379 protein-coding genes, 5 tRNA genes, 1 pseudogene and 1 riboswitch (1 of these 386 cut by a window edge) are annotated in these 461,373 nt (G+C 36.8%); of the genes and pseudogenes, 233 read left to right on the forward strand and 152 right to left on the reverse strand.

What is annotated here, in order from left to right:
- Window positions 1–813: 813 nt before the first annotated feature.
- The 5 genes from ACFOW1_RS03720 to ACFOW1_RS03740 all read right to left on the reverse strand — a co-directional run bounded on the left by ACFOW1_RS03720 (window position 814) and on the right by ACFOW1_RS03740 (window position 5,667).
- Window positions 814–1,566 carry a hypothetical protein gene (locus ACFOW1_RS03720; protein WP_379012370.1) on the reverse strand — a complete coding sequence of 251 codons (753 nt, stop codon included), beginning with the start codon at window positions 1,564–1,566 and terminating at the stop codon, window positions 814–816.
- A gap of 107 nt (window positions 1,567–1,673) precedes the next feature.
- A complete protein-coding gene (locus ACFOW1_RS03725) occupies window positions 1,674–3,506 on the reverse strand; it encodes a M43 family zinc metalloprotease (protein WP_379012371.1) in 1,833 nt (610 codons plus the stop codon).
- A gap of 16 nt (window positions 3,507–3,522) precedes the next feature.
- A complete protein-coding gene (locus ACFOW1_RS03730) occupies window positions 3,523–3,942 on the reverse strand; it encodes a hypothetical protein (protein WP_379012372.1) in 420 nt (139 codons plus the stop codon).
- Between the two features lie 132 nt (window positions 3,943–4,074).
- Window positions 4,075–4,260: a hypothetical protein gene (locus ACFOW1_RS03735; protein ID WP_379012373.1), complete on the reverse strand. Its 186-nt coding sequence runs from the start codon at window positions 4,258–4,260 to the stop codon at window positions 4,075–4,077.
- Window positions 4,261–4,443: 183 nt separating this feature from the next.
- Window positions 4,444–5,667: a tyrosine-type recombinase/integrase gene (locus ACFOW1_RS03740; protein ID WP_379012374.1), complete on the reverse strand. Its 1,224-nt coding sequence runs from the start codon at window positions 5,665–5,667 to the stop codon at window positions 4,444–4,446.
- A gap of 319 nt (window positions 5,668–5,986) precedes the next feature.
- Here ACFOW1_RS03740 and ACFOW1_RS03745 point away from each other — a divergent pair, with 319 nt between their 5' ends.
- Both ACFOW1_RS03745 and typA read left to right on the forward strand, forming a co-directional pair.
- Entirely contained in the window at window positions 5,987–8,944 is a 2,958-nt protein-coding gene (locus ACFOW1_RS03745; protein ID WP_379012375.1) for a glycoside hydrolase family 3 N-terminal domain-containing protein, read from the forward strand.
- Window positions 8,945–9,184: 240 nt separating this feature from the next.
- Entirely contained in the window at window positions 9,185–10,999 is a 1,815-nt protein-coding gene (gene typA, locus ACFOW1_RS03750) for a translational GTPase TypA (protein WP_379012376.1), read from the forward strand.
- Between the two features lie 268 nt (window positions 11,000–11,267).
- Here the strand turns inward: typA and ACFOW1_RS03755 are convergent, their stop codons facing one another.
- Window positions 11,268–11,996, reverse strand: a complete 729-nt coding sequence (locus tag ACFOW1_RS03755; protein WP_379012377.1) for a head GIN domain-containing protein — start codon at window positions 11,994–11,996, stop codon at window positions 11,268–11,270.
- 181 nt (window positions 11,997–12,177) lie between these two features.
- A riboswitch (TPP riboswitch) is annotated at window positions 12,178–12,295 on the forward strand.
- Between the two features lie 74 nt (window positions 12,296–12,369).
- Here ACFOW1_RS03755 and ACFOW1_RS03760 point away from each other — a divergent pair.
- Window positions 12,370–14,742, forward strand: coding sequence for a TonB-dependent receptor (locus ACFOW1_RS03760; protein ID WP_379012378.1), 2,373 nt, complete (start codon window positions 12,370–12,372; stop codon window positions 14,740–14,742).
- Between the two features lie 120 nt (window positions 14,743–14,862).
- Here the strand turns inward: ACFOW1_RS03760 and ACFOW1_RS03765 are convergent, their stop codons facing one another.
- The 3 genes from ACFOW1_RS03765 to ACFOW1_RS03775 form a co-directional block, all read right to left on the reverse strand.
- Window positions 14,863–15,168 (reverse strand): rhodanese-like domain-containing protein, encoded by a 306-nt coding sequence (locus ACFOW1_RS03765; RefSeq protein WP_379012379.1) that lies wholly within the window; start codon window positions 15,166–15,168, stop codon window positions 14,863–14,865.
- A 3-nt stretch (window positions 15,169–15,171) separates the two neighbouring features.
- On the reverse strand, window positions 15,172–15,981 hold the full coding sequence (locus ACFOW1_RS03770) for a PASTA domain-containing protein (RefSeq protein WP_379012380.1): 810 nt from the start codon (window positions 15,979–15,981) through the stop codon (window positions 15,172–15,174).
- 95 nt (window positions 15,982–16,076) lie between these two features.
- A complete protein-coding gene (locus ACFOW1_RS03775; RefSeq protein WP_379012381.1) occupies window positions 16,077–17,060 on the reverse strand; it encodes a D-alanine--D-alanine ligase in 984 nt (327 codons plus the stop codon).
- A gap of 403 nt (window positions 17,061–17,463) precedes the next feature.
- On the opposite strand from ACFOW1_RS03775, the gene ACFOW1_RS03780 reads away from it, so the two are divergent.
- Entirely contained in the window at window positions 17,464–18,159 is a 696-nt protein-coding gene (locus ACFOW1_RS03780) for a response regulator transcription factor (RefSeq protein ID WP_379012382.1), read from the forward strand.
- An 875-nt stretch (window positions 18,160–19,034) separates the two neighbouring features.
- On the opposite strand, the gene ACFOW1_RS03785 is transcribed toward ACFOW1_RS03780, so the two are convergent.
- Window positions 19,035–21,953 carry a leucine--tRNA ligase gene (locus tag ACFOW1_RS03785; RefSeq protein ID WP_379012383.1) on the reverse strand — a complete coding sequence of 973 codons (2,919 nt, stop codon included), beginning with the start codon at window positions 21,951–21,953 and terminating at the stop codon, window positions 19,035–19,037.
- 299 nt (window positions 21,954–22,252) lie between these two features.
- Between ACFOW1_RS03785 and ACFOW1_RS03790 the strand changes: the two genes are divergently transcribed.
- The 6 genes from ACFOW1_RS03790 to ACFOW1_RS03815 all read left to right on the forward strand — a co-directional run bounded on the left by ACFOW1_RS03790 (window position 22,253) and on the right by ACFOW1_RS03815 (window position 26,954).
- Window positions 22,253–23,128: a cell division protein FtsX gene (locus ACFOW1_RS03790; protein WP_379012384.1), complete on the forward strand. Its 876-nt coding sequence runs from the start codon at window positions 22,253–22,255 to the stop codon at window positions 23,126–23,128.
- Window positions 23,129–23,244: 116 nt separating this feature from the next.
- Window positions 23,245–23,502, forward strand: coding sequence for a DUF3098 domain-containing protein (locus ACFOW1_RS03795; RefSeq protein WP_379012385.1), 258 nt, complete (start codon window positions 23,245–23,247; stop codon window positions 23,500–23,502).
- Between the two features lie 83 nt (window positions 23,503–23,585).
- On the forward strand, window positions 23,586–24,380 hold the full coding sequence (locus ACFOW1_RS03800) for an undecaprenyl-diphosphate phosphatase (protein ID WP_379012386.1): 795 nt from the start codon (window positions 23,586–23,588) through the stop codon (window positions 24,378–24,380).
- A 103-nt stretch (window positions 24,381–24,483) separates the two neighbouring features.
- A complete protein-coding gene (locus tag ACFOW1_RS03805; protein ID WP_379012387.1) occupies window positions 24,484–25,800 on the forward strand; it encodes an MFS transporter in 1,317 nt (438 codons plus the stop codon).
- 33 nt (window positions 25,801–25,833) lie between these two features.
- Window positions 25,834–26,718: an MBL fold metallo-hydrolase gene (locus ACFOW1_RS03810; protein ID WP_379012388.1), complete on the forward strand. Its 885-nt coding sequence runs from the start codon at window positions 25,834–25,836 to the stop codon at window positions 26,716–26,718.
- Window positions 26,719–26,747: 29 nt separating this feature from the next.
- Entirely contained in the window at window positions 26,748–26,954 is a 207-nt protein-coding gene (locus tag ACFOW1_RS03815; protein WP_379012389.1) for a hypothetical protein, read from the forward strand.
- A 96-nt stretch (window positions 26,955–27,050) separates the two neighbouring features.
- On the opposite strand, the gene ACFOW1_RS03820 is transcribed toward ACFOW1_RS03815, so the two are convergent.
- Window positions 27,051–28,772, reverse strand: a complete 1,722-nt coding sequence (locus ACFOW1_RS03820) for a M3 family oligoendopeptidase (RefSeq protein ID WP_379012390.1) — start codon at window positions 28,770–28,772, stop codon at window positions 27,051–27,053.
- A gap of 72 nt (window positions 28,773–28,844) precedes the next feature.
- Window positions 28,845–29,414 carry a hypothetical protein gene (locus ACFOW1_RS03825; protein ID WP_379012391.1) on the reverse strand — a complete coding sequence of 190 codons (570 nt, stop codon included), beginning with the start codon at window positions 29,412–29,414 and terminating at the stop codon, window positions 28,845–28,847.
- Window positions 29,415–30,073: 659 nt separating this feature from the next.
- On the opposite strand from ACFOW1_RS03825, the gene mutL reads away from it, so the two are divergent.
- Window positions 30,074–31,972, forward strand: a complete 1,899-nt coding sequence (gene mutL / locus ACFOW1_RS03830; protein ID WP_379012392.1) for a DNA mismatch repair endonuclease MutL — start codon at window positions 30,074–30,076, stop codon at window positions 31,970–31,972.
- Between the two features lie 111 nt (window positions 31,973–32,083).
- Entirely contained in the window at window positions 32,084–33,223 is a 1,140-nt protein-coding gene (locus tag ACFOW1_RS03835; protein ID WP_379012393.1) for a hypothetical protein, read from the forward strand.
- Between the two features lie 5 nt (window positions 33,224–33,228).
- On the opposite strand, the gene ACFOW1_RS03840 is transcribed toward ACFOW1_RS03835, so the two are convergent.
- From ACFOW1_RS03840 to arfB, 5 genes and pseudogenes are all read right to left on the reverse strand, one after another.
- Window positions 33,229–34,458 carry a serine hydrolase domain-containing protein gene (locus ACFOW1_RS03840; RefSeq protein ID WP_379012394.1) on the reverse strand — a complete coding sequence of 410 codons (1,230 nt, stop codon included), beginning with the start codon at window positions 34,456–34,458 and terminating at the stop codon, window positions 33,229–33,231.
- 28 nt (window positions 34,459–34,486) lie between these two features.
- A complete protein-coding gene (locus ACFOW1_RS03845; RefSeq protein ID WP_379012395.1) occupies window positions 34,487–35,983 on the reverse strand; it encodes a lipopolysaccharide biosynthesis protein in 1,497 nt (498 codons plus the stop codon).
- A gap of 41 nt (window positions 35,984–36,024) precedes the next feature.
- Window positions 36,025–37,098, reverse strand: coding sequence for a cytochrome-c peroxidase (locus ACFOW1_RS03850; protein WP_379012396.1), 1,074 nt, complete (start codon window positions 37,096–37,098; stop codon window positions 36,025–36,027).
- Window positions 37,098–37,817, reverse strand: a complete 720-nt coding sequence (locus ACFOW1_RS03855; RefSeq protein WP_379012397.1) for an MbnP family protein — start codon at window positions 37,815–37,817, stop codon at window positions 37,098–37,100. Before ACFOW1_RS03855 ends, ACFOW1_RS03850 begins: the two co-directional genes overlap by 1 nt.
- An 18-nt stretch (window positions 37,818–37,835) precedes the next feature.
- A pseudogene (gene arfB / locus ACFOW1_RS03860) lies at window positions 37,836–38,228 on the reverse strand (alternative ribosome rescue aminoacyl-tRNA hydrolase ArfB); the annotation flags it as partial.
- 40 nt (window positions 38,229–38,268) lie between these two features.
- Here arfB and dtd point away from each other — a divergent pair.
- From dtd to ACFOW1_RS03880, 4 genes are all read left to right on the forward strand, one after another.
- The gene (gene dtd, locus ACFOW1_RS03865) at window positions 38,269–38,721 is read left to right on the forward strand and encodes a D-aminoacyl-tRNA deacylase (RefSeq protein ID WP_379012398.1); all 453 of its coding nucleotides are present in this window, start codon (window positions 38,269–38,271) and stop codon (window positions 38,719–38,721) included.
- Between the two features lie 32 nt (window positions 38,722–38,753).
- A complete protein-coding gene (locus ACFOW1_RS03870) occupies window positions 38,754–39,080 on the forward strand; it encodes a nucleotide pyrophosphohydrolase (RefSeq protein WP_379012399.1) in 327 nt (108 codons plus the stop codon).
- 6 nt (window positions 39,081–39,086) lie between these two features.
- Window positions 39,087–40,088 (forward strand): YihY/virulence factor BrkB family protein, encoded by a 1,002-nt coding sequence (locus ACFOW1_RS03875; protein WP_379012400.1) that lies wholly within the window; start codon window positions 39,087–39,089, stop codon window positions 40,086–40,088.
- A 95-nt stretch (window positions 40,089–40,183) separates the two neighbouring features.
- Window positions 40,184–41,836, forward strand: a complete 1,653-nt coding sequence (locus ACFOW1_RS03880) for an amidase (RefSeq protein ID WP_379012401.1) — start codon at window positions 40,184–40,186, stop codon at window positions 41,834–41,836.
- A gap of 75 nt (window positions 41,837–41,911) precedes the next feature.
- Here the strand turns inward: ACFOW1_RS03880 and ACFOW1_RS03885 are convergent, their stop codons facing one another.
- Window positions 41,912–43,042 (reverse strand): S1C family serine protease, encoded by a 1,131-nt coding sequence (locus ACFOW1_RS03885; protein WP_379012402.1) that lies wholly within the window; start codon window positions 43,040–43,042, stop codon window positions 41,912–41,914.
- Between the two features lie 5 nt (window positions 43,043–43,047).
- Window positions 43,048–43,614 (reverse strand): RNA polymerase sigma factor, encoded by a 567-nt coding sequence (locus tag ACFOW1_RS03890; protein ID WP_379012403.1) that lies wholly within the window; start codon window positions 43,612–43,614, stop codon window positions 43,048–43,050.
- Between the two features lie 144 nt (window positions 43,615–43,758).
- Here ACFOW1_RS03890 and ACFOW1_RS03895 point away from each other — a divergent pair, with 144 nt between their 5' ends.
- Window positions 43,759–43,953, forward strand: a complete 195-nt coding sequence (locus tag ACFOW1_RS03895; protein WP_379012404.1) for a hypothetical protein — start codon at window positions 43,759–43,761, stop codon at window positions 43,951–43,953.
- Between the two features lie 197 nt (window positions 43,954–44,150).
- Here ACFOW1_RS03895 and ACFOW1_RS03900 read toward each other — a convergent pair whose 3' ends face one another.
- Window positions 44,151–45,149, reverse strand: a complete 999-nt coding sequence (locus ACFOW1_RS03900; RefSeq protein ID WP_379012405.1) for an acyl-CoA reductase — start codon at window positions 45,147–45,149, stop codon at window positions 44,151–44,153.
- Between the two features lie 58 nt (window positions 45,150–45,207).
- Between ACFOW1_RS03900 and ACFOW1_RS03905 the strand changes: the two genes are divergently transcribed.
- On the forward strand, window positions 45,208–45,555 hold the full coding sequence (locus ACFOW1_RS03905; protein WP_379012406.1) for a 4Fe-4S dicluster domain-containing protein: 348 nt from the start codon (window positions 45,208–45,210) through the stop codon (window positions 45,553–45,555).
- Window positions 45,556–45,833: 278 nt separating this feature from the next.
- On the opposite strand, the gene ACFOW1_RS03910 is transcribed toward ACFOW1_RS03905, so the two are convergent.
- The 3 genes from ACFOW1_RS03910 to ACFOW1_RS03920 are packed head-to-tail and all read right to left on the reverse strand — an operon-like array spanning window position 45,834 to window position 48,869.
- Window positions 45,834–46,283 (reverse strand): GNAT family N-acetyltransferase, encoded by a 450-nt coding sequence (locus ACFOW1_RS03910; protein WP_379012407.1) that lies wholly within the window; start codon window positions 46,281–46,283, stop codon window positions 45,834–45,836.
- On the reverse strand, window positions 46,283–46,639 hold the full coding sequence (locus ACFOW1_RS03915) for an MmcQ/YjbR family DNA-binding protein (protein ID WP_379012408.1): 357 nt from the start codon (window positions 46,637–46,639) through the stop codon (window positions 46,283–46,285). Before ACFOW1_RS03915 ends, ACFOW1_RS03910 begins: the two co-directional genes overlap by 1 nt.
- A gap of 52 nt (window positions 46,640–46,691) precedes the next feature.
- Window positions 46,692–48,869 carry a hypothetical protein gene (locus ACFOW1_RS03920; RefSeq protein WP_379012409.1) on the reverse strand — a complete coding sequence of 726 codons (2,178 nt, stop codon included), beginning with the start codon at window positions 48,867–48,869 and terminating at the stop codon, window positions 46,692–46,694.
- Window positions 48,870–49,010: 141 nt separating this feature from the next.
- On the opposite strand from ACFOW1_RS03920, the gene ACFOW1_RS03925 reads away from it, so the two are divergent.
- Together ACFOW1_RS03925 and ACFOW1_RS03930 are read left to right on the forward strand one after the other, a co-directional pair.
- Complete coding sequence (locus ACFOW1_RS03925; RefSeq protein WP_379012410.1) at window positions 49,011–49,688, forward strand: response regulator; 678 nt, start codon at window positions 49,011–49,013, stop codon at window positions 49,686–49,688.
- 133 nt (window positions 49,689–49,821) lie between these two features.
- Window positions 49,822–50,871, forward strand: coding sequence for a sensor histidine kinase (locus ACFOW1_RS03930; protein ID WP_379012411.1), 1,050 nt, complete (start codon window positions 49,822–49,824; stop codon window positions 50,869–50,871).
- A 75-nt stretch (window positions 50,872–50,946) separates the two neighbouring features.
- On the opposite strand, the gene ffh is transcribed toward ACFOW1_RS03930, so the two are convergent.
- On the reverse strand, window positions 50,947–52,287 hold the full coding sequence (gene ffh, locus ACFOW1_RS03935; RefSeq protein ID WP_379012412.1) for a signal recognition particle protein: 1,341 nt from the start codon (window positions 52,285–52,287) through the stop codon (window positions 50,947–50,949).
- 295 nt (window positions 52,288–52,582) lie between these two features.
- Between ffh and ACFOW1_RS03940 the strand changes: the two genes are divergently transcribed.
- Window positions 52,583–52,966: an START-like domain-containing protein gene (locus ACFOW1_RS03940; RefSeq protein WP_379012413.1), complete on the forward strand. Its 384-nt coding sequence runs from the start codon at window positions 52,583–52,585 to the stop codon at window positions 52,964–52,966.
- Here ACFOW1_RS03940 and ACFOW1_RS03945 read toward each other — a convergent pair.
- Window positions 52,955–53,548 (reverse strand): hypothetical protein, encoded by a 594-nt coding sequence (locus tag ACFOW1_RS03945; protein WP_379012414.1) that lies wholly within the window; start codon window positions 53,546–53,548, stop codon window positions 52,955–52,957. The two genes, ACFOW1_RS03940 and ACFOW1_RS03945, sit on opposite strands and share 12 nt — an antisense overlap.
- 54 nt (window positions 53,549–53,602) lie before the next feature.
- On the opposite strand from ACFOW1_RS03945, the gene ACFOW1_RS03950 reads away from it, so the two are divergent.
- The 6 genes from ACFOW1_RS03950 to ACFOW1_RS03975 all read left to right on the forward strand — a co-directional run bounded on the left by ACFOW1_RS03950 (window position 53,603) and on the right by ACFOW1_RS03975 (window position 59,482).
- On the forward strand, window positions 53,603–55,048 hold the full coding sequence (locus ACFOW1_RS03950; protein WP_379012415.1) for an LptF/LptG family permease: 1,446 nt from the start codon (window positions 53,603–53,605) through the stop codon (window positions 55,046–55,048).
- 12 nt (window positions 55,049–55,060) lie between these two features.
- Window positions 55,061–55,795 (forward strand): Fe-Mn family superoxide dismutase, encoded by a 735-nt coding sequence (locus ACFOW1_RS03955; RefSeq protein ID WP_379012416.1) that lies wholly within the window; start codon window positions 55,061–55,063, stop codon window positions 55,793–55,795.
- A 266-nt stretch (window positions 55,796–56,061) separates the two neighbouring features.
- The gene (locus ACFOW1_RS03960) at window positions 56,062–57,060 is read left to right on the forward strand and encodes a cation diffusion facilitator family transporter (protein ID WP_379012417.1); all 999 of its coding nucleotides are present in this window, start codon (window positions 56,062–56,064) and stop codon (window positions 57,058–57,060) included.
- Between the two features lie 108 nt (window positions 57,061–57,168).
- On the forward strand, window positions 57,169–58,542 hold the full coding sequence (locus tag ACFOW1_RS03965) for a dipeptidase (RefSeq protein ID WP_379012418.1): 1,374 nt from the start codon (window positions 57,169–57,171) through the stop codon (window positions 58,540–58,542).
- Between the two features lie 231 nt (window positions 58,543–58,773).
- Window positions 58,774–59,148 carry a phage holin family protein gene (locus ACFOW1_RS03970; RefSeq protein WP_379012419.1) on the forward strand — a complete coding sequence of 125 codons (375 nt, stop codon included), beginning with the start codon at window positions 58,774–58,776 and terminating at the stop codon, window positions 59,146–59,148.
- Entirely contained in the window at window positions 59,135–59,482 is a 348-nt protein-coding gene (locus ACFOW1_RS03975) for a hypothetical protein (RefSeq protein ID WP_379012420.1), read from the forward strand. Before ACFOW1_RS03970 ends, ACFOW1_RS03975 begins: the two co-directional genes overlap by 14 nt.
- Before the next feature lies 1 nt (window position 59,483).
- On the opposite strand, the gene ACFOW1_RS03980 is transcribed toward ACFOW1_RS03975, so the two are convergent.
- Together ACFOW1_RS03980 and ACFOW1_RS03985 are read right to left on the reverse strand one after the other, a co-directional pair.
- A complete protein-coding gene (locus ACFOW1_RS03980) occupies window positions 59,484–60,485 on the reverse strand; it encodes an alpha/beta hydrolase (protein WP_379012421.1) in 1,002 nt (333 codons plus the stop codon).
- A 42-nt stretch (window positions 60,486–60,527) separates the two neighbouring features.
- Complete coding sequence (locus ACFOW1_RS03985; protein WP_379012422.1) at window positions 60,528–60,989, reverse strand: methylglyoxal synthase; 462 nt, start codon at window positions 60,987–60,989, stop codon at window positions 60,528–60,530.
- A 106-nt stretch (window positions 60,990–61,095) separates the two neighbouring features.
- On the opposite strand from ACFOW1_RS03985, the gene pxpB reads away from it, so the two are divergent.
- From pxpB to ACFOW1_RS04000, 3 genes are read left to right on the forward strand one after another with little or no spacing between them, the layout of a single operon-like run.
- Complete coding sequence (pxpB, locus tag ACFOW1_RS03990; protein WP_379012423.1) at window positions 61,096–62,820, forward strand: 5-oxoprolinase subunit PxpB; 1,725 nt, start codon at window positions 61,096–61,098, stop codon at window positions 62,818–62,820.
- A complete protein-coding gene (locus ACFOW1_RS03995) occupies window positions 62,817–63,557 on the forward strand; it encodes a 5-oxoprolinase subunit PxpA (RefSeq protein WP_379012424.1) in 741 nt (246 codons plus the stop codon). Before pxpB ends, ACFOW1_RS03995 begins: the two co-directional genes overlap by 4 nt.
- Window positions 63,538–64,722: an NRAMP family divalent metal transporter gene (locus ACFOW1_RS04000; protein ID WP_379012425.1), complete on the forward strand. Its 1,185-nt coding sequence runs from the start codon at window positions 63,538–63,540 to the stop codon at window positions 64,720–64,722. Before ACFOW1_RS03995 ends, ACFOW1_RS04000 begins: the two co-directional genes overlap by 20 nt.
- Here the strand turns inward: ACFOW1_RS04000 and ACFOW1_RS04005 are convergent, their stop codons facing one another.
- From ACFOW1_RS04005 to asnB, 5 genes are all read right to left on the reverse strand, one after another.
- Window positions 64,723–65,037, reverse strand: coding sequence for a hypothetical protein (locus tag ACFOW1_RS04005; RefSeq protein ID WP_379012426.1), 315 nt, complete (start codon window positions 65,035–65,037; stop codon window positions 64,723–64,725).
- 30 nt (window positions 65,038–65,067) lie between these two features.
- Window positions 65,068–65,835, reverse strand: a complete 768-nt coding sequence (locus ACFOW1_RS04010; RefSeq protein WP_379012427.1) for a TIGR02757 family protein — start codon at window positions 65,833–65,835, stop codon at window positions 65,068–65,070.
- A gap of 55 nt (window positions 65,836–65,890) precedes the next feature.
- Complete coding sequence (locus ACFOW1_RS04015; RefSeq protein ID WP_379012428.1) at window positions 65,891–66,127, reverse strand: hypothetical protein; 237 nt, start codon at window positions 66,125–66,127, stop codon at window positions 65,891–65,893.
- Between the two features lie 56 nt (window positions 66,128–66,183).
- Window positions 66,184–67,341, reverse strand: coding sequence for a cystathionine gamma-synthase (locus tag ACFOW1_RS04020; RefSeq protein ID WP_379012429.1), 1,158 nt, complete (start codon window positions 67,339–67,341; stop codon window positions 66,184–66,186).
- Between the two features lie 245 nt (window positions 67,342–67,586).
- Complete coding sequence (asnB, locus tag ACFOW1_RS04025; protein ID WP_379012430.1) at window positions 67,587–69,470, reverse strand: asparagine synthase (glutamine-hydrolyzing); 1,884 nt, start codon at window positions 69,468–69,470, stop codon at window positions 67,587–67,589.
- Between the two features lie 248 nt (window positions 69,471–69,718).
- Here asnB and ACFOW1_RS04030 point away from each other — a divergent pair, with 248 nt between their 5' ends.
- Complete coding sequence (locus ACFOW1_RS04030; RefSeq protein ID WP_379012431.1) at window positions 69,719–70,594, forward strand: UDP-2,3-diacylglucosamine diphosphatase; 876 nt, start codon at window positions 69,719–69,721, stop codon at window positions 70,592–70,594.
- Window positions 70,591–71,655, forward strand: a complete 1,065-nt coding sequence (locus ACFOW1_RS04035; RefSeq protein ID WP_379012432.1) for a glycosyltransferase family protein — start codon at window positions 70,591–70,593, stop codon at window positions 71,653–71,655. Before ACFOW1_RS04030 ends, ACFOW1_RS04035 begins: the two co-directional genes overlap by 4 nt.
- 17 nt (window positions 71,656–71,672) lie before the next feature.
- Here the strand turns inward: ACFOW1_RS04035 and ACFOW1_RS04040 are convergent, their stop codons facing one another.
- On the reverse strand, window positions 71,673–72,569 hold the full coding sequence (locus ACFOW1_RS04040; protein WP_379012433.1) for a flavin reductase family protein: 897 nt from the start codon (window positions 72,567–72,569) through the stop codon (window positions 71,673–71,675).
- 126 nt (window positions 72,570–72,695) lie between these two features.
- Here ACFOW1_RS04040 and ACFOW1_RS04045 point away from each other — a divergent pair, with 126 nt between their 5' ends.
- A complete protein-coding gene (locus ACFOW1_RS04045; RefSeq protein ID WP_379012434.1) occupies window positions 72,696–73,439 on the forward strand; it encodes a DUF1223 domain-containing protein in 744 nt (247 codons plus the stop codon).
- Window positions 73,440–73,469: 30 nt separating this feature from the next.
- Here the strand turns inward: ACFOW1_RS04045 and ACFOW1_RS04050 are convergent, their stop codons facing one another.
- Window positions 73,470–74,252, reverse strand: a complete 783-nt coding sequence (locus tag ACFOW1_RS04050; RefSeq protein ID WP_379012435.1) for a polysaccharide deacetylase family protein — start codon at window positions 74,250–74,252, stop codon at window positions 73,470–73,472.
- Entirely contained in the window at window positions 74,253–75,176 is a 924-nt protein-coding gene (locus tag ACFOW1_RS04055; RefSeq protein ID WP_379012436.1) for a glycosyltransferase family 2 protein, read from the reverse strand.
- A gap of 206 nt (window positions 75,177–75,382) precedes the next feature.
- Between ACFOW1_RS04055 and ACFOW1_RS04060 the strand changes: the two genes are divergently transcribed.
- The gene (locus ACFOW1_RS04060; protein WP_379012437.1) at window positions 75,383–76,357 is read left to right on the forward strand and encodes a deoxyhypusine synthase family protein; all 975 of its coding nucleotides are present in this window, start codon (window positions 75,383–75,385) and stop codon (window positions 76,355–76,357) included.
- Between the two features lie 135 nt (window positions 76,358–76,492).
- Here the strand turns inward: ACFOW1_RS04060 and ACFOW1_RS04065 are convergent, their stop codons facing one another.
- The gene (locus tag ACFOW1_RS04065) at window positions 76,493–76,948 is read right to left on the reverse strand and encodes a hypothetical protein (protein WP_379012438.1); all 456 of its coding nucleotides are present in this window, start codon (window positions 76,946–76,948) and stop codon (window positions 76,493–76,495) included.
- A gap of 476 nt (window positions 76,949–77,424) precedes the next feature.
- Between ACFOW1_RS04065 and ACFOW1_RS04070 the strand changes: the two genes are divergently transcribed.
- Entirely contained in the window at window positions 77,425–78,162 is a 738-nt protein-coding gene (locus ACFOW1_RS04070; RefSeq protein WP_379012439.1) for a DUF6261 family protein, read from the forward strand.
- Window positions 78,163–78,250: 88 nt separating this feature from the next.
- On the opposite strand, the gene ACFOW1_RS04075 is transcribed toward ACFOW1_RS04070, so the two are convergent.
- The 3 genes from ACFOW1_RS04075 to ACFOW1_RS04085 all read right to left on the reverse strand — a co-directional run bounded on the left by ACFOW1_RS04075 (window position 78,251) and on the right by ACFOW1_RS04085 (window position 79,899).
- Window positions 78,251–78,460, reverse strand: a complete 210-nt coding sequence (locus ACFOW1_RS04075; protein ID WP_379012440.1) for a type II toxin-antitoxin system HicB family antitoxin — start codon at window positions 78,458–78,460, stop codon at window positions 78,251–78,253.
- Complete coding sequence (locus ACFOW1_RS04080) at window positions 78,460–78,651, reverse strand: type II toxin-antitoxin system HicA family toxin (RefSeq protein WP_379012441.1); 192 nt, start codon at window positions 78,649–78,651, stop codon at window positions 78,460–78,462. The genes ACFOW1_RS04075 and ACFOW1_RS04080 overlap by 1 nt, the downstream gene beginning before the upstream one ends.
- 72 nt (window positions 78,652–78,723) lie before the next feature.
- Entirely contained in the window at window positions 78,724–79,899 is a 1,176-nt protein-coding gene (locus ACFOW1_RS04085) for a thiolase family protein (protein ID WP_379012442.1), read from the reverse strand.
- A gap of 243 nt (window positions 79,900–80,142) precedes the next feature.
- Between ACFOW1_RS04085 and ACFOW1_RS04090 the strand changes: the two genes are divergently transcribed.
- On the forward strand, window positions 80,143–80,403 hold the full coding sequence (locus ACFOW1_RS04090; protein WP_379012443.1) for a hypothetical protein: 261 nt from the start codon (window positions 80,143–80,145) through the stop codon (window positions 80,401–80,403).
- Window positions 80,404–80,478: 75 nt separating this feature from the next.
- Here ACFOW1_RS04090 and ACFOW1_RS04095 read toward each other — a convergent pair whose 3' ends face one another.
- Window positions 80,479–82,896: a zinc-dependent metalloprotease gene (locus ACFOW1_RS04095; RefSeq protein WP_379012444.1), complete on the reverse strand. Its 2,418-nt coding sequence runs from the start codon at window positions 82,894–82,896 to the stop codon at window positions 80,479–80,481.
- A gap of 145 nt (window positions 82,897–83,041) precedes the next feature.
- Here ACFOW1_RS04095 and ACFOW1_RS04100 point away from each other — a divergent pair, with 145 nt between their 5' ends.
- The 5 genes from ACFOW1_RS04100 (at window position 83,042) to ACFOW1_RS04120 (ending at window position 85,443) form a co-directional block, all read left to right on the forward strand.
- On the forward strand, window positions 83,042–83,551 hold the full coding sequence (locus ACFOW1_RS04100) for a GbsR/MarR family transcriptional regulator (RefSeq protein WP_379012445.1): 510 nt from the start codon (window positions 83,042–83,044) through the stop codon (window positions 83,549–83,551).
- A gap of 123 nt (window positions 83,552–83,674) precedes the next feature.
- On the forward strand, window positions 83,675–83,857 hold the full coding sequence (locus ACFOW1_RS04105) for a hypothetical protein (protein WP_379012446.1): 183 nt from the start codon (window positions 83,675–83,677) through the stop codon (window positions 83,855–83,857).
- Between the two features lie 288 nt (window positions 83,858–84,145).
- On the forward strand, window positions 84,146–84,469 hold the full coding sequence (locus ACFOW1_RS04110) for a hypothetical protein (RefSeq protein WP_379012447.1): 324 nt from the start codon (window positions 84,146–84,148) through the stop codon (window positions 84,467–84,469).
- A 60-nt stretch (window positions 84,470–84,529) separates the two neighbouring features.
- On the forward strand, window positions 84,530–85,051 hold the full coding sequence (locus ACFOW1_RS04115) for a hypothetical protein (RefSeq protein ID WP_379012448.1): 522 nt from the start codon (window positions 84,530–84,532) through the stop codon (window positions 85,049–85,051).
- Window positions 85,052–85,089: 38 nt separating this feature from the next.
- Window positions 85,090–85,443, forward strand: coding sequence for a DUF1731 domain-containing protein (locus tag ACFOW1_RS04120; RefSeq protein ID WP_379012449.1), 354 nt, complete (start codon window positions 85,090–85,092; stop codon window positions 85,441–85,443).
- Window positions 85,444–85,448: 5 nt separating this feature from the next.
- Here ACFOW1_RS04120 and ACFOW1_RS04125 read toward each other — a convergent pair whose 3' ends face one another.
- From ACFOW1_RS04125 to ACFOW1_RS04135, 3 genes are all read right to left on the reverse strand, one after another.
- Window positions 85,449–85,691 (reverse strand): 4a-hydroxytetrahydrobiopterin dehydratase, encoded by a 243-nt coding sequence (locus tag ACFOW1_RS04125; protein ID WP_379012450.1) that lies wholly within the window; start codon window positions 85,689–85,691, stop codon window positions 85,449–85,451.
- 3 nt (window positions 85,692–85,694) lie between these two features.
- Window positions 85,695–86,426: an esterase family protein gene (locus ACFOW1_RS04130; protein WP_379012451.1), complete on the reverse strand. Its 732-nt coding sequence runs from the start codon at window positions 86,424–86,426 to the stop codon at window positions 85,695–85,697.
- Window positions 86,427–86,538: 112 nt separating this feature from the next.
- Window positions 86,539–87,282 (reverse strand): ParA family protein, encoded by a 744-nt coding sequence (locus ACFOW1_RS04135; RefSeq protein WP_379012452.1) that lies wholly within the window; start codon window positions 87,280–87,282, stop codon window positions 86,539–86,541.
- Between the two features lie 366 nt (window positions 87,283–87,648).
- Between ACFOW1_RS04135 and ACFOW1_RS04140 the strand changes: the two genes are divergently transcribed.
- The 7 genes from ACFOW1_RS04140 to rpiB all read left to right on the forward strand — a co-directional run bounded on the left by ACFOW1_RS04140 (window position 87,649) and on the right by rpiB (window position 103,354).
- Window positions 87,649–96,171, forward strand: coding sequence for a PKD domain-containing protein (locus ACFOW1_RS04140; RefSeq protein ID WP_379012453.1), 8,523 nt, complete (start codon window positions 87,649–87,651; stop codon window positions 96,169–96,171).
- A gap of 43 nt (window positions 96,172–96,214) precedes the next feature.
- Window positions 96,215–97,249, forward strand: coding sequence for a PorP/SprF family type IX secretion system membrane protein (locus ACFOW1_RS04145; protein ID WP_379012454.1), 1,035 nt, complete (start codon window positions 96,215–96,217; stop codon window positions 97,247–97,249).
- A 125-nt stretch (window positions 97,250–97,374) separates the two neighbouring features.
- The gene (locus tag ACFOW1_RS04150; RefSeq protein WP_379012455.1) at window positions 97,375–98,094 is read left to right on the forward strand and encodes a 2-phosphosulfolactate phosphatase; all 720 of its coding nucleotides are present in this window, start codon (window positions 97,375–97,377) and stop codon (window positions 98,092–98,094) included.
- Between the two features lie 192 nt (window positions 98,095–98,286).
- Window positions 98,287–99,804: a redoxin domain-containing protein gene (locus ACFOW1_RS04155; protein WP_379012456.1), complete on the forward strand. Its 1,518-nt coding sequence runs from the start codon at window positions 98,287–98,289 to the stop codon at window positions 99,802–99,804.
- A gap of 38 nt (window positions 99,805–99,842) precedes the next feature.
- Window positions 99,843–101,756: a peptidylprolyl isomerase gene (locus ACFOW1_RS04160; protein WP_379012457.1), complete on the forward strand. Its 1,914-nt coding sequence runs from the start codon at window positions 99,843–99,845 to the stop codon at window positions 101,754–101,756.
- A 260-nt stretch (window positions 101,757–102,016) separates the two neighbouring features.
- A complete protein-coding gene (locus ACFOW1_RS04165; protein WP_379012458.1) occupies window positions 102,017–102,793 on the forward strand; it encodes an SDR family oxidoreductase in 777 nt (258 codons plus the stop codon).
- A 108-nt stretch (window positions 102,794–102,901) separates the two neighbouring features.
- On the forward strand, window positions 102,902–103,354 hold the full coding sequence (rpiB, locus tag ACFOW1_RS04170; protein WP_379012459.1) for a ribose 5-phosphate isomerase B: 453 nt from the start codon (window positions 102,902–102,904) through the stop codon (window positions 103,352–103,354).
- Here rpiB and ACFOW1_RS04175 read toward each other — a convergent pair.
- The gene (locus tag ACFOW1_RS04175; RefSeq protein WP_379012460.1) at window positions 103,351–104,226 is read right to left on the reverse strand and encodes a transglutaminase family protein; all 876 of its coding nucleotides are present in this window, start codon (window positions 104,224–104,226) and stop codon (window positions 103,351–103,353) included. The two genes, rpiB and ACFOW1_RS04175, sit on opposite strands and share 4 nt — an antisense overlap.
- Window positions 104,227–104,236: 10 nt before the next feature.
- A complete protein-coding gene (locus ACFOW1_RS04180) occupies window positions 104,237–106,789 on the reverse strand; it encodes a circularly permuted type 2 ATP-grasp protein (protein ID WP_379012461.1) in 2,553 nt (850 codons plus the stop codon).
- A 640-nt stretch (window positions 106,790–107,429) separates the two neighbouring features.
- Between ACFOW1_RS04180 and ACFOW1_RS04185 the strand changes: the two genes are divergently transcribed.
- A complete protein-coding gene (locus tag ACFOW1_RS04185) occupies window positions 107,430–108,398 on the forward strand; it encodes a WD40/YVTN/BNR-like repeat-containing protein (RefSeq protein ID WP_379012462.1) in 969 nt (322 codons plus the stop codon).
- A 326-nt stretch (window positions 108,399–108,724) separates the two neighbouring features.
- Here the strand turns inward: ACFOW1_RS04185 and ACFOW1_RS04190 are convergent, their stop codons facing one another.
- The 10 genes from ACFOW1_RS04190 to ACFOW1_RS04235 all read right to left on the reverse strand — a co-directional run bounded on the left by ACFOW1_RS04190 (window position 108,725) and on the right by ACFOW1_RS04235 (window position 117,857).
- The gene (locus ACFOW1_RS04190) at window positions 108,725–109,099 is read right to left on the reverse strand and encodes a hypothetical protein (RefSeq protein WP_379012463.1); all 375 of its coding nucleotides are present in this window, start codon (window positions 109,097–109,099) and stop codon (window positions 108,725–108,727) included.
- Between the two features lie 276 nt (window positions 109,100–109,375).
- Window positions 109,376–110,926: an Rne/Rng family ribonuclease gene (locus ACFOW1_RS04195; RefSeq protein WP_379012464.1), complete on the reverse strand. Its 1,551-nt coding sequence runs from the start codon at window positions 110,924–110,926 to the stop codon at window positions 109,376–109,378.
- 376 nt (window positions 110,927–111,302) lie between these two features.
- Window positions 111,303–112,157 (reverse strand): tetratricopeptide repeat protein, encoded by an 855-nt coding sequence (locus ACFOW1_RS04200; protein WP_379012465.1) that lies wholly within the window; start codon window positions 112,155–112,157, stop codon window positions 111,303–111,305.
- Window positions 112,158–112,178: 21 nt separating this feature from the next.
- Window positions 112,179–112,475, reverse strand: a complete 297-nt coding sequence (locus ACFOW1_RS04205) for an HU family DNA-binding protein (RefSeq protein WP_379012466.1) — start codon at window positions 112,473–112,475, stop codon at window positions 112,179–112,181.
- Between the two features lie 455 nt (window positions 112,476–112,930).
- A complete protein-coding gene (locus ACFOW1_RS04210) occupies window positions 112,931–113,803 on the reverse strand; it encodes a helix-turn-helix domain-containing protein (RefSeq protein ID WP_379012467.1) in 873 nt (290 codons plus the stop codon).
- A 457-nt stretch (window positions 113,804–114,260) separates the two neighbouring features.
- Window positions 114,261–114,337 (reverse strand) — tRNA-Pro (locus tag ACFOW1_RS04215).
- A 23-nt stretch (window positions 114,338–114,360) separates the two neighbouring features.
- Window positions 114,361–114,449, reverse strand: a tRNA-Ser gene (locus tag ACFOW1_RS04220).
- A 271-nt stretch (window positions 114,450–114,720) separates the two neighbouring features.
- Entirely contained in the window at window positions 114,721–116,160 is a 1,440-nt protein-coding gene (dnaA, locus tag ACFOW1_RS04225; protein WP_379012468.1) for a chromosomal replication initiator protein DnaA, read from the reverse strand.
- Between the two features lie 136 nt (window positions 116,161–116,296).
- Window positions 116,297–117,265: a bifunctional metallophosphatase/5'-nucleotidase gene (locus ACFOW1_RS04230; protein ID WP_379012469.1), complete on the reverse strand. Its 969-nt coding sequence runs from the start codon at window positions 117,263–117,265 to the stop codon at window positions 116,297–116,299.
- A complete protein-coding gene (locus ACFOW1_RS04235) occupies window positions 117,228–117,857 on the reverse strand; it encodes a 5'-nucleotidase C-terminal domain-containing protein (protein WP_379012470.1) in 630 nt (209 codons plus the stop codon). The genes ACFOW1_RS04230 and ACFOW1_RS04235 overlap by 38 nt, the downstream gene beginning before the upstream one ends.
- 219 nt (window positions 117,858–118,076) lie before the next feature.
- Between ACFOW1_RS04235 and ACFOW1_RS04240 the strand changes: the two genes are divergently transcribed.
- Window positions 118,077–118,454: a DUF3127 domain-containing protein gene (locus tag ACFOW1_RS04240; RefSeq protein ID WP_379012471.1), complete on the forward strand. Its 378-nt coding sequence runs from the start codon at window positions 118,077–118,079 to the stop codon at window positions 118,452–118,454.
- A gap of 101 nt (window positions 118,455–118,555) precedes the next feature.
- Window positions 118,556–120,166, forward strand: coding sequence for an NAD(P)/FAD-dependent oxidoreductase (locus ACFOW1_RS04245; RefSeq protein ID WP_379012472.1), 1,611 nt, complete (start codon window positions 118,556–118,558; stop codon window positions 120,164–120,166).
- 7 nt (window positions 120,167–120,173) lie between these two features.
- Here ACFOW1_RS04245 and ACFOW1_RS04250 read toward each other — a convergent pair whose 3' ends face one another.
- From ACFOW1_RS04250 to ACFOW1_RS04325, 16 genes are all read right to left on the reverse strand, one after another.
- Window positions 120,174–120,800, reverse strand: coding sequence for a hypothetical protein (locus ACFOW1_RS04250; protein WP_379012473.1), 627 nt, complete (start codon window positions 120,798–120,800; stop codon window positions 120,174–120,176).
- A 108-nt stretch (window positions 120,801–120,908) separates the two neighbouring features.
- On the reverse strand, window positions 120,909–122,330 hold the full coding sequence (locus tag ACFOW1_RS04255) for a tetratricopeptide repeat protein (protein WP_379012474.1): 1,422 nt from the start codon (window positions 122,328–122,330) through the stop codon (window positions 120,909–120,911).
- Window positions 122,331–122,460: 130 nt separating this feature from the next.
- Entirely contained in the window at window positions 122,461–122,691 is a 231-nt protein-coding gene (locus ACFOW1_RS04260) for a hypothetical protein (RefSeq protein WP_379012475.1), read from the reverse strand.
- A 91-nt stretch (window positions 122,692–122,782) separates the two neighbouring features.
- Window positions 122,783–123,088 (reverse strand): FtsB family cell division protein, encoded by a 306-nt coding sequence (locus ACFOW1_RS04265; protein ID WP_379012476.1) that lies wholly within the window; start codon window positions 123,086–123,088, stop codon window positions 122,783–122,785.
- A 92-nt stretch (window positions 123,089–123,180) separates the two neighbouring features.
- Window positions 123,181–124,470 carry a phosphopyruvate hydratase gene (gene eno, locus ACFOW1_RS04270; protein ID WP_379012477.1) on the reverse strand — a complete coding sequence of 430 codons (1,290 nt, stop codon included), beginning with the start codon at window positions 124,468–124,470 and terminating at the stop codon, window positions 123,181–123,183.
- A 149-nt stretch (window positions 124,471–124,619) separates the two neighbouring features.
- The gene (gene gldA / locus ACFOW1_RS04275; protein WP_379012478.1) at window positions 124,620–125,519 is read right to left on the reverse strand and encodes a gliding motility-associated ABC transporter ATP-binding subunit GldA; all 900 of its coding nucleotides are present in this window, start codon (window positions 125,517–125,519) and stop codon (window positions 124,620–124,622) included.
- Between the two features lie 327 nt (window positions 125,520–125,846).
- Complete coding sequence (locus ACFOW1_RS04280) at window positions 125,847–125,987, reverse strand: hypothetical protein (RefSeq protein WP_379012479.1); 141 nt, start codon at window positions 125,985–125,987, stop codon at window positions 125,847–125,849.
- 32 nt (window positions 125,988–126,019) lie between these two features.
- Window positions 126,020–126,859: an acyl-ACP--UDP-N-acetylglucosamine O-acyltransferase gene (gene lpxA, locus ACFOW1_RS04285; RefSeq protein ID WP_379012480.1), complete on the reverse strand. Its 840-nt coding sequence runs from the start codon at window positions 126,857–126,859 to the stop codon at window positions 126,020–126,022.
- A 156-nt stretch (window positions 126,860–127,015) separates the two neighbouring features.
- Complete coding sequence (locus ACFOW1_RS04290) at window positions 127,016–128,422, reverse strand: bifunctional UDP-3-O-[3-hydroxymyristoyl] N-acetylglucosamine deacetylase/3-hydroxyacyl-ACP dehydratase (RefSeq protein ID WP_379012481.1); 1,407 nt, start codon at window positions 128,420–128,422, stop codon at window positions 127,016–127,018.
- A 310-nt stretch (window positions 128,423–128,732) separates the two neighbouring features.
- Window positions 128,733–130,382 carry a type I restriction-modification system subunit M gene (locus ACFOW1_RS04295; RefSeq protein WP_379012482.1) on the reverse strand — a complete coding sequence of 550 codons (1,650 nt, stop codon included), beginning with the start codon at window positions 130,380–130,382 and terminating at the stop codon, window positions 128,733–128,735.
- Window positions 130,379–131,548, reverse strand: a complete 1,170-nt coding sequence (locus tag ACFOW1_RS04300; RefSeq protein ID WP_379012483.1) for an AAA family ATPase — start codon at window positions 131,546–131,548, stop codon at window positions 130,379–130,381. Before ACFOW1_RS04300 ends, ACFOW1_RS04295 begins: the two co-directional genes overlap by 4 nt.
- Before the next feature lie 2 nt (window positions 131,549–131,550).
- Window positions 131,551–132,816, reverse strand: coding sequence for a restriction endonuclease subunit S (locus tag ACFOW1_RS04305; protein ID WP_379012484.1), 1,266 nt, complete (start codon window positions 132,814–132,816; stop codon window positions 131,551–131,553).
- Window positions 132,813–133,304 (reverse strand): GxxExxY protein, encoded by a 492-nt coding sequence (locus tag ACFOW1_RS04310; RefSeq protein WP_379012485.1) that lies wholly within the window; start codon window positions 133,302–133,304, stop codon window positions 132,813–132,815. The genes ACFOW1_RS04305 and ACFOW1_RS04310 overlap by 4 nt, the downstream gene beginning before the upstream one ends.
- Before the next feature lie 118 nt (window positions 133,305–133,422).
- A complete protein-coding gene (locus tag ACFOW1_RS04315; protein ID WP_379012486.1) occupies window positions 133,423–136,389 on the reverse strand; it encodes a type I restriction endonuclease subunit R in 2,967 nt (988 codons plus the stop codon).
- 504 nt (window positions 136,390–136,893) lie between these two features.
- Complete coding sequence (gene lpxD, locus ACFOW1_RS04320) at window positions 136,894–137,946, reverse strand: UDP-3-O-(3-hydroxymyristoyl)glucosamine N-acyltransferase (RefSeq protein ID WP_379012487.1); 1,053 nt, start codon at window positions 137,944–137,946, stop codon at window positions 136,894–136,896.
- Window positions 137,947–138,128: 182 nt separating this feature from the next.
- Entirely contained in the window at window positions 138,129–139,337 is a 1,209-nt protein-coding gene (locus tag ACFOW1_RS04325; RefSeq protein WP_379012488.1) for an HD domain-containing protein, read from the reverse strand.
- A gap of 225 nt (window positions 139,338–139,562) precedes the next feature.
- On the opposite strand from ACFOW1_RS04325, the gene ACFOW1_RS04330 reads away from it, so the two are divergent.
- The 11 genes from ACFOW1_RS04330 to ACFOW1_RS04380 all read left to right on the forward strand — a co-directional run bounded on the left by ACFOW1_RS04330 (window position 139,563) and on the right by ACFOW1_RS04380 (window position 150,489).
- Window positions 139,563–140,564: a c-type cytochrome gene (locus tag ACFOW1_RS04330; RefSeq protein ID WP_379012489.1), complete on the forward strand. Its 1,002-nt coding sequence runs from the start codon at window positions 139,563–139,565 to the stop codon at window positions 140,562–140,564.
- Between the two features lie 4 nt (window positions 140,565–140,568).
- On the forward strand, window positions 140,569–141,036 hold the full coding sequence (locus ACFOW1_RS04335) for a DsrE family protein (protein WP_379012490.1): 468 nt from the start codon (window positions 140,569–140,571) through the stop codon (window positions 141,034–141,036).
- A 346-nt stretch (window positions 141,037–141,382) separates the two neighbouring features.
- Window positions 141,383–142,939: a T9SS response regulator signal transducer PorX gene (gene porX, locus ACFOW1_RS04340; RefSeq protein WP_379012491.1), complete on the forward strand. Its 1,557-nt coding sequence runs from the start codon at window positions 141,383–141,385 to the stop codon at window positions 142,937–142,939.
- Window positions 142,940–143,284: 345 nt separating this feature from the next.
- Window positions 143,285–143,581, forward strand: a complete 297-nt coding sequence (locus tag ACFOW1_RS04345; protein WP_379012492.1) for a hypothetical protein — start codon at window positions 143,285–143,287, stop codon at window positions 143,579–143,581.
- A gap of 18 nt (window positions 143,582–143,599) precedes the next feature.
- The gene (locus ACFOW1_RS04350) at window positions 143,600–144,388 is read left to right on the forward strand and encodes an MBL fold metallo-hydrolase (RefSeq protein WP_379012493.1); all 789 of its coding nucleotides are present in this window, start codon (window positions 143,600–143,602) and stop codon (window positions 144,386–144,388) included.
- Window positions 144,389–144,426: 38 nt separating this feature from the next.
- Window positions 144,427–145,338 (forward strand): helix-hairpin-helix domain-containing protein, encoded by a 912-nt coding sequence (locus tag ACFOW1_RS04355; RefSeq protein WP_379012494.1) that lies wholly within the window; start codon window positions 144,427–144,429, stop codon window positions 145,336–145,338.
- 225 nt (window positions 145,339–145,563) lie between these two features.
- Complete coding sequence (gene pheT / locus ACFOW1_RS04360; protein WP_379012495.1) at window positions 145,564–147,981, forward strand: phenylalanine--tRNA ligase subunit beta; 2,418 nt, start codon at window positions 145,564–145,566, stop codon at window positions 147,979–147,981.
- Between the two features lie 90 nt (window positions 147,982–148,071).
- Window positions 148,072–148,365: a hypothetical protein gene (locus tag ACFOW1_RS04365; protein WP_379012496.1), complete on the forward strand. Its 294-nt coding sequence runs from the start codon at window positions 148,072–148,074 to the stop codon at window positions 148,363–148,365.
- Window positions 148,366–148,388: 23 nt separating this feature from the next.
- A complete protein-coding gene (locus ACFOW1_RS04370) occupies window positions 148,389–148,694 on the forward strand; it encodes a cell division protein ZapA (RefSeq protein WP_379012497.1) in 306 nt (101 codons plus the stop codon).
- A 102-nt stretch (window positions 148,695–148,796) separates the two neighbouring features.
- The gene (locus ACFOW1_RS04375) at window positions 148,797–150,014 is read left to right on the forward strand and encodes a DegT/DnrJ/EryC1/StrS family aminotransferase (protein WP_379012498.1); all 1,218 of its coding nucleotides are present in this window, start codon (window positions 148,797–148,799) and stop codon (window positions 150,012–150,014) included.
- 34 nt (window positions 150,015–150,048) lie between these two features.
- Entirely contained in the window at window positions 150,049–150,489 is a 441-nt protein-coding gene (locus ACFOW1_RS04380) for a hypothetical protein (protein ID WP_379012499.1), read from the forward strand.
- Between the two features lie 34 nt (window positions 150,490–150,523).
- Here the strand turns inward: ACFOW1_RS04380 and ACFOW1_RS04385 are convergent, their stop codons facing one another.
- Window positions 150,524–150,802: a hypothetical protein gene (locus ACFOW1_RS04385; RefSeq protein ID WP_379012500.1), complete on the reverse strand. Its 279-nt coding sequence runs from the start codon at window positions 150,800–150,802 to the stop codon at window positions 150,524–150,526.
- Between the two features lie 251 nt (window positions 150,803–151,053).
- Here ACFOW1_RS04385 and sucD point away from each other — a divergent pair, with 251 nt between their 5' ends.
- The 5 genes from sucD to ACFOW1_RS04410 all read left to right on the forward strand — a co-directional run bounded on the left by sucD (window position 151,054) and on the right by ACFOW1_RS04410 (window position 155,224).
- Window positions 151,054–151,926: a succinate--CoA ligase subunit alpha gene (gene sucD, locus ACFOW1_RS04390; RefSeq protein ID WP_379012501.1), complete on the forward strand. Its 873-nt coding sequence runs from the start codon at window positions 151,054–151,056 to the stop codon at window positions 151,924–151,926.
- A 257-nt stretch (window positions 151,927–152,183) separates the two neighbouring features.
- Complete coding sequence (locus tag ACFOW1_RS04395) at window positions 152,184–152,324, forward strand: hypothetical protein (RefSeq protein ID WP_379012502.1); 141 nt, start codon at window positions 152,184–152,186, stop codon at window positions 152,322–152,324.
- Between the two features lie 81 nt (window positions 152,325–152,405).
- Window positions 152,406–152,885, forward strand: coding sequence for a phosphatase PAP2 family protein (locus tag ACFOW1_RS04400; RefSeq protein ID WP_379012503.1), 480 nt, complete (start codon window positions 152,406–152,408; stop codon window positions 152,883–152,885).
- Window positions 152,886–152,956: 71 nt separating this feature from the next.
- Entirely contained in the window at window positions 152,957–154,123 is a 1,167-nt protein-coding gene (locus tag ACFOW1_RS04405; RefSeq protein ID WP_379012504.1) for an MFS transporter, read from the forward strand.
- 84 nt (window positions 154,124–154,207) lie between these two features.
- On the forward strand, window positions 154,208–155,224 hold the full coding sequence (locus ACFOW1_RS04410; protein ID WP_379012505.1) for a fatty acid desaturase: 1,017 nt from the start codon (window positions 154,208–154,210) through the stop codon (window positions 155,222–155,224).
- A gap of 93 nt (window positions 155,225–155,317) precedes the next feature.
- On the opposite strand, the gene ACFOW1_RS04415 is transcribed toward ACFOW1_RS04410, so the two are convergent.
- Window positions 155,318–156,190, reverse strand: coding sequence for a dienelactone hydrolase family protein (locus tag ACFOW1_RS04415; RefSeq protein WP_379012506.1), 873 nt, complete (start codon window positions 156,188–156,190; stop codon window positions 155,318–155,320).
- A gap of 353 nt (window positions 156,191–156,543) precedes the next feature.
- Between ACFOW1_RS04415 and ACFOW1_RS04420 the strand changes: the two genes are divergently transcribed.
- Complete coding sequence (locus ACFOW1_RS04420) at window positions 156,544–158,196, forward strand: CTP synthase (RefSeq protein WP_379012507.1); 1,653 nt, start codon at window positions 156,544–156,546, stop codon at window positions 158,194–158,196.
- A 146-nt stretch (window positions 158,197–158,342) separates the two neighbouring features.
- On the opposite strand, the gene ACFOW1_RS04425 is transcribed toward ACFOW1_RS04420, so the two are convergent.
- Together ACFOW1_RS04425 and ACFOW1_RS04430 are read right to left on the reverse strand one after the other, a co-directional pair.
- Window positions 158,343–159,086 carry a shikimate dehydrogenase family protein gene (locus ACFOW1_RS04425; RefSeq protein WP_379012508.1) on the reverse strand — a complete coding sequence of 248 codons (744 nt, stop codon included), beginning with the start codon at window positions 159,084–159,086 and terminating at the stop codon, window positions 158,343–158,345.
- A gap of 77 nt (window positions 159,087–159,163) precedes the next feature.
- Window positions 159,164–159,925 carry a phosphosulfolactate synthase gene (locus ACFOW1_RS04430; RefSeq protein WP_379012509.1) on the reverse strand — a complete coding sequence of 254 codons (762 nt, stop codon included), beginning with the start codon at window positions 159,923–159,925 and terminating at the stop codon, window positions 159,164–159,166.
- 275 nt (window positions 159,926–160,200) lie between these two features.
- On the opposite strand from ACFOW1_RS04430, the gene ACFOW1_RS04435 reads away from it, so the two are divergent.
- From ACFOW1_RS04435 to ACFOW1_RS04455, 5 genes are all read left to right on the forward strand, one after another.
- Complete coding sequence (locus ACFOW1_RS04435) at window positions 160,201–160,836, forward strand: RNA polymerase sigma factor (protein ID WP_379012510.1); 636 nt, start codon at window positions 160,201–160,203, stop codon at window positions 160,834–160,836.
- A 10-nt stretch (window positions 160,837–160,846) separates the two neighbouring features.
- Window positions 160,847–161,188, forward strand: coding sequence for a hypothetical protein (locus tag ACFOW1_RS04440; RefSeq protein WP_379012511.1), 342 nt, complete (start codon window positions 160,847–160,849; stop codon window positions 161,186–161,188).
- Window positions 161,189–161,221: 33 nt separating this feature from the next.
- Window positions 161,222–161,437 carry a hypothetical protein gene (locus ACFOW1_RS04445; protein ID WP_379012512.1) on the forward strand — a complete coding sequence of 72 codons (216 nt, stop codon included), beginning with the start codon at window positions 161,222–161,224 and terminating at the stop codon, window positions 161,435–161,437.
- Window positions 161,438–161,519: 82 nt separating this feature from the next.
- Window positions 161,520–162,812: a metal-dependent hydrolase family protein gene (locus ACFOW1_RS04450; protein WP_379012513.1), complete on the forward strand. Its 1,293-nt coding sequence runs from the start codon at window positions 161,520–161,522 to the stop codon at window positions 162,810–162,812.
- 85 nt (window positions 162,813–162,897) lie between these two features.
- Window positions 162,898–164,679: an ABC transporter ATP-binding protein gene (locus ACFOW1_RS04455; protein WP_379012514.1), complete on the forward strand. Its 1,782-nt coding sequence runs from the start codon at window positions 162,898–162,900 to the stop codon at window positions 164,677–164,679.
- Window positions 164,680–164,774: 95 nt separating this feature from the next.
- Here the strand turns inward: ACFOW1_RS04455 and ACFOW1_RS04460 are convergent, their stop codons facing one another.
- Window positions 164,775–167,126, reverse strand: a complete 2,352-nt coding sequence (locus ACFOW1_RS04460; protein WP_379012515.1) for a beta-glucosidase — start codon at window positions 167,124–167,126, stop codon at window positions 164,775–164,777.
- 98 nt (window positions 167,127–167,224) lie between these two features.
- On the opposite strand from ACFOW1_RS04460, the gene ACFOW1_RS04465 reads away from it, so the two are divergent.
- Complete coding sequence (locus ACFOW1_RS04465) at window positions 167,225–167,998, forward strand: NUDIX hydrolase (protein WP_379012516.1); 774 nt, start codon at window positions 167,225–167,227, stop codon at window positions 167,996–167,998.
- Between the two features lie 5 nt (window positions 167,999–168,003).
- Here ACFOW1_RS04465 and ACFOW1_RS04470 read toward each other — a convergent pair whose 3' ends face one another.
- The 5 genes from ACFOW1_RS04470 to ACFOW1_RS04490 all read right to left on the reverse strand — a co-directional run bounded on the left by ACFOW1_RS04470 (window position 168,004) and on the right by ACFOW1_RS04490 (window position 174,588).
- Window positions 168,004–169,950: an alpha-amylase family glycosyl hydrolase gene (locus ACFOW1_RS04470; RefSeq protein ID WP_379012517.1), complete on the reverse strand. Its 1,947-nt coding sequence runs from the start codon at window positions 169,948–169,950 to the stop codon at window positions 168,004–168,006.
- Window positions 169,951–169,963: 13 nt separating this feature from the next.
- Window positions 169,964–170,914, reverse strand: a complete 951-nt coding sequence (locus tag ACFOW1_RS04475) for a carbohydrate kinase family protein (protein ID WP_379012518.1) — start codon at window positions 170,912–170,914, stop codon at window positions 169,964–169,966.
- Window positions 170,915–170,939: 25 nt separating this feature from the next.
- Window positions 170,940–172,274, reverse strand: coding sequence for an MFS transporter (locus tag ACFOW1_RS04480; protein ID WP_379012519.1), 1,335 nt, complete (start codon window positions 172,272–172,274; stop codon window positions 170,940–170,942).
- A 195-nt stretch (window positions 172,275–172,469) separates the two neighbouring features.
- The gene (locus ACFOW1_RS04485; RefSeq protein ID WP_379012520.1) at window positions 172,470–173,471 is read right to left on the reverse strand and encodes a LacI family DNA-binding transcriptional regulator; all 1,002 of its coding nucleotides are present in this window, start codon (window positions 173,469–173,471) and stop codon (window positions 172,470–172,472) included.
- 94 nt (window positions 173,472–173,565) lie between these two features.
- Complete coding sequence (locus tag ACFOW1_RS04490; RefSeq protein WP_379012521.1) at window positions 173,566–174,588, reverse strand: LacI family DNA-binding transcriptional regulator; 1,023 nt, start codon at window positions 174,586–174,588, stop codon at window positions 173,566–173,568.
- Between the two features lie 211 nt (window positions 174,589–174,799).
- Here ACFOW1_RS04490 and ACFOW1_RS04495 point away from each other — a divergent pair, with 211 nt between their 5' ends.
- From ACFOW1_RS04495 to uxaC, 16 genes are all read left to right on the forward strand, one after another.
- Window positions 174,800–178,030: a SusC/RagA family TonB-linked outer membrane protein gene (locus ACFOW1_RS04495; RefSeq protein WP_379012522.1), complete on the forward strand. Its 3,231-nt coding sequence runs from the start codon at window positions 174,800–174,802 to the stop codon at window positions 178,028–178,030.
- A 21-nt stretch (window positions 178,031–178,051) separates the two neighbouring features.
- Window positions 178,052–179,878: a RagB/SusD family nutrient uptake outer membrane protein gene (locus ACFOW1_RS04500; RefSeq protein ID WP_379012523.1), complete on the forward strand. Its 1,827-nt coding sequence runs from the start codon at window positions 178,052–178,054 to the stop codon at window positions 179,876–179,878.
- 222 nt (window positions 179,879–180,100) lie between these two features.
- Window positions 180,101–184,690, forward strand: a complete 4,590-nt coding sequence (locus tag ACFOW1_RS04505; protein WP_379012524.1) for a pectinesterase family protein — start codon at window positions 180,101–180,103, stop codon at window positions 184,688–184,690.
- Window positions 184,691–184,848: 158 nt separating this feature from the next.
- Complete coding sequence (locus ACFOW1_RS04510; RefSeq protein ID WP_379012525.1) at window positions 184,849–186,795, forward strand: T9SS type A sorting domain-containing protein; 1,947 nt, start codon at window positions 184,849–184,851, stop codon at window positions 186,793–186,795.
- Between the two features lie 92 nt (window positions 186,796–186,887).
- Window positions 186,888–187,838 carry a pectinesterase family protein gene (locus ACFOW1_RS04515; RefSeq protein ID WP_379012526.1) on the forward strand — a complete coding sequence of 317 codons (951 nt, stop codon included), beginning with the start codon at window positions 186,888–186,890 and terminating at the stop codon, window positions 187,836–187,838.
- Window positions 187,777–189,480: a glycoside hydrolase family 43 protein gene (locus tag ACFOW1_RS04520; protein WP_379012527.1), complete on the forward strand. Its 1,704-nt coding sequence runs from the start codon at window positions 187,777–187,779 to the stop codon at window positions 189,478–189,480. Before ACFOW1_RS04515 ends, ACFOW1_RS04520 begins: the two co-directional genes overlap by 62 nt.
- A 99-nt stretch (window positions 189,481–189,579) precedes the next feature.
- Window positions 189,580–190,503, forward strand: coding sequence for an alpha/beta hydrolase (locus tag ACFOW1_RS04525; protein WP_379012528.1), 924 nt, complete (start codon window positions 189,580–189,582; stop codon window positions 190,501–190,503).
- A gap of 8 nt (window positions 190,504–190,511) precedes the next feature.
- The gene (locus ACFOW1_RS04530; protein WP_379012529.1) at window positions 190,512–191,588 is read left to right on the forward strand and encodes a pectinesterase family protein; all 1,077 of its coding nucleotides are present in this window, start codon (window positions 190,512–190,514) and stop codon (window positions 191,586–191,588) included.
- A gap of 99 nt (window positions 191,589–191,687) precedes the next feature.
- Window positions 191,688–193,325 (forward strand): glycoside hydrolase family 28 protein, encoded by a 1,638-nt coding sequence (locus ACFOW1_RS04535; RefSeq protein WP_379012530.1) that lies wholly within the window; start codon window positions 191,688–191,690, stop codon window positions 193,323–193,325.
- Window positions 193,326–193,388: 63 nt separating this feature from the next.
- Window positions 193,389–195,296 (forward strand): glycoside hydrolase family 88 protein, encoded by a 1,908-nt coding sequence (locus ACFOW1_RS04540; protein ID WP_379012531.1) that lies wholly within the window; start codon window positions 193,389–193,391, stop codon window positions 195,294–195,296.
- A gap of 11 nt (window positions 195,297–195,307) precedes the next feature.
- Window positions 195,308–196,342: a pectate lyase gene (gene pelA, locus ACFOW1_RS04545; RefSeq protein ID WP_379012532.1), complete on the forward strand. Its 1,035-nt coding sequence runs from the start codon at window positions 195,308–195,310 to the stop codon at window positions 196,340–196,342.
- Window positions 196,343–197,395 (forward strand): pectinesterase family protein, encoded by a 1,053-nt coding sequence (locus tag ACFOW1_RS04550; RefSeq protein WP_379012533.1) that lies wholly within the window; start codon window positions 196,343–196,345, stop codon window positions 197,393–197,395.
- Window positions 197,385–198,125 (forward strand): rhamnogalacturonan acetylesterase, encoded by a 741-nt coding sequence (locus tag ACFOW1_RS04555; RefSeq protein WP_379012534.1) that lies wholly within the window; start codon window positions 197,385–197,387, stop codon window positions 198,123–198,125. Before ACFOW1_RS04550 ends, ACFOW1_RS04555 begins: the two co-directional genes overlap by 11 nt.
- A gap of 10 nt (window positions 198,126–198,135) precedes the next feature.
- A complete protein-coding gene (locus ACFOW1_RS04560) occupies window positions 198,136–199,575 on the forward strand; it encodes a tagaturonate reductase (protein WP_379012535.1) in 1,440 nt (479 codons plus the stop codon).
- A 38-nt stretch (window positions 199,576–199,613) separates the two neighbouring features.
- On the forward strand, window positions 199,614–201,101 hold the full coding sequence (locus ACFOW1_RS04565) for a UxaA family hydrolase (protein ID WP_379012536.1): 1,488 nt from the start codon (window positions 199,614–199,616) through the stop codon (window positions 201,099–201,101).
- 40 nt (window positions 201,102–201,141) lie between these two features.
- Window positions 201,142–202,542, forward strand: coding sequence for a glucuronate isomerase (gene uxaC / locus ACFOW1_RS04570; RefSeq protein WP_379012537.1), 1,401 nt, complete (start codon window positions 201,142–201,144; stop codon window positions 202,540–202,542).
- Between the two features lie 111 nt (window positions 202,543–202,653).
- Here the strand turns inward: uxaC and dinB are convergent, their stop codons facing one another.
- Complete coding sequence (gene dinB, locus ACFOW1_RS04575; RefSeq protein ID WP_379012538.1) at window positions 202,654–203,862, reverse strand: DNA polymerase IV; 1,209 nt, start codon at window positions 203,860–203,862, stop codon at window positions 202,654–202,656.
- A gap of 20 nt (window positions 203,863–203,882) precedes the next feature.
- Here dinB and ACFOW1_RS04580 point away from each other — a divergent pair, with 20 nt between their 5' ends.
- The 19 genes from ACFOW1_RS04580 to proC all read left to right on the forward strand — a co-directional run bounded on the left by ACFOW1_RS04580 (window position 203,883) and on the right by proC (window position 226,623).
- Entirely contained in the window at window positions 203,883–204,278 is a 396-nt protein-coding gene (locus tag ACFOW1_RS04580; protein WP_379012539.1) for a hypothetical protein, read from the forward strand.
- Window positions 204,279–204,462: 184 nt separating this feature from the next.
- A complete protein-coding gene (locus ACFOW1_RS04585) occupies window positions 204,463–205,593 on the forward strand; it encodes a formimidoylglutamase (RefSeq protein WP_379012540.1) in 1,131 nt (376 codons plus the stop codon).
- Window positions 205,594–205,613: 20 nt separating this feature from the next.
- Entirely contained in the window at window positions 205,614–206,975 is a 1,362-nt protein-coding gene (gene dacB, locus ACFOW1_RS04590; protein WP_379012541.1) for a D-alanyl-D-alanine carboxypeptidase/D-alanyl-D-alanine endopeptidase, read from the forward strand.
- A gap of 121 nt (window positions 206,976–207,096) precedes the next feature.
- Window positions 207,097–207,178 (forward strand) — tRNA-Leu (locus ACFOW1_RS04595).
- A 76-nt stretch (window positions 207,179–207,254) separates the two neighbouring features.
- Window positions 207,255–208,625: a trigger factor gene (gene tig, locus ACFOW1_RS04600; RefSeq protein WP_379012542.1), complete on the forward strand. Its 1,371-nt coding sequence runs from the start codon at window positions 207,255–207,257 to the stop codon at window positions 208,623–208,625.
- Window positions 208,626–208,881: 256 nt separating this feature from the next.
- Window positions 208,882–209,583: a ClpP family protease gene (locus tag ACFOW1_RS04605; RefSeq protein WP_379012543.1), complete on the forward strand. Its 702-nt coding sequence runs from the start codon at window positions 208,882–208,884 to the stop codon at window positions 209,581–209,583.
- Between the two features lie 208 nt (window positions 209,584–209,791).
- On the forward strand, window positions 209,792–210,430 hold the full coding sequence (locus tag ACFOW1_RS04610) for a ClpP family protease (protein WP_379012544.1): 639 nt from the start codon (window positions 209,792–209,794) through the stop codon (window positions 210,428–210,430).
- A gap of 128 nt (window positions 210,431–210,558) precedes the next feature.
- Entirely contained in the window at window positions 210,559–211,818 is a 1,260-nt protein-coding gene (gene clpX, locus ACFOW1_RS04615) for an ATP-dependent Clp protease ATP-binding subunit ClpX (RefSeq protein ID WP_379012545.1), read from the forward strand.
- A 48-nt stretch (window positions 211,819–211,866) separates the two neighbouring features.
- Window positions 211,867–212,013: a hypothetical protein gene (locus ACFOW1_RS04620; RefSeq protein WP_379012546.1), complete on the forward strand. Its 147-nt coding sequence runs from the start codon at window positions 211,867–211,869 to the stop codon at window positions 212,011–212,013.
- A gap of 339 nt (window positions 212,014–212,352) precedes the next feature.
- Window positions 212,353–213,258, forward strand: coding sequence for a prohibitin family protein (locus ACFOW1_RS04625; protein ID WP_379012547.1), 906 nt, complete (start codon window positions 212,353–212,355; stop codon window positions 213,256–213,258).
- Between the two features lie 168 nt (window positions 213,259–213,426).
- Complete coding sequence (locus ACFOW1_RS04630) at window positions 213,427–215,802, forward strand: TonB-dependent siderophore receptor (protein ID WP_379012548.1); 2,376 nt, start codon at window positions 213,427–213,429, stop codon at window positions 215,800–215,802.
- 549 nt (window positions 215,803–216,351) lie between these two features.
- Complete coding sequence (ileS, locus tag ACFOW1_RS04635; RefSeq protein ID WP_379012549.1) at window positions 216,352–219,759, forward strand: isoleucine--tRNA ligase; 3,408 nt, start codon at window positions 216,352–216,354, stop codon at window positions 219,757–219,759.
- 5 nt (window positions 219,760–219,764) lie between these two features.
- Window positions 219,765–220,793 carry a TraR/DksA family transcriptional regulator gene (locus ACFOW1_RS04640; protein WP_379012550.1) on the forward strand — a complete coding sequence of 343 codons (1,029 nt, stop codon included), beginning with the start codon at window positions 219,765–219,767 and terminating at the stop codon, window positions 220,791–220,793.
- Window positions 220,794–221,045: 252 nt separating this feature from the next.
- Window positions 221,046–221,765, forward strand: coding sequence for a head GIN domain-containing protein (locus ACFOW1_RS04645; protein ID WP_379012551.1), 720 nt, complete (start codon window positions 221,046–221,048; stop codon window positions 221,763–221,765).
- 185 nt (window positions 221,766–221,950) lie between these two features.
- The gene (gene purL / locus ACFOW1_RS04650) at window positions 221,951–224,164 is read left to right on the forward strand and encodes a phosphoribosylformylglycinamidine synthase subunit PurL (protein WP_379012552.1); all 2,214 of its coding nucleotides are present in this window, start codon (window positions 221,951–221,953) and stop codon (window positions 224,162–224,164) included.
- A gap of 39 nt (window positions 224,165–224,203) precedes the next feature.
- The gene (gene rfaD, locus ACFOW1_RS04655; RefSeq protein ID WP_379012553.1) at window positions 224,204–225,247 is read left to right on the forward strand and encodes an ADP-glyceromanno-heptose 6-epimerase; all 1,044 of its coding nucleotides are present in this window, start codon (window positions 224,204–224,206) and stop codon (window positions 225,245–225,247) included.
- A gap of 21 nt (window positions 225,248–225,268) precedes the next feature.
- Entirely contained in the window at window positions 225,269–225,454 is a 186-nt protein-coding gene (locus tag ACFOW1_RS04660; protein WP_379012554.1) for a hypothetical protein, read from the forward strand.
- Window positions 225,451–225,828, forward strand: coding sequence for a type II toxin-antitoxin system death-on-curing family toxin (locus ACFOW1_RS04665; RefSeq protein WP_379012555.1), 378 nt, complete (start codon window positions 225,451–225,453; stop codon window positions 225,826–225,828). The genes ACFOW1_RS04660 and ACFOW1_RS04665 overlap by 4 nt, the downstream gene beginning before the upstream one ends.
- A gap of 3 nt (window positions 225,829–225,831) precedes the next feature.
- A complete protein-coding gene (gene proC / locus ACFOW1_RS04670; RefSeq protein ID WP_379012556.1) occupies window positions 225,832–226,623 on the forward strand; it encodes a pyrroline-5-carboxylate reductase in 792 nt (263 codons plus the stop codon).
- 64 nt (window positions 226,624–226,687) lie between these two features.
- Here the strand turns inward: proC and ricT are convergent, their stop codons facing one another.
- Entirely contained in the window at window positions 226,688–228,178 is a 1,491-nt protein-coding gene (gene ricT, locus ACFOW1_RS04675) for a regulatory iron-sulfur-containing complex subunit RicT (RefSeq protein WP_379012557.1), read from the reverse strand.
- Window positions 228,179–228,866: 688 nt separating this feature from the next.
- Here ricT and ACFOW1_RS04680 point away from each other — a divergent pair.
- The 3 genes from ACFOW1_RS04680 (at window position 228,867) to ACFOW1_RS04690 (ending at window position 233,530) form a co-directional block, all read left to right on the forward strand.
- Window positions 228,867–229,607 (forward strand): hypothetical protein, encoded by a 741-nt coding sequence (locus ACFOW1_RS04680; protein WP_379012558.1) that lies wholly within the window; start codon window positions 228,867–228,869, stop codon window positions 229,605–229,607.
- A 128-nt stretch (window positions 229,608–229,735) separates the two neighbouring features.
- Window positions 229,736–232,495, forward strand: coding sequence for a M14 family metallopeptidase (locus tag ACFOW1_RS04685; protein WP_379012559.1), 2,760 nt, complete (start codon window positions 229,736–229,738; stop codon window positions 232,493–232,495).
- A 99-nt stretch (window positions 232,496–232,594) separates the two neighbouring features.
- Window positions 232,595–233,530, forward strand: coding sequence for a PLP-dependent cysteine synthase family protein (locus tag ACFOW1_RS04690; RefSeq protein ID WP_379012560.1), 936 nt, complete (start codon window positions 232,595–232,597; stop codon window positions 233,528–233,530).
- Window positions 233,531–233,541: 11 nt separating this feature from the next.
- Here ACFOW1_RS04690 and ACFOW1_RS04695 read toward each other — a convergent pair whose 3' ends face one another.
- The 6 genes from ACFOW1_RS04695 to ACFOW1_RS04720 all read right to left on the reverse strand — a co-directional run bounded on the left by ACFOW1_RS04695 (window position 233,542) and on the right by ACFOW1_RS04720 (window position 241,299).
- A complete protein-coding gene (locus tag ACFOW1_RS04695; RefSeq protein WP_379012561.1) occupies window positions 233,542–234,738 on the reverse strand; it encodes a DNA polymerase III subunit in 1,197 nt (398 codons plus the stop codon).
- Between the two features lie 175 nt (window positions 234,739–234,913).
- Window positions 234,914–235,447 (reverse strand): glutathione peroxidase, encoded by a 534-nt coding sequence (locus ACFOW1_RS04700; RefSeq protein WP_379012562.1) that lies wholly within the window; start codon window positions 235,445–235,447, stop codon window positions 234,914–234,916.
- 161 nt (window positions 235,448–235,608) lie between these two features.
- Window positions 235,609–237,000 carry a choice-of-anchor Q domain-containing protein gene (locus ACFOW1_RS04705; protein WP_379012563.1) on the reverse strand — a complete coding sequence of 464 codons (1,392 nt, stop codon included), beginning with the start codon at window positions 236,998–237,000 and terminating at the stop codon, window positions 235,609–235,611.
- Between the two features lie 20 nt (window positions 237,001–237,020).
- Window positions 237,021–237,722 (reverse strand): ComF family protein, encoded by a 702-nt coding sequence (locus tag ACFOW1_RS04710; RefSeq protein WP_379012564.1) that lies wholly within the window; start codon window positions 237,720–237,722, stop codon window positions 237,021–237,023.
- A gap of 78 nt (window positions 237,723–237,800) precedes the next feature.
- Window positions 237,801–238,556: an SDR family NAD(P)-dependent oxidoreductase gene (locus ACFOW1_RS04715; RefSeq protein ID WP_379012565.1), complete on the reverse strand. Its 756-nt coding sequence runs from the start codon at window positions 238,554–238,556 to the stop codon at window positions 237,801–237,803.
- 100 nt (window positions 238,557–238,656) lie between these two features.
- Window positions 238,657–241,299 carry a PKD domain-containing protein gene (locus ACFOW1_RS04720; protein ID WP_379012566.1) on the reverse strand — a complete coding sequence of 881 codons (2,643 nt, stop codon included), beginning with the start codon at window positions 241,297–241,299 and terminating at the stop codon, window positions 238,657–238,659.
- Window positions 241,300–241,614: 315 nt separating this feature from the next.
- On the opposite strand from ACFOW1_RS04720, the gene ACFOW1_RS04725 reads away from it, so the two are divergent.
- A complete protein-coding gene (locus tag ACFOW1_RS04725) occupies window positions 241,615–242,091 on the forward strand; it encodes a hypothetical protein (protein WP_379012567.1) in 477 nt (158 codons plus the stop codon).
- Window positions 242,092–242,191: 100 nt separating this feature from the next.
- Here ACFOW1_RS04725 and ACFOW1_RS04730 read toward each other — a convergent pair whose 3' ends face one another.
- From ACFOW1_RS04730 to gmk, 3 genes are all read right to left on the reverse strand, one after another.
- Window positions 242,192–243,646: a glycoside hydrolase family 28 protein gene (locus ACFOW1_RS04730; protein WP_379012568.1), complete on the reverse strand. Its 1,455-nt coding sequence runs from the start codon at window positions 243,644–243,646 to the stop codon at window positions 242,192–242,194.
- 207 nt (window positions 243,647–243,853) lie between these two features.
- On the reverse strand, window positions 243,854–244,672 hold the full coding sequence (locus tag ACFOW1_RS04735) for an SDR family oxidoreductase (protein ID WP_379012569.1): 819 nt from the start codon (window positions 244,670–244,672) through the stop codon (window positions 243,854–243,856).
- Window positions 244,673–244,774: 102 nt separating this feature from the next.
- Complete coding sequence (gmk, locus tag ACFOW1_RS04740; RefSeq protein ID WP_379012570.1) at window positions 244,775–245,347, reverse strand: guanylate kinase; 573 nt, start codon at window positions 245,345–245,347, stop codon at window positions 244,775–244,777.
- Between the two features lie 496 nt (window positions 245,348–245,843).
- Between gmk and ACFOW1_RS04745 the strand changes: the two genes are divergently transcribed.
- From ACFOW1_RS04745 to ACFOW1_RS04780, 8 genes are all read left to right on the forward strand, one after another.
- Window positions 245,844–248,822: a SusC/RagA family TonB-linked outer membrane protein gene (locus tag ACFOW1_RS04745; protein WP_379012571.1), complete on the forward strand. Its 2,979-nt coding sequence runs from the start codon at window positions 245,844–245,846 to the stop codon at window positions 248,820–248,822.
- A 71-nt stretch (window positions 248,823–248,893) separates the two neighbouring features.
- A complete protein-coding gene (locus ACFOW1_RS04750) occupies window positions 248,894–250,486 on the forward strand; it encodes a RagB/SusD family nutrient uptake outer membrane protein (protein ID WP_379012572.1) in 1,593 nt (530 codons plus the stop codon).
- A gap of 76 nt (window positions 250,487–250,562) precedes the next feature.
- Window positions 250,563–251,393 carry a SusE domain-containing protein gene (locus tag ACFOW1_RS04755; RefSeq protein WP_379012573.1) on the forward strand — a complete coding sequence of 277 codons (831 nt, stop codon included), beginning with the start codon at window positions 250,563–250,565 and terminating at the stop codon, window positions 251,391–251,393.
- Window positions 251,394–251,423: 30 nt separating this feature from the next.
- Window positions 251,424–252,596, forward strand: a complete 1,173-nt coding sequence (locus ACFOW1_RS04760; RefSeq protein ID WP_379012574.1) for a SusE domain-containing protein — start codon at window positions 251,424–251,426, stop codon at window positions 252,594–252,596.
- Window positions 252,597–252,771: 175 nt separating this feature from the next.
- Window positions 252,772–253,647, forward strand: a complete 876-nt coding sequence (locus ACFOW1_RS04765) for a YicC/YloC family endoribonuclease (RefSeq protein ID WP_379012575.1) — start codon at window positions 252,772–252,774, stop codon at window positions 253,645–253,647.
- A gap of 48 nt (window positions 253,648–253,695) precedes the next feature.
- The gene (locus ACFOW1_RS04770; protein ID WP_379012576.1) at window positions 253,696–254,175 is read left to right on the forward strand and encodes a gliding motility lipoprotein GldH; all 480 of its coding nucleotides are present in this window, start codon (window positions 253,696–253,698) and stop codon (window positions 254,173–254,175) included.
- Complete coding sequence (locus ACFOW1_RS04775; RefSeq protein WP_379012577.1) at window positions 254,172–255,149, forward strand: sensor histidine kinase; 978 nt, start codon at window positions 254,172–254,174, stop codon at window positions 255,147–255,149. Before ACFOW1_RS04770 ends, ACFOW1_RS04775 begins: the two co-directional genes overlap by 4 nt.
- Before the next feature lie 2 nt (window positions 255,150–255,151).
- Entirely contained in the window at window positions 255,152–255,856 is a 705-nt protein-coding gene (locus ACFOW1_RS04780; RefSeq protein WP_379012578.1) for a response regulator transcription factor, read from the forward strand.
- Here ACFOW1_RS04780 and ACFOW1_RS04785 read toward each other — a convergent pair.
- The 4 genes from ACFOW1_RS04785 to hisG form a co-directional block, all read right to left on the reverse strand.
- Complete coding sequence (locus ACFOW1_RS04785; protein WP_379012579.1) at window positions 255,853–257,196, reverse strand: BatD family protein; 1,344 nt, start codon at window positions 257,194–257,196, stop codon at window positions 255,853–255,855. The two genes, ACFOW1_RS04780 and ACFOW1_RS04785, sit on opposite strands and share 4 nt — an antisense overlap.
- Window positions 257,197–257,361: 165 nt before the next feature.
- Window positions 257,362–258,429 carry a histidinol-phosphate transaminase gene (gene hisC / locus ACFOW1_RS04790; protein ID WP_379012580.1) on the reverse strand — a complete coding sequence of 356 codons (1,068 nt, stop codon included), beginning with the start codon at window positions 258,427–258,429 and terminating at the stop codon, window positions 257,362–257,364.
- Between the two features lie 194 nt (window positions 258,430–258,623).
- Complete coding sequence (gene hisD, locus ACFOW1_RS04795; RefSeq protein WP_379012581.1) at window positions 258,624–259,910, reverse strand: histidinol dehydrogenase; 1,287 nt, start codon at window positions 259,908–259,910, stop codon at window positions 258,624–258,626.
- Window positions 259,911–259,945: 35 nt separating this feature from the next.
- A complete protein-coding gene (hisG, locus tag ACFOW1_RS04800; protein WP_379012582.1) occupies window positions 259,946–260,836 on the reverse strand; it encodes an ATP phosphoribosyltransferase in 891 nt (296 codons plus the stop codon).
- A 281-nt stretch (window positions 260,837–261,117) separates the two neighbouring features.
- Between hisG and ACFOW1_RS04805 the strand changes: the two genes are divergently transcribed.
- Window positions 261,118–263,535, forward strand: coding sequence for an alpha/beta hydrolase family protein (locus ACFOW1_RS04805; RefSeq protein ID WP_379012583.1), 2,418 nt, complete (start codon window positions 261,118–261,120; stop codon window positions 263,533–263,535).
- 66 nt (window positions 263,536–263,601) lie between these two features.
- Here ACFOW1_RS04805 and recJ read toward each other — a convergent pair whose 3' ends face one another.
- Window positions 263,602–265,302, reverse strand: coding sequence for a single-stranded-DNA-specific exonuclease RecJ (gene recJ, locus ACFOW1_RS04810; protein WP_379012584.1), 1,701 nt, complete (start codon window positions 265,300–265,302; stop codon window positions 263,602–263,604).
- A gap of 95 nt (window positions 265,303–265,397) precedes the next feature.
- Window positions 265,398–266,360 carry a polyprenyl synthetase family protein gene (locus tag ACFOW1_RS04815; protein WP_379012585.1) on the reverse strand — a complete coding sequence of 321 codons (963 nt, stop codon included), beginning with the start codon at window positions 266,358–266,360 and terminating at the stop codon, window positions 265,398–265,400.
- Window positions 266,361–266,560: 200 nt separating this feature from the next.
- Between ACFOW1_RS04815 and ACFOW1_RS04820 the strand changes: the two genes are divergently transcribed.
- From ACFOW1_RS04820 to ACFOW1_RS04850, 7 genes are all read left to right on the forward strand, one after another.
- Complete coding sequence (locus ACFOW1_RS04820) at window positions 266,561–267,376, forward strand: hypothetical protein (RefSeq protein WP_379012586.1); 816 nt, start codon at window positions 266,561–266,563, stop codon at window positions 267,374–267,376.
- A 41-nt stretch (window positions 267,377–267,417) separates the two neighbouring features.
- Entirely contained in the window at window positions 267,418–268,212 is a 795-nt protein-coding gene (locus tag ACFOW1_RS04825; RefSeq protein ID WP_379012587.1) for an OmpA family protein, read from the forward strand.
- Window positions 268,213–268,345: 133 nt separating this feature from the next.
- Window positions 268,346–269,164, forward strand: a complete 819-nt coding sequence (locus tag ACFOW1_RS04830; RefSeq protein WP_379012588.1) for an outer membrane protein assembly factor BamD — start codon at window positions 268,346–268,348, stop codon at window positions 269,162–269,164.
- Window positions 269,139–269,483 carry a DNA-directed RNA polymerase subunit omega gene (locus ACFOW1_RS04835; protein ID WP_379012589.1) on the forward strand — a complete coding sequence of 115 codons (345 nt, stop codon included), beginning with the start codon at window positions 269,139–269,141 and terminating at the stop codon, window positions 269,481–269,483. The genes ACFOW1_RS04830 and ACFOW1_RS04835 overlap by 26 nt, the downstream gene beginning before the upstream one ends.
- 69 nt (window positions 269,484–269,552) lie before the next feature.
- On the forward strand, window positions 269,553–270,749 hold the full coding sequence (coaBC, locus tag ACFOW1_RS04840) for a bifunctional phosphopantothenoylcysteine decarboxylase/phosphopantothenate--cysteine ligase CoaBC (protein ID WP_379012590.1): 1,197 nt from the start codon (window positions 269,553–269,555) through the stop codon (window positions 270,747–270,749).
- A complete protein-coding gene (porD, locus tag ACFOW1_RS04845; RefSeq protein ID WP_379012591.1) occupies window positions 270,742–271,662 on the forward strand; it encodes a type IX secretion system protein PorD in 921 nt (306 codons plus the stop codon). Before coaBC ends, porD begins: the two co-directional genes overlap by 8 nt.
- A gap of 11 nt (window positions 271,663–271,673) precedes the next feature.
- A complete protein-coding gene (locus ACFOW1_RS04850) occupies window positions 271,674–272,021 on the forward strand; it encodes a DUF4296 domain-containing protein (protein WP_379012592.1) in 348 nt (115 codons plus the stop codon).
- Here ACFOW1_RS04850 and ACFOW1_RS04855 read toward each other — a convergent pair whose 3' ends face one another.
- The 5 genes from ACFOW1_RS04855 to ACFOW1_RS04875 form a co-directional block, all read right to left on the reverse strand.
- On the reverse strand, window positions 272,022–273,005 hold the full coding sequence (locus tag ACFOW1_RS04855) for a glycosyltransferase family 9 protein (RefSeq protein WP_379012593.1): 984 nt from the start codon (window positions 273,003–273,005) through the stop codon (window positions 272,022–272,024).
- Window positions 273,006–273,392: 387 nt separating this feature from the next.
- Window positions 273,393–274,640 (reverse strand): MFS transporter, encoded by a 1,248-nt coding sequence (locus ACFOW1_RS04860; protein WP_379012594.1) that lies wholly within the window; start codon window positions 274,638–274,640, stop codon window positions 273,393–273,395.
- Window positions 274,641–274,751: 111 nt separating this feature from the next.
- Window positions 274,752–275,987: an MFS transporter gene (locus tag ACFOW1_RS04865; RefSeq protein ID WP_379012595.1), complete on the reverse strand. Its 1,236-nt coding sequence runs from the start codon at window positions 275,985–275,987 to the stop codon at window positions 274,752–274,754.
- A 7-nt stretch (window positions 275,988–275,994) separates the two neighbouring features.
- Window positions 275,995–276,945, reverse strand: a complete 951-nt coding sequence (locus tag ACFOW1_RS04870; RefSeq protein ID WP_379012596.1) for a DedA family protein — start codon at window positions 276,943–276,945, stop codon at window positions 275,995–275,997.
- Window positions 276,946–276,987: 42 nt separating this feature from the next.
- The gene (locus tag ACFOW1_RS04875; protein WP_379012597.1) at window positions 276,988–278,238 is read right to left on the reverse strand and encodes a dicarboxylate/amino acid:cation symporter; all 1,251 of its coding nucleotides are present in this window, start codon (window positions 278,236–278,238) and stop codon (window positions 276,988–276,990) included.
- A gap of 432 nt (window positions 278,239–278,670) precedes the next feature.
- Between ACFOW1_RS04875 and ACFOW1_RS04880 the strand changes: the two genes are divergently transcribed.
- Window positions 278,671–279,423: an XRE family transcriptional regulator gene (locus tag ACFOW1_RS04880; protein WP_379012598.1), complete on the forward strand. Its 753-nt coding sequence runs from the start codon at window positions 278,671–278,673 to the stop codon at window positions 279,421–279,423.
- Window positions 279,424–279,606: 183 nt separating this feature from the next.
- Here the strand turns inward: ACFOW1_RS04880 and ACFOW1_RS04885 are convergent, their stop codons facing one another.
- Complete coding sequence (locus ACFOW1_RS04885; protein ID WP_379012599.1) at window positions 279,607–280,872, reverse strand: replication-associated recombination protein A; 1,266 nt, start codon at window positions 280,870–280,872, stop codon at window positions 279,607–279,609.
- 450 nt (window positions 280,873–281,322) lie between these two features.
- On the opposite strand from ACFOW1_RS04885, the gene ACFOW1_RS04890 reads away from it, so the two are divergent.
- Window positions 281,323–281,754 (forward strand): SMI1/KNR4 family protein, encoded by a 432-nt coding sequence (locus tag ACFOW1_RS04890; RefSeq protein ID WP_379012600.1) that lies wholly within the window; start codon window positions 281,323–281,325, stop codon window positions 281,752–281,754.
- A gap of 162 nt (window positions 281,755–281,916) precedes the next feature.
- Here ACFOW1_RS04890 and ACFOW1_RS04895 read toward each other — a convergent pair whose 3' ends face one another.
- On the reverse strand, window positions 281,917–282,297 hold the full coding sequence (locus ACFOW1_RS04895; protein WP_379012601.1) for a hypothetical protein: 381 nt from the start codon (window positions 282,295–282,297) through the stop codon (window positions 281,917–281,919).
- A 447-nt stretch (window positions 282,298–282,744) separates the two neighbouring features.
- Between ACFOW1_RS04895 and ACFOW1_RS04900 the strand changes: the two genes are divergently transcribed.
- From ACFOW1_RS04900 to ACFOW1_RS04910, 3 genes are all read left to right on the forward strand, one after another.
- Window positions 282,745–283,800 carry a DUF262 domain-containing protein gene (locus ACFOW1_RS04900; RefSeq protein WP_379012602.1) on the forward strand — a complete coding sequence of 352 codons (1,056 nt, stop codon included), beginning with the start codon at window positions 282,745–282,747 and terminating at the stop codon, window positions 283,798–283,800.
- Between the two features lie 2 nt (window positions 283,801–283,802).
- Window positions 283,803–284,423, forward strand: coding sequence for an MAE_28990/MAE_18760 family HEPN-like nuclease (locus ACFOW1_RS04905; protein WP_379012603.1), 621 nt, complete (start codon window positions 283,803–283,805; stop codon window positions 284,421–284,423).
- A 166-nt stretch (window positions 284,424–284,589) separates the two neighbouring features.
- Window positions 284,590–284,745: a hypothetical protein gene (locus ACFOW1_RS04910; protein ID WP_379012604.1), complete on the forward strand. Its 156-nt coding sequence runs from the start codon at window positions 284,590–284,592 to the stop codon at window positions 284,743–284,745.
- 61 nt (window positions 284,746–284,806) lie between these two features.
- On the opposite strand, the gene ACFOW1_RS04915 is transcribed toward ACFOW1_RS04910, so the two are convergent.
- The 7 genes from ACFOW1_RS04915 to ACFOW1_RS04945 all read right to left on the reverse strand — a co-directional run bounded on the left by ACFOW1_RS04915 (window position 284,807) and on the right by ACFOW1_RS04945 (window position 293,208).
- Window positions 284,807–285,313, reverse strand: coding sequence for a hypothetical protein (locus tag ACFOW1_RS04915; protein ID WP_379012605.1), 507 nt, complete (start codon window positions 285,311–285,313; stop codon window positions 284,807–284,809).
- An 82-nt stretch (window positions 285,314–285,395) separates the two neighbouring features.
- A complete protein-coding gene (locus ACFOW1_RS04920) occupies window positions 285,396–286,337 on the reverse strand; it encodes an alpha-E domain-containing protein (protein ID WP_379012606.1) in 942 nt (313 codons plus the stop codon).
- A 98-nt stretch (window positions 286,338–286,435) separates the two neighbouring features.
- The gene (locus tag ACFOW1_RS04925; protein ID WP_379012607.1) at window positions 286,436–287,884 is read right to left on the reverse strand and encodes a circularly permuted type 2 ATP-grasp protein; all 1,449 of its coding nucleotides are present in this window, start codon (window positions 287,882–287,884) and stop codon (window positions 286,436–286,438) included.
- A 352-nt stretch (window positions 287,885–288,236) separates the two neighbouring features.
- Window positions 288,237–288,968 carry a hypothetical protein gene (locus ACFOW1_RS04930; protein WP_379012608.1) on the reverse strand — a complete coding sequence of 244 codons (732 nt, stop codon included), beginning with the start codon at window positions 288,966–288,968 and terminating at the stop codon, window positions 288,237–288,239.
- A 43-nt stretch (window positions 288,969–289,011) separates the two neighbouring features.
- The gene (locus ACFOW1_RS04935) at window positions 289,012–290,289 is read right to left on the reverse strand and encodes a hypothetical protein (RefSeq protein WP_379012609.1); all 1,278 of its coding nucleotides are present in this window, start codon (window positions 290,287–290,289) and stop codon (window positions 289,012–289,014) included.
- A gap of 250 nt (window positions 290,290–290,539) precedes the next feature.
- Window positions 290,540–292,375 carry an aspartate--tRNA ligase gene (gene aspS / locus ACFOW1_RS04940; RefSeq protein WP_379012610.1) on the reverse strand — a complete coding sequence of 612 codons (1,836 nt, stop codon included), beginning with the start codon at window positions 292,373–292,375 and terminating at the stop codon, window positions 290,540–290,542.
- A gap of 101 nt (window positions 292,376–292,476) precedes the next feature.
- Window positions 292,477–293,208, reverse strand: a complete 732-nt coding sequence (locus tag ACFOW1_RS04945; protein WP_379012611.1) for a hypothetical protein — start codon at window positions 293,206–293,208, stop codon at window positions 292,477–292,479.
- 106 nt (window positions 293,209–293,314) lie between these two features.
- Between ACFOW1_RS04945 and ACFOW1_RS04950 the strand changes: the two genes are divergently transcribed.
- The 4 genes from ACFOW1_RS04950 (at window position 293,315) to ACFOW1_RS04965 (ending at window position 296,246) form a co-directional block, all read left to right on the forward strand.
- A complete protein-coding gene (locus ACFOW1_RS04950; RefSeq protein ID WP_379012612.1) occupies window positions 293,315–294,397 on the forward strand; it encodes an acetamidase/formamidase family protein in 1,083 nt (360 codons plus the stop codon).
- 69 nt (window positions 294,398–294,466) lie between these two features.
- Window positions 294,467–295,012: an RNA polymerase sigma factor gene (locus tag ACFOW1_RS04955; RefSeq protein WP_379012613.1), complete on the forward strand. Its 546-nt coding sequence runs from the start codon at window positions 294,467–294,469 to the stop codon at window positions 295,010–295,012.
- 35 nt (window positions 295,013–295,047) lie between these two features.
- Window positions 295,048–295,779, forward strand: a complete 732-nt coding sequence (locus ACFOW1_RS04960) for a hypothetical protein (RefSeq protein ID WP_379012614.1) — start codon at window positions 295,048–295,050, stop codon at window positions 295,777–295,779.
- Between the two features lie 71 nt (window positions 295,780–295,850).
- Window positions 295,851–296,246 carry a hypothetical protein gene (locus tag ACFOW1_RS04965; protein ID WP_379012615.1) on the forward strand — a complete coding sequence of 132 codons (396 nt, stop codon included), beginning with the start codon at window positions 295,851–295,853 and terminating at the stop codon, window positions 296,244–296,246.
- Window position 296,247: 1 nt separating this feature from the next.
- Here the strand turns inward: ACFOW1_RS04965 and ACFOW1_RS04970 are convergent, their stop codons facing one another.
- Window positions 296,248–296,973, reverse strand: coding sequence for a hypothetical protein (locus ACFOW1_RS04970; RefSeq protein ID WP_379012616.1), 726 nt, complete (start codon window positions 296,971–296,973; stop codon window positions 296,248–296,250).
- A gap of 139 nt (window positions 296,974–297,112) precedes the next feature.
- Window positions 297,113–299,683, reverse strand: coding sequence for a zinc-dependent metalloprotease (locus tag ACFOW1_RS04975; protein ID WP_379012617.1), 2,571 nt, complete (start codon window positions 299,681–299,683; stop codon window positions 297,113–297,115).
- Between the two features lie 343 nt (window positions 299,684–300,026).
- Here ACFOW1_RS04975 and ACFOW1_RS04980 point away from each other — a divergent pair, with 343 nt between their 5' ends.
- The 9 genes from ACFOW1_RS04980 to ACFOW1_RS05020 all read left to right on the forward strand — a co-directional run bounded on the left by ACFOW1_RS04980 (window position 300,027) and on the right by ACFOW1_RS05020 (window position 310,655).
- The gene (locus ACFOW1_RS04980; protein WP_379012618.1) at window positions 300,027–300,896 is read left to right on the forward strand and encodes a MotA/TolQ/ExbB proton channel family protein; all 870 of its coding nucleotides are present in this window, start codon (window positions 300,027–300,029) and stop codon (window positions 300,894–300,896) included.
- 73 nt (window positions 300,897–300,969) lie between these two features.
- The gene (locus ACFOW1_RS04985) at window positions 300,970–301,626 is read left to right on the forward strand and encodes an ExbD/TolR family protein (RefSeq protein WP_379012619.1); all 657 of its coding nucleotides are present in this window, start codon (window positions 300,970–300,972) and stop codon (window positions 301,624–301,626) included.
- 47 nt (window positions 301,627–301,673) lie between these two features.
- The gene (locus ACFOW1_RS04990) at window positions 301,674–302,222 is read left to right on the forward strand and encodes an ExbD/TolR family protein (protein WP_379012620.1); all 549 of its coding nucleotides are present in this window, start codon (window positions 301,674–301,676) and stop codon (window positions 302,220–302,222) included.
- 49 nt (window positions 302,223–302,271) lie between these two features.
- Complete coding sequence (locus ACFOW1_RS04995; protein ID WP_379012621.1) at window positions 302,272–303,102, forward strand: energy transducer TonB; 831 nt, start codon at window positions 302,272–302,274, stop codon at window positions 303,100–303,102.
- Between the two features lie 183 nt (window positions 303,103–303,285).
- On the forward strand, window positions 303,286–304,131 hold the full coding sequence (locus ACFOW1_RS05000; RefSeq protein WP_379012622.1) for an energy transducer TonB: 846 nt from the start codon (window positions 303,286–303,288) through the stop codon (window positions 304,129–304,131).
- Window positions 304,132–304,225: 94 nt separating this feature from the next.
- Window positions 304,226–305,608, forward strand: coding sequence for a tRNA uridine-5-carboxymethylaminomethyl(34) synthesis GTPase MnmE (mnmE, locus tag ACFOW1_RS05005; RefSeq protein ID WP_379012623.1), 1,383 nt, complete (start codon window positions 304,226–304,228; stop codon window positions 305,606–305,608).
- Between the two features lie 121 nt (window positions 305,609–305,729).
- The gene (locus ACFOW1_RS05010; RefSeq protein ID WP_379012624.1) at window positions 305,730–308,891 is read left to right on the forward strand and encodes an alpha-amylase family glycosyl hydrolase; all 3,162 of its coding nucleotides are present in this window, start codon (window positions 305,730–305,732) and stop codon (window positions 308,889–308,891) included.
- A gap of 140 nt (window positions 308,892–309,031) precedes the next feature.
- A complete protein-coding gene (locus ACFOW1_RS05015) occupies window positions 309,032–310,189 on the forward strand; it encodes a glycoside hydrolase family 130 protein (protein ID WP_379012625.1) in 1,158 nt (385 codons plus the stop codon).
- 19 nt (window positions 310,190–310,208) lie between these two features.
- The gene (locus tag ACFOW1_RS05020) at window positions 310,209–310,655 is read left to right on the forward strand and encodes a cupin domain-containing protein (RefSeq protein ID WP_379012626.1); all 447 of its coding nucleotides are present in this window, start codon (window positions 310,209–310,211) and stop codon (window positions 310,653–310,655) included.
- Window positions 310,656–310,739: 84 nt separating this feature from the next.
- Here ACFOW1_RS05020 and ACFOW1_RS05025 read toward each other — a convergent pair whose 3' ends face one another.
- The 6 genes from ACFOW1_RS05025 to ACFOW1_RS05050 form a co-directional block, all read right to left on the reverse strand.
- Window positions 310,740–311,777 (reverse strand): DUF6807 domain-containing protein, encoded by a 1,038-nt coding sequence (locus tag ACFOW1_RS05025; protein ID WP_379012627.1) that lies wholly within the window; start codon window positions 311,775–311,777, stop codon window positions 310,740–310,742.
- A gap of 50 nt (window positions 311,778–311,827) precedes the next feature.
- Complete coding sequence (locus tag ACFOW1_RS05030; RefSeq protein WP_379012628.1) at window positions 311,828–313,183, reverse strand: Gfo/Idh/MocA family protein; 1,356 nt, start codon at window positions 313,181–313,183, stop codon at window positions 311,828–311,830.
- A 498-nt stretch (window positions 313,184–313,681) separates the two neighbouring features.
- The gene (locus ACFOW1_RS05035; protein ID WP_379012629.1) at window positions 313,682–314,230 is read right to left on the reverse strand and encodes a hypothetical protein; all 549 of its coding nucleotides are present in this window, start codon (window positions 314,228–314,230) and stop codon (window positions 313,682–313,684) included.
- Window positions 314,231–314,380: 150 nt separating this feature from the next.
- Window positions 314,381–316,381: an OmpA family protein gene (locus ACFOW1_RS05040; protein WP_379012630.1), complete on the reverse strand. Its 2,001-nt coding sequence runs from the start codon at window positions 316,379–316,381 to the stop codon at window positions 314,381–314,383.
- A gap of 75 nt (window positions 316,382–316,456) precedes the next feature.
- Window positions 316,457–319,282 carry an Ig-like domain-containing protein gene (locus tag ACFOW1_RS05045; RefSeq protein ID WP_379012631.1) on the reverse strand — a complete coding sequence of 942 codons (2,826 nt, stop codon included), beginning with the start codon at window positions 319,280–319,282 and terminating at the stop codon, window positions 316,457–316,459.
- A 1,099-nt stretch (window positions 319,283–320,381) separates the two neighbouring features.
- On the reverse strand, window positions 320,382–321,206 hold the full coding sequence (locus tag ACFOW1_RS05050; protein WP_379012632.1) for a polysaccharide deacetylase family protein: 825 nt from the start codon (window positions 321,204–321,206) through the stop codon (window positions 320,382–320,384).
- A 114-nt stretch (window positions 321,207–321,320) separates the two neighbouring features.
- On the opposite strand from ACFOW1_RS05050, the gene ACFOW1_RS05055 reads away from it, so the two are divergent.
- From ACFOW1_RS05055 to ACFOW1_RS05085, 7 genes are all read left to right on the forward strand, one after another.
- A complete protein-coding gene (locus tag ACFOW1_RS05055; RefSeq protein ID WP_379012633.1) occupies window positions 321,321–322,214 on the forward strand; it encodes a CvfB family protein in 894 nt (297 codons plus the stop codon).
- A gap of 160 nt (window positions 322,215–322,374) precedes the next feature.
- Entirely contained in the window at window positions 322,375–324,708 is a 2,334-nt protein-coding gene (locus ACFOW1_RS05060; protein ID WP_379012634.1) for a TonB-dependent receptor, read from the forward strand.
- Between the two features lie 3 nt (window positions 324,709–324,711).
- Complete coding sequence (locus tag ACFOW1_RS05065) at window positions 324,712–325,506, forward strand: DUF4249 domain-containing protein (RefSeq protein ID WP_379012635.1); 795 nt, start codon at window positions 324,712–324,714, stop codon at window positions 325,504–325,506.
- A 720-nt stretch (window positions 325,507–326,226) separates the two neighbouring features.
- Window positions 326,227–326,913, forward strand: a complete 687-nt coding sequence (locus ACFOW1_RS05070; RefSeq protein ID WP_379012636.1) for a hypothetical protein — start codon at window positions 326,227–326,229, stop codon at window positions 326,911–326,913.
- 8 nt (window positions 326,914–326,921) lie between these two features.
- A complete protein-coding gene (locus tag ACFOW1_RS05075) occupies window positions 326,922–327,431 on the forward strand; it encodes a hypothetical protein (RefSeq protein ID WP_379012637.1) in 510 nt (169 codons plus the stop codon).
- 6 nt (window positions 327,432–327,437) lie between these two features.
- Window positions 327,438–327,905, forward strand: coding sequence for a DUF7689 domain-containing protein (locus tag ACFOW1_RS05080; protein WP_379012638.1), 468 nt, complete (start codon window positions 327,438–327,440; stop codon window positions 327,903–327,905).
- Window positions 327,906–328,118: 213 nt separating this feature from the next.
- The gene (locus ACFOW1_RS05085; protein WP_379012639.1) at window positions 328,119–328,559 is read left to right on the forward strand and encodes a VOC family protein; all 441 of its coding nucleotides are present in this window, start codon (window positions 328,119–328,121) and stop codon (window positions 328,557–328,559) included.
- Window positions 328,560–328,779: 220 nt separating this feature from the next.
- Here ACFOW1_RS05085 and ACFOW1_RS05090 read toward each other — a convergent pair whose 3' ends face one another.
- The gene (locus ACFOW1_RS05090; RefSeq protein ID WP_379012640.1) at window positions 328,780–330,147 is read right to left on the reverse strand and encodes an outer membrane beta-barrel protein; all 1,368 of its coding nucleotides are present in this window, start codon (window positions 330,145–330,147) and stop codon (window positions 328,780–328,782) included.
- 1,046 nt (window positions 330,148–331,193) lie between these two features.
- Window positions 331,194–332,030 (reverse strand): aminotransferase class IV, encoded by an 837-nt coding sequence (locus ACFOW1_RS05095; protein WP_379012641.1) that lies wholly within the window; start codon window positions 332,028–332,030, stop codon window positions 331,194–331,196.
- Between the two features lie 176 nt (window positions 332,031–332,206).
- Between ACFOW1_RS05095 and ACFOW1_RS05100 the strand changes: the two genes are divergently transcribed.
- The 6 genes from ACFOW1_RS05100 (at window position 332,207) to ACFOW1_RS05125 (ending at window position 338,803) form a co-directional block, all read left to right on the forward strand.
- A complete protein-coding gene (locus ACFOW1_RS05100; RefSeq protein ID WP_379012642.1) occupies window positions 332,207–333,304 on the forward strand; it encodes a Nif3-like dinuclear metal center hexameric protein in 1,098 nt (365 codons plus the stop codon).
- 178 nt (window positions 333,305–333,482) lie between these two features.
- The gene (locus tag ACFOW1_RS05105) at window positions 333,483–334,238 is read left to right on the forward strand and encodes a zinc ribbon domain-containing protein (protein ID WP_379012643.1); all 756 of its coding nucleotides are present in this window, start codon (window positions 333,483–333,485) and stop codon (window positions 334,236–334,238) included.
- A gap of 65 nt (window positions 334,239–334,303) precedes the next feature.
- Entirely contained in the window at window positions 334,304–335,794 is a 1,491-nt protein-coding gene (locus ACFOW1_RS05110) for a tetratricopeptide repeat protein (RefSeq protein ID WP_379012644.1), read from the forward strand.
- 90 nt (window positions 335,795–335,884) lie between these two features.
- Complete coding sequence (recN, locus tag ACFOW1_RS05115) at window positions 335,885–337,540, forward strand: DNA repair protein RecN (RefSeq protein WP_379012645.1); 1,656 nt, start codon at window positions 335,885–335,887, stop codon at window positions 337,538–337,540.
- A gap of 107 nt (window positions 337,541–337,647) precedes the next feature.
- Window positions 337,648–338,463, forward strand: a complete 816-nt coding sequence (locus ACFOW1_RS05120) for an enoyl-ACP reductase FabI (RefSeq protein ID WP_379012646.1) — start codon at window positions 337,648–337,650, stop codon at window positions 338,461–338,463.
- A 79-nt stretch (window positions 338,464–338,542) separates the two neighbouring features.
- Window positions 338,543–338,803, forward strand: a complete 261-nt coding sequence (locus ACFOW1_RS05125) for a SemiSWEET family sugar transporter (protein ID WP_379012647.1) — start codon at window positions 338,543–338,545, stop codon at window positions 338,801–338,803.
- Window positions 338,804–338,809: 6 nt separating this feature from the next.
- Here the strand turns inward: ACFOW1_RS05125 and ACFOW1_RS05130 are convergent, their stop codons facing one another.
- Both ACFOW1_RS05130 and ACFOW1_RS05135 read right to left on the reverse strand, forming a co-directional pair.
- The gene (locus tag ACFOW1_RS05130; protein WP_379012648.1) at window positions 338,810–339,541 is read right to left on the reverse strand and encodes a ferredoxin--NADP reductase; all 732 of its coding nucleotides are present in this window, start codon (window positions 339,539–339,541) and stop codon (window positions 338,810–338,812) included.
- A gap of 170 nt (window positions 339,542–339,711) precedes the next feature.
- A complete protein-coding gene (locus tag ACFOW1_RS05135; RefSeq protein WP_379012649.1) occupies window positions 339,712–343,563 on the reverse strand; it encodes a S8 family serine peptidase in 3,852 nt (1,283 codons plus the stop codon).
- An 82-nt stretch (window positions 343,564–343,645) separates the two neighbouring features.
- Here ACFOW1_RS05135 and ACFOW1_RS05140 point away from each other — a divergent pair, with 82 nt between their 5' ends.
- Both ACFOW1_RS05140 and mfd read left to right on the forward strand, forming a co-directional pair.
- Window positions 343,646–344,110 carry a hypothetical protein gene (locus tag ACFOW1_RS05140; protein WP_379012650.1) on the forward strand — a complete coding sequence of 155 codons (465 nt, stop codon included), beginning with the start codon at window positions 343,646–343,648 and terminating at the stop codon, window positions 344,108–344,110.
- Window positions 344,111–344,197: 87 nt separating this feature from the next.
- Window positions 344,198–347,698 (forward strand): transcription-repair coupling factor, encoded by a 3,501-nt coding sequence (mfd, locus tag ACFOW1_RS05145; RefSeq protein ID WP_379012651.1) that lies wholly within the window; start codon window positions 344,198–344,200, stop codon window positions 347,696–347,698.
- An 11-nt stretch (window positions 347,699–347,709) separates the two neighbouring features.
- Here the strand turns inward: mfd and ACFOW1_RS05150 are convergent, their stop codons facing one another.
- The 3 genes from ACFOW1_RS05150 to ACFOW1_RS05160 all read right to left on the reverse strand — a co-directional run bounded on the left by ACFOW1_RS05150 (window position 347,710) and on the right by ACFOW1_RS05160 (window position 350,027).
- A complete protein-coding gene (locus ACFOW1_RS05150; RefSeq protein ID WP_379012652.1) occupies window positions 347,710–349,245 on the reverse strand; it encodes a M20/M25/M40 family metallo-hydrolase in 1,536 nt (511 codons plus the stop codon).
- 91 nt (window positions 349,246–349,336) lie between these two features.
- Complete coding sequence (locus ACFOW1_RS05155) at window positions 349,337–349,492, reverse strand: hypothetical protein (RefSeq protein ID WP_379012654.1); 156 nt, start codon at window positions 349,490–349,492, stop codon at window positions 349,337–349,339.
- Window positions 349,493–349,544: 52 nt separating this feature from the next.
- Window positions 349,545–350,027, reverse strand: a complete 483-nt coding sequence (locus tag ACFOW1_RS05160; RefSeq protein ID WP_379012655.1) for a hypothetical protein — start codon at window positions 350,025–350,027, stop codon at window positions 349,545–349,547.
- A 71-nt stretch (window positions 350,028–350,098) separates the two neighbouring features.
- On the opposite strand from ACFOW1_RS05160, the gene ACFOW1_RS05165 reads away from it, so the two are divergent.
- The gene (locus ACFOW1_RS05165; protein WP_379012656.1) at window positions 350,099–351,034 is read left to right on the forward strand and encodes a hydrogen peroxide-inducible genes activator; all 936 of its coding nucleotides are present in this window, start codon (window positions 350,099–350,101) and stop codon (window positions 351,032–351,034) included.
- A gap of 132 nt (window positions 351,035–351,166) precedes the next feature.
- On the opposite strand, the gene ACFOW1_RS05170 is transcribed toward ACFOW1_RS05165, so the two are convergent.
- The 5 genes from ACFOW1_RS05170 to ACFOW1_RS05190 form a co-directional block, all read right to left on the reverse strand.
- Entirely contained in the window at window positions 351,167–351,442 is a 276-nt protein-coding gene (locus ACFOW1_RS05170; RefSeq protein ID WP_379012657.1) for a DUF3634 family protein, read from the reverse strand.
- Between the two features lie 20 nt (window positions 351,443–351,462).
- Window positions 351,463–352,278 carry an ABC transporter permease gene (locus tag ACFOW1_RS05175; RefSeq protein ID WP_379012658.1) on the reverse strand — a complete coding sequence of 272 codons (816 nt, stop codon included), beginning with the start codon at window positions 352,276–352,278 and terminating at the stop codon, window positions 351,463–351,465.
- Between the two features lie 62 nt (window positions 352,279–352,340).
- Window positions 352,341–353,237 carry an ABC transporter ATP-binding protein gene (locus ACFOW1_RS05180; RefSeq protein WP_379012659.1) on the reverse strand — a complete coding sequence of 299 codons (897 nt, stop codon included), beginning with the start codon at window positions 353,235–353,237 and terminating at the stop codon, window positions 352,341–352,343.
- Between the two features lie 140 nt (window positions 353,238–353,377).
- Window positions 353,378–354,340 carry a YitT family protein gene (locus ACFOW1_RS05185; RefSeq protein WP_379012660.1) on the reverse strand — a complete coding sequence of 321 codons (963 nt, stop codon included), beginning with the start codon at window positions 354,338–354,340 and terminating at the stop codon, window positions 353,378–353,380.
- Between the two features lie 34 nt (window positions 354,341–354,374).
- Window positions 354,375–355,490, reverse strand: a complete 1,116-nt coding sequence (locus tag ACFOW1_RS05190; protein WP_379012661.1) for a glycoside hydrolase family 5 protein — start codon at window positions 355,488–355,490, stop codon at window positions 354,375–354,377.
- 97 nt (window positions 355,491–355,587) lie between these two features.
- On the opposite strand from ACFOW1_RS05190, the gene ACFOW1_RS05195 reads away from it, so the two are divergent.
- Genes ACFOW1_RS05195 through ACFOW1_RS05210 form a run of 4 tightly spaced genes read left to right on the forward strand, consistent with a single transcriptional unit; the run spans window position 355,588 to window position 362,475 of the window.
- Entirely contained in the window at window positions 355,588–356,895 is a 1,308-nt protein-coding gene (locus tag ACFOW1_RS05195; protein WP_379012662.1) for a sensor histidine kinase, read from the forward strand.
- 12 nt (window positions 356,896–356,907) lie between these two features.
- On the forward strand, window positions 356,908–358,950 hold the full coding sequence (locus ACFOW1_RS05200) for a cellulose biosynthesis cyclic di-GMP-binding regulatory protein BcsB (RefSeq protein ID WP_379012663.1): 2,043 nt from the start codon (window positions 356,908–356,910) through the stop codon (window positions 358,948–358,950).
- A gap of 28 nt (window positions 358,951–358,978) precedes the next feature.
- The gene (locus ACFOW1_RS05205) at window positions 358,979–360,832 is read left to right on the forward strand and encodes a glycosyltransferase family 2 protein (protein ID WP_379012664.1); all 1,854 of its coding nucleotides are present in this window, start codon (window positions 358,979–358,981) and stop codon (window positions 360,830–360,832) included.
- 5 nt (window positions 360,833–360,837) lie between these two features.
- The gene (locus ACFOW1_RS05210; protein WP_379012665.1) at window positions 360,838–362,475 is read left to right on the forward strand and encodes a hypothetical protein; all 1,638 of its coding nucleotides are present in this window, start codon (window positions 360,838–360,840) and stop codon (window positions 362,473–362,475) included.
- Window positions 362,476–362,529: 54 nt separating this feature from the next.
- On the opposite strand, the gene ACFOW1_RS05215 is transcribed toward ACFOW1_RS05210, so the two are convergent.
- Window positions 362,530–363,642, reverse strand: coding sequence for a redoxin domain-containing protein (locus tag ACFOW1_RS05215; protein ID WP_379012666.1), 1,113 nt, complete (start codon window positions 363,640–363,642; stop codon window positions 362,530–362,532).
- A gap of 348 nt (window positions 363,643–363,990) precedes the next feature.
- Between ACFOW1_RS05215 and pdxA the strand changes: the two genes are divergently transcribed.
- Window positions 363,991–365,085, forward strand: a complete 1,095-nt coding sequence (gene pdxA, locus ACFOW1_RS05220) for a 4-hydroxythreonine-4-phosphate dehydrogenase PdxA (protein ID WP_379012667.1) — start codon at window positions 363,991–363,993, stop codon at window positions 365,083–365,085.
- 28 nt (window positions 365,086–365,113) lie between these two features.
- On the forward strand, window positions 365,114–365,983 hold the full coding sequence (locus ACFOW1_RS05225) for an aldose 1-epimerase family protein (RefSeq protein WP_379012668.1): 870 nt from the start codon (window positions 365,114–365,116) through the stop codon (window positions 365,981–365,983).
- An 87-nt stretch (window positions 365,984–366,070) separates the two neighbouring features.
- On the opposite strand, the gene ACFOW1_RS05230 is transcribed toward ACFOW1_RS05225, so the two are convergent.
- On the reverse strand, window positions 366,071–367,783 hold the full coding sequence (locus ACFOW1_RS05230) for a peptide MFS transporter (RefSeq protein WP_379012669.1): 1,713 nt from the start codon (window positions 367,781–367,783) through the stop codon (window positions 366,071–366,073).
- Window positions 367,784–367,907: 124 nt separating this feature from the next.
- Between ACFOW1_RS05230 and purD the strand changes: the two genes are divergently transcribed.
- The 3 genes from purD to ACFOW1_RS05245 are packed head-to-tail and all read left to right on the forward strand — an operon-like array spanning window position 367,908 to window position 369,940.
- Window positions 367,908–369,188 carry a phosphoribosylamine--glycine ligase gene (purD, locus tag ACFOW1_RS05235; protein WP_379012671.1) on the forward strand — a complete coding sequence of 427 codons (1,281 nt, stop codon included), beginning with the start codon at window positions 367,908–367,910 and terminating at the stop codon, window positions 369,186–369,188.
- A gap of 48 nt (window positions 369,189–369,236) precedes the next feature.
- Window positions 369,237–369,626 carry an HIT family protein gene (locus ACFOW1_RS05240; protein WP_379012673.1) on the forward strand — a complete coding sequence of 130 codons (390 nt, stop codon included), beginning with the start codon at window positions 369,237–369,239 and terminating at the stop codon, window positions 369,624–369,626.
- A 32-nt stretch (window positions 369,627–369,658) separates the two neighbouring features.
- Complete coding sequence (locus ACFOW1_RS05245) at window positions 369,659–369,940, forward strand: GNAT family N-acetyltransferase (RefSeq protein WP_379012674.1); 282 nt, start codon at window positions 369,659–369,661, stop codon at window positions 369,938–369,940.
- On the opposite strand, the gene mutY is transcribed toward ACFOW1_RS05245, so the two are convergent.
- From mutY to bcp, 3 genes are all read right to left on the reverse strand, one after another.
- The gene (gene mutY / locus ACFOW1_RS05250; RefSeq protein WP_379012675.1) at window positions 369,937–371,013 is read right to left on the reverse strand and encodes an A/G-specific adenine glycosylase; all 1,077 of its coding nucleotides are present in this window, start codon (window positions 371,011–371,013) and stop codon (window positions 369,937–369,939) included. The two genes, ACFOW1_RS05245 and mutY, sit on opposite strands and share 4 nt — an antisense overlap.
- A gap of 25 nt (window positions 371,014–371,038) precedes the next feature.
- Complete coding sequence (locus ACFOW1_RS05255) at window positions 371,039–371,902, reverse strand: serine hydrolase (protein WP_379012676.1); 864 nt, start codon at window positions 371,900–371,902, stop codon at window positions 371,039–371,041.
- A 105-nt stretch (window positions 371,903–372,007) separates the two neighbouring features.
- Entirely contained in the window at window positions 372,008–372,475 is a 468-nt protein-coding gene (gene bcp, locus ACFOW1_RS05260; RefSeq protein WP_379012678.1) for a thioredoxin-dependent thiol peroxidase, read from the reverse strand.
- 236 nt (window positions 372,476–372,711) lie between these two features.
- Between bcp and carB the strand changes: the two genes are divergently transcribed.
- The 3 genes from carB to hemN all read left to right on the forward strand — a co-directional run bounded on the left by carB (window position 372,712) and on the right by hemN (window position 376,298).
- Window positions 372,712–374,358, forward strand: a complete 1,647-nt coding sequence (carB, locus tag ACFOW1_RS05265) for a carbamoyl-phosphate synthase large subunit (protein ID WP_379012679.1) — start codon at window positions 372,712–372,714, stop codon at window positions 374,356–374,358.
- 80 nt (window positions 374,359–374,438) lie between these two features.
- Window positions 374,439–374,801: a CoA-binding protein gene (locus tag ACFOW1_RS05270; protein WP_379012680.1), complete on the forward strand. Its 363-nt coding sequence runs from the start codon at window positions 374,439–374,441 to the stop codon at window positions 374,799–374,801.
- 126 nt (window positions 374,802–374,927) lie between these two features.
- The gene (gene hemN / locus ACFOW1_RS05275; protein WP_379012681.1) at window positions 374,928–376,298 is read left to right on the forward strand and encodes an oxygen-independent coproporphyrinogen III oxidase; all 1,371 of its coding nucleotides are present in this window, start codon (window positions 374,928–374,930) and stop codon (window positions 376,296–376,298) included.
- 182 nt (window positions 376,299–376,480) lie between these two features.
- Here hemN and ACFOW1_RS05280 read toward each other — a convergent pair whose 3' ends face one another.
- Window positions 376,481–377,251, reverse strand: coding sequence for an alkaline phosphatase (locus tag ACFOW1_RS05280; RefSeq protein WP_379012683.1), 771 nt, complete (start codon window positions 377,249–377,251; stop codon window positions 376,481–376,483).
- Window positions 377,252–378,118: 867 nt separating this feature from the next.
- Here ACFOW1_RS05280 and ACFOW1_RS05285 point away from each other — a divergent pair.
- The 4 genes from ACFOW1_RS05285 (at window position 378,119) to ACFOW1_RS05300 (ending at window position 380,767) form a co-directional block, all read left to right on the forward strand.
- A complete protein-coding gene (locus ACFOW1_RS05285; RefSeq protein ID WP_379012685.1) occupies window positions 378,119–378,298 on the forward strand; it encodes a hypothetical protein in 180 nt (59 codons plus the stop codon).
- 25 nt (window positions 378,299–378,323) lie between these two features.
- Entirely contained in the window at window positions 378,324–378,683 is a 360-nt protein-coding gene (locus ACFOW1_RS05290; protein WP_379012686.1) for a helix-turn-helix domain-containing protein, read from the forward strand.
- 362 nt (window positions 378,684–379,045) lie between these two features.
- Entirely contained in the window at window positions 379,046–380,236 is a 1,191-nt protein-coding gene (locus ACFOW1_RS05295) for a hypothetical protein (protein ID WP_379012687.1), read from the forward strand.
- 96 nt (window positions 380,237–380,332) lie between these two features.
- The gene (locus tag ACFOW1_RS05300) at window positions 380,333–380,767 is read left to right on the forward strand and encodes a GNAT family N-acetyltransferase (protein ID WP_379012688.1); all 435 of its coding nucleotides are present in this window, start codon (window positions 380,333–380,335) and stop codon (window positions 380,765–380,767) included.
- Window positions 380,768–380,838: 71 nt separating this feature from the next.
- On the opposite strand, the gene ACFOW1_RS05305 is transcribed toward ACFOW1_RS05300, so the two are convergent.
- The gene (locus ACFOW1_RS05305; RefSeq protein WP_379012690.1) at window positions 380,839–383,058 is read right to left on the reverse strand and encodes a transferrin receptor-like dimerization domain-containing protein; all 2,220 of its coding nucleotides are present in this window, start codon (window positions 383,056–383,058) and stop codon (window positions 380,839–380,841) included.
- Window positions 383,059–383,172: 114 nt separating this feature from the next.
- On the opposite strand from ACFOW1_RS05305, the gene ACFOW1_RS05310 reads away from it, so the two are divergent.
- On the forward strand, window positions 383,173–383,490 hold the full coding sequence (locus ACFOW1_RS05310) for a Dabb family protein (protein ID WP_379012691.1): 318 nt from the start codon (window positions 383,173–383,175) through the stop codon (window positions 383,488–383,490).
- A gap of 111 nt (window positions 383,491–383,601) precedes the next feature.
- Here ACFOW1_RS05310 and ACFOW1_RS05315 read toward each other — a convergent pair.
- Window positions 383,602–383,675: transfer RNA gene (locus tag ACFOW1_RS05315), tRNA-Asp, on the reverse strand.
- 106 nt (window positions 383,676–383,781) lie between these two features.
- On the opposite strand from ACFOW1_RS05315, the gene ACFOW1_RS05320 reads away from it, so the two are divergent.
- The 6 genes from ACFOW1_RS05320 to ACFOW1_RS05345 all read left to right on the forward strand — a co-directional run bounded on the left by ACFOW1_RS05320 (window position 383,782) and on the right by ACFOW1_RS05345 (window position 389,307).
- Window positions 383,782–384,780, forward strand: coding sequence for an acetyl-CoA carboxylase carboxyltransferase subunit alpha (locus tag ACFOW1_RS05320; RefSeq protein ID WP_379012692.1), 999 nt, complete (start codon window positions 383,782–383,784; stop codon window positions 384,778–384,780).
- A gap of 191 nt (window positions 384,781–384,971) precedes the next feature.
- Window positions 384,972–385,856, forward strand: coding sequence for a 4-hydroxy-tetrahydrodipicolinate synthase (dapA, locus tag ACFOW1_RS05325; protein WP_379012694.1), 885 nt, complete (start codon window positions 384,972–384,974; stop codon window positions 385,854–385,856).
- Window positions 385,857–385,923: 67 nt separating this feature from the next.
- Complete coding sequence (cmk, locus tag ACFOW1_RS05330) at window positions 385,924–386,601, forward strand: (d)CMP kinase (RefSeq protein WP_379012696.1); 678 nt, start codon at window positions 385,924–385,926, stop codon at window positions 386,599–386,601.
- 138 nt (window positions 386,602–386,739) lie between these two features.
- Window positions 386,740–387,939, forward strand: coding sequence for a phosphoglycerate kinase (locus ACFOW1_RS05335; protein WP_379012698.1), 1,200 nt, complete (start codon window positions 386,740–386,742; stop codon window positions 387,937–387,939).
- Between the two features lie 84 nt (window positions 387,940–388,023).
- Complete coding sequence (locus ACFOW1_RS05340; RefSeq protein ID WP_379012699.1) at window positions 388,024–388,848, forward strand: hypothetical protein; 825 nt, start codon at window positions 388,024–388,026, stop codon at window positions 388,846–388,848.
- A gap of 12 nt (window positions 388,849–388,860) precedes the next feature.
- The gene (locus tag ACFOW1_RS05345) at window positions 388,861–389,307 is read left to right on the forward strand and encodes a DinB family protein (RefSeq protein WP_379012701.1); all 447 of its coding nucleotides are present in this window, start codon (window positions 388,861–388,863) and stop codon (window positions 389,305–389,307) included.
- Between the two features lie 921 nt (window positions 389,308–390,228).
- On the opposite strand, the gene ACFOW1_RS05350 is transcribed toward ACFOW1_RS05345, so the two are convergent.
- Window positions 390,229–390,591 carry an energy transducer TonB gene (locus ACFOW1_RS05350; protein WP_379012702.1) on the reverse strand — a complete coding sequence of 121 codons (363 nt, stop codon included), beginning with the start codon at window positions 390,589–390,591 and terminating at the stop codon, window positions 390,229–390,231.
- An 81-nt stretch (window positions 390,592–390,672) separates the two neighbouring features.
- Window positions 390,673–390,951: a hypothetical protein gene (locus tag ACFOW1_RS05355; protein WP_379012703.1), complete on the reverse strand. Its 279-nt coding sequence runs from the start codon at window positions 390,949–390,951 to the stop codon at window positions 390,673–390,675.
- 376 nt (window positions 390,952–391,327) lie between these two features.
- Here ACFOW1_RS05355 and ACFOW1_RS05360 point away from each other — a divergent pair, with 376 nt between their 5' ends.
- The 4 genes from ACFOW1_RS05360 (at window position 391,328) to ACFOW1_RS05375 (ending at window position 394,669) form a co-directional block, all read left to right on the forward strand.
- Window positions 391,328–391,621: a hypothetical protein gene (locus ACFOW1_RS05360; protein ID WP_379012704.1), complete on the forward strand. Its 294-nt coding sequence runs from the start codon at window positions 391,328–391,330 to the stop codon at window positions 391,619–391,621.
- Window positions 391,622–391,792: 171 nt separating this feature from the next.
- Window positions 391,793–392,497, forward strand: a complete 705-nt coding sequence (locus ACFOW1_RS05365; protein ID WP_379012705.1) for a TIGR02117 family protein — start codon at window positions 391,793–391,795, stop codon at window positions 392,495–392,497.
- 133 nt (window positions 392,498–392,630) lie between these two features.
- Window positions 392,631–394,187, forward strand: a complete 1,557-nt coding sequence (locus ACFOW1_RS05370; RefSeq protein ID WP_379012706.1) for an N-acyl-D-amino-acid deacylase family protein — start codon at window positions 392,631–392,633, stop codon at window positions 394,185–394,187.
- Between the two features lie 62 nt (window positions 394,188–394,249).
- On the forward strand, window positions 394,250–394,669 hold the full coding sequence (locus ACFOW1_RS05375) for a DUF1003 domain-containing protein (RefSeq protein ID WP_379012707.1): 420 nt from the start codon (window positions 394,250–394,252) through the stop codon (window positions 394,667–394,669).
- A gap of 51 nt (window positions 394,670–394,720) precedes the next feature.
- Here the strand turns inward: ACFOW1_RS05375 and ACFOW1_RS05380 are convergent, their stop codons facing one another.
- On the reverse strand, window positions 394,721–395,170 hold the full coding sequence (locus tag ACFOW1_RS05380; RefSeq protein WP_379012708.1) for a KTSC domain-containing protein: 450 nt from the start codon (window positions 395,168–395,170) through the stop codon (window positions 394,721–394,723).
- A gap of 170 nt (window positions 395,171–395,340) precedes the next feature.
- The gene (locus ACFOW1_RS05385) at window positions 395,341–397,878 is read right to left on the reverse strand and encodes a S9 family peptidase (RefSeq protein ID WP_379012709.1); all 2,538 of its coding nucleotides are present in this window, start codon (window positions 397,876–397,878) and stop codon (window positions 395,341–395,343) included.
- A gap of 237 nt (window positions 397,879–398,115) precedes the next feature.
- Here ACFOW1_RS05385 and ACFOW1_RS05390 point away from each other — a divergent pair, with 237 nt between their 5' ends.
- From ACFOW1_RS05390 to ACFOW1_RS05440, 11 genes are all read left to right on the forward strand, one after another.
- A complete protein-coding gene (locus ACFOW1_RS05390; protein ID WP_379012711.1) occupies window positions 398,116–399,429 on the forward strand; it encodes a leucine-rich repeat-containing protein kinase family protein in 1,314 nt (437 codons plus the stop codon).
- A 668-nt stretch (window positions 399,430–400,097) separates the two neighbouring features.
- Window positions 400,098–400,463, forward strand: a complete 366-nt coding sequence (locus tag ACFOW1_RS05395; RefSeq protein WP_379012713.1) for a hypothetical protein — start codon at window positions 400,098–400,100, stop codon at window positions 400,461–400,463.
- A 140-nt stretch (window positions 400,464–400,603) separates the two neighbouring features.
- Window positions 400,604–401,689: a metallophosphoesterase gene (locus ACFOW1_RS05400; RefSeq protein WP_379012714.1), complete on the forward strand. Its 1,086-nt coding sequence runs from the start codon at window positions 400,604–400,606 to the stop codon at window positions 401,687–401,689.
- Window positions 401,690–402,375: 686 nt separating this feature from the next.
- Window positions 402,376–402,723 (forward strand): hypothetical protein, encoded by a 348-nt coding sequence (locus tag ACFOW1_RS05405; protein WP_379012715.1) that lies wholly within the window; start codon window positions 402,376–402,378, stop codon window positions 402,721–402,723.
- Between the two features lie 9 nt (window positions 402,724–402,732).
- Window positions 402,733–403,857, forward strand: a complete 1,125-nt coding sequence (locus ACFOW1_RS05410; RefSeq protein WP_379012716.1) for an AAA family ATPase — start codon at window positions 402,733–402,735, stop codon at window positions 403,855–403,857.
- 31 nt (window positions 403,858–403,888) lie between these two features.
- Window positions 403,889–405,547 carry a DUF262 domain-containing protein gene (locus ACFOW1_RS05415; RefSeq protein WP_379012718.1) on the forward strand — a complete coding sequence of 553 codons (1,659 nt, stop codon included), beginning with the start codon at window positions 403,889–403,891 and terminating at the stop codon, window positions 405,545–405,547.
- A gap of 138 nt (window positions 405,548–405,685) precedes the next feature.
- Window positions 405,686–406,888 (forward strand): PDDEXK-like family protein, encoded by a 1,203-nt coding sequence (locus ACFOW1_RS05420; RefSeq protein ID WP_379012719.1) that lies wholly within the window; start codon window positions 405,686–405,688, stop codon window positions 406,886–406,888.
- 190 nt (window positions 406,889–407,078) lie between these two features.
- Complete coding sequence (locus ACFOW1_RS05425) at window positions 407,079–407,300, forward strand: DUF6140 family protein (RefSeq protein ID WP_379012721.1); 222 nt, start codon at window positions 407,079–407,081, stop codon at window positions 407,298–407,300.
- Window positions 407,301–407,325: 25 nt separating this feature from the next.
- Window positions 407,326–407,826 (forward strand): 3'-5' exonuclease, encoded by a 501-nt coding sequence (locus ACFOW1_RS05430; protein WP_379012722.1) that lies wholly within the window; start codon window positions 407,326–407,328, stop codon window positions 407,824–407,826.
- Window positions 407,827–407,984: 158 nt separating this feature from the next.
- Window positions 407,985–408,902, forward strand: a complete 918-nt coding sequence (locus tag ACFOW1_RS05435; protein WP_379012724.1) for a helix-turn-helix transcriptional regulator — start codon at window positions 407,985–407,987, stop codon at window positions 408,900–408,902.
- 95 nt (window positions 408,903–408,997) lie between these two features.
- A complete protein-coding gene (locus ACFOW1_RS05440; RefSeq protein WP_379012725.1) occupies window positions 408,998–411,427 on the forward strand; it encodes a bifunctional YncE family protein/alkaline phosphatase family protein in 2,430 nt (809 codons plus the stop codon).
- Between the two features lie 83 nt (window positions 411,428–411,510).
- Here the strand turns inward: ACFOW1_RS05440 and ACFOW1_RS05445 are convergent, their stop codons facing one another.
- Complete coding sequence (locus ACFOW1_RS05445; RefSeq protein ID WP_379012726.1) at window positions 411,511–412,830, reverse strand: M24 family metallopeptidase; 1,320 nt, start codon at window positions 412,828–412,830, stop codon at window positions 411,511–411,513.
- Window positions 412,831–413,026: 196 nt separating this feature from the next.
- Here ACFOW1_RS05445 and ACFOW1_RS05450 point away from each other — a divergent pair, with 196 nt between their 5' ends.
- The 6 genes from ACFOW1_RS05450 (at window position 413,027) to greA (ending at window position 418,321) form a co-directional block, all read left to right on the forward strand.
- Entirely contained in the window at window positions 413,027–415,078 is a 2,052-nt protein-coding gene (locus ACFOW1_RS05450; RefSeq protein ID WP_379012727.1) for a putative porin, read from the forward strand.
- An 80-nt stretch (window positions 415,079–415,158) separates the two neighbouring features.
- Entirely contained in the window at window positions 415,159–415,539 is a 381-nt protein-coding gene (locus ACFOW1_RS05455; RefSeq protein ID WP_379012729.1) for an HYC_CC_PP family protein, read from the forward strand.
- 187 nt (window positions 415,540–415,726) lie between these two features.
- Entirely contained in the window at window positions 415,727–416,299 is a 573-nt protein-coding gene (locus tag ACFOW1_RS05460; RefSeq protein WP_379012730.1) for a heavy-metal-associated domain-containing protein, read from the forward strand.
- 72 nt (window positions 416,300–416,371) lie between these two features.
- Window positions 416,372–416,914, forward strand: coding sequence for a heavy-metal-associated domain-containing protein (locus ACFOW1_RS05465; RefSeq protein WP_379012731.1), 543 nt, complete (start codon window positions 416,372–416,374; stop codon window positions 416,912–416,914).
- A 9-nt stretch (window positions 416,915–416,923) separates the two neighbouring features.
- Entirely contained in the window at window positions 416,924–417,730 is an 807-nt protein-coding gene (locus ACFOW1_RS05470) for a hypothetical protein (RefSeq protein ID WP_379012732.1), read from the forward strand.
- Between the two features lie 123 nt (window positions 417,731–417,853).
- Entirely contained in the window at window positions 417,854–418,321 is a 468-nt protein-coding gene (gene greA, locus ACFOW1_RS05475; RefSeq protein WP_379012734.1) for a transcription elongation factor GreA, read from the forward strand.
- 115 nt (window positions 418,322–418,436) lie between these two features.
- Here greA and ACFOW1_RS05480 read toward each other — a convergent pair whose 3' ends face one another.
- Window positions 418,437–419,891 (reverse strand): isocitrate/isopropylmalate family dehydrogenase, encoded by a 1,455-nt coding sequence (locus ACFOW1_RS05480; protein WP_379012735.1) that lies wholly within the window; start codon window positions 419,889–419,891, stop codon window positions 418,437–418,439.
- Between the two features lie 347 nt (window positions 419,892–420,238).
- Here ACFOW1_RS05480 and ACFOW1_RS05485 point away from each other — a divergent pair, with 347 nt between their 5' ends.
- The 4 genes from ACFOW1_RS05485 to ACFOW1_RS05500 all read left to right on the forward strand — a co-directional run bounded on the left by ACFOW1_RS05485 (window position 420,239) and on the right by ACFOW1_RS05500 (window position 424,295).
- Complete coding sequence (locus tag ACFOW1_RS05485; protein ID WP_379012737.1) at window positions 420,239–420,436, forward strand: hypothetical protein; 198 nt, start codon at window positions 420,239–420,241, stop codon at window positions 420,434–420,436.
- A gap of 887 nt (window positions 420,437–421,323) precedes the next feature.
- Window positions 421,324–422,577, forward strand: coding sequence for a multidrug effflux MFS transporter (locus tag ACFOW1_RS05490; RefSeq protein WP_379012739.1), 1,254 nt, complete (start codon window positions 421,324–421,326; stop codon window positions 422,575–422,577).
- A gap of 82 nt (window positions 422,578–422,659) precedes the next feature.
- A complete protein-coding gene (locus ACFOW1_RS05495) occupies window positions 422,660–423,655 on the forward strand; it encodes a cellulase family glycosylhydrolase (protein ID WP_379012740.1) in 996 nt (331 codons plus the stop codon).
- A 127-nt stretch (window positions 423,656–423,782) separates the two neighbouring features.
- Entirely contained in the window at window positions 423,783–424,295 is a 513-nt protein-coding gene (locus ACFOW1_RS05500; RefSeq protein WP_379012742.1) for a hypothetical protein, read from the forward strand.
- Between the two features lie 74 nt (window positions 424,296–424,369).
- Here the strand turns inward: ACFOW1_RS05500 and ACFOW1_RS05505 are convergent, their stop codons facing one another.
- The 3 genes from ACFOW1_RS05505 to ACFOW1_RS05515 all read right to left on the reverse strand — a co-directional run bounded on the left by ACFOW1_RS05505 (window position 424,370) and on the right by ACFOW1_RS05515 (window position 429,345).
- A complete protein-coding gene (locus ACFOW1_RS05505) occupies window positions 424,370–425,785 on the reverse strand; it encodes a DNA recombination protein RmuC (RefSeq protein WP_379012744.1) in 1,416 nt (471 codons plus the stop codon).
- Window positions 425,786–425,975: 190 nt separating this feature from the next.
- Entirely contained in the window at window positions 425,976–427,244 is a 1,269-nt protein-coding gene (locus ACFOW1_RS05510; protein ID WP_379012745.1) for a DUF1501 domain-containing protein, read from the reverse strand.
- An 85-nt stretch (window positions 427,245–427,329) separates the two neighbouring features.
- On the reverse strand, window positions 427,330–429,345 hold the full coding sequence (locus ACFOW1_RS05515; protein WP_379012747.1) for a DUF1800 domain-containing protein: 2,016 nt from the start codon (window positions 429,343–429,345) through the stop codon (window positions 427,330–427,332).
- A 133-nt stretch (window positions 429,346–429,478) separates the two neighbouring features.
- Between ACFOW1_RS05515 and cysC the strand changes: the two genes are divergently transcribed.
- The 5 genes from cysC (at window position 429,479) to ACFOW1_RS05540 (ending at window position 433,681) form a co-directional block, all read left to right on the forward strand.
- A complete protein-coding gene (gene cysC / locus ACFOW1_RS05520) occupies window positions 429,479–430,054 on the forward strand; it encodes an adenylyl-sulfate kinase (RefSeq protein ID WP_379012748.1) in 576 nt (191 codons plus the stop codon).
- A complete protein-coding gene (gene pth, locus ACFOW1_RS05525) occupies window positions 430,054–430,632 on the forward strand; it encodes an aminoacyl-tRNA hydrolase (RefSeq protein ID WP_379012750.1) in 579 nt (192 codons plus the stop codon). The genes cysC and pth overlap by 1 nt, the downstream gene beginning before the upstream one ends.
- Window positions 430,633–430,754: 122 nt before the next feature.
- Window positions 430,755–431,366 (forward strand): fumarylacetoacetate hydrolase family protein, encoded by a 612-nt coding sequence (locus tag ACFOW1_RS05530; RefSeq protein WP_379012751.1) that lies wholly within the window; start codon window positions 430,755–430,757, stop codon window positions 431,364–431,366.
- Between the two features lie 40 nt (window positions 431,367–431,406).
- Entirely contained in the window at window positions 431,407–433,473 is a 2,067-nt protein-coding gene (locus tag ACFOW1_RS05535; protein ID WP_379012752.1) for an alpha-ketoacid dehydrogenase subunit alpha/beta, read from the forward strand.
- 134 nt (window positions 433,474–433,607) lie between these two features.
- Window positions 433,608–433,681, forward strand: a tRNA-Met gene (locus ACFOW1_RS05540).
- Window positions 433,682–433,949: 268 nt separating this feature from the next.
- Here the strand turns inward: ACFOW1_RS05540 and ACFOW1_RS05545 are convergent.
- Complete coding sequence (locus ACFOW1_RS05545) at window positions 433,950–434,828, reverse strand: helix-turn-helix domain-containing protein (protein ID WP_379012753.1); 879 nt, start codon at window positions 434,826–434,828, stop codon at window positions 433,950–433,952.
- Between the two features lie 124 nt (window positions 434,829–434,952).
- Here ACFOW1_RS05545 and ACFOW1_RS05550 point away from each other — a divergent pair, with 124 nt between their 5' ends.
- Genes ACFOW1_RS05550 through ACFOW1_RS05580 form a run of 7 tightly spaced genes read left to right on the forward strand, consistent with a single transcriptional unit; the run spans window position 434,953 to window position 441,847 of the window.
- Complete coding sequence (locus ACFOW1_RS05550; RefSeq protein ID WP_379012755.1) at window positions 434,953–436,125, forward strand: MFS transporter; 1,173 nt, start codon at window positions 434,953–434,955, stop codon at window positions 436,123–436,125.
- Between the two features lie 30 nt (window positions 436,126–436,155).
- Window positions 436,156–437,631 carry a subtype B tannase gene (locus ACFOW1_RS05555; protein WP_379012757.1) on the forward strand — a complete coding sequence of 492 codons (1,476 nt, stop codon included), beginning with the start codon at window positions 436,156–436,158 and terminating at the stop codon, window positions 437,629–437,631.
- A 31-nt stretch (window positions 437,632–437,662) separates the two neighbouring features.
- Window positions 437,663–438,619: a VOC family protein gene (locus ACFOW1_RS05560; RefSeq protein WP_379012759.1), complete on the forward strand. Its 957-nt coding sequence runs from the start codon at window positions 437,663–437,665 to the stop codon at window positions 438,617–438,619.
- 23 nt (window positions 438,620–438,642) lie between these two features.
- A complete protein-coding gene (locus ACFOW1_RS05565; protein ID WP_379012761.1) occupies window positions 438,643–439,359 on the forward strand; it encodes a PIG-L deacetylase family protein in 717 nt (238 codons plus the stop codon).
- A 2-nt stretch (window positions 439,360–439,361) separates the two neighbouring features.
- Complete coding sequence (locus ACFOW1_RS05570) at window positions 439,362–439,979, forward strand: 4-carboxy-4-hydroxy-2-oxoadipate aldolase/oxaloacetate decarboxylase (protein WP_379012762.1); 618 nt, start codon at window positions 439,362–439,364, stop codon at window positions 439,977–439,979.
- Window positions 439,955–440,755, forward strand: coding sequence for an NAD(P)-dependent oxidoreductase (locus ACFOW1_RS05575; RefSeq protein WP_379012764.1), 801 nt, complete (start codon window positions 439,955–439,957; stop codon window positions 440,753–440,755). The genes ACFOW1_RS05570 and ACFOW1_RS05575 overlap by 25 nt, the downstream gene beginning before the upstream one ends.
- Entirely contained in the window at window positions 440,756–441,847 is a 1,092-nt protein-coding gene (locus tag ACFOW1_RS05580; RefSeq protein WP_379012765.1) for a 4-oxalomesaconate tautomerase, read from the forward strand.
- Between the two features lie 276 nt (window positions 441,848–442,123).
- Here ACFOW1_RS05580 and ACFOW1_RS05585 read toward each other — a convergent pair whose 3' ends face one another.
- Window positions 442,124–442,363: a KTSC domain-containing protein gene (locus ACFOW1_RS05585; protein WP_379012766.1), complete on the reverse strand. Its 240-nt coding sequence runs from the start codon at window positions 442,361–442,363 to the stop codon at window positions 442,124–442,126.
- Between the two features lie 52 nt (window positions 442,364–442,415).
- Window positions 442,416–442,859 (reverse strand): GNAT family N-acetyltransferase, encoded by a 444-nt coding sequence (locus ACFOW1_RS05590; protein WP_379012768.1) that lies wholly within the window; start codon window positions 442,857–442,859, stop codon window positions 442,416–442,418.
- Between the two features lie 163 nt (window positions 442,860–443,022).
- Between ACFOW1_RS05590 and ACFOW1_RS05595 the strand changes: the two genes are divergently transcribed.
- From ACFOW1_RS05595 to ACFOW1_RS05640, 10 genes are all read left to right on the forward strand, one after another.
- Window positions 443,023–446,343, forward strand: a complete 3,321-nt coding sequence (locus ACFOW1_RS05595) for a SusC/RagA family TonB-linked outer membrane protein (RefSeq protein WP_379012770.1) — start codon at window positions 443,023–443,025, stop codon at window positions 446,341–446,343.
- Window positions 446,344–446,367: 24 nt separating this feature from the next.
- A complete protein-coding gene (locus ACFOW1_RS05600) occupies window positions 446,368–447,999 on the forward strand; it encodes a SusD/RagB family nutrient-binding outer membrane lipoprotein (RefSeq protein ID WP_379012771.1) in 1,632 nt (543 codons plus the stop codon).
- A gap of 63 nt (window positions 448,000–448,062) precedes the next feature.
- Window positions 448,063–449,139, forward strand: coding sequence for an alkaline phosphatase (locus ACFOW1_RS05605; protein ID WP_379012772.1), 1,077 nt, complete (start codon window positions 448,063–448,065; stop codon window positions 449,137–449,139).
- Window positions 449,140–449,143: 4 nt separating this feature from the next.
- Window positions 449,144–449,965: a tyrosine-protein phosphatase gene (locus ACFOW1_RS05610; RefSeq protein ID WP_379012773.1), complete on the forward strand. Its 822-nt coding sequence runs from the start codon at window positions 449,144–449,146 to the stop codon at window positions 449,963–449,965.
- Between the two features lie 90 nt (window positions 449,966–450,055).
- On the forward strand, window positions 450,056–451,777 hold the full coding sequence (locus ACFOW1_RS05615; RefSeq protein ID WP_379012775.1) for an amidohydrolase: 1,722 nt from the start codon (window positions 450,056–450,058) through the stop codon (window positions 451,775–451,777).
- A gap of 492 nt (window positions 451,778–452,269) precedes the next feature.
- On the forward strand, window positions 452,270–453,082 hold the full coding sequence (locus ACFOW1_RS05620; RefSeq protein WP_379012776.1) for a glycerophosphodiester phosphodiesterase: 813 nt from the start codon (window positions 452,270–452,272) through the stop codon (window positions 453,080–453,082).
- A 78-nt stretch (window positions 453,083–453,160) separates the two neighbouring features.
- Window positions 453,161–453,739: a helix-turn-helix domain-containing protein gene (locus ACFOW1_RS05625; protein ID WP_379012777.1), complete on the forward strand. Its 579-nt coding sequence runs from the start codon at window positions 453,161–453,163 to the stop codon at window positions 453,737–453,739.
- 158 nt (window positions 453,740–453,897) lie between these two features.
- Entirely contained in the window at window positions 453,898–457,209 is a 3,312-nt protein-coding gene (locus ACFOW1_RS05630) for a SusC/RagA family TonB-linked outer membrane protein (RefSeq protein ID WP_379012779.1), read from the forward strand.
- Between the two features lie 21 nt (window positions 457,210–457,230).
- Complete coding sequence (locus ACFOW1_RS05635) at window positions 457,231–458,835, forward strand: SusD/RagB family nutrient-binding outer membrane lipoprotein (protein ID WP_379012780.1); 1,605 nt, start codon at window positions 457,231–457,233, stop codon at window positions 458,833–458,835.
- Window positions 458,836–458,917: 82 nt separating this feature from the next.
- Window positions 458,918–461,373, forward strand: partial view of a phosphoesterase gene (locus ACFOW1_RS05640; protein ID WP_379012781.1) — the 5' portion only. It continues 319 nt past the right edge of the window; only the first 2,456 of its 2,775 coding nucleotides appear in the window; the start codon lies at window positions 458,918–458,920; the stop codon falls past the right edge of the window.

The raw sequence follows: 461,373 nt of genomic DNA on the forward strand, positions 1-461,373 counted from the left end.
AATACTTATCCATTAGCATTTTTAAAAGCAGCCTAAACGAGGCTATCAAAGCTAACCGCAACGAGGAAAAAAGATTAAAAAATCAATAAACAGAGTTTTTTCACAGTCTGACGAACAGGGCTTTGTGCAGGTGTGTCAATAGCGTACTGTCTGCTGGGAACTGCTGCTGGGTTTTGTTTTGTTGTTGATGTTAAGAACTGATGTTTGGCTTTATTCGTCGAGCTGGAACAAAAGTAAAAAAGCATTACTAAAGCTGATGTTTACAACGGTCAGCCACACTTGCACAAAACCCCATGTTAGTGGCAGTATTTGTCTACACGGTGGGTGTTGGGCTTATACTGTCTGCTGATAGTTGCTATTGGGCGGCCTGTTTGTAAAGGTTTGCTTTGCGTGTTTGCCTTGTGTGCCTTTACAAAGGGGCCGACCTTGCTTGGGTTTGTATTGTGCCATCCTCTTTTGAAAAACTAGGCTCGTCTGTCTTGTTACCAACCGATGGTTTCTTAAAACCAAATGGTGATATTCTGTTTTAAACCGCTAGTTTCTTCTGCCTAACCGCTAATTTTTTAAAACTAAATAGTCGTTTTCTGTGACTAACCGAGCGTTTTCTTGGACTAAATCATCATTTCTTAAAATCAAGTGCCAATTTTCTCAGTCAAACCGAGCGTTTTCTCTGTTGGGTCGGTCGTTTTCTCAAAAATACAGGCAGTTTCTCAACAAAGTGGTAGTTGCGTCAGTTATTTATACCTTAATAACAGAAAAGTGTGTCAAAATGTCCCCTTTTATGTGATTGTAAAATTATACTGCGTTTGTCTGTTAGTCTTTTGGTGGTCTTGTAAAGGCTATGCCTGACACCAATTTGTATTCTGGGCTATTGGCTTTGAACACTGATTTGATATAGGTTTTAACGTCTAAAGCAGTGTCTACCAAGCCTGTTTTTTCTGCATAGAGTAGTTCATCTCTCTCTGCTAACGCATTTTTGTAAGGCACAATACCTGCTATTACTGCTTTGTTAGCTTTGTCTATTTTATCTAAATATAGTTTCATGGCTGCTACTTTTAGTTCTGCCTCGTTAGGGTTGTAAGTGGGTTGTAGTTCTACCCAATCTATCAAATTGCTAAAGTGGGTTACATAGTTGTCGTAGCTCTGTTGGCTGGCTGAACTTGAACCACCCGTATTGGCATCCGTTGATGTTTCGGTGGTTGTTTTTGTATTGTCTTTTTTAGGTGTTGCTCGTTTGCCTTGTATTTTACGGTTTATTTCTATGGCACCGTTTACGGTGTCCTGCGGCAAATCAATAATGGAAAAGGCACTGATGATTTGTGTGGCATAAGATTGTAGGGGGTCAAAAGCCATCATGCGTTCATCTACCAAATCATCATATATTTTGGTGGCTTTACTGGCAGCTTTTACACTGGCTTCGCAAGCTAACTGCTGTGTAGTAAGGTTGGCAATTTTTAGGGCTTCTTTGGTAGGGTTGTATTTTGTGCCAAAGCCTGAGCCATAATTGATTAACTGCAAAAAATTGTTGACGTTTTTGGTGTGTCCTGTTTCTTGTGTGGATGGCATGAGATGGAAGTTTTAAGTGACGGATTATATTGGAAGGATAAAAGTAAGGAAAGAATAAACACAAAAATGGGCGGCTGAAAGCCGCCCATTTTGTTAAAATATTCTGTTTAGTTTTTTATTACTTTTTTGCTTGTCCATGTTTTACCATCATAAATGCGGATGATATACACATCGGCTGGTAAATCGGCAATACTTATTTTATGCTTTTTAGTATCTGCACCAAGCTTTATTTTCTTTTTTACATTACCTAGCTTGTCTGTTACTTGTATTTCTTTAATAGTAGTGGTTTTATCTGTACCAGTTGTTTCTACTTGTACATCACCTGTTGTTGGGTTAGGGGAAACAGCGAAAAAGCCAAAACCACCGCCGCCACAATTGTCATTTACAAAAATATCTAATGTTGCAATGGGGCCGATGCCACAAGCATTTTGTGGATTGGCAAAGATTTGGTAATTGCCGCCTAGATAAAAATTAAAGTTTTGCTCCGAGGAACCATTTTGATTGATGATAGTTGGCTGTATACTATTTTGTGAACTACTATACCCCCATTGGTAGCTTTCGGCTGCATTAGCTGGTGAGATGATTAACGTGTTGCCAAAACTATTGGTGCAATATTGTTGCCCGGTAGTGAATGGTAAAACACTAATGTTTGCATTAGGAATACCAACTGTGATATTAATAGAAGAAGTATATCCACCAGCTGTGGCTACAATTGTGGCATTAGCATTACCAGTTGCTTGTATAGTAAGTTGGTTAGTATTTTGTCCACCTGTAATTGAAACTGGACCACTCACAGACCAAGTTATAGGCAAACATGCTAAATTAGTAGCAGTTACATTTATTTGAGTTCCGATACAAAAGCCATTACCAATATTCGGGGTATTTATGTGGAAGTAGTTTTCTATAAAACTTGCTCTTGGGCCACCCGTTGCGAAAATTGCCCGCATTCTATTGGTTTGGTCTTGTGTATAAATATTTTTACAATTATCTACTGTATAATCCATGTAATTCATAAACATATCGCCATTTGCACCATTATTGGCACAGTTACTAAAATGGGGAAAACCTGGACAATTTGATTGGTTGGCAGTTAACTGCTGTGGCGTGTCATTACATTGGTCATTACCACAAGCAGCATCGCCCCAAATATGGAACAAGTCCAACCAATGCCCAACTTCATGTGTAATTGTGCGACCCTGATCATACTGAAATCTGAGATTGCCAACCCTTCCGAAAGCAGTATTCAGTGCCACTACACCGTCAGTATTGGGCTTAGTAGCATAATCAAAGGGGAATTGTGCGTAACCGAGTAGTTGACCAGAGGGTGTTGGTGCAATACTACAAACCCACATATTCAAATACCTATCTGTTGGCCAAGCGTCTGTACCACCAGTGACGGTATATTTGATACCTGTGGCTGTCTCATTTGGGGTACCATCACTATTTGTTACATAGTCAAATTGAGCAACATTTGTTTGTACCCGATGAATACCATTAGTTGCATTTCCGTTAGGGTCTGTACATGTTAACCTAAATTCTATATTAGGGTCTGCCGCAACGCCTATAAAAGCGTTGGGTGTATTTATGCGGTTTGCATTTAATCGCCTGAAGTCTTCATTCAAGACATCAATTTGTGATTGCACCTGTGCATCACTGATGTTACGACCGACACCAATAGCTTCGCCATTGTGTAACACGTGCACTACTACAGGTATAATAATGGTACTGTTTGGGTTAATTAAACGCTCGTTAGGATTTGTGTTGTTTATTGATGAAATGTAAGAGGCAATATGTTGTTCTAATTGTTGGTATCTATTGTACCTGTTAGGGTCATTTGATTGAACAGTTTGTGGGTTGAAAACAGAGCCACATTGTTCTTGTGCTTGTAATGTGGATGTGAATATTAGTAAACCTAATAAGAATTTGATAGCGGTTTGCATAAAAATATTTTTTTGATTATTGAATTTTTGTGAGGTCAAATTTTCGTCCAAAGAAAAAACTACAGTTATAACAACTTAACAATCTGTCGCAGCTTTTGATGTACCCAGAAATTTTTACTTTTTTGCCTATTACTTGATAGCTTTTAGGCATTGCTGGACAAGGCACTAATAGACTATCTGAAAAAATGTAGTTGTTATTAGCAATATCACGTTTACTTATAGTAAATCCTAAAGTAGTCGATGGCTTGTTATCAATTACAGGGTCATGTGCAAAGGACACCACCATTGCATCAAAATCTGTAATTGTACTAATAATAGTATCATTATTGCATGAATAACAAGTTGAATAATCAGCCTGTTCTTTTTTACAGCCCCCAAAAAACAGGAAAGCAATAGCTGTAAAAATCAGAGAATGTAGAAGTAATATCTTTTTCATAAAAATTGGTTTATATTAATACTATGACACCAGAAAGCTGCAAATCATTGCATACACAAAAATGGTGGGCTGTGTTCTTTGGGTATCTGATTGGTTTGGTTTTTCATGACTATTTTCAAACGAAGTTTGGTTTTAAAAAATGGTCGTACTTTTTTCTTGTGTTAAGATATTATTATGAAATATCCTTGACAAATACGGCTCGTCATTTTGCGAGGGCTGCATATTGGCTCTTTTGCAAGGTTGGCTTCTGTGCGTTGGATTTTGTGTGCCTTGCAAATGTGCCTGTATGCGAAGGGTTGGCTGCTTAGGTTTTGGCATAATTTGGATTTTAGATAATTGCGTTGTGTCAAATTTAGGGAATATTGCCACTAACGCGTGTATTTATGTTATTACACGCAGTTTAAAAATATTTTTTACAATTGATAATCAATTAATTATTATTCGCTTTTTTGTATTGTCGTTGGAACAATACACTCAATTCGCCATTTATATTGTCGCTCTTTACCAATCTATTTTTCCCTTTTTATACAAATCATCCAAAGGACTCACAATATTAATTAATTTATGCTTACTTACATGCAAGTACCGTTCGGTTGTTTTAATATCAAAATGCCCAAGCAGGTCTTTTATAAAGCGTATATCAGTGCCTTTCTCTAATAAATGCGTAGCAAAACTATGGCGCAAGCTATGTATGCCTACATCTTTGCCTATACCAGCCTTTTGTTTAGCTAATTGAAATATTCTTTGAATAGTTCTTGTTGGATAAGCGGTAAACGTATGTTCACTTTCAAATAAATATACTTTTGGTGTGGGTGTATATGTTTTTACATAATCTCGCAATATATCTAGTAACACAGGGCTTAAACCCACATAGCGGTCTTTCTTCCCCTTTGCTTTGGCTATAAATATTTGCATTCTATCACTATCTATATGTTTAATTTTTAAAGCAGCCACTTCACTCACACGCAATCCGCCACTGTAAGCTGTAAACAACATCGCTTTATGCTTTTTATTGTCTAGCGCACTAAATAGTTTCCCCAACTCTTCTTCACCCAATACCTTAGGTAGCAACATTGGTTTCTTTGGCCGCGGTATTTCCCAAAAAAATTTTTCTCTGCCAAGCACTTGTTCGTAGTAAAATTTTAGGGCATTCATACGGCTATGCAATGTATTTTCACTGTGTTTTAGTGTAGTATGGCAATAATGCAAATACGATTTTACACGAGCTACATCTAAGCTATCGGCAGGCACATGCTTTAATAATTGAAAAAATACACCCAACTCATTTTTATATGTTTTTATAGTAGATGGGCTATAGCCTTTTAAAATTAATGTTTGTAAAAAATTAGCTAATTGTTCAGTATTATGCTTGCTCATTATGCCTTGTTCTACAGGCGCTAGGCTACGCTTAATGTTTGCAGTCAAACTAGCAATTTCAGGTTTCAGTTGTACTGTATTTACTATGGCTATATGCTTTGTTGCCAGTATAAGTGCTTTTAACAGTTGCTTCTCTTTAGGCATATACCATCCCTTTAAAGTACTACTATATGCTACAAATGGCAAAGCTTTAAATACAGCATTCAATTGCTTGTGCTTTTCGCACTCCAAAAACAATACCTCTTTATTTTTATAAGCAGCGTATTTACAGCTAATGTGTAACATATCAGTTGTTTTTACAGCTTCGCTACGCTCACTCACAATCAATGAACTAATAATATTTAGCAATATAGTAAATTTTTAATTGCAGCAATTTTTTTTAATACAAAACAACCGTTCCCACTTGCATCTCTATGATACCCGAGCTATAGCCGAGGTATACCCGAAGTATGGATAGTGTATGGGGAGTGTATGAAATTGGGTAAGCAGTTTTTGGCGTCATGGCTAACGAATTACAATGGTATGTGATATTTTAATACTGTGTTAAATAGTAGCTGTTTACGCTAGGATTGGGGGCAACCTTGTAATAGGACTCTCTTAAAATCCTGCAAAAAAATGCAACCACACATTATTTTGTATAAATTGTGCGTTCAAGTATCCCTTTTTCATGAAGCATTTTTTTTTAGTTGCAAGTATTTGCTTGTTAGTAGCTGTAGGCCATGCGCAGCATTTTTACAAAGAAACCAAACAAGCCAACGCTTGGGTAAACAAGCAGTTTAAAAAACTAACGAAAGACCAGCGCATTGCGCAACTAATGATTGTAAGGGCGCACAGTAATCTTGGCCCAGACCATGTAAAGGAAGTAACAGCGTTAATTACCAAATACAATGTAGGTGGCTTGTGCTTTTTTCAAGGCGGGCCTATTCGTCAGGCGCAATTAACCAACTATTACCAAAGTATTGCCCAAACACCCTTGATGATTTGTATTGATGGTGAGTGGGGGCTAGGTATGCGTTTAGATAGTGTCATCAATTATCCACGCCAGTTAATGATGGGCGCCACACAAGATGCCAATTTAATGTATGAATTTGGCAAAGCCGTAGGCGAGCAATGCAAGCGCTTGGGTATTCATGTAAACTATGCACCAGATGTAGACGTGAATAATAATCCAAATAATCCTGTTATTAACGATAGAAGCTTTGGCGAAGACAAATACAAAGTGGCTTTATATGGCGTAAAATATATGCAAGGTATGCAGGCTGTAAATGTGATGGCCTGTGCCAAGCATTTCCCTGGTCATGGCGATGTGGCGGTAGATAGCCATTTAGATTTACCTACCATTAATAAAACCCGTGGCCAATTAGATAGCCTAGAATTATATCCGTTTAGAGAAATGATTAAAGCCGATGTGGGTAGTATGATGATTGCGCATTTGTTTGTGCCAGCAATTGATACCATTGCCAATCAAGCTACCTCGCTGTCTAATAAAAACGTAACAGGCTTATTAAAGAATGAACTTGGGTTTAAAGGCATCACTTTTACCGATGGGCTAGGTATGAAAGGGATTACCAAATATTACCCAAGTGGCGAAGCAAGTGTGCAAGCCCTCATTGCTGGTAACGATATGCTATGCCTACCAGAAGATATTGGCGCAGCCATAGAAAAAACAAAACAAGCCATTAAAGATGGTCGATTAACATGGGATGACTTAAATGCTCGTGTAAAAAAGATATTGTTGGCTAAATATAATCTAGGTTTAAACAAGCCGCAAGTGATAGACACCGTAGGTATTTTAGCAGATTTAAATGCGCAGACCACCCGCATTAAAACCTTATTAGCCAAAAATTCGGTAACACTTTTGCAACAAACCAACACCGCTTTACTACCATTAAAAGCTAATAAAAAAATAGCGTATATATCTATAGGCGCAGCCAAAGAACCTGTGGCAGCTACTAGGTTGAAAACGGAAAATCATGCCGATGTGTATTTGTTCGGCAGCAAAGCAGAACAAGGCAAGCAGTTGATGGATGATAAAAATGCAACGATTGTGATGGACAAAAGTGATAGTGCTGCTGCACAGCAACTGATTCGCAAAATATATGCTAGTGGCTACGATGCTATTGTAGTGGGGGTTCACAATTATAGCAGACGGCCAGCTAATAATTATGGTTTAAGCAATGCTACCATTTATCTCATATCTGAGTTGCAAAAGCAAAACAATGCGGTGGTTATCTATTTCGGTAATCCTTACGCTGTAAGATATTCCTGCAATGCACTCAATATTGCAACGGCTTATGAAGATGATGATATTACGCAAAGTGCTGTGGCTGATTGGCTACAAGGTAAGCTAGCTGCAAATGGTAAATTGCCTGTAACCGTGTGCGACAATTTTAAGTTTGGTGATGGTATTACATACAATAATTATTTACCAAAAGCCAGCAACTACAATGTAGATACTAAGTTTAATAAAATAGACAGTATCGCTAAAGATGCCATAGCCAAAGGCGCTATGCCGGGTTGTGTAATATTAGCGGCAAAAGATGGTAAAGTGATTTACCAAAAAGCATTTGGCACCACCACAATGGGCGGCACAACGCCTGTTACTGAAAATATGGTGTACGATTTAGCATCTGTCACCAAAATATCTGCTACCACTGTATCGGTCATGAAGTTGTATGAAGAGGGTAAACTAGACCTAGATAAAACCCTTGGTGATTATTTGCCTTGGGTAAAGCGCAGCAATAAAGTACCGCTAAAACTGCGTGATATATTGTTGCACCAAGCAGGCTTAAATCCCTTCATTCCTTTTTATAGAGAGGTAATAGATACCATAACTGGCGAGCCTAAATGGGCTTATTTTAGTAAAGTAAAAGATGCCAACCACCAGTTTAGAGCTGCTGAAAACCTCTATGTGCGCAACGATTGGGAAGATACGCTATACAACCGCATCGTTACGAGCAAGTTAACTGCCCCCAACAAATATGTGTACAGCGATAACGATTTTATTTTCTTGGGTAAAATTGTAGAAGCCATTACAGGCAAAACTTTAAATGATTATGCCAAAGCAACCTTCTATCAGCCACTTGGTATGGCTACCACTACGTTTCACCCACGAGAAGTGATGTCGCTAAACACGATTGTACCCACAGAGTACGAAAAACATTTTCGCCAACAGCTTATTTGGGGTGATGTGCATGATGAAGGTTCGGCCATGTTTGGTGGTATTGCAGGCCATGCAGGCTTGTTTAGCAATGCGTACGATTTATTACAATTGTATCAAATGCTGTTAAATGGTGGTGAGTTAAACGGTGTGCGTTATTTACAAAAAGCCACCATCGATAAGTTTACGGCCTACAATAGCGATGTTAGCCGCAGAGGTTTGGGCTTTGACAAACCAGAAAAAGACAATGCTACGCGTAAAGATCCTTATCCTTCAAAGTTTGCCTCACTAGAAACTTATGGCCACACAGGCTTTACAGGTATTGGCGTTTGGGTAGACCCTAAAAGTAACCTGATATACATTTTTCTATCTAACCGTGTAAACCCCACAAGAGACAATAATAAGTTGAGTTCGCTTGGTGTAAGAGGCAAAATACAAGATGCCATTTATGAAGCTATAAAGTAAGAATAAACAATATTTCTTTTCGCAGCTAAGCCATTTAAATTTATTAAGGCGTCAATAGTTGCCATTCATTTTGCAGTGAAATAATTATGAATTATTTGTAAACCGTAGGCTTACATTTTTTCCCTCGGTCTTAAAGCTGTACATTCGCACCTTCAAAAGTAGCTAGCAAGCACACCTTTTTGCCTGTAACTCTTTATAGGCTTGTGTTTTAGGTAAATTGTTTAGCCCAAAAAAATAATAATGGATATAAGAAACATTGCAATTATTGCACACGTTGACCATGGTAAAACGACCTTGGTAGACAAAATTTTACACCAAACAAATGTTTTTCGTGCAAATCAGGATACTGGTGAGCTAATTATGGATAGCAACGATCTTGAAAGAGAACGTGGTATCACTATCTTTTCTAAAAATGCATCTGTCGTATATAAAGATGTAAAAATTAATGTGATTGATACACCGGGTCACAGTGACTTTGGTGGTGAGGTTGAGCGTGTATTAAAAATGGCTGATGGCGTTATTTTATTAGTAGATGCTTTTGAAGGGCCGATGCCTCAAACACGTTTTGTGTTGCAAAAAGCATTGCAATTAAATTTAAAACCAATTGTTGTAATTAATAAAGTAGATAAACCAAACTGCCGCCCTGATGAAGTGCACGATGCAGTATTTGAGTTATTCTTTAACCTAGATGCAACAGAAGAACAATTAGACTTCCCTACTTTCTACGGTAGTGGTAAAAATGGTTGGTTTAATAGTAAAAATGAACAAAGTGAAGATATCACACCTTTAATGGATGGTATTTTACAATATGTACCTGCACCAAAAGTGCCAGAAGGTAACTTACAAATGCAGATTACATCGCTAGATTATTCTACATTCTTGGGTCGTATTGCGGTAGGTCGCGTAGCTCGTGGTAGCATTAGCGAGGGTCAACCATTTAGCTTAATGCGTACCGATGGCAGAATTCAAAAATCTAGAGTAAAAGAATTATACATTTTTGAAGCTTTGGGTAAACGTAAAGTAACCGAAGTATTAGCAGGTGATATTTGCGCAGTGGTAGGTATTGAAGATTTCACCATTGGCGATACTATTGCTGATATTGAAAACCCAGAGGCATTGGCCATTATTAGTGTGGATGAGCCTACCATGAGTATGACATTCAGCATTAATAACTCACCTTTCTTTGGTAAAGATGGTAAGTTCGTTACTTCTCGCCACTTGCGTGACCGTTTAATGAAAGAAACTGAGAAAAACTTAGCCCTTCGTATTGAAGATACTGACAGTGCTGATAGTTTCTTAGTGTATGGTCGTGGTATTTTGCACCTTGGTGTATTGGTAGAAACCATGCGTAGAGAAGGTTACGAATTAACCGTTGGTAACCCACAAGTATTGGTAAAATATATTGACGATAAAAAACACGAACCATACGAGAACTTGGTAGTAGATGTACCAAGCGAATACAGTGGTAAAGTGATAGACCTTGTAACACAACGTAAAGGCGAAATGCTAATTATGGAAAGCAAGGGCGAAATGCAACACTTAGAGTTCGAGATTCCTTCTCGTGGTTTAATTGGTTTGCGTTCGCAAATGTTGACCAATACGGCCGGTGAAGCTGTAATGGCACACCGTTTTCTTGAATACAAACCTTGGAAAGGCCCTATACCTGGCAGGAGCAATGGTGTATTAATTTCTAAGAACCAAGAGAAAACCACAGGTTATTCTATTGATAAACTACAAGATAGAGGTAAGTTCTTCGTAGATCCAGGTGAAGATGTGTACACAGGTCAAATTATTGCGGAACACATCAAACCAGGTGATTTGATAGTAAACGCTACCGAGCCTAAAAAACTAACCAACCACCGTGCAAGCGGTAGTGATGATGCCACACGTATTGCACCAAAAACCTTGTTGACGTTAGAAGAATGTATGGAATACATACAGCAAGATGAGTGTATAGAGGTAACACCAAAAAACATTCGTATGCGTAAGGTAATTTTAAACGAAGATGAACGTAAGAAATCATCTAAGAGTATGCAAAGTGAAGCAGTAGGATAGTACCACTGTTTTCTACAATATCAAAAGCCATTCTGCGAAAGTTGAGTGGCTTTTTTGTGGGTAAATGAAATTATTTTAAACACTTCGCTTCAATAAAAGCCCAAAAGCGAACAGAACGTACAAGTGTAGATGCTTCGTACCTCAGCACAGGCTACAACAGAAGCTACATAACACTACTAAAGCTGGTTACCAAAATATGCTTATAACACAGTGAGCCACTCTTAAAGAATGGCTCACTGTGCATATAGAGTAGCAATACGAGTAATTATTAATCTGCTTGCTTTTTGATAGAAGCACCACCGCTAGTACTTACATTGCTAATGTTGGCTTCGCCTTTGTAGTAAATGGTGGCGGCACCGCTTGCTTCGGCTTTAAAATCTTTGATGGCGGTAACGCGAATATTGGCTGCACCACTTGCTTCGGCACGGCAGTTGTCTACTTTTAGGTCGTAACCTTTTACGTTAGAGGCACCGCTTGCTTCTATATAACTTTTATCTGCTTTGCCACTGATGCGCATATTAGAGGCGCCGCTTACACCAATGGTTAAAGCACCTACAGCAACGGCACCTTTAAAATCGCTAGCGCCAGAAAAATCTAGTTTTAGCGTGGCTACTTTTATGATATCTACCACAATGACATTGCAAGCGCCTGTGGCTTCTACATGTTGTAAATCTTTAAAACTTACATAGGCTTTACTTTTAGTGTTGCCCCAGTTTTTCCAGCTACCGCCTTTATTGTCTGAGTAAATATGCAACACGCCATTGCTAACTTCTGTTTTGATGCGGTTTTTAGCCTCGTCACTAGATGCGCTGATAGCTACGCCTTCGTCGTTGCCTTGCGATAGGTATACATCGATAGCGCCACTTACTTCTACGGCTGTAAAACTACCTACAGTTCTTGGCTCTGCATTGGCATCAAATACCAAATTTTTGGTTTGCTGTGCTTGTGTGGCAAAACTAGCGAGCGTGATAGCGAAGGTTACAAAAAGATATTTCATACAAGGGTATTTATAGTGTAACGGGTAATGTAAAGATATGTTACACTGTATGTAGAAAAGTTTAGAGAATATAAATATGATGCAGTTGAAATAATGATTATTTGTTTAAATATTTCCATTTCAGCAAGCGGTAGTTTGTATCATTACTAATCTCATCCAATATTTTCCATTAGTTTCGCCGCATAATTCCTCGGGGTGCTGATGTTGATAGTGAGAGCTCCACTAACAAATAGGCTGAGATAACACCCGTAGAACCTGAACAGGGTAATGCCTGCGAAGGGAAGGCGTATTTCTTTCTATTATTGCGTTCTGTCCTCAAGCACAATTATTTTTCCTGTTCCTCATTTTTTTCAAACTTTTAAATTAAAAAGCAATGAAACATTTGTTGGGAACAATGGCTGCATCAATTATCAGCCTTTCCGCATTGTCACAAACACAAAAGGTTAGTTTTTCGGGTAAAGTAGTAGATGCTGCTACCAAGCAGCCCATTGCATCGGCCACGGTAAAGCTAGGTAATACGGCAACTGTTGCAGATGGTAATGGCAATTTTAGCTTTGGCAAAATAGCTGTAGGCAATTACGACTTGCAAGTAAGCAGTGTAGGCTATGTAGAAGCTACACAAAAACTAAGTGTGAGTAAATCTGTAACTGCCATTACCATCGAGCTAAAAGCAAGTGCTTTGTTTTTACAGCCGCTAGAAGTAAAATCGCTACGTGCTAGTGATAAAGCACCATTTACCAAAACCAATATTGGTAAAGAAGATATTGCCAAAACCAATCTGGGTCAAGATATTCCATTTTTATTGAATCAAACGCCTTCTACAGTAATTAATTCTGATGCTGGTAATGGGGTAGGTTACACCAATATTTACATACGTGGTGTAGATTTAACCAGAATAAACGTTACGCTTAATGGTATTCCATACAACGATGCCGAAAGCCAAGGTACCTATTGGGTAGATATTCCCGATATGGCATCGTCGCTTAATTCTATACAAATACAGCGTGGTGTGGGTACTTCTTCAAACGGCACAGGTGCTTTTGGCGCCACTATTAACTTACAAACCAACGAGTTTATAGATAAGGCTTACGCTGAAAGTAATAATAGCTTTGGAAGTTTTAATACTTGGAAAAATACACTAAAAGCTGGTACTGGTTTAATTGATGGGCATTTTACGGTAGATGCAAGATTAAGTAGGATAAGCAGCGATGGCTATATTGATCGGGCAACAAGCAATTTGCAATCTTTCAGTTTATCGGCGGCTTATTATACCAAACAATCGTCGCTGCGCTTGAATATTTTCTCAGGTAAAGAAAAAACCTACCAAGCTTGGAATGGTGTGCCAGAAAATATTTTACCAACCAATAGAACGTATAATAGTTTTACATACCCCAATCAAACAGATAATTATCAGCAAAACCATTATCAGTTATTTTTTAATCACCAATTTAATAGTAGCTTAAGCTTTAATACGGCAGTATTTTTTACCCCAGGTATAGGTTACTACGAAGAATATAAAACCGACCAAGCTTACAGCGATTATGGTTTGCCAAATTATCAAGTAGGTACCACCGTTTTAACAACTACCGATTTGATTCGCCAGTTGTACCTAGACAATAAATTTTATGGACAAATTGCATCGCTACAATATAAGAAAAATAAACACCAAGTGATTGTTGGTGGCGGGTGGAGTACTTATGAAGGTGGGCATTATGGCAATATTATATGGACAAAAAATGGTGGTGTAGATAAAGATTACCAATGGTATAATAACCCTGCTGTAAAAACAGATGTCAATGCCTACGCCAAATGGCAATACCAATTTGCTAACCATTTTGAGTTGTTTACAGATTTACAATACAAGCATGTAAGGCATATTATGAATGGTTTTATGCAAAATCCGACTTTAGTGATTGATAGGGCATTTGACTTTGTAAATCCAAAACTTGGTATTAGCTACACTAATAAGGGCTGGCAGGTATATGCGAGCTATGCTATTGCCAATAAAGAACCGAATAGAGACGACTTTGAAGCGGGTGTAACCACACAACCAAAAGCAGAAAAACTAAATGATTTTGAACTTGGTGTAGAAAGAAAAGATGCTGCGCTTAGCTACGGCGCAACCTTCTATTACATGGATTATAAAGACCAACTAGTACTAACAGGTAAGGTAAATGATGTAGGTGCTTACACTAGAACCAATGTACCTAACAGTTATCGCCTTGGAGTAGAGTTACAGGCAGGTTATGTATTTACCAATTGGTTAAATGCAAGTGGTAATATTACTTTAAGCAAAAACAAAATAAAAAGCTTTACCGAATACCTAGATGCCTATGATGCAAACTTTAATTATGTGGGTCAAAATGCGGTAGCGCATACCAATACGACTATTGGATTCTCGCCATCCATCATTTCGGCCTTTACGATAAACGTATTACCTGTAAAAAATGTGACCATTACATTGTTGGGTAAATATGTGGGCAAGCAATATTTAGACAATGCTGAATCTGAGAATAGAATACTTGGCTCATTCTTTACACAAGATGCTAGAGTAAGTTATACTTTGAAAAATAAGCTGTTTAAAGAGTGGAATTTTATAGCACAAGTGAGTAATATTTTCAACAGATTATACGAACCAAATGGTTACACGTATACTTACTATGTAGGTAATACCATTAACTCAGATAATGCTTATTACCCAATGGCTGGTACTAATTTTATGTTAGGTGTCAATATTAAATTCTAAGTCACGCCCTGATAGCTATCGGGATAACCGAATATTTTAAGCAAAAAAAACGCCAACTATTTTATTGGTTGGCGTTTTGTTTTATTTCATTATTGACAACAATTCACAATTCACTTTTTACTACTTTATCTTCTCTTGCCAGTCAAGTACACCGCCAACTACATTAACCGTATTGGTAAAGCCCATTTGTTCAAGCAACATGCAAGCCATCATGCTGCGCTTACCGCTACGGCAGTTGATGATTACTTCTTCGTTACGCAAATGTTCAATGTCTTCTATTTGCATACTTTGTATTTTACCCAAAGGAAACAATGGCGCACCAAAGTTAAATTCAACGTATTCGCTTGGTTCACGTACATCTAGTAAGTTTAATTTCTCGCCAGCATCCATTCTGGCTTTTAACTGTTCTACAGAAATCTCAGTCATAATTTAGTTGGTTTTAGTGGTGTCTTTAATAGGTGCTGTAGTACTTATATAAATGTCCATCGTAGCGCCAGCCCTTATTTTATTAGGCGTTTTTTCGCCCGGTACTAATTCGGTTGATGGTTCTGGGCTTTGTTTTACTACAAATGCATTCAACGAATCGGTAATACTACCTGTAGCTACAAGCGAACCCGTGCTTAAGCCCATAGAACTTAGCAAACTTTGCGCTTGCGATAAGGTTAAACCCACTAAGTCTGGTACTTCAAACTCGGTACTGCCCACACCGCTACCCAATACAAAACTAATAGTACTGCCAAGCGGTATTTTAGTACCTGGTTTTATAACCGCATTCTGAAACAATTGTTCTAGTACCGCATTACGGGCAAAATCAGCACGGTATGTGGTATCGCCCATTTTTAAACCCATGCTTTGCAAATACAATTCGGCACTTTTGTACGAATAGCCCACTAAGCTTGGCATATCTATTAATGGTGGTACAGCGCGGTTAATAGATAAAAAAATCGTTCTACCATGTTTTACCATCGCATCGCCTTCTGGTATTTGCTTGGTAATAGTAAGGCCGGGTACTTCTGTCGTAAATACGCTATCAGTAATTTCTACTCTAAAGCCTTTGGCTTCAAGGGCAGTTTTTGCTGCATAAATATTTTGCCCTACAATATCTGGTACTTTCTCGTATTTATTATGTCCTGTTATTAAACCAAGCGAGGCAAAAAAGCCAAGCACCAATACTATTAGTAATAACACGCCCACTACAATGTTTATCCAAAGTGGTTTATTGGTGATGAATTTAAACACGATGATAGTTTGTTTATTAAAAAATTGTTACACAAATTAAAACCAATTACTGCAATTGCACGAATTTGTTACAATCACTTCAGATTACCGTATTACTAATAAACCAATGCCTCTTCAATTACAGCGGTGTAGAAATCTTTCAGTGTCCAGCCCATAGCTTTTACTTGCTGTGGTATTATGCTAGCCTCACTTTGTCCTGGTACTGTATTAACTTCTAGCATAAATGGTTCGCCAGTTGCTTCATTTAAAATAAAATCGATACGTACCACACCTCTACAATTTAGTACTTCGTAAGCTCTTTTTGCGGCTTCGCGAATTTTATCAGCATACACTTCCTCTAAAACCGCTGGTGTTACTTCTTCGCTCAAGCCCTGATATTTTGCTTCAAAGTCAAAGAATTCTTTTTTAGTAAATACTTCTGTCATAGGTAGCGTCATTATTTGCCCTTTGATTTTAAATACGCCAATGGTAAATTCTCTGCCTTTTATAAATTCTTCTACCAAAATCTGGTTATCTTCTTTGAAAGCCTTGTCTAGCGCTAGTTGTAGCTCGCCTGCTTCGTTTACCTTACTCATGCCAATACTACTGCCGCCATTGTTTGGCTTTACAAATACTGGCAAACTAAGTTGTTGTAACACCGCTTCAGTTGTAATAGGGGTGTGCTTAAAAATATGCAAACTCTTTGCAACATGTATGCCGCCAAATGCAGCAACGGCAACGGTATAGCGTTTATTAAAGGTAAGTGCCGATGTTGCTGCATCGCAACTTGTATATGGCAAACCAAGCATATCAAAATAGCCTTGTAATTTACCATCTTCGCCAGGTGTGCCATGTATGCAAAGCAATACCGCATCAAACCTTATGGTCTCGCCTTCAACGGTAATTGAAAAGTCTTTTCTGTCGACGGTTGACCGTTGACCATCAACTGACTCAAACCACCAACCGCTCTCGTTAATATCAATTTTATACCAATCAAACTTATCTGTATCAATATTATTTCCTACCGTAATGGCGCTTTTATAACTAATAACTGCCTCGCCACTTAAGCCGCCCGTAACCAATGCAATCTTTTTTTTCATAGCTTTTTCGATTGATGTCAAATATATAACTATGATTAGTATGCTGTGTTTAAAAGCCGTTAATGCGCGGTAAGAATTTTTGGTTACCAACTATAGAATAAATATGAAACATTTGTTGCGTCGCACACTGCATCGGTTAGATACGCTTTTCAGCTGTAAACGAATGAGATGAAAGCCTTATACAGAGTTGACCTTAATTATTTTGCCACATCCTTACATAGATTATGAAGCCGAAGGCAAAAAGCTATTTGATAGATAAAATTTGCTGACTCATCAGCCGTGTTGGTTATTTTCACCCCAAACAATTGCATGATGACCGCTTTTAACAAAATCTTGCTATGAATAAGTAGGCATGTTTCTTGCAAGCGCTATCTTTAACTTATTAATAAAAAAACCGAACATTATGGAAGGAAGAAAATATCGCATTTTATTATGCGAAGACGATAGCAACCTTGGTACCGTATTAAAAAACTTTTTAGAGCTTAGCGATTACGAAGTGGTACTTGAACGTGATGGCAGATTGGGCCTTGCAGCCTTTCAGCGCGAAAAATTTGATATTTGTTTGCTGGATGTTATGATGCCGCATGTAGACGGCTTTACGCTTGCAGCCGATATTAGAGACATAGACCCAGATGTGCCTTTATTTTTCTTAAGTGCTAAAACCATGAAAGAAGATTTAATTAAGGGTTACAACCTTGGTGCAGATGACTACATTACCAAGCCTTTTGATAGTGAGGTTTTGTTATTAAAAATTAAGGCGATACTAAAGCGCAATGAAGAAGAAAACCGCATTAGTGAAAATATTGAGTTTGATTTAGGTCAGTACCATTTCAACCCAAAATTGCGTCAGTTAATTCACGCTACAGGCACGCAAACTTTATCGCCTAAAGAAAATGATTTGTTGAAAATGCTTGCCGAACACAAAAACGATTTACTACCGCGGGAACGTGCATTGAAGAAAATTTGGGGCAGCGATACTTACTTTAACGGTAGAAGCATGGATGTGTACATCGCCAAATTGCGTAAGTACTTAAAAGAAGACGAGAAGATTGAAATTGTGAATATTCATGGCAATGGTTTTAGATTGGTAGCGCCATAAATTAAGAATAACAATACAACTTTTAAAGTGGGTTACTCTTTTAGAGTGACCCACTTTTTTATGCCCCCACTTATTTTCAATATCTCATTGCCATATGGCAACTTCATTTCACTTAGGCTTTCAACAGGAAATCTGTATAGTTTAACACCCATCCTATCTTCCAAAGAATGGCTGCATGCAGCGTCTATTGCTTTACATAATGTGTGGTACCAACCAGATGAGTACCTAACTGCCTTGCAAGTTCGGTTTTTGAAATACCTTTCTGTTCTATTACTTTTTGTAACCAATTAACCTGCGAATAGCTTGGCTTATTTGCTATTTATATGGCTCATTTTGGTTAATATACTCGTAATTTACAAATTCAAATCCTAGTTTATAGATAATCATGCTATAATTATAGCTATTTTATCTATTTGTATAGTGCTTTGCACTATCTTTATAGATGACCAATCTATTTTAATAGTGATTTACTCTATTCAATTAGCAAATCAATCTAATAATATAGCTTATCATTATAATTTTATAGGTATTCATTCTATTCTTGTAGTTATTTGTTGTATTTTTTACAAAGAGAGACACTCTTTAAGCGTGGGGCGCTTTTAAATGCGCACTATTCAAATAATGACACTTGCGCATTCATATATAATTTTGATATTGCTGCAAGAAGAATCGCTTGTTTTCGTCGTTTTTAAATAACAGCGTTTCTTGAATGCTTTTGCAAATAATATGATAGTACAATTATGCTTCAAAAGCTGCCATTCATCTCGGTGGAATTGGCATATAGATGGTTTCCTAAAAAGTATAAAAATTATTACATAAAAAAGTGGGTCACACTCGAAGTATGACCCACTTTTTTATGTTGCACTTACCGTAACTTACGGCACAATATTGATCATTCTGTTTTTTACAAAGATGATTTTCTTAGGCGCTTTACCTTCTAGCCATTTTTGTACCGTTTCATTCGCCAATACAATTTGCTCTACATCTGCTTGTTCTGCATCTAGTGCTATGTTAATGTTGGTACGTACTTTACCGTTGATGCTTACCGGGTAATCTTTACTGCTTTCGGCTACATACTTGGCTTCAAATATTGGATAAGCCGCATCAATTACCAAGCCTTCGTTGCCCAAAGCTGCCCACAACTCTTCGGCAATATGTGGTGCATATGGTGCTAGCAATACCAATAATGGTTGTAAAATAGCACGCTTGTTACATTTTACATCTGCCAAATCATTTACACACACCATAAAGGCAGATACGGCGGTATTAAAACTAAAGCGTTCCGTATCGCTTTCAATTTTTTGAATGGTTCTGTGCAATATTTTTAGTTCCTCAGCAGTTGGTTCATTTTCGTTCCAAACCTTACCTTTTACATCATCAAAAAACAAGCGCCATAGTTTCTTTAAAAAGCGATGCACCCCTTCAATACCCTTCGTGTCCCAAGGTTTGCTTTGGTCTACCGGACCTAAAAACATCTCATACATTCTAAAAGTATCGGCGCCGAATTTATATACTAAGTCATTTGGGTTAACTGTGTTGAGTTTAGACTTAGACATTTTCTCAGTCTCAACACCACAGATATATTTGCCATCTTCTAAAATAAATTCAGCATTGGCATATTCACCATTCTTATATTTCTTAAACGCTTCAATATCTAGTTCTACACCATCAACGATGTTAACATCAACATGCAAAGAATTAAAATAATAACCATTTGTTTTTATATCTTTCTTAACGTCAATTTCATACTTATCCAAAATAATTTGTAAAGAGTCTAAAAATTCTTTTGGAAGGTCTTCAATATTGTAACCAACTTTTTCAACTAATCCTTTTGATAAAAAAATTGTATTTGTAGTATTTATTTTTCCGTGTTTCTCTAAATCATTAAATCCTAATAACAATCTATACACAAATCTACTACTACCAGTAATCATCCCTTGGTTCAACAATTTCTTAAATGGTTCATCAAAACCGATAAAACCTAGGTCGTACAAGGCTTTCGTCCACATACGGCTGTATAACAAATGGCCTACAGCATGTTCTGTGCCACCAATATATAAATCCACTTGGTTCCAATAATCGGTAGCTTGTCTGCTAGCAAAAGCCTCGGTATTATGTGGATCCATATAACGCAAGAAATACCAAGAAGAACCTGCATAGCCAGGCATGGTATTCGTCTCTAATTCTTTCGCTACCCATTCAGGTATATTAGCCAAGGGGCCTTCTCCTTCTGGGCCTGGCGAGTACGAATCTACTTTTGGTAATTCTAAAGGCAATTCAGTTTCTGCCAAAGGAAACGCTGTACTATCTTTCCACTGAATAGGAAAAGGTTCCCCCCAATAACGCTGACGACTAAAAGCGGCATCACGCATTTTAAAATTGGTTTTGCGAGTACCAATACCCATTTCTTCAAGCTTGGAAATGACTACATCAATCGCATCACGCAATACCATACCATTTAAAAAACCACTATTGGTTAAAATAGCGTCTTTAGTGGGGTTTGGCTCTTCGCCATTAAAGGCATCGCCCAAAATATTGGTAATCGGAATATTAAAATGCTTCGCAAATTTAAAGTCACGTTCATCGCCACAAGGCACGGCCATAATAGCACCTGTACCGTAGCCAGCCAATACATATTCGCTTATCCAAATAGGAATTTCACGACCATCAAAGGGGTTGATAGCGTAAGCACCTGTAAACACACCGCTAATTTTTTTCTCAGCTTGGCGCTCTCTATCGCTACGGCTTTTTACATAAGCCAAATAGTCTTCAACAGCTTGTTGTTGCTCAGCGCTTACCACCTCAGGTATCCATTCTAGTTCGGGTGCAATCACCATAAAATCTACACCAAAAATGGTATCGGGGCGAGTGGTATAAACCGTTAAGCCGTCAACGGTCGACGGTTGACGGTCAACCGTTTTTATTTCGAAGGTAATTTCTGCCCCATAGCTTTTACCAATCCAGTTGGTTTGCATTTCCTTCATGGCATCGCTAAAATCTACTGTTTGCAAGCCTTCTAACAAGCGGTCAGCATATTCAGTAATGCGCAAATACCATTGGCGTAATTTCTTTTTTACCACAGGATGCCCACCACGTTCGCTTACACCATTTACCACTTCATCATTCGCCAATACAGTACCCAAGGCCTCGCACCAGTTTACCTCGCCATAACCACAATAAGCTAGGCGAAATTCCATCAAAATACTTTGCTTGGTTTTCTCGTCAAATGCTTGCCATTCGGTAGCAGAGAAAGCGTTGACCGTCAATCGTTGACCGTCTACTGCTTTAGAACCCTCTTTTTCAAAAGCACTCACTAGCGTAGCAATTGGCTCGGCTTTTTTAGCGGCACGGTTAAACCAACTATTAAATAATTGTAGAAAAATCCACTGCGTCCATTTGTAGTATTCTGGTTTAGAAGTGTTGACTTCTCTATCCCAATCGTAGCTAAAGCCAATTTTATCGAGTTGCGCTCTAAAATTATTGATGTTATTAGCCGTCGAAATTTCTGGGTGAATACCATGTTCTATGGCATATTGCTCTGCGGGCAGGCCAAAGGCATCATAACCCATTGGGTGCAATACATTAAAACCTTTTAGCCTTTTGAAACGGCTATAAATATCGCTAGAAATGTAGCCTAAAGGATGGCCCACATGCAAGCCTGCACCACTTGGATAAGGAAACATATCTAACACATAGCACTTAGGCTTATCGCTAATATTACTTACTTTATAGGCTTGCTTTGCTGCCCATGCTTCTTGCCACTTTTTCTCTATTTCTCTAAATTTATATTCCATAAAACTTAACCCTGAAAGGGATTTTAAACTTTTTTGCAGATAATATTAAATATTACGCTTAGATAAAAGCTGAATGAAGTATTTAACCGATGCAGTGTGCGACGCAACAACAGTTTAATAGTACTACAACTGCTGGTTACATAAAAAAACTAACAAAACTTTAAAGCAGTTTAATTAGCAATACACATACTTTAGCAACTACCAAATGCGTTATAATGGTTGCAAATGTATGTGTTTGGTTACATTTGCAGTCCCCATGCAAACCTTCACCCAAAGGCGAAGACTAAAAAATTGAAAATATGGCAGCAGCAGGCAAAGGCGGTTTAAAGCGTAGCAAACCCAATTATATTTACAGTATTGTAGGTGTAAGCTTAGTATTACTAATCATGGGTATTATGGGTTGGTTTTTCTTAAACTTTAAGCAAGTGGCCAACAATTTTAAGGAAGACATTCGCTTAAGCGCCTATTTGCGCACGCAGAATAAAGATACCATTGCGCAAATTCAACAATATATTGCTGCACAGCCTTTTGCCAAAAACGTAACTTACGTGAATAAAGAAACGGCAAAAGAAATTTGGAACAAGGAAAATAATGAAGATTGGGCGAAGATTTTAGACGTGAATCCATTGCCTGAAAGCATTGATTTTTATGCAAAATCGGATTATGTAAATGCCGATAGTTTGAAAAAAGTATCTAGCTTATTGATGGCCGCTTATGGCAATCAAATTACAGAATTACAATATCCACCTACATTGGTTACTAGCCTTAACGAAAAAGCAAGTAAAATAGGTTTGATATTCTTGGTGGTAGCTGTAGTACTTTGTGTCATCGTCATTTTTAGTATAGATAATACCATTCGTTTGGCTATGTTTAGTAACCGTTTTTTAATTAAAACGATGCAAATGGTGGGGGCGACAAGAGGTTTTATTGCAAAACCGATGGATTTAAAAGCAGTGGTTAACGGCTTAATTAGTTCTGCTATTGCTATTATACTGCTGTTTACCATGATTCAATGGGCCGAAAGTCAGTTCCCGCAATTGCGAGGTATTAGAAACACAGAATTAACCTTAACATTATTCGGCGGCATGACGCTGATAGGCGTGGGTATTTCGCTTTTAAGTACGCATCGGAGCGTATTGAAATACTTAAAAATGAAATTGGATGATTTGTATTAGTGGGTCGATGGTCCACAGTTGATAGACGACAGAGGATGACAAAAGTTGAAAAAAATATTGACTATTGACTATTCACAATTGAGTTCCTTATATTGCACACTCTTTAAAACACTATTATGGCTGACAAAAAAAAATCACCGGCTGCTTTAGCGCCGCTTTTCACAAAGGATAATTATTTATGGATGATAATTGGTGCAGCGATTATCGTATTGGGTATGTTCTTAATGAGTGGTGGTAAAAACGTAGATCCCAAAGTTTTTGATTACAATGTGGTGTACAGCAAAACACGCGTTACAGTAGCGCCTATTTTAATTATTTTAGGTTTATTGGTAGAGATATATGCCATTTTTAAAAAGTCTAAAACAACGTCTTAATTTGGTAATCTATTAATAGAAAAGCGATGTTTATCATCGCTTTTTTTGTTTCTTTACTCTCATTTAAACAACTAACCACACTTATGGACAAATTACAATCCATCATCATCGCTATTGTTGAAGGGCTTACCGAGTTTTTGCCTATTTCTTCCACCGCTCACATGAAAATAGCCAATCCTTTAATTGGCGTAACACCAGGTCCTTTTGTTGAAATGTTTGAAGTAGTAATTCAACTTGCAGCTATTTTAAGCGTGGTTACCATTTACTGGAAAAAGTTTTTTGATTTTAAAAGCTTTGCGTTTTATATCAAATTGCTGATTGCAGTTGTTCCTGCGTTGGTGTTTGGTGCATTACTTAAAAAGCACATTGATGCGGCCTTAAGTAATCTTTGGTTTATTGCTTGTGTGATGATTGGCGGTGGTATTATACTAGTATTTATAGATAAACTTTTCACCAAAAATGTAATTGAAGATGAAACTAAAATTACTTATCCAAAAGCATTTGTAATTGGATGTTTTCAAGTGCTATCTATTGTATTGCCAGGTTTAAGCCGCAGTGCTGCTACTATTATTGGCGGTATGAGTCAGAAATTAACTAGAAGCCTTGCTGCTGAATTTTCTTTCTTTTTAGCGGTTCCTACCATGTTTGCTGCATCGGCAAAAAGTTTACTTGATGTATATAAAGACAGCCCTGAAGTATTGGTAAGTAGCAATTTTGCAACACTTGGTATTGGGGCTATTGTGGCTTATATTATAGCGCTATTATCTATTAAATTTTTAATTAGTTACTTGCAAAAAAATGGTTTTAAAGTATTTGGCTATTATAGAATTGTGTTAGGCTGTGTTGTATTACTATTGTTGTATAAAGGCATTATATAAAAAGTGTAACATAGGAAAGTAAAACGTCAAATTGAGACTAGCTGATTATTTCACATCTAGCGTTTTACCTTTCACAATCAAATCATCATTCACCATTAACTATATGAAAACTGCTTCTAAGAAAGTTATTAATGGCTGGGCCATGTACGATTGGGCCAATAGTGTGTACAATCTTGTGATTACATCTACCATGTTTCCTGCTTATTTTGAGGAAGTAACAAAGAATCCCGCTTCTAATAACGAAGTTGTATTTTTAGGTAGAAGTTTTGTGAATACTGCCTTATACAATTATGCATTAGGTTTTGCTTTTTTAGTCGTGGCAATTATGAGCCCCATTTTATCATCTATTGCTGATTTTAAAGGCAATAAAAAAACATTCCTACGCTTTTTTTGTACCCTTGGTAGTTTAGCCTGCAGTGGCTTATATTTTTTTAATGAACACACTGTAACGCTTGGAATTATCCTCGTTATTTTAGCTTGTATTGGTTTTTGGAGCAGTTTGGTATTTTATAATGCTTATTTACCAGAAATTGCGGAAGAGGCAGACCAAGATCGTGTAAGTGCTAAAGGTTTTACCATGGGCTATATTGGTAGTGTATTGTTGCAAATATTTTGTTTTGTGTTACTTTTTAAAAAAGAATGGTTTGGCATTGCTACAGCCTCTCAATCATTACAAATTTCTTTTTTGCTAGTAGGTATTTGGTGGTTTGGCTTTGCGCAAATTCCTTTAAAAGTATTGCCAAATGGTATTCCTGCTGCTATAAGGCCTGAGCATAATATTTTTGTCAATGGCTTTATTGAGCTTAAAAAAGTATTGGCACAAATTAAACAAATGCCTATCCTAAAAAGATATCTCGGTGCTTTTTTCTGTTACAATATGGGCGTGCAAACGATAATGTTGGCTGCTACGCTCTATGGTAAAAGCGAATTGAATATTCCAGTCACTAATTTAATCATCGCTATTCTTTTGATTCAACTAGTAGCCATTCCTGGATCTCTATTAATGTCTAAATTATCTGGCAAGTTTGGTAATTTGCAAGTACTAGCAGGCGTAGTAGTGATTTGGATTATCTGCTGTATACTTGGCTATTTAGTGCCTCGTGACGGTATTTATCAGTTTTATGGGTTAGCTACAATTGTTGGCTTTGTAATGGGTGGTATCCAATCACTAAGCCGTTCTACATATGCCAAATTAATGCCTGAAACCAAAGACACTACGTCATTTTTTAGTTTTTATGATGTGACTGAAAAAATAGCTATCGTAATTGGTATGTTTAGCTATGGTTACATCACTGAACTAGCAGGTGGTTCTCAGCGCAATTCTATTTTAGCCTTAATGACCTTTTTTATTGTTGGTTTATTGTTATTGATATATACGATTAAGGCTGAGAAAACACACAGAGCTGTTGTCTCGAAATAAGCCATCTTAAATTAGAAATTCCAAATTGCGACTATGAAGCTTTATTCTATCAATGCGGGTTATTTTAAATTAGATGGCGGTGCTATGTTTGGCGTAGTGCCTAAAAGTATTTGGAACAAACTAAACCCAGCCGATGAGAATAATATGTGTAGCTGGGCTTTGCGCTGTTTATTGATAGAAGATGAAGGCAAATTAATTTTGGTAGATACAGGCATGGGCGACAAACAAGACGTTAAGTTTTTTTCGCACTACTATATGTTTGGTGATGATTCTTTGGATAGTTCTTTAGCCAAGCATGGCTTTACGAAAGATGATATTACTGATGTGGTATTTACCCACTTACACTTTGACCACTGTGGTGGTGCCATTGTGCGTAATGGTGACCAATTAGTGTCTGCGTTTAAGAACGCTAATTTCTGGTGCAACCAACGCCATTGGTTGTGGGCCACACAGCCAAATGCAAGAGAAAAAGCCTCTTTTTTAAAAGAAAATATTTTACCAATGGAGGCAAGTGGCAAACTACAATTTGTGCCGGTGCCTGCTGAAAATTGGCAAAATCTTGATGGTAAACAATTGTTGTTAAATATTCCTTCTGGTATTACTAGCAACATCAGCTATCGTATAGTCAATGGTCATACTGATGCCATGATGCTACCACAATTGATCTATAAAGGCCACACCATTGTGTATATGGCAGATTTGTTACCTTCTACTGCGCACATACCATTGCCATATGTAATGGGTTACGATATGTTTCCACTAACTACGTTACAAGAAAAAACAAGTTTTTTACAAGAAGCGGTTGGCAATAACTACATCCTCTTTTTCGAGCATGACCCTGTAAATGAATGCTGCACTTTACAGCAAACAGAAAAAGGCATTAGAGTAAAAGAAACTTTTAGGTTAGGTGAGTTGTAGTTTATTGTAAATTTGAGAAAAGAAGAGACATGTCAGAAACTACTTATCATATCAAAATAAAGAAAGAGTACGCTTCTGCAATTCTTGAAGATTTGCAACAAGTAGAAGCGATAGAAATAGTAGAAGATATTCCTGAATGGCAACAACAGGAAGCTTTAAAGCGACTTTCATCAATGAAACTTGATATTTCTAGTACAATAACTGAAGAAGCATTTTTTGAATCACTTTCTAACTAATTAAGCGCTTACGGCTCGCAGAATGCGAGCCGTAAGCGCTTAACAACACTATGCTTGGTGTCATTTGTCTTCTTTGTCCCGTTGCGTGAAATATCTCTACAATTTCTCCATCTCTACAGCCACAAATTCCATCAAGGTTTTTATATGGCTTGGCGATAAATCAAACTTTAAACCAGCCGCTTCATACAAGGCAGGCAAGGTTTTGGTGCCGCCCAAACTCAATGCGTTGATATAATTGCCTATTGCCTTTTCACTATTCACCTGATACTGCATCCACAAACCGATAGCGCCTAGCTGTGCAATACCATATTCAATGTAATAGAATGGTACTTCAAATAAATGCAACTGACGCTGCCAAGCAATGGCTCTATACATATCTAAGCCAGTAAAATCAATGCTTTTGGTAGAAAACTCATTTAAAATTGCCGTCCATGTAGCGGTTCTTTCAGCTACAGTATGCGTTGGGTTTTCATACACCCAATGTTGAAACTTATCTATAATCGCTATCCAAGGGAAAATAGTAATGGTTCTCTCTAGTTGATGTTCTTTCGCTCTTTTTAAATCATCTGCATTGTCAAAAAAGCTTTCCCAATGGTTCATACTGAATAGTTCCATGGCCATACTTGCTACTTCTGCTATTTCCATCGGATATTCTTTAAACGCACTTAACTCTAGCTCATGCGCCAAGAACGAATGTATCGCATGACCACCTTCATGTACCATCGTTGTTACATCGCTCATTTGCCCAGCCGCATTCATAAATATAAATGGTGCGCCGCTTTCAGTCAACGGACAATTGTAACCACCCGGTGCTTTGCCTTTTCTGCTCTCTAAGTCAAAATGTTTTAGCTCGTCCATTTTGCGTAAGCAATCTGCAAAAAATGGATTTAACTGCTCAAAGCAAGTGATAGATTTGGTTAATAAATCTGCACCAGTGGTAAATGGTTTTAATGGTGTTACGCCTTCTTGTTCGGCTTCAGTATCCCAAGGTCTTAAGGTATCTAAACCTAGTTTGGTTTTCTTTTTAGCGTAAATGGTTTCTATCAATGGTAACACATGCAGTTTCACCGCTTCATGAAAATTGTAGCAATCTTCTTTGGTATAATCAAATCTGCCAAGTTCTACAAACTTATAATCTCGATAATTTGCAAAGCCAGCATTTACAGCTACTTGGTGGCGTTTTGCTATTAGCTGCGAGTACAAATCATGCATCGCATCTTGGTCTTGCAGGCGACGCTCTTGTATTTTGCGGTACACTTCTTCACGAAGGTTTCTATCGTGACTTTCTAAAAACTTGCTTGCTTGTTGTAGCGTGTATTCTTGACCATTTACCTCTACCGTCATTTTACCAGCAATAGCACCATATTGTTGCTGCATCACGCTTAGTTCTGCCTGTAGCGGTATATTTTCTTCTCTAAATAAATCAATATTCTTTTTTACGCTGCGCAAATAAGTGAAGTATTGGTCTTTGTCTAGCTCAGCGGTAAATGGCGAAGCAATCAGCTTTTTATTCAGCGCATCTGCATAAGGTTGCAACTTCGGCTGAATTTCCATACAGAAATACGTAAACGCTTCTTCCAATGCTTTGTCGGTCGTATCGCAAGTCATTTTTATTTGGCGCCAGCAAGCGTCTTCACTTACCACCGCTTCTACCTCGCTCATGTCTTTCAGCCATTGGTGCAAGTCTGCCACCGAAGCGATGTCTCTATCTAATAATTGTTTAAAATAAGGTTCTAAACTTTCCCAAGTTGTTACCGTAAAATCAGTAGGTAAAAAATGGCGTTCTAGTTTTTTAATATCCGCACTTAAGGTTTGCATCACTATACATTTTTAGATGGCAAATGTAGCGGTTTATCACGCAATGAATCCAAGACCGAATAGCGTTAAGCTTTAAACCTTTGGCCTTTTAAATTTAATAATCGGCGATGGAACAACTGGTGACAAAAAGTCCTTAGCACTTACAAAATTTATAGTTGAGTCTAACTGATACAATTTGAGATTCGCTTTCTTTTTAATTATCCATTCTTTTAAAGCAACTAATTCAGAAGGCGCATTATAACTATGTACTCGTATTCTTTTGTCTACGCTGTGATTATTGAAGTAAAACTGATAATCAATACCATCTTGGTAAGATTCAAAATAGGAACTATCTAGGCCTTGAAAATTTAAATAAGTAATTAGGCTATCAAGTTTAAACCTATCGCCGCTTTGTAACAGAGCAAAATAAGTAGTGTTACTTCTGGGTGTATCAGATGAAATTGTCGCAAAATGCTGCCTGATATACACTGTATCACTTGATGTAAACTTTATTGAAAAGCAGGTTGTAAAAACATCATTGTATGAGAAGTCAAAATCATAATTCAACACTTTATGTTGGGATGATTTAATAGCTTCATTGCACGACACAACAAAATAACTAATTACTACCATCAATATAAAAACTCTAATATTTGCTGACATAAATTTCAAAACTCGGTTTTTGATATTGTCTATTAGTTTAAAAATAAGTTTTATCGCTTGATATTAAAACAATCTACCGTTAGTTTTAAGTATTTCCTCAAAGAATTCGTTGTTTTCAATTTTCACCTACCCATTGTACCTATACAACAAGCCGCCGCAAGTTGCAGGAAGCCATTGTGCCTGTACGACAGCCCGCCATAAATTGCAGGAACGAATTGCACCTGTACAATAGCTCGCCGCGAGTTGCAAGAAGCTATTGTACCTATACAACAGCTTGCCGCAAATTGTAGGAAGGTTTTGTACCTATACAACGGTCTGCTGCAACATTTTTTACGCTGTTGTATTAATACAAAGGTGCATATTTTAATAAATGAAGATGATTTTCTTGAAAAAAGCATTTTTCAAGTTTTAGGGAACATTATTCAAGAAGTTTATCGACCTATTACACCTTGAGACGGGTAAATAAAGTAATTTATAACGCTGTCATAAAGCTTAAAATCCTGCAATAAGTGCTTGGGTATGATGCAATGATGCCAAATGCTATTGCCAGAACGAGTGATATAAAAATTAAAACCCAAGCTAATTGCGCTGCTTGTTTTTGATAGTGCAAAAATCCGCTGGCAATCGTACCTTCGCCCGTTCTAAATAAAGAGATTGTAGTGGCTGATATCATTCAATTATTACCTGATAATATTGCAAATCAAATAGCGGCTGGCGAGGTAATTCAGCGGCCGGCTAGTGCTGTAAAAGAGCTGCTAGAAAACGCTGTAGACGCTGGCGCTACCGAAATAAAACTGATTATTGTAGATGCTGGCAAAACCCTGCTGCAAGTAATAGACAATGGCAAGGGCATGAGCGAGACCGATGCAAGAATTGCATTTGAGCGCCATGCGACAAGTAAAATTCGCGCTATAGACGACCTATTTCGCATTAAAACCATGGGCTTTCGTGGCGAGGCTTTGGCTAGTATTGCAGCGGTAGCACAAGTAGAACTTAAAACCCGCCGTGCCGAAGATGAACTAGGCACATATATAGAAATTGAAAATAGTGTGGTGCTGAAACAAGAACCTTGCGCTTACCATATTGGTACAAGCATCAGCATGAAAAACTTGTTTTTCAGCGTACCAGCTAGGCGTAATTTTTTAAAAAGCAACGCGGCTGAAATGCGTCATATTATTGACGAGTTTATTCGTGTAGCCATGGCTTTTCCGCATATTTTTTTCTCGCTTACCAGCAATGGGCAGCAGGTATTTCACCTAGAAACAGGCAATTTAAAACAGCGCATTGTACAAATATTGGGCAATAGCTATTCGGCCAAGCTAGTGAGCGTAAAAGAAGAAATGGATTACATGAACGTGTACGGTTTTGTGGGCAAGCCCGAAACCGCTAAAAAAACACGTGGTGACCAATACTTTTTTGTGAACAATCGCTTTATAAAAAGCGCCTATCTCAACCATGCTATCAACACGGCTTTCAACGAAATGATTGCAAAAGATAGCTTTCCGAGTTATGTGCTGTTTATAGATTTAGACCCAAGCGTGGTAGATATTAACGTACACCCCACCAAGCAAGAGATAAAATTTGAGGACGAGAAAATAGTGTATGCGTTTGTACAAGCGGCTGTAAAACATGCGTTGGCACAGTTTAGCATAGCGCCTTCGCTTGACTTTACGCTGAATGCAGACATTCAAGGTTTAGATGCCATTAGCAAGCCATTTACCCATAATGAGCAAGACAATGCGGCATCATCTAACTTGTTTAAAACTTTTACCCAACGCAATCAGGCACACGCGATAGAGCCTACCAACAAAAACGAGCTAAAGAATTGGAAAGAGTTTTTTGAACCCTCAGCCCCTAAAGGGGATTTATTAAGTGGTAGCTCTGAGGAAAATTATTTTGAGTACGAGAAACCTTTTCAATCACTTGTAACCAGCAACCAGCAGTCAGTAACTAGCAACTTGCAACTTGTAACTCACACTTCGAGTTACACCATTCAGCATTGCTTGCAACTACACAATACCTACATTATTGCCGCTACGCAAAACGGCTTTGTATTGGTACATCAGCAGCTAGCACATGAGCGTATTTTGTACGAAAAATACAGTGTAGCTGCGCATGGTACACAAATGGCTACGCAAAAAAGTATGTTTCCAGTAAGCCTAGAATTAGTACCTAGCGATGCGGCTTTACTGCAAGAAATTTTACCAGAACTGCAAATGATTGGTTACTTAATAGAACCTTTTGGCAACAACACATTTGTAATTCAAGGCACGCCTGCTGATGTGATGCATGGCAATGAGAAACATAGCCTAGAATTATTGATAGAACAGTTTAAACATTTTAGCAGTGATATCAAGTTTAGTAAACGCGAAAAATTGGTACGCTGTATGGCAAGGCAGCAAGCCATTAAAAGCGGGCAACCATTACAGCCTAAAGAAATGGTGGCACTAGTAGAGGAATTATTTACCTGCAATACGCCTAATGTTACGCCCACAGGCAGCCCTACCTATGTAGAGTTTAAAGAAGATTATTTAGATAGAATGTTTCAGCGATTGTAGGGGTTTGGTTTTATCACAAAGAACACCAATAATAATTAGTACAACTTGTGTCAATCCTTGCGCTTTTTGTGGTTAGATAACTTTGCTGCAAATGGCTATCTTGCATACACCATGAAATGTCTTTTTTGCCTATTATTTATTGCTCAAATAAGCACTGCGGCGCTAGCGCAGAATAAATGGCTAAAAGTACCCACAAGCCCACAAGCTTACGAGACATTGCAATTAGAAAAGGGTGTCGTACAACCATGGGAAGATGGCAGCAGAACAACGCAAGATGGCAATAGCTACCAATGTTGGTACTACGATGCCCACTTAAACGATGGCAGTTTATTTGTCATTTCATTTAACCTGCGTGAAGGTACAAAACTAAAAAAGGCGCTTACACCATTTATTAGTGTAGATATAGTATTTGCAAATGGCAAAAAGATTGGCAGAACCATACGAGCGAAGCAAGCCGCCTTTACGTCGTCAACTACCAACTGTGATGTGCATATTGGTGACAGTTATTTTACAGGTAATCTAAATCAATACCATATTCATATCAGCGATAGCCTATTGCAGATGGATATTGATATGGTAAGAACAGCTGATAGCTGGCGGCCAGAAACAGGCATCTTTAACTTTGGTAATGATGGTAAATATGCGGGCTGGTTTGTACCTGTGCCCGAAGGCACAACCCATGTAACTTACACATACAAAGGCATTACGACAACGACTACTGGCAAATGCTACCACGATAATACTTGGTGGAATCAGTCGCCTAGAAAATTGTTTAACAATTGGTTTTGGGCAGCTACTGATGTAGGGCCTTACAAAATAATTACCTACAATATTACCGCTACAAAAAAATACCATTACGAACAGCAATTATCGTATGCGGTATTTAAAAATGGAAAGTTATTGGTAGATGATTATCGCAAAGTGGGTACTCAAAAAAGCGACGATATTATGCAAACTATTGGCAAAAAGCCACTAAGTAAAACCACTAAGTTTACCTATAGCGATAGTATAACTACCTACACATTAGTACTGAACCAAAAAGACATCTTGCAAAGCGTAGCCACTATTAAAAGTAATGTTACCAAACAATTGGTAAAACTATTTACAGGTTTTGATGGGGCTTATTATCGTGTTAAAGGCGTTGCTAGTTTTAGCGTTTACCAAAATGGGCAACTACAAAATACTTATCAATCTGATAACGCCATTTGGGATAGTTATTTCTTTGCTAATCCACCGAAAATATCAAAGTAATCAGGCTACTTAACAAACGCAGTAAGCACTTGCTTTACCACGCCATCCATTGCTTTATTATCTATCCAACGTACCACCATTACAAGGTCGTGTTCTGGGTCTACATAAATAATATTATTACCATTGCCTATGTGCACAAAAGCATTGGCAGGGGCAGATGGTAGTAATTTTTTGTCAGTATTTAAAAACCAATTCATATAGCCATAATCTGGCTTTGGCTTAGTAGGCGTTAAAGCTTGTTTAACCCATTTTTCGGAAAGTAATTGCTTACCGTTCCAATTACCTCTATGTAAGGTTAATAAACCAAAACGTGCCATATCGTAGGCATTAATAAACATACCGCCACCCCAATGGCCACCACCACTTACACTTTGTACGGGCTGTCCGTCAAGCACAATCCATGCATTGCGATAGCCTGCCCAACGCCAAGTAGTACTTGCACCGATGGGGTCCATGATATATTGCTTTAATACCTGTGGTAAGGGCTTGCGCCATACACTTGTGGTAGCTAGCGCAAGTGCATTTACACGCACATCGTTGTACTCATATACAGTGCCGCTTGGATACCTTTCACGTAACCATTTACTCGGGTCGGCATCGGGTCTGTCGGCCCATTCTGGCTTGCCCCAAAGCGTTCCTTCCCAGTCGCTCGTTTGGCGCAACATATCATCCCAAGTAATGGTTTTATTATGTGGTGTTGCAAATAGGTTAAGCAGTTGTGGTTGTCCTATTAAGTCGGCAGAGCGATTTACTTGATTTGGCGTAAATAATTCAATTGGTGGAACATATTTAGCAACAGTATCGGTTACGTTAGTTATCAAGCCACTATCTACCGCCAACCCTACCACTGAAGACAAAAAGCTTTTGGTAACACTGTGCGTCATATCGCAGCGAGAAGGTTCGCCCCAAGTAGCTACAATATAACCTTTATAGACAATAATACCAGTTGGTTCGCCGCGCTCAGCAAACGGGCCAATGCCTTCACCAAAAGGTTCTTTACCAAAGGTTTGGTAATGATTGACCTCCATATTACGAGGGTTTTTGGTTTCGTTGGCTTTGGCGAAAGCTATGGTGGCATCAATAGCAGCGCTATTTAAACCCAAATCAGCAGCAGTTTTTTGTTGCCAACTACCAAATGGGGGAAAATAGGGAGCTGGCGTTATAGTTATCTTTTTTTGAGACCAACTGAAGCTATAAACACACAGTAATGCTAGAGTGAGTAAAATTTTGCGCATAATGATTTATATAAAATATGAGGAATGACTACTTGATAAACTTACCGATGACAGGCAATTTCTGAAACTCTTTGCGTTCTACCAATAAAATAAACCAAATGTAAACATACATTAAAATAGTAGCGATAGTAAGGTTAAACACGATGTTGTGCCACAAAATAGTAAGTCCTTTGTGTATAAAAAACAGGGTAACTACAATTGCCATATAAGCCACTAATTTCTTCCAAGCATAGGGTATACGGTATTCTTTTTGCCCCCAAATAAAACTTACCACCATCATACTGCCATAGCAGAAAAAGGTAGCCCAAGCACAGGCCATATAACTATAACGAGGTATAAACAAGTAATTAATTAAAATAGTAATCGCGGTGCCAATAAGTGTAATATAAGCACCTGCTGTGGTGCGATTACTTACTTTATACCATATGCTAAGATTATAATAAATACCCAGAAACATATTTGCAAGTAACAGTATTGGTACCACAGCTAAACCAACCCAATGTTTTTCTGCAATAAAATGCTTCCAAATAGGGATATACAAGCTTACCACTAAAAACATAAGTGAGATGATAATGACAAAAAACTTCATCACTCTTGCATATACTTTTTGTGGATTTTGTCCTTCTGCTTGTTTAAAAAAGAAGGGTTCGGCGCCCATTCTAAAAGCTTGAATAAAAAGCGTAATTAGAATAGATAATTTGTAACAGGCACTGTATATACCTCTTTGCTCATCAAAGTCGTAAGTATTGGGTAGCCACCAACCTAGCATCAAACGGTCAAAAGTTTCGTTAATCATGCCGCCTAAGCCAGCTAAAAGCATTGGCAAAGCATACAGCATCATTTCTTTCCAAAGTGCTACATCAAATTTCCATTGTTTAGGTAGTAACCATTTGCTAAGTAATAATAACGTAAATGCGGATTGTAATACATTAGCTAATAAAATATACTTTACAGGATTGTCTGTGGGATTGTAAATTAATTTTAAAAAAGATTGAGGATGTGCAATAACATATTTACCACAATAGCTTACAAAGAAAATAGTAACTGCCACATTAATGCAAATACCTGCAATTTTGATAAAGGCAAATAGTACTGGTCTTCCCTCATTTCGTAATCTGGCAAAAGGGATGGTCGACAAAGCATCTAATGCCATAATAATGATGCTAAGTTGAATAAGCTGGGGAAACTCTTTCAACGAAGCAATGTTAGCTAAAGAACTTTGGTTAAACCAAATTAATACAAACAATAGCAAAGTACTACACAACAAAGAAATGGTAATGGTACTATTAATACTTTCTACCCGCTCCTTTTTTTGTACAAATCGAAAGTAGGCCGTTTCCATACCATAGGTGAATATGATATTAAAAAGTGGTATCATTGAATAGACCGCACCTATTCTACCAAAATCTTGTTTGGTAAGTGCTGCAGTTAAATAAGGGGTTAGCAAATAATTAATAAACCTTGCAGCAATGCTACTTAGGCCATAATATAATGTTTGCCCCGCTAATTTTTTAATATTACTCAATGATAAAAGTTGGTTAGGCTGCTAATGTAACAAATGTGTGGTTAGTGCAAGTGGATGAATGTTGGAATTGTGTTTTCTGTTCCTGGTTCGGCAAAGCGTTTGTCTTTTAAAAAGCTAGTGTCGCTTAGCGTGTACAAAAATGCAGTGAGTTGGCCTATTTCAAAATTTGATAATGCTAATTTGTTCTTAAATATACTATCTGTGGTAGGGCCATTAAATGCTTGGCTACGGTAATGGTCAAATACATTCATTAAACCAAAAAAACGGCCATCGTGTCCATAAGGCGCTGTGTAAGCCACATTGCGCAAACTTGGTACCCTAAATTTTAGAGAATCAAGGACATTTCTGGTAATGCGCATTCTGCCATAGTCATTTAAAAACGTATCTATTGGCATGCCGATATTACGATAGCTAAAATCTGTAAACAACGGCTCGGTGTGGCAGTTTGCACATTTTTTCTTAAAAATATCGTAACCTAGTTGTTCTGGTAAAATAAAATTTGCCTCGCCACGCATCACTTTATCGTACTTGCTATTGCTACTCACCATCAGCAGCATAAACTGGCTCAAAGCTTTCATAGTACGTTGTGTAGTAATAGCAGCGTCGCCAAAAGCTTTGGTAAACAAACGTTTGTACACAGTATCGGCTTTTATTTTTTTGACTACGTTGTCGATGGTTTCGCCCATTTCATTTGGTGCAGTAATTGGTGCTAATGGTTGAAGGTCTAAATGATTGATACCGCCATCGGCCATAAAATTGTTCACCCACGCCAGATTGGCTAGGCTAGGGGCGTTGCGGGTTGTAAATGCGTTATTAATACCATGACTTAAATTATGGTCGTAAGTAGCAAAAGCCGCAAACTGTTGATGACAACTACCGCAGGATAAGCTGCCATCCTTACTTAATCTTGTGTCGTAAAATAGTTTTCTGCCAAGCGCAAAGCCCTCTTGCGTCAATGGATTATTTTTAAAATCATACACAGGTTGTGGCCAGCCCTTTGGTACTGTAAAAGGTATTGGCGTACCGATAATTTTAGGATCAGTATTTTTTGAAACCCAAGCGATACCTGCGATGATGAAGAATGATAGCAATAATATGACAGAAAGTAGACGCATTAATTTACTGAAACTATTTTAAACATGGTGGCATAATTATCGGCTAATTGCATAGCTAAATTTCCTGGCGAATGACAAATGGGATGCTCAGCAATTTTAATGTTGTGTACAGATTGAAACCATTTGTTGATGTCGGCTTCTATAACTACTGAATTTGAAATTTGAAATTTGAAATTTAATATCTCTAATCGTATTCGTCTTGCAGTATTTTCTCCATTTCTAAAACCGCCAACATGTAGTGAAAACAAATTGCCTGGCACTTTTGCTACCGTGGCAATACCTTCTAATTTCGCCATAATATAACCACTATTCCAAGTCCAAAACATGCCATTCAGCGGATCCAAAGCACCTGTTTGTACACCATTAACGTTTTTAATACTATCTACGCCTAATAAAAATTCTATCCCTGTAATTTGCTTTGCCAAAGTAGTAAAAGTAATATTTTTAGAGGTGCTATCTGCCTCATCAATTAAATAATAATCATTATGTGTATCTATAAATTTGCCACTAGCATTAATAAGGCGAATATTTGATACATAATACTTGAAGCGATTGATTACTAAATCTTCACCAAAACTATTTTTATAGGTATTGCCCAACTGCAATAGTTCATTACCAATGGTATTTCGAAATTGAAGCGTAATGGTTTGCTGCGCAAATGAAGCAGTATTGATACAGCAACGGATAACAATAAATCCTATAATTAAAAGTTTGATCATTTGTTTACTATATTAATGCTAGTAGTCAATTTTACCTCTCATCGCCTTTATAAAGGCGTTCCGCTTTTTATTGTCTAATCGTTTCTCTTTTGCGGCTTTACTTGGCTTACTTGCTATTCTACTTTTCTTTTTCTCCAATGCCTTGCTAATCAATGCTTGCATTTTTTCAATCACATTGGCTTTGTTTTGTAACTGCGTTCTCGCCGTTTGCGATTTTACCAATAAGTTACCATCAGTTGTAATTTTATTGGCTAGTTTATCAAGTAAAATCAGCTTTTGTTCATCTGTAATTAAACTTGAAGCAGCTACTAACCATCTGCCTTCAACCATCGTTTCTACTTTATTTACGTTTTGCCCACCACTGCCACCACTTCTTGCCGTTTTAAATACGATCTCGGCTGTAATATCTATCTTCATTACCTAAAATTACAACATAAATTGATTCTTGATTATGAGAGTTGTTATTCAAAGAGTAACCGAAGCTTCTGTAACTGTTGATAATAGTATAACAGGCAGTATTCAACAAGGTTTGCTAGTGCTTGTAGGTATAGAAGATGCAGACACAATGGAAGATTTGGTATGGCTAAGTAATAAAATTTGTAACCTGCGGATTTTTAATGACGCTGAAGGTGTTATGAATAAAAGCCTGATGGATTGTGACGGTAATATTTTACTTGTAAGCCAATTTACTTTGCATGCAAGCACGAAAAAAGGTAACCGACCGTCGTATATCAAAGCCAGTAAACCACCTATAGCTGTGCCGCTTTATGAAGCCATGATACAACAGTTACAAACCGACTTAGGAAAACCTATACAAACAGGCATTTTTGGTGCAGATATGAAAGTGCAATTATTAAATGATGGCCCTGTAACAATAGTGATTGATAGTAAAAACAAAGAATGAGCGCACGAATTATATCCATAAAAACAAATAAAATGACCATACAACAAGCACAACAAGATATAGACAACTGGATTAAAACTATAGGGGTTCGTTATTTTAACGAACTTACCAATCTTGGCATATTAATGGAAGAGGTAGGCGAGCTTAGTAGGCTAATGGTTCGCAAATATGGTGAGCAATCGTTTAAAGAAAGTGATAAAAATAAAGATTTGGCCGATGAAATGGCCGATGTGTTGTGGGTATTAATTTGCCTTGCCAACCAAACAGGCGTAGATTTAACCCAAGCCCTAGAAAAAAATTTTGAAAAGAAAAATATTAGAGACGCTACAAGGCATTTGGATAATGAGAAATTGAAGTAAACACACATGGCAACCGTTCGCAAGCACATCGTTACAACTTGGATGATTGTAAAAGAAGCCTACCAGCTTTTTGCAGATAATAAAGCCATGCGCATGAGTGCTGCATTAGCTTATTACACTATTTTTTCTATTGCACCTATGCTTATTGTAATTATAAGTTTATGTTATGTATTTTATGGAAAAGCTGCTATCGAAGGCAGTATTTATGGGCAAATACAAGGTTTTGTAGGCAAAGATGCAGCCCTACAAATAGAGCAAGTGATTCGCAACGCCACTACTTCTACAGATATTACTTGGGCGTCTTTTATTGGTGCGGCATCGTTAATTTTTGCAGCTACAGGTGTGTTTGCAGAAATTCAAGATTCTATCAATCAAATATGGCGCTTAAAAGCAAAACCTAAAAAGGGTTGGCTAAAACTCATTATAAACCGAGTACTTAGTTTTTCAATGGTAATAAGTCTTGGTTTTATTTTATTAGTATCACTCATTGTTAATTCTGTACTTGATATGATAGGTGCGCAGCTTTTAAAACTATTGCCACAAGTAGCTATCTATGTGGCTTACAGCATTAATCTATTGATTACTTTTATCACTATCAGCTTATTATTTGCCATCATTTTTAAAGTATTGCCCGATGCTCGTATTAAATGGAAAGACGTTGTTGTAGGGGCTGTTACTACAGCCTTGTTGTTTATGCTTGGTAAGTTTGCCATTGGTTTTTATCTTGGGCGAAGCCATGTAAGCAATAGCTATGGTGCAGCAGGCTCTATGATAATTGTATTGCTTTGGGTATATTATTCTTCCGCTATATTATATTTCGGAGCAGCTTTTACAAGAGCTTATGCTATGTACAAAGGCAGTAATATTTATCCTAACAATTACGCCGTTTGGATTAAAGAGATAGAGCTAGAAAATAAAGACTCTATACATGCTATAATCAATAAAACTATTACTTCTGCCAAGCTTATTTCAACTTTAGAAGAAACCGTGGAAACTGAAGTTAAATAACGGTTTGGAGCTATATTGTTTGCCACTTAAATAATATTTGAAAGCTTTTACTCTACAAATGTCAATACATCAATTTTCTGCGTATTTTAGGCATTATGAGAAAATTAATACTACCTATTGCTTTGTGCATAAGCATACAAATATTTGCACAAGACACCATTACTAAGCAAGACTTAAAAAGTGCTGCAAAAGTTATCGACATCAATTTTACCCAAAAAGAAATTGATACGATGTATGAAGGTGTAAAAGAAAATTTGGATAATTATAAGTTGCAACACAAGCTGTCTTTAAACAACAGTGTGCCGATGAGCTTATGGCAAAGTCCTCTTTTACCAGGTATGACGTTCGCATCTAAGCAAGAACCAATAAATTGGAATATTCCTGCCAACGTACAGATGCCTGCTAACAAAAACGATTTGGCGTTTTATAACATTTTGCAACTCGCATCACTTATAAAAAATAAAAAAATTAGCTCGGTAGAGTTAACTAAGTTTTTTATTGAGCGCTTAAAAAAATATGGCGATACATTACAATGTGTAATTACCATTACTGAAGACACTGCTTTATTGCAAGCGAAGCAAGCAGATATGGCTTTGGCAAAAGGCATTTATAAAAGTCCCTTACAAGGTATTCCTTATGGGTTAAAAGATTTGTTTGCGGTGAAAGGTTATAAAACAACTTGGGGTGCTGCACCTTACAAAAATCAAGTGATAGATGAAGACGCTTTTGTTTATACGCAACTAAAAAATGCTGGTGCGGTATTAGTAGCCAAGCTAACATTGGGGGCATTAGCACAAGGCGATAGATGGTATGGCGGACAAACAAAAAATCCTTGGAATTTACGTTTTGGTTCTTCGGGTTCTTCAGCAGGTTCTGCATCTGCAACGGTAGCTGGCTTAGTACCATTTGCCATCGGTACAGAAACATGGGGCAGTATTGTATCGCCTTCATCTACTTGTGGTGCTACTGGTCTGCGACCAACATTTGGTAGTGTCAGTCGAAGTGGCGCTATGACACTTAGTTGGAGCCTTGACAAAGCTGGTCCAATATGTAGAAGTGCAGAAGATGCGGCTGTGGTATTTGCTTATTTGCATGGCACTGATAATAAGGATGCTTGCGCTGTAAACAGACCTTTTAATTACAAACCAACAGCCGACATTAAGAAAATGAAAGTGGCTTATGCCAAAAATTATTACGATAAAATAACTGACACTAGCCGTAGTGAATGGAAAGTTTTGAATGAGTTTAAGAAAATGGGCGTACAATTAATTCCAGTTAACTTTCCGGATAGTGGTGTGTATAATTTTAATATTATGGATGTGGTTATTAGCGCTGAATGTGCAGCTGCTTTTGACGATTTTACAAGAAATAATATTGACGATGAAATGACTTGGCAAGGTAAATACGACTGGCCAAACAGCTTTAGAGTTGCGCGCTTAATGCCTGCTGTGGAGTATATTAATGCCAATCGCCACCGTTACTTGTTAATGCAAAAAGTAAACGAAGTGGTTAATCAGTTTGATGTGATTATTTGCCCTACTAGAGGTAGTGGTAATCAAACAGCTATTACCAATCTTACTGGACATCCTGTAGTAGTGGTACCTACAGGTTTTGACAAACGTTTTAATACCCCTACAAGCATTACTTTTATTGGTAAGCTCTATGATGAAGCAACTATTTTAAGTGCTGCCAAAGCGTATCAAAATGCCACTACTTGGGATGATATGCATCCACAGATGTTTAAATAAATATGATGATAGTACATAAAAAAGGTCTCGCAGCAAGCGAGACCTTTTTTTATGTATATAAACAACTGTAATTATTTATCTAGCTTTGTTGTAAGCCTTAATAGAGAATACACATTCTTGAATTTTTTTCACCTGCGTTTCTCTATCTTTACCGCGAATGTTAGAATTAGAAGGTATTTTAATTTTAGCGGCTGAAGTATCAGTTTTCTTAAACTCGTCAATTAATTGGTAGATATTTTTACTTTTTATTGCAAATGTTACGCCGTCAGCTTGAGCTTGACGACTACTTAGAATACCAATTACTTCGCCATTTTTGTTCAATACCGGTCCACCACTATTACCAGGATTAGAATTCATTTGTATTTGATAGCTCGTTGTATCACCCTTAAAGCCTCTTAAAGCACTCAAGTAGCCTTGTGTATAAGTGATAGAATTATCATCACGAGGATAGCCAAGTGTAAAAATTTCTTCACCCAAATCTGCACTGGCTTTACCAATAGCGTAAGGTAAAGATTTTAGAGGTTTAAAATCATCATCTTCAATTTTCAATAAAGCAAAGTCGCTTTGCTTATCTACATGAATGATGCTTGCTTTAAATTCATCACCATTGCTATTCACAACAATTGCGTCAGAACCTTTTAAAACGTGCGCATTGGTAGCTATATATCCTTTCGGATCAATTAAAAAGCCTGTACCACCACTTATAACACTTACATTTTCAGGTAGTTTATCTTTTACATTGTCTAAAATGATGCCTTGCACCATTACATTACGTTCCATTTTTGCCATTTTAGAACCTAACAATTCTAATTGGCTACCATTTACTGTAGGTGACAAATACAATGCAATGCAGCTGACCAAAATAGCAATGGCACCTCCAACAGATGCAGCTACTAACAAATCTTTTTTGTAACGATGGTATAACTGGACAACTTTACCTTTCGTCGTTACAATACCACCTTCACTGATTTCGCCTGTAGCCAATAGTTTCGTGTGAACGCTATGTAAAGAATGTTTAAAGTTGCGTTGGAATACATACTCGTCCATTTGACCTAAAAACATGGAGTGTTCAACCACCATTTGATCAATTTCCGGTGTGTTTTTTCTAAGTTGCTCAAAGTAAGCTTGTTCGTCGGGCAGCATACTGCCGTCAAGATAGCGTTCTATCGTTTGCAACATTAAAATGTCTTCGTTGTGAATGTTCATGGCATTTATTCTCCAATATTATATTGCGCAAAAAAGAGCTTTTTTAAGCGCATTAAACATTTATATTTTTGGTTTTTGGCATTATCGGCATTGGTATATCCAAATTCTTTTGCCAAAGCTTGCATATCAATTTTTTTCACGTAAAAACCCTCAAGCAGGCTTTTACATGGTTCGCCAAGGCTGTTTAAAGCCCTATCCATGATTATGAATTCGGCGTTTTTCTTTTCGTGAAACTCGAGCTCATTTTCAACTGCAACAGTTTCTTCAAGGCTATCAATTTGGTTTGAATATCTACCCAGTTGCTGCAATCTTTTAAACCAAAGCCTCCTGCATATGGAATATACATACGTACTAATTTTTGAGGTTAAAACAAATGAATCACTTTTTGCTTTTTCATACAGTGCAATCATTGCTTCCTGAAAAATATCTCTAGCATCGTCGTAACTACCATTGTTGTTGATGATAAAAGTTTGAACCATTGTAAAGTTTTCTTTATAAATGGTTTCAATGGCCTTTGCATCATCTTTTGCCAACCCTTTTAATAATGCTTGTTCGTTTAATTCAACTTTCACGGTGTACTATTTAATACTAGTATGGCAATAAAAGTAACCCAAAATGGCGCTAAAAAATTTTTTTGATTTTTTTTAGAAAAGGGGGTTACCTTTTAGCACGTGGTAGTATTAACTATAAATTCACTCACAACAAAACATTAAAAAATGAAAAAAATTGCTTTCGTAATTGCTTTAGGCGCTTTCGCTGCTTGTAATTCTGGTAAAACTGAAACTCCAGCTGTTGATTCTGTAAAATTAGCTGATTCTATTAAAGTTGCTGATTCTTTGAAAAAAGCTGCTGCTGATACAACTAAGAAAGATACTACAGCTAAAGTTGTTGCTGATTCTACAAAGAAATAATTTACAGAGTAACTATCACGTGAAGAGTGATTTTGAGATGCAGCTTGCAAGCTAGATAGTTAACAAACTCTTTTTCATATGGCAAGCAATCGTTAGAGGCCGTCCTGTTTCCACAGGAGGGCTTTCTTTTTTTATAGATTCCTAAAATGTTAAGTCCATGTAATTTTTTACAATGAACTTAATATTTTACTAATAGTTTAAAGCGCTACTAGAAATGCCATCGTATCTACACCGTCTGCATAATCTACAAGCGAAGGTTGCTGTGCTTTTCCAAATTCAATAAAACCTTTGCCTACGATACATTGAATATCTAAATTTTGCTGCAAAGCTTCTGATAATACTGCTTTATCATTATAATATTCATAATTTATCTGGCTTACTGGCGAAAAGATTGACTCATTTTCTGCTAATACAACCGAATCGTTGGTCATATAAAATTTATTACCCATCATTTGAATCGCTAATTGGTAATCGTAATTGTGCTTGTATTTATGATATAAAAAATAATGATCGTATTTGCGCAAAGCATGTAACAATGGCACAAAATCATACGCTTTGGGTACATACAATTTGGTCACATTTCTACACCCTAATCCGAAGTATAATTGAATATCATCACTCAACTTGTCTAATGCTTCTGTTGTTTCTGTACCATCTAAAACAGCGACAGAAGTTCTATTTCTTCGAATAATATGGGGAAATTTACCAAAGTAATAATCAAAATATCTGCTGCTATTATTGCTACCTGTGGCTATATATGCATCGCAATTTTTTAAATTCTCGGCAAATGACACGTAATTCTGAATCGTTATTTCCCATTCATACAGCTTTTGTACTAAAAATTTTATCAAAACATCATCTTTACTGGAGGCTTTTATGGTTTGTTGATGACCACTAATAAATACACACAAAAAGTCGTGAAAACCTACTAACGGTATATTACCAGCCATTACCACACCTACATTTTTGGGTGAAGCTAGCACATCTTTAACGGGATAGCTATTTGCCCAAGTAACAAGTTTATCTGCTTGTAAAAATTGATTAGCAATATTTTTTACAGACAAATTCACAAAATCTTTAGTAAACCAAGCGTTTAATCTCACTGCTTTATCCTTCGCTTCAAGCCACTCAGCGTCATCGCTCAACATAAATTCACCAAGTTGAACCATTAAATTAATTCTTTGTTGTAAATCCATTTTTATTAAATCAGTTTAGAAGTTTATTTTCGCAGCACTAAAAAACAAAATTACTATTATGGCTATTAAAATAACAGATGAATGTATCAATTGTGGCGCATGTGAACCAGAATGTCCAAATAATGCCATTTATGAAGGCGGTGTTGAATGGGCAATGGCAGATGGTACGTCATTAACTGGCAGTTTTACTTTGCTAGACGGTACAGTGGTAGAGGCAAAACAACGTTTTGCACCTATTAGTGTAGATACTTATTATATTACACCTAATAAATGTACAGAATGTCAAGGTTTTCATGAAGAGCCACAATGTGCTGCAGTATGCCCAGTAGATTGCTGCGTACCAGACGAACTATACGAAGAAACTGTAGAGGCCTTATTAGCAAAAAAAGCGTCATTACACATTTAATTACTGCAAAAGTTTCGGTGCTAAACTTTTTTCGGCCAAAACTGTTTAATATATGCGGTAGTTGATGTGATTTTAATTTAATAAATATTGTTGCTTCAAAACGGCAACATCAGTAACGGGGGGTGATATTTCCCTCCATAAAAGGTGAAAAACGATTATAGTTTTTCACCTTTTGCATTTATTGTTCTTTTCTTTTTTATGATATCGGTAGTAAGATATATCCTGAACACTTGCTGCGTTGCACGCTGTGGCGAATTTTACTTCGTGCCGCTTTTATTTTAGCGCTTGCTTTTTTGCTGTTGCCATTGCTGATGCGTCATTTCGAATTTTAGTTCTTTAGTGCCATGCATACCTACTGCTTTCCAGCCCATTAGTTTGTAAAAAGTAGCAGCCCTTGTGTTGGGTGAGGTGCCAAGCCATACAGTTGCTTTTGTTTGGTCAAAATACCAATTAAGCATAAGATTATGCAATTGTTTGCCTATACCTTTATTTTCGAAATCTGGATGTACAAATAGAGCCCATATATTCTGCGCTTGCAAGTCTACAATAGCAAAACCTACAATGTTATCATCAATAGTACATACCCAACCTTTCCCTCTAGTATTGATAAATTTTTCGCAGTCAGCATCGCTTACCAACGCAGGATTCGATAGTGTATTTTCCTTTACCGCATTACGTATTAATTGCATTTGAGTGATATCTGCTGTAGCTGCTTCGCGTAATACCATTATTGTTGTGTTAAATTCTCTTTCATTTTTTTAGATAAGCCATCAAATACCAACTCGTAGGATTCGTCTATCCATTGTTGTAATTGTTTATTACTTACCGAGCCATCAGGAACAATTGTGTTCCAATGTTTTTTGTTTTGATGATAACCTGGTTGTACACAATCAAAATCAGCACGTAACTGTTCTATTCTATCTGGGTGACATTTGACGTTAAACCTAAAATCTTCGCTATCAAGACTAATTAATAAGAATAGTTTACCGCCTACTTTAAACACCAAAGTCTCTGGTCCAAAAGGAAAGCCTTCTTCAACAAACGGTTTGTCTAAGCAATAATCTCGTAAAGATTCTACATCCATAATTAGTCACTGATTTATCGGAAACAAGTTAAGCATGTTTGCTTAAAATTAACTATTGCATCTCATTGGCTTTATCATAAGCCATTATAAATATGGCGCCAAGGTTTTTATGAGGTGGTATGTAGTCATCAAAACGTTCTTTCATTTCACCTTTAAATTGGGCTTGAAAAGTCTTCCATAGTTGTATCCAATTTAAGTCTCTGCCATTGCGTAATTCGTCGGTAATTTTATTAATTAAGCCTTGGTTTATTACGCCAGTGCCTACCTGTTTCGACGAAATTATCTGCGCTTGTGAGGTGCGTTTTAATACATCGTTTAGACTTTGATAACCACCGCAACTACCTAGTAATACTACTTTAGCAGATGACGGCAATTGATCAATAGTGCTTTTTACAAAATAGCTATGCCCTCTGTGAATAACGACGGTTGGAGCTAGTTGAAGAGAATCTAAATATTTACCCAAATGTTCTTGTGCTTGTGCATCTAAATCTTGTAATTCGTCTAATGGTTTATTCGCGTAAATAGTAATAGGTGTGCCTACGGCAGATTTTACTTCTACCCATTCTGGTTTATTAATGATTTTCCAATAGGCATTTCTAAAATTAGCTAAGAAGGCGTTAAACACATTGTTGCCGTCTTTATCGCCGTAAAAAAACTGCTGAATAATAATACGATTACTGCTGTCTTTCAACAATGCGATAGGCATTTTAAATACTGGATTAATACCTAGTTTTTGGCTTACGTCTATATTATTCGCAGGATCCATTGATAAGAAAATGGTATTTAGTAAATTGTAAATATTTTCACCTCTTGCATTGTTTTTTGCAGTCGCATTTATTAAGTTTATTTGAACTTGTTCAAGAATTAATTTTTGTAATCTTAAATCTAGAATGCTAGCATAACTATCTGCAACATCTACAGCGTCTTCAAGTGTTTTAGTGGTTTCTAAACCTGTAACAAAATTCCGCATCATAGTATCCGCTTCTTTGTCATCCATGCGTTTTAAAAAGTCGGCAAGTGTGTTGTAGGCAGAAGCCATCTTTAAAAACTTCTTATAATAATCATAATGTACAGATTGCAATAAACTATCGCCACGAGGCACATTCATCCTTTCAAATATGCGCTTATACACTCCCAAATAACTACTTGTATAAATTTCTCGCTCGCTCAATACACATAAGTAATATAACTCTGTAGGTGTTAGTTTTTCAATGCGCTTAAATCTTATAGCGTCATTATGTTCATCGTGCAAGCCATTAATAGTATCAATATAGTTTTCTATGCCCTTTGCCTTTAGCTTTTCGGTCAATACTTTTTTTACCAAAGGCGTATCGCCATGTTGCATTCTATCAGTATAATCTATTTCTGTTTTTACTAATAATTTATAATAACCATCAGGGTCATTTTTAAGTTTTGTAAGCGAATCAAGCGAGATTTTATTGCGGTACAATTCATCTAAAAAAGGGAAGTAAACGCGGCCTGAATTCATCAAGGCCAATAAGCCAATTGTTTTGACCAAAGGTTCATTTACCGATTGAATTTTGTTGCCCAATGGCGTTTTACCCGAGGCATAGTTGTAGAGCATTTCCTGGTCGCGATAAGCTTCTGCAATAATTAAGCTATCAGCAAATGCAACTTGTAAATTGTCTTGTAAAATTTTTAAAACCTTTGTAGGGTTGCGTTTACATTGCTTTAAAACGAGTTCGTCTTTACAAGCTTGTAAGCCTATATTATTTTTAAAAGCCACATTACCAGTTAAAATGCTAGACACTTCTAGTTCGTTTGCAGCTATTACTGGGGCAATAGATTTGTTTTTTAATTGTAGCTTCATGCATTGTTCATATGCAAGTATTACATCGCCCAACATAATGGTTTTTATAACTCGCTGCTTGTAGTAATATGTAAAGTCTGTGAGCAGGTTTTCAATGCTTCTTAGCCAAATAAATTTATCGTTTTCAGAAATAGTGCTGTCAAGTTCAATTTTTGCTTGTAAATTATTGACGTGTCTATTTAAAATTTGATATACTTGTTGGTTAATACTTTCATCGGTAGAAGCTTTTAATATGCTGTCATTATTGCTAGTTAGGCGGATGATATTTTGCTGAGCCTCATCAATTTTTACGTGAAATAATTGCCTGTTCAAGGGTACGTTAGGCATGTAAATTTCCGGTTGGGCTTTTGCGATAGCAGTAATAATGATTATTAAAAAAGTAAAGTATAGTTTAGTCATATGCATAATAATGGCAAAAATACTGCCAGATAAGGATTTAACTTGCCGAGTAGTGGGATTTACTGTTAACAATTACATAATGCCTACAAAATGCTTTTATGCCGTTGCTAAAAGTTATTTTTGTGTAAACTTAATGTTAAGATGGAACCAAAAGCAAAACGAATTCTTATTGCTGACGATGAACCCGATATTTTGGAAATTGTGAGTTATAACCTTAGCAAAGAGGGCTACGAAATTTATACTGCCAAAGATGGTAGCGAAGCAGTAGCACAAGCTAAATTGCTTAATCCAGATTTGATTATTTTGGACGTCATGATGCCCCGTAAAACGGGTGTAGAAGTTTGTCAGTTATTAAGAAGTTTACCTGCTTTTCAAGATACATTGATTATTTTTTTAACTGCTATGAGTGATGAAGCCTCGCAAATTAAAGGCTTAGAAACTGGGGCAGATGATTATGTAAATAAGCCAATCAGCCCAAAAGTATTGGTAAGCCGCGTCAACGCTTTGTTCAGAAGATTGAATAAAGAAGAAGGTAAAACTGTAAATGTTGGCAATATCCAAATCGACCCTGTTAAATTTATCGTTACAATAGATGGTAATGAGATAATTCTCGCTAAAAAGGAGTTCGAACTATTGTATTTATTAGCTTCTAGACAAGGCCGCGTATTTCTACGCAATGAAATCTTATCGCAAGTATGGGGTAGTGAAGTGATTGTTGGTGATAGAACCATCGATGTACATATAAGAAAAATTCGCCAAAAATTAAACATAGATTGTATTACTACCGTAAAAGGTGTTGGTTACAAGTTTGAATTATAGGTAGTAAAGATTTAAGCATCAAGAGGGAAGTAACAAGTTTCAATTCAACACTGCGTTTTTGCTGAAACTTGGCATTTTTGCTCCTTGGTTTTTTTGACCTTTATTTTCCTTGAAACCTGTATCTTCAAGCAATATGTTTAGCACCAAAAATTTATCTCCCAAGCAGTTATCTGCGCTCACGGCTTTACTATTGTCAGTGCCCATTGGTATTGGTTTTTTTATTGTGGAAAGTAATTGGTTATTTGGCATTATCAGTGCTGCCATTATCTTCATAGGTAGCTATTTTCTAATAGGTTTTGTACTTGAGTCTTTTATTTACCGAAAAATAAAGCTCATCTACAAATTCATTTACCAAACAAAAGCCAACAAACGCGAAGAAACCTACTATAAATATATTTTACCCAAGAAGAGCATTGATGAAGTAAGTGAGGATGTAGAGCGTTGGGCTGAGCAACGAAGCGCTGAAATTGCTTTGTTAAAAAGCAATGAAGCTTATCGTAAAGAATTTTTGCAAAATCTAGCACACGAGTTTAAAACACCAATTTTTGCGATTCAAGGTTATGTAGATTCTTTACTGGATGGGGCTTTGGAAAACCCAAGTATTAGTAAACGCTTTTTAGAAAATGCAGCTAAGAATGTAGAACGCATGGTAAACTTGGTGGAAGATTTGGACGAAATATCTAAGCTTGAAAGTGGTGAACAACCTTTGTACAAACAAAATTTCATCATTCAAGATTTAGTAAAAGAAGTATACGAAACGTTGTCAATAAAAACAAGTCATTTTAATATTAAGTCTGTTATAAAAAAAGGTTGTGATGCGCCTATAACGGTGTTTGCCGATAAAGAGAAAATAAGACAAGTTGTAAATAATTTGGTAGAAAATGCTACGAAATATGGCAAGCAAAATGGTACTATCACAGCAAGTTTTTATCAAGCAGACGAAGAACGCGTTTTAGTAGAAATTAGTGATGATGGAATTGGCATTTCAGAAGAACATCTCTCTCGCATTTTCGAAAGATTTTATCGTACAGATAGGGGTAGAAGTAGGAATGTGGGTGGCACTGGTTTAGGCTTGGCCATTTGCAAGCATATTATTGAAGCCCATAATCAATCTATTCACGTAAGAAGTACTTTAGATGTAGGCACTACTATTGGTTTTACATTAGAAAGTAAAAGAGATTAGCTGGAAATAATTTACACAAAAACGCCTCATGAAATTCAATTCATGAGGCGTTTTTATTGATTAATTATTCATTCATTATCTTCTCATACCTGGCATACCACCGATACCTGGTAAGCGACCACCCATTGGCATTTTGTTCATCATAGTCATCATTTTTTTCATTTGTTCAAACTGTTTCATGAATGCATTTACCTCGTTTAAATCTTTACCGCTACCTTTTGCTATTCGCGCTTTGCGTTTAGCATCTATCAAGTCCGGATTACTGCGTTCTTCAGGTGTCATACTAAAAATAATAGCTTCAATCCCTTTAAAGCTATCGTCATTTACTTCTACATCTTTAATGGCTTTCCCTACACCAGGAATCATGCCCATTAAATCTTTCAAGTTGCCCATTTTTTTAATTTGTTGCAACTGATCTAGAAAATCTTGAAAGTCAAATTGGTTTTTGCGTATTTTCTTTTCTAGTCGCTTGGCTTGTTCCTCATTGTATTGTTCCTGTGCTTTTTCTACTAAGCTGGTAATATCGCCCATGCCTAAAATACGCTGCGCCATACGCTCAGGATAGAAGATATCTAGCGTATCCATCTTCTCGCCACTGCTCATAAACTTAATTGGTTTATTAACCGTGTATTTAATAGACAAAGCCGCACCACCACGTGTATCACCGTCGAGTTTGGTAAGTACAACACCACTAAAATCTAAACGTTCATTAAAGGTTTTTGCTGTGTTCACAGCATCTTGCCCCGTCATGGCATCTACCACAAATAGTATCTCAGTAGGGTTTACGGCAGCCTTGATATTAGCTACCTCGGTCATCATTACCTCATCTACTGCTAGGCGGCCCGCAGTGTCTATAATGACTACATTTTTGTTGTTAGCTTTAGCATGTTTAATAGCGTTTTGCGCAATTGAAACAGCGTCTTTATTCTCGCGTTCGGCATAAATATCTACACCAATTTGTTCTGCCAAAACGGTTAGCTGGTCTATGGCCGCTGGTCTGTAAATATCTGCCGCAACTACCAATGGGCTTTTGCCTTTTTTGGTTTTAAGATAGGTGGCAAGCTTACCAGTAAAAGTGGTTTTACCACTACCTTGTAAGCCAGCAATTAATATCACCGCAGGGTTACCAGTAATGTTAAAATCTGCTTCTTTACCGCCCACTAGTTCGGTAAGTTCATCTTGCACTATTTTAACCATCAATTGGCCTGGACTAATGGCATTGATTACTTTTTCGCCAGTTGCTTTTTCTTTTACCTTGTCGGTAAATTCTTTGGCTATTTTAAAATTCACGTCGGCATCAACCAATGCGCGCCTAATGTCTTTTACCGTATTGGCAATATTGAGGTCATTAATTCTGGCTTCACCTTTCAGGTTCTTAAACGCACTTTCCAGTTTTTCGCTTAACGAGTTGAACATAGTTGTCTAATTTCTATTAATCACTATAAAAAAAGTGAACCTAAGTGTTCACTTTAAAAGCGTTGCAAATATAGTGGCTTACAGTGTTTAAACTAAAGCTTACTACTAACTAAGTTGCAAATTATTAGCGTTGCAAATTGTCATAATTACGTCATAATCAGTGGTAGAATTATTCTTTTACGTAATGAAATGTCTTATTTTTTACCAACTTATGAACATTTGAAAAAAACATTTGGCTGTGATGTTTTATTTAATATTATTGCAGCCCTACAGTTGTAGTACAAAGCGTTTCGTAATGAGCAAAAGACAATTATTTACTTTAGAATTTCCAGTGAGATGTTCACCAACTATTTTATACGGCTTTTTAAGTTCACCTGCTGGTTTACAAGAATGGTTTGCAGATAAGGTAGACGAGTGGGAAGGCGTATATAGTTTCACTTGGGGCAATGCTGCGCCAGATAAAGCAGAATTTTTAGATAGCGAAGAAGATAAATTTGTGCGTTATAGATGGTTGCATTATGATAAAAACGAGTACTTCGAGTTTAGAATTGAAAAAACTGAAATCTCTAATCAAACTATTTTGGTAATATCCGATTTTGCTGAAAAAAGTGAAATAAAAGACCAAAGCCAACTTTGGGAATACCAAATTAAAGAGCTTTTTCACCGCTTAGGTAGCTAGCAGTTGTAGCAATGCATCAAATGTTGATTTTATAAATGTTTCAATATTATCCCACTCTTGTAGTGGGATTTTTTTTGCTAGTTTTATAAATGGCAATTTTGCAAATTCTTGTTTACTAAATTGGCTAAAGGGCTTATAATTATTGGCTTCAAAGTGATGTTGCCAAGCATCTTCTATGTTGCAACAGAGCAGCCAGTCGTTATCATTAGTAGAAAGCAGCGCAAATATTTGAGCTTGAAATTGTTGCTGATATATGCCAGATAATTGTAGTGTAACACTCAGGCAATTGCCCCACCAAAAAAATGTTCTTATGGCGAATACATCTTGCTTTGCAAATACACGTGGATAGTCTAGCATTACCCACGGCAAACCCAAATAATTTTCACCACGAGCTATTTTAGGTGTAGAAGCCAATACGTTTTCTGGTAAATGGCTTGCCATTATGGCTATTTGCATATCATTTGCTAAAGCACCAAATGCAGTAATCACTTTGTTCGTTATTGTATTCTTTGTTAAAAGCACCGCTGCATTTGTAACTAAGTCTAATTCGGTTGCTGAAAGCTTTATTTTTGTTGCATTCATTATGCAAACCTACGTATTGCACTAGGTTTTTAACCAAATCAGCCAAATACCAACGTGATTAAAAAACTCGACATATTAATTATTAGGGCTTTTATTGGTCCTTTCTTAGCTACTTTCCTAATCTCATTGTTTGTATTAATCATGCAGTTCTTTTGGCTGTATATCGATGACTTGGTAGGTAAAGGTTTAGAAACTTTTGTAATTATTAAATTAATTGGCTATGTAGCAGCCACTTTAATACCAATGGCCTTGCCGCTTGCATTACTATTATCTTCTATTATGACATTTGGTAATCTCGGCGAAACCTTTGAAATCGTCGCAATTAAATCGGCCGGTATACCTTTGCTACGTTTTATGAGACCGCTAATTATTGTTACCATTTTTATTAGTGGCATCGCCTTTTTATTTGCCAATAATATTATCCCTGTAGCGCAGTTAAAACTTGCAGCAACAAAGTATAATATTATTGTATCCAAACCATCGTTCGATATCAAAGAAGGTACTTTTTACAATAAAATTGAAGGCTTTGTAATTCGCCTTGGTAAAAAAGAAAAAGACGATAGCACGATACGCAATGTGGTTATTTACAAAAGAAAGTATGGCTTGCAAGATGATATTATTACAGCAGAAAACGGTACCATGCGTACCACACCCGATAAAAAATACCTTGAATTTACTTTGCGAAATGGTTCTTTGTATCAAGAAAAAGGTGCGCAACAAACTACCAATACACAATTTGTTCGGATGGGCTTCAAACAATATAAAATGTTGTTTGATTTACGGGGTTTCCAAATGACAAAAACGGAAGACAGTACATTTCGTTACGATCCTAAAATGCTGAGTATTCGACAATTAAATACCGCTATCGATTCGCTACAGATTACCGATACTCTGTTTGCTAAAAGAGCCAAGTTTGAGATAGACCCATATTTACCATTCACCAAGTTTAAAGACACCGGTTGGGTGAAAGTGGCGCCAAAGCTGATTCAAAAGAACAAATCTTTTGCAACTATTATACCAGATTCTATTAAATATTTGGTGTATGAAAGAAGTGTTAACGATTTAAACCAAGTAAAAACCAATGTGGGCTTGCTTACAGATTCGTATGTGCGCAAGCAGCAAACCATTCGCTTTCACCAAATTGAGTGGCAACGTAAGTTTACTTTGTCGGTAGCTTGTATGGTATTGTTTTTAATAGGTGCGCCGCTTGGTTCTATTATCCGCAAAGGCGGTTTGGGTACGCCATTGGTATTTGCTATTATCTTTTTTGTCGTATTTCATTTGCTCAACACATTTGGCGAGAAATTTGCAAAGGAAGAAGTTACCAGCGTTTTTACAGGTATGTGGTTATCAACATTGGTGTTAATTCCTGTGGGCTTTTTTCTTACCTACAAGGCCATGGGCGATTCACAATTATTTAATCAAGAAGCTTATTACCGATTGTTTAAAAAGCTACGTACATTTATTAATAACTTTCGTTTTAAAAAATCAGCCATTTAAAATTTTCTATTTATGCAAAACAAACATACTAGCCGAAGAGGCTTTTTAGCCAATACTGCCAAAGCAGGAGCGGCATTAGTAGTTGCCAACACTTTTTTGCCATCATTGGCAAGTGCGGCAAGCCATTTTACACCTACACCTTTTACACAACAACCTTTACCTTATGGCTACAAAGATTTAGAAGTAGCTATAGATGCCACTACTATGGAAATTCATTACACCAAACATGCGGCTACTTATGCTAAAAACTTAAGCGACGCCTTGGTAGCTGAAAAAGTAGATGTAGCCAAAGTAAACTTAGAAGGTTTGATGGCCAATATTTCTAAATACTCGCCTAAAATGCGCAACAATGGTGGTGGGCATTACAACCACGAGTTGTTTTGGCAAAGTATGACGGGCAAAAGCGCCATGAAGCCAAGTGGCAAACTAGCCGATGCCATTACCAAAGATTTTGGTTCTTTCGAGGCCTTTAAAACACAGTTTACCGATGCTGGTAAAAACCGTTTTGGTAGTGGATGGGCTTGGCTAGTCATTACCAACGATAAAAAATTAGTAGTAGGTTCTACACCCAATCAAGACAATCCTTTAATGGACATCAGCGACTTAAAAGGTACGCCACTATTGGGTTTAGATGTATGGGAACACGCCTATTATTTGCGCTATCAAAACAAGCGCCCCGATTATATTAACGCTTGGTGGAACGTTGTAAACTGGGATATTGTTGCCCAACGTTTTCAAGCGGTGTAAATGAAACACTCATTAAAAAGGATGAAGCAACGCTTCATCCTTTTTTTATGTTATTAAGTCGGCAGTAGTAATGCTCTTGTACTGCATTGGCGTCGCAGTGCCGATAGCTATCGGTAGCGGCAGTAGAATATTTGTTGAGGCTTTTTTATTGTACTAAAAAACTTAATAAGTAACTTCTGATTTGTATTTACTCACTATCATTCGTATAATTCATGACATGCATATTCTCTTATTTCCCTACTTTGCATCGCTAAAAGTTTTCTGTTTTGCAAACACCATCACAACAAAATTTTCGGGTACAGCTTGGTATTACAGTGCTTAGCGTGGTGCTGTTTGCAACAAAAATTATCGCTTATTTCTTAACCCATTCGCTTGCCATACTTACCGATGCCTTAGAAAGCATTGTAAATGTATTGGCTGGCTTTATAGGTTTGTATAGCTTATACGTAGCTGCGAAACCAAAAGATAGCGACCATCCCTATGGGCATGGCAAAGCTGAGTTTGTATCATCGGCGGTAGAAGGTACTTTAATTATAGGTGCGGGTATTTTAATTATTGGGCAAACGATTCAAAACTTAATTGATAGTAAACCGATAGCATCGCTTGATAAAGGTTTAATATTAGTAGGTATTACGGGGTTAATCAACTACGTGGCAGGTAACATTTGCCTGCAAATAGGCAGGCGCAACAACTCACTAGCACTAGAAAGTAGCGGCAAGCATTTACAATTAGATACTTACTCTACCATAGCCATTATTGTGGGTTTGGTGGTAATTTTGTACACCCATTGGAATTGGCTAGATACTGCCATTGCTTTAAGTATAAGTGGCTTAATTTTATACAATGGGTATCGAATTATTCGCAAGTCGCTTGCAGGTATTATGGATGAAGCAGATGATGATTTATTAAAACAATTTGTAACCATTTTAAATGCCAATAGAAAACAAAATTGGATAGACTTACACAACCTACGCGTCATAAAATATGGTAGTACGCTGCACGTAGATTGTCACTTAACTGTGCCTTGGTACTTAAACATTCACCAAGCACACGAAGAAATAGACGAACTAAGTGCTATGATTGAAGAGAAATTTGGTAAAGCATTTGAACTATTTGTACATACAGATGGTTGTATGCCTTTTAGCTGTAGCATTTGCGATAAAATGGACTGCACCGTAAGGCAATATTCATTTACCCAAAAAATACCTTTTACGTTAGAGAATATTAGCAGTAATTTGAAACACGGAAGTAATAATTTGGGGTGACCGCCAACCGTTGACCGTGAACCGAAATGGCCTGAGTAATAAACTTACTAGTAATTTCGAACAAACTTATTAGTACATAAACTATAAATTTCAAACCATAAATTAGATATGATGAACGCGTGGAAAGACTACCAACAGCAACATAAAGACCGCTTTTTAGAAGAATTATTGGCTTTGTTACGCATACCTAGCATTAGTGCTAAAAGCGAACACAATGCAGATATGCTTACTTGTGCAGAAGCAGTAAAACAAAGTTTGCTAGCCGCAGGTGCAGATATGGTAACCATTTACCCAACAGCAGGCCACCCCATTGTATATGGCGAAAAAATGGTAGACCCAAGTAAGCCTACTGTATTGGTATATGGGCATTACGATGTACAGCCTGCTGACCCGCTTGAACTATGGAACAGCGGCCCCTTTGAACCCGTAATTATTGATGGTAAAATATTTGCCCGTGGTAGCTGCGACGATAAAGGACAGTTTTACATGCATGTAAAAGCCCTAGAAACACTGGTAAAAACAGGCACACTAAACAACAACATTAAGTTTATAATAGAAGGCGAAGAAGAAATAGGTAGCCCTAACCTAGCCACTTTTGTAAAAGAGAAAAAAGACTTGCTAAAAGCAGATGTGGTGCTAATAAGCGATACCTCTATGCTAAGTATGGATACACCAAGTATAGATGTGGGTGTGCGTGGCCTGAGCTATATAGAAGTAGAAGTTACGGGACCAAACCGAGACTTACACAGTGGTGTGTACGGCGGTGCAGTGGCTAACCCTATTACCATGCTAGCAAAAATGATTGCTGCTTGTCACGATGAAAACAACCACATAACCATACCGGGTTTTTACGATGATGTGGTAGAAGCTACACCCGCAGAAAGAGCGAAAATGGCACAAGCACCATTTGATGAAGCTGCGTACAAAGCAGACCTAGGCGTTACAGAACTTTGGGGCGAGGCAGGCTACAAAACCAATGAAAGAACAGGCATTCGCCCTACACTAGAAGTAAACGGTATATGGGGTGGCTACACAGGCGAAGGTGCTAAAACGGTACTGCCATCAAAAGCATTTGCCAAAATTTCTACACGTTTAGTGCCTAACCAATCATCAGCAAAAATTACTGAGAAATTGCTAGCATATTTTACCCAAATAGCACCCGCAGGTGTTACCGTAAAAGCCAGCGAACACCATGGCGGCGAGCCTTACATGACACCGATAGACAGCTTAGAATACAAAGCTGCTGAAAAAGCAATCACCGCAACTTTTGGCAAAGAACCAATACCTGTACGTGGTGGCGGTAGTATTCCTATTTGTGCGTTGTTTGAAGAAGTATTAGGCATTAAAATAGTGTTTATGGGCTTTGGTTTAGATAGCGATAACCTGCATAGCCCTAACGAGAAATTTGATGTATTTAACTTTTACAAAGGCATAGAAACCATCCCTTATTTCCATCAGTTTTATACAGATATGAAAGGATAGTGTTAAACCTTATGGGTTTGAAATACAATAGCCTCAAAAGTTACACGTTTGAGGCTATTGTGTTTTAATTAGTAAGTGTTTGTATTACTATGATGCTTCAGTTGGTTCACTCTACCGATTGTTTCTGAATGTTTGTTCTGGTTGCTTTTCAGTTAACCAAAAAGTACAAAATCTTGGCGAGATTATTGCCTATTTAGTGAAGTTGTATAGCAAATACAATAACTTTAACCAATGCAAGAAGAACAAGAAACCACCTTTTTCAAAGAAAGCCGACAACGGCTAGAACAATATGTACAAGACAGACTACTACTGCTAAAGCTACAAATGGTGGAAAAAGTATCGCAGTTAATAGCGTTGTTGTTTACAGGCTTAACATTAGCGTTATTAGCATTTTTTATTTTACTCTTTGTAAGCATTATGGCAGGCTATTATTTTGCCAATATTACTGGCAGTTTATACATTGGCTTTGGTATTGTAGCCATGTTCTATATTATACTATTTGTAATGATAGTTTCGCTACGCAAAAAAGTAATAGAGAAGTATATTGTTGATGCGGTAATTAAAATATTCATGGATAAAAGTGCTAGTGATGATGATGACGAATAAACCAAATACAGTACAATCACTCAACGATTTAAAAGCAGAAATTAGATTGGTAAAAAGCCGGATAAAAGCTAGGGAAACCGATCTTGAAAAGCGCTGGGAAAAATTTCCTGAAGAATCCTTGAAGGCAACGATGGGTGCAGTTTTGCCAGCATTTATTAACGATAGGATTGCCGGCGGTACTTGGCAAATACTAAGAGCAATCGGAAGCTTTTTGTTTGACAAACACAAGCAGGGAGAAGCACAACCTTATTGGAAAGAATTATTGGCTTCTTCAGTAAATAAATTTAGCCTATCTGCAATACTAAAATTGATTCTTGGTTTTGTAAAAAGATAATTTATTGAACGGGTTGTAGTTTTAAAATCTCTTTCATAAATTTTTCAGTTTCTAGAATCACACCTAGTACATCTTTTGATTTGATAGGTGAACCAAGTACATGATTTTCTGTGTTTGGCATGGCCACTGCTCTTTTCAAATTTGCAGGTGTACCTAAAGTTGCAATCATGTCTTTTATGGCAGATACTTTTACAACAGGGTCTTGATGTTCTTCGTCTTTGTAATAATAAAGTGCTAATGTGGGTTGTTTTACGGCTTTAAATGTAGCGTCTGTCATAGTTGTTTCTAGTAATTCTTCCAATGCTACAGCGGCTTCTAAGCGGTAGGGTGAGTTCCAATATTTTAAATATTCAGCGCTAGTGTCAGCAGGTACTATATAGTTGCTTTTCTTTACTTTCCTAGCAATTTGCAAACCCCAAGGATTATTCAACAGCCATGCTTTCGAATCGTTGATGGCTATATTGGGTGAGTATAAAATTAAACCAGCTACATCATTAGGAAACATTGCTGCAAGTTTTAAAGCCAATGTGCCACCAGTAGAAGTACTCATTAAAATTACTTTTTTGCCCAATTGCTTACCTATTGCTAACGCCTCTTTCCCACTTTGCCAATAATTATCGGCTGTTAAGTTGATGAGTTGTTCTACTGTATCTATACCATGTTCTGCTAAGCGGCTCAAGTATAAATTACAGCCAAATTCTTTAGCGATGGTTCTATGTGCCGGATTACCTTCTTCTTGGCAAGCACTAAAGCCATGTAGATATACAATAGCATAGTCTGTTGGTTGTCTTAAACTGTCTTTCCAAACAATTCTTGCTTCGTTATTGGGTTTTAGTTTATGCTGCGCTTCAATATTATCTACATAGTTGTCAATACCTGAAGCACTTGATGGCACGGAAGGCAAATGCGTATCGTAAGTAGGTGTTGCAGGATGTGGCCCTAGCATATACACAATGATCAATGTACCCAAAAGTGTCAGCAATATTTTCATCCACCATTTCATAATATGTAATTTAATATTATATAATTTTATAACTGTTAGTTTCTATTTGCTGCTTATATTTCTTTTTAAGTAGCTGTTGTAATCAGGTATTAAGGCTTCGTATTCTTCATGCATAAAAGGCGATGTGATTATAAAATCTGCTGTTGAGCGGTCGCAAGCCATAGGAATATTCCAAACGGCACATAAGCGTAATAAGGCTTTTACATCAGTATCGTGGGGTTGCGCTTCCATTGGATCCCAAAAAAATATCACGATATCAATATCACCTGTGGCTATTAAACTACCTATTTGTTGGTCACCACCAAGCGGTCCACTTAAAAATTTCTTGACGGGTCTATCCAAAGCCTCTTCTACCATCTTACCCGTTGTGCCAGTAGCAAATAATTCGTGCCGAGCAAGTACATGTTTATTAAAAATAGCCCATTGGCTCATTTCTTCTTTTTTATGGTCATGAGCTATTAAGGCGATGCGTTTGCGCGTACTTAGTTTTTTGGTAACAGACATGGTACAATTTTACGGTGTTAAATATAGGGTTTAATTATCGCCCTAAAAATGCCAATAAAATTGCTTCGCAAACGCAAGTATTCATTAAATTACATGCTACTATATTTTGACACCTACTTATTATATTTATCCTTTGGGCGAGACTGCTGCTACCATTGCTTTTGAAGCTGTTATCAGCGAGCAGATTAACGATTTAGTAATTGCATTGTACAAACATTTACAAGCAGAACCCATTAAAGATGTGAAAGATGTGATACCTGCTTATCATACTATTACGTTAGTATTTGATAATAGTATAGTAAAGCAAGCAAGTGATGTGTTTACAACCATGAAACAACGCGCAGATATTGCAATTGCTGGTTGTAACTGGCAACAAACAATAGCACATGAAATTGTAGAAATACCTGTTTGTTACGATACTGCTTTTGGATTGGATATTGTGACTTTGGCTGCTGATAAAGGTATTTCAATAGATGAATTAATTCAAAGACACATTGCACGGCAATATCGTATTTATTGCATTGGCTTTTTACCAGGCTTTGCTTACATGGGTAATGTAGATGAGATACTTGCAACACCGCGTAGACAAGCCCCTAGAACTGCTGTAAAAGCAGGATCGGTGGGCATTGCAGGTGTACAAACAGGTGTCTATCCACTACAATCGCCTGCAGGCTGGAACATTATTGGTGAAACACCGTTGCAATTATTTAATGCAAATAGGGCAGAACCTGTATTACTTAAAATGGGTAATATGGTGCAGTTTAAGCCAATAACTTTAGCAGATTTTTTGTTAGAAAAAAATAAGCCTAGCGAAGCAAAAATATCGTCATCTACCTCATCCTATGGCATTACTATTTTAAAGCAAGGCATTGCAGATACGGTGCAAGATTTAGGTCGTTTTGGGTACCAACAATTTGGTATTAATCCTACTGGCGCTATGGATACAGTGGCTGCAAAAGTGGCTAATTTTTTAGTAGGTAATGCCGCTACAGAAGCCTTGTTTGAGCTACACTTTCCAGCTTCTGTTTTTCAATTTGATGTAGATGCTTTAATAGCATTAAGTGGTGCAGATTTTTGTGCCACCATAAACGACGAACCTATACCTAATAATACACCCATCATTGTAGCCGCAAACAGTATTTTAAAATTTACCAAGCTTGTTTCTGGCGCAAGATGTTATCTAGCTATAAGAGGTGGAATGACCATTGAAAAATGGCTAGGTAGTTATAGTACACATCTAAAAGCCAATGCTGGCGGCTTTTGTGGCCGTTTATTACAAAAAGGTGATGTAATTGCTATCAATAGAAATTTACTGCTGAAAGCATATTTGCAAGAAAAATCATTCGTAATACTGCAATGGCAAGCAGATGTTGCAGAGTTATATAAAGATGCCAATCATATTCAAATAGTAGCTGGCAACGAATACCAACTTTTAACGGAAGCATCTACAGATTTATTAACCGCTAGTAGCTTTGTCATTACTGTTAAAAGTGATAGGATGGCCTATCTGTTACATGGTATACCATTGCAGTTACAACAACCACTCTCGCTTATTTCTACCGCTGTAACAAGAGGTACTGTACAACTATTACCTAATGGCGAATTGATTGTGTTAATGGCCGACCATCAAACCATCGGTGGCTACCCTCGGGTGGGGCAAGTAGCACAAGTAGCATTGTCTAAACTCGCACAATTACAAGCGCATCAACGTATTAATTTTGCTATTATTTCTCAACAAGAAGCGGCTGAATTATTGTATTTACAACAGCAGTATTTGTTACATATACAAAATGCTTGTATCTTTAAATTGAAAGAATTTTTAGCAACATGATGTCTGTAGACCTTAACTGCGATTTGGGTGAGGGGTTTTTAAATGATGAATTGCTGTATCCTTATATCAGTAGCGCCAATATTGCTTGTGGTTATCATGCTGGCGATTTAGATACCATTACAAAATCTATTGAATATTGCCTGACGCATAATGTAGCGATTGGTGCGCATCCTGGCTTTAATGATAAACCAAATTTTGGCAGAACTGAGATACAATTATCTGCTGAACGCCTGCAGGACTTAGTGATGCATGAAATATTAGTCGTTCGTTTTTCGGCTATGAAAATGGGGGCTAAATTGCACCACGTGAAACTGCATGGTGCCATGTACAATATGGCTGCAAGAGATAAAGCGATGGCACTTACAATAGCTGATGCCATACATAGAGTAGATCCAAATTTAATTGTATATGGCCTTAGTGGTAGCTATTTAATTAGTGAAGCAAAAGCTTTGGGCTTACAAACTTGTAGTGAAGTATTTGCAGATAGAACCTATCAAGCTGATGGTAGCTTAACGGCAAGAAGTGAACCGAACGCTTTGATTAATTCAACAGAAGCATCCATTGCACAGGTATTACAAATGGTTCGGGAGCAAAGTGTTACTAGTGTAGATGGCTCCGTTGTACCCATAATAGCAGAAACCATTTGCCTGCACGGCGACGGTGAACATGCCGTAGCATTTGCCAAGCAAATTCATCAAACCCTAAAACAACATAACATTGACATTAAAGCCAAATAAATCATCTGCCATTTTAGGTGCTGCTTTTTTAATGGCTACCTCAGCCATTGGTCCAGGGTTTTTGACCCAAACAACTGTATTCACCCAACAACTTGCCGCAAGTTTTGGCTTTGTAATACTGTTATCGATTTTATTAGACATTGGTGCACAACTCAATATATGGCGTGTTATTACTATTAGTGAACTGCGGGCACAGGATTTAGCCAATACCATGCTACCTGGCTTGGGTTATTTTTTAGCCGCATTAATTGTTTTGGGTGGCTTAGCATTTAATATTGGCAATATTGCGGGTAGTGGGTTAGGGGTAAATGTATTAACTGGTCTCGATACAAAATACGGGGCAGTTATAAGTTGTGTTCTTGCTTTATTTATTTTTTGGATGAAAGAGGCAGGCAAGTTATTAGATGCGTTTACTAAGATACTTGGCGTATTAATGATACTGCTTACTATGTATGTTGCTATCAGTTCACATCCCCCAGTTGGTGATGCCATTGTACATAGCTTTTTGCCCAAAACTATTGATGTACAAACTATCGTTACCCTTGTAGGCGGTACAGTAGGCGGCTATATCAGTTTTTCGGGCGCACATAGATTATTAGATGCCGATGTGAAGGGCTTGCAAAGTATTCAAGCAGTCAATAAAAGTGCTGTTAGCGGTATTATTATTACAGGCATAATGCGTACGGTTTTGTTTTTGGCAGCCTTAGGTGTGGTAGCTAGCGGTGTTGCTATCGACGCGTCAAATCCTCCTGCATCGGTATTTAAAATTGCTGCAGGGAATATTGGCTATCGCTTTTTTGGTGTGGTAATGTGGAGCGCTGCAATCACATCTGTAGTTGGAGCGGCTTATACCTCTGTTTCCTTCTTAAAAACATTCCATCCATTTTTTCAGCGATACGAAAAAGCTTTGATAAATGGTTTTATTATTTTTTCAACCCTTGTATTTGTTATAGTAGGCCAACCCATTAAATTGTTAGTAATGGCAGGTGCATTAAACGGCTTAATATTACCAGTGGCGCTTGCAGTGATTTTAGTAGCTGCTAGAAATAAAACCTTGCTCAAAAACTATATACATCCATTGTGGATGCAATTGATAGGTTGGCTTGTAGTAATTGCTATGACTGTGCTTTGCATAATTACCATTTACAATTGGTTGCATAAATAATTACCACTTATCTTCTTCAGTAATATTATTGTCAGGTTGTTTGTACAATTGTCTAGTTATTATTTTTTCTTCTTGCCGTTTTATAATGGCATCGGCTATTATTTCACCAGCATTATTGTTAGATGGCAAAGCTAATAGTTGTTTAATGGTATTTTCTTTTACATCGATTCTATAGAGTAAAAATACCAACTTTTCAAAATCGGCATTAATAAGTTGATTGATATAGGCAGCTAATTCTTCCCTAAAATGATTGGTAAGTACTAAGCCTATTTCTTTCTCTAAATCTTTTTGTATTGTTTCATTGTTATCCATCATAGCAAATCATTTTATCAGTTCAATCAGCAGTTAAAATTTCTCCATCACACCAAGACCAAACAGGGCAAAGTCATATTTCACCGGGTCTTCAGCGTCAAGGGTGCGTAAATAGCTTGTTAATTCTAAAGCGGCTTGCCAATCTACCAATTGTCTATCTAATAGTTGAAAGCGCTTCGCTACTCTCGCCACATGTAAATCTATTGGGCAAATGAGTTGCGATGGTTTGATATTGTTCCATACACCAAAATCTACACCTGCATTATCACTGCGAACCATCCAACGCAAATACATATTTAGTCGCTTGCAAGAAGATTGCTTGTAAGGTGTGGCAATATGTTTTTTAGTGCGAGGTGGAAAATCTTCTAGCGAAAAAAAGTATTGGTGAAAGCCAATTAAGCCTTGTTCAATGGTTGTTTCGTTAGGGGATAACCATTTCGTAAATGCGGTTTCAAGCGATATGTGTTGTTGATAATGGAATTGCAAAAAGTGAACGAAATAGAGTAAGTCAGTTGTGTTGAATGTACGGTGCTTAAAAGCCAATAATTTTTTCAAATCTTGTGCTTGATGGTGCACAATAAAGTCATGCGGTGCATCATCCATAAGTTTTAGTAACTCATTGGTTTTGTTAATGATAGTAGTACGAATACCCCAAGCAAATATGGCTGCAAAAAAGCCAGCTATTTCAATGTCTTGCAACTTTGTAAAACGATGCGGTACACAGATAGGATCATCTTTTATAAAAGCAGGCTGATTGTATTGGGCAACTTTTGCATTAAAGAAATCAGTGAGATTGTTCATTTAAAAAAGTAAATAAAGGCTGTCACGTAAATTATTAAAAAGCCATTTGCAAGAACTACTCTTTGCCAAATTGGTAACCCTTTTTTTCCACTTGGCTAATTATTTTATTACCTCTATCGTCAAAATATGTCATAATAATTAAGCAAATTGCCATCAATAAAATTATAACAGGATATTTTAAACTGAAATTGAAATGAGATTGAAATTTGAAAATAATAGTGAAAGGCAAAATTGACGTAATGGCTAAAAAAGTACTTGCACCACAAATACCACCACCTTTCAAAGGTATCATTCTATTGATTTGCGAAGCAGTTTTATAAAAGCTATAAAAAATTAAATAAACTAGTTTCATCCTATTGCCTCATTCAAATCTGCTATCAAATCATCTGCATCTTCTATGCCTACACTTAATCGTATCAATGCATCGCTCAATCCATTTTTTAAGCGCTCTTCTCTTGGTATAGAGGCATGTGTCATAGTGGCTGGATGATTGATTAATGACTCTACGCCACCAAGGCTTTCAGCCAATGAAAATAATTTGGTACTCATCAATACGCGTTTGGTTGCAGCGTCGCTAGTATCTTTTAGTTCAAAGCTCATCATACCACCAAAATCACGCATTTGTTGCTTGGCTATAGTGTAGTTAGGATGATCAGTAAAACCGCACCACCACACTTTACCTACTTTGGGATGGTTACGTAAAAACTCGGCAACTTTTCTACCATTTTCGCAATGGCGCTGCATACGCACATGCAGGGTTTTTATACCTCGCAGTACTAAAAAGCAATCCATTGGCCCAGGTACTGCACCCGTACTTTTTTGTATAAAAAATAGTTGGTCTCTTAATGCTTCGTCATTCATCATCAAGCAGCCTTGTATTACATCGCTATGGCCGCCTAAATATTTGGTGGCAGAGTGCATCACTACGTCTGCACCAAGGTCTAGTGGATTTTGCAAATAGGGCGAAGCAAACGTATTATCTACACACAGCAGGGCTTTAGCACTTTTTGCGATAGTAGCTACCGCAGCAATGTCTGTAATATTCATTAGTGGATTAGTTGGTGTTTCAATCCAAATGAGCTTTGTTTTTGTAGTTATTGCAGCTTCAATATTTTTAGTATCAGTCGTGTCTACAAAAATAAATTTGATACCAAATTTTTCAAATACTTTGGTAAACAAACGATACGTACCTCCATACATATCATTGGCAGCAATTACTTCATCGCCTGGCGCAAGAAGTTTAATCATCGCATCTGTGGCCGCTACGCCACTACTAAAAGCCAAACCAAATTTACCATTTTCAATAGCAGCATAAGCTGTTTCAAGCGCTGCACGGGTTGGGTTGCCAGCTCTCGAGTAGTCGTAACCCTTATGCTCGTTGGGTGCGTCTTGTACAAATGTAGATGTTTGATAAATCGGCGTCATAATCGCACCTGTTGTTGGGTCAGGTTCTGCACCTGCATGTATAAATTTAGTGCCTATGCCTATAGAAGTATGTTCGTTCATGGTAGTAGTATTTTTTCCGTACACAATATTACGTTTTTGTAGCAAGCTAATGTTTGGGCTTTATATTAATGGTAGTTTTTAAGAAAACTGTTGAAGCGGGTTGTAATATTTTGTTTGCAATAAAAATAAATATTACAAATGAAATATTACAGTGTTGTAATAAAACTTTTGTAATAAAATAAAATATTACAACTTTAATATTACAATTGGCGTATTGAAGCGCTATACAAACGATCGCCTTTTAATTATTTGGTAAATAATTCTGCTGCACATAGGTAGCGCCAATCAAAATTATTAGCGCTGTGGGCAGCCTGTGGTTGGATAGCTTGTTTTAATACAGATGGTTGTAACACATTTTTTTCTACCAATATTTTCTTGCTATCTCTTACCATCCCTTGAATGGTTTTGTCTTGAAGCCATTGTTGTTGCGGTGGTTCGTAGCCTATTTTATTGGTGCGCCATACAATGCTGTCTGGCAATGTATTTACCATACTTTGCCTTAATACCCATTTGGTAAAGCCGTTTTGTATTTTGTAGGATGATGGTAGCGAGAAAATAAACTCTACCAATTGGTGCGATAAAAATGGCAGGCGTACTTCTCTGCCATGTGCCATGGAGTTTCTATCTGCGTAGCGTAGCAATTCTTCTAAACCAATTGTAAATGTATTGTAGCGCAACATATCTTCTAACGTATGAATAACGGGCTTTTGCAGCGTATCATCGTTGTAATATTTGGTATAAAAATCTTGGTTTAAATGGGCATGATGCAATTGTTGGTTAATAGCTTTTTGCTGTAATTTTTTTGCTGTTTTTTCTGGTAAATAAGCTGCGGCATAATTTTTTATGCCCCAACTTTCTAAAAATTGATGCTGTTGCAACAATTGTTTTTCACGCTTAAAACTGCTGTAATCTTTTTTAAGTAGCGCCTGTAAAAACCAATGGGTGTATTTTTTATAGCCGCCCAAAATTTCATCTGCGCCTTGCCCATCAAGAAGTACTGTAACCCCTTTTTCTTTGGCCAATTTATATACCATGAACTGCGTAAATACACTACTACTCTGCAAAGGTTCTTCTTGGTGGTACATTAGCTTTTGCCAATGTTCTATCCAATCATTTTCTGTGGGTGTAACCGTATGCTGTTGTAAATGAAATTGATCTACCACTATTTTGCTATAGGCGCTTTCATCTTTCTCAAAACCCGGAAAAATGGCGGAAAAAGTTTGTAGGTTGGATCGGATAGCTATCGGATTTGAAGTTTGTAGTTGCATGATGGCTGCTACAATGCTAGAACTATCTAGGCCGCCACTAAGGCTAGTGCCTACAGCTACATCGCTACGTAAACGCCTATTTACTGAGGTTGCAAATAAATCAGCAAACTTTTCAATCGTTTCTTTTTCACCCTTCACTATTTGCTGCTCACTATTTTCTGTTTTGTACCAACGCTTCATTTGTACCTTGCCTAAAGTGGGCTGAATACTTAAACAATGGCCTGGTGGCAGAGATAAAATATGGCTGTAAAAAGTTTGTGTTTTTTTGATGGGGTTTTGCAAATAGCCAAGCGTAATATAGTTCAATGCCATGGTGCCATTTAAATCTTTAGGTACACCCAAAGCCCAAAGCGCTTTCATTTCGCTAGCAAAAACAAAGCGTTCAAACTTACCACGTTGTTGGTATTGTGCATGGTAATACAAGGGCTTTTCGCCAAATCTATCTCGTGCAATAAAGACTTCTTTTGTGTTATTGTTGTATATGGCAAAGGCAAACATGCCATCGAAATGATGGTAACAATCTTTACCCCAACAATCATAGGCAGCAGGAATAACTTCTGTATCTGAATTGGTAGAGAATGTATAGCCTTGTTGTTGTAGCTCGTTTTTTAACTCGATATAATTATAAATCTCACCATTAAAGATGATGGTATAATGTAAATAGTGTAAAGGTTGAGCAGCATTGTTGGATAAATCTATTATAGATAATCGTCTATGACCAAACGCAACGGTATTATCATCGCTTTGCCATTGGCCTTCACCATTAGGGCCACGGTGTTGTAATGTATTTATCATTAGTTGCACCTGTTGAAGCGTTACTAATGGCGCGTATGGAGAAATAATGCCTGCAATACCACACATAATTTGTTTGTAATAAGGATGTTAAGTTACAGATAAATGTACATGCTATGCTACGATAAAAACGCAACAACGAACAAAGCGTTCATACTGAAAGCTAACGGTAGTGCATGCAAAGCCACTTAAATAGCATAATTGCCTTTGGCTAACAAAAAAATAACACGTTTACGTAGGCAAGTAACAATTTGTTCATCAATACTTCACATTTTAGTAATAGTGTGGTGTGAGTTTTGATTAACCCAATAAATACAATGAACAGACGTAACGTAGAAGTAGTGGTAATGAGCGATTTGCACTTAGGTACATATGGCTGTCATGCTACCGAAATAGTAAACTACTTAAAAAGCATTTCCCCTGAAGTTTTAATATTAAATGGCGACATCGTAGATGTTTGGCAATTTAATAAGCGCTATTTCCCTGTAGCGCACATGCAAGTAATAAAAGAAATTATGAACCTGCTTAGCAAAGGCACGAGAGTAATTTATATTACAGGTAATCATGATGAAATCATGCGCAGGTATAGCGGTATTCAGATGGGTAACTTTGAATTGACCGATAAGCTAGTGATGGAAATAAATGGCAAGATGACGTGGGTGTTCCATGGCGATGTGTTTGATGCAACCACAAAAGGCTGGGCAAAAATATTAGCGAAATTAGGCGGTCATGGCTACGACTTGTTAATTGTACTTAACAGATTTATCAATGCCATTCTGAAAGCTTTAGGCAAGGAAAAAATGAGTTTTAGTAAAAAGGTTAAAAATGGTGTGAAAAAAGCGGTGAGTTGGATTGGCGATTTTGAACAAACAGCAGCAGAATTAGCGATAGAAAAAAAATACGATTATGTGATTTGCGGACATATTCATCAACCACAAAAAAGAGAAATTGTTACCGAGAAAGGAAAAGTTACGTATCTTAACAGTGGTGATTGGATTGAAAACCTCACTGCTTTAGAATATCACGACAACGACTGGACGATTTACCACTACGACGAGAAAGCATTTAGCAATACTGCTGCACCTGTAGTAACAATGGAAAAAAGATTACCAAAGCTTGACGTGATGCCTGAAGAAATACTATTATTTGCCTCGAAGATTAGCATTGGCAGCGCTGTAAATGTATTGTTATGAGTAAGGGTTTACGCATATTTTATGCTGTTCAAGCAACAGGCAATGGGCATATTGCTAGGGCAATGGAGTTATTGCCTTATCTGCAGCAATATGGTACAGTAGATGTGTTTTTAAGTGGTAGTAATAGCAATTTAAATCCTGCCTTGCCAATTAAATATCGCAGCAAAGGTATTAGCTTGTTTTATGGTAATAGAGGTGGCTTAGACTATTGGAAAATGTGGAAAGAGCTTTCAGTAGCTAGTATTTACAAAGAGGCGAAAGCATTGCCATTAGAACAATATGATGTAGTGATTAATGATTTTGATAGCATCACCTCTTTGGCTTGTAAGTTGAAAGGGATTGCGTCTGTAAACTTTGGTCACCAAGCAAGTTTTAAAAGTAAACATACACCAAGACCAGCTAAAAAAGATTGGATGGGTGAGTTGGTATTGCAACATTATGCTACTGCTGAGCGCTATATTGGTTTACACTTTAAGCAATACGACGATTTTATTTTTAGCCCAATTATAAAAGACGATATTTTAAACGCCAACGTGGTTGATAATGGTCATGTAACGGTTTACTTGTCACATTATAGTGATGATGTGGTATTGCAAAGTTTACAAGCTTGTAAAGATGTGCGTTTTGAGGTATTCTCTAAAACAAAGCAACAAGCTGAAACAGTTGCCAACATTACGTTTAAGCCGATAAATAATAAAGCTTTTAACCAAAGCATGATGACGGCATATGGTATAATTACTGGTGCTGGTTTTGAAACCCCAGCCGAAGCATTGTACATGGGTAAACGTGTTATGTGTTTACCTATTCGTGGGCAATACGAGCAGCTTTGTAATGCCGAAGCTTTAAAAGATTTCAATGTACCCATTGTAGATAAGTTAACTGCCAATTTTCACTTGCAAGTAGCAGACTGGTTGCAACAAGCACCTCAAACGCAGTTACAATTGACCAACTCAACCTATGAGATTGTGCAGCAAGTAATTGAAACCGCAAGAAGCTTACAACCTGCAAAACCAGTGCAAGAATCGTTGTTGAGCGAGGAAGATTTTTTGGTGATGGGGTAATTGATTGTGCAAAGAGTTTACACATTTTCACCAGCTAATAATAATAATACCTGCCATGCAGCTTGTACGTTATTTTGTGCCAATAATTCCTTTGCATAACTGTGTAGTTCTTGTTCCATATCGGCTGCGTTTAACGCATAGTATTGAAAAATATGTTTCAATTTATCGTCTGTGAATGTCGCATCCACAAAAGGTATTTCTACAACATTGGCAAGTTGCGCTAAATTATTGCCAGTTAAAATATGGCTATTACGAATACTACTTGGTAGGGCATCTACGCCAATGGCAATTTGTGTGGTGGGTTTATCAATTTCAAATAAGTTGGTAGCGTCTACCTTGCAATACCAATCACCGCCAAGTCTCGCTACAAGTGCTAATTTCTTGGGGTCTATCATATTACCAGCACTATTTAAAATAGTATCATGAACATGCATATTTAATATTTCTGCAATTACCAATTGCCCAGCACCACCATTGTCTCCTAAGCTTTTTACCTCAAGTACCTTGCATTCAAGCTGCACTTTGGCTTCTTGAACCATGGGTGGTTTTACTAATATGGCAGGCGTTTTTGTAAAACCCGATTTTATAAATTCATCAGTACTTTTTGCGAATTCACAACTACTTAAACTCATCTGCTGCACCATATCATAATCGCAAATATTAATAACTACTTCTGGTACTTCTAAAATATTTTGTAAAGTATGCTTGGTACTGCCATCTCGCATTTTTCTTACCACCGAGAAAACAACAATAGCGGGTTTATACGATACTAAATTAAAGAAGCTAAATGGGCTTAAATTGACATTGCCACTTGCATCTATTGTACTGGCAAAACAAATAGGTCTTGGGGCAATAGCAAACTGCAACCATTGTTGGTATTGTGCTACGGGCGTTTCTGATATATTAATGTGCATACTCTTCTTGTTTAATGGATTGTAATCTCTTTTTAAAATTGACTTTTCAAGTTTTTAACAATAATACACGAATAAACTTGTAAGTTTTAGCTAACGGCTGCGTTTTTAAAGACAAAATAATTTGTTATGAAAATTTTATTAATTACGATACTATCTTTTGTTATTTGTTCCTGCAATGGGCAACACAACGACGCACCAGTAAATTTAAATGTGTCCCAAAAACCTATTGTGGTTGAATTGTTTACTTCAGAAGGCTGTTCTTCATGCCCTTCGGCAGATAAGTTGCTAGCAAATATTAGTGATAAAAATCAGCAGGTATTACTCTTATCTTTTCATGTAGATTATTGGAATAGATTGGGTTGGGTAGATAGTTTTAGTAACGCAATGTATACCAATCGACAGTATGATTATGCTGCGAAAATGCAATTATCAAGCGTGTACACGCCGCAAATTGTTGTGAACGGCCAAGCTGAAACAGTTGGCAGTAATAGTACCAAAGTAAATAAATTATTAGCAGCGAATTATTTGTCTGCACAAATCATTAACAAGGTTGATGCAAGTATTAATAACAAACAAATAGTTGTTACAATAGACCATGGTAATCTAGGAAAAGATAATGAGCTATTGGTATTGTTAGTACAACCATCTGCTTCAACAAAAGTTAAAGCGGGCGAAAATGAAGGGAGTCTGTTACAGCATAAAAACGTAGTAAGAAGCATGGTTGTTATGCCCGTTGGTACTCAAACCACCACATTAAGCGCACCATTTATAAGTAATGATTGGCAAGTAGTGGCGTTGGTACAAAACAAATACAACTTACAAATAGTCGATGCGAAACAAACCATTGTTCATTCATCTAATGGACACTAATATTTAATAAATACAATGCTAGTTATTATGCTAAATCGGTTTTCTATTTGCAGTTAAAAAGTCTCTAATGCTTATTAAGTCGCCCTCTTTTTTAAGGTCATTCACTAGGCGATATAATTTATCTATTAGTACCTTACCGCACTGGCGTTTGGTATAAGTAGGTAAGGCAGTGTTGGCAATGGCATCTGTAAATTCCCAAGGGTGATGATACAAACATACATAACCATCTTTTTTAAGTGTTTGAATCACTAATTTTTTAAATAGAACGTAAGGCATATTTTTAAAAGCTAACCAAAATAGCGGTATTCTCAAATTTGGCGTTACCGATGCAGGTATTCTTGTCATGGCTTCCTCTTGGTACACAGTTCTCGGCAGGTGTAAATTATTATAACGACCTGGTAAAAAGGTAGGATTGATAGAGGAATCGTATGTGTAACCAGCTTTCAATACTTCATGTATTGCTACTTTGCGCATACGAGGCATACGCAAACCAGTAACAGGTGTTTGTGTAATGGCTTCTAGTGCTAAACGAGATGACAATAAATGTGCATCTTCAAAACTTGAGTGGTAATAAGTATGCGATGCAATTTCGTGTTGCTGCGCTAATGATTTGATTATTTCAGGAAAATTGATTGCATAAGTAGCGGTGGTAAATAAAGTCGTGCTAATACTTTTATCGTTCAGTATAGGTACAATCGCATCAAGTCCTAGCTTGCCAATATGCAATTGCTCTTTTAACGAGATATCTTGTTGATATTCCAACGGCATGTCAAATTCTTCTACATCAAAGCTCAATAAAATCGATCGGCGCATTTATAGGTTACTTTCTTTAATAATATAATGTGGGCGCTCTTTGCTTTGCATAAATAATTTACCTAAATACATACCAATAATACCAAGAATCATTAATTGTAAACCACCAAAAAATGCAATGGTTACAATCATGGAAGCCCAACCAGAAATAGGATGACCAAAGGCTAAGCTGTATATAACATAGGGTATATACAATAATGATAATAGCGAAAATGTAAATCCAAGATAAGTAGCGATGGCTAGCGGTTTTAAACTAAAAGATGTTATACCTCTTAGCGCTAGTTGCATCATCTTTTTATAGGTATATTTACTTTTGCCTTCTTTACGTTCGGCGGGTTCGTATTCAATACCAACTTGTTTAAAGCCAAGCCATTTTACAAGGCCGCGCCAAAATAAATCTGCCTCCTTGAACCCCCTAAAAATTTCCACCACACGTTTATCCATTAACCTAAAATCGGCGGTGCCACTTTCAAGTTCTATATCAGATAATCGATTTAAAATATTGTAAAAAAGGGTTGATGTTTTACGTTTCATCAAAGGCATTTCTTGGTGATCGTTGCGTATAGTGTACACAATATCGTTGCCTTGCTCCCATTGTTCTATTAAAATAGGAATTAATTCTGGCGGATGTTGTAAATCACCATCCATGGTAATTACGGCATCTCCGTCACTAAAATCGAAGCCAGCTTTTAATGCATTTTGATGACCAAAATTTCTTGAAAATGAAATAAAGAAAATATTCTCGTATTGTTTAGCAAAAATTTTAATTCTGTCTAAAGTGTCATCGTCACTACCATCATCTATATAAGTAATAGTGTAAGTATAAGGTAAAGGATACATTACTTCTTGTAATGCTTTTACCATGGTAGGTATATTGCCTTTTTCGTTGCATACAGGTATTACTATCGATATTTTCTTAGGCATAAAATTGCAAGCAAAAGTTTAAAAAATCAATATGTTCAAAATATCTGCCGTATCCATTTAATAGTCGTAAACGGCAAATTAACAAAATAGTGACCACTTTCAGCGAATTAACTAGAATGCGTTTTGCCATCTACAAAAACATAACATAAAATACCTGTAATAAGCTGTTAAAAAACTACTTTTGCCGCCTTAATAAAACAAACAATATGAGTAAAGGACCAGTTTCTCAATTTATAGAACATCACTATCGCCACTTTAATGCGGCTGCTTTAATAGATGCTGCCAAAGGCTACGAAACGCATTTGCTAGAAGGTGGCAAAATGATGGTTACGCTTGCAGGCGCTATGAGTACGGCAGAGTTGGGTATTTCTTTTGCCGAAATGATTCGCCAAGGTAAGGTAGATATTATTAGCTGCACAGGCGCTAATTTAGAAGAAGATGTGATGAACTTGGTTGCGCACAGTCACTACAAGCGTGTACCTAATTACCGCGATTTAACGCCACAAGATGAGTGGGATTTATTAGAAAACCACTACAACCGTGTAACCGATACTTGCATACCAGAAGAAGAAGCTTTTCGTCGTTTACAAAAACATTTGGTTAAGCAGTGGAAAGATGCAGAAGCTGCTGGCGAACGCTATTTTCCGCATGAGTTTTTATACAAAACCGTGTTAAGTGGCGAGCTAGAACAGTATTACGAAATTGATCCAAAAAATAGCTGGATTGTAGCGGCTGCTGAAAGAAATATTCCTATAGTTGTGCCAGGTTGGGAAGATAGTACCACAGGTAACATTTTTGCGAGCTACGTGATTAAAGGCGAGCTAAAAGCAAGTACTGTAAAAAGTGGGATTGAATACATGGTATTTTTAACTGAGTGGTACAGAGCCAATAGTGCTGGTAAAGGTGTTGGTTTCTTCCAAATTGGTGGTGGTATTGCAGGTGATTTTCCTATTTGCGTAGTACCGATGATGTACCAAGACTTAGAGTGGCATGATGTTCCTTTCTGGAGTTATTTCTGCCAAATTTCTGATTCTACCACCTCTTATGGTAGCTATTCTGGTGCCGTACCAAACGAAAAAATTACTTGGGGCAAATTAGATATAAATACACCTAAGTTTATTGTAGAAAGCGATGCAACGATTGTTGCACCGTTAATTTTTGCATGGATTTTGGGGCTGTAATAGAAACCGCTTATTGTAATGATTTAAGTGATTGAATGATAATAAATAAATAGCCGATGCATTTTGTATCGGCTATTCTTTTTGATTAGACCTTGAATTTTTTTAAAAACCTCAAGATTTATAAATCTACAAAAATTACGTTCTCCTAACAGTGTAACTACCTACAACAGTAATACCCTCATCCGAAACAGGTTCTTTTTGTTTCAATTTGTACAATAGTTTTTTTATTTTGTTTTTAAGCGCTTCTGATACTGGAGGTTCGTCTATCACTTGAAAATATACAGGTACTATTAAGCTAAAGGGCTGCTTTAGCAATGGGCTGTATTTCGTGTTAATATATTTAGCTGTAGCATAATTACCAACTGGCAATTTAAAATGGTCATCACTTACGTACAATGAAGTTAGACTGATGAAACTATCTTTTTTAGATACTCGCAACAAATTGACACCCGATAAATAAGTATCTTCTGGGTAGCCTATATATCGCTGTAATGCACGTTTTACAATCGAATCATATTGGTGATATTGTTGTGCTTTAGATAAAAAAGGTATCGCTACAATTATAAACAAGCTTGTTAGTTTCTTAATCATGATAATTTGTTTAATTACTATAATGCGATAATTACAAAAAATACATAAAGAAATAAGTTGTTTTTCTTTCTATTAAAAGTAAGCTTTTTCGATTCAGTTTATTTAACTAGCATTATTGCATTTGTATTTGTTTCCTAATCTTCTCTTTTACATTTAAATACTGCTGCTGGCCCCAATATTTCGCCCTTTTTTCGCTTCGCAAAAGCCCCATTAACTAATAAATAGCCTTCTGTATAGTAAAATAAGTACAATTAACCGGTTAGAGGTGCTTTTTTCACTTCGCGAAAGTGGTTTTAACCAGTATATTGGCTTTTGTATAGTAAAAAAAGCATAATTAATCAGTTGCTGGTGCTTTTTCACTTCGCAAAAATCGGATTTAACCAGTAAATACGATTTTGTATAACAAAAAAATATAGCACAAATGTTTTGTTATATGACTTTGGGTTGTATTTTAGTATTTCAAAAAAATACCAATTATGATTACAAAAGCAACCACGTCTCGCTACCTACTTGGCGACTTTATCAACTTTATTAAAAACATCCTAGTTATTATTACAGGCAATGCCATTGTAGCATCAGAAATAAAAACCTTTACTGAAGCATTACAAGCAAAACATTTACAAATAGATGCAGCCTATGCCTACCAAAAAGATAGCCCAGAAAGCAAAGAAATTGAAACCCAAGATGTAAGGCGTGATGTGGCTTTTATGGGTATTAAAACAGTAGCCAATGGTTTTGCCATGCATTTTGATGAAGCAAAAAGGCAAGCCGCCAAAGCGATATTAGCATGTATAGCCAAATATGGTAAAGATATTCAAGTACAAAGCGATACGACAGAAACTACCATATTAGACAAAATGGTAACCGACTTTGAAACCGACCCTATTTTGGTAGCTGCATGTGAAACCTTAGGCATTACTAGTTGGGTAGGCGAATTAAAAGCTGCTAACCAAAAATTTAACGCTAAGTTTTTAGAGCGCAACAAAAAGTACGCTTTAAAACCTAAAGAGAGTGCTAGTGAACTAAAACCACAGGTAACAAAAGTGTACGAAGCATTGATGGTGCAAATAGATAGCAGAAATAATATAGATACTACGGGTAAATACACACCATTAGTAAATGAAATAAATGCGTTAATAGCGCAGCACAATAATAAAGTAACTGCAAGAGAAAGTAGCGGTGGTAATGCTTCTACTGCAGCACCTAAAGGATAAGTGTTTTAAGCTGAGTAATAAACAATATAGCCGATGCATCTTGCATCGGCTATATTGTTTATTAATGTGAATGGTTCTAATTTCTTAATTAGGCTACTTCCAGTAATGCGCTTTCAGTTGCAGGTTCTGGTATTATCAAACCTTCTTCTTGCATACCTTCTATATGAAACGTAATTGCTTCTTTTATAAGTTGCGTCACTTCTTCTTTAGTACTACCACTTGCAATACAACCTTCCAAATCAGGTACATAAGCACTATAGCCAGTTTCTGTTTTTTCGTATAATACTAAGTATGTCATTACTTTCTTAGTTGAGCTTGTTTTAAAATACTGTTTAATGTGCCAGGTGCAATATCGTCACTCTCTTTATGACAAGCAATTGTAACTAGTCCTTGTTTTATCGGATGTTTATATTGCTTGTGACTACCTTTTTGCCTTACTACAAACCATCCATCTGCCTCAATCAGCTTTATCACGTCCTTGCATTTCATGCATTGTTTTCGACTAAAGTAATACAATTTATTTAATTACAGCTCATCAAACCCATCATCATTAATTAGTGATTATAGGTTCTCAATAATCCCAGCAATACCTTGCCCACCACCTACGCACGCCGTAACCAAACCATATTTTTTGTTGAGGCGTTTCATGTCGTTTAGTATTTGCACCGTTAGTTTAGCACCAGTACAACCTAACGGATGACCTAAGGCAATAGCGCCGCCATTAATATTCACAATGTCTTGGTTTAGGCCAAGTTCTCTTATCACAGCAATACTTTGCGAAGCAAAAGCCTCGTTTAATTCTATCAAATCAATATCAGCCAAGTTCATATTGGCTTGCTTTAGCACTTTAGGTATAGCAGCTACAGGGCCTATACCCATGATGCGTGGGTGAACACCCGCACTGGCACAGTTTACTAGTCTACCTATTGGTTTTAGGCCCAATTCGGTCATCATTTTTTCACCCATAACTATTACAAAAGCCGCGCCATCACTTGTTTGGCTACTATTGCCAGCCGTAACGCTACCGCCTACGGCAAATGCAGGTTTTAGTTTCGCCAAACCTTCCACTGTGGTGTCTGCACGCAAGCCTTCGTCGGTATCTACTACATAACTTTTTACGGCACGTTTGCCTTTCTCGTTTACATAGGTTTGCTCTACAGTTATGGGCAAAATACCCTCTTTAAAATACCCATTTTCTATCGCTACTTTGGCTTTTGCATGTGAATTTTCAGCAAATACATCTTGGTCTTCACGACTTACGTTAAACTCTTTTGCCACTGCCTCTGCCGTTAAGCCCATGCTTAAGTAATAGTCAGGTTCGTCTTTTGCAATGGCGTACGATGGTACTGTTTTCCAGCCCGCTGTAGGCACTAGGCTCATACTTTCTGTGCCACCAGCAATAATACAATCTGCCATGCCAGTTCTTATTTTGGCGGTAGCCATCGCAATGCTTTCAAGACCACTAGCGCAGTATCTATTAATGGTAATACCAGGTACTTCTATACCCATTGCTTTGGCAGCAATAATGCGCCCAAACTGCAGGCCTTGTTCGGCTTCTGGTACCGCATTACCAACTATCACATCGTCTACACGTTTATAATCTAGTTCAGGTACGCTAGCCATCAAGCCTTTAATCACTTCTACAGCTAGGTCGTCAGGGCGAAAAAATCGCAATCCACCTTTTTTGCTTTTTCCAACAGCAGTTCTAAATCCTGCAATAATGTATGCTTCTTGCATGGCAACCAATTTTAGAATGTGAAAATACAATAAAGTTGTTTATGCAACTAATTTTTGCTTATGAAGATTTTGTTAGACTTTTTGTATTACCAATGTTAAATTGCTATTATCAGTTTATTACATGGCACACAGCGGACTTCTGTTTGCTTTTAGCTTTTTGTAGCTAGTATTAGTAACAGAAATGTAATGATATAAATGCCTCATGGTAATTTAATTTAACGCATCTTCATGTAAAATTAAATTATGGCACACTATTCAGATTTACAATTGAATACCTTCTATTTGATACAAGAAGAAGAAGGCGACTTAATTTCTTTAGTACAGCCTTTAATGGAAACAGATAATTGTGTGTTAATTCTTCAACACGATGATGAAAACATGACTTATTGGAAAAGAAAAGATGATGTATTCTTTGAAATTGTAGACGAACTTACTGAAGAACAAGCCGCAGAATATGAAGACTTGTTTGAAGAAGAGGAAGACGACACATTTGAAGTAGAATAATAATCGTTATTCCAACCTAATAAAAATACCCTGTGATGCTTTAGTATCACAGGGTATATATGCCATTCTTGTGTTTTAATAAGCTTCCCAATCGCAACCAATGGGTGCACCTGGTGCTATCTCTTTTGCAGGTGGAATAATAATATCTTTAGGGTTAGTAATGCGTTCTGCTATATAACCGTAATAAGCTTTTAAGTCTAGATTTGTTTTAGCTTTTGCAAGGCAGTCTGCCTTTATTTCTTGTAGCTTTTTATGACAAATAGATTTTACCAAATAATTGGCATTGTCATTAATACTTAAAGCCAATAACCAAGTAACCACTTGCTGCTGCGTTTGTAATTGTACTTGTTTTTTTAAACCTTGTAAGCCGTCGGTTTTAAACGCCGCTTCTGTAATAGTATTGACGACATCATCAAAGCCAATGGTATTAAATCTGCCTTTCATCTGTACCAAACGGTTAGCCCTTTCGATATTGAATAAAAAGGCCAATTCGTAATCTGCCAATGCCTCTGCGGCAGCCAATGCGTCAAAACTTAGGCCCGTTCTTTTAGCAAATAATTCGCCCACATTATAATACAACGGCGGCCTAGGCGGCAATAATTTTAAAATACTTTCAGGTAAGGTGAGTATGTCAGGCGACAAACAAGCTACTGCATCTGTCAATGCTTTTTTCTGAATGGTATTTGCCAAAGGTTCAGGTTGTTGTTGCAATTGATCACCACGTACGCTGTAGCTATAATTCATGCCACCAATTAATTTGGTTACTGCTTCAATTTGGTAGCGATGATAATTGTACACGGGCACTAATGCGTCTTCTAAACGCGTCATTGGTGTATTGTCTTTAATGGCTTTTTCACTGAAGTTTTCCAATGCTTTTTTACGTACAGCCAATACATTTTTTAGTTCTTCTGTCGCATCTTTTCCATTATCCCACAAATGGGCATAAGGATGCAAACCACCTGCGGCTCTAGCATCAGCATCGGCAATAAATAGCAAACCATTTTTTGTATTTTCTTCCAGTATTTTTCTTAAGGCATCATCTACATTGGTGCCAGGTGCAAAATCTGCATAACCATAAGTAATCGCTCGTTTATCCCATTCGCCAATTTCATTGGTATACACTTGTGAGAAATCAATATCACCTTTTGCATTGAGTGTAATATTTGGGTGGGGATAATCCATTACAGAAGCACGGTTATTAAAGCTAGACGCATAATTGTGTTGTAAACCTAATGTGTGGCCTATTTCGTGTGCAGCCAACTGACGTAAACGCTTTAAGGCAGCTAATTTCATGGTTTCAGGCACAGGCTTGCCAGTTTCGTAGGGTGATAATAAGCCAGTGAATATCAGATAATCTTGACGAACACGCAACGAACCAAGTGTCACTTGACCTTTAATAATTTCACCAGTTCTTGGGTCGGTAATAGAAGCGCCATAGCTCCAACCTCTGGTACTACGATGTACCCAATTGACCATATTGTAACGAATATCCATCGGGTCTGCACTATCAGGTAAAACGCGCACTTGAAACGCATTGATATAACCCGCTGCTTCATAAGCTTGGTTCCACCATTTGGCACCATCCATTAATGCAGAACGAATAGGTTCTGGCGTACCATTATCTAAATAATAGATAATGGGTTTTACTGGTTCACTTTTTGCAGCAGTGGGGTCTTTCTTTTGGAGGCGATGCCTCGCTATGAATAGTTGCTCAATTGGGTCGGTAAAAGGCGAACTATAATCGAAATAAGAAATGCCAAAATAGCCGCTGCGTATATCGTATCTGCGAGGCGTGAAATTACTATCGGGCAGTTGCACAAACGAGTGGTGCATACGCACCGTAATCGCTTCAGCCGAAGGTGTAACGGTTGTTACAAATCTGCCAGCATCGCTGCCACCAGTAAAAGTAATCGTCGCTTCAAACTCACTATTTAAAGGAAAATTTTTGGTATTTTGTAGATAAATAGCAGAGCGACTTTCGTTAAAAACATAGGTACCTTGTCGCATGCTTTTTATTCTATCAGCTACGCCATGGGCATCTCGTAAAAAGAAGCTAGTTGCATCTACCAATACTTTGTCGCCTTCATCTTCATCCACTGCAAAACTTGCTAAAATGGATTGTGCAAAGCTTTCGCGAACTGCTTTTTTCTCATTCGCATCGCTACTTGTAGCACGGTAAGCATAGTTTGGTTGTACGAGTAATACTTTTTTACCCACTTTATTAAAATACACAATTCTTTCCCCGCCAATTTGTCCACGGTCAAGACCTATATCGTTGCTGCCAAGACCAGCAGGCAATGAATTAACATATAAAAATTCTTTATCAAATTTGTCTACTTGTAGCCAAATTTTACCATTTGTGGCATCCCACCAAAAGGTGAAAAAGCCTTCCATCTTTTTGTAGTTTTTGGTTTTATCGGCTATTTTAGAAGTGGCTTGGGCGTTGCAAAACAGCATAGTGCAACACAACAATAGAGCATAACATACACGCATAGAAAATTAGTTTTGGTGAAATTGTAAGTGATGCGGTAAGATATTTTTAAAAACTGAAAATTCGTAGTAAAAAATGGTAAATGGCTTAAAAAATAATTTTCATTAATTATTGAAAATTCAGAAATAATGTTTTTATATTTGCCCTATGAATTTAGAAGAAGCCAAATTACAGTTTATTCAAAGTTGGGGCATTTTGGCGGGTCAATGGGGTATTAATAGAACAATGGCGCAAGTACATGCATTATTGTTAGTAGCTGCAAAGCCTTTAAGTACCGACGATATTATGGCTAGCCTCAGTATTAGCAGAGGTAATGCCAATATGAATATTCGTGAATTGATGGATTGGAAATTGATAGATAAAAGCATAGTAGCTGGTGATAGAAAAGAATATTTTGCCGCAGAAAAAGACATTTGGAAAGTGGTGACACATATCATGTATCAGCGTAAAAAGCGAGAACTCGATCCCATGCTTAAAGTATTGAACCAAATAAGCGACGTTGAAGGCGACCCGAAAGATGCCGATATTATGGCTTTTACAAGTATGGTGAAAGACATTCAAAAATTTGCTGGTCAGGCAGATAAAACGCTTGATACCATTATCAAAGCTGAAGAAAATTGGTTTTGGGGCAGTTTTATGAAATTGTTTAAAGGCTAAAAGGCGTTTCCTGAAAGAAGAAATCAAGCTGACTAACATCAGCTTTTATTTCACAATAAACTTTCAATATTTTCTGAAAATTCTGTAACTAAAATAATTTAATTAACAACAAAAACTGAAAACATGAAAAATCATGCTAAAGTAATGGTGTACGATGATAATTGTCCACTATGTAATGCTTACACAAGTGCGTTTGTAAAAATGGGTTTACTAGAAGCCAATGGTAGAAAGGCTTTTAGCCAAGTATCTGATAGTATTATGTGCAAACTAGATACGCATAAAGTAAAAATGAAATACCATTATTAGACACCGAAACTAACCAAACGTGGTATGGTTTAGATGCGATGTTAGAAGTGATGAGTGTAAAATTTCCTTTCGTTAAAAGGATAGCTAATCTGAAACCTATAAAATGGTTTTTGCTGCGCTTATACAAGTTAATTTCCTACAATAGGAAGGTAATTGTAGCAGTACCTAAAACCAATAGTAAATACGATTGCACACCCGATTTCAATGTAAAGTATTGCTTTATTTTTTTTGCTGTTAGTTATGTTATTTAGTATCGTTTGCATTAAACCCTTGTACTCCTTTTTTCATGTGGAAAGCATTACGAGTATTGCATTGCAGCAAATGTATTATGGTTTGGGTGTTTTATGGTTAGCAGCTTTTGTATTACCAATGTTGTTGCATAATGCTATGGCTTATCATTATTGGGGGCAAATGGCTATGGTAAGTTTATTAAGTTTACTATTAACGCTACCGCTATTTCTTGCAGGGCAAATACTAGCGCTACCAACTTTTGTAAAAGTGTTGTATTTACTAGGTTTACTAGCTTTTTTGATAAAAGAAATCAATAGAAGAATTATCTATTTACGTTCTGTAATTGATTGGAGTAAAAGACCATTAGCACAGTTAAAATAATGCATCATGAAAAATTAGAAAATTATAATTGCAGGCGGTACAGGTTTTATTGGTCAAGCATTGATTGCTTATTTTGGTAAAGACAATGACATTATTGTTTTATCAAGAAATATTGTTGAAGCAAATAATGCTTACAATAATACATCAGTTATGAAAAGCTTTACTACTGTGGTTTGGGATGGTAAGAATTTAGGTGAGTGGGGTAAGGTAATAAATGGTAGTGATTTGGTGATTAATTTATGTGGCAAATCTGTTAACTGTAGATATACGAAAGCTAATAAGCAAGCCATATTTGATAGTAGAACCTTGCCTACTAAAGCTATTGGGCAAGCAATTCAACAAAGTAAGCGACCGCCTAGTTTATGGATAAATGCAGCTTCTGCAACTATTTACCGCCATGCAATGGATAAACCTCAAGATGAGTTTGATGGAGAAATTGAAAATGATTTTAGCGTACAGGTTTGTAAAAAATGGGAAGCAACTTTCTTCGAGCTAGAAACACCATTCACAAGAAAAGTTGCTTTGAGAACTGCGATTACATTGGGTAACGCTGGCGTAATGTACCCTATTTTAACTTACTAAAATTTGGTTTAGGTGGTAAGCAGGGTAGTGGTAAACAAATGTATAGCTGGGTTCATGTAGATGATGTTTGTAGAATCATTGATTTTATAGAAGCGAATGAAGATATTACTGGTGTCGTAAATGTGAGTAGTCCTCATCCTGTGACTAATAACACTTTCATGAAAGTACTTAGGCAACAAACAAATACCAATATTGGCTTGCCAGCATTTACATGGCTATTGAAAATTGGGGCAGCCATTATTGGCACAGAAACAGAATTAATACTAAAAAGTAGATGGGTGTTGCCCTCTAAATTATTAAGTCATGGTTATCAATTTAAATACCCATATTTAGAGCAAGCGGTTGAAACAATAGTAAAAGATACACCAAAAAAATGCTATACGCTTCTGTAAGGTAATTATACCAATCCATCAATAGCTAAGGCTAATTGATAATCCAATTCTGTCACGGTATCGCCAGCATCGTGCGTGCTTAGCCAAATTTCAACTTTGTTGTATACGTTTGTCCACAATGGGTGATGGTTTAATTTTTCAGCTTCAATGGCTACCCTTGTCATAAAGGCAAAAGCCTGTGAAAAATTCGTAAATTCAAATTTTTTGTACAGCGTATTATTAGTTTTCTGCCAGTCAATGGTAGTCATGTTTTAGAATTTTTGGTCAATAATCATCGGCAACATTTTACGCCAAGTAGGCCAGTCGTGATGTATATCATTGCCCCATACCGATAAATCGTGCCAAATACCTTTATCCCATAAAACTTGTGAAAATTTCCGGTTAGAAGCGGGGTCTTCGTGATTACCAGATCCAGTGTAAATATGTATATGATTACTCGCTTTTATTTTGTTTAAATACCACTCATCAGTAAGTTTTGGTATATAATGGTATGGACTATTGTAGTACACTTGCTCATCCCAGAAGCCTTTGGTGTATTCGGTTAAATCATACACACCACTCATGCTGATGACACCATTGATGATGTCTGGACGTTTTAAAAATAAGTTCATGGCATGCAATGCGCCAAAAGATGCACCAACGGTATAAACCATCGTATGTTGGCTGGTATGCGTTCTAATATAAGGGATGACCTCGTTAAATACATAGTGATTAAACTGGTTATGCCTAATGGCTTTGTGTTCAGGCCGCATTTGGGTGTTCATCCAGCTTTCTCTATTAATGCTATCTATGCTAAATACTTTTAGCTTGCCGGCATTAATCATTGGTGCCAATGCATCTATCAGTTGAAAGCGCTCGTATTCTAAATAATCAGCAGCAGCAGTTGGTATTAATAACAATGCAAAACCATAGTGACCATAAGTGGCAATTGGCATGTTTTTATTTAAAGAAGGGCTATGCCAAGAAGTAATGATTTTTTGCATATTCGTCTGAACGGGGATTTTGTATGATTTTTTGATTTTGTAGATTACTTAGATTGGGTACGCTAAAAAAATAATTCGTGTAATTAGCCTTAATTCCTGTCATCATACTTTATTACTCAAAACTTTGGTGTTTAATTTCATTCCATAAATCTTTAAAACATTGTGCCGCAAAGCTATTCGCTGCGAAGGTTTCAAGTGGTGCTTCATTTACGCCCATTTTTTCTATATCGCTGAGGTATGGAATATAATTTTTAAAGAAAATCTTGTCTTTGTAAAACGCATTCATTACTTCGTGATGCAAGTTTTTACGATGGTCTACCATACTAAAAAAGCACCTTAATTTCTCACTATCAAAATCATGTTCTTCAAAATAATTGGCCACTGTAGTAAACGAGCGAATAGATAATGTGGTAGGAATATTTGGCATAATTACCCAATCTGCTGCATTAAAAATATTGTCGTGTAATAGCGAAATACCTGGCGGACAATCTAGTATGATGATATCGAATTGTTTTTTTAACGGTGCAATCATCGCAGCAAGTTTCTTCTTCGACTGTTTCAACTCGTTTAATAAAATGTCGGCTTGTCTTGCTGATAAATCTGCTGGGATAATACTTAAATTGTCAAAAGCTGTTGTTTGTAAGGCATCTAACAAGGATAGCTCGTTAGTCAGCAATTTCTTTGATTCATTTTTTACAGAAGCTTCTACGCCTAGAAAAAACGATGAACTACCTTGGGGATCTAAATCCCAAATAAGGGTTCTATAACCTTCTTGGGCAGATAAATAAGCCAAGTTAATAGAGGCAGTGGTTTTGCCAACACCGCCCTTGAGATTGTATAGTGCTAATGTTACCATGCAATAAATGTATAAAAAAATGATGGAAGCAGAAAAAATGTAAGTTTTCTAGGCTGTTTGTAGTGTAGACTCTCAGCGGTGCTTTCTAATTACCATGTATTTTGTAGTAGTATGCTTAATTAAATATTTATTGTTGCTAAGCTAGCTACTTAACGGGCAAATTGCTTTAATTTACACCTAAAGGCTTTTTGAGTCTTTTGACAACAACACATGCATCATTATAATGAGATTGGTTTAAAAACGAATGCTGGTATTTTTTCATTTGAAGTCCTTATTACCTTATCGTTAGATTAAGTTTAACACAGCGACAGCGTAATTAAATAAAATGCCGTCTATTTACAACAATAATCAACAGCAATAAAAGGGATGAAAAGAATTTGTTTTATACTATGCTTTCTGAGTGTCTATTTTATAGGCAAAGGGCAGACAATTACGATTAATACGACCGAGTTTGACGTTTCTAAACCATATGGCACTGGCTCAACTATTAGTTTGCCAATTACGCTGTCTTCAACTTCTTGTTTTGATGACACAAATGTGTTCAATCTATATCTTTCTGATCAAACAGGCAGTTTTGCTGGTAATACTTTAATCGGCAGTTTTACTGGTTTTTTTACTACCTACGTCAATGGTTTAATTCCAGCAGGAACACCTGCGGGCAACGGCTATAAACTAAAAATCACCTCTACATCTCCCATAATTTCTGCTATTTCTCCCGCTTTTTCTATTGCTACAACCTCGGGTGCTTTGGTATCAAAAGTTAATCCTCAAGTACCCTTAAGAATACTGAGCGACCAATTATATTTCGGTTGGTGTAGTACACAGCCACCTGGTACTGTATTAGATTTAGCCAATTTGTCTTCCGCGGGTGCAAGTGTTAGTTTTCAACTAAAAAATGGGAGTAATGGTGTGTCTTCTAATCCAACTCTGTCTGCCAATGTTTTAAGCATTCCATTACAACAAACTTATTATACACTTACTGTAAAGGCAGATTCTGCTGGTATACTTAGTACCAAAAGTTATTTTCTTATTAATACACCTAATATTTTAGGTATTGCTAATAATGGACAGCAAAAGCCTTGTTTTCCAGACTCTGTTAGTTTTCAAATACCAATTACGAGCGCAGCTAGCGGTGGTATTGGTGATAATTTCCCTGGTATGCGGTATCAAGTATTTTGGAATGATGGTACCACAAGTTATTATAAGCAATGCGATTTGGTGAATGCTAATGGCGTTATTTCTCATTTATATACCAAAAGTTCTTGTTCTACAGGAAATCCATACAGTGTAACGCCACAAAAAATATACCCTTATTTTCCAGCAGGCAGTACCCAAGTAAACCAGTGTAGTGATGTTGGGGGTGTAAATACGCAGGTGTTTGTATATTCAAGTGCTAAAGCTAAGTTCAGCAGCCCATCTTATGGATGTATAAACACAGCTATTAATTTTAGTAACAATAGTGATCCTGGCCAATCAAAGTCTTTTGGCTCTAATACTTGTAATTCATCGGCTTATTATACTTGGTTTGTAGATGGGTCAGTTGTATATTCATCCGCAACACCCGAATCAACACCGCCAAATTTATCGCAAAGTTTCTCAAGTGTAGGTACGCATACTGTTAGATTATTAGTCGATAATTTAAGTTGTGCTGTTTCAGATACTACTAGAACTATTTGTATTGAACCTGTGCCCGTACCCAACTTTAGTATGAATCCTGCAGCTTGTGTTCCTACAAGTTTTACGCCTGTAAATACCACTAATAGTAATCCATGTAGACCGATGACTTTTAGTTGGTCTATCTTAGATTCTTTGGGCAACAATACTGTGAATACAAGCTATTATACCATATCTGATCCATCTGCCTTTCAGCCAGTAATTACCATCCTAAAATCAGGGAAATATATTTTACAATTGTCTGTAAGTAACTCCTGTAGTACCGTTGTAAACAGACAAACCATTGTAACGGGTGGCGGTACACCTTTAGCTACTTTACCACCTGCTCAATCTTATTGTGGTGTAAAAACGATTGATTTTGGTGCCGATGCCAATCATAAACCCAATTATGACAGCCAATTTGGAAATGCTACTGTTTATAATTGGTCTGTAACGGGCGGAACGTATTCGTACGCTAATGGTACAAATGCAACATCGGCTTATCCGCAAATTACGTTCAACGATTTTGCTACGTATACTGTTGGTTTGACATATATTACTAATTGTGGAACATCTACAACCGTTACCCAACAAATTACTTTTAAGCCGATACCAACATTTACTGCACCAGCAAACCAAGTTGTTTGTGGTGGCATGGCTACTGTACCGATAAACTTTACGAGTTCGCCTGGTGGTGCTAGTTTCGCTTGGACGAATAGCAATGCATCTGTTGGTTTAGCAGCAAGCGGTAGTGGTAATATCGGTAGTTTTACAACTGTTAACCAAGCTAGTCAGCAAATTGCTACAATTACTGCTACCCCAACCTTAAATGGGTGTACTGGTAGTGCAAGTTCATTTACCATTACAGTTAACACAACGCCACCATTACCAACCGCTACAACTGCTATAGCGCTTTGCCAAAATTCAACACCAAATGCTTTAACAGCAACCCCATCCACAGGTAATACATTAAAGTGGTATGATGCAACCAATACCTTATTGCCTAGTGCACCTACACCTAATACAACTACAGTGGGTACTACTACTTATTATGTTAGTCAAGTTAATACATTGTCTAATTGCGAAGGTGCTAAGCTGGCTATATCAGTAACTGTAAACCCTGCCACAGTTATTGATACTTTGTCTACAAAAAATCCTTCTACCTGTCAAGGTTCAGATGGTGCGATCACTTTAAAAGGATTAGTGGCAAATACGGCTTATACACTTAACTATAGTAAAAATGGTGTGGCTATTGCACCACTTCCAATTATTGCAAGTGTTTCTGGTAGCTATGTAATCACAGGTTTATCAGCCGGGGCTTATACCAATATTACCGTTACAAGAAATAATTGCCCATCTAATACCTTAAATCCTATCAGCTTGTCAGATCCATCCGCACCTGCAACGCCTGTTATTAATTCAAATTCACCAATTTGCAGTGGTGCAACAATAACACTATCTGCCAACAGTACAACAGCAGGTGTATCGTATAGTTGGTCAGGTCCTAACGCATTTTCACAAACAGGTCCAACACAAAATATTCCAAACACCACTTTGGCAAATGCAGGTACTTATTCTGTTGTAGCCGTATTAAATGGTTGTACGTCTGCAAGTACCACAGTAAATGTTGTTATCAACGAAACACCAATAGTATCAGCAACTAATAATAATCCTTGTAGCGGGACTGCTTTAAATTTCACAGCAACAAGCAGCGTAAATGGGGTATCGTATAGTTGGACTGGTATTGGTTTCCCAACTGCAAATACGACTCAAAACCCATCTATTGCCAATGCCACAAGTGCTTTAAATGGTACTTATACAGTTACTGCTGCTACTGCCACTTGTAATGCAAGTGCTAGTACAATAGTATCCATTAAGCCAACACCAAATATTAGTTCGGCCACTTCTACTAATCCAACAAATTGTGGTAGTAGCACAGGTACTATTGTTTTAAATCTTTCTACAGCTAATACTTATTATGATGTTGCATACACGAAAAATGGGATTGCTAGCAGCTTTTTAATTTCATCAAACGCTTCTGGTGTGCTTACAATACCCAGCTTGGCTGCTGGTACCTATAGCGCTATTAGTGTTACTTTAAATGGTTGTACGTCTAATGTTGTGGGGCCATTTACATTAACCGATCCCAATGTACCTACAAAACCAACTGCTACATCTAACAGCCCTATTTGTACAGGTGCTACCTTAACACTAGGCGCATCAAGCGATGCTGGCGCTACATTTAGTTGGATTGGTCCTAATGGCTTTACAAGTACCCAAGCATCGCCTAGTATTCCAAATACTACTGCCGCAAATATTGGTACTTATAAGGTAGTCGCTATTTTAAATAGTTGTGTATCCGATACTGGTAGCGTTCCTGTTGCCATTAGTCAGTCACCAGTTTTAACAGTTACAAGCGATAATCCTTGTTCTGGTAATACCCTACATCTCACAGCGAGTAGTAGTGTAGCTGGTGTTAGCTATGCATGGTCGGGTCCTAATGGTTTTTCTAGTGCCTTGCAAAATCCAAGTTTTGGCAATGCAAGTACACTTCTAAATGGTACTTATAACGTGGTGGCTACTATTGGTGCTTGTAGTGGCTTTGGTAGTACTTCGGTAGTTGTAACACCAACGCCCGTTATTTCTGGCAGTACAAAGTCTAACCCTACAAGTTGTGGTACGGCTACTGGTAGTATCACCTTAAATGGATTATTGCCTAATACTAATTATACTATCAATTATAATTTTAATGGAGTTGCCATCACACCAATTGTTATTACATCAAATGCTAGTGGTGATGTGGTTATAGCAGCATTAGTAGCTGGTACCTACACTAATGTGACTGCCACTTTAAATGGTTGTCCTACTACTAACGTGATTGCCTATACTTTATCCGACCCAAGTGCACCAGCAACGCCAACGATTGCACCTGTTAATCCAATTTGTAGTGGTACAACACTAAATCTAACAGCAAATAGCACCACAGCAGGCGTAACCTATGCATGGACAGGCCCTAACGCTTTTACAAGTACTGTTAGTAATCCATCTATTACCAATGCGACTTTAGCTGCTGCTGGCACTTACACTGTTACCGCTACCATTAATAGTTGTATATCCTCACCGGCTACTGTTTCTGTAATGATTAATGAAACCCCTGCAAAACCTACTGTTGGTGGCAATAGTCCAGTATGTGAAAATGGCTCAATTAATCTTACTGCTACTAGTACTTCAACGGGTAGTCTTATGTACACATGGTCTGGCCCAAATGCGTTTACAAGTGCTATGCAAAACCCAACTATTAACAACGCTTTGCCTGTTAATGGTGGTTATTATAAAGTATTTGCAACCAATACGAATGGTAATTGTGTAGGAACAGCAGATTCTGTAAATATTGTAGTAAATGGTGCATTAACTAATACAATTACCAACACACCTCCATCTATTTGTGCCAAACAATCAGTAACTATTATAGGTCAAACACCGCTTGGTGGCAATGGTACTTATAACTATCAATGGCAGCAAAGCCCTGATAACAGTAACTGGACAGATATTACTGGCGCTACGCTTAATAATATCACTTTCAACCCAAGTGTTACGGTATATGTACGACGGGTAGTGGCTTCAAGTACTTGTACAGCACCAAGTAATGCTGTACTAATTACAGTGCAGCCATCTATCTTTAATAACACAGTATCTAAAGATTCAGCAATTTGTTTGGGTACTGCTGCACCTACATTGGTAGGTTCTTTGCCCACAGGTGGCAATAATACATATGCTTACCAATGGGAAAATAGTACGGACGGTGGTGCCACTTGGTTGTCTATTGCGTCCGCTACTGCTAAAGATTACTTACCACCCACACCTACTGCAAATGTTACATATAGAAGAATAGTAACCAGTAGCTTATGTACGGGTCCTCAAGCAGATACTAGTAATGTGGTAACGATTACAGTGAACCCACTTGCAAAAGCACAGTATACATATACCAAAGATGTATCATGTGCCGTGTTTGATATTGCTGCTACTGTTCAGAATATTACAAACCCCGCTAACGGTAGCTACCAATGGTATGCGAATAATACCTTAATTGGCACTGGCACAAGTATGCCAGCTTATTCAATTACCAACGGTTTTGACTCGGTAGTGATTAAATTAAAAGCCATCAGCTTATACGGTTGTAACAATGATAGCATAGAACATAAATTCTTTACATCGCCTTCTCCAGTACCAAGTTTTACTGTAAGTGACAGTGTAGGGTGTGGGCCATTAAGCGTATCATTTACCAATACGACCACTTATGGAAATTTATTCACCTATAATTGGAATTTTGGCACTGGCACAACCGCTACAGTGGCTAGCCCATCGGGTATAGTTTTCCCAACTAATCCTACGTATTACGATACGATTTACAATGTTACTTTATCTGCATTAAGTGCTTGTAAAACGGTAACATCCACCAAAGCGATCCGTGTGAAATCCAAACCACAGGCGTTGTTTACACCAAATAAGAGCGTGGGCTGCTCGCCATTGCCAATTACTTTCAATAATACCTCTCGTGGTAATAATATGACATTTGTATGGAACTTTGGTGATGGTTCGGCACCTGTTACTACAACTAGTAGCAATGCTATACAACACACATATAGTACTGGTATACAAGATACGTTTAACGTAAAACTAATCGCCACAAACGAGTGTGGTAGCGATACACTTACCTATAATATTATTGTATCGCCAAATACGATTAAATTAGATTTTGCAGTTAATGCTACCGATGTTTCGGCTTGTTTGCCAAGCACAGTGCATTTTATTAATAATACAAGTGGCGCTACATCGTTCAACTGGGATTTTGGTGATGGTAATGTTTTAACCACTACTAAAAATATTGATACGGTTACCCATGTGTATACATCGGCTGGTACATTTATTACCAAATTAACTGCTACTAATGGTTGCAGCGATACTACTGATTACGAACAAATTAAAGCTTTTGCCAAACCTATTGTGAAATTTACAGCTAGCCCACTAACGGCTTGTCTAGGTGATAGTATTCGTTTTGTGAACCAAACCGATACCGCAACTGGTTATACTTGGCGCTTCGGTAATGGTAATTCATCATCGCTTACCAACCCTACTTATGTTTATAATTCTGTAGGTACTTATCATACCCAATTAATTGCTGTTAGGCAATACCCTGCTATTGCTTGTAGTGACAGTGCGGCAACAACGATTAATGTAGTGGCTAAATTGAACGGTTCGTTTAAAGTGAGCGATAGTGTAAGTACTTGTGTACCATTTAAAGTGGTATTTACCAATCTTAGTGTGCCATCCATGTTAACCACATGGGATTATGGCGATGGCATTAAAGATACGGGTGATTTGGTTCAACATATTTACACCACTAGTAATACATTCGTGGCGAAAATGACGGCTGTAAATGCTGGGGGATGTACCTACGAAACCACAAAAAATATTGTAGTAAATGGCCCTACAGGTACATGGATTTATGATAAAGGATTAATCTGTGCGAAGAAGTCGGTACAGTTTCAGGTGAATGCCTTAAATGCAGATTCGTTACGTTTCAATTTTGGTGATGGCACCAGTTTAACTACCACAAACCCTATTGTAAATCATACTTATACACAATCTGGTAATTATTTGCCTTCTGTGCAATTATTATCTGGCACGTCATGTTATGTTAATTTGCAAGGTGTAGATACTATTAAAATTGATAAAATAACTGCAGGCTTTACAACTATACAACAAAAAACTTGCGGTAACACTACGGTTGGTTTTACCGATTCTACGCGTTCGTTCTATGGCGTACAAACTTGGCAATGGAATTATGGCGATGGAACACCTGTAGGTACTACTCAAAATACACAGCATATTTATACTGCTGGTAATACGTATAATATACAGTTAATTGTTGTAGGTAAAAGTGGTTGCAGCGATACGTCGGCATTACAATTGCCCATTAATATTAATAACAAGCCAAAGGCCTCAATTATTGCCGATGTTATTAGTTGTACCAATCAGCAAGTAAATTATACTGCTAACATTACATCTCAAGACAGTGTGGTACTAAAGCTGTGGAAATTTGCAACAGGGGCTTCTGCCACTGGTAGTACAACGTCTTATGTGTATACGTTACCAAACACCTATACCACTGCATTTATAACTGGCACAATCAATGGCTGTTTCGACACTGCTTATAATACTATTACTGTTAACCCAAGTCCTAGTTTATCAGTTTCTCCTGGTGTAACTATTTGTAAAGGTGCCTCCACACAATTATTAGCTACTGGTAGCAATAATGTTACATGGTTGCCAGCTACCAATTTAAGTTGTACTACCTGTACCAATCCATCTGCTTTCCCATTAGTTACTACTGCTTATGTTGCAAGTTCTACCAATAGTTTTGGTTGTACTTCTACTGATACTGTATTGGTTACGGTTATTCAACCATTCACTATTACAGTAACGCCAAGTGATAGTATTTGTGTGGGTCAGTCTACTAAGTTGGGCGCTTCTGGTGCGTTCTCATATGCATGGACACCTGCAACTGGTTTAAGTGATGCAACTATTCAAAATCCTGTGGCTAGTCCCTTGGTTACCACTACCTATCAAGTTACTGGTAAAGACCAATATAATTGCTTTACTTCCACAGCGTCGGTAGTAATTGGTGTGGGTGACTATCCTGTTGTAAATCTTGGTCAAAACCAAGTCTTAGCTGCGGGTTCTACTTATACGTTTACACCTTCTGTTATCAACGGTCCTATTGCTAGTTGGTTATGGACACCTGCTACCAATTTAGATTGCAGTACTTGCCCAACCCCTACGGCTACGGCTAAAAACGATATATGCTATGTTGTTAATGCAACTAATATTTATCACTGCTCTACCACAGATACAGTTTGTATAAAAGTATTCTGCGAAAGCTCGCAAGTGTTTATACCAAACGCTTTTATGCCTGGTACTGGTAGTGGTAAAAATGATATTTTAATGGTACGTGGTTCAGGTATTAAATTGGTGAAAAGCTTTAGAATTTTTAACCGTTGGGGGCAAGTGGTATTTGAGCGTGCCAATTTTGTACCGAATGATAGAAACTATGGCTGGGATGGTTTAATACAAGGCAAACCCGCCGATACCGATGTATATATTTATACCTGCGAGGTAGTGTGTGAAAACGATACACCTTTTGTATACAAAGGCAATGTGGCAGTAATTAGATAGTAAAAACAATTTTGTGTTTTTGTAGATTGAAAACTTAATAATAATGTTGAAACGTTTAATATATAGCTTAGCACTAACGCTAATAGTAAGTTTTGCGATTGGCCAAGATTTGACCTTCTCTCAATTTTATGAGAATGCACTCTTACGCAATCCTGCACTCGCGGGCGTTTTTGAGGGGGATGTACGCTTGGTAGGTTCATTTAGAAACCAATGGCAAAGTATTACCGTACCTTTTCAAACAATTGCTTTTAGTACCGAAGTAAAATTTCCTTTTGGTAAGCACAACGACTGGATTACGGCTGGTGTGCAAATAACACAAGACGCTGCTGGTGATATTAAACTGAAGCGTACTCAACTATTGCCTGTGGTCAATTTTCATAAATCGCTAAGTGGCGATAACGATAATTATTTATCGGTAGCTTTTATGGCTGGCCCCGTACGCTCGCAGTTCGATCCAACACAATTAAAAGTAGATGACCAGTTTCAAGGGGGTGTATACAATCCTAATTTACCTACCAACGCGATATTCGGCACCACTGGGTTTACCTATTGGGATTTTAGCGCAGGTATCTCCTACAGCAGCAGCTTTGGAAATGGTAATAAATATTATTTAGGTGCTGGCATGTTTCATATTAATAAACCATTGGTAGGCTTCTATACCAACAACGCTACCAGTGCGCTTAACAGAAAAATTGCTTTAAATGCAGGTTTATCTGTACCAACTAATGATTATAGTAAAGTGGTATTTTATGGTGATTATTTTTCGCAAGCAGGAAACCAACAATTTTTGGGTGGCTTAATGTATGGTACTGATTTAGTGCAAGGTATTGGCTACGATTCGTATGAGAACGTTACTTTATACGGCGGCTTATTTTACAGATGGAGCGATGCATTGATACCCGTTATTAAATTAGACATACATCAATTTACGGTTGGTGTTAGTTACGATGCCAACGTATCGCAATTAAAAACAGCTTCTCAATCGCAAGGTGGTTTTGAGTTTACGGCTACCTACCGCGCCAAGTTTAGAAATCGTAGTAATGCTGGCGATAAAGTACGCTGTGTAAGCGGATTTTAAAAAGTTGTGTTGATAACAAGTATTTATGATGGCAATGGTCTTTTATTAACCCGCCAAGTCTCAAAGACTTGGCGGGTTAATTTTTCCTGTATTTTCGTCCCTGATTTATATAATTAGAAACAACTATGAGCAAGCCCGTTTTACATACAGTATTATCTCCTCGTTTATTGGATATCTACGATTGCAGCAATAGTATTGTAGTTATTATTGATGTGTTTAGGGCTACAAGTACCATTGCTACGGCTTTGTACAATGGAGCGGCACGTGTCATACCCGTGGATGCGGTAGATAAATGTATTCAAATAGGTAAGGTAACTGGCGGTATCACGGCTGGCGAGCGTGATGGTAAAGTAATTGAAGGCTTGGCTTATGGCAATTCGCCTGCTGAATATCCACGAAATTTTATTGAAGGTAAAACCTTGGTATTAACCACTACTAATGGTACCAAACTGCTGCACATGGCATTACAAGCGGGTGCAGCAGAAGTGATAACCGGTTCTTTTCCTAATCTTAGTGCTGTATGTGATTATTTGGTGGCGCAAGGCAAGCCAGTAGTATTGGGTTGCAGTGGCTGGAAGGATAAATTTAACCTAGAAGATACCATGTTTGCAGGGGCGGTCATAAGCCGTGTGAAAAACCATTTTACCATTCACTGCGATAGTAGCTTGATGGCAGAAGAAATGTACAACAAGCACAAAGATGATCGATTGGCCTTCATTAGACAATTAACCCACTGGCACCGATTAGAAAAATTTGGCCTAGAAAAAGATTTAGAGTACTGCGTGACTGAAGATGTTGCCAATGTATTGCCATTGTTTAAAAATGGCGATTTAATAGCAGGATAGTGTGGTGCTCGTAGCTGCAGATACAGATTTCGAAAAGCTAGTTATAACATAATTATTTGTAAAAGCAGGTTCTCTGCATAACCAATGCAATTAGCAAAATATAAAGCTTGTTAATATTCTTTTATTCATCGCAATGATTGCTATTGTAATCAATCGGTTGGTTATATTTACGCCTACAATATTTTAAAGCGTATGAACAAGTTTTTAGCCATTAGTATATTCGTTCTTTCAACCTTATGTACCGTTGCGCAGGTAAAAAAAGTAATACCAACAAAACCTGTATCAGGTAGCAGTAGCAATGCTTCCAAAACACAAGATACCAAAGCTAATTCTGCTGTTGGTGGTAGAAATATCAGCATTACATTAACACCATATAAAAATACTTGGGTGTACTTAGGCTGTTATTTTGGTAAAAATAAAACCTTGTCAGACTCTGCTTATTTAAACGAAAAAAGCTACGGTGTTTTTAAAGGCAAAAACAAATTAACGCCAGGTATTTATTTTATTGTATCGCCACAGTACGCCATCTTATTCGATATTTTAATGGATAGCAAACAACAGTTTAGCATTGTAGCTGATACATTAAAAAAAGAAGATGCTGTTATTACAGGTTCTTTTGAAAACGATTTGTTCAAAAAATATTCTGAATTTTCATTGGTAAAAGGTAAAGCTACCAACGATTTAAAAATGGCCTATAGCAACGCCAAAACCAAAGCGGATTCATTAAAAATAGTGAATGAAATGACTGCCATTAGTAAAGATGTGCAGGCTTATCAAAACAATGTTATCAAGCAAAATCCTAACTCATTGTTGGCTACCTTATTTAACGCTTTGAAGCAACCCGAAGCGCCACCAATTCCAGTGGTCAATGGTAAGCCAGATTCTACTTATCCATTTAGATATGTGAAGGAACATTTTTGGGACGACGTGAATTTTAACGATGATAGGTTGCTGCGTACACCTTTTTTTGAACCTAAAATAGATAACTATTTTAAAAACTATGTGTCGCCTGAACCTGATAGTGTATATCCCGAAGTCAAATACATGTTGTTGCTGGCAAGAACTGGTAAAGAAATGTATCCTTACCTACTTACCAAGTTTACCAATAAATATATTAACCCCGAATTTATGGGGCAGGATAAAGTGTTCTTGAAAATATTTGAAGATTTTTATGCTAAAGGCGATACCACATATTTAAATCCTGCAAGCCGCAAAACCATCATCGAAAGGGCTTACAGCTTGATGGCTAATCAAATTGGTGGCCAAGCACCTATATTAGATTTAACAGATACATTGGGTAAAACGGTGCCTTTGTATGGGATTGATGCTAAGTTTACGTTCGTTGCATTTTGGGATCCAACTTGTGGCCACTGCAAAGAAGAAATTCCGCGAGTGGACAGTATATACAAAGCCAAATGGAAAGCCTTGGGTGTAAAAGTGTACAGTGTTAATGTGAATGAGCCTAAAATAGTAGAGTTTAAACAGTTTTTAGCTGAGAAAAAAATCAGCCAAGATTGGACGGAAGTATACCAAACCAAGGCAGCTAGAGATGCTGAACAAGCGGCTAACCAACCGAATTATAGACAATTATATGATATGTATAAAACGCCTACTTTTTATCTGCTAGACGAAAAGAAACGGATTATTGCCAAGCAATTAAGTTTAGAACAGTTTGATGATGTCATCGCTGCTAAACTAAAGAACAAATAAGCTGCGACTACCACCCAAACCTCGATTAACTGAAACATATGAAATCACAATGGTTGTTGCTAGCGGCGCTGATAGGTGGGCTAGTTGTCAATGGTCAAACCTTATTTACCTATGGTAAAAAAGCTGTAAGCAAACAAGAGTTTGAGAAGGCGTTTAATAAAAATCCTACTCCCGATGTAGAACGCAGCAAAGCCTTATCGGAATACCTAAACTTGTATATTAATTACAAGTTAAAGGTACAATCTGGTTATGACGAAAAATTGTATGAATCAGCATCTTTTCAGCTTGAAAGTAAAAACTTTGAGCAGCAACTAGCAGAGAATATTATTAAAGAAGAAGTAGGTATTAAAAAGCTTGTCAACGAAGCATTTTCCAGAAGCCAAAAAGATATTCACGCTGCGCATGTATTTATACCTATAGCACCAAATAGTGATACCATAAAAGCTTTACAGCAAATAACAGAAGCCTATAAAGCGTTGCAATCAGGTGCAGATTTTAGCGAGGTGGCAGCCAAATATTCTACCGACGAGAATGTAAGGAAAGTAAAAGGTGACCTTGGTTTTATCACCGTATTTACCTTGCAATATGCCATTGAATCGCAGATATATGCCTTGCAAGTAGGTCAGTTTTCTAAGCCTTATCGCAGCAAATATGGCTACCACATTTTTAAAAACATTGGTGAAAGGTCGGCTTTAGGCAAACGAAAAGTAGCGCAGCTATTATTATCTCTACCACCACAAGCAACAAGTGCAGATAAGCAAAAAGTAAGCAAGCTGGCAGACAGCGTGTACCAAATGCTACTGCATGGTGAAACCTTTGAAGCTGCTACTGCAAAATTTAGCAATGATACTAGAACAGCAAATAGTGGTGGCGTATTGCCAGAAATAAGTGTGGGTCAATTTGATGCCAATTATGAAGCCCAAATTTACAGCCTAAAAAAAGTGGGTGATATAAGCAAACCTTTTGAAACGAGTATTGGGTACCACATCGTAAAATTACTTGATATTTTACCCGTAGGTAGAGATTTAAACGACCCTAGTACCAATGCACAATTAAAACAACAAGTAGAAAACGACACAAGACTATTGCTTTACAAAAAAGCTAAGATTGCTACTTGGCTACAACTCACCAATTACAAGTCTGCCAGCTATCTGCAAGACGCATTGTGGGGCTACACTGATAGCGCTTTAGCCAATAAACCATTGAAAACTTATCAAGGCATTACAGATACAACAACACTATTTTCATTTGCAAAACAACGTATACCAGTCAGTGCATGGATCCAATACCTACGCAAAGAAGCAATCACGAATAGAATATTTTACAGCAAAGCTTTGAGCGATTTTGTAGATGAAAGTTGTATTAATTATTACACTGCTCATTTGGTCGATTACAATGCTACCATGCAACAGCAAGTAAAAGAATTTGATGAAGCCAACTTACTATTTGCAGCCATGGATGCGCATGTATGGGGAAAGGGGGGTACTAATATCGAAGGGCTTAAAAATTATTATAGTCAGCATTCAGAAAAGTACCAATGGGCAAGCGGTGTAAGTGCTTTGGTGTTTACTTGTAAAAGCAAAGTATTGGCTACAGAAATTGCTACTAAAATAAAAGCCGCACCAAACAACTGGCGAACTATAGTGGCAGATTACGGTGTCAATTGTATTGCTGATAGTGGTCGATTTGAACAAACAGCAATACCTATAAAAGCGAAGATAGAGCGTACAATCGGCTTTATGTCAGCACCAGAAGAAAACGCCAATGAAGATACTTATACCTTCATGTATGTAACAGCGGTGCATACTACCAAAGAGCAGCGCAACTTTGAAGATGCCAAAGGCATGGTCATAAATGACTACCAAAATTATTTAGAACAACAATGGTTGGAAGGTTTGAAGAAACAATATCCAGTAACCGTAAATACTGCAGTGTTTAAAACCATTCACTAAATTGATCAAACGCAGGATAATCAAAGTTGTAACTATTTGCTTATCTTGAACTTAATGGTTATACAGCGAATGAGCGATATTAAAGCTTTATTCTAATAACTTGTAGTTAATGCTAAGGTATCATGGTTGTAAATCCTTACACTACTGAAACGTTTAAAGGGAAAGCTATAATGCTATTAGAATATGTAGGAAACGTGGGGAGATATTTATATTGATACATTATTCTTTTTCTACTCATCTAATATATTAAATTATTTATCATGTATTTATACTTACATAATCAGTTGTTTATAGTAGGCGGTGCTACATCAGGATTGGGTAGAGCCATTGCCACCGCTTTGGTTAATGAAGGCGCTAAAGTAATAGCCATTGCAAGAAGTGCCGATCAGTTACACTTATTGCAAGAACAGTATCCAAATAATATAGAAACATTGGCGCTAGATATTACACAACCAACTGCTATAGAAAATATTTTGAATGCCATTGGTGATAGACAGTTACACGGCGTGGTATTAAATGCAGGTGGACCGCCAGCTAAGACAGTACTAGAAACAACCATGGAAGATTGGGATTCGGCCTACAACAATATCTTACGCTGGAAAGTGGCACTAACAAAAGCTTTAATACCTTTCATGCAAGCCAACAACTACGGTAGATGTGTATTTGTAGAAAGTTATTCTGTTAAGCAACCTGTAGAAAATTTGGTACTCAGTAATTCGCTGCGTTTAGCGGTAGTAGGCATGGTAAAAACCCTCAGCTTAGAAGTAGCCATTCAAGGTATTACTTTAAATATTCTAGCACCAGGCTCGCACAACACGCCTGCTATTAATCGTATTTACAAAAAGAAAAGTGAGCAAACGGGTATAGATGAGCCAACGGTAAAAGCTGCGGCTGTTGCACAAATACCAGTTCAGTTTTTAGGCGAGGCAGATGATTTTGCAAGTATAGCTGTATGGCTGCTAAGCAAGCACAGTCGCTATATCACAGGGCAAACCATTAGTGTAGATGGTGGTGCTGTAAAAGGTACCATGGGGTAAGGTTTGATGTATGATGTTGGATGTAAGATATATGATATTAGATGGTAGTAATTATTCATCTCTTATGATTGATGACACATAACTACTTTTGCTATCTAAATATTCACCATGAACTCAGTTTTTGATACAACAAAGCCCATTGCCTTAGGTGCAGACCACGCTGGTTTTGAATACAAAGAAGCGATTAAACTTTGGCTTACTAACAAAGGCTTTACCGTAAAAGATTTTGGTACCCATTCAATTGAAAGTGTTGACTATCCTGACTTTGCACACCCAACAGCTGCAAGTGTTGAAAGTGGCGAATGTGCATTTGGTATTTTGTTTTGTGGTAGTGCAAATGGTGTAGCTATTACGGCCAATAAACACCAACATATTCGTGCTGGTTTGGCTTGGCAAAATGATGTTGCGAAGTTAATTCGCCAGCATAACAATGCGAATATTGTCTGCATCCCTGCACGTTTTATTGCTTTAGCCCTAGTTGAAGAAATTATAGAAAACTTTATGACCACTGCATTTGAAGGTGGTAGGCATAGCAGACGAGTAGATAAAATTGCTTGTTAGGCATTCAATCGTCTTACATCTACTGATACCCTTAATTTGTGTGAGCCACTACTCAAGATTATACCTTTTAGTGGGGTGATGTCTGCATAATCTCTGCCCCAACCAATAGTTACATGCTGGTCGCTCGGTATCTGATTATTGGTTGGGTCAAAATCCATCCAGCCTAAGTTTGGTATAAATACCGAAAACCAAGCGTGTGAGGCATCTACACCTACTAGCTTTTCTTTGCCCGGCGGTGGTAAAGTTTCTATATAGCCACTGACATATCTTGCTGGTAAACCTATTGAGCGCAAGCAAGCAATGGCTAAATGGGCGAAATCTTGACAAACACCTCTCTTCAATCGCATGACTTCCGTTACTGGTGTAGACACTGTTGTAAAATCAGGATCAAATTTGAAGTCTTTGAAAATTCGTTGCATAAGATCTTTGGCGGCGTCAAAGATGGGTCTATTGGGCTTAAAAGATTGTAAAGCATATAATGTAATTTGCTCATCAATAGTTGTCATGCTCGTTTCAGTAATAAACTGTCTTGCATCAATATAATCTGGATTGGGTTCAAATAAATGTTGCCGCGCTTGCTCCCAAGCGATATTGCCATACAAATTACTAGCAGGTGATTTCTGCTTTTCAATTTCATTGGTAACCGTCACCGATAATTTTTTATGCTGATGTTGTATTGCAAAATACAGTACTTTATTGCCAAAAAAATCCTCATATTCATTCATTACGTCTGGCTCTGGGCTAATGTGGATGGTGGTTTTTTTGCGTAACTGCTGTTCCGTATCTCGTGGTATTAGCATGGCAATATTGTGACACAAACTAATAGAACCTGCGTAAGTGTATTCAGTAGTATGGGTAATTCTGTAGATCATGGGTATCTATTTACAAATCAGCCGAAAACAATTGCTTTTGCGCTTGCGCATGTTTAAAGTAGGTTTTAGAAATCGCATCTGGTATGGCCGATAACAAATTGTACACTTTATTTAAAAAATCACTCAGGTGGGTATACTCCAATACATCTTCGTTCAAATGTGCTAAATGCGTTTTGGTAGCCAATTTTACCAATGTATGCGCTTCGAGAATTAAGCGCTCGTGTTCGGCTAATTGTTCTAGGTTTCCAAACCTTGGTAGCTGCGTAAAATGTCCTTTAATTCTATCTAATTGGTGAATTAATGACCGGGGATTATTAATATCTAATAAAAGTAATTCAAGTACTAATGGCATCTGTATCGATACACGATACTTATAACGATAGTTTACCAAAGCCTCATTACTTTTTAATACCGCTTCCTGTAAATTGTAATCTACATCTTCATTAATAAAACTTACCAGTGTGGCTCTCAACATGCGAATAAGCAACAAGCTTTGTTCAATTTTTCTGCCAGTATCCAGCATTAGCCAGCCTTGCTCTCTAGAAATACTTTCTCTGTTCAAACCGATAAATGCTACTAGCGACGTGATGAGATTATCTAAGGCTGTCATCATTTTAAAATGTGTCAAATTTGCCTTAGAAGCCGTCATCCAATCTTCTTCCAGTGTGCGCAACACTCGCCATGTGTCGGTGCTCCATTGGCCTCGCACGGCATATACTGCACGGCTAAACAATTGCAAATTATAAGCAAGGCTACAATTACGTTTGTCATCAAACAAGACGCTACGTAGTTCCCCCCATACATCTTGTATTGGTTGATCTTCATCTACAAAACCCGGGTAGGTAAACGTAAAATTCGTAAGTGCTTGTAACAATACTTTTTCTGTTTCTACATCGTCATCGTCTATCAGCGATTTATGTCCGTCGGTAACCGATTGCATCACGGTGCGCTGGAATCTGGCGTTGCCTAATATGCGCTCGGCATAGCGACCTACCCAAAATAGATTTTCAGCTGTATGGCTTGGTAATACGCCGCTAGAGGCTGGTGTTATGGTTTTAAACAACTCTTTCCGATGGTGATGCGCATGGTCTTTATTGGCTGAAATAATCCAAGTATCTTTACTAATACCCCCAAGCTGATTCGAAATCAGCATATTGTCTTTACGAGACGATGTTCTAGTAAGCCCGCCAGACATAGCCGTATAGGTATCGTGGCTACTTACTAAAAAGCTTCTAAACAGGGCATTTCGGGGTTCTATTTTCCCATTAACCAAAGCAGGTGTAGATGCAAACACCACTTTTTCTTGCCCTACAAATAAGTGTGGGTGTGTTTTGATGTCTTGCTTTAATTGATAGATTTTCTCTTTCGATAACAATGCTGCATCTATAGAATTACTACCAGCTAAATTGTTTCTAAATATTTTTTTAATTACCAGCTTTTCTAGGTTGTTCAACACATAGTTTAGTTCTTTGGGCTGCCCACACCACCAAGAAGCAATAGTAGGTAAAATTAAATCTTCTTTAAAAAAGCGACGAGCAATCCCTTGCAAAAATGGCATCAAGCCTGGGTTTTCTAGTATGCTACTACCAAGCGGATTGGCAATGCTCACATTACCGCAACGTACCGCTTGTAGTAAACCTGGTACACCTAATTGCGAGTCGCTTTTCAGTTCCAATGGGTCGCAATAAATGTCATCTACTCTGCGAAGTATCACATCTACTTTTTCAAGTCCCCCAATGGTTTTTAACCAAACATAATTATCTCTTACCATCAAATCATCGCCTTGCACCAAAGTAAAGCCCATATAAGATGAGAGGTAAGAGTGCTCAAAATAGGTTTCATTACTGGGCCCAGGCGTTAAAATAACCACCCTTGGGTTTTCATGATCATGTGGGGCAATACTTTGTAGCGATTGTTGTAAATCATTAAAATAAGCCGATAGCTGCCTTACTTTTAAACCCGTAAATAACTCGGGATTGATGCGACTCATCGCCGTTCTGTTTTCTAAGGCATAGCCATAGCCAGACGGGGCTTGTGTTCTATCGTTTAGTACCCAAATATTGCCATTGGCACTACGTGCTAGGTCGGCAGAATATAAAATTAAACTGTGCTTACTTTGGGGCGCAATACCTACACATTGGCGCAGAAAACCATTGTGGTTATAAATGAGTTCGGCTGGTAGCAAACCCTGCTTTATGAGTAATCTGTCCCCATAAATATCTTTTAAAATCAGGTCCAGTAAGTTGGCCCGTTGAACCAAGCCTGGTTCTACTTTTTTCCATTCTTCCTTGCTGATGAGAAAAGGAATAAGGTCTAAATTCCAAGGGCGGTTAAGGCCAGAGGGATCATCGTAAATATTATAGGTAACGCCATTTTCTTTCAGCAGGCGCAATATATCACGGCTTCTATCTTCAATTTCTGCTTGCCCGAGTTTGTTGAGCGATTCAAAAAATATGCTCCAAAAAGCTTGCAGATGCCCATCTTCACCCAACAATTCATTATAAGAATACTGATTGGCTAATACCTGTTGCGAGAGATAGTCTTTTGTTAATTGTGTAATCATTGAATGCTTAAAAAACAGCTAGAGTAAATTTGTGTTGGTTGCTACTTGCTAAAATTAGGTATTTACCGTTAAATGAAAGTTATAAAAAGCCCCACAGGTGAGGGGGCAATGGATATTATGGAGCATCAATAATATTTTGTTAATCAATTCGCTCAAAATCCTTTCTGTTTAAAGTGGCAAATGATAAGTCATCCCGCCGATGATGGTATTCTTCACCAACATCTCAACTTCGCTAATAGGCTTCCCACTTCTCTACAAAATGTCAATGGCAACTACCACTAATAGATAGTTTGGCTAAGCTATAATAATACGCTTCTACTTGCTCGCATCGTCTATGACTGATGTTGGTGTTCTTCACCAACATCTCAACTTTCCTAATATGCTTCCCACTTCTCTACAAAATTCCAATGGCAACTACGACTAATAGATAGTTTGACTGAGCTATAATAACATGTTTCTACTTGCTCGCATCGCCTATGACTGATATTGGTGTTCTTCACCAACATCGGCGGGAAACTTCAATCCAAAATATGAACTGATATTATTGATATGTACTTTTATTTATTTAATGGTAATTATTTAATACAGTTTTTACCGATTTTAGTCTTTTTTGGTTAATTTAAGTTTTAATATTTCTACTATGTTAAGAGTTGTGAATCTATTATTGATATGTTTAAGTATTTTCTTTTTAACAAACTGTAAAAAAGATTCATTGAATTCGACTAGTAATTGGAAATTAATTCAATCTCCATTCAAAGGAAATCTTGTTGATGTTAACTTTTTAAATGCTGATACTGGATACATTCTTGGGATAAATCAAGAAGTTGGAAATTACTTTAATGTATTACTTCGAACTGAGGATGGTGGAAGTACTTGGAGCATTAAAACATTTCCGGTACCAGAAGCTGGTGGCGTAGGTGAGTTATTTGCTTTAAACGCAAATGATATTTATACGGGATTTTATAGTGTTTTTAGAAGCACTGATGGTGGAGCGAGTTGGAAAAATTTAGATACATCATTAACTTCAGCTAGTGCCTATATTAGTAAAATTGATTTCACAGATAGTACAAATAGAATCTTGCTGAAAGGAAATGTTGTATATAAATATGATGGGACTCATTTTCAGCCTCTTTTTGTTAACCCTATTGTTACTAGTTATAACGATTTTCAGAGAGTTTCAAATAGTGTTTTATATGCATCTTCTGGTATATTTCCTAGTTATGGGAGCTTAACCAAATCTAGTGATGGTGGCATTACATGGAAAAATTTATCATTTAATTTAGGGTTTATTAACAGTTTTTATTTTATAAGTGAAAATATTGGGTACGTTATGGTCGGATATAACATCTATCAAACTATTGATGGTGGAATTTCATGGCAAAAACAAAATAACGCAACGCTTAAGTTTAATACTGGCAAAATCAACTTCATTAATAAACAGGAAGCTTTTTGGATTACACCTTTTGACGGAATTTATCATTCTCTTGATGAGGGTAAGAATTGGCAATTAGAAAAAATCTATGATTCAATTCAGTTGAATAAGATATTTATAAATCAAGATAGAATATTTATAATTGGTTCTAAAGGTAGTATCATTACAAATAAATAATTCCGCCGATGTTGGTATTCTTCACCAACATCTCAACTCCGCTAATAGGCTTCCCACTTCTCTACAAAATTCCAATGGCAACTACGACTAATAGATAGTTTGACTGAGCTATAATAATATGTTTCTACTTGCTCGCACATCTATGACTGATATTGATGAAGAACACCAACATCGGCAGGAATTGGACATAATATAGTAACTGATTGGTGATGTAATCCATTGAGGAAAGGATATTAGATTATAATCGGGTACGCAATTACATATGTCATAAAAAAGCCCCACAATATTTGTGAGGCTTTTTTCATTATTCATCATCCTTACAGCAACTATTTATTACCGCCACCTTGAGGGCGACCACCGCCTTGACGTTGTTGTGCCAATACATCTTTTACTTTTTGTGCTACATCTTTTGGTAAGGCAGCGTCTAATCTTTTATCTCTGGCTTCGGCAGATTTTTTCATGGCAGCTTGTCTATCTTCATCACTCATCTCTCTCATGCCTCTCATGCCACTACGTGCATCTATTACAATGTTTACTACCGAATCTAACTGCACAGGTGTTAGAAAACTCATAGATTCTTTGAATCTATTTTTCATCATTTCTTTCATTTGGGCAGGATCATAACCGCCTTGTGGTGGTTGAGCGTTGACGTTGGTGATAACTGCTAATACGATAGCAAGTAATGCGATTAACTTTTTCATAATTGTGGTGTGTTTTTAAATTGTATGGTGAATGTAACTGCTATTGGTGCATATCAATTTTTTAGCCCTTCTTTTTTGGTTGCAATTCGGCGAGTTTGGCTTTTTGTTCGGTGGTTACTATCGCTTTTAGTTTTTTGCGTTCTTCATGTTTTATTTTCTCTGTTCAGCTTGCTTTTGAGTACCGTTAGTGTGTTGGTTTATCTAATTACCACTACATCAAATACAAAAGCCACCCAATTATATGGATGGCTTTTGTAAAATGCGTTTGTAAGTAGGTTAAAACTTAATTTCTTCTTCGTTCTCGTCGTAAAATTTAAACTCTATCAAATGGAAATTATTATTGGCTTCAATAGATAATTTGGTTTTATGTTTCCGTTTCCATCGTTTAAAAATAGAGTTGAATATGCCTTTTGTGAGATGCGAGTACAAGATAGGGTGTACCATTAGCATTAAGTTTTTGTGCGAATGGCTAATTAAATATTGTAAACGCTTTTCTATTTCATCTTCTAGTAATAGGGTAGAAGATATTTTACCCGTACCACTACATACTGGGCATACTTCCGAGGTATTGATACTTAGTTCTGGGCGCATGCGCTGCCTAGTCAATTGCATCAAGCCAAATTTAGAAATCGGCAATACGGCATGTTTCGCACGGTCAGTTTGCATAAACTTTTCCATGGCTTCTTGCAATTGCTTTCTATTATCTGGCAGTTTCATGTCTATAAAATCTACCACTATAATACCGCCAATATCGCGTAAGCGCAACTGCCTTGCAATTTCTTCCGCCGCTTCTAAGTTGGTTTGTAAGGCGTTTTCTTCCTGACTATTGCTCACACTTTTATACCCACTGTTCACGTCTATAACGTGCAAAGCTTCGGTGTGTTCTATAATTAAATAAGCCCCACTTGGTAGATTCACCGTTTTGCCAAAAGCGCTTTTTACTTGCTTGGTTACGCCATAGGTATCAAATATTGGTAGCGGGCCGTTGTGGTAGCTTACAATATCTGTTTTGTCTGGAGCAATTTTATCAATATAGCTTTTGGTATCGTTATAAATATTTTTATCATTAATAACGATACGGTTAAAATCTGCGCTCAGTAAGTCGCGTAAAATACTAGTCGCTCGGTTCTGCTCGCTGAGTATTTTGGCGGGTGCCACGGCATTTTTTAAGTTGGCTTGAATACTGTTCCAAGTATCAATTAAGCTTAATAAATCTTGGTGAATTTCTGCCGTGCTTTTGCCTTCGGCAGCCGTACGTACAATTACACCAAAGTTTTTCGGGCGAATAGATTCTACAATTTTTTGTAAGCGTTTTCTTTCTTCGCCAGAATGAATTTTTTTAGATACAGCAACAATTTCGTTAAAAGGCGTAACAACAATAAATCTGCCTGGTAAGCTTAATTCGCAACTAAGGCGTGGCCCTTTTGCCGCAATTGGCTCTTTTAATATTTGTACCAAAATGCTTGGCTTTCCATTTAATACCTCATTTATTTTACCTGTTTTAACTATTTCAGGTTCTATATTAAATTTCGAGAAATCAAAGCCATTGTCATCCTTGTCTACAATAGCCATCTGTGTAAATTTCAATAATGATTTTACATAGGGCGATAAATCTGTATAGTGCAAGAAAGCATCTTTCTCAAAACCAACATCTATAAATGCGGCGTTTAAGCCAGGAATTAATTTTTTAACTTTACCAAGGTATAAGTCGCCAACGCCGAAATTGGCATCAGACTTTTCGTTGTGGAGTTCTACCAGCTTTTTTTCTTCTAAAAATGCAATTTCTACGCCCGAGGGACTAGCATTTATAATTAATTCTTTGTTCACAAAATTTGCAACTTTAATATAAATAAAAATCAACAACACCCCAACGAATTGCGGTGCATATGTCACAACTATTAGTGCTTGCTACTTACTATTGAAGATGAGGTAGAGGAATAGATAAAGTTGCGTAAGGTAGAAACAATAGTAACAAGCCTAATAATGTGTAAATGGTGCAGCACATGCGTACTGCACCATTTTATAAAGTCTGAATAAGAAAAAATTATTTCTTCTTATGACGATTCTTTCTTAAACGTTTTTTGCGTTTGTGCGTAGCAATTTTATGACGTTTTCTCTTTTTACCACAAGGCATACCAAGACATTTTTAATTTGTTAAAAAATTCAATTTATGATGATAAATAACGCACTAAACGATTGTTACTTATTGAGTCAACTGTTTTATTCTATTCGTTAATTCCTTCTGAGCTTCCTCATTAGGAATTCTTTTCTTCACTTCTGTGTACCATTTTACGGCATTGGCTTTGTCGCCCTTTCCATCATAACATTCTGCCAAGTTTAGTAACCCTTCAAGGTCATTTGGCTTTTCTGTTACGATGACAGTAAAACGTTCTATCGCTTTATCGTATTGACCACTTTTTTTACCACCTAAGCCCAAAATTAATTGTGCATAGAGATTTTTAGGATTTTTATCAGCAATCTGCTTGATAGGTAAAATGCCCTGCATTGGATTGTTAGAAATATTACCTAAAATATAACAAGCGCCTAGGCCAATAATACTGCTATCGTTGGCTGGATTTAGCTTTAAAGCCTGCTCAAAAAGAACTTTTGCGTTGGTGGCTAACCATGTTTGCATAGCAGGGTCACCTTCTACCATCAAGTTATCTAAAAATTGATGGGCGGCAAATGTGAGGTTTTTTTCTGAATTTTCCAACTTTGCGGCTTCGGCATTATAAAATATATAGGGTTCAAGCACTTTGGCCGAATCTCTCCAAAACCGAGCGAGCTGGTGATAGATATGTAATTGTTGTTCTTTTACATCGCCACGTGTTACGCTATTCTCCAATCTCGTAATACGTTCGTTTTGTTCAGGGGTAAGTTTTTGTTTGGCTTTGGCCAATAAATCTGTAAAGTTTACAGTTGCAGGGGCTTGCTGGTTATTTGCAGCGGCAGCCATTGCTACATTGGGTTTCTTTGGAGGAACTGTTTGCCCGAAGATAAATAAAGCCAATATAGCAGCGATGCCACTGCCTACCAGAATAGATTGTTGTTTCGTCACTATAAAAAATTTGCTACAAAATTAGCTGACTTGCTCTTTGCAATTCGCTTTAACTTCTGTAATAAATTCTTTGGCTGGTTTAAATGCTGGAATATAATGTTCTGGAATATTAACAGCTATGTTTTTTTTAATATTTCTACCAATTTTAGCAGCTCTTCTTTTCGGATAAAAGCTACCAAAACCACGTATATAAATGCTTTCTCCTTTAGTTATATTTTCTTTCACTTCTTTGAACATCGTTTCCAATGTTACCAAAACATCTACTTTAGGAATGCCCGTTCTGTCGGCAATCTGATTGATTAAATCTTGTTTTCTCATTGTTGTTAATTTGAGTGAATCGTTAGAGGTTATAAAATAAAACAAAATTGACCATAACTACATCTAAAATTACAAACTATTTTTTAGTATTTTTTATTATTTATTTAAGCAATAGGTCAATTACTTTTTTTCGGTTAAGCATATAATATAAAAAATGCGGAAGTTTAATTCGTTGTAGAAACGAAATTTTTCTATTTCTAGTATTTATGGCAATAAACAAAAATGGACTGCAAGTAAAATAATTTACATAGCAATCCATGATAGGGGTTAACTTGGGTTTAGGGTTCAAACAACTAATGTTTAAACAATAGTTATTGCAATACTAATCTACCTAATTTCTTTATAGATGATTTTAGTAAAGGAAAATGTGTCAAATCAACTATTTGACACATTTTGCATCCTGCTTATTAAGGATAAATTATCTAATCTGTTGATTTTCAAGTACCACTAGTCATCTAATTGTGGCGATTTTTTAGATAATCTTTTGGGGAACAATTCTCAAATTTGAGAAATGCGCGAGAAAATGTTGCTCTAGAGCTAAAACCAGCTTTCTTTGAGATAGCTTCTAGCGTATATAAGTTAGATTCTGGACTTTCTAAAATGGCTTTCACATAGTTAATTCTGTATTTATTAACTAACTCATTAAAATTTAATTGGTATTCTTGATTGATAATGGTTGATAAATATGTGTAGGGAATATTTGTGATATCACTCATGTCTTTTAAACTAAAGCCTGGCTGCAAAAAAGGTTCTAGTTCATTCATTTTCCGTTCAATGCATTTCAAATACTGCTCTTTTTTTTCTTTTGGAATCGCCAGTTGCTTGCTATCCACTTTCTCAAATCTCGCTTCGGATTGTTCAGGTGGCATCGTTTCCCCATATTGTTTTGTAGGGGATATGGGCAGACCATACAGAATATTTGGGTGAAAAAACAGTGTAATGCCTGTTGATATCAGTAAACAACTTGTTTCAATCAAGTTAGTTAAAAAAACATTATAATTTTTTAAGAATTGCAGTGTGAAAATGTGAAAACCGAGTGTACTAACCAATAAAAGATTAAACGCTAAAAATAAGTTAAGCCATTTATACACCGAAATATCAATGGCGGTATTGTTGGAATGATTTTTTTTAGCACCATGAAGTAGGCGATAACTATAAAAGATACACACTGCTGATAAAATGAATATAAGGATGGGATGAATATAGGCGGGAAGAAAGCCTTCATCGTTTTTTAAGCTAGCGTTCATATCCTTAAAAAAAGAAGCAACTTGCTGCTGTTTGGTAGCTCTATCGGTGAAGTAAAAGGGAATCAAATCTACAAAATGCAATAGGGTAGGAATAAATAGGAGGTAGTCTTTTTTTTGTAAAGATTGTTCTTGCTTTACAGTGGCTCTTACGTACAAGTACACAAGCGCGCCGGGTAAATAATGTAAAAATTTAGTGACCCTAAATGCATAGGGAAATTGATTGAGTAAACCTGTTACCACTAGTAAGTTATGAACTGCAAACAAAGAAAACGTAAGAATATAGATGGCTAGGAGTCTGCTGCTGTGTTTCTGACTGGTATTCTTAAAAAACAGTGCAATGAAAATCAGAAACCCTAAAAAGGTAGCAATGAGAAATACAAAGCTTAAAAAGCTAAATTGCATAGTTAGTGTTTGGATTTGCAATATCTCATTTTTTTGCTAAAACCAATCATACTGTTTATGCCTTGCTTTAATGAATTTGAACCATTGTATAAAGTTGACATAAAAAAAGAGACAATCAAACTTGATTGTCTCTTTTTGGTCGGGAAGACAGGATTCGAACCTGCGACCCCCTGGTCCCAAACCAGGTGCGCTACCGGCCTGCGCTACTTCCCGATGGTGGTTTTGCTAAACCTCAGCGGTGAGGAAGGGATTCGAACCCTTGGTACAGTTTAACCCGTACGGCAGTTTAGCAAACTACTGATTTCAGCCACTCATCCACCTCACCTCCTTTCTCTCATTCGTGTGAAAGGGCTGCAAATATAGAGTGCTGATATTTAAAAGCCAAAACAAAATCTGAGTTTTTTGAAAATATATTTTTAGGTATAATCATCAGTTACATGTTTTGGCTTTTACACTATATAATGGTATCAAGTAAAAGCCTTGCTCAGTAGGCATTGTAGCTAATACAGAAGTGTTAATAATAAATAGTGTGCTGCATCAAAAAAGCCCAAAATCAAGCATTGATTTTGGGCTTTGCGCAAATTTTTTTCAATCAATTACATGGCTGCTAACTGCACTTTTTGGGTTAATTCCATCACGTTTTCGCGGAAAATAGAATCCGTATCCATTAAGTCTTTAACGGTTTGACAAGAGTGGATAACCGTGGTATGATCTCTACCGCCAAAATGCTCACCAATGGTTTTAAGCGAGTTTTTGGTAAACGCTTTTGCCAGATACATGGTTATTTGACGTGCTTGAACTATTTCGCGTTTACGGGTTTTTTGTAGCAGTTTATCGTAACTAACTGCAAAGTATTCACACACCATTTTTTGAATAGCATCTATGGTAATCTCCTTACTGCTTGTTTTTACAAAATTTCGCAAGACTTTCTTAGCTAATTCAAGGTCAATTTCTTTTCTATTGAGCGATGATTGAGCCAATAATGAAATTAAAGCACCTTCAAGCTCACGTACATTGGTATTAATATTATAAGCCACATATTTTACGACTTCCTTGCTCATTTCAAGACCATCGTTTTTCATTTTGCGCTCTAATATTTCTATTCTTGTTTCGTAGTCAGGCAATTGGATATCTGCGCTTAAACCCCAACGAAAACGACTCAATAAACGCTCCTGTAAGCCATCTAAATCTTTTGGTGCTTTATCGCTGGTGAGTACCAATTGTTTGCCACTTTGGTGCAAATGGTTGAAGATGGCGAAGAATGCATCTTGACTTTTCTCGGCACGCGCAAAAAACTGTACATCATCTATAATTAAAACATCTATCAGTTGGTAAAAATGGATGAAATCGTTAATCGCATTATTGCGGCTATGGTCTTGAAATTGGTTGATGAATTTTTCGCTGCTCACATATAATACCACCTTATTAGGGTGCAATCTTTTTACCTCATTGCCTATTGCTTGGCCAAGGTGTGTTTTACCCAAACCAACGCCACCATAAATCACCAATGGATTAAATGAGTTGGCACCGGGTTTCTCGGCAACGGTTTTGCCGGCACGTCTTGCTACACGATTGCTATCGCCTTCTACATAACTATCAAATGTGTAATTATGATTTAATTGTGGATCTATTTGCATTTTCTTTAACCCCGGTATTACAAACGGATTTTTTACTGGATTATCAATTACCAGTGGAAAATTCATTTCGTTGTGGCTAAACGTTTTTTGATTACTAGCAGGAATGTCCATGCTACCATTTCGGCCATTACCACTGTCTACCATAATACGGTATTCCAAACGTGCATCTTTGCCCAATTCACGCTTTAATGTTTTGGCTAATAGGTTTACGTAATGCTCTTCCAAATACTCGTAGAAAAACTGACTCGGTACTTGAATCATTAATACATTACCTTTTATTTCCACAGGTGTGATTGGTTCAAACCAGGTCTTAAAGTGTTGCCATTCCACAATATCCTTGATAATTTTCAAGCAATTGATCCATACACTTTCTGCGGTTTTAGCCACGATGTTCGCCATGTTAGTTAATCATTTTATATAGTTAGTTAAGATGGTTTCTTTCAGGTTATGGTCTATAAGTGTTTGCAACTTTACAGCTACAAAAAAGTTATACAGGGCTGCGAATATGTACACTTTATGTTGAAAAAAAAATTTTTTATTCTCTTGTTTTTCTCTCGACTAATACAGAGTGGGCTTTCATGAGTTTTTTATTTTTTCTCCCCTCAAATTTATAGTCTAGTCTACCCAAACTGAGGCCGCCCCACCCCACTTGATTCACCAAAGTATCGCCCCCACTTTTATTGGTATACTTACGAGGCTCACTAAAAAAACGATGGGTATGCCCCCCAATGATTAAGTCTATATCATAACAGTTTTTGGCCAACACCTCATCGCTTACCTTATTATCGTCATATTTATCGCCAAGGTGGGATAAACAAATAATCATATCGCAACCTGCCTGTTTTAATATTTTGGTAATAGCGTTGACGCTTTCTATGGGATCTTTATAAATCGTATTGCCGTATAAATTGTCAGCTACTAAATCTTGTAATTCAATCCCCACGCCAGTTACGCCCACTTTAATGCCTTTTTTATCAAATATTTTGTAAGGTAAATACTTATTGGCCATTGCGGTATTACTGAAGTCGTAGTTGCAAAGCAGTATGGGGAAACTAGCATGTTGTAATTGGAAAGCAAAATTGTCGATGCCAGCCGCAAAATCGTGATTGCCCATAGTGGCCGCATCGTATTGCATCCTACTCATGGCTTTCATTTCTGGTTCGCCTTTATAGAGATTAAAGTAGGGCGTACCTTCAAAAATATCGCCTGCATCTAGCAATAATACATTGTCTGTCTCTAAGCGAATTTGGTTAATAATAGCCGCCCTTGTAGCTACGCCGCCCAAGCCCGCATTTTTGCTACCATCCATCGGAAAAGGTTCTAATCTGCTATGCACATCATTGGTGTGTAAAATACTAATGGTATCACTATCTTTTGTAGTAGTAAATGTATTAGCATTTACACCACTTGCCGATGCGATAATCGCCCCGCTTGCTAAGGCAGATTGCTGTAAAAATTGTCTTCTATTAACGGGCATACACAATTCTTTTTTCTGTTTTTGCATCTACTGATTGTCCTTTTTCGGTAAGCCATTGCGTGTAAGCAATTAGGGCGTCACGGAGTAGGTAGCCAATATTATATTGTGGAAAAGGTTTTAGCATTTTGATAGCATCACCACCATTTGCGATATAGTCAGAATTCGCAATAGTATAGATAGCCGCTGTTTCTAAAGGTTTACCTTCTACCATAATGTTGATGGCTTTATTATCTTTTATGCCAAAACTAATGCCACTTATTGGCCAGCCATTCCTTTCTGCAATGGCATTTAAAAAACTTTGCAAACTATCACCCTTGATATCTTGTAAAACCACCACATTTTCAAATGGCATAAGCTCAAACATATTGCCTATTGTAATATCACCCTTGGGTAAATAAGCCCGAACGCCACCATAATTTACAAAAGCTGCATGTATATGTTTTTTAAATTTTTTTTCCGACATGTATCGCATGGCATCGGTCATAAAATTCCCTAAGCCACTTTCTGGTTGTTTCTTAGTAAGTCCTTGGGTTGAAAAACCAATCACCGTATTCATGGTTTTGTTAATACTGTCTTTGTAAGCGGCTAATAGTTGAACCATTGAGGAATCGACTACCATATTGCTTTTTATTGGGTAGTTACCATAGGCCACGGTTAGCTTTTGCGACCACACAACAGCCGAACAAAAACAAGATAGTATAAGCATACAAATAAAACGGCGCATCATACATTAACAAGTGAAAATGGAAGATACAATTTTTATACACCTGATAAATATTTTTTTGATGCCAAGCCTCGGCTCTAAAACATTACATTTGCTGCACAAAATTTATCTATCATGAGTTATGAAATTACGGGAAAACTAATTGCGAAATACGATACGGTACAACGTACGGAGACCTTTAAAACCCGCGAATTTGTAATTGAAAAAAGTGAAGATATTGGCGGTAGAGTAATTACCAACTATGTGAAGTTTCAGAGCGTACAAGACAAGACCGCTTTATTGGATAGATATAATATTGGCGATGACATTAAAGTCCAATTTAATATTAAAGGTACTAAATGGAATAAGAGTGGGGTAGATAACTACATTACCAATTTAGATGCTTGGCGTATCGAAGCTGTAAAACTGGGCGGTCCAGAAGCGGCGGCTGAGGTAAACTACAATGATGTACCGCCTACAGTTGAGGATGGTGTAGATGATTTGCCCTTCTAAACTACTGATTTAAATCATTTGAATGATGCAATGATGATTTGCGAATAATTTTAAATCAGTCTCTTTCTCAATCATTTTGTTCATTTCAATCATTTCAATCAGTGATCAAACAACTCTCTCTAAAACTAAAGCCTGCAGAAGCTTTAGATGATACTATTATAAAAGACTATATCGCGCAGTCGCTTGCTAAGCCAAGCGATGCTATTACTGGTTTTCATACACTCAAGCAATCTATCGATGCAAGAAGTAGGCAACAAGTTTGGATCAATATTACTGTAAATGCTTTTATTGATGAACCATTTGCGCAGCGCAATATCAATAGGGTTCAACTAAAAGAGGTTACTAATGCCAGTAAAAAAGTCATCATTATAGGTGCTGGCCCTGCGGGTTTATTTGCTGCGCTAAAATTGATGGAACTTGGTATTCAGCCCATTATTTTAGAGCGTGGCAAAGATGTACGTGCTAGACGTAGAGACCTTGCTGCGCTGAATAAAGAAGGCATTGTAAACCCCGAAAGTAATTATTGCTTTGGAGAGGGCGGTGCAGGCACGTATAGTGATGGTAAATTATATACCCGTAGCAATAAGCGTGGCGATATTAACCGCATCTTAAACCTATTTGTACAGTTTGGTGCCGAAGAAAAAATATTATACCAAGCCCATCCCCATATTGGAACAAATAAATTGCCGCAAATTATTACAGCTATGCGTGAAGCCATTATCGGTCATGGCGGGCAGTTTTTATTTGAGCAAAAAGTAACCGATTTTATTGTTGACAATAAGGTGCTTAAAGGGGTTGTCACGCAAGCTCGTCATCGCTTTATGGCCGATGCCGTGATATTGGCTACAGGCCATTCTGCGAGAGATATTTTTGAATTACTTTATGCAAAAAATATACTAATAGAAGCCAAACCCTTTGCACTTGGCGTGCGCATTGAACATCCACAACAAATTATCGATAGTATACAATACCACTGCGTTACTCGAGGTGATGCCTTACCACCTTCTTCCTATAGCTTGGTAGAACAAGTAAATGGTAGAGGCGTATTTAGCTTCTGTATGTGTCCGGGCGGTATTATTGCCCCAGCAGCTACCAATCCGAATGAATTAGTGGTTAATGGTTGGAGCCCTAGTAAGCGGAATAATCCTTATGCCAATAGCGGTATGGTGGTAAGTGTTGAACTGGAAGATGCGATTAAAACACTGTCGACCGTCGACCGTCGACCAACAACCAATAACGAGCAACCAGTAACTAGTAACCCTCTCACCTTAATGCATTTTCAGCAAGGCATAGAGGCACAAGCTTATGCTGTTGGTGGCGGTAAGTTTGTGGCGCCTGCCCAACGCATGGTAGACTTTTGTAACAATATTGTCTCCTCTTCATTACCAGATAATAGTTATTTACCTGGGCTTAATGCAGTAAGTATCGCAGATGTGTTACCGCCTTTTATCAATAAAACATTGCAAGAAGGCTTTAAAGCTTTTGGTAAAAAAATGAAAGGATATTATACCAACGAAGCAGTAGTGGTAGCAACAGAGAGTAGAACATCCTCACCTGTGCGCATACCACGAGATGCTACTACCTTACAACACCCACAAATAGCCAATTTATATCCTTGTGGCGAAGGTGCCGGCTATGCAGGTGGTATTGTAAGTGCTGCCATGGATGGCGAAAGAGTAGCCGCGATGATTGGTGAGATAGTGGGGAAATAAACGTTACCTAATCACTAGAAAAATACACAATTGTTTTTTGCTTCTTTTTTGAGTAGGCAATACCATAAGTACCTTCATAACCATAATTATAGGTAAAACCGATAGCCGTTTTATCGCTATTAATATCATCCCAATTTTCTTTATTCGATTGGTCTTCGTTGTATTGGGGGATAAGTTCTATTGCAGGTTGTATAAATCTATCTTTTGTAAAAAAGACTTTCATCCTTGCAATAATTGTATCTGCATGTTTGTTGTGCGGTATTATATCGCCCTCGTCAAACAGTAAATCAAAGGCATAAAATACTTCTTTGTGTATTTCATTGCCATTAACGTCTAAAATCTTAAAAGTTAGCATGCCTTCTCTTATCGATTTCCCAGATAATGTTAGGGTAAAACTGTCAAGCGTATTTACGTTAGAGAAAGGATGCTTAAAGCTTACGGCAAAAAGATGTGTAGTATCATTATGATTGATAGAATCAACTAAACGACTTGTTGTTTCTGGTGTTTTATTAATCAGCGATAACAAACTATCACTATTCACTTTTGGTGTATTAATGGTTGGCTTTTTTTCATCTTTACAAGCCATATAAATAAACGCCAGTATTGTAAATACTAGCCACGATTTTGGTAACATTGAAAAGTTGTTTTGATTGATATAGTTCATTGCCCAATATAGTACTGAAAGCTCCAATGTGCGACGCAACGATGCTACATAGTAGTACAAATGTTGGCCACAAATGTCCTATCCTTTCCTACCTTTTTTATACCGCGCTACTAAATCTACTACTTGGTTATTTTGTAAAATAGATGGATTCAGTTCTATAAACTTTTTTAAATGCTTGGGTGCTATTTCCATACCTTTTTCTAGTTGTAATAAGCCCTCTTTGCTTTTACCCAACTGGAACAAGGTGGCACTATAGTAGAAAATAAATATAGGTTTGTTGACGGTTGCGGTAATAGCTAGTAAGCAGTGTTCTAGCGCTTCTTCAAGGTAATCGGCTTTTATAAGGCAGCGTATTAAAGCCTCCCAGCCTGCCTGATTTTTAGGCTTGTTGCGTACCACATTACCAAAGTATTGTATGGCCTCTTTGATGCGGTTTAAATGCATCATACATTCGCCCATGGCTAGGTTAAAATCGGCCACAGCACGGTGAATACGCATAGCATTTTCTAAGTGCTTAGTTGCTTGTTGCCATTGTTCTTCGAGCATATAAGTAACGGCCACCTTGTATTGCAGGCGACTATCATCGGGGTTTAAATGCGTGGCTTTTTTATAGTTAAAGCGGGCTTGTGCAAAATTACCCATGCGGTGGTAGCAATGACCAATGGCTTCGTAAATCACATCTTCTGGGCGAGAGAGTTCTAGCACTTTTTCTAACGCTTCTATGGCTTCTTTGTATTTGCGCAAGCGTAAATAAGCATCGCCCATATTGCGATACGCATAGTCAAATTTCTCTTCAATCACAATGGCGTATTGATACGCATCGATGGCTTTCTCGTACAGCTTCAGCCCTTGGTAGGCAGCCGCAAGATTAAACCATGCTATTTCGTTGTAAGGAAACTCGTCTATTATTTTTTGATGTAGTTGTATGCCTTCTTCATTTCGGCCTGTAAAGTCGGTCCAGAAGCAAATTTTGTACAAGGCTTCTTCATTGTTAGGGTCTTCTTCTAGTATAAGCTTTAGACAGTCAAATACTTTGTCAAATTCTTCGTAATCATCGTACACATCAGCGAGTTCAAACAATAGTTCTAAGCGTTCTTCGCCTTCAAATTGTTCTAAGGCTGCCACCAATATTTCTACCGCTTTATCTTGTTGGTCTAAAGCAAGGTATACATCGGTTTTTAGTATAAACAAGTTAATGTCTGTACTGTCATACAATTCAGCATTTTCAAGTGTTTCAAGGGCTTCGTGGTATTTGCGTAGCGCTAGCAACACATCTGCTTTGCGTATCATCAAGTGCGATGAATAAGGAAACTGTTCAAGACCAGATTCAGCAGCCATCAATGCTTCTGCAAAATCATCTGTTTCATCGTAATGATCGATGATTCGGTCAAAATCATCTTCTTCTATAAAAGCATGACTACGACCCGTTTTAAGGTTTTGGTATTGCCTTAAAAGCGCTTGTAGTTCTTCTCTGTCTTCATGGTAAGGATTCTCCCTCATGGGCAATAAAGTTTACTCAATCTAAGATGAATAATAATACCATACAAACAATACGATGTATCATTTATTAACGCTTTGTTGATAAATGCATTACAGGGAGTAAACTAAAACATGGGTAAGATTGCCGAGACTACTTTTTTTTTTGTGTTTGCTTGGCGTAATTCAGTATAACATCTATAGATTTTTGGCTAGGAGACTGTTTTTCAAGCTTGTCTAACTGCTTAATCGTGCGTTGCAAGGTTTTAACTTCTTTTTGCAGGTCTATATCATCTTTTATAGCAGTATCAATGGCAAGGTGTAATATTGGCGAGGCTTCCCCATACAGGTACTGCATTAGTTGTTCCTGTGAAAATTTTTGCATAGTCAAATAAACATGATTGTGTGAAACAATAACTGCTTCGGTAGGGGCGGGATATGATAAAAACGAGCAGTGCAATCTTTTATTGTGGTAGTTAGGATTTTTTAGTGGCGGCGCTATCTTCTATTATGAAAATATCTTCACCGTCTTTCTTCATCAGATATTTCTCTCGAGCAAATTTTTCTAGGGCTGCAGGGCTATTTTGAAGGTTGTCAAGGTCTTTCTTAGCCTTTTCTATTTCTAATTGATAGTAGCGTTTTTTTGCTTCTAAGTTTTTTAATTTTTGTTTTTGCTCTAGGGTATTGAAGATATCTCTTTGATCAAAAAAACACATCCACACCGCAAAAAATACGATGGCTAATAAATATTTATTGGTAAGAATGGGGATGATTTTTTTCATAAGTGTTAGACGATTTAGATGACAGGTGATAAATGACAGTTGACGGAATACATAGTTACCGTCAACTGTCATCTAAACAACCGTCAACTTAATTATTTACCAAACTTAATTTTTCCGCTTGGGTATATACCAGTGCTACCTAGTTCTTCCTCAATGCGAATCAATTGGTTGTATTTTGCAATACGATCTGTACGGCTAGCCGAACCAGTTTTAATTTGACCACAGTTCAATGCTACTGCAAGGTCTGCAATTGTTACGTCTTCTGTTTCACCACTTCTATGGCTCATAATGGTATTGTAACCATTGTGTTGTGCCAAGGTAACAGCGTTGATGGTTTCAGTAACAGTACCAATTTGGTTTACTTTTACTAGTAAGCCATTGGCTATACCTTTGTCAATACCTTCTTGCAAGCGCAATACATTGGTTACAAATAAATCGTCACCTACTAGTTGACATTTGCTACCTACTGCTTGCGTTAATGCTTTCCAACCGTTCCAATCGTCTTCAGCCATACCATCTTCAATAGAAATAATAGGGTATTGGTTTACCCAGCTTTCCCAGAATTTCACTAGCTCGTCGCTGCTCATTTCTTTACCACTGCTTTTGTGGAACACATATTTATTTTTATCAGCTTTCCACAATTCGCTGTTAGCAGCATCCATCGCAATGGCAACTTCGGTACCAAGTTTGTAACCAGCAGCAGTAATAGCTTCAAGTACAGTTTCTATCGCTTCTTCGTTGCTTTGAATATTTGGTGCAAAACCACCTTCGTCACCTACGTTAGTGCTATAGCCTTTTTTCTTCAATACACCTTTTAATGTGTGGAAAATTTCAACACCCCAACGCAAACCTTCGCTAAAAGAAGCGGCGCCTACTGGCATTACCATAAACTCTTGGAAGTCAATTTTATTATCCGCATGTGCACCACCGTTTAAGATGTTCATCATAGGGATAGGTAAGGTACGTGCATTAGTACCACCTATATAGCGGTATAGCGGTGTGCCAGCTTCTTCAGCAGCAGCTTTCGCTACAGCCATACTTACAGCTAGCATCGCATTAGCGCCTAGTTTGCCTTTATTAGCAGTACCATCTAACTCTATCATAGCAGCATCAATAGCCGCTTGTTGTGTTACATCAAAGCCAGTTAAAGCTTCTGCAATCACTTCATTTACATTTTTTACTGCTTGTAATACGCCTTTACCTACGTATACGCTTTTATCGTTATCACGTAATTCTACTGCTTCGTGAATACCTGTACTAGCACCACTTGGTACTGCTGCACGGCCTAATGCACCGTCGTCTGTAGTAACATCTACTTCTACGGTAGGGTTACCACGGCTATCTAATATCTGACGCGCATGAACTTCGATAATGTAACTCATAGTTTTGTTGCTTTGTTTGTAATTTAAAATATGTGTGTGTTGCTGTAATCAGCTTTTGTTTAGTAATCGTGCTTCGTTGCGTCGCACACTTGTACGTTCTGTTCGCTTTGCAACCAGCATTTGTGCAAACGTTGCCGTAAAAGTAAGCATTATTTTTTTGACGTTAAATCTCTAAACACATCCTCTAAATTGGAATTGTTATCGTTGCTTAACGATACTATGTTTAGCTGCTGTTCTAAAATAATACCCATCAGTTGTTTTCTAGTTGCCTCAGCATCATTGGTACTAAACTGCCATTTAGTGCTACTCACTTGTTTGGCATTTAGCCCCGCAAAAATACCAATGTTTACTGCTTCTTGTAGTTCTAGCACTATGATAGTGGTCATTTTTTGGGTAGTAAGTTTGCTCAATACATCATCAGCCACAATTTCTCCTTTATTGATAATAATGATTCTATCACAAATCGCTTCTACTTCTTGCAAGATGTGCGACGAAAACAATACCGTCTTGTCAGCACCTTGTGCCTTTATCACGTTGCGTATTTCTATTATTTGATTGGGGTCAAGACCACTTGTTGGCTCGTCTAGTATCAGCACTTCTGGGCTGTGTATTAGCGCTGCTGCAAGCCCCACACGTTGTTTGTAGCCCTTAGATAGTTGTCCAATTTTCTTTTTACTTTCTAGGGTTAGCCCTGTTAGTTCTATGGCGCTGTTAACTTCAAACGCTATATTCGAAATATGATGCACCCCACCTATAAAAGCCAAATATTCCTTCACATACATATCAAAGTACAATGGATTGGCCTCAGGCAGGTAGCCTATTTTTTTCTTAATCGCTATTACATTCGTTGATACATCCAGTCCACATATTTGTAAGCTGCCTGCATCAGGCTGTAAATAGCCTGTCAGCATTTTCATGGTAGTGCTTTTACCTGCACCATTTGGGCCTAAAAAACCAACTATTTCACCTTTATTTACTGAGAAGGAAATATTATTTACAGCTCTTTGTGTACCGTAAATCTTAGTAAGTTGATTTACCTGAATAGACATGCGGTAAAACTAAATAGTTTCTATTACTTATGAGACTAGTTTTTTAAACACAAACGTTAGCAATTGTTTAAATTTTTAGTAGCAGTGACCATGCAAAACAAAAGCCGCATTACAACCAAGTGATGCGGCTTTTGTTATTTTACCTATTTATACACTAAACCTACAACTTCAATGACTAATTAAGCCTTCTCTCTGTCATCTATCATCCAACATCTGCTTACTTCTCCCTCCTTGCCTTCCTGCCTCTATGCCTTCTCTCTGTCATCTATCATCCAACATCTGCTTACTTCTCCCTCCTTGCCTTCCTGCCTCTATGCCTTCTCTCCGTCATCTATCATCCAACATCTGCTTACTTCTCCCTCCTTGCCTTCCTGCCTCTATGCCTTCTCTCTGCCATCTATCATCCAACATCTGCTTACGTCTCCCTACTTTCTCCCTCCTTGCCTTCATGCCTCTTTGCCTTCTCACTGTTGTCTATGGACTATCGACTGCTCTCCTCTTTACTCCTCTTCGCTACCAGTTTTTCCAAATCGGCGAATAATACCTCTGCCACTTTCGCGGATAAAGGTTACAATTTCATCACGTTCATCGCTAGCTTCTAATTCTTCTTCTATAAAATCTATCGCTTGCGATGTATTCAAACCTTTATTGTAAATAATACGATAAATATCTAGTATATGATTAATTTGTGCTAGCTGAAAACCTCTGCGCTTAAGGCCTACACTATTCACACCGCCATAGCTTAATGGATTACGCACGGCTTTAATATATGGCGGTACATCTTTACTTACCAAGCTACCGCCGGCTACAAATACATGCTGACCAATATGTACAAATTGGTGTACAGCACTTACCCCGCCAATAATGGTCCAGTCCCCTATCACTACGTGACCAGCACATTGTACACTATTGCTTAGTATGCAGTTGTCGCCAATAATACAGTCGTGGGCTACGTGGCAATAAGCCATAATTAAGCAGTTGTTGCCTACTTTGGTTTTACCCCTATCTTCTGTGCCACGGTTGATGGTAACACATTCGCGAATAGTGGTATTATCACCTATTTCTACGGTTGTTTTTTCGCCACTAAACTTTAAGTCTTGCGGTATCGCACCTATTACTGCGCCTGGAAAGATGCGGCAATTTTTGCCGATTCTGCTGCCTTCCATAATGGTAACGTTGCTGCCTATCCAAGTGCCTTCGCCGATGATAACATCACCGTGTATAACGGTAAATGGATCTATCTTCACGTTAGAAGCTACTCTAGCGTTTGGGTCTATATACGTGTAGGGATGTGTCATCCGCTTTGTTTTTGGTTTTGGTGTATCTACTACTATTTCCATGATGGGGGGCTTAGTAGTAAAAAAGATGCCAAAATTAGTTTTTTAGCTGCATCAATCTTGTACCCACTTTTACGAAAGGCTTAATATCTGCTCATTTTCAATTGAAATGCGTCAAATAAAACCCATCCTTTTAGGTAAATATTAACGTTCGCAAAATTAGTTTCTTTTTACCACTTGTGCTACTAGCAACGCCTCGGTAGCTACTTTGCCATTCACGTAAACCGTACCGTGCATTTCGCAGATACCTCTACGGATAGGGCTAGCGAGTTCCATTTTTAATATCATGGTATCGCCGGGCACTACTTTTTGCTTAAACTTACAATTATCTATTTTTAAGAAATAGGTATCGTAAGTACCTTCAGGCATAGAGTTAATGCATAATATACCACCTGTTTGTGCAAGGGCTTCTATTTGCAACACACCCGGCATCACAGGGTTGTTAGGAAAATGACCTTGGAAAAACCACTCGTTAAATGTTACATTTTTAATACCGATAATATGCTTATCTGTAAGCTCTGTAATCTTATCTACTAATAAAAATGGATATCTGTGTGGTAATGTTTTCTCTATCTTCTCTAGGTTAAACACAGGCGGCAGTGTAGGGTCGTACACAGGTACATCTTTCAGTTGTTTATTCTTGCGGATGTACTGCTTTATTTTACGAGCAAACTCTACATTGGTGCTATGCCCTGGGCGGTTAGCAATAATGCGTGCTTTAATAGGATAGCCTATCAAAGCAAGATCGCCCACTACATCTAATAGTTTGTGTCTTGCAGGCTCGTTAGGAAAGCGTAGCTCCAAGTTGTTTAAATAACCCTCTGTTTTTACTTCTATCTTATCACGCTTAAACACTTTGGCTAGGCGGGTCATTTCTTCGTCAGAAATTTGTTTATCTACCACCACAATGGCGTTGTTAATGTCGCCACCTTTTATTAAATCGTTGTCTAGCAACGCTTCTAACTCGTGTAAAAAGCAGAAGGTACGGCAAGGCGCTATTTCGGTAATAAAATCCTTCATGGTTTTTAAACCTGCGTGCTGCGTACCCAGTACAGGGCTATTAAAATCTATTAAAGTAGTAATTTGATAGTCTACCGATGGCAAAGCCACCATTTCTACACGCTTTGCTTCGTCGTAGTGATAAATGTTTTCGTCTAAGCTATACCAAGCTTTTGCCGCCTCTTGTTCTAGTACACCTGCCTTATCTATGAGTTCTATAAATGGCTGCGAACTACCATCCATAATGGGTATTTCTGGGCCATTAAGTTCTATCAATACATTATCTACACCCATACCTACAAGGGCTGCTAGTACATGTTCTACTGTACTTACTTTGGCATCGCCTACTTGTAGGGTAGTACCACGGCTAGTATCGGTTACTAGGTCGCAGTCGGCTTTAATGATAGGCTGCTGTGGCAAATCAATGCGCTGAAATTGGATACCAAAACCAGGATTCGCTGGTTTTAAGATCATATCTACCAAAATACCTGTATGTAAGCCAGTACCGCTAATGCTAATAGAATTGCCGAGCGTATGCTGCTTATCTGGGTTAAAATTTATGTCCATTCTACGTATTGTTTGTTAAACAAATAAGGCGCAAGAAGCCCTCACCTGTTTAAGATAATGCCGCAAAAATAAGCGATACGATAAAAGCGTGTAGAAAAGTTTTGTGAAGGGGGCGGAGGAAGCAGACGACCGTCCATAGTCTACAGTCCATAGACGATAGCGGGAGGATATAGGGCAAAAAGGCAGGATGTGGATATGTAGAATTAATAGTCTATTACCTATAAAGAATCGTTTTTTTTAATCTGCTGGTATTATTAGCGCAGTTGCACAATTGTAATGTTGGTGGAGATTTGGCACATTGGGCAGTATTTTAAATTTCATCTAATCCCAATTCTTTCAAAAACGCGTTGTGCTTATCAGTATTGATTTTGATGCTTTCGTTAATAGCCACCAATTTCTTATTGATTTCAACTAAATCTATTTTTTCTTCTTCAATAGAAGTGCTTACATATCTGGAAATATTGAGATTGTAGCCATTCTTTTCTATTTCATCCATAGAAACCCTACGGGCATAACGTGGAATTTCATCTGGACGATATTTATAAGTGTCCACTATTTTTTGGATGTCGTTTGGTTCTCCGTTTTCACCCTCTCTAAGGGTGTTTTGTCTAGATAGTTTTTGGTAATGCTCACTGGCATTAATAAACAATACATCATCCTGCTTTTTACACTTCTTTAACACTAAAATACAAACAGGAATACCTGTTGAATAAAACAGATTAGAAGGTAAACCAATCACTGTGTCAATATGATTGTCCTTCAGTAATTTAGTTCGTATGCGTTCCTCAGCACCACCTCTAAACAACACACCATGTGGCAATATAATAGCCATTACGCCCTCTTTTCCTAGAAAGTGAAAGCCATGTAATAAAAACGCAAAGTCTGCTGCTGATTTAGGCGCTAAGCCATAGCTTTTGAAACGAAAATCTTCGGCTAGGGTATCATTTGGCTCCCATCGTAAACTAAAGGGTGGATTGGCCACAATAGCATCAAATTCTATTTTCTTTGCAGGGTTTGGTTCGTTAAGCAAAGGCCATTGGTTCTCTAAAGTATCGCCGTGAAAAATTTCAAACTCGGTATCCTTCATGCCGTGCAGTAGCATGTTCATACGTGCAAGGTTATAGGTGGTAATATTCTTTTCTTGCCCGTAAATTTTACCAATACTGCCTTTGTTGTCTTTAATTTGCTTACGCACATTTAGTAGTAACGAACCCGACCCACAGGTTAAATCTAGCACTTTATCTAGTTTAGGTTTAGGGCCAGTGGTAGGCTCTTGGCTATCTAGAATAACGATTTTTGATAGTATGGTAGAAATTTGCTGTGGTGTGTAAAACTCACCTGCTTTTTTGCCACTGCCTGCTGCAAACTCACCTATTAAGTATTCATAGGCATCACCCAAAGTATCTGCATCAGTACTAAACTCTGCAATACCCTCTGCAATTTTTTGAATCACCACACAAAGCTTCTTATTTCTTTCGGATGAAGTTCTTCCTAACTTCTCTGAGTTTAAATTAATTTCTGAAAACAAACCTTGAAAAGAGTTATCGAAAGATTGGTCTTCTATGTATTTAAAACCTGCTTCAAGCGTAATTAATAGGTCTTCACTTTGGGTACGTGCTAGTTCGCTAATGTTACTCCACAAATGTTTTGGTTCTATTACATAATGCACTTTTCTGCGCATTTGCTTTTCAAAGTCTTCTATATCATCTGGGTTCTCATTATACCAAATTTCTAAAGGTGTTTTTACCCGTAGTGTTTGGATTACTTCTTTTGGTGTATCATCAGGATAATCACTGCCTAACTCTTTTTTGGCTGCTTCTTCATAGTTGGCAGATAAATAGCGTAAGAATAAAAACGACAGCATATAATCTCTAAAATCATCTGCGTTCATGGCGCCACGCAAGTTGTCTGCTATTGCCCAAAGGGTTTTGCCTAGTTGTTGTTGTATTTTTTGTGTCATACCGTTGCTGTTTCTTCATTAAAAATCTGTGGAAAGTCAAACTCATACTTTCCAAGGAATCCATTTAAAATGCGTAAGAATAAGTCCTTGTTATCCTCACCCATTTCTACTGGGTCAAAAATTGAATACTTGCCGTGACTGAATAATTGCAATGCCCTTTCAAACAATACTTCATCTTCCAAACCATTAATGCACTTATCAATTTTATCATAGCCAAAAAAGGTGGCTGTTTTTTCTAAAATGGTTCTTAGTGCATTAAAATGATAAGTGTATATCTTAGGCGGATTATCAATATCTTGTTTATCACGTATATTTTTCAGTTCACTAATGGTTGCAATATGATGAAAAAAAGGTGTGTCGTCTGTGTCTTTTAAAGCATAGCCATTTGTTCCTTTCTTATGCAAGAAGTAGCGTTTGTGTTTTACTTTCCTTCCAAACTCATTACAAAGTACATTGTAAAATAAACTGTGGTGTGTGGAAATTATTGTTTTAATCAACATCTTAACTTTCCCGTCGCCATCTTCTTGTGTTACAAGGTTTACTAAGTCACAGGCTATAGCAATAGCATTGTTTTCATCAAGAGATGAAATTGGGTCATCAATATAAACATATTTAGCCCAATTATAAGCAGGGTCTTTATCAATTACTAATTGACAAATGGCTAAGAAAAAGCACCAAATAAAAAGTGTTTCTTCGCCTCTTGATATCTTGATATTTTCAATTCTCTGTGCTACACCGTCAACAATAATACTTCTTGAAAATCTCACATTTCCATCGTCATAATTAATATCAGCTTTTAAGTCAACATAATTGTGTAAAAAGGCTTCAATCTTCGCATCTAAATCTAATTCTCTCAATCCGTCAAAAAATGCTGATTCTGTATTAAGTTCTAAATATCTTTCAGCATCATTCTCTAAATCGTTATTCCAGGAAAATAAGTCTTCTGTAAAGGCATTAAAGTACAGGGTATCTCTTTTAGTTACTTTACCTTCAGCATCAAATTCTTTTCCTGCTTGTTTGAAGTCCATAGAAAGTCTGGTTTTTCCAGTGCCATTATGGGCAAAAAACAAAACCAAATCCTTCAAGGGGCGGTGGTCTCCTGTTAAATCTTTTCTGAAATGCTGGGCGACATCTGCTAGTGTTGAAAAATTCGTTATTGTACTCATGTCTAATTTTTTATTGTAGGAAATAACCCCTGCATTAACCCCTTTTTATGCAACTTCAATTGCTCTATTTTTTCTGCTTGTGCAGTAATTAAGGCATCTAAAGAAGACAAACAGGAAGCGATTTTTTGTTGTTCTTTGGGAGATTTAGGGACAATTAACTCTATTTCTCTAAGTGTATCTAAACCAATTCTCTTTCTTGTTGAACCTGTTGCTCTCTTTTCAATTACTTCTCTTATTCCTTCTGAATTTAGTAATAAATAAATGAAATACTTAGAGTATTTCGTTTCATCTACAACTAATCTTATACCATCGGAAGCCATAATACATCTATGTAAATTTTCAGGAATGATACAAGCTCTTCCAACAGGGTCGCCCATTTTTGATATAATAATATCACCTGCGTAAATATTACAACTAAGAAGCTCGTCAGCCTTTTCAATAGAAGTGTAGATTTTATTATCATCATTAAATACACCATCGCCAATATTTTGAAGTTGTATAATTCTAAGTCCACTTTTCGTGTAATCACTTGCCATAAGGTTAGAACCGAATGGACCACCAGTAAAACTCCACTTTACTTTCTTATCTGCTGTATCAATTAATGTTCTCTCCACCCACGCACCATCTTTTTCAAACTCCTTAAACCGCCATTTAGGAATCATTTCTCCAGCTTGTGGAAACAAGTTTTGCAGCAAGCCTTTTTTATGGCTTTTAAGTAGGTCTAATTTTTGGCTATGGGCTGTAATCACTTCATCTAAAGAAGACAAGCAAGCAGCGATTTTTTGTTGTTCTTCTGGTTTTGGTTTGGGTACTGATAGGCTTCTAATATCATCACTATTAACCGCATCAAAAGTTCCGCCTTGTGAAATATTGTGCCAATGAATTTCGTAAGAAAATAACCATTGATACAAATACTCTTGGGAATTTGGATTTTTAACTCTTAATGATGAAATACCTCGTCCGATACAAGCATTGTGTAAAGATTTTGCAACTGTACCAACAGGTGCTCTAACACTTAGTAAAATATCTCCGATTTCACATTCTTTGGTAATTTCAGTTGTATAAATCCTTGGTGATGATAATCTGTTTTTTATATCTGCATTTCCTTGTAATAATGGAAGCCCAATTTTATTTTCATTATAAGAAGTGGAACTAGGTGATGAACCCATTGTAATATTAGCAATGACTGATAACTGATTTTCTTCCCATTCACCCTCATTCACAAACTCAGGAAAACGCAATGCTGGTAGTAATGTGTGGTTGCTCATTTGTCTGAATTGGGATTTTTAGGATTTGAAGATTGTAGGATTTCTGTTTGAGCAGGTAGGGTAATCTTATCATTCTTTAATCTGTTTAATCCTAATTCAGACGACTTCTTATTTTCGGGGTGATTCAGGTTGTACACCCTTTTAAATTCTAAACTTTTTGCCCCAAAGTTTAACAACAAACCAATAGGCAAATTGTAGGCTTGGCAATAATTCATTGCTTGTGCTAAATGCACTTCTTCTAATTTTATCAGCGCTTTTAATTCTACCATTATATTGTCTTCTACAAAAAAATCTACTCTGCGTGTGCCAATATCAACGCCTTCATAATAAATACTCATTTCCATCTCACGCATAAAATTTAATCCTTGTTTTTGCATTTCAATGGCCATTGCACGCTGGTAAATCACTTCTTGAAAACCATTACCTAAAGTGCTATGAACTTTCATGGCACAGCCAATAATTTTATGAGTTAAATCTTCGTGTTTCATTTAAAATCTTTTATTGTCTGAATTGGGATTTTTAGGATTTGAAGATTGTAGGATTTCTGCTTTTGTTGATGATATAATCCTATCATCCTTTAATCCCTTGAATCCTAATTCAGACGCTTTACTCATAAGCTGCTAGTCCTGCAATGTCTTGCCCTTGGGCTAGTTTTTTTAATTGTGGTACAAGGTCGGCCATTAAAGCCAATTCTTTTACCCTGCGTTCTTTCCAGCTTAATGCTAGTGGTGCTAATAAGTCAGTCAGTTTTTCTCCATCAAATATCATTCGGCTTAGCACTGTTTCTATAAAAGCTTTTAGGTCAGCCGTTGGTAAGCCATGTGTATGGGCAATAGCTGCCAGTTCTTTGTTGTATTTATCCTCCTTAAAGCTGTCGTACATCGTTTTTAGCTCATCTGCGCCATAGCCTTTTGTCCAGTCTAGCCCATTTATAAACTCGGTTAGGTCTTCCTGCTCGTCAATAAGGTTGGCATTAGCACTTAGTAGGCTAATTACCTGAGCCTTGGTCATTCTCTGCTTGCTAGGTTTGCGCTGTGTACTTTCAGCAATTAGGTTCATTATATAATCGTAATCAATAACCGCAGAGGCAAACAATACAAATTCAAAATCTAATTGCTGCACATCTTGTGGTGCATTGTCACCTTGCTTTTGTTGTATGTCTCGTAGCTGCTTGGCAGTTTCTATATAAGAGCTTCTAAATGCTTGTAAAGTTTCTTTTGGCAATATTGCTTCAATGGTAGCTTGTTGCTCGTCATTAATATCGGTGTATTGGTCTAGCTGTGTTTTTAGCCTTTGTACCTCTTTAAAGTTTTTTACAAAAGCAATTTTTGCTGCATCGCCTCTTAAGCCATATACTTCTTCTGGTTCGCAAGCTAGGTTGTGCTGTTCCATAAAGCCTTCCAGTTTTTCTACTGCGGCTTTGTATTTATCTATTACCACAGGTGCAGGGTCTACCAACCATATTTCTTTAGGGTTGCCGGTTTGTTCACCAGAAAATAGGGCAATGGCTTTGTTCACGGCATCTTGCTGTGAGCGAAAATCTAAAATATTGCCATAAGGTTTGGTATCGTTTAGTACACGGTTGGTACGGCTAAATGCCTGTATTAAACCGTGGTATTTCAGGTTCTTATCTACGTACAACGTATTTAAGTATTTGCTGTCAAACCCAGTAAGTAGCATGTCTACTACTATGGTTATATCTATCTTGTTTTTATGTGGATAGTCTTTATTACTGTATTTCTGGTATTTAATACGGCTTTGCACATCTTGATAATACAAGTCAAACTCGTTAATCGTATGGTTGGTGCCAAACTGTTGGTTATAATCCGCAATAATGGTAGTTAAAGCCTGTTTCTTTTCTTCTGGGTTTTGTTGGTTATCCGCTTTTTCTTGTGTTAAATCATCTTGTATCTGCTGAATGTCTTTGTTGCCTTCGGCAGGTGGCGAAAACACACAAGCAATATTTAGTTTGGTATAATCAGGATTTTCTTCCTGCTTTTTATACTGAATGGTTTTAAATAATTGGTAGTAGCTAATAGCTTCATTGATAGAGCCTGTAGCCAGTATCGCATTAAAACGCATTTGGTTGGTAGCAGCAAAATGCTTGTCTAGTATGGCTTCTGCCACTGCTTGTTGTGCAATTGGCTCGCCAGGTTTTGGTGTTTGCGTGCCTTTGCCCTTAAAATAATCTATATGAAACTTTAAAACATTTCTATCATCAATGGCATGGGTAATGGTATAGGCATGCAATTGCTTTTGAAAGATGTCTTGGGTTGTTCTATTTGTTTTTTCGTCGCCATCAATCTGTGAATAAGAAGCATTTTCATCAAAAATGGGTGTACCAGTAAATCCAAACAGCTGTGCATTAGGGAAGAATTTAACAATGGCTCTATGGTTTTCACCAAATTGAGATCGGTGGCACTCATCAAAAATAAACACCATTCTTTTGTTCCGTAATGGTTCTAATCTTTCATAATAATTTCTAGCATTGGTACTATCAATAGCCAACGATAATTTTTGTATGGTGGTAACAATTACTTTATCTGCATAATCGGTAGATAATAGACGCCTTACTAGAGTTTCGGTATTGGTATTTTCTTCTACGCTGCCTTCTTGAAATTTGTTGAACTCTTCACGGGTTTGCCTGTCTAAATCCTTTCTATCTACTACAAAAAGACATTTTTCAATGTCTGGATTGTCCTTTAATAGTGTAGAAGCTTTGAAAGAAGTGAGCGTTTTACCACTACCTGTTGTGTGCCATATGTAACCATTGCCACGGTTATCGTTAATACAATCTACAATGGCTTTTACAGCATAAATCTGGTAAGGGCGCATCACCAACAATTTCTGTTCGCTTTGTACCAATACCATGTATTTACTAATCATTTCACCCAAGGTACATTTGGTTAAAAAACTATCTGCAAAGTCATATAGGCCATTGATTTTTTTATTGTCTCTATCTGCTAATTCATATACTGGCAAAAATTGCTCGTCTGCATCAAAAGCAAAATGTTGGTTTTTGTTATTGGCAAAATAGAGTGTTCTGCTTACGTTGCTTACAATAAATAATTGCATAAAACAAAGCAGCGAATTGCCATAGCCATTGCCGGGCTCATTTTTATAATCAACAATTTGCTGAATGGCATTGCGATGCGAAACATCCCCTTTTTTTAATTCAATTTGCACCAAAGGCAAACCATTAATCAACAAAATAATATCGTAGCGTTGGTGACTGTTTTCAGTATTGATGCGTAATTGGTTAATGACTTCAAAGTCATTTTTGCACCAGTCTTTATTGTTTACTAGTGTATAATGTAGGGGCGTGCCATCTTCACGTTGGAAGTAATGCCTTTCTCGCAGCATTTTGGATGCAGTGAAAACATCTGCGGTTATAATTTCCTCTCTTATTCTAAGAAATTCATTGTTCGATAGCCGCACACGATTTAAGGCTTCAAATTTTTCTTTGAAGTTTTGTTCCAAGCTATGCCTGTCCCTAATATCAGGGCGGTAGGTATATTTTAAGTCGGTTAGTTTTTGTATAAAAGCCTGTTCTATTTGTTGTTCTGTCGTCATAAATGTATCATCAGTTTACAAAAATGTTGTAAGCAAGATGTATTAAAATGGTTACGAACAAATGTACCTAGTTAGTAAATGCAATTTATAATTTTATTGTAAGTGAAAGTATTTGATTTGGCTTAATTATTAACAAAATATAACACTAAGCACTATTCAAACTTCTCATAAAAGCACCGTAATAGGAATTACCAAGAACACTAGAAAAATATGTTTATGTAGGTAATCTGATTGAAGGCAAGAGAGACAAAAAAGGAAATAATGCAAGCCCATCCCACCTCAAGTATCCCCAAGGTATAGCTGAAGTATACCCGAAGTATGGATAGTGTATGAGGAGTGTATGAAATCGCTAACCCTATTTCTGTAGAAATAAGGGTGATACATAAATAATATATAAAATATAATCAGCTAGCTGATGCATGAGGACAGTTTCACCAATTGAAGTTGGTGTCTGTTTCTTCTAAATCATTGTCATCCTACAAAATCTTGGTTCAGACATGGGGCTTAAGAGGCTACTTTTTCAGCCAATAACTGCTGTATTAGTTTTTCTAATTCGGTAATGCGTTTCTCAAAGCTTGGTAGGTTGCGGCTAAGGGCTTGGCTGCGTAGGGTGGCGGTAAAGTCGTACGCAGGGCTACCTGTAACGGTGGTATTGGGCTGCTTAATAGACTTACTAACACCGCTTTGGGCGTTAATACGGCTGCCATCGGCTATGGTAATATGGCCTACAATACCTGCTTGGCCACCAATCATTACATTGCTACCTATTTTGGTACTACCACTTACGCCTGCTTGGGCAGCTACTACCGTATTGCTGCCTATTTCGGCATTGTGCCCTACTTGTATCAAGTTATCTAGCTTTGCACCTTGCTTTACAATAGTGCTACCCATAGTTGCCCGGTCAATGGTGGCATTAGCTCCTATTTCTACATAATCTTCTAGTATAACATTGCCTATTTGTGGTATCTTTTTAAACGTTCCATCGGGCATGGGCGCAAAGCCAAAACCATCGCCACCAATCACACTGCCTGCATGTATGGTTACATGGCTGCCAATGATACAATCGTGGTAAATTTTTACCCCTGGATAAATGGTACAATGGTCTGCAATGCTGACGTTATTGCCAATAAACGCACCTGGATAAATTTTTACATGGTTGCCAATGGTTACTTGCTCGCCGATATACGCAAAAGCGCCTATGTAAATATGCTCGCCTAGCTTGGCAGAGCTTGCGATATAAGACGGTTGCTGAACGCCATTTAGTTGCTGCGCTACAATGTCTTGGTATTTAGACAATAAGGCGGCAAAAGCGGCATAAGCATCTGGTACACGCAAAAGCGTAGCACTTACAGGCTGCTTTAACTCTAACGTATTATTTACAATAACAATAGAAGCCTTGGTGGTATATAAATAGTCTTCGTACTTTGGATTCGCCAAAAATGCAAGATCGCCTGTGGTCGCTTCTTCTATTTTTCCAAAATTGCCAACTGAAACGGTGGCGTCACCTTCTAGTTGGCCATTAATCATCATGGCTATTTGCGCAGCAGTAAATTGCATAGGCTGTATGTTAGCTGTTCTAAGTGCTTGGTTTTGTGATAATTGCTGGTGTAGGTACTACAATGGCATAGAACATCGTACACTAAAACAATTTACATTAGTGTGCAAATGTAGAATTTTTTGGCGGCGGCTGGAAATTGTTTGCAATTAGGGTTGTTAATAGTGTGCCTTGATTACACCGCTTACAGATAGCACACGAAAAACTTTTTAATGGGTGCAGAAATGGTTTGGTTAATTAATGGGTCGTCTATGGCCGTAATATCTTTCACGCTACCATCTTTAAATAAAATATTAATACCCTCTTTATTGGTGGTGTACATGGTATTGTCTGCCTCGCCTGCAAATACAAAATAACCCGCTTCTTCTAGGCTAATACCCAATTGTGTAGCCGCGGCTTGTAGTTTGTGGGCTACAAAATCGGCCTCAAAGGGGTCTGACTGAATGTTGATTTTTAAAAGCTGGCGGTTGAGCAATCGGTTGGCGAGAGTTTGCAATACCATATCTGTATGGGTACCCCATTTTTTAACCGCTACTAGTAAGTCGCCATCGTCTAGCTTGCAAAATTTATCTAAAGTGTCTAGGTTCATTACACCATCAAAGTTGAATAAGAAAAAATCGATACCACAGTGGGTGTGTAAATCGGTAGCGCCTTGTGCTATCAAGTCTCTAACCCGTTGCAACAGGTTTACCAGCATTTTCTCGGCACTAAGCACCGTTTTATGTAAATACACTTGCCAATACATTTGGCGCCTTGCCACTAGAAATTTCTCTATACTGTAAATGCCTTTTTCTTCTACCATTAGCTCGCCATTGTGTACGGTCAGCATTTTTAAAATGCGGTCGTAGCCAATAACGCCCTCGCTTACGCCTGTAAAAAAACTGTCACGGGTGAGGTAATCCATTCTATCTACATCTAGCTGCCCGCTAATAAGCTGGTGTAAAAACTTTTTAGGATAATTATTGGTAAATATATCTATCGCCATTTGCAGCTGCCCACCCAATTGTGTGTTCATGATTTTCATAATCATCAGGCTGATGTCTTCGTGATGTACCCCTTGTAGCAATTGGCTTTCAAGGGCGTGCGAAAAAGGGCCGTGGCCTACATCGTGTAGTAAAATGCCTGCTTTGGCAGCCATTTCTTCTTCGGGTGTAATGTATACGCCTTTGGCACGTAGCTCGTTTACCGCATTGCACATTAAGTGGTAAGCCCCTAGCGAATGCAATAATCTGGTATGCACCGCACCAGGATATACCAAATAAGCCAACGCCATTTGGTGAATGCGGCGCAAGCGCTGGTAATAGGGGTGCGAAATAATGCTAAAAAGTAAGGGATGATTGATGGTAATAAAACCGTAAACAGGGTCGTTAATGATTTTTTGCTTTTGCGCCATAATTTGTTGCGAGATGGTTAAACCAAGATTGCAAAAGTACAGGTATAGCAGAATGGAATATAGTTACCTGTTTTGTATTTATCGAATAGTATATTGAAGTCACCAATCATTTTGAGGGGTGCAAAAGGAATGTTTTGCTGAACAATAGCCCCGATTATTAAAATAAATAGGCTATCATTTTAAAATAGCTGTATTTTGTTTTCAGCTTGAAACCACGACATATTTATGAGAAAACATTGGGTACCTATAATGCTTGTCATCATCCTTGTGATGGTAATAGTAATGGAAGGTATTGAAAACTATCAAAAAAGGCGGGCTACTTTACAACAGATAGCGACATATATTGCTGCAGAGCCTGTAGATACTGTTTGGCGTGGCTGGAACAAATGCCAAATTAAAATAAGTACCGATAGCGGTCAACTCATTTGGTATGGCCATGAATTGATTGCTAATACCGCTTATTATTTAGGCCCCAAAGGCATTGTGGCCCATACCACCAACGGCATGAATTGCCAAAACTGTCACCTTGATGGCGGCACGATTCCTTATGGTAATAATTTTGGTAAAGTATATGCTACTTACCCGCAATTTAGGGCAAGGAATAATGGTATTCAAAGTATTTATGATAGGGTAAACGATTGTTTTGAACGTAGCTTAAATGGTAAGCCCTTGGATAGTAGTACGCACGAAATGCAGGCCATTTATGCGTATATCCAATGGTTGGGAAGCGATATACCAAAGGGTATGGTGCGGGGCGGAACGAGTATTGCTAAATTGAAATACAGTGCCGTTGCTGCCAACCCAGTTGCTGGTAAAAAAGTATATATCGCCAACTGCCAATCTTGTCATGGTGCAAATGGGCAAGGTCAGTTAAATGGTGACGGCAATGTTTATGTTTATCCACCCTTATGGGGTGCTAATAGCTACAATGATGGTGCTGGTTTGTATCGCATTGGTAGTTTTGCTGGGTTTGTTAAAAACAATATGCCTTTTGGTACAGATTATCACAATCCAAAACTTACCGACCAAGCGGCATGGGATGTAGCAGCTTTTGTAAATAGCCAGCCTAGACCACATAAAGACCAAACAAAAGACTGGAAAAATATTGCCAAAAAACCGATTGATTTTCCTTTTGGTCCCTATAATGATACATTTACTGAACAACAACATAAATATGGGCCTTTTGCAGCCATCAAAAATGCACAATTAGCAACCAATAAAAATTAAATACATGAAACAAATATCATTGTTCCTGCTTCTAATCTGCCTTGTAACAATTACTAGCAATGCACAAACCAATAGTGTGGCATTTGAAACCAATAAAGCATTTACAGGTGCCAAAGCCCCTAAAAAAACAGTTCATGCCATTTACCCAATGGATACAAATGACCCCAAAGTGATTGAAAAAACCTTTCGTCATATTAATAATGCCTTAAACGATGAAAGATTGGTAGGCAAAGTGCAAATTGAATTAATAGCGTTTGGTGGCGGTACAGAGGTTTATTTAAAAAATAGCAAATACGAAGAAGATTTAAAAGCATTGCTAGAAAAAGGTGTTATTATAGCTCAATGCAATAATAGCTTACGTGAAAGAAAAATAAGTCGCGACCAGCTTTATGATTTTATTGCTGTGGTGCCTAGTGCGAATGGTGAATTAATTATTCGTCAGGCAGAGGGCTGGGCTGTGGTTAAGCAATAAACAGCTATAAAAATGCCTATAAAACGGCCTTACATGCATTTAGTTGTTGTGGCTTTGTTAAACCAATCTTGTAATCTACGCCATTTTGGATGGATGGGATATATTTAGACACTGAACAACTAACGCATTCAACCGCTGATGATTTGTTAGGTATTGATAGCCATGATTTGGATGCGTTTAGGCAGAACATAGTGGCAAATGTAGAATAGCCACTACCAACAAAGAAGGCATTCATATGGCGTTGCCGAAAGCTTTCGGTAATGAAAGGCAAAAGAAGCGGCATATTGGGTTGAAGTTGGTAAACAATAGCATTAAAAATTAAGCATTAGAAATTAAAAATTGCCATATGTCCTTAGCTAAAATTGTATGGGTAGATGATGAGATGGAAAGCTTACAGAGTCAGAAACTGTTTTTAGAAAACAAGGGTTATGATGTAACCGTGTTTTCCAATGGTTTTGATGCGCTAGACTATCTGAAAGAGAATGTGGTGGATGTGGTACTAATGGACGAAACCATGCCGGGTATTACTGGGCTAGAAACCTTGGCGAAGATTAAGGAAATTAACCAGCAAATACCGGTGGTATTGATTACCAAAAATGAGACTGAGAACTTAATGGATGATGCGATAGGTAGCCAAATAGCAGACTATTTGATCAAACCCGTAAACCCGAATCAGGTGTTGCTAAGCTTGAAAAAGATAATAGACAATAAGCGTTTGGTAGCTGAGAAAACAACTACTTCCTATCAGCAACAATTTAGAAACTTGTTTACTGCCCTCAATAGCAATCCCGACTATAACGAGTGGATGGACATCTATAAAAAACTGGTATACTGGGAGCTGGAAATGGAAAAAAGCGATAGCCCTGAAATGCAGGAGATACTAGCATCGCAGAAAGCAGAAGCAAATACAGAGTTTTTTAAATTTATTAGTAGAAACTATGCCAAATGGGTACATCCTAAAAGCGACGAAGCGCCTATTATGAGCCATAACTTGTTTAAGTACAAAGTAATGCCGCATGTAGAAAAAGGTGTACCTACGTTTTTTATATTGATCGATAATTTGCGCTACGACCAATGGAAAACCATTCAGCCCATATTTGCTGAAAGCTTTAGAATACTAGAAGAAGAAACCTTTTACTCTATTTTGCCAACGGCTACACAATATGCGCGAAATGCCATTTTTAGCGGCATGCTGCCCATAGATATAGAAAAACAATTTCCGCTAGAATGGAAGAATGATGAGGAAGAAGGCGGTAAAAATTTGTTTGAAGAAACCTTTTTACGTTCCCAACTTAAGCGTTTAAAAAGAGAGGATATTAAGGCGAGTTATACCAAAGTGGTACACCACCACGATGGTGTGAACCTGGTAAATAATGTACATAACTTGTTGAATAACGACTTGAATGTAATAGTATATAATTTTGTAGATATGCTAAGCCATGCGCGAACAGAAATGGAAGTGCTAAAAGAATTGGCTGGTGATGAAGTGAGTTATAGAAGTATTACTAAAAGTTGGTTTGAACACAGTGCATTACACCAAGCTTTGAAGAAAATAGCTGACAAGAAAATCAACTTAATAGTGGCTACCGACCATGGTACTGTGAGGGTAAAAACACCGCATAAAGTAGTGGGCGATAAGCAGACGACGGCCAACCTACGTTATAAACATGGCAGAAACCTAAACTATGAAGGCAGAGATGTTTTGGCCTTTAGAGACCCGAGAGAAGCGGGCTTGCCGGTGCCTAATGTAAATTCATCATTCATATTTGCAAAAGAAGATGGCTTTTTGTGCTATCCTAATAACTATAATCATTATGTAAACTATTACCGCAATACGTTTCAGCATGGCGGGGTAAGCTTAGAGGAAATGATAGTGCCTGTGATTAAAATGGTGAGTAAATAGAAAAAGTCCGCAGTCGACAGTAGCGAGTACCGATTAGTGAAAGGTTAGAATACATTAAAGTTCAACCACTTCTTAAAAAGTTTGAAGTTGAAAAAGCGAACTATTGGCTTTGTGTTATTAGCTGTAAGGCTTTGATGGGTAGCCACTTTTATAACGCCGCCTATTGCTTAAGATATAGCTTATCACCAGTTTAGCGACCAAGTAGCATTTATTACTACTAATAACTTACCAAAAAAGAAAGGCAATTGATAACAAGCTATAGCTATTGTGGTTTGTGGAAAAAACAACGCTCTTTGTGATAGTGTATCAAGTTAGTTTTGCACTAACCTCAAAAAATGGGGCAACATGAAACCAACACAAGGCAATTTAGATAAATTAGAGAATATTTTAAGTCAAAGTGACTATGTGGTGCGCTATGAGCGCGGCACTTTTCAAAGTGGATGGTGCTTGCTAGAAGCCAAAAAGATTGTGGTATTGAATAAATTTTTAGATACAGAAGGTAGGATGAATACCCTCACAGAATTAATACCGCAAGTGGCTATTGACTATGATAAATTAACCATCGAAAGTCAAAAATTGTACGAAGATTTGGTAAAGAAATTTGAGCTACCGGTTACCACCACTACCGAAGCATCAGCATAATTTAGTAGTATTATTGGAATGACAGACAATGCAGACTATCCGACCATTACCGTTACCTTTCTTGGCACAGGCACAAGTAGTGGCGTACCAATGGTGTGTTGCGATTGCGCGGTATGTACCTCCATTGATAGTAAAGACAAACGCCTGCGCAGTAGCATTTTAGTACAATCTGCCCATACCACTTTTGTAATAGATACCACGCCAGATTTTAGGTATCAAATGCTACGTATTAATAATAAAAAGTTAGACGCGGTCCTATTTACCCACCCCCATAAAGACCATGTGGCTGGTTTAGATGATATACGTGCCTACAATTATTTTCAGGCAAAGCCGATGGAAGTATTTGCCAATACACTCACACAAGAAGCCTTGTTTCGTGAGTTCCAATACGCTTTTGCAGAGAAAAAATACCCTGGTATACCACAAATAGAATTACGCACCATAGACGAGATACCTTTTGTCATTGGCGATATTGCGGTAATACCCATCAAAGTGTGGCACTTAAAAATGCCCGTACTTGGTTTTAGAATGGGTAATTTTACCTATATAACCGACGCTAATAAAATTGATGAGGCAGAAAAAGAAAAAATTCGCGGTTCTAAAATATTAGTGTTAAACGCATTGCGACATGATAAGCATATATCGCACTTTACACTGCCAGAAGCAGTAACGCTTGCCCAAGAACTACAAATACCTACGGTTTATTTTACCCATATTAGCCACCAATTAGGCTTACACCAAAACGTTAATGAACAATTACAGCCCAATATGCAATTGGCATACGATGGATTAAAATTGCATATCTAATTAGATTTATTTGTATCTTACATCCAAATTTTTAAGATGTGAATAAGATACTCAAAGACTATTTTTCTTTTTCTAAGAAAGAATCTACTGCGGCTATTATATTGCTATTAATCGTTGGCGGTTTTATTGTACTACCTTATGTATATAAAAAAGAAGCTAAGCTACCCACAATAGACCCACAGGTAAAAGCCGCTGTTGAAGCCATTCAACCGAAAAATAATGTGAAACAAAATATAGAGGAGGATTTTGCAGACCGTTACCAACCAGCACCAACAGAGGTGGAAACCAAGTATGCTTTATTTGAATTTGACCCTAATACGTTAGATGCCGCTGGCTGGAAACGCCTTGGCTTGAGAGATAAAACCATTACTACCTTATTAAATTATCGCAATAAAGGCGGTAAATTTCGTAAGGCCGAAGACTTAAAGAAAATATGGGGCTTGCGCCCACAAGAAGCTGATAGAATTATACCGTATGCTAGAATTGATGCGCCGCAAAACAACTTTTCCAAGCAAGCTTTTGGAAGTGCTGCGCCTTCGGCAAAAACAATTGCCGTGGTAGATATAAACACAGCACAGCCCGAAGACCTACGCCATATTCCTGGTATGGAAAATGGCTTGCAATATCGCATTGTAAAGTTTCGGGAAAAGCTTGGTGGCTTTATAAGCTTAGAACAGGTAAAAGAAACCTATGGTATGACCGATTCCGCATTTGCGGCTATGGAGCCTTATATTAAGTTTGTGCCTGCTACGATAGCTAAATTAAACATTAACACAGCGTCTGATTTTGAGCTAAATGCACATCCATACATCAATAAGCCTGTAGCCAAAGCCATTGCGCTGTATAGAGTTCAGCATGGTAGCTATCAATCGGTAGCTGATATTAAAAAGATTGCGTTTATTAAAGAAGAGGTGTTTCAGAAAATAGCTCCTTATTTAACGGTAGAGTAGTTACTAAACCCGTCAGGTTTTGAAACCTGATTGGTCTATTGCAGTTTTATTTCAATTTTATTTGTGCAAAATAGGTAGGGAAAATATTTTTTTTGCTACAATATAGCCTAGCCATGTATAATATGACCAAATTGGGTATAAAGCTATTGATTTCTCACCCCTCAAACTAAGCTAACCAACCTTTTAGCCTGTGGTATATATTTGCAGCCATAATAGCAATGTACAATGACGATTAGTTACAATTGGTTAAGCGAGTATTTACCAGAAGTGATAGAGCCTGAAAAGCTATCGCATATATTAACAAGTATTGGTCTAGAGGTAGAAAGTTTAGAGAAATATGAGAGCGTAAAAGGTGGTTTGCAAGGCCTTGTAATAGGCGAGGTATTGGCTTGTGAGCAACATCCCAACGCTGATAAACTAAGAGTAACCAAGGTAAATATTGGCGTATCCGAACCTTTGCAAATAGTGTGCGGTGCACCTAATGTAGCGGCAGGACAAAAAGTAGTTGTAGCCATTGTAGGCACTACTATTTATCCTACAAGCGGCGAACCATTGACCATGAAAGTGGCTAAAATACGTGGTACAGAAAGCCATGGTATGCTTTGCGCTGAAGATGAAATTGGTATTGGTGGCAGCCATGCAGGTATCATGATTTTGCCAGAAGATGTAGTGGTAGGTACACCTGCATCTGAGTACTTTCTGCCGTACAACGATTTTATTTATGAGATTGGGCTAACACCCAATAGAATGGATGCGATGAGTCACCTTGGTGTGGCGAAAGATGTGTGTGCTTATCTCTCACATCACAGACAGGAAGCAAGAGTTAAAAGTCCTTTTAGTAATAGTTTTAAAGTAGATAATACAAATGCGCCGATTGCTGTAACCGTTAAAAATTCTGCCGCTTGCCCAAGATATAGCGGTGTAACTATCAGCGGTGTTACCGTGGCAGATTCGCCAAAATGGTTGCAACATAAATTGATAGCTATTGGTCAGAGACCGATTAATAATATTGTAGACATTACCAATTTTATTTTACACGAAACTGGTCAACCATTACATGCTTTTGATGTGGCTGCCATTGCTAATAATACCGTAATTGTAAAAAACTTAGCAGAAGGTACTGCCTTTACCACGCTAGATGAAAAGGAAAGAAAACTAAGCGCAGAAGACTTACTAATCTGTGATGGTAATGGTGCGCCAATGTGCCTTGCAGGTGTATTTGGCGGTGCTACAAGTGGTGTAAAAGCAAGTACTACCACCATATTTTTAGAAAGTGCTTGTTTTGCTTCTACGGCTATTCGTAAAACATCGGTAAAGCATGGTTTAAGAACCGATGCTGCTACGAGATTTGAAAAAGGTGTAGATATTTCTAACACTATTAATGTATTAAAACGTGCCGCTTTATTAATTAAAGAAATAGCTGGCGGCGAAATAAGCAGCGAGATAGTAGACATTTACCCAACACCAAAAGAAAAAACAGAGGTTTCGCTTAAATACCATTATCTAAAAAAACTAAGTGGTAAAAATTATCACGTAGATGCAGTGAAAAAAATTCTCACTGCACTTGGTTTTGAGGTATTGAAAGAAGGTATGGACGAAATACGTGTGTCGGTGCCGTTTAGCAAGCCCGACATTAGCTTACAAGCAGATATTGTAGAAGAAATATTACGCATAGATGGGCTTGATAATATTACGATACCTACAAGTATCACCATGTCGCCAGCTGTAGAAACGCTTGGTATAAAAGAAGTGCTGAAAGACAAGATAGCGATGTATTTGGTAGGGCAAGGTTTCAACGAAATATTTACCAATTCTATTACCAATAGCAATTATTTTGACAACACAACGCTTAACAGCACCGTTAAAATGATGAATAATCTCAGTGCCGATTTAGATGTGTTACGTCCATCTATTTTAGAAACGGGTTTAGAATGTATTGCTTACAATAACAATCGTAGAAATACCAATTTACAATTGTTTGAATATGGTAAAACCTACCATACTTCTGGAATAGGTAATTACCGCGAGGAAGAACATTTAGCCTTGTATATTACAGGTAATAACCATGAAGATACTTGGCAGGCAAAAGGTGCGGTGTACGATTTTTATCGAGCAAAAGGTATTGCTACTGCGGTATTACAACTTTGTGGTTTGCTAGATGTAAATTTTACAAAAACAGATACTGCAAACAGTCTTACAATTAACAATGGCAAGCAAGCCATAGGTAGTTTATTGCAGGTAGATGCTACCAAACTAAAGTCCTTTGACATCAAACAAGTAGTGTATTTTATAGATTTTAACTACGAAACACTTGTAAAAGCGGTAGAGCACAAAAAGATTGTGTATAAAGAGGTAAGTAAGTTTCCTGCGGTACAAAGAGACCTTGCATTGATAGTAAATACTAGTACCACTTTTGATATGATTGAAGCTGCGGTACAAAAAACAAAATTGACCAAGCTCACCAATGTGCGTTTGTTTGATGTATTTGAAAGTGATAAGCTTGGTGCAGGCAAAAAATCGATGGCGGTAAACTTTACTTTTTTAGATGAAGAAAAAACATTGGTAGATAAAGAGGTAGATAGTATGGTGAATAAATTAATTACCACTTTTGAAGCAGAGTTACAAGCAGAAATAAGAAAATAAATGGTGAAAAATTTGTGAGTGTAAAGCATTAAATGGTTTATGATGAATTATTAAGCTTATGCCAACTTATGAACTGTTTAAATTAAATGAATGAGCGATATTAATAGTCAACTTCAAGTATTGCAGGTGCGCTTGCAATTGCTGATAAAAAATTATCAGCAATTGCAGAAAGAGCATGTGCAATTGAAAAAGAATTTGGCTAAAAAAGAAACAGAAGTAGCCACAAAAGATGAGGAAATACAGCATCTTCAGCATCAATTAGATGCTTTAAAGCTTACCAAAAGTGCCTTTGACGAAACAGAGAGAGCAATGCTTGAAAAACGAATAGATATTTATTTGAAAGAGATAGACAAATGCTTGGCATTACTAAATAGTGAGGCTTAAAAGTTCAAACTACAAACTAAATCATGTCAGAATTAATACCTATAAATATTGCTATTGCAGATAGAACCTATCGCTTAAAATTACGACCTGAAGATGAGGAAGTGGTGCGCAAAACGGTGAAAATGATCAATGAGAAGATTGTAGAGTTTAAAACCAATTTTGCAGGTAAAGACATACAAGACTACATCAGTATGGTATTAATATGGCTGGCTACGGAGCAAACGCAATCTGCTATTCAATTGATACAATTAAAAGATGCGACTGAAAAAATAACCATGTTGCAAAATAATATTGATAAAGCATTGGCTGCCTCGTCTGAGAATGTGTGATAGAAATGGTAATTTACTAGCACAAAGCCATGCTAGTTTTAATAATTAGTTACTTTTGCTTTTTAGAAAGTCAATTTTACTACAAACTTTAAACTACTACACATGCCAGGTTTTGAACTATTTGGTGCCGAAGAAAGACAACATATTAATGATGTTATGGAAACAGGCATTTTAATGCGTTATGGTTTTGATGGGCCACGTAAAGGCATTTTTAAAGCCAATGAGCTTGAGCAAAAAATTACAGAAGTATTCGGTTGCGGTTATGCCCAGCTTACAAGTAGCGGTACAGCAGCATTAACCACTGCTATGGCTGCTTTAAATATAGGTGTGGGCGACGAAGTGATTATGCCCAGTTTTACGTTTGTTGCCAGCTTTGAAGCAGTGTTAAGCGTAGGTGCAATACCAGTTTTGGTAGATATCGATGAGACATTAACCTTACATCCTGAAGCTGTAAAAGCTGCCATTACACCCAAAACAAGATGTGTAATGCCAGTGCATATGTGTGGTAGTATGGCTGATTTAGATGCGCTAAAAGCTATATGTGACGAACATGATTTAATATTACTAGAAGATGCTTGCCAAAGCATAGGTGGCACTTATAAAGGTAAAGCTTTAGGTACAATTGGTCATGCGGGCACTTTTAGTTTCGATTTTGTAAAAACCATTACCTGCGGTGAAGGTGGTGTGGTAATGACTAATAGCAAAGATATATTTGAAAAATGTGATGGTTACACCGATCATGGTCATGACCATAAAGGCGTTGATAGGGGGGCAGATTTACATCCGTTTATTGGCTACAATTTTAGAATAAGCGAGCTGCACGCAGCTATTGGGTTGGCGCAAATAGGTAAGCTAGATCAAATTTTGGCTATCCAAAAAAAGAACAACCAATTACTGCGTAGTTATCTAGAACAAATACCAGACATCACCTTTAGAGTAGTACCAGAAGGTGGTGTAGATAATTTTGCATTTTTAAGTTGGTTTTTACCAACAGAAGATTTGATGCGTGCAGCTATTGCAGAGATGAAAGCACAAGGTATTTTGGCTGGTAATTTCTACTGGTACGATAATAACTGGCATTATATTCGTAAATGGCAGCATTTACATAATGCAACTACGCTTAACAATATTAGCGATGCACAAAAAGCAGCTTTACACGATTTGAAAACACAAGATTTTAGTGTAAGTGATGCTATTATGAGCCGTTGTATTTCTACTGCTATCAGCCTTACTTGGACAGAAGAACAAATACACGACAAAGGTGCTAAAATGGCTGCTGCTATTAAAAAAGCAATTGCTGAAGCAAGTGTTGTGGCGTAAAATGACTCTTTATTTAACACTATCACACTAAAAAATGAATCAAGCGTTTAAGTTAGAAATAGCGCCAAGCCTTGCAAGTAGAGTTAAAAAATGGGATTGGATATTGTATGGGATTTGGTGTCTTTTGAGTGCGTATAGCTATCATTTGTATAAGAGAAATACGGATTTATTTATCTTAATTACTACTTGTATTATTGTTATATTAAGATTTCTGCCTAAAAAGGCAGAAACCAATTTCGTTGAGATTTCGGGCGAAAGAGTTAGATGGCAGCTTTCAAAAGATATTCCAAAAGTATATAGAAGTTGGGCAGAAATTGAATGGATTAAGTTTGAAAAAGATGTAGTTAGCTTCTATGAAAAGAACAGTTTCAATAATTTCTTATCTACTGAATCTTTTACCCAAGCACAAAAAGAGAAGCTTAATAAAGCAATTACTGAAATAGCTTCTGAGAAAAATATCAGACTAGAACATTGACATTCACTTTTTTTTAGTGCTTCTGTGGCAAATCCTATGGTTTACCACTGTGCTTTCCTTCCAATTTATCTACTTCTTCTACGCTGCCTATTCTAAACTTAACGGGTACTTTCGTAATTTTTTGAATTTGTAATTCTTGCTTACAAAAAAAAGATAAATTATTGCTATAATAATTCGAGGCTACAACACGCAAAGGCAAGTTTCTTAAACTATCAAGCGGTAATTTTTTTGTTGCATTTGGCAATGTCATTTGCGCAGCTAGCTTTTGGCTAATTACTGTTACAATCAACACAATCAACATTTTTTTAAGCATAAGTACTTTTAATTAAGAGGTATAAAGCTATTAAGTTTTTATATAGACAATCCAGAAAAGTAATTATTTAACAAAATGCCATTTTTTTGTATTTAAACAAAGTAATTTTAATAAAGTTTAAGATAAAATACCATATATATAAATGGGTTTCCACGCAAACGTTCTCATCATTTCATAGCATTTTAATTACTGTTTGCTTTGTGGTTTGCCCTATTTTTGCCACGCATTAAAAAAGATGCAACCAGTTAGCTATGTCAGTGTTAGTTAATAAAGATTCTAAAATTATTGTACAAGGGTTTACCGGTACAGAAGGTACATTTCACGCTACTCAAATGATTGAGTACGGTACACAAGTAGTAGGTGGTGTTACACCAAATAAAGGTGGTACGCTACACTTAGATCGTCCTGTTTTTAACACAGTAGCCGATGCTGTTGCGAGCACAGGTGCTAATGTGAGTATCATTTTTGTACCACCAGCATTTGCTGCCGATGCCATCATGGAAGCTGCCGAAGCAGGGATTGCTTTAGTAGTTTGTATTACAGAAGGTATTCCTGTACAAGATATGGTAAAGGTTAAAAACTACCTTGTAGGTAAAAATACTCGCCTAATTGGGCCAAATTGCCCTGGGGTTATTACTGCCGAAGAAGCAAAAGTGGGCATTATGCCAGGCTTTATATTCAAAAAAGGTCGTGTAGGTATTGTATCAAAATCTGGTACGTTAACGTACGAAGCGGCTGACCAAACTGTAAAAGCAGGTTTAGGTATCAGCACTGCTATTGGTATTGGTGGCGACCCAATTATTGGTACACCTACAGTAGAAGCAGTAAAATTATTAATGGCCGATCCTGAAACTGACGGTATTATTATGATTGGTGAAATTGGTGGTAGCATGGAAGCAGATGCTGCCCGTTGGATAAAAGACAATGCAACCAAACCCGTGGTAGGCTTTATTGCTGGCCAAACAGCGCCTCCAGGTCGTAGAATGGGCCATGCAGGTGCTATTATTGGTGGTGCCGATGATACTGCTGCTGCAAAAATGAAAATTATGGCTGAATGTGGCATCCACGTAGTTGCAAGCCCTGCTGACATTGGTAAAACAATGGCAGAAGCTTTAAAAAAGTAGTTTTTAGTGAGATGAGTTATAACAAAAAGCCCTTGTAATTACAAGGGCTTTTTGTTTGGTGTATTATTTTTATAAGACCAGCTTTGGCGCTACTATCTAGCTTCGTTGCGTCGCACACTTGTACGTTCATCCCATTATTGAGCTTTTATCGTAGCGGTTATTGATCTCATCGTTAATAATGATGAGCATCATTATGGGTTTAAATACAAGAATATTATTTCAAATTATCTTATATTCATTTTACAAAATCCCTTAAAATGCCTATTAACCCTTTTGACAGCACTATTACATATGCACTTAATCAAGTGGTGCATACTTCTCAACACTTTGACGAATTAGTCGTTTTTTTATCTAATTGCCAACTTCTAAAAGGCGGTGTATTAATAACCGCATTGTAGTGGGTATGGTTTTCTGAGTGGGATAATCAGAAAGAAAAACGCATTGCTATTATCTCTGGTATTTTGGGTTGTTTCGTAGCCATGTTTATTGCACGCGTTTGTGCCAATTTACTACCGTTTCGAATTCGCCCAATTCTTGATGTGCAAAATCATTTACGGGAAGCCTATAATTTAAATACCGATTTGTTTGATAACCTCAGTTCTTTTCCTAGCGACCATGCGACATTGTTTTTTGGGCTCTCTTTAGGTTTATGGTTTGCTTCTAAGAAAATAGGGCTATTTGCAGTGTTATATACCACTATTTTTATTGCTCTGCCTCGCATTTATCTCGGCTTGCATTATACTACAGATATCTTAGGCGGCGCCGCTATTGGTTGTATAATGGTCGCATTAGCTAATACCACTTTTATAAGGCACAAAATATCAGCAACCATACTAGCAATGGGCGAACGTAGGCGACATATTTTTTATCCGCTGTTCTTTTTACTGTCGTATCAAATAGCTGATATGTTCGTTAGCACAAGAAATATAGCCACTTTTGTTATTCATTTACTCCACTAATACCTTTGCTATTTAGTTGGTTGGTATATGGTCTTTGGTAACGTTTAAGCTTACTTTTGTAGCTTATTGTTATGAGTATAAATACCCACATATCTACACCAAAGCAACTACGGTATGGTGTAGCCGCTTTCTTTTTTGTATCAGGCTTTGGTTTTGCAAGCTGGGCTAGTCGTATTCCTACGCTACAACAAAAACTACATTTAAACGATGCCCAACTTGGTACGGCATTGTTTGCAGCGCCATTGGGCTTAATAGTAACACTACCCATTACAGGTATTTTGTTACAGAAATATAGTAGTCGTTATATTATGTTGATTGGTTCTATATTGTATAATATATTGTTATTTTCTTTAGGCTTTGTTACCAATAATTGGCAGTTTATGGGTGTGCTTTTCTTATTTGGCATTTCTCGTAATATGATGAATATCCCAGTCAATACACAAGCTGTAGGGGTGCAAAAATTATTTCCTAAGTCTATTATCTCTACATTTCACGGTATATGGAGCGTTTCGGGTTTTGCGGCTGCTGCTGTTGGTGGGTGGATGATTTCGAAAGATATTACACCTGTGTGGCATTTTTTTATGGTGGGTGCGTTATGTTTTATTATCATGTCTATCGCTTATAAGCACACCGTACGATACGATGCTAAAAAAACTGAAGATATTAGTGCCAAAGCATCGTGGTTTAATTTGCCGGATAGGGCGCTTCTAAAAATTGGTTTAATTGCTTTCGCTTGTATGGCTTGTGAAGGTATTATGTACGACTGGAGCGGTATTTATTTCCAAAAAATAGTAAACGCCCCTAAAGCATTAATCGCAGCTGGCTATATTGCTTTTATGAGTGCCTCTTCTACAGGTAGGTTTTTGGGCGATTGGATGATTAATAAAATAGGTACTAAAAAAGTGTTGCAAGGTTGTAGTTGCTTTATCGCCCTTGGTCTTTTGCTATCTATAAGTTTGCCTTATGTAATACCAGCAATTTTAGGGTTTATATTGGTAGGTCTAGGCGTTTCGTGCATTATACCATTAACAATGGCGCTTGCTGGTAGAAGCAGTACAAGAGCGCCAGGTGTGGCGATTGCCTCTGTATCTACAGTTAGTTATTTAGGCTTTTTATTAGGGCCGCCAGCTATAGGTTATGTGGCAGAAGTAGCCAATTTGAGATGGTCTTTTGCCATGGGCGTATTAATGTCTTTAGGGATGCTAGCACTGGTAACCAAAATGAAGATTAAGAGTTAGAAACCAATAGCGATTTTATTTTCAACAAATTGTAAGTGTTCAGTTATTTTTCGATAAGTTGCAAAGCAACAAAAAACGCGTCATATGATAACCCGAAACACCTTTCAGTGGAGCGAGAAACCCGAACCACATAAGCAAAGAACATCTGCAATTATTAAAGAACACCCAGAAATTAGACAACTAATTGGTCGAAATCCTTACACCTTTCTAATCATTTTATTTTGCGTAGCCGTGCAGTTGGTATTGGCTTATGTTTTACAAGATAAAAATTGGTGGCTAGTATTTGGAGCGGCCTATTTAATAGGCGCATTTGCCTGCCACACTTTATTTGTATGCATTCACGAATGTGCGCATAACTTGGTATTTAAAGCTAAAAGCTCAAATAAAATCGCCGCCATTATTGCTAATTTGCCAATGGTGCTGCCAAGTGCTATTTCTTTTCAAAAATATCATATCAAGCACCACTCTTTTCAAGGCGTAGAAGAACTAGATGGCGATATGCCTTACCATTGGGAAGCGCGATTAATTAACAACTCTGTTATTGGTAAAGCTATTTGGTTATTGCTTTATCCATTGTTTCAAATGTTACGCCCAGCAAGGTTAAAAGAGATTTCTTTATTAGACACATGGACTATTGTAAATATTGTTGTGGAAGTTACTTTTATGGGTGCATTGGTTTTTTTTCTTGGGCCGAAAGCTTTGGTATTTCTACTAGTGAGTTTTTTCTTTTCTGTTGGTTTGCACCCTTTGGGCGCAAGATGGGTGCAAGAGCATTATTTAACCCACGGTGACCAAGAAACGAAAAGCTATTATGGACCATTAAATACAGTGAACTTAAATGTAGGTTATCATAACGAGCACCATGATTTTCCATCAATACCTTGGAATAATTTACCAAAGCTGAAAGCTATTGGTGGCATATATTATGATTCTTTGCATAGCCATAAATCGTATACAATATTATTGTTTCAGTTTTTGTTTAATAAAGAATTATCAGTGTTTTCAAGAATGGCAAGAGCAAACCGCGGGAAAGCCAAATTGAATGATATGGCTATGTATGATGTAGAAACATCAAAAGATTTATTGGCGCAGGAAATGTAATAATAGATTTGAATATAAAGAAAGCCGTTGAATTTCAACGGCTTTCTTTCGTAAATATAGTGTCTATCGACTAATGGACTATGGACTTTTATCTTACATATGTGCTTTTAAGAAAGCAATAGTTTTAATGTGTGCATCTTCTGTAGCAGCTTTGTCGTATACAGGATTACTTGGGTTAGCAAAACCATGACCAGCATCATAACGATTAACAGTAATATTTTTGCCAATCTCTTTCATTGTCTTTTCAAAAGCATCTACTGCTGCAGGTGGAATACCTTGGTCTTTATTTGCAAAAAAGCCAATTACATCGCAGTTGATTGTTTTTAATCGATCAACATTGGTTTCTGGACGACCGTAATACATTACACAACCTGCCGCTTGCTTACCAGCTAGTAATGTGGTTTGAAGGCTCCAACCACCACCGAAGCACCATCCTACAGTATAAATTTTAGCAGAAGTACCTGCATAAGCCAAACCACCTTTTACAATTGCTTCCAAACGTTCAGATTTTGCATTGCGCATATATTGCATGGCGCTGTCTGGTACGCTTGCCACTTTTCCATCATACATGTCTAGTGCTAAAATATTAACATCACCCAATTCTTTTGAAAATGTTTCAGCTTCTTTTTTGATGTTATCGTTTAAGCCCCACCATTCTTGGATTACAAACAGCCATTTATTCGTTTTCTTCTTACTTTTAATAAAATAGCCTTTTGCATCACCGCCTTCTGCTTTAAAACTAATCATAGTGCCTGTTGGGTTTTCAAGCTTATAATAAGCTGGCGCCATGTGTAGTGCTGCAAAATTTGGATTAGCGGCATCTAATTCAATTTGATCTTTGGTTTGATGATAGCAGGCGATGTACCCTTCACGAGATAAAAAAGCTGGCTCTGATGGTTTAAATGTGTAGCTAAGTAAGGCAGCTGTTGCAAAAGCTGCTACTGTTAATGTTAATAATTTTTTCATGTGTTTATTGTGGTTAATGTTTCAACATTAAAATAACAGTATCTTGTTTAGCTTGTTCGCTTTTGGTAGTACAATTTTTTTTAAACGCTTTTTTTCTTTTAGTTTTGCATGACTTCAATAGTGGGTTTATACTCAATAATCATTCTATTTTAAGGTCAAAAACTAGTATTGCCACCAAGGCATTTGGTCGAAAGGTGGTGATGGGTAGTTTTATTGCTGTTTGTTTTGGTGTTTTTGTGATAAAAGTTGCATAAAGAACAAGGCGTTCAAGTGTGCGACGCAACGATGCAACATTGAAAAGCTGAAGCTGGTAGCCAAAAAGAATTAATAAAAAGTATACAAAGAAGATATATATGGCAAAGTACATTTTTGTTACAGGTGGTGTAACGAGCAGTTTGGGTAAAGGTATTATCGCGGCAAGTTTGGCAAAATTGCTGCAAGCAAGAGGTTTGAGTGTAACCATTCAAAAATTAGACCCCTATATTAACGTAGATCCAGGAACTTTAAACCCTTACGAACATGGTGAGTGTTATGTAACAGAAGATGGTGCAGAAACGGATTTGGATTTAGGCCACTATGAGCGTTTTTTAAATAGCTATACATCGCAAGCGAATAACGTAACCACGGGTAAAATTTACCAAACGGTAATTAATAAAGAGCGTGCAGGCGATTTTTTGGGTAAAACAGTACAGGTAATTCCGCACATTACCGATGAAATTAAACGTAGAATGTTGTTGCTTGGTAAAGGCGGCAAATTTGATATTGTGATTACTGAAATTGGTGGTACCGTTGGTGATATTGAAAGTTTGCCGTTTGTAGAAGCCGTTCGTCAGTTGCAATGGGAATTACCCGAAGATAGAGTGATGGTGATTCACCTAACCTTGGTGCCTTACTTAAAAGCAGCTAAAGAATTGAAAACCAAACCTACTCAACATAGTGTAAAACTATTAAGTGAAAATGGTGTACATCCAGATGTGTTAGTATGTAGAACGGAAGAACCGCTTGGTAATGATATTAGAAGAAAAATAGCTTTATTCTGTAATGTAAAACAAGAAGCAGTAATAGAAGCGATGGATGCGAGTACCATTTACGAAGTACCAATGCTCATGTTGCGTGAAAAGCTAGATTTAATTTGCTTGAAAAAGTTGAATATTACTGAATATAGCGAGCCTAAACTAGATAGATGGAAAGAGTATTTGGATAAATTGAAATATCCAAAAAGTAAAGTAACCATTGGTTTAATAGGGAAATATATAGAACTTCAAGATGCGTATAAATCTATTTTAGAAAGCTTTATTCATGCAGGAGCTATGAACGAAGTAAAAGTAGAGGTGATAAATGTGCATAGCGAATTTATTACAAATGATAATGTGCAAGAAAAGTTAGAAGGTTTAGACGGTTTGTTGGTAGCGCCTGGTTTTGGTCATAGAGGTATTGATGGTAAAATTATTGCAGTGCAATATGCTCGTGAGAATGGGTTGCCATTTTTTGGTATTTGCTTGGGTATGCAAATGGCCGTGATAGAATATGGCAGACATATTTTAGGTTTAAAAGATGCACACTCAACAGAAATGGATGCCAATACTACCAATCCGGTAATAAATATGATGGAAGAGCAGAAGAAAATTAAGATGATGGGCGGTACCATGCGTTTGGGCGCTTACCCATGTGAGATTACTGCAGGTACATTGGCGCATAAAATTTATAATACGACAACTATAAGTGAGCGCCATCGCCACCGCTATGAGTTTAACAATGATTACCTAGAGCAATACAAAGCAAATGGTATGGTCATGAGTGGTGTAAACCCAGATACGGGCTTGGTAGAAATTATTGAATTACCAAATCATCCATTCTTTATCGGTGTGCAATACCACCCAGAATTGAAAAGTACGGTAGAAGCACCCGCACCATTATTTGTAAGTTTTATTGGGGCAGCCAAAGAATATAACGATAAAAAAGACAGTTTAAAATCATCTGCGGCATTGCAAGATTCGTTGATATAAGAAGTGTTGTTGTGAAAGGTGAAGTTTTTGTCAAGGCGAAACGCAAGTTTCGCCTTGACTGTTTTATATCTTATTGTCTTAAGGAAAAGGGGAAAGCAAAATCCGTCTTAGTCCTTTAAATTAGCGTCATCTGCGTTCCAATCATTCTACACCAAATCATTCCAAATACGCCAGTTTTCTTCTGCTTGTAGTACTAACATATCGTAACCATTTTTTACAGTAGCACCTTGCGCTTTGCCAAGTTGTAAAAACTTAGTTTCTGCAGGGTTATATACTAAGTCAAACAGATAATGTTGTGGCGTTAATAAGTGATAAGGTAGGTTAGGGGCTTCCTCTACATTTGGATAAGTGCCTACTGGGGAGGCATTAATGATGATGGTATATTCTTGCAATAAAGCAGCATCTACTTCTTCATACACTAAATAATTACGTTCATCTTTTTTGCTACGTGATACAATTTTGTAGTCAATACCACGCTTGTTTAAAATAAATTCTACCGCAGCAGAAGCGCCACCAGAACCTAATACCAAAGCCTTGGTATGATGTGGTTGCAATAGCGGGGCAAACGATAGTTCAAAGCCCAGCACATCTGTATTGTGGCCAAATAACTTACCATTTTTTATTCGCACACAGTTACAAGCACCCATCACTTTTACAGCGGTAGTGCTTTCGTTTAAAAAATCTAAAACAGCTTTTTTGTGTGGTATGGTAATGGCAAAACCTTCAAGGTTTGGATGGCTTGCTAATATGCCTTTTAAATCATCAATTTGCTCAAAAGAAAATGCCTTGAAATTAGCATCGGTAATCCCTTCACGAGCAAATTTTTCAGTAAAATATTTCTCTGAAAATGAGTGTGTCAACGGAAAACCAATAAGGGCAAATAAGCGCATAAAAGGAAGTTGACAGTTGGCAGATGTTAGTTGACAGTCTTTGACTATTTGTCATCTGTCAACTAACATCTATCAACTTATTTATTTAAGTACAAATGAAATGTATCGCCTCTTAAACCAATACGCATTGCTTCTAAAGGAATTACCTCGTTTGGTGCAATATTGCCAAGGTTTACGTTATGGTCTATTAATTCTAGGAAATATAATTGTTGTGCTTTTTGTGGTGCCTCCCAAATAATTTTTTCAGCTGGTATTTGGGTTAAAATTTCTTGTACCAAGCCCTCCCTTACCTCACCACTACCACGGTAAATACCAACGTTACCAGCTTCTCTTGCCTCAGCAATTACATAACTTGCCCCAGCTTCTAGTTCAGCGCGCATTAATTCTATCCATTTGTAAGGCGCCATAATATGTGTTGCATCTTTACTACCAACTTCGCTTAACACCGTAAAATGTTTGGTCAATTTTTCGATATATCCGCATTTTTCGGCATGTGGTATTGAGATAGAACCATCACTTACCTCAACATGTGTAATATTATAATCTTTGCAAACCGCTATAAAATCATCAATTTGATTTCTAATTAAAAAGGCTTCAAACAAAGTGCCACCAAAGTACAAAGGCACATTATAGGTTTGGTAAGCTTCTATTTTTTCACGCAGTTTTGGTGTTACAAACGAGGTACCAAAACCCAATTTCACAATATCCGTATGCGGTCCGCAACCTTCCATAAAATTATGAACTTCGCTTAAACTAAGACCTTTATCCATCACCATGGTAAGGCCATTAACACGTGGTTGACTTGTGCGTACTGGAATTTGTGATAAATTGAAATTCATGTGTTTTATTTTATGATTACCTGCCGATAAGTATTTTTAATATGTGCAAGTGCTTATCGGCACTTTTCTAATTTGGGTTTTATCAGTGGTCGCAAAAATAAGGATAAGTAGCTTTTTAAAAGTCTTTTATAGCCCTAGTGTCGTTTTAACATTGTTAAATATTAGGTATTTTATTTGGTTACCAACAGTTGTAGTACTATTAAGCATCGTTGCGTCGCACACTTGTACGTTCATATCATTATGAAGCTTTATCTACCCGAGTCAATAGGTAGCTTTTGGCTATCTTTTTTCGAGTATACAATATTTTATTTCCTAGTTCGTCAGCCTTTATTAAGATGGATGCAGCAGTTACCTTAGCAACATCAATGCAAGATGTTAAACGAAATAATATAGCCGACGTTGTAAGTACTTACAGCAAACGTTTAATGGGCTTTATTCGCAGACGTGTGAATACAGACGCAGATGCAGAAGACATTTTGCAAGATGTTTTTTATCAATTTATCGGTAATACACAACCTATAGAACAAGTTACCGCATGGTTGTTTAGAGTGGCTCGTAATAGAATTACCGATGTACAGCGCAAGCATAAGCCAGAATTGCTAGACGATATTTACGAAACCAATGATGATGACATGCTTGGCTGGGCAGAACTTTTTTCTGATATAAACGATAATCCTGAAACTGCCTACTTGCGCAATATGTTTTGGGAAACGTTGCAAACCGCATTAGACGAATTACCAGAAGAACAAAAGCAAGTTTTTGTAATGCACGAGCTAGAAGATATTTCTTACAAAGACATTGCACAGATAACTGGTGCATCCATAAACACATTATTGTCTAGAAAACGCTATGCAGTGCTGCATTTAAGAGAACGCTTGCAAGTGTTAAAAGACGAATTATTAAACTATTAAACAACGAATGATGAATAAGCAATTTTGGTTTAAAAAAATAATTGGCTTCTCTGTTATGGCCGTAGCTTTTGTAGCATTGATTGGCTATGTGGTTATGCGCTTATGGAATGGCGTATTGGTAGATGTAACCTCAGTAAAACTAATTACTTACCCACAAGCCATCGGTATTTTAGTATTGGCTAAAATATTATTTGGTGGTTTTAAAGGTAATTGTTGGTGTGGCAAAGGCAATAGCTGGAAGCAAAATATGAAAGAAAAATGGGAGAAAATGAACCCAGAAGAACGTGAGAGATTTAAGCAAGAATGGCGTAATAAATGCAAAACTTGGGGAAAACTAAGTTCGAATGACTAAAAACCATATACTATAACCATAACACTAACTATTATGAACATACTTGTGTTTAAAACTAATATAGAGGACAAGAAACAATTAAAATACTTGTCACCTCACTTAAAATTAATAGATGGTATTTTAGCTTGGAACGTAGACTTGCACGATTGTGACAGAGTACTACGCATAGAAGCTGAACAATTGCACCCAAATACTGTCGTAACCGTGCTTAACAATGCAGGTTACTATTGCGCTGAACTAGTAGATTAATATTTACTACCTTTTATCAAATTCGAACTTTTGCTAGCGTCATTAGTTGTATTTTTAAAACATTATCAAAACTAATTAACTTATGACAAAGCATTTTCAACTCACAATTTTCAACTTTTTGCTGATTACAGCAATATTTGCGCAAAAAACGACCGCTATAAAGTGCGGTCAAGTTTTAAACACCAAAGCTGGTCAAGTACTTACTAATCAAACGATTATTGTCAGCAACAACATTATTCAAAGCATTGTGGCAACCAAAGACGTGACTGTCAAGGCAGATACAGTTATCGATTTATCGGGCTATTTTGTTATGCCAGGTTTAATAGATTGCCACACACATATTTTATTGCAAGGCGATATTACAAGTGAAGATTACGACGTTCAATTATTAAAAGAAAGCATTCCTTATAGAACATTAAGGGCTTCACGCAGTTGTGCTATTGCTTTAAATAATGGGTTTACAACTTTACGTGATCTTGGTACAGAAGGCGCTGGGTATGCAGATGTGGATGTAAAAAAAGCAATTAATAAAGGCATTATTCCTGGGCCAAGACTATTTGTATCTACTTTGGCTTTAAACACTACGGGTCATTATCCAATAAAAGAAAGTGATTATGCTTGGGAGTTAAAAATGCCTAAGGGCTTACAAGAAATTACTGGTGCTGATGAAGCGAGACGCGCCACAAGGGAGCAAATAACGCGTGGTGCAGATTGGATAAAAATTTATGCTGATAGAAGCTATTATCGCATTAACGATACTACTTATAGAAGCATTCCCAATTTTACGACAGAAGAAATTACAGCCATTGGAGACGAAACGACAAGAAATCGTAGAAAAATGGCAGCACATGCAATGACACGTGATGGTATTTTAGCTGCCATAAATGCAGGTGCTTCTACCATAGAGCATGGTAGTGGGATGGATGAAGAATGTATGAACCTGATGGTTAAAAAAGGTATTTTTTGGTGCCCTACCATTTTTGTTAACGATTTTGTTGCAGATGGTAGACTAAAAGCGGGTAGCCCAATAAATGCTTATTTCAGAGAAACTGTACCTGGCATGTTTAAAAAGGCATTAGCCAAGGGTGTAAAAATTGCATATGGTACTGATATAGGTGGTTACGATTGGAATTTACCGCAAGCTAACGACTTTGGCTTTATGGTACAATGGGGTATGACGCCAACGCAAGCCATACAAACAGCTACTACAACCGCAGCAGAATTGCTAGACCAACAAGGTAAAATTGGTGAATTAAAAACAGGCGCGTTTGCAGATATTATAGCCGTTAAAGGTGATGCCACTAAAAACATTGCTTTGTTAAACGATGTGAAATTTGTAATGAAAGATGGTGTTGTATATAAATCCATTAAATAATATTTCCAATGCGGCAATGTTATATTGTCATAAGATAGTGTTAGCGCATGATTGTTGACTTCGCAAGACACCAAAATACAATTGAATGAAGCTTTTAATTACGTACCTTAAACCTTACAAATGGCAATTAGTACTAGCCATGCTTTTGGCCGCTATTAATCAGGTGTTTTCTTTGCTAGATCCAACCATTTTTGGTAAAATCATAGATTATATGAATACTGCTGGTGATTTAAGTAAAAGCAGTGGTTATATCATAAAACCATCTGTTGGTAAAACTGAGTTTTTAAAGCATACAAGTTTTTTGTTGTTTCTTTCTATTTGCGTAGCAATGGTATCTCGTATTGCTAAATCTTTTCAAGATTATGTAGTAAATAGAGTAGTACAAAAATTTGGTGCGAAAGTGTTTACCGACGGGTTGCAACATTCTATGCGCTTACCTTACCAAGATTTTGCAGATCAAAGGAGTGGTGAAACATTATCCATTTTACAAAAAGTACGACAAGATTGTTCACAATTTATTGGCTATTTTATTAATGTGTTATTCCCGATTTTAGTAGGAATTGTTTTCTTGTTAATAGTTACTATTGCTATTCATTGGAGCTTGATAGTTGTATATTTTGTGGGTATTATAATATTAGCATTTTTAGTAGGCGCATTAAGTAAAAAAATAAAAACGATTCAAAAAACTATCGTAAAAGAGACAGCTGTTTTAGCAGGTAGTACCACTGAAAGTTTGCGCAATATTGAGTTGATTAAAAGTTTAGGTTTAACACAGCAAGAAGTAAAGCGTTTAAATGAAAATACATACAAGATTTTGGGATTAGAATTATCCAAAATCAAACGTGTTCGAAGCATTGCTTTTTTGCAGGGTACCACTGTACACTTTTTGCGAGCTTGCATTTTGTTTATCTTAACTTGGTTGGTATTTGGTGGTAAGCTTACAACAGGTCAGTTAATCTCAATGCAATTTTATAGTTTCTTCATTTTTGGGCCATTGCAAGAACTCGGAAGCATTATTACTTCTTACCGTGAAGCAGAAACATCTATTAATAATTTCGATACGCTCATGAACAAATCGGTAGATCCTAAACCAACAAATCCTTTGCAAGTTGGCGATATTGATGCTTTGAAATTTGATGATATTTCTTTCCAACACAATACGGCTTCGTACAAGGCTTTAGAGCATATTTCATTTGATGTAAAATTGGGCGAAACCATCGCATTTGTTGGTCCAAGTGGTGCTGGAAAAAGTACGTTGGTAAAACTTTTGGTAGGTTTATATAGCCCACAAGAAGGCACTATTTTTTATAATGGTAATCCTGGTAATGCTATTGACTTTGATGAATTACGTGGACAAATTGGTTTTGTAACCCAAGATACCCAATTATTTAGTGGCACAATTAAAGAAAATTTATTATTTGCAGCGCCAAATGCTACCGAAGCCGACTTGATGGATGCTTTGAACAAAGCAAGTTGTCAAGGTTTATTATCACGAGCTGAGAAAGGGTTAGACACCATGATTGGTGAGGGTGGTTTAAAATTGAGTGGTGGGGAAAAGCAACGTTTGTCAATTGCTAGAGCGCTTATTAGAAAGCCTCATTTACTCATTTTTGATGAAGCAACTTCTGCTTTAGATTCTATTACCGAAGAGGCGATTACCAATACCATCCGAGCTATTTCTGAAGAGAAAAATCAGATTACTGTAATGATTGCACACCGCTTGAGTACCATCATGCATGCAGATCGTATTTATGTACTTGAAAAGGGGCAAATTGTAGAAACGGGCAGTCATCATGAATTGCTTACCGAAAAAGGTTTATATTACGCAATGTGGCGTCAACAAATTGGTGAGCGTAAAAACGCATGATAAATTCCATTTACAAGAAGTTATAAAAAGAAACGTTCACCCCAAATGGGTGAACGTTCTTTTTTATATTTATCTATCAGGGGGTATTGATATGCTTAGTGTTTTAACTCATTAATACTTACTTGTGGAACTAGTAAATTGGTAAGTTGTTGCACAGTGATATCTTTTGGTACGTTAAAGCTGCCAGTTTGCTGAATTAACATACTTGATTTACCAACTTTAGCAGTGTATTTACCTGCTTCAGCCACCCATGCTGCTGCTTTGGTGTCGTATGATGCAAGGCTTCTAGCATCAATGGTAAAGGTTATCGTTTGCGATTCATTTGGCTGTAATAATCTAGTTTTTGCAAAACCTTTTAACTCTTCTGTTGGCTTATCTAATTTATTACTTGGCGCACTTATGTATAGTTCTACCACTTCTTTACCAGCTGTTTTGCCACTATTGGTAATAGTTACAGATGCGGTGATTTTATCGGTAAAAGTGTTGCTGCTTAACTTTAAATTGCTGTAAGTAAAGTTGGTGTACGACAAGCCATATCCAAATTCATAAGCAGGTTTTACATTGAAGGTACTGTAGTAACGGTAACCTACATAAATGCCTTCTTCGTATACCACTTCTGATTTGCTACCTTTTTGCAAGCCACCAATTAGCATTTCAACATCATTAGAAGTTTGCTTGCCAGGGAAATTTTTTGCTGAAGGCACATCGCTGTAAGCCACAGGAAAACTTGTAGCTAGCTTACCAGAAGGATTTACTTTGCCACTTAATACATCAGCCAGAGCATTGCCACTTTCTTGACCGCCTTGCCATGCAATTACAATAGCATCAGCATAGTCTCTCCAGCTTGCAGTTTCAATAACGCCACCCGTATTTACCAGTACAATTAATTTTTTGCCCTTTGCGTGAAATGCGGCTGAAACATTTTTTATCAGTTCCATTTCAGTAGCACTTATGTTAAAATCGTTCTCAAGTTTTCTATCTTGAAACTCACCAGAAATTCTACCAATCGTAATAATAGCGACATCAGATTCTATTGCTTTCTTTTCTATCAAACCCTTGTCAGCAGGCATTTCTGGTACAGGTGGTACTAGCTCAAAGAAGAATTTTGGTTTAGGTTGTTTGGCTTTTTCATCCGCAATATAATGCTCGTAAATAGGTTTTAATTCTGCATCTAAAATGTAGCCTGTATTGTTTAAACCTTCTACTAACGAAACAGTGTATGCTTTATTTACGTCGCCACTACCAGTACCGCCAGCAATAAAATTGTATGACGTATTACCAAAAGCAGCCACTTTTTTTGCTGACACTAACGGTAAAGTGTGCCCTTCATTTTTTAGTAATACAATACCTTCTACAGCAGCAGCTCTTGCAACAGCTGCATGTAGTTTTAAGTCTGGTTGATTTGAGAATTTGTACTGCTTAAATGTAGATGAGTGCAGTACTAAATTTAAAATACGCGCAACATTTGTATTTAATACTGATTCTGCTAAGCTGCCATTTTTCACTGCTTCTTCTATTGCTGCTATTTGTGGTGGTATACCTGGCATCAATAAATCGTTGCCTGCTTTCATTTGTGCTACCGCATCTTTACCGCCAAACCAATCGGTCATTACCATGCCTTTATAGCCCCATTCTTTTCTTAAAATTTTAGTCAATAAATCATTACTTTCTGATGTATACACGCCATTAATATAGTTATAGGAACTCATAACTGTCCATGGTTGCGATTGCTTAATGGCAATTTCAAAGCCTGTTAAATAGAGTTCTCTCAAGGCTCTTTCGCTAGCAACGGTGTTTACTAGCATTCTATTGGTTTCTTGGTTGTTGGCGGCAAAATGTTTGATAGAAGTCCCAACGCCGTTTGATTGAATACCATTTACTATTGATTTAGTGATGTAGCCAGCAATCAAAGGGTCTTCTGAATAGTATTCAAAGTTTCTGCCGCCAAGTGGGTTTCGATGAATGTTTAAAGCTGGTGCAAGTAATACATCTACACCATACTCTTTTACCTCATTACCTATGGCCATACCTACTTTTCTTACAAGTGCAGTATCCCATGTAGAGGCAAGCATGGTGCCTACAGGAAACGCCGTGCAGTAATAGGTTTTAGTATCGTTATCTCTTTTAGGTTGGATGCGTAAGCCTGCAGGACCATCGGCAACAACGATGGATGGTATACCCAAGCGAGGAATGCTGAATGTAGTACCAGCAGCACCAGGTACTTTGTCTTGGGTTTGGCCTACCGCACCACCTGTAGATGCGCCCGGGATTTTCATACCCATACCTACTACAAGTTTTACTTTTTCTTCCAAAGTCATGGCAGCTACTACTTCTTTAATACTGTTCTTGCCTAGCTGTGGCAATGTATTACTGCTTTTGCTTTGCGCAAGCAGACTTGAGCTCGCTAGCAATATAATGCTAGCGGTGGTCAAAAATTTTTTGTTCATGATGGCAAATTTTAATTATCATTGTGTCAGTGTGACGCAATGATAAAATTATTTTCTCAATAAAATAGACTTTGCACATTTTAATTTTACTTAGCGGCATGGCTTTAAAACGTAACATAGAATCGATAGTGGTAAACGGTGCTTCTATGTTTTTACCATCGGTATCTGTAGACTGTGTGATTTTTGGTTTTCACGATAATGAAATGAAGGTGCTGTTATTACAAATGAAACATACTGATGAGTATGGATTACCAGGTGGTTTTGTACTAAAAGATGAGGCTTTAGATGCAGCAGCAACAAGGGTTTTACAGGAACGCACAGGCTTAACGGATATTTTTTTACAGCAGTTTGCAACCTTTGGCGAACCAAAGCGCTCTGATAAAAAATTTCATCTAAAAGCGATGAAAAAAGAAGGGATTACAATTGATAAAAACAATTGGCTATTACAGCGGTTTATTACTGTTGGTTATTATGCATTAGTTGATTTTTCGAAAGTAATACCAAAGATTGATGAATTATCTATCGGTTGTTCGTGGTTTCATTTGCAAAATGTACCTACATTAATGATGGATCATAATCTTATCTTGAATAAAGCGCTAGAAACCATGCAACAGCAAATTAACCATCAACCAATTGGCTATAATTTGCTGCCTCAAAAATTTACTATGCCAGAGCTTCAAAAGCTGTATGAAGCTATTTTAAATAAAAAGCTTGATAGAAGAAATTTTCAACGAAAAATATTGGTGTACGGTATTTTAAAAAAGCTAAAAGAAGTAAAACAGGGCGTTGCGCACAAAGCCCCGTTTTTATATAGTTTTGATATTAAAAAATACAATCAAGCCTTGAAAAATGGCTACACAGGTGGTTGGTAATAGTTTTACAACGCTTCCATAATAAAAAAGCCATAAGCCGGCACAATTAGGTACTCGTTATCGTTACCAATTTTGAATTCCTTTTTAGAAAAGTGATCGTATAATTTTGAAGGCGGATTGCCTTTTTCTTTAAACGCAAACCAAGTAAGATAAGCATCTCTGTTACTAAAATTAAACACACAGAAAATACGTTTATCGCCCTGATTTCTAATATAGGCTGCGATATGAATGTTGTGTGGCGTTATCCATTGCAAGTTGCTATAATCGGCAATAGCATTGAGACTTTTTCGAATACTAATTAGATGTTTGGTTGCAGAGAAAATTTGTCCTTCAATACTAGTGCTATCTTTTACTTTTTCATTTTTTTTCCAATCAATAACTGGTCTGTGCATCCATCTATTGTCGTAGGCTTTAGCTTCATCTTGCAAGTAAGAATAATCGTTGGTATAACCAACTTCATCACCATAAAACAACATTGGTACACCACCTAAAAAAATGCTATGTGCTTGCATCATAATTACTTTATTGATGCTCTCTTTAATGTCTTTTTTGTTGTTACTTTTAATAGCTCTTTCTAATCCACAAAGCGATGCTAACGAACCACTCAATCTAGCATCTTGTGTTTTTGGGTTAAAGGCAAATAATGCACCTGTTGCTTTAGAATAAGGATGATTACCTGAGTAATAATTTTTCAAAAACATACGATGGCTATAAGCGTTGAAGCCAGCTTGTTGAATCATATAATCATCGTAACCTAAACCAATATCATCGTGGCAGCGGGTATAAGTAATCCAAGATGTGCCAAATGGTTTTTGTAAAATTTCATGTTGAGCTGCAAGCATTACCCTCGTATCCCCTGTGGCCAAAGCATCCCATTGTAATGCCATATGTGTAGCATTGTATGCAAAATCACATTCTCTAGCTGTAAATTCATCTTTGCCAAAATATTCCATAATGGCTTTAGGTGCTACAATGGCTTCGCCTAAAAGCGCCATACCTGGCGTGGCTATTTGTACACATTGTTTTATTAATCGTAGCAAAGTATGTGCTTGTGGCAAGTTTTGACAGGTAGTACCAAGTTGTTTCCAAATAAAGGCGGGCGCATCTATACGTAAAATGTCTACACCTAAATTGGCATAAAAAAATATGGTATCAAGCATGGCTAGAAAAACCGCAGGATTGGTATAATTTAAATCCCACTGATAGCTATGAAAAACTGTCATAACCCATTTATTGATCTCAGGCACATAGCTAAAACTACCCGGTGAACTTTCTGGGAAAACTTCTGGCATGGTCTTGTCAAATTCATCTGGCCAATACCTATCATCAAACATGTAAAAGAAATCTTGATAATATTTGTCGCCAGCCTTAGCTTTTTCTGCCCATTCGTGCCTGTGAGAAGTATGGTTTAATACAATATCTAGCATTAAATAAAAGTCTTGTTTCTGCATGTTTTTTTGCAGTGTTTGCAAGTCTTTTAAAGTGCCAAATCGTTCATCTACTTCTCTAAAATTGGACACAGCATAACCACCGTCGCTTTCACCTTCAGGGCTTTTAAATAAAGGCATTAAATGAAGTAAGTTGACACCTAAATCTTTTAAATAATCAAGCTTGTCATTCATGTTCTGTAAGCTCCCCGCAAAGCGATCCACATACAAACTCATGCCAGTAATCTCATTGCTTAAAAACCAATTACCTCTCGCACCTTTACTTGCATCTTTTTGTTTTAAAGCCACACTACGGTTTGTATAAGCTTTGGTAATAGTTTTTAGTAAATCATTGAAATGTGCATCGGCATGTTGGTGTTGGCCATACAACTGGTTATATAGGTTTTGGATAGCAGAAACATTAGCAATAAAGCTTGTATAGAAATAGTTATCAAGGTCAGTAATATCCAACTGAAACTCTTTCACGTAAGCTTTTATGTTTTGATGAATTTGATAATTATACATACCAATAGCTTTTCTATTGCAGAATTTGATTATTTAAAAATTTAAAAGCTTCCATAGCACCCATATATTCGCAAGTTCTTGCGCCAGCCTTATTGGCATTATCAATAATATGCTGCCACTGTGTAACAGTTAAAGCTTTAATGGCGCTTAAATCCATGTCTTTTAGTTGGTACAAAACCGCACCCGTAAAAGCATCGCCTGCACCTGTTGTATCTATTGGTTTGATAGGAATACTTGGTATTATTTCTGTATGCTTATTAAACCCTAACATCGTTCCATCTTTACCAAGTGTAATAGTAAATGTGGCCGTTGTTTGTTGCAACAATGCCGTTGCAGCTTCATTAACCGTATTGGTATTTGTTAAAAGCATGGCCTCTTCATCGCTTACTTTAAAAAAGTGACAGTTTTTAAGGAAATGCCAGCTTTGCCTTACGAAACTGTCTGTATTATCTTTAAATAACAAGTGTCTATAGTTGGGATCAAAACTGATGCAACAATTGTGTGCAATAGCTCTTTGCAAAAGGCTTGTGTAAGCTTGCTGCAAAGGTCCTTCGAGAAAACCAGTCGCTGAGCCAAAGTGCACAATATTGTAGTCGACAAGATTGATAGAAGCAATATCTGCTTCACTTAATTGACCATCAGCACCGCGGCTAAAAACAAAATCGCGTTCACCATTATCCATTAATGAGACAAAAGCAATGGTAGTAAAATGCGTTGCATCTTGAAGCATGAAAGTTGTATCTACATTAAAATCTTTCATTACGTCAATTAACTGTGTACCAAATGGATCTTTACCCACTTTTGCAGCCAAAGCTACTTTACCCCCGAGTGCTGCAATTGCAGCAGCTACATTAGTAGGTGCGCCTCCTGTTTTCTTTAAAAAGTGTTCGCCCTTAGATAACGAGGTGTTGGTATCGGTACATATCATATCTATCAAAGCCTCGCCAATACAAAGTATTTTCATTGTAATCTTTCTTTAAATTAAGTTGTTAATGACCACCGCCCTGCATGATTACTTCATCAGCGTTTGGTTTACTGCTTTTAATCAATAATGTAAGTGACGCAGCTATCAATAAAAAAACGCCTGCAAATGCAATAGCATTAGTAGGATTGTTGTTTAAAAAGTGTTTAAGTATATAGCCAAATGTGGTTGTTTGAATAAACATTGGTATTACAATCATCATATTAATGATTCCCATATACACACCATATCTTTCTTTAGGTACTTGGCTTACCACCATTAAATACGGTATGCCCATCATGCTTGCCCAGCCAATACCAAAGCCAGTAATAGCGGGAAATAACAAATATTTGTTTTCAATAAAAGGAAACACTAATAGACCAATACCCGCAATGACCAAGCAGCCAAAGTGTACTAGTTTTGGCGAGTATTTTCTTGCAAACCATACCAATATAAAAGCACTTAAAAAAGTAACCACATTGTACCAGCCATTGACCAAACCAGTCCACGCTACTGCTTTTTCGTACAATGCGCTATTGCTTTGTGGTGTAGCATGCCATACAGACAATGCCACACTTTTAGAAGAATTTTGCCAATAGCAAAACAAAGCATACCACTGAAACAAGTACACAAGTGCAAGCTGCCACATTACTTTGGGCATGAATTTTATGGCTTTGATAATATCTATAAAAGGAGATAAAACATTTAATGGCTCTTCTTTCATTTTTTGTAATTCTTCTGTAGTAGGGGGTATTTCTGCAGTGGTTTTAGAACTCCACCATACCGAGCCAATAGAACAAACAGAACCAAGTATAAACGACGCAAATACCCACGTAGGTAACTTACCAGTTTTGCCAATAAATATCATTGGAAAAATGAAAAGTGAAACGTTGGCAAGTGTTTGGCCAAAGCCAGTAAAAAAACTTTGTGCCAAAAAACCAGTTGGCTGTTGTTTAGCGTCGAGCTTATCTGCAATAAAAGCTCTATAAGGTTCCATAGCCGTATTATTACCAGCATCTAGTAACCAAAGTAATCCAGTTGCCATCCATAAAGAACTGCTGAAAGGGAATAAAAATAAAGCAAGGCTGCAGACTAAAGCGCCAATGAAAAAGAAAGGTTTTCGTCTCCCTAATTTTGGTATCCATGTTTTATCGCTTAGCGCACCTATTACTGGTTGTATTAATAAGCCTGTTAATGGTCCTGCCAAATTTAACCACGGTATTTCATCAGGCTTGGCACCTAAAAAATCGTAGATAGGATTTACCGCACTTTGTTGCAAACCAAAACTATATTGAATGCCAAAGAACCCAACATTCATATTAATGATTTGCGCAAACGTAAGATGGGGTTTGGAATTAGACATGATACAGCAAATTATTTTATCGTTAGAAACTAAAGATAAGTGCTGTACAATATTACCTAGTTAGACGCAATCTGTTGCAAACGATTGTTGTTCACATTTTGCTGATTGTCAGCTTATTTATCGTCTTTTTTGCATAAATAAAAGCCGTTACCTAGCTAAATTAAGTAACGGCTTTGGTAATTATATAATTGGTTATTAAACTAGAGAACTACCTTCTACTAGCACGGGGTCTACATCATATTCTTGAATTGTTTTATCGCCATTGATGGCTTTAATCATTATTTCAAATGCTAATTTGCCAAGTTTATAACCACTAGTTTCTATATAAGTAATTTCGGGATGATATAGTTTTGGATAAAAACCATCATTACTAATAGTAATAATGCTTACTTGCTTAGGAACGCTCAACTGTAGTATTTGCAAAGCTTTCATAACGCCTACCATGATTTCATCGCTCATACAAAATATGGTATCTGGCTTATCGTCACCGTTAAAATGTTCGGTAACCACTGCTATAGATTCCTCAAAAGTTCTTGTATGGGCAGTAATTAATTTATTGGTGCTTTTGTGTTTTTTAAACACATCTTTAAAAGCTTCTAAGCGTTGTTGCGTGATAGAAATGTGTGTATCGCCAAAAAGCGCTAATATTTTCTTTTTTTTCTTTTCTAAAATCGTTTCTGCGGCTAAAATTGCAGCGGCTTTATCATCGAAACAAGCACGTACAAATTTTTCTGTAGTAGGAACCCTGTCATAGAAAATGACTGGAATCTCTACTTCTTTTAGACGCTCAAACGCTTCAAGATTTTCGGTATCTGGCGTCACGCTGGCAAATACACCAGCAACTCGCTGTTTTTTACAAAACCTAACATGATTAATCTCTACGTTTACATCGTTGTCAGATTTTAAGATAATTAATGAATAGCCATTTTTTCGGCTTTCTTCTTCAACAGCATCAATAAATGAGGTATAAAATAGGTCACTCACTTTTGGTACAATAAGTCCTAGAACCTTGCTCGTTTTAGAGCTTAGTTGAATAGCATATGGGTTGGGCTCGTAATCTAGCATGGTGGCTAAATCATTTACCTTTTGTTTTGTTCTTTCCGAAATATCTGGGTGATTTTTCAAAGCTCTTGATACAGTAGAAATACTAATATTGAGCATTTCGGATATTTTTTTGAGTGTTGTTGTTGCAACCATAGCATATAGAAATTAGCAATCGTTTTTATTAATGAATACAAATAACACATTAATATTTCAATTTTTCAAAGAAATATACAATAACTTCTATGCATTATCTTGTTGACTGTCTGATGATGAGTTCTGTATCCATCACTTTTGTTTCAAAATTGGTGATGGGTCTTTTACTTTCTATCAGTTCTAATAAAAAATTAGTCGCTGCTTCGCCCATTTTAAACGCTGGCTGGCGTACAATAGACAAAGGTGGGCTTAGCAATTCGGTTAATTCCGAATTTGAAAACCCTATTAATGCAATATCATCTGGTATTTTAATGTTTCTGGCCTTAAAATAACGCAAACAACTGGTTGTTATTTTATCGGTTGTAGATAAGACCGCATCGGGCTTTTTATCAAGCATGAATAATTTATCTAATGCTTTTTCAACCTCTTCGTATACCAAACCACCGTGGGGGCAATATTCTATTAAAGCTTCATCTAATTTAAGTCCATTGTCTTTCAAAGCTTTTTTATACCCTTCAATACGTGATTTAGTAATTAATAAATTTGTTGCATTAGATATATTTGCTATTCTTTTGTAGTTTTTTCTTATTAAATGTGTTGTAGCATCGCAGGCGCCTTGGCTATTTGTGATAACTTTATGTGTTTGAATTTCGTCTACTACTCTATCAAAAAATACAATCGGAAAGCCCCTGTCGTGCAATTTTGTGAGATGTTCTAAGTCTTTTGTTTCTGCAGAAATTGAAATGATTAAACCGTCTATAGACCGTGACGCTAAATATTGTAGGTCAAGTACTTCTCTTTCGTACGATTCGTGACTTTGCGATATAATAACATTATAACCTCTATCGTAGGCCACACTTTCTATACCATTAATGACTTGCGAAAAATAGCTATTGGCAATCTCACAAACAATAACACCAATTGAGCGGCTGCGTTTTTCTTTTAAACTTAAGGCAATGGGATTAGGACGGTAGTTTATTTTTTTAGCGTAATCGAGTACTATTTTTTTGGTATCGTTACTTATTTCATAACTATCTCTTAGTGCTCTAGACACAGTAGAGGTAGATAGGCCTAATGCTTTAGCTATATCCTTAATAGTAACCGCTTCAAATTTCATTTCAGGCAAGAAAATTATTAAGCCATAAAATTAATCCTTTTACACGGTAATAGACCGTATTGATTTTAGTAAACGATATCGGGAACGATTGCGTAAAAAATAGACCACTATGTACTCCTTACAACTGAATATCTGTCTAATATTGTTGTTCTAAATTATAGTGATATTAGACGTATTCGCGCTAGTATTACAAATTAAACGTTCTCGCTGTATGAAAAAATGTCTCTATCTCATTGCCCTCCTATGCTTTATTTCGTCCTGCATTTGGGCACAAACTACAAAAACAATTAGCGGTAAAGTAGTAGATAGTAGCGGTAGGGTTCTGCCTGATGCTAGTGTATTAATTACAGGTACCAAAATAGGTACTAGAACCGATGCTAATGGTAAATTTACAATTAAGTATTCCAATGATGGGAAAACGCGTTCGCTAACAGTTAGTTATGTTGGTTATGCAACTACAACTGTTGCTATAAAAAGCGATGATATTACTATCAAATTAGGTAAAGCAAACGATGTGGCTGCCGATGAAGTTGTTGTTATTGGTTACCAAACAGTAAGAAGAAAAGATGTGTTAGCATCTGTATCTTCTGTAGGTGCTAAAGATTTGAAAGATGTACCTATTAACTCTGCTGCAGAGGCCTTAAATGGTAGATTGGCAGGTGTAACGGCAACAACTGCCGAAGGCAGTCCCGATGCTGATGTACGAATTCGTGTTCGTGGCGGTATCTCTATTTCTCAAGATAACTCACCGCTATATATTATAGATGGTATTCAGGTTGAAAATGGGTTGTCTAATATTTCGCCACAAGATATTCAATCTATTGACGTATTGAAAGATGCGGCTGCAACAGCTATTTATGGTGCTCGTGGTGGTAACGGTGTTATTATTATTACCACTAAAAGTGGAAAACCTGGCAAATTGCAAGTTGCTTACAATGGTAATATCGGTATAAAAAATCTTGCTAAAAAATTAGATGTCATGAGTCCATACGACTATGTTATCTATCAGTCAGAGAGAGCGAGAGGAAGTGCTACCGATAGTACTAATTTTCTTACAAATTTTGGTAGTACTTGGGATACTTTAAGTAATTATAAAAATGTTTCACCAGTTGACTGGCAAGGACTAGCATTTGGTTTAACAGGTAGTTCGCAAACACACAATGTTACTGCGTCTGGTGGTGACAAAAAATGGATTTATAATTTCGGTTACACCTTCAACGATGATAAAGCAATTGTACTTAACTCAACGTATAAAAGACATATTGTAAATTTTAAAACTGAGTATAAGGTTACTGAAAAACTAAAAGTGGGTGGTAGTTTCAGGTATACTAATCAAAACGTATTTGGCGCAGGTGTATCATCCGATCAAGGAACTGCCTACAACAGATTGCGTAACGCCATCAAATACAGACCTTTTCTTTCGCCTTCACAGGATGTGACCCAAGCCGATCCACTTGCCGATCCTAATGCAGGTAATGGTTTATTGTTAATTAATCCGCTACAATTAAGTAACTCCGAATTCAGACAAAAAACTACTGACGCATTAAATTTTACTGCGAATGTGTCTTATATAATTAATAAGCATATTACGTTCCGTTCTACGTTTGGCTATGATTCTAAATCATTAGTTGATAGGCAATATAGCGATTCCTTAACACCTTATTCAGTGATTCAAGGTGGTAAAAAGCCAATCTTAGAATTGGATACCACAAAAACAACAACTGTTACCAATTCAAACGTATTCTCATATTCATACAAAGGTTACAAGGGCAAACACGATATTGATATCTTGTTTGGTGAAGAAACCTACGACTTGAAAACAGATTTACAACAGAGTATTTTTAGAAACTTTCCAACATTTACTAGCCACAATGATGCCATAAATAACACCACTTTAGGCTCATATTTTACAGGCTATCCACGTCTTACAAAATCACATTATACCAATTTGTCATTCTTTACAAGATTGAGTTATGGTTATAAAGACAAATATTTGTTCTCATTCAATTTAAGAGCTGATGGTGCTTCTAAATTTGGTGATGGAAACAAATGGGGTTATTTCCCAGCTGCCTCATTTGCTTGGCGAGCTAAAAATGAACGGTTCTTGAAAAATGTGAACTTCATTAACGATTTGAAACTAAGAGCAGGGTATGGGGCTGTGGGTAACAATCGAATTCAAGACTATTTATATATTACAACATTTAGCAATAATGGTGGATACTATTATGGGCTTAATGGTCAAGCTGTTAATGCTTATTATTCTAACAGTTTGGTAAATGGGAATTTAAAATGGGAGTCAACTATTAATCGCAACGTTGGCTTGGATTTAGCCATCTTAAAAAATAGAATCAGCTTGTCAGTAGATTATTATCAAAATACTTCAAGTGATTTATTATTAAATGTACCTATCGCTTCAACCTATGGTTATGCGCTACAATTACAAAATATTGGTAAAACATCTAATAAGGGTTTTGAAGTTCAGTTAAGCACCGTGATTCTTCGCAAAAAGAATAATCTGAGCTGGACTGCAACTTTTAACCTATCTAATAATAAAAATAAAATTGAAGCACTTGGTGTAGGTCAAAAGTATTTTTATCCAGCAGCTAGTTGGGGTGTTTCTGGTCAGCCAGCAGATTATATTGAAAGAATTGGTGATGCTGTAGGTTCTATGTGGGGCTTGGTTACAGATGGTTTTTACAAAGTAGATGATTTTAACTATGCCAATGGGGTATATACTTTAAAATCTGGTGTGGTTTCAGACGCAGGTATCATTGGCGTTGTTCAGCCAGGTTCTATTAAGTTTAAAGACTTGAATGGCGATGGTAAAATAGACCTTGATAATGACAGGAAAATAATCGGTAATCCTACACCTAAGTTTACTGGTGGTTTGAGCCAACAATTTACTTACAAACAATGGGATATGAGTGTTTTTGTAAATTTCTCAATAGGTAACGATATATATAATGCTAATAAAATAGAACTAACCAATGCTTATACCGTTGATGCCAACATGTTAAATATTATGAAAGACCGTTGGAAAGTGGTAACGCCAACTGGCCAAACGGCACAATGGTTAAATGGTACAACTGTAATGGGTATTGCACCAGATCAATTAGCAGCATTAAATGCCAATGCACAGATTTGGCAGCCATTAAGAAGTGCTGGTGCTTTCTATCCACATTCATGGGCTATAGAAGATGGATCTTTCTTACGCTTAAACAACGTAACTATTGGCTACTCATTACCAGCAAAACTATTGGCAAAAATTAAAATGACTAAAATAAGATTATACGCTACTGGTAACAACTTGGCAATACTTACTAAATACACAGGTTACGATCCTGAAGTAAGTGTAAGAAGTAGTGGTTTAACACCTGGCTTAGATTACTCAGCTTATCCAAAAAGTAGAAGCTTTGTATTTGGTGTAAACGTAACATTTTAATAATAGATTCAAAATAGCGATATGAAAAATAAATATTTCCATTTTCTAATGATGATTTGCGTCATGTCATCATTAGGCAGTTGTAAAAAATATCTTGACCAACAACCTATTACAGAAGTAGGAACATCAACAGTATTTAGTAGTGTAGATGGCGCCTACAAGGCATTGATTGGAGCTTATAGCCGTTTAGTTGGTGATGCTGGCTACGGTATACGTTTAAGTTTATATTATACAGTTGATACAGACGAATCTCAAGGACCAACAGGTGCTAGCGATAATGATAGACGAGATATTGCAAGGTATGCTGCAACATCTAGTAATGCACAAATCGTTAATCCATTTAATCAATTATTTCAAGGTATTGAATATTCTAATATTTGTATAGCAAATATTCCCCAAATGAGTTTGTATACAAATGGTACAGACCAGCAAAAGAAACAGCTGCAGCGGATGTATGGCGAAGCGTTAACACTTCGTGCTACTTATTACCTTGAAGCTATTAGAAATTGGGGCGATTTACCGGCACATTTTCAGCCAGCTTATGCGTTGGCAGCGAGCGATCCGTTTCCAAGACGTGTTGATAGAGATACGCTATATGAAAAATTATTGGATGATTTAAAGACCGCTGAAACGCTTGTTCCTTGGCGCAATGATGTCACATCAATTGGTGATCAAGTAGACGAACGTATTACAAAAGGTGCTGTAAAAGCATTACGTGCAAGAATTGCGTTATATAGAGGTGGTTGGGCATTAAGAAGTGACGGAACCATGAAGCGAGGTTCTAATTATTTAGCTTACTACCAAATAGCTAAAGATGAGTGTAACGATATTATTACTTCAGGTCAGCATACGTTAAACGCAAGTTACTTAAACCTATGGAAGAACCAAGTAGGAGCAAAAGTATCTACCGATCCCAACGGTGAGTTGATGTTTCAGGTTAGTGGCTTTGGTTTAACTGGCGTAGAAGATACCAAACTTGGTTATTATGATGGCCCAACCATAACGCTAGGTACAACTACTTATGGTAATAAAAGTATTAACGTATTGCCTACTTACTTTTACACTTTCGATTCTACAGATACAAGACGTGATGTAGCATGCTGTTTATATAATATCACACAAGCTTCTGCTAGTGCTCCATTAATTAAAATTGGTCAACCTATTACCGCCTTAAATGATGGTAAATATAGAAGGGATTGGGTGAGTCCAGCTATAGATCCTGGCAGTTATGGTACACAATATTTAGGCTTAAAATGGCAAATTATGCGTTATTCAGATGTGTTGTTAATGTACGCAGAAGCTGATAACGAAATTAGTGGTGGTCCTACCGCTGCGGCTTATAGCGCTATTAATCAAGTTCGCCGCAGAGGTTATGGTAAACCAATTACAACACCAGATGCAACCGTAGACTTACCAAGTAATTTAGACAAATCTGGATTTTTCAATGCTATTGTAAAAGAGCGTTCATTAGAACTTGGCGTTGAAGGTTTGCGTAAATATGATTTAATTCGTTGGAATTTATTAGCACAAACCATCGCTAATACCCAAGCTGCATTACTCGCTATGTCTACAAGTTCGGGTGTTTATGCTACATTACCTACATCTATGTTTTTCAAAACGGCGTCTACCGCTGATGATAAAACTTTATGGGCGAACTCATTTTATGTAAAAGCGCCAACTTCTACACCTGCTGGTACTACAAAAGTAGTTTGGGTAGGGGCAACTATAAACACTACCTCACTTGCGAGATTTGCCACTGGCTTTATAACTGGTAAATCTGAATTGTTACCAATTCCTCAGGCGGCAAGGGATGCAAATCCGAATTTTACGCAGAATCCTGGCTATTAGTCATTTATAAAATAAGCTGATATATGTATCGGCTTATTTTATTTTTATAAAAACAATTTTCTTTCTAACAATTAAATTTTATCGGCTAGTATTTACCTAATCGCTTTGATGTAATTTTCTGTAAATCAATGCAATGATACATTGGGACTCAATCTTTTGTCTATTGCGTAGATGCTTGCTCAAATATCGATTGCCTAAAATCACTCACAATAAAAAAATCATATGAAAACATTTATTACTTCCGCATCAAAGGCATTGTTTTGCCTATTTTTTGCTACGATGTTTGCACAAATTGCAAATGCACAGTACAATAAAACAGTGGCAAAGGATGGTTCGGGTGATTTTACAACTCTCCAAGCTGCAATTGACGCTGCACCTACTACTGCAACTGCAGCCTCGCCTTGGGTTATTTATATTAGAAATGGAAAATACAGAGAGAAAATAAACATTCCATCTACTAAGCCATATATTCAAATTGTTGGTGAAAGTGTTGCCAATGTTTTTGTTTATTATGATGATCCTGCAACAATTTTAGGTACGCAAAACTCTGCAAGTTTTACCATTAATGCATCGGACTTTACTGCTGTTAACATCACATTTGCCAATACTTTTGGTGATGGCTCGCAGGCAGTTGCTGTTTTGGTAAACGCTGATAGAGTAGCTTTTAAGAATTGTAGGTTAATGGCTAACCAAGATACATTATATGTAAAAGGTAGTGGTGTGCCGCGTTCGTATTTTAAAAACTGCTATATTGATGGTAATATAGATTTTATATTTGGAAGCTCTGTTGCCGTTTTTGATTCATGTGTTGTTTATGCAAAATCCAAAACTGGAACGGGGGCATCATTCATGACTGCTGCTAATACACCTGCAGGTCAAGCTTATGGGTTTACATTTAGAGGCTGCGTAATACCTGCCAATACTGGTGGTACTAGTTATTATTTAGGCCGTCCATGGCCTAGTCCGAGTGAAGCACTTACTAATCAAAAGACAATTTACTTGAATTGTACATTGCCGTACACTGTAAATCCTGCAGGTTGGAGTACTTGGGATGCTAATACTATCACAAGCAATATTACCTACGCAGAATTTCAAAGCAAAAAAACCGATGGCTCGGCGGCCGATGTGAGCCAAAGAGTGAGCTGGTCTAAGCAATTTAGTGCTACCGACACAATTGGTTACAATTTACCTAATATGCTAAGTGGCTGGGATCCAAATACAACTAGGGCAGATTTTGCAACTTATGTACCTTCACCAATTGCTGTAGCGAATTTTACTGGTATAAAAGGCACGTCTACCTCTGTGTTTAACTGGAACATTAGCTGGCCAATGACCGCAATAAAATATGAGCTGTTCAGAAGTAGTGATAAAGTAGCTTTTACAAAAGTTAATGAACAAACTTCAGTAAATGATACCGCAGTTAATTTTACATATTCAGAAAGTATTCCACCACCAGGTCAAACATATTATTATTATATAATAGCATCCAAAACTGGTTATGCCTCTCATACTACCGACACCGTTGCTATTTCTAGTACCCCTACTATTGTTACTACAGGTACGCTTGGTAGTTTTTCACAAGGTGTGGGCATCCCTTCCAATACACAAGCATTTGTAGCATCCGGTACTTCATTAACCAATGATATTGTTATTACGGCACCTGCTAATTTTGAGATTTCATCCAATGGCGGTGCCACTTGGAACAACAGTAGCACACCTTTAACATTAACACAAACTTCTGGTAATGTGTCTAATACTACTATCAGTGTGAGACTTAATGGTACAACGGCTGGTAGTTATTCTGGTAATATTACACTTACAAGTACTGGTGCTGCGAGTGTAACAGTACCAGTTACTGGTATCGTTCAGGCGACACCGCTCACGGTTTCTACGATTCTTGAGTATTGGCCATTAACTACTAATAATCAAGATAGTGCTGCGGTTCGTGCTACGGGTATCGTAGCTACAACGCCTACCTTAAATAAATTAGTTACTGCGGATGGTTCTGTATCGGGTGTAACTGCTTATTCTGCAACTTATGGTCAGGCTTATGCTGCTTCAGCAGCAGGTTCATGGACTACTGGTTCAGGCGGGCCTGGCGGTAATTTGAATAGAACAAACTATGAAGAGTTTACTGTAACAGCTGCAGCAGGTTATACAGTACGCTTAGATTCTATTATTTTAAACAACTCTTTTTACAATACTTCTAGCAATACCAAGCTAGCAATTGTATATTCAAAAACTGCTTTCACAACAGCCGATTCTACCGATGTTCCTGGTGCAGCATTTGGTACACCATTATCGCTTATAAATGAAACATCAGGTACGAATGCTAATTTCAGATTGGCAGTAAATGGTGCGACTGGTATTACCATTCTTTCGGGGCAAACACTGAACTTCAGAATATATAATAGCTGTGGTAGCTCTAATACAGGGCGATACGGAAAGTTAAAGAATGTATATGTTGTAGGTTTATCTACACTCAACCCTGTAGCGGGCGATTTTCAGAGTCATCAAAGTGGTGATTGGACGAATTTGGCAACATGGGAGAGATACGATGGCACTAATTGGGTTACCCCTGCGCCGGCATATCCTGTATATAATAATTCTGGTATAACTTCTATTTTAAGTGGTCATACTGTTACCATTTCTGCAACATTGGCAAATGGTTCGGGTTATATACATCTTACAAAAGTTAAGCAAGGTGGTCAGTTAATTGTAAGTGCTGGTGCTAATTTGAATATTGCCAATGATGGTGCGCCATCTACTGCAACTACCGACTTACAGATAGATGGAACTATGACAGTAGCAGGCTCAATGGGTACAAACGGTAATGTTTCCACTGTTATTAATGGGACATTTGTTTACGCTGGTACAGGGTTTAATTTTAGTAATGCGGGTGATAGTGTATTTGTAAATAATGGAGCCACTTATCAGCATAACGCTAATAGTAATCTTACGCCAAACGTTATGAAATGTCAGGCTGGCGCAACACTTTCTATAACAGGGATTACAAGCAATCAAACTGGAATTTTTAAAACTACTTCTATTTATGGTAATATCATTTGGAACTGCCCATCACAAGCTAACTATTACGCATTTAGAAATACACTAAATGCAACCAATGTGCTTGGTAGTTTTACTGTTGCTAACACAGGTACTACTTATATTTCATTTGTAAATGCTACTGGTAAAGTAAATTTTCCAGGCGGTTTTTACCAAACTGGTGGCACTGTTAACTTCAGAGAATCTGGAACCATTATTGATACATTGGCAACTGCTTCAGATTTTAATATATCTGGCGGTACTTTTTTATCTAATATGGGTACTGGTACTAATTTGGATGTAGAGTTAAATGGTGTAAGTAAAGTGATTAACTACGCTGGTACTAATGCCAATAATACCAAGTTTAATGTAAATGGTAATTATAGTTTAACCTCTAATTTAACCTTACCAAACGCAGGTTTTGGTGTGGTTGTAAATGGTAGTTTAAATTTAAACACATCTGTTATTAGTGGCTCTGGTGATGTTACAGTATCCAATGGTGCTAGTATTACTACTGCAGCACTTTCTGGCCTCAATGGCAATATAACTAACTCGGGTTTAAAGTCTTTAAGCACGACAGCTAACTATATTTTTAATGGCTCTGCAGCGCAAGTTACTGGCACACTGCTACCTGCTATTGTCAACGCTTTAACCATCAACAACGCTTCTGGTGTTGCACTTAGTAGTAGCACGGCAGTTGTAGGAGGAGTATTAACGCTTACTTCAGGTAATCTACAATTAGGGTCAAGTACACTTAGTACTTCTTCTATAGTTGGTGCATCTGCAACCAATTATATTATTACAGATGGTACAGGCGGTATTAAATTAAATAATGTAGCCACAGGAAGTAATATTTTCCCTGTTGGTACATCTGCAACTTCCTACAATCCTGTAACTATCAATAATTCTGGTACCGCCAATAATATTACTGTATCTGTTAAAAATACATTTGATAATGCTGTGCCATCAGCAACACAAGTAGTTAATAAACAGTGGACTATTACGCCAGATGCAACGGGCTCAAATATTGCTGCAACATTTAGTTGGCTTACAGCTGACCAAGCATCTGGATTTAATCCTGCATCTGCGATTTCTGTTATTCGTTATAATGGTACAACTTGGGTTGGTAATAATGCAACTATTACAGGTTCTGGCGTTAGCGCAACACCATATGTAGCTAGTGCAAGTGGTATTACAGATTTTGGCACTTTCACAGTAATTAATACTAGTGTTTTGCCATTAGTGTTACAATCGTTTAATGCCGCACTTGATATCGACAGAGTTAATTTAACTTGGGTAACATCAAACGAAATCAATACCCAATCTTTTGAGATTGATAAAAGTACGGACGCTAATAATTTCTACCCGATTGGTGTGGTAAATAGTAATAATTCGAGCGCAATTAATACTTATGGATTTACTGATATGTCACCTTTAGATGGTGTGTCTTACTATCGTTTAAAAATGATTGATAAAAATGGAACATTTACATATAGCAAAACAGTAAGTGTTACAAAGCAGCTAAGTGTAAAATTGAGTACTTATCCAAATCCAGTAATTAATATACTAAATATTGCGCATTCAAAAGCATCAAAAAATGCCTCGCTTAAAGTAATATCTTTAAATGGAAGTATTCTTATATCCAAACAATTATTAGCTGGTACAACACAAACTTTCATTGACTTTAGCAGATTTATTTCTGGAAGCTATTTAATTGTATTTGATGATAATGAAATACATGAAGTGTCGCGTTTTATAAAACTATAATACCCCTTTATAGATGTGATTGCTACACCCTAAAAAGTGTAGCAATTTTTTTGGTTTGATAGCCTTTGGGAACGATTGCGTAGTATCCTGCTTTATAGTGAAGTAAAATTGTTGTAATAAATTTCCTTTGTACCATCTAACAATAAAACACAGCTATCATGAAAAGAACTTCTACACGGTTATCACTTTTACTACTATTTGTAGCTTTCGTATCAAATGTTTTTTCGCAAAAAGTATTTAGATCTGTAACTTCTGGCAATTACAATGCTTATTCAACTTGGGAAATATCCACAACAGGTCCTAATGGCGGATTTACTGGAGCAACCTCGGGTACAACCGCTGGTATTAATTACCCCGATACTTCTGCCGATGTTATTATTCAAAGTGGTCATACTGTAAAACTCACAAGTACCCAAAATTTAAAAAATCTTACTATTAATGCTGGTGGTTCGCTAATATCAGATGGCACATCAAGAACTTTAAGGCCTTATCATGGTTATGGATTGGTAATTACGAATAATGGCATGCTTGGCGGTTTAACAACAGGGCCCGATGCGATTGTTTTAGAAGCCTATGGTTCTGATACAAGTTCTCATGGCTTTACATTAACGGGTACTGGCGTTACACAAATTAATAGAATCCGCATAGCTGGGGGTCAGCCAAATATTAATGTTGTCATAGATCAAAATGTAACACTTACCCAGTCGGCTAACTATGCTTTGACAACACTTTATAACCCAACAGTTGTAGATAATAATGTAATTACCATAAATGCAGGAAAGACCGTTACCTTATCTGCTGGTACTGGTTATTTTCATAATGGCGCAAATAGCACCACTGCTGCTGGAAATTATACGTATAACATCAATGGAACACTTGACTTGAGTAATTCTACTGGTAATGTCAATATTACACCATTGGGCAGTCCAAGTTCTGTAGTAACGCTTAATATTAATGGCACGTTAAAGTTAGGTTCAGGCGGTTTTAACTGTGATACAAGTGCTGGTGGCCCTACTTCATATGGTAAAGTAGTAATAAATGTAAATAATGGTGGTACTATCGATGCCACTCTTGCAAATGGTACCTTTAAAACAGGTGTAGGCGTTGGTCAGTATTTTATACTTTCGGGCACTGGCAGAATAAAACGTAGCGTTGGTGCTACTGCAACTTTATTTCCGGTAGGTACTTCAAGTACTAGTTACACACCTGTAACACTTACTAATACAGGTACTACAGATAGCTTTAGTGTATCTCTGAAAAATACGTTTGATAATGCACCTGTTCTTCCCAATTCAGTTGTAAATAAGCAATGGACAATTAATAAATTGGGTACGCAAACTGTAAATATTACTGCTGGTTTGGGTTGGCTTGCAGCAGATGAAGGTTCGTCATTTGTAAGAACAAATACAGTTAATTTAATGCAATATACTGCTGGTGCATGGTCTAATTTTGGATTAGTAAATCCTACTGTAACGGGAAGTGGAACGGTTGTTGATCCTTATTTTGCCTCTTCAAATGGCTTTACAACGTTTGGTAATTTTGGTGTTACAAATGGCACTATTTTGCCAGTAAAATTTGCCAATATTTCTGCCAATAAAGTAAGTGGCATAGTTAAAGTAAGCTGGAATATTGAGACCGAAATCAATGCCGCTAGCTATACTGTTGAACGTTCTGTAGATGGTGTTAGTTTTATTGCTATCGGTACAGTTGTAGCTTCCAATGCTGGTACCTACAACTTTATAGATGCTTCGTCAGCAAGTGCTACAAATTACTACCGCATTAAAGCTGTTGATAGAGACGGTTCTTTCGCTTACAGTGCTGTTGTTACTACTGCTGCTGATATTACCACTGCTGCTGTAAACGTGTATCCAAACCCGATTATAAACAAGCAAGTAAGTGTGCAATTATCAAATCTAATTAAGGGTAGCTACAACATTGAACTCTTTAACAATTTAGGTCAGGCAATATTGTCTAAAGCCATTCAATTTGACGGTGGTACAACAACATTTAGCTTGCAATTACCTATTAGCTTGAATGCAGGTTTATACAGATTATCTGTAAGTAATGATGCGACTCGAATTAATAAAACAATTAGTGTTCAATAAAATAAATGTGAGTCACACAAATTAAGAAGCGAGTGCCACTGGTACTCGCTTCTTAATTTGTTTTAGTTTGCATTATGTAAAATATAATAAGAATGAAATTACCACTTTTATGTTTGGGTATTTTTGTTACAATAATGATACATGCACAACCTAAAGTTGTTATAGTATCACAAAGCGGCAATGCCGATGTAACCACTGTACAGGCTGCATTTGATGCGGTGCCTGTAAATAATCAAACACCAATTACTATTATGGTGAAGAATGGTATCTACAAAGAAAAATTACATCTTGACGCAGGTAAAAACTTTGTAACACTTGTCGGTGAAAGTGCAGAGAAAACCATTCTTACTTACGATGACCATACTGGTAAAATTGGGGCAGATGGTGCTGTGATTAATACTAGAACATCTTATAGTTTTTTATTAAAGGCTAATGATTTTACAGCTAAAAATATCACCTTTCAAAATGATGCAGGCTTTACAGCAGGGCAAGCTGTAGCTGCTGAAATGGATGGCGATAAAGCTGCATTTTACAATTGCCGTTTTATAGGCTTCCAAGATGTATTGTTTACCAACAACGATAGTAGTAGGCAATACTATAAAAACTGTTATATAGAAGGTACTACCGATTTTATTTTTGGCTCTGCTACGGTTTGGTTTCAACAATGTCATATTCACAGCAAAAAGAACTCTCACGTTACCGCAGCATCCACACCTGCCAATCATCCTTTTGGCTATATATTTAACAAGTGTACATTAACTGGTGATACAGGTTTGCATGGCGTTTCTCTAGGTCGTCCTTGGCAGCCTTATGCGGCAGTTGTTTATCTTAATTGTAATATTGATTCGCATATTTTACCCGAAGGCTGGCGCAACTGGAACAACACAGAGAACTACAAAACTGCTCGCTTTGCAGAATATAAAAATACTGGCTTAGGTGCTGAAACTATCAACAGAGTGACATGGGCAAAACAGTTATCGGATGAAGAAGCAAAAAGCTACACCATCCAAACCATATTTAGCAATTGGATGCCTAAAGAATAAATTTCAAAATAATATGTACAAAAAGCTTTGTCTTTTGCTTTTTTGGGCAGTTGGTAGTTTACAAGCTATTTCACAAAGCCTATCTGTATCTAAAGTTTGGATGGTAGACAATGGTAACGGTACTTACAAAAACCCTATTATTCATGCCGATTATTCTGATCCAGATGCGATACGTGTTGGTGACGATTTCTACCTTGTGGCTTCATCTTTTGAAGATATACCTGGCTTACCAATTTTGCATTCTAAAGATTTAGTGAATTGGACAATTATTGGTCATGCCTTGTTAAAACAACCACCTTATAATGTATTTTCTAAGCCGCAACATGGTGGTGGTGTGTGGGCGCCAAGTATTCGCTTTCACAACGGCGAATTTTACATTTATTATCCAGACCCTGACTTTGGTATTTATCTGGTAAAAGCAAAAAATCCTGCTGGTCCTTGGTCTTTACCGGTTATGGTTGAGGCTGGTAAAGGTTTAATAGATCCATGTCCTTTGTGGGATGATGATGGTAAAACCTATTTGGTACATGCATATGCAGGTAGTCGTGCTGGTATTAAAAGTATTTTAGTCGTAAAGCGTTTAAGTGACGATGGTACAAAGGTTTTAGACGATGGTAAGCTAGTATTTGATGGCCATGAGACAGACCCAACTGTAGAAGGTCCTAAGTTTTATAAACGCAATGGCTATTACTACATTTTTGCACCCTCGGGTGGTGTTTCTACAGGTTGGCAAATAGCGTTGCGTTCTAAAAATATTTACGGTCCTTACGAACGTAAAGTAGTGTTAGCGCAAGGTGCGTCTATTACCAACGGACCACACCAAGGTGCTTGGGTTACAACGCAAACTGGCGAAGATTGGTTTTTACATTTTCAAGATAAAGGCTTGTATGGACGTATATTACATTTACAACCTATGAAATGGGTAAACAACTGGCCAGTAATGGGTGTTGACAAGGATGGCGATGGTATTGGCGAACCTGTTTTAGTGTATAAAAAACCAAACGTTGGCAAAACCTATCCAATAGCTACTCCTGCCGAAAGCGATGAATTTAATAGCAATACTTTGGGCTTGCAATGGCAATGGATGGCTAACCCAAAAGCTACTTGGGCTTTTACCAATATTAGCAATGGCTCGCTGCGATTATTCTCAGATAAAACGGATAGCATTGCTAATCTTTGGGGCGCACCAAATGTGTTGCTACAAAAGTTTCCTGCCGAAGAATTTATGGTCACTACCAAGCTTACATTTAACCCAAACCCAAAACTAGAAAATGAAAAAACTGGGCTAACAATCATGGGTTTTAGTTATGCCAGTATTGGTTTAAAAAGTAAGAATGACGGTATTTATTTATTACACACTTTGTGCAAAGATGCGGACAAAGGCAAGCCCGAAAAAGAGATAGAAATTATGAAAGCACCCTCAGCTACGGTGTACTGTAGAGTGTCGGTAATTAAAGGTGGCTTGTGTCAGTTTGCTTATAGTTTTGATGGAACAAACTTTACAAAAGTGGGTGACGTATTTACCGCAGAAGTGGGGCGATGGATTGGTGCGAAAGTGGGTATTTTCTGCACTAGACAAACACAAATTAATGATTCAGGTTTTGCCGATTTTGATTGGTTTCGAGTAGCGCCCATTCAGTAGATATTTTATGGTGTAAGCTTTGGTAGCGCTTATCAGCATTGGTTGCGTCGCACACTTGATCAGTTGTCTCTTTGTTCATCTATAGCCACAATTAATACTATGAAATCTATTTTTTGCATTGCCTTTATTTGTCTTGTTGCTGGTACTGTAAACGCACAAGAAATAATACCGCTTTGGCCGCAAGGCAAAATGCTTAATACAAAAGGCTTGGCTCTTAAAGACAGTATTGTAAACGAGAGAGCCATACAAATAGCTAGTCCTTACATGTATGCTTTTTTACCTTCTAAAGATGATAATACTGGTGCGGCTGTCATTATATTTCCTGGCGGTGGTTACCACCATATTACTTACAACTTGGCGGGCTTTCAAGTGGCTAAGTGGTTTAATACAATGGGCATCAGTGCATTTGTAGTTAATTATCGTTTACCCACTTCACCTGATTTAGTACAAAGAGAATTAGCGCCACTGCAAGATGCTCAAAGAGCCATTAAACTTGTGAGAGCGAATGCAACTAAATGGGGCATTAATCCTGCAAAAATTGGTGTGCAAGGCTCAAGTGCAGGTGGTCACTTAGCTGCAATGGCTGGCTGCTTTACAAAAGATATGTCTATTATTAATGATACACTCGATACCGTATCTGCGCATCCTAATTTTATGATTTTGGTGTCGCCAGTAATAACCATGGGTAAAGACGCACACAAAGGCAGTAAAACCAATCTACTAGGCGACACACCATCGCAGCAATTAATCTATGACTATTCTGCTGAGTTACATGTAACAACTGCCACACCAATTTGCTTTATTGCCGATGCGTTTAATGATAAAACAGTTCCACCCATTAATAGCTTGTTATTTTACAAGGCTTTGCTTGAGAAAAATATTTCTACCAGTTTTCATGTATTTCCACAAGGTGGGCATGCCATAGCTATGAACAATAATTTAGGTTCTACTGAGCAATGGAAAGCCTTGTGTGAAGCTTGGTTGAAAGAGATGGGGTTTGTAAATACAACAGTTTCTAAATAAGGCCAGCGATGATCAATAAAGAACTAAACGCTCCAGTGTGCGACGCAACAAAAGATGATAAAAGTGCTACTGCTGGTTACATAAAAAAAGCAACAGCATTATTAACGCTGTTATTGTTGCTAGGACAAATAGTGATAGCACAATATAATCCACCAGGGCCGCCTTATCCTACACAATTCAATGTAGCACTTGATGGTAGCGGCGATTTTAAAACCATCCAAGAAGCAGTAAATAGCGTGAGAGATTTATCGCAAGTGCAAGTGAGAATTTACATTAAAAAAGGGGTTTACAAAGAAAAGTTGGTGATACCAAGTTGGAAAACCAATATTTCGCTTGTTGGTGAGGATATAGATAGTACCATTATTACGGGCAACGATTACTCGCAAAAGCCATTACTGACAAAAGATAATACTGGTGCTACCAAGTTTAGCACTTATACATCGTACACAGTGCTAATACAAGGCAATGATATTGCTATTGAAAACTTAACCATACAAAATACTGCTGGCAGAATAGGGCAGGCTGTGGCATTGCATGTAGAGGGTGATAGGTTTATGATAAAGGATTGTAAGCTGCTTGGTAATCAAGATACCTTGTATGCAGCTACTGAAAATAGCCGTCAGTACTACAAAAACTGCTATATAGAAGGTACTACTGATTTTATTTTTGGTGAAGCCACTTGTGTGTTTCAAAGCTGCACAATAAAAAGCCTGACCAACTCATTTATTACAGCCGCTTCTACAAGGCCTAATCATCAGTTTGGCTTTGTATTTTTTGATTGTAAACTAATTGCTGATACAGCGGCTAAGAAAGTGTATCTCGGTAGGCCTTGGCGGCCAAATGCCAAAGTGGTCTTTATTAATACTGAAATGGGTAGCCATATTGTAAAAGAAGGCTGGGATAACTGGCGTAATCCTGACAATGAAAAGACAGTTTTATTCGCAGAATATAATTCAACTGGTGAGGGCGCAAATGCAAGAAATAGGGTAAAATGGGGTAAACAATTGACTAAAACGGAAGTAAAAAATTACAATTTGCGAAACATTTTTAAGGCCACTACCATGTGGTTACCTGCTTATAACTAAATGGCAACGTTTGCGTAAATAAATGGCACTATTGGGCTTCTAAAGCGGTTTAGTGTTTAGCATTGTCGTCTAATTTTACGTCTAAACGATTTTAGCTTTATGAAACGTTGTTTATTGATATTTGCCTCGTTAGTTACGATTTCTAGTGTGATGGCGCAAGTTACATTGCTTCCAGTGCCAGTTCCAAAGTTCAAGAAAGATACTTTTAATATTGTACAATTTGGCGCTAAATCTGACGGCTTGTTTTTAAACACAAAAGCCATCAATGATGCGGTAAATGCTTGTAGTAAAAATGGTGGTGGTGTCGTGTTAATACCCAATGGTTTTTGGTTAACCGGCCCAGTAGTTTTGCAGAGTAATGTAAATTTATACTTAAGTAAAAATGCGTTACTACAATTTACTGCTGACAAAACACAATTCCCTTTAATAGAAAGTTTCTGGGAAGGCGTAGCCGCAGCCAGAAATCAATCACCTATATCTGCTACTAATGCAACAAATATTGCAATTACAGGTGCAGGTATTATAGATGGCAATGGCGACGTATGGCGTGCGATTAAAAAAGATAAACTCACAGAAACACAATGGAAAGCGAAACTAGCAAGTGGTGGTGTTTTATCTGATGATAAAAAAACTTGGTTTCCTTCAGCGTCATCTCTTAAGGGATCTATAACTAAAGATGCTGGTGTATTAAATGGTAATAAAACAGCAAAGGATTTTGAAGATATTAAAGATTTTTTGCGTCCGAACTTATTAGTATTTACCAAGTGTAAAAATGTATTATTAGATGGCGTAACCTTTCAAAATTCACCTGCTTGGAACTTGCACCCTTTAATGTGTGAGAATTTAACTGTAAGAAACGTGTACGCTAAGAATCCTTGGTATGCACAAAATGGTGATGGTATAGATATTGAAAGTTGCAAAAATGTGTTGCTAGAAAACAGCACATTTGATGTAGGTGATGATGGTATTTGTATCAAAAGTGGTAAAGATGAAGAAGGTCGTAAACGTGGCATGCCTACCGAAAATGTAACTGTGAGAAATTGTGTGGTATATCATGCACACGGCGGCTTTGTAATAGGTAGCGAAATGAGTGGTGGCGCTAAAAATATTAATGTTACTAACTGCACATTTATAGGTACTGATATTGGTTTGCGCTTTAAAACCACAAGAGGTAGAGGTGGTATAGTTGAAAATATTTACTGCGATAATATTAACATGAAAGATATTGTTGGTGAAGCAATTCTGTTTGACATGTATTATATGGCTAAAGATCCTGTGCCATTAGCTGGTGAACAAAGAGATGCACCTAAAGTAGAACTATTACCAGTTACAGATGCAACACCGCAGTTTAAAAATTTCTTGGTTAAAAACATCGTGTGTGATGGTGCTGAAAAAGCGGTGTTTATAAGGGGCTTACCAGAAATGAGTATTAAGAACATCGCTATGGAAAATATGGTTATTAAAGCTAAAAGAGGCATTATTTGTGAAGAAGCTGATGGCATCTCATTTAAAAATGTTCAGTTGATAGTTGCTGAAACAAACCCTGTAGTGGCTATTCAAAATAGCAAAAATATTGCTTTCGATAAGTTGGACTATAATAGTAACGCAGACTTATTATTTAGCATTAAAGGTGTTAACTGTAAAGCGATTACTGTTGTAAATAGTGATGGGTCAAAAGCAAAAGCTAAGGTAGAATTTTCTGCAGGTGCAACAGATAAGGCATTGATGATTAAGTAATCTAAACGTTGCAGTGTGCGACGCAACTACTGCTTAATTGAAATACAAAAGCTAGTTACAAAAATGAAAAAACTAATTATCATAGGGCTTTTTTGTGTGGGTTTAAAAGCTGCAGCACAAGCTGATTATAGCGCAAAGCTTGCTAAAACAGCTATGACATTGTGGGCTGATACAAGTGCCATCAGCCCAAATCATTTACCCCAAAAATGGAGCTACGATATGGGGGTGGTTTTAAAAGGTATTGAGGGATTGTGGTTGAAAACTGCAGATAAGCAATATTTTGATTATATGCAAAAGTGTATAGACTTTTTTGTAGATGATAAAGGTGTGATAAGAACCTACAAAAGGGAAGATTACAATATAGACAATGTGCTGTGCGGTAGAATTTTATTGACACTTTTTAAAGTAACGGGTAAGGATAAATATTATAAAGCTGCAGCCACTTTACGTGACCAGCTAAATACACAGCCTCGTACGAAAGAAGGTGGTTTTTGGCATAAGAAAATATATACCAACCAAATGTGGCTAGATGGCTTGTATATGGGCGAGCCTTTTTATGCTGAATGGTCTACAAACTTTGGAGACACTGCTGCTTACAATGATATTGTGAATCAATTTGCTTGGATGGAAAAGCATAGTAGAGATGCAAAAACGGGTTTGCTATACCATGGTTGGGATGAAAGCAAAGAGCAACAATGGGCTAATAAAACAACTGGTGCTTCGCCTAATTTTTGGGCAAGAGCCATGGGCTGGTATGGGAATGCATTGGTAGATGTAATAGAGCAAATACCTGTATCCTACAAAAAAAGAGATACGCTGGTAACTATTTTAAAGCGATTTGCAACTGCCGTACAAAAAGTACAAGATACCAAAACTAGTTTGTGGTACGATATACTAGACAAGCCTACAGGTAAAGGCAACTATTTAGAAGCTTCTGCAAGTTCAATGTTTGTATATGCTTTGGCAAAAGGTGTACGCCTAGGTGTTTTACCAGCTTCTTATTTGAACGTATCTAAAAAAGGCTATGACGGCATTTTGCAAACATTTATTGAAACTGATGCCAATGGTCAGGCCAACTTAAAAGGCACAGTAAGTGTGAGTGGTCTTGGTGGTAAACCTTACAGAGATGGTAGCTACGACTATTATATGAGTGAGAAAGTCATCGTAAATGATCCTAAGGGTATAGGCGCATTTATTCAAGCGGCTAATGAAATGGAATCGATACCTGCATTAACCATTGGTAAAGGGAAAACTGTAACACTAGATCATTACTACAATAGCGAAGTAAAAAAAGATATTATTGGCGTAGAAAAACCATTTCACTACGTATGGGAAGAAATGGATAATAACGGTTTCTCTTTATTGGGGCATGTTTTTAATAGTTATGGTGTAAAAACAGAAACTTTATTTTCAGCACCAACTTCTACCAATCTCAAAAAAACTGATATCTATTTAATTGTAGATGCGGATGATTTAGCAGATAATCCTAAACCCAACTATGTTACAGAGAAAGACGCACAAATAGTTTATGATTGGGTAAAAGCTGGTGGCGTATTGATTTTATTCCATAATGATAAACCTAATGCTGAGTTTGAACACTTTAATATTTTAACTGAAAAGTTTGGTATCCATTTTAATGAGGACAGCCGTAATCATGTAACGGGAGCGCAGTTCGAAATGGGAGCGTTTACGTTTTCTGCAAATCAGCCTGTGTTTACAACCGCAAAAAAAGTATACCTAAAAGAAATTAGTACCCTAAAATTATCTGCACCAGCTATAAGCATTTTTAACGATAAAGGTGATGTAATAATGGCGGTAAGTAAAGTAGGTAAAGGCGCTGTATTTGCAGTGGGCGATCCTTGGGTGTATAATGAATATACCGATGGCAGAAAACTGCCTGCTGATTTTGACAATTTTAAAGCAGCCAATGATTTGGTGAAGTGGGCTATCGAACAAACTAGAAAAAAATAGCTAAGTAGTTCATGAAAAATAGTAATAACATATTATTTATTGGGTTGATAGCAGTTTTGTTACTAACAAACAGTACCATTCATTCTCAAGATTTGGTAGCTGATAATATGTTGCTATTTCAACGCAGCTATGGTGGTTGGCCGAAACATTTTGAAGAAAAAGCCATTAATTACAAAAGAGACTATACAGTAGTAGAAAAAGCGACAATAACCGATGACATCGGTAGAAATGATGCCACCATTGATAACGATGCTACAACCAAAGAGATTTGGTATTTAGCAAAAGCATATAAAGCATTTAAGAATCCTAAGTATTTAGTAGCTGTTGAAAATGGTATTCGCTATTTGCTTAAAGCGCAGTACCAAAATGGTGGTTGGCCGCAGTTTTATCCGGATTCTAGTTTGTATAGAAGTGAAATTACTTACAACGATAATGCCATGATAAACGCCCTGAAAGTGTTGCAAGATGTAGTACTTAAGCGCAATAATTTAGATATTGTAGATACTTCTTTAATAGCCCCATCAAAAGCGGCAGTAGAAAAAGGCATTGACTGTATTTTAAAAACACAGATTCGAGTAAAGGGTAAGCTAACGGTTTGGTGCGCGCAGTACGATGCAGTATCATTAAAACCCGCAAAAGCTAGAACCTTTGAATTGGTATCGTTAAGTGGTAATGAAAGTGTAGGTATTGTTGAGTTTTTAATGGAACAGCCCTATCCATCCCAAGCGATAAAAGACGCTATCAATAGCGCAGTAGCTTGGTTTAATGCAGCTAAAATTGTGGGCTACAACTTTGTTGACATACCTGCACCAGGTACACCAAAAGGAAAAGATAGAGTATTTGTTCAAGATCCCAATTCTACCATTTGGGCTAGGTTTTATGATATAGATACCAATGAACCTTTTTTCTCAGGGCGAGATAGTCAAAAGAAAAAATACGTAAAAGATATAGAATATGAAAGGCGTAATGGCTATGCTTGGTATGGTACTTGGCCTGCACAATTATTAGCGAATAAATACCCTAATTGGGTTTTAAAAAATCAATAAATGCGCTGTCGAAAAAAACATATTATCTATTGTTTATTACTGATTGCAATTGTTCTTTTGCAGCAAGGCTTGTTGTGTGCACAAAACATTGTAGTAGATGCCACTGGTAAGGGAAATTTTAGAAGTATTCAAGCAGCTATTAATAGTTTATCTGACGATGCTACAACTCCTAGAATTATTTTCATTAAAAATGGGATATACAAAGAGCAGGTATTTATCTCAAAAAATAATATTGTTTTAAAAGGCGAAAGCAGAACAAACACGATTCTCACACAAGCCATTGCGAGAGATGCTTTTCGCTGTACGCACTATGATGATTGGGGTGTTGCAACGCTTAATTTAAAAGGTAATGATATTACATTGTTAAATCTTACTATTCAAAATACTTATGGTTTTGACAACATTGGAAGTGTTACGATCCCTTGCCCTAATGATACTGTTACACATTCAAAAGTTGTAAAAAATGATGGCCACCAAATGGCACTTCGCAGTTTTAACACTACCCGTTTAGCCGTCATTAACTGCTTGCTTAAAGCGTATGCTGGCGATACGGTAAGCCCTTGGAACCTTGAAGATGGTTTGTTTTATTTTAAAGATTGTACCATGGAAGGCGGTGTAGATTTTTATTGCCCAAGAGGTTGGGCTTATGCAGAAAATTGTGTGTTCATAGCACATACAGGGCTCGCAAGTATTTGGCACGATGGTTCTAAATATGATGATGCTAAAACAGTACTAAGCAATTGTTCTTTTAAAGGTTTTGATGGTTTTAACCTCGGTCGTTATCATAAAGATGCCCAGTTTTATTTGTTGAATTGTGTATTTGCAGATAATATGAAAGATCAAAATATTTATCGTGTACCAACTAATAATACGATTCAGTGGGGTGAAAGAATTTACTATTTCAATTGCCACAGAAAGGGTGGCGACTACAAATGGTTTGCAGATAATTTACAAACAGCAAAGGGAGCGCCAAAGCCTACTGACATTACTGCAGAATGGGTATTTAATAGTAAATGGAACGCTTTAAAACAAATATTAGCAAATGTTAACTAAGCCGCTGTCTATATTATTAGTAACACTTTATTTGTTGCTGCCACAGAAACACACAACTGTGTATCTGATTGGTGACTCTACTATGGCCAATAAACAACCGAACAAATTTCCTGAAACTGGTTGGGGTATGCCTTTTAGTAACATGTTCAATGCCGATGTTACAATTGATAATCGCGCTATGAATGGTCGAAGCACCAAGAGTTTTATGAACGAAAAACGTTGGCAACCAATTGTAGATGCACTAAAAGAAGGTGATTATGTTTTTATACAATTTGGGCATAATGATGAGAAGATAGATAAGCCCGAAGTAGGTACTTCTATCGAAGTGTTTAAAACCAATTTGATAAAATATATTACTGAAACTAGAGCTGCGAAAGCAAATCCAATATTATTAACGCCGGTCAATAGATGGAAATTTGATAGTCTTGGCCATTTTCAAGATACGCATGGCGCTTACCCAGATGCAGTGAGAGAGGTAGCCAAAACCTATAACGTACCATTAATAGATATGTACCAAAAATCAAAAATATTGATGGAAAATATTGGTGCCGAAGCGTCGCACAAATGGTTTAATCAGTTAGAAAAAGGCGAACATCCTAATTATCCTGAAGGTATAAAAGATAATACTCATTTTAATGCTATGGGTGCGCAACAAATGGCCGATTTAGCAGTAGAAGGCTTAAAAGAACTGCATATTGATTTGTATAAACAACTAGTAAATAATAAATAGACCGAATAAGATGAACCCATTAAATGCAACCACAGTTGACAAACCACAATTAACAGAGAAGATATTGCAATTTGGCGAAGGAAATTTTTTACGTGCTTTTGTTGATTGGATGATTGATGGTGCTAATCAAAAAGGCATTATGAATCATGGTATTGCTGTGGTGCAGCCTATTGCACAAGGCGATGTGGTTAAAAATATTTTTAACCAACAAGATAGTCTTTACCACGTATACCTAGAAGGGATAAAAGACAAACAACCTGTAAAAGAAGTTACATTAATTAAAAGTATTACACGTTTATTGAATCCGTATTCAGATTATAATGCATACGAGTCTTTGTTTTTAAGCGATGCCTTAGAATTTATTTTTTCTAATACAACAGAAGCTGGTATTCGTTATGAGGAAGGTGATCATATTTATGCAGAACCGCCAGCTTCTTTTCCTGCGAAAATGACCAGTTTGTTGTTTAAGCGTTTTACCAAATTTAATGGCGATGCTAGCAAAGGTTTATCAATTGTTTGTTGCGAATTAATAGAAGATAATGGCTCTACTTTGCGTCAATATATTTTACAACATGCTGCTGCTAATAATTTAGGCGAAGCCTTTGAAACATGGGTAAAACATCATTGCTTTTTCTACGATACTTTGGTAGATCGTATTGTGCCTGGTTTTCCTAAAGAAACCATAAATGAGATTAAAGCAGAAATTGGCTTTGATGACAATTTGGTAGTAAAAGGCGAATATTTCCATGTATGGGCCATTGGTGGTGATAGCAGTATTGCAAAAAAATTACCTTTAGATAAAGCGGGTTATAACGTGCTTTTCATGGATGATATTCATGACTTTAGAGCAAAAAAAGTACGCATATTAAATGGTTCGCATACGGCAATGGTGCCTGTGGCGTTGCAGCTTGGTTGCGAAACAGTAATGGATGCATTTAATACCCCTGAGGTAGAACAGTTTATTAATAAAATGGTGGCTACAGAAGTATTACCAGTTATTAACGAAGACCCTGAAGAATTGAAAGTTTTTGCAGCTAAAATTCTTGAACGTTTCTACAATCCTTATTTAAAGCATTACCTAAGAGATATTTCATTGAACTCATTATCTAAATGGGAAACAAGAGATTTTCCTACTGTGAAAGACAATTTTATCCAAAAAAATGAAAGCGCCAAATTGGTTACTTTCTCTTTTGCTGCTTTATTGGTATTGTACAGTGGTAAATCTGCAGCAACTGCATTTATACCAAATGATACACCTGAATTTGTGGCATTTATTAAATCTACGTTTAACGCCAGTGATATTAAAACTTGGGTAGAAGGGATTGTTAGCAATAAACGAATTTGGAAAGAAGATTTTACAGCTGTGCCTTTCTTCGTAAACGACGTTACAAGCTATATAGCGTTGATTCTAGATAAAGGGATGAAAGCAGCAGTAGCAACACTGTTATGAGCTATACAAATATTTAAAAAAAGATTTAAATAGAGGTTATGAATAAATATATCAAAATTAATCCTGCAGACAATGTGGTTGTGGCTATTGAAGATTTGGCGGAAGGCGATTTGCTAACTGTTGATGGTGTAGCTATTGTTATTAAAAATCCTATACCTATTGGTCACAAAATTGCGTTAGTGCCTATAGCAGAAAATGAGAACATCATTAAGTATGGTTATGCCATTGGTCACGCCACTACTGCTATAGCGTCTGGTGAACATGTACATACGCATAATATAAAAACAAATTTGCATGATAATCTTGACTATGCGTACCATCCTGTACACCCAAAGCTTGATATTCCTAAAAGCGATATTAAGGTAAAAGTGTACCCAAGAGTTGATGGCAATTATGGTATAAGGAACGAGTTGTGGATTGTACCCACTGTGGGTTGTGTAAATGGTCAGGCACAAATGATTGTAAACCGTTTAAAAGCCGAGTTAGATGTATCGCACATTGATGATATTCGTGTGTACACCCACAGCTACGGTTGTTCTCAATTAGGCGACGATCATGAAAATACCAAAGCCGCTTTGGCAGCACTAACGAGACACCCAAACGCTGGAGGTATTTTTGTAATGAGTCTTGGTTGCGAAAATAATCAGCAATCTGAATTTAGAATAGCTATGGGCAATTTTGATACCGATAGAGTGAAGTTTCTGATTTCTCAGCAAGTATCAGACGAAATTGAATCTGGCTTTGAAATGATGAAAGAACTGGTAGAAAAAATGCGTAAAGATAAGCGTGTAGAAATGCCATTATCTGTTTTAAAAATTGGCCTAAAATGTGGTGGTAGCGATGGTTTTAGCGGTATTACTGCCAATCCATTACTTGGCCAATTTTCCGATTGGTTAATAGCGCAAGGTGGTACAACCATTCTTACAGAAGTACCAGAAATGTTTGGTGCAGAAACCATTTTAATGAACCGTTGTGTCACAGAAGATGTATTTCATGATAGTGTAGATTTAATTAATAACTTTAAAGATTATTTCCGTAAAAGTGAACAGCCTATTTACGAAAATCCGTCGCCCGGTAATAAAGCTGGTGGAATTTCTACATTAGAAGATAAATCGCTAGGCTGTACGCAAAAAGGCGGTAATAGCGAGGTGGTTGCCGTGTTAGATTATGCCGAACCTGTAAAAGTACATGGCTTAAACTTATTAAACGCACCTGGTAACGACTTAGTAGCTTCTACAGCTTTAGGTTTATCTGGTTGCCAGTTAGTATTATTCACTACCGGTCGTGGTACCCCATTTGGTAGTTTTGTACCTACCATGAAAATTTCTACCAACACAAAATTATTTAATTTCAAAACGGGTTGGATAGATTTTAATGCTGGCACCCTGCTTGAAGGCGAAACAAAAGAAGAAGCTTTAAACCGATTTATCAATTTTATAGTAGAAACATGTAATGGCAAATTATTAAAGCACGAAAAAACTGGCTTCAAAGAAATAGCAATTTTTAAAACAGGTGTTACGCTGTAATGGTTTTTTCGATAATAAGCAACTTTAAATAGATAGATTTATGAAACCTTTTTTAGATGAGAATTTTCTGTTGAGAACGGCTACAGCGCAAAAGTTGTATCACGAGTATGCAAAAGAAATGCCGATAATAGATTATCACTGTCATTTACCGCAACAGCAAATTGCAGAAGATAAAAACTTTGAGAACCTTACACAAATTTGGCTGTATGGCGATCATTATAAATGGCGGGCCATGCGCACCAATGGTGTAAATGAAAGATTTTGTACTGGTGATGCGACCGACTACGAAAAGTTTGAACAATGGGCTGCTACGGTACCTTACACGTTAAGAAATCCACTGTACCATTGGACGCACTTAGAGCTACAGCGTTATTTTGACGTGCATGAAATCTTAAATCCAGAATCGGCAAAGCGTATTTATGACGAATGTTCTGCAAAGCTGCAAACACCTGCTTATAGCGTTAAGAATATTCTACGCAAAATGAAGGTGGCTACTGTATGTACTACCGATGATCCGATTGATGATTTGGCGTTTCACCAACAACTAAAAAATGACGGTTTTGAAATTCCTATTTTGCCAGCTTTTCGTCCCGATAAAGCAATGGATGTAAGCGACCCAGAGAAATTTGTTGCTTACGCAAAAAAGCTTGAAGCGGCTAGTAATACAAGCATTTCAAACTTTGATACTTTCTTGACTGCATTACAGAATCGTCATGATTTCTTTGCGTCAATGGGTTGTAAAGTAAGCGATCATGGCTTGGAAGAAATTTATGCTGAAGATTTTACAAGTAGTGACATTGAAGCCATTTTTACAAAAGTATATGCAGGCAAAACGCTTAGCCTAACTGAGCAATTGAAGTTTAAAAGCGCTATGCTCTTGCACTTTGCAGAATGGGATTGTGAAAAAGGTTGGATACAACAATTTCACCTTGGTGCGTTACGTAACAACAATGGTAGAATGATGAATACCCTTGGTCCAGATACAGGTTGGGATTCTATTGGTGATTTTAAACAAGGTCGTGCTTTATCTTCTTTCTTAAGCAAACTTGATACAAATAATAAACTGGCTAAAACCATTCTATACAACTTAAACCCAGCCGATAATGAGTTGTTTGCAACCATGATTGGTAACTTTAACGATGGTAGCACACCGGGTAAAGTACAGTGGGGCAGCGGTTGGTGGTTTTTAGACCAAAAAGATGGTATGATTAAGCAAATGAACGCTTTGTCTAACATGGGTTTACTTGGCAAGTTTGTAGGTATGTTGACAGATAGCAGAAGTTTCCTTTCATTCCCTCGTCACGAGTATTTTAGAAGAATATTGTGTAACCTTTTAGGCGATGAAATTGAAAATGGCGAATTGCCAAATGATATTGCTTGGACAGGTAAAATAGTACAAGATATTTGTTACTATAATGCAAAGAATTATTTTGGTTGGTAGTAGTTCTTTCACCACATAGGCACAAAGACACAATAGTTTTCGAGGTAAGTTTATTAATACGAAAAAGTTATTTCTTTCTATTTCTCTGTGCCTCTGTGTCTATGTGGTAAATTATTCTTTTGTCACCGTTCTTGCTTTTTTTAAAGCCGCTTTGCCAAATTTATTTTTCACGCCATCGATGGCTTTATAAAGATTATTTTTCTTCTCGTTATCATCAAACAAACTGCCTTGTAGCGCATGATTGGTAAAATCGCTAAGCCTTACACCTAATAGTCTTACAGGTTGGCCTTTGCGGTACAATTGATGAAATAATTGCATGGCCGCAGGAATCAATTCATCATCTCTAAACGTGTAATCAATGGTGGTTTGCTTGCTAGTCGTTTCAAAATTTGGATAGCGAATTTTTACAGCAATACAGCCAGTCATTTTTTCATCTTGACGCAATTCGTAAGCTACTTTTTCTGTCATACGCACCAATTCGCTCAGTAGAAAATCCATATCCGTTTTGTTGTCCTCAAATGTATTTTCAGTAGAAATAGATTTGGCTTCATGAAATGGATGCACCTCGCTTGTGTGAATGCCTTGTGCTTTAAAGTACAAATCGTTTCCCCATTTACCCAGCTTTTTTTCTAGGATTTCTATCGGATATTTTAAAATATCGCCAATGTAAAAAATGCCCATATTTTTCAACGTCTCGTAGGTGTGCTTGCCTACACCAGAAAATTTATTGACTGGCAGTGGCGCTAGAAACTGTTGTTCCATACCAGGTTGTACAAATAAATACCCATTAGGCTTTGCCTCATCGGTCGCTATTTTGGCTACCATTTTATTACTAGCTAGCCCAAAGGAAATGGGTAGTTCTGTTTGGGTCATTATTTCTTGCCGCAAATCAATGGTCCATTGGTAGGGGTCAAAAAATTTGTCCATACCAGTAAGGTCAATATAAAATTCGTCAATGCTTGCTTTTTCAAACAGTGGCGCCTTTGCGGCAATAATATCAGTCACCCAACGGCTGTAGCGGCTGTATTGCCCTCTAGTGCTGCTTACTATTATGGCATGAGGACATAATTCCATCGCCTTTTTCATAGGCATTGCACTGTGCACGCCAAACTTTCTAGCCTCGTAGCTACAAGTAGTAACCACGCCTCGCAGGCTTGCCCCACCTACAATTACTGCTTTTCCTTTAAGCGATGGATTGATGATAGCTTCTACACTAAAAAAGAAACTATCCAAATCTAAATGGGCAATATAGCGCTGCGGTGAAGCCATGTAACGAAGATAAGTTGTATTAAAGTGCGCCACTCTCGAAGCGTAGGGCACTTTTGTTTATTTTTACCCACATGACAGACCTGCAAATTTTACGTATCAGCATCGCATCTTTTATCACAGATACCAATACCATCCTGTATTTTCTAGAAAATAATCTTAAAAAGATACCGAACAAGCAAGTTATAAAAACTGGTACTATTCAATTTCAACACTATCTTGATTTGTACCAAGCCATACAACAAAGCGCCAATCAATTGCAGCATAATGCTCACAACGATGCAATAAAGACAATTATTAAGCAATTACCCATACTAAGCCAAGCCGATATTACGGTTCATGAAAACGGCACATTGGACGTGCTGCGTTACATTATTTACCCTTGGGGTATTTTGGCATATTATAGAAAAGTGAAATTATTGATAGAAAAATTGTATAAAATTCAGAATTTATGTAATTGCATACAATGATTTTGTAATAACTAATTGTTATTTATTAATATTGTCTTTTGGATATTTCAAAATATCTCTTTGGTTCCTTAACCTTATTATAAATGTCACCTTTTGGGAGCTTTTTGCTTATAATGCCAATAATTACACACATCTACACAACAATCGGCTATCGCTCACTATGTTTGTTACAAACTAGCATCGCATGAGTGTACATACCATTATCGATTTTTTAGAACCCATTAATCGTTACATGCTTAGTAATGATGAGGGCTATAAAGACACCCAATTGGGTAAACATATTGAAGCTTATGAAGAGGAGTTTCCTGATATTGCGCAAGCAGATTTGGTGTTAGTAGGCTGTGGTGAAATGCGTGGTACTGGCGGCAATAATAATACAGATGCACCTGATGCGGTGCGTACTGCTTTTTATAATTTGTTTCACTGGCACAAAAATGTAACCGTAGCCGATGTAGGCAACGTAAAAGTAGGCGCCACTTTGCAGGATACTTATGCAGCATTAAAAACAGTGGTACAAGAATTAATAGAACAAGGCAAACGTGTAGTCATACTTGGTGGTAGTCACGATGTAACCTTGGCGCAATATGGTGCTTACGCTAATCTTGAGCAGATAATTGAAGCAAGCTGTGTAGACTCAAGGATAGACTTGAATATGGATAGTGTATTGCCAAATGATAACTTTTTAATGGAAATGCTAACAGGCGTACCTAATTACATCAAGCACTATAACCACATTGGTTTTCAAAGCTATTTTGTACACCCACAAATGCTTGAAACGATTGACAGACTTCGTTTTGATTGCTACCGTGTAGGTAAGGTAAAAGAAAGCCTTGAAGAAATGGAGCCAGCTATTAGAAATAGTCAGATGTTAAGTTTTGATATTGCCGCTATTCAGCATGCACATGCACCAGCCAATCATTTAACACCCAATGGTTTTACTGGCGAAGAAGCCTGTGTGCTAATGCAATACGCAGGTATGAATGCGCAAATGAACACCATTGGTATTTATGGCTACAACGCTGCGCTCGATGAACATGATTTAACTGCCAAACAAATAAGCCATTTGCTATGGTACATTATGGATGGAGTGTATAAAAGCAAGCAAGAATCTGCCCTAGAAGACCGCAATAATTTTTACGAATACACATTAGCTTTTGCAGAAGTAGAAACAGTGTTTTTGCAAAGTAAAAAAACGGGTAGATGGTGGATGCAATTACCTGATGAACGTTTTGTAGCTTGCAGCAAGATAGACTATATGATAGCAAGCAATAACGACATGCCAGAAAGATGGCTACGTGCAATGGAAAGAAATTAGTCACAAAATAAATAGATGTTATGAGACAATGGCTGCAATGGGTTTTATCGATAATAATATTGGTGCAAATAGGTTGTAATTCTTCTAAAAAAATTACAAATACCCTAGGAAGTATTACGCCAAAAGGGCAAAGTACTTTTCAAGATATTGCCCAAACAACCATTTTTAGCGACAGTAATTTTGCTGCAGCGCATGTAGGTATTAGTATTTATAATCCTGCAACGCAGCAATATTTGTACAACTACCAAGGCGATAAATATTTTGTGCCAGCAAGTAATATGAAACTATTTACCTGCTATGCAGCCATGAAAAACTTAGGCGATAGTTTGGTGGGATTGAGATACTTCAACACCAAAGGCGATTTAGAAATTCAAGCTACTGGAGACCCCACTTTTTTGCATTCTGATTTCAAGAATCAACCAGTGTTGGATTTCTTAAAAATAAAACCGTCGTTTTCCTTGGTTGCCAATAATTGGTCAGATGAACCCCTTGGTTCTGGTTGGGCTTGGAATGATTATAACGATTACTATATGGCTGAAAGAAGTCCATTCCCCATTTATGGCAATACAGTAAAATTTCAAATTAATAAAGAGCAAAATACTATTGAAGCAACACCGACTTATTTTAATGCTCTGTTAAAGAGTAAACAGATAATTAATCAAAATTATTTGTTGGATATAAAAAGAGATTATGGTAGCAATGATTTTAAAATTGTACCAAGTAAATCTCGATATAAAATGACTGAAGTACCATTTATTACTGATAGTTATTCGACCTTACTGAAGTTGTTAGCTGATACTTTGAAACCTAAGTTGCCATTAAAAATGGTTACCAAAACACCATTTTCATTTGAAGCCTCAATCATCCACTCACAACCCACCGATTCGCTTTTAAAACCCATGATGCACAATAGTGATAACTTTTTTGCAGAGCAAACATTGCTGATGGTTAGCAACGAGAAATTGGGCGTAATGAGTGATGAACAAATAATTGATACCTTATTAAAAACAGATTTTAAAGGCTTGCCTCAAAAACCGCATTGGGTAGACGGTAGTGGTTTAAGTCGCTATAATTTAGTTACCCCGCAAGATGTTGTATGGGTGCTTAATAAAATGAAAGCCGATTTTAGTTGGCAGCGTATCACTACTATTTTGCCAACTGGCAACGAAGGCACTTTAAATAACTATTATAAAAATTTAACAGGTAATATTTTTGCCAAAACAGGTACGTTGAGTGGTCAAGTGGCTTTAAGTGGCTATTTAATTACCAAGCAGAGTAAAACCTTAGTTTTTTCTGTATTGGTAAATAATCACCAAACTTCTGCAACTACTATAAGAAGAGGTGTAGAACGCTTTTTAACCCAAGTGTTTGAGCAATATTAGCCACTGATTAATATGATTGGCATGAGAGCAATGATTTTGAGCCAGCTAGACTTCTTCTAAAAAAATATTTTTCTACAAATTCGTAATTTGCAATCAATCTCATACATTTGCAGCCCCGATTGCGGATGTGGCGAAATTGGCAGACGCACTAGACTTAGGATCTAGCGCCGCGAGGCATGTAGGTTCGACCCCTATCATCCGCACTTCAAAAGCCCCATCAAAAGGGGCTTTTTTATTAACTATTAAAAAAATCCTTCTCTACAAGGTACTTTTTTAAAAATGGCGACAGTTACAAGAGACAATGTGGGCTTGCTTACCGATAAGCTAACAGTTACAGTTTCCCCGGCAGATTATTTACCAGCATTTGACAAAAATTTAAAACAATACGCCAAAACGGCAAATATTCCTGGTTTTAGAAAAGGGATGGTTCCTGCTGGCCTAATTCGTAAAATGTACGGCGCTAGTGTGTTTCAAGACGAAGTTTTGAAAACAGTAGAAAAAGAGATGAATAGCTATCTATTTGTACAAAAGTTAGAAATTTTTGCACAGCCATTACCAATAGAAAGCGACGCTAGAGAATTAGATTGTAACAATCCAAAAGATTATGCTTTCACTTTTGAAATTGGTTTAAAACCAAATTTTGACGTAAACGTAGCTGGAATTAACGTTACTAAATACAAGATTGATATCACAGAAGAGATGATAAACGACGAAGTGGCTCGTTTACAAACACGTTTTGGCAAAATGACTGAGCCAGAAACGGTATCTCGTGATGAAGAAGTTTTAAATGTAACGTTTACAGAAGTTGATGCAGACGGTAACGTACCTGAAGGTGCTATTAATAAAGCGAATAGTGTTTTAGTTAAATATTTTACCGAAGATTTTAAGAAAAATATTCTTGGTTTAAAAGTAAATGATGTAGTAAACGTACACCTTGCTACTGCTTTTGGCGATTCTGAACGTGCAGCTATTTTAGAAGATTTAGGCTTAGATAAAAACGAAGCTGCAAGTGCTGATAAAAACTTTAAATTAACCATCACTAAAATTGGCTTTGTAGAAAAAGCTGAGTTTAACGATGAGTTTTATGCTGCCGCTTACCCTTCAAAAGAAGTAACATCTGAGGAAGAATTGCGAGCCGCTGTAAAAGAAGATATAGCTGCTTATTACGATGCACAAAGCCGTAACCAAGTGAGCGACCAGATTTATCATGCTTTGCTAGATAATACAAGCATGGAATTTCCTGAGCCATTTTTGAAACGTTGGTTACAAGTGGGTGGCGACAAACCAAAAACTGCGGAAGAGGCTGAGGTAGAATATCCAACGTTTACCAATCAATTAAAATGGACTTTAATTAGCTCTAAATTAATGGAAGACCATAAAATTGAGGTATTGCCAGATGATATTAGAGAATTTGCAAAAATGCAATTGTTCCAATACATGGGTGGTCAATTAAACATGCTAGGCGAGAATAACCAATGGGTAGATGATTACGCTAACCGCATGATGCAAGATAAAAAGTTTGTGGAAGAAAGCTACCAACGTATAGGTACCGAGAAGTTGTTTACAGCTTTAGAAACTGTAGTTTCTGCAAAGGAAGAAGCAATCAGTGCTGAAGATTTTGCTAAAAAATTACACCATCATCATCATTAGGATATTGAATCACCATAAAATTACTGCCCGTTACGAACTTAGTGACGGGCGGTTTTGTTTAAAGAGATGTTATGAAATAATTGTAAAATCTGCGACTTCTGCGGTATCTGCGAGAAAAGTACGCCAAGTTGTCTGTAAAAAAATAAATGCATAATATTTGAAACCTCAAATCTCATAACTTCAACGCAAAATAATAGCAAGTGGCAGGTTGACAGAAAACGTATCATTTGACATTGAAAACAATAAATAGTAACAGATGAATTTTGGAAAAGAATTTGAAAAATATGCCGTGAAAGATCAGGGCATAAGCAGTGCTACATTGCACAATTACCAAACACATTTTAACCCAACTAATCTTACACCATACATTATTGAAGAACGCCCATTGAACATTGCGCAAATGGACGTATTCAGTCGATTGATGATGGATAGAATTATTTTTTTGGGTGAAGGCATTAACGATTATGTGGCAAATATTATCACAGCGCAGTTGCTGTTTATGGAAAGCGTAGATAGAACTCGTGATATTCAAATGTATATTAACAGTCCAGGAGGCAGCGTTTATGCGGGTTTAGGCGTTTATGATACCATGCAGTTTATCAGTCCAGATGTAAGTACCATTTGTACAGGTATTGCGGCAAGTATGGGGCAAATATTGCTGTGCGCTGGTGTAAAAGGCAAGCGTACCGCATTGAAACACAGTCGTATTATGATGCACCAACCTAGTGGTGCTATTGGTGGCCAAGCGAGTGATATAGAAATTACGGCTAGAGAAATTAAAAAACTTAAGCAAGAATTGTATGAAATTACCGCATCGCATACGGGCAAAACGGTAGATGAGATTTCTAAACATAGCGAACGTGATTTTTGGTTAACAGCCACTGAAGCCAAAGAATTTGGCTTGGTAGATGAAGTGTTATTTACCAATCCTAGAAAAGCGGCGGCTTTACAAGGATAGCCACCAAATCGCAAAGGCAGGAAGTGGCGTTAAGCTTCCTTTGTATTACTTTGAGATATTAAGTCTTTGTTACAAAGGGTACGCTTAGATAAAAGCTGATAAGCAAACAGAACGTACAAGTGTGCGACGCAACAACAGCTACATAGAAAACCAATAGTCGATAACAACAATATTTTTAAAACCTTTACTTGGGTAAAAATTATATAACATGATACAGTCTAAATATATGAATCCATTTTTGATGGAAGAGGAAGAAGACGAGAAGCCAAAAGAAGAGAAGCAAAACGAGCAAGTAGGGCCTGTAATGATGAAGAAGATGGAGAAAATGTTTTTTGAAAAACGTGCCATCTATTTTTGGGGTGTTGTAGACGATAAAACGGTGAGAGAAGCAGTGTCTAAACTGTTATTGCTTGATGCTGACAAGCCGGGCGAAGAAATAAAATTGTATATTAATAGCCCGGGTGGTGTTGTAACTAGCGGTATGGTGTTGTACGATACGATTAAGTTGATTAGCAGCCCTGTAAGCACCATTTGTATGGGCTTGGCAGCAAGTATGGGATCAATTTTATTGAGTGTAGGGACTAAGGGTAAGCGCTATATTTATCCGCATGGCGAAGTAATGATACATCAGCCTAGTATTGGTGGTTATTTTCAAGCAACGCAGGCTGATATTGAAATTCAAGCAGAGCAAATAAGAAAGACCAAAGAAATTGGTGCAAGAATTTTAGCTGAAAATTGTGGTAAAACTGTAGAGCAAATTATGAAAGATTTTGACCGTGACTACTGGATGAATGCAGAAGAGGCAAAAGCTTATGGTATAGTAGATCATGTGTTAGATAAATTGTAGTTAAGCTTGTTAAAATAGCTGAAATACTGAAATACACTTTCTGATACAAGACAGAGAGTGTATTTTTGTTTAAGTACTTAGCACAAATATGCTAGGTACTATGTGTAAATATTAAATTAAAACAATAAATGGCAAAACAAAATCATCTGCATTGTTCTTTCTGTGGTCGTGGCAGAGATGAGGTCAAAATATTAATAGCGGGTCAAGAAGGCCATATATGCGAAAGTTGTGTAGAACATGCTGAAGATATTATTGCCCAAGAATTGGGGTTAAATCGTGAGCCTTCAACTAACACTGGCGCAACACAACCTGCAAGCAGTTTGAAACTAAATGTACGCAAGCCTGCGGAAATTAAAAGCTTTTTAGATCAGTATATCATTGGTCAAGATGATGCTAAAAAAGTGATTACTGTGGCGGTTTATAACCACTTTAAACGTGTGAACCAAAAGCAGTTACAAGACGATGTAGAAATAGAGAAAAGTAATATCGTAATGGTGGGTGAAACTGGTACAGGTAAAACCTTAATTGCTAAAACCATTGCTCGCTTACTAAATGTACCATTTGCCATTGTAGATGCAACCGTGTTTACAGAAGCAGGTTATGTAGGTGAAGACGTAGAAAGTATGTTGACACGTTTGTTACAAAACTGTAACTATGATGTACAAGCTGCTGAACGTGGTATTGTATATGTAGATGAAATAGACAAAATTGCTAGAAAAGGTGATAATCCATCTATCACAAGAGATGTAAGTGGTGAAGGTGTGCAGCAAGGGTTGTTAAAAATGCTAGAAGGTACAGAAGTGCTAGTACCACCTCAGGGCGGTAGAAAACACCCAGATCAAAAAATGATAAAACTAGACACTAAGAACATCTTGTTTATTTGTGGCGGCGCTTTTGACGGTATTGACAAAGTCATTGCTCGAAGAGTAAATACCAATGCGATTGGTTTTAATGTGAACAAAGAGATGCAAGATTACCAACGTAAAAACTTGTTACAGTTCATTACGGCTCAAGATTTAAAAAGCTTTGGTTTGATACCAGAATTATTGGGTCGCTTACCAGTGGTAACACACCTAAATCCGCTAGACGCTGAAACATTACGCAGCATTTTAACCGAGCCCAAAAACTCTGTGATAAAACAATATGTGCGCTTGTTTGATATGGAAGGCATTGCCTTAACATTTGATGATGCAGTGTATGACTTTATGGTAGAAAAGGCACTTGAGTATAAATTAGGGGCAAGAGGTTTGCGTAGCATCTGTGAAGGCATTTTAACCGATGCCATGTTCGAATTGCCAGGTAAAGGCGAAACCAAACTTCACATTACGCTAGAATATGCACATAGTATGTTTAGTAAAAGCAATATGAGTATGCTGAAAGTAGCCTAGTAATTCGATACAAAAATTAGAAATAATTAATCTTATAAAATACATATTATGAACGAATTAATTGAAAAATTGAAATCAGAAGCTGGCTTAACAGATGAGCAAGCAGCACAAGCAATTCAAACCATTGTAGGCTTTGTAAAAGAGAAGTTTCCAATGTTAGGCGGTGCGGTTGATAATATTTTTGGTAGTAATTAAACTCACTCTTTTTACTGAATTAAAGGGCTTTGCAGATATTTTGCAAAGCTTTCTTTTTGCATTTACTTAAAAAGAAACCCGCCTGGAAAGGTGGGTCTGTCAAGCAAGCAACCAAAACTAAAAAGATTTATGCTCAACTAAAACAACTGTAAGCAAGCTTATCGTTAGAGGTCATTAATCAATAAAAACTAACGTTAGTTAGTTTTTGCAAAGATAATGGCTAATTGGTACCGACCAAGATTTTTTTACCTTTTTGCATGGATAATGATGGCGTTTGTGTAATAGTTGCAAAATGGTACAAAGCCACATTACCTTTGTGGGAAAATTAAAAAAATAAAAATGACACTCATTATTATCGGCATCATTGTATTCTTTGTTGCCATTGCCTTAAAAAAACAAAATCAAGCTTATATCCAATTTGTAAATCCTTTAAGAATTTTAGGCATTATTTTGATTTTATTAGGATTTTCTACATCGTGTATTAAACAAATAGATGCTGGGCAAATAGGTGTAAAATCCATATTTGGTAAGGTTCAAGATGATGTATTAACAAGCGGTTTAACCATTGTAAATCCGCTTGTAGATGTAAGCAAAATAGATATTAAAACTCAAAATTATACCATGAGTGCTGTGCAATCTGAAGGTGACAAAACAGGCGATGATGCTATTAGAACTTTAACGGCTGATGGGCTTGAAGTTACCATGGATTTAACAGTGTTATACCGTGTTTTGGCGAAAGATGCACCAAACATTATTCGTGAAACAGGCTTAGATTATAAAGACAAAATTGTGCGTCCAATTACACGTACAAAAATTCGTGACAACGCAGTTTACTACACAGCAGTAGATTTATATAGCGTAAAGCGTGATGAATTTCAGGCAAGAATTTTTAAAACAATTGAAGAAGATTTTAAGAAAAGAGGGCTCGTGCTTGAGCAGTTATTGGTGCGTAATATTACTTTACCCGCTACAGTGAAAGCATCTATTGAGGAGAAAATTAAAGCTGAACAAGAGGCACAGAAGATGGAATTTGTGCTTCAAAAAGAAAAGCAAGAAGCAGAGCGTAAAAGGGTAGAAGCACAAGGTATTGCCGATTATCAACGCATTATCAGCAGTGGCCTTAGCGATAAGCAATTGCAGTACGAACAAATACAAGTAATGAAAGGTTTAGTAACATCACCAAATAGTAAAGTAATAGTAATGGGCGGTAGTAAAACACCCATTATTTTGGACGACAAAAAATAATTCCTTTGAAGTAGATAAAATCTGAAATCCTTCTGTAGCAATGGTTACAGAGGGATTTTTGTTTTGCGGAAAATCATTTTTCCTGATTATATAATTCGCTTTTCCCGATGCGGCATGATATCGTTTCTTGCACAATATTGCTTTGCACCATAATTATAAGCAATGCAAATGAAACTGATACTTACAACAATGGTAGCACTACTAACACTTAGTGCTGTTGCACAACATGGTACTTTAAAAGGTAAAATTGTAACGACTGATGGCAAACCCGCTGCCTACGTAAACGTACAATTACATACAACAAAATTAGCTGCCATTTCAGATGAATTTGGTACTTACGAACTGAAAAATATTCCTGCTGGTAGCTATCAATTTACTGTATCACAAATAGGCTTACAAACTATTTCAAAGTCTGTAGTAATTGCTGCAAATGAGACCTTACAAATAGACATAACCTTGGTAGAAAATGCAGTAAAACTAGCTGAAGTAATTGTACAATCTCGACGAAATGTAAATGCTACACCAGTAAATATTGGTCGAGTAGCTATTAATCCCTTAGACCTACCACAAAGTATTACGGTAATAGGTAAAAATGTATTACAAGACCAACAAGTACAACGCTTAAGCGATGTTTTAAAAAATGTAAATGGGGTGTATTTAGCTAGTACACGTGGCGCTACTCAAGAAAATTTTTCTGCTAGGGGTTACAGTTTTTCAAGCACCAATATGTTTAAAGATGGTGTACGCATTAATTCTGGTACTATGCCAGAAACAAGTTCTTTAGAAAAAGTAGAAATACTAAAAGGTAGTGCCGCCATTTTATATGGTAATGTATCGCCGGGTGGTATTTTAAACATGGTAACTAAGCAGCCGAAATTTCAGCAAGGTGGTGATGTATCTTGCCGTACTGGCAGCTTCGATTTGTACAGACCAACTATTGATAGGTATGGGCCTATCAATTCTAAAATAGCTTACCGGGTAAATGGCGTGTATGAAAATGCAGGTAGCTATCGCAATATTCCTAATTCTAAACGCTACTTTGTTAACCCCTCTTTATTGTTTAAACCAAGCAACCGCACAGAGTTGTTGCTGCAAGCAGATTATCTAAGTCATGCTTTTACACCCGATTTTGGTATTGGCACTTACGATAATACGAAGATTCCTAATGTAGGCAGGTCAGCATTTTTTGGTACAGCTTGGCAATATGCTAAAACACAGCAAATATCTACCACTGCTACTTTAAAACATCAATTAAGTAATACGTGGCAATTAAATACTTCGTTGTCTTACCAGCAATACGATAGAGATTATTATGCTACCGAACGGATACAGGCTGCTGCAAATGGTGATTGGGTACGCCCATTAAGCAAAACCAAAAACCACGAAGAATATTATATAGCACAGGTAAGTGCAAATGGCAAACTTACCATTGCAGGTATGCAGCATACAGTGTTGGTAGGTGCAGATGCGGATAGGTATTTAACCAAGGCAACTAGCTATACCAACCCAACCACCTACGATACCATCAATATCTTTGATCCCAAAAAATATACAGCTCGTACAGATATACCTATAGCCAATGCGTTGCGTATGATTACCACCCCTGTTATTCGCTTTGGTGCTTACGTACAAGATTTAATAAGTATTACTAGTAAATTGAAATTGCTGGCTGGCGTTCGTTTTTCTGCTCAAGATGCTAGGCCAATAGATACGGTAACTTTTGCAACTGGTGTGCGCAAATATGCCGTTACCAATAAAGTAGATAAGGCCTTCTCGCCAAGAGTAGGTTTGGTGTATAAAATTACCAATCTTAGTTCGGCCTTTGTAAGTTATGCCAATTCTTTCGCGATTAATGCTGGCACTGATGTTTTTGGCAATGCTTTAGCGCCATCAATCATTGACCAATATGAAATAGGTGTAAAAAATAATTTCTTTGGTGGCGCCTTATCGGCAAATGTGACAGCATATCGAATCGTGAATAACAATTTAGCCCAAACGGCATTATTTTCAGCAGATGGTATAACACCAAATAATAATGCTAATTTGAAAGCACTAACAGGGCAAACGACAAGTGATGGTGTGGAAATAGATTTGGGTGTACACGCATTAAAAGGTTTAGATGTATTGGCTGGCTACAGCTACAATTTTATGCGTTATACAAGAACGCCAAATACAATAGGTAGTTTTATTGAAGGCGAAAGATTAATAAATAATCCTGCAAGTACAGCCAATGGTAGTGTGTTTTATACCTTTAGTGAAGGCGCAGTGAAGGGCTTAAAACTAGGTGCAGCCGCATTTTTTACAGGTATACGTTTTGCTGGTTTTAATAATACGAAGGGACAAACACAAACCTATGCCCGCAATTTTGAGGTATCAGGTTTTACAACAGTTGACCTTAGTGCAGGTTATTCTTTTAAGAAATATGCTATTATGACCAAAGTATCTAACCTTACTAACACCTTTAATTATTATGTACATGAAAATTATAGTGTTAATCCTATTGCGCCTACACAGTTTGTAGCCACTTTGTTATATAAATTCTAGCGTATACTTGCTGCTGTATTAATGCTCTCGCAGAAATCGCCAAATACGCAGAAGTTTCTGCGATTTCTGCGTATTCGGCGAGCTTATTTTATCATTTAATTCTATTCGAGATATTTAAGTAACACAAAAAACACTTTCAAATGGCCACTTTACAATAAAGTAGGGCAAAAAATAAATTTTAAGCACTACTTCTTCTGGAACTAGCACAAAAAATGTATTAAATGCGTTACTTCTCTTGGAAGTAGCGCAAAAAATTTGATAAATGCGTTACTTCTTTTGGAAGTAGAGCAAAAAGAGCGATAAATGCGTCACTTCTCTTGGAAGTAACATAAAAAATCTGATAAAAGCATTAGTTCTCTTAGAAGTAGCCCTAAAAATGATTGGCTATTACCTTATAATACGTAATACCTCGCTTTGTTATGTACTTATTATCCTTTGTTTCTTTGTGTGAAAATTTCCCCCACCAATTTCCTTACCTTCGCAGCCATCAAAAAATTAGCCATGCTTTGTTGTTAAAACCTTGCAGGCATTAACTTTCAGTAGCGTATCATGAGTGTTAAGTACAAAGAATTTTCTGGGTTACATTTACCATCAATAGAAAAAGAAATATTAGCGAAGTGGGATGAAAACCAAGCTTTTGAACAAAGTGTGGCTTTACGTGAGGGCAACGAGCCGTTTGTGTTTTACGAAGGGCCGCCAAGTGCCAATGGTATGCCAGGTATTCACCACGTTATTTCACGTACGTTAAAAGATTTAGTGTGCCGCTACAAAACCATGCAAGGTTTTCAGGTAAAACGTAAAGGCGGTTGGGATACGCATGGCCTACCAGTAGAATTGGGTGTTGAAAAAGAATTGGGTATTACCAAAGAAGATATTGGTAAAAAAATATCGGTAGCAGATTATAACCAAAAATGCCGTGAAGCGGTATTGCGTTACAAAAACGAGTGGGATAATATTACCAAAAAAATGGGTTATTGGGTGGATTTGAATAGCCCCTATATTACGTTTGAGAATAACTACATCGAAAGTCTTTGGTGGATTTTAAGTAAGCTATACGATAAGGGTTTGCTATACGAAAGTGTAAGCATTCAGCCATACAGCCCTGCTGCTGGTACGGGTTTAAGTTCGCATGAGCTAAACCAGCCTGGTACTTATAAAGATGTAAAGGATACGAGTGCGGTGGTAATGTTCCCTCTTTCAATCGCTGATACTTTAATGGCAGGGGGCAAAGCAGTAGATTTATTGAAGAAAATTAATGATATACTTAATGCAGATAATAATAAGGAAGAGGCTTTCTTAATGGCTTGGACTACCACACCTTGGACACTTCCTTCAAATCTTGGGTTGACGGTAGGACCAAATATTGATTATGTGTTGGTGAAAACTTTCAATCCTTATTTACACACACCGGTAAATGTGATTTTAGCAAAAGCTTTATTGGGTAAATACTTTAAGCCAGAAGGTGAAAACGGTGATTTTGAAAATTATAACGAAGGCGTAAAACTATTGCCTTGGAAAATATTAGCAGCATTTAAGGGTAGCGACTTAGAAGGCTTACGTTACGAGCAATTAATGCCTTTTGAGGCTAATTCGCTGGAAGCTATCCTAGCCATAACGCCAAATGCAGAACCATTTAAAGTAATTGTGGGTGATTTTGTAACCACAGAAGATGGTACTGGTATTGTACATACAGCGCCTGCTTTTGGTGCAGATGACTTTAAGGTTGGTCAGAAAAACAATATTGGTATACTCACTATGGTAGATAAGCAAGGCAAATTTGTAGATGGCCTTGGCGAGTTTAGTGGTAGATATGTAAAGAATTATAAGGACGAGAAAGCCTATGTAGATGTAAACGTAGACATCTGCGTGAAGTTGAAACTAGAAAATCGTGCTTTTAAAATAGAAAAATACGAACACAGCTACCCACATTGCTGGCGTACTGATAAGCCTATTTTATATTATCCTTTAGATGCTTGGTTTATAAAAACCACGGCTTTAAAAGATAGAATGGTAGAGCTAAACAAAACCATTAACTGGAAACCAAAAAGCACCGGTGAAGGCCGTTTTGGTAACTGGCTAGAAAATATGGTAGACTGGAATTTGAGCCGCAGCCGCTATTGGGGCACGCCATTACCTGTTTGGAGAACTGAAGATGGTGAAGAAGAAGTTTGCATTGGTTCAATTGCGCAATTACAATCGTTAATACATAAAGATAGTCCTGTGCAAACTGTAACCGACTTACACAAACCACAGGTGGATGAAGTGATATTAACATCGCCTAGCGGCAAACCAATGAAACGTGTAAGCGACTTGGTAGATGTATGGTTTGACAGCGGTGCGATGCCCTATGCACAGCAGCATTTTCCTTTTGAAAACAAAGAATTATTTGCACAAAACTATCCTGCAGACTTTATTGCCGAAGGTGTAGACCAAACACGTGGTTGGTTTTATACTTTACATGCAATAGGCAGTTTAATTAAAGAAAGTGTCATAGAAGAGCTAGAAAAAGCTGGTTTACCTACCGATAAAGTAGATGGTAGAGCTTACAAAACTGTGGTAAGTAACGGTTTGGTGCTAGATAAAAATGGCAACAAAATGAGTAAGCGTTTGGGTAATGTGGTAAACCCATTCGAAACCATTGATAAGTTTGGTGCCGATGCAACACGTTGGTATCTCATTACCAATGCTAGCCCTTGGGATAATTTAAAATTCGATATTAATGGTATTCAAGAAGTACAACGTAAGTTTTTTGGTACATTATATAATACGTACCAGTTTTTTGTATTGTATGCCAATGTAGATGGCTTTGCATTTAAAGAAGCCTACATCCCTTTGGCAGAGCGTCCAGAAATTGATCGTTGGATTTTGTCGTCTTTAAATACATTAATTAAAAAAGTAACCGATGCCATGAACGACTACGAGCCTACACAGGCTGGTCGTTTAATGGAAGAATTTGTAGATGAGCATTTAAGTAACTGGTATGTGCGTTTGTGCCGTCGCCGTTTCTGGAAAGGCGACTATGAAGCCGATAAAATATCTGCTTACCAAACCTTATATGAGTGTTTAGAAACCTTAACAAGATTAATGGCACCAATTTCGCCATTCTTTAGCGATGCGGTATTTAACAACTTAAATGCGGTTTCTGGCAGGTTTAGTGTAAAAAGTGTTCACCATGTATTATACCCAACTTACAATGCAGCATCAGTAGATGCGGCACTAGAAGAGCGCATGCAGTTAGCCCAAGATGTATGCTCGTTGGTGTTATCGCTTCGCAAAAAAGTGAACATTAAAGTACGTCAGCCGCTACAAAAAGTGCTCATTCCTGTTTTAAATCCAGCAATGAAGCTGCAATTAGAGAAAATTGAGGATTTAATTAAAGCAGAAGTAAATGTTAAAGAGTTAGCGTATATCACCGAAACGGAAGGTATTATCAAGAAAAAAATAAAGGCTAACTTTAAAACCTTGGGTGCTAAACTAGGTGCCAATATGAAGGCAGCAGCTGCAGCAATTGCAGGTTTTAGCCAGCATCAAATTGCAGAAATAGAGCAAAAAGGTGTAATAGAATTAGAAATATCAAATATCAAATATGAAATTCTCGGTGCTGATGTAGAAATTACAGCAGAAGATATACCAGGCTGGAGTGTTGCAAGTAAAGGTAGTTTAACGGTTGCGCTAGATATTACAATTACTGAAGACCTTCAAAACGAAGGAAATGCGCGGGAGTTGGTAAACCGTGTACAAAATATTCGAAAAGATAATGGTTTTGAACTAACAGACCGTATATTCGTGAATCTGCTTGACAATGCTGCATTCAAGTCAAGTATTATAAACTATAACGATTATATTTGCCGCGAAATTTTGGCAGAAAGCATCACTTGGGTAGCCGATATGCAGGATGGCATCGAAATTGAAGTGAATGACCAAATGCTAAAAATACGCATCACAAAAAAAGGATAAAAGCTATGGCTATTAAAAAACCTGCTCCTAAAAAAGCTGCTAAGGTATCTAAACCAGCAGCAAAACCTGCCGCTAAATCAACTGCGAATGTGGTTGTCAAAGTTCCTGCAAAAAAAGCTGCGCCTAAAAAGGAAGAAGCTCTAGTGCCAGCGAAAAAAGCAGAAGTTGCAGCAAAATCAGTAGCAAAAACTGTTTCTAAAGCGCCTTTAAAAAAAGCAGCCGTAAAAAAAGAACCTGAACCAGCAAAAAAAGTAGCTTCTAAAAAAGCAGCAGTAAAAAAAATTGATGCGAAAGTAGTTGTAAAGTCAACGGCAACTAAGAAACTAACGACAATAAAACCAACCACCAAAGTAGTTGCAAAATCGACTAAATCTGCAGCTAAGGTAGTTGAAGCGCCTACAAAAAAAGTAGTTTTAACAACTAAAACAGTAGCTAAGGTTGAGGAAAAACCTATAGCCGCGTCGGCAAAAAAAATGGCAAAATCAAAAGCACCCGAAGTGCCAGCTACACCTAGAAAGCCCGTAAAAAAGGCATTAGAGCCAATAAAAGAGGTAAAAGTTGGTAAAATAATAACAAAATCAAGTGTTCCATACAATCCTGTTTATACACCCATGGAAAAAAGAGCAAATACCCCAGCGCAATCTAGCAGTCCATTAGTTAAATACAGCGATAGTGATTTAAATGAATTTCGTGATTTGATTAATAAAAAAATGGATACAGCTAAGAAAGAGTTAGCGTATTTACAAGGCTTAATAACCCGAAAAGATGAAGGTGGTGGTAATGATGAAGCGCGCTACATGACCATGGAAGACGGAAGTATGAGCATGGAAAGAGAGCAATTGAGCCAAATGGCAGGTCGTCAAATTACCTATATCGACCATCTTGAAAAAGCCATTATGCGTATTGAAAATAAAACATATGGCGTTTGCCGTGTAACTGGCAAACTGATTGATAAAGCCCGTTTAAGAGCCGTACCACACGCCACACTTAGCCTTGAGGCCAAATTAGGTTTAGTAAAACCTGGTAGTGAATAATCCATTTTCTAAAATATTCTAGCTTAAAAGCCATTCGTCTCCAAGCGAGTGGCTTTTAAGTTTATGAGCTTCTGTGCTACTATTTATCATCTGTTGCGTCGCACACTTGTACGCTTTTTTGCTATTCAGCTTAGTTACAATTAGTAAATAGTGCCTTTTGGTGAATCAGTTTTAACAGTTTTTTCTTAAGTCTGTAACTAATTACTATTTGCTGCGTTCAAACATCATTCATCATAAAAAACGCAACAAAAAATGAAAACAGTTTTTATCGCATTACTAGCTATTACCAGTTTTACCACAATTGCCCAGCCATGGCGCAAAATAGAAGGCAATGGCAATCTTACAAAAAATGTAAGAACCGTTGACAATTTTACGTCAATTGGTTCAGGTGGTTCTTGGGATGTAATTATTAGTTATGGTACCGATAAAGAAGTAACTATTGAGGCCGACGAGAATTTGATTCCCTATATTATTACAGAAGTTAAAGGCGGTAAATTGAATATTAGAACTGAGAATTACGTCAACCTAAAGTCAAAAAATAAAATTAAAATTTACGTATCATTAACAGAAATTACTGGTATATCACTAGCTGGTAGTGGTAATATTACAGGTGTAGGCAATTTTACTAACGATGATAAAACCACTTTTTCAGTAGCTGGCAGTGGCAATATTAATCTCGATTTTAAAGGCATACAAAAAGTAGGCATTTCAATAGCAGGTAGTGGCAATGTTATTTTAAAAGGTAAAACTGAAGCACTTGGTGTAAGTATTTCAGGTAGTGGCGATGCTATTTGTAAAGACTTAGTAGCAGATGATGTAAAAGTATCTATTGCTGGTAGCGGTAGTGCCAAAGTGAATGCAAGCAATGGTTTAAAAGTATCTGTAGTAGGTAGCGGTGATGTGTTTTATACAGGTACGGTTACCAATATTTCTAAAAGTATAGCAGGTAGTGGTAAGGTTATAAAATTATAATCTCATCCTTTTTAAAAATTGTGTAAGCCATGCTTTTTAAAAGTGTGGCTTTTTTGTGTTAAAACTTAGCCTAATAGCTAAATTGGTTGCTTACATTTGCGGCGAAAACAGTTCATAGTTCATGGCAAATAGTTCATGGCATTTTCTATGAACTATCACCTATTACCAATGAACTTTCTTTTATAATGGAAATTACCGTTAAAACCGCCGAGCAATTACGTCTTACCGCAGAGGAATTCGAGTTAATAAAACAAAAACTTGGTCGCACACCCAACTTTACTGAGTTATGTAGCTTTAGTGCTATGTGGAGTGAACACTGTAGTTATAAAAACTCTATTAAATGGTTAAAAACTTTGCCAAGAGAAGGTGGTAAACTATTAGTAGCAGCAGGGGAAGAAAATGCAGGTTTGATGGATATGGGTAATGGTTTTGGGGTGGTATTTAAAATAGAAAGCCACAATCACCCAAGCGCTTTAGAGCCATTTCAAGGTGCAGCAACAGGTGTTGGTGGAATTCAAAGAGATATTTTTACTATGGGTGCAAGACCCATTGCATCGCTTAATAGCCTTCGCTTTGGCAATTTAAAAGATAAAAAAACGCAACATTTATTACGTGGTGTGGTGCATGGTATAGGCCATTATGGCAACTGCTTTGGTGTGCCTACTGTAGGTGGTGAAGTGTATTTTGAAGATTGCTACCATACCAATCCATTGGTAAATGCCATGAGTGTTGGTATTATGAAGGCAGATAAAATGATTAGTGCTACGGCAAAAGGTACTGGCAACCCAGTATTTTTTGTAGGCAGTGCTACTGGTAAAGATGGTATTGGTGGTGCAAGTTTTGCCAGCGCCGATATAAATGCTGATTCCGTGCAAGAGTTACCAGCAGTTCAGGTGGGTGATCCATTTCAAGAGAAGAAGTTATTAGAAGCTTGTTTAGAATTGATAGATACTGATGCTATTGTAGGTATGCAAGATATGGGTGCTGCTGGCATCATCTGCTCTACTGCCGAAATGAGTGCGAAGGGTGGCGTAGGTATGCGTATAGATTTAGAGAAAGTACCCACTCGCCAAAAAGATATGAAAGCTTGGGAATTGCTGTTAAGTGAAAGCCAGGAACGTATGTTGATTGTGGTGCAAAAAGGTAGAGAAAAGGAGGTATTAGATATTTTTGAAAAATGGGATTTATCTGCTAGTAATATCGGCGAAGTAACTGATGATGGCATGTTGAAATTTTACATGAATGGTGTTTTAGAAGCCGAATTGCCCGCAGAAGAGTTGGTACTTGGTGGTGGTGCACCACAATATACGAGAGATTATATAGAGCCAAAATATTTTGCAAAAATTGCTGCATTTGACATTAATAGCGTTGCAGATATTGCAGATGATGAAGCGCTAAAAACCACTATTGAGGCTTTAATTCAAATACCAAATATTGCCAGCAAACGTTGGGTGTACACACAATATGATAGCATGGTAGGTGCTGCAAACATGAGTACCAATGACCCAAGCGATGCAGCCATTGTATTGGCAAAGGGTACAGGTAAAGCACTAGCTATGACGGTTGATTGCAACAGTAAATATGTATTTGCAAATCCATACGTAGGTGGTATGATAGCTGTTGCCGAAGCAGCACGTAACATTGTATGTAGTGGCGGCGAGCCTTTGGGTGTAACCAATTGCTTAAACTTTGGTAATCCTTACGACCCTGAATTATACTACCAATTTGTAAAAGCTGTAACTGGTATGGGTGATGCTTGTAGAAAATTTAATACACCTGTAACTGGCGGTAATGTTAGCTTCTATAACCAAAATCCTGATGGTCCTGTGTACCCGACACCAACTATTGGTATGGTGGGTGTACTTGAAGATATTACTACCAAAATGACCATGTACTTCAAACAAGAAGGCGATGTTATTTTACTGGTAGGTAATCAAAAAAATGACATCGGTTCAAGTGAGTATTTACATAAATTAAAGGGTGTAGAATATTCACCAGCGCCATATTTTGATATTGATGAAGAGTTTAATGTGCAACAATTTGTTAAAACAATTATTACCCAAAAACTTATCCAATCTGCTCATGACGTAAGTGAAGGCGGCTTAATAGTTACCTTGCTTGAAAGTGGTTTCCATAAAAGCTTAGGCTTTACAGTAGCAACAACCAATAATGATATTAGAACAGACGCTTATTGGCTAGGTGAGGCACAAGGTAGAGTGGTGATAAGTGCTACAGCAGTGCAAGCTGCCGCTATAAAGGCAGCCGCGGAACTAAGTAATATTGCTGTTGTAGAATTAGGTACGGTTACTAATGGTTCGATTGCTGTAAATGGTAATAGTTGGGGTAGCATTATCGATTGGAAAGACAAATACGATACAGCTATTGAAAAATATTTGTAACCCCTAGCCCCTAAAGGGGATTTTAATACTGCTTAACTAATGGAAGAAGAAAATATTCAGCAAATAGAAAATCATAAAAACGCCCCTTTAGGGGATGGGGGTATCATTGTTACTGGTGCGGCTGGTTTTATTGGCTCTTGCATGATACAGTTTTTAAACGACAATGGCTATCGTAATATTATCATTGTTGATGATTTTGGCGTAGAAGAAAAGCGCAGAAATTGGGAAAATAAACAGTTTGCAGAAGTAATAGAAAGGCAAAGCCTATTTGAATGGCTAGCTACAAATAATCCTAAAATAGATGCTGTTATTCACCTTGGTGCTAGAACCGATACCACTGAATTTAACTACGAGATCCATCAAGCATTAAACGTAGAATATTCGCAAAATATTTGGCAGTATTGTACAGAAAATAAAGTGCCAATCATTTACGCTTCATCAGCTGCAACCTATGGTGGTGGGGAGTTTGGCTACGACGATAATCACGAATTGCCTTTTCAGCTACAGCCATTAAATCCATATGGCGTTAGTAAAAATGAGTTTGATAAATGGGCCATTCAACAAACAGAAACGCCTCCATTTTGGGCAGGCTTAAAGTTTTTTAATATTTATGGACCTAATGAATACCACAAAGGCAGAATGGCTAGTGTTATTTGGCATTCATTCAACCAAATAAAAGCCAATGGCCTAGTTAAATTGTTTAGAAGTCACAACCCTAATTTTAAAGATGGTGAGCAACTGCGTGATTTTGTGTATGTAAAGGATTTAGTAAAAGTAATGTTGTGGATGATGGAAAAGTCAATGGTCAACAGCCAAGCACTCACATCAGGGCTTTACAATTTAGGCACAGGCACGGCTTGTAGTTTTTACGCCTTAGCTTCTGCAACGTTCAGAGGTTTAGATTTAGAGCCTAATATTGAATTTGTAGATATGCCTTTAGATATTCGTGATAAGTACCAATATTTTACCGAAGCCAATATGCAAAAGCTACATAATGCAGGCTATACAGAACCATTCTACACTTTAGAAACTGGTGTAGACGATTATGTACGCAATTACCTCTCTGCCAATAAAATTTATTAAATTTGGGGTAAATGTTGTGTTATGAATGTATTAGAAATGAAAGAAATTATCAAAGAAAAAATTGATAATACGCAAGACGAAGTGTTACTAAAAAGGATTAATGATTTAATTAATGCTGCTGCAAATGAACCTCGATTAACGGCTGATGAACTATTTGACTTCACCGTTTCTCGTTTTGAAAATACATTAAAGCGTTTGGCACAGTGATAACGCTACAAGATGTTTTACGGTTTCATGAATTATCTATTCAAAAGTTTGGGGGTTCTCAAGGTATAAGAGATGAAGGCTATTTACAAAGTGCAATAGAAAGACCATTTTCTACTTTTATAGGCGAAGAATTATATCCTACACCTTACGAAAAAGCAGCAGCAATTTTAGAAAGTATTTTGAAGAATCATCCCTTTGTTGATGGTAACAAGCGTACAGCGTTAATTGCATGTGATGCTATATTACGTTTGCATCAGCTAATATTTACACTTTCACAAGCTGAGGCATATGACTTTGTTATAAACGTTGCGACCTCACAAATAGACTTTGAGGGTGCTGTAGAATTTTTAAAATCTAAATCGGTTCAACTATAAATCATGAATACAAAAATTGCCATAATCGGAGGTGGAAATTTAGGTGCTTCTATAGCTGAAGGGCTTATTAATAGTGGCTTCATTGTGCCACAGCATATTATTATTACGAAGCGTAACATAAGTACTTTGGTGGCTTTAGAAGAAAAGGGAGCACTTATTAGCAACGATAATTTAGAAGCTGTTGGCTTTGCAGACTATATTGTTTTGGCCATTAAACCGTTTCAGATCAAAGAAGTTTTAGAACAGTTAAAACCAACGTTAGATAGCAAGCGCCATGTATTAATAAGTGTCGTAAGTGGTGTTTGGGTAAAAGATATGCAAGATCTTTTGGGTAATGATTTCGCCATCTTTAGAGCCATGCCAAATACGGCTATTGCCATTCAAGAAAGTATGACTTGTATTAGTGATTGCAATACTACCAATGAACAGCGTCAGTTTGTAAAAGATTTATTTAACCAACTTGGCCAATCTGTATTTATAGAAGAAAAACTGATGGATGCGGCTACCGTATTGGGTGCTTGTGGTACTGCTTATGCCATGCGTTATATACGTGCCAATATTCAAGGTGGTATAGAAATTGGTTTTAGCGCTTCAATAGCTTCTTTAATTGCTGCGCAAACTGTAAAAGGTGCAGCGGAATTATTGCTTCAAAAAAATACACATCCAGAGCAAGAGATTGATAAAGTAACTACACCTAAAGGCTGTACCATTGCTGGCTTAAACGAAATGGAACACCAAGGTTTTAGTTCTTCTTTAATTAAAGGTATTGTTACTAGTTACAAAAAGCTGCAATAAATATTATAAAAGACATCAAAATAAATAAGGGATTTGTTTCTAACAAACCCCTTATTTGTAAATATTAATCTTTCTTTTCTTCTGTTTTATTACCACCTTCTCTAGGGGGTTGCGGCCCACGGTCACGGTTTTGGTTTGGCCGCTGATGGTGTCTTGGTCCTTGTGGCCTTTGATGATTGTTACCACCTTCTCTCGGCTGTTGAGGTCCACGCTGCTGCTGCTGTGGTCGCTGATGTGGCTGATTAGGTCTGTTTTCTCTAGGAGCTTGTGGCGGTCTTTGGTTATTGTTACCACCTTCTCTTGGCTGTTGTGGCCCTCGTTGTTGTTGAGAAATTTGATGAGGTCTAGCTTCTCTTGGAGCGCCTTGTTGAGGGCGCTCATTTCTCTTCTCATTCGCACCCCGTTGCTCAATATTGCCACGTCTTTCTTGGTTTCTAGCGTTTCTATCCTCGTCTCTTCTGCGTCTATCGTTTTTATCTAGGCTTTGCAAGCTTATTTGCCCAACTACATCTACAAATGTTGGTTCTACTGTTTTTGGCTTGCCAGTAGTTACATCTACAGGTTCTAAATCTTCAGGTCTTATGCCTTGCGCATTCAGGCGTTTTATTTCTTTTACCCGCTGTATGGTTAGTGGATAATGCTTGCTACCACCTTGTATCATATACCACATCAAGTTTTTAAAAATATCTTTTTTTATCAAAAAGGCATTTCCTTTAGCGGTTTCTATGGTATCTGCATTGTCAGGAAATTGCTGCAACGCATCTAAATAAGTGTCTAATTCGTAGTTTAAGCAACATTTTAAGCGCCCACATTGGCCACTTAATTTCGTTTGGTTAATAGACAAGTTTTGGTAGCGAGCCGCCGTTGTGTTCACACTTTTAAATTCTGTCAACCAAGTGCTACAGCACAATTCTCTACCGCAACTACCTATACCACCAACTTTTGCTGCTTCTTGTCTAATACCTATTTGACGCATTTCTACCTTTAACTTAAACTCAGCGGCAAACATTTTAATCATTTCTCTAAAGTCAACCCTGTCATCTGCTGTGTAAAAAAAAGTCGCTTTTTTGCCATCTGCCTGAATCTCGACTTCGCTTAGCTTCATTTGTAGCTTCAACTCTATCGCAATTTCTCGGCTTCTCGCTTGTATCGTAGCTTCTCGGCCTTTACTTATATGAAAACTTTCAATATCTCTATCAGTGCTAGGACGCAATACTTTTTTCATCTCTTGGCTAAACTCATCCACACCCCGTTTTTTAAGTTGTAAGCGCACGAGTTCGCCACTTAAACTTACCTCTCCCACATCAAAACCGCCTACGCCTTCTACCGTCACAAAATCACCTTTTTCAAAATAATGAGACGATGTATTTCTATAAAATTCTTTTCTACTGCCTTGTTTAAAACTTACTTCAAGTACCTTGCAACTGCTTTCTACATCAGCAATTGGTAAGTTATTTAGCCAGTCATGCACATTCATACGGTTACAACTACCGGTACTACAACCGCCATTGCTTTTACAGCCGCCAGGTTTTGTACCACAAGATCCACAAGCCATTGTATATTACATTTTTCTGTGTTAAACTAAAATTTGATTGTAGCGTAGTGCTTTTGTAACCAACTTTAGTGCTACTATTGAGCTTTTGTTGTGTCACTCACTTGTACGCTTTGTTCTTTGTTGAGGCTAAATAATACAGATACGTAAAACCTTTGTAGATATTGTGCTTAAGAAGCAGTAGAATAGACCAATAAGAGAAGCATTATGCCGAATGTGCTCGATCATTGGTTCAGTTTACCAATTGCGAAATCCTTTTGTTAAAACCCATCAAACCATCTATATCATCAACCATTCGGGATACTTATACAACTATCTCTCCATCAAACTATCACAAAGCCAATACAACACCAACACATTAACCTCTAACTCCAAAAATAGGTAATTAATTATTTTTTTGGGTGGATAATTTGAAAAGCTTACTTATAGATTATTAGTTAAATATAAATTCTGTATGTGGAAATATAATTGGTTTGATTCTTTTGTAAGAAATACCGAATAAGTAAAAGACATTTTTTCCTTTTAAAATATTATAAAATAATTTATTTTGAAACTCAAAATTATCTTTTAGAGCTTTAATTGATAAATAGTAATTCTCTTACTATCGAATTGTTTACCCATCAGAATAAAAATGTAAAGCGCATAGAAATTATCACTATTTTACGTCAACTATTTTTTAAAATTATTTTCTATGCGCCTTATTTATTTATTGATAGCTGTTTTTCTGTGTTGGTTCTCTGCTCAAGCACAAACCCAACCTGTTCAAATTTCAGATCCAGGTGGTACAGGTGGCAATTATGGCTCTGTCAGTTATTACGATCCATCAAAAGTAGGGCAGAAAAATACCACAGTTTTAACTTATGCAGATGTAGAAGGTACGCCCTTTTGGAACGAAAAATGGTATCCTGCTGTTTTGGTTTTAAAAGGGGGTAATTCTGTGAAGCTGCAAAATGTGAAACTTAATATTTATACAAGTGATGTGCTATATATCGATAATAAAGGGACAGAATTAGAGGCTATAGCTGGAATCGTTCAGAAAGTTATTTTCTTTAGCGAAAAAGATACTTCCAAAGTGTTTGCAAAATTTGAAGCATTTCCTGATACTAAAATTAAAAATGGGTATGCATTTTATAGAGTTTTGGCCGATGGAAAATATAAATTACTCGAGCTTCAAAGAGCATTGATCAGAACAGTCCCATTAAATGAACTTGAGGCAAAAAAAACGGCATCAAGTTTTTATACCACTAGTAATTATGCCATTGCGGTAGATAACATTGTTTCGCCACTAAGAGCATTGAATAGCGCAAATATCACTGCAATGGTAAACCCTGATAAAGAAGCTGAGCAGTGGATAAAAGACAATAAGCTTAATTTAAGAAAGGAAACAGATGCTGTTACATTCTTTCAATATCTTAATCTTTTAAAAAAGTAAATGTAACGTACTGATATATGATAAATAAAATGGTATCGTTTATTTAGGTGCATGAAACTTTACCGCCCACATAAGTTCTTACCGTTACTTCTACAAATGAATTAAACTTGTAGCACAAACAATTTGCTATGAGATTTAAACACTTTTTCGGTTGGGCTTTGCTGTTGTTACTAACTTCTAGCAGCATATTTGCCCAAACCATCCCATCACCCAAACAACATTTTGGTTTTGCAATTGGCGATGATTATCAATTAGCTACCTACACCCAAACAGCTGCTTATTTTAAAAAACTAGCCGAAACAAGCCCTCGTGTAAAACTGGTAGATATTGGCAAAACCGAAGAAGGTAGAACGCAGTATATGCTCATTATTTCTTCGCCAGAAAACCTCAAAAATTTAGATAAATACAAAACTATTTCGCAGCAATTAGCTCACGCCGAAGGGCTTACCGACGAGCAAGCCCACGCACTTGCCAGTGAAGGTAAAGCAGTGGTGTGGATAGATGGTGGTTTGCACGCAACAGAAGTAGTTGGCGCTCATCAACTAATAGAAACTGCTTGGCAATTGAGCAGCCGTACCGATGCTGAAACCGTAAACTTATTGAATAATGTAATTGTGTTAATGACACATGCAAATCCTGATGGGCAAGAACTAGTGAGTAATTGGTACATGCGTGAAGCAAAACCAGAAAAGCGTTCCACTCAATTTTTACCTCGCTTATACGAGAAATATGCTGGCCACGATAATAACCGTGACTTTTACATGTTTAACCTAAAAGAAAGCCAAAACATGGGGAGACAACTATTTGTGGAATGGCTGCCGCAAATTATGTACAATCACCACCAAACGGGTCCTGCTGGCTCAGTGGTAGCTGGTCCGCCGTTTAGAGATCCATTCAATTATGTATTTGACCCGTTGGTAATGACAGAATTAGATGCGGTTGGTGCGTCTATGATTAACCGTTTAAATGCAGAAGGCAAACCAGGTTATACCAAACTAGGTGGTTCGGTGTATTCTACTTGGTACAATGGCGGCTTGCGTACCTCAACTTATTTTCATAATATGGTAGGTTTGTTAACTGAAATTATTGGTAGCCCTACGCCTATGGAAATACCAGTTGTGCCTGAAAGATTAATACCTAGTAGTGCCAATCCTTATCCCGTGTTGCCTCAAAAATGGTATTTTAGGCAATCAATAGATTATTCGGTATCGTTGAACTACGGCGTACTAGATTATGCAGTAAGACACAGAGATGAGTTGCTATACAACATTTATAAAATGGGCAAAGCTTCTATACAAAAAGGCGAGAAAGATAATTGGGGGTTATCGCCAAAGTTCTCTGCTGAAATTACCAAACTAGCACAAGCCTCACAATCAAGTATGCCAAAAAGTGAAGAAGCTGGTGGTGAAGGCAGAGGTAGGAATGCTATACCAGTAAGGCTGTACGATTCTGTATTAAAAAAGCCAGCATATCGTGATGCACGCGGTTATATTATTCCAGCTAATCAGCCAGATTTTGCAACGGCTACACGCTTTATCAATACTTTAATTACAAGTGGTATGCAAGTACAAAAAGCTACTGTAGATTTTATTGTTGCTGGTAAAAATTATCCTAAAGGTTCATTTATAGTAAAAACCAATCAAGCGTTTAGGCCGCATATACTAGATATGTTTGAACCGCAAGATCATCCGAATGATTTTCAATACCCTGGCGGGCCACCAATTGCCCCATATGATGCGGCAGGTTGGACGCTTGCATACCAAATGGGTGTGCAGTTTGACAGACAAATAGAGGCATTCGATGGGCCATTTGAAAAGATTGCTTATGGCGAATTACAAACGGCAAAAGGTAGTATTACACCTTCGGCAAAAAAGGCTGGCTATTTGTTAAATGCTCGTACCAATAATGCTTTTGCGGTAGCAAATGATTTATTAAAAGCTGGCATCGACGTATTTAGAACCGACGATTCTGTGTATAATAATTTCAATAAAGGGTCATTCTTTATTCTTGCAACGGCTAAAAACAAAGCAGTGGTAGAACAAGCCATTGTAAGCCTCGGTGTAGATGCGGTTACATTGGCAACACGCCCTACAAATCTTACTAAAATTACCCCTGCACGCATTGCCATTTGGGATGCTTATGGTGGTTCCATGCCATCTGGATGGTTGCGTTTAATCATGGAGCAATACCACTTTGCAACAGAGGTGATTTATACGAAAGATATCGACACAGGTAAGCTAAAAAATAAATATGATGTAATTGTGTTTGTAGGGGGTGCTATTCCCTCGTTAACTGGAACTATTGGTAGAGGTTTTGGTGGTTTTGAAGAACCAAAAGCAGATTCAATACCCGAAGCGTATCGTAACCGTTTAGGTAAAATTACTGCTGCAAAATCCATTCCTCAGCTTAAACAATTTTTAGAAGATGGGGGTAATATCATCACCATTGGGAGCAGTACTAATTTAGCCTACCATTTAAATTTACCAGTAAAAAATGCCTTAGTTGAAACTGTAAATGGCGTAGAAAAAAACTTGCCCAGTGAAAAATTTTATATTCCTGGTAGCATTTTAAAAGTAAGTGTTGATACCACTCAGTTGGGTGCTTATGGTATGCCATCGCAAGCAGATGTTTATTTTGATGCTAGCCCAGTGTTTAATATTCTGCCAGAAGGCCAATCGAAAGGTACTATTAAGCCATTGGCATGGTTCGCAAGTGCACAAAGTTTGCGCAGTGGTTGGGCTTGGGGTCAGTCCTATTTAAATGGGGGTGTCGCCGCATTTACAGCCAAAGTAGGCAAAGGAAATTTGTATGCTTTTGGCCCAGAAATTACGTTTAGGGCTCAGCCTTATGGAACGTTTAAGTTTTTGTTTAATGGGTTGTATCAGTAGGATTTAATTTGCCGAATGTTTTATGAGTAATGAAGTATATTAGTGTTTGTAAAAGCATCAATATATTTCATTACTCATTTTTTATTAAATAGCCAACTCATGCAATCTAGTACCAGCAACAATATGTTACAAGTCATTGGCAATACACCTTTGGTACAATTGAATAAAATAGTGCCTGAAAACTGTGCAGATATTTATGTGAAACTTGAGTATTACAATCCTACGGGTTCTTATAAAGATAGAATGGCATTGGCTATAATAGAAGAAGCTGAGAAGCGTGGTGCTTTACAAAAAGGCATGTCTGTAGTTGAATATACTGGCGGTAGTACAGGTACATCTTTAGCCTTTGTTTGTGCAGTAAAAGGTTATCCTTTTAGAGCGGTTTCTTCTGATGCGTTTGCAAAAGAAAAATTACAAACCATACAATTATTTGGTGCCGAATTAGACATAGTACCAAGCGTTGAAGGTAGAATTACGCCTGATTTATTTGTAAGAATGGAAGCAAGAGTAAAAGAAATTGAAGCCCGTGGTAATTATTATTGGACCAAACAATTTGTAAATGAAGATGCGCTAGCTGGGCATTATAAATTAGGGCAAGAAATTATCGAGCAATTAAATAAACCTATTGATGTCTTTTGTGCGGCTGTTGGTACTGGCGGCATGTTGGCTGGTGCTGGTAAGGCATTGAGAATAGCAAATGAGAATATAAAATTAATAGCATTAGAACCAACCTCATCTGCATTTATAACGACAGGTATAAAAGGCAGCCATAGGATAGAAGGTACTGCTGCTGGCATAATACCACCGATATTACAACCTGGCACTTACGATGAAGCAATTGCTTTTGAAGAAACTGATGCAAGAGCAACTGCCAGATTATTAGCATCACAAGAAGGCATTTTTGCAGGAACTTCTACAGGGTTAAATGTTTTTGCAGCTATTGAATTAGGCAAGCAACTAGGCAAAGGGCATACATTGGTTACAGTGGCTTGCGATTCAGGCATGAAATATTTGTCTGGTGATTTGTTTAGTTAAAATGAAAGGTTTTACACTTCTACCACCACACCATTCTTTAAAATATGGAACAGCTTAATGGTTAATGCTTGAAATAGCATCTTGCCGTTAGCATTGCGCTCTATATAGTAAGCTGCTTTATCTAGCTCTTCTACAATGGCTTGCTGCTGACTAACGGAAGCAATTTTATTTAACCGCAAAGCAAATTCTTTTTGGGCTTCTGCAATAGCAAAACTATCTGCACCCAACACTTTTATACGTACACTTTGCTCTATTAAATGGCTAAAAAAACGCAAGAATTGTTTCTGTTTTTCACGTCCTAGTTTGCTGATATCTTCGGTAAATTTTATTTGTGCTACGGGGCCGCCAACTAACGTACTATTTAACCATTCTTTCAAAAGGCTCAACCAATCTTCCTCGTTATGTTGCAATAGCTGTAAGGCTTCAAGATAGTTACCTTCGCAAATGGCAGCCGTTTGTGCAGCTATTGTTGCAGAGGTATTAGCACGTTCTATTAGAGCAGCTTCTACCTCTTTATCTTCTAGCCTAGGCACTTTTACAAGCTGGCAGCGGCTAAGGATGGTTTGTATAATTTGCTCTTCATTTTCTGCCACTAAAATAAACAATGTATTTGGTGGCGGTTCTTCTATCAGCTTTAGAAGTTTGTTGCCTTCTTTGCCCAAGTATTCAGGCATCCAAAGCACTAGCACCTTGTACTCGCTCTCAAAGCTTTTTAGGCTTAGCTGACGCATAATGTCGTTACATTCCTCAGCCGTAATATTTCCTTGTTTATTATCTGCGCCTATAAATTGTAGCCAATCGTACACGTTGCTATAGGGCGATTGCTGAATAAATTCTCGCCATTCGGCTATATAATCTGTGCTTTTTGGTTTATCGCCACTTTTGCGTGGTATTACTGGGTAAGCAAAATGAATGTCAGGATGCATTAATTGTTCTGCCCGCTGAAAACCTGATTGTGCAGGCAGTTCTTCTGGCAAAACAAAACTTGGCTTGACTTCTAATGCACTAAATCCACCAAATAAATCTTCAACAACCGGCGGGGCTGTAGGCTGGCAAACGACAAACTGCGCAAAAGCTAAAGCTAGTGGCAAGGCGCCGCTACCTTCTTTACCCAAAAACAATAAAGCATGGCTTAAACGGTTTTGCTGCACCATTTCAACCAAATGTTGCTTTACCTCATGCTGACCAATAACATCTTTAAACTGCATTGCAACGAAGATAATAGTTGCTTAAGGATTTAGGATTGTGATTTAAATGATTCAAATAAAATTGTGATGATAGTGCTTAAATTGCATGACTATTTTTTATGTTGCCAAAATTTCGCCATAAAAAAAGACAGCCGCATGGCTGTCCTTTAAATCTTATCGATCTATTATCGGTCGATTATTTCAATCTTTTGACAATTTCTTCACTATCGGGCTCTATATTACTAGGAAAATAAGCAAGCATTTTACCGTTTTCGTCTAGTAAGAATTTATTGAAGTTCCAACCGATAGTGGCATCTAATACACCATTTTCGTTCTTACTAGTTAACCATTTGTATATTGGGGCAGTGTCATCGCCTTTCACGCTAATTTTACTAGCCATAGGAAAGGTAACACCAAACCGTGCTTTACAGAATTGTAAAATTTCACCATCACTACCTGGTTCTTGGCTGCCAAAATTATTGGCAGGAAAACCTACAATTACTAGTTTGTCTTTATGCGCTTCATACAATTTTTGTAAACCTTCGTACTGACGCGTAAAACCACATTGTGAAGCTACATTGACAATTAAGATTTTTTTGCCTTTGTACTTTGAAAAATCAATCACACCACCATCTATACTTTTTACTTTAAAGCTGTGGATTGAAGTATTGGCTGGCATAGTAAATGCTGATAGCATAACGATTGCTGTTAGTGTTAAGAAATATTTCATGGTAATAATTTTTTTATAGAACAAATTTGAGCTAATAAAGTTGTAATTATTCTACAAAATGATAAATGGCTTGCCAATAATTCATGGAATTTATCATTTACTTATTAATATACTGATAAACAACAGACTACGATCCCTTTGCGACTATATGGTAAAAAGTACTATTGCTTTTCGTAGCAACCTAAATCTGGCAAATTGCCCACAATTCTTGGATTCCCGTCTAAATCAGTAATAACACCAGTTGCTATACCTTTATCAATACAAGGTGAGGTGGCTTTTAAACGAAAGTTGAAGTATCGGTTACCAACGTCTATACTGTCAAATAGGGGCAACGCATTTTTAATACTGTTGGTAATAGTTGCATTGGCTGAAATATCAGTTTTTGTTTTGTATAGTATATTGGTTAGTAGCACATTAAATGCTGAGCTGGTATTTTTTGCCATAGTAATTTCGTCATCTACCAAGCCACCTTCGCCATAAATTATACTATTTTGAATAGTTACCGCTAGTGGATTTATTTGATTGCTGCTATTGGTATTGCTAAGCGTAACTGCTGAATTTTTATGGTCGATATAAGTATTGCCAATAGTTACAAAAGTGCAATGGTTAAAACTATAATTACCACCGCTGGTGATGTACAAATTATAGCCACAATTGTTAATTAAACAGTTACGAGCGGCAATACTACTGTTATTGCCCCCTATTGCTATATCATAAATATTGTCTAAAATACATTCGTTTAAAGTAAGCTTGGTGCTTGCAGCAGGCGATTGAGCAATTGTACCTTGATAAGCATTTTTAATAATGCAATATTGCATAATATTATTATTACTGTTTTGGGTAAAATAAATACCTGGCCATGCGCCAGGATAATTATTATAAGGTGAATCTATTCTATCACTCTGAAAACTGATACGTGTACTATCGTATTTTTCCCCAATGGCTTTCAGCGTTCCATTTACAAGCATTGGCGCATCTGCATGCAAATACACTTTTGTACCTTTATTAATGGTAAGTGTTTTACCATCATTTACCGTAAATACGCCAAGCAGTACAATTGGTAAAGTATTGGTCCAAGTGGTGTCTTTGGTTACTGTAGCATTTCTTAAAAAACGCGCATTTTGACCATAGGCTTCTAACTGCAAAAAACGACTATTCCCATTGTAATTAATTTGTATACTATCGCGCACAACAAAAGGTAAATTAGCCGAATTAGGATTGATACTTACCGTAACAAAGCCATAAATACTGTCATTAGCTGCAATTTCTATATTAGGCAAGTTTGTGCCTGAATAGCCGTCAATATTCATTTTAAAAAAAGAATTACTACCACCCATTAGTTGCACACTACTTAAAATTAGCTTCTGATTATTAGGATTATAAATACGAAAAAATTGTGTGGTAGAGCCAGTACTGGTAAATACGGTGTCGAAATGTAAGGTATCTTCCGATAAGTGTAACAATGCATCGGCACTAGTAATGATGCTTTCCTTTTTACATGAAGATACAATGAGGATAAGTAGCGAAGCAATTGCAAGGGTATAACATCTCATTTTGTAAAAATAGTGTGTAATTAAATAGCAAAGGCAACCGTTACAATACTCAGTGTAGTGTTTGGTGCTTTTAATATTTCGCAGCCACAGGCTTCAAGCGTTGCGCCAGTGGTAGTAACATCATCTACAAGCAATACGTGCTTGCCCGCAATACTATTGGCATTGGATAGTTCAAACACACCTTCCATATTTTGCCAACGGTCAATTCGTGTTTTGCTTGTTTGCGATTCTGTGAAAATGGTACGCTTAACTACATCGGTACAAATTAATTTTGGCCAAGTTTGGCTAATACCTTCGCAAATAAGTGTCGCTTGATTATAACCTCTTTTGTCTTCTTTACGGTGGTTAAGTGGTAATGGTACCAATACATCTACTGAATCAAATCTATCTGTAGCGCTTAATTGATGACCAATCAGTTTACCCAAAAAAACACCCATTTCTTGATGGTTCTTATATTTTAGCTGCGTTACTAAATGTTGTACTAAACCATCTTTATGGAAATAAAAACCACTAGCTGCAGCTTCCACTTGTAGTTTGCCATAAAAGCTTTGTTCTACTGGGTTGTTGGCTGTGGCTACAAAGCCTGTTATAGGCAGATCATGTAAACATTTTGCACATAAATAACTATCATCATTTAATACATCGGTACCACAGCCTTCGCAATTATGCGGGTAAATTAAGTGGCTAAAACTGTTGATGTATGATTTTAGTAGCGAAATCACTGACTGTAATGATTTGAATGATAGAATAATGTCTGATGTGGATTTACTCTCAAACTATAAATTTCAAATTAAGAATATTTACTTGTGAAAATAAATACCATTGGCTTGTGCAGTACAAGTAACTACTAAGTCGTTAATACAAACATGTGTTGGCAATGTAGCGCAGTAAAACACAATATCTGCAATGTCGTGTGCATGTAGTGGTTCGTAGCCTTGGTAAATTTGCGCAGCTTTGGTCTCATCACCTTTAAAGCGAACCATCGAAAATTCTGTATCGGCAGCACCGGGATGAATAGCAGTAACTTTTATACCATGTTGGAGCAAATCTATTCGCATACTTTGGCTAATGGCATCCACAGCTTGCTTAGTAGCACAGTAGGCATTTCCATCTTTATAGACTTGTTTGGCTGCCACCGAACCCATATTAAAAATATGTCCATGTTTGCGGTCAGTCATATACGGCAGAACCGCTTTACTTACATATAGCAAACCTTTTACATTGCTATCAATCATGGTATCCCAATCATCTAAGCTTGCATTCTCAAAACTATCTCTACCTAGCGCCAGGCCAGCATTATTTACCAAAATATCTATGTTTTGCCAAGCATCAGAAATACTATTGATGGCTGCAAAAACGGCTGCTCTATCTTGTACATCAAATACTAATGGTAATACATCTACACCATATTGTTTGCGCAAATCGTCTGCAACTGCATACAACCTATCTTGTCTTCTACCCGTGATGATGCAGTTATAACTCGCTGCTGCAAATTTTTCTGCAATAGCTTTACCAAAGCCAGAAGTAGCGCCTGTAATTAATATTGTTTTATTCATAATTATTTTATTTCACCAAATGGGCGTACAGCCACATCGTTTTCTAACCTTTTAGCAAAACATCCTGACATCATCTTATAAATAACTTTTGCAATAAAAATTATCGTATTAAGACTACTGTTCCTTTTTTAAAAATAATATTGCCCAAATAATCGATTCCCTGAGTGCTATACACATAAGTACCAGGCGGTTGCGCATTACCGGCAAAATTACCATCCCAACCTTTACCTATTTCTGGGCTAGAATATAATAATTGCCCTAGTCTGTTATACACATTAAAGTACTGAAAGGTTTTTATACCGATGGGTATGGCTTTGATTATATCATTTTTGCCATCACCATTTGGAGTAAAACCACTTGGTACCAAAATGTCTGGTGCATTTCTATACACATGCACTAATATATCATCTTCCCCATAACAACCCCCTGTGGTAGTGGCTCTTACTTTGTATTTAATAGAATCTATTGGGCTTGATATCGTAGCAATTGGATTGTAAATGGTACTGCTATTTAGCCAAGTGGATGGCGTCCACAAAAAACTTGTGGTTAAAGTATCACTATTTGTAGTAGCAGTTAATTGTAATGGCTGATTGATAACCACACTGGTATCCCTGCCAGCAAATACATTTACAGGTGGTATTACAGTTACGGTTAAAGTATCAGTGACGGTTTTTAAGCAGCCCGTAGTATTCGTAACACTTATGATATAATTAGTAGTTTTGATAGGGCCAACAGTAGGGCTTAGTGTATTGCTATTAATCATGCTCCTTGTAGGCGACCATGTAAATGTATCGCCCACAATGGTGGCATTTAGCTGAACCCTATTGCCAAAACAAATGCTTGCATTTCCGCTAGCTGATACCATCGGATAAGGATTTACAGTAACTGTTACAGTATCTTTATCTTGACATTTACCCAAATTAGCAGTAACATAATAGGTTGTGGTTACCAAGGGCTGAATACTAGGATTCTTAACCGCAGGTACAGCCACACCAGTAGAAGCCAACCACGCATAACTTAAAGCATCGCTAATAGGGTGTAATTGTATAATATCTTTTTGGCAAATGGCAGTATCTGGACCTGCATTTACTTTAATAAAATCAAGCACATTAACTTTTACAGAATCTGTATTAATACAGCCATTATTATTTACTGTTACATAATAAACTGTTGTGTCTTTTGGTGCCACAAATGGATTGGCGGTGTTAGGATTTCTGATAGTTGCTACAGGTGTCCACGAAAATGTACCTCCAGAGCTTGTGGCAAATAATTGCAATGTATCAATGCTACAAATAAGGGTATCTTTAAATGGTAGGTCAATACTGGGCTTATCTGGTATGGTAATGTTTTGTGTTAATGTAGAAGAGCAGCCTTTGCTATCTTTTACCAATAGTGTGACGTTTTTAGTGCCAATGACAGGATATTGATAAGTAGGATTGCGTAATGTAGAAGTATCGGTAGTAACGGTGGTTTCTCCAAAATTCCAAGTCCAACTATTTACCAAACCATATTTACTTACCGTTAAGTCTGTAAATTGATAAGGGTTAATTAAACAACTCCCAGTTACTTTAAAGTTGGCAACAAAACCAGGAAAAGCGCTCACGGTAGTTGTGGTAGAATCTACGCAACCGCCCGATGCTGTTACTTTAAGTTTGGCCACAAATACACCAGTATCTTTATAAATGTGTGTCGCAATAGGCGAGGTAGAACTATCCAAACTGCCTCTTAAAGGCTCACCAAACGTCCACAGATAACTTACTATATTAGACGCTGATGAAAGGTTGGTAAAAGTGAACGTTAAGTCGTTGCAATTAAGATAGCTAGGTTGTAGTTGCGCACCAGAAATTGAGCAATCTGCAATGTTTAAAATAAAATCTTTTCTATGTTTGTTTAGTAGTATGCCATTACGCCACTCTTCAACAATAACACACACCGCATATTTGCCAGTAGCTGGCGCAACACCCGTAATAACACCCGTTGCTTGATTGATGGTTACAGAACTTCCCAATGGTGCAAAACCAGTATAGGGTGCAGAATAATTAACGGTTGGCAAAGAGAGAAAGCTAGGTGGAATAGGGTTGGGCGAATTGGTAACATCTCCAGCGCCTGCGTCGTAAGCTGGCGCAAATTTGTAGGATAATGAATCGCCGTCTATATCTACTGCGCTAAAGTCTAATCTAAAATTCGTTTGTCTACATACAATAGTAGTGTCTTTAATAACAAACTGGGGACTATTATTTGTACCGTTTTGCAATTGGTTTGTACCTGGAATTTGTGTTGTAAAAGTTGCCCCCACAGACGAGCCGACCACGTTTTGTAACACTGTACGACTCCACCTAATCCAGGATAAAGTATAGCCAGAAGGCGTTCGTGGTAAAGCTATCGTGGCGCTATATGTGCCAAGTTGATAACAGGCTGTGGGATTACCGCTTAAGCATGGATTTATGCCAGGTGTATTTTGAATAACAGGTGGATTAGAAGCAAATTGTTGGGCAAGTATCAATGAAGATACTCTTGATAAATCGGATGTATTATAAATGCCAATATTAACAACTTCGCCATTTAGTGGTGCACCTTGTGATGAACATTCTCTAAATAAGCGCATGCTAATTCTAAAACTGTCTGTATTAGCCGCCGCCGCTGGTCCTAAGTATTGATAGTACAATTCGCCACCTGCGATATGCGTAGCCTTGGCAGCAAAGCCAATCAATGAAAATAAAACAAAAGGAATAATCTTCTTCATAGTCGATACTTCAAAACTAACAGATAAATAGTTGCAAAATGCTTTTTGTAGTGGCACAGTGATTAAAAAAACGATTAGTTATTTTAAGAGGTAAAATAAACTTGTACTGCTGCTTATTATAAGAATTGCGTGTTACAAAATATTTTTGTCAATAATAAAGAAATATCATACTTGTAATAAAATATGTATTATATTAGCTCTATAAATAATTGCCTGAAAAAAATTATTAAAATATAGTTGGCTTTTATAATTTTATTAATGCATAAAAAGTAATATTTATTCTTTATTCATATAAATAAAACCAAAACCAAAACCATGAAACAAGTTAAACAACTGCTTGTACTTTTTATTTTTTTAGTAATTAATAGCAAAACATTCGCCGCAGTTTTACCAGCTAATGTTAGTAACAATGTTACACCTAATGAAACCGTTACAAAGCAAGCATCTCTCACTAAACAAATGTATTTAGCACAGATGAAAGCGTTTGCTAGTATGAGTGTAGAAAAATATGGCGAATTGAGAGGTAAAAAACTAAATACACTTGAACGACTAGCCTTTAAAATGAACCAAAAGCGAGCAAAAAGCTTATTAACAGCCTACAGTAAACACGATGAACCAACCGTACTTTCAAAAATTAGTTGGTTAACAAAAGGCTTTCTATTAGGGCCTATTGCATTAATATTAGGTTATTTGTTTTTGAAAGATGATGATAGAGAGCTTATAAAATGGATATGGTTTGGTTTTGCGGGCTTCGTAGCTGTTGTCGCTATCTTTTTACTTACTGTAAAGTAAGCTTTCTACGATACATATGTTTGATATTAGATAATATCCCCAAGCTTCTCGGCTTGGGGATATCTATAAATAAGTGCACAGCTTATAAACAGTAGCCTACTCAATCTACAACACTAATATTTTTACAGCCATTGGTATCATAAATAGGTTTGCTTGCATTAATGGTTACGTGTTTTAGGTAAATGTTTTCTGCATTCTTGCTCGTAAAGCCTTTTTTTGCAGTTATTGTCATGTTTTCAAAGAAGATATCTTTTACGGGCATGTTAGGTAATCCAGTAATGCTGATAGCAGTAGCCGCGCCTTCGCAAGTAATATTGCTGAGATAAATATTTCTAAAGTCGGGCACTTTATCATTCGTGTTAGTGGTTTCTCCAGGCTTTTTACCTGCGGGTACATCATCATAATAGGTATCAAATAATACCGCTTCATTGATAATGCTTTTCATGTAAATATTTGTTACAAATACATCTCGTACCCAACCGCCTCTACCAGAATTACTTTTAATTCGCACACCTATATCTGATCCAATAAAATTGCATTTAGTAACATAAATATTTTTCATACCACCATCGGTATTACTGCCTATTACAAAGCCACCATGGGCCCTATAAACCGTACATTCTGCAATTAATATATTGCTTAAGTTGGCACTATCTTTTGCATCTGGCGTACCGCTACTTTTCATACAAATACCATCATCACCACAGCTTACTATGGTTTTGTAAATCACCACGTTTTTACAAGCACTGATATCGATACCATCACCATTTTGGGCCCACCAATCATTATAAATATTGGCACCAATAATGCTCAGATTGGTACATTTGGTTGGGTAAAAAACAAACTTTGGCGAATTGCGTAGGGTTACATTTTCAACCAAAATATTGTTGCAACCTACTAGGTACAACATGTAAGGACGAATATCGTTAGTCATCATATTTCTATCAGGCCAGTATACTTTACCGTCGCTACTTAATGCGCCCCCGCCAGTAATCATATGGTTCCAAACTGCAGGGCTTACCTTAGATTTTTTTACAGGGCGCCAGCTATCACCTGCGCCATCAAATATGCCACTACCCGTGATAGCAATATTATTGAGCCCATAACCATAAATAGGTGAGGCTGGTACTAACTTGGTACTACCCAAACCAGCTTTAATCATTGGGTATAAATTATGATCCGCTGTAAACTGAACAATGGCATCTTTCTCTACATGAAGGTTCACATTGCTTTTTAGTTCAATAGGCCCTGTAAGCCATGTACCAGCAGGAATAATTACCATCCCACCACCTGCTTTATTACAAGTATTGATGGCTTTTGCAATAGCTTCTGTGTTAAGCGTTTTACCATCGGCAACAGCGCCAAAATCTGTAATGTTAAATGTTTTATTGGCAAAACTTGGTAATGCAACTACAGGCATTTTAAATGGTGCATCTGCCGTGTATTGGGCAATGGTTTTGCTTTGAGCGATAGCTATGTTTGTAGCAAATACAATGGCTGTAACAGCTAAAATATATTTACAATGAGAAACGAGCGTGAAGGATATACGTATCATGGGCAATCATTTTAGAATTGCAATAGACATTAAAAATTGCGCCGAGTGAAATATTGAAATGTTATAATTACGCAAACGTTCCCATATTGTTGTTCTTTTTAAGCCAAATAGACAATTGGGAACATTTAATGAAAGCTAAACGATGTTGTAGATAATACAATGCAATGAAATTTAAATTGCAAATTTCGTCATAAGATTATTTTCATATTATACAAACAAATCTTGATACAACTTGGCACCAGGTACTACCGAATATTGACTTAAATCTGTGATGCCTTCGGCGGCAAAAACAGCTTCATCAATAAAAGTATTGCCAGTACATTGTCCAGCTGGCTGACGCAAAATATAATAAGCCGCATCGGCCAAAATATCTACAGTACGACTCATATTTGCTAAATCTTGGCCACCCAATAAATTTCGCACTGCTGCCGTGTCTATAGTGGTTCGTGGCCACAAGGCATTGCTTGCAATAGGGATATTTTTAAATTCTTCGGCCCAGCCAATAGCCATCATGCTCATATTATACTTGGTAAGTGTGTAGGCAATATGTGGCCCAATCCATTTTGGTGTAAGATTGATCGGCGGCGACAAGGTTAAAATATGCGCATGACTACTTTTTTTAAGATAAGGAATGCAAGCCTGTGTCATCAAAAAAGTACCTCGCACATTAATGCTGTGCATAAGATCGAAACGTTTACTTTCTGTTTGTTCCGTGCCACTTAGTTGTATGGCAGATGCATTATTAATAAGGATATCTATACCACCAAAAATATCTATTGTTTGCTGTACTGCTGAGGCAATTTGTACTTCGTTTCTAATATCTAATTTTACAGCTAAAGCCTTGCTACCAGTAGCTTCTATTTCGGCAGCGGCAGAATAAATGGTGCCGCCAAGTTTATGATTTTCTTCGGTACTTTTAGCTGCAACCACAATATTGGCACCTTCTTTTGCCAAGCGCAACGCTATGGCTTTACCAATACCTCTACTAGCACCAGTGATAAAAACGGTTTTATCTTTAAATAGCATAGCAATACGTGTTTATAAGTTTAAAGTTACAGGTTCCAGCATTCAAGTTACAAGAAACAAAAAGCAAATAACCATCAACTCGCAACTAATAACAAGCACTGTCTAGTTATTCCAACCAAGAAACTCACTGATAATGGTTTCAGTTTCTCTACATGCTTTTTCTAAATCATCGTTTAAAATGATTTTGTTGAAATGGTGTTTGAAAGAAATTTCGTAGGATGCTTTATTCACCCTTGCGTGTAAGCTTTCTTCTGTTTCTGTGCCTCTACTCGCCAAGCGGATTTTTAACTCATTTATACTTGGTGGTTCTATAAATAGACTTAAAGTTGTATGCGGAAATTGCTGTTGTACATGAATAGCGCCTTTTACATCTATATCAAGCATTGGGGTTTTGCCTTCGGCCCAAATTCTGTCTAACTCGGTTCTTAGTGTGCCGTAATATTTGCCCTCGTATACCATTTCCCATTCAATAAAGGCATTGTCTTGTATTTTTTGCTGAAAATCTTCAGCACTTAAAAAATAGTAGTCTACACCATCTTTTTCTTGCCCACGAGGTTGCCTCGTAGCCGCAGAAATGGAGAATGCAAGCGAAGGATATTTATGTAACAAATACTTTGTAATGGAGGTTTTTCCTGCGCCTGATGGGGCGGTAATAATAATGAGCTTATTGGCCATGCTTGCAAATATTGTTAGGATTTGGTTAAACACAAATCTTTTCTCAATAAAAATGCGTTTAAGCAACTTTTGATTGTAGCTTTATGTATGCCATTCTCATTTACATTGTTAAGCCCCACCGCCATTTTTGTTTTAATTGGTGTTGCATTGGTGCTAAACGGTCGCAAGATCAAGCGCTCTTAAGCCTCTTTTTCTTTCACATTTTTTTGCAAAAAGGAAATCGTTAAAAAAAAACCAAAAAATATTTTTTTGCTGTGTTAAGATGACACATATTTGCAGTGAAATGTGTAAATATTACACATTGCTGCAAACGGTTTCTAAAGCTATATGATTATCAATTAAACCACATTAATTGCATTTATCGAAAATACATTTATAAATAAATGTATATCTTGAATGTAATTACAAGCTACTAAATATTGGTGCTTTAGCCACGAAACCCCACTTGCATAATTTTAGCTTAGAACGATACACATTCACTCGTAAACCGTCAATTATGAATTTAAAACGATTGCTAATAGCAGCCTTAGCTTTTTGCTTTGTGACGTTAGCAAATGCACAGGAAAAAACTGTTTCTGGTAAGGTAACAGATGCCAAAGATGGCTCCGCACTTCAGGGGGTATCTGTTTTTGTAAAAGGTTCCACCAAAGGTACTCAAACGGGGCCTGATGGAACTTTTAAAATTAAAGTCTCTTCTGGTGCAACTGCACTTACATTTTCATCTGTTGGCTTTGCCTCGCAAGATGTAACCATTGGTACAGGCGATGTATTTGTAAAATTGGTACAAAACAATGCTAGCCTTAATGAGGTAGTAGTTATTGGTTATGGTACTACACGTAAAAAAGACTTATCTGGTTCGGTAACTACAGTAAGCTCTAAAGATTTTGTAAAAGGTGCGATTACTACACCTGAGCAATTAATTTCTGGTAAAGTTGCTGGTGTGGCTATTACGTCTAATAGTGGTGCACCAGGTTCTGGTAGTACTATCCGTATTCGTGGTGGTGCATCTTTAAATGCTAGTAACGATCCATTAATTGTTGTAGATGGTATGCCACTAGATAATGGTGGTATTTCTGGTGTTGCTAATCCGTTGAGTTTAATTAACCCCAACGATATTGAAACATTTACTATTTTAAAAGATGCGTCTGCAACAGCTATTTATGGTTCAAGAGCATCTAATGGTGTTATTTTAATCACTACTAAAAAAGGTAAAAGCGGTAAACCTACATACAGCTTCAGTTCGCAAATGTCAGTTGCATCAATAGCTAAAAAAGTTGATGTATTTTCAGCAGATCAAATTCGCTCTATCGTAAATACAAAAGGCAATGCTTCAAGTGCTGCATTATTGGGTAGCGCTACTACCGATTGGCAAAATCAAATTTATCAAACTGCACTTAGTCAAGATAATAACTTAAGCGTTTCTGGTTCGTTGAAAAAATTACCTTATCGTATATCAGTTGGTTTCTTAAATCAGGATGGTATATTGAAAACGGGCAATTTGCAACGCACATCTCTAGGTATTAACTTAAGCCCAATGCTTCTAAATAATCATTTGAAAATAGACTTAAGCTTAAAGGGTACTTACAGCCAAAGCAGATTTGCTAACGAAGGTGCTATAGGCTCTGCAGTTACTTTCGATCCTACACAGTCAGTCTACTCAAAAAGCAATCGTTTTGGTGGTTACTGGGAGTGGCTAGATCCTGCAACAACAACTGGTCTTAAATCGTTGGCACCATTAAATCCACTCGGTTTATTGTTGCAAAGAGATGATAGAAGTAAGGTACAACGTGCTGTAGGTAATGCATTAATAGATTACAAATTGCATTTTTTACCCGATTTGCATGCATTATTAAATGTAGGAGCTGATTTATCAGAAGGAAAGGGTACTGTGTTGGTGCCTGATAGTGCGGCATCTGCTTATATGCGTTCGCCCGATAAAAAACATGGCGGTGTTAATAATCAATATAGACAAACTAGACAAAATACTTATTTAAACTTCTATTTCAACTATACAAAAGATATCAAATCTATAAAAAGTAGGGTAGAGGCAACAGCAGGTTATGAGTACCAAGATTATTTAACTATGAACTACAATTTCGGTGATTATACAACTGATGGAACAGTTATTTCCACACCAATCTATCCGTTTGATAAACCTGAAAATACATTGGTATCTTTTATGGGTCGTATGATTTACACCTTTGATAACAAATATATTTTGGCAGGAACAATACGTAGAGATGGCTCTTCAAAATTTAATCCAAATAACAGATGGGGAACTTTCCCTTCAGGTGCTTTTGCCTGGAAAATTAAAGAAGAATCTTTCTTGAAAAATGTAAAAGCGATTTCTGATTTGAAACTACGTGTTAGTTATGGTATTACTGGTCAGCAAGATGGAATCAATAATTATGATTATATTTCATATTATAATTTAAGTGGTAATCAAGCAGAATATCAATTGGGTAATAATTTCTATCAAATGTATAGACCAGGTGGCTATTACTATAATAGAAAATGGGAACAAACAGCCACTACTAACGTAGCTTTAGACTACTCAATTTTAAACGGTAGAGTAAGTGGTAGTGTAGAATATTATTATAAAAAAACAACAGATTTGTTGAATCAAATTAACCAACCAGCTGGTACCAATTTCTCTAATAAAATTGTAGCTAATATCGGTAGCATGGAAAACCGTGGTGTTGAATTTACCGTAAATCTTCAAGCCATAAGAAGTAAAGATGTAACGCTTGACTTAGCTTTCAACGCTACCTATAATCAAAATAAAATTACTAAATTAACGATTTCAGATGATCCAAATTATGCTGGTGCCCAATTTGGTGGTATTTCTGGAGGTGTTGGTAATACGGTATTGATTAATTCTGTGGGCTACAATCGTGGTGCTTTCTATGTATATAAGCAAGTATATGATCCTGTAACCAACAAACCTATCGACAATCTCTTTGCTGATAAAAATAGAGATGGTATTGTAAATTCTGCTGATTTGTACCAATACAAAGGCATCGATCCTAAAGCATTTTTTGGTTTCAGCGCTAACTTAAATTACAAAAAATGGAATGCAGGTTTTGTAATGCGCGCCAATGTAGGCAACTACGTATATAATAATGTTGCTTCAAGCACAGGTACTTTACGTAATATCATTAATCCAATAGGTTTTATAAATAATGGTTCTACAGATTATCTAAATACATATTTCAGCGGAAGCGGTGATAAATATTTCTTATCAGACTATTACGTTCAAAATGCTTCTTTTTTAAGAATGGATAATATTAACGTAGGTTATAATGCTGGTAAAATATTTAATAAACGAGCCAACCTAAGAGTTAGTGCTAACGTTCAAAATGTATTTGTAGTAACTAAATACAAAGGTTTAGATCCAGAAATTAACGGTGGTATTGATAATAATTTTTACCCAAGACCAAGAACTTTTGTATTAGGTCTGAATTTGGATTTTTAATCTTAGAGGATACCTAAGATAATCGTAAAACAAATTGTGAACAGCAATTGTAATCAATAAAAATAAATGACATGAAAACGAATATTTTTAAAATAATAGTAGCAGCAAGTTGTGCGGTAGCAGTGTTTGCTTCCTGCACAAAGAAGCTAGATTTGCTTCCAACAAACGATGTGACTTCTGCTCAAGTTTACAGTACACCAGCTGGATATAAAGAAGCCTTTGCTAAAGTGTATGGTGCTTATGCACTTACTGGTAACCAAGGCCCTGCTGGTAATGGAGATGTACAAGGTATAGATGAAGGTTTCTCCGACTTCTTGCGTTTGTACTTCAACGCACAAGAATTACCTACCGATGAAGCGGTGGTAGCATGGGGCGATGCCGGAATTCAAGATTTTCACAACATGAACTGGTCTGCTAGCAACCCTTTCTTAACAGGTTTATACTATCGTTCTTATTATCAAATTACACTTTGTAACGATTTTATTAATCAATCCTCAGATGCTAACTTAAGCAGTCGTGGTATTACAGGTGTCAGTGCGGATAGCATTAGAACCTACAAGGCTGAAGCTAGATTCTTAAGAGCCTATCAATATGCTGTTATTATGGATTTATTTGGTAGCGGTCCTTTTGTTACTGATAAAGATGTAATAGGTTCGGCTACTTTACCTACACAAGCTACGCGCACCCAATTATTTACGTATGTGGAAAGCGAGTTGAAAGATTTAGAGTCTAGCTTAGTAGCTCCGAGAACCAATGAATATGGTAGAGCCGATAAAGCGGCTGCATGGGCATTGTTAGCACGTATCTATTTAAACGCTGGTGTATACACTGGAACACCAAGATATACAGATGCCATTACTTATTCTAAGAAAGTTATAGATGCAGGTTATTCTTTAATTACCAACTATCCTCAGTTGATGCTTGCCGATAATAATTTGAATACGAGTGAGTTTATTCTAACCATTAATTATGATGGCTTGAAAACCCAAAGTTATGGTGGAACTACTTTTTTAACCCACGCACCAGTTGGTGGTTCTATGACAGCTAGTAATTATGGTATTAGCGGTGGTTGGGCTGGTTACCGGGCTACTAAAACTTTACCAGCATTATTCCCTGACAACACTGGCACTGCAGATAAACGCTCACAGTTTTATACAGCCGGTCAAAACCCAGAAATTAATGACCAAACTGTATTTACCGATGGTATTCCTGTAACCAAATATCGTAATGTAACACGCAGTGGTGCTAATGGTCAAAGCTTAGACTTTTCAGATATTGATTTCCCACTATTCAGATTGCCAGAAATGTACCTAATTTATGCTGAGTCTGTACTACGTGGTGGCGCTGGTGGCGATGCAACTACAGCATTAACATATATTAATAATTTGCGTACTAGGGCTTATGGCAATACCAATGGTAACATCAACGCCTCAACACTTACTACCGATTTTATTTTGGATGAAAGAGCGAGAGAATTGTATTGGGAAGGTTTTAGAAGAACTGACTTAATACGTTATGGCAAATTTGTAGATGGCACTTACCTATGGCCTTGGAAAGGAGGTGTAAAATCTGGTACTGCGGTCGCTGCCTTTAGAACTATTTACCCTATACCATCAACCGACTTGTCGTCTAATGCGAATCTTAAACAAAATACAGGGTATTAATTAAGATGCAAACGTTTCAATCAGTACAATGAATTGCATACTTATTATGTAATAATTGAAAATAAAAAATAAACATATGAAAAGTATATTAAAATTAGTCTCATTGTCACTAGTGCTGGCCACATGTTTATGGTCTTGTACTAAAGATGAAAACAGAGAGTATATAGTATCTGGTACTAACCCAGTTCTATCAGCTTCTAATTCTACATTGCCATTGAGTTTTGCAAATGCTAGCAACGAGGCAGTGAAGTTTTCTTGGACAAATCCTAACTACCTTTTTACTACAGGTGTTAGTTCTCAAGATGTATCTTACTTAATTGAAATTGATACCACTGGTGCCAATTTCACAAACCCTGCTAAACAAAGCGTTTCTGTAAGTAAAGATTTAAGCATTTCTATTAGTGTAGCAACATTTAATGATTACTTATTAAACCAATTACAACTTGCGCCAGGTATCGCACACAACCTAGATGTTCGAGTAACTGCGTCGTTGGCTGGTGGAACTGTGCCATTGGTTTCTAATGTTGTAAAATTAGTTGCAACACCTTATGCAATTCCTCCAAAAGTAGCCCCACCCGTTACTGGTAAATTATATTTAGTAGGTAGTGCAACTGCAGGTGGTTGGAATAATCCTGTTCCTGTGCCTACACAACAATTTACTCAAGTATCTCCTACGCTTTATGAAATTACTGTACCGCTTATCGGTGGACAAGAGTATTTGTTTTTACCGTTAAATGGTGATTGGGGTTCTAAATATGCAGTAAAAGACAAAACCCTTGCAGGTCTTAATGCTGGTGGTGATTTCGCTTTTAATGCTAATGATAATTTTCCAGGCCCTTCAGTAAGTGGTAACTATAAAATTTCAGTTGACTTTCAAAGAGGAAAATTTGTTGTCACTAAATTATAAACCACACTTAAACTAATTAAAACATTGATTATGAAATATTTATCAAAACTCTTTTTGCTGGCTACGATAGCAGTAACGCTATTCACAGCTTGCGATAAGGTAGACAGTTTACCATATTATGCGTCTGGTACCGCAAGTGGTATTGGTGTTGTTCTTAATGCATCAACTACAACATTAGCCGTAGCGCCTGCCGATTCTGCTAAAACGGCAATTACTTTTACTTGGAATTTTCCTAATTATGCCACAAGTGCAAGTACCGCTAAATATATTCTTGAAATAGATTCTTCTGGTAGAAATTTCACTAAATCTCTAAGCAAAACTTATATTGGTACTTTAAGTGCTTCATATACTGGCTTGGATATTAATAATATCTTATTAGGTTTTGGATTCACCATTGGTACAGCTTATAATGTAGATATACGTGTTACAGCATCATATGGCAACAATAATGATCAAATTAAATCTAATGTTATTACTGTAAAAATGACCCCTTATAAAGTACCCCCAAAAGTAGCTTTACCTACTTCTGGTAGACTCTTTTTAGTAGGTGATGCTACGCAGGGCGGTTGGAATAATCCAGTGCCTACACCTACGCAAGAATTTGCTAGATTAGATGAAACAACTTTTGCTGGTGTATTTAAATTAAATGGTGGTAAGCAATATTTAGTTTTACCCGTAAATGGCGACTGGAGTGCAAAATTTGCGGTGGATGATAATACTATCGCTGGTTTAAGTGCTGGTGGTTCGTTCGGTTTTAACGTTGGTTCTGCATTTAACGCTAATTTTCCTGGTCCTGCAACCAGTGGCTATTATAAAATAGTATTAGATTTCCAAGCAGGTAAATTTGCCGTTACACCATATACATCAACCTTGCCTGATAGTTTATATATGGTAGGTGATGCAACGCCAGGTGGCTGGGGTAATCCTGTACCAACGCCGTCTCAACAGTTTACCCGCTCAAATTCGGTTGAGTTTACTTTAACACTAAACAACTTAGTGGGTGGTAAACAATATTTATTTTTACCAGTAAACGGCGATTGGACGAATAAATATGCTGTTAGTGATAATTCTATAACCGGTCTTAGTGCTGGTGGCGATTTTGGTTATAATTTACCTCAAAATTTCCCTGGCCCTGCGGTTAGTGGCAATTATAAAATTGATGTGAATTTTGCTACCTTGAAGTTCAAAACCACGAAACTATAGTTCTGCTATATTAATGATGCATTTATACCCACCCTTAGCGGTGGGTTTTTTTGTTTGTGAAGGCAGCGTGATTTCATTTACATTTACGCACTGCCTAATTAATAATCAACAGTACAAGTGTGCGACGCAACAGAAGTAACATAAGTGCGATGCAGCTGATAATATCAATTTTTCTATGCTATACTCAATGACAGGCTACGGCCGCAGCGAACAAACGATTGGCGATAAGACTTTTTTGGTAGAAGTACGCTCATTAAATGGTAAACAATTTGACTTGCGCATGCAATTACCTGCCTTGCTCAAGCCATTTGAGTTTGAAATTAGAAGTATTTTAAATGAAGGGCTTGAACGTGGCAGTGTTGAATGTTTTATAAATATTAAGCAAAATGGTGCTGCTAAACCTGTAAGTATTAATACAGATTTATTAAAAGCTTATTATACGTCTGTAACACAGATTGCTACTGAGTTACAAGCTGATACACAACAGTTATTATCAGCTATTTTACGTTTACCTGAAGTTGTAATAAATTCTACCGAGGTATTAAACGACGATGATTGGAAAGCCTTCCAAAAAATACTTAAAGATGCAATTGAAGATTTAAATCTGCATCGATTAGACGAAGGTAAATCCTTAGAGGCAGATTTGTTATTGCGTGTAGCAAACATTGAAGTGCAAAGCGCCGCTATTGTAGTATTAGAACCAAATAGAAGACAAAAAACAAGAGACAATTTGGTAAAATTATTGGAAGATAAAGTAGGCAAAGAAAACTACGATGCCAACCGTTTAGAGCAAGAATTAATTTACTATATTGAGAAAATAGATATTAGTGAAGAGCAAGTAAGATTGAAAAATCATATCGCTTATTTTAAAACTATTTTAGCTGATAAAGAGAAAAGTAAAGGTAAAAAATTATCGTTCATACTGCAAGAATTTGGTAGAGAGATTAATACAACCGGTAGTAAAGCGTACGATGCCGAGATACAAAAATGTGTGGTGTTGATGAAAGATGAAATGGAGAAAGCAAAAGAGCAAGTATTGAATGTACTGTAAGATTATTTGTGAACAGAACAGATTGAAATATTCTGAACTTATCTTTGAATGAAAATTATAGTCTTGAAATATTGTTCACTTTTTATCATTATTTGTGTCCTGTTTATTGCTTGTAATACACTTGATGTATTCGAAAAATCAAGTGCTTTCGATAAACACGAATGGAAATCTACACAGAAACCTTCCTTTGATTTTACTATTGCAGATACCAATGCTTTGTATAATATTTATGTAATAGTAAGGCACGATGATGCCTATCATTACAATAATTTGTGGTTAAATATTACCACACAAGCACCTGCTAGTATGCCTGAAACCCAACAAATAGAATTAACCTTGGCCAATAATGCCAAAGGCTGGCTTGGCACAGGTATGGACGATGTGTATGACCACCGTATACGTATTACTAACGCCCCAATTAAGCTTAAGAAAGGGAATTACCATTTTACAATACAGCACACCATGCGTGAAGACCCGCTGCCTTATGTGCTAAGCGCAGGTATACGTGTAGAAAAAGTTCAGCCATGAGTGTATTTTCTGCAAAAAAGAAATTAGTATTAATTACAGTTGTATACTGGGTTTTATTGCTATACATGATTGCCGCATTGGTTTGGTGGTTTATTGCGTTGCAAAATCAAAACGCGTTGATGGCTAATATGCGCTTGGCTGAAATTAATAAAGATGATCCTGCGTACTCGCAAAAAATAGCTACAATTGAAGACAGTAAAACTCGAAAAACTGCCCAATACATTGGGGAAGGTGCTACTTTCTTCGCGTTGATAGTATTAGGAGCTGTATTTGTATTTAATGCTGTACGCAAGCAAATAAGATTATCGCAGCAACAGCAAAATTTTATGATGGCTATTACGCATGAACTTAAGACGCCAATAGCGGTAACCAAACTAAATTTAGAAACCTTACAGCGACGACAACTGCGAGAAGATACACAGCAAAAACTGATTAAAAACACACTGCAAGAAACCAACAGATTAAATAGTTTATGTAATAATATTTTGCTGGCTTCGCAGCTTGAAGCTGGCTTAAATACAACTTCGCAGCAAGAGATTAACTTGAGCGAATTAGTAGAAAGTGCGGTAAAAGATTATGCTATGCGTTTTTCTGATAGAAAAATTGTTAGCAACATAGACGAATCTATTTATATACAAGGTGAAGAGATTTTGATAGAAATGCTTGTGAATAATTTAATTGAAAATGCATTAAAGTATTCAGCTAAAACAGGGGTTGTTACTATTTGTCTTAAAGAAAATACAGATGCAGTGCTGTTGCAAGTTATCGATGAAGGCATTGGTATTACTGAGATTGATAAGAAACGCATATTTGATAAATTCTATAGAGCGGGCGACGAAAATGTGCGAGATACTAAGGGCACGGGATTGGGTTTGTATTTGTGCAAAAAAATTGTGCAAGGTCATCATGGTACTATTTCAGTAATAAATAACCAACCGCAAGGCAGTATTTTTACCGTATCTTTTAATGTATAAATATGAGTGAAAAAAGAGCAAGTATTTTATTGGTAGATGATGAAGAAAATTTGCATGAAGCCCTAAAGTTAAATTTAGAAATGGAAGGCTATGAGGTTACAAGTGCTTACGACGGAACACAAGCTTTAAAAGCTATTGCGAATGAATATTTTGATTTAATAGTGCTAGATGTAATGCTGCCAAATATCAATGGTATAAGTGTCGCAGAGACTGTGCGTGTAAATAATCTAGACACACCTATTTTAATGTTAAGTGCAAAAAGTACAAGCGCAGATAGAATATTAGGTTTAAAAAAAGGTGCAGATGATTATTTAACTAAGCCCTTCAACTTAGAAGAATTATTACTTAGAGTAGACAAATTAATAGCAAAAAACAAGAAAATTAATATTAAAGAAACGGTAGGGGATACTTATTCCTTTGGTAATAATACGATAGATTTTAAGGCACAAGATGCGATTACTTACGATGGAAAAACCATTGAGTTAAGCAAAAAAGAAGCTATGCTATTGAAGCTATTAATTGAAAATAAAGGTGAGGTAACTACTCGTGAAAAAATATTACAAGTGGTTTGGGGTTACAATGTGTATCCAACAACAAGAACCATCGACAATTTTATACTTAATTTTAGGAAATATTTTGAAGAAGATAGTCGCAACCCTAAATACTTTCATTCTATTCGTGGGGTTGGTTATAAATACACAGACTAGCTAGTTATCACCTGTTCTAGTTCCTCAAATATTTGTGCTTTAGAAATGCCGTTATTGTAGGCATACAGTACTTCATTGCATTGATTGATAATGTGATAAAGCTGTTTTTGTTGATTACTATCCATGTACTTTTGCAAGAAGTTTGTAGCTAAAGATTTGGATTCTTGAAAAAAAAGTTTATCGTCTTCTAACAGTAATAAGTCGTTTAGTAATTCTGTATCTGTTTTGTCTAAAACTGCTATTGTTTCAGTAGTTGTAGCTATAGTAGTTGGTATTTTTTTTCTAAATAAACTTAGCCATAAAACAAAACCTGCTACTAGTGCAATGCCCAATACAATCCAAATATATTTACCATTACCTACTTCAGTTGATATTTTTGTCATCTCAATTTTTTCAGCAACTGGTAACACCTTTATGTGAATACTATCAGTACTAGTGGTAGTGTATACTTGCTTATCTGCGTCAAAATAAGTAAAACTAATTGGAGGAATTACAAGATTACCTGCTTGTTTACAAATAAAAGGCACTGTAAATACTTTTTTACCCGAAATAGGGAAGCTAAATTTATCAAGCGATTCGGTACTTACAACCTCAAAATGATCTATTTTTTTTGGCCAATTGATAACTGGACACATAATATTTTGAAAGTTGCCAATACCATCAATTCTTATTTCCAAACTATTATTGTCATTCGCCGTATCTAAGGTTTTTAAAGCTTTAGCAGTAATCATAAATGTACCAACACTATTACTAAAATGACTAGCTCCTTTAAATGTTGGCAAGTTACTTATATGAATTAATTTTACTGTGCTTGTTATTGTTGCTGTTTGTGTAATTGATGGTTTATGTTGGGCAATTTCTGCAGCATTTTTATAAAAAGAAATTGTGTTGTCAATGGTGGCAGTGCCAAGTGTTATATCGCCCTCTTGTAAAGGTACCAATTGAACACGCCTAATGACGTAACTCCTAAAAACTTTGCCATCAATTACCTCTTTTGCAGCTTCAATATCGGTACTAGTCATTTCTATAACGCTGCAACCATTAAAGTCAGGCTGTTTCAGCAATTTCGATTCTGATTGAAGTCTCGTGTACAGTTTATAAGTCACTAATATAGGCTCGCCTACAAAGCATTTTTCTTTGCTTACGATTACCTTAATAAATAAATTCTTATCTATGGCGGAAGGAATGTCTTTTTCGCTCTTAAGCAAATAGGGAATATCGGTAGCATTATCTTGTGCATACACACCACCCGATAATTGCACACCAGATTGTGCCATTGCAACAACAGCAAGTAGGCTACAACAAAAAGCGACTAAAAGTTTAACGTACTGCTGTTTCATAGCTATTAACAAATGTAATGTCATATTACAAACAGTACGTTAACGAATAGATAATGTATAATGGTATAGGTAATTTTTTATGTCACCAGCAGTTGTACTACTATGGTTTATCGTTGTAAGTTTACACTGAGCAAAACGAAGTGCCTATTGCAATGTTCTGATATACTAAACAGCAACCTGTATTTGGTCAAACCATTCTGCAAAAGCATCTACCAATATTGTATTTTCTTTTTCAGTACCAATCGTAATTCTCAAGCAATCATCGCACAGTTTTACGCTGCTTCTATCTCTTAATACAATGCCTTTGGTAAGCAAAAATTCATATACTTTCCTAGCCTGTTTAATTTTCACCAACAAAAAGTTGGCATCAGATGGATACACTTTCTCTACCGTAGGCATCTGCTCAAATACTTCTGCTAAAGCTTCACGCATATCTACCAAATCATTAATCATATCATTTACCTGACCCACTTCTTCTAAAGCTTTTAGTGCCAGTTCTTGCGTTACTTGATTAATATTGTAAGGCGGTTTGGTTTTGTTTAAAATGGCAATAATTTCCTTCGATGCAAAGGTCATCCCAAGTCTCAATCCTGCTAAGCCCCAGGCTTTACTAAAGGTTTGCAATACCACTAAATTTGGATACTCACCAAGTTCTTGAATAAATGTTTTTTGTTTCGCAAAGTTGATATATGCTTCATCCACCACCACAATACCATTAAAGTTGTTCAGTACCGTTTCAATGTCTGCTCTATTCAGTGAATTACCTGTTGGGTTATTGGGCGAACATAACCATATTAACTTTGTGTTTTCATCTACTAAAGTCTCTAGGTGTATCAAGTCGAGTTGAAAATTTTCAAGCAATGGTGCTTTTCTAATCTCAACAGCATTAACATTCGCACTTACTTCATACATACCATAGGTAGGTGGACAAATAATCACATTGTCTTTACTAGGATTGCAAAAACATCTAAACAATAAGTCGATACATTCATCGCTACCATTGCCTAATAAAATATGGTCTGGTGCAATGCCTTTTACTTGACTTAGTGCAGTTTTTACAGCCACTTGGTGTGGATCGGGATAGCGATTATACCATTTTGTTAATGGGCTGCCTAAGCTATTTTCATTGGCATCTAAAAATACTTTTGCTTCACCGCTAAACTCATCTCTAGCCGATGAATACGCTACCAAGCTTTTTATATTATCTCTAGTAATTTTATCTAAGTTGAACATTTTTTTCTTTTTTGTTACCAGCTTTTGTAATCCTATTGTACTTCGTTGCGTCGCACACTTGTACGTTCTATTCGATTTGCAGCATTGTGAAACTGTATTTTAAGGTCAAGTAAGGTTTTAATCTGCTATTTTCTAAATAGCTTATGGGCTTTGGATTTTTTATTTCCTTTTAATCCTTACAATCTTACAAAATCCTAGTTCAGACGAATTTTCACAGCATTCGCATGTGCATCCAAGCCCTCTGCTTCAGCCATTTTTACCACTGTTTTTGCAATGCTTTGTAGCCCTTGTTGTGATAATTTTTGCATCGTAATTTTCTTTACAAAACTATCTACACTTACACCGCTATAGGCTTTTGCAAAGCCATTGGTAGGCAACGTATGGTTAGTACCACTGGCATAATCACCCACACTTTCTGGTGAGTAATTGCCTATAAAAATGGAGCCGGCATTTACAATACGTTCAGCAATTGCATCTGCGTTGCTATAAGAAATTATTAAATGCTCTGCTGCGTATTCGTTTACTAAATCTATTGCTTCATCAAGTGTAGTTACAATAATCGCTTTACTATTGTCTAGTGCTTTTATTGCCGTTTCTTTTCTATTTAATAAAACCACTTGTTCAGTTAATGCGGCTTGCACTTTTTCAACTAAACTTTCAGACGTTGACACTAAAATAACCTGACTATCAGCACCATGTTCTGCTTGGCTGAGCAAGTCTGCTGCAACATAAGCTGGTACAGCCGTATCATCTGCCAATACGCATACTTCACTTGGGCCAGCAGGCATATCTATTGCCACGCCCTCTTGTTGAATCAATTGTTTGGCATAAGTAACATATTGATTGCCCGGCCCAAAAATTTTATAGACTTTTGGCACGGTTGCAGTGCCATATGCCATAGCACCAATCGCTTGAACGCCACCAATCTTAAACACCTTAGTAATGCCTACTAATTGTGCAGCAAATAATATGGCTGGGTGTAATTTACCTTCCTTATTGGGTGGCGAGCAAAGCACTATTTCCTTGCAGCCAGCCAACTGTGCAGGTATACCTAACATTAAAATGGTAGAAAATAAGGGCGCGGAACCACCAGGTATGTACAACCCTACTTTTTCAATACCCACACTTTTACGCCAACATTGAATACCAGACATGGTTTCAATAATTTCAATTGGGCTGAGTTGCTTGCTATGAAAGGCTTTGATATTGGCTGCTGCTTGTTCAATAGCTTGTTTTAAATCATCACTTATTAGTGAAACAGCTTCATTAATTTCTGCTTCAGAAACCACGAAGTTATCCAAAGCTACCCCATCAAATTGTGTCGTGTATTTTACAACAGCTTTATCGCCATTTTGTCTAATGTCAGCCAAAACATTTTTTACTTTTTCAGTTAATGAAGAAGTATCGAATGCTGGTCTTTGCAAGCCCCCTGCCCCGAAAGGGGTGGTATTTGAATTTCGTAAATCTAAAATTGTCAACATAAAAGCTCTTTAATAATGCCCTTGAGGGCTAGGGATTAAATAATCATTTTCTCAATTGGCACTACCAAAATACCTTGTGCGTCAAGCGCTTTCAATTGTTCAATAATATCCCAAAACTCACTTTCTTTCAAAACACTATGAACGCTGCTCCAGCCCTTTTCAGCCAATGGCAATACGGTTGGGCTCTTCATGCCTGGTAAAATACTGATGATTTTATCAAGGTTATCATTCGGTGCGTTTAACAATACGTATTTGTTATTTTTCGCTTTTTTTACCGATTGAATTCTGAATAACATTTTGTCTAACACTTGTTGTTGCTCAAGGTTTAGATTTTTGTTTTTAATTAAAACAGCTTGCGATTGTAAAATAGTTTCAACCTCTTTTAAGCCATTCATGAATAGGGTAGAACCACTACTTACTAAGTCGCAAATAGCTTCCGCCAAACCAATACCCGGTGCAATTTCTACACTACCGCTAATCTCATGTATGTCGGCTTTAATACCTTCTTTGTCTAAAAAATCTTGAACAATAACGGGATAAGAAGTGGCAATTTTTTTACCCTCAAGAAATGAAGCGTTTTCATAGTGTACACCCTTACTCACGGCAAAACTTAACCTACATTTACTAAAGCCAAGCTTTTCAACTATATCTACTTTTTTCTTTTTTTCAAGTACCACGTTTTCACCCACAAAACCAATGTCTGCCACGCCATCTTCTACGTATTGAGGAATATCATCATCTCTTAAAAAATATACTTCTAATGGAAAATTACTTGCTTCTGCCTTTAACTTATTTACACCATTACTAATATCTATACCGCACTCTTTTAATAGCTTCATACTATCATCGTGCAAGCGCCCACTTTTTTGAATCGCTAATTTTAGTTTGCCATCAGTCTCTGAAGGGTTGTATTCTGAAACGCTCATTTGTTTTTTAATTTAGTATGTTTTTTAATTATTATATTAATTTGATCCAAACAATCATTGATAAAATAAAAAAAGGACTTACCTAAGTAAGCCCTTTCAATGTTTTATAATAATAGCACAAAACACCAATCGCTTACCAGCTTGGTAATAAATGATGGTGGTGATTGTGTGTCATTTGATTCATAGAGCAAAAATAGGGTAAAACATAAACTAACAAAATTTTATAAGCGGTTTTTGTATAATTGACATAAACGTAACTTGAGAACCTAAACTAAAAAGTTATGAGATTATTAAAACAATTGCTATTAGCAACTAGTTTGTTTTTTACCTGCACAATACTAGCTCAAGACGCAATTACCTATCAATTACCCCCTAAAGACATTTCTGATTTATTACTTGCTAAACCTACACCAAGTGTAAGTATTGATGGTAAAGCAGAATGGATGTTGCTAAGCACTAGAAATTCATACCCATCTGTTGAAGAATTGGCGATGCCAGAATTTCGTATTGCAGGCTTGCGCATTAATCCTAACAACTATGCACTTAGTAGACAAACGTTTATTAATGATTTTACCCTTAAAAATATTAAGGCAAGTAAGGAATTTAAAGTTGCAGGATTGCCTATGCCATTGCTTGCGGGTAATGTGAGTTGGAGTCCGAACGAGCAGAAAATAGCATTTACGCAAACCAATGGGAAAAACGTAGATTTATATATTATAGATGTGCCTACAAAAAAAGCGACGAAGTTGAACAAACAACCTCTTAATGCGATACTTGGCGCCGCTTATACATGGGTAGACAATAATACTATTTTGTATAAAGCAGCTACTAAACCTGCAAGTAATGCGCCTGCAAAGAGCTTAGCACCAAGTGGTCCAACTATTCAGCAAAATCTTGGGAAAGCGGCGCCTAGTGCTACATTTCAAGATTTAATCAAGTCTCCTTACGATGAGAAATTATTTGAGTTTTATGGAACGTCGCAATTGGTATTGAGCAAAAATGGTATAGAAACGATTATTGGAAAACCAGCTATTTATGCTTCATTTTTACCGTCCCCAGACAAGAAGTATTTAATGACGAAAGTGATTAATAAGCCATTCTCATATTTGGTAACTGCGCAGGGTTTTCCTTCTACGATCAGCATTACAGATATGGCTGGTAAAGTGGTGAAGGTGCTGGCAGATTTACCTTCTACTGAAAATAGGCCAAGTGGTTACGATAATGTTCAGAACGTACCACGTGGCTTTGATTGGCGAGATGATGAGCCTGCAACCATTACTTGGTGTGCACCTTTGGATAGTGGGCTAATGAAAAAGAAAATGGATTATCACGATGCTGTTTATGCCCTGTCAGCACCATTTTCTGGCGAGGCTAAAGAATTATTTAAAACACAAATGCGTTATAGAGGCACTCAATGGGGTGACGCTTCTATAGCATTAGTGCAAGAAGGTTCACAGGCGAAACAACTCAGTAAGGTGAGTTTATACAATCCAACTTCTGGTACTGTTACGTTGCTGTACGAGCGTAACCAAACAGATGCTTATAATAGTCCTGGCATACCTGTAACTACTAAGAATAAATATGGTAGAGATGTGATTTTAACTACTGATGGTGGCACCAAAATATTAATGAATAATGTAACTGGTTCTTCGCCAAAAGGCGATTTACCGTTTCTTGCAAAGTTTGATATTGCAAGTAAAAAGAACGATATCATTTGGCGTTGTCAAGAAGGTTATTTTGAGTATGTAACAGATGTGCTAGATGCTAACAAATTGGTGTTATTAACAAGAAAAGAATCGCAGAAGGATGCGCCTAATTATTTCATAAAAAATTTGCTATTAAAAATTGCTGATGTTCCATTAACACAGTTTAAAAATCCATACCCACAACTTGACGGCGTTACTAAACAGAAAATACAATATAAACGTGCTGATGGCGTAGATTTAACTGGTGATCTATATTTACCTAAAGGCTATAATAAAGCAAAAGATGGTCCATTACCAGTGTTTATTTGGGCTTATCCAAGGGAGTTTAATAGCGCTGCAGATGCTGCGCAAGTAAGAGGTAGTGAGAATAAATTTACTGCAATAAGTTGGGGAAGTCCTATCTTTTTTGTAACACAAGGCTACGCTATTTTAGATAATGCAGAGATGCCAATAGTAGCTGCGAGTGAAGATAAAAAGCCGAATGATAATTTTGTGCAGCAATTACAATTAAATGCCGAAGCAGCAATTAATAAATTAGCAGAAATGGGTGTAGGCGATAGAAATCGAATAGCGGTAGGTGGACATAGTTATGGCGCCTTTATGACGGCTAATTTATTAGCGCATACCAATTTATTTAAAGCAGGTATTGCTCGTAGCGGGGCTTACAATAGAACGCTTACACCATTCGGCTTTCAAAACGAAGAACGTACTTATTGGCAAGCACCCCAATTGTACTATGAGATGAGCCCGTTTAGCTATGCCGATAAGATTAAAACGCCTATCCTTTTAATTCATGGCGATAGCGATGATAATCCAGGTACTTTTCCTATCAATAGCGAGCGTTTGTTTAATGCGATTAAAGGTCATGGAGGCATAGTAAGATATGTGAGTCTGCCTTTTGAAGCGCATGGCTACAGAGGTAAAGAAAACCTGTTGCACATGCTTTGGGAAATGAATAATTGGCTTGATAAGTATGTGAAAAATGTAAAGTAATTTTTAAGATTTTTTAAATAAAAGTGTCCTTCTATATTGTTTGAAGGACACTTTTTATCTAGAATTTTACGCAACGCTCAACTTAATATCAATCACTTTTAATTGAATGTTTGTTTCGCTGTTCCAAGTATTTTCATCAATTGTGTACACAATGTCAATTGGCTCTTTCATTTGCAATAAATGGAACTTACTAGCCATGTTAAATCCAATGCCAGACATGATTACATTTTGATGGCGCACTGAGAATTTTACGTGATCTTCTTTTACAATTCTACTAAAACCAGTTTCTAGCACTTTTCTCGTCACAAAAACAGGCCTCATATTATCAGGCCCAAATGGTTCCATTTGACAAATAATTTTGTAAAATGCAGGAGTTATTTCACTGAATTTTAATTCAGCATCAATCACTATTTCAGGAACCAATAATTCTGGTGTAATGCTTGCTGCTACTGCATTTTCAAAGGCAACACTAAAATTGTCAACTTCCTTTGGTAATAATGTCATGCCAGCAGCGGCAAAGTGACCGCCATAGCCTAATAAATGCTGCTTGCAAGCATGAATGGCTTCGTACAAGTTGAAGCCTGCAACACTTCTAGCGCTGCCCGCGACTACATCACCACTTTTGGTGAGTACAACCGTCGGTCTATAATAAGTTTCTATTAATCTACTTGCAACAATCCCTACCACACCTTTGTGCCAATGAGATTGGTACACAACAGTCGATTTTCTGTGCAACATATTTGGGTTTTCCTCAATCATTGCTAACGCTTCTTCTGTTATGGTACTATCTGCTTCTCTTCGGTCTGTGTTATCTGTTTGTAAAATTTCTGCAAATGCCAATGCTTGCTCAAAGTCTTGCGCTATAAACAGTTGCACCGCCTTTTTTGCATCATCCATTCTGCCTGCAGCATTAATTCTTGGTGCTATTACAAACACCAAATTATTGATGTGCATTTCTTTAGTTACTGACGATAATTTCATCAGCGCTTTAATACCAGCACAAGGGTTTTCATTTACCTTTTTAATACCGTAAAATGCCAAAATTCTGTTTTCACCAGTTATGGGTACAATATCTGCGGCAATAGCCGTTGCTACAAGGTCTAAATATTGGAGGTAACTTGTGTCGGGTAATTGTAAACGTTCGCTTATAGCTTGCATCAGTTTAAAGCCTACACCACACCCACAAAGTTCTTTGTAAGGATAACTACAATCTATTTGTTTGGCATTTAAAATGGCTACAGCTTTTGGTATTTCTGCATCAGGTAAGTGATGGTCGCAGACAATAAAGTCAATACCTAACTCTTTTGCGTAAGCAATTAGGTCTACACTTTTTATACCACAGTCTAGCGAAATAATTAAGGTAATATCTTGCTCTTTTGCATAATCAATGCCCATTTTACTTACACCATAACCTTCCTTATATCTATGTGGTATGTAATAATCAACAAGTTGGTAAATACTTTTTAAATATTGAAACATACTAGCCACGCTCGTAGTGCCATCAACATCATAATCACCAAAAACCAATATCTTTTCGTTGTTCTCAAAGGCAGCTTCAATTCTCGCAACCGCCTTATCCATATCTTTCATCAACCAAGGGCTGTGCAATTGCGAAAGTTGAGGTCTAAAATAATCTCTGGCTTTGTCAAAGCTATCAATACCTCGTTGAACCAGTATTTGGCAAAGCGTTCTATTTACTTTTAGCGCGCGCATAAGACTATCAACTAAGTCTGTCTCTGCCGATAATATTTTCCAACGTTTTTGCATGTATAATTTTGGTAACAAGCTTTTGTAGTACTATTAAACTTCGTTGCGTCGCACACTTCAGCGCCTTGTAGGTTATTTAGCAATTGGGATATACTTTAATATTGCCTATCTGTAGTATATCTTACCAATTCTTCAAGTGCTTGCCTTGCGTCACTATCTTCAAAACTGTGCAATATGGCGAGTGCTTCATCTCTAAAAGCAAACATTTTTTTTGTGGCATAATCAATACCGCCGCATTGGTTTACCGCATCAATTACATAAGCCACTTTTTCTGGTACAGTGTTTTGATTTTTTATAATGTAAATGATTTTTTTTCTTACGGTTTTATCGCAATTATTTAGTGTATAAATCAATGGGAGTGTCAATTTTTTCTCCTTAATATCGTTGCCAGTTGGTTTGCCAATATCAGCAGTACCATAGTCAAATAAATCATCTTTTATTTGAAAGGCCATTCCAACTTTCTCACCAAACAAACGCAATTTTTCGATAGAAGCTTCATCGTTAAATGTGCTACTAGCGCCTGCAGCACAAGCAGAAGCAAGCAAGGAAGCAGTTTTGCCATTGATAATATCGTAATAAATTTTCTCGTCAAGGTTTAGGTTTCTTGACTTTTCTAATTGTAACAATTCGCCTTCGCTCATTACTTTAACAGCGTTTGTTACAATTTTTAAAATAGCATAGTCCTTATTGTCAAGCGGAAGTAATAAACCTTTTGCAAGTAAATAGTCGCCAACAAGCACCGCAATTTTATTTTTCCAAAGTGCGTTTATACTAAAAAAGCCCCTTCTTTCTTCTGCTTCATCTACCACATCATCATGCACAAGCGTTGCAGTATGTAATAATTCTACCAATGAAGCGGCTCTGTAAGTTGACTCTGTTATTTCGCCACCAAGTTTGGCACTTAATAGTACAAACATTGGTCTCAACTGTTTGCCTTTGCGCTTAACTATATATTGCATTATTCTATCAAGTAATGGCACGCGACTGCGCACAGCTTCTCTAAAATGCGCTTCGAAAAGTGCTAATTCCTTCGATATTATTTTTTTTGCAATCAACATAATTAAGAGGTGCAATATAAATTGCTTACTTGATTACAGGATAAAAAAGTATTTTGGTAGATTAATTGTTTAATAAATAATGAAATATAGTCTTTTGATTTTGTTTGTTAAGATGTAAACACTACTTTTGTACAAAGTATTTCAAAATTTTTGTGGCATACTTTTAGCACTCAAACAAAAAATATCTAAAAATCAATTTTATGGCAAGCAAAAAGTACACTCTTTTAGTAGCTGTGTTAGTTATGTTACAAATAGCTGGCAACGCTCAAACAAAAACAGATTGGGGTTGGGATTGGAAAGATTCTTCAAAAGTTCCTACCAAATCTATCCCTCAATACAATGAGTTCTTGAACAATCAATTTCCTTTCCCTCCGAAGCCAAGAAATGCTTGGGAATTGGGTCTAAGTTTGGGTACCGCTTTTGTTATTGGTGACAGACCTTTGTTTACAAAAAATTCTGCTGGTCATGGTTACAATGGGGGCCCATCAATTGGTCTTTCTTTGCGTAAAGCTTTAGGTCACGTGGTTTCACTACGTGGTTCTGCTGTTTATAGCAGTATTTCTATACCTTCTTATTCTAAAGGAACTACTTTTATTACAAGTGGTTCGAACAATTCTTTAGCATTATCACTTGATGCCTTATTCTCTTTAAATACCATTAGTTATTACAGAGCAAATCCTAAAACAAATTGGTATGTTTTGGCTGGTGCAAGTTTAGTTGGTACACAGGTGAAAGCAAGACAGCCAGATGGTAAGTTGCTACTTGTAAATTTCCCTAATGATAAAGTTGTTTTCACTAGCAATGATTTGAATTATATCCACATGGTTGATTTAGGCGCAGGTGTTGCATTCAAATTAAGTCCTAAATGGAACTTGGGCTTGGAGCAAAAATTTTCAATTCCAACATTCGGAAACGACAATTTGGACGGTTACAAGAAAGCAGGTGCTAATCGTGGTGATTTCTTTAGTTATTCTTCTATCAGAATCAACATGAACTTGGGTGTGAAAAACAAATAATTAAACTATTTCATTAATAGCTCTATTAAACTTCTTATACAATGGCAAAAATTAAATTTTTATTGATTATCGGCTTAGTAGCCTTTATTCAATTAGGTGCAAACGCACAAACAAAAAATACAGGTAAAAGAGTAGAACCACTTTATTGGTTAAACCCAAACAACTATATCTATAGTGAATTAAATTCACCTAAGCATATGAAAATGCCAAAGGTGGTATTGCCTGATGCAGATAAAGACGGTGTAACAGACCAGTTTGATTTAGAACCAAATACTCCAGCTGGTGCTGCAGTTGATAGCCATGGTGTTGCTAAAGATACAGATGGTGATGGTGTACCTGATTATAGAGATAAAGAGTTATTAACTCCTCAAAAATGTTTCCCAGTAAATGCAGATGGTATTGGTACTTGTCCTGAGCCAGCTTGTTGCACAGAACTAAGAACTGCTATTGCTAATCTTAAAGTTGCGCCTCCTACACCCGTTTGTGCTATTGCTAGCCTACCAAGTGTACAATTTAAAAAAGGTGCTACGTTGAGTAAAGATGCAGAAACTGTTCTTGCTTCTGCAGCAGCACAAATTAAAGCTAACCCAGATTGTAAAGTAAAAGTAATTGGCTATGTTGGTACTGCTACCGCTTCAAAAGCTGCACAACAATTAAGCTATGATAGAGTATCAGCTGTAATTAAATATTTAGTTGAAAAACAAGGTATTTCTGAAAGCAGATTATTATTCTTCTATGGTGAAAATGGCGATGCTAATACTGTCGATCTACAAGGGACTACTGAAGATGGTCCTAACACAGTTCCAGCTCCACATCCAAATTTAAGATCTAAATAAGATATCAATATTATTAAAAAGGCTGTTTCAATTTCGAAACAGCCTTTTTTTATGTTATTATTAACCGTTTTACAACGTTCGTAAACATCTTAGTGCATATATTGCGAACAATTAACTATTTTCGCAGACTTTTATGAAGAGGATTTTACTTTTTTCAATTTTATTGGTCGCTTTGGTATCATGTAGTTCTAAATTTGGTTTAATACTAAAAAGCAAGGATTACGAGTACAAGTATAAAATGGCAGAGCGCTTTTATGCTGACAAAAAATACAATTTTGCCCAAATTTTATACGAAGATTTATCGCCATATATTAAAGGATCCGCTAGGTATGAAGATTTGTATTATAAATTAGCTTATTGTTATTACAATCAAAAGGACTATGTAAATGCTGAAAACTTATTTAAGTCATTTACAGAAACATTTCCAGCAAGTAGCCGCTCGGAAGAATGCGAATACATGAGAGCTTATTCTTTTTATAGGCAATCGCCTAAAGTAGAGCTTGATCAAACAAATACCAATAAGGCTATGAGTTTGTTACAGGCTTTTATTAATACGCATCCAACTTCACCAAAGGTTAAAGAGGCTAATACCTTAATGGATGAATGTAGAGAGAAATTGGAGGAGAAAGAATACAAAAGTGCCGAATTATATTACAATTTAGGTTATTATAAAGCTGCTGCGATTGCGTTTGGATCTATCTCTGAAAATTTTCCAGATTCTAAAAATGCAGATCAATATAAGTTATTAGTAATAAAATCGTATTTCAAATATGCGGAATTGAGTTTTGAAGAAAAACAGAAAGAACGCTATGAAAAAGTATTAAGTGAATGTGCAGATTTTATCGAGCGATTTAACACGAGTAAGTATTTGGATGAAGTAGTAAAATATAAATCTCAATCAACTAATTTTATAAAAACACAACAAAATGAGCAAACTAAAAAAACACTTTAATAGCAGCAATGTACCTGCGGTTGTAGAAACCAAAAGCTTGGTTGATATTAAAGCTAAGACTGGTAATTTATACGAGTCTATCGCTATTGCATCAAGAAGGGCTAATCAAATTAATATTTCTATACGCGAAGAATTGCATAATAAGCTTGAAGAGTTTGCTAGCCATACCGATAGCTTAGAGGAAGTGCATGAAAATAAAGAGCAAATTGAAATCTCAAGAGCTTACGAGCGAATGCCAAATCCGGCTATTCTAGCTACTCAAGAATTTATGGAAGACAAAATTTATTTCCGTAAAAACGATAACGATTTATTTAGATAGAAAATATCAAAAACAATTGGTAAACGGCAGTCTTGGTACTGTCGTTTTTTATTATTTTCATTTTGTAAAATGCTAGCAGGTAAAAAAATATTAATCGGTATTTCAGGCAGTATCGCTGCCTACAAAACCATCTTATTGGTCAGACTTTTGATAAAAGCTGGTGCAGAAGTAAAAGTGGTTCAAACAGAAGCTTCCAAAGATTTTGTGTCCCCATTAGTGCTTACAACTTTATCTAAAAATAAAGTATTACACGATCTAGCAACTAACGATGAATGGGCTAATCATGTAGCCTTAGGAAGATGGGCCGATTTATTTATTGTTGCGCCATTAAGTTGCAATACTTTGGCTAAAATGGCAAATGGTATATGTGACAATTTGTTGATGGCTACTTATTTATCTGCAACATGTCCTGTAGTAGTAGCACCAGCTATGGATGAAGATATGTGGCATCATGGTACAACTAAAAGAAATCTAGCTTTGTTAGAAAGCTTTGGTAACACCATTATAAAAGTAAATGCAGGCGAGCTTGCTAGTGGTCTTATCGGCGAAGGTAGAATGGCAGAACCTGAAGAAATTGTAACCTTTATAACAGCGAAATTTTTCAGAAACAATATTTTAAAAGGTAAAAAAGTATTGGTAACTGCTGGTCCTACTTACGAGCCAATTGATCCTGTCCGGTTTATTGGTAACCACTCAAGTGGTAAAATGGGCTTTGCGATTGCTGAAGAACTATATATGCAAGGTGCAGATGTAACTTTGGTAACTGGACCTACCTATGAAACTTTAGTATATAAGGGCATTGTACGTAGAAATGTAACAAGTGCGCAAAATATGTATGATGCTTGTCATGAATACTTTGCTGATACTGATATTGCTGTAATGAGCGCCGCGGTAGCAGATTATACCCCTGAAACTATTGCTACCGAAAAAGTAAAAAAGAAAGAAGATAGTTGGGCTTTGGGTTTAACCAAAACAAAAGATATTTTATTTAGCCTCGGTCTGATAAAACAACCACACCAGTTTATTGCGGGCTTTGCACTAGAAACCAATAATGAAAAAGAAAATGCATTGGGTAAACTTAGAAATAAAAATGCTGATTGTATTGTTCTAAACTCATTAAACGATAATAGCGCAGGCTTTGGTTTCGACACCAATAAAATTACGATCTTACATAAATCAGGTGAAGAAATAAACTTCGAGCTAAAGTCTAAAAAGGAAGTAGCGAAAGATATTGTATCATTTATTATTTCAAAAATATATGGTTAAGAAAATTGCTTTTATAATAGTAGGCTTGTTATCTGTTTTATCTAGCTTTTCGCAGGAATTTCAAGCGCAAGTAACCGTAAACGCAAGTAGAATTAATAGTACGGTAGATAAAAAAGTGTTTGTTACGTTGCAAAACCAGCTTAATAATTTTATTAATAACCGTAGATGGACAACCGATGAATTTAAGGCTAACGAAAAGATTGAATGTAGCTTTTTATTGAATCTTGAAAGTATTGCCGAAACCAATGTTTACAAGGCATCTTTAATTATTCAAGCAGCAAGACCTGTTTTTAATAGCAGCTACCAAAGTGCTTTACTTAATTTTCAAGATGCTGACCTCACGTTCAAATATATTGAATTTCAACCTATAGAATTTAATGAAAACCGTGTACAAGGTAACGATCCTTTAATAGGTAATTTAACTGCAACACTCGCTTTTTATTGCTACACCATATTAGGTTTGGATTATGATTCATTTGCGCCAAAAGGCGGCGATAAATTTTACCAAAAAGCACAAAGCATTGTGAATAATGCACCAGAAGCTAGCAATATCAGTGGTTGGAAACTATTTGATGGCTTGCGCAATCGCTATTGGTTAAACGAAAACTTAATTAACACGCGTTATAATATTATTCATGATGTTATTTATTCATACTATCGTTCGGGCTTAGATAAAATGTACGATAAAGAAGCAGAAGCAAGGGCTAATGTGCTGCAAACACTTACACAATTGCAAGCTTTTAATCAGGAAAATAGCAATACTATGTTTGTACAGATATTTATGCAAAGCAAAACCACTGAACTGATTGGTATTTTCAAAAAAGGTAGTAGTACCGATAAAGCGAAAGCCATTGATTTGTTAAGTAAACTAGATATTACTAATAACCAACGCTTTAAAGACGAATTGAAATAATGAGAGTGACTTTGAGTTGTATATTTATAGCATGTTTTGTACTCACTGCTTGCAGCAATAAGCCTAAAGCAAGTGAACAAATTGCCATTAACGATATGAAAACCATCATGTGGGATATGGAAAACGCAGATATTTGGTTCAATCAAATACCAATATATGACTCTGTGCACAAAACGCGACAGATGAATATTCAATTGTATGAGCAGGTATTTGCTTCACACAACATTACCAAACAACAATTCTACAAAAGCTATCTGTATTACCAAACAAAACCCGATCAAATGAAAATATTGATAGATTCTGTGGTGGCTTACGGCGAGCGTGTAAAAGCTAGTTACAAGGGTCCCAGAAAATACTAGTTACTTCCATTGTAGTGCTTTGGTGGCTATGGCTTCTATATCTTGTAACATCATACATTTAAAATGCTTTTTAGGGCAGGTTTTAGTGCCAAAATTGCTACACGGCTGGCAGGGCAAATTTGGCACTACGAAGTTCTCATACATACCCTTTCCATTGCCGTAATAAGGTTCTACATCAAGCTTAGGCGAAGTACCACCCCAAATAGCCAATACTTTTTTGTTCAATGCACAAGCAATGTATTGCAAACCCGTATCGTGAGAAATAACAAGTTTAGAAAGCCTTACCAAATCGGCAGATTCATTGAGGCGAAATTTGCCGCAGGCGTTATAAATTTTAATATCATCTACACTAGCCACCTGATTACCCACTTCGGCATCTTCTCTACCGCCTAATAATACAATGGGATAATTAATTTTCAAACAAAGTTCTTGTAGTTTTTGTACAGGTAGTTTTTTGGTAAAATAGGAAGCGCCAATAACAATGGCTATAAACCCAAAGCGATGTTGCGCTGGCAAATCGGTAATGGGCACTATATCTTTTTCGGGTATAAAATAATCCAAACCTTTACCATCATTTACCACGCCAAGTGGCGCCAATGTATCTACACATCTATCGCTAATATGCCGCCCACTCATTTGATTAATGCCAAACTTGGTTAATAAAAACTTAGCCCAACTTTGCTTTTTGTAAGTAAATGATGGGCAGCCTAAGGCGAGTTTTATTCTAAAAGTTCTAAAGTTTTTGTGTAAGTCTATGATATAATCGTATTGCTCAAGTTTTAGCTGCGCAATTAAAGCATCGAGGTTATTATTGAGATAAAAGAATTGGTCGATATAAGGATTGGCTTCTGTAACCGCTTTAAAGCTTTGCTTGCTTAAAAAATGTACTTCTGCATTGGGTACTTGCTCTTTTAGGCAGCGAATAGCAGGTGTTGTCAATACAATATCACCAATAGAAGAGAAGCGAATGACCAAAAATTTCATAGCACGAATTACGAACAATTATAGCAATTGCAGCTAGAAGATTTGGGATGGTAGGCACTTATATTTTTGATGGACGACCTCAAATATTACGTTTTATTACATAAAGTAGTAAGGTTTGCTTAGCGAACGCTAGGGGTGGCGCAGCGAACATTCGGGATGACATAACGACTATTAGGGGCAATGCAACGCACACTCGAGGTAGTACAGGGACTACTCGGGGCGACTTAGCGACTGCTAGGGGGTATTGCAACGCACATTCGGGGTAAAACAGCGCTCACTCGGGGTGGCTTAGCGACTATCAGGGATAGCTAAAAGAATACTCGGGGTATTTTAACGCACATTAGGGATGATTTCGCTTACTAGGTAACATTTATCTCGTACTAATTTTTATTCCTCCACATAATTCAAATCCTTATGAAAGGTTTCTTCTGAGAAAAAGGCTGATAATAAGGCAATGCCCATTACAATAATACCTGTGATGATGCCACTTTTTGTAAGTGAATAGCCCCAGCTTTTCTGAAAAATATCTAAGAATAATAGGTTAATTAAAGGCAATGCACCACGCACCATATTGGGTATAGTAGTGGCGGCAGTAGCACGTAGGTTAGTGCCAAATTGTTCTGCACCCATGGTTACAAAAATGGCCCAAAAGCCAGTAGAAAACCCTAGTAAACCACACACCAAATACATTTTGTCGTCATTCTGTATAAAGGGACTGAAAAACAAAATCAACGATACAATAGTAAGCCCGTAAAAGCTAAACAAAGCTTTCTTTCTGCTTTGTAAATATTGACTGAGTAAACCAATCAAAATATCGCCAAAAGCAATGCCAACGTATGCAAACATGATGGCTCTACCACTTTCTATATGGTTATCGCCATAAAATTCTTTTGCGAAGCGATTACTATAATTTACCAAAATACCGATAACATACCAGGTAGGCAAGCCAATTAAAATAGCTAGCATATACTTTTTGAAACGAGCACCTTTTGTCAAAAACATCAAGAAATTACCTCTTTGTACATCTTGCTGTTTGGTCTGCTGAAACATGCCACTTTCGGCTACAGAAATGCGAAGTAATAACAAGCCCACACCTAAGCCGCCACCTATTTTATAGCACAAGCGCCAATCACCTGTCAGTTTAAACGTAAAATAGGCAAACACAGCACCAAACAAGCCCACACCAGCCACTAGCGATGTACCCACGCCGCGTTTATTTTGCGGTAGTAATTCGCTAATCAACGTAATACCAGCACCCAATTCGCCAGCCAAACCAATACCAGCTACAAATCTTGCCCAAGCGTATTGGTCTACCGTATGAATATAACCTGTTACAAAATTGGCAATAGAATACATAGCGATAGAGCCAAATAATACACTCAATCTGCCTTTTTTATCGCCAATAACGCCCCAAAGAATACCGCCAATTAGTAAGCCTACCATTTGCCAATTAATAATTTTAGCGCTAGCTGCGAGTACCGCTACTTTATCAGTAAGGACAATACCTAAGCCTTTTAAACTTGGTTCACGAACAATGGTAAACAATAGTAAATCGTAAATATCTACAAAGTAGCCGAGTGCAGCTACTATTACTGGAATCGAGAAAAGGCCGAATTGTTTTTGTTGTTGTGTCATGGTTGTTTTGTTTTCGATAGCAACGCTGATTTAAAATGGATAAAACGGATTTTCAAGTTGTGAATATCAATAAATCTGTCATAATCTGCTTAATCCGTGTCATCCGTGTTCCTATCCTTCTACAAAATCTAAATCTTTATTAAAGGTTTCTTTGGTAAATAATACCGATACCAAGCCTGTGATAATCACAATAATAGCGGTTACCCAAGCTGCGGAAACGTAGTTATTTAACACCGATGCGCTTCTTAAAAATTTAAACAGTAATATGATTAATGGCAAAAAGCCACGTACTAGATTGGGAATAGAAATGGCTGCTGTAGCCCGCAAATTAGTACCAAATTGTTCTGCACTCATGGTAATATACAATACCGAAATGCCCGAACCAAAGCCAAGCCCCATGCATAGCAAGTACATATTGGTAGCGCTGCCACCGCCTTTTAAAACAAAGAACAGCGCAATAAACACCGATAAAATACTATAATAAATCAGCAAGGTTTTCTTACGGCTTTTTAAATAGTTACTCATTAAACCTGCACCCATATCGCCAAAAGTTAAGGCCACATATTGAAGCATTAAAGCTTTAGGTTGGTCAAAGCCTGTAATATGAAAGGCTTTGGCAAATTCATCTGAAAAACTAATTAGAACACCAATAACAAACCACACAGGTAAGCCAATTAATATAGAGCGGAAGTAGCGCCAAAACCGTTCTTTATTGGTAAAAAACATGGCAAAATTACCCATTGTGGTAGATTGCTTTTTAGCAGCATCGTACATGGTACTTTCTAAAACTCCTACACGTAAAAATAACAGCATAAATCCCATTGTACCGCCAATGTAGTAGCACAAGCGCCAGTTTTCGCCACTTAATGCATATACATAATACGCAGCAATTGTACCAAATACACCACTTGTAGCAATAATAGAGTTACCGATACCACGTTTATCTTTTGGTAGCATTTCACTTACCAACGTGATACTTGCACCAAGTTCGCCTGCAAGGCCAAGTGCAGCAACAAATCGTAATATGGTATACTGTTCTACATTTTGTACAAAACCGTTGGCCACAGTTGCAGCAGAATATAAAAGGATAGAACCAAACAATACACTCTTGCGCCCTTTTTTATCACCTAGCATGCCCCATAAAATACCGCCTACCACGAGACCAAGCATTTGCCAACTAACCACACTTTCGCCAAATTCTTTGGCAAGTGCATCAGGGACATGTAGTTCAGCCAAGCTTTTTTTGCGAACGATATTAAACAGCAGCAAATCGTAGATATCAACAAAAAAACCGAGCGAACCAACAATTACAGGAAGTGATAGAATACCATATTCCTTCTTTGTCATGTGTATTTTATTTCTGGGTTGAAGAAGTTTTACCAAATACTAGTTTCACAATAACAGGTGCTGTCGTTACAAATACAATACCTAGTACAATAACTTCTAAATGTTGTTTTAAGTCGAAATGAAATTGTTTCAAAATCCATTGTTGTAAAAAATGCCCCCCAAGTATCATACTTGAAACCCAAGCAATACAACCGATAATATTGAAAAACGTAAACTTTTTCTTATCCATTGCTACAATGCCTGCCACAATAGGTGCGAAGGTTCTTACTATTGGAACAAAGCGGGCAAATACAACCGCACCGCCACCATGCTTTTCGTAGAAGTCATGTGCTTGATGGAGGTATTTCTTTTTAAATAAAATATTGTCATTCCATTGAAACATGGCGCTACCAATGCGTCTACCAAACCAATAACCCACTGAATTACCTAAGATTCCAGCAGCAGTGGTAAGCACAATAATGAGTAATAAATTCAAGTATACATTACCGGTATCAAATGCCGAAACGGCCAATTTATCGCTAAAAATACCAGCAATAAATAGTAAGCTGTCGCCAGGAAAAAAGAAGCCAATAAACAAACCTGTTTCCGCAAAAATGATGAGTAACATTAACCACAAACCACCATTAATAATGTAGAACATGGGAGTAATTAAATCCTTCCAAGTAAATTGTTTGTGTGCAATCGCATTAATTTCACCTTTTGCGCTTTGAATAGTTATAGCAGTACTATCGTATTTGTCTTTTTTGATAATTAATTTGTCACCAATCTTAGCTTTAAGTGTTACCAAACCGCGATCGTTAGTAGTAGCGGTTTCGCCCGTTTTTACTACCGTTACATCAGCATTTTTTATTTCAGTTTCGTATTGATTGCGAACGGTTACTAATATACTATCTGATTGTGCAACACACGATAGTGATGCAATCATTAGGAAACAGACAAGGCTAAAAAAGTATTTCATCAGTTGAATATTAAGTTAAGTTACTGCTAGTCTTAAAAAGGATTAAGCTACTTGTGGTTGTGCGTTTTCTAATGCGCCTTCCCACTTGCTTACAACGCTTGTAGCCAAAGCATTACCCAATACATTGGTGGCAGTGCGTAGCATATCGCAAAAATGGTCTATTGGTAATATTAAAGCCACACCTTCAGGCGGTATTTTAAACATAGAACAAGTGGCCAATACAATAATTAAAGACGCTCTAGGTACGCCAGCAATACCTTTGCTGGTAAGCATGAGTACTAATAGCATGGTTAATTGTGTACCAATATCTAAATGAATACCATAGGCTTGCGCAATTGCAAGGCTAGCAAATGTCATGTACATCATACTGCCATCAAGATTAAAAGAGTAACCCAATGGTAAAATAAACGATACAATATTGCTCTTGCAACCAAATCGTTCTAGCTCTTCGGTTAATTTAGGAAAAACAGCTTCGCTACTAGTGGTGCTAAATGCAATTAACAATGGGTTACCAATATGCTTTAACATTACTTGCAAACGTTTGCCCAAAACGATAAAACCAACAAGTATCATTAAAGCCCAAAGACAAGCAATGCCTAAGGTGAAATAGCCAAAGTAGATAAAGTAAAATTTAAAAATTCCCATGCCTTTTTCTGCCACCACAGCAGCCAAAGTACCAAATACACCCACAGGTGCAAAATTCATAATAAAGCCTACTATTTTTAAAATAATATGTGCAGCTACATCCAATGTTTTTACCACAGGTTTTGCATATTCGTTCAGACTTGCTGCAGCAATACCGAAAAATATTGAGAACACTACAATTTGTAATATTTCATTATTTGCCATCGCTTCAAATGCGCTTGATGGTATAATGTGTTCCACAAATTTTTGTAGTGAGAATTCAGAGGTTTTACTCATTAAATCTTTCAAGCCATAATTGTCAGCTTGCGTTAGGTCGATATAGCTACCAGGGTGTAATAGATTTACCAATAACATACCTAGTAATAAACTTACTAACGAAGCTGAGAAAAACCATAACATGGCCTTACCGCCTACACGACCTACTGTCTTCAAATCACCTAATTTTGCAATACCAACCACCAATGTTGTAAATACTAGCGGCGCAATAATGGTTTTTACCAAACGAATAAAAATAGTACCAAGTAGTTTAATATTTTTTGCAAAAGCACTAATCGTTTCTTGGGGTGCATATGTGTGAATTACCAAACCTAGCGCTACGCCAAGTACCATTGCCACTAAAATGGCAGTTGTCAATCTATTTTGTTTCATCAGCTACAATTTACCATCACCGCCGTCGTCTATTTTCTGCAGCAGTTTTGTTTGGCAATATAGGCATTAACCTTATAAAATCTAATACTCGAAATTTTACAATATATAAATATTGGTATTACGGCATATGTACTCGCTACTAAAAGTTATTTCAGCGCTTAAGTGTTACAGTTATTATTCTGGCGTGCCCCTTTGGGTTGGACTATTCGCTGCAATCTTTTTGTCCTACGGAACAAAAAGTAATTCCGCTGCTATCCCTCAAGCAATCGTTCGGTAACGCCGAATAATTGAAATATAAAAAGTATATTCAATAATCCTGTTTAATTAAAGCATTCGTGTGATTCATGGAATTATTCTCAATTTTATAAAGAAAACAAAAATAAATTTGGTAAAACTAAAAATATTAGTATTTTGCAGCTAAATCAATTAGTTATGAGTTATGCAGGCAAAAACTTTCGCTACCTCCGCAAACTTAGAGGTTGGACACAAGAAGAATTCGCTAACAAACTAAACGTTAAGCGCTCACTTGTAGGCGCATACGAAGAAGAACGCGCCGAGCCACGATTAGACGTGCTAGAAACCATGAGCGTAATTTTTAAACTGAGCTTAGATGAACTTTTATTACAGGATTTATCTGAAGCAAAAGGGAGTAGTTATTTAGAACAGCGACGAAAGTTGAAAACTGCGGTGCAAAGCGTCAATATTCAATTTGTTCCTGTAAAAGCTGCTGCAGGTTATTTAGCAGGTTATGCAGATCCAGATTTTGTGGACGAATTAAACACGTTTACATTGCCAATGCTTGCTCCAGGCCAGTATCGCGCATTCGAAATAATAGGCGATAGTATGTTACCTACACCTAGCGGTAGTGTCATTGTAGGCGAAAAAGTAGATACTATTGAAGATGTAAAAAATAGTAATAGCTATATTGTTTTATCTAAGAGTGAGGGTATAGTTTATAAGCGTATTATGAGAAATAATCGCATTAAAAATAAGCTCACATTAATAAGCGATAATCCAATTTACGAGCCATATAATGTAAATGAAGAAGATGTTCTTGAAATTTGGAAAGCAGTTTATATTATGCAAAAAGCCAACACGGTGCAACGTTGGGATGTTAATCAATTAGCTGGCATGGTAAACAATTTGCAAGAACAAGTGTCTACACTTAAAAAGAAACTGAATTAATTGATAGAGGGGTTAGTTAAGTATAAGGCTGCTATTCTTAGCGGCCTTTTTATTTTTTTGGCTGTTGTTCTCCTGCAAATAAATCTATAACAGTATTTTTATAATTAATCGAACTAAAAAATATGGGAGGTGAGGGGGATTAAAAATATATTATTATAATTAATTTATTATATGATTGTTTTATTAATACCCATATTTTTCTTGCCATCTATCTTTTAAAAACTTGCGCAATTCATTTTCTCTAGCATTATTGCCGGGTTTATAAAAACTTGTACCTATTAATGGTGCAGGTAGATATTCTTGTGGTATAAAATTGTTGTCGCCAAGGTGTGAATACTGGTAATTTTTACCATAGTTCATGTCCTTCATCAGCTTGGTAGGTGCATTTCGAATGTGTAAGGGCACTGGCAAATCGCCATGCTGCTGAACTGCTTGCAAGGCGCTACCAATAGCTTCGTAAGCAGCATTACTTTTGGCTGATGAAGCTAAATAGGTAGCGCACTGACTTAAAATAATTCTGCTTTCTGGGTAGCCAATTTTACTCACTGCATCAAATGTGGCATTAGCTAGTAGTAACGCATTAGGGTTGGCATTACCAACATCTTCACTGGCAAAAATGAGCATTCTACGAGCAATAAATTTTACATCTTCACCTCCTTCTATCATGCGGGCAAGCCAATACACAGCACCGTTTGGGTCGCTGCCGCGCATACTTTTGATAAAGGCCGAAATAATATCATAGTGCTGTTCGCCTTGCTTATCGTAAAGGGCTATTTTTTGCTGAGCAATGGTCATTACCATCGCATCAGTTACTACAACATCTTGTTGCTTGTGTTGGTTAATCACTAGCTCAAACAGGTTCAACAGTTTTCTAGCATCACCACCAGAAATTTTAATCAAAGCAGCCGTTTCTTGTAACGTGATATTGTGCCGTTTCAGTACCGCATCTTTGGCAATTACTTGGTGCAATAAATTCACCAAATCTTGTTCCTGCAAGGCACGTAATACATACACCTGACTTCTACTAAGCAAGGCACTGTTTACTTCAAACGATGGATTTTCGGTAGTAGCACCTATCAACGTAATCGTTCCTTTTTCAACCGCACCAAGCAAGGCATCTTGCTGGCCTTTGTTAAAGCGGTGAATTTCATCAATAAATAAAATGGCCTTACTCAGTTTCTTGGCTTGTTCTATTACTTCACGCACCTCTTTTACCCCACTGCTTATGGCACTCAATTGAAAATAACCGATGTTTAACGTATGCGCAATAATATTGGCGATAGTGGTTTTGCCCACACCAGGCGGTCCCCACAAAATCATCGACGGTATTTGCCCTTGCTCAATGGCTTTACGCAATATGCTGCCCTTGCCAGTCAGGTGTTCTTGCCCTATTAACTCGTCTAAAGTAGTAGGGCGCATTCTTTCGGCTAAAGGCATGTTGGTCGTCATAACAAAGTACTTTCACACAAAGAACGCAAACCGCAGAAACTTTAGAAGCAATTTTTTTGGTAACTAGCGTTGGTGCTACTATTGGGCTTTGGTTGTAGCTTGTCCGCCGTGGCGGAGCGTACACTGCATCGCTTTGATACGCTTTTCGGCCTTTATTTAAGCGTAGGATTTTCATGCAACGATGATACGATAACAAAGAAAACATTTTACGGTATGCCTAATATGATATATACTTGTGTTACCTACAAGAGTTTTGCAACAACCTAAAATTTCAAAATGGCTAAAACGAAAGACAACCAACGCAAAGGGCTTCATCTTCATAGGACACACCCAATTTTATTTGGTGGAAACCCACTGATAGACAAAACATAACTTTTGTTACAAGACTGCAACATTCAGAACTTACAACGTTTTGGAATAGAAAAGTGAGAGAAGTAAAAAACCAAACAAATGACACAACTGCTTGAGAAATTAGCCAAGAACTTTGATACAGTTTCACCAGCCACAACTTCTGCAATTGAGGCTGCTGAAAAGTTTTTTAATTTGAGATTGCCTTCTGACTATAAAGCGTTTTTACTGTTTTCAAATGGACTTGAAGGCGAAACTACAGATAGTTATCTTGTACTTTGGGGTGCTGAAGAACTTGTCGAATTAAATCAAGCATATAACGTTAAAGAATTTGTATCAAACATTATTCTTATTGGCTCAGATGGTGCAGAAAATGCTTTTGGCTTTGATACGACAAAAATGACAATTGTTGAACTGCCATTTATTGGTATGGGACACATAGCAAACGAAAAAATTTCAGAAACATTTAGCGACTTCTTATCTAATCAAATTAAAGAGCAGAACAAAAGTTTTTTTAAACGGCTTTTCAATTGATAACTGCATCCTAGTTTGTTTACTTAGAACAAGTAGAACTATAAATTATTCCAGTCTAAACCCCATTATTATCTTTCCGTGATAATATCGCCAAAGCGCTGTACAAATAAAAACACCTTGTAAAACCCAGTTCACAAGGTGTTTGTATTTGGTAGCATACCGCTATTTTTTGGTAGTAGGTGCTTTAGATGCCCTTGGCGAGTCATCTACCGTGTAGCCATAATCGCCTAAGCTTTTTGGCGATTTACTAAACACACCTTTCAAAAAGTCACGGGTGCTTTTAAGCCCCTCAGGAATGCCAGCCATTAGTTTGTTTCTGTCTTCATAGGCTTTTTCCATTTTTTTCTGAAGGTCTTCGGCCTCTTTGTGTTTAGCCAATGCTAGTGGAATATTTGGCCCAACAGCATCCCATTTAAAATCCTTCATTACTTTAAGCACACTATCAGCCCCATCATCCGTGTGTTTTTTGTAAATATTACCAGCTAGTTTCAATTGTTCCTCTGGATTTTTAGGAATCTCGATGCGCAAGGTTTGCTTAGGCATAATTGTTTGTTTTAGATAGTGATATAATGCCATAAATGTAGAAAATGGTTATTACATGTTTTGTTAAACTGTAGGTATTTTTTTAACATGTTTATCCACAATATCACGTTGTAGGTGGGGTAACAATGTTGTAGGTGGGGTGTCAACATTGTTTGTGTGGTTTTGAGATTGGATTTGCCACCTGCAAGATTGATTGTGCCACCTACGCATTTGTTAGTGGCACTTACGTTATCGATTATGGCATATTTGAAATTGAATATGCCTCTTACAAGCTTGATTTTGGTATTGGCAATATTGTAAATGGCAGAAACGAGACTGAATAAGGCAAAATTACATTGGTGGGTGGGGGAAGGTGGATTTTTTGGATTGAAGTACAAAAATATTTGATGGGATGCTTAATATGGTATATACTTGTGTTATGCCTCACTGTAAAAGAGTACATAAATTATGGATAAAATAAAACATTTAGAAATAAAATTAGAAGAAACGCGAAACAGCTTATCGACAGATAGACTCGACATGTCTTTCGGAGAAATCATGAGTATGTATGAACGTGAAGAAATTGTAATCGACCCTGACTTTCAAAGACTTTTTCGGTGGGATGTGTATCAACGTACCCGTTTCATTGAATCAATTTTAATTGGCATTCCTATTCCACCAATATTCGTGGCAGAGGACGAAAATGGTAGATGGGAACTTGTAGACGGCTTGCAAAGAATTTCAACAATATTTTCTTTTTTCGGAATTCTAAGAACAATGCCTGACAAGAATAGTTGGATTATGTGCAAAGGAGATATTGCTCGGGACTTAGAAAATCTTGCTTGTAAAGACTTGCCTCTAAAGTTTCAACTAAATATTAAGCGAGCTTCATGTAGAGTAGAAATTATTAAGTGGAATAGTGCATTTGATATGCGATATGAACTTTTTAACCGACTTAACACTGGTGGTTCAGAATTAACAGACCAAGAAATTAGAAATGCAATTTTTAGGGGAGTAAGCAAAGACTTTAATGCATTTTTAAGAAGGTGTGCAGAAATTCAAGAGTTTGTAAGTTTAATCCAACCAACTGAAAGACAATTAGAACAGTTATACATGGACGAACTTGTTCTCCGTTTTGCCTCACTCTACAACTTCAAAGAAGATTTATCGGATAACATTTCTCAACACATGACAAATTATATGAGAATAGCAGTTGCTCAACCAGAAAAAATTCAAGAATTAGAGAACGCATTTAAAGAGACTGTTAGAATCCTATCACCAATTGGAAAAGAAACCTTTAGGGGGTCTAATAAAGTTTTCTCTACGAGCCTATATGATTGTGTTACAATCGGTATTTCAAAATATCTTTCTCGTTATTCGAATGAAAGAACCGATATAATAATTCAAAAGATAAATGACCTTAAACAATCAGACAATTTTAGAAAAGCTTCAGGTTCAGCTTCTGCAAGTAAATCAAGAATAATTAAGAGAATAGAAGTTGCTGACGAAATATTTGGAAAATAACCATGGCTACATTTATTGATGAAATATTAGCAGACATTGATTGGCGAGTTTCAGAATTGGCAACTTTGAAAAGTATTCCTATACGATATAGTTTTAGACCTGAACATAAGGAACTTCAAATTAAGTATACAATTCCAGCAATTTATGCGATTTGGGAAGGATTTGTAAAAAGTTGTTTCGTAATATATTCTAACCATTTGAATTCTTTATCAATTAGCCGTTTTGAAATTGCTATTCCTTTACTAACTCACCAACTTGATAGCGAATGCGATTTTAACAACCCAAGAACAGGTTTTGAATCGAAGCAAAGAATGGTAAGCTTAATAGACACCCTATTGACTGACATTGTTACTATTAAACCAAGTGTTCCAACTGAATCGAATGTAAACTTTAAAGTACTTAATAAAATTCTAGAGCGGTTTTGTATCGATAAAGTTCCTGACCATTATGACACAAAGCTTAATAAACTTTTGCTTTTCAGAAATAAAGTTGCACATGGTGACAATTCAATTAGTGTTAACATGACTCATGTGACAGAATTCATTTCGACAGTAGAAAATTTAATGTTGGATGTTGCCATTAATATAGAACACAATGAAAAAAATGGGTCTTACAAGAAATAATTTTAAAAAAAACAAATTGCAGTTTCGCAAGAACTAGTAAGTTGCCTTTTAATAAGAAATCGAATAGCTAATAACTATCATGCCGTAAGTATATCGATGCAAAAATCTATTGTCGCTGTCGCTTTCACCAATAGTTTTTTTTCAGTTAGATGCTTCCTTCGTCAGCATGACAAGAAACCCTTTGCGCCCTTTGCCTTCGTTGCTTCGTTGTGTGAAATGCCTACGCTTCAATAAAGCCCAAATACCTACTACAGCCGCACCCGATAGCTATCGGGTGTGTGCCGCTTATATCGGCTGGCTTTGTACTAGCGATGACCAATAAGTATTACTCTTACGCCACGTCTAATGATGATATTTTAGAAAGGGTAGTGTAGTAATGAAGCTTACTCTTCATCAAACAAGTGTTGGTACTGCCTTACAAAACGAAAGCTCATAAATGTGTGTACCAATAATAACACCGCATAAGCAAGCATACCACAGAACATCCCTATCATCATATTTTTAAATAGTTGTGCCGATAGTTGTTGTCCTTGCATTTTGTTCTGCATTGCCATAAGTTGCTGATACATTTCTTGCATTACTTCTGGGTGTAATAGAAGTGTGACTATCTGTGTAATCATTAGCATGCAAAAACCGATGCATACGTAGCCATTCACTTTTATCCAATGCTTAAGGCTAGCTTTTAAGGGCTTGTGCTGCTCTATACCACTATTTAAAAAACGGAAACTCGAAAAAATATAAATAACGGTGCAGCTTATCATAAATACAGGCAACAAAGCGCCTATGTTGCCTAGCGACATTATGAGCATTATCAAGGCCATTAAACCCATTAATATTTCAATTGGTAGTAAAATAAAAGTGAGTATTCTGTATATTTTTATCCCTAACATAGCTGTCCTTTCAGGCCTGCAAGATGGGCTATTTTTATGTAAAAAGCCCTACAATTTTGGTAAATATTGCAGGGCTTTGGCTTTATACGTAAGAGAAAAATATTTGACCTATCATATTGCTAAACGCAGCTAGTTCTGTTCTAATATCATCTAAAAAAGCTTCTAGATTATTGTTATTTAGGGTATCAAAATCTGTATATTCAACTTTACTCAACAACCTGCCGAAGCGCTTACTAATGGCATCTTTATGTTCTGTATTATTTTCTTGTAATACATCTACCAAATATTTTGAGGTGCGATTAAGTGAGTAAAATACGCTTCTTGTAAAGTCTTTATTAAATATAACTTGGTGTAAAGCGTTCTCGTTGTGCGCAGCACTTCTGTAGGTTTTAAGGTGCAATTCGTAACCAGACAAAGCCAACAACATTGGTCGCCATTGTAAAATATCCTTCTCTTCATCTAGCTTATAGTCAATCATACTGAAAAACTTGTCGGCCACTTCTATGGTAATAAAACAGCGTTCAATGTATCGGCCAAGGTTCATAAAAGCCCAGCCAAGCCCACGAGGCATGGTAGTATCGGTAACGCCATTGTACAAAATACTTTCTTTGCTAAAGGTGTCTACAAGTTCTAGCGCTTCGTAGCTTCTAAGTTTGCCTTCAAGGTTAGGCGCATTTATGGCGTGATACATACCATTTACTTGTTCCCACACTTCTTTGGTAATATTATCTTGTATGGCACGGGCATTTTCTCTTGCCTTGCCCATAATGCATTTTAGCGAGCCAGGGTTGCCAGTATTTAGCAACAATTCTTTTAAAGCAGCTTCGGTATTAAACTGCATAGCTTCAACCGCAGCTTCATTACTATTAGAAAATATTTGTAAAATATGCTGCCAACTAAGGTTGTTAGTTACACCCTTATCAAACATTAAAATGTAATTCGTCATGGTGCAGCGTAGCAAGCCATCTGCACGTTCCATATATCTATTGGTCCAAAATAATGAATCTGCAATTCTACTAAGCATGTTGTAATTGATTTATGTTTTAAGGCTTACCGTCTACCGTTAACCGTCCACAGTAATGGTTCTCTCGGTTAGACTATTGTCGGTAAACGGTTGACGGGTTACTCTACCACCCAAGTATCTTTACTACCACCCCCTTGCGATGAGTTTACTACCAAGCTGCCTTCACGTAGTGCCACACGTGTTAAGCCACCCGGTACAATATGTACACCTTCAGGGCCGCATAAAGCATAAGGGCGTAAGTCTACATGGCGTGGTACAAACTTGCCATCAATAAAGCAGGGTACGGTAGATAGTTTAATAATTGGCTGTGCAATAAAGCCTCTTGGGTCTTCTTCTACTGCTTTTATAAAGTCAACAATTTCTTTTTCTGAGGCGCTATTACCCATTAACATACCATAACCGCCTGATTGATTGGTACGCTTAATTACCATGTTGGTAATATTATCAAACACATGCTTGCGTTGCTCATCATCACCTAGTTGGTAGGTAGGTACGTTTGGTAAAATCGGTTCTTCGTTTAGGTAATATTTAATCATAGCAGGTACATAGCAGTACACGGCTTTATCATCGGCTACGCCATTACCAAGTGCATTTACAATGGCGACATTGCCTTTTGCGTAAGCACTTATTAAGCCTGGTACACCTAGCAGGCTATCTTTTCTAAATACCATCGGGTCTAAAAATTCGTCATCAACCCTACGATAAATAACATGTACTTGCTTTAAGCCATTGGTAGTTTTGGTATATACTTTATAATTATCTACTATTAGGTCTCTACCTTCTACTAGTTCTATACCCATGCTTCTTGCCAAGAAGGTATGTTCGTAATAAGCTGAATTGAACACACCCGGGGTAAGTAGTACCACATTGGGGTTACTAAGTTGGCTAGGAGCCAATTGCAATAATATTTGATGCAGCATTAATGGGTAGCTGCTCACCATTTTAACCTTGCTTTGGTATAGTAAATTAGGAAACAAACGCTTGGTCACTTCACGGTTTTCAAGCATATAGCTTACGCCGCTTGGTGTACGTAGGTTGTCTTCTAAAATGTAAAAAGTACCGTCTTCGCCTCTAATTAAATCGATACCGCTAATGTGTACATAAATATCGTGAGGCACTTTTATACCCAAGACTTCACGGGTAAAATGTGGGCAGCTTTCTATCAGTTCTCTAGGTACAACGCCATCGTTTAATATGTTTTGTTCGTTGTACACATCTTTTAAAAACATATTCAAGGCTTTTAGCCTTTGCTGAATACCCTTTTCTACGTGATTCCATTCTGCTGAGGTAATAATACGTGGAATAATATCGAATGGAAAAATACGCTCAATACCAGCATTATCGCTATACACCGTAAACGTGATGCCCTGATTCATAAACAAATCGCTAGCAAGTTTATCTTTTTGGTGCAAAGCTTCTACAGGTAAGTGTTGCAGTACTTCAAAAACTTTTTTGTATTGTTCACGGATAGACGAACCCGTATTCATTTCGTCCCATATGCCAGGTTGGGTAATGTATTGTTGCCATAAGTCAGCACTATTCGTCATAAATCAGCAAAAATTTTAGTACAGTAAATGGGGTTTAAACAAATGCCTAGTAGTTTGTACAACTTAGTGCTTGTAAGATAAGGATAAATTTAATTTGCAAAACTTTATTGCGCCCATTTTTAATTATTTTTTTTAAAATTCGAGATGTTTTACGTGCTTTCGATAAAAATATTGGCTTACAAGTGTACAATATTTACTGTTCTAGGTCATTTGTTGAATAAATACTAATGGATAGTGGCTAAAAAAAAATAGTTTGATGGATTTGTATTTGAGATGGAATGGCAAATTGTTGCATAAAAAAATCCTGCTAGCAAACTGCTAACAGGATTTTTTACAATTTCTAAATTAATAGTTACTTTTTTAAAGCAGAGTATATGTGTTCACAAATATCCTCTTCATATTTGCTTAAATCTCTTATTCCTTCAATTCTAATACTTACTTTTAAATTTTGTTCAATAAGTCTAGAGTCAAAGCCGTAAAAAGCCATTTTTCTATTGACTGATTTGCTAGATAAATTAAAAATACTCTTAAACCCCTCTTTTTGAACAAAGTATTCTGTGGTAAGAATTGAATCATTTCCTATAGCTCCTTTAATTTTATTGACAATGAATTTTAATTTTTCATTATTAATAATTGTGTCTTCTAGCTTATAATCTGAAAAGTTATCTTTTTTGTCATTTGAATTTAAGTTTAATTTCAGACCAATAGGCGAATCTTTATAACGACCTGTTTTAATTATTTTGAAATTGTTTTTAAAGCTATCAAGTTGTATGAAACGGTCATTCGAAAAATCAATTATCTGAACACCTATTGTGTCGAAAGTAATTTTATTCGAAGTGATTTTTTCAAACTCTTTATTCTGTGAATTAAGAGTTACCTCGATAGTAGTGTTCTGTTTTCTATTCAAGGCAAGCTCAATTATATTTCCTTTGTATAGGTAGTAAGGGTGTAAGGTCATATTTTCATCAATCTTCTTGTCATTAAATCCACCAAAAGCAAATTTTATCGAATATGCATAGTTGTGGTTAGTAGTGTTACAAGAATATGTTGATAGAATAAGTAATAATAAAAAAATGCGACTCATCGGTTTAAGTTTTTACTTAATTAAGCATAGGTCTTCCTTTATCTTAATGATAAATTTTATATTCAAACGAATTTGATCGATGAAAAGTAGCTGTTGGCTTTATTTTTATGTTTCCTCCGCCACATGTTTCAGGAAGTTTTATGTTTATTTCAGCATTTAATTCATGATGGATAGTACCAGAAACAGTACTAGTTGCAGTTGGTGTAGAAGTATGGTTTCCTATAACCTGTTCTAAGTGTCCCATAGCTGGATCTTCTGTCCAAGTCGAAGTAGCTAAAGTATTAGTTCCATAATATTGACTTCCAAGATGTTGTATTGTTAAATTTTTATTATAGTATTTATTTACATCTACATCTTCATTTTCAACTTTAATATAAGTTCTGGCTGTAACGTTCCACAGACCATTAATATGCTCAGCAATTTTCCAACTATAAATAAGAGAAACTGGATTTGATTGTGATGGATCATTAACAGCTGTTATTTCTTCCATTGGGATATTTTCTTGAGGTTGTGCATAAGTTTGAAATTCTGCCTCGGCATTATTTATTGCTTCTTCTTGTAGAGCTTGACAATCAAGTTGGTTTGGTGAACTACTTCCACCACTTCCTCCAATATTACCACTTCCATCATCGCCAATAGCTGCAATACTCTGGTTATCACTAGAAACATTAACGGCACATTGAGTACCACTTGTGTTGTAATACATAGTACCGTCAGCAGCTGTAGTGAAAGAATAATAAAACCAACAAACCCAACTGATCATAATAGATTGAGTACCAACAGAATTAGTTTGTATTTGGCTGTTAGTGCTTGTTTTGTAAAATGAGGCTTGATTTTTTTCAGAAACATCGAATAAGCCTAATAATGTTGCTTTTGTAAATGTTTTCGCTTCTTTGTCGCCATATTCAGGTAATTTTGTTTGAGGTGTTTTTCTATTTATAATTTTATAATCAAAACCATTAATGCTATTCTGATAAAAAAGAGCTAAAGCCGTTACTTCGTTTTTAGTATTAGAAATAGGTGTAACGATAGTTCTAAATCCATTGTTGTTTTTTAAAATGATACTTATATCCCATTTCGGTCTGCCAAATTTAGTAATGATATCTTGCGATATATGCTTTGTTTTATCGTAGTCTTTAAATTCGGCAATTACTTTATTTAGTAAAGTTTCATCGGTTAGAGAACCATTTAATGTCGAAAAGGCATCTTTTAGTAGTTCGTCTCTCTTAAAAAAAGTTATATCTTGTTCCCCACTTATCACAGCATCTTGTTTCTTACAAGACATAATCGTTAAGGTTGTTGCTGCTATAATTAATAGCATAATGCAAATTAGTTTTGTTTTTATTTTAGTTTTAATTATTTGTTGATAAATTATTTTTTTGCAATGCTCGTAGCTACTGATTTTTTGCAATGTGAAAGTATATTGTAAAAACGTATCAAACAACTGTGAATATTCGCAGTTGTTTGATATGAAAAAATTTAGTATTCATTTTGTTTTGCCATGTAACCGCATAAAAAATCCTGCTAGCAAACCGCTAGCAGGATTTTTTGGAATACGTTGCTACAACTAACTATGCCTTTACTGTTGGGGCTAACTTAATCTGTAACTCATTCAATTGTTTATCATCAATGCTACTTGGTGCATCTAGCATCACATCTCTACCGCTATTGTTTTTAGGGAAAGCGATAAAATCACGGATGCTTTCGCTGCCGCCTAAAATGGCACACAATCTATCAAAACCAAAAGCAAGACCACCATGTGGTGGTGCGCCGTACTCAAATGCACCTAATAAAAAGCCGAATTTATGGTTTGCTTCCTCTTCTGTCATACCAAGCGCAGCAAACATTTTTTCTTGCAGTTCACGTTGAAAAATACGAATAGAACCACCACCAATTTCGTTACCATTTAAAACCAGGTCGTAAGCATTGGCTTTAATATTACTATAAGGATGTTCTAAGTACTTCGCAGCATCTTCAATCACTGGATTATTATTAATCATTACATCAATATGGTCTGGCTTAGGCGATGTAAATGGATGGTGACGTGCTACCCAACGGTTGTCTTCCTCGGCATATTCAAACAATGGAAAATCCAACACCCACAACAGTTTGAACTCAGTGTTTTTGCGTAAGCCCAAGCGGTTGGCTAATTCCATTCGTAAATCGCTAGTAGCTTTACGTGTGCGTTCTTCCGCACCTGCAAGTATTAAAATTAAGTCGCCTGCTTGTGCACGGGTAGCTTCGGCAATGGCTTTTAATTTGTCTTCACTATAAAATTTATCTACACTGCTTTTAAATGTGCCATCGGTATTGCATTTAATAAATACCAAGCCTTTCATACCTATCTGCGGACGTTTTACCCACTCTGTTAATTCATCTGTTTGCTTACGGGTGTAGTCTGCACAGCCTTTTGCTGCAATTGCCAATACCGTTTCTGCATCATCAAACACACTAAAACCAGCTCCGCCAATTAAGTGGCTAATATTTTCTTTGGCAGGGAAGGTGTGGATTGGGAATTTTAAGTTGCAGATTTTCATATCAAAACGAATATCTGGCTTATCGTTACCGTAGTTCCACATGGCGTTTTCCCAAGTCATCCGTTCTACAGTTTCGGTATAATCGATGTTTTTTACGTCTTTAAAAATGCGTTTTATCAAGCCTTCAAACATTTGCAGAATATCTTCTTGCTCTACAAATGCCATTTCACAGTCTATCTGTGTAAATTCCGGCTGGCGGTCTGCACGCAAATCCTCGTCTCTAAAACATTTTACAATTTGGTAATAGCGGTCGTAACCACTTACCATTAATAGTTGCTTAAATGTTTGTGGGCTTTGTGGTAGGGCATAAAATTGACCACCATTCATGCGGCTTGGTACCACAAAATCTCTAGCACCTTCTGGTGTAGATTTAATTAAAAATGGGGTTTCAATATCCATGAAATTATTCTCGTGCAAATAATTTCTAGTGCTTCTACCTACAGCATAGCGTAGTTCAAGGTTCTTTTTTACTGCATTTCTACGTAAGTCTAAATAGCGGTATTTCATGCGTAGCTCGTCACCACCATCAGTATCATCTTGAATTGTAAATGGTGGCACTTCGCTTTTATTCAATATTTTAAAGCTTGTAACAGCAATTTCTACATCACCGGTGGGTATGTTAGCATTTTTATTACTGCGTTCATTTACAGTACCTGTAGCTTGCAATACAAATTCTCTACCCAATGGGTTAGCGTCTAGTTCACCATTTAAGGCTTCATTAAATAGCAATTGTGTAATACCATAGCGGTCACGTAAGTCTACAAAAGTGATGCGGCCAAATTTTCTTACCGTTTGCACCCAGCCTGCAAGGGTTACAGTTTGGCTGGCATTCGCTATTCTTAATTCGCCACAAGTATGCGTTCTATACATGATCTCAAAATTTAGAGCCGCAAATATAATGGGTTAATGCCTAGATGTAAGATGTGTGCTTTATGGTAGAGGAGGATTAGGATGCCTACTGTTTTTTGTAGCTATACCAATGCTTGCTTAACTATCGCAATAGCTTTTGGTGTTAATGTATAATATTGATAGCCGCTTCTGTGCAACAGCTGTAACTTTTTTAGGGCTATCAACCTTTTAGAAACCCCACCTTCTGAGAAGCCTGTAAGCGCCATCAACTTCGCTGAACTATGTAGCGGTTGCTGTATGCAGAACCATAGTATGGTGGCGCTGCTAGTTAAAGAAATGCTATTGATACCCACACCTGCTTCTCGTAAAAGATGTTTAAATAAGGCCATGTCTATTTGTAATGGCTTCGGTAAAGTAACAAAATGTGCTGCATTAGGATGTAATGCCTCCTTATCTGCTGCCCGATTGGATGCATCAGTTGGTATCCATCCATTCGGATGATCCTGATTGGATGCATTAGTAGGTATATATCCATTCGGGCTAGTACGATTGGATGCATCGGTTTGTATCCATCCATTCGGATGATCTTGATTGGATGTATTAGTAGGCATACATCCATTCGGGTGACTACGATTGGATGCATCGGTTGATATCCATCCATTCGGGTGGGGTTGATTGGATGCATCAGTTTGCATCCATCCATTTGGGTGCGCCAGATTGGAGGTGTCTTTATACAACGCTTGTAGTTGCATTACCTGTTGTTGCAATTGGCGATTTTGTTCAGCTAAGGCGGTAATAATCATTTGTAAACGCTCATTTTCTAATTGTAGCGTTGCAAAATCTGTTGGCGTCATAATAATAATTTATACAAAGTGAAGATGGTTTTTTGTATAAATGTATCACCGTTTACCACTAATTTCTTTTCAACTAAGCACATTCAATGCTTTAAATCACTAAGTTGTGGCTATCTTAGTAGTCATGTTTCAATCAACCAAAACTTTCGCTATGCAAATGTCTATTCCATTTAAAACGTGGGCTTTGCTTTTTTGTGTTTTTGTATCGCTGTCATTAACAGCACAAAAGGCAGGAACAGCATCTAATCCGCTCCTATTAACGCAATCACCCGCTACAGTTGTTTGGGGTAATTATTGGTCTGAAGCCAAGCCTGCGTTACGCATTCAATCGGGTGACTTTGTGCGTATTCATACACTGCTTACCTCAAATCCTGAGCGGTTAGAAGCGGCTGGCGTAGCGCCAGATCAAGTAGAAAAAGAATTACGAGAGGTGCAAACCGTTAAAGATCGTGGCCCTGGTGGACATGTATTAACGGGACCTATTTTTATCGAAGATGCCGAGCCAGGCGATGTATTAGAAGTACGTATTGTTAGTATTGATTTGGCCATACCTTATGGTTACAATGCGATTGGACAAAGCGGTTTTTTGTCAGATGAGATTTTTGACCGTAACATGAAAATCATACCATTAGATGCTAAAAAAATGATTGGTCATTTTGCCGAAGGCATTGATATTCCTTTGCATCCATTTTTTGGTAGTATGGGCGTAGCACCGCCAAAAGAAGCAGGTCGCTGGAACAGCGCACCACCTTGGATACATGGTGGTAATTTAGATAACAAGGAGTTGGTAGCTGGCACATCGTTATTTATTCCGGTGCATGTAAAAGGCGCTTTGTTTGAAATAGGGGATGGGCATGCGGCTCAAGGCAATGGCGAAGTAGATATTACCGCCATTGAAACATCGCTTAAAGGTAATTTTCAATTTATTGTTCATAAAGGGAAAAAACTACTTTTTCCACGTGCCGAAACAGCAACACATATTATAGCAATGGGCTGCGATAGAGATTTAAATGCGGCTACACATATTGCGGTTAGAGAAATGATTAAATATTTAATGGAAGAAAAAAAGATGACTCAAGCCGAAGCCTATATGTTGTGTAGTGTGGCTGTAGATGTAAATATTACGCAATTGGTAGATGGGAATGTAGGAGTACATGCAATGTTGCCAAAGGCAATTTTTACTAAATAATACAGATGCATTAAACTATTAGTGCGGTTTGGAAGTCCTAAATAAAGTTGTACTAGAAAATTTCCCTGCATGCTTGCTGAAGACAATGAATTGTTGTATCAATTCAAAAACAGTGCAAATAAAGAACTGGCTTTTACTGCTATTGTAAAAAAATATCAGGAAAAGTTGTATTGGCACATAAGACGAATGGTAATTGACCACGATGATACCAACGACGTATTGCAAAATATGTTTGTAAAAGTGTGGAAAGGCTTGGCCAATTTTAGGGAAGATAGCCAGCTATATACTTGGTTGTATAGAATAGCTACCAACGAGTGTCTGAGTTTTTTAGAACAAAAAAAGCGGAAAGGTGCAGAGCGATTTGATGATATAGAAAGTAGTTTAAGTAATACCATCAAAGCAGATAGTAATTTCGACGCTAATAAGTTAGAATGGAAATTGCAATTAGCCATCCAACAATTGCCTGAAAGGCAGCGCCTTGTGTTCAATTTGCGCTACTACGACGAAATGCCTTATGAAGAAATGAGCCGAATTTTAGAAACGAGTGAAGGCGCTTTAAAAGCTAGTTACCATCATGCGGCAAAAAAAATTGAGGCCTTTATCTTAGGTGGTTAAACGTAGCAGCTTATTGTGCGTCATAAATACAACACATGAAAAAGGATACCAACATATTGGCGGAATTAACAACAGTAGCCCCTTTACTGGCTACTATTAATAATAGTATGCCCTATGGCGTACCTAACAACTATTTTATTGGTCTAAGCGAGGCTATCTTATCGCAAATTTCAGCGGAGAACTTACCCAAAATAGCAACACCGTTTACTGTGCCGCAAGACTATTTTGCCACTTTAAGTAGCAGAGTGCTTGCTACAATTGCGCAAGAAACAGGTAGTAAAAACGAGGTAATTGCAGAACTTGAGGCTGTTGCGCCGATACTTAATACCATCGATAAGAGAAATATTTATGCCTTACCCGAAGGATACTTTACTAAATTCAAGGCGAACATAAGCGATGCAACTTATTCGGCTAGAGTAGTGTCTATGACATCATTTAAACGTAAGATGCTATATATCGCTGCCGCCTGTGTAATAAGTTTAATGGCCATAAGCGCTTTTATTTTTACTAAAAGCACTGGAAAAATAGATTATGCGGCTTACAAAAAAATTGATATCAATAGTAATATTGATAAAATAAGTAGTGAAGAATTGTTGAATTATTTAGAAAATGTCAATTCTATCACCAATTCAAACGCTTTAACAACTATTGATGTTAAATTGCCCGAATTGCAAGATCATATTCAATCAATACCTGATGAAGAGTTGAAAGAATATTTAAAAGAAGCTGATTTACCTTCAGGCGAAGAACAGCAACCTGGTATATAAACTGCTTTCATTGTTGGTGATATTATAATTTAATATAGTAATCGCGAATGTAGAAGCAAAAAACATAGCACATGAAGCCCCTAATCATTACGTTATTCTGTCTAATTGCAGTGTTTACTAGCATTGCACAAGAACCGCCAAAGCCTGGTGTGAATGTTCAAGGTTTAAAAATTGCCTATATCACGCGTGAACTAAACCTTACTACTGATGAAGCACAGAAATTTTGGCCTTTATATTTTGGTTATTTCGATGATTTAAAAAAAGCCAAAACAGAAAGTAAAGACAATGTGATAGCTTTTGACGAGAAAGTGCTAGCTATTAAAAAAAGGTATTTTGCTGATTTCAAAAAAGTACTTGGAACAGACGAGCGAGCTAACAAAGTATTTTTAGTAGACAGAAACTTTGGTGCCATAATCAAAAAGGAAATTCAGAATAGACAAAAAGTACTTAACAATCCGCCGCGGTAATCTATTTCTTCTGCCGCTTATTGAAGCTTTTTAGTTTGTCGTTAATGTAATACAAAACATCTTCTTCTGTGGTATGGCTGCGCAACCAAGCATAGCTTGGGCGATATAGTTGCATGAATGTTACTAACTTTTCACCTTCCAACTTCGTGTATTTATTAATTATTGCAGGTGTAAAGCGATAGTTGGTATATGACTCATTTTCCATATCGTTAAATAAATCCATAGCGCTACGCTTTCGCCTTTCTCTATTGTAAAAATGATCAAGGTTAATGCCTAAGCCTACTCCAGAATTGGCGAGAGATACAACTGGAATTTTTACGTCACTTCTATTAATAAAAAAATCTCTTCTACGCTCTATACTATCAAGTTGGTATTGATTGTATTTCGTTTTGGTGGTAACCGTTACATCGGCTAATCTTTTAGATAAAGGATGCAGTAGTATGGTTAATGTATCTAATTGTAATAAATCTTCTGTAACACGAATAGTATCAAAGTTATAACCAACAGCAGCCACCGATAGTAAATGGTTTAAAGCAATATCAATTTTGAACATGCCTTTTGTATTACTTACGATGGTATTTTTTTTATTAATATTACTAATGCTGGCAAATTCGATAATAGTGTTTGTTACACTATCTTTTACTACACCAATGATTGAGTTTTTTTGTTGTGCTTCGCTAGTGTATGCTACGCAAATAAATATTAATAAATAAAGGCCTTTTTTCATAAGAAAATGTTACAAATGCGCCGTGAAGTAACAACAATCTGTTGGGTATATTTGATAATAATCTCTTAAAATATTTTCTGTAAATAAAAACGCCCAATACGTTTTACGGTATTGGGCGTTCCACTATTTAAGCAGTTTATTATTTAGGATCTAAAGCGTTTTTAATGGCTTGCTCTAAATCTAACAAATGTATTTTACTCATTGTATCGGTAGTTGTAGGGGCCGCAGCAACTACTTTACTACGCAAAGACACTAATTGTGCTCTAACAATAGCTGGTACATCACTACGTTTTAAATCTACCGGTGCAATACCAAAGCCACCACGAGCAGCAGCAATAATAATGCTTGGTCCTTCAGTTTTAGGATTGATGATACTAGCAAGTTTTTCTACGTAGCTTTTTTGCAATAATCTACGGTACTCGTCAATTGGTTTTTTACTAGTCAGTTCACTAAATAAATCAGATTGAACATCGTTTAATAATTCCATTGCATTGTAGGCCTTATCTGCACCATAGCGTTCAAGGCAAATTTGCATACGATTTAATCTATCAGTACTTAATAAACTAGCAAGTGTGCTTTCTTGCGCATTGGCAAGTGGGTCTAACGTAATTGGATTATTAAATTTATTCCAAATGTCTTTAGCAATCAACCATTTTGGTGTTTGGAATAATTGTTTATTTAGGAAACTTACCGCTTCTTTTTGATAAGCTTTTGGCACCACTTCGTATACATCACCTTTTTCGTCTACGCTTTTAAAAGTTTCTGTAATACCACCTATGTTTTTAGTTACATGGCCCATATATCTTCTAAATTGACCAAGCAACTGGGTATAGATTTCGGCAATATTTTCTTGTAAATCTGCTTCTTCGTAAGTCCATTCTGGTAATTTAGGTAAAATACGTTGTAGGTTTTTAATACCGTATTCGCTAGCTTTCACTGCATTATCACTCAAGTCTTCGCTTTGTGCTCTTGGGTCAGCAGGGTTGCCACTTTCATAAGTGCCAAACCATGTACGAGGATTTGCCTTATAAGCGTCAATAATCATTTTGCTACTAGCCTTCTTTTGGTCTTCATCTGTAGCACCTGGAATAAATCCATAACCCCATTTGATAGCCCATAAATCGTAATCGCCAATACGCGGATACAAACCTTCTTTCGAAATATTATCTTCTGGTTGTGCTACGTAGTTAAAGCGGGCATAATCCATAATAGAAGCAGTATGACCATTAGCTTCTACCCAAGCCTTATCACGCAATTTTTCCACTGGCGTTTTGCTACTACTACCCATATTATGACGTAAACCAAGTGTATGACCCACTTCGTGAGATGATACGAAACGGATTAAATCGCCCATTAACTCATCGCTAAATTTCATGCTTCTTGCGCGAGGGTCTACCGCTGCAGTTTGAATCATATACCAATCGTGTACAAGCTTCATTACATTGTGATACCAACCTATATGACTTTCTAAAATTTCGCCACTACGAGGGTCATGCACATTAGGACCATAAGCATTTTCAATATCAGAAGCAAAATAGCGTACTACAGAATAACGTGCATCTTCAAGGCTCATCGTGGTATCATTTTCTGGCCACTCTTTGCCCATAATGGCATTTTTGAAACCAGCTTTTTCAAAAGCCTTCTGCCAATCGTTAATTCCTAAAATTAAATACTTACGCCATTGTTTTGGTGTTGCTGGATCGATGTAATAAATGATTGGTTTTTTAGGTTCAACTAGTTCGCCTTTTAACCATTTGTCGTAGTCACCCTCTTTTGGTTCAAGTCTCCAACGTATAGCAAACTCCTTGTTTTCAACTTGTTGCTGTTCGTCGCTATACTTAACAAAATCATCTGTAAAATAACCTACACGTTTGTCAGCCACCCGATGTGCCATAGGTGATTTTGGCAATAATAATAGAGATGTGTTTAGCTCGATAGTAACTGCGCCTGACTGAGAAGCCGCTGGTAAAGAAGCACTAGGGAAAGGAGAGGGTGCTGCACCAAAACCGCCGCCCGCTTGAGCTGAAAATGTTTTTACAGTTTTAATTTCTGTATTAATAGGATAGGTACTTATTTTTTGGATGAAAGATCTATCGCTTGCCAATGCAGATAAGCTATATCTTCTTTTTACATTAGCATTAATGCTTACAGGTAAATTATCCCCTTTAAAGAAATCGGTTACGTCAATTACGCTACCAGTACTGTCTTTACTAAAAGCCGCAATTGGGAAAGACTGTGCAATACTGTTAATATTAGAGTTAGTAACCGCTTTGTAAATATCGTTTGTAGAATCAGCGGTACTCACTAAAGTTACCACTCTTAAAAAAATTGTGTTACTAGGGCCTTTTTCAAAAGTTAAGGTTTGTTGGTTAGCAATTTCGCCGCCGTAACCAGCGCCACTAGGTACTTTAACAAAGCGCGTTACTGCTAAGATTTCTCTTCCTAATAACGAATCCTTAATTTCAAAGTAGTATTTATCTTCTACTTTGTGTACTGTAAATAAGCCTTTTTTACTAATAGCTTTTTCGGTAATTACCTCTTTAAACGGTTTAGGGGCGGCAGTTGGGGCACCACCACCTCTTGCACCAAAACCGCCAAGCCCAGCAATGTTTGGAATGCCTCCGTTTGGTCTAGTTGGCACACTATCTCTTTGTTGCGCAAAGGCCGAAACGCTTGCAAACAAGGCAGTTGCTACAAAAATTCTTTTCATAAGTGTCGTAAAGTTTTAATAAAAGTGAAACTTGAAGATAAGTGAGAGAGGTATAAAAGCTACTTTTTGTTGAGGGGATTATTATGAATGGTAAAATGCTTCCATCAATTTCTATTTGTTGTTTTTTTATAGCCTAAAAAAAGAATTGCAAGCCTTTGCGAATGTTTTTTTTATTAAGAAATGTAAAACTAATTTGGTGCATTGAATAAAATACCTAATTTGCTATCCCCTTTCTAAAATTCAACTAAATAAATGTTTTGTTTTTTCAAAAGTTTTTTTAGTAGCATTGCGGAATTAAAATTTTTAACAACTGTAATTTTTTTAACCAAAAATCAATTGAATCATGGCTGACATTAAACCAGCTGCAACAGCTGCCGTAAAAAGTGCAACGTCTGTACAACCAAAAAAAGGCGGTAACTCTATTGCAACATTTGCTCCCCTGTTTTGTATCATTGCAGGTTACATCATTTGGCGTTTCCTAATTGGTAACCCAGGTAATTTCACAAAACCCGATCAAGACGCTAGCCATTGGTTTTGGCCTGATCATGATGGTCCTAAAGGTGGTTTGCCTCGTATGTATTTAGGTGGTATTATCGTACCTATCCTTATCGGTTGTTTTCTAACTGTATTAACGTTTGTAATTGAAAGATTATTAACAGTAGTTAAAGCTGCTGGTACTGGTAACAATGCTGAATTTATCCGCAAAGTACAATTTCATTTAGCTAACAAAGAAGTTGACAAAGCAATTGCTGAGTGCGACAAACAAAAAGGTTCTGTAGGTAATGTAATGAAAGGTGGTTTACGTAAATACAAAGAAATGATCACCAATACTGAATTAACTACTGAACAAAAAGTATTGAATATTCAAAAAGAAGTAGAAGAAGCTACTGCATTAGAATTACCTATGTTAGAGAAAAACTTGGTATTCTTATCTACGATTGCTTCTGTTGCTACTTTATTAGGTTTGTTAGGTACCGTATTAGGTATGATCAAATCTTTCTCTGCATTAGGTGACAGCGGTGGTGGTGAAGCTGCTCAAAAATTATCTCAAGGTATCTCTGAAGCCTTATATAATACAGCTTTAGGTATTGGTACTTCAGCTATCGCTATTATTATGTATAACGTATTTACTACACGTATCGATGCGATTACTTATGGTATTGATGAATCTGGCTTCACACTTACACAAAGCTTTGCTGCTAACTATAAATAATCTTTTTGATTATTTGTATGGAAAAAACAAAGTTTTGAATCTCTATTTGCGAAACCATTTAATACTATAAAAAATGTCAAGGCCCAAACTTCCACGAAAGAGTACTTCGATTGACATGACAGCGATGTGTGATGTTGCTTTCTTATTGTTAAGTTTTTTCATCTTAACAACAAAGTTTAAAGCATCAGAAGCCATTACTGTTACAACACCAAGTTCTGTTGCTTCTAAAGTTGCACCAGATAAAGACTTTGTGTTGGTAACTATCGACAAAGACGGAAAAGTATTTCTTTCAATGGACGATGTAAGTAAAAAAGAAGCTATCGCAAACGCGTTGAATAGCTCTAAACATCTTGGTATCGATGTTAAAGCCTTTAAAGAAGCTGAATTTTTTGGTACATCTTTCAGTCAATTGCCACAATTTTTGGCGTTGCCTAAAGAAAAAAGACAAGGTGCGCTTTTACCAGGTATACCTTGTAAAGACAGTACTAATAATGAGATGGTCGAATGGATGCAGTTGGTTTACAACGCATATCAAGGCTCTCAAATGAAAGCGCTTCTATTAAAAGGTGATAATAACGCTAAGTATCCAGCTTTCAAAAATGTCATCGATGCGTTCAAGAAAAACGATTTCTTGAAGTTTCAAATGATAACCAATCCAGAAAGTGTTCCTCAAGGAACAGACTTGTGGATTGATGCACAAAAGAAAGGTGGTTCATCCAAACCTGAATAAGGTAACTTTAGTAAACAATATTGCGTAAAAATTAAAATTTTACTACCATGGCAGAAATGGATACCTCCGGTGGTGGCCATAAGAAAGGCCCAGGGGTTAAAAAAGGTAAAAAGTTATCAACGAGAGTTGACTTGACACCAATGGTAGATCTAGGTTTTCTTTTAATTACGTTTTTCATCTTTACAACAACCATGAGCCAGCCAACGGCCATGAAGTTGAACCTACCAAAAGATGCTGATAAGCCCGAAGATCAAACAAAGGCTAAAGAATCGGCAGTACTTACGGTGATGTTGGGTAAAGATAATAACGTTTTTTACTATGAAGGTCAATTAGATCCTGCTGGTGCTAACTTTAAGTCATCTAGTTTTAAGGATATCCGTAATGTAATTATAGATAAAAAGAGACGTACTGACGAAAAGGATTTTGTTGTAATCCTTAAGCCAAACGAGGAAAGTAACTATAGAAACGTTATCGATATTCTAGACGAGATGTCAATTAACGTGGTAAAAAGGTATGCACTAGTAGATATTTCAGAAGGTGAAAATCAACTGATTAAAGTAACCGAAGCTAATAGTGCACCTCAACCAGGAAAATAAAATTTGTGGAATTTTCCACTAATTGAATCTTATTATAAAAGACACCAAGATGGATATAAACAAAATTATGTCGGCAGATGTCCTTGATATCATCTTTGATGGTAGATATAAGGAATATGGTGCTTACGATCTTCGCAAAACCTACAATAAGCGTATAACTTACGCCTTATTAGGCACTTTAGCTTTGTGCTTGCTACTGTTTGTAGGTTCTATTCTTGCTAATTCTTTTAAAAAAGAAAGTAAGAATCAAATTATAGTGCAAGACGTATCGTTGGAGGACATGAAAAAGGAGGAGAAAAAGCCAGAGATTCCTCCGCCGCCTCCACCACCAAAACAAGATCCACCCAAAGTGGAAATTACTAAATTTACGCCTCCTAAAATTGTGAAGGACGAGGAAGTTAAAGAACCACCTCCAGAACAAGAGAAGTTGGCTGACACCAAAATTGGTACCATTAACCAAGAAGGTACAAAGGACGAGGGTATTGTTGCCCCAGTTGTTGAAAGTAAAGGTACTGGTGTTGTCGAAGCTCCTAAAGTAGAAGAGGATTACGATAAAGTATTTACAACCGTACAAATCGAATCTGAATTTCCAGGTGGTGCTGCGGCTTGGGCTAAATACCTAAGCAGAAACTTGAATGCTGATGTACCTAGTTCTAATGGTGCACCTCCAGGCAAATACACTGTTATGGTGAGTTTTATCGTGGATAAAGAAGGAAATATTAGCGATGTAGCTGCTGATACAGACCCAGGTTATGGCACAAAAGATGAGGCTATTAAAGTTATTAAAAAAGGACCGAAATGGACACCTGCTGTTCAAAACGGCCGTAAAGTTACTAGCCGTAAAAGACAAGCTATTACCTTCCAAGTAAGTGAAGAATAATTAGTTTATTTTCTGCATATCTATTTAAATGCCTCTCATTTATGAGGGGCATTTTTTGTTTTTATACTTACTACTATTTCGTTGAAAGCCTTGCTATTATTGTATTGTAACTACCCTTTGTAATTTTTTTATTTTTTTTATGGAAGAATTTGCTTTGTGTATCTCATTCAAAAACTTATTATTATGAACACACAAAACATTTCGAACGCTAACATTTTAGACATCTTGTTTGAAGGTAGAAACAAAGATTATGGCGCTTATGACTTACGTAAAAATTACAATAAGCGCTTGGTGAAAGCATTAGTAGGTACTTTAGGTATTTGCCTATTATTTACTATGGGGTCAATATTTGCCAACAGTAAAAAAGGTAATAATATGCCACAAAATACCATTGAAGTGAGCTTGGATAACTATAAAGACCCAAAGAAAGAAGAGCCTGAAATTCCTAAAGATCAACCAAAGCCTCAACCACAAAAACAGTTTGAACAAGTTGCAGTTAATATTCCTGTAATAGCGCCAGATAAAGAAGTAGATAAAACAAATGAAGTTAAACCAGTTGATGCAACAGAAAATTTAAAAATTGGGCCTTCTGGGCATGATGGCGAAAAAGGTGGTGACGATATTATGAGTGTACCTGTTGATAATTCAAGCATTGGTAGTGGTGAAGGAAAATTAAAAGTTGATAATACTGATTATACCGAAATATTTAATACGGTTGAAATACCTGCACAATTTCCAGGTGGGTTTGATGCATGGAAAAAATATCTTGAAAGAAATTTAAATGCTAGTTTGCCAGCGGAGAATGGGGCTCAAGAAGGTAAATACACCGTAATGGTATCTTTTATTGTAGATAAGGAGGGTAATGTAAGCGATGTAAAAGCTGAAAACTCACCAGGTTTTGGTACAGAAGCAGAAGCAATAAAAATAATAAAAAAATGTCCTAAATGGCAACCTGCTATTCAAAACGGTAGAAAAGTAGCTTATCGTGCAAAACAGCAGGTAACTTTTTTAGTAGACAATAATGGATAATAATTCTATTTTAACAGAAGACCTTTGCTAACTAGCAGGGGTTTTTGTGTTTAGACAGCTTCAATCTGATTATTTTCGTACTAAAATAGACAATATGCGGGGAAAATTGAGTGGTTGGGATGATACAATAGTGGCACTTGCAACACCACCAGGTGTTGGTGCAATAGGTGTTATTCGTGTAAGTGGTAGCAAAGTATTTTGTATTTTAGACGAATTATTCACTTCAAAAAAAATATCGATACAACCATCCCATACCATATTAGTTGGTTTGCTAAAAGATGCAGTTGAGGTACTAGATGAGGTAGTGTTAGCAATTTTTAAAAACCCGAAATCATACACTGGCGAAGACGTAGTAGAAATTAGTTGTCATGGCTCACCATTTATTCAGGAAAAAATAATTAATACATTGGTAAAAAAAGGCTGCCGAATAGCAAAGCCGGGTGAGTTTACGCAAAGAGCATTTTTAAATGGCAAACTCGATTTAACCCAAGCAGAAGCCGTTGCGGACTTGATAGCCAGTAATACCGAAGCCAGTAGAAACGCCGCCATCAATAATATGCGTGGGGGCTTTTCATCGTCATTGAGTGTCTTGCGTGAACAATTAATTCGTTTTTCCGCAATGATAGAATTAGAACTGGATTTTGCACAAGAAGATGTTGAATTTGCGGATAGATCGGCACTTTCGGATTTAATAAGTGAATTAATTACTTCAACCAATAGCTTGCTACATTCTTTTAAGCTTGGTAATGTAATAAAAAATGGTGTTCAGGTAGCTATTATTGGCAAGCCAAACGCTGGTAAATCTACCTTGCTTAACACGCTTCTAAATGAAAATAGAGCCATAGTAAGCGATATTGCAGGTACTACAAGAGATACTATAGAGGAGGTTTTAAATATTGAAGGCGTTCTGTTTAGACTAATAGATACTGCAGGAATAAGACTACATACTACCGATGTTATTGAAAGCATTGGTGTGGAAAAAAGTTTTGAAAAAATGCGTTCTGCTAACTTAGTCGTGTACCTATTTGACGTACATAATACTACCACTACTGAGTTACAAGCTGTAGTAAATGATTTTCAAAAAGAAGCTTTGCAATATCTATTGGTAGGTAATAAAATCGATGCAGCAACTGATAACTTACAAATTCAATTTAATGCCTTTGGCAATGTCCTATTTATTTCTGCGAAAGACCACATTAATATTGACTATCTCAAAAAAAAGCTAGTTGAAATAGCTGTTGGCGGTAATATTAATACTGAAGCAACAATCATTACAAATGCAAGGCATCATGAAGCCTTGCAACAGTTAGCTACTTCGCTAAATGATATTCGGGATGGATTGAACCATCAAATTTCAGGCGACTTATTAGCATTAGACATTCGCCAAAGCTTACATTATTTGGGTCTAATTACGGGTGAGATTACAAATGATGATCAGCTAGATTTTATTTTCAGTAAGTTTTGTATTGGGAAATAAACTGCTTCAAAACTTTTTTTCAAAGGGTTGCATTATTTTTTGGTAATGTGTAAAAAATACACAAATTTTGTTCAAACTCTTTAATGTGTATTTACTACACAAAAAGTTAAATTATCGCCAAATGAAAAAAGTATTTACACTTATTTTATTGTTAATAGTAGGATTTGCAAAAGCCCAGCTATTAAGTTCTTCACCAAGTTTTATTCAGGAAACGACATCGTCTATTGTCATTACTGCTGATGCCACAAAAGGAAATCAAGGTTTAAAAGATTACATACCTACCAGTGACGTTTATGTGCATATTGGCGCCATTACTACTAAAAGTACCTCGTCTAGCGATTGGAAGTATTTACCATTTACATCTTTTACAACAACCTATTCTGCTGCAAATTGTGCTTATATAGGAAATAATAAATGGACTTTCACTATTAGCACAAGCTTAAGAAGCTTTTTTGGTATTACCGATCCTACTGAAACTATTAAAAAAATTGCTATATTGTTCCGTTCTGGTAATGGCTCAAAAAAATTAGCCAACGCTGATGGATCTGATATGTATATTAATGTATATGATGCTAGTTTGAATGTTAGATTAGATGCCCCTCCTAGTCAACCTTTATATACCCCAGTAATTGAACCCATTACTAAAATTGTGGGCGATCCATTAAGTATTACTGCCAATGCCAGCCAAGCTTCAACTTTGGCTTTATATTTTAATGGTAATCTACTAACTACTGCCAACAATGCTACTACTGTAAGTTTTAATACAAATATTGCAGCAGTTGGCAACCAGCAAATTGTTGCTAAAGCAACTTTGGGTCAAACTACAAAATCAGACACTTTGAGCTTTGTAGTAGCAGCCCCAAACACTGTTGCTGCTCTTCCAAGTGGCTTAAAAGATGGAATTAACTACGATCCTAACGATAATACAACAGCTACTTTGGTATTATATGCACCTAATAAAAGTAATGTTTTTGTAATAGGTGATTTTAACAATTGGCAGCAAACTGCGCAATACCAAATGAATATAACACCAGACAGTAAACGATACTGGATTAAACTAACTGGTCTTACACCGCAAGTGGAATATGGGTTTCAATATGTAATTGATGGTAACTTAACGGTAGCCGACTATACTGTCGAAAAAATATTAGATCCCTTCAACGACCAATACATTCCATCAACCACTTACCCTAATTTAAAACCTTATCCTGTAGGTAAAACAAGCGGTATTGTTGGCATTTTGCAAACTGCAAAACCTGCCTATAACTGGCAAGTAACCAATTTTTCAAGGCCAGATAAACGTAATTTGATGATTTACGAATTACTGGTGCGAGACTTTACAGCAAATCAAAATTGGAAAACAACGCAAGACTCCATACCTTACTTAAAGCGCCTTGGTATTAATGCAATTGAATTAATGCCAATAATAGAGTTTGAGGGTAATAATAGCTGGGGATACAATCCTAGTTTCTTTTTTGCACCAGATAAGGCTTATGGAACAGATGTGGCATTTAAACAATTTATAGACGCTTGCCATGCTAATGGTATTGCAGTAATTATGGATATAGCCATGAACCACGCTTTTGGTCAATGTCCACTTGTACAAATGTATTGGGATGCTGTTAATAGCAGGCCAGCGGCTAATAGTCCTTGGTTTAATCCTATCGCCACCCACCCTTATAATGTGGGTTACGATTTTAATCATGAAAGTGCTGATACTAAAGCTGTAGTAGATGCGGTGGTTACTCATTGGTTAACCAATTATAAAATTGATGGCTTTAGGTGGGATTTATCTAAAGGCTTTACTCAAACCAATTCTGGTAGTAATGTTGCTTTGTGGGGTAATTACGATCAAAGTAGAATCAATATTTGGATGCGTATCTACGATAAAATGCAATCAGTTTCACCTAATTCATATTGTATCTTAGAACATTTTGCCGATAATAGCGAAGAAACCGTTTTAGCAAATTATGGCATGATGCTTTGGGGTAATATGGCTTATGGTTACGAGCAAGCTACAATGGGCTATAGCAGTGGCTCAGATTTAAGTAATACCATTGCAGTTAATAAAGGCTGGAGCCAAAATAATTTGGTAGCGTATCAAGAAAGCCATGATGAGGAACGTCTAATGTACCAAAATACACAATATGGTAATACCAATACAGGTACAGGATATAGTTCTAAAACGTTTAGTACAGCTACCAAACGTAATGCCATGGCAGCAGCTATTTGGTCTATGATTCCTGGTCCAAAGATGATGTGGCAATTTGGTGAGCTAGGTTACGATTATTCTATTAATACTTGTGCCGATTTAACTACTAACAACAATTGTAGAACAGATCCCAAGCCAGTAAGATGGGATTTTCTTCAAAATACAGATAGAAAAGCCCTGTTTGATGTGTACTCTAAACTCTTTACACTACGTAATGCTTCGCAGTATAGTTCTACATTTACAACTGGTGTAATAGCAAATAATTATAACTTAACTAGTTTGGTAAAACAAATAAAAGTATACGATCCAAACTTAAGCGTAGTAGCTGTTGGTAATTTTGACGTTTCTTCCCAATTTGCCGTAGTAAATTTCCCTAGCAATGGTACATGGTACAATTACCTAAATCCATCTTCCGCACCAATAAATGTAACTAGTTATGGTTATGTAATGTCATCGATGCAACCTGGCGAATATTATGTGTTTACAAGTAAAGATGCTTACACCACTATTTTGCCTGTTACTTGGATAAGTTTTACAGCTCAAAAAGGTTATAACAATGCTGTGAACCTACAATGGAACGTTGCTAATGAAATAAATAACGACCGTTATGAAGTAGAACGCAGCACAGATGGTGTAAACTTTGTAAGTATCGGTTCGGTAGCGTCTTTAAACAGTAATACGCAAACGACTACTAGTTATAGTTTTGTAGATAAACAACCCGCCAGCGGTACGGTATATTATCGTATTCAACAAGTAGATAAAGATGGTAAACATTCCTATTCTAGTGTACAAAGTATTACTGTGAACGCTAATGAAACTGCGCCATGGCAAGTATATCCTACATTAAGCAAGGCTGAAAGCAGCACTGCATTACATTTAAAAGGTGATGTAGGCAAAATACAACTAGAACTAATGGATATTTCTGGCAAAATCATCTACCAAAATAAATTGAATACTACGATGGCGGGTCAGCAAATAAATGTGCCTTTGAAGGGTTGTACAAAAGGTATTTATATGTTAAAAATTGTGTCAGATAAAGCTCAATCCACTGAAAAAATTGTAGTTGAATAATTGGATTAAATATTTAAAATAGCAAACGCCTCACAGAAATTGTGGGGCGTTTGTTTGTATATTATTTTTTTAAATTACTTCTATTCAAGCATTTTAAAATAAACAATTGTACTTTGCTTTTCAAAAATTGCCATATGCCAATGAGAACTATCGTTTTCGTGAATATATTTTTATGTTTAATAGGCTTAAGCTTTTGTGGCGCCGCACAGCAAGATTCTATCAACCGATTGCCAAACTGGGCTTTTGGTGGTTTTGTAAGGCCAAAGAGTACTATTAATCCAGTCATTTCGCCTAAAGCAACCTCTCTTTTTTATGATTCTCTTTTAGGTAAAAATATTGGATGGGAATCTAACGATACCTTCAATCCTGCAGCTGTGGTTATTAATGGCAAAGTCGTGTTGTTGTACCGTGCTGAAGACAAATCGGGTATCGGTATTGGTTTTCGTACATCACGCCTTGGTTATGCTGAAAGTAGCGATGGGCTTCATTTTCAGCGTAGCAAAACACCAGTTTTGTACCCCGCTAATGATAGCCAAAAACAATATGAGTGGCCAGGTGGCTGCGAAGACCCAAGACTTGCAGTAACAAGCAATGGTACTTATGTGGTTTTTTACACACAATGGAACCGAGATGTGCCAAGATTAGGAGTGGCTACTTCTAAAGATTTAAAACATTGGACCAAACACGGACCTATTTTTGAAGACGCCTACAATGGTAAATTTCTAAACATCCCACATAAGTCTGCTTCCATTGTAACCCAGCTTGTAAATAATAAGCAAGTGATTGCAAAAATTAAGGGTAAATATTGGATGTATTGGGGAGAATTACATGTGTATGCGGCTATTTCCACCAATTTAGTAGATTGGCAGCCTTTGTTAAATGCAGATGGTACGTTAAAAGAACTCATGTCGCCAAGAAAAGGCTACTTCGATAGTGAGTTAACGGAGTGCGGTCCGCCAGCTATATTAACTAGTAAAGGGATCGTATTACTATATAATGGTAAAAATAAAAGTGGGGTTGATGGCGATAGACGGTTTAATGAAAATTCATATTGTGCAGGGCAAGCATTGTTTCAAAATGATGATCCAACAGCATTTATTACACGCTTAGATGTGCCTTTTTTACGTCCAAGAGAAACATTTGAAAAAAGTGGACAATATGTTAATGGTACCGTATTTATTGAAGGGATGGCTTACTTTCATCATAAATGGTTTTTGTATTATGGTTGCGCAGATTCTCGTGTGGCTGTTGCTGTTTATAATCCTGCAAAACTAGCTTTACCAGACCCTATTTATTAAAAATTGAAATAAATAAACGATGAAAAAAAGAGATATTATAGTAGCTATTTGTACTGCTGCTATTATGTGTGTGCCAATGGCCATTATTGCACATCAACAGCAGGTAAAAGCCAATATGCCATCTACTGCATTTAATTGGGATAGCGTTAAAGTTGTGGCAACCAAAGTAGGCGAGAAGCGCCAATTCTTTGATGCACCTACAAGTACATTGGATAATTTAGAATGCCATGTTACAACGCTCAATCCTGGTGAATTAGCTCATGCACCACACCAGCATCCTGAAGAAGAATTAACCATTGTAAAAGAAGGTACTTTAGAAGTATTGGTAAATGGTGAATTAAAAATTGTAGGCCCAGGTTCAGTGGTTTTTCAGTCGGCAAATACGTTGCATAGCATTAAAAATGTAGGCACTACAAAAGCAGTGTATCATGCTATTAAATGGAAATCTAATAAAACGATGAAATAAATGCTCTCGCAGATGTCGCTGATTCACGCAGATTCGATTTTGATTTTCAATCTGTGCAAATCAGTGACATCTGCGAGAAAAAAACTACTTCACAAAAGCATTCATAAACTTTGCTATCTGCTGTTCTGAGATAGAATTTTTTCCTTCATCAATCACAACACGGTAGCGAAACGTTACAGTTTCGCCTTTTGCTAATTTTAAGTTTTTAGCCGATTTGCCATTAGTAAAAATCTTTTCGCCTAAAGGGTTTGCCGCAAATAAGCCATAGCCTCTTGCATGCCAGAAAGTAGGGTAGTTGGGGTTTTTAGGATGGTCAATAATTACTATGCTTACAGAGTCATTATTCATTTTGCCAAATACCTTACACCAGCTAGCACGAGTGCTCCATGCTGAGTCGCCTACCTTGCCTTCACTAGTCACATAGTTCCCATTTGCCATTTTATCTGTACCACCTTTTACAATGGTTACAATGCCTTTATCGTCTGTAAATTTTTGGTCTTTATCAGTTGGTATTTGCAGTTCGTGTGCCAATCGCAGACCTAATAAGCCATCTTTTGCATCACTAAAAGTCACGTCGGTATTGGCACGTAAAGTAGTTACTCTATCTATTATACGTTTATGACCTACTTCACTAAACTCATACGTTGTAGTTTCTTCAAGTAAAGTTTCATTTTGCTGATTGTTCCAATTGGCATGATAACGTAATAGTCCCTTTTCGCCACTTTTTGTTTCTAGAATCTTATCAGTTTTTACCCAACCATAAGCGCTTTTTTTATTGGCGGGTATGGCATAAGAGTTGTTCCAAAAATCAAGCCCATTTACATTTTCGTAATTAAACCAAAGCCCTATGTGGTGAGGATGGTCTGTTGGATCATTAGGTTTGGGATTTAATGGAAAGCCTCTTGTAACTAAGGTTCCTTCCACTGTTTCAATAGGGTATAATACAGGCTTTTCTAAACTATCTGGGTACAAAAAGCTTGTAAAAAATGTATTACCAATGGTGATGTTAATCTTGTTTTCATTAGGTACTTTGATAACGGATACAGTCTTCATCTGCTGTGCAAGCAATTGTGTTAATAGCATCCCTGATAAAAGTATAGTACTCAGATATTTTTTAATCATGCTATTTATTATAGATTCATTAAGCAATTACAAATCATTAATAACGGGGGTTAATATTTAAAAGGTTTGCCGCCAGCCATTACTTCTTGTGTCTTTTCGTCAAACGTAACTTTTTGGCCGGTGTGTACTGCTGCGTTGGTCATAATGGTAGCAATTGAATGGCTATAACCAGCTTCTACAGGTGCATTGGGTTGTTGTCTACTACGGATACATTCCATCCAGTTACGTATATGGTTAGAAGTAAGTTTATCACCACCTGTATTGGCAGAGGCGATTACAGGTTCCACTTCCGATAAACTTAGTTCAGGGAGCAAATTCGCTTGCATTTTCATTTCGTCAGCAAACTTTTTTGTAAGCCCACCTCTTGGTGATACTTGGTTGGTAATTAGGTTTAGTTCGCCACCATTGCTATAATAAATTTCAGCAGGTTTTTCATCGCCGTTGTGCATGCGAGATGAGAAATTTACCTGAAAGCCAGTAGTCATATCATTGGCAGGACCATAGTCAAATACAGCAGTTATGGTATCCCAGTTTTTACGCCCATCGTGCCAAGCATAAATACCACCGTTTGCCACTACACTCCGCGGATGTTGCAAGCCGCTAAACCAATGTACGGTATCTATTTGGTGGCTCATCCATTGCCCTGGCAAGCCAGATGAATACGGCCAAAACAAACGGTATTCCAAATATTTTCTCGCATCAAAATTCTCGTAAGGGCGGTTTAATAAAAAACGCTTCCAATCGGTATCTTCTTCTTTTAATGTATTCAGTAAAGCTGGTCTGCGCCAGCGGCCAGGTTGGTTCACGTTCCAAGATAATTCTACCATGGTTATTGGTCCAAACTTACCCGACTTAATAAAGGTTTCAGCCGCTTTGTAATTGCTACCACTTCTGCGTTGCGAACCTATTTGTACAATTCTATCGCTTGCTTTTATCACTTTATAAGCCATTCTGTTGTCTTCCATTGTTTCTGCAAAAGGCTTTTCTACATAAGCATCGCAGCCAGCTTTTACAGCTTCTGCAGCATGTATGGCATGTTGAAAATCGGCTGTGCTTATAAACACTGCATCTACCAGCTTGCTATTGTACATTTCTTCATTGTTACGGCAGGCCACTATATCGTGTTGCATCTTTTCCTTCCACATCGCAGCCCCTTGTTCTCTGCGTTGTTTCCAAATATCAGATACCGCTACGATGTCAAAATTCAGTTCTTTATAGTGGTTCATAAAGCAAGGCATATGTGTACTTCTATGTCTATCGCTAAAGCCCACCACACCAACTCTTACACGGTCGTTGGCACCGATAATTTTGTTGTAACTACTAGCACTAAAGCTTTTGCTAGCAAGAGCTACACCTGTGGTGGCAAGTGCAGCCTGTTTAATAAACTGGCGACGGGAGTTTGTCATAATTAAGCAATGTTAAATTGGGAAGTAAGTGTATAACCTACAATTAAAAGGGAAAGTACAACAGTTTCGAATACAGCAGCAATTACAAGCTCAATTTTTTTTAAGTGGTATTTTTTATTTTGTAATAGTCGCAATTGCTACTGTGGCGTAGTTCTAGTGACCTGCTACATTGCTTAGTTACCCTATCTAGTAATACTAATATTATATGGGGCAAATATTATCCGAAAAAACCTAATGATTTACAAAGAACTTTACTAGGTAGTAGAAAACCCAAATACACTTGTTTCATACACTTTCTACCATAGTAGAAAGTAATTGCCTCTCGCGTTTTGCCCTTTCTACCGCAGTAGAAACCTGTTCCCTTTGGTGTTTTACACTTTATACTCCAGTAGAAAGCTATTCTATCGCGAGTTTCTAATGTCTACTATGGTTGACAGCTTTATTTTTTACAAATGACTACTGTTTTATTAATACGTAATGCGAAAGCAATAGCTGTAATTACTCACCACCACTTTTCTCGCCTACAAACCAATGTTCTTTGTTTTTAAATAGTACATTAAACGTTGTAAGGCTACCATAGCAACGGGTAATATATTGCTGAATGTTCACCTTCTCTTCGTCGCTTAGTTTTTTATTGCTATTAATGTTTTGTTCTAGTACACGTAAGCGGTCGCGTAGCATTACAATTTTGTGAAAGAAGTCTTCAATTGGTATTTCTTTGGGCTTCAAGTTTTTGTCGACGGCTTGTAGTAGCATGGTGCCACCTATCCATTTATCGCCAAGCTGTACCAATTCAGTTATATCGCTCCATTGACGCAATATTTTTAGTAAGGATGTTTCTACTGCCGAAGTGGTTTCAACTTCTGCCGTTACGTTTTCTGCAATTATTTCATCTAAATTGGTGTCGGTTTTATCTATCTCTTTTACACCATGATAAATAAAAGAAATAAGATAAGTGGCGTAGCGAATACCTACAATAACACCGGGCCCAAGTTGTGTATGTTGTAGTCTTGTACCAATGCCTAAGTTGCGTTGATTGTCTTCCATATTGTATATTATTTGATTTTTTGCAAATAAACAATAATATAGAGAAGTTTTATAAAGCCGCATTTTGGTTAAATTAAAGATATCGAAAAAAACTGAAACAATTGTAACTAATACAAGTGCTTCAGGTTTTACTTTTATAAGCATTGGGTCTTACTTACTAGGAATAATATCTATGATAACGGTTCTATTATAAAATCGTTCTTCAGGTAAATTATTTTCAAATGGCGACCTGCTTGCATCTTTGCCATAACCTATTACTTCAAATGTTATCCCCTTTTTGCCACCTATTGTTGACGCTTTTTCAATAATTTGTCTTGTTTGATTGGCTCTATTATGAGATAAAGTATGGTTGTATTTTTCATCACCAATAATATCTGTATGACCATGAATGATAACCGTGCCATTTTCTGGAATTAGGGGTGTAACTATTTCGGTTAAAAACTTAGTATAGCTATCAATAGTTTTGTATTTATCAAAATCAAATAGGATGCTGTAGCGTAAGCCTTCTTGTTTTGGATCATCCATTTTTATTAAACTCACTGTGCTTTCTTTCATAATTATTTGACCTGTTTTTGTTTCACCAGTCATCACTACTTTGTAATTGCCTTGCTGGTTGCTACCTAAAATGGTTTTACCTGGAATCGAAGCTTGGTCAGTTATATAAGGACCATAGTGTTGCTCTATACCTTGTTCATCTGTAATATCCACACTCCATACTTTTAATTGATCACTTGCGCCATCTACACTTAAAATTACATGACTATCCAAAGGGTCTTGTTGCACTGCACTTATCTGAACAGGTTTAAAAAAGTCTGAATTTTCGCCACCTACTTGTAATAGTAATTCAGGTGAATTACTCATTATATCAACCCTCCTATCACCTTCACGTAGCAATACTAAATCTTTAGTAGCCCCAGGTTGTTCAGATGGAATAATGGGTTTGCCTCTACCTTCAGTTGTAATTCTTGGGCTATTAATGCCAAAGTTGGATACCAAATATTCCTTCACATTTTCAGCCATTAATTTGCCTTCAGTCGGATTATTATCGCTAGAACCTACAAGTATAATAGTGCTTTGAGTGCTGTTGCGTAAACGGTCGCCAATAATGTTTAAAATATTGTGATATACCATTAGTTGTCTTGCTGAACGTCCTGTGTTTAAATTTTCTGGCTGTGCATTTTGCAAATTCGATTCTTTAAATGTAATAGCTTGCGACGGTGTTAAATAAACGTAACGATTAGGAATATTACTTGAATTTATATCAAAAAAAACAGAGTTACGTAAAGGGAAGGTTTCTTTTACTCGGCGATTCAAAGGCACCACTTTCGGAGCTCGCACTGAGAATTGTATAGTATTATTATTAACCGTAATAGTATTGGTAACAGTGTTGGTAATTGTATCTGGTTTAGATATACCAGGTAAAGGGGCTAATACAGCCACCTTTTTACTGCCAAATTTTAATGCTATACCTGCTCTTATAGTATAAATTGCCCAAGTTTCTACAGTACGTGGTTGGTCAAATAAATCTGTCTGAAAAGAAGCAAATGGTGATAAAGTCATTTGTGTTGGGCTAGCTTTAGCAGATAAAGGAATGTCTACACCTAAGCCTGCTTGTGCGCCAAACATTGTTTTACGTATGTCGTTAAAGTCAGCATGAATCTCTGTTTGCTTTTCCTGCATATAGGTAAATTCTTTAGACAAATTGATAGCAATTGTAGGTCCAGCAAATACATAAAATGCACTTGCAAATGGCGCTATTCTTAAGCTTGGTTCAATGGTTATATAGCTAAGTTTAGTAGATAAATTGGCAGGACAATTACAAGGTGCAACTACTGCATCAAAAGCGCCACCGCGATTATCAAAAGCTACATTAAGCATACCGCCTAATATCTTACCAGGTCTATATTCTGCTAATAAAGATGCATATGGCTTTATACTACTGCCTTTATGGAAGGCCGTAGGCACTAATAAGTTTTGGTTTAGCATTTGGGTAGTGCCACGATAATTATTAAAATTGGCAGCGCCCGACTCGCCAAACCACCAAGAAGGTTGTACTCTTTTAATGGTTTGGGCATTGGTAGTAAAGCCAATTAATAAAAAAGATAGCATTACTATTAGTATCTTATTTGTGGATAAATGTATATGTGTCATAAAATTCTTTTTAAAAATGAAAGAAGTTGTAAAAACATCCCAACTTTTAAGTTGGGATATGTATTAAAGAAGTACCTATTGTACGTTTACGGTTGTGTTAACCATTGTTACTGATGAAACCAGAGATATAGCTCGGCCATTTAAGACGGTTTGTACCACATTACCAGCTGTAGAAAATGTAATACCAGAATTAGCAATAATGGTACCTGTCATTACTCCACCGCCAGCACCATTAATTACTGCGGCACTGCCTACATACCAGAATATATTTTTAGCTTGGCCACCATTAATCAATAACACACTTTTAGCACCTGCAGGACCTGCTGTACCAACTGTTAAGCCAGCCGCTGTTTGAAATATCCAAACTGCATTTGCATCGCCCTTAGCATCTAGTACCAAAGGGCCATTTGTAATATTAAATGTGCCGCCAGCCGCTTTATAAATACCAGGTTGCAATGTTAAACCGCCTAATTCTCCAGCACCAGGATCTGTTCCGCCTGGTTTAGAAGCTGGTGAAATACTATTGTAGGTAACTGTTGCGTCAGCTAAAGCTTGAGTGGCTATGGCAGCAGATGTTGCATTGCCGGGTGTGGGTGGTGCAGTATAAATTCTACCTGCAACAAGACCTTTATTTAAAGGTGTTTCAGTATATACATCACCAGTTGTACCATCATGAAAGCCAGTTATTAATGTCGATGCTGCTGTGCTGCCGATACTACCATTAATTACTGTAAAAATACCCTGATTAGTTACGCCTGCATTACCACCAAACGCACCAAAAATTGCCATACTTCCTAAATTGGGTGGTGGTAAAACTTGAGGTGCAGTGGTAAACTGCCACACATAGTTGCTAACTATTGCATTGCCCGCCACATCTTTAACACCTGTTGTAATTGTTGCTGTATAAACCGTTGTTGCTAATAGGTTAGCCGAAGGTGTAAATGTTGCAGTAGTACTTACGTATGTTACATTACCTGTAACTGGTATTGCACCATTTTTTAAAGTAAATGTTAGTGTATTAATGGTTAACGGATCTATCGGTTTACTAAATGCGGCAGTTACTTTTTTATCTATAGCTACACCAGTTGTATTATTTAAAGGGTCTGTTGAAATAACTTTAGGTGGTACGATATCAAAAACAGCGGTAGTAAATGTCCATACATAGTTACTTACCATTGTATTACCTGCCAAATCTTTAACACTATTGGTAATTGTAGCGGTGTAAACTGTATTTGGTAATAGATTAATCGATGGATTAAATGTTGCAACCATACCTGTATAAGTTACCAAACCAGTAATGCTATTGGCACCTTGTTTTAAAGTAAACGTATTAGTATTAATGGTTGTAGGGTCGATTGCTTTACTAAAAGTTGCTGTTATATTCTTATCTAAAGCAACATTCGTAGCTAAATTCAAGGGATCGGTGGTAATCACGGTAGGTGGAATTGCATCTACTACAATGCCGGTTGTAAAACTCCAAGTGTAATTATTCACTACTGAATTACCTGCTAAGTCTTTTGCACCCATTGTAATTGTTGCAGTATATGTAGTACTTGGCAATAAATTTACAATCGGATTAAAAAGTGCCGTTGTTCCACTGTAAGAAACGGTACCCACAACAGGTGTGCCGCCAAGCGTGGTATTAGCAAGTGTAAATGTTGCAGTCGTAATAGTAGTTGCGTCCATTACTTTATTAAAGTTAGCAGCAACGGTTTTGTTTAATGCAACACCTGTCGCAAAATTTGTAGGATCAGTGTTTATTACAATTGGTGATATAATATCTGGTGCCCCGCCTGTAGTAAAATTCCAAGTGTAATTGTTCAACAGAGGATTACCAGCAAGATCTTTTGTACCTGTTGTAATAGTACCTGTATAAGTGGTATTAGGTAATAAATTAACCAATGGTGTAAATACTGCAATGGCACCTGCATAAGTTACAGCGCCAGAAATTGCGCTTCCGCCAGCCGAGGTATTGTTTAGTATAAACGTTGTTGCTGATATGGTAGTTGCATCCATCACAGTGTTAAATGTTACAGACACTTTTTTATTAAAAGCTACCCCTGTAGCCGAGTTTGTAGGATCGGTAGCTATAACTGTGGGAGAAATAATAGCTGGTAATGCGCCAGTCGTAAAGCTCCATATATAATTATTTGCTAGTCTTATGCCTGAAGGATCTTTAGCGCCGTTGGTAATTGTTGCAGTATAAGTAGTATTCGGTATTAAACTTGTTGCGGGTGTAAATACCCCAGTATTGGTTGTATATGTTGTGGTGCCAGCAACTGTTGTACCACCCAATGACGTATTGGTTAATGTAAAGTTTGTAACAACAGAAGCCGAATCCATGACTTTACTAAAACTGAATGATATTTTTTTGTTGAATGCAACGCCAGTGGCAAGGTTTAAAGGATCTGTAGAAGTAACAGTTGGCGCAGGGTCTGGGCCAGTTGTAAAATTCCATACATAATCAGCAAGTGGCGAATTACTAGCCATGTCTTTTACACCCATTGTTATGGTAGCGGTATACTGTGTGTTTGGCGCTAATTTATTGGTTGGGGTTAAAGTAGCCGTTACACCATTGTAAGCCATTACTGCTGCAATTGGTGTAGTGCCTTGGCGTAGTGTAAAAGTTACTGCGTTTAACGATGCAGTATTAATTGCTTCGTTAAATGTAGCACTAACCGTAGTGCTTAAACTCACACCAGCAGCGTTGTTTATCGGACTTGTTGAAATAACTATAGGACAAACGCCAGTAACGCCTGTTTGTTCGTCTATTTTTTTACAGCCGCTAGCTAAGCTTATTATTAGTAAGCTAGCAATCAACCATTGGTTATATAGCAATTTACATATGCCCCTTATGGTAAAATGACTTTTTTGTGTAAATGTGTAAGCGTTTTTTTTCATGATGTAACTTTTAAAATTTGAGAAGGAAAAGAACGAATGGATTTTAATGCTAGGAATAGCTTGATACCTGATTGTACTAGCATTCGAGAAGGCCAATTGGTAAAATTATTTAATAGTATGGCTTAACTATTACACCTTTGAGTGTAATAGTTATATGATTTGCAGGTATTTTGACGGTTTGTAGAAAGCAAAAAACACGAAACCACAATTGCCTTTAGGCAGTAAAAACTTGTAAAATATTAGTAGGGTAATTGCACGCTGCAATTAAGGGATGTGATAGCAAGATTGAAATAAAGACGGTAATAAATTTTGTAACATACTTAAATAAAGACAACAACCATGCCTAATCATTATGATTGTTACTATTCGCTAAATGTAGGATTGTTTAATCTTGAAGATAATCTGCACTATAATGAATTAACAACTTACGGAATGGTACATTCAAAGGATGAAAAGTGTTGAAAGTTTTTATTTAATAATTGTTTGAGATCAATATTATTTACAAACAACCAATTGAAAGTAGTGTTATAAATATTTCTAAAATCGTACTAAAAAGGCAGGTTATCTGCAATAATTACATTTGTGAAATTAACGTAACACCGAATATGCCGCCCAGTGTGTTTTGGCCAAACATAAAATAACACGCAGCGGCACTATGGTCAGTACCACCACTAGGGTTGCTTTTCATACGTCTAACAAGTTTTCTGAAAGTCATTCCTAATACTCCATCTTCAATTCCTAAATATTATTGTTCATCTTGAAAGGCTTTAATGGCATTAATTAAGGTATTTAATAAATTAGCAAGTGTACTTCTTGTTGTATCTAAAACATTGACTTGATTTGAACAGGGTTCAAAACAGCCATAGTTATACATGTAGATCCTAGCTTGCAATTCGCCTTTTATCAGCCTTGCTATAATCTTTAATTGGTCTGCTAATTAGTTAGGTCACTTGTGGCATACGATTGTATTGCGCTATTCGCCTAATAAATCTGTTCCGTGACAATTATTTATAATAATTGAACCCTTAAAATTATTGAGACATAAAAAACCACCTCTTTTCAGAAGTGGCTTTTGGTTCGTTATACGCTGTTTAATCCATTATTTTTTACTCATCACACTAGGATAATGATCAATCGTTTCAAAAACATTTCTCGGGTCTTTCTTTAATTCTGTAATAAACTTGGTTAATGAGTCAGTGTACTGTGGCTTACCAAACAATCTGTCGTGCGATAGAATCACTAAGGCATTTTGCTCGTAGGTATAACCACTCTCAAATTTCTCGTTTACTTTTTTTAACATGGCTTCTACACTTTCTTTTGGTGCGCCCTTCAATTGTTCCCATTCAATATCCCAACCTATTACTTTGTAGCCCATGCTATCCAATCTTTTACACACGGCTAATGTAGATTTTGGGCCTTGAATTTTTCCATTAGATACCCAAGCATTCATGCCTGGTAAGCGAATAATTTTAACACCAACGTTTAGCTCTTTTTCATTTTTTAAAAAGTCTTGAATGGCGTTATCTGCTTGTTTGTAAAACAAACTGTAATTGTCTCTGCCATTGATATTAGCATGAGAGAAACTATGGTTGGCCATTAAAAACTCAGGATAATCATTTCTTAACGAATCAATGATTCGCTTTTTCAACGGCCCAACTTGATTCATGCCTACAGAAAAAAAGGTTGCTTTTACACCAGCTTTTCTAAACACCGCTTTACTAGCTATGGTGCCCGGCGGTTGAGGCGAATCATCCCATGTAAGATAAATGTAACGTTTACTGCTATCTAGCTTAATAATGCTACCCGGTTGTGGTTTTGCTACTGCTACACTGTCTTTACCATTATTGCTAGCTGATGGCTTGCTATTGCAGCTTGCCAATATTGCAATGGCTACTATTGCAATAAAACTGTTCATTCTGTTCATAATCTTTCGTATTATATCAAAAGTACAGCTAAACAAAAGTGTATGTTTTAATTTCTTAGCTAGGTTGAAAACTTTTAACAATTTGTCTGAGTTACGCACGGCTCACCTAGGTGTGTGAATCCTTTTACAGTACAGCCCATTATTGCAATTATCTTCGCAACAATAATTGTAACTGATATGATACAAATTGGTAATTATAATTTATTGAAAATAGATAGACTAGTAGAAATTGGGGCTTACCTAGATGATGGCGATAAAGGCATTTTATTACCTAAACGTTGGGTGCCTGAAAATGCTAAACGTGGCGATATTATCAATGTATTTGTGTATCACGACAATGAAGACAGAATGATTGCTACTACCATGCAGCCTTTTGCCGTAGTAGGTGATATTGCCCTACTTGAAGCCGTTACCATTAATAGTTATGGCGCATTTTTAAAATGGGGTGTTATGAAAGATGTATTTATTGCTAAATCGCAACAACTAAGCGATATGGTAGTAGGCGGTAAATACTTAGTAAAATTATATATAGATGAGCGTAGCAACCGTGTAGCGGCTACAGAACGTATTGATAGTAATTTTAGTAATGATGTGTTAACCGTAAAAGAATTGGAAGAGGTAGATTTAATGGTGTACCGTAAGTCTGACCTTGGTCATGTAATGATTATTAATAACCAGCACATTGGTTTATTACACAATAGCGAAGTATTTAAAAAAATAAGCATCGGTGACAAGCTGAAAGGCTTTGTAAAAAAGATTTACGACACCAATAAAATAGACGTGATACTAGGTAAGCCTGGTTATCAGCGGGTAGAAGATGAAGTGGGTAAAGTGCTGCGTTTATTACAAGAAAATAAAGGTTTTTTGCCATTTAATGATAAAAGCGAGCCTTCAGCCATCTACGATTTCTTTGGTATGAGTAAAAAAACTTTCAAGATGACCACAGGTAATTTGTTTAAACAACAAAAAATTATATTTACCCCAAAAGGTATAGAATTGGTAAAATAACGGTTGTTTGTTTGCTTTTTTCTGTTAAAACATCTGCAATAAATTAACAATCACTAAGGTTTTTTGTAACAATAGGGTAGCATGTTGTGATTACTTTCGCCGCCAAATGGCTAAAGAAGCAATAACAGCTACTTTATAAGCGAAAAGCAATTGTAATTGTATGATGCAACAACTGAAGAAACTCACCTTTTTAGTGCTATTGCTGCCTATGGCATTGCTAGCGCAAGTAAAACCCAAGCACACCGTAAACGGCACTATTCGTGATAAGCAAACAGGCGAAACGCTGATTGGGGCTAACGTAAAACTTACCAAACTTGCAGGTTTGGGCACCGTATCTAACGCTTATGGCTTCTATTCTATTACGGCGGAAGAAGGCAGCTATACGTTGGTAGTAAGCTTTGCAGGGTATGTCAATGATACCATCGCATTGAATCTTACCAAAAACACAGAACTAAACATTGCCCTTGTACCCTATCGCTCACAATTAGAAGAAGTTGTGGTAAGTACACGCAAAAAAAACGACAACATTACCAAAGCGGTAATGGGTGTACAGAAATTATCTATCAACGAGATTAAAAATGTACCAGTCATTTTTGGTGAAAAAGATGTTTTAAAAACCATTCAATTATTACCGGGTATTAAAAGTGCCGGCGAAGGCAATAGCGGCTTTTATGTGCGTGGCGGTACTAGCGACCAAAACCTCATATTACTAGATGAAGCAACGGTATACAATGCCTCTCATTTGCTAGGATTCTTCTCTACATTCAACAGCGATGCTATTAAAGATATTACCGTGTATAAAGGTGGTATGCCTGCCGAATATGGTGGCCGTTTATCATCCGTGATTGATATTAAAACCAACGATGGTAATAATCAGAAATTTGGCATGAGCGGTGGTATTGGTCTCATCTCTTCTCGCTTAAATGCAGAAGGCCCAATTGTGAAAGACAAAGGCTCGTTTAATATTAGTGCAAGACGAACCTACGCCGATTTGTTCTTGGCTTTGTCTAAAGATAGCTCTATTAAAAACAACAAACTTTACTTCTACGATTTAAATGGTAAGGCCAACTACAAGTTGAACGATAAAAACCGCCTCTTCTTATCTATTTACAACGGTAGAGATAATTTGGGCTTTGGTAAAACCTTTGGTATTGATTATGGCAACACTACAGCCACACTTCGCTTAAACCATATTTACAATACCCGTTTGTTCTCAAATACATCGCTGATTTATACCAACTATAACTATAACATTAAAATTACAGCAGGTAATAATAACTTGTTAATCACATCTAAAATTCGTGACTTTAATGTTAAGCAAGACTTTCAGTATTATATCAATGGCACCAATAAAGTAAACTTTGGTTTAGACTTTATTCACCACAATCTGGTACCTGGCAACGTTACGGCTTCGCAACAATCAAGCTTTAACAACACTGAGTTGCAAACCAAATACAGCGTGGAAAGTGCTTTGTATGTATCGCACGAATGGAGCGCTACCGATGAAATAAACCTAACGTATGGCTTGCGGGTAAGTATGTTTAATGCACTAGGGCCAGGTAATTTTTATAGTTACGATGCCGCAGGCAATGTAATAGACACTGCTACTTACAATAGCGGGCAGATTGTAAAAACCTATGTGAACCTGCAACCGCGTTTTGCTACTAGTTATAAGCTTAACGATAAACAATCTATTAAGTTATCGTATAGCCGCAACGTTCAAAATATTCACTTGTTATCAAACTCTACATCGGCTAACCCAACTGACTTGTACGTAGGTAGCAGCAATAATATTAAACCCGAAATTGCCGACCAAGTGGCACTAGGCTATTATCAAAACTTTAAAGAGAACGCCTATGAGTTTTCGGCTGAAGTGTATTATAAAGCTTTACAAAACCAAATAGATTACAAGAACGGTGCAGAATTAAGAGCCAATGAAAATGTAGAATCGCAATTACTATTTGGTAGGGGCAGAGCCTATGGTTTAGAGCTGTTCTTTAAAAAGAAATATGGCAAATTGAATGGTTGGGTAGGTTACACGCTCTCTAAAACCGAGCGCCAATTTGACCAAATCAATAACGTTGCTTGGTACAACGCTACCCAAGATAGAACACACGAACTATCAGTAGTAGGTATTTATCAAGCAAGTAAAAAATGGACGGTTTCGGCTACGTTTGTCTATTATACAGGCAATGCCGTAACTTTTCCAAGTGGTAAGTACAATATTAATGGGCAAACTGTATTTTACTACACCGAGCGCAATGGCTACCGTATGCCTAACTACCACCGCTTAGATATTGGTGCTACTTTACAAGGCAAAAAAACGGCTAAAACAGACCGCAGTTGGACCTTCTCTTTGTACAACGCTTACGGCCGTGAAAATGCCTTTGCAATTAACTTTCGCGAAGACCCCAACAATGCCGCCAAAACGCAAGCGGTACAAACTACCTTGTTTAGATGGGTGCCTTCTGTTACTTACAACTTTAAATTCTAAGCCATGCAACAATCTATCAAAAAATATAGCTTACTCATAGCGCTTACGGCCTTTGCCGCTTGCACCAAAGTAATAGACATTAACCTTAACGATGCAGCCCCGCAGCTAGTAATACAAGGCAATGTTACTAACCAAGCTGGCATTACAACAGTAAGCATTAGCAAAAGCGTTAACTACTCGCAAGACAATGTTTTCCCAACTGTATCGGGGGCTGTGGTAACTATTAAAGACAGTACCACAGGTATCACTACGCCTTTGGCAGAAATAACGCCCGGTATCTACCAAACTGCAACCATAGTGGGTACGCCTGGGCATATTTATTTGTTAAATGTATTGGTTAACGGTGCCACTTATAAAGCTAGCAGCACCATGCCTAGCCCTGTAACACTCGATTCTATAACCTTTCAAGTGAATTCAGGCTTTGGGCAAACACTCATTAACCCAATGCCCAACTTTCAAGACCCAGCAGGCATTAACAATAATTACCAATTTATACAAACCATCAACAGCAAAATCACCAAAAAGATATTTGTGTTTGACGACCGCCTAAGCGATGGCAGATATATATCAAGACAACTATTCAATGACAGCGCTTACATACAACCAAAAGACACGGTACAGCTAGAAATGCGCTGTATAGATAAAAATGTGTACGAATATTTTAAACAACTCAGCGGTTTAGACCCAACCAATGGGCAACCAACTGCACCCACCAACCCCGTTAGTAATATCAGCGGCGGTGTACTAGGTTATTTTAGCGCCCAAACCACACAAAAAAAGAAAGCCATTGTACCATAGAGATGTTTGATTGGTCAGCTTAGGTACAAAGCCCATCTATTTGCTTAAATTTTTAGCACTCCCGATAACTATCGGGAGCGGCAGGAGCAAGTAGATGGGCTTTTTTTGTGCCTACCATTCAACTATAAGTTTGATACAGGTAAAGCAATCTCTAAAATACTCGGGTAAGCCTATGAAACACTCGGGTATGCTTCCTAAAGACTCGGGTAATGCGCTAAAATAGTCGGATTGGCTTCCTAAAGAGTTAAGTACATATTCTAAAAGCTCGAATAAGCTTTCTAAACACTCGGATATGTTTCCAAAAGGCTCGGATAAGCTTCCTAAATATCTTGGTATGCTTTTTAAAAGCACGGAAAAGCTTCCTTAACACTCTGGTACGCTTTCTGAAGGCTCAGGTAGGATTTTTAAACATTCGTGTACATTTCCTAAAATAGTTACAAAAGGTTAGAGAGGTTTAATAATGACAATAATTGGTGAGTTATTAGGTTCGATGATTCTTAGAGAGCCTAATCAATGATTTTTAATTTTTAGCTAAATTCTTTACCAAAGTTGTTCGCGGTGGTAAAATGCTGATGAAAACTTACAGGTCGAAATGTTAATATAATAAATCTAGCAGTATCAGATTTTTGATATAGAGAAAAGTTCTTTGCTAGTATTCTATTTTCACTTACAATTGCATTACTTTTGAACGTGTAAAAAAACATTTAAAGCCATTAAGCCATGCCAATTGTATCCTTTATTCCAGAAAGGTATGCCCAAGGTTTTAACAAAATAGCAACCCTCGAGGACGCTAAATTTGAGCTTATTAAAGAAGCCCTTGCATACACACCATTGGTATCTTCAATTTTAGTTTTATCGAACAATCTAGCAAATGAGACAAAAATTGATGAGGACGACTTACAAGAAATGATACTAAGTATAAGTAGTCTTATTACGTTTCTTGATTCTGAAGATAAAATCGATGAACTAGCTGAAGATATTTCTGTAATTTTATTCAATGAGATTGAAGCGGATGAAGAGTTGCCCAACGAACCAATAAGTGATATTACGGAAAAATCTATAAGAGAAAGGATTTTATTTCTTTTAGAAAATAAACAGATATATTATGCAAGTAAAGCTTCTGAGCTTTCATCAGAAAGCGGTAACGTCTATTTAAGGTCAAAAATTTTATCAGAAATAAGACCAGTATTTGACATAAATGTCAGTAATCCCGTTAAAGCTGGTATGATCTTGCATAATCTACATATACACTACAAAGCTAGAGAAGAAGGCCCGCATGAAGATATTTTTTTGACCTTAGATTCTAAAGATTTGATTGAATTGAAAGAGGCAATTTCAAGAGCTGAAAACAAAGAGATTAGCCTTAAGGCTATTTTTAAAAAGGCAGAAATTGAGACCTTAGAATAATATAATTTATGAAAGAGTACTTAAAAAATAAAAACCTATATAGCAAAAATTGCCAACACGAAGATTTAAATGGCGATTACGACAACTCGTCTTACTTATCAAGCAAAGGATACAATAAGACGGGGTATAAAATACATGGGGATGTTATTAAAATATATTTTGTACCAAATGCATTTCATGTCTGGGATGCTGCTATCAGTCTTAATGCAAGACCTCGTAAGATTTCGAAAGTTGAAAAGCAGTTTTACGAACTAGCCCAGAAATGGAAAAACGAGACTGCGGTATATTCTACTGTTTATCACAAAACAATAAACAATAATTATCTTGGAATCATTGGTATTGGATACGAAGCCGTTCCATTTATACTAAAAGATTTACAGAAGTCAGCTGACCATTGGTTTATCGCATTAAAAGCAATTACAAAAGAAAATCCTGTACCAAGAGAAGATATGGGTAATATGCACAAAATGAAAGAAGCATGGATACAATGGGGAATAAATAAAGGACTTATTAGATAAAATTTTATGACAGGCGAACCAAGTTGCATAGAAGAGATGACGCCATTGCAAATTTCAAAATTTTGGCCAAATATTCCTGAACAGCATCATTTAACTAGTAGACCCACAAAATATTATAACTGTGTATCGTGGGCTCTTCATAAAACCAATCGATGGATAGATTTCTATTACACGGAGGACGGTAATATAGATATTGACCAAAGCGGAGAAAAATATGCAAAATATTTCGAGGCAGAAGGCTTTGTCAGATGTGAAGACAGCAGTCTAGTTGAGGGTGTTGAGAAAATTGCTATTTATGAAGATGCACGAAATGACTTTACACATGTGGCAAGACAATTAGAAAATGGAAATTGGACAAGTAAGCTAGGTGAGTATGAAGACATAGAACATTATAGCTTAGATGCTTTAAGTGGGAATTACTATGGAAAGCCTAAAATATTTTTGGCAAGAGAACGTACCTCATTAAACTTATAGTCGCTAGAAGGAGAAAGACAGTAATTTAAACCTACATCTATAAAGAAACTCATTAGCTCAGATTCTTTGTCTATACAGGCTGCTATCTTCACCCGCCTGTTTATTGATTAAAACAACCCTACCGCAATCACCCACTATTTTGTCATTATTCCACCTGCTAGATTTGGTATTTATTAGTTATGTTTGAGTTCGAATCAATCAATACCAACCATTATGGCACAAATTAATCCACACATCAATTTTAATGGCAACGCAGAGGAAGCTTTTACCTTTTACAAATCAGTATTTGGTGGTGAGTTTTCAAAAATTATTCGCTTTAAAGACATTGCTAGCGAAGCGTTTCCTGTATCGGAAAAAGAGGCTAATAAGATAATGCATATCGCCTTGCCAATTGGTAAAACCAATATGCTAATGGCGAATGATGTACCCGAAATAATGGGCACTACTAACGAAAATGAAAATAGAAGTAAGATTGTCATATTCACCGAAAGCAAAGCAGAAGCAGACCATTTATTTAACGGGTTATCAGTAGGCGGACAAATAGAAATGCCACTTGAAGAGAGCTTTTGGGGCACGTATTTCGGCGGCTTTAGAGACAAATATGGTATTGAATGGATGGTAGAATATAATCCTGAATATGCGGCGAAAATGTAAGAAACTGTGTGCAGCTAAGTCTTTACAATTCTAAAAGCTATTGTGAATAAGACAAGCGCATATTACATTGTGCTATTAAAGAAAGTAATGGTTTTGTAAAGTAAAAGATTTATAACCCACCGTAAGCAAATCATCTTTTAAGCATGATTGATACTTACGGTGGGTTAATTATTTTTTTGATCCAAATAGTTACTAGAAAGGTTAATATTTTTTTGAACATTTAGAACCTAACCACCATCGCTAGGATAAATCTTGATTCAGATTTTACTAGGTCGGGCGTCCAAGTTGGTGGATTACTACTGCCTGTTAAGGCTGCGGTATAGCCTGATGGAGATGTTACGCCACCTGGTCCAGCAAAATAAGGCACGTTGGCTTCGCGGTGTACAAATTCTACTTTCCAAGTAATGTAATCGTTGGGCATAAAGTCAAAAGTGGTAGAAGCATCCCAGGCATCAAATTTGTCACCGATATTAGCAGTAAAAGGATTAGAGCCATAAGGCGGTACAGAAGAAGCCTCACCAGTGGGCGATAATACGAGATAGCGACCAGGGTTGTGCATATAACCACCACCTACGTTCCAAGCGAATTTGTCGCCAAACCAAATGCGGTGATATACCATGCCACTGATAAAGTTTTGAGCCGGAGCAGTACCATCTTTACTACCAAAAGGCGTTACACCACCCCCATTTTCAAAGCCAATATCGCCCGTAATACTAAAAGCAGCTTTAGTGGCACCTTTGGCCTTAGGATTGTTGTAGTAACGTAATTGAAAGCTATTATCACTATGAAAACGGGTACGTTTCGGTAAACCAGCGGCATCTGAGCCCACATAATCATTGGTAATAAAGCTCATGTATTCTTTTGGCGCATATTTAACAGAAAAACCCATACCAGGCATTTTATTAAACTTGGCGTAAGACTGCCAGCCGTTAATAAACCAAGCTTCAATTTTAAGCTTTTCGGTAGGAAACATTTGCAACCTTACACCATTAAAAAACCATGGCGTATTGTCAGACGTATAAGAGGGTTGATAGCTCCAATTCTCAAAGTTGTTATAAGACATTAACCCAATGTAAGACATGAAAATACCCGCATCTAAATTGATGCCATGCCATTTATCCCAATGGTAACCACCATAAGCTTCGCTTATATATTTGTAAGCATCTGCTAAGTTGTATTGACCGTGGTATTGACTCACATCATTTCTTGGTACAACAGTAGATCGGGTACCAAACTGCGTCATAAACCTACCACGTACATTATTGTAATGAAAATCACCACCAATGCCTACAAAAGATACCTGTATCTCGCCATTACGTGACAAGGCTGTAGAACCAACAACGGTATTGTCTATTGGCTGATGGTTGGATTGGGTGTAGTTTACGTCAAACGTAACGCTTCCGGTAAAATACTTTGAATCTAGCAACGCACTTTTTTGGCGGTTGTTACCGTTTTGCCAGCCAAAATCGCCAAATGCGAATGGTTCGCTGGCAGGTACTTTGGATGGAATTGTTTTGGTAGTATCTTGTGCTTGTGAATGTAACACTAGGCTTGTTACAATCAATAATAGGCTAATTTGCTTAATCATATTTTTGTATAGTTTATAAATTTTATTTTTATTAATTGTATGAGACGCGAAACCCAAGGTGTTAAGAAAAACTATTTAATTGCTTCTTCAATAATTGCATCAACTTTAAACAAATAGTGGGTTTTGTCAAAAGCTGTTAGCTGGTCGTCATGTTTAAATTCGATATCTAATAAGTCATGCTATTTGATATTATTGATGAACGTGATGAACGCTTTTTTTAAGTTTGTAGCTTGTCAATACGGTTGGTAGTAAAAAATACTGTTTTGCAGTAACAATAGATTCGTCTTGATGTACACTGGTATTTTTCGGAAAAATCCAGAGAGCGCCCTTTTCGAATAATATATAAGCTTCTTTACTATAAAATCATAATCGTTGCTTGTCGCATTTAGTAATACCATAAATGCTGTCTTTATTAAGTTTGATTTGTTGGTTATCCTTCTTAATTGTAATAAATGACACTTCTAAAAACTCATTTAGAGTAATGCTTTTACAGTCAGTTGTTTCGAAAGATAATTTATTGTGTAGGTAATCGTCATACGTTAGATAAGCACCTGGTTTTTGTTTGACTATTTACTGAAAGTGCTGCTATTCGGCACAGCCCTGCTCTAATCTTTTTCATGCTTGTTGTTTGATATTTTAAATAGTAGGGCGTAATTCAAACTTGTCTATCTATATGGAAATACGCATTAGCTAAACAAATATTTGACTGCTTTCAGCCAATTGATACGCTAGTAGTACAACGGATAGTTTGCAATAGCAATGCCAATACGAGTGAGGATGATAAAAATCTATCTCGGAAAGGCTGGTGTTTATTGGGCTACAGCGATTATTGGCAAATAAATAGGCTTGTAGATTTACCTCAAAATAGCTACCATTTTGGAAGAGTAGTTATCGAAATGAAAGGCTTAGATCGATAAATCGGTATTTTGAAGATGTGATGTATTAAAGAAAACTCACTTTTTAGAAAGATGGTTTTACTTATTTCAGATATGAATTAATTGTCGTTTGCAACAACCTAGACAGATACTGTATTTAAAATATCATATTTAAAACAGCGATTTCACAAATTGCTTGTGCAATAGACCACTTAAAGCATTGGTGTAATGACTGTTTTGCAATTGTTTTACCCATCTAATACCATAAATGCCATTGGTTAAAAAGAGTTCCTGTGCTTGTAGCAAAGCATCGGTAGTAATGGTGGTTTCTTCGACCGGCATATTATTAGCGCGTAATTGTGTAAGCAAATGCCTACGCATCACGCCATTGACACAGCCTTCTTGCAAGCTAGGCGTTTGAACCACACCATCGGACATAATAAATATATTGGCTATGGTAGCATCGGCCACACGTTGGTATGGGTTTAGCAAAATAGCGTCGTTTACATGCTGTTTTTTTGCCCACAAGGCAGCCATGGCATAGCCTAAATAATTATTGCTTTTTACCTGCGAAAAACGGTCGCAAGCTTTAATGGCATCTGTGAAAATATCTAGCACCAAGCCATTCTCGTTTAGCAAGTTATTGGCAGGGTTTAAATCCCAAGTTTGAATGAGGTAGTTGGGGAACATATTTTGTGGGTCGAACAAGCCACCATCGCCACGGTAAATAGTGAGGCGAATTCTTGCCAATTTATTGTGGTAATTACGCTTAGCAAGTTCAATAATTTGTGTTTGTAAGTAATCAGCTGTTAAAAAATTAGGCACGTCAAATTGTAGCAAAGCCAAAGACGCAAACAAACGTTCAAAATGATAATCAGCTAGTAATATTTTGCCATCCACCATTTTCATGGTTTCAAAAAAGCCATCACCATAGCGAAAAGAGCGGTTATTGGGAGAAATACTCGCTGTTGTTTCCTTAATTATTTTGCCATTCTGATTAAGATACATGTATGATTTGAATGATTATAATGAATTGAATGATGTCGATAGTTTGCTTTTGCAAATAACGTCGAATTGGAATACATTGTTTGTCAAGTTTAAAATCAAGGTGATACTTATTGTACTAGTCTTAAAAATCATAGCCAATCATTCAAATCAATAACATCAGCGGTTACATTTGCTATATGACTATTGCCAATATTATTGCTACGCTAGAACAAGTAGCCCCAACGGCTTATCAAGAAAGTTATGATAACAGTGGGCTTATTACAGGAAACACCTCTTGGTTATGTACAGGTGCTTTATGTACGCTGGATGCTACTGAAGCGGTAATATTAGAGGCGGTAGCCAAAGGTTGTAACCTTGTGGTGGCACATCATCCTATTGTATTTAGTGGCTTAAAGAAAATTACAGGCAAAAATTATGTAGAGCAAACCATTATTGCTGCCATTAAACACGATGTGGCTATTTATGCCATTCATACCAATCTAGATAGTGTACTTGATGGCGTAAATGGGAAAATTGCTGACACCATTGGTTTGGTAAATACACAGATTTTACAGCCTAAAAGCAATGCCTTGGCCAAGTTATTTACGTATGTGCCCTATGGTTATGTAGATGCGGTAAGAGCAGCGATTTTTGATGCGGGTGCTGGCAATATTGGTAATTACAGTGACTGTAGTTTTGGTGTAGAAGGCATTGGTACGTTTAAAGCGGCTGAAGGTACGAACCCTTTTGTAGGTGATATTGGTAAAAGACACGAGGAAAGAGAAATAAAATTAGAAGTTGTTTTTCCAAGTTATTTAAGTAGCAAAGTGGTGGCGGCCTTGCAAGCTGCACACCCTTACGAAGAAGTGGCTTATGATATAGTACCGCTTGCTAATGCCTTTACAACAGTTGGTAGTGGTTTGGTAGGGGAGCTAGCAGCACCAATAGATGAGTTAACTTTTTTGCAACACATAAAACAAGCTTTTGGATTAACAGTAATAAAACACACTGCATTGTTGGGTAAGCCGATACAAAAGGTGGCGGTTTGCGGAGGTGCTGGTAGCTTTTTAATAGCCACGGCAAAAGCTGCCAAAGCAGATATTTATATTACAAGCGATATAAAATATCACGAATTTTTTGATGCTGAAAACAAGCTGATAATTGCCGATATTGGTCATTGGGAAAGCGAACAGTTTACGCCAGATTTAATAATTGCTATTTTACAGCGTAAATTTCCTACTTTTGCCGTCCTTAAAAGTGAGGTGGTTACTAATCCTGTGGGATATTTTGTGTAGAGATTGAGTGAAAAGTGAAACGTAAAACGCGAAAAAAAAATTTCGTTTTACGATGCACAATTAAGGATGGTGATAAAAGTGCTAAACGTTGAAGTGTGCGACGCAACATAAGCCAGATAAGGATTACAGCACTTGGTGACCAAAGAAAATATCATACAATTTAAACAGTATACAAGTTATGGCTTCAGTTAAAGATTATTCTGTTGAGGAAAAATTAGTAGGCTTAATTAAGCTTCAAAAAATTGACAGCAAGTTAGACGAAATCCAAATTTTGAAGGGTGAGTTGCCGATGGAAGTAAGTGATTTGGAAGACGAAATTCAAGGTTTGCATGCCCGTAGAACGCGTATTGAAGAAGAAATTAACGGTATTACCGAATTTATTGAAGGTAAGAAAAACTTTATTAAAGAAGGCGAAGCGACTTTGAAAAAGTACGAAAAACAAAGCGATAATGTAAAAAATAGTCGTGAGTTTGAGGCTTTGAACAAAGAGATAGAGATGATGCAACTTGAAAACAAGTTAGCAGAAAAACATATTCGTGATGCAAATGAAGATTTGGCTGACAAAGCCAAAGCTTTAGACGCCTCTAAAAAGCAAATTGCTACTAAAGAAGGTGTGCTAAACCACAAGAAGGGCGAATTAGATAAAATTATTGCTGAAACTGAAAAAGAAGAAGCCCATTTTAGAGGTTTGTCAGACGGCGCACGTGCAGCCGTAGATGAGCGTTTATTGTACAGTTACGATAGAATTAGAAAAAATTACCGTAATGGTTTAAGCGTAGTGCCTGTAGAACGTGATGCTTGTGGTGGTTGTTTTAATGCCATCCCACCGCAACGTCAAAGTGAAATTAGATTACATAAAAAGGTAATAGTATGTGAAAACTGCGGACGTATTTTGGTAGACGCTGACTTGAACGACAGTGTGGACGTGAAATAGTTATTTAACAGATAATATTTGATGTGAAGGGCGGCTATATGGCTGCCCTTCTTTATTTTCGAGCCATGATAAAGCGGTTTTTATTTTGTATTTGTGTGGTGCTTATTTCAATTTCGGCCAATGCGCAAAAAGTGTATGAGTTTAATAGCACTTGTCAGCAAGCATATTTGGAAATATCTAAACTAAAATTCATCAATGCAAAAGTGTTGCTAGATAAAGCGAAGCAACAAAACCCCAATAATTTAATCCCTACTTTACTAGAAAATTATATAGATTTTTTCCCGCTTTTTTTAAGTGAGGATGCAGATGAATATGCTAAGTTCAAAATCCGTATTGCAGAGCGTATTGCACTTTTAGAAACTGGGCCACAAACCTCACCATTTTATAAATTTTCGCTTAGTGTGGTGTACATGCAAAAAGCTGCAATCGAAATAAAATTCGTAGAAAACTGGCGAGCTGGCTGGGATATACGTAAGAGCTTTCAATTGATAAAAGAGAACAAAAAAACCTTTACCACCTTTGCCCCTAATGATTTGGTAATGGGCATTTTACAGTCGGTTACAGCTATTGTACCTAAAGGCTATGCCGCTTTAGTCTCATTACTTGGCATGAGTGGTTCTATGACAGAAGGCATGAAACTTGTTAATAATTTTATGAATAGTAGCGATCCGTACGCTAAGTTGATGAACGCGGAAGGAACGCTGGTATATTGCTACTTGGCGTTTTTCTTGCAAAATAAACATGCTGAAGTATTTGCATTGATAAAAAATAAGAAACTAGATATTGTAAATAATTTGTCATTGGCTTATATGGCTTCCAATTTAGCCATTAATGATAAGCAAATTGATTATGCGAAAAGTATTATTCTCAATAGAAACAAATCTGCTGACTACCTACAAATTGCAGCATGGGATTATGAATTAGCTCATGTAAAATTGTACCGCCAAGAGTTTCAAGAAGCAGCCCAACATTTTGAAACGTATTTGGCTAATTTTAAAGGTAATTTCTATATAAAAGATACATATTTAAAATTGAGTTGGTGCTATTATTTGCAAGGCAATATGACCGCCGCCGAGGTTGCAAGAAACAATGTGATAAAGAAAGGCGCTTTGTACACCGATGCAGATAAACAAGCATTTCAAGAAGCAAAAACAGGAACTTGGCAAAATATTACATTGTTAAAAGCAAGGCTGCTAAATGATGGCGGCTTGAATAAAGAAGCCTTGCAGGTGTTGAATGCAAAAGGAATTGCTAGTTTTACAAAAGAGGAAGAAAAAATACAATTTAACTACCGCTATGCCCGTATAAATGACGATATGCACAACGATATCGAAGCCATACAATACTATCTTAAAACCATAGAAACGGGGGCAAATAGAAAAGAGTATTTCGCAGCAAGGGCAGCCTTACAACTTGGCGAAATTTATGAGCGACAAAACAAAAAAACGATAGCTGTATCCTATTTTCAGCAATGTTTAGATATGAAAGACCATGAGTACAAAAATTCGCTAGATCAAAAGGCTAAAGCAGCTATTGCAAGGTGCACGGGTGAGTAATTAACCGCTGATTGAAATGATTTTTAGGATATACATGATTTTCAGAAAGGCTTACCTAATTTTGGCAAGATCAATTTAATTTACGGAGAAGTGCTAAAAAAGTTACATATACAGAACTACGCCATTATTGACGAAATTGATATTCAATTTTCCAATAAACTTAATATTATTACTGGTGAAACTGGCGCAGGTAAAAGTATTTTAATGGGTGCATTAAGTCTTATTCTTGGTGAGCGTGCAGATACAAGTGCCTTAAAAGTGAACGATAAAAAATGCGTGATTGAAGGCTTTTTTAGTATAGATGATAAACCCGCTATCAAGCAATTTTTAAAAGATAACGAACTCGATATAGAAGAAGAATTGGTAGTGCGGAGAGAGATTGCTGTGAGTGGTAAATCAAGAGCTTTTGTGAATGATACACCTACCACTGTACAACAGCTAAAAGAGTTGGCTTCGTTGTTGGTTGATTTACACCGTCAGTTTGATACATTAGAGCTTGGTGATGAAGATTTTCAACGTGAAGTAATAGATGCTTTGGCTAATAATCTCGACTTAGTACAAACGTATCAAACGCAATACAGGCAATGGTTGCAAGCTACTAAAACCTTGCAAGAACTACAAGCTCAGAAAGCTGCATTTAATAAAGAACTAGATTATCATCAGTTTTTGTATGATGAATTGGAAGAGGTAAGTCTGCAAGAAAATGAGTTGGAAGATTTAGATGCAGAATTGAATTTGCTAAGCAATAGTGAAGGCATTAAAACGGCTTTGACTAAAACATATTTCGATTTGAAAGAAAGCGAACAGCCGATTGTTATTTCGCTTAAGCAACTCATTAATCAGTTAAATAATTATGCGAGTTATCATCATGATTTGCCTGATGTTATTAAGCGGTTACAATCTACACATATCGAATTACAAGATATTGCAGAAGAAGTTGAGCGTATTAATGATGCTATTCATTTTGATGAAAAACGGATTGAATTTATTAATGAACGCTTGGCTGTTGGGTATAAATTATTGAAGAAACATGGAGTGAAATCTACGGCAGAAATTTTAACCATTCAAGCCGAATTGCGAAATAAACTTCAAGCGGTTTTAAATATTGATGATGCCATTTTGCAAAAAGAAAAAGCAGTAGCACAATTATTACAGCAAGCAATCAAAACCGCTGAAACATTGGCTGCTAAAAGATTACAGCAAGTAGCACCTTTAGAAAAAAACGTGAACCATTTGTTACACCAAGTAGGTATGCCAAATGCTAGATTGAAAGTACAGATAAAAGACTCCGCTTTGAATTTGTATGGTAAAAACGAGATAGAGCTTTTGTTTGATGCCAATAAAAGCAACCGCTTTGAACCTATAAGAAAAGTTGCTAGTGGTGGTGAATTGAGCAGGTTGATGTTATGTATTAAGAGTTTGGTTGCAAAAAGTATGGATTTGCCAACCATGATTTTTGATGAAATAGATAGTGGCATTAGTGGCGAAGCAGCTAAGCAAGTAGGTGCTATTATGAAGGATCTGGCTACAAATCGTCAAATTATTTGTATTACACACCAACCACAAATTGCAGGCAAGGCCAATGCACATTATTTTGTGTACAAAGAAATTAAAGGAGAAGCCGTAAAAACCAATATCCGCTTATTATCAAATGATGAGCGCATTACTGCAATCGCACAAATGCTGAGTGGCGAAAAACCAACAGCAGCTGCTTTAGAAAATGCACGAGAAATGGTGATGAATTAAAATCATCTGAATCTAGTTTTTTGCGATTGATAAGATTAGAATGATTTCTTTACATTTACCGCCACATAAATCGTACTTCGTACATCAAACATCACAAAATAATTGCTATGGCATACAACTTATTAAAAGGTAAACGTGGTATCATATCAGGTGCATTAGATGAAAACTCCATTGCATGGAAAGTGGCAGAAAAAGCACATGAAGAGGGCGCAACATTTGTATTAACCAATGCACCTATTGCCATGCGTATGGGTGAAATAAATAAACTGGCAGAAGCTACAGGCTCCCAAATTATTCCTGCTGATGCAACAAGTGTAGAAGATTTAGAAAACTTATTTACCAAATCCCAAGAAATATTGGGTGGCAAAGTAGATTTTGTATTGCACTCAATTGGCATGAGCGTGAATATTCGTAAAAAAATTCCTTACACCGAATCTAATTACGAATTTTTCCAAAAAGGTATCGATGTATCCGCTTTGTCTTTTCATAAAATGCTAGCAGTAGCTAAAAAATTAGATGCTATTAACGAATGGGGTAGTGTAGTGGCCTTGACTTATATGGCAGCACAACGCACCTATCCTTTTTATACTGATATGGCAGATATTAAAGCGATGTTAGAAAGTATCGCTCGTAGCTTTGGTTATCATTATGGTGTAGACAAAAAAGTGCGTATTAATACGGTTTCTCAATCGCCTACAAAAACCACTGCAGGCAGCGGTATTAAAGGCTTTGGCGATTTCTTTGATTATGCCAATGCTATTGCCCCATTGGGTAATGCAACTGCTGAAGATTGTGCTAATTACTGCATTACGTTATTTTCAGATTTAACCAAAATGGTTACTATGCAAAACTTATTCCATGATGGTGGCTACTCTACCACAGGTGTAAGTAGCGAAGTATTAAGTAAATTCGGTATTGAATAGTATTTTTTAATTGATGATTTGAGATTTAAAAACATTATAAATCTCAAATCATCAATCTTACATCATCAATTCCCTTATCATGCCTTTTATAGAATACGTTGGTTTGTTTGGTGCATTTTTAAGTGCTATTACTTTTATACCACAAGTAATTCATGCGTATAAAACCAAAAGTGTCGGCGATTTAAGTTGGGGCATGTTATGGATTGTATTTACGAGCGTTATCGTTTGGCTAGTGTATGGTTTTTATCTGCATTTACTACCAGTTATTATTGCTAATAGTATAATACTTGTTCTATCAGTCGTATTGTTGTATTTCAAAGCAACTTTCAAGAACCACTAGGAAACACTATCCATACAATTCAAAGTGAATGTCTTTTTTCTCATAACCGAGTTGTACAATTTTCTCTCTCGCTTCATCTATCATTTCTTTCCACCCACATAGATAAAAATTGGCTGGTGTAAAATTATTTTCTTGGATAATTTTCTCGTACACAGCATGTACATAACCTCTACTAAAGCCATTAGGTACATCAGTAACTTTTGAAAATGTGGGCTGGTAAAAGAAATTTGGTTCATTGACTGCAAGTGTTATCATCTCATCTTTATACAAAGCATCTAGCAAAGTTCTACAACCAAAAATGAGGTAGATATTTTTGTGGGGTATTTTATTCTTATGAATATAATGAACCATGGAACGAAACGGTGCAATACCAGTACCTGTGCAAATGAGGTATAAATCTTTATCTAAAACTGATGGCATGGTAAATACACCTACTGGTCCTCGGAGCATGATTTCTGTACCCACATCAGCACCTTTAAATAAATAAGTGGTACCAAGCCCGTCTGGGAGTAATACAATAATGAGTTCAAAAGTATTAGTGCCGTTTGGTGCTGAAGCAATTGAATAACTGCGCCAACGTTTATTTTTTTGTTCGTGAATAGGTAAGTCTAATGTTACAAATTGACCAGGTTTAAAGTCGAATATTTCCATTTCTGGGATGGTTATAAAAAATCTACGCGTTGTGGGAGTAGCTTGTTCTATTTTGGTAATAATACCCTTTCTCCATGGCTCTAACATAAAGTGTCATTTTATAGGTTAATAATGAAGCACAACTTGTTTTATAAGAGAATTGATGGTTGTATTTAAACCATCGCTTTTGCTAATATACTTCTTTATCAACGAAAGCGATTACAATAAAAAACCCCGCAGTTTGCGAGGCTTTTTATTGGTAATTTTATCTCAACTTTTTATTTTACAATAAACAACTTACTGCGATATACTTTATTACCATGTTGTATTTTAAGAACATAATTGCCACTCGCAACATTGCCAGTTGTAAATTGTTCTGAGAATGTACCCACAAAGTTTGGATAAGATTTAGTAAATACCGTTTTGCCAGATATGTCTAACAAAGCAATCTCTAAATCGTCTTTACTATTGACTTTGAAACTCACTTTAAATACCCCATTGTTAGGATTTGGTGTAGTTGTTAAACCAATTTCTGTATTGCTTACGTTTATAACGCCTGTAGTAGCGGTTAATTGTAATGTATCAGATGTAGCTATACAACCATTTGCATCAGCTCCAGTCACCGAATATCCACCTGAATAGATAGGTTTAATTCGGGTTGAATTGGCTCCAGTAATAGAATTACCATTAAGGTACCACTGTATGGAACTTACAGCATTTGTTTGTAAACTATCTAATGCTGCACCTGCTTTTACTATAGTAGGCCTTGCAGTTGAAGTGCCTACAACAGCGCCTCTTTCGCTCACATTATCTACTGTTCTTATTTTTAAGTCGTAGAAATAGTAATAAAAACTTGGATAGGAAGAAGCGGTGCTACCAGCTTGTACACTATTACCAGTTAATGAGAAAATACCATTTGCGGCTGTAAACGGATACAAACTTGGTGATTGTGGCAAGTTATTATTTCTGAAGATGTTGACACTGTCTATGCTATTTGTAATAACACTACTTGCTTTTAGTGCATAGCTAATAGTAGCACCCGTATTTGGCAGTGACATACCTAAATAATAGATAGCCCCCGTGTCTAATGCATCTACGGTATTTACGGTTCCAGATAATGGTGTTGGATGCGAAGAATATACGCTAACTGGTGTAGCGCCTAAATCGTAGTAAGAATAGCCTGTTGCAGACTCGGCAGCTATATTGTACAGATTGATATTGATGGTACCTGAGTAGTGTGTAAATAATCTAACGCTCTCTAAAATAACAGGTGTAGTGGCAGAATATTTCATATAGTTGCCGCCAGGAGATTGATAACCGCCGCCACCTGGATAGTCGTTTTTAGACCTGATACCAACACTTGCTCTAGCGCCACTTTCTACATACACGGTATTGTTAGCAGGTTTGGTAGATAATGTTAAAACAGAACCAGTACCTATTGGTGTAGTTGCAGTAGGCGAGTCATACCAGAAATAATTAACACCAGAAACAGGATTGGTTATTTTAAAGGTTGCAGATGTAGATGAACAAATAACGCCAGTGGCTGCTGGTGCTGGTGCTTTTGCAGCAATAGCAATACTATTGGTTAAGGTATTATTACTGGTATCTTGATCGCCTGGGGCGGTTGCAGTTATAGCAATAGTGTAAGTAGTGCCAGGTAATGCATTGAATGTTTTTTGGAACGTGTAAACAATACTACTACCAGCAGGTACTGTAATAGGACAGTTTACACTTACCGTTGCAATGGTTGTGCCGCCAGTAAGTACAGTAGCTGTCAGTGGCACATTTACTTGATCGGTGGAACCATTATTTTTTAATCTTACTGCAATTAATTGACCTGAGTTGCTGCTACTACCTGTAATTGGTGTTACAATTTCTGCAACAGCAATATCATTTGATGGTGCAACCACTCTTAAACGATAGTCTTGGGTTTCACCATTAGCATATATACCACAAGAATTAATATCGTTTGCGTTTGATGTTTCTTGTGCGATGACACGCATGATTGCGTAACTACCTTTCGTAATATTTAAAGGTGTAGTAATAGTGGTGGTATAAGTATTTCCATTCGTAAGTACACCACTTGTAGCAACTAATTCGCCAGCATCTGTAAATACGCCATTATTGTTATAATCAATAAATACTTTTACTATTTTATTGGCATTTGTACCATCGCAACTATTCACTTTCACAGATAAAGGTATGGCCTTGTTTGGCTCAATATCGCCTGTTATATTGGTAAAATCTTTGTAGCTTGTACAGCCTGCAGCGTTTTTATTTTGAATGTTTGAAAAACCAACGCTATCAATTCTTGTACCAGTAGTACTTGTTGGTGCTGAAGTGCAATAAGCTGTACCGCCCACTCCGCTTACTAAAAGTGAATAGGCTTGAGAACCGCCAGATAATGTGCCTTTATGACTTACCGTAATGGTGTAGGTTTGGCCAGGAATAACGCTGTCAATATCTACTCGTTCAACATTGTCTCTAATATTATCACCTTTGGTAGCCGCGCCAGAAGGGTTATTGGGATCTAAAATCCAAGGCATATAGGTAGAGGAACCTTTGGTAATTCTGATATCTAAATCATTCACTAATTTAATCGTTCTATCATTTAATGCATTCGCAACTGGTGTTACCGCGCCACTTACATCTGTCCAACATATTGTGGCAGATAACTGGCCTTTACCACTAGCTACAACTGTTTTAGAGAATGTGCCACCATTTACTAAAATATTTTCATACAATAAGTGCTGGCTTGTAGCGGCGTTATTAGAATTAATTGCGGCTTTAATAACGGCTGCACCTTTTTCTACATTTAATAAACCCCAACCAAAACGATAGTCTGGCCCTGGCGCATCGCCAGCTTCTTCTGCTGTATGAATAGCAAGTCCTTTAAGGGTAGCAGAACGCATAAAAGTGCCTGATTTTAATTGAGAATAATATTCTTGTAGCAATAGTAAAGAACCGGTAGTATTTGGCGTAGCCATAGATGTACCACTTTCAGATTGATAATCGCTATTTCCTGTCGATATACAAGAAGTTACATTTACACCGTCGGCAACTAAATCGGGTTTAATTCTACCGTCATCGGTTGGTCCCCAACTACTAAAATCACTCATAACCACATCGGCGGGTTTACTATAACCACTAGTAATGCCATTTACTGCTCCTATTGTCAAAATATTCTTTGCATTGGCATCTGTAGGAATAATATCATAGCCATCATTGCTGCTAATACCTGCTGGTCTTGCCCCTGCAGAAGCCATTGTACCGCTAGCATCATATCTATAATATGCTGCGCCTACAGCAGGACCATTCTCGCTTCTATTATTACCCGCGGCTTTTACAATTAAGTAGTATGGGGCGTTGTAGGCTATATCATCTAACTGTTTGGCCACAGCGTCGTAGTAGCCAAATTTGTAATCTTCATTATCCCCAAATCTCCCGCGAAATTCCCATCTAGCAGCACTCCCATCGCTTGGGGCAGTATTATAATACCATCCTGAAATAATGCCATATGAGTGATTGGATAAAACTAGGTTTGCTGCAGCACTTGTCATTTCAGAAACATCATTATTAAAGTCGTATGCTAAAATGCCTTGCAATCCGTAAGCCATACCTTTTGCAATAGGATTAACACCAGTTGCCATCATAGTTCCCGTTACGTGTGTGGCATGGTCGCTTAATGTACTAGCGCCATCTACTTGTGTAATTCTACCTACAAGCTCTACGTGGGTAGCCAATACTTGACCACCATCCCATATTGCCAATTTGTTTTTCATATTGGCAGAAGAACCACTTAAGTTCAAACCCGATTCGCCACCCGACCAAAGCTGATTGGCACGTGTAGTTGCTGCGGCAATAATATTATTATATACAGTGTAGTATTTTGGCGACCCATCAGCAAACGTACCTACTAAATAAGCTTTCGAGCCTCTACGACCAGTCAAAACTAATTCCCATCCTTTTTCTTTTGCAAGGGTTAATGTTTTTTGATAATTAGCATATTCGGCCAATTTTATTTCCGCGGCGTTATCTTCAAGTGCTTTTACATTCGTGTTTATCTGTGCAGTTGCAGATAATGCAAGGCTAATGAAGCCAAATGACAGCATTAAAAAACGTTTTGTCATAAATGAGATTTATAAGCTTTTTGTCTAGAGTTTTCTGTATTAAGTGTACTAAAATAGATACTTTTAGCATTAAAACTGTGGTATGCTAAAAAATCTTTTTGGTTTGGTATTAATGGCAGTAACTATTTGCGCATGCGCTTCAACAAAAAATGTAAAAACAGAAATAATGACGCAAGGTATTATTGGGACTGTAGTAGAAATTGTGGGTAACCAAATGCCAATGAAAGGTGAAGATGCGTCAAAACCAAAAGGTATTCAGGCAGAGATTTTAGTATACGAAAAAACGAATATTAATCAAGTTGCAAAAGATCAAGCATCTGGGCTATTTACAAATATTACAACTAAAAAAATAGCAACCGTGGTAAGTGATAGCGCAGGCAAATTTTCTATTACACTTCCTGTAGGTGTCTACTCGCTTTTTGTTAAAATTGGTAATAGTTACTATGCGAATCTGTTTAACCAATTTAATGATATTCAAACTGTTGTGGTAAACAGCGGCACTCTCACCACAACTACTATTCGTATTAACCGCAAAGCAGTTTACTAATCACGGTGTTATTCGTTACTTTCAAAGACACACATACCAATCTTAAGGCTATCTTTGTCATTCTTTCTTACGATAGGAATTGTAGTTATGAATTTGAACGTGTTGTTAGAGAATTACCAAAATTCCCCCCGCCTTTTACAATTGGCGGACAGACTTCTTTTTGCAGATTCGCAAAAACTGTTTCTAAAAAATTTACAAGGTAGTAGTGCTGAGTTTATTGTCGGTGCGGTGTTTTCGCACCCAAAAACGCAAGGTTTAAACCATTTGATTGTACTAAACGATGCAGAAGAAGCTGCCTATTTTCACAATACACTCGAAAACCTAACAAGCGCTCTAGACTTATTTTATTTTCCATCTTCTTTTAAAACGCGTAAAAATTATCGGTTACTCAATTCGTCGCACGTGATGCTACGTACCGAGGCTTTAACCAAGCTGTCTAATGGTGGCAATAAAAAAATCATCATTACCTATCCTGAAGCCATTTTCGAAAAAGTGGTATTGCCTAAAACCTTAAGTGGCAATATTATTTCCATTAAAACCAATGATACCATTAACCTTGATGGCTTGATGGAATTATTTGTCATGTATGGTTTTGTACGTACCGATTTTGTGTACGAACCAGGTCAGTTTGCATTGCGTGGCGGCATTTTAGATATTTATTCTTTTGGTAATGAGAAACCATACCGTGTAGAGTTGTTTGGTAATGATGTTGATAGTATTAGAATTTTTGATCCTGAAACACAATTGAGTGAACGCAAGCTGCTACAAGTAAGCATTATACCCAATGTAGAAACGCAATTTGAAACGGGGGATAAAGTATCGCTAGTAGAATTTTTGCCAGAAAATACCATTGTTTGGTTAAAAGATTGGGATGTTATTAAAGGCAAAATAGAACAAGAAGAAGAAGACCTTGGTTTGTTTTTAGAACGGGCAAACGCCACAAAAGAAGCATTTGGTACAAGTGTAAAACCAAACACGAAACATAAAGTTGAGGAGGAAGAAGACGAAGACGATACCAAAATTTTGAAGGAAGTGTCTTTGCTAGATTTTACACCTGTTGCTACTATCGAAAGGCAAATACAACAACGACATATTGTGGAGTTTGGTAGGCAACAGTCTATGGTCAACAGTCGACAGTCCACAGATTTAGGTGCTGCTATCGAAAATACACCATTGACCATCGACTTCAAAACAAAAGCTCAACCTTCTTTTAACCGCCAGTTCGATTTATTAATTAAGAACCTAAAAGCGCACGAGGCGGATGATTATAGCATCTTCATTTTTGCCGAACAAGCAAAGCAGCTTGAACGCTTACATAGCATTTTTAAAGACCTGAACACCGAAATAAATTTTGTTCCCGTTGCCACTTCTATACATGAAGGTTTTATAGATGAAGACTTAAAAGTGGTGTGCTATACCGACCATCAAATATTTCAGCGTTACCATAAATACCGTGTAAAGAAGGCTTATAATAAAAACAAAGCCATTACACTAAAAACCTTGCGTGACTTGCAGCCTGGCGATTATGTAACACATATTGACCACGGTGTGGGTACTTATAGCGGTTTACAAAAACTAGAGATTAATGGTAAGCTGCAAGAGGCTGTGCGTATCATTTATAAAGACACAGATATTCTATATGTTAACATCAATTCCCTCCATAAAATATCTAAGTATACTGGCAAAGAAGGCACTGTACCCAAGATTAATAAACTAGGTAGCGATGTTTGGAATAAACTAAAAGAAAAGACCAAAGCGAAGGTGAAAGAAATTGCCTTCGATTTGATAAAATTATATGCGCAACGTAAGAGCCAGCAAGGCTTTGCACATGCACCAGATACGTATATGCAAACTGAGCTTGAAGCAAGTTTCATGTACGAAGACACGCCTGACCAAGCTAAGGCTGTTGCCGATGTAAAAGTAGATATGGAAGCACCAAGCCCAATGGATAGATTGGTATGTGGCGATGTTGGCTTTGGTAAAACAGAAGTGGCAATTAGGGCTGCATTTAAAAGCGTGGTGGATGGTAAGCAGGCTGCGGTTTTAGTACCCACAACCATTTTGGCTTTTCAGCATTTTAAAACCTTTAGTGAGCGTTTGAAGGATTTTCCTGTAACGGTAGATTATGTGAATCGCTTTAAATCGGCCAAAGAGAAGAAAGAGACTTTAGAAAAATTAGCCGCTGGCAAAATAGACATCATTGTTGGCACACATGGCTTGCTAGGCAAGGAAGTAAAGTTCAAGGATTTGGGTATCATGATTATTGATGAAGAGCAAAAGTTTGGCGTATCGCATAAAGAGAAGTTGAAAACTTTAAAAACCAATGTTGACTGTTTAACACTCACTGCAACGCCCATCCCACGTACATTACACTTTAGTTTGATGGGTGCAAGAGATTTAAGCATTATCAATACACCGCCACCAAATCGCCAGCCTATACAAACTGAAATACAAGTGTTTAATGCCGATTTTATTCGTGATGCTATTTATTATGAAACCAATCGGGGTGGTCAAGTTTTTTTCATCCATAATCGTGTTCATGGTTTGGGCGAAATGGCAGCACTTATCCAAGCACAATGCCCTGATTTAAGCATAGGCTTTGCACATGGTCAGCTAGAGGGCCATGAATTAGAAGAGCGTATTTTAGATTTTATTGATAAAAAATACGATGTACTCGTTTGTACCAATATCGTAGAAAGTGGTGTAGATATTTCCAATGTAAATACCATTATCATCAATAACGCCCATCATTTTGGCTTAAGCGATTTGCACCAATTGCGTGGTCGTGTGGGTCGAAGTAATAAAAAAGCCTTCTGCTATTTATTGGCACCGCCTATGAGTAGTTTGCCTACCGATAGCCGTAAACGTTTACAAACACTAGAACAATTTAGCGAATTGGGTAGTGGCTTCCAAATTGCGATGCGTGATTTGGATATACGCGGCGCAGGTAATTTATTAGGTGGCGAACAAAGTGGTTTTATGGCTGAGATTGGGTTTGAGATGTACCAAAAAATATTAGAAGAAGCTGTAAGAGAACTCAAACGTACCTCATTTAAAGACTTGTTTAAAGATGAAATTACTCAGCAAGATGATTATGTAAGCGATTGTACCATTGATACAGATTTGGAAATTTTATTGCCTGATAGTTATGTAGAAAGTATTACCGAAAGGCTATCGTTGTATACTCGGTTAGACAACTGCGAAGATGAAGCACAGTTAACGGCTTTTCATGCAGAAATGTTAGACCGTTTTGGGCCAATACCAAGTCAGGTAGAAGATTTGTTTACCACGGTGCGTTGTCGTTGGGCGGGAGTGAATCTTGGTTTTGAGAAGATGACGCTAAAAGATAATACCATGCGTTGCTATTTTATTAACAAGAACGATTCGCCTTATTTTGAATCAGAATTGTTTAAAAATATACTGGCTTATTTACAAACAGGCACTAATAAAGCGCATTTAAAACAAGTTGCTAAAAACTTTTTGCTAGTGGTAAATGATATACGTGGTATGGAAGAAATGTTGCGCTTTTTAACGCTGATGAAGAAAGCGGTGATTAAGGAAGGAGTGGTAGAAAAGGCTGACTCCTAAACTTTACAAAACTATTTCATCATCATCAACGAGGCCATCGTTTCTATTCCTTCAAATAGATTCTTTAAGCGAATATTTTCATTTTCTGCATGTTGATTATTGTCGTGATTAGCAATAGGCACGCTAATAGTTTTGGCGTTTAAATATTTTTCAAATAAAAACAACGGTAAACTGCCACCCATAGATGGTTGCAACACAATTTGGTCGGATGTAGTGGCTTGCACAGCAGCAATTACATGCTTCGCAATGGGTAAATCCATCGAAGTTCGTTGGGCATTGTAGCCATCGTTGCCTGCTATAATTTTTATAATTTTTGCATGGGTTGCTCTTTCTGCATCTGTAGGTTCATGGTCGATGACAAAATAGCCTTGCGCTTTTATATGGTCAATGACTTTTTGTTGCTGCCTTTGCCAATCGTTACCAAGCACTAATCTTAAATCAAGCACTGCAGTTGCAAACGTAGGTATTTGGTTAGAAGCTAGTTTGCCCACATTGCCACTTTGCATGCCGTTGATATTTAAAGAGGGTTGGTTAATAGCCTCGCTCAGTGATAAGCCTGTCATCTCTGAACTGCTAATACCTAGTTCCCTTTTCATTTGTGCATCTACCGAAGGCACTGCCGCTAATGCTTTCTTTTCCGCTGCTGTAAATGGTACCACATCGTCATAAAATCCTTTAATGGTTACCCTGCCTGCATCGTTTTTCATAGATGCTAGAAGTTTTGCCAGCATCATGGCTGGATTGGGTGCCCAATTACCATAATGCCCACTATGCAATGGTCGTTTAGACGCATATATGGTGAGGTCTAAATGTGCATCACCACGTACACCAAAAGAAATTTGTTTTTTTCCAGTTTGATGTACTGGTCCATCACAAATAAGCCATAGGTCTGATGATAGCAATGTTGTATTGGCTTCTAAGATGTCATTTAAGTGTGTAGACCCAGCTTCTTCTTCGCCCTCAAAAAAGAATTTAAGGTTGCAAGTTGGTGTTAAGCCTGATTTTACAATTGCATCGTAAGCGTTTAAAATAGCAGCAACCCCTGCTTTATCGTCTGATGCGCCACGGCCATAAATACGCCATTCTGGGTTAAATATACCATCTGTCGGAAAAGGTATTTTGGTGCCATCTTTATCTAATGCTGCTGATAGTAATGTTGGTGTAAAAGGCTCAATACCCTTTGCCCATTGGCTTGGGTTTACTGGTTGCCCGTCGTAATGGGCATAAAAAATTAGTGTTTGCTTTGCGCCTGGCACTTTTACTTCGCCGTACACAGCAGGAGCTGCACCTGACGTTTTTGTAGGTAATAATTGTATGTTGTGAATATCCCTTTTGGCCATCATTGCCATAATAAAGTCGGCATTTTTTTGTAACCCAATGGGGTTACTAGCGATATTGGGTAATGACAATAATTGGACAAACTCACCAATAATGGTATCAGCATGTTGCTGGTGGTATTGTCTTATCCTTAATGTTTCGGGTGATTGTGCTAGTGATGGTTGTATGGTTACATACCCTAAAAGAAATGCAAGTACATATTTTCTCATGCACTAAATGTAGTTATACAAGGGCAATATTCTACTTATAATCATAAAATTTACGAGCTTTTTGAAAAGTGATACAGGTAGTTAATGTGGATTAGCTACCCCTCATACCGCCAGTTTTTATCGGGTTTTTACCACCGCTTACAGCTTTGCCAGTAGGCTTAGCTAAAAATTTTGAACCATTGGTTGCACCTTTTTTAGGTTGATTGCCAAATTTTAAATTGCCTTTATCGTTTACAGGTAATGCCATAATGTATTGCTTAAGACATTGAATGTACTGAAGTTTTAATGGGAAGAGGTTATTATTTGGTTTTCTGTAAATAAATTGTAGTGATAAGACATGATTTACTATTGTAAGCAGCATCAAAAGCTTTCGAAACTACATCAATGCCCACCGAAGCAAGATTAATAGCTGTAGAAATTAAATTAATGTCACTCGAAATAGAATAAATGCCTTTCGAAATAGTTTTAATGGCACTCGAAAGAGTAGTAATGTCACTCGAAAGAATATTAATGTCACTCGAAAGAGTAGTAATGTCACTCAAAATAAAATCAATGCCTTTCGAAATAGTTTTAATGGCACTCGAAATAGTTTTAATGGCACTCGAAAGAATATTAATGCCACTCAAAATAGAATCAATGCCCCTCAAAACAAAATTAATGTCCATCGAAGCTATATCAAAGCCTTTCAAAGAAGTATTAATACCAGTTGAAGTAGAATCTTTTTTGCTAGAAGCGGCATTTAGGTAATTATAACTAGATGGGTTTAATATTTTATTATTCAAAAGTAGCTAAACCACTTCTCTAGCTATTCATTTTTATCTTTGATAGCATTAAGCTATTATCGCAGTTAATTATGACACTTGTACAGCTAGAATATATTATTGCCGTAGATACGTATCGCCATTTTGCCACGGCAGCATCACATTGTTTTGTTACGCAACCATCGCTTAGTATGCAGATACAAAAGCTAGAAGAAGAATTGGGCGTAAAAATATTTGATAGAAGTAAACAACCAGTTATACCAACTGAAGCGGGCTATGAAATACTGGAACAAGCTAGAAAAATAATGAGTGCTTGCAAACAAATGTCTGAAATTGTAGACACGCAAAAAAACATTGTGCATGGCGAATTGCGCATTGGTATTATTCCTACGCTTGCGCCTTATTTGTTGCCATTGTTTATTCCTGCATTTACCAAAAAGTACAACCATGTAAAGTTGTTGGTAAATGAATTGACGACAGATTTATTAATCCACCGCTTGCGTGAGGGTAGGATAGATGTAGGCCTGTTGGTAACACCCCTTAACGAAAAAGGCATTAAAGAAGAGCCTTTATTTTACGAAGAAATGATCGCTTATGTGAGCCATAAAAATTCGGCCTATAAAAAAACATATATGCTACCAACCGATATAGACCCTAATAAATTATGGTTGCTAGAAGAAGGGCATTGTTTTAGAAGTCAGATTGTAAACCTGTGTGAACTACGTAAAAGAGGAACCGATTTTGGACAGTTTGAATACGAAGCAGGTAGTTTAGAAACCTTGCGTAAAATGGTAGAACTGAATGATGGCATCACCATTTTGCCAGAACTAGCTACCTTAGATTTATCTGCGAAGCAACAAAAAAGCATTCGCCATTTTAAGCACCCTGCACCAGTGCGTGAGGTTAGTATTATTACCCATCGAGATTTTGTAAAACGTAGATTAGTAGAGGCTTTGAAGGAAAGTATTTTAGCCTCCATACCCCAAAAAATTATGCAGAATAATAAGCGAATGGTGGTACCAATTTGATGTGAGATCTGAGATGTGAGATGTGAGATTTGAGATGTGAGATGTGAGATGTGACTAATTTAACTTGTGAAGATAAAAAAATGGCTGCTCAGTTTGGGCAGCCATTTTTGTTGGTAAGTGTATTATTTAGTGCTAAAAACCATAGGCGTTTCGTAGTTGCTGCAATACATCTTTCGGTACATTAAGTGATGCTTTTACAACGGGCTTGTTAAACGCACCTGTAGTGGCAAATACAAAAGCTTGGTGTATCTCATTGCGATTGGCAATTTCTAAACAATCAGCTAGAAAACTCGGCTTCACTTGGCCACATATTTTGGTAGCAGTACCATTATCTATCTTAATTAAAAATAAAGGGTTTACACCATATTGGCAAATCAATAATCTAATACTAAATAGTAGCTTTTCCATAGCTAATAACTAGGTTAAAATTATAAATCTCTTTTCTTGTAAATGTAATAACACAAACCCCAAATACCCGCAGTCAATACAATAGTGTACACAATATGCTCATTAATCTGCGATAAGGCAAGTTTATAACCTTCTTCATCAAAACGTTTAAAGAACTTGGGTCCAGGAATAAGTTTGTCTGATATTTCTAAGGGTAAAAATCTTGCTCCAGGTATTTTTTTAAACTTAAAAAGGCCGACAATAATGTTTTCTACAATCGCAAAATAGAAAACAAAAATGCCTAAGGCAATGAATGCTTTTTTGATTAAAAAGCCTAGTAGAAAAGCGATGGTAAGCTGCGCAAAAGTTTGCAATACAAATAAGGGTAAGTATTTAATTTCTTCACTCCATAGTGCCGTATTGTCTTCTTTAATGGTAAGGCCATAACCGGTAGCTGTAGCGATATACATAATAGAGGCCACAATGGTAATAATGGCTACGTCTAATATTTTACTGGTAATAAATTGGTTACGACTCCAACCATCAATCACGTTTTGACGATGTGTTTTGTATTGGTATTCGTTCGTAATCATCATAATTACCAAAATAGCTGGTACAACTACAAAGCAAGATGAAAAGAAAGCCACGGAATGCCATGTTTCTGGAAAGGCAAACGGATTGCCAAATAATTGTTTAGCAACGGTGCTGGTAAAGTCTTTTTTTGTAGTTAATTGTTCGTAAAAATTATAGAACAATAAGTTTACGCCTGGATAGGTAAGCGCTACAATGCCAAGCATCCACCAAAAAGCTGGATATTTTTTTATCTTAAGCCATTCTATTTTTATAAGAGATATCATGAGATGTTTGATTTGAGATTTGGGATTTGTGATTTTATAGCATGAATTGCTGTAATTCGTGCTTAGTCGTTAGTTAACTCAAAGAATTTAGTTTCTAAGCTTTTCTTTTTAAGCAACAAATGGTTTAATATAATACCGTTATTAAAGCAGTGTTGGTTAATGGCTTCTAAATTAGCCGTGCCGAAAGTGAAGAACAATTGTAGGTGACTGCCATTGTGTTTGGTTTGTGTAACGCCGGGGTAATTGGCAAACAAGCGTTGTAAACCCTCATCATTATTACCATTAATTTCTACAATGTCTTCATTGGCCAATACTTCGTCAACAGCTCCTGCTGTGAGTAACTTACCACGCTTCATAATGGCTACATGGGTACACACTTTTTCCACTTCATCTAGTAAATGGCTAGCCATAATAATGGTTTTACCTTGGCTGGCAAGTTCTTTAATAAGTTCTCTAATTTCTAAAATACCTACTGGATCTAAACCGTTGGTTGGTTCATCAAAAACAATCACTTCTGGGTCGCCTAAAAGCGCCGCACCTATTGCCAAGCGCTGCTTCATACCAAGGCTATAAGTACTGAATTTACTGTTTTTACGTTCGGTTAGTTTCACGGTTTCAAGTGCTTTGTGAATATCAGCTTCACTGCCACGGTGGCTAATGGCTTGGGTAATTTTTAAATTATCTACCGCTGATAAATAGTGGTAAAAATTTGGTGTTTCTAATAGCGAACCAATAAGTTTTCTTGTGGCAGGGCTGCCTGGCTTTCCAAACCAAGTAAAATTACCACTATCGCTTTGCAAAGCATTTAATACAATACCAAGCATGGTGGTTTTACCACTACCGTTAGGGCCAAGAATGCCAAATACGCTACCTTTGGGTACTTGGTACGACACATTTTGGAGGGCTTGTATTTTACCGTAGCTTTTGGTAATACCCGAAAGTTCTAGTATTGATTCCATTTGCGAATTTTAATTATTTGGATAAATATAGGCAAAAGACATAAAGTAAAGCTGCAAAAGGCGATTTAGCGAAAAGCAACTAGCAAAAGAGAATTTTAGAACCTAAACTTTTCAATTTTCAACATCAAATTAATAACGCTTTAATGGCTATATGAGCGCTTTTTAATCATACCACCTTTTGTGTCTTTCACACTTTGCATTACCACAAAAGCATAAGGGTCTATTTTTTCAATTTCACCATTGAGCTTACTGATTTCTAAGCGGGTAATTACAGTATATATAATATCTACATCACCGGTACTGCCTTTTTTGCCAAAGCCTCGCTTGCCCTTATAAATAGTAAAACCGCGACCCAATTTTGTTTCAATCATGTTGCTCAATTCTGCACTATGTGATGAAACAATGGTAATACCGGTATATTCTTCAATGCCTTCAATAAAAAAATCCAGTGTTTTGGAGGCCGATAAATAAGTAATCATTGAATACAAAGCCGTTTCTATCGATAAAAATTTTGCTGCTGTAGCAAAAATGATAATATTGATACACATGATAATATCGCCAATGGTAAGGCTAGATTTTCTGGTAATAGCAATGGCAAGTACTTCCGTACCGTCGAGTACGCCGCCGCCGCGTACGGTAAGCCCAATACCTGCACCTAAAAAGAAGCCTCCAAAAACTGCTACTAATAATTTGTCGTGCGTAACATCTGGAAAATGAACTGTAGCAGTAATAACCGCCAAGCCAGAAATGGCAAAAATGGCTTTAATGGCAAATTCTTTACCCAAAATTTTATAGCCTAAAAATATAAAAGGAAGGTTTACCAATATTAAAGCTAAAGATAATGAAGAATTAGTAAGTTCTGAAATAAGTAGCGCAATACCGGTTGCGCCACCGTCAATAAATTTGCTTGGTAGTAAAAAACTTTCTAAGCCAAATGCTGCCAGAAAAATACCTGCTATTATCAATATCGATTCTTTCAACCAACGCCTCAGCGTTAAGCGCAAAGCTCTAAAATTTTTGGCTATTTGAAACCTGCTTAACGGCTGTTGGTTATTAGCATTAGTCTCAATGGTTTTTTTAATAATGTTTTGTATTGGCTGCATGTACTTGCTAATGATATCATGATAATAAATGGCATTAATTATTTATTTTCAACCAATTTTTAATACCCTTTAAAGGCTTACCATTTTTGCTCACCGCAAAATTTCTATCGTAATCCCAAAGTATAACTGGAATATTAAGCGATTGCATGATATCTGTTACATCTTCTAGATATTGGTTGCGAGATTTTTCGTCAGCCAAATCAATCACACCTAGTTCGGTACAGATGAGTTGCATATCTTTTTTCTTGCATTCATCTGCAACTCGGCGCAGACGGAGCGCAATAAATTCTTTAGTACCTTCTGCTGGATATTTAAAATAATCTTGTTCTACAGTGGTACCCTTCGCTTGGTCTGCAATGGCAGGCATCTTTTTTTTATTGTATGGATAGGGGATATGTGTAATATAAGTTTTGTCTTTTGCCCATTCAGCGCCTTGGTGGGTAAATAAATAGGGTTCGTAAAAATGGATGGTATATAAAATTTTATCATCACTTAACTTGCCTAAGTCTAGCAATTCGTCGGCATTATTATAATTTGTACCACCAATAATATAGATACGTTCTTTATCTTCCCAGCGAAGGCCATTTACCAAAAACGTGACATCATCTTTCCAGGCACTGCGTTCTTCAGTGGGTTCGTTGTATAGTTCAAAAAATATATCGGTATAGCCCATGCCTCTAAATTTATTTTGTATTTGTTTCCACATCCACAAAATTCTATCACGTTCTGAGAAGCGATTGGTACTGCCATAATATACTTTTCCGTAGTGATAAGTGATAATTAGATTTAATCCAAATGCTCTACATTTGTTGTAAGTATCACCTAATTTATCTATTAATTGTATTTGAAAATTAGATGAGTTTGGTTGTAGAAACATATCAAATGCAACTGGCAAGCGTACCGTTTTAAAGCCACTATTTTTAATTTGTTTTAACTTAATTTCTAGATTACTATTTAATAAATCAGCCGGATTTTCCCAAGTATGTTCCAGTAGAGAAAGATTGACGCCGCCCCCTAGGTTCAGGGGTATTTGTTGATATTGAATATTCGTTGTTTTGTACTTATCCACAGTGTTAGCAAAAAGTGAAGATGAAATATTTAAAATGGCAAATAGTACTGTAAGTTTGAAGTATTTAAAATCTATTTTCACGCAAATTTGAATTTAGTACTGTAGAGTATATTATATGGTAAACGACTATAAACTTTCTAATGTAAATATAGACCAATCTGAGTTAAACTCCGAACTCATGGTCAAAGGAAAATATTATGCCAATGTAGTACATTGGTCTCTAATATTTTCTTTACCTATTTTTTGGCTTTTGGATTATATTTTTTTACCTCATGATTGGGTTAACTTATTATTTATAAGATTAATAGTTGCCATTTTTACTTATGTTGTGTACTTATTTGGTAGTAAATCGAAATGGCCCTACTACAAAACTGCTTCCGTTTTTGGCGGTATTAATATGGTATTAAACGGTGGTATTTGTGCAATAGTATCGCCCACTCACATGTTACCTTACTTTTTGCTATTTGGTATTGTAGTATTATTATTTAACATCACAATTTTTTGGAAACCAGTTTACTCTATATTGCAATTGGCCTTGGGTATTATTGCTTTGGTAATTTGTTTTGAAATATTTAATAAAACAGATGGGTACGATACCATGGTAGTTAACGGCGGTGGCGCATTTTTTGTTATTGCTTTTTTCTCATGTTTAATTACATATAATCGCTATTTATTAATTACTAGAGAAACTGAAAAAAGTATTTTAATTGAAAATGCGAATAATCAATTGATTGAACAATCTGAAAAAATTATTGATCAAAAAAGAGAAATTGAAGGCATTAATAAGAAGTTGCAAAAGCTGAGTGACTATCGTTACAATACGTTAAACATGATGATGCACGACTTTGGAAATTTCACGGGTTCTATCCAAATGTCGCTTGATATGCTAAAAAATTCTAGTAGTAATCTTACAAGTGAGCAAAAAGAAATTTTGAGTTATATTAGCGTAGGTAATGATAAACTAAAATATTTGGCGGATAAATTGGCTAATTCTGCTGAAACCGACAATACCAAAATTGCTTACGAAACAGAGGAAGTTAATTTAGGTGCTGCTGTTGAAACTGCGGTTTCTAGCCTTAATAATGCTGCGCAAATGAAGCAGATAAAATTATTGCTAAATATCGACGCTTCACCATTGCTATTAAAAGTAGATAAAGCATTCCTAGAGCAAATAATTGATAAACTTTTTGCTAACGTCATACGATATGCACAGAGTAATTCGTTAATAGCGATTTATACTTATAAGCGCGACAGCAAAGCCATACTTGAAATTACCAATAAAGGCAAGTTGATTGGTATGGAAAAACTTAACCAATTGTTTAATAATTTAGAAAATATCAATCATACACAACAAACTGCTACACAATCAGCCTTGGGCTTTTCTGTAGTAAAAAAATTAACTGAGCAAATGGGTGGTAAAATCACCTACAACAGCGAAGAAAGCATCGGTAACTTTTACCGTTTGGAATTTAATCTTATCCCGTAAACAGAACACAATATGAAAGCGAAATTTTTGCTATCGGCTCTATTCTTTTTATTTATTAGTGCGATTAGTGCACAGTCAGTCCGAACATTCGAATCCATGGGATACGATGATGTATCTATTCAAGGTATTACGGGCTCTGTAAGTTACTTTATTAAGATAAAGCCAGATGACAATGTTAATCAAAGTAAATTAGTATTACGCATAGCTGCGTCTCAGGTATTAAACCCAAACAACTCGTTTGTAATTGTAAGTTTAAAAGATATTACTGTAAAAACAACCCGTGTACAAGTAACGCCTAACGATTCAATTATTACAATTGAAGTACCTCTAGATTCTCAATATTTGCAACCGGATGGTCGTTTTATTAAGCTTAAAGTAGCTGCTAAAATGAGCATAGGTGATGAATACTGTAAAGATATTGATAATGCAGCTGTGTGGTTAAATATCAAAAACTCATCCCATCTTAATGCTGTTGGTCAGATTGGTTCGGCTTATCAAAGAAGCTTGAAAGAGTGGATCCAGGAGTTTTCTTCTGTGTATTCACCAGCAACTGCTGATTTGGATGACTTAGCAGCAGGTGGTATCGTTTATACCATTTTAAAGCAAACGACTAGTAACAAAAAAGTTTATACAGGTATTTATAGCCCACAAGATTCATTACCCCAAGGCATTTTAACAGGTTTGGTAGACAAATTACCATACACAGTAAGACAGGTAATTCCATCTCTTAGCGCTAAACAAGGTTTAATTGCTTTAGCAAGAGTAAATACTGGTTTAGGTGAGAGAACAGTATTGGTGGTAACTGGTGCTGATGCGGAAGGTTATCGAAAAGCTATTAATACATTGGCTAGTAACAGACGTTTAAGTAGTTCTTTCTCGGAGAAAGTGCTTATTGACGAAGCAGTACCAAGCTATGCTGCTGTTGATAATCAATCACCATTAATTACTTCATTAGAAAGTCTTGGCGGTACACCTGGTTTATTAGAAGGTATTGGTTCTTTAAAATCAAAATATGTATTCTCTTTAACAGAGTTTAACGCTATACCAAGTAAATTAACTTTTCACCTAGAAAGTTATTTCTCAGTATTAAAACCAGATGATAGAGGGTTCTTAAATATCTATTTAAATCAAAACTTAGTGTATAATGCTAATTTGATGAATAGAAGCAATTTTATTGAAGATATTGATCTAAAGCCATACATGTTGAGTAAATTCAATACTTTAGAAGTTGAATATCGTTTTCATCCAGGTACGAATATTTGTAAAGATGGTTTTAGTAACTTTTTCGCTTTTGTAAATACTAAAACTTCTATATTAACATTCTCTGGCGAAAAAGAAAACAGATTTTATAGTTTCTTCAATTTCCCTGCTGAATTTAGAAAAGTTCCTACCAAAATTGTTGTATCACCATCATTATACAACTCAAATTTATCTTCTTCAATAGGCGAATTGTTTTATCAATTAAACGCTCCTTTCAATCCAAATTACAATAGATTAATTGTACCACCATTAGTATCTTCTGATAAAATAAATTTGGATGATTTAAAAGGCTACAACATCATTGCATTGGTAAACAGAGAAGATAATTTTGTAAAGAAATTTACGCAACTGCCATTACAATTTAATAAGGATTTTCAGCTATATAAAGACAAGGATGGTAAGACCAACGAATATTCTATTAATGACTTTTCAAATAGCGGCATTGCACAAATATTTAGAGAAAAAGGTAGTACCATTTTATTAATTACTGCAACTGGTGGCGATAGTGCAAGTAAAGTTGCTTTTGAAAGCGTGATTAAAAACTTTAGCACACAGCTTACTGAAATTGAGAGTAACGTATGTATCGCTCAAAGTAATGGAAAAAGCAACTCTTTCTTCAAAGCACCAGAAGGGAATGACATTGTTAGTTATAAAGGTGAAAAAAATGGTTTTGCAATTTTCTGGGAGAAATTCAAATGGTTCATTCTAATAGGTTTATTAGTATTGGTATTATTAGCTTTCTTCTTTGTAAGAAATAAAGTAAAAGAATCTCAAGAAACGTTTAAAGAACTTTAGTCTCAACCCATACTAAGCCGCCGTTATAATGAATCGTTGTGTACTACATAAAATGAATGAGGCTGCAGTATTTGCTGAAGACAAGCTGATAGCAGTAGGTGACATAGCTGATACATACAGCTATGCACCTATTAAAGCTGCCTTGAATTTTGGTTTTTTGCAACGTAAAGAATATGTAGCATTTCTTGCCAAAGAAGGCTACGAACTAATAGACGTAAGAAGCGAGGAAATGGACAAATCTTATATTGAAGAATGTGAGGTGTCCCATATGAACTCCTTTTTATATCTACCGCTGCGCAAATTACCTACAGGTGAACTTTTAATTGCAGTTGCTGATCCTTTTGACGAAAAGCTTGCGGTTAGCTTAACTGTAAAATTTAAATGTCCACTAAAATTTGTGGCCACATCCGACTTGGATATTACTTGGATGGCGCATACGATGCGAGGTGGTTTTTTTGTAAAGGAGGCCGTATTTAGCTTAATGAAAAAAGATCCAGACAGCTCTGGTTTGATAACATTTACTGATAGTCAATTGTACTTTTTGTTTGGCTTTATTGGTTTAACAGTTGTGTTACTTATTCTATTCTTTAAGCCCACTTTTATAGCCATCAACCTTTTTTCTAGCGTCTTTTTTCTTTTTTCTATATTATTTAAATTGTATTTGGCACTCACGGGTTCAAAATCGGAATTACACGAGGTGGTTTCAAAAGAGGAAATTAAGAATGTAAACGAAGCTACATTACCTGTTTATACAATATTATTACCTGTTTTTAAAGAGGATAAATTGATACGTAAGTTAATTTGGAACTTGCGTAGCTTAGATTATCCGCAAGCGAAACTAGATGTAAAATTGTTGATTGAGGAGGTTGATGATAAGACGCTAAATGCGGTGCGAAATCTAGATTTTCCCGCCAATTTTGAAGTAATTGTTTGCCCTGCACACCAGCCACAAACCAAGCCTAAGGCTTGTAATTATGGCCTACACTTTTCTCGCGGTGAGTATTTAGCTATTTATGACGCGGAAGATGTTCCTGATTCTGACCAATTGAAGAAAGTGGTTTGTCAGTTCAGGAAATTACCCGAAGAGTTTGTTGTATTGCAAGGGGCATTAAACTATTTCAATAAAAATGAAAACTTACTAACGAGAATGTTCACTTTAGAATATTCTTATTGGTTTGATTATATGCTTACTGGACTAGAAACCATGGATATTCCAATTCCATTGGGTGGTACTTCTAATCATTTTAAATTAAAAAAATTAATCGAATTAGGTGCGTGGGATCCTTTTAACGTAACAGAAGACGCCGATTTGGGATTACGCGTATATGATAAAGGTTTAAAAGTTGGGGTGGTAAACAGTACCACGCTTGAAGAAGCAAACAATGAGTTTTTTAACTGGATACGCCAAAGAAGTCGTTGGATTAAAGGGTATATGCAAACATATCTCGTGCACATGCGCAACCCTGCCAAACTTGTAAGAAGAGTTGGCTGGAAAGGTTTTTTTGGATTCAACTTTTTCATTGGTGGTACCTCTTTTACGTTTTTATTATATCCAATATTGCTTGGCTTTTTTGCCATGTATTTAATTTTCAAGTGGACTTTTGTAAATAAGTTATTCCCAGACTGGGTATTGTATATTTCTATCTTCAATTTCATTGCAGGCAATGTATTAATGATTTATGTTAATATGTTGGCCGTATTTAAAAGAAGATATTATGAGCTGATTCTTTTTTCGGCATTAAATCCTATCTATTGGTTAATGCATTCTAGGGCAGCTTACAAGGGCTTATGGCAGTTAATTACAAAACCGTTCTATTGGGAAAAAACCAACCATGGCTTAAGTAAATTATCTTCTACCAGTCAGGTAGTAACACACGATTAAATTGAATGAAGAAAATAGCTGAAAAATATATTAATGGTGTACTTGCATTGGCCTTGCTAATGTACTATCTCATTATGTCGTGGATATTGCATCGTACTGGTTATGAACATTCAGAAAATTTGTTTATTGCCGAAAAGCTAAAGGTATTATTCGAAAGCGATGAAGGTAATCTGCTAACGCTTGGTACTACTTTTCCAAGTTTGGTATTTTTATCATCATTAATATTTACGCCTTTTGGATATCTTTTTGCGCCTATTTTAGCATCAATAGCTATTACAACTGCCTTATTTTATATTATTATTAATGATTTTAAGCATTCGTCTAAAATACCTGCTATAGTTTATGTGCCAGTTATAACATTGTTGTTTTTTTTGCATCCAGGCTTGATATACGCAGCTATTTCTGGTAGAGGTGTAGCAGCAATTTTAATTTGCTTTTATTTAGTGTTTAGGAGCCTGTTTCGTTACTACCAAACGCAAACAACCTTTTACTTGTCGATGGCAAGTATCTATTTGTCATGTTTAATTTTCTGTGATTATAACTTCCTATGGTTATTGCTAGCCTTCTTCCCGTTTATCGTTTTGGTATCTTTAGAAGGGTTAAAAATTAATAAAGAACAACCCGCTATTCTACAATATTTCCAATCAGTAAATAACGTTTCTCAGCGTAGAAAACTTGCCAATAGAACCGTTGCTATCTATATTATCATTTTCCTGCTGCCTTTTGGTGCGATTTTCTTGTTTCAAGTGTTAAACCAAACACATGCTGGTAACTCAACATATTTTTTAACTAGCCAATACGCTAATTGGCACGTAATAGGTAATGTACCTATTGGTGAGGTAATTAGTAACGGTAATGCTAAGAATGTAACCCGACAATCGCAGTTGATATTTCAAGCTTATGTATTATTGTTAAATCCATTGCTAATACTTGCATTCTTCTATTATCGAGGCAAATTATACGAGTTGTTGACGCTATTAGCACCTTTTATCTTGATTTCTATTTTAGTTATCAATCTGCAATACAATTTTACTATTGAGTATTACCTGATTTTTTTAATACTTGGCTTGCTTGGCCTGACTATTTATGGCGGTAGAAAGTATAGTAAAAAAGTAACGTGGTTTTTAGTGTTTTCTGTGGCTTTGCTGAATGTATTTACAGGTATATATTATTTTAAAAATACCGATGATGCGGAAGAAAGCACTTTCTACATGTCAATTAAAGATTACAAAAACTGGCTTGGTACAAAAACTATTAATGAAGAGTTTGAAATTGCAGCGTATGTTTCTTCCATTGCTACCAAAGAAAATAAAGTATTAATTGATGATGCCGCGGCCTTCAAAGTAATAGCGCATTTAAAAGATTTAAATGGTGTAGTACTACCTTTAAACAAGAACTTTTTAACATTAGTAGAAAATCCGATAGCGGGGACACGATTTGTACTAATTGCTAAAAACAACAATGTCTTAAAAACTTTTAGCGTACTAAACGCATATAATTTTAAGCAAATGTTATTGCAAGAGAAATTCTCACCAGAAATTATGTTTGAAACCGAACATTGGGCTGTATACAGAATATTTAATTACAACCGATATATTCAGGAGGATGCATTAAATGATGAACGATTAAAGCAAAGCAAATAAATGATATTAAAAAGGAAGCCATCATGCTTCCCTTTTTAATATCATTAAACAAAACTATTTGATAAGACTATTTAATGTGTTGATTAAATCTTCGCCTCTTAAGTCTTTGGCCACTATTTTACCCTCTTTATCGAGGAGAAAATTTGCAGGAATACTTTCTACATGATATAATGCAGCAACCCCACTTTGCCAACCCTTCAGGTCACTTACATGTGTCCAAGTCAATTTATCTTTTGCAATTGCAGCTTGCCATGCGGTTTTGTCTTCATCTAAACTTACTCCTAAAATGGTGAAGTTTTTATCTTTAAATTGATTAAACGCTTTTACAACATTCGGGTTTTCTTTTCTGCAAGGGCCACACCAACTAGCCCAAAAATCTACCAACACATATTTGCCTTTTAATGATGATAAACTTACGGATTGGTTATCAGGTGTTTGTAGCGTAAAATCTGGTGCGGGCTTGCCAATTACATCAGCAGATTTGATACGATCGCTTATTTCTTTGAGTTTAGAGCCAAAATAACTGCTTTGAATTGTTTTGTCAAGTTTGCTATAAACACCATCAATAGCAACCGCATTATTAGAATTATTGAAGAACAAATAGGCATAAAACGTAGCGACATAGCTTTTGGTGTTAGACTCTATAAAGCGCATCACTTCGTTGTTTTGGTTTTGCTCAAGTTGCATATACCGCGCTTCCAGTGGTTGCGTATTTGCAGTATCTTTATTAGCCATTTTGGCTTGTAAAGAATCGCCCAATGGCTTCATTTGCGAATAATAGCTTTTAAGAATATTTTGTATGGTGTTGTTTTCTTGGTTGCTAGTACCACCAGTTACAATAAGGCCATTGATCCCTTCTGTAGTACCACCAATTGTAATTGTCCCTTTTTCTAAAAATAAAATGGTAGGCGATGATAGGCCTTGCCCCGTACTTGCTATTACTAGTGATGCAGGAGTCGGTTCTGCTACGCTACCTGTAAATGTAAATTTGCCATCTTTATCGGCATAAGCGGTATCGCTTTTATCTTCCTTAGCCCATTTTTGAAGAATCACCGCATTACCAGATTTTAAATTGCTTAGCTTGCCCGTGATTGTATAGCTGTTTTTGCCTTTATTACAAGCTGCTAGCGCAGTGATAAAGGCAATTGATAGAAAAAATTGTTTCATTAAAATAAATTTTTGCAAAGGTAGGGCTAATGTAATGATGTGATAAATTAGCGGTTGGCAATATACTCATCTTAGGTTAGTAAATATTTAAATTGATAATCATTTAATGATGTTTCATTTTTGTAACGCTGATTCCAAAATCTATTTTTAAAATGCTTTATTTTTATATAATGCTTGCTACGCTATGATAAAAGCTCCATAATGAACAAAGCGTTCAAGTGTGCGACGCAAGAAAAGTATCATAGTAGTACCAAAGCTGGTCACATGAAGAAAGCTATTGCATTTAAGCTATAACGTACTGGCTAAAACCCTTAAACTTCCCTACATTTACACTTTAACATTTTGTGTATGAATTACGAATTGCAAAAGCCAATTGTGGGTTTTACTTGTGGTGATTTGAATGGTATTGGTATAGAATTAATTATTAAAGCATTGAGCGACCCCCGGATTGTGGACATCTGTACACCTGTGGTGTTTGCTAGTAATAAAAGCATTAATTTCTACAGGAAGGGCTTGCCCGACATTAATTTTAGCTATCATTCAACCAAAGAGTTGAACAAACTGAGTCACAAGCAAGTAAACGTGTTTAACTGTTGGGATGAAGAAGTAGCCATTGTACCTGGTCAACTGAACGAATTGGGGGGTAAATATGCACTTATATCGCTTGAACAAGCTACACTAGCCTTGAAAGACAAACAGATTCATGCTTTGGTAACTGCTCCTATTCATAAGAAAAATATACAATCAGATACGTTTAAGCATAGCGGTCATACGCCTTACTTAAAAGAAATGTTTGGTGTGAATGATATTTTGATGTTTATGGTGGCTGATAATATGCGTGTGGGACTAGTAACAGAACATGTGCCTGTATCTGAGATAAGTAAGCACATCACTAAGGACGCCATTTTGAGTAAGCTGAAAATGATGCATAGTAGTTTGCTAAAAGACTTTGGCATAGAGAAACCGAAAATTGCCGTGTTGGGCTTAAACCCACATGCTGGCGATGAAGGGTTGATAGGTAATGAGGAAGAAACAGTAATAAAATATGCTATCAAAGATGCTAAGTATCACATGATGGTATTTGGGCCATATAGTGCCGATGCGTTTTTTGCGAGAGGTTTGCATGAGAAATTTGACGGTGTACTAGCGATGTACCACGACCAAGGATTGATTCCTTTTAAATCGCTGGCTTACGGTGAGGGTGTCAACTTTACCGCAGGTATTGAAGGTATACGCACAAGTCCAGATCACGGCACAGCCTTTGATATTGCTGGTAAAGACAGAGCCGATGCAAGCTCGTTTTTGGCAGCAACGTTTGAAGCCGTAGATATTTATAGACGCAGAAATGGTTATGCTGATGCTAGAAGAAATCCTTTGAAGAAAATAAGTGCAAGATTTATCGCCAATAGTGTAGATGAAAGATTGGAAGAGACTGAGGCGTAATGTTTATAATCCAAAAAAATCCTTACTCATGGTAACCTTAACTAATGAGCACTTACAGGTAAACATTACACCTGAGGGTGCCGAATTACAAAGTATTTATAACAAACAAACTGGGCTTGAATATTTGTGGGATGGTAATCCTGAATTTTGGGGGAAAAAGAGCCCAACCTTGTTCCCAATAGTTGGCGGCTTGAAAAATGGTAGCTACGAATTTGAAGACAAAATGTATGCGATGGGACGTCATGGTTTTGCAAGAGAAATGACGTTTGAAGTAAGTGACCAAACCAATCACACCGCTACATTTGCAATTAAGGCAACAGAAGAAACATTAAAAAAATATCCATTCCAATTTTTGTTTTCTATTACTTATGCTATTGAAGGCAATCAACTATCTGTTACTTATACTGTGAAAAATCCTAATACTGGCACGATGTATTTTTCGGTAGGTGCGCATCCTGCTTTTAAAGTACCATTGGTACAAGGTGATGTTTATGAGGATTACTATTTAGCATTTAATACAACTGAAAATGCGGGTATTTATCCATTAACTGCTGACGGATTGGTAGAATTAGAACCAATGCCATATTTAGAAAATTCCAATAAATTACCTTTAAACAAAGCCTTGTTTTATAAAGATGCGTTGGTATTTAAAGAATTAAAATCTACCGCTATTTCAATCTTAAATAACAAAAACAGTCATGGCTTAACTTACAGTTACCAAGATTTTCCATATATGGGTATTTGGGCTGCTAAGAATGCTGACTTTGTATGTATTGAACCTTGGTGTGGCATTGCCGATAATGTTGCCACCACAAGCCAATTGATAGAGAAAGAAGGCATCAATACACTTGCACCTAACGAAATATTTACAAGAACTTGGGCTATAGAAATGTTTTAAAATTGCAATAATATATAATATCAATCGCCCCCATTTGCAACTGCAAATGGGGGCGATTGATTAATGGTTAGTTATGATAAAAGTTTGTTAGGCTTTCATCATGGTTTGAAGTTTTTTAGTTAATAGAAATAAAATTAGCGAAGCTACACCTGCCATAACCACGAAGAGCATAAAGAAGTCATAAAGGTTGTTCATTTGATAAATTCCGAGAAACGATGTTGGCGTTTTATCTGGATATAAACTACTTAATACACCTGCAAATTTATTGGCAAAGGCATTGGCCGTAAACCATACTGCCATTAACATAGAGGCGAATTTTAATGGTGCTAATTGATTGACCAAAGACATACCAATTGGCGACAAACAAAGCTCACCACAAGTGTGTAACGCATACATGCCCGTTAACCAAATCATACTTACTTTAATACCAGGTGCTACATTGTTTACACCAAAAGCAATCCATAAATAGCCAATGGCTAATAGTAACAAACCCAAAGCCATTTTAGTAGGCGATGAAGGTTCTTTTTTGCCCAACTTTAACCATAGCCAAGCAAAAATTGGCGCAAAGGATACTACGAATACAGAGTTTAAAGATTGGAAAAAGCTTGCTGGAATCTGATTTAGGTCTATAACTTTTTTTCCGCTTTGTAAAATTGAAATATTAGAAACCAAAATTGCAATACCTAGAATAGCGATTAGAGAATTAGCGGTTATTCTTAATCTTTTATCAAAATCGTTTGATAAACTTTTTTGAATACTTCTATATAGATAAAAGCAGCCTAAAAGAATTGCAATAGACACTATTTGGACTAAAATAATTGGTATAGTTAATCCTAGATGCCTATCTGTTTGTTCATCGGCAAAAAAGGTTAATGACGCACCTGCTTGTTCAAAAGCACTCCAAAAGAAAATAACGAAGAACGATACAATGAAAATTACCGATACTTTAGATTTTTCTGCCGACGATAAACCTTTATCGGTAAATACAATAAAAGCAATTAATAAAATACAAGCGATTAGTAAATAAAACAAGTAGTTAAATACTTTGGCATCAATGTAAATTAAAGCTACAGTTATTAGCGATAATAGTAATAATCCGCCAAAAACCACAATGGGATTCGTGGCATTTTTAGGTGCAGATTCGGGCTCAAGTCCCAATACTTTGCCAGTTGGGCCTTTTACATATTTGTGATGAAAAGCCATTTGTACCAATACGCTCAAAAGCATACCAATACCCCCTACTAAAAATGACCATTTAAAATCTACTGGGTTGCCGGTGTCACCAACTAGCCCACATACAAAAGGCCCCAAAGCGCCACCCACATTAATACCCATATAGAAAATAGTGTATGCGGCATCTTTTCTGTTGTCTTTATCTGGGTATAATTGCCCAACTAAAGACGAAATATTCGGTTTAAAAAAGCCATTACCTGCAATCATTAAACCTAAACCAGTGAAAAATAAAATTGAAGATAATTGGGGTGCGCTGTGATACACACTGCTACAGAAAAATAACACAAATTCACCTAATGCCATTACCAAACCACCCGTAATTATAGAGCGATGATTGCCCCAATATCTATCGGCAATATAACCGCCTAGCAAGGGTGTTAAATATACCAAACCAGTGTAACTACCATATAAGTTTGATGCAAAAGCTTTGTCAAATAGCAAGGCTTTTGTCATAAACAAAATTAAAATGGCACGCATGCCATAGTAGTTAAAGCGTTCCCACATTTCAGTGGCAAACAAAACATATAGCCCTTTTGGGTGACCTTTTTGCACTACAGAATCGTTCATAAATGATTTTGAGTTGGTTTTATAAAATATCGCTGAAAATAGGAATTAATTTCAAACAAAATCCTAACAACAAAACTTCTTCTCAAAAGCAGGGTTTACTTTTGTATTGAACTAACCTAACAATATGAATATTTTAATACTTGGTAGTGGCGGTCGTGAACATGCATTGGCCTGGAAAATTTCTCAAAGTCACCATTGTAATCAACTATTTATAGCACCTGGTAATGCTGGTACGCAGCAATTTGGTACTAATGTAAATCTTGGCATCACCGACTTTGAAGCGATTAAAACTTTTTGTATTGATAATAAGATAGATGTACTGGTAGTTGGTCCTGAAGAGCCTTTGGTAAAAGGTATTTATGACTTTATGGAAGCATCAAAAGATGTGTGGAAAGGTTTTGTGGTTGGGCCTTCAGCTGCGGCTGCGCAATTAGAAGGTAGCAAAGCCTTTTCTAAAAAGTTTATGCAAAGGCACAATATTCCTACCGCTGCATATGCCGAATTTACGAAAGATAATTTTGAAGAAGGTAAGCGATATATTACCAATCATAGTTTGCCGATTGTTTTAAAAGCAGATGGTTTAGCTGCTGGTAAAGGTGTGGTGATAAGCGAAACGCATGCTGACGCCTTGGAAGTATTTGAAAATATGATTATCAATCAGCAGTTTGGTGATGCAAGCAGCAAAGTAGTAATTGAAGAATTTTTAGAAGGCATAGAGGTAAGTGTGTTTGTATTAACCAATGGTACCGACTATCAAATTATTGGCCATGCAAAAGATTATAAACGCATTGGTGAAGGCGATACAGGTTTAAATACTGGTGGTATGGGTTGCGTAACACCTGTACCTTTTATGGATGAGTTATTTATGCAACAAGTAGAAGAAACTATTATTCTGCCTACCGTAAAAGGCTTGCAACAAGAAGGTTTGGTGTACAATGGTTTCATCTTTTTTGGTTTAATGAATTGCGACGGCACGCCTAAAGTAATTGAATACAATTGTAGAATGGGTGATCCTGAAACTGAAGTGGTTTTAGCAAGATTAGATACTGATTTGTTAAGTTTATTCGCAGCTATGGATAACGGCACTTTAGAAGATGCGAATATTAATTTTAAAGAAGACTATTTTGCCACAGTAATGGCTGTAAGCGGTGGCTATCCTGGTGATTATGAAAAGGGGAAACTGATAACTTTTAGTCATAAAAACCTAGATAATAGTGCAATGGTGTTTCATGCAGGAACTAAACAAACCGAACAAGGCGTGGTGACCAATGGTGGTCGTGTACTAACGGTTACTGCTTCTGGTGAAAGCATTAAAGCCGCAGTAGAAAAATCGAAGGCGGTATTGGCAACTATTCATTTTGAAGGCATGAATTACAGAAGAGATATTGGCTACGAGTTCGAATAAATAATCAATAACTTTTTATTCACTATTGACAACTCACTACTCACAACTATGACTATCTTCTCTAAAATAATTGCTAGCGAAATACCTGCTTATAAAGTCGCAGAAAACGAGCAATTCATCGCTTTTCTAGATATTTTTCCTGTAAAAAAAGGGCATGTGTTGGTGGTGCCTAAAATAGAAGTAGATAAAATTTTTGATGTACCTGATATCTATTTATCTGAACTGCTATTATTTGCAAAACCTATTGCACATGCTATTGAAAAAGTCTTTCCTTGCAATCGTGTAAATATGATAACCGTTGGTTTAGAAGTGCCACATGCACATGTACACTTAATACCTACAGATGCACCTGATGATGTGAATTTGGGCAATAAAAAATTGAGTTTTAGTAAAGAAGAATTTGTAGCTATTCAACAAGCGATTATTGCTGCTTTGTAGTATCTCGTTTCATCAAAATAATCAATTGCGTTATGGATATTTTACAAAAAGATGATGGCAAAAAAGGGGCATTCTACATTCAAGAAGGTGATACCATTTTAGCCGAAATGACTTACGTGTGGGCAGGTACAAGTAAGTTCATCATCGATCATACGGAAGTAAGCGAAACGCTTGGTGGTAAAGGTATTGGAAAGCAATTGGTACACAAAGCAGTTGAATTTGCCCGTGAAAAGCACGTAAAGATTATGCCACTTTGCCCATTCGCAAAAGCTGTTTTTGATAAAATAGAAGCTTACAGCAATGTGTTGTTTTAAAATAATTGCCCTTGTGCGGTAGGCGTTTCTAAATATTGGTTAATGAATTTTGGAAAAGCCAATGTATGTATATCGCTATTGTTTACCCATTCGTAATGTGCCAATGTTTTAGGTATGGCATCTATTTTCACGCTTATAAATTGACCTTTAATTAATTGGTGTGTTAGCTGCTGTTTTTGTAAAGGCGATACACTAATTAAAGCTACGTCTGATACATTTAACTGCTGCTGAAACCATTGTTGTACTTGTGTCTTCGTCCAATCTTGTTGCTCATTTGCTTCCAATACATAAAATTCATACAGGCTTTGCCAAATGTCGTTGGCGGTACGTTTGTGTACCAAAGTTTTGCCCCCACATTCTATGACGAAATAATATAGCCAACGGCTTTTCTTTGTCAGCACCTTCTCTTTAATAGGCAGTAAATTCACACTTCCTTTTTGATAACCTACACAGGTACTTTGTAAGGGACAAATATGGCATTGCGGTGCAAATGGTTTGCACATAGTAGCGCCAAAATCCATAATGGCTTGGTTGTAAATACCCGGCTGATTAGTATCTAATACTTTATTGGCCAATTTGGTAAATTGTTGTTTACCCTTAGTGCTATCAATGGCAGTATCTATACCAAATACTCTTGCCAAAACTCTAAACACATTACCATCAACCACAGCATACGGCAGATTAAATGCAAATGAAGCTATAGCTGCGGCTGTGTATGGGCCTACACCTTTTAATCCTACAATGTCGTCGTAGGTATTGGGAAATTTACCATTTAATTCTTTAGTAATAAATCTTGCAGAAGTGAGTAAGTTTTTGCAACGGTTATAGTAGCCCAAGCCTTCCCACAATTTAAACACTGCTTCATCTTTTGCTGCGGCTAAATCTTGCACAGTAGGGAAGTTGCTAATAAACCGTTCATAATAACCCCAGCCTTGCTTTACCTGCGTTTGCTGTAAAATAATTTCGCTGAGCCAAATTTTATAAGGGTCTGTTTCACCTTTCCAAGGCATGGGACGGTTGTTGTCTACCTCGTTCCAATGCATTAGCTTCTTGGTAAATGCTGATTGTTGCATATTGCCTATCTGTAGTTCTAAATTGTTATTTGTATTTCTGCCACAGTAGAGCAGATATTTTTTTGGTCATTACCCAAGCTTCATTGTTAGTGTTCCAACTTTCGTCAGTATTGTTTTTGGTGCAAATACAAAAAATATATTTAGCACGTTTGCCATTTACAAACATCACCTCGCTTCTACTTGCATTGACAGCCCCGTTTTTACTAGCTACAAATACATCTGCAGGAATTTGTGATATGGCTTGCTCATCCCAATAATTTCTACCTAACAAGCGCAACATTTTTTCACTAGCGCTATCGCTGATAATTTGGTGGTTAACAATCATTTCTAGTAAAGTGGCCATTTCTTTGGGGCTAGTTTGCCCCCAACCAAAGGCTGTTCTATTGGCTTCTCTGCTAGGTGTTCTGCTATTCACACGAGTTGTAGTCATACCAAGACTATCCATTATCTCATTAATGCGCTTGCCGCCACCTGCTAAGCTTTGTAGCCAAAGGCTTGCTGTATTATCACTTGTAGAAAGCATTAACAATATAACTTTACTTAACTCAATGGGTTCATTGTTTTTAAACGACCCAAGAATATCCGAACCTGCGTATAATAAACTGTCTTTATAAGTAAGGGTTTGGTGATAACTCAGTTCGCCTTTGTGCATTTTATCCATTGTGCCTATTAAAATGGGTACTTTTACCATACTTGCTGTAGGAAAAATACTATCTGCGTTTATGGCAACCATTTTATTGCTGTTTAAATCGTGAACGTACACACCTACATTGCCTTTAAAGCCATTTAAAATGGCAGCAATCTCTTTTGTAAGTTTCTTATCTATTTTTTGCGAGAAGGTGTAATTAAAGCAAACGCAAAAAAAACAAAGCAGTAGTAGTGGTTTCATGTGGTGTGTATTTAAGGCTGTCCACAAAGTAAAAAGAGTTTTTCACCAAGACAAATCAATTACATGCCTTTGTGAAAAACTCTTTAAAAATGGCACTAGCGAAAATTAAGCTTCATCCCAAGCCGCTAGCACTTCTTCTGTATGATTTTTAGTATCGGGTTTGCTAATTATTTTTTTGATTTTGCCCAACTCATCTATTAAAAAAGTAGTACGTGTAGTACCCATATAAGTTTTACCCATAAATTTTTTCTCACCCCAAAGATTGTACACATCTACAATTTTTTTGTCTTCATCTGCAACAAGAGAAAACGGTAATTGGTATTTTTCCTCAAATTTTTTATGGCTTTTAACGCTATCGGTGCTTACGCCAATAATTGCAAAACCTTTGTCAAGCAATAGTTGATAATTATCTCTAAGGTTGCAAGCTTGTGCGGTACATCCTGGTGTGTCGTCTTTCGGATAAAAATATAAAATTACTTTCTTACCTATAAAGTCTTTTAGTGCAATGGTTTTGCCGTTTTGGTCAACTGCTTTAAATGCTGGGGCTTTGCTGCCTTCTTTTAATACCGCCATAAAAAATGTGTTTGTATTGATGTAATGATAACAGAAGGAGAGCGAATTTGTTGCTACTACAACTATTAGCTTGCTGTTGCAAGGCGGCTAAAGTAAACTATTATCCCCATAATGGCTTTTTTGAAAATTTATGACCATTTCTTTTCTTACGCACCCTTACATTTGCACAATTTAATTTTTTTACAATGATGAAGTGAATTGCACCAATTACACGAATTCATAACACGCTATAAGAGATGCCCAAAGACAATTCTATCAAGTCGGTTTTAATTATTGGTTCTGGCCCCATTGTTATTGGTCAGGCTTGTGAGTTTGATTATTCTGGTACACAAGCTGCTCGTAGCTTACGTGAAGAGGGGATTGAAGTGATTTTGATTAATAGTAATCCTGCTACTATTATGACCGACCCAATGATGGCAGATAAAGTGTATTTGTTGCCATTAACACCAGAAAGTATCGAAAGTATTTTGGCTGAAAATAAGATTGATGCGGTTTTGCCTACTATGGGTGGTCAAACGGCTTTGAACTTGTGTAAAGAAGTAGATGAGCTTGGTATTTGGGAAAAATATAATTGCCGAATGATTGGTGTGGATGTAGCAGCAATAGATACAGCAGAAGACCGTGAGAAGTTTCGCCAATTGATGATGAAAATAGGTGTGAAAGTAGCACCAAGCCATGTGGCAAATAGCTTTTTGGAAGGGAAAGAGTTTGCACAACAAATCGGTTTTCCTTTGGTCATTCGCCCATCATTTACCCTTGGTGGTACAGGTGGTGGCTTTGTACACGATAAAACGGAACTTGATGCGGCTTTAAAAAGAGGTTTGGAAGCATCACCAATTCACGAAGTATTGGTAGAAAAAGCGGTACTAGGCTGGAAAGAATTTGAACTTGAATTATTGCGTGATAAAAACGATAACGTTGTTATTATTTGTACTGTCGAAAATCTTGATCCAATGGGGGTGCACACGGGTGATAGTATTACTGTAGCGCCTGCAATGACTTTGAGCGATACTGCTTTTCAAGATATGCGTAACCAAGCCATGTTGATGATGCGTAGCATTGGAAACTTCCACGGCGGTTGTAATGTACAGTTTGCACAAAACCCAGAAACAGAAGAATTAATTGCTGTGGAAATTAACCCACGTGTAAGCCGTTCTTCTGCCTTGGCAAGTAAAGCAACTGGTTACCCAATTGCTAAAATTGCAGCAAAACTAGCTATTGGTTATAGCTTAGATGAACTGAAAAATCAGATTACACAAACAACATCGGCCTATTTTGAGCCTGCGCTAGATTATGTAATTGTAAAAATACCACGCTGGAATTTTGATAAGTTTAAAGGTGCTAACGATACATTAGGCTTGCAAATGAAGAGTGTAGGTGAGGTAATGAGTATTGGTAGAAGCTTTACCGAAGCGATACAAAAAGCTTGTGTGAGTTTAGAAAATGATGCAATCGGCTTGGGGTATTATGGTAAAAGCATGATGCGCAGTGAGGAGATTGTTGAGTATATCAAAACACCAAAATGGGATAGAATTTTCCGTATTAAAGATGCATTGATGCAAGGTAGTACAGTGAAAAGCATTGCCCAAGCTACGGGTATTGACAGATGGTTTTTGTATCAAATACAAAAGATATGTGTGATAGAAAAGGATATTGCTAATTATCGCTTAGAAACCTTGCCAGAAGATTTACTGAAAGAAGCAAAGAAAAATGGCTTTAGCGATGCACAAATTGCGAAAGTATTACAAGGCAATTGCAACGATGATCAAGTGTATGAAAAACGTAAAGCCCTTGGTATTACCCGTGTATATAAAATGGTAGATACTTGTAGCGCTGAGTTTGAAGCAAAAACACCATATTTCTATAGCACTTTTGAAAATTAGGCACAATTTGAAATTTATGATTTGAGATTTGCAATTAGGAAAATCTCAAATCATAAATCTTACATCTCAAATTTTAAAGTATGCCCAAAAATACAGTTGTACTTGGTGCTTCAGAAAATCCTGAGCGATATAGTTTTTTAGCTACGCAAAAGTTAGCCGCACACCAGCATCCTGTTACTGCCATTGGTATTAAAGCGGGCATCATAGACACAACGCCTATTATTACTGAACATCCACCAATTGACAATGTAGATACGGTAACGCTGTATTTAAGTCCTGCCAATCAAACAGCTTACTACGATTATATTATATCACTGCATCCAAAGCGACTTATTTTTAACCCAGGTACAGAAAATAAGGAATTGGCCATGTTAGCTGAAGCCAATGGCATTGAGCCAATAGAAGCTTGCACTTTGGTGCTATTAAGCACCGCCCAATATTAGAAGTCAATGGTCAGCCGTCAATTGTAAGTAATGCAATGACTGAACACTAAATATCATTTCTAAAACTGACCTTTCTCATATTCTGCACCACTCATCCAAGATAGTTTTGCTGCATAATAATACACTATGCAGGTAAGTTTAGATCTTTTGAACAAATACAATGTGGCTGTGCCACGCTATACAAGTTATCCTACCGTACCTTTTTGGAAAGAAGGGATTGATGTGAATGCATGGAAACATACTTTTCAGCAACAATTTAGCATCACTAATAGCACGCAAGGCATTAGCTTGTATTTGCATTTACCTTTTTGCGAATCGCTTTGTACATATTGTGGCTGTAACAAAAAAATAACCACACAGCATGGTGTAGAAGATGAATACAGCTTAGCTATTATTAAAGAATGGCAATTGTATTTGGCATTAATGACCGAAAAACCAGTGATTAGAGAATTGCACATTGGTGGTGGTACGCCTACCTTTTTTTCTCCTGAAAATTTAGAGAAATTGTTGATGCAAATTTTTAAAGATGCCATTATTCATCCAGACCATGAGTTTAGTTTTGAAGGTCACCCAAATAATACCACGGAAGCCCATTTGCAAACCTTGTACCATCTTGGTTTTAGGCGGGTAAGCTTTGGTGTACAAGATAATGATGCAGAAGTGCAACGCATTATCAACCGCATACAGCCTTTTGAAAATGTACAACATGCCACAGAAACCGCTAGGCGTATTGGTTACAAATCTGTGAATTTTGATTTGATTTATGGCTTACCTAAGCAAACGCTGCAAAGTATGGAAGCTACCATTTTACAAACCATCAGCTTGCAGCCAGACCGTGTGGCTTTTTATAGTTATGCCCACGTGCCGTGGACAAGCAGAGGGCAACGCTTATTTGACGAAAACGATTTGCCAAGTACCGATACCAAAATGCAGTTATATCAGCTTGGCAAAAAACTATTTGCGGATAATGGTTATCAAGATATTGGCATGGATCATTTTGCATTACCACACGATGATTTATACATTGCTAAATTGAAAGGCAAGCTACACCGCAATTTTATGGGCTACACTACCCAAAATACGGGCATGTTGCTTGGTTTGGGCGTGTCGAGCATTAGTGATGCAGGCATTGCTTTTGCACAAAACCACAAAACTATCCACGATTATTATCAGGCTATACATTCAGGGCAACTAAGTGTGGTAAAAGGCTTTTTTTTAACTGAAGAAGATGTAGCATTTAAACGCTATATCCTCAACATCAGTTGTAATGGTCGTACGGCGTTTCATAGCAAACACATGCCATTACTAAATACATTTACGTTTCCTGAACTGGAAAAATTAGCAGCCGACGGCTTGGTGCAATGGAATCAAACAGGCTTAATGGTTACAGAGTTGGGTAAGCATTTTATCCGCAACATTTGTAAAGCGTTCGACTTACGATTGTTGCGCAGCCAACAACAGAGTACTGAAAAGCCATTGTTTAGTAAAGCCGTATAAGCATAAGAAAATTGAAAAGTGTAGCGCAACAATGATTTTACGATTTGAACCATTGTGTAAAACAGCGAATCTATACACAACAAATAGTAATCTTCACAGTTTTACCTACTACTATTTGTATCATGATGGTTGTACTAATAGCACTTTTTAGAAGTTAGCATAGGCCCTTTGTCTCTCTTGTACTATTGTTTATTTAGGTAAGCTGCTAATAATTCTATTTTATCTGTATTGATATAATCAACATGCATTTGCATCAGTTGCTGCCAAGCAATTTCCGTATCTGGCGAAGCCCAAAAGCGGATGTTTTTATGTAGGTTATGCACTTTGGTTACCAAAGCATCTACAACCATTTTATCCTTGGCTGGTATTGGCTCATTGCCTTTCCACTTGGTATAATTGGTTAAATCATCGCTTAATAAGGCAATTTTACTGAGTGCTGCTTCACTATAATCGCTACCAATATTGCCATCAAACATTATAAATGATGGGTATTGTACAAAAGCATTTGCCTCTGGTCGGTTACCAGTAATAACAATATGTATATGGCTAGATGCAATGAGTTGCGGATATTTTGCCAAATGCTGAATTAAGCTTTGCAATGTGTTAACGGCTTGGGTTTTAATATCTATCAGCAGTTGCAAATGACGTGATGTATCTTTATAAGGATAGCCTTTGTTTGCTGTTACTTGCTTTGCCAAAGGATTGAGATACAATTGCTCAAGGGTTCTTTTGTACTTAATATCATTTAAGGTATGCCCCACAATAAGAGAATCGTTCCATAAAAAAATATCGGCTTCCATAGAGCCAAACTGGGCTTGATAGGCAGTTGTAAAGGGTTGGGGGTTTACATAATCGTTATGTGAATGCGCATTGGCAACCGTATAATGCGTTGGTTGCGCTATTAATAACTTGGTAGTAAATGTAAGGGTGACTAAAAGAAACAAGGCTTTCATATTAAGGTAGTATTGCTTAAAGTTAGGCAAAGTAGCAAAATGTATCTGTCTAACTTGTAGGCCTGTAGAAGATAATAATTCGCTAATACAGCTAATGGTTGGTGGCTAAATGTGAAGCAATAATGAACCACAGAGCAAAGAAGCAATAAAGGGTTTGATATAGTATACTATCTTATTTGCTTCTTTACGTTACGGTTTATTTAAAGTAGATGTAAACAACCACATCGAAACGCTGGCGAGTGCATAGAAAGAAAAAACAATCCCATCGAAGCTTTAGCGAGCGCATAGAAAGAAAAAACAACTTCATCGAAACTCTAGCGAGCGCATCGAAAAAAAAACAATTGCATAGAAGCTTTGGCGAGCGCATCGAAGTAAAAAACAACTGCATCGAAACTCTAGCGAGTGAATCGAAGGAAAAAACAATCACATCGAAAGAAAAAAAAGCCAATCGAAACAAAAAACAACTGCATCGAAGCTTTGGCGAGCTCATCGAAAGAAAAAAAACTGCATCGAAGCTCTGGCGAGTATTTCGAATGTAAAAGGAATACTAATATGTTATGCGTTTTAGTTGTTGAACTCAATGGTATAACAACTGTGAAGGATTTATGCTTTTTGTGATTGTATCCTTTGCTATTTGGTTTGCATCATTTAGAAAAAACAGTGAATTATGTAATATTTACTTGTAATTATGTAAGTCTATCTTTTAAACGCCCTCTAGTTTTGTATTTCATTTTGCTTTTACCGCATTACTATAAAGCTAACGTAAACCCAGTTTTAGTGTTATATGAGGTTGATGATAAAAGTACTTGAAGCTGTATTTGGTCACAAATAAAAGTGTTAGCCTAAATAAAATAGTAGTGCAGAAATATGAAGTTATACATTAAATACATGGTAAGTGTACGTTGCAAGGCAATGGTAGAAGAGGAGTTGCAGAAAATGGGTTTGCCGCATGTGGTAGTAGATTTAGGTGCAGTAGAATTATTAGCAGATATTACACCAGAACAACACGAAACACTCAGGAAAAATTTATTAAAAAACGGGACTTGAATTATTAGACGATAAGAAGAGTATTTTGATAGAAAAAGTAAAGAATGTGATTGTTGAAATGATTCATTTCTCGAACGAATTACCTGCTATTAATTATTCGCATTACATCAGCGAAAAAGTAGATTACGATTACAACTACCTCTCTAATTTATTTACCGAGGTAAAAGGTATTACCATTCAACAATTTATTATCACCAACAAAATAGAGCGTGTAAAAGAATTGCTGCTGTACGACCAACTAACCCTTACTGAAATTGCCTTTCAGCTCAATTATAGCAGTGTTGCACACCTGTCTACACAGTTTAAAAAAATTACAGGCTTATCGCCTTCCTACTATAAGCAAATGAAGAAAAAAAGGATACATAACCGCAAATTAGAAGCATAGTAAGGTTATGGCTTGTTATAGCGATTGCTCTTACGCGTATAAATGGCTACAGCTATAAATAAACTTGATGAAATAAGTATGATGGCGTTAGACATATATGTAATAGTTAGCTTGGAAGTGAAACATTGTTTTTTATATTGCAAATGTCTACCTGTCAATAACTATCATTGTTATACAATTGTTTGTAAAACTTATAAAAGTTTCTGTTTTATAGCAACGGCATTCTATAACATATCATCATAATAATGGTCTAAAACAATGTTTGGCAAGCCATTTAATAGGTAGAATCGTTCAATAGCTTATTCCCACTTTCTTAAAACAATTATTACCTCAATCACTACATTTGTATAAATAGGTTTCGTATGCAAATATTAGAAGTTACGAGTGCTAGTTTAGAGAAAGAATTTTTACAAATTAATGCTACCCTACAAGCTGGTAATCCACACTACATAAGGCCTTTAGACAATGAGGTGAAGGAAGTATTTGACAGACATAAAAACAAAAATTACAAATACGGCGATACCAAGCGTTGGATTTTGGTAGATGAAACAAGCAAAACTATTGGCCGTATTGCAGCATTTACTAATAGCCATTATGTTAATAGAGGTACTGATTTTACCACAGGTTGCGTTGGCTTTTTCGATTGTATCAATAACCAAGCAGCAGCTAATTTATTATTTGATACTGGTAAAGCTTGGTTAAAAAGCCAAGGCTGCGAAGCCATGGATGGCCCAGTAAATTTTGGCGATAGAGATAAAAACTGGGGTTTAATGGTGGCAGGTTTTGATAGTGAGCCTGTTTATGGCATGGCTTATAATCCGCCATACTACCAAGCCTTATTTACTGGCTACGGGTTTAAAAATTATTACAACCAATATTTTTATACCATGGGTGTAGATGATCCTTTGCCGGCTCGTTTTCCCGAGCGCCATGCAAAGTTTAAAGCTAAAGCTGGCTACGACGCACATCATGCTACACTTGATCAATTAGAAAAATATGCCAACGATTTCGCCATTGTGTACAATGCAGCTTGGGCGCAACATGGCGAGGCTAAAGAAATAACACCCGAGCAGGTTTTGAAACTTTTTAAAACCATGAAACCAATTATGGATGTACGCATGGTATGGTTTGCTTATTACAAAGAAGAACCTATTGCAATGTTTATCAATATCCCCGACGTTAATCAATATTTTAAACACTTTAATGGCAAGTTTGGGTTGATAGAAAAGTTGCGTTTGCTGTGGATGAAAAAAACGGGTCAATGTAAAAAATTAACAGGCTTGGCATTTGGCGTGGTGCCTAAATATCAAGCACTTGGTATCGATAGTTTTATGATTTATGAATGTGCTTTGCTTATTCAACACAAAGGCTGGTACGATAGCTACGAAATGGGCTGGGCGGGCGATTGGAATCCGAAAATGATTAATATTTATAAGAGTCTTGGCGCCAAACAAAGTAGGCATTTGGTTACTTGGCGTTATATTTTCGATGAAAGCAAACATCCATTTGAAAGACATCCTGAGATGACTTATGGCAAAGTTGGTACTGAATAAATGCTTAAGAATTGCAAGTAGCATTTTTGAATTTGAATGATATCTATGTAAATAAGCAAAATAATAATGTATCTTAGATAATTAACGCGATAGAGTATGGCATTGAAATTTATAGATCATGGCACAAAAGAATACCAGCAAATGATAGACCTACGCATGCAAATATTGCGGGCACCATTAGGGCTTACGTTTAGCAAAGAAGATTTAGACAAAGAAAAAGATGATATTTTATTAGGCTGCTTTGATGAGGAACATTTAGAAGCATGTTGCATACTTACCGAAATAGAACCTGCAGATACCGTAAAGTTGCGTCAAATGGCAGTATTAGATGGTTTGCAGGGTAAAGGCATTGGTAGAGCCTTAATGAACTTTGCTGAAAAAGTAGCGAGAGATGCAGGATATAATAAACTGACCATGCATGCTCGTAAAACAGCCGTTGGGTTCTACGAAAAACTTGGCTACAATATTTGTAGCGATGAATTTGAAGAAGTAACGGTACCGCATTATACTATGGAAAAGAGGTTGCACTAATAGCTCATATTAGAATAAGAAAGGGCTTCACTTTTTAACGTGAAGCCCTTTCTTATAACTTCTTAAATAGCTTATTTACTAACTTGTGTTAAATAGTTGCTTAATCTATTAATAGCGTCGGCAGCAATGACAATCTGCTCTTGCGCTTCTTTCCATGCTCTTTGTTCAATGGCTTCTCTTATGCCAGGCATTGTTTTTACGCCATAACCTGTGTAAAAGCCTGGTGCATAAATAGTATGTTTATACCAGCTTCTATTTGGTAAGCCTGCGGGTGATAGAAGTTGTTGCTCTGCTTGGTACAAAGCTCTGTTAAGCTTGTCTTTATCGGCATCTGTTGCTGACATTTTATTCCAAGTTTTAGCGAGTTCTTCGGTGCTTTTGTCTAATGCTTTTAAGGCATTTTGTACAGGCGAAAAATCAATAAATGGTACTTCTGCTTTTGCCGTAGGCGCTTTTAAATTTTCTTTCGGGTCTGCAGCAAGTACATAGGTTCTGTTTTGTACTAGTTGATTTTCAAGCTCAGTACTTTCTCTTAAATTATTGGTCATTTCTAATAAATCTGTAACATAACCATTAATGGTTTTAGAAAGACTTCTAAAATCAAAAGGCAATGCTTCTGCATTGGCAAGGCGCAAAGCAGCTCTGCCAGCCGTTTTAGATAAAGCGACACCATATTCAAAAGTCGGGTCTTTAAAGCGGTAATAATCATCGTAACTATCGTAAATAGAATGGTACTCGCCACCAGGGCCTTCGCCACCATAACCTAAGTCTAAAGTAGTAATGCCTAAGTGCTGTAAAAAAGAAGAATAATCAGAGCCAGAGCCAAGCGCATCAAGGCTTAATGTTTGCTTTGCCATTAAGGTTTTTTTCGCTTTTACAGTTGTTGCAGAGGCAATTTTCTCTGCTTTTTGTCTTTCAAATACACTCACATTGGTTTGAGGATCGATAACATCTTTACTGATTTCATCCATTAAAGTTTCTAAGGCATGCGAGCCGCCAGCATCTAAAAATCCACGACTATTACCATCAGAATTGATATAAGCGACCACTTTTTGTTGCAATTCTGCTGCATGATCTTCTACCCATTCTGTGCTACCCAACAAGCCCGGTTCTTCTGCATCCCAAGCGCAATAAACCAATGTGCGTTTTGGTTTCCAGCCAGTTTTTAATAAATCGCCTATGGCTTTAGCTTCTTCTAACAATGCTGCTTGGCCACTAATTGGGTCGCCTGCACCATTTACCCAAGCGTCGTGGTGGTTGCCTCTAATTACCCATTCATCAGGAAATTGTGAGCCCTTAATAGTTGCTATAACATCATTTGCAGGACGCAATTGCCAATCAAAATCTACTTTTAAATGCACTTTTGTTTTGCCTGGTCCTACATGGTAGGTAATTGGCAAACCGCCCATCCACTCTGCCGGCGCTACAGGTCCTTCAAGTGCTTCAAGCAAAGGTTTAGCATCATGATAACTGATAGGTAGTACAGGGATTTTTAATAAGTTAGTGGCTTCGCTTCTGTCTAGGCGCTTTGCATTGGCAGTAGCGCCAATATTTGGGGTTAGTGGATCACCCGGATAAATAACCATATCCATTATACTACCTCTTTGCACGCCATATTCATTTTTAAAAGCGCCTTTAGGGTACACATCACCAGCAGTGTAGCCATCATCTTTTGGATCGCTGTAAATAATACAACCTATAGCACCATGTTCTTGTGCTACTTTGGGCTTAATGCCACGCCAGCTTCTGCCATATTTTGCAATGGCAATTTTTCCCTTTACACTTACGCCTAGTTTCTCAAGGGTTTCATAGTCAGATGGTAAGCCATAGTTTACAAATACCAATTCAGCGGTCACATCGCCATCGGCGCTCCAGCAATTGTAAGTAGGTAATTGTCCATCTTGCCCCGAGGTAGCGTCTTCTTTTAAAGCAGGTTCTTTAAGCAACGCTTTGTAGCCAGTTGGCGATACCATTTCTAGTATACGTGTTTTTGGTGTTGGAAACAATACTTGGTAGGTTTCAATTTTTGTATCCCAGCCCCAGCTTTTGTATTTATTGTAAATAATATCTGCCACTTCCTTACCACCAGGGCTACCCACATGATGCGGCTTAGCAGATAGCTCTTTAATAGTGGCACCAATATTTTTGGCGCTTAAAGCTGCATCAAATTGTTGTTCTGTTTTTAGTTCTTCAGCACTTGCTTTTGGCGAAAAGCCGCTAATAGTTTTAGTTTGGCTAAAACCAACACTTGATACTGCTAATAATGTGGTGAGAATAGTTGCTCTTTTCATGGTAGTTAAGAATGGTTGACAGGCAAGATAATTATTTACTGGGTTTAAAACTGTATTTAGTACAATTATTTAGTACAGTATACCCGTATTTTTGATTACAACAAATCTATTGCTATGCAAATGAAAAATGTGTTTATCCATCATGTCTATTTCTGGCTAAAAAATGCCGATAGCTCGGAAGATTTAGCGGACTTAGTAGCAGGGTTAGAAAAATTGACCGCTTGTACTACCATTCAACAATACCATATTGGTAAACCCGCAGCCACAAGTAGAGATGTAATTGATGGTTCTTATGCAGTGTCGTGGTGTTTATTCTTTGCTAATAAAGTAGACCAAGACGCTTATCAAACAGATGCGATGCATTTACACTTTATTGACACTTGTCAACACTTATGGAATAAAGTAGTGGTGTATGATAGTGTGGACGTGTAATAAAACTTTCAACGAAGTACATTTTTTAATAAAGAATCTATTGTAGGGAATGTCTTGAAAGTAAAAAGCCTCAATAAGTGTTACTTAGTGAGGCTTTCAGAACCAATTTTGCGGGCTGGACGGGACTCGAACCCGCGACCTCCGCCGTGACAGGGCGGCATTCTAACCAACTGAACTACCAACCCTTTTCCGCTGATTGGGGTGCAAATATAAGGGGACTTTTTCTTCAGAAACAAATCTTTTCTAAAAAAATTTTCTTCCCCTAATTTTACCGCCTCAACTGATAGCATTATGCCCCAGTACCCCAATAGACAGTTTTTAGAATTTGAGCAACCTATCAAGGATTTGTATGAGCAAATTGAGCAAACAAAAAAGCTTGCAGAAAAAAATCCTAAAATAGATTATAGTAGCACTATTGCGCAACTAGAGCAATCTATAATAGAAAAGCGTAAAGAAATTACCGAGCATCTTACGCCATGGCAGCGTGTGCAATTGAGTCGTCATCCCGATAGACCTTACTTGTTTAAGTACATCGAAAAAATGATGACCAACTTTGTAGAGTTGCATGGTGACAGAAATTTTGCCGACGACAAAGCCATGGTAGGTGGGTTTGCCAGTTTTGATGGTGAAACTGTAATGGTAATTGGTCAGCAAAAAGGTATTAATACTAAAATGCGCCAGCAAAGAAATTTTGGTATGGCCAAGCCAGAAGGCTACCGCAAAGCATTACGCTTAATGAAGCTTGCTGAAAAATTTAACAAGCCTATTATTACTTTTATAGATACGCCAGGCGCTTATCCAGGCTTAGAAGGCGAAGAACGTGGTCAAGGGGAAGCTATTGCAAGAAATATCTTCGAAATGATTCGCTTAAAAGTCCCGGTTATTTGCGTCATTATTGGTGAAGGTGCAAGTGGTGGTGCCTTAGGTATAGGTGTTGGTGATAAGGTGTTGATGATGGAAAATACTTGGTACACCGTTATTTCGCCAGAAGGTTGTAGCTCTATATTGTGGCGCAGCGTAGATAAACGCGAAACTGCCGCCGAACAATTACGCCTCACAAGCCTTGATATGAAAGGCTTTGGCTTGGTAGATGAAATTGTACCAGAACCGATAGGTGGGGCGCACTGGGATTATACAGAAGCCGCAGCTATGCTTAAAAAAGTGATTATATCCGCTTTGGCCGAATTAAAGCAAGTTGATCCAGAAACACGTATCAATAATAGAATTGAAAAGTTTGGTGCTATGGGCTTCTGGGAAGAAATTCCTACTTCAGCTTTAGTAAATGCTTAATGTGGCAATGTTGTTTAGTAACAAGTCTAGTTTCGTTTATTGTGCTTTTGCTTCATTGCAATACCTATTGCTATCTGTAGCGACAGTTGTAACTTTTTTTAGCAGCTATTGTTACTACTAAGATCAAATCAATAACATTCGTTTAATTTTTTCGAATCCGTGTCATAACATCATAAATCGAACCATTTAACATGTCTCTTCGTTCATTACTTACAGGTACAGGTGTGGCAGTTGTTACGCCATTTAAAAGCGATTCAAGTGTAGATTTTAAAGCACTTGAAAACATCGTTAATCATATTATTGATGGCGGTGCAGAATATATAGTTACACTTGGCACCACAGGTGAAACGTCTACACTTACCAAAGACGAGAAACTTACTGTGCTTGATGTAACCTTAGATGTTGTAAACAAACGCGTGCCTGTGGTAGTAGGGATCGGTGGCAACAATACAGCTTCTATTATAAAAGATTTGCAAGATTTTCCGTTAGATAATGTAGCTGCTGTATTAAGTGCATCACCTTATTATAATAAACCATCGCAAGAAGGTTTGTTTTTGCATTACAAAGCGTTGGCCGAAGCATCATCAAAGCCTATTTTGCTGTACAATGTACCGGGCAGAACAGGTAGAAACATGACGGCAAAAACGACCTTACGTTTGGCACACGAAGTACCAAATATTGGCGGTATTAAAGAGGCGCATAATGATATGCCGCAATGCCTAGAAATTATTCGTGATAGACCGGAACACTTTTTAGTAGTAACAGGCGACGACGAAATTGCTTTACCACAAATTGCTTTTGGTTTCGATGGTGTGATAAGTGTTAATGCTAATGCTTTTCCTAAGTTGGTATCAGATATGATTCGTTATTGCTTAAAAGGTGATTTTGCCGCTGCAAGACCTATCCACTATAAGTTTTTAGAAGCGTACGACATGTTATTTGTAGAAAACAATCCAGCTGGTGTAAAAGCATTTATGTATGAACTAGGATTATTAGAAAACGAATTACGTTTACCAGTAACGCCAGTAAGTGCTGAATTACAAGCAAAAATAAAAGCCTACGTAGCTACTTTTTAATACTATCTTTCTAATAATTTTCAATGTCATTCTTTTCTAAGGTTGACATTTTTTATACCTTTAATGCATGCGCAAAATCATCATCACTATCGACGGTTATTCATCTTGCGGAAAAAGTACTTTGGCAAAGCAATTGGCTAAAGAATTGAACTATGTGTTTGTAGATAGTGGTGCGATGTATCGGGCTATTACCTTATATTTTTTACGTAATCATATAGATTGGAATATGACTGAAGAGGTAGTGGGAGCTTTGCCAAATATCACACTCGATTTTGCCTATAACGATTTAGATGGCACAAGCGATATGATTATGAACGACGAAAATGTAGAAATGCTGATTCGTGAAATGTTGGTAAGTGAAAATGTAAGTGAGGTAGCTGCGGTAAAAGAAGTGCGTGCATTTGCGGTAGCGCAACAACAGCAAATGGGACTTAAAAAAGGCATAGTAATGGATGGTAGAGATATTGGTACTACCGTGTTTCCTAATGCAGAATTGAAAATATTTGTGACTGCTGACCCTGCCGTCCGTGTAGAAAGGCGTTATAGAGAACTATTTTTAAAAAATCCACATATTACGATTGAAGAGATTAGGGATAATCTAGAAATGCGTGATTATATTGATAGTAACCGGGAAGTAAGTCCGCTGCGCAAGGCAGAAGATGCTATCGTTTTAGATAATTCTAATCTTACCAAAGAAGAACAACTTACCAAAGTATTGGGTTGGGTAAAGGAAAAATTAAACTAAACCAAATTACTTATCCATCGCAATCCATTGCAGGTATTATTTCATTGTTAATAACCGCATTGGTAGTATCTATTAGCAAAATCAAGTACATACGTTGTTTAATAAGACCTATCTTTATTGCCTTCAAACAACAACACTATGAGTCAGTTTTCAGATTACAATTTCAGCGGTAAAAAGGTATTACTGCGTGTAGATTTTAACGTGCCTTTAGACAAGCAAACCCTTGCTATTACAGACGATACGAGAATGACGGCAGCTTTGCCTACTATTAAAAAAATATTAGCAGATGGTGGTAGCGCCATTATCATGAGCCATTTAGGCAGACCAAAAGGTGGGCCTGAAGACAAATATTCTTTAAAGCATATTGTATCGCATTTAAGCGATTTGTTGAGCGAAAAAGATATTCAATTTGCAGATGATTGCATTGGCGAGTCTGCCGTGGAATATGCGGCTGCTTTAGAGCCTGGTGATGTGTTATTGCTAGAAAATCTACGTTTTTACAAAGAAGAAGAAGCTGGTGATATAGCTTTTGCAGAGAAATTAAGCAAGCTAGGTGATGTGTACGTAAACGATGCGTTTGGTACCGCACACCGTGCCCACGCAAGTACTGCTATTATTGCACAATTCTTTGATAAAGACCATAAGATGTTTGGCTTACTGATGAATAGCGAAGTAGCTAGTGCAGAAAAAGTAATGCACCAAAGTGAAAAGCCATTTGTGGCCATTATTGGTGGAGCTAAAGTGAGTGACAAAATTTTCATTATCGAGAATTTATTAGAGCGTGCTACTGACATTATTATTGGTGGTGGTATGGCTTATACATTTATGAAAGCTGCTGGCGGCCATATTGGTAATAGTTTGTGCGAAGACGACCGTTTAGATATGGTAAATGGCTTATTGAAAAAAGCTGCCGACAAAGGTGTATGTATTCATTTGCCGAGTGATAGTATTATCGCAGATAAGTTTGCTGCAGATGCCAATGATTCAGTTGCGCCTAGCAATGCCATACCTGACGGTTGGATGGGCTTGGATATTGGGCCAATGGCTATCGAACAATTCAGTAATGTGATCAGGCAATCTAAAACCATCTTATGGAATGGTCCGATGGGTGTATTCGAAATGGCGAAGTTTCAACATGGTACCAAAGCTATTGCAACTGCTGTAGCCGAAGCCACTGCTAATGGTGCGTTTAGTTTAGTAGGTGGTGGCGATAGCGTAGCAGCAGTTAATCAATTTGGCTATACAGATAAAGTTAGCTATATCAGTACTGGTGGTGGTGCTTTACTAGAATATTTTGAAGGGAAAGTTTTGCCAGGTATTGCTGCAATTAAAGCGTAATATTATAATATAATATATCTTAGCCCCGCAAGACAATCAGTTTTTGCGGGGCTTTTATTTTAAAATAATTACTTCCTTTCAATTATGACCAAGCTTACATCAATTCTTGTTACCCTATTACTTACAACTATCGTCTTTACATCCTATGCGCAAAAAGGCGATGGTGATTTCTACGCTTTTGATGAGAATTTTAAAACGGTAAACTCTTTAGACGTAGCTACTTATTTTTTGAATGTTAGAAAAGATGCGGATAGCGTTTTTGTATGTAGATACTACCAAAAAAATGGACCAATGCTGCGACAAGAAACCTACAAAGACAAAACTTTGAAAATAAAGCATGGGCGTTTTGTTTGGTACAATGAAGGGGGAAAAGTAGATAGTACAGGCATTTTTGTAAATGGTTTAAAGGATGGCGATTTCGACCATTATGATGATACTTTGGGTACCATTGATACTTATGCTTATAAAAATGGTTTATTAGAGTTTCACAAAGACCACATCAAAAAGTTTATTTACTATGCTAATGGTAATGTGGAAGATCTTAATCTTAAATCAAATATCGCAGATACGTCAAGTAAAATATTTACAACCGTTCAAATTGAGTCTGAGTTTAATGGCGGGCAAAAAGCTTGGTCGAAATATGTAGGAAAAAACTTTGCGATACCTAAACGATACGAAGCAATTGTAGGCAGAAAAGGTGGGAGAGGAAAAGTAACGGGTTATTTTACAGTTGATAAAATTGGTAAAATTGGCGATGTGTGGCTGGCACGTAGCTGCGAATGGAGTGTAGATATTGAAGCCATTAAAGTATTTAAAAATGGGCCCGATTGGACACCTGCTATTCAGAATGGCGTAAAAGTTAAATCAAGAAAACGTCAAGATATTTCATTTATAGTTGACCCTTATTAATTCTCCTTTACCATGCTTACCCAAACACTTAACACCATTTTTACAAGAGACTTGAAGCGTTTACAAAACGAAATAGCTGCTTATCAAAACGAGCAAGTTTTGTGGCTAGTAGATAAAGGCATTGCCAATTCGGGTGGTAATTTGTGCTTGCATTTGCTAGGTAATATCAACGCTTATATTGGTGCGGTAATAGGGAATAGTGGCTATGTGCGTAACCGACCATTAGAATTTACCGATACAGGTATTACAAAGGCAGACTTACTTCAACGCATAGATGCTACCATTGCAACCGTCAATCATGCTTTTACCCTACTTACAGAAGAGGATTTATTGAGAGAATATCCCATGTTAGTGCTTGAACAACCTACCACCTATACGTTTTTTCTAGTACATTTAGCTGCTCATTTATCTTATCATTTAGGGCAAATTAATTATCACAGAAGATTGTTGGATGTATAAGCGAACTGGATTTTCTTTTGAAATAATGAATTCCTATTTACTTAGGATACTTATTAGTCTTTATTTCTAAGTTTTAGACATAGCAAGATACCACAAAGTTACTTTTTAAAATTACTTAATACTTTAATTTGATTATCAGATAATTATATGTTTTAGTATATGTTTATCATAAGAATATACTATAATTGCTGTAATTAGATAAATATCTATTTATTGAATTTATTTGAAATAGTATCTAGAGCCTTAATTAGCGTTACAACTAATTGCTTTGATGTTAATTTATTTGCTTGCCGCCAATCATATTGCATATGGACATTTATGAGAGGAGCGTTCTACACATAATTGAATAATAATATATGATAGCTGTCCACACTTACTTTTACCAATTACTGGCATGGTATAAATGTAATTATGAGCTAAAATGAAATACAAGAACCTATACTCAGGGCATGCAATGAAAAGAATGTACAAGAATTATTATAATTAATTAAAGGATAATAGAAAGCAGTTTATTTAGTCGCAAAAGATGATATTTAAAAATAATTAAATAATTGTATTCCGTATCGAAAAACATCTTGACCTCTAAATGATAAGGACATGATGGATCAAGTAATAAACTGTAGAAATAAAGTGATGGGCTGCTAAATTGTCAAAAAACAAATAACCCCAACTATATCTACAAGTATAGGCTGTCTATGCAGATTTGACAATTAGAAATCAGGCGTACTAAATGGTGATACAGCCGATACATCTACCTATTTAGCTTCGCTCTTCGGTATGTTCGTTTACGGCATCCCGAAGGGCAGGTACAATGCCATTGTATCTGCCTCTTCGAAAAGTCATTCTCTCGGCGTTAGATTATACTTGCGCGTTTTTTATGCCCCATTTAGTGGAAGGCTTAGTGATGAAAAAGCTTTAGCTTTAAAAATTTACAGCTTGGTTAAACGTGTATTGAACATTTCTCCCGTTTTGCATAGCAGGCTTCCATGTGGGTGAATTTTTAATTACGCGAATAACTTCTTCATCAAGTAATGGATGTAAGCTTTTAATGATTTCGACATTGCTAACCGTTCCAGTAGCATAAATACTAACTTTAACAATAACTTTTCCGCTCACCTTTTCTTTTTTCAATGCTCTAGGATAGTTCAAGTTATCAGTTAAGTATTTAAGCCACGCAGCAGTGCCATCTGGAAATTCAGCTATCGTCATAGTCATTGTTACCACTTGGTTATCCTCATGTTGCTTTCTATTCCATTCTTTTAACACTTCTCCATTTTGATACACTTGATAAGAAATGGTATCGCCTTGCGCATCATAATTTACAAAATAACCATGAAGTCTGCCCTTCTGATAACAACGAGTTTGTTATAACACCCCTTTTTCTTCATTGAAATACTTATGGCAAAGCACTTTGGTTGTAAAGTTGGTGTCGGTATAAAAACTCTCAGCTATGAGTATATTCTTGTAATTATAATCCCAGGTATGAAAATGGTCACTCTCTTTTATGCATTTACGTAAATAATTGCCATCTATTGATTTCTCGGTGTTCCAAGGGTTTGACAGCCGAAAATATAACGTATCACTAGCGCGTAAAATGGAACAAATAAGCAGTGTTACTAAAAGGAATTTTATCTTTATCATCATGGATAATGTTTGAATTATTTGATGCAATAATAAGCTTTAGTAATATAAGAACAATCACTCTCCGGAATCTTCGTTTACGGCATCGCGTAGGGCAAATAGAATGGCATTGTAGATGCGGCTACAAAATGTGATTTCAATCCTCACACACCATTATTAAAAGTATTTCGTGAAGAATACGAACCATGGCTTAGTAACAAAAAATATCTAAACTATCATCAAAAAGTAAACATCAATAAACAATGGAAATTATTTACTAGCAGTTGAATTTTCTTTATTTTTAAAAATAAGGCTGCTAAATGGTAAATAGGCTATTAGGCAAAAATAAAATAGCATTTTAAAAACTGAGTAGTATAATCACGTAGAAAAAAAACCGCATATGGGCGATAAATTAGCAAATGCAAATTTGTTCCTAGAAATTTTGTTTGCTACAATCATACTAGGAAAAACACTATTATACTATCGGTTAAGAAACCCCGATGGCGATTTAGTTCAGTCGTTTATTAGCGGCGAGTTAGGATTTTATGTGATGCTTGCTTTCTTGCCTATTCTTCCTAGTAATTATCCTCAGAGAAAGCGTTTTGTTAAAGGATTAAACTATTTAACACTTGCGCTTTACTTTACTATAATTGTTTTGTTTGTTATTGCACCCATTTCAAGTAACAATAAATAATATCATTTTTTCAGTAAAATTTACCTAAGCCCTTTTTTGTATCTGCTTTTACTACAACCATAAGTCGCCAAGCAGCATATTAGCCACAACTATTTTTTCAAAAGCGCAGGTTACTTAGTAGTGGTGAATGGTATTAAACTAACATCTAGCTAACCATCCATTCATCTTACCATGTTATTGCTGCCACGCCTAAAATTAGTTGCTAAAGTTGTACTAAAAACCATCCTAGGCTTAATCGCTTTTGTATTGCTGTATTTGCTAGCCGCTTATGGCTTATCTCGCATTACTATTCATAAAGAGGCTAACACCAAAGCGGAAGTAGCCATTTACATTTTAACCAATGGGGTACATACCGATATTGTTGTGCCAATAAAAACGGCGCAATACAATTGGAGTAGCGAAGTGCCGTTTGCCAATACCCTTGCTAAAGATACCACCTACAACTACCTAGCTATGGGCTGGGGCGATAAAGGCTTTTACCTAGAAACCCCCGCTTGGAAAGATTTAAAAGCCTCGGTAGCATTTAAAGCCGCTTTTGGGTTAAGCACTACGGCTATTCATGCCACGTTTTATAAAACCATTACTACCAGCTCATCGTGCAGGCAAATAATGATTAGCAACGAGCAGTATTTGCGGTTGGTAAACTATATCACCAATAGTTTTCAAAAAGATAGAAATGGCCATTTTATCAACATTGCTACCAATGCGGTGTACGGCAAAAGCGATGCTTTTTACGAAGCCAATGGCAGCTATAGTATGTTGCACACATGCAATACTTGGGCAAACAATGCCTTAAAAGCAAGCGGCCAAACCTGTTGCCTATGGACGCCTTTTGACACAGGTATTTTTAATAAATACACAATATCAAAACCATAATACCATAAAGACTTTACTCCCTAATATGGCTTTACCAATACCAAACTTATTTAAGATGATTAGTGGTGAAGGTAGTTGCTAGCATTTGCCTATCTTGTAGCCTATTCGTTATACCTAAACACCAATTGCAAGCATGAGACCATTCTACTTTTTGTTTTGCTTATTGCCAGTATTGGCTACCGCGCAGCAAGCAGATATCCTTATTAAAAACGGTAAAATATTAGATGGCACTGGCAATAGTTGGTACTATGCCGATGTAGCAGTAACCAATGGTAAAATAGTGGCTATTGGTAAACTTACCACCTATACTGCCTCGCAAACACTAGATGCAAAGGGTCTAATAGTAGCCCCTGGCTTTATAGATGTGCATACGCACTGCGAGGGCGACGAAAAGAAAAATCCACTAGCCAATAATTTTCTGTTAGATGGCGTAACCACGGTGGTAACGGGCAATTGTGGCTCGTCTAACACCAATTTGGCTGCCTATTTTGCCCTGCTAGATAGTGTAAAAATGTCTATCAATATAGCCTCGTTAGTAGGCCACAACGATGTGCGTAAAGCCGTAATGGGTACCGCCATGCGAGACCCAAACGAGGCCGAACTGCAACAAATGGAAGCTATTGTAGCCAAAGCTATGCAAGACGGTGCGGTGGGCTTAAGCACAGGGCTTATTTATATACCCGGTACATATAGTAAAACATCGGAAGTAGTACGCCTAGCCAAAGTAGCCGCAAGCTACGGTGGTGTGTATGCTAGCCACATGCGCGATGAAGGCGATAGTGTGGTAGAAGCCATCAACGAAGCCATTTATATAGGCAGGGTTGCCAATATGCCCGTAGAAATTTCGCATTTTAAACTAAGTGGTCAGCAAAACTGGGGCAGAAGCAAGCAAACTGTAGCCATGATAGCAGCAGCAAGAAAAGAAGGGCTAGATGTGACCATCGACCAATATCCATATACCGCAAGTAGCACGAATCTTGGCACTTTAATGCCCGATTGGATAATGGCAGACGGACAAGATTCGATAGTAGCCAGGTTAAGTAACCCTGCTATTCAGCAGCAGGTAGCCAAACTGATGCTGCAAAAACTAGCCAAGCGCAAACTGAAACATTTTAGCTATCCGGTAGTTGCCTATTTTAAAGCAGATACCACCCTAAATGGTAAAAGCATAGAGCAGGTAAACCAAATAAAAGGCAAGCCACATACCGCTAAAGACGAGGCCTACACCGTTATGGAAATGATTAAGCAAGGTGGTGCACAAATGGTGTTTCATGGTATGGGTGATGAAGATGTAAAACGCATTATGCAATACCCTTTCAATATGTTTGCCAGCGATGCGAGCATTAGGCAATTTGGGGTGGGTGCGCCACATCCACGTGGGTATGGTACCAATGCAAGGGTATTGGCCAAATATGTAAGAGACGAGCATGTCATCAGCTTAGAAGAAGCCATTAGACGCATGACTTCTTTGCCTGCACAAAAATTTCAACTTAAAAATAGGGGCTTACTGAAAGAAGGTTTTGCTGCCGATATAGTCGTCTTTAACGAAGCCACCGTGCAAGATTTATCAACCTACGAACAGCCACACCAATACTCCACAGGCTTTAAGTATGTATTGGTAAATGGTAAGCTAGTAATAGATAACGGTCAACACAATGGTACGAGAAGCGGAATGGTGTTGAGAAAATAATGGTTGGTTTTGAGAATAGTATATCTTAGTTCATTATTTTCATCGAAGTTTTAAATACAATCATGAGGCAACCTAAAAATTGGCACAACGAACATATAGAGAAATTGACATTCGCCAATCGATTGGCAGATACCGTTGCAAGCGGTATGGGCTCCTGGCGCTTTATTATTTGGCAAACCATTTTAGTAGTAATATGGATGGTTCTCAATTTGATTGGCTTGATGCAGCATTGGGATCCTTATCCCTTTATATTGCTAAATTTATTGTTTAGTACGCAGGCTGCCTATGCTGCACCTATTATTATGATGTCGCAAAATAGGCAAAATGATAGAGATAGGGCACATGCCGAGGCAGACTATCAAACCAATATAGAGGCTAAGCAAGAGATAGAAGCACTAGCCAAACAACTTAACAAATTAGAAATAGAGAAGCTTGATAAGCTGATAACAATGATGGAAGAAATGCGGAAAGAGAAGGGGTAGGGTGAGTTTAAATCTATAAGGTTTTTGAAACCTTATAGATTTAGAAAAGCATTACTCACTCACTATTTTATTCACGCTTCTATATACAAAAGCTTCGCTGATATGTCTGCGTACAAATCTTGATTGTGCGGGGGCGTTTAACAATTTTACATAAGTCGCTTTGGGTACATCAAAATACTCGTAAGTATGCCCATCAGAAAAGTCGATGCGAAGTACTTCATTCTTGTATTCAAAGTCTAAAATACTGGCTTCGTCAAGGGTTTGATGGTATTGTTCTATACTAGCAGCTGCGGTTTCTGGTGCAATACTTACTAAAAAGTGGTAGGCCTCAATCACTGTTTTACTTTTCTTTTCGGCGGCTAATTTTTCAGCTTCTTCTTTGTCTTGAAACTTGTCAGGGTGCCATTCCTTCATTTGATTTCTGTATACCGATTTTAGTTCTTTTAAATCGGCTTCTTTGGTTACACCCAATAGTTTTCTGTAATGGTCAATTTTCTTCATAACTGCAGCGAAGATAGGGGCTTAGCGCTGATTGCTGTTTTAGGATAGTTTTAAATGATTGTTACGGTGTTATAAAAAGCAACAGCCTCGCAAAAACACTGCGAGGCTGTTGGGCTTTAAATCTATAAGGTTTTAGAAACTAGAAGGTTTCTACGAAATGCGAGATACACTTATTGTCTTCTACCGCCTTGGCTAGCACCTATGGTTTCTTTAGGGCCGCTTTGTGGAATTTCACGGTTCATTTCCTCAATATCTACGGGGCGTTCTGTGGTATCGCCCATTAAGTATTGCGTAAAATAATCAGCCATGCGCCAATAGAAATATTCTGTCATATCTGTATAAGCATGTCTTTGGCCAGGTAACATTACTAGGTCAAAACGTTTATTGGCTTTAATTAATGCGTTCATCACACGAATGGTATTGGCAGGATGCACATTATTATCAATATCACCTGTGCTTAGCATTAAATGACCTTTCAAGTTTTTAACCAAGGTTTGGTTTTTATCAATGCTATATTGAAAAGACGTATCGTTTTTATCGCTTACAATTTCTTTTACGCCATTGTGTTTTTCGCTCCACCAACGATTATATACCGAGTTATCATGGTTGCCAGAAGAAGATACCGCCACTTTAAAAAAATCTGGATAAACTAGCATAGCCGCCGTACTCATAAAGCCACCGCCACTATGGCCATGAATGCCTATGCGGTTGATATCAATAAAAGGGTAGCGGTCGGCCAATTGTTCGGCACAAGCTTTTTTATCTGCCAAACCATAGTCACGCAAGTTGCCATAACCATAATTGTGGTACCATTTGCTACGGGAAGGATGCCCACCTCTATTGCCCATGGTTAATACAATAAAACCTAACTGTGCAAGGCGGTCAGTGCGGTCCATACCACGGCTAAAAGATTTATTCACTGCTTCAGTTTGTGGGCCAGGATACACATATTCAATTACAGGATATTTCTTGGTGCTGTCAAAATCAAATGGTTTATACATCACACCATAAATATCTGTAATGCCATCATCTGCTTTTACTTTAAATGGCTGTGGAAATTTGTAGCCTGCGGCAAATAAAGAACTAAAGTCAGCCGTTTCTAAATCCATAATTTTTCTACCATCAGCAGCATATAAAGTTGACTTAGGGATGGTATTTACACGAGAATAGGTATTTACAAAGTACTTCTGATTATCGTTCATGTTCATGGTATTGTCAAAGTCGCCTGGGTTTAGCAGCTTTAAGCCAGTACCATCAAAGTTGATGCTGTATAAGTGCAAATAGTAGGGGTCTTCATTGGCTTCTTTGCCATTGGCAGAAAAATACAGCACACGTTTTTTCTCATCAATACCTACAATGTCTTCGCAATGGTAAGCACCGCTTGTAATTTGGTTCTTCAATTTGCCAGCTTCATCGTATAAGTAAAAATGGCCCCAACCATCGTCTTCGCTCCATTGTATTAGCTCTTTACCACCATTTACTAGGCCTACTCTTCTTACTTCTACATAGGTATTTAAACGCTCTGGAATAATGGCTTTTACAGTTTTGCTAGCCACATTTACTTCACACACATCTATGCGTTTAAGGTCGCGGCTTGTTCTTGTAAAGTAGAATTTATCGGCAGTACCTAGCCATACATTTACTCTGTAATCATCGTCTCTAGAAGTAGCTAGGCTTGGTGCAGACCATACCGCAACGTCTTGGTCTTTAAACAAATCTACATTTAGCTCAGTGTGCGTTTTATCTACCGTATTAAACAACAATAAATCATCTGTAGGGCTATCTTTTTCACCAGGCATCCAATATTTGTAGGTTTCTAAAGTTGGTCTTGGGTCGGCAATACTATTAATTACCCAAAGGTCTTGTACCTTTCTGTTATCAGCTCTTACCAAAGCAAAATGTTTACTATCCGGGCTCCAGGTTACAAATGCCGATTTGCGTTTGTTCTTGTTTTTCTCTTTGTCTACGTTGGTTTCGCCACCACCGCCAAGGGCGCCTTCACTGTGGTAGCTATAGTTTTCTATACCATCGGTAGTGAGTTTTATTTCTACAATGGTACTATCTTCTTCATTTTTTAAAGCCTTCTCGTAGTTGGCTTTATCCATCATGTATAGGTTATAGTTTTTACCAAATACTACTAAGTTGCTATCTGGCGAAATACTAGCCCATTGTGGTTTACGTTTAGGTTTTTTAAAGTCAGGCAGTTCTGTTAATACACCTGAGTTTAGGTTGTACTCAAAGTAAAATACTTTCTTTTCCTTAACTGGCGCAGGTGGTGTGCCTTTTTCACGCTTCGTTGTAGTATCTTTTTTCTCAATCTCTTGAGTGCTTTTTACCTCAAACTGAATACTGTTTTCATCTTTGGTAAAGCGCATACTATCTAGTCCAAGGTGTTGGGCATCAAAAGGGTCTTTTACAATTCTACTTATTTGCGCAGCTAAAATAGCATTGTCAAATAATTGCTTTTTCTCCCCCTTAGCAGGGTCAACGATATACCACTTTTTACCTTCCGTCGTTTCGTACATATACCAAAAACGGTCAGATTTTTTAAGCCAATGTGGGTCAACGGCAGTAGAAAACACCATCTTATTCAGCTTGTTTGGCGAAAACTTGGTAGCCAACTGGTAATTGGCTTTAGTAACGAGTGTTTGCTGTGCCGTAGCACTTAGGCAAACAAGGAGTAGCAGAGCGTACAAACATTTTGTCATAGCAGTTAAAATTTACAGAATGGTAAGATAAGTAGATAGGCGCTTATAGCATAAACCATTTATCATATTTGCGCTAAAATGCTTTTCTTTACAATTATCCTTTTAGAAAACAATTAGATAATATTAATCGTTAACGGTACCATACCATTCTATTACCCCTAATTAAAAGCTATTTTTATATAGGCATTGCCAGCTATCATGGTTCTGGTGGTAGCCATTTTACAATAAAACGTGTCTATGCAAACCTTAGAACAATTATTGAGTGGCAAACTGATTGGTACAAAACAGTTAACCCTTGCTTGTGGGTTAAACAGTGTGCCTGAAGCCATTTATACATTAGCTGATACACTCGAAATTCTTGACTTGTCTAATAACCAACTAAGCAATTTGCCTAGCGACTTTGCAAAGCTGCATCAATTGCGTATTTTGTTCTTGTCAAATAATCAATTTACGGTGTTTCCTGAGGTATTGGCGCAATGCCCAAAACTTACCGTGATTGGGTTTAAGCAGAACCAAATTAACCATATTGCAGAAGATGCCATACCCTTACAAACGCGTTGGTTAATACTCACCGATAACCACTTAAAAGCACTGCCAAAGAGTATTGGTAAATGCACACAGCTAGAAAAATTTCCTGTGGCGGGTAATCAATTAACCCATTTGCCAGATGAAATGGCGAATTGCAAGAACCTAGCGTTGTTGCGTATTTCTGCCAATCAACTATCCGATTTACCCGAATGGTTACTTGCCATGCCAAAGCTATCTTGGCTTGCATTTTCAGGCAATCCTTTCTGTAAAAAAATTGATGATAGGTTGTTGCTAGATGGCATTGACTGGCAACAATTAACGCTTACACATCAATTAGGCGAGGGCGCTTCTGGTATTATTTCCAAAGCTATTTGGCAAGCCCAAAATGAAGTACCTAAAGAAGTAGCTGTGAAACTGTTTAAAGGCGCCGTTACTAGCGACGGTTATCCAGAAGATGAAATGCATGCTTGCATATTGGCTGGTAATCATCCACATTTGGTGAAGGTTTTAGGCAGAATAGACCATCATCCCCAACAAAAGCAAGGCTTGGTATTTGATTTAATAACCAATACTTTTTATAACCTTGGTTTGCCACCAAGTTTTGATACTTGTAGTAGAGATGTTTTTCTACCCAATATACATTTTACCGTAGCCCAAATATTAGCCATTGCCAAAGCCATCGCCTCTGTAGCGGCACATTTGCACGGCAAAGGCATTATGCATGGCGATTTGTATGCCCACAATACATTGATTACCGCACAGCATGACACTATTTTTAGTGATTTTGGCGCCGCTAGTTTATATGAAATAACAACCCCACAAGCTGCTTATTTGCAACGCATAGAAGTACGCGCTTATGGCTGTTTGCTAGATGATTTGTTGCAAAACTGTACCGAGCAACACCACTTGAGTGATGCCGCCATTGTGTTAAAAGCATTAGTGCCTTTGTGTATGCAGCCTACGGTATTACAGCGCCCAAGCTTTGAAGATATTTTACCTCTTCTGGAAGAAATTGCACTGTAAGCTTACCTGCTTTTAAAACCTTTCGCTAGGATGATTTAGATCGTAGGAATTTGTTAGAACAGCATAAGCGTACAACTGATAAGGCCAAAGGAAAGCTAAGTATCATAGGTACTTAATGGCTATAATCATCTATTTAAGCACCCATTTCTGATAAGTCATCAATCATTCCTATAACAAAGCTTTGTGGGATCAAATATTGTTTCAGCGACACGAAAAAACGGCTCAGCGTCACTATAAAATGGGTGAGAGGCATGCAAAAATGGTAGAGCGTCATCAAAAAATGGCTGAGGGGCGTTCAGAAATGATCGAGCGTCACTGAAAAATGGTTGAGAGGCATTCAGAAATGGCTCAGCATCACTTTAAAATGGCTAAGGGGCATGGTTAGATGACTGCGTATTTTGTTTTGGTCATTTTTGTATGCTAGTTGCTAGGCTGTCCACCCCAATTTTATGAATATACACTAAGGTAGTCGTATAAGTTGATTGGTAAAGCTCTTGCCGATGCATTTGCGAACTGCAAAATTTGTAAGCCTATCAAGCGGATATCAGCTTGCAATAGATGAAGAAGATTGCTTTTTTTGATTAACAGATATTTCACAATTGTTTTTTACTTATGGCATCCAATTCGCAATGTTACTAGTATTAAACAAACAATTAAAAATTACAATCATGAAAACTTTTACTTTATTAATGGTAGTAGCTATGGCTACAGTAGGTACTGTTTCTGCTCAAAACTATACTTATAATCAAAGAGGCAATAACAGACAACAAGCGGTGATTACCAATCATAATTATGGCGATGCCGATAGACGTACGGATAATCGATTTGTGAATAATCAACGCAGTGCAGAACGTTATGGTTATGATAACCGTAATGGTTACAATGACCACTACAACGATGGTCGTTATGCAACTACTTTCCATAATGACTATAATCGTTTTGATCGTGATGATAGACGTGATGACAGAAGATATGATAACGACAGACGTTACAATGATCGTGACATGTACCAACAGTCTCACCGTCGTTTTTAATAACACGATAGTAAATTCTAAAACCCACTTTATGAGTGGTTTTTTTTTATGGAAGTATATTAAGTGTTTACCACTTGATAGGTTTTAAAAGGTACCAATAGTTTTAACTAGGTTTGAGATACAACAACAACTTACCGCATATGCGTAAATGGCTGCAACAAATATTAGGACCTATGGTAATAAGGCTAGCGCACAAATATGATGGTAGACCTGTACAAAAAAGAGTGTTTGCACAGCTTACTTCTTTGTTTCAACAACTATTGGCGCAGCCAAGTAAAAAAGGCTTATTGATACCATTTGATGACAGTCATAAGTTTATTATTTTATCCGATCAACACAAGGGTGCGAGAGATGATTCAGATGATTTTGCAACTGCAGAAGCCAATTATTTAGCTGCACTAGACCACTACTATCAGCAAGGCTATTTTTATATTAACCTAGGCGATAGTGAAGAATTGTGGGAAAATTCTATTCAGCAAGTAAAAGCGCACAATACGGCCACTTTTGCCAAAGAAGCTTTGTTTTTGCAAGCCAATCGTTTTGTTAAAATATTTGGTAACCACGACTTGTATTGGGATAACGATCCATTGGCAGCCTTACAGTTACAGAGTATTTATCAGCAATCGGTTACTATTTACGAAGGCTTGGTTTTGCAAACAACGGTTAAAGGCAAGCAAGCCAGTATCTTTTTAACACATGGTCATCAAGGTGATGTACAAAGCGATGGTAATTGGTTTAGTAAATGGTTTGTATCCAACATTTGGGCACCGCTACAGGCGTATCTACATATCAATTTAAATACACCCTCAAACAACGATACCTTAAAAACCGTACACAACACCATGATGTACCAATGGACGCTGAATGCACCCAATACTGTGTTAATTACAGGTCATACACATCAGCCCGTTTTTGCATCGTTAACCCATATAGAATGGCTGTACAAACAATTAGCCGAAGTAAAAAAAATTCATGATACAGTTAAAGCAACTAGCCTTGAAAGTGAGATTAGTACAGTTGCCGATTTGAAAAAGCCAATGCCAGATTTTACAAACTACCAACCAAGGTATTTTAATAGCGGCTGCTGTTGCTTTAGTGATGGCGATATTACCTGTATTGAAATTGAAGCGGGTAATATTAGCTTGGTAAAATGGTATTATGATGCACAGCAACAATCTAAAAAAGAAGTACTTCAAACGGATAGGTTAGACAATGTGTTTGGATAGGAAATACAGACATGCAAAGCGACAAGCTAGGCGAAAAGAAGTCATGCGGCAAATATGCTTATTTGGTACGTCATAGTTTGGCGTAGGGGCATTTTAGTTTTGGTGATTGAAAGGAGAAGTACAACTATTACAATCAAAAGCTTAAACAATGGTAAAGAACAATGATAGTTTTAAGTTTTCAAAGAATGATATACTTAAGATTAGAAGCCTAAATGCCAAACTAAAACAGGAAGAAGCTAGAATTAAAATATTTGCAGACGAGCTTACTAAATCTCTACAAAAACTGAAAAACAATACAATCATTGACGACTTTAATTATGACTGTCGCTTGGGGGTATTTACTAGTAATAAAGCTTGTAACAAAAGCATGGCTTTAAAGAAGATGGTAATCCGATTTATGAAGCACCATTATCATTATTTAACTATAACACTGATACAGAATTTTATACAGACAATTGGAATGAATTGCCACTAGAACATCCGCTAGGTAATGAGTATTTCTGTTATTCTATGCACTGCATATGATTTCATGCCATGAATTATAGTGGCAAGATGTACTTGCCATTGATTGCGTGTGGATAGACTTGGAGATAGATTATCAGTTCATAATTTAGAATAATATTTTACAATATTTTTAATCTAAAATAAAAAAATACTCCTATTTATTAATCAATTAAAATAGAAAAATGGAAGACATGCAATTAAATCCTTTTGACGAAATGCCTCGCCTTACAGTGAATACTGAAGAACGTTTTGCTCTTTTTGTTCAAGCAAAAGCTGGTGATGCTACTGCGATGGAAAAATTAGTTTCGATAGAGAGAGACATGATTGAGAAATTAATTCTAATACACCAACAACTAAACACTCACAGCAAATGCACGTTTACAGAATTATACGAATACGCAGTAGAGGAATTAAAAGGCTGTATTAGCAGAATGGAATTTGATCGGTATGAAGAAATGATTACATGGAGTATTAGTGCCAGAATTAAACAATTATTAATTACCCGTAATACTAGAGAAGAAACAAAATAACAAAGACAAATGGCTATAGAAATCGAAGCAGAAGAAATTAGAGGGTTAAAAGCGCCATTTGAACCAATGGCTAATTATACAAGCTTGGGGCAAGTATTGTTAAACCCTGAAAGTAATTACATTAATTCATTTGCATTATTTATTACTTACTTTAATGCTGTTCCTAATTATTGCGATGAAGTAAATATTAATGCTGCGAAAGCACATCATTGGTTTATTAGGCAATATCAAGATAGCATTATAGATACTCATTTTTACAAAACCTATTTTAATGCTAGTACCAAAGCTGAATATTGTGAAGTGTATTACATCTTGCATGATGACTTAATTGTATATTTTGATATTAATTGCTCGATTGTAAAATTTTTATTTAAAAAAACCGATGCTCAAAAAGTTTCTACTATTGTCAATGGTATTAAGAAGTTTAAAAAAACAAATAATAAACGGGCACCTAAAGTATGGCTATTGATTAATGATGGTGAAGGGCTTAGTACAAAAGCATTAAGAATAACCAAAAATAAACTAAGCCTTAAAGACAATTACAATGATGACTTTGAACCCATACATCAAATTATTGTAAAACGCCTCTCAAAGAAAAATGATAAAGGACTAGTATTACTACATGGTAAGCCTGGCACGGGCAAAACATCCTACATACGCTACCTTATTGCAACTTTAAAAAAGCCGGTTATCTTTTTACCGCCCGATATTGCGGCGAGTATTACTAACCCACAACTACTGGCAGTATTAATTAAAAACCCTAATTGCGTATTAGTTATTGAAGATGCAGAAAAAATAATTGTAGATAGAGAACGTGACGGCTATTCACCAGTATCTACATTATTGAATATTTCTGATGGATTATTGGCAGATTGTTTAAACGTGCAAGTCATCTGTTCTTTTAATACTGATATCTCTAAAATTGACAGTGCATTAATGCGTAAAGGGCGATTAATTGCCAAATATGAGTTTAAAGAATTGGCTGTAGACAAGGCACAGCAACTATCAAACAAGTTGAGATATACCACTACTATCACACAACCAACTACGTTAACAGATATCTATAATCAACATGATATGGCTTTTCAGCAAACCAATGAAAGGCAACGTATAGGGTTTGGTGTGAATAGGTGAGATTGATATATTTACAAAAAAATAATACTATATGGAAGATGTTTTCAAACCCGATAATAAAACCATTAGACAAATTTTTGGCGATAGTGATGCTTTTTATAGAATGCCTGTTTACCAAAGACCATACTCTTGGGATAAAGAAAGAGTTGAGCAACTTTGGTATGATGTTCTAGATGCTTATAAAAATCATAAAGATGATGAAACGCTAGACCCTAATTATTTTCTTGGTTCGGTAGTGGTGGTTAAGAAAGGTAACCATTACGAAGTAGTAGACGGGCAACAAAGGCTAACCACCTTAACGATTCTTTTTTGTACACTTAGAGATTTAAACCTTGACCTTGTAAAGAAAAATAGTATTTTAAATAGCATTAAGGATTTAGTAGAAGATAAAGAACGATTAAAACTAACAACACATTTAAATAATCAAGCGCTCTTTGAAGAAACAGTTTTAAGAGGGATTAATTTTAACGCAACTAAAACAGAATTATTTGACAACCGCTTTCTTCAAACTGCTTTATATTTTAGAGAACTAATACAAAAAGCACAAGATAAAAACCAAGAAGACTACATTAATAACTTCAGCGATTTTATCGATTACCTTTTTGACAAAACCACTATCATAAGAATTGTATGTTTTGACGAAGGTTTTGCAATAAAATTATTTACCGTTTTAAATGACAGAGGGCTTGATTTAACGCCAGCAGACATTATTAAAGCTTACTTGCTTCAGAATCTTGATGAAGATAGAAGAAACAATTTTACAGAAGTTTGGAAGAGAATTGAAAATACTTGTAAGTTGTCAGGGGAAAATCTACAAGGAGTTTTTAACTTTTATCTGTACTACCTAAAAAGTGACAACCCAAGAAAAGCTTTACAGGATGAACTTAAAGAACAGTTTAAAGACAAAAATCCGCAAGAAATAATTTTAGATATTGAAAAGTTTGCAACCTATATTCTTGAAATAAATGCTAATAACAAGGATAAAGATATTTCCATGTTAAAGTATTTGCGACAATCTATTTATTGGAAATCAATTTTAGCAACAGCAAAACAAGTTGATTATCCGAATTATGATGTATTAAAATCCTTAATTACCAAATACTATTATCAGAGTTGGATTGCTAATGGAACATCCAATAGAATAAAACAAACATCATTCAATATTTTAAAAAAAGTAAAGCAAAAAAGTAATATAGAAGAAATTAAAGCGCTAATTACCGACAACTTGAACAAATATGATAATTATTTAGGCTTTTTAAGCAACGAAAATGCCTATTGGACAAATTGGCACAAACCTTTATTATTATCAATTGAATATTACCAGCAAGATGCTAGAGATTTTATTCCAATATCTAGAGACTTGCATACTGAACATATTTTACCAAAAGAATGGAATAAAAAAGATTTGAATTGGTCAGATACTTTTTCAGAAACAACCGCAAAACCACTTTTAAATAGCTTGGGTAATTTAACACTATTATCAGGTACAAAAAATATACAAGCAAGTAATAGCAACTATATGGCTAAAATAGATGTGTACACGGGTAATAGCGGAAAAGGAATAGACGGTAAAACATCGTTTGAGATAACAAAAAAAGTTATAGAAGATTATAAAGTTTGGAATGCTGAAAGTATTCAAAACCGCTATTTATGGCTGATTAAAGAAACACAACGAATATTAGATATTTAGCAGTAATGATTAAATTTAACTACGTTAAAAGATATCTATATCAACATGATATGACTTTTCAGCAAACCAATGAAAGGCAACGTATAGGGTTTGGAGTGAATAGGTAAGATTATTATATTTACAAAAAAATAAAACTATATGGAGACAATTGAATTACTACTTGATGAAATAAAGGTTATTAGTGGTAAGTATGAAGATATCATGGTTCAGACTGGCGAAGGTTTTAATGTTTTTGAGATACTAAACTTAGAAGCCAATGAAACGAGAACACATTCAGCCTTTTTAAAAGCGTTGCTAAACCCAAAAGGAAAGCACGGTTTAAGAGATACTATGCTAAAACTTTTCTTAGAAAGAATCGATTATAAAGAACTTGATATTGCAACTGCAAGGGTTGACGAAAAAGAAAGAGTTATTGGTGGTATTTCAGAAGATTACAACGAAGGTGGCAGAATTGATATTATTATTGAAGACAATTTGGGGCATGGTGTAATTATAGAAAATAAAATCTATGCATCAGACCAAGAAAAGCAGCTTGTAAGATATTTTAATCATGCTAAAAGAGAATATCCAAAGGGCTTTAAATTGATTTACTTGAATTTGCATGGTACTAAACCAAGTCAAAGTTCAATAGAAGATGGAAAAAACGTTTTAATTGCTGGTGTAGACTTTGATATTATTTCATATAAAAGTGACATTATTTCGTGGCTTGAAGCATGCAAAATAGAAGCTGTAGATTTACCAATATTAAGAGAAACAATCAAACAATATATTTTTCTATTAGATAAATTAACTAACCAATCAACAAACCATAAGATGAAAGAAGAAATTAAAACATTACTTATTGAAGATTTGGAAAAATTTAGAACCGCAAAAACTATAAAAGAATCATTTGAAAATATTAAAACAGAAATGGCTGCTTTTATTAGAAGCGAGTTTAAAAAAGAAGAAATTATTTACGAATCAAAAAACAGAGACTGTTATATCAAATTAATACAAGAAGATGATGGCGAGTATTATTTCTTTGGATTTCGAGCTTATCATAAAGATGGAACAGATTATGATATAAGATCACCTAAATTCTCAACTTTTTATGAGGCGATAAAAAATGTAGATAAAAAATTGGACGTAAATAAACATGTTTGGATTACTCTAAAAGCTTATAAAGAAATAGGTAATAAAAAAACTGAACAATTTGATGATGATTTGCTATTTAATTTGTATAATACCGAGAATAGTCGCAATTCATTTTTTCAGAGTTTGTATGATGAAGCAGAATGTTATAAAAGAAAATTCTTAGATATTTTAAAAGACAACAATCCTTTTGAAAGCAGTTCAATATAATCTACTGTTAATGATAGTTAGGATTAATGGAGAACTTTTTAACATCCGTACATATTTTTTTTAAAATAACAAAGTCCAGCCTATAAAAAAGTTGGGCTTTTTTATTTCTTCAAAATAAATTTTAGTGCGTCATAGTTTGGCTGAGCGGGCAGGTAGTTTTGAGTTCTAAACAATTTAAAACAAACTAATTATGGCACTTTTTAGAGCAACTGTTAAACGTGTGGTACACATGAACAACGTAAGACTAGAACCAGGTATGCAAGTAGAATTTTCTTCTATGAACTTTCACCCATTATCTGCTAATGAAGGTAAAGAAGTCATAGATGCTTTTCAGCGGATATATGGTGTAGATATTAAAGCAGCAAGAGCTAATAGTAGCATGTTTATAGATGTCGTAAAAATTAGCAAATAATACCAATGTATTCTAAATTTCAATTATGGAAGAAGCCATTAATAACACATTTACGGCTATTGATTTTGAAACAGCCAATGGTAAGCGGTCTAGCATTTGTCAAGTAGGGTTAGTTCGTTTTGTAGATGGTAAAATAACAGAGAAAGTAAATTTTCTTGTGCAACCGCCTCATAATATCTATTGGGATAAAATGGTAGATATACACGGCATTACACCTTCACAAACTGCTAAGGCACCCACTTTTGATAAGCTATGGTTGCAAATAGAACCATTTATTGCACAACAGCAGGTAGTAGCACATTGTGGTTTTACATTTGATTTCAACTGCTTAAAGCAAACATTGGAATATTACGAATTGCCCTTACCAAACTTTGTAGGCTATTGTACTTATAAGATTTATAAGAATAAGCTTGATGCACTTTGCAGTCAATATAATATTGGATTAAACCACCACGATGCATTAAGTGATGCAATTGCTTGTGGGGAACTTTTTAATTTATATTTGAAGAAGAAACAATTACAGTAATCATTTAAGCTATAATTCTTTGGCTAAAGCCACCCAAAGTTTTTTACTAACCCAAGGCTTAAGCCTTGGGTTATAATCGAGTAAGTTATTGGCTTTAGCCAAAGTTTTATATGCCACAGTATCACACATCATAAATCCCCAATCATAAATTATTCACCGTGTCTAAACGCGCTTTCATATCTCGCTACTTACTTATCCTCAAAAAGCTACAAGCCAAACCTTATTGCAGTTTTGAAGAGTTGGAAAGCTATTTAAGCCGTCAGTTTCAGCAAATGCAGCTAATGGATGAAGCTATAGAATTGGCATTTTCTAAACGCACGTTTCAGCGAGATTGTAGAGAAATTTACAACTTATTTGGGGTACAAATTGACTATTCTACTAAAGACAAAGGCTACTATATTAATAAAACACAACAAGAAAATAAACACGCACAGCGCCTGATTGAAGAGTTTGAAATCATTAATGCACTAAGCCTTGCAAATGATGCTGCACCTTATATCTATTTAGATAACCGCCAACCGCAAGGCACAGATAACTTATTTGGCTTATTGCACGCCATTAAAACCAAAGTGCAAATACAGTTTTACTACCAGAAGTTTTGGGAAGACAAACCCACTAAAAGAACAGTTGAACCTTATGCCCTAAAAGAGTTTAAAAATCGCTGGTATTTACTAGCTAAAAACATGGGTGACGGCATTGTAAAAAGTTTTGCATTAGATCGCCTTACACAATTATCATTTACCAATAAACCCTTTACATCTACACCAAATTTTGATATTACAGCACATTACCAATATAGCTTTGGTATTATTAGCCCCGATGATGCAACACCGCAAACTATTGTGTTATCTTTAGATGCCTATCAAGGCAAATACATTAAAACATTGCCACTACATCACACACAGCAAATTCTAATAGATAATGACGAGGAATTGCAGATACAGCTAACGCTACATATAACGCACGATTTTGTTATGGAATTATTGTCGCTAGGCGCACAAGTAAAAGTGCTGCAACCACGGGCATTGATTGATGAATTAAAAGCAGCTTACCAAGAAGCCTTGCAGCAATACTAAAGCCTTAAGTAATTTAATGCCCTTTAAAAATTCATCAAAATATAATACAGGCTTAGTTCTTCCCAATAAGTACTTTTACGCAAACCTTTGTAACAATGAAATGGATTTTTTTTAGCTGTTGCGTGCTATTCACGCTAAGCACACAAGCACAATCACTTCAAGAACTAAACGATCATAGAATAAAATTACCAAATGGTTGGTCGCTTACCCCAGTGGGTAGTAGCTTACCATTGGGCGATTTACCATTAAATATGGTGGTAAGCAAAAGCAAGAAACTGATGGCCATAACCAATAATGGTCAAAGTGTGCAAAGCATTCAATTGATAGACATAAACAAGCAAGTAGAATTAGATAGTGTTGTTATTGCAAAATCTTGGTATGGCTTAGCTTTTAGCGATGATGAACAATTCTTATACGCAGCTGGTGGCAATGATAATTGGATACTGAAATATGCCATTGAGAACAAGAAATTAATACTAAAAGATTCTATTGCTTTAGGTAAAAAGTGGCCAAATAAAATAGCGCCATCTGGCTTGGCTTTAGACGATGCAGCCAATCGTTTGTATGTAGTAACAAGAGATGATAAAAAATTGTATAGTATTAACTTGCAAACCAAACAGTTTGATACTTTATCGCTTGATGCAGAAGCTTATACCTGCTTGCTATCGCCCGATAAACAAACACTCTATATTAGCCTTTGGGGTGGCGATAAAGTATTGTATTACAATATAGCTTCTAAAGCTATTACAACAAGCATTGCAGTAGGGGATAATCCTAATGAAATGTTTTTGACTAAAAACGGTAAGTTTTTATATGTCGCTAATGCCAATGATAATTCTGTTAGTGTTATTGATGTAGCAAAAAAACAAGTGATAGAAACCTTAAATGCTGCCTTATATCCGAATGCGCCAAGTGGTAGTACTAGCAACGGTGTAGCGTTGAGCAGTAATGAAAAAACATTGTATGTGGCCAATGCAGATAACAATTGCTTGGCGGTATTTGATCTGTCTAAACCTGGTGAAAGCAAGTCAAAAGGCTTTATACCAGCAGGTTGGTATCCTACTAACGTAAAAGTAGTTGGTAACACCATTTTTGTGAGTAATGGCAAAGGGTTTACATCTATGGCTAACCCTTATGGGCCAGGGCCTTACAGACCAAGACAATCGGTTAATTATCAGCAAGGTGATGTCAATAAACCTAAAGAAGTTCAATATATAGGTGGTTTATTTAAAGGCACCCTAAGCATGATTACAGAGCCTACACCACAGCAGTTAAGTATTTACTCTAAGGCGGTTTATGATAATACACCTTATACCAAATCAAAAGAGCTCAATGCAACAGGTGAAGTAGGTAATCCGATACCTATGAAAGTAGGTGAGAAATCGCCTATCAAACACGTGTTCTACATCATCAAGGAGAATAGAACTTATGACCAAGTTTTAGGAGACATAAAAGCAGGTAACGGCGATACAAGTTTAACATTGTTTGGTGACAAATACACGCCTAATCAACATGCTTTGGCCAATAATTTTGTATTATTAGATAATTTTTATGTGGATGCCGAGGTAAGTGCTGATGGTCATAATTGGAGTTTGGGGGCTTTGGCAGATGATTACTTAGAAAAAACATGGCCTACCAGTTACGGCGGTAGAGGCGGTAGCTATGATGCAGAAGGCAATAGAGCAATTGCTAATAATAAGGGTGGTTTTATTTGGAACAATTGTAAGCGTACTAATGTAAGTTATAGAACCTATGCAGAATTTGCCGATAATGCCAAGCCCAATATTGAGATACTTAAAAACCATGTGTGTAGCAGCTATGCTGGCTGGGATTTGAATGTAAGAGATACCACAAGATATTACCAATGGCAAAAAGATTTTGATTCTTTATTAGCCATAAATCAAGTGCCACAATTCAATTCTGTGCGTTTTGGTAACGACCACACTGAAGGTGTACGTTTAGGTAGACCAACACCTTTTGCACACGTTGCAGACAATGATTTAGCAGTAGGTATGTTTATCGAATACTTAAGTAAAAGCCCTATCTGGAAAGAAAGTGTGGTATTTATTTTAGAAGATGATGCGCAAAATGGTCCAGATCATGTGGATGCTCACAGAAGCCCTTGCTACGTTGTAGGCCCCTACGTAAAAAGAAATTTTGTAGATCATACGATGTATAGTACATCTTCTGTATTGCGTACGATGGAATTAATATTGGGCATGCCGCCTATGACACAATACGATGCTGCCGCTGAGCCCATGTGGCGTTGCTTTACAGCCAATGCAGATGCAACACCATACATTGCTAAAGCATCAAATGTAGACCTCAATGAGAAAAATGTAAAAGCTAATGCATTAACTACTTTAAGTGAAAAATACAATTGGCGCAAAGAAGATGCTGTGCCTGATTTGGTATTTAATAATTTGCTTTGGAAAGGTATTAAAGGCCTAGATTATGTAGTTCCCGCACCAAGTAGAGCTGCTTTTGTAAAGCAAAGTGTTCAGAAAAAAGGGGATGATAACTAGGAAAATAATTAGTGTACAAATAAAAAAACCGTCTATACTTTGGTAGTTAGACGGTTTTTTTATGAAGAGCTATTACTGATTAATTATTTGCCACCAATAATATGGAACTGTGTTTGTCTGCCATTAATGTATCTAAAACCATGTTGGTCATAATAGCCATCTTGTTCTAACATTATTCTGATGGTTTTATGCCATTCTGGAATATCAGTAGCGGCGTTTAATTCAATTGAGTAGCAGGTGTTGTAATGCATGGGGAAATCACCACTGCCTGGCACACCATTTTGTTGGTCCCACAAGCCAATGGTTGGTCCGGCCGCATGACCATGATAGCCAATAGGATGGGTGTAAATACTTGCAACAATGTTTTGTTTTTTGGCTTCAGCCAACGCATCGGCTAAAATTTGATTACCCGTTTTACCAAGTTTAAATTGATTGGTTAAAATGTCTTGTAAAGCATTGGCTTTGGCAAAAGCAGTTTTTAAATACGCAGGAGCATCTATTTCGTTGGGTTTTAATACATAGGCGTGTTCTTGTATATCTGTATTAAGGCGCAAATAAGTAATACCAAAGTCTACATGCAACAAATCTCCTTGCTGAATAATATTTTCAGCATCTGCATTGGTAAAAGCCTTTAAATGATCAAACGTGGTACTATCATTTCTTTGAATTTCTACCGAAGGATGAAACCAAGTGGTTAAACCAAGGTCATTTATTTTTTGCCTAAACCACCACACCAAATCCTCAGAAGTAGTAATGCCTGGCGTTACCACTTTATTGCTAAATCCTTCTGCTATAATTTGTTTGCTAATGCTGATGAGTTGTGGGTAAAACTGCATTTCTCTCGCTGTTCTAGTTTCAAGCCAAGCCACAGCAAGCGGTTCTGATGATACAATCTTTTCGCGGTTAGTTTCAGATAATTTAGACGTTAATTGTGCATATTCAGAATGGTCTAAACCATCTGCATGGGCAAAATTATCAGAGATGTTTAGTGCTATTTTACTTGGATTGTATTCGTTAATAATGGCTGTTAAAGCATCCCATTGGTCGGGGTATTTTTTCATATCCCAAGCGGCTTCAATCTCAGTGCCTACAGCATATCTAGCCACAGCTAGCTTCTTAAATATTTGCTGCTTTGGATTGTTGTAAAATACCAAAATCGTTCTGCGTCTTGCATTTAACCAAGTAGCTGGCAACATGGTTTTTACCACAGGGTCTTCATTGTATTCTCTGGTAATCATTACCCACATATCTATACCATTGCTTTCCATTAGAGAGGGTAGTAAATGATTGAGCCTATCCGCCAATACTTCGTCTATTACTTTGGCTTGTTCTCTTAAAGGTAATATTTGACTTTTTGCAAATAATATACAGCTTAATAGACCGATTAACAACAATTGCTTCATGTAGAGATAGTTTTGTGGCTTGAAGATAGGCGTAAAATCTATTTGCAAAGAAAAACGCTACTTTGCAGATGTGTTTTAATTATAGGTGTTATTAGTCACTAATTGAACAATTAATTTAACTAACCATTCACTACTCACAGCTTACTATTGACACGCCAATAGCTTTCTATTACGCACATTCTTGTTACTTTGCAGCATGTTATTGAAAGGAAATAGACTGATTGTATTGGGCATCTTGTTGTGTACGGCGCAAATTCTATTTGCACAAACCAATTTTCAATATAATAACGGTAATAATACCAATAACACACAATACGATAGTCAAGGTAGGCCATTACCCAAAAAAACAAAAGGTCAAGATTCGCTGCAACACCGCGATAGATTTGCCGATTCTATCACTATATACTACCGCTATTACGATTCTACAAGAACCCAAACATTAGACTCTTCTATCAATAACTTTTATACACGTTTTCACATACCGTTTACTAATAATACCATCGGTAATCTAGGCTCTGCCTCTAAGTCATTATTATTTAGCCCCATTTTAAAGCCAGGTTGGGATGCAGGTTTTCATCAATTTGACACTTACAAGTTTACCATAGAAAATACCAAATTTTTTCAGACAACAAGGCCTTATACAGAACTTGGTTATTTGCTTGGTAGCAAGGCAGAGCAGTTGGTCAATTTTGTGCATACGCAAAATAGAAAAAGCAAGTTCAACTTTTCATTTGAATATCGATTTAGTAATGCCCCAGGATTATATCGTCTGCAAAATGCTAGTCACAATAATATTCGTGTTACCTCTCATTATCTCAGTGATAATAAGCGTTATGAAGCTTTTTTTATCTTGATTTCAAATAAGCATGCAGTCTCTGAAAATGGTGGATTAGATACTCTTTCTAAATTACAAAATTTATCACTTGGCGATCCCTTCGAAGTGCCTTCACGTTTAGGTTACGCAACACAAGCGTCTCGCAACCCATTTAATACCACTGTAAACACGGGTAACACCTATAAAGAAAGTATTTTCTTATACCGCCATCAGTACGACTTTGGTCAGCGAGATTCTTTGGTTACAGACTCTGTTACGTATCAAATTTTTTATCCGCGTTTTCGTATTCAACACACTTTGCAAATAAGCAGTAATGACTATTTGTATAAAGATGTTTATGCGTTTGACACAGGTTATAAAAAATATTTCAACTTTATTATTCCTGCGCCATCAATACCCACCTATCCTGATACGATAAGTTTTAAAGAAAAGTGGAGCAATGTGAAAAATGAATTGGCATTGATTACATTTCCTGATAAAAACAACCAAAGCCAATTTGCCAAAGTAGGCGCTGGGTTGCAAAATCTAAAACTTGTTGGCAATGATAGTGTGGTGCGCAAAACATTTTACAATATTTATCTTTTGGGTGAATATCGCAATCGTAGTAAAAATAATGTATACGATATTGAAGCCAATGGACAATTGTATGTAACTGGTTTAAACGCTGGTGATTATACCGCTTACATTAGTTTTAGGCGACAACTAAGCAAAACCATCGGTACACTACAATTAGGTTTTCAAAATACCAACCGTACCACTTCTTTTATTTACGATGCTTTAACTAGTTTTCCCATTGTAAGTCACCAGCCCTTTAAAAAAGAAAACAATACGCATATTTTTGGTATATACGAGAATCCTAAACTTGCTTTTAGGCTTTCTGGCGACTACTATTTGGTAAATAATTATGCTTACAGCGATAGCTTTCTTACTGTAAATCAATACGCTACATTATTTAATGTGTTACATATTGGTGCCGAAAAAATGTTTAAACTATCGAGATATATTAATTTTTATACCGAAGCACATATTCAACAAGTTACTGGTAACGCGCCTGTAAATGTACCTTTCTTGCTTACTAGAAATCGCTTGGCTTTTGAAGGTAATTTTTATACCAATTTGTTTCTATCCACAGGTGTTGAAGTGCGCTATTATACTAACTATAAAGCAGATAATTATTCGCCATTTACGGGTCAGTTTTTTTATCAAAATAGCTTTACTACAAGTAATTTACCAGACATTAATTTATTTTTTAACTTCCGAATTAAAAGTTTCAAATGCTTTATTCGACTTGAGAATTTAAATACCCTAAACATATCCAAAGGTAGTTTTGACAATTATAATTTAAATGCGCAGCAATATCCCGGTGTAGGTCTTTGGACAAGATTGGGCATTTGGTGGAATTTTGTGAATTAAGATGATGCTTGTCACGAATCGTTAAAATTATAACAATACATATTTTTGTTGTGTTTTTCGTTGATACCTTTGCACCATAAATGAAACGCTTACTTACATTCATAATAGCCATTATCTACTTCTGCATTAGCAGCGGTTTTGTTATGAATGTACATTACTGCATGGGCAAAGTGAGCAAAGTAAATATCGAAATCACGCCATCAAACATGTGTGGTTGTGGTAAAAAAGAAACGAAAGGCTGTTGCAAAACAGAAAGCAAGCTTTACAAACTAACCGATAATCATCAAGCGAGCCAAGCTGATGTGTGTATTATTAGTCCGTACCATATTATCCCCAATTCTTACATTGACACTTACCATGCGGTAGCTTTAAATACTACAAAAGTTACTTATAGCACACATGCACCACCCATACTTAGCTCCCAGCCAATATATATTCTCAATTGCGTTTTCTTAATTTGATACCCTCCACTTTTCCTAGTGGTTATTCATGTAACCAGCAATAGTATTTCTATTTTCATTGTTGTAGCTTATGCTGGGTTTACGAAGCATCTACACTGAAACAATTATCTATTAATCATCTTTTTCTCACCATGTAGCCATAGCCATAACTATGGGTTTATGTGGTAAATTTTAAAACATAATAATAATGAAAACGCTAAATATCATCTTAGTAATAGCTTTTGTATGCACTTCTTTATTTGCTGTAGCACAAGCCCAAGAAACAACCGTAAAGGCATATGGAAATTGTGGTATGTGTAAGAAACACATAGAAACCGCTGCTAAAGAAGCTGGTGCAGCAGCAGCCGTTTGGAACAAAGACACCAAAATATTAAGTCTAAAATTTGATGCTAGTAAAACAGATAGCAAAAAAATACAAGCAAAAATTGCAGCCGCTGGTTACGACACACAAGACGCTACAGCAACAAAAGAAGCTTATGATAAGCTAGACGAGTGTTGCCAATACGAACGTAAAGCAGCGGTTAAACCAACTAGTAAAGTTGACAGCTATAACTGCTGTAAAGACATGGCTAGCTGTGCTTCTTGCAACAACTGTAAAGATTTAGCTAAAGACTGTCGCAAAAGCGCTTGTACTAAAAGCTGTTGCAAGCCTACTAATAACGTAGTAAATAAAGATTTAGACCAAAAATCAAAAAGGATTACGCTAAATGCAATAAAAAGCCAATTAGTGAGCAACACAGCTTCTTCTTGTATTAAATAATTGTCTAAAAGAGGGAAGCATTTTAAATATGTTTCCCACTTTTTTAATTTTCACTTTTACAATTCTTATTACATGAAATATATACTATTCGCCTGTGCTTTATTGTATACAATCAGCACACAAGCACAATTTAAACAAGCCTATCTACAAGCAAGTGGCCTTACTTGTAGCATGTGTTCAAAGGCTATTTACAAAGCCTTATCAGCCGTGCCGTTTGTAGAAAAAGTAGATAGTGATATTAAAAATTCGGCCTACAATATCGCCTTTAAAAATAACATGTCTGTAGACTTTGATGCTTTAAAAAACGCCGTTACAGGTGCCGGTTTTTCGGTGGCTAAACTTACTGTTACCGCCAATTTTGATAATGTAAAAGTACAAAACGATGCACATGTCATTATACAAGGCAAAACGCTACATTTTCTAAACGTACCCAATCAAACTTTAAACGGTAATAAAACCTTGACCGTGGTAGATAAGAATTTTGCTACTGCAAAAGAGTATAAAAAGTTTGGCCAATACACAGCTATGAAATGCTACCAAACTGGCACTATGGAAAGTTGCTGTGCTAAAAAGGATGGGGCAATAGGTACAAGGGTATATCATGTAACCATTTAAAATAGCTACATGAGAAAATACTTTTTAATAATTGCTTTACTAGCAACAACCCATGTTTTTGCCCAAGAATTGTTTGTGTACACGGAACCTGCTAGCAATATGCCTACAAAAACCATTGGCCTACGCGCTACGCAAAGCTTTTTTAAAGACGCATCAAAAGGCATTATCAACTACCATATTTTGCCAGAAGTAATGTTTGGTATTAATAAAAACCTAATGGTTCATACAGAGGCTTTTATAAGTAATCGTAACAAAGCACTGCGTTACGAGGGTGTGGGGCTTTATGCGAAATATCGTTTTTATAGCCAAGATGATGTACATACGCATTTTAGAATGGCGGCCTTTGGTAGATTAAGTACCAATAATAGTGATATTCACCAAGAGGAACTAGACATTAACGCACAGAACAGTGGTTACCAGTTGGGTTTTATAGCTACACAATTATTGCATAAAGTGGCGTTATCATCATCTGTAAGTTATGTGCAAGCCTTCAACAACGGCAGTGCAAATAAATTTCCTAGTAACCAAGCCAATCAAGCAATTAATTATACGTTGTCGTTTGGTAAACTCTTGTTGCCTAAAGCGTATACCAATTACAATCAAACCAATTTGAATGTAATGGTAGAAGTTTTGGGACAACAGTTGATAGGTAATGCAAAAGGCTATTTAGATATAGCGCCATCTTTCCAATTGATAGTTCATAGCCAAACAAGAATAGATATCGGTTATCGACACCAAATTTACAGCAATGCATTGCGCACCGCACCCAATGGCTTTCTACTGCGTGTGGAGCATCTATTGTTTAATATTTTGTAAAAATATTTTTTAGAAAAGAAAAAAATATTGTGCACTCTAGCCTTTTTTCTATATTTGTACTAGTGCAACGCCGCAGTCATTCTGTGGCGTTGTATTTTTTTGTATCATCTTAAAACAAAGATCATGAGTGAATATGTAACGAAAGAAACCTTTGATAAAATGAGGGAAGAGCTGCAAAGGATGAAAGCAATTGATAGACCTGCAGCCAGTAAAGCCATTGCAGAAGCAAGAGAAAAAGGCGATTTAAAAGAAAATGCTGAGTATGATTCTGCTAAAGAAGCGCAAGGCATGCTTGAAGCAAGAATTAAACAACTAGAAGGCGTAATTGCCAATGCTAAAATTGTAGATCCCAATACCATAGATATTAGTAAAGTAGCTATTTTGACCAAAGCGACTATTACTAATTTGTCTACCAAAAAAACAGTTACTTACCAAATTGTGGGCGAAAAAGAAGCTGACTTAAAGGCAGGAAAAATTTCTGCATCTTCACCTATTGGTAAAGGCCTACTCGGTAAAGCCATTGGCGAAATTGCTGAAGTACAAGCCCCTAACGGTATTTTAAAGTTTAAGATAGAAGGTATTGCTATTTAGCCCCAATCCTAAAGGGTGATACCATCTAAAAACAAAGCCCTCACCATTGTGAGGGCTTTATTATTAAGAGCAAATATCATTGCCCATTATTTCAACTTTATGAACCAGCAGTTTTTTACTGCCCTTGTGCGCTGCTGTACAATTTTTTATCGCCTATTCTGTTCAACAGTTCCATGGAGCATACTTTAAAGTCGGCGGTCATTCTTTTGTACAATTCTAAAATATCTACTTGGGTTAATGGCTCGCCATCAGCACTTTCAAAGCGGCACATATAGGTATTAACCAAGTTAGTAAATATAGAACCTGTAGGCCAAACCTGTGTACCACGATTGGTTACAGTCGTCAATTTAAATAATGTCAGCGTATGTTTCAGCGCTAGTTCAGCCACTATTTTTGGCTGCACATGACTTTCTACAAAAAAGTCAACACCAACAATTTCTTCTTTTATCGATTCTATACTTTCTAGCATCGGGTTGTTATCGAGTACAAAATGCGTAGGTGTTTTGTAGTTATTGGCGATAATTGGTTTGGCATTGATACTTGGTTGTTTACCAAAATTGCCAATAATGGCATTGGCAAATTCAGTAGTATTTACCGATGGAATCGTTTTATCACCAAAATCGCCCGTGTGTATACCACTTTCTAATGTGTATAGCAAGGCATTTTCAATGATGGCACTTGTTTCCATCAAACCTAAGTGACGTAACATGGCCAAGCCGCTTAGTAATAATGAGGTAGGATTGGCAATGTTTTTGCCAGCAATATCTGGTGCTGTTCCGTGTACCGCTTCAAAAATAGAAATGTGGTCGCCAATATTTGCCGAAGGCGCAAAACCTAAACCACCCACCAAGCCGGCACAAAGGTCGCTCACAATATCGCCTTGCAAGTTGGTTAATACCACCACATCAAACAAATCTGGACGTGTTACCAATTTCATGCACAAGTCATCTACAATAACGTCGTCCGCTTTTAGTTCTGGATATTCTTTGGCTACCTCATAAAACACTTCTAAAAACAAACCATCGGTTAGTTTCATAATGTTGGCCTTATGACCGCAAGTAATTCTACGAGCGCCTTTTTTCTTAGCCATTTCAAACGCATATTTAATTACCTGCAAGCTACCTGGGCGAGTAATAAACCTACGACCAAGCGCCACATCATGCGTTAATAAATGCTCAATACCACCATAGGTATCTTCAATATTTTCACGAACTATCGTAATATCAATTGGAATACCGGCTTTAGAAAACACTGTATCTACACCATGCAAGGTTTGAAATTCACGTTTATTAGCGTAGGTGTTCCAAGTTTTTCTTGCCGTAACGTTTACGCTTTTTACGCCCTTGCCCTTAGGCGTTTCCATTGGGCCTTTAAACAAAATGCTCAAGTCTTCAATTGTTTGTTTCGCTTCGGTTGTCATACCGTTGCTATAGCCTTTGTCAAACACCCACTTGCCCATATCTACCACTTCGTATTCAAGCGGCACTTTTGCTGCATTAAAAATTCCTAGTACGGCATCCATAATTTCTGGTCCTATACCATCGCCTTTGGCTACTGCAATTTTGTCCATAGTGTGTTTGTTTTGCTTATCAATGTGGGTAGTTGCAAATTTAAGCTGCAAGGCAATAGCACCCCACTATTAATTAAGGTCTTTTTGTGGATAATGAAAGTAGAGGTTTCGAGTAAAGAGACAACGAGGACAAAGGGCGAAAAGGATGCTACTTTAAAGTAGGTGTTATCAAACAATAATTATGTTAGCTAGATTTTTGCTTACGCTTTTTATTATTTGCAACAAAATATCCTGTCCACATAGTTATGAAATAAAAAATTCCGATACTACTTGAAACTCTCCAAGAATACGGTTCAAAATAAAATGCACCTATATATATTGTGGTAGAGATGGTCAAAAAATACAACATGCCTTTTTTGGTAAATATTGAACCTTCTTGTACTAGTGTAGTGCTATTGGATGCTCTGTATCTGTTAAGTTTAATGATTACTTCGTCGCAAAAAGCTTTGAAGTCATCTGTTTTACAAAAGTTTTCATTAGCAGAAATAGTTAAATTCTCTTTATTAGATTTTAGACGTAATTCTGGTCCGTTTTTTCCAATGTAAAGTTTATAGGAATTCAACTCAGTGAAATCTATTGTTATTGTCTTATTTCCAAATTGAAAGATTAAGCAACTGTCGTCCAATTTAGCAAAGCAAGTTCTAACGACTATTCTTTTGATAAGTTGAAATAACAAAAACGATAGCCCAAAACTTACCGTAATAGTGATAATCAAATTTTGGTGATTCCATAATCCTAAATACATCAGAAGAATAAATGTTCAAATGACCAGTAGTATTGCTATTAGGGTATCTAACAATTTTGTATATTGAAATTGATATTCTTTCATTTAAATGGTCAATAAGTAATGATAATGTAAGTAATCGTTTATTAAAAATAGATATAAATCCTTTCAATGCAAATTAGAACCAAGCTATTTTGTTATTGCGTGTAGTCAGTCATTAAAAATCTCTTTACGATATAAATTCCTTTACGGTGTTCAGCAATGAGTTATGTAAAACCTTCCGCCGATGCGGCGCATGATTTTACCACCATAGAAAAGCTTCCGCCGATGCGGCGGACGGTTTTACTACCACAGAAAAGCTTCCGCCGCTGTGGATATGGCTTTCACCTGAAGCTTTCCTTCGATTAGGTGCTTCGCTCCTCAGCATGACATCGAAAAGCGCTGCGTCCTTTGTGTTCTTTGCTTCGTTGCGTGAAATACCTACGCTGCAATAAAAGCCCAATTACCCACTGTAGCCGCGGTGTGCGACGCCTATATCGGTAGGCTTTGTACTAACGATGACCAATAAACATTACTACCCACCAATGACCAATGACCTATCACCAATAACCGCTTGCCAAACATTTTCCCTAACACCCCATCTTCTCAAGCTTTATTCTTGTTCCTTTGCAACATCAAATTGGTTTTTTGTAAAAGATAAATAGACATATGAGCACCAAACAAAGCGGACAAAATAAGTTACACCTGATATTAATTCTTGGCCTTTTAGCAGCTATTGGGCCTTTTTCGATAGATATGTACTTACCTGCTTTTCCCGATATTGCCAAAACCTTGAACACATCAGTATCGTCGGTTATGCTGTCGCTATCCTCTTTTTTCATTGGTATTTCGGTTGGGCAACTAATTTATGGCCCATTGCTAGAGCGCTTCGGTAGAAAAAAGCCTTTATACGTCGGCTTAACTATTTATGCCATTGCTTCATTGGCTTGCGCCACTACCTTGTCAGTAAATGGGTTGATTGTGTACAGGTTGTTTCAAGCCTTAGGCGGCTGTGTAGGTATGGTGGCTTCTCGTGCTATGGTAAGAGATTTATTTGATGTGAAAGACAATGCCAAAGTCTTTTCAACACTCATGTTGGTTATCGCAGTATCGCCTATTGTTGCGCCTACTTTGGGCGGATATCTAACTGCTTATTTGGGCTGGCGTTATATTTTTGGGGTATTGATTACCATTATCAGCATTATATTGGCTGGGGTATATTTTCTATTACCCGAAAGCAAACAACCCGATACCAGTTTTTCGCTAAAGCCCGCCGCTATTTTCAACAGTTTTGCTACCATCATCAAAAATCCACAATTTATCATTTACACCCTTACAGGTTCGCTAACAGCGGCAGCTTTATATGCTTACATCAGCGGCTCGCCTTATGTATTTATGGTATTGTTTAAGGTAAGTGAAAAGCATTATGGGTGGATATTTGCCATTATTGCTGCAGGGCTAATTGGGGCAAGCCAGTTTAATAGTTTATTACTTAAAAAATATAAATCTGAGCAAGTGATGCGCTGTGGTATTTACATACAAAGTACCATTGGAATCATATTGGTCGTTTTATCAGTATTGAACATACAAGAGTTGTATATAACCATTGCATTAATATTTGCGTTTTTAGGTTGCCAAGGTTGTATTTTTCCTAATGCATCGGCATTGTCTATGGCACCCTTTGGGCATAATGCAGGTAGTGCATCGGCGTTAATGGGCTTTTTGCAAATGAGTATCGGCGCGCTTATGTCTGCCTTAGTAAGTGTATTTCAAAACGGGACATCGCTACCCATGACAGGCATTATGGCTTTCTGTACTTTATCGGCCGCAACGTTGTACACTTTTGGTAGCAAGCGGATAACCAATAATACTACCAAAGAAATGGTAGAGGAAGAAGAAATAGAAATGGTGAGTACCTTGTAAACTATTTTTAGATGATGGCTAGTTGTAGCTAATATTATATTTACTATTGCTTGCCTAATGCCTTGCCCATATGAAAGCCATCATGTGCCTACTAATTAGTATTCTTCTATTCGCTTGTAAAAAGGGTAGCGATGGTAGTAATGTGGCTAATAGTAATAGCTATCATATTGTTGGTAAAGCTATCTACTATCAAGATAAACCTGCACAATTAATAGGCTGTAATGCTTTACATGTTTTTGGTGCAGGTAGTAGCGATATGCGTAGCTGGCAGATAGATATTGTAAGAGAATTTATCGGTAATGTAAAAGAAACGCCCATTAGTGGCGGCGTAATAAAAGACGCTGCCAATACGTATTTGTACGCATTACAAACCATTGTTGATAGCAATAGGCTCAATCATCAAGTTACCATTTTATGCCCTTTTAAATGGGATACTACTGCCAACACAGATTTTACTGGTAAATGGCCATCGAACACTTCTTGGTGGACAGCCTACAAACAGACGCTAGCGCAATGGGCTTTGTATTTTAAAAACCAGCCGGATGTATGGCTAGAAGTTTGGAATGAACCTTATAGATACGACCGCACCGATGGCTACACGGATGATATTTGGCTAACACATATGAACGAATTAGTAGGTATTATCAGAAATACGGGCAACAATAATATTGTAGTAGTACCCTGTGCTGAACAAGGACAAGACGAATCTGTATTATTGACCAAAGGTCAAATTTTAGAGACGTATTACGCCGATATTCTGTTTGATATTCATGCCTACGAAAAATGGTTATTAGCGTCAAATACCGCTATTGGTAGCAGATTACAGCAATTGCAGCAGCAGAATATACCAGTTATTTTTGGCGAAACAGCCCCCATGAATGCAGGGGTTTTAATGCCGCCAGCTAGCTTTTTAGATTCTATTTATACTAGAGGTATGTCTGTATGTGCTTGGCTTTGGAAATATGATGAAAATGACCAAGATGCATTATTAACAACAACAGGTAAGCCAAATAATAACAACAATAACCAATGGGGTACTTTGTACAATACTTTATGCCTAAAACCGCGAAAGCCATGAGTGTATTTTTTGAACTATTACCTATTCAAAACTAATGTTTACCGAAAATTATCTTTCACATTTTGTAGACAACCAAAAACGTTCAATATTTACTTTGTAACATTACCCCATCTAGAACTAATTAAACATGAGTAGCAAAAACATGCACCAAACAATGAGAATTTACCACCGATACTTAGGCTTTTTTCTAGCAGGTATCATGGCGGTTTATGCACTAAGTGGTATTGTATTAATATTTAGAGATACCGACTTTTTAAAACGTACCAAACAAGTAGAAAAGCATTTAAAGCCAAACTTAACAGTAGAATCGCTAGGTAAGGAATTGAAAATGAGAGAATTAAAGGCCGATAAAGAAGATAGTGCTACCATTACTTTCAAACAAGGTACTTATAGTAAAACCTCTGGTATCGCTCAATATAGCACTAAGGAGTTGCCATATTTTGTACAAAAACTTACCAATTTGCATAAGGCAAGTACCAAAAATCCCTTGTTCTTTTTAAATGTGTTCTTTGGGCTATCACTACTCTTTTTTGTAATATCTTCTTTTTGGATGTTTATGCCTAAAACGACCATCTTTAAGAAAGGACTTTATTTTACATTAGCAGGCGTTGTGCTTACCATCATCCTTTTGATTGTATAATTCCAATACTTAATTGTACACAGCATCTCTTATTAGGCATAGGCTAAGTAGTTATTCGGGCTACTTAGCCTATTTTATGTTTCATCTATTTTTAATTCCATTAATAATCTGTCTGGTAGATTTTTTTGTGCATTAGCCCCCATCTTTTTCAGTTCTTCTACCTTGCTTACCAAGTTGCCACGACCGGTACTCAATTGCTTAAATGCATCGTCGTAGCTTTGTTGCGCAGCGGTAATTTTTTTACCTACATCTTCTAAATTCTCTACAAAGCTTACAAACTTGTTGTATAGTAAACCTGCTTTATCTGCAATATCAATGGCATTTCTATTCTGCAATTCCACTTTCCATAGGTCGGCGATTATTTTAAGGACAGCCAACAAATTGGTAGGGCTTACCAACATAATTTTTTTATCATAAGCGTATTTCCATAAGCCATTGTCCTGCTTCACCGCTTCTAAAAAAGCAGGTTCTATTGGTATAAATAGCAACACATAATCAAGCGCTTTTGCGTAGCGTGGATAGTCTTTTTTTGCAAGTCCGTCTATATGTTGTCTTATAGATTTGATATGGTCCTGTAAATGCTGCTGCTGACTAGCCACATCGTTTGCAGCGATATAAGCTTCCCATGCCAATAACGATACTTTGCTATCTACAATAATTTTTCGTTGGTCAGGGTAACAAATAGTTACATCTGGCTGTAAACCGCGTCCTTGCTCATCTTTAATAATATTGCCTGCTGTGTCTTTTATAAAATCTTGTGTAAAATATTCTCTGTTTTTAGTCAGCCCACTGTGTTCCAGAATACTTTCTAAAATCATTTCGCCCCAGTTGCCTTGTTGCTTTACATTCCCTTTTAAGGCAGTGGTTAAATTATTGGCTTCTTGGCTCACTAGGCGGCTCATATCCATCAAGCGTTCTATGTGTTTGCCTAAGGCAAAGCGCTCTTTACTCTCGGCATCGTAGGTTTGTTCTACTTTTTGTTTAAAATCTACCAACTGTGTTTTCAATGGCTCAAGTAAGTGTTTCATTTGCTCGCCATTTTGGGTAGAAAACTGTTGTGTTTTCTTTTCCATAATGGTATTAGCTAAGGTTTCAAATTGTGCCAATTGTGCCGTCTTCATCCCTTCATAATCTTGCCGAAGCATAAGTAGTTTCTCTTGTTCTGCCCGCAATACTGCTGCATCCTGTGCTTGCGCTGCTTTTAGTCGTAACAAGTCATTGCTTAGCTGTATTTTTTCTAATTTCAATTCGTTCAATGCTTGACTACTTGTTTGATATAGCGTTTTAAAAGTAGTTGCATCGTTTTGTTGTTGTGTAATTTGGGCAGCCAGTGTAGCACTCAGTTGTTGCTGTTCTTGTAGTTGCTGTTGTAATTGCGCAATGGTATTGGTTTGAATGGCTATGCGAGCGCCAGTTGTTACGGTTTTTATGAGCCTACCAATAACAACGCCCACAACTAAAGCAGCAAGTATAAAGAGGTATTGTTCCATATGAAGATAATCAGCAATAAAATTACTACTTGCTTATTTAAAAATGAATGAATAAATGATGTGGGTAGGTTTTGAATATATTAAAAGTGAGATTTAGTGCAAAATATTGACTTAGTAGGTGTTTTAAACAAATAATGCCTCGCAATTGCGAAGCATTATTTGCATAGCTAGAAAATTCTCCGTTTAAAGCTTATGCATTCATTACACCAATTTTATTGCCATCCCATTCTGGAAACAATAACTTGTCATTGTTTAATTTTAAATGTTTATCAGCTACTTCGCTAAACACACTTCTAAAGTCGGTAGTTACGGGTACGTCTCTACCATCTTCTAAGTTTTCTTGGCTAAGTATTGGCATATTGCCATGCACTTTACCACCTTTTACATCATTCCCCAAAATAAACATGCAACTACCTCTACCATGGTCTGTACCGCCTGTGCCATTTTGCTTTACAGTACGCCCAAATTCGGTCATCGTCATCACATCTACATCATCTTGATAGGCTTCAATATCTTTCCAAAAAGCAGTAATGCAATCGCTTAAATCGCTCACATTTCTTGCAAAAACACCTGTGTCTACCCCTTGGTTATAATGTGTATCCCAGCCACCACATTCTGTAAATGCCACTTCAAGTCCTACATCCATTTTTATCAGTTGTGCCATTTGTTTGAGCGAATTGCCTAAACCTGTAGCAGGATACATCACTCCATTAGCCGGCTTGTAATTTTTGGTATCTGCTTTTTGTAACATTTTTACTGCATCAAAACTTTCTTTACCAGTTTTATTCAGCAAACTAGAAGAGGTTTGGTCGTACAAATCTTCAAAGCTTTTTGCAGCGAAATTGGTAGCTATAGGATTGCCGCGCATCTGTATAGCAAAGTCTTGTAAGTTACTAATAGCTACTGCAGGATTATCGCCATATAAAGACCTTGGTAAAGATGATGTGATGCTCACTGCCTGAAAAGGTGAAGCCGCTTCGTGGCCTAGCAAGCCTACCGCTCTATTTAACCAGCCGCTTGCAGTGCCTTTGTTAAACGGCGTTCCCGCTTCCATAAAGTCTTGTGCATCAAAGTGAGAGCGCGTATTGTTTGGCGAGCCAACTGCATGCACGATTGCCAGGCGTTTTTCTCTAAACAAAGGTTCAAAGCTTTTCATGGCAGGATGCAGACCAAAACGACCGTCCAAATCTATTAGTGGATTACTAGAAGATTCTTTAGCTGCTGACATAAATAGAGTAGGCCTTGCAGCTTTTAAATAGGTGTCGGTAAATGGCGTAACTGCCATTAAACCGTCCATAGCACCACGTTGGAAGATGCATACAAGAATTTTTTTTCTTTTATAGGGTGATAATATTTTATCGTTGTTAGCGGCACGAGCAATAAATGTTGGTACCCCACCAATTCCAGTAGCAAACAATGCTAAAGCACCCGATTTTAAAAAGCCTCTTCTTGATGACATAATTGATAATTTGAGATTTATAATTGTACCACATATGAAGCATCTGCATACTCAAAATTCTAGATACTCTTATGGTTAATGAACTTTATTTTCTTTGAAATTCTGGTGAACCGATAATAATACCTGTAACCTGAGATAACATTGAGTTATTACCAGCAACAGCCATTAACCTTTGTAGTGGTATCTCTGGAGCTGTTTTCTTACCAGGATTTTCTTTCAATGTTTTTTGATCTCTCGATGCTATATCTGTATTTGCCATCATATTATCGCCCATCATAGCATTGTCTGTAGTAGCAGCTTGTGGCACAGGCGACGTACTAGCTGCATTAGCTATTTTGGTATGAATATCAGGGTCGTTGATTAAAGGCGTTAAGCGCTTAATCGTTTGTGTAACATCTCTTTCAGGCATTAATAATTTACTATAAATGCTTAGCGCAGCTTCTGCACTTTCTGGTTCGTGGTTATTATTTAGGGAAGCCAAATTAAAAGTAACGCCAGGTATGCGTTGGCTAGCAAGCGCCAAACCAAAGTTCATACGGTTTAATAGCGAACCCGTATTTATCCAGTATTCGCCTTTATCAGGAAAACCAGTAGGTGCTTGGTAGTAATACATGCGCTCACCCATTTTACTTACCCAATTATAAATTTGATAAGGCTGTGATATGGTTGCATTTAAACCACGAACAGCACTAATAGCTAGTTCAAAAGGTGATTTTGTTTTTTCTCTCAAAGCGTCTTTGCTCCAAAATTCTGGTGATGATACCATCGTAATTAAAACTTTTTTAATATCGCCATCTGAGTTTAAAAATGTTTTAGACATTTTATCAATTAAGCTTGTTGGCGGGTTGTCGTTTACAAAACGAACAGCCAATTTTTTACTAATAAAGCGTGCGGTAGAAGTGTGATGTGCAAGTAGCTTGATCAATTGTAAACCTTCATCGTAGCCGCCATTAGCTACAAATGTTTTACCCAATACTACTTTCTCTGTTTTGTCATGTTTGTTAGCTGCAAATGCAAAGTCACCATCGTGTACAAAGCCTTGCTGTATTAATTTGTCTTCACCAATTCTATCCAAGGCTTTTTTTGCGGCTTCGCCACCATAAGGGTTTAATGTTGGATAAATAGTCCAGCCTGTTAATACCTTAGCTGCGTTGGTTACATCTGTTTGTGTATATCCGCCATCTACACCAAGCGTATGCAATTCCATGATTTCACGGGCATAATTTTCGTTTAATCCCTGTGTTTTTTTTGCTTTCTGAAACTTGTCTATCGCTGCCATTTGTTGCATGGTCAATGAGTCGTTACCCATTTGTTCACCTTTTTGTATTTTGGCATAAAAAGCTGCAAGTCGCGGCGGTATTGGGGTGTTATCATTGGCGACGCTTTTTGCATTATCAAGATAATTTAACATGGCTGGTGATTTGGCAGTAGCTAATAGTAAATCTTCAAATTTACCGAGCACATTTGGGCGAATCACATCTCTTTCGTAAGCCAACACAAAATCGGCACATTCATTTTTTGTAAGTGATACATTAAAATGATTAAACCAAAAACTTGTAAGTACTTCTTGTAATTGGTTGTTGGTGTAGGCGGCACGTAATATTTTCTGATTAATCAATTGTCGATACAGTTCTTGTTGTGGCTTATAGCCTTTTAACCGCATGTATTCTGCAATTTTATCACGGTATTCTTTTCTGTCGGCCTTGTTTACTGAATCTTTGTCTATAAAACCATCTTTTACAGCTAATCTCAATAAAATACCCCCTTGTGGAAATTTATTGATGATGGCATTATTATCCATTTGCAAAGCATCATAGCTTGCTAATTTTTGTTGTAAAGAATCGTCAGGTAATTTGGCTTCTAGTTGTTCTGCAAACCATTTTTCTACACCTTCGTCTACCACTTCATCTATTTGGCCTGGCGTAGCACCAAATGTAAAACGGCTGAGTAAATGCGCTGCTGCTTCCCGTTGTGTAAAACCTGCTTTTTTATAAGGAAATTTTATGGAGCGATAACCAGTATTTTCATTGGTATAGGATGAAAGCGACACAATTGCTGTAAGAAACAATAGGCTACAAACGACTTTAACTAGTTGTTTCATGATGTATGTTTTTTAAAATAATGTAGTTGAAATAGGGCTCATTAAAGACGAGATAAGCTATTAAAAGTTTAAAAGGCAACTAAAACAGTTATTTTAACGATATTAGAAATATTGATTAAACCGACCGAGCTATATGCCTATTTTTTTATTTACAGGATTATCGGGTGCGGGTAAAACAACGCTGGCAGTATCTATAAAGCAGGCGTTGGCTTTGGTGCAATTATCTGTAGAAATAATTGATGGTGATGTATACAGGCAAACCTTGTGCAAAGATTTGGGTTTTAGCAAGCACGATAGAATAGAAAACTTGCGACGTTTGGGTGAAGTAGCTATAAATATTGCACCTTTATATGATATTGTCATTGTTGCCGCTATAAGTCCTTTTGAAGCAGCAAGGCAAGTGTTAGTACAGAATACAGGTGCATACGTAGTATGGATACAATGTGAATTAGAAATCTTAACGGATAGAGATACCAAAGGCTTGTATCGTAAAGCCTATTTGCCAAACAATCATCCAGAAAAAATTGCCAATTTAACAGGGGTGAATGATGTATACGAAGCGCCCCTACAAGCCCATTTAATCGTTAATACAAGCTATTCGTCTGTCGAAGAAAGTACCGCTATCATTTGCAAATACCTACTTAATAGCTTGCAACAAAGCGTTCCTAAACCTTTACACTCTAAATTGCCCACATTACATTTGCAGTAATGAACAAGTTTTTAATTATCGGTTTAGGTAATGTAGGTGCCGAATACAACCACACACGTCATAATATTGGCTTTGATGTGGTAGATGCTTTTGTGTTAAAAAATAATGGCATGTACAAGCTAGATAGGCTGGCTTATGTGGCTGAGGTAAAATGGAAAGGCAAAACTTTCATTTGTATAAAACCTACCACTTATATGAACCTAAGTGGCAAGGCGTTTAAGTATTGGATGGATAAAGAAAAAATTGCGATAGAAAATACGTTAACTATTGTAGATGATTTGGCGCTGCCAATAGATAAAATTCGTGTTCGCTCGTCTGGTAGCGATGCAGGCCATAATGGCTTGAGGGATATACAATTAACTCTAGGCACTGATAAATACCCAAAATTGCGTTTTGGTATTGGTAATAATTTCCCCAAAGGCATGCAAGTAGAATTTGTTTTGGGCAAATGGTTAAAAGAAGAACAGCCGATGATTATCAAAAAAATTGAGAAATGTACTGAAATTATTGAAAATTTTGCAACTATTGGTATCGAAAAAACCATGAACATAGCAAATACTTTATCCTTTACACAATAAAACCAACCTTTACACAGTTATAACATTTGGAATATAATTTATGTAGCAGTAAAAATCTACACAAGTTGCCTTGGGCAACGGTTTAGTTTGCTATATAGTTACTATTTTAAAAGCGTATAACCATGAAAATCTTCTGTGTAGGTAGAAATTATAGTGAGCATGCAAAAGAGCTGGGAAATGCTGTGCCTGAAGAACCAGTAATTTTCATGAAGCCAAAAAGCGCATTGCTGCAATCGAATACCCCTTTTTATTATCCTGAATTCTCCAACGAGCTTCATTATGAAGTGGAAATTGTTTTACGCATTTGTAAAAATGGTAAATACATACATGATAAGCAAGCACCAAAATATTTTAATGCTATTTCGGTAGGTATAGATTTTACTGCAAGAGATGTGCAAGCAGATTTAAAGAAGAAAGGATTACCTTGGGAAAAAGCCAAAGCATGGGATAATTCTGCTGTAATTGCACCTTGGATAGAGGTTACACCCGAGATGATGCGCAAGTCTATTCGCTTCTCGTTGAAAAAAAATGGTGCTCTTGTACAGCAAGGAGATACTAAAGACATGATTTTCTCGTTTAATGACATTATCAGTCATATTTCTAACTATTTCTCGTTAAATATTGGCGACGCTATTTTCACAGGCACACCCTCGGGTGTAGGTGAATGTGTAGTTGGCGATATATTAGAAGGTTTTATAGAAGACAAGAAAATGTTTGAATTATTGATAAAATAACCCGAATACCCCCCCTATCAGAAAGCAAAACGTATTACACATGTTAAACCGAGACACACTTCTGGAGGCGTACAAGCTAATGGTCACGGCGAAAGCTATGAGTGACACGTTTGAAGCAAACCAACAAGTTTGCAAATACGAGCATAGTACTTCTCGTGGTCACGAAGCCATTCAAATAGCCACTGGCATGCAATTACTGCAGTGCGATTGGGTAAGCCCTTACTACAGAGATGATAGTATGTTACTATCATTAGGCTTTACCGCTGAAGAATTAATGTTGCAATTATTAGCAAAAAAAGATGATATTTTCTCTGCTGGCCGCTCATATTATTGTCACCCAAGTAATAAAGATGGTATAAGACCATCCATTATCCACCAAAGTACTGCTGCTGGTATTCAGGCCATTCCTACGACGGGTTTGGCACAAGGCATTCAGTTTTTAGAAAATAGCCATTCTGCTTTATTAAAGAAAGGTGCTGATGGCGAAAGCCCTGTGGTAGTGTGTTCTTTAGGTGATGGTAGTGTAACAGAAGGCGAAGTAAGTGAAGCAATTTCGTATGCGGTTTTGAAAAAGTTGCCAATCGTTTATTTGGTACAAGATAATCAATGGTCAATAAGTGCTAGTGCAGATGAAACCAGGGCAAGCGATGCTTACGAATATACTGCAGGATTTAAAGGTTTAAAAAGATTACAATGTGATGGTAGCGACTTTCTACGCAGTTACGAAACCATGCAACAAGCTATTGGGCATGCAAGATTAGAACGTAAACCAGTTTTAGTGCATGCGAAAGTGCCATTACTTGGTCATCATACCAATGGTGTAAGAAAAGAATTTTACAGAGATAGAGAAGATTTACTAAAACATGGTTTATATGATCCATTACCAAAAATGCGTTTGTTGCTCAATGGTTCTGGCTATGATGAACATGAGATCAATAATGCCGAAGCAGATGCACAACGCATTGTAGCAGAAAGCTTTCAAAAAGCGATAGCTGCGGCAGAGCCTGATGTAAAAACGGTGGAAGATCATGTATTTGCTCCAACTACTATTACAGATGAAAAAGGCGATAGAAGCCCTAAAATTGGTGAAAAAGTAATGATGGTAGAAGCGGCGCTTCATGCCATTGAAGAAATAATGGAAGACCACGAAGAAGCTATTCTGTATGGTCAAGATGTGGGTAGAAGATTGGGTGGCGTATATAGAGAAACAGCAAATCTGGCAGAGCGCTTTGGCGATAGTAGGGTATTTAATATGCCAGTGCAGGAAGCCTACATTGTAGGTTCAACAGTGGGGTTATCTGCCATGGGTGTAAAACCAATTGTGCAAGTGCAGTATGGCGATTATATCTATCCAGCGTTCAACCAGTTGGTAAGTGAAATATCAAAATCTAGTTATTTAACTAATGGCAAGTTTCCTGTAGGTATGGTATTGCGAGTGCCTGTAGGTGCTTACAATGGTGGTGGTCCATATCATAGTGGTAGTATAGAAAGTACTTTATTATCTGTAAAAGGCATTAAAGTGGCTTATCCATCTAATGCTGCAGATATGAAAGGTATCATGAAAGCTGCTTTTTACGATCCTAACCCAGTAGTGGTATTAGAACATAAAGGCTTGTATTGGAGTAAGGTAGCGGGTACAGACGATGCTAAAAGTATAGAGCCATCCAGAGATTATATATTGCCTTTAGGTAAAGGAAATGTGGTGCTTGCGGCCGAAACGGATAAAGTGAAAAAAGGGGCTAGTATTTGTATTATTACCTATGGTATGGGTGTGTATTGGGCAAAAGCCGCCGCTAAAAAGTTTCCAGGCCAAATAGAAATTATTGATTTACGTTCTTTATATCCATTAGATGAAGCATTAATATTTGAAGCATCAAGCAAGCATGGTAAAGTAATTGTACTGAGCGAAGAACAGCAGAACAATTCATTTGCCGAAGCTTTGTCATTAAGAATTTCTAACAATTGTTACTATTTCTTAGACGCAAAAGTAGAAGTAGTAGGGGCGTTAAACCTACCCGCTGTGCCAATGAATATGCATTTAGAAGCGGCAATGTTACCTACAGTTGATAAAGTAATACAACGAATAGACAAATTACTAAAATACTAATATCGCATTGTAAAAACTAAAAAGTAGTAGTTGAGAATATCGGCTGCTACTTTTTTATGTGGTAAATGGGTGGTTTAATTTTAGAAATAACTACTTGTATTTTCACGAATACTCCTATATTTGCACCCCAAATTGGCGAGATAGCTCAGTTGGTTAGAGCACAGGATTCATAACCCTGAGGTCTCGGGTTCAAATCCCGATTTCGCTACATAGCCCCTCTTAGGGGCTTTTTTATTGGGTAAATTATCATATTCTCTGTCGTATAATATGTTGTAATCCCTTGCTATTTTGGTTTTTACTTGGTTATAAATTTTATTGTATCATTATTAATTTGGCTGCAACATTATTAGTTTTCTAAAAAAGGTCACACTTTGATTATGGAACTGTATTCTAATCTCTACAATCCACACGGATATTCTTACTAACTCATTTATAACAACGTGAATTTTTCTTTGAATGTGAGGTCATTTTTTTCATTAGCTTCTGTCTAGCTTGCGATATGCTTCCGGTGTTATACCTGTGTGTTTTTTAAACTTCCTAGAAAAATAATTAGCATACTCAAAATGTAATTTATATGCAATTTCAGAAATAGAGTTTGTTGTATGTAATAAATATTTCTGAGCTTCTATTATAATATATTCATCAATGATTTCAGAAGCAGGTTTTCCAACTGCTGATTTACAAATTCTATTTAAATGAACTGTTGAAATATTGAGTTCGTTTGCACAGCTAGAAACCGTTTTTTTTTGGTTGGAATGTTTAATTAATTGACTAAATCTTTTAAAATATTGATAATTATTTGCATTTACATTTTTTTGAGTTTCGATATCACAAAGGCGAAAAATCGTCACAAAAAGAGAAGACAATATTGCTTTGATCATTGTCATCCTTTCAAAAAAATTACTTAATAGCTCTCTTTCAATCTTAGTTATATATTGAAGAATCTCTTCGAAAGAGTCATTATCATAGAATTTTTTAACCACATAAATTTGATGAAAATTATCAATTAACAATGATGTTTTAAAAATATCATTTACTACACTTTCAGAAATGCTTAAAATATATCCCTCTATATCTTTTGAGTATGCAAATCCATGCATTAAGGTAGGAGGAATTACAAAAATGCAAGGCGCTTTAATTTTTGGAGTTAAACCATTATTAATGAATTCAACAGATCCTTTACAAATAAAAAAAATTTGAAAAAGATGTGTATGTATGTGAGGTTTAATCACCCAATTGAAATTTTGACTTCTAGTTGCAATTAATTCTAGAAATATATACTCGGATGAATAGTTACCTTCATCATCTCCGTAAAGACCTTTATAATTTAAAATGGGCCCTTTTTTTAGAATCATTAGACAGAATGTTCGATTTGTATCCTTAAAAGTACAAAATGTTTACCATTTATCAAGAGATAAGATTATATTTTTGACAGTAATTATAATAGCATTTACCATTAAATAACAGAAAAGTTTAACAATGAAGAAATATGCATATTTAAGTGTGATCATCATTTGTTTTCTTATGAATATACTAGATGGTACTGATGTAATGGTTATTTCATATGCTGCCCCTGGTATATCAAAACAGTGGCTCATTTCTCCACAATCATTAGGTATTGTATTTAGTTCTGCTCTTTTAGGTATGGCTCTAGGCGCAATATTTGTTGCGCCTAGAGCTGATAAATTTGGACGCAGAAATATAGTATTATTATGTAATCTGATAATGGGATTAAGTGTTTTTGCAACATCTTGGGCAACTTCAATTGAAATGTTAGCCATTATGCGTATTGTGAGTGGAATAGGTATAGGAGGGATGTTGGCTTGTACAGCAACTTTAACATCAGAATCTGCCCCAGTGAAAAAAAAAGATTTTTGGGTAAGTTTTGTTATGGCTGGATACCCAATTGGCGCTGTAATTTCTGGGCTTGTTGCGGCGTATTTAATTCCTAAATTTGGATGGCAATCTATTTTTCAAATATCTGGTGCTTTTTCCTTTTTATTTTTTCCAATTGTTTATTTTCTGTTGAAAGAATCGAATGATTTTAAGTTAAATAGGCAACCTAATGCTCATTTTTCAATAAATGAATTACTTAGTGTAGATCATCGTAAATCTACTATCATGCTTTGGGTTTCTATTTTTTTAGCATTCGCTACATTATATTTTTTAACCACCTGGATTCCAAAATTGGCTTCTGTAGCTGGACTTTCTGAAAAGTTGGCGATATATGCAGGAACAATTTTTAATCTTGGGGCATTTTTCGGTATTATATCTCAAGGATATTTTTCAACTAAGTTCGGTTTACAGAAAATAATTGCCATCTTTTTATTTTCAACAGGATTATTAATGTTAATGTTTGGTTTTTTTGTGGGTTCCGATATTGTATTAGTAATGTTTTGTTTTATTGGTTTTGGAATACAAGGCGGTTTTGTTGGTATTTATAGTTTAGCAGCTAAACTTTATCCAACGAAAATTCGTGCAACAGGGATAGGAGGTGCTGTAGGCATTGGTAGGATTGGTGCAATAATAGGACCTATGGTTGGGGGCGCATTAGTTAGTGTTGGCCTTTCAATGAAATATAATTTTATATTATTTTCAATACCTACTATTATAGGTGGACTCCTTGTATGGTTGATTGAGTCAAAAGAATAAATAATTAAATTTTATTTAATACTAATTTATATGAATAGAACAATCTTAATTACGTTATTAATTTTAATGTTATTGAACGTAAGTCTCTCATTTTCTGAGGTTTCAAAAATACAATTCTCTTCAAATGATAATTCATTGAAATTTGTATCTTCAAAATATGTCTCTCAAAGTCAAACATATCAAGGGAAATTGATAAAAGTTAGAGCCTATGAAAAAATAATTTATGTTAAGCACCCTGTTGATTCTAATAAACAAGTCATAAATATTTATATCCCAGAGGAATATTTTGTGGGTGAATCTATCAATGGATTTAATACCAACACAGCTCCTATATTTTTCCCCAATCATATTGGCGGCTATATGTCTGCTGATCCTGCAAAATTTATGGTTACAGAACAGTCAACCCCTAATTCAATGAATAATAGAACTGTTTTATATGCTTTGTCAAAAGGATATATTGTTGCTTCTGCAGGCGCTAGGGGAAGATTAACTAAAGATTTGGATGGACATAATATCGGGAAAGCTCCAGCTGCCATTGTAGATTTAAAAGCCGCTATTAGGTATTTGAAATTCAACGATCAAATAATGCCAGGCGATGCCAATAAAATTATTTCAAATGGAACAAGTGCAGGTGGTGCAATTTCTTCTTTGTTAGGCGCATCTGGCAATCATCCTGATTTTGGGCCCTATTTAACAGCATTAGGAGCAGCAAATGCCTCAGACGACATTTTTGCTGTTTCTGCCTATTGTCCAATAATTAATCTTGAAAATGCTGATATGGCGTATGAATGGCAACTAAGTAATATACATACATTTGACTTTAGAGGTAAAAAAGGGGATTTAAATAATGAGGAGTTGGGTGTATCTCAAGATTTAAAAAAAATGTTTCCACCATATCTGAATCAACTCTCTTTAAAAAATGTTAATGGCGATTTATTGACTTTAGATTCAAATGGAAATGGAAATTTTAAAGAAATAGTAAAAGCATTTATAGTAAAGTCGGCTCAAAAAGCAGTTGATTCTGGCAGTGATCTTACCCATTATTCTTTTCTAAATATTGTGCATAATAAAGTAATGTTTGTGGACTTTGATGGTTATATGCAGTATATCGGACGAATGAAAACGCCCCCAGCTTTTGACGCTTTAACTAGCAGTTCATTTGAAAATAATTTATTTGGAAATGAGACAGTAAATAGCAGACACTTTACAAACTATTCATTTACACACAGCAAAGAGATCAATCCACAAATAGCAGATAAGCTTCAGATTAATATGATGAATCCTATGCATTATATTGGAAATAGTAACGCAAAAGTTGCAAAAAATTGGCGAATAAGGCATGGAGCAAAAGACAGAGATACTGGCTTCGCTATTCCATTAATGCTTTCAATGTTATTGCAAAATAAAGGCTATACAGTAGATTTTGCTATGCCTTGGGATAAACCGCATAGTGGTGATTATGATTTAGATGAGTTGTTTCATTGGATGGATAATCTATGTAAATAATTTGCTAGGTTTCAATTTTAAAATGAAATGCATGAAAAACATAACTTGGGATTTAGCCCATTTAGCGCATGTTGAATTATTAACGTCTAAGTTTGATCAAAGTATTCGATTTTTTACTGAAATCATGGGTATGTACATCACAGAAATTTCAGGAAACTCTGCCTATTTACGTGCATACGATGATTATGAACATCATACACTAAAACTTACTGCGCATAAACATTCGGGTATGGGGCATTTTGCTTGGCGAACAAGAAGTGAAGCGTCTTTGCAAGAAAGGGCGAAGGAAATTGAACAATCTGGATTGGGAATAGGTTGGAAAGAGCATGAGTGTGGTTATGGTAAAGCATACGAATTTAGATATCCTGATGGACACAAATGTGAATTATATTTTGAAACTAATAAATATAAAGCCGAAGGCGACATGAAATCCGCTCTAAAGAATACAAGCAGTAAATTTCCTGGAAGAGGGATGAATGTAAGAAGGATTGATCATCTTAACTTATTAGCAAAAGATTTAGTAGGTTTTGCTGATTTTCAATTCAACATTGTAGGGGGGCGAAATACAGAAAGAATTGAGTTTGAAGACGGGCCAAAAGGTATATGGGTGTCTGTCAATAATAAATCATACGACTTAGCTATTACTGAGGATCATTCAGGTCTTAATGGTCGCTTTCATCATGTCACTTATGTTACCAATAGCCGAGAAGAAGTATTGCTTGCTGCAGATATCGCTTTAGAAAACGGAGTATTTATCGAGACAGGGCCGCATAAACATGCTGTTCAACAAACGTTTTTTCTTTACCTGTATGAGCCAGGTGGAAATAGAATAGAAATTGCTAACCCAACTGCCAGACTAATTCTAGATCCAGATTATGAAACAATAGTTTGGAATAAGGAAGAACGGATGAAAGGGCAAGCATGGGGTATGAAAACCGTTGAAAGTTTCCATATACGTGGTACTCCAACTCCTGAGGAGTTAATTTAATTATTAATAAATAACAAGTAAATATGAATAAGTTATTGGTAATTTCTGCTCACTCGGCCGATTTTGTTTGGAGAAGTGGCGGAACGATTGCAAAAAGTATCGAACAGGGTGCAGAGTGTTTGGTAGTTTGCCTTTCTTATGGCGAAAGAGGTGAATCAGGTGAGCTTTGGAAAGAAGATCCAAATAGGTCAGAAGAAAATGTGAAAATAATTAGAAAACAACAGGCGCAGGACGCAGCTACAATATTATGTACAAAAATTGAATTTTTGAATTGGGGTGATTATCCGATGGTAATATCTGAAGAAAGAACTAAAGAACTAACCAAAATAATTGGTGATTTTGAACCTACTGTAATTTTAACACATACGGCTAAAGATCCCTTCAATCCAGATCATCCCTTAGCTTTTCAGGTTACTGAAAGAGCTAGACTTCTTTCATGTGGCGCTGGGGTTGCAAGTGCTTTTAAAAACATTGATCCCCCCATGTGGTATTCATTTGAACCGCATCAGCCTGAAATTTGCGAATTTAAACCTGATACATTTGTAGATATTACCTCAGTTATTGATAAAAAAAATAAAGCAATGAATTGTATGGGTGCACAAAAATATCTTGTTGATTATTATACTGAATTAGCTAGCAGACGTGGTAATCATGCACGTAGAATTTCTGGGAATAAAGCAGTAAAATTTTCAGAAGCATTTCAAAGTCATATTCCAAGAATAACAAATACTATTTTTTAATTATGGATACGCTCGAGCAACTTTCAAAATTTTCTACTGCTACAATTTGTGAAGCACTTGGCAATGTAAATTATTTGCCATCTGGTATAAAGCCTATTGCTTCATCAATGAAGGTATGTGGGCCTGCTTATACAGTGCAAACTATGCCTAGAGATAATGTTTTACTACATCGAGCCTATGCTTATGCAAAACCTGGTGAAGTAATTATTGCAGATTGCTCAGGTTTTTATGAAGCAGGCTATTGGGGTGACTTATTGAGTTTGGGCGCCCAACAACATGGTATTAGTGGTTTGGTAATTGATGGTTGTGTTCGTGACGCTGATGATATTATAAAGTTGGGTTTTCCTGTGTTTTCAAGGGGACTTTGCATCAGAGGAACTTCAAATCACGGAGATGGAAAATTAAATGAGCCTATTATTATTGAGGGCGTAGTCATATATCCCGGCGATATTGTAGTGGGTGATAGAGATGGTGTTGTAATTGTTCCTGCAAATGATATAGAAGAAACAATTAACAAATGTATTGCACGAGAAGCTAAAGAAGCACGTACCAGAGAAGAACTTAGAAAGGGTAAGCCTTCGATAGAAATTTATGGATGGAAAGAAAAATTTGGCTGGTAAATATGGGAGAAATTAAAATTGCGATATTGGGATTAGGCGAAGCAGGATCAAGATTTGCCAATGATTTGGTGAAGATGGGTGTTAGTGTAATTGGATATGATCCTCAAATAGTTCATACCCTCGATAATAAAATTAAACTAGCATCTTCAGCGTTAGAAGCAGTGAAAGATGTTGATATTATCTTTAGTGTTAATCTATCTTCGGTCTCTATCGGATTAGCACAAGAGTTGCAGACTGTTTTGCAACCTAATCAGTTTTATTGTGAAATGAACACTTCAGGCCCTCAGAAAAAAATGAAAATTGCTGAAATACTCTACTTGAGTGGTGTAAAGATGATTGACTTGGCTATTATGGCACCTGTACCTCAAGAAGGTATTTTCACACCTTTATTGGCAGCAGGAGCTTATGTAGATGATTTTCTATTAAAGATTAAACCATTGGGGCTTAAAATAACTGGAATTGAAAATAGTAAAATTGGTGATGCTGCCACAAGAAAACTACTTAGATCAATAGTTTATAAAGGCATAGCAGCCGTAATTTGTGAAGCAATTGAGGCAGGCAAATCTTTTGGAATGGAATCTTATATTAGAGGTCAAATTGTGTCTTTAATAGGTGGGAATCATGAATTAATTGATCGATTTGTAGAGGGTAGTAAGATACATGCCAAACGTAGAAAAGAAGAAATGGAAGCTGTGATTGAAATGTTAGAAGAAAGAGGAATTGACCCATTAGTAACCAAAGGAACTAGAGATAATCTCCAAAAATTAATAAAATAAATGCAAGATAAGATCCCATTTATGGCTATTCGTGGAGGCAGTTCTAAGGCTTTGTTTTTTAAGGCAGAAGATTTATCTGAGAATGAACAAATACGAAATGAACAGGTAATAAAAGCCATGGAAGGCACTTTATTGGGCGATCCTCGTCAAATAGATGGGTTAGGAGGCGCTAATTCTTTGACTAGTAAAGTTGCAATTATAAGTAAGTCAAAAAATGAAAAGGCGGATTTAGACTATTTATTTCTTCAGGTAGTTGTTGGGGAAGGTAAAGTATCTTTCACTCAAACTTGCGGCAACATATTAGCAGGCGTTTTGCCATTTGCTTTAGAAACAGGAATGGTAGCATATGAGGAACCAACGACATCAGTTAGAGTTAATATGGTAAATACTAGCGGCATTTGTGAGGTAATTGCTCAAACGCCAAATAAAGCATTAGCTATTCTCGGAAACGCTCAAGTAGATGGTGTTGTTGGAACAGGTGCCCCAATTGTTTGTAATTATTTGGATACTATTGGTTCAAGTTGTGGATCACTGCTACCAACTAACAACCCATTTGATATTATTGATGGAATAAAGGTTACTTGTATTGACAATGGAATGCCTGTTGTATTAATGATGGCAAAAGATTTCGGATTGGTGGGTAATGAAAGCAAAGAAATATTAGAAGCTAATAAAGTATTAAGGCAGAAAATTGAGTCAATGAGAATTCAAGCTGGTTTTTTAATGAATTTAGGGGATGTTAGTAAAATGACAGTGCCTAAAATGTGTTTAATTTCTAAAGCATTGAATGGCGGTATAGTAAATACTAGAATGTTTATTCCACATGTTGTACATGAAGCAATAGGTGTTTTGGCAGCCGTTTCAGTTGCTACAGCATGTGTTGTTAATGGATCTATTTGTCAGCAGCAGATGCAGATTGATGGCATATTTAATGCTGATAAAATGTTTTCAATTGAGCACCCATCAGGCGAGTTTACTGTATATCTAAACTATGAATTAAATAAACATTCCTTAAATTTAATATCTTCTGGTGTTATCCGAACAGCACGTATTTTGGCAAAAGGAGAAGTATATATTCCTCCCAAAATGTAGGTACTTTTTTATGCTTGCCTTAGGATAGCAATTAGTACTGACAGATATTTTTAATTTGAGACTCTGCCCAACAAATGTTTCGTTTTAGTAATCCTGCATTTTTTCCACCTATCCCCGCAAATGCCAGTGAACAAATCATTTATTCTTTAACGATTCATTTATAGTATCCTAAAATCCTTCTTCTAGAAATCTTTCTTTCTTTTAAATGTATATCAAAAGATACAATGCCAAAAGATTTAATGATTGAACTGTAGTTGCTAATACTTTTAAGTGTTGTTACCAACGATTTCTCGTATCTATCCGATCATCCTTTTGTAATTTATGTTGCTTAAGTATGTAACTTTTAAGATATTTAAGTTTATGGTCTGCTAACGTAAGTGCTTGCCAAGTCTCTTCCGATACGTTGATGTACTTATGAATATTGCCATTGTGAAACAGAATTAGCAAAGTGCATGTTTCATTGTGGTAATTTATACTTGCAATATTTGATTGCTCAAGATTTTGTAATATTTCCATAGTAAGTGTTAGAATGGTTATGGTTGATGTGTTGAGTTTTGTTGAGTGGCGATTAATGGGTAATTGATTTTGTAAACTTTACATGCGTTGCGGCAAAACCATTGTTGCTGTAAAAAAGGTGGGCCGTTTCTCTTATTTTATTGGCTGTAACTTCTACCGCAACAGCGTTCTTCGACTTAATCTTACGTTCAATACTACTTAAAAGCGTTTTTCCAATACCGCGGCCTCTATATTTTTCGTCTACAAATAGTTCTTGTATTTCATATACGTAGCCAGCATGGTGTAGTAGTAACTGACCATGGGCGCTGATAAAACAGACAATTTGGTCATTGACTCTTGCCACCAAGTATAAGATATTTGGCTGTTGTAAATTGTATAGAAATATGTCCTTAAATGAGCCAAAAGGCGTTGTTATCCCTTCAAGTTGTTGTATAAATTGATGGATAGTATGCGCATCCTTGGCTACTGCTGTGTCTATGTTAATTTGCTCTACCATAGTAATTTTATGTAAAACAATTAGCTACAGGTTAAGAAATAGTTACCTTAAAGTAACGCTAATGTTATGTTTCGTTTTTTGATTTGCCGTTAACATTTTGATAACCAACGGGGGCTGTTTTGAAGGAATGAAGTGGATTAATCTTGCCGAAATTTTAACAATTATGCAACTTAAAAAACATTTTATGCTTGCTTGTACTATGTTGCTATGCTTCACGGCATCGCTATTAGCGCAAGACAAAAAAATTACTGGTAAGGTTCATACCGCTACAGGTGTTGGCATTGCAGGTGCTTCGGTGATAGGTAAAACCTCAAAAAGAGGTACAGCCACTGATAATGCTGGTAATTTTACAATTACTGCATCTCAAAATGACAATGTATTGGTAATTAGTTCTTTGGGTTTCTTATCTCAAGAAATAGCTATTACTGGTAAATCTGATCTAGATATTACATTGGTTGAAGATCCAAGACAATTAACAGATGTGGTTGTTACCGCTCTTGGTATCAAAAAAGAAACCAAAAGATTAGGTTACGCAACTACGCTAGTAAAAGGTTCTGACCTTACTAAAGCTAGAGACGTGAACGCATTACAGTCACTTACAGGTAAAGTAGCAGGTTTAACCATTGGTGCTTCAGCTGAAATGTTGGCTAGACCGCAAATTGTATTGCGTGGTAGTACTGATTTGTTATTTGTTGTTGATGGTGTGCCAATTAACTCTGATACTTGGAACATAAGTGCAGATGATATTGAAACTTACAACGTGTTAAAAGGCCCTAATGCTGCTGCATTATATGGTTTTAGAGGTATTAATGGTGCTATCATCGTTACTACTAAACGTGGTTCTAAAGATAAAAAGGGTTGGCAAGTTGATTTTAATACCAGCGATATGATTGAGCATGGTTTTATTACCGAGCCTCAAAGCCAAACAGAATATGGCCGTGGTACTAAATATGTATATTCTTATGGCGATAGATTGTATGATAACTCTCAACGTTTACAAGAATATGGTCCTCGTTTTGAAGGTCAATTAATTAAACAATACGATAGTCCTTTCGATCCTACAACTGGTATTAGAACTGCAACGCCTTGGTTGGCTCGCGGTGCTAATAACTTCCATAAGTTCATGGAAACTGGTTTGTTATCAACGAACAACGTTTCTTTATCTGCAAGTGGTGATAAATATGATGTGCGTATGTCATATTCTCATACTTATCAAAAAGGTACAGCACCTAATACGCGTTTAAATGTTGATAACGTAAACATCAATGCAGGTTACAATCTTACTAGCAAATTGCGTGTAGAAGGTAACATGAATTTGAATTTGCAATATTCTCCTAATATCCCAGATGTTAGTTATGGTCCTAACAGCTATATCTACATGTTTAAAGTATATGGTTCTTCAGATTACAACATCGACGATTTGAAAGATATCTACAAAGGCCCACAAGGTGTTAACAACCTAGTGCAATATGCGCCTGAGTATGGTCGTGAGAACAGTGCTTGGTTTATTGCTAAAAAATGGTTACGCAGCCACAACAAAACTGATATCTACGCTTACTTAAAATTGAATTATAAAGTAACCCCTAATTTGGATTTAAGTGTACGTTCTCAGGTTACCACTTGGAACCAAACTAGAACAGAGCAAGTACCTGCTTCTACAAACCTAAATACCTACTTACCTTGGTATTACTTCGGTTGGTATGGTGATTATAGAGTAGATCAACGTAATTTACTTGAAAACAATACAGATTTCTTAGCTACTTACACTAAAAAAATAGGTGGTTGGGATATCTCTGCTAACGCAGGTGCTAGTGAAAGATCATTTAGCTTTAACTCTTTCTGGGGTACTACTAAAGACTTAGCTATTCCTAACGTATATACTTTGTCTAACTCTATCAATGCTCCTTTAAGCTATACTTATTCTGGTAGAATGCAAGTTTACAGTGGCTATTATAGCTTTGACTTTGGATATAAGAAATTCTTTAACGTATCTACTACTGGTAGAGTTGATAATCTATCTACTTTATCTGCTGGTAATAATACATTCTTCTACCCTTCAGTTTCTGCAAGTTCAGTACTATCTGACTACTTAGATTTGCCTAAAGCAGTATCTTTCTTGAAGTTAAGAGCTTCTTATGCTGATGTAAAAGGTGGTTTAACAAGTACTACTATACCTTCTGCTTATGCAGCAATTACTGGTAGTTCTACAGGTTCTTTATTAGGCTATGGTACTGATTTGTATACTTCTTATGATGGTCCTACTTATCAAAACCAAAATACTTACAACTACGCTTCTTATTATAATGGTACATCTTCTGTTAACTATTCAAACACAATCGCTAATCCAGCACTTAAGCCTTACAACGTACAGTCTTTTGAAGCAGGTATCGATGCACGTTTCCTTAAAAACAGAATGGGTTTTGATGTTACCTATTTTACAAGTATTAATGGTCCATTGATTTACCAATTGGGTGTTGCACCTTCAACTGGTTTCTATGGTCAAAACGTGAATGGTATTACGTCTCTTAAAAAAGGTATAGAAATTGCTTTCAATGCTTCACCTATTAAAAATCCAAATGGTTTTTCTTGGGATGTAAATCTTAACTGGTCTACTTATAAAGAAACTTTAAAAGATATTTATGGTAGCGAGCAAACTTTATTCTTGAATGGTCATAACTACAAAGTAGGTGATAGATTAGATGACCTTTACAGCACTAAGTTTGTAAGAGATGGTTCTGGCAATGTCGTATACGCAGGTGGTAACCCAATTCAGGCGCCAAGTCAGTCTGATAATAGCAACTTAGGCTTAATTGGTCATTTAAATCCAGATTTTACCTTTGGTGCTTCTAACAGAGTATCATACAAAAACTTCAGTTTAAGCTTCCAATTTGATGGTCGTATCGGTGGTAAAATTTATGATAGAGTTCTATACCAAGGTAATAATGGCGGTACTTCTTTAGAAAGTGCTTCAGGTGACTTTGGTGTTGCTCGTTATAACGACTGGATTGTAGCTAAAAACAATGGTGGTACATTACCTTCAACTTATGCAGGTTCTTATGTAGGTAAAGGTGTTGTAGTTACTGCTGGTACACCGCATTATACAAATGGTCAAATAGATAACCTTTCTTCTTTAACGTTTGCTACTAATACAACGCCAAATACTGTTCAAGGTTATTTGTCAAGTGGTATCGGTGCTAATTTCGATGAGTACTATTATGTAGACCGCTCTTTTGTTAAATTAAGAGAAGTTACTTTATCATATGCTTTACCTGCTAAATTCTTGAACGCTAAAAAAATAAAAGCTGTTACGTTCTCATTAGTAGGCAGAAACTTATTGTATTTCGCAGCAAGAAAAGATTTTGATATTGAGCAATATGCTTCTGGCTTCAATGTAGCTGACAGAAGCGCAGGTGGTACCAACAATACAGATTTGCAAAGTGCCACTTCACGCAGATATGGTGTAAACATCAATATTAGCTTTTAATAGTAACTTAAAAAAAACAGTAATATGAAACTTATATCATTAAAAAATAGCTTAGCAGTTATAGCCATTGCAATAGCTGTTATCACCACAAGTTGCCAAAAAGGCGATTTGCTATCAAATCCCAATGCTGTTAGTGCTACTAGCAGTGTTCCACCTGCTTTATTGTTAAATCATATAACTTACAGTTTGTATGCTGGTGGTGGTGTTACGGATGGCCGCTCTGGCGCAGTAAATGAAATTCCTTGGGACTTGCCTTTTATTTGGAGCCAATACCATGTATCTAATTACCAATATTATCGTGGTAATAACTTTTATAACTGGTCTGCAACAGCTACCAATTATGATATGTTGAGATATGCAAGTCTTATGGAACAACAAGCTATCTCTCAATTTGGTTCTACACCTAACCCTTATCCAGCTTTGGCTAAGTTTTTTAAGGCATATAGCTTTATTTGGTTAACACAAAGAGTGGGTGACATCCCAATGACACAAGCTGGTGATCCTAACAACTTAACACCTACTTATAATACACAACATGATGTATATAAAAATAGCTTGGCTTTGCTAGATACTGCCAATACTTTATTAGGTAAATTAGTTAGTTTGGGTTACAATTCTGTTGTCGGGGGCGATATTTATAACTTTACCACTTTACAATGGCAACAAGTTGTAAACGCTTACAAATTGCGTGTATTAATTAGCTTAAGCAAAAGAGCGGTTGATAATGCAGATTTAAACATCCCAGGTCAGTTTGCAACCATCATAAATAATCCATCTCAATATCCGTTATTTGGCAGTAATAGCGATAACTTAGTATTTAAGTTTAATACTGCTTATAATGGTTACCCTATTTGGACACGTGGTAATGGCCCTTACAATAACTATTCTAACATTTGTAAAACATTCTTAGATACTTTAACGGCATACCACGATCCACGTACGTTCATTGCAGCTACCCCAGCTCCTGCACAAATTACTGCTGGTAAATCTATCAGCGATTTCACTGCTTATGTTGGTGCTGATATTAATACGCCTATAGCTACATTGTTTTCTAACGGTTCTACATTGGCTACTAGTATTTATTCTTATGCTAACTACAAGCGTTACTATGCTGGTTCTCCTGCGGGCGCTGTTGCAAATGCAGAGCCTTATATCATTATCGGTTACCCAGAAATGTGCTTTAATATTGCTGAGGCGATCAATAGAGGTTGGGTGTCTGGTACCGCTGCAACTTGGTATACCAATGGTATTAAAGCTTCACTAGGTGTTTATGGTTTAACACAGGGTCAAACCTATACTGTAGGTGATGGTACTGGTAAAACTTTAGGTACAGTAACTATTGATATCAATACGTTCTTAAATAATGTTGCTTATGCAGGTGATAATGCAGTAGGTCTTAACCAAATTTTGACTCAGAAATATGTTGCTTTCTTCCAAAACTCTGGTTGGGAAGCGTTCTATAACTGGCGCAGAACTGGTGTTCCTACCTTTGCACAAGGCGGTGTTGGTATTGGTACACCAACTGGTTTAATTCCTAGACGTTGGCAGTACCCAACAGACGAATTAAACTATAATACTACTAATTGTAAAGCAGCTATTACTAGCCAATTCGGTGGTGTAGATGATTTAACAAAAGATACTTGGTTAACTAAATAAACCATTATTGAAGTCATAAAAAAGGGGAAGCATTTGTTTCCCCTTTTTTAATACAAGCATAAAATGAAACACATCATAATAACACTTGCTTTTACAAGTACTTTTTTATCGGCTCAGTCGCAAGACACGACCTTAAATAAGCACCCCAAAAATATTATTTTAATGATTGGCGATGGCATGGGCACAGCACAAATTTATGCTGGCCTTACCGCCAATAAGGGCAAATTGAATTTAGAACGTTGCACTGTTGTTGGGTTTCACAAAAACCAACCCGTGGGTAGTTATGTTACCGATTCTGGTGCTGGAGCTACTGCTTTTGCCACAGGCAAAAAAACCTATAATACAGCCATAGGTGTAGATGCTACCGAAGTTGCCCAGCCCACCATCTTAGAAATTGCCAACAAACATGGCTTGGCTACTGGTCTTGTAACAACTTGTAATATTACCGATGCTACCCCGGCCGCTTTTATTGCGCACCAACGTAATAGGCAAATGATGGAAGAAATAGCGGCTGATTTTTTAAAAACTGATATCGATGTATTTATTGGCGGTGGTAAAAAATATTTTGCCAATAGAAAAGATGGTAAAAATCTGTTAGATAGTTTAAAAGCAAAACAGTATCAAGTCATTGATACCTTTCCTGATGTTGTCAAAGTTAGTTCGGGTAAGCTTGCTGGCTTTGTCGCCTATGAAGATCCTAAGCGGATGCTAGATGGTAGAGGCAATCAGTTGGTACCATGTACCCAAACGGCGCTGCGCATTCTATCTAAAAATACCAAAGGTTTTTTCTTAATGGTTGAAGGCTCACAAATAGATTGGGGTGGCCATTCTAATAATACAGATTATGTTACCAGCGAAATGATTGATTTTGACAGAGCCATAGGCGAAGTGCTAGACTTTGTAGAAAAAGATGGTAATACATTGCTTATTATTACTGCCGACCACGAAACAGGCGGTATGGCACTTATTGATGGCGATATGGCTACTGGAAAAGTAGAGGCGAAATTTCTCACAGACCACCATACTGGTGTAATGATACCTGTATTTGCGTATGGTGTTGGCGCCGCAGCTTTTGCAGGTATTTATAATAATAATAACATTTTTGATAAGATGCTTGCAGCATTTCAATTTAAACAATAACAACATGAAAAAGCTATTACTATGGATGGTTGCGATAAGTCCAATGGCAACCTTTGCACAAATAAACGATAGTACACAACGCCAAGTAAAATTACAAGGCGCTGTTAACGTAAGAGATTTAGGCGGCTATGCTACTAAAAGTGGTAAAGCAGTGAAATGGGGTAAAATATACCGCAGTGCCGAGATTAATAACTTAACGCCTACCGATTTAGATACACTTCGCAATCGCAAGATTGATTATGTACTTGATTTTAGAGGTCCTGCAGAGTTTACTACTGCACCGGATAAATTGCCTGTAGGTGCTACACGTATTTCGCTGCCAAGTGGTAGTGAAGATGTAGGCGATAGAGGTAAAATGATGCAAAGCATGATGAAAGCAACCACTGGCGATAGCATTATGCTACCATTTTATGCCAATATTGCACCATTCACTAATAGATACAAGCCCATGTTTGAAACCTTACTGCACCATGCAAAAGATAGTGCTGTGTTGTTTCATTGTACGGCTGGTAAAGACCGCACAGGCATTGCGGCTGCTCTTATTTTATATGCACTTGGCGTAGATGAGCAAACCATTATGAATGATTATTTAGCAAGTAATTATTATCGCCAACGTGATAGTGAGCGTATGAAAACATTATTGGTAAATACCTATCATATGAAAGAATCAGTAGTTAATGATGTGATGGGTGTAAATGAAAAATACCTAAACGCCACTTTTACTGCTATCAAAGCGCAATACGGTAGCGTAGATAATTATCTAAAAAAAGAAATGGGCTTGGGGACTAAAGAAATAAAGCAACTACGTGAAGCTTATTTAAATTAATTAATAAAAATTACTAATTAAGCCCATTCAGTTTTTTACATTTTTGGCAAAAAACTGTTTGGGCATTTTTCATTCATCAATTGTTATTATATGAAGAAGATGGTACTTGTTTTGGTTGCTATTTTTTGTAGCAGCATCATTTTTGCCCAAAAAGCAGATATTATCATCACCAATGCCAATATTATTACTGCAGCGCAGAAAGGTGATCGACAACAAGCTTTGGCTATTAAAGATGGTAAAATATTGTTTGTTGGCAGTAATACGGCGGTGTTACAATACAAGCAAACAAATACTAAAATGATTGATGCCAAAGGCAATACAATTATACCAGGCCTAAACGATGCGCATTTACATCCAAGCCCAGAAACGCCTTTTTCACAACTAGACCATACCATACGCCTAGATACTGTTACCAGCATGGGTAGTTTAATAGCATTGCTTGCAAAAAAAGCAGCCATTACACCAAAAGGTATGTTGATAAAAGGTAGAGGCTATAACGAAGCGAAGCTAGGTAGCGAGCCAACTATTGAATTTTTAGATAAAGCATCTACAGCGCATCCCATTTTAATTACACATGCGTCTGGTCATAAATCGGCAGCCAATTCTACCTTGCTGGCTATTAATCACATTACTAAAGATACCCAAGACCCTGCTGGTGGTGCATTTGATAGATATGCAGATGGCAGCCCTAATGGCATTTGCAAAGAAGCAGCTTCGCGTAACCTTACCAATAACCCGCAAATAGTACCCTATCCGGTGCTTACCAAAGCACAAGAATTGGCCAATTACCAACAATATTTTAATCATTTATTATCTTTTGGTATTACAAGTATTGGTGATGCAGGTGCTGATACCAATCGATTGAAAATTTACCAAACGCTGGCCAATGAAAACTTCCCTATGCGTTTTAATGTGATGATCGTGGATAAACTATTGCCAGAAATGGAGGGTGGCGATGCCCACCACGAAACAGACGAATGGAAAGCCCTTTCTTATTTTGATAACCATACCATCCCTCAAATTGAAACCGATGGATTGAGAGTAAAATCTATTAAGGTGTTTCATGGCAATTCGTTAAGTGGTAAAACTTGCTGGCTGTACGAACCTTATGAGATGCCAAATCCTGCCACTGGCAAAATGGATTATTATGGTATTCCTTACAAGCGCACACAGCAACAGTTAGACAGTTTATTCTTAGCCATTCATCGTAAAGGATTACAAATATGTGTGCATAGTAATGGGGATAGAGAAATTGACATGGTATTAAATGCATTTGAAAAAGTATACGCTACAGGCAACCCGTTAAACCTACACCATCGCATTGAACATTGCAGTATTGTAAACGATAGTATTATCGCTCGTATTAAAAAGCTAGGTGTTATTCCCGTATTGCATGATTATATCAATGAGCTTGGCGATTTATTAGAACCTTATGGTGCAGATCGTTTAAATAGAATGTTTGCTACTAAAAGCTTTTTAGATGCTGGCATTTTACCCGCTTTACATTCTGATGCACCTGTCTCTAACTACGATGCAAGGGCAAGATGGGAAAGTGCTGTATTGCGCACAACGGCTAGTGGTAAGCAATTAGGTGCTAAACAATGTGTAGATGCAGAAGATGCGCTGATCATGTTTACCAAAGGCGGTGCCAATGCTACAGGCGAGTTAGCTAAAAAAGGTACTTTAGAAAAAGGTAAACTTGCAGATTTTGTAATATTACAAGAAGACCCAACCACAATTCCTGCCAATCAAATACACAACCTACATATTTTACAAACATGGGTAGGTGGGGTAAAGGCTTTTTCAAAATAATGGAGCAGTAGTATATAGCTATCGCTTAGTACTCCTATTATATCTTTAAGTAATATTTATATCAAAATATATGACAATTTATTTTGGTTAAGTCAATTCGTTCTCATTTTTTACAAAGCAATCTTTTTATACTTATTGATTTAAATAACCATTTTAGCCTTTTTCATTGATAAAGTTTAAATATACATTTGTATTCAATTTTTAAATAATAAATAATTGATTTTCAAATTTTTTAACAAAAAGGTTCGTTAGAGATCTAATCTCTAACAAACCTTTTTTATGAGTACTTAGTGTGCTTATTTCTCTTTCGTCCACCAAGTATTGGCGCTCATCATTACCAATAGCAACCAACTGAAAGCGTACTTCGTCATATTTTTTGGGTAAAAATATATGGGGTCATTTTGCTTTTTCACCGTTGGTACAATGTTAACTATCAGTTCATATTAGGTCAAGTGTTTTCTCTGTTACTTGCGGCATATAAAATAGTCTACTATGCGTCCTGTCGCTTTATTTGTCGTTGTGTTGTTGCCTGTATTCGTTTTTGCCCAACCGAATAAATTACCCAAATCTAAGCATCATTTTATAGTGGTAGCCCACAGAGGCGACCATACCCAAGCGCCAGAAAATACCTTAATGGCTTACAAAAACGCTATAAAAAATGGGGTAGATTATGTAGAAATAGATTTACGTACCACAAAAGATAGCCAACTAGTAATCATGCATGATGCTACCTTGTTGCGTATGACGGGTGTAAATGCGAAAGTGAAAGATTGCATGTATGATAGTTTGATACACATACCCGTTCGAGATACGAATCATCCAGAATGGGGTAGCCAACCATTGCCAAGTTTTGATGAAGTGCTGCAGCTTTGCAAAGGCAAAATCAATATTTACCTCGATTTCAAATCGGCTTCAGTACAGCAAGCCTACCAAGCCATTGTGGCCCACAAGATGGAACAACATGTAGTTGTGTATATTAATGAACCTCAACAATTTATAGATTGGCGCCGAATTGCACCAAAAATGCCGTTGATGATTAGCTTGCCAAGAAAAGTAACTTCAAAAGCCATGATGGATAGTGTGCTTACAAAGTACCCTATTGATATTTTAGATGGAAATTATACAGAATACACATTAGAAACCGTGCAAGCAGCTAAAGAACAACAAGTGCCTATTTGGGCGGATATACAGAGCAAGGATGAAGACAAAAACTGGCAAGCGGCAGTAGCACTTGGCATAGATGGCTTACAAACAGATCATCCCAAAGCTTTGATTGATTTTTTAAAAAAGTATAGAAAACGCTAATAAGCAAAGGGTCTACAAATTGTTTTGAATTATTTTATTCACGTTACAACTACTTAAGTTTGTACAAATTGTTGGCCAATGCAAGAAGATATCATTGTTCAAATTACCAATAAGCTGAAAGAAGTACGAAAAGACAAAAACATCACCCTGCAAGAACTAGCAGATAATGCAGGCGTGTCTAAAGGTATGTTGAGCCAAGTTGAAAACAACCGTACCATTCCTTCACTAACGGTGTTTCTAAACATTATTAAATCGCTGCAGATAGACGTCAACGATTTTTTCAAAGACATTAATAGTTTGCCAACCGCCAATAAAGTTATTTTTAAAAAGAAATCACAAAACCAATTTTTTGAAAAAGAAAATGCCATTGGTTTTAGTTATCAACGGTTATTATCTACCACCATTAATGACCAGCATTTAGATTTTGTACTGCTCACACTGCAACCAAATGCCAGCAGACCTATGGTAAGTACCGACGCCTATGAATTTAAATTACTATTGAAGGGAAAAGTAGAATATGTAATAGGTAATGATACCTATACGATGGAAGAAGGCGATACCTTATTTTTTGATGCTTCTGTACTACATAACCCAAGAAACATAGGCAATGAAGAAGCCATATTGTTTGTAGCCTATTTGTTTAACAAGATAGACTAGACACATACGATTCCATTAACAATTTGTTAGCAAATGTTTAATATTGGTACACTTTCTCTTCTTTAGGTAACAATTTGTTTACCACAACTTAACTTTTGCAATACGTTAACATAACATTGCTCTGATAGTTTTGCGACTTAAACGTTAAAATTCTGTTTATGAAGCAATTAAAACATTCATTTTTTAGATGCTTGTTACTGGCTATTGCAGTAATAAGTATTCCACAAATGTTACTAGCCCAAACGATGCAAGTAAAGGGTAAAGTAATTGATGCAACCACACAAAAGCCAATTGAAGGCGCTAGCGTAGTCGTTGCAAAATCTACAAAAGGAACATCTTCAAATGCGCAAGGTGAATTTACCATCGCTGCTGAGAAAGGTAGCAAATTGGTAGTATCATCTATTGGTTATGCAAGCCAAACAATAGTGGCTAACAGTGCCTATGTAAGCGTTGCTTTAACACAAGCTGTTACGCAAGTAAATGAAGTAGTGGTTACCGCAACAGGTATTAAAAAAGAAGCAAAACGTTTAGGTTATGCTGTACAAACCATCGATGCTTCAAAATTAACTGCGGCTAGAGAATCAGATCCAATTAACGCGTTAAAAGGTCAAGCTGCTGGTTTGACTATCAATGTAAACCAAGAAATTGGTCACTCTCCAGACGTTATCATCCGTGGTGAAAACGGTTCTGGCGACAGACCTATGTTTGTGGTTGATGGTGTGGCTATAAGCTCCGATACTTACAATATCAATCCTGATGATATAGAAACGATTACTGTATTAAAAGGCCCAAATGCTGCCGCTTTATATGGTTTCCAAGGTAAAAATGGTGCCATCATCATTAGTACTAAAAAAGGTTCAAAAGATAAAAGAGGTTACGCTGTAACATTCAATTCTAGTACACAAATCAATAAAGGTTTTATTGCTTTACCTAAATACCAAGATACATATGGTCCTGGCGATAATGGTTTATATGCTTTTGGTGGTGGTGGTTCTAGCCCATTAAACTACAAAGGTACTGGTGCTATTGGTATTGGTGTTAACGACTACGATTATGACGTTTGGGGTCCTCAATTCAGAGGTCAATTAATTCCTCAATATGATGGTGCTTACGATCCTACACAAACGTATTCTACTACTTTCGCAAATGGTTATACTTATAAAGGTCACGTGGCCCCAACACCATGGGTAGCTAGAGGTAAAGACAATCTAAAAAGATTTTTACAAGCTGGTTTAATTTCTACCAACAGTGTTTCTTTAGAATCTTCTACTGAAAAAACAGATGTACGTTTTTCTTTGGGTAATACTTACCAAAAAGGGATTGTACCAAATACTTCTTTAAACAACTTTAATGTTACTGGTAGCATTATCCAACGCTTTAATTCTAGATTAACGTTAAGTAGCTATATCAACTTTAGCAGACAATCTACACCAAACGTTCCAGACGTTACTTATGGTCCTAATAGTATTATTTACAACATGATTATTTGGGGTGGTGCAGACTGGTCAGTGGATGACATGAAAAATTACTGGCAGCCTGGTCACGTAGGTACACAACAAAAATATGCTGAGTTTTATCGTTATAATAACCCTTATTTCCAATCTTATGAGTGGTTAAGAGGTCACTATCAAAACAACGTATATGGTTATGTATCTCTAAACTATAAAGCTACTAAAGACTTAGAATTCCAATTAAGACCAAGTGTGACAACATTAGATATGTTGAACAACGAAAAAATGCCTTACTCTGCTGGTTCTTATAGCAACCCTAATCGTTTAGGTAACTATGACGAAGACAGAAGATCTCGTTTTGAAACCAACGTAGATGCACAAGTAAAATACAATAAGAAAAACTTGCTTAAAGTATTAGATCTGAGTGCAATTGCTGGTGGTACTATGAGAGATTTAAATTTTAGCTACGATTATTTACAAACTAACTATTTAAGCGTTCCAGGTATTTATGCTTTCTCAAACTCATTAAATCCATTGAGCGGTATTGGCTACAATGCTAAATTGAAAGTATTGAGTGCTTATGCATCAGTAGATTTAGGTTATAAATCTTATTTAATTGGAAGTGTGACTGCGAGAGTGGATAAATCATCTACTCTACCAGTAAATCACAATAGCTATTATTATCCATCTTACAACTTGGCTTCAGTAGTATCTGATTATGTACAGTTACCAAAATTTGTATCGTTCTTTAAAGTAAGAGGTTCTTATGCAGAGAGCAAAAGTGGTGGTACAACTTCTACTTTCTCTGGTTTATCGGGTGGTTCTTTGGGTACTGGTTATTCATGGGCTACACCTTACGATGGGCCTTCTTACCAGTTCTCTCAAGCTTATTCTTTGGGTCAATATTATAACGGTGCTATTACCAATTCTGGTAGCTATACCAATACAACTATCGATCCTAATGTAACAACTGCTGATAGAAAATCAACTGAGTTTGGTTTTGATGTCCGTTTCTTAGATAATAAATTAGGTTTTGATGTAACACATTACCATTACAAAAACGTTGGTATTACTTACCAAGGTACTTCTGCTGCATCTGGTTATTCTTCATTCTTAACCAATGGTAATACTTATACCAATGATGGTTGGGAAATAACCATGAATGCCAATCCAATTAGAAATAAAAATGGTTTTAACTGGAATGTTACTACCAATTTCTCAACGTTTGTAAAGAAATGGGTAAACAATGCGAATCCTGATAGTTGGGAATACAATGGTCAACGTATCGATTTAGTATACGGTAATGCTTTTGTAAGAACACCAGATGGTAAAATGGTTATTGACCCAGCTTCTGGTCTGTATTTACGTTATTCTGATGTTGGTTCTTCTGCTAAAAAAATATTTGGACATTCTGATCCAGATTTCCAATGGGCTGCTATTAATACATTAAGCTACAAAAACTTCGCTTTACGTTTCCAATTTGATGGATTAGTAGGTGGTGTATTGGAAGATTATGTAAGAAAGAAAACTTTACAAGGTGGTCGTCATATCGAAAGTGCTGAAGGTGCTTTGGGTGCTGCACGTCCTTCTGATGAAGCTAATATTGCCGCATATACTGCTGATGGTGTGAATTTAACTGGTGCTAAAATTCAATTAGATCCAATTAATGGTACTATTACCAATATGGCTGCTTTAACACAAACACAAAATACTGCTAAAAGCCAAGTTCAACCGTTCGTTACACGTTATGCATCCATTGCCGATTTAGATGTTATTAGTAAAACTTATGTTAAGTTGAGAGAAGTAACATTTACATACACGCTTCCAGAAAAATTAATCGGTGGTAAAAATGCATTTATCCGTAAAGCAACAGTATCGTTTGTAGGTAGAAACTTATTGTACTTCTTCCCTAATCGTTACAAAGATTTGGATGTAGACCAATATACACAAGACAGTGGTTCTGGCTTACAAACACCTACCACAAGAAGCTATGGTTTCAATGTTAACCTTACCTTTTAATTCACCACTAATACAAAATTTATGAAATTATTTAAAAATATAGCAATAGTCGTGATTGGTGGACTATTATTAGCCTCATGCTCAAAGAAAATTGAGAGTTTACAAGTAGATCCTAACAATCCAACAAGTGTACCCCCAGAATTGATTTTGGGTAATATACTTACTAGCGTTGCTGGTCATGGTAGTGCTAGTTTAGGTGGTGTTAGTTCATGGAACAACGCCCATTTATGGAATCAGTATTATTGTTACAATTACGATTATTATGGTAACAATATCTATTCTTGGACAAATTTTAGTTATAGCCCATATCTAGTTTTGAAAAATGAAATTCAAATGGAAAAAGAAGCAGCTTCTAGAGGTGCCGCTTCTGTAAACCCATATGAAGCAATCGGTAAGTTTGTAAAAGCTTACTACTACTACAATATGACTTCTTTGTTGGGTGATGTACCTCAAGCTGATGCTTTACAAGGCAGTAATAATCCAACCCCAACATATACTAGTCAATTGAAAGTATTTAGCTATGTATTAAATGTGTTGGATAGTGCCAATTCAGATTTTGCCACACTAATTGCTAAAAACGACCAAACTTTAGCAGCTGGACAAGATCCATTTTATAGTGGTAACTTAACTAAATGGCAGAAACTAGTGAATTCTTATAAATTGAGAATATTAATTGCTTTGAGCAAAAAATCAGCTGATGCAACATTAAACGTTCCTGCTCAATTTGCTAAAATTGTAAATAGCCCAGCTACTTATCCAGTATTTACTAGCCAAGCAGACGACTTTAAATATACGTATGACGCCACTTATAATACTTACCCATTCAACCCAAATGCATTTGGTTCAATTGGTACGCGTGTTAATATGGCTGCTACTTATGTTACAGCTTGTACAACTACACAAGATCCAAGAATATTTATCACAGCTGAACCTGCATGGTCATTAGTGGGTAATGATCCTAATCCAGCTCAATATCAATATTTTGTTGGTGCAAGTACAGGTGAGCCTTTGTCTACCATGTATGGTAATGCAAGTGCCAATAAATATTCTTTCATTAACAGAAAAAGATACTGGTCAAACAATATTGGCGAACCAGATGTGTTAGTAGGTTATAGAGAATTGTGCTTTAATTTAGCGGAAGGCATTACTCGTGGTTGGGCAAGCGGTAACGCTGAAAGCTGGTATAAAACTGGTATTAACGAGTCTATGAAGTTTTATGGTATTGATACTACAAAATCAAGCTTCACCACTTATTTCTTATTACCAGGCAATACGTCTATTGCACAAGCAACACCGTTTACGATTAATTTCAATTTCAATACTTATTACACACAGCCAAGTGTACAATTGTCTACAACTTCTGCCACTGCTATCAATCAAATTGTAATGCAAAAATATATAGCGATGTTCCAAAACTCTGGTTACGAAGCTTATTACAATTGGCGCAGAACAGGTGTTCCAGCATTTCAAACAGGTTCTGGTGTGGGTAATAACAATACCATTCCTTTGAGATGGTCTTACCCTTTAAGTGAGCAAACTCAAAATACAGCTAATTACAAAGCGGCTTTATCTGCTCAAACTTATTCAGCTGATGATTTGAACCAAACCATGTGGTTGTTGAAGTAAAATCAATAATAGTTTAATAATACCGAAGTAAGGCGAAATCTCGTATTTCGCCTTACTTTTCGTTTTTACTGAAATACTTATTATGACAAAAATATCATGCCTTGCGGCTACACTTCTTGTAGCCAGTTTTTGTGCCTTTGGTCAACAAAAATCTGTCACTGTTTTACAAGTGCCAGCAAAAAATCAATTTTGTAAAATAGACGAAAAAGGATTGTCCATATTGCCTAGCGGCCGTTTTGTAACACCGGCTGGTGAGATGATTCGTATTTCTCACGATCCCTTTGGCATGGCGATTTCGCCCGATGGTAAAAAAGCAGTTACGCTACACAATGGTGTGTTTACCATTATTGATATTGCAACTATGCAAGATACACGTGTGCCTAGCTATAATAGGAAATTAACATCACAGTTAGCGCACCAGCCTTTAGCAGGCAGTACATTTTCTAACGATTCAATGCTTGTTCAAAAAGTAATTTCTTCCCCATTACCAAATGGGTCTTTTCTAGGGGTTGCATTTGCACCCGATTCTAAAACAGTGTATTTAAGTGGCGGCGATAATGGGGCAGTAATTGTATATGATATTGAGCATTTTAAGCGCATAGATTCTATTAGCTTAAATGGTAAAGTAGGTAATATTGATTTTGATGACAGTTTTACATCTGATTTATTACTAAACAACAACGAATTATTGATTCTAGACCGAGGCAATTTTCGCCTAGTACGCTATGATTTGACCAATAAAAAAATAACAGCTTCTATTCCTGCCGGTCGTCAGCCATTTGGTTTGGCTATTAGTGCAGATAAAACGATGGCTTTTGTGGCCAATGTTGGAGCATATGCTTATCCATTAATTAAAGGTGCTACCAAAAGCAATTACGATTCATTAATGATTCCTTATCACCCATATGGCGATAATACCAAAGAAGCACGGGAGGGTACGCGCATTGAAGGCCGAGACATACCAGGTGTTGGCAGCCCTAACGCACCAGAAGCTATGAGCGTATTTGCTATTAATTTAACAACTAATAAAGTGGTTGATAAATTTAAAACAGGGTATCAAGTGGGTGAAATGATTGAAGAAGCAGAAGTGGTTGGCGGTGCTAGCCCCAATTCTATTGCTGTAGGCAAGCACTATGCTTATGTTACCAATGCCACTAACGATAATATTTCTATCATCGATTATAAGCAACACAAGCTATTGGGACATATTGCCATTAAAGCAGATGCAAGAATTGATAAACATAGAGGCTTATTACCATTTGGCATTACGTTAAGTAAAGATGAAAAAACCTTGTACGTGGCTTTGTTGGGCTTTAATGCGGTTGCTGTGATAGATGTAGCTACTAAAACCACCAAAGGTTTAATACCTACAGGTTGGGGACCAACAAGAGTGTTGCTGTCTAAAGATGAAAAAGAACTATACGTGATTACCTGTAGAGGTTTGGGTGCTGGCCCAAATGGTGGCGCTGGGTTTAAAGCGCCTATTCAAGGTACATATATTGGCGATATTCAATTGGGCAGTTTCCAAAAAATTGCCTTGCCTACTACCGAGGCATTGGCGGCTTATACAAAACAAGTAATCAGCAATACGTTTGAGGTAATCACTAAAGTAGACGATGGTACGAATCCTTTACCGTTATTGCCAGGTTCTAGCAAAAGTCCCATTAAATACATTGTGTATATTACTAAAGAAAATAGAACCTATGATGAAGTGCTCGGGCAATTGCAGAATGCGAATGGCGACAGCACCCTAGCTAAGTTCGGCGTTAATTGCGAATACACGTTACCCGATATTCTTCGCCCAAAAATGAAAAATATGCGGGTGTCGCCGAATCACCATAAGCTTGCAAAAACATTTTCTTTCAGTGATAATTTTTATTGTGATAGCGATGCCTCTATTCATGGTCACCATTGGATGATGGGCGTAGTACCTAACGAATGGGTGGAAGCCAATTCTGACGTATCAAAAACTACCAAGTTATTTTCAAATGCACCGGGTCGTCGTTTCCCAGGTTCTACTGGTAGTATGGATCCTGAAGATTATGCCGAAACTGGTGGTTTGTGGGAAGCTTTAGAAAGAAAACATATCAACTTTTACAATTTTGGCGAAGCCAACGAAACGGCTCATGTACGTGAAGAATGGATGGATACGGCTACAGGTGCTGCGCATGGGGTGATGGTGCCTATGCAAAAAGCGTTGTTTACGCGTACAAGTCATAACTATGCTGGTTTTAATACGAATATCCCAGACCAGTTTAGAATGAAACAATTTGAGGAGGAGTTTACGAAAAAATGGTTAACAGGTAAGCAAGCAATGCCGTCGCTCATTACAATGCAAGTTCCAAACGACCACGGTGCAGGTGTAAGACCGCAAGATGGTTATCCATATCGCTCATCTTTTATGGCTGACAATGATTTGGCTGTGGGTAGAATTTTGCATTTTTTATCTCGTACCAAGTATTGGAAAAATATGTTGGTAATTGTTACCGAAGATGATCCACAAGGTGGTGTAGACCATGTAGATGCACACCGCAGTAT

The sequence above is a fragment of the Parasediminibacterium paludis genome (assembly GCF_042651445.1).
GTDB classification, from domain to species: Bacteria; Bacteroidota; Bacteroidia; order Chitinophagales; family Chitinophagaceae; genus Parasediminibacterium; species Parasediminibacterium paludis.

Coding starts and splice junctions, on each gene's coding strand:
- ACFOW1_RS03720 (WP_379012370.1), bottom strand. CDS start 1,566: ATGCCATCCACACAAGAAACAGGACACACCAAAAACGTCAACAATTTT.
- ACFOW1_RS03725 (WP_379012371.1), bottom strand. CDS start 3,506: ATGCAAACCGCTATCAAATTCTTATTAGGTTTACTAATATTCACATCC.
- ACFOW1_RS03730 (WP_379012372.1), bottom strand. CDS start 3,942: ATGAAAAAGATATTACTTCTACATTCTCTGATTTTTACAGCTATTGCT.
- ACFOW1_RS03735 (WP_379012373.1), bottom strand. CDS start 4,260: ATGCCAAAACCTAAGCAGCCAACCCTTCGCATACAGGCACATTTGCAA.
- ACFOW1_RS03745 (WP_379012375.1), top strand. CDS start 5,987: ATGAAGCATTTTTTTTTAGTTGCAAGTATTTGCTTGTTAGTAGCTGTA.
- typA (WP_379012376.1), top strand. CDS start 9,185: ATGGATATAAGAAACATTGCAATTATTGCACACGTTGACCATGGTAAA.
- ACFOW1_RS03755 (WP_379012377.1), bottom strand. CDS start 11,996: ATGAAATATCTTTTTGTAACCTTCGCTATCACGCTCGCTAGTTTTGCC.
- ACFOW1_RS03760 (WP_379012378.1), top strand. CDS start 12,370: ATGAAACATTTGTTGGGAACAATGGCTGCATCAATTATCAGCCTTTCC.
- ACFOW1_RS03765 (WP_379012379.1), bottom strand. CDS start 15,168: ATGACTGAGATTTCTGTAGAACAGTTAAAAGCCAGAATGGATGCTGGC.
- ACFOW1_RS03775 (WP_379012381.1), bottom strand. CDS start 17,060: ATGAAAAAAAAGATTGCATTGGTTACGGGCGGCTTAAGTGGCGAGGCA.
- ACFOW1_RS03780 (WP_379012382.1), top strand. CDS start 17,464: ATGGAAGGAAGAAAATATCGCATTTTATTATGCGAAGACGATAGCAAC.
- ACFOW1_RS03785 (WP_379012383.1), bottom strand. CDS start 21,953: ATGGAATATAAATTTAGAGAAATAGAGAAAAAGTGGCAAGAAGCATGG.
- ACFOW1_RS03790 (WP_379012384.1), top strand. CDS start 22,253: ATGGCAGCAGCAGGCAAAGGCGGTTTAAAGCGTAGCAAACCCAATTAT.
- ACFOW1_RS03795 (WP_379012385.1), top strand. CDS start 23,245: ATGGCTGACAAAAAAAAATCACCGGCTGCTTTAGCGCCGCTTTTCACA.
- ACFOW1_RS03800 (WP_379012386.1), top strand. CDS start 23,586: ATGGACAAATTACAATCCATCATCATCGCTATTGTTGAAGGGCTTACC.
- ACFOW1_RS03805 (WP_379012387.1), top strand. CDS start 24,484: ATGAAAACTGCTTCTAAGAAAGTTATTAATGGCTGGGCCATGTACGAT.
- ACFOW1_RS03810 (WP_379012388.1), top strand. CDS start 25,834: ATGAAGCTTTATTCTATCAATGCGGGTTATTTTAAATTAGATGGCGGT.
- ACFOW1_RS03815 (WP_379012389.1), top strand. CDS start 26,748: ATGTCAGAAACTACTTATCATATCAAAATAAAGAAAGAGTACGCTTCT.
- ACFOW1_RS03820 (WP_379012390.1), bottom strand. CDS start 28,772: ATGCAAACCTTAAGTGCGGATATTAAAAAACTAGAACGCCATTTTTTA.
- ACFOW1_RS03825 (WP_379012391.1), bottom strand. CDS start 29,414: ATGTCAGCAAATATTAGAGTTTTTATATTGATGGTAGTAATTAGTTAT.
- ACFOW1_RS03835 (WP_379012393.1), top strand. CDS start 32,084: ATGAAATGTCTTTTTTGCCTATTATTTATTGCTCAAATAAGCACTGCG.
- ACFOW1_RS03840 (WP_379012394.1), bottom strand. CDS start 34,458: ATGCGCAAAATTTTACTCACTCTAGCATTACTGTGTGTTTATAGCTTC.
- ACFOW1_RS03850 (WP_379012396.1), bottom strand. CDS start 37,098: ATGCGTCTACTTTCTGTCATATTATTGCTATCATTCTTCATCATCGCA.
- ACFOW1_RS03855 (WP_379012397.1), bottom strand. CDS start 37,817: ATGATCAAACTTTTAATTATAGGATTTATTGTTATCCGTTGCTGTATC.
- dtd (WP_379012398.1), top strand. CDS start 38,269: ATGAGAGTTGTTATTCAAAGAGTAACCGAAGCTTCTGTAACTGTTGAT.
- ACFOW1_RS03870 (WP_379012399.1), top strand. CDS start 38,754: ATGACCATACAACAAGCACAACAAGATATAGACAACTGGATTAAAACT.
- ACFOW1_RS03875 (WP_379012400.1), top strand. CDS start 39,087: ATGGCAACCGTTCGCAAGCACATCGTTACAACTTGGATGATTGTAAAA.
- ACFOW1_RS03880 (WP_379012401.1), top strand. CDS start 40,184: ATGAGAAAATTAATACTACCTATTGCTTTGTGCATAAGCATACAAATA.
- ACFOW1_RS03885 (WP_379012402.1), bottom strand. CDS start 43,042: ATGAACATTCACAACGAAGACATTTTAATGTTGCAAACGATAGAACGC.
- ACFOW1_RS03895 (WP_379012404.1), top strand. CDS start 43,759: ATGAAAAAAATTGCTTTCGTAATTGCTTTAGGCGCTTTCGCTGCTTGT.
- ACFOW1_RS03900 (WP_379012405.1), bottom strand. CDS start 45,149: ATGGATTTACAACAAAGAATTAATTTAATGGTTCAACTTGGTGAATTT.
- ACFOW1_RS03905 (WP_379012406.1), top strand. CDS start 45,208: ATGGCTATTAAAATAACAGATGAATGTATCAATTGTGGCGCATGTGAA.
- ACFOW1_RS03910 (WP_379012407.1), bottom strand. CDS start 46,283: ATGGTATTACGCGAAGCAGCTACAGCAGATATCACTCAAATGCAATTA.
- ACFOW1_RS03915 (WP_379012408.1), bottom strand. CDS start 46,639: ATGGATGTAGAATCTTTACGAGATTATTGCTTAGACAAACCGTTTGTT.
- ACFOW1_RS03920 (WP_379012409.1), bottom strand. CDS start 48,869: ATGACTAAACTATACTTTACTTTTTTAATAATCATTATTACTGCTATC.
- ACFOW1_RS03925 (WP_379012410.1), top strand. CDS start 49,011: ATGGAACCAAAAGCAAAACGAATTCTTATTGCTGACGATGAACCCGAT.
- ACFOW1_RS03930 (WP_379012411.1), top strand. CDS start 49,822: ATGTTTAGCACCAAAAATTTATCTCCCAAGCAGTTATCTGCGCTCACG.
- ffh (WP_379012412.1), bottom strand. CDS start 52,287: ATGTTCAACTCGTTAAGCGAAAAACTGGAAAGTGCGTTTAAGAACCTG.
- ACFOW1_RS03940 (WP_379012413.1), top strand. CDS start 52,583: ATGAGCAAAAGACAATTATTTACTTTAGAATTTCCAGTGAGATGTTCA.
- ACFOW1_RS03945 (WP_379012414.1), bottom strand. CDS start 53,548: ATGAATGCAACAAAAATAAAGCTTTCAGCAACCGAATTAGACTTAGTT.
- ACFOW1_RS03955 (WP_379012416.1), top strand. CDS start 55,061: ATGCAAAACAAACATACTAGCCGAAGAGGCTTTTTAGCCAATACTGCC.
- ACFOW1_RS03965 (WP_379012418.1), top strand. CDS start 57,169: ATGATGAACGCGTGGAAAGACTACCAACAGCAACATAAAGACCGCTTT.
- ACFOW1_RS03970 (WP_379012419.1), top strand. CDS start 58,774: ATGCAAGAAGAACAAGAAACCACCTTTTTCAAAGAAAGCCGACAACGG.
- ACFOW1_RS03975 (WP_379012420.1), top strand. CDS start 59,135: ATGATGACGAATAAACCAAATACAGTACAATCACTCAACGATTTAAAA.
- ACFOW1_RS03980 (WP_379012421.1), bottom strand. CDS start 60,485: ATGAAATGGTGGATGAAAATATTGCTGACACTTTTGGGTACATTGATC.
- ACFOW1_RS03985 (WP_379012422.1), bottom strand. CDS start 60,989: ATGTCTGTTACCAAAAAACTAAGTACGCGCAAACGCATCGCCTTAATA.
- ACFOW1_RS03995 (WP_379012424.1), top strand. CDS start 62,817: ATGATGTCTGTAGACCTTAACTGCGATTTGGGTGAGGGGTTTTTAAAT.
- ACFOW1_RS04005 (WP_379012426.1), bottom strand. CDS start 65,037: ATGATGGATAACAATGAAACAATACAAAAAGATTTAGAGAAAGAAATA.
- ACFOW1_RS04010 (WP_379012427.1), bottom strand. CDS start 65,835: ATGAACAATCTCACTGATTTCTTTAATGCAAAAGTTGCCCAATACAAT.
- ACFOW1_RS04015 (WP_379012428.1), bottom strand. CDS start 66,127: ATGATACCTTTGAAAGGTGGTGGTATTTGTGGTGCAAGTACTTTTTTA.
- ACFOW1_RS04020 (WP_379012429.1), bottom strand. CDS start 67,341: ATGAACGAACATACTTCTATAGGCATAGGCACTAAATTTATACATGCA.
- asnB (WP_379012430.1), bottom strand. CDS start 69,470: ATGTGTGGTATTGCAGGCATTATTTCTCCATACGCGCCATTAGTAACG.
- ACFOW1_RS04030 (WP_379012431.1), top strand. CDS start 69,719: ATGAACAGACGTAACGTAGAAGTAGTGGTAATGAGCGATTTGCACTTA.
- ACFOW1_RS04035 (WP_379012432.1), top strand. CDS start 70,591: ATGAGTAAGGGTTTACGCATATTTTATGCTGTTCAAGCAACAGGCAAT.
- ACFOW1_RS04040 (WP_379012433.1), bottom strand. CDS start 72,569: ATGCACATTAATATATCAGAAACGCCCGTAGCACAATACCAACAATGG.
- ACFOW1_RS04045 (WP_379012434.1), top strand. CDS start 72,696: ATGAAAATTTTATTAATTACGATACTATCTTTTGTTATTTGTTCCTGC.
- ACFOW1_RS04050 (WP_379012435.1), bottom strand. CDS start 74,252: ATGCGCCGATCGATTTTATTGAGCTTTGATGTAGAAGAATTTGACATG.
- ACFOW1_RS04055 (WP_379012436.1), bottom strand. CDS start 75,176: ATGCCTAAGAAAATATCGATAGTAATACCTGTATGCAACGAAAAAGGC.
- ACFOW1_RS04060 (WP_379012437.1), top strand. CDS start 75,383: ATGAGTAAAGGACCAGTTTCTCAATTTATAGAACATCACTATCGCCAC.
- ACFOW1_RS04065 (WP_379012438.1), bottom strand. CDS start 76,948: ATGATTAAGAAACTAACAAGCTTGTTTATAATTGTAGCGATACCTTTT.
- ACFOW1_RS04070 (WP_379012439.1), top strand. CDS start 77,425: ATGATTACAAAAGCAACCACGTCTCGCTACCTACTTGGCGACTTTATC.
- ACFOW1_RS04075 (WP_379012440.1), bottom strand. CDS start 78,460: ATGACATACTTAGTATTATACGAAAAAACAGAAACTGGCTATAGTGCT.
- ACFOW1_RS04080 (WP_379012441.1), bottom strand. CDS start 78,651: ATGAAATGCAAGGACGTGATAAAGCTGATTGAGGCAGATGGATGGTTT.
- ACFOW1_RS04085 (WP_379012442.1), bottom strand. CDS start 79,899: ATGCAAGAAGCATACATTATTGCAGGATTTAGAACTGCTGTTGGAAAA.
- ACFOW1_RS04090 (WP_379012443.1), top strand. CDS start 80,143: ATGGCACACTATTCAGATTTACAATTGAATACCTTCTATTTGATACAA.
- ACFOW1_RS04095 (WP_379012444.1), bottom strand. CDS start 82,896: ATGCGTGTATGTTATGCTCTATTGTTGTGTTGCACTATGCTGTTTTGC.
- ACFOW1_RS04100 (WP_379012445.1), top strand. CDS start 83,042: ATGAATTTAGAAGAAGCCAAATTACAGTTTATTCAAAGTTGGGGCATT.
- ACFOW1_RS04105 (WP_379012446.1), top strand. CDS start 83,675: ATGAAAAATCATGCTAAAGTAATGGTGTACGATGATAATTGTCCACTA.
- ACFOW1_RS04120 (WP_379012449.1), top strand. CDS start 85,090: ATGTATAGCTGGGTTCATGTAGATGATGTTTGTAGAATCATTGATTTT.
- ACFOW1_RS04125 (WP_379012450.1), bottom strand. CDS start 85,691: ATGACTACCATTGACTGGCAGAAAACTAATAATACGCTGTACAAAAAA.
- ACFOW1_RS04130 (WP_379012451.1), bottom strand. CDS start 86,426: ATGCAAAAAATCATTACTTCTTGGCATAGCCCTTCTTTAAATAAAAAC.
- ACFOW1_RS04135 (WP_379012452.1), bottom strand. CDS start 87,282: ATGGTAACATTAGCACTATACAATCTCAAGGGCGGTGTTGGCAAAACC.
- ACFOW1_RS04140 (WP_379012453.1), top strand. CDS start 87,649: ATGAAAAGAATTTGTTTTATACTATGCTTTCTGAGTGTCTATTTTATA.
- ACFOW1_RS04145 (WP_379012454.1), top strand. CDS start 96,215: ATGTTGAAACGTTTAATATATAGCTTAGCACTAACGCTAATAGTAAGT.
- ACFOW1_RS04150 (WP_379012455.1), top strand. CDS start 97,375: ATGAGCAAGCCCGTTTTACATACAGTATTATCTCCTCGTTTATTGGAT.
- ACFOW1_RS04155 (WP_379012456.1), top strand. CDS start 98,287: ATGAACAAGTTTTTAGCCATTAGTATATTCGTTCTTTCAACCTTATGT.
- ACFOW1_RS04160 (WP_379012457.1), top strand. CDS start 99,843: ATGAAATCACAATGGTTGTTGCTAGCGGCGCTGATAGGTGGGCTAGTT.
- ACFOW1_RS04165 (WP_379012458.1), top strand. CDS start 102,017: ATGTATTTATACTTACATAATCAGTTGTTTATAGTAGGCGGTGCTACA.
- rpiB (WP_379012459.1), top strand. CDS start 102,902: ATGAACTCAGTTTTTGATACAACAAAGCCCATTGCCTTAGGTGCAGAC.
- ACFOW1_RS04175 (WP_379012460.1), bottom strand. CDS start 104,226: ATGATCTACAGAATTACCCATACTACTGAATACACTTACGCAGGTTCT.
- ACFOW1_RS04180 (WP_379012461.1), bottom strand. CDS start 106,789: ATGATTACACAATTAACAAAAGACTATCTCTCGCAACAGGTATTAGCC.
- ACFOW1_RS04185 (WP_379012462.1), top strand. CDS start 107,430: ATGTTAAGAGTTGTGAATCTATTATTGATATGTTTAAGTATTTTCTTT.
- ACFOW1_RS04190 (WP_379012463.1), bottom strand. CDS start 109,099: ATGAAAAAGTTAATCGCATTACTTGCTATCGTATTAGCAGTTATCACC.
- ACFOW1_RS04205 (WP_379012466.1), bottom strand. CDS start 112,475: ATGAGAAAACAAGATTTAATCAATCAGATTGCCGACAGAACGGGCATT.
- dnaA (WP_379012468.1), bottom strand. CDS start 116,160: ATGGCGAACATCGTGGCTAAAACCGCAGAAAGTGTATGGATCAATTGC.
- ACFOW1_RS04230 (WP_379012469.1), bottom strand. CDS start 117,265: ATGCAAAAACAGAAAAAAGAATTGTGTATGCCCGTTAATAGAAGACAA.
- ACFOW1_RS04235 (WP_379012470.1), bottom strand. CDS start 117,857: ATGGTAGTCGATTCCTCAATGGTTCAACTATTAGCCGCTTACAAAGAC.
- ACFOW1_RS04240 (WP_379012471.1), top strand. CDS start 118,077: ATGAGTTATGAAATTACGGGAAAACTAATTGCGAAATACGATACGGTA.
- ACFOW1_RS04250 (WP_379012473.1), bottom strand. CDS start 120,800: ATGTTACCAAAATCGTGGCTAGTATTTACAATACTGGCGTTTATTTAT.
- ACFOW1_RS04255 (WP_379012474.1), bottom strand. CDS start 122,330: ATGAGGGAGAATCCTTACCATGAAGACAGAGAAGAACTACAAGCGCTT.
- ACFOW1_RS04260 (WP_379012475.1), bottom strand. CDS start 122,691: ATGCAAAAATTTTCACAGGAACAACTAATGCAGTACCTGTATGGGGAA.
- ACFOW1_RS04265 (WP_379012476.1), bottom strand. CDS start 123,088: ATGAAAAAAATCATCCCCATTCTTACCAATAAATATTTATTAGCCATC.
- eno (WP_379012477.1), bottom strand. CDS start 124,470: ATGAGTTACATTATCGAAGTTCATGCGCGTCAGATATTAGATAGCCGT.
- gldA (WP_379012478.1), bottom strand. CDS start 125,519: ATGTCTATTCAGGTAAATCAACTTACTAAGATTTACGGTACACAAAGA.
- lpxA (WP_379012480.1), bottom strand. CDS start 126,859: ATGGAAATAGTAGTAGATACACCAAAACCAAAAACAAAGCGGATGACA.
- ACFOW1_RS04290 (WP_379012481.1), bottom strand. CDS start 128,422: ATGGACATAAATTTTAACCCAGATAAGCAGCATACGCTCGGCAATTCT.
- ACFOW1_RS04295 (WP_379012482.1), bottom strand. CDS start 130,382: ATGACACAAAAAATACAACAACAACTAGGCAAAACCCTTTGGGCAATA.
- ACFOW1_RS04300 (WP_379012483.1), bottom strand. CDS start 131,548: ATGAGTACAATAACGAATTTTTCAACACTAGCAGATGTCGCCCAGCAT.
- ACFOW1_RS04305 (WP_379012484.1), bottom strand. CDS start 132,816: ATGAGCAACCACACATTACTACCAGCATTGCGTTTTCCTGAGTTTGTG.
- ACFOW1_RS04310 (WP_379012485.1), bottom strand. CDS start 133,304: ATGAAACACGAAGATTTAACTCATAAAATTATTGGCTGTGCCATGAAA.
- ACFOW1_RS04315 (WP_379012486.1), bottom strand. CDS start 136,389: ATGACGACAGAACAACAAATAGAACAGGCTTTTATACAAAAACTAACC.
- lpxD (WP_379012487.1), bottom strand. CDS start 137,946: ATGCAATTTACTGCTGCGCAAATAGCCATGATGATTAATGGCCAACTA.
- ACFOW1_RS04325 (WP_379012488.1), bottom strand. CDS start 139,337: ATGGCGCAAAAGCAAAAAATCATTAACGACCCTGTTTACGGTTTTATT.
- ACFOW1_RS04330 (WP_379012489.1), top strand. CDS start 139,563: ATGAGAAAACATTGGGTACCTATAATGCTTGTCATCATCCTTGTGATG.
- ACFOW1_RS04335 (WP_379012490.1), top strand. CDS start 140,569: ATGAAACAAATATCATTGTTCCTGCTTCTAATCTGCCTTGTAACAATT.
- porX (WP_379012491.1), top strand. CDS start 141,383: ATGTCCTTAGCTAAAATTGTATGGGTAGATGATGAGATGGAAAGCTTA.
- ACFOW1_RS04345 (WP_379012492.1), top strand. CDS start 143,285: ATGAAACCAACACAAGGCAATTTAGATAAATTAGAGAATATTTTAAGT.
- ACFOW1_RS04350 (WP_379012493.1), top strand. CDS start 143,600: ATGACAGACAATGCAGACTATCCGACCATTACCGTTACCTTTCTTGGC.
- pheT (WP_379012495.1), top strand. CDS start 145,564: ATGACGATTAGTTACAATTGGTTAAGCGAGTATTTACCAGAAGTGATA.
- ACFOW1_RS04365 (WP_379012496.1), top strand. CDS start 148,072: ATGAGCGATATTAATAGTCAACTTCAAGTATTGCAGGTGCGCTTGCAA.
- ACFOW1_RS04370 (WP_379012497.1), top strand. CDS start 148,389: ATGTCAGAATTAATACCTATAAATATTGCTATTGCAGATAGAACCTAT.
- ACFOW1_RS04375 (WP_379012498.1), top strand. CDS start 148,797: ATGCCAGGTTTTGAACTATTTGGTGCCGAAGAAAGACAACATATTAAT.
- ACFOW1_RS04380 (WP_379012499.1), top strand. CDS start 150,049: ATGAATCAAGCGTTTAAGTTAGAAATAGCGCCAAGCCTTGCAAGTAGA.
- ACFOW1_RS04385 (WP_379012500.1), bottom strand. CDS start 150,802: ATGCTTAAAAAAATGTTGATTGTGTTGATTGTAACAGTAATTAGCCAA.
- sucD (WP_379012501.1), top strand. CDS start 151,054: ATGTCAGTGTTAGTTAATAAAGATTCTAAAATTATTGTACAAGGGTTT.
- ACFOW1_RS04395 (WP_379012502.1), top strand. CDS start 152,184: ATGCCTATTAACCCTTTTGACAGCACTATTACATATGCACTTAATCAA.
- ACFOW1_RS04400 (WP_379012503.1), top strand. CDS start 152,406: ATGTTTATTGCACGCGTTTGTGCCAATTTACTACCGTTTCGAATTCGC.
- ACFOW1_RS04405 (WP_379012504.1), top strand. CDS start 152,957: ATGAGTATAAATACCCACATATCTACACCAAAGCAACTACGGTATGGT.
- ACFOW1_RS04410 (WP_379012505.1), top strand. CDS start 154,208: ATGATAACCCGAAACACCTTTCAGTGGAGCGAGAAACCCGAACCACAT.
- ACFOW1_RS04415 (WP_379012506.1), bottom strand. CDS start 156,190: ATGAAAAAATTATTAACATTAACAGTAGCAGCTTTTGCAACAGCTGCC.
- ACFOW1_RS04420 (WP_379012507.1), top strand. CDS start 156,544: ATGGCAAAGTACATTTTTGTTACAGGTGGTGTAACGAGCAGTTTGGGT.
- ACFOW1_RS04425 (WP_379012508.1), bottom strand. CDS start 159,086: ATGCGCTTATTTGCCCTTATTGGTTTTCCGTTGACACACTCATTTTCA.
- ACFOW1_RS04430 (WP_379012509.1), bottom strand. CDS start 159,925: ATGAATTTCAATTTATCACAAATTCCAGTACGCACAAGTCAACCACGT.
- ACFOW1_RS04440 (WP_379012511.1), top strand. CDS start 160,847: ATGAATAAGCAATTTTGGTTTAAAAAAATAATTGGCTTCTCTGTTATG.
- ACFOW1_RS04445 (WP_379012512.1), top strand. CDS start 161,222: ATGAACATACTTGTGTTTAAAACTAATATAGAGGACAAGAAACAATTA.
- ACFOW1_RS04450 (WP_379012513.1), top strand. CDS start 161,520: ATGACAAAGCATTTTCAACTCACAATTTTCAACTTTTTGCTGATTACA.
- ACFOW1_RS04455 (WP_379012514.1), top strand. CDS start 162,898: ATGAAGCTTTTAATTACGTACCTTAAACCTTACAAATGGCAATTAGTA.
- ACFOW1_RS04460 (WP_379012515.1), bottom strand. CDS start 167,126: ATGAACAAAAAATTTTTGACCACCGCTAGCATTATATTGCTAGCGAGC.
- ACFOW1_RS04465 (WP_379012516.1), top strand. CDS start 167,225: ATGGCTTTAAAACGTAACATAGAATCGATAGTGGTAAACGGTGCTTCT.
- ACFOW1_RS04470 (WP_379012517.1), bottom strand. CDS start 169,950: ATGTATAATTATCAAATTCATCAAAACATAAAAGCTTACGTGAAAGAG.
- ACFOW1_RS04475 (WP_379012518.1), bottom strand. CDS start 170,914: ATGAAAATACTTTGTATTGGCGAGGCTTTGATAGATATGATATGTACC.
- ACFOW1_RS04480 (WP_379012519.1), bottom strand. CDS start 172,274: ATGTCTAATTCCAAACCCCATCTTACGTTTGCGCAAATCATTAATATG.
- ACFOW1_RS04485 (WP_379012520.1), bottom strand. CDS start 173,471: ATGGTTGCAACAACAACACTCAAAAAAATATCCGAAATGCTCAATATT.
- ACFOW1_RS04490 (WP_379012521.1), bottom strand. CDS start 174,588: ATGAAATTTGAAGCGGTTACTATTAAGGATATAGCTAAAGCATTAGGC.
- ACFOW1_RS04495 (WP_379012522.1), top strand. CDS start 174,800: ATGAAAAAATGTCTCTATCTCATTGCCCTCCTATGCTTTATTTCGTCC.
- ACFOW1_RS04500 (WP_379012523.1), top strand. CDS start 178,052: ATGAAAAATAAATATTTCCATTTTCTAATGATGATTTGCGTCATGTCA.
- ACFOW1_RS04505 (WP_379012524.1), top strand. CDS start 180,101: ATGAAAACATTTATTACTTCCGCATCAAAGGCATTGTTTTGCCTATTT.
- ACFOW1_RS04510 (WP_379012525.1), top strand. CDS start 184,849: ATGAAAAGAACTTCTACACGGTTATCACTTTTACTACTATTTGTAGCT.
- ACFOW1_RS04515 (WP_379012526.1), top strand. CDS start 186,888: ATGAAATTACCACTTTTATGTTTGGGTATTTTTGTTACAATAATGATA.
- ACFOW1_RS04520 (WP_379012527.1), top strand. CDS start 187,777: ATGAAGAAGCAAAAAGCTACACCATCCAAACCATATTTAGCAATTGGA.
- ACFOW1_RS04525 (WP_379012528.1), top strand. CDS start 189,580: ATGAAATCTATTTTTTGCATTGCCTTTATTTGTCTTGTTGCTGGTACT.
- ACFOW1_RS04530 (WP_379012529.1), top strand. CDS start 190,512: ATGATCAATAAAGAACTAAACGCTCCAGTGTGCGACGCAACAAAAGAT.
- ACFOW1_RS04535 (WP_379012530.1), top strand. CDS start 191,688: ATGAAACGTTGTTTATTGATATTTGCCTCGTTAGTTACGATTTCTAGT.
- ACFOW1_RS04540 (WP_379012531.1), top strand. CDS start 193,389: ATGAAAAAACTAATTATCATAGGGCTTTTTTGTGTGGGTTTAAAAGCT.
- pelA (WP_379012532.1), top strand. CDS start 195,308: ATGAAAAATAGTAATAACATATTATTTATTGGGTTGATAGCAGTTTTG.
- ACFOW1_RS04550 (WP_379012533.1), top strand. CDS start 196,343: ATGCGCTGTCGAAAAAAACATATTATCTATTGTTTATTACTGATTGCA.
- ACFOW1_RS04555 (WP_379012534.1), top strand. CDS start 197,385: ATGTTAACTAAGCCGCTGTCTATATTATTAGTAACACTTTATTTGTTG.
- ACFOW1_RS04560 (WP_379012535.1), top strand. CDS start 198,136: ATGAACCCATTAAATGCAACCACAGTTGACAAACCACAATTAACAGAG.
- ACFOW1_RS04565 (WP_379012536.1), top strand. CDS start 199,614: ATGAATAAATATATCAAAATTAATCCTGCAGACAATGTGGTTGTGGCT.
- uxaC (WP_379012537.1), top strand. CDS start 201,142: ATGAAACCTTTTTTAGATGAGAATTTTCTGTTGAGAACGGCTACAGCG.
- ACFOW1_RS04580 (WP_379012539.1), top strand. CDS start 203,883: ATGACAGACCTGCAAATTTTACGTATCAGCATCGCATCTTTTATCACA.
- ACFOW1_RS04585 (WP_379012540.1), top strand. CDS start 204,463: ATGAGTGTACATACCATTATCGATTTTTTAGAACCCATTAATCGTTAC.
- dacB (WP_379012541.1), top strand. CDS start 205,614: ATGAGACAATGGCTGCAATGGGTTTTATCGATAATAATATTGGTGCAA.
- tig (WP_379012542.1), top strand. CDS start 207,255: ATGGCGACAGTTACAAGAGACAATGTGGGCTTGCTTACCGATAAGCTA.
- ACFOW1_RS04605 (WP_379012543.1), top strand. CDS start 208,882: ATGAATTTTGGAAAAGAATTTGAAAAATATGCCGTGAAAGATCAGGGC.
- ACFOW1_RS04610 (WP_379012544.1), top strand. CDS start 209,792: ATGATACAGTCTAAATATATGAATCCATTTTTGATGGAAGAGGAAGAA.
- clpX (WP_379012545.1), top strand. CDS start 210,559: ATGGCAAAACAAAATCATCTGCATTGTTCTTTCTGTGGTCGTGGCAGA.
- ACFOW1_RS04620 (WP_379012546.1), top strand. CDS start 211,867: ATGAACGAATTAATTGAAAAATTGAAATCAGAAGCTGGCTTAACAGAT.
- ACFOW1_RS04625 (WP_379012547.1), top strand. CDS start 212,353: ATGACACTCATTATTATCGGCATCATTGTATTCTTTGTTGCCATTGCC.
- ACFOW1_RS04630 (WP_379012548.1), top strand. CDS start 213,427: ATGAAACTGATACTTACAACAATGGTAGCACTACTAACACTTAGTGCT.
- ileS (WP_379012549.1), top strand. CDS start 216,352: ATGAGTGTTAAGTACAAAGAATTTTCTGGGTTACATTTACCATCAATA.
- ACFOW1_RS04640 (WP_379012550.1), top strand. CDS start 219,765: ATGGCTATTAAAAAACCTGCTCCTAAAAAAGCTGCTAAGGTATCTAAA.
- ACFOW1_RS04645 (WP_379012551.1), top strand. CDS start 221,046: ATGAAAACAGTTTTTATCGCATTACTAGCTATTACCAGTTTTACCACA.
- purL (WP_379012552.1), top strand. CDS start 221,951: ATGGAAATTACCGTTAAAACCGCCGAGCAATTACGTCTTACCGCAGAG.
- rfaD (WP_379012553.1), top strand. CDS start 224,204: ATGGAAGAAGAAAATATTCAGCAAATAGAAAATCATAAAAACGCCCCT.
- ACFOW1_RS04660 (WP_379012554.1), top strand. CDS start 225,269: ATGAATGTATTAGAAATGAAAGAAATTATCAAAGAAAAAATTGATAAT.
- proC (WP_379012556.1), top strand. CDS start 225,832: ATGAATACAAAAATTGCCATAATCGGAGGTGGAAATTTAGGTGCTTCT.
- ricT (WP_379012557.1), bottom strand. CDS start 228,178: ATGGCTTGTGGATCTTGTGGTACAAAACCTGGCGGCTGTAAAAGCAAT.
- ACFOW1_RS04680 (WP_379012558.1), top strand. CDS start 228,867: ATGCGCCTTATTTATTTATTGATAGCTGTTTTTCTGTGTTGGTTCTCT.
- ACFOW1_RS04685 (WP_379012559.1), top strand. CDS start 229,736: ATGAGATTTAAACACTTTTTCGGTTGGGCTTTGCTGTTGTTACTAACT.
- ACFOW1_RS04690 (WP_379012560.1), top strand. CDS start 232,595: ATGCAATCTAGTACCAGCAACAATATGTTACAAGTCATTGGCAATACA.
- ACFOW1_RS04695 (WP_379012561.1), bottom strand. CDS start 234,738: ATGCAGTTTAAAGATGTTATTGGTCAGCATGAGGTAAAGCAACATTTG.
- ACFOW1_RS04700 (WP_379012562.1), bottom strand. CDS start 235,447: ATGAAATATTTCTTAACACTAACAGCAATCGTTATGCTATCAGCATTT.
- ACFOW1_RS04705 (WP_379012563.1), bottom strand. CDS start 237,000: ATGAGATGTTATACCCTTGCAATTGCTTCGCTACTTATCCTCATTGTA.
- ACFOW1_RS04715 (WP_379012565.1), bottom strand. CDS start 238,556: ATGAATAAAACAATATTAATTACAGGCGCTACTTCTGGCTTTGGTAAA.
- ACFOW1_RS04720 (WP_379012566.1), bottom strand. CDS start 241,299: ATGAAGAAGATTATTCCTTTTGTTTTATTTTCATTGATTGGCTTTGCT.
- ACFOW1_RS04725 (WP_379012567.1), top strand. CDS start 241,615: ATGAAACAAGTTAAACAACTGCTTGTACTTTTTATTTTTTTAGTAATT.
- ACFOW1_RS04730 (WP_379012568.1), bottom strand. CDS start 243,646: ATGATACGTATATCCTTCACGCTCGTTTCTCATTGTAAATATATTTTA.
- ACFOW1_RS04735 (WP_379012569.1), bottom strand. CDS start 244,672: ATGCTATTTAAAGATAAAACCGTTTTTATCACTGGTGCTAGTAGAGGT.
- gmk (WP_379012570.1), bottom strand. CDS start 245,347: ATGGCCAATAAGCTCATTATTATTACCGCCCCATCAGGCGCAGGAAAA.
- ACFOW1_RS04745 (WP_379012571.1), top strand. CDS start 245,844: ATGAATTTAAAACGATTGCTAATAGCAGCCTTAGCTTTTTGCTTTGTG.
- ACFOW1_RS04750 (WP_379012572.1), top strand. CDS start 248,894: ATGAAAACGAATATTTTTAAAATAATAGTAGCAGCAAGTTGTGCGGTA.
- ACFOW1_RS04755 (WP_379012573.1), top strand. CDS start 250,563: ATGAAAAGTATATTAAAATTAGTCTCATTGTCACTAGTGCTGGCCACA.
- ACFOW1_RS04760 (WP_379012574.1), top strand. CDS start 251,424: ATGAAATATTTATCAAAACTCTTTTTGCTGGCTACGATAGCAGTAACG.
- ACFOW1_RS04765 (WP_379012575.1), top strand. CDS start 252,772: ATGCTATACTCAATGACAGGCTACGGCCGCAGCGAACAAACGATTGGC.
- ACFOW1_RS04770 (WP_379012576.1), top strand. CDS start 253,696: ATGAAAATTATAGTCTTGAAATATTGTTCACTTTTTATCATTATTTGT.
- ACFOW1_RS04775 (WP_379012577.1), top strand. CDS start 254,172: ATGAGTGTATTTTCTGCAAAAAAGAAATTAGTATTAATTACAGTTGTA.
- ACFOW1_RS04780 (WP_379012578.1), top strand. CDS start 255,152: ATGAGTGAAAAAAGAGCAAGTATTTTATTGGTAGATGATGAAGAAAAT.
- ACFOW1_RS04785 (WP_379012579.1), bottom strand. CDS start 257,196: ATGAAACAGCAGTACGTTAAACTTTTAGTCGCTTTTTGTTGTAGCCTA.
- hisC (WP_379012580.1), bottom strand. CDS start 258,429: ATGTTCAACTTAGATAAAATTACTAGAGATAATATAAAAAGCTTGGTA.
- hisD (WP_379012581.1), bottom strand. CDS start 259,910: ATGTTGACAATTTTAGATTTACGAAATTCAAATACCACCCCTTTCGGG.
- hisG (WP_379012582.1), bottom strand. CDS start 260,836: ATGAGCGTTTCAGAATACAACCCTTCAGAGACTGATGGCAAACTAAAA.
- ACFOW1_RS04805 (WP_379012583.1), top strand. CDS start 261,118: ATGAGATTATTAAAACAATTGCTATTAGCAACTAGTTTGTTTTTTACC.
- recJ (WP_379012584.1), bottom strand. CDS start 265,302: ATGCAAAAACGTTGGAAAATATTATCGGCAGAGACAGACTTAGTTGAT.
- ACFOW1_RS04815 (WP_379012585.1), bottom strand. CDS start 266,360: ATGTTGATTGCAAAAAAAATAATATCGAAGGAATTAGCACTTTTCGAA.
- ACFOW1_RS04820 (WP_379012586.1), top strand. CDS start 266,561: ATGGCAAGCAAAAAGTACACTCTTTTAGTAGCTGTGTTAGTTATGTTA.
- ACFOW1_RS04825 (WP_379012587.1), top strand. CDS start 267,418: ATGGCAAAAATTAAATTTTTATTGATTATCGGCTTAGTAGCCTTTATT.
- ACFOW1_RS04830 (WP_379012588.1), top strand. CDS start 268,346: ATGAAGAGGATTTTACTTTTTTCAATTTTATTGGTCGCTTTGGTATCA.
- ACFOW1_RS04835 (WP_379012589.1), top strand. CDS start 269,139: ATGAGCAAACTAAAAAAACACTTTAATAGCAGCAATGTACCTGCGGTT.
- coaBC (WP_379012590.1), top strand. CDS start 269,553: ATGCTAGCAGGTAAAAAAATATTAATCGGTATTTCAGGCAGTATCGCT.
- porD (WP_379012591.1), top strand. CDS start 270,742: ATGGTTAAGAAAATTGCTTTTATAATAGTAGGCTTGTTATCTGTTTTA.
- ACFOW1_RS04855 (WP_379012593.1), bottom strand. CDS start 273,005: ATGAAATTTTTGGTCATTCGCTTCTCTTCTATTGGTGATATTGTATTG.
- ACFOW1_RS04860 (WP_379012594.1), bottom strand. CDS start 274,640: ATGACACAACAACAAAAACAATTCGGCCTTTTCTCGATTCCAGTAATA.
- ACFOW1_RS04865 (WP_379012595.1), bottom strand. CDS start 275,987: ATGACAAAGAAGGAATATGGTATTCTATCACTTCCTGTAATTGTTGGT.
- ACFOW1_RS04870 (WP_379012596.1), bottom strand. CDS start 276,945: ATGAAATACTTTTTTAGCCTTGTCTGTTTCCTAATGATTGCATCACTA.
- ACFOW1_RS04875 (WP_379012597.1), bottom strand. CDS start 278,238: ATGAAACAAAATAGATTGACAACTGCCATTTTAGTGGCAATGGTACTT.
- ACFOW1_RS04880 (WP_379012598.1), top strand. CDS start 278,671: ATGAGTTATGCAGGCAAAAACTTTCGCTACCTCCGCAAACTTAGAGGT.
- ACFOW1_RS04885 (WP_379012599.1), bottom strand. CDS start 280,872: ATGACGACCAACATGCCTTTAGCCGAAAGAATGCGCCCTACTACTTTA.
- ACFOW1_RS04890 (WP_379012600.1), top strand. CDS start 281,323: ATGACACAACTGCTTGAGAAATTAGCCAAGAACTTTGATACAGTTTCA.
- ACFOW1_RS04895 (WP_379012601.1), bottom strand. CDS start 282,297: ATGCCTAAGCAAACCTTGCGCATCGAGATTCCTAAAAATCCAGAGGAA.
- ACFOW1_RS04900 (WP_379012602.1), top strand. CDS start 282,745: ATGGATAAAATAAAACATTTAGAAATAAAATTAGAAGAAACGCGAAAC.
- ACFOW1_RS04905 (WP_379012603.1), top strand. CDS start 283,803: ATGGCTACATTTATTGATGAAATATTAGCAGACATTGATTGGCGAGTT.
- ACFOW1_RS04910 (WP_379012604.1), top strand. CDS start 284,590: ATGACAAGAAACCCTTTGCGCCCTTTGCCTTCGTTGCTTCGTTGTGTG.
- ACFOW1_RS04915 (WP_379012605.1), bottom strand. CDS start 285,313: ATGTTAGGGATAAAAATATACAGAATACTCACTTTTATTTTACTACCA.
- ACFOW1_RS04920 (WP_379012606.1), bottom strand. CDS start 286,337: ATGCTTAGTAGAATTGCAGATTCATTATTTTGGACCAATAGATATATG.
- ACFOW1_RS04925 (WP_379012607.1), bottom strand. CDS start 287,884: ATGACGAATAGTGCTGACTTATGGCAACAATACATTACCCAACCTGGC.
- ACFOW1_RS04930 (WP_379012608.1), bottom strand. CDS start 288,968: ATGAGTCGCATTTTTTTATTATTACTTATTCTATCAACATATTCTTGT.
- ACFOW1_RS04935 (WP_379012609.1), bottom strand. CDS start 290,289: ATGCTATTAATTATAGCAGCAACAACCTTAACGATTATGTCTTGTAAG.
- aspS (WP_379012610.1), bottom strand. CDS start 292,375: ATGTATAGAACGCATACTTGTGGCGAATTAAGAATAGCGAATGCCAGC.
- ACFOW1_RS04945 (WP_379012611.1), bottom strand. CDS start 293,208: ATGACGCCAACAGATTTTGCAACGCTACAATTAGAAAATGAGCGTTTA.
- ACFOW1_RS04955 (WP_379012613.1), top strand. CDS start 294,467: ATGCTTGCTGAAGACAATGAATTGTTGTATCAATTCAAAAACAGTGCA.
- ACFOW1_RS04960 (WP_379012614.1), top strand. CDS start 295,048: ATGAAAAAGGATACCAACATATTGGCGGAATTAACAACAGTAGCCCCT.
- ACFOW1_RS04965 (WP_379012615.1), top strand. CDS start 295,851: ATGAAGCCCCTAATCATTACGTTATTCTGTCTAATTGCAGTGTTTACT.
- ACFOW1_RS04970 (WP_379012616.1), bottom strand. CDS start 296,973: ATGAAAAAAGGCCTTTATTTATTAATATTTATTTGCGTAGCATACACT.
- ACFOW1_RS04975 (WP_379012617.1), bottom strand. CDS start 299,683: ATGAAAAGAATTTTTGTAGCAACTGCCTTGTTTGCAAGCGTTTCGGCC.
- ACFOW1_RS04980 (WP_379012618.1), top strand. CDS start 300,027: ATGGCTGACATTAAACCAGCTGCAACAGCTGCCGTAAAAAGTGCAACG.
- ACFOW1_RS04985 (WP_379012619.1), top strand. CDS start 300,970: ATGTCAAGGCCCAAACTTCCACGAAAGAGTACTTCGATTGACATGACA.
- ACFOW1_RS04990 (WP_379012620.1), top strand. CDS start 301,674: ATGGCAGAAATGGATACCTCCGGTGGTGGCCATAAGAAAGGCCCAGGG.
- ACFOW1_RS04995 (WP_379012621.1), top strand. CDS start 302,272: ATGGATATAAACAAAATTATGTCGGCAGATGTCCTTGATATCATCTTT.
- ACFOW1_RS05000 (WP_379012622.1), top strand. CDS start 303,286: ATGAACACACAAAACATTTCGAACGCTAACATTTTAGACATCTTGTTT.
- mnmE (WP_379012623.1), top strand. CDS start 304,226: ATGCGGGGAAAATTGAGTGGTTGGGATGATACAATAGTGGCACTTGCA.
- ACFOW1_RS05010 (WP_379012624.1), top strand. CDS start 305,730: ATGAAAAAAGTATTTACACTTATTTTATTGTTAATAGTAGGATTTGCA.
- ACFOW1_RS05015 (WP_379012625.1), top strand. CDS start 309,032: ATGAGAACTATCGTTTTCGTGAATATATTTTTATGTTTAATAGGCTTA.
- ACFOW1_RS05020 (WP_379012626.1), top strand. CDS start 310,209: ATGAAAAAAAGAGATATTATAGTAGCTATTTGTACTGCTGCTATTATG.
- ACFOW1_RS05025 (WP_379012627.1), bottom strand. CDS start 311,777: ATGATTAAAAAATATCTGAGTACTATACTTTTATCAGGGATGCTATTA.
- ACFOW1_RS05030 (WP_379012628.1), bottom strand. CDS start 313,183: ATGACAAACTCCCGTCGCCAGTTTATTAAACAGGCTGCACTTGCCACC.
- ACFOW1_RS05035 (WP_379012629.1), bottom strand. CDS start 314,230: ATGGAAGACAATCAACGCAACTTAGGCATTGGTACAAGACTACAACAT.
- ACFOW1_RS05040 (WP_379012630.1), bottom strand. CDS start 316,381: ATGACACATATACATTTATCCACAAATAAGATACTAATAGTAATGCTA.
- ACFOW1_RS05045 (WP_379012631.1), bottom strand. CDS start 319,282: ATGAAAAAAAACGCTTACACATTTACACAAAAAAGTCATTTTACCATA.
- ACFOW1_RS05050 (WP_379012632.1), bottom strand. CDS start 321,206: ATGAACAGAATGAACAGTTTTATTGCAATAGTAGCCATTGCAATATTG.
- ACFOW1_RS05060 (WP_379012634.1), top strand. CDS start 322,375: ATGATGCAACAACTGAAGAAACTCACCTTTTTAGTGCTATTGCTGCCT.
- ACFOW1_RS05065 (WP_379012635.1), top strand. CDS start 324,712: ATGCAACAATCTATCAAAAAATATAGCTTACTCATAGCGCTTACGGCC.
- ACFOW1_RS05070 (WP_379012636.1), top strand. CDS start 326,227: ATGCCAATTGTATCCTTTATTCCAGAAAGGTATGCCCAAGGTTTTAAC.
- ACFOW1_RS05075 (WP_379012637.1), top strand. CDS start 326,922: ATGAAAGAGTACTTAAAAAATAAAAACCTATATAGCAAAAATTGCCAA.
- ACFOW1_RS05080 (WP_379012638.1), top strand. CDS start 327,438: ATGACAGGCGAACCAAGTTGCATAGAAGAGATGACGCCATTGCAAATT.
- ACFOW1_RS05085 (WP_379012639.1), top strand. CDS start 328,119: ATGGCACAAATTAATCCACACATCAATTTTAATGGCAACGCAGAGGAA.
- ACFOW1_RS05090 (WP_379012640.1), bottom strand. CDS start 330,147: ATGATTAAGCAAATTAGCCTATTATTGATTGTAACAAGCCTAGTGTTA.
- ACFOW1_RS05095 (WP_379012641.1), bottom strand. CDS start 332,030: ATGTATCTTAATCAGAATGGCAAAATAATTAAGGAAACAACAGCGAGT.
- ACFOW1_RS05100 (WP_379012642.1), top strand. CDS start 332,207: ATGACTATTGCCAATATTATTGCTACGCTAGAACAAGTAGCCCCAACG.
- ACFOW1_RS05105 (WP_379012643.1), top strand. CDS start 333,483: ATGGCTTCAGTTAAAGATTATTCTGTTGAGGAAAAATTAGTAGGCTTA.
- ACFOW1_RS05110 (WP_379012644.1), top strand. CDS start 334,304: ATGATAAAGCGGTTTTTATTTTGTATTTGTGTGGTGCTTATTTCAATT.
- ACFOW1_RS05120 (WP_379012646.1), top strand. CDS start 337,648: ATGGCATACAACTTATTAAAAGGTAAACGTGGTATCATATCAGGTGCA.
- ACFOW1_RS05125 (WP_379012647.1), top strand. CDS start 338,543: ATGCCTTTTATAGAATACGTTGGTTTGTTTGGTGCATTTTTAAGTGCT.
- ACFOW1_RS05130 (WP_379012648.1), bottom strand. CDS start 339,541: ATGTTAGAGCCATGGAGAAAGGGTATTATTACCAAAATAGAACAAGCT.
- ACFOW1_RS05135 (WP_379012649.1), bottom strand. CDS start 343,563: ATGACAAAACGTTTTTTAATGCTGTCATTTGGCTTCATTAGCCTTGCA.
- ACFOW1_RS05140 (WP_379012650.1), top strand. CDS start 343,646: ATGCTAAAAAATCTTTTTGGTTTGGTATTAATGGCAGTAACTATTTGC.
- mfd (WP_379012651.1), top strand. CDS start 344,198: ATGAATTTGAACGTGTTGTTAGAGAATTACCAAAATTCCCCCCGCCTT.
- ACFOW1_RS05150 (WP_379012652.1), bottom strand. CDS start 349,245: ATGAGAAAATATGTACTTGCATTTCTTTTAGGGTATGTAACCATACAA.
- ACFOW1_RS05155 (WP_379012654.1), bottom strand. CDS start 349,492: ATGGCATTACCTGTAAACGATAAAGGCAATTTAAAATTTGGCAATCAA.
- ACFOW1_RS05165 (WP_379012656.1), top strand. CDS start 350,099: ATGACACTTGTACAGCTAGAATATATTATTGCCGTAGATACGTATCGC.
- ACFOW1_RS05170 (WP_379012657.1), bottom strand. CDS start 351,442: ATGGAAAAGCTACTATTTAGTATTAGATTATTGATTTGCCAATATGGT.
- ACFOW1_RS05175 (WP_379012658.1), bottom strand. CDS start 352,278: ATGATATCTCTTATAAAAATAGAATGGCTTAAGATAAAAAAATATCCA.
- ACFOW1_RS05180 (WP_379012659.1), bottom strand. CDS start 353,237: ATGGAATCAATACTAGAACTTTCGGGTATTACCAAAAGCTACGGTAAA.
- ACFOW1_RS05185 (WP_379012660.1), bottom strand. CDS start 354,340: ATGCAGCCAATACAAAACATTATTAAAAAAACCATTGAGACTAATGCT.
- ACFOW1_RS05195 (WP_379012662.1), top strand. CDS start 355,588: ATGGTCAAAGGAAAATATTATGCCAATGTAGTACATTGGTCTCTAATA.
- ACFOW1_RS05200 (WP_379012663.1), top strand. CDS start 356,908: ATGAAAGCGAAATTTTTGCTATCGGCTCTATTCTTTTTATTTATTAGT.
- ACFOW1_RS05205 (WP_379012664.1), top strand. CDS start 358,979: ATGAATCGTTGTGTACTACATAAAATGAATGAGGCTGCAGTATTTGCT.
- ACFOW1_RS05210 (WP_379012665.1), top strand. CDS start 360,838: ATGAAGAAAATAGCTGAAAAATATATTAATGGTGTACTTGCATTGGCC.
- ACFOW1_RS05215 (WP_379012666.1), bottom strand. CDS start 363,642: ATGAAACAATTTTTTCTATCAATTGCCTTTATCACTGCGCTAGCAGCT.
- pdxA (WP_379012667.1), top strand. CDS start 363,991: ATGAATTACGAATTGCAAAAGCCAATTGTGGGTTTTACTTGTGGTGAT.
- ACFOW1_RS05225 (WP_379012668.1), top strand. CDS start 365,114: ATGGTAACCTTAACTAATGAGCACTTACAGGTAAACATTACACCTGAG.
- ACFOW1_RS05230 (WP_379012669.1), bottom strand. CDS start 367,783: ATGAACGATTCTGTAGTGCAAAAAGGTCACCCAAAAGGGCTATATGTT.
- purD (WP_379012671.1), top strand. CDS start 367,908: ATGAATATTTTAATACTTGGTAGTGGCGGTCGTGAACATGCATTGGCC.
- ACFOW1_RS05240 (WP_379012673.1), top strand. CDS start 369,237: ATGACTATCTTCTCTAAAATAATTGCTAGCGAAATACCTGCTTATAAA.
- ACFOW1_RS05245 (WP_379012674.1), top strand. CDS start 369,659: ATGGATATTTTACAAAAAGATGATGGCAAAAAAGGGGCATTCTACATT.
- mutY (WP_379012675.1), bottom strand. CDS start 371,013: ATGCAACAATCAGCATTTACCAAGAAGCTAATGCATTGGAACGAGGTA.
- ACFOW1_RS05255 (WP_379012676.1), bottom strand. CDS start 371,902: ATGAAACCACTACTACTGCTTTGTTTTTTTTGCGTTTGCTTTAATTAC.
- bcp (WP_379012678.1), bottom strand. CDS start 372,475: ATGGCGGTATTAAAAGAAGGCAGCAAAGCCCCAGCATTTAAAGCAGTT.
- carB (WP_379012679.1), top strand. CDS start 372,712: ATGCCCAAAGACAATTCTATCAAGTCGGTTTTAATTATTGGTTCTGGC.
- ACFOW1_RS05270 (WP_379012680.1), top strand. CDS start 374,439: ATGCCCAAAAATACAGTTGTACTTGGTGCTTCAGAAAATCCTGAGCGA.
- hemN (WP_379012681.1), top strand. CDS start 374,928: ATGCAGGTAAGTTTAGATCTTTTGAACAAATACAATGTGGCTGTGCCA.
- ACFOW1_RS05280 (WP_379012683.1), bottom strand. CDS start 377,251: ATGAAAGCCTTGTTTCTTTTAGTCACCCTTACATTTACTACCAAGTTA.
- ACFOW1_RS05285 (WP_379012685.1), top strand. CDS start 378,119: ATGAAGTTATACATTAAATACATGGTAAGTGTACGTTGCAAGGCAATG.
- ACFOW1_RS05295 (WP_379012687.1), top strand. CDS start 379,046: ATGCAAATATTAGAAGTTACGAGTGCTAGTTTAGAGAAAGAATTTTTA.
- ACFOW1_RS05300 (WP_379012688.1), top strand. CDS start 380,333: ATGGCATTGAAATTTATAGATCATGGCACAAAAGAATACCAGCAAATG.
- ACFOW1_RS05305 (WP_379012690.1), bottom strand. CDS start 383,058: ATGAAAAGAGCAACTATTCTCACCACATTATTAGCAGTATCAAGTGTT.
- ACFOW1_RS05310 (WP_379012691.1), top strand. CDS start 383,173: ATGCAAATGAAAAATGTGTTTATCCATCATGTCTATTTCTGGCTAAAA.
- ACFOW1_RS05320 (WP_379012692.1), top strand. CDS start 383,782: ATGCCCCAGTACCCCAATAGACAGTTTTTAGAATTTGAGCAACCTATC.
- dapA (WP_379012694.1), top strand. CDS start 384,972: ATGTCTCTTCGTTCATTACTTACAGGTACAGGTGTGGCAGTTGTTACG.
- cmk (WP_379012696.1), top strand. CDS start 385,924: ATGCGCAAAATCATCATCACTATCGACGGTTATTCATCTTGCGGAAAA.
- ACFOW1_RS05335 (WP_379012698.1), top strand. CDS start 386,740: ATGAGTCAGTTTTCAGATTACAATTTCAGCGGTAAAAAGGTATTACTG.
- ACFOW1_RS05340 (WP_379012699.1), top strand. CDS start 388,024: ATGACCAAGCTTACATCAATTCTTGTTACCCTATTACTTACAACTATC.
- ACFOW1_RS05345 (WP_379012701.1), top strand. CDS start 388,861: ATGCTTACCCAAACACTTAACACCATTTTTACAAGAGACTTGAAGCGT.
- ACFOW1_RS05355 (WP_379012703.1), bottom strand. CDS start 390,951: ATGATGATAAAGATAAAATTCCTTTTAGTAACACTGCTTATTTGTTCC.
- ACFOW1_RS05360 (WP_379012704.1), top strand. CDS start 391,328: ATGGGCGATAAATTAGCAAATGCAAATTTGTTCCTAGAAATTTTGTTT.
- ACFOW1_RS05365 (WP_379012705.1), top strand. CDS start 391,793: ATGTTATTGCTGCCACGCCTAAAATTAGTTGCTAAAGTTGTACTAAAA.
- ACFOW1_RS05370 (WP_379012706.1), top strand. CDS start 392,631: ATGAGACCATTCTACTTTTTGTTTTGCTTATTGCCAGTATTGGCTACC.
- ACFOW1_RS05375 (WP_379012707.1), top strand. CDS start 394,250: ATGAGGCAACCTAAAAATTGGCACAACGAACATATAGAGAAATTGACA.
- ACFOW1_RS05380 (WP_379012708.1), bottom strand. CDS start 395,170: ATGAAGAAAATTGACCATTACAGAAAACTATTGGGTGTAACCAAAGAA.
- ACFOW1_RS05385 (WP_379012709.1), bottom strand. CDS start 397,878: ATGACAAAATGTTTGTACGCTCTGCTACTCCTTGTTTGCCTAAGTGCT.
- ACFOW1_RS05390 (WP_379012711.1), top strand. CDS start 398,116: ATGCAAACCTTAGAACAATTATTGAGTGGCAAACTGATTGGTACAAAA.
- ACFOW1_RS05395 (WP_379012713.1), top strand. CDS start 400,098: ATGAAAACTTTTACTTTATTAATGGTAGTAGCTATGGCTACAGTAGGT.
- ACFOW1_RS05400 (WP_379012714.1), top strand. CDS start 400,604: ATGCGTAAATGGCTGCAACAAATATTAGGACCTATGGTAATAAGGCTA.
- ACFOW1_RS05405 (WP_379012715.1), top strand. CDS start 402,376: ATGGAAGACATGCAATTAAATCCTTTTGACGAAATGCCTCGCCTTACA.
- ACFOW1_RS05410 (WP_379012716.1), top strand. CDS start 402,733: ATGGCTATAGAAATCGAAGCAGAAGAAATTAGAGGGTTAAAAGCGCCA.
- ACFOW1_RS05415 (WP_379012718.1), top strand. CDS start 403,889: ATGGAAGATGTTTTCAAACCCGATAATAAAACCATTAGACAAATTTTT.
- ACFOW1_RS05420 (WP_379012719.1), top strand. CDS start 405,686: ATGGAGACAATTGAATTACTACTTGATGAAATAAAGGTTATTAGTGGT.
- ACFOW1_RS05425 (WP_379012721.1), top strand. CDS start 407,079: ATGGCACTTTTTAGAGCAACTGTTAAACGTGTGGTACACATGAACAAC.
- ACFOW1_RS05430 (WP_379012722.1), top strand. CDS start 407,326: ATGGAAGAAGCCATTAATAACACATTTACGGCTATTGATTTTGAAACA.
- ACFOW1_RS05440 (WP_379012725.1), top strand. CDS start 408,998: ATGAAATGGATTTTTTTTAGCTGTTGCGTGCTATTCACGCTAAGCACA.
- ACFOW1_RS05445 (WP_379012726.1), bottom strand. CDS start 412,830: ATGAAGCAATTGTTGTTAATCGGTCTATTAAGCTGTATATTATTTGCA.
- ACFOW1_RS05450 (WP_379012727.1), top strand. CDS start 413,027: ATGTTATTGAAAGGAAATAGACTGATTGTATTGGGCATCTTGTTGTGT.
- ACFOW1_RS05455 (WP_379012729.1), top strand. CDS start 415,159: ATGAAACGCTTACTTACATTCATAATAGCCATTATCTACTTCTGCATT.
- ACFOW1_RS05460 (WP_379012730.1), top strand. CDS start 415,727: ATGAAAACGCTAAATATCATCTTAGTAATAGCTTTTGTATGCACTTCT.
- ACFOW1_RS05465 (WP_379012731.1), top strand. CDS start 416,372: ATGAAATATATACTATTCGCCTGTGCTTTATTGTATACAATCAGCACA.
- ACFOW1_RS05470 (WP_379012732.1), top strand. CDS start 416,924: ATGAGAAAATACTTTTTAATAATTGCTTTACTAGCAACAACCCATGTT.
- greA (WP_379012734.1), top strand. CDS start 417,854: ATGAGTGAATATGTAACGAAAGAAACCTTTGATAAAATGAGGGAAGAG.
- ACFOW1_RS05480 (WP_379012735.1), bottom strand. CDS start 419,891: ATGGACAAAATTGCAGTAGCCAAAGGCGATGGTATAGGACCAGAAATT.
- ACFOW1_RS05485 (WP_379012737.1), top strand. CDS start 420,239: ATGCCTTTTTTGGTAAATATTGAACCTTCTTGTACTAGTGTAGTGCTA.
- ACFOW1_RS05490 (WP_379012739.1), top strand. CDS start 421,324: ATGAGCACCAAACAAAGCGGACAAAATAAGTTACACCTGATATTAATT.
- ACFOW1_RS05495 (WP_379012740.1), top strand. CDS start 422,660: ATGTGCCTACTAATTAGTATTCTTCTATTCGCTTGTAAAAAGGGTAGC.
- ACFOW1_RS05500 (WP_379012742.1), top strand. CDS start 423,783: ATGAGTAGCAAAAACATGCACCAAACAATGAGAATTTACCACCGATAC.
- ACFOW1_RS05505 (WP_379012744.1), bottom strand. CDS start 425,785: ATGGAACAATACCTCTTTATACTTGCTGCTTTAGTTGTGGGCGTTGTT.
- ACFOW1_RS05510 (WP_379012745.1), bottom strand. CDS start 427,244: ATGTCATCAAGAAGAGGCTTTTTAAAATCGGGTGCTTTAGCATTGTTT.
- ACFOW1_RS05515 (WP_379012747.1), bottom strand. CDS start 429,345: ATGAAACAACTAGTTAAAGTCGTTTGTAGCCTATTGTTTCTTACAGCA.
- cysC (WP_379012748.1), top strand. CDS start 429,479: ATGCCTATTTTTTTATTTACAGGATTATCGGGTGCGGGTAAAACAACG.
- pth (WP_379012750.1), top strand. CDS start 430,054: ATGAACAAGTTTTTAATTATCGGTTTAGGTAATGTAGGTGCCGAATAC.
- ACFOW1_RS05530 (WP_379012751.1), top strand. CDS start 430,755: ATGAAAATCTTCTGTGTAGGTAGAAATTATAGTGAGCATGCAAAAGAG.
- ACFOW1_RS05535 (WP_379012752.1), top strand. CDS start 431,407: ATGTTAAACCGAGACACACTTCTGGAGGCGTACAAGCTAATGGTCACG.
- ACFOW1_RS05545 (WP_379012753.1), bottom strand. CDS start 434,828: ATGATTCTAAAAAAAGGGCCCATTTTAAATTATAAAGGTCTTTACGGA.
- ACFOW1_RS05550 (WP_379012755.1), top strand. CDS start 434,953: ATGAAGAAATATGCATATTTAAGTGTGATCATCATTTGTTTTCTTATG.
- ACFOW1_RS05555 (WP_379012757.1), top strand. CDS start 436,156: ATGAATAGAACAATCTTAATTACGTTATTAATTTTAATGTTATTGAAC.
- ACFOW1_RS05560 (WP_379012759.1), top strand. CDS start 437,663: ATGAAAAACATAACTTGGGATTTAGCCCATTTAGCGCATGTTGAATTA.
- ACFOW1_RS05565 (WP_379012761.1), top strand. CDS start 438,643: ATGAATAAGTTATTGGTAATTTCTGCTCACTCGGCCGATTTTGTTTGG.
- ACFOW1_RS05570 (WP_379012762.1), top strand. CDS start 439,362: ATGGATACGCTCGAGCAACTTTCAAAATTTTCTACTGCTACAATTTGT.
- ACFOW1_RS05575 (WP_379012764.1), top strand. CDS start 439,955: ATGGAAAGAAAAATTTGGCTGGTAAATATGGGAGAAATTAAAATTGCG.
- ACFOW1_RS05580 (WP_379012765.1), top strand. CDS start 440,756: ATGCAAGATAAGATCCCATTTATGGCTATTCGTGGAGGCAGTTCTAAG.
- ACFOW1_RS05585 (WP_379012766.1), bottom strand. CDS start 442,363: ATGGAAATATTACAAAATCTTGAGCAATCAAATATTGCAAGTATAAAT.
- ACFOW1_RS05590 (WP_379012768.1), bottom strand. CDS start 442,859: ATGGTAGAGCAAATTAACATAGACACAGCAGTAGCCAAGGATGCGCAT.
- ACFOW1_RS05595 (WP_379012770.1), top strand. CDS start 443,023: ATGCAACTTAAAAAACATTTTATGCTTGCTTGTACTATGTTGCTATGC.
- ACFOW1_RS05600 (WP_379012771.1), top strand. CDS start 446,368: ATGAAACTTATATCATTAAAAAATAGCTTAGCAGTTATAGCCATTGCA.
- ACFOW1_RS05605 (WP_379012772.1), top strand. CDS start 448,063: ATGAAACACATCATAATAACACTTGCTTTTACAAGTACTTTTTTATCG.
- ACFOW1_RS05610 (WP_379012773.1), top strand. CDS start 449,144: ATGAAAAAGCTATTACTATGGATGGTTGCGATAAGTCCAATGGCAACC.
- ACFOW1_RS05615 (WP_379012775.1), top strand. CDS start 450,056: ATGAAGAAGATGGTACTTGTTTTGGTTGCTATTTTTTGTAGCAGCATC.
- ACFOW1_RS05620 (WP_379012776.1), top strand. CDS start 452,270: ATGCGTCCTGTCGCTTTATTTGTCGTTGTGTTGTTGCCTGTATTCGTT.
- ACFOW1_RS05625 (WP_379012777.1), top strand. CDS start 453,161: ATGCAAGAAGATATCATTGTTCAAATTACCAATAAGCTGAAAGAAGTA.
- ACFOW1_RS05630 (WP_379012779.1), top strand. CDS start 453,898: ATGAAGCAATTAAAACATTCATTTTTTAGATGCTTGTTACTGGCTATT.
- ACFOW1_RS05635 (WP_379012780.1), top strand. CDS start 457,231: ATGAAATTATTTAAAAATATAGCAATAGTCGTGATTGGTGGACTATTA.